The 461,373-nt window shown below is 38.5% G+C and carries 390 protein-coding genes, 1 tRNA gene, 1 other RNA gene, 12 pseudogenes, 3 riboswitches and 3 other annotated features (2 of these 410 only partly in view); of the genes and pseudogenes, 286 read left to right on the forward strand and 118 right to left on the reverse strand.

Translation table 11 applies throughout. From position 1 onward, the window contains the following. The 7 genes from BN1082_RS04990 to BN1082_RS05020 all read left to right on the forward strand — a co-directional run. On the forward strand, positions 1–572 hold the 3' portion of the coding sequence (locus BN1082_RS04990; protein ID WP_090631706.1) for a hypothetical protein. It extends 19 nt beyond the left edge of the window; 572 of the gene's 591 nt are visible here — the last part of the coding sequence; the start codon falls outside the window, past its left edge; it ends in the stop codon at positions 570–572. Between the two features lie 59 nt (positions 573–631). Then, complete coding sequence (locus BN1082_RS04995) at positions 632–865, forward strand: hypothetical protein (protein WP_090631708.1); 234 nt, start codon at positions 632–634, stop codon at positions 863–865. A gap of 405 nt (positions 866–1,270) precedes the next feature. Next, positions 1,271–2,074: a CPBP family intramembrane glutamic endopeptidase gene (locus BN1082_RS05000; RefSeq protein WP_090631710.1), complete on the forward strand. Its 804-nt coding sequence runs from the start codon at positions 1,271–1,273 to the stop codon at positions 2,072–2,074. A gap of 242 nt (positions 2,075–2,316) precedes the next feature. Then, a riboswitch (purine riboswitch) is annotated at positions 2,317–2,420 on the forward strand. A gap of 182 nt (positions 2,421–2,602) precedes the next feature. Further along, positions 2,603–3,475 carry a 5'-methylthioadenosine/S-adenosylhomocysteine nucleosidase gene (locus BN1082_RS05005; RefSeq protein WP_090631713.1) on the forward strand — a complete coding sequence of 291 codons (873 nt, stop codon included), beginning with the start codon at positions 2,603–2,605 and terminating at the stop codon, positions 3,473–3,475. Between the two features lie 426 nt (positions 3,476–3,901). After that, positions 3,902–4,396, forward strand: a complete 495-nt coding sequence (locus BN1082_RS05010; protein WP_090631715.1) for a sigma-70 family RNA polymerase sigma factor — start codon at positions 3,902–3,904, stop codon at positions 4,394–4,396. Further along, entirely contained in the window at positions 4,380–5,552 is a 1,173-nt protein-coding gene (locus tag BN1082_RS05015) for an anti-sigma-I factor RsgI family protein (protein WP_090631717.1), read from the forward strand. The genes BN1082_RS05010 and BN1082_RS05015 overlap by 17 nt, the downstream gene beginning before the upstream one ends. Before the next feature lie 343 nt (positions 5,553–5,895). Then, positions 5,896–6,858 (forward strand): NAD(P)H-dependent glycerol-3-phosphate dehydrogenase, encoded by a 963-nt coding sequence (locus BN1082_RS05020; RefSeq protein WP_090631720.1) that lies wholly within the window; start codon positions 5,896–5,898, stop codon positions 6,856–6,858. Between the two features lie 197 nt (positions 6,859–7,055). On the opposite strand, the gene BN1082_RS05025 is transcribed toward BN1082_RS05020, so the two are convergent. After that, positions 7,056–7,634, reverse strand: a complete 579-nt coding sequence (locus BN1082_RS05025) for an acetylglutamate kinase (RefSeq protein ID WP_090631722.1) — start codon at positions 7,632–7,634, stop codon at positions 7,056–7,058. Between the two features lie 303 nt (positions 7,635–7,937). Between BN1082_RS05025 and BN1082_RS05030 the strand changes: the two are divergent. From BN1082_RS05030 to BN1082_RS28090, 5 genes and pseudogenes are all read left to right on the forward strand, one after another. Further along, positions 7,938–8,187 (forward strand): annotated as a pseudogene (locus BN1082_RS05030) (FAD-dependent oxidoreductase); the annotation flags it as partial. Positions 8,188–8,203: 16 nt separating this feature from the next. Beyond that, on the forward strand, positions 8,204–8,632 hold the full coding sequence (locus BN1082_RS05035) for a protein-tyrosine phosphatase family protein (RefSeq protein WP_090631725.1): 429 nt from the start codon (positions 8,204–8,206) through the stop codon (positions 8,630–8,632). Between the two features lie 206 nt (positions 8,633–8,838). Then, positions 8,839–9,009 carry a hypothetical protein gene (locus BN1082_RS27320; protein ID WP_176699595.1) on the forward strand — a complete coding sequence of 57 codons (171 nt, stop codon included), beginning with the start codon at positions 8,839–8,841 and terminating at the stop codon, positions 9,007–9,009. Positions 9,010–9,678: 669 nt separating this feature from the next. Continuing rightward, positions 9,679–10,149, forward strand: a complete 471-nt coding sequence (locus BN1082_RS05040) for a DinB family protein (RefSeq protein WP_090631728.1) — start codon at positions 9,679–9,681, stop codon at positions 10,147–10,149. A gap of 162 nt (positions 10,150–10,311) precedes the next feature. Then, positions 10,312–10,518 carry a hypothetical protein gene (locus BN1082_RS28090; protein ID WP_090631731.1) on the forward strand — a complete coding sequence of 69 codons (207 nt, stop codon included), beginning with the start codon at positions 10,312–10,314 and terminating at the stop codon, positions 10,516–10,518. Between the two features lie 702 nt (positions 10,519–11,220). Here the strand turns inward: BN1082_RS28090 and BN1082_RS05050 are convergent. Then, positions 11,221–12,809: pseudogene (locus tag BN1082_RS05050) on the reverse strand (FAD-dependent monooxygenase). Positions 12,810–14,328: 1,519 nt separating this feature from the next. Further along, positions 14,329–14,547 (forward strand) — a binding site (T-box leader). Between the two features lie 89 nt (positions 14,548–14,636). Here BN1082_RS05050 and tyrS point away from each other — a divergent pair. Further along, positions 14,637–15,899: a tyrosine--tRNA ligase gene (gene tyrS, locus BN1082_RS05060; RefSeq protein ID WP_090631739.1), complete on the forward strand. Its 1,263-nt coding sequence runs from the start codon at positions 14,637–14,639 to the stop codon at positions 15,897–15,899. 106 nt (positions 15,900–16,005) lie between these two features. Here the strand turns inward: tyrS and BN1082_RS05065 are convergent, their stop codons facing one another. Next, positions 16,006–16,380 (reverse strand): DUF2500 domain-containing protein, encoded by a 375-nt coding sequence (locus BN1082_RS05065; RefSeq protein WP_090631742.1) that lies wholly within the window; start codon positions 16,378–16,380, stop codon positions 16,006–16,008. Between the two features lie 316 nt (positions 16,381–16,696). On the opposite strand from BN1082_RS05065, the gene BN1082_RS05070 reads away from it, so the two are divergent. Further along, entirely contained in the window at positions 16,697–16,999 is a 303-nt protein-coding gene (locus BN1082_RS05070) for a hypothetical protein (protein ID WP_090631744.1), read from the forward strand. A 58-nt stretch (positions 17,000–17,057) separates the two neighbouring features. Here the strand turns inward: BN1082_RS05070 and BN1082_RS05075 are convergent, their stop codons facing one another. Further along, positions 17,058–17,582 (reverse strand): DinB family protein, encoded by a 525-nt coding sequence (locus BN1082_RS05075; RefSeq protein ID WP_090631747.1) that lies wholly within the window; start codon positions 17,580–17,582, stop codon positions 17,058–17,060. Between the two features lie 129 nt (positions 17,583–17,711). On the opposite strand from BN1082_RS05075, the gene BN1082_RS05080 reads away from it, so the two are divergent. The 3 genes from BN1082_RS05080 (at position 17,712) to BN1082_RS28100 (ending at position 19,053) form a co-directional block, all read left to right on the forward strand. Continuing rightward, complete coding sequence (locus tag BN1082_RS05080) at positions 17,712–18,077, forward strand: hypothetical protein (protein ID WP_090631749.1); 366 nt, start codon at positions 17,712–17,714, stop codon at positions 18,075–18,077. Positions 18,078–18,446: 369 nt separating this feature from the next. Beyond that, entirely contained in the window at positions 18,447–18,698 is a 252-nt protein-coding gene (locus BN1082_RS28095; RefSeq protein ID WP_245640319.1) for a hypothetical protein, read from the forward strand. Beyond that, positions 18,682–19,053: a hypothetical protein gene (locus tag BN1082_RS28100; protein ID WP_245640320.1), complete on the forward strand. Its 372-nt coding sequence runs from the start codon at positions 18,682–18,684 to the stop codon at positions 19,051–19,053. Before BN1082_RS28095 ends, BN1082_RS28100 begins: the two co-directional genes overlap by 17 nt. Before the next feature lie 832 nt (positions 19,054–19,885). On the opposite strand, the pseudogene BN1082_RS05090 reads toward BN1082_RS28100, so the two are convergent. The 4 genes and pseudogenes from BN1082_RS05090 to BN1082_RS05105 form a co-directional block, all read right to left on the reverse strand. Further along, positions 19,886–20,074 (reverse strand): annotated as a pseudogene (locus tag BN1082_RS05090) (ABC transporter ATP-binding protein); the annotation flags it as partial. Between the two features lie 11 nt (positions 20,075–20,085). Further along, positions 20,086–20,838, reverse strand: coding sequence for a twin-arginine translocase subunit TatC (gene tatC / locus BN1082_RS05095; RefSeq protein WP_090631752.1), 753 nt, complete (start codon positions 20,836–20,838; stop codon positions 20,086–20,088). A gap of 71 nt (positions 20,839–20,909) precedes the next feature. After that, on the reverse strand, positions 20,910–21,089 hold the full coding sequence (tatA, locus tag BN1082_RS05100) for a twin-arginine translocase TatA/TatE family subunit (RefSeq protein ID WP_090631755.1): 180 nt from the start codon (positions 21,087–21,089) through the stop codon (positions 20,910–20,912). Positions 21,090–21,150: 61 nt separating this feature from the next. Continuing rightward, a complete protein-coding gene (locus BN1082_RS05105; protein WP_090631758.1) occupies positions 21,151–22,380 on the reverse strand; it encodes a metallophosphoesterase family protein in 1,230 nt (409 codons plus the stop codon). A gap of 429 nt (positions 22,381–22,809) precedes the next feature. Between BN1082_RS05105 and BN1082_RS05110 the strand changes: the two genes are divergently transcribed. After that, positions 22,810–23,604, forward strand: a complete 795-nt coding sequence (locus BN1082_RS05110; RefSeq protein WP_090631761.1) for a DeoR/GlpR family DNA-binding transcription regulator — start codon at positions 22,810–22,812, stop codon at positions 23,602–23,604. Between the two features lie 291 nt (positions 23,605–23,895). On the opposite strand, the gene BN1082_RS27325 is transcribed toward BN1082_RS05110, so the two are convergent. Both BN1082_RS27325 and BN1082_RS05120 read right to left on the reverse strand, forming a co-directional pair. Continuing rightward, on the reverse strand, positions 23,896–24,135 hold the full coding sequence (locus BN1082_RS27325; RefSeq protein WP_090631762.1) for a hypothetical protein: 240 nt from the start codon (positions 24,133–24,135) through the stop codon (positions 23,896–23,898). 73 nt (positions 24,136–24,208) lie between these two features. After that, positions 24,209–25,000: a CsxC family protein gene (locus BN1082_RS05120; protein WP_090631765.1), complete on the reverse strand. Its 792-nt coding sequence runs from the start codon at positions 24,998–25,000 to the stop codon at positions 24,209–24,211. Positions 25,001–26,671: 1,671 nt separating this feature from the next. Between BN1082_RS05120 and BN1082_RS05130 the strand changes: the two genes are divergently transcribed. Further along, the gene (locus BN1082_RS05130; protein ID WP_090631770.1) at positions 26,672–27,058 is read left to right on the forward strand and encodes a hypothetical protein; all 387 of its coding nucleotides are present in this window, start codon (positions 26,672–26,674) and stop codon (positions 27,056–27,058) included. Positions 27,059–27,546: 488 nt separating this feature from the next. Here the strand turns inward: BN1082_RS05130 and BN1082_RS05135 are convergent, their stop codons facing one another. Beyond that, positions 27,547–28,674: an IS110 family RNA-guided transposase gene (locus tag BN1082_RS05135; RefSeq protein WP_090631772.1), complete on the reverse strand. Its 1,128-nt coding sequence runs from the start codon at positions 28,672–28,674 to the stop codon at positions 27,547–27,549. Between the two features lie 306 nt (positions 28,675–28,980). Next, a pseudogene (locus BN1082_RS05140) lies at positions 28,981–30,204 on the reverse strand (IS110 family RNA-guided transposase). A gap of 583 nt (positions 30,205–30,787) precedes the next feature. On the opposite strand from BN1082_RS05140, the gene BN1082_RS05145 reads away from it, so the two are divergent. The 4 genes and pseudogenes from BN1082_RS05145 to BN1082_RS05155 all read left to right on the forward strand — a co-directional run bounded on the left by BN1082_RS05145 (position 30,788) and on the right by BN1082_RS05155 (position 35,256). Then, positions 30,788–30,988 carry a hypothetical protein gene (locus BN1082_RS05145; RefSeq protein ID WP_090631775.1) on the forward strand — a complete coding sequence of 67 codons (201 nt, stop codon included), beginning with the start codon at positions 30,788–30,790 and terminating at the stop codon, positions 30,986–30,988. Positions 30,989–31,033: 45 nt separating this feature from the next. Further along, positions 31,034–31,197 (forward strand): annotated as a pseudogene (locus tag BN1082_RS28815) (transposase); the annotation flags it as partial. Between the two features lie 185 nt (positions 31,198–31,382). After that, positions 31,383–33,704, forward strand: a complete 2,322-nt coding sequence (locus BN1082_RS05150; protein ID WP_090631777.1) for a glycosyltransferase family 2 protein — start codon at positions 31,383–31,385, stop codon at positions 33,702–33,704. Beyond that, entirely contained in the window at positions 33,691–35,256 is a 1,566-nt protein-coding gene (locus BN1082_RS05155) for a chitinase (RefSeq protein WP_090631780.1), read from the forward strand. Before BN1082_RS05150 ends, BN1082_RS05155 begins: the two co-directional genes overlap by 14 nt. 213 nt (positions 35,257–35,469) lie before the next feature. Here the strand turns inward: BN1082_RS05155 and BN1082_RS28995 are convergent. Beyond that, positions 35,470–35,599: pseudogene (locus tag BN1082_RS28995) on the reverse strand (tyrosine-type recombinase/integrase); the annotation flags it as partial. A gap of 598 nt (positions 35,600–36,197) precedes the next feature. Then, entirely contained in the window at positions 36,198–37,487 is a 1,290-nt protein-coding gene (locus BN1082_RS05165) for an NCS2 family permease (protein WP_090631782.1), read from the reverse strand. Between the two features lie 416 nt (positions 37,488–37,903). On the opposite strand from BN1082_RS05165, the pseudogene BN1082_RS05175 reads away from it, so the two are divergent. Beyond that, a pseudogene (locus tag BN1082_RS05175) lies at positions 37,904–38,243 on the forward strand (recombinase family protein); the annotation flags it as partial. Positions 38,244–39,026: 783 nt separating this feature from the next. Here the strand turns inward: BN1082_RS05175 and BN1082_RS05185 are convergent. Together BN1082_RS05185 and hcp are read right to left on the reverse strand one after the other, a co-directional pair. After that, positions 39,027–39,794, reverse strand: coding sequence for a WGR domain-containing protein (locus BN1082_RS05185; protein WP_090631787.1), 768 nt, complete (start codon positions 39,792–39,794; stop codon positions 39,027–39,029). Positions 39,795–40,814: 1,020 nt separating this feature from the next. Further along, positions 40,815–42,494, reverse strand: a complete 1,680-nt coding sequence (gene hcp, locus BN1082_RS05195; RefSeq protein WP_090631792.1) for a hydroxylamine reductase — start codon at positions 42,492–42,494, stop codon at positions 40,815–40,817. Between the two features lie 432 nt (positions 42,495–42,926). Between hcp and BN1082_RS05200 the strand changes: the two genes are divergently transcribed. The 8 genes and pseudogenes from BN1082_RS05200 to BN1082_RS05235 all read left to right on the forward strand — a co-directional run bounded on the left by BN1082_RS05200 (position 42,927) and on the right by BN1082_RS05235 (position 50,927). After that, positions 42,927–43,319, forward strand: coding sequence for an SMI1/KNR4 family protein (locus BN1082_RS05200; RefSeq protein ID WP_090631795.1), 393 nt, complete (start codon positions 42,927–42,929; stop codon positions 43,317–43,319). 68 nt (positions 43,320–43,387) lie between these two features. After that, positions 43,388–44,219 (forward strand): annotated as a pseudogene (locus BN1082_RS05205) (transposase); the annotation flags it as partial. A gap of 545 nt (positions 44,220–44,764) precedes the next feature. Further along, a complete protein-coding gene (locus BN1082_RS05210) occupies positions 44,765–45,430 on the forward strand; it encodes a GntR family transcriptional regulator (RefSeq protein WP_090633162.1) in 666 nt (221 codons plus the stop codon). 5 nt (positions 45,431–45,435) lie between these two features. After that, positions 45,436–46,410: a DMT family transporter gene (locus BN1082_RS05215; RefSeq protein ID WP_090631797.1), complete on the forward strand. Its 975-nt coding sequence runs from the start codon at positions 45,436–45,438 to the stop codon at positions 46,408–46,410. A gap of 378 nt (positions 46,411–46,788) precedes the next feature. After that, positions 46,789–47,484, forward strand: coding sequence for a vancomycin resistance response regulator transcription factor, VanR-F/VanR-M family (gene vanR / locus BN1082_RS05220; RefSeq protein WP_090631800.1), 696 nt, complete (start codon positions 46,789–46,791; stop codon positions 47,482–47,484). Continuing rightward, on the forward strand, positions 47,477–48,589 hold the full coding sequence (locus BN1082_RS05225) for a sensor histidine kinase (protein ID WP_090633164.1): 1,113 nt from the start codon (positions 47,477–47,479) through the stop codon (positions 48,587–48,589). The genes vanR and BN1082_RS05225 overlap by 8 nt, the downstream gene beginning before the upstream one ends. A gap of 100 nt (positions 48,590–48,689) precedes the next feature. Further along, a complete protein-coding gene (vanY, locus tag BN1082_RS05230; RefSeq protein ID WP_090631803.1) occupies positions 48,690–49,562 on the forward strand; it encodes a VanY-A/VanY-F/VanY-M family D-Ala-D-Ala carboxypeptidase in 873 nt (290 codons plus the stop codon). A 369-nt stretch (positions 49,563–49,931) separates the two neighbouring features. Then, on the forward strand, positions 49,932–50,927 hold the full coding sequence (locus tag BN1082_RS05235; RefSeq protein WP_090631805.1) for a VanZ family protein: 996 nt from the start codon (positions 49,932–49,934) through the stop codon (positions 50,925–50,927). A 275-nt stretch (positions 50,928–51,202) separates the two neighbouring features. On the opposite strand, the gene BN1082_RS05240 is transcribed toward BN1082_RS05235, so the two are convergent. Both BN1082_RS05240 and BN1082_RS05245 read right to left on the reverse strand, forming a co-directional pair. After that, positions 51,203–51,535, reverse strand: a complete 333-nt coding sequence (locus BN1082_RS05240; protein WP_090631807.1) for a DUF1904 family protein — start codon at positions 51,533–51,535, stop codon at positions 51,203–51,205. A 48-nt stretch (positions 51,536–51,583) separates the two neighbouring features. Then, positions 51,584–52,258, reverse strand: a complete 675-nt coding sequence (locus tag BN1082_RS05245) for a helix-turn-helix transcriptional regulator (RefSeq protein ID WP_245640321.1) — start codon at positions 52,256–52,258, stop codon at positions 51,584–51,586. Between the two features lie 150 nt (positions 52,259–52,408). On the opposite strand from BN1082_RS05245, the gene BN1082_RS05250 reads away from it, so the two are divergent. The 12 genes from BN1082_RS05250 (at position 52,409) to BN1082_RS05315 (ending at position 71,654) form a co-directional block, all read left to right on the forward strand. Beyond that, on the forward strand, positions 52,409–52,795 hold the full coding sequence (locus BN1082_RS05250; RefSeq protein WP_090631810.1) for a RidA family protein: 387 nt from the start codon (positions 52,409–52,411) through the stop codon (positions 52,793–52,795). 200 nt (positions 52,796–52,995) lie between these two features. After that, positions 52,996–53,946, forward strand: coding sequence for a sugar phosphate isomerase/epimerase family protein (locus BN1082_RS05255; protein ID WP_090631811.1), 951 nt, complete (start codon positions 52,996–52,998; stop codon positions 53,944–53,946). Between the two features lie 1,043 nt (positions 53,947–54,989). Next, the gene (locus BN1082_RS05270) at positions 54,990–55,931 is read left to right on the forward strand and encodes a carbohydrate ABC transporter permease (protein ID WP_245640322.1); all 942 of its coding nucleotides are present in this window, start codon (positions 54,990–54,992) and stop codon (positions 55,929–55,931) included. A 60-nt stretch (positions 55,932–55,991) separates the two neighbouring features. Next, entirely contained in the window at positions 55,992–56,780 is a 789-nt protein-coding gene (locus BN1082_RS05275) for a carbohydrate ABC transporter permease (protein ID WP_090633170.1), read from the forward strand. Between the two features lie 125 nt (positions 56,781–56,905). Then, entirely contained in the window at positions 56,906–58,255 is a 1,350-nt protein-coding gene (locus BN1082_RS05280) for an ABC transporter substrate-binding protein (RefSeq protein WP_090631819.1), read from the forward strand. Between the two features lie 157 nt (positions 58,256–58,412). Continuing rightward, the gene (locus BN1082_RS05285; RefSeq protein ID WP_090631822.1) at positions 58,413–60,143 is read left to right on the forward strand and encodes a sensor histidine kinase; all 1,731 of its coding nucleotides are present in this window, start codon (positions 58,413–58,415) and stop codon (positions 60,141–60,143) included. Continuing rightward, a complete protein-coding gene (locus tag BN1082_RS05290; RefSeq protein ID WP_090631825.1) occupies positions 60,130–61,725 on the forward strand; it encodes a response regulator transcription factor in 1,596 nt (531 codons plus the stop codon). The genes BN1082_RS05285 and BN1082_RS05290 overlap by 14 nt, the downstream gene beginning before the upstream one ends. Positions 61,726–61,835: 110 nt before the next feature. Further along, positions 61,836–64,757 carry a polysaccharide lyase family 8 super-sandwich domain-containing protein gene (locus BN1082_RS05295; protein WP_176699654.1) on the forward strand — a complete coding sequence of 974 codons (2,922 nt, stop codon included), beginning with the start codon at positions 61,836–61,838 and terminating at the stop codon, positions 64,755–64,757. Between the two features lie 316 nt (positions 64,758–65,073). Continuing rightward, a complete protein-coding gene (locus tag BN1082_RS05300) occupies positions 65,074–66,195 on the forward strand; it encodes a glycoside hydrolase family 88 protein (RefSeq protein ID WP_090631829.1) in 1,122 nt (373 codons plus the stop codon). Beyond that, positions 66,188–68,353: an alginate lyase family protein gene (locus tag BN1082_RS05305; protein WP_090631831.1), complete on the forward strand. Its 2,166-nt coding sequence runs from the start codon at positions 66,188–66,190 to the stop codon at positions 68,351–68,353. Before BN1082_RS05300 ends, BN1082_RS05305 begins: the two co-directional genes overlap by 8 nt. A 72-nt stretch (positions 68,354–68,425) precedes the next feature. Then, entirely contained in the window at positions 68,426–69,082 is a 657-nt protein-coding gene (locus BN1082_RS05310; protein WP_090631833.1) for a YesL family protein, read from the forward strand. Then, positions 69,063–71,654 (forward strand): beta-galactosidase, encoded by a 2,592-nt coding sequence (locus BN1082_RS05315; RefSeq protein ID WP_090631835.1) that lies wholly within the window; start codon positions 69,063–69,065, stop codon positions 71,652–71,654. The genes BN1082_RS05310 and BN1082_RS05315 overlap by 20 nt, the downstream gene beginning before the upstream one ends. A 227-nt stretch (positions 71,655–71,881) precedes the next feature. Here the strand turns inward: BN1082_RS05315 and tatA (BN1082_RS05320) are convergent, their stop codons facing one another. The 11 genes from tatA (BN1082_RS05320) to BN1082_RS05380 form a co-directional block, all read right to left on the reverse strand. Next, positions 71,882–72,064, reverse strand: coding sequence for a twin-arginine translocase TatA/TatE family subunit (gene tatA, locus BN1082_RS05320; protein WP_090631838.1), 183 nt, complete (start codon positions 72,062–72,064; stop codon positions 71,882–71,884). A 175-nt stretch (positions 72,065–72,239) separates the two neighbouring features. Further along, positions 72,240–74,357 carry a carbohydrate-binding protein gene (locus tag BN1082_RS05325; RefSeq protein WP_090631840.1) on the reverse strand — a complete coding sequence of 706 codons (2,118 nt, stop codon included), beginning with the start codon at positions 74,355–74,357 and terminating at the stop codon, positions 72,240–72,242. Positions 74,358–75,343: 986 nt separating this feature from the next. Further along, positions 75,344–75,550, reverse strand: a complete 207-nt coding sequence (gene tatA / locus BN1082_RS05335; RefSeq protein WP_090631846.1) for a twin-arginine translocase TatA/TatE family subunit — start codon at positions 75,548–75,550, stop codon at positions 75,344–75,346. Positions 75,551–75,618: 68 nt separating this feature from the next. Beyond that, the gene (locus BN1082_RS05340; RefSeq protein ID WP_090631848.1) at positions 75,619–77,394 is read right to left on the reverse strand and encodes a metallophosphoesterase; all 1,776 of its coding nucleotides are present in this window, start codon (positions 77,392–77,394) and stop codon (positions 75,619–75,621) included. A gap of 1,233 nt (positions 77,395–78,627) precedes the next feature. Then, on the reverse strand, positions 78,628–78,810 hold the full coding sequence (locus BN1082_RS05350) for a twin-arginine translocase TatA/TatE family subunit (protein WP_090631853.1): 183 nt from the start codon (positions 78,808–78,810) through the stop codon (positions 78,628–78,630). A gap of 52 nt (positions 78,811–78,862) precedes the next feature. Next, on the reverse strand, positions 78,863–80,686 hold the full coding sequence (locus BN1082_RS05355; protein ID WP_090631856.1) for a discoidin domain-containing protein: 1,824 nt from the start codon (positions 80,684–80,686) through the stop codon (positions 78,863–78,865). A 1,000-nt stretch (positions 80,687–81,686) separates the two neighbouring features. Then, complete coding sequence (locus tag BN1082_RS05360) at positions 81,687–81,869, reverse strand: twin-arginine translocase TatA/TatE family subunit (protein WP_090631859.1); 183 nt, start codon at positions 81,867–81,869, stop codon at positions 81,687–81,689. 126 nt (positions 81,870–81,995) lie between these two features. Further along, entirely contained in the window at positions 81,996–83,888 is a 1,893-nt protein-coding gene (locus BN1082_RS05365; RefSeq protein WP_090631862.1) for a discoidin domain-containing protein, read from the reverse strand. Positions 83,889–84,157: 269 nt separating this feature from the next. After that, entirely contained in the window at positions 84,158–84,322 is a 165-nt protein-coding gene (locus tag BN1082_RS27330; RefSeq protein ID WP_176699655.1) for a hypothetical protein, read from the reverse strand. A gap of 295 nt (positions 84,323–84,617) precedes the next feature. Further along, positions 84,618–85,355, reverse strand: coding sequence for an MBL fold metallo-hydrolase (locus tag BN1082_RS05375; RefSeq protein WP_090631866.1), 738 nt, complete (start codon positions 85,353–85,355; stop codon positions 84,618–84,620). Between the two features lie 61 nt (positions 85,356–85,416). Further along, positions 85,417–85,980, reverse strand: a complete 564-nt coding sequence (locus tag BN1082_RS05380; RefSeq protein ID WP_176699656.1) for a TetR/AcrR family transcriptional regulator — start codon at positions 85,978–85,980, stop codon at positions 85,417–85,419. A gap of 144 nt (positions 85,981–86,124) precedes the next feature. Between BN1082_RS05380 and BN1082_RS05385 the strand changes: the two genes are divergently transcribed. Further along, on the forward strand, positions 86,125–87,330 hold the full coding sequence (locus BN1082_RS05385) for a multidrug efflux MFS transporter (protein ID WP_090631871.1): 1,206 nt from the start codon (positions 86,125–86,127) through the stop codon (positions 87,328–87,330). A 258-nt stretch (positions 87,331–87,588) separates the two neighbouring features. Here the strand turns inward: BN1082_RS05385 and BN1082_RS05395 are convergent, their stop codons facing one another. After that, positions 87,589–88,509: a DMT family transporter gene (locus BN1082_RS05395; protein WP_090631876.1), complete on the reverse strand. Its 921-nt coding sequence runs from the start codon at positions 88,507–88,509 to the stop codon at positions 87,589–87,591. A gap of 119 nt (positions 88,510–88,628) precedes the next feature. Between BN1082_RS05395 and BN1082_RS05400 the strand changes: the two genes are divergently transcribed. Next, positions 88,629–89,966 (forward strand): aminotransferase-like domain-containing protein, encoded by a 1,338-nt coding sequence (locus tag BN1082_RS05400; protein ID WP_090631878.1) that lies wholly within the window; start codon positions 88,629–88,631, stop codon positions 89,964–89,966. 92 nt (positions 89,967–90,058) lie between these two features. On the opposite strand, the gene BN1082_RS05405 is transcribed toward BN1082_RS05400, so the two are convergent. After that, entirely contained in the window at positions 90,059–90,679 is a 621-nt protein-coding gene (locus BN1082_RS05405) for a hypothetical protein (RefSeq protein ID WP_090631880.1), read from the reverse strand. Between the two features lie 663 nt (positions 90,680–91,342). On the opposite strand from BN1082_RS05405, the gene BN1082_RS05410 reads away from it, so the two are divergent. The 3 genes from BN1082_RS05410 (at position 91,343) to BN1082_RS05425 (ending at position 93,559) form a co-directional block, all read left to right on the forward strand. Beyond that, positions 91,343–91,543: a hypothetical protein gene (locus BN1082_RS05410; RefSeq protein ID WP_090631881.1), complete on the forward strand. Its 201-nt coding sequence runs from the start codon at positions 91,343–91,345 to the stop codon at positions 91,541–91,543. A 257-nt stretch (positions 91,544–91,800) separates the two neighbouring features. Then, the gene (locus BN1082_RS05415; protein WP_090631884.1) at positions 91,801–92,088 is read left to right on the forward strand and encodes a hypothetical protein; all 288 of its coding nucleotides are present in this window, start codon (positions 91,801–91,803) and stop codon (positions 92,086–92,088) included. 544 nt (positions 92,089–92,632) lie between these two features. After that, positions 92,633–93,559 (forward strand): NAD(P)-dependent alcohol dehydrogenase, encoded by a 927-nt coding sequence (locus tag BN1082_RS05425; RefSeq protein WP_090631887.1) that lies wholly within the window; start codon positions 92,633–92,635, stop codon positions 93,557–93,559. A 184-nt stretch (positions 93,560–93,743) separates the two neighbouring features. Here the strand turns inward: BN1082_RS05425 and BN1082_RS05430 are convergent, their stop codons facing one another. The 4 genes from BN1082_RS05430 to BN1082_RS05445 all read right to left on the reverse strand — a co-directional run bounded on the left by BN1082_RS05430 (position 93,744) and on the right by BN1082_RS05445 (position 97,636). Continuing rightward, positions 93,744–94,688 carry a cation diffusion facilitator family transporter gene (locus BN1082_RS05430; protein ID WP_090631889.1) on the reverse strand — a complete coding sequence of 315 codons (945 nt, stop codon included), beginning with the start codon at positions 94,686–94,688 and terminating at the stop codon, positions 93,744–93,746. Between the two features lie 325 nt (positions 94,689–95,013). After that, positions 95,014–96,375 (reverse strand): adenosylmethionine--8-amino-7-oxononanoate transaminase, encoded by a 1,362-nt coding sequence (gene bioA / locus BN1082_RS05435; protein ID WP_245640323.1) that lies wholly within the window; start codon positions 96,373–96,375, stop codon positions 95,014–95,016. Then, entirely contained in the window at positions 96,362–97,075 is a 714-nt protein-coding gene (bioD, locus tag BN1082_RS05440; RefSeq protein ID WP_090631892.1) for a dethiobiotin synthase, read from the reverse strand. The genes bioA and bioD overlap by 14 nt, the downstream gene beginning before the upstream one ends. A 3-nt stretch (positions 97,076–97,078) precedes the next feature. Then, the gene (locus BN1082_RS05445; protein WP_090631895.1) at positions 97,079–97,636 is read right to left on the reverse strand and encodes a biotin transporter BioY; all 558 of its coding nucleotides are present in this window, start codon (positions 97,634–97,636) and stop codon (positions 97,079–97,081) included. A 120-nt stretch (positions 97,637–97,756) separates the two neighbouring features. Between BN1082_RS05445 and bioB the strand changes: the two genes are divergently transcribed. After that, positions 97,757–98,746 (forward strand): biotin synthase BioB, encoded by a 990-nt coding sequence (gene bioB, locus BN1082_RS05450; RefSeq protein WP_090631899.1) that lies wholly within the window; start codon positions 97,757–97,759, stop codon positions 98,744–98,746. Positions 98,747–98,837: 91 nt separating this feature from the next. Here bioB and BN1082_RS05455 read toward each other — a convergent pair whose 3' ends face one another. The 3 genes from BN1082_RS05455 to BN1082_RS05465 all read right to left on the reverse strand — a co-directional run bounded on the left by BN1082_RS05455 (position 98,838) and on the right by BN1082_RS05465 (position 101,780). Beyond that, a complete protein-coding gene (locus BN1082_RS05455; RefSeq protein WP_090631902.1) occupies positions 98,838–99,536 on the reverse strand; it encodes a YoaK family protein in 699 nt (232 codons plus the stop codon). Positions 99,537–99,858: 322 nt separating this feature from the next. Continuing rightward, positions 99,859–100,767 carry a TIGR03943 family putative permease subunit gene (locus BN1082_RS05460; protein ID WP_090631904.1) on the reverse strand — a complete coding sequence of 303 codons (909 nt, stop codon included), beginning with the start codon at positions 100,765–100,767 and terminating at the stop codon, positions 99,859–99,861. Then, entirely contained in the window at positions 100,764–101,780 is a 1,017-nt protein-coding gene (locus tag BN1082_RS05465; RefSeq protein WP_090633174.1) for a permease, read from the reverse strand. The genes BN1082_RS05460 and BN1082_RS05465 overlap by 4 nt, the downstream gene beginning before the upstream one ends. A gap of 187 nt (positions 101,781–101,967) precedes the next feature. On the opposite strand from BN1082_RS05465, the gene BN1082_RS05470 reads away from it, so the two are divergent. From BN1082_RS05470 to BN1082_RS05510, 8 genes are all read left to right on the forward strand, one after another. Then, complete coding sequence (locus tag BN1082_RS05470) at positions 101,968–102,405, forward strand: GNAT family N-acetyltransferase (RefSeq protein ID WP_090631907.1); 438 nt, start codon at positions 101,968–101,970, stop codon at positions 102,403–102,405. A 1,123-nt stretch (positions 102,406–103,528) separates the two neighbouring features. Further along, positions 103,529–104,311, forward strand: coding sequence for a metal ABC transporter ATP-binding protein (locus BN1082_RS05480; RefSeq protein WP_090631912.1), 783 nt, complete (start codon positions 103,529–103,531; stop codon positions 104,309–104,311). Between the two features lie 11 nt (positions 104,312–104,322). After that, on the forward strand, positions 104,323–105,147 hold the full coding sequence (locus BN1082_RS05485; RefSeq protein WP_090631914.1) for a metal ABC transporter permease: 825 nt from the start codon (positions 104,323–104,325) through the stop codon (positions 105,145–105,147). 35 nt (positions 105,148–105,182) lie between these two features. Beyond that, on the forward strand, positions 105,183–106,118 hold the full coding sequence (locus tag BN1082_RS05490; protein ID WP_090631917.1) for a metal ABC transporter solute-binding protein, Zn/Mn family: 936 nt from the start codon (positions 105,183–105,185) through the stop codon (positions 106,116–106,118). A gap of 189 nt (positions 106,119–106,307) precedes the next feature. Beyond that, entirely contained in the window at positions 106,308–107,489 is a 1,182-nt protein-coding gene (locus BN1082_RS05495; RefSeq protein WP_090631919.1) for a GTP-binding protein, read from the forward strand. Between the two features lie 24 nt (positions 107,490–107,513). Further along, complete coding sequence (rpmG, locus tag BN1082_RS05500) at positions 107,514–107,663, forward strand: 50S ribosomal protein L33 (RefSeq protein ID WP_090631922.1); 150 nt, start codon at positions 107,514–107,516, stop codon at positions 107,661–107,663. 603 nt (positions 107,664–108,266) lie between these two features. Then, on the forward strand, positions 108,267–108,566 hold the full coding sequence (locus BN1082_RS05505) for a hypothetical protein (RefSeq protein ID WP_090631925.1): 300 nt from the start codon (positions 108,267–108,269) through the stop codon (positions 108,564–108,566). Further along, positions 108,559–109,038 carry a hypothetical protein gene (locus BN1082_RS05510; protein ID WP_090631928.1) on the forward strand — a complete coding sequence of 160 codons (480 nt, stop codon included), beginning with the start codon at positions 108,559–108,561 and terminating at the stop codon, positions 109,036–109,038. Before BN1082_RS05505 ends, BN1082_RS05510 begins: the two co-directional genes overlap by 8 nt. A gap of 142 nt (positions 109,039–109,180) precedes the next feature. On the opposite strand, the gene BN1082_RS05515 is transcribed toward BN1082_RS05510, so the two are convergent. Then, a complete protein-coding gene (locus BN1082_RS05515) occupies positions 109,181–109,522 on the reverse strand; it encodes a zinc ribbon domain-containing protein YjdM (RefSeq protein WP_090631932.1) in 342 nt (113 codons plus the stop codon). 252 nt (positions 109,523–109,774) lie between these two features. On the opposite strand from BN1082_RS05515, the gene BN1082_RS05520 reads away from it, so the two are divergent. Continuing rightward, positions 109,775–110,299 carry a GNAT family N-acetyltransferase gene (locus BN1082_RS05520; protein WP_090631935.1) on the forward strand — a complete coding sequence of 175 codons (525 nt, stop codon included), beginning with the start codon at positions 109,775–109,777 and terminating at the stop codon, positions 110,297–110,299. Between the two features lie 158 nt (positions 110,300–110,457). Here BN1082_RS05520 and BN1082_RS05525 read toward each other — a convergent pair whose 3' ends face one another. Both BN1082_RS05525 and BN1082_RS28820 read right to left on the reverse strand, forming a co-directional pair. Next, positions 110,458–111,570, reverse strand: a complete 1,113-nt coding sequence (locus tag BN1082_RS05525; RefSeq protein ID WP_090631938.1) for a Ger(x)C family spore germination protein — start codon at positions 111,568–111,570, stop codon at positions 110,458–110,460. After that, positions 111,567–112,097 carry a GerAB/ArcD/ProY family transporter gene (locus BN1082_RS28820; RefSeq protein WP_090631941.1) on the reverse strand — a complete coding sequence of 177 codons (531 nt, stop codon included), beginning with the start codon at positions 112,095–112,097 and terminating at the stop codon, positions 111,567–111,569. Before BN1082_RS28820 ends, BN1082_RS05525 begins: the two co-directional genes overlap by 4 nt. 29 nt (positions 112,098–112,126) lie before the next feature. Here BN1082_RS28820 and BN1082_RS28825 point away from each other — a divergent pair, with 29 nt between their 5' ends. Next, on the forward strand, positions 112,127–112,282 hold the full coding sequence (locus BN1082_RS28825) for a GerAB/ArcD/ProY family transporter (protein ID WP_425412127.1): 156 nt from the start codon (positions 112,127–112,129) through the stop codon (positions 112,280–112,282). Here the strand turns inward: BN1082_RS28825 and BN1082_RS05535 are convergent. Beyond that, the gene (locus BN1082_RS05535) at positions 112,208–113,689 is read right to left on the reverse strand and encodes a spore germination protein (RefSeq protein WP_090631943.1); all 1,482 of its coding nucleotides are present in this window, start codon (positions 113,687–113,689) and stop codon (positions 112,208–112,210) included. The genes BN1082_RS28825 and BN1082_RS05535 overlap by 75 nt on opposite strands. Positions 113,690–113,942: 253 nt before the next feature. Here BN1082_RS05535 and BN1082_RS05540 point away from each other — a divergent pair, with 253 nt between their 5' ends. The 10 genes and pseudogenes from BN1082_RS05540 (at position 113,943) to kduD (ending at position 130,543) form a co-directional block, all read left to right on the forward strand. Continuing rightward, positions 113,943–114,701 (forward strand): SDR family oxidoreductase, encoded by a 759-nt coding sequence (locus BN1082_RS05540; protein ID WP_090631945.1) that lies wholly within the window; start codon positions 113,943–113,945, stop codon positions 114,699–114,701. Between the two features lie 244 nt (positions 114,702–114,945). Further along, positions 114,946–117,789 (forward strand): bifunctional YncE family protein/alkaline phosphatase family protein, encoded by a 2,844-nt coding sequence (locus tag BN1082_RS05545; protein ID WP_245640325.1) that lies wholly within the window; start codon positions 114,946–114,948, stop codon positions 117,787–117,789. A 263-nt stretch (positions 117,790–118,052) separates the two neighbouring features. Then, complete coding sequence (locus tag BN1082_RS05550; protein WP_425412128.1) at positions 118,053–120,896, forward strand: bifunctional YncE family protein/alkaline phosphatase family protein; 2,844 nt, start codon at positions 118,053–118,055, stop codon at positions 120,894–120,896. A gap of 458 nt (positions 120,897–121,354) precedes the next feature. Continuing rightward, entirely contained in the window at positions 121,355–123,820 is a 2,466-nt protein-coding gene (locus BN1082_RS05555; RefSeq protein WP_245640327.1) for a bifunctional YncE family protein/alkaline phosphatase family protein, read from the forward strand. A 59-nt stretch (positions 123,821–123,879) separates the two neighbouring features. After that, a pseudogene (locus BN1082_RS28830) lies at positions 123,880–123,957 on the forward strand (3-ketoacyl-ACP reductase); the annotation flags it as partial. A 245-nt stretch (positions 123,958–124,202) separates the two neighbouring features. Continuing rightward, positions 124,203–126,947, forward strand: coding sequence for an alkaline phosphatase family protein (locus BN1082_RS05560; protein ID WP_245640328.1), 2,745 nt, complete (start codon positions 124,203–124,205; stop codon positions 126,945–126,947). Between the two features lie 242 nt (positions 126,948–127,189). Continuing rightward, positions 127,190–127,843, forward strand: a complete 654-nt coding sequence (locus BN1082_RS05565; RefSeq protein ID WP_090631961.1) for a bifunctional 4-hydroxy-2-oxoglutarate aldolase/2-dehydro-3-deoxy-phosphogluconate aldolase — start codon at positions 127,190–127,192, stop codon at positions 127,841–127,843. Beyond that, positions 127,840–128,853 (forward strand): sugar kinase, encoded by a 1,014-nt coding sequence (locus BN1082_RS05570; protein ID WP_090631965.1) that lies wholly within the window; start codon positions 127,840–127,842, stop codon positions 128,851–128,853. The genes BN1082_RS05565 and BN1082_RS05570 overlap by 4 nt, the downstream gene beginning before the upstream one ends. Before the next feature lie 59 nt (positions 128,854–128,912). Beyond that, positions 128,913–129,743 (forward strand): 5-dehydro-4-deoxy-D-glucuronate isomerase, encoded by an 831-nt coding sequence (kduI, locus tag BN1082_RS05575; protein WP_090631969.1) that lies wholly within the window; start codon positions 128,913–128,915, stop codon positions 129,741–129,743. A 20-nt stretch (positions 129,744–129,763) separates the two neighbouring features. Then, the gene (gene kduD / locus BN1082_RS05580) at positions 129,764–130,543 is read left to right on the forward strand and encodes a 2-dehydro-3-deoxy-D-gluconate 5-dehydrogenase KduD (protein ID WP_090631970.1); all 780 of its coding nucleotides are present in this window, start codon (positions 129,764–129,766) and stop codon (positions 130,541–130,543) included. A gap of 144 nt (positions 130,544–130,687) precedes the next feature. Here kduD and BN1082_RS05585 read toward each other — a convergent pair whose 3' ends face one another. The 3 genes from BN1082_RS05585 to BN1082_RS05595 all read right to left on the reverse strand — a co-directional run bounded on the left by BN1082_RS05585 (position 130,688) and on the right by BN1082_RS05595 (position 134,028). Continuing rightward, the gene (locus BN1082_RS05585; protein ID WP_090631974.1) at positions 130,688–132,262 is read right to left on the reverse strand and encodes a phospholipase C; all 1,575 of its coding nucleotides are present in this window, start codon (positions 132,260–132,262) and stop codon (positions 130,688–130,690) included. 370 nt (positions 132,263–132,632) lie between these two features. After that, positions 132,633–133,514 (reverse strand): anti-sigma-V factor RsiV, encoded by an 882-nt coding sequence (rsiV, locus tag BN1082_RS05590; RefSeq protein WP_090631977.1) that lies wholly within the window; start codon positions 133,512–133,514, stop codon positions 132,633–132,635. Between the two features lies 1 nt (position 133,515). Then, positions 133,516–134,028 (reverse strand): RNA polymerase sigma factor SigV, encoded by a 513-nt coding sequence (locus BN1082_RS05595; protein ID WP_090631979.1) that lies wholly within the window; start codon positions 134,026–134,028, stop codon positions 133,516–133,518. A 1,118-nt stretch (positions 134,029–135,146) separates the two neighbouring features. Here BN1082_RS05595 and BN1082_RS05600 point away from each other — a divergent pair. Next, the gene (locus tag BN1082_RS05600; RefSeq protein ID WP_090631982.1) at positions 135,147–135,386 is read left to right on the forward strand and encodes a hypothetical protein; all 240 of its coding nucleotides are present in this window, start codon (positions 135,147–135,149) and stop codon (positions 135,384–135,386) included. A 342-nt stretch (positions 135,387–135,728) separates the two neighbouring features. Further along, positions 135,729–135,863 (forward strand): YjcZ family sporulation protein, encoded by a 135-nt coding sequence (locus tag BN1082_RS05605; RefSeq protein WP_090631985.1) that lies wholly within the window; start codon positions 135,729–135,731, stop codon positions 135,861–135,863. A 299-nt stretch (positions 135,864–136,162) separates the two neighbouring features. On the opposite strand, the gene BN1082_RS05610 is transcribed toward BN1082_RS05605, so the two are convergent. Then, positions 136,163–136,654 (reverse strand): TetR/AcrR family transcriptional regulator, encoded by a 492-nt coding sequence (locus BN1082_RS05610; protein ID WP_245640329.1) that lies wholly within the window; start codon positions 136,652–136,654, stop codon positions 136,163–136,165. A 250-nt stretch (positions 136,655–136,904) separates the two neighbouring features. On the opposite strand from BN1082_RS05610, the gene BN1082_RS05615 reads away from it, so the two are divergent. Continuing rightward, complete coding sequence (locus BN1082_RS05615) at positions 136,905–138,383, forward strand: DHA2 family efflux MFS transporter permease subunit (RefSeq protein ID WP_090633176.1); 1,479 nt, start codon at positions 136,905–136,907, stop codon at positions 138,381–138,383. A 265-nt stretch (positions 138,384–138,648) separates the two neighbouring features. Here the strand turns inward: BN1082_RS05615 and BN1082_RS05620 are convergent, their stop codons facing one another. The 6 genes from BN1082_RS05620 to BN1082_RS05645 all read right to left on the reverse strand — a co-directional run bounded on the left by BN1082_RS05620 (position 138,649) and on the right by BN1082_RS05645 (position 142,672). Continuing rightward, a complete protein-coding gene (locus BN1082_RS05620; protein WP_090631990.1) occupies positions 138,649–139,269 on the reverse strand; it encodes an alpha/beta hydrolase in 621 nt (206 codons plus the stop codon). Then, entirely contained in the window at positions 139,266–140,210 is a 945-nt protein-coding gene (locus BN1082_RS05625) for a ring-cleaving dioxygenase (RefSeq protein ID WP_090631992.1), read from the reverse strand. The genes BN1082_RS05620 and BN1082_RS05625 overlap by 4 nt, the downstream gene beginning before the upstream one ends. A 67-nt stretch (positions 140,211–140,277) precedes the next feature. After that, complete coding sequence (locus tag BN1082_RS05630) at positions 140,278–141,216, reverse strand: ring-cleaving dioxygenase (protein WP_090631995.1); 939 nt, start codon at positions 141,214–141,216, stop codon at positions 140,278–140,280. Positions 141,217–141,343: 127 nt separating this feature from the next. Beyond that, a complete protein-coding gene (locus BN1082_RS05635; RefSeq protein WP_090631998.1) occupies positions 141,344–141,742 on the reverse strand; it encodes a DoxX family protein in 399 nt (132 codons plus the stop codon). 45 nt (positions 141,743–141,787) lie between these two features. Then, a complete protein-coding gene (locus tag BN1082_RS05640) occupies positions 141,788–142,186 on the reverse strand; it encodes a DoxX family protein (protein ID WP_090632001.1) in 399 nt (132 codons plus the stop codon). A 57-nt stretch (positions 142,187–142,243) separates the two neighbouring features. Continuing rightward, on the reverse strand, positions 142,244–142,672 hold the full coding sequence (locus BN1082_RS05645; RefSeq protein ID WP_090632003.1) for a MarR family winged helix-turn-helix transcriptional regulator: 429 nt from the start codon (positions 142,670–142,672) through the stop codon (positions 142,244–142,246). A gap of 198 nt (positions 142,673–142,870) precedes the next feature. Between BN1082_RS05645 and BN1082_RS05650 the strand changes: the two genes are divergently transcribed. Beyond that, a complete protein-coding gene (locus BN1082_RS05650) occupies positions 142,871–143,284 on the forward strand; it encodes a hypothetical protein (protein WP_090632005.1) in 414 nt (137 codons plus the stop codon). Positions 143,285–143,904: 620 nt separating this feature from the next. Here BN1082_RS05650 and BN1082_RS05655 read toward each other — a convergent pair. Together BN1082_RS05655 and BN1082_RS05660 are read right to left on the reverse strand one after the other, a co-directional pair. Beyond that, positions 143,905–144,702: a tyrosine-protein phosphatase gene (locus BN1082_RS05655; protein ID WP_090632008.1), complete on the reverse strand. Its 798-nt coding sequence runs from the start codon at positions 144,700–144,702 to the stop codon at positions 143,905–143,907. Positions 144,703–145,106: 404 nt separating this feature from the next. Next, the gene (locus BN1082_RS05660) at positions 145,107–145,754 is read right to left on the reverse strand and encodes a GntR family transcriptional regulator (RefSeq protein ID WP_090632010.1); all 648 of its coding nucleotides are present in this window, start codon (positions 145,752–145,754) and stop codon (positions 145,107–145,109) included. Positions 145,755–146,029: 275 nt separating this feature from the next. On the opposite strand from BN1082_RS05660, the gene BN1082_RS05665 reads away from it, so the two are divergent. The 5 genes and pseudogenes from BN1082_RS05665 (at position 146,030) to BN1082_RS05685 (ending at position 150,824) form a co-directional block, all read left to right on the forward strand. After that, on the forward strand, positions 146,030–147,361 hold the full coding sequence (locus BN1082_RS05665) for a glycoside-pentoside-hexuronide (GPH):cation symporter (RefSeq protein ID WP_176699658.1): 1,332 nt from the start codon (positions 146,030–146,032) through the stop codon (positions 147,359–147,361). Positions 147,362–147,420: 59 nt separating this feature from the next. Then, positions 147,421–149,130, forward strand: a complete 1,710-nt coding sequence (locus BN1082_RS05670; RefSeq protein WP_090632016.1) for a glycoside hydrolase family 3 protein — start codon at positions 147,421–147,423, stop codon at positions 149,128–149,130. A gap of 396 nt (positions 149,131–149,526) precedes the next feature. Then, positions 149,527–149,595 (forward strand): annotated as a pseudogene (locus BN1082_RS28835) (YjcZ family sporulation protein); the annotation flags it as partial. A gap of 289 nt (positions 149,596–149,884) precedes the next feature. Beyond that, positions 149,885–150,433: a GNAT family N-acetyltransferase gene (locus BN1082_RS05680; protein WP_090632021.1), complete on the forward strand. Its 549-nt coding sequence runs from the start codon at positions 149,885–149,887 to the stop codon at positions 150,431–150,433. A 145-nt stretch (positions 150,434–150,578) separates the two neighbouring features. Next, on the forward strand, positions 150,579–150,824 hold the full coding sequence (locus tag BN1082_RS05685; protein ID WP_090632022.1) for a hypothetical protein: 246 nt from the start codon (positions 150,579–150,581) through the stop codon (positions 150,822–150,824). Between the two features lie 95 nt (positions 150,825–150,919). On the opposite strand, the gene BN1082_RS05690 is transcribed toward BN1082_RS05685, so the two are convergent. Beyond that, positions 150,920–151,390 carry a hypothetical protein gene (locus BN1082_RS05690; RefSeq protein WP_090632025.1) on the reverse strand — a complete coding sequence of 157 codons (471 nt, stop codon included), beginning with the start codon at positions 151,388–151,390 and terminating at the stop codon, positions 150,920–150,922. Between the two features lie 174 nt (positions 151,391–151,564). Continuing rightward, a complete protein-coding gene (locus BN1082_RS05695) occupies positions 151,565–152,656 on the reverse strand; it encodes a low temperature requirement protein A (protein WP_090632029.1) in 1,092 nt (363 codons plus the stop codon). A gap of 216 nt (positions 152,657–152,872) precedes the next feature. Between BN1082_RS05695 and BN1082_RS05700 the strand changes: the two genes are divergently transcribed. From BN1082_RS05700 to BN1082_RS05715, 4 genes are all read left to right on the forward strand, one after another. Then, positions 152,873–153,658: an alpha/beta fold hydrolase gene (locus BN1082_RS05700; protein ID WP_090632032.1), complete on the forward strand. Its 786-nt coding sequence runs from the start codon at positions 152,873–152,875 to the stop codon at positions 153,656–153,658. Between the two features lie 23 nt (positions 153,659–153,681). Beyond that, entirely contained in the window at positions 153,682–153,909 is a 228-nt protein-coding gene (locus BN1082_RS05705) for a (4Fe-4S)-binding protein (RefSeq protein WP_090632034.1), read from the forward strand. A gap of 14 nt (positions 153,910–153,923) precedes the next feature. Beyond that, positions 153,924–154,199, forward strand: coding sequence for a GNAT family N-acetyltransferase (locus tag BN1082_RS05710; protein ID WP_176699659.1), 276 nt, complete (start codon positions 153,924–153,926; stop codon positions 154,197–154,199). A gap of 470 nt (positions 154,200–154,669) precedes the next feature. Continuing rightward, positions 154,670–154,960 carry a hypothetical protein gene (locus tag BN1082_RS05715; protein WP_090632036.1) on the forward strand — a complete coding sequence of 97 codons (291 nt, stop codon included), beginning with the start codon at positions 154,670–154,672 and terminating at the stop codon, positions 154,958–154,960. 126 nt (positions 154,961–155,086) lie between these two features. Here BN1082_RS05715 and BN1082_RS05720 read toward each other — a convergent pair whose 3' ends face one another. Continuing rightward, positions 155,087–155,545, reverse strand: coding sequence for a MarR family winged helix-turn-helix transcriptional regulator (locus tag BN1082_RS05720; RefSeq protein WP_090632039.1), 459 nt, complete (start codon positions 155,543–155,545; stop codon positions 155,087–155,089). A 150-nt stretch (positions 155,546–155,695) separates the two neighbouring features. On the opposite strand from BN1082_RS05720, the gene BN1082_RS05725 reads away from it, so the two are divergent. Continuing rightward, on the forward strand, positions 155,696–156,280 hold the full coding sequence (locus BN1082_RS05725; RefSeq protein WP_090632041.1) for a DUF3238 domain-containing protein: 585 nt from the start codon (positions 155,696–155,698) through the stop codon (positions 156,278–156,280). A gap of 68 nt (positions 156,281–156,348) precedes the next feature. After that, a complete protein-coding gene (locus BN1082_RS05730) occupies positions 156,349–156,981 on the forward strand; it encodes an FMN-dependent NADH-azoreductase (RefSeq protein ID WP_090632043.1) in 633 nt (210 codons plus the stop codon). Positions 156,982–157,441: 460 nt separating this feature from the next. Here the strand turns inward: BN1082_RS05730 and BN1082_RS05740 are convergent, their stop codons facing one another. Then, positions 157,442–157,969, reverse strand: coding sequence for an isochorismatase family protein (locus BN1082_RS05740; protein ID WP_090632046.1), 528 nt, complete (start codon positions 157,967–157,969; stop codon positions 157,442–157,444). Between the two features lie 363 nt (positions 157,970–158,332). On the opposite strand from BN1082_RS05740, the gene BN1082_RS26940 reads away from it, so the two are divergent. The 4 genes from BN1082_RS26940 to BN1082_RS28685 all read left to right on the forward strand — a co-directional run bounded on the left by BN1082_RS26940 (position 158,333) and on the right by BN1082_RS28685 (position 161,069). Further along, positions 158,333–158,509, forward strand: coding sequence for a DUF4083 family protein (locus tag BN1082_RS26940; RefSeq protein WP_141650822.1), 177 nt, complete (start codon positions 158,333–158,335; stop codon positions 158,507–158,509). A gap of 120 nt (positions 158,510–158,629) precedes the next feature. Further along, positions 158,630–159,070 carry a hypothetical protein gene (locus BN1082_RS05745; RefSeq protein WP_090632048.1) on the forward strand — a complete coding sequence of 147 codons (441 nt, stop codon included), beginning with the start codon at positions 158,630–158,632 and terminating at the stop codon, positions 159,068–159,070. 404 nt (positions 159,071–159,474) lie between these two features. Next, complete coding sequence (locus BN1082_RS28840; protein WP_425412129.1) at positions 159,475–159,552, forward strand: putative holin-like toxin; 78 nt, start codon at positions 159,475–159,477, stop codon at positions 159,550–159,552. 539 nt (positions 159,553–160,091) lie between these two features. After that, entirely contained in the window at positions 160,092–161,069 is a 978-nt protein-coding gene (locus tag BN1082_RS28685; RefSeq protein ID WP_090632051.1) for a 3D domain-containing protein, read from the forward strand. A gap of 133 nt (positions 161,070–161,202) precedes the next feature. Here BN1082_RS28685 and BN1082_RS05755 read toward each other — a convergent pair whose 3' ends face one another. The 5 genes from BN1082_RS05755 to BN1082_RS05775 form a co-directional block, all read right to left on the reverse strand. Further along, complete coding sequence (locus BN1082_RS05755) at positions 161,203–161,922, reverse strand: metallophosphoesterase family protein (RefSeq protein ID WP_090632053.1); 720 nt, start codon at positions 161,920–161,922, stop codon at positions 161,203–161,205. Positions 161,923–162,310: 388 nt separating this feature from the next. Continuing rightward, the gene (gene phnE / locus BN1082_RS05760; RefSeq protein WP_090632056.1) at positions 162,311–163,114 is read right to left on the reverse strand and encodes a phosphonate ABC transporter, permease protein PhnE; all 804 of its coding nucleotides are present in this window, start codon (positions 163,112–163,114) and stop codon (positions 162,311–162,313) included. Beyond that, entirely contained in the window at positions 163,111–163,902 is a 792-nt protein-coding gene (phnE, locus tag BN1082_RS05765; protein WP_090632059.1) for a phosphonate ABC transporter, permease protein PhnE, read from the reverse strand. The genes phnE (BN1082_RS05760) and phnE (BN1082_RS05765) overlap by 4 nt, the downstream gene beginning before the upstream one ends. After that, complete coding sequence (gene phnC / locus BN1082_RS05770) at positions 163,899–164,672, reverse strand: phosphonate ABC transporter ATP-binding protein (RefSeq protein ID WP_090632061.1); 774 nt, start codon at positions 164,670–164,672, stop codon at positions 163,899–163,901. Before phnC ends, phnE (BN1082_RS05765) begins: the two co-directional genes overlap by 4 nt. Positions 164,673–164,756: 84 nt before the next feature. After that, complete coding sequence (locus BN1082_RS05775; RefSeq protein WP_141650840.1) at positions 164,757–165,680, reverse strand: phosphate/phosphite/phosphonate ABC transporter substrate-binding protein; 924 nt, start codon at positions 165,678–165,680, stop codon at positions 164,757–164,759. A 248-nt stretch (positions 165,681–165,928) separates the two neighbouring features. Between BN1082_RS05775 and BN1082_RS05780 the strand changes: the two genes are divergently transcribed. Beyond that, complete coding sequence (locus BN1082_RS05780) at positions 165,929–167,515, forward strand: bifunctional metallophosphatase/5'-nucleotidase (RefSeq protein WP_090632066.1); 1,587 nt, start codon at positions 165,929–165,931, stop codon at positions 167,513–167,515. A gap of 66 nt (positions 167,516–167,581) precedes the next feature. After that, a complete protein-coding gene (locus BN1082_RS29000) occupies positions 167,582–167,890 on the forward strand; it encodes a YczF family membrane protein (RefSeq protein ID WP_483814923.1) in 309 nt (102 codons plus the stop codon). A gap of 10 nt (positions 167,891–167,900) precedes the next feature. Here BN1082_RS29000 and BN1082_RS05785 read toward each other — a convergent pair whose 3' ends face one another. The 13 genes from BN1082_RS05785 to BN1082_RS05845 form a co-directional block, all read right to left on the reverse strand. Further along, complete coding sequence (locus BN1082_RS05785; RefSeq protein WP_090632068.1) at positions 167,901–169,019, reverse strand: GerAB/ArcD/ProY family transporter; 1,119 nt, start codon at positions 169,017–169,019, stop codon at positions 167,901–167,903. Positions 169,020–169,061: 42 nt separating this feature from the next. Continuing rightward, positions 169,062–169,289 carry a YczF family membrane protein gene (locus tag BN1082_RS05790; RefSeq protein ID WP_090632070.1) on the reverse strand — a complete coding sequence of 76 codons (228 nt, stop codon included), beginning with the start codon at positions 169,287–169,289 and terminating at the stop codon, positions 169,062–169,064. 22 nt (positions 169,290–169,311) lie between these two features. Further along, complete coding sequence (locus tag BN1082_RS05795; protein WP_090632073.1) at positions 169,312–170,436, reverse strand: GerAB/ArcD/ProY family transporter; 1,125 nt, start codon at positions 170,434–170,436, stop codon at positions 169,312–169,314. A 24-nt stretch (positions 170,437–170,460) separates the two neighbouring features. Further along, positions 170,461–171,684, reverse strand: coding sequence for a Ger(x)C family spore germination protein (locus tag BN1082_RS05800; RefSeq protein ID WP_245640330.1), 1,224 nt, complete (start codon positions 171,682–171,684; stop codon positions 170,461–170,463). Further along, positions 171,681–173,297 (reverse strand): spore germination protein, encoded by a 1,617-nt coding sequence (locus BN1082_RS05805; protein WP_090632075.1) that lies wholly within the window; start codon positions 173,295–173,297, stop codon positions 171,681–171,683. The genes BN1082_RS05800 and BN1082_RS05805 overlap by 4 nt, the downstream gene beginning before the upstream one ends. Positions 173,298–173,563: 266 nt before the next feature. Beyond that, complete coding sequence (locus BN1082_RS05810) at positions 173,564–174,019, reverse strand: VanZ family protein (RefSeq protein ID WP_090633182.1); 456 nt, start codon at positions 174,017–174,019, stop codon at positions 173,564–173,566. A 382-nt stretch (positions 174,020–174,401) separates the two neighbouring features. Then, positions 174,402–175,574: a spore germination protein GerXC gene (gerXC, locus tag BN1082_RS05815; RefSeq protein WP_090632078.1), complete on the reverse strand. Its 1,173-nt coding sequence runs from the start codon at positions 175,572–175,574 to the stop codon at positions 174,402–174,404. A gap of 5 nt (positions 175,575–175,579) precedes the next feature. Beyond that, complete coding sequence (gerXA, locus tag BN1082_RS05820) at positions 175,580–177,070, reverse strand: spore germination protein GerXA (RefSeq protein ID WP_281176989.1); 1,491 nt, start codon at positions 177,068–177,070, stop codon at positions 175,580–175,582. Beyond that, on the reverse strand, positions 177,057–178,154 hold the full coding sequence (gene gerXB / locus BN1082_RS05825; protein WP_090632079.1) for a spore germination protein GerXB: 1,098 nt from the start codon (positions 178,152–178,154) through the stop codon (positions 177,057–177,059). Before gerXB ends, gerXA begins: the two co-directional genes overlap by 14 nt. Positions 178,155–178,397: 243 nt before the next feature. Continuing rightward, the gene (locus BN1082_RS05830) at positions 178,398–179,156 is read right to left on the reverse strand and encodes an HAAS domain-containing protein (protein ID WP_090632082.1); all 759 of its coding nucleotides are present in this window, start codon (positions 179,154–179,156) and stop codon (positions 178,398–178,400) included. Between the two features lie 16 nt (positions 179,157–179,172). Further along, positions 179,173–179,487, reverse strand: coding sequence for a PadR family transcriptional regulator (locus tag BN1082_RS05835; protein WP_090633186.1), 315 nt, complete (start codon positions 179,485–179,487; stop codon positions 179,173–179,175). A gap of 379 nt (positions 179,488–179,866) precedes the next feature. Further along, positions 179,867–180,625: an SDR family NAD(P)-dependent oxidoreductase gene (locus BN1082_RS05840; protein ID WP_090632084.1), complete on the reverse strand. Its 759-nt coding sequence runs from the start codon at positions 180,623–180,625 to the stop codon at positions 179,867–179,869. 127 nt (positions 180,626–180,752) lie between these two features. Beyond that, positions 180,753–181,724 carry an NERD domain-containing protein gene (locus tag BN1082_RS05845; protein ID WP_176699660.1) on the reverse strand — a complete coding sequence of 324 codons (972 nt, stop codon included), beginning with the start codon at positions 181,722–181,724 and terminating at the stop codon, positions 180,753–180,755. A 433-nt stretch (positions 181,725–182,157) separates the two neighbouring features. Here BN1082_RS05845 and BN1082_RS05850 point away from each other — a divergent pair, with 433 nt between their 5' ends. The 3 genes from BN1082_RS05850 to BN1082_RS05860 all read left to right on the forward strand — a co-directional run bounded on the left by BN1082_RS05850 (position 182,158) and on the right by BN1082_RS05860 (position 185,380). After that, a complete protein-coding gene (locus BN1082_RS05850) occupies positions 182,158–182,946 on the forward strand; it encodes a GNAT family N-acetyltransferase (protein ID WP_090632089.1) in 789 nt (262 codons plus the stop codon). 255 nt (positions 182,947–183,201) lie between these two features. After that, positions 183,202–184,347, forward strand: a complete 1,146-nt coding sequence (locus BN1082_RS05855; protein WP_090632092.1) for a GGDEF domain-containing protein — start codon at positions 183,202–183,204, stop codon at positions 184,345–184,347. A gap of 226 nt (positions 184,348–184,573) precedes the next feature. Further along, positions 184,574–185,380 (forward strand): prohibitin family protein, encoded by an 807-nt coding sequence (locus tag BN1082_RS05860; protein WP_090632095.1) that lies wholly within the window; start codon positions 184,574–184,576, stop codon positions 185,378–185,380. 168 nt (positions 185,381–185,548) lie between these two features. Here BN1082_RS05860 and BN1082_RS05865 read toward each other — a convergent pair whose 3' ends face one another. From BN1082_RS05865 to BN1082_RS05885, 5 genes are all read right to left on the reverse strand, one after another. Next, positions 185,549–186,466, reverse strand: coding sequence for a DMT family transporter (locus tag BN1082_RS05865; protein ID WP_090632097.1), 918 nt, complete (start codon positions 186,464–186,466; stop codon positions 185,549–185,551). 562 nt (positions 186,467–187,028) lie between these two features. Then, positions 187,029–187,166, reverse strand: coding sequence for a YvrJ family protein (locus BN1082_RS05870; RefSeq protein WP_090632100.1), 138 nt, complete (start codon positions 187,164–187,166; stop codon positions 187,029–187,031). A gap of 67 nt (positions 187,167–187,233) precedes the next feature. Then, positions 187,234–187,452: a DUF2922 domain-containing protein gene (locus tag BN1082_RS05875; RefSeq protein WP_090632103.1), complete on the reverse strand. Its 219-nt coding sequence runs from the start codon at positions 187,450–187,452 to the stop codon at positions 187,234–187,236. A 39-nt stretch (positions 187,453–187,491) separates the two neighbouring features. Further along, a complete protein-coding gene (locus tag BN1082_RS05880) occupies positions 187,492–187,710 on the reverse strand; it encodes a DUF1659 domain-containing protein (RefSeq protein ID WP_090632105.1) in 219 nt (72 codons plus the stop codon). A gap of 231 nt (positions 187,711–187,941) precedes the next feature. Next, the gene (locus tag BN1082_RS05885) at positions 187,942–188,910 is read right to left on the reverse strand and encodes an FTR1 family iron permease (protein ID WP_218055135.1); all 969 of its coding nucleotides are present in this window, start codon (positions 188,908–188,910) and stop codon (positions 187,942–187,944) included. Between the two features lie 465 nt (positions 188,911–189,375). Here BN1082_RS05885 and BN1082_RS05890 point away from each other — a divergent pair, with 465 nt between their 5' ends. The 3 genes from BN1082_RS05890 to BN1082_RS05900 all read left to right on the forward strand — a co-directional run bounded on the left by BN1082_RS05890 (position 189,376) and on the right by BN1082_RS05900 (position 195,636). After that, the gene (locus BN1082_RS05890; protein ID WP_090632108.1) at positions 189,376–190,488 is read left to right on the forward strand and encodes a serine hydrolase domain-containing protein; all 1,113 of its coding nucleotides are present in this window, start codon (positions 189,376–189,378) and stop codon (positions 190,486–190,488) included. 291 nt (positions 190,489–190,779) lie between these two features. Then, entirely contained in the window at positions 190,780–192,999 is a 2,220-nt protein-coding gene (locus BN1082_RS05895) for a methyl-accepting chemotaxis protein (RefSeq protein WP_090632110.1), read from the forward strand. A 192-nt stretch (positions 193,000–193,191) separates the two neighbouring features. Beyond that, complete coding sequence (locus BN1082_RS05900) at positions 193,192–195,636, forward strand: sensor domain-containing protein (protein WP_090632113.1); 2,445 nt, start codon at positions 193,192–193,194, stop codon at positions 195,634–195,636. A gap of 23 nt (positions 195,637–195,659) precedes the next feature. On the opposite strand, the gene BN1082_RS05905 is transcribed toward BN1082_RS05900, so the two are convergent. Beyond that, positions 195,660–196,097 (reverse strand): VanZ family protein, encoded by a 438-nt coding sequence (locus tag BN1082_RS05905; RefSeq protein WP_176699661.1) that lies wholly within the window; start codon positions 196,095–196,097, stop codon positions 195,660–195,662. Positions 196,098–196,420: 323 nt separating this feature from the next. Here BN1082_RS05905 and BN1082_RS05910 point away from each other — a divergent pair, with 323 nt between their 5' ends. The 5 genes from BN1082_RS05910 (at position 196,421) to BN1082_RS05930 (ending at position 202,940) form a co-directional block, all read left to right on the forward strand. After that, positions 196,421–197,407 carry a LacI family DNA-binding transcriptional regulator gene (locus BN1082_RS05910; RefSeq protein ID WP_090632118.1) on the forward strand — a complete coding sequence of 329 codons (987 nt, stop codon included), beginning with the start codon at positions 196,421–196,423 and terminating at the stop codon, positions 197,405–197,407. Between the two features lie 604 nt (positions 197,408–198,011). Then, on the forward strand, positions 198,012–199,184 hold the full coding sequence (locus BN1082_RS05915) for a galactokinase (protein WP_090633190.1): 1,173 nt from the start codon (positions 198,012–198,014) through the stop codon (positions 199,182–199,184). 123 nt (positions 199,185–199,307) lie between these two features. Continuing rightward, entirely contained in the window at positions 199,308–200,297 is a 990-nt protein-coding gene (gene galE / locus BN1082_RS05920) for a UDP-glucose 4-epimerase GalE (protein WP_090632122.1), read from the forward strand. 13 nt (positions 200,298–200,310) lie between these two features. Next, a complete protein-coding gene (galT, locus tag BN1082_RS05925) occupies positions 200,311–201,840 on the forward strand; it encodes a UDP-glucose--hexose-1-phosphate uridylyltransferase (protein WP_176699662.1) in 1,530 nt (509 codons plus the stop codon). Positions 201,841–201,893: 53 nt separating this feature from the next. Further along, on the forward strand, positions 201,894–202,940 hold the full coding sequence (locus BN1082_RS05930; protein WP_090632128.1) for an aldose epimerase family protein: 1,047 nt from the start codon (positions 201,894–201,896) through the stop codon (positions 202,938–202,940). 161 nt (positions 202,941–203,101) lie between these two features. On the opposite strand, the gene BN1082_RS05935 is transcribed toward BN1082_RS05930, so the two are convergent. Further along, positions 203,102–203,959 (reverse strand): AraC family transcriptional regulator, encoded by an 858-nt coding sequence (locus BN1082_RS05935; RefSeq protein WP_090632129.1) that lies wholly within the window; start codon positions 203,957–203,959, stop codon positions 203,102–203,104. Positions 203,960–204,141: 182 nt separating this feature from the next. On the opposite strand from BN1082_RS05935, the gene BN1082_RS05940 reads away from it, so the two are divergent. The 18 genes from BN1082_RS05940 to lacD all read left to right on the forward strand — a co-directional run bounded on the left by BN1082_RS05940 (position 204,142) and on the right by lacD (position 230,136). Next, complete coding sequence (locus BN1082_RS05940) at positions 204,142–205,485, forward strand: carbohydrate ABC transporter substrate-binding protein (protein WP_090632132.1); 1,344 nt, start codon at positions 204,142–204,144, stop codon at positions 205,483–205,485. A gap of 69 nt (positions 205,486–205,554) precedes the next feature. Continuing rightward, positions 205,555–206,445 carry a carbohydrate ABC transporter permease gene (locus BN1082_RS05945; protein WP_090632134.1) on the forward strand — a complete coding sequence of 297 codons (891 nt, stop codon included), beginning with the start codon at positions 205,555–205,557 and terminating at the stop codon, positions 206,443–206,445. 15 nt (positions 206,446–206,460) lie between these two features. Next, the gene (locus BN1082_RS05950; protein ID WP_090632138.1) at positions 206,461–207,342 is read left to right on the forward strand and encodes a carbohydrate ABC transporter permease; all 882 of its coding nucleotides are present in this window, start codon (positions 206,461–206,463) and stop codon (positions 207,340–207,342) included. Positions 207,343–207,379: 37 nt separating this feature from the next. Beyond that, positions 207,380–209,551: a 1,3-beta-galactosyl-N-acetylhexosamine phosphorylase gene (gnpA, locus tag BN1082_RS05955; protein WP_090632140.1), complete on the forward strand. Its 2,172-nt coding sequence runs from the start codon at positions 207,380–207,382 to the stop codon at positions 209,549–209,551. Then, complete coding sequence (locus BN1082_RS27335; protein WP_176699663.1) at positions 209,541–209,711, forward strand: DUF6903 family protein; 171 nt, start codon at positions 209,541–209,543, stop codon at positions 209,709–209,711. The genes gnpA and BN1082_RS27335 overlap by 11 nt, the downstream gene beginning before the upstream one ends. 512 nt (positions 209,712–210,223) lie before the next feature. Next, positions 210,224–214,813 (forward strand): endo-alpha-N-acetylgalactosaminidase family protein, encoded by a 4,590-nt coding sequence (locus tag BN1082_RS05960; RefSeq protein ID WP_425412130.1) that lies wholly within the window; start codon positions 210,224–210,226, stop codon positions 214,811–214,813. Between the two features lie 544 nt (positions 214,814–215,357). After that, on the forward strand, positions 215,358–217,901 hold the full coding sequence (locus BN1082_RS05965) for a beta-galactosidase (protein WP_090632145.1): 2,544 nt from the start codon (positions 215,358–215,360) through the stop codon (positions 217,899–217,901). A gap of 126 nt (positions 217,902–218,027) precedes the next feature. Further along, on the forward strand, positions 218,028–218,759 hold the full coding sequence (locus BN1082_RS05970; protein WP_090632148.1) for a GntR family transcriptional regulator: 732 nt from the start codon (positions 218,028–218,030) through the stop codon (positions 218,757–218,759). A gap of 164 nt (positions 218,760–218,923) precedes the next feature. After that, the gene (locus BN1082_RS05975) at positions 218,924–219,964 is read left to right on the forward strand and encodes a LacI family DNA-binding transcriptional regulator (RefSeq protein ID WP_090632150.1); all 1,041 of its coding nucleotides are present in this window, start codon (positions 218,924–218,926) and stop codon (positions 219,962–219,964) included. An 87-nt stretch (positions 219,965–220,051) separates the two neighbouring features. Then, complete coding sequence (locus BN1082_RS05980) at positions 220,052–221,326, forward strand: Gfo/Idh/MocA family protein (protein ID WP_090632153.1); 1,275 nt, start codon at positions 220,052–220,054, stop codon at positions 221,324–221,326. A gap of 204 nt (positions 221,327–221,530) precedes the next feature. After that, positions 221,531–222,778, forward strand: a complete 1,248-nt coding sequence (locus BN1082_RS05985; protein ID WP_090632156.1) for an ABC transporter substrate-binding protein — start codon at positions 221,531–221,533, stop codon at positions 222,776–222,778. A gap of 122 nt (positions 222,779–222,900) precedes the next feature. Continuing rightward, a complete protein-coding gene (locus BN1082_RS05990; RefSeq protein WP_176699705.1) occupies positions 222,901–223,788 on the forward strand; it encodes a carbohydrate ABC transporter permease in 888 nt (295 codons plus the stop codon). A gap of 88 nt (positions 223,789–223,876) precedes the next feature. Continuing rightward, the gene (locus tag BN1082_RS05995; RefSeq protein ID WP_245640351.1) at positions 223,877–224,635 is read left to right on the forward strand and encodes a carbohydrate ABC transporter permease; all 759 of its coding nucleotides are present in this window, start codon (positions 223,877–223,879) and stop codon (positions 224,633–224,635) included. Between the two features lie 246 nt (positions 224,636–224,881). Continuing rightward, entirely contained in the window at positions 224,882–225,784 is a 903-nt protein-coding gene (locus BN1082_RS06000; RefSeq protein WP_090632164.1) for an ROK family protein, read from the forward strand. Between the two features lie 24 nt (positions 225,785–225,808). Beyond that, entirely contained in the window at positions 225,809–226,975 is a 1,167-nt protein-coding gene (locus BN1082_RS06005; protein ID WP_090632166.1) for an SIS domain-containing protein, read from the forward strand. A 45-nt stretch (positions 226,976–227,020) separates the two neighbouring features. Beyond that, on the forward strand, positions 227,021–228,199 hold the full coding sequence (nagA, locus tag BN1082_RS06010) for an N-acetylglucosamine-6-phosphate deacetylase (RefSeq protein WP_090633192.1): 1,179 nt from the start codon (positions 227,021–227,023) through the stop codon (positions 228,197–228,199). Further along, complete coding sequence (gene lacC, locus BN1082_RS06015) at positions 228,196–229,131, forward strand: tagatose-6-phosphate kinase (protein WP_090632169.1); 936 nt, start codon at positions 228,196–228,198, stop codon at positions 229,129–229,131. The genes nagA (BN1082_RS06010) and lacC overlap by 4 nt, the downstream gene beginning before the upstream one ends. 15 nt (positions 229,132–229,146) lie before the next feature. After that, positions 229,147–230,136: a tagatose-bisphosphate aldolase gene (lacD, locus tag BN1082_RS06020; RefSeq protein ID WP_090632171.1), complete on the forward strand. Its 990-nt coding sequence runs from the start codon at positions 229,147–229,149 to the stop codon at positions 230,134–230,136. Positions 230,137–230,258: 122 nt separating this feature from the next. On the opposite strand, the gene BN1082_RS06025 is transcribed toward lacD, so the two are convergent. The 8 genes from BN1082_RS06025 to BN1082_RS06060 all read right to left on the reverse strand — a co-directional run bounded on the left by BN1082_RS06025 (position 230,259) and on the right by BN1082_RS06060 (position 238,286). After that, complete coding sequence (locus BN1082_RS06025) at positions 230,259–230,786, reverse strand: NUDIX domain-containing protein (protein WP_090632174.1); 528 nt, start codon at positions 230,784–230,786, stop codon at positions 230,259–230,261. 502 nt (positions 230,787–231,288) lie between these two features. Next, entirely contained in the window at positions 231,289–232,473 is a 1,185-nt protein-coding gene (locus BN1082_RS06030; RefSeq protein WP_090632177.1) for an aminotransferase, read from the reverse strand. Then, positions 232,470–232,973, reverse strand: coding sequence for an Lrp/AsnC family transcriptional regulator (locus BN1082_RS06035; protein WP_090632179.1), 504 nt, complete (start codon positions 232,971–232,973; stop codon positions 232,470–232,472). Before BN1082_RS06035 ends, BN1082_RS06030 begins: the two co-directional genes overlap by 4 nt. A 140-nt stretch (positions 232,974–233,113) precedes the next feature. Beyond that, positions 233,114–233,881 carry a 2,3-diphosphoglycerate-dependent phosphoglycerate mutase gene (gene gpmA / locus BN1082_RS06040; protein ID WP_090632182.1) on the reverse strand — a complete coding sequence of 256 codons (768 nt, stop codon included), beginning with the start codon at positions 233,879–233,881 and terminating at the stop codon, positions 233,114–233,116. 459 nt (positions 233,882–234,340) lie between these two features. Then, entirely contained in the window at positions 234,341–235,090 is a 750-nt protein-coding gene (gene tatC / locus BN1082_RS06050) for a twin-arginine translocase subunit TatC (protein WP_090632187.1), read from the reverse strand. A gap of 181 nt (positions 235,091–235,271) precedes the next feature. Continuing rightward, entirely contained in the window at positions 235,272–236,726 is a 1,455-nt protein-coding gene (locus tag BN1082_RS06055) for a GGDEF domain-containing protein (RefSeq protein ID WP_090632189.1), read from the reverse strand. 198 nt (positions 236,727–236,924) lie between these two features. Then, on the reverse strand, positions 236,925–237,062 hold the full coding sequence (locus BN1082_RS27340; RefSeq protein WP_176699664.1) for a hypothetical protein: 138 nt from the start codon (positions 237,060–237,062) through the stop codon (positions 236,925–236,927). Positions 237,063–237,084: 22 nt separating this feature from the next. Beyond that, positions 237,085–237,170, reverse strand: a riboswitch (cyclic di-GMP riboswitch). Between the two features lie 219 nt (positions 237,171–237,389). Then, positions 237,390–238,286, reverse strand: a complete 897-nt coding sequence (locus BN1082_RS06060; RefSeq protein ID WP_245640331.1) for an alpha/beta hydrolase — start codon at positions 238,284–238,286, stop codon at positions 237,390–237,392. Between the two features lie 139 nt (positions 238,287–238,425). Here BN1082_RS06060 and BN1082_RS06065 point away from each other — a divergent pair, with 139 nt between their 5' ends. The 12 genes from BN1082_RS06065 (at position 238,426) to BN1082_RS06120 (ending at position 248,526) form a co-directional block, all read left to right on the forward strand. After that, the gene (locus BN1082_RS06065; protein WP_090632191.1) at positions 238,426–238,833 is read left to right on the forward strand and encodes a hypothetical protein; all 408 of its coding nucleotides are present in this window, start codon (positions 238,426–238,428) and stop codon (positions 238,831–238,833) included. A 1-nt stretch (position 238,834) separates the two neighbouring features. Then, positions 238,835–239,506 (forward strand): PspA/IM30 family protein, encoded by a 672-nt coding sequence (locus BN1082_RS06070; protein WP_176699665.1) that lies wholly within the window; start codon positions 238,835–238,837, stop codon positions 239,504–239,506. Between the two features lie 292 nt (positions 239,507–239,798). After that, positions 239,799–240,227, forward strand: a complete 429-nt coding sequence (locus BN1082_RS06075) for an SRPBCC family protein (protein ID WP_090632196.1) — start codon at positions 239,799–239,801, stop codon at positions 240,225–240,227. Then, positions 240,224–240,670 (forward strand): EVE domain-containing protein, encoded by a 447-nt coding sequence (locus BN1082_RS06080; RefSeq protein WP_090632199.1) that lies wholly within the window; start codon positions 240,224–240,226, stop codon positions 240,668–240,670. The genes BN1082_RS06075 and BN1082_RS06080 overlap by 4 nt, the downstream gene beginning before the upstream one ends. After that, positions 240,648–241,109: a MarR family winged helix-turn-helix transcriptional regulator gene (locus tag BN1082_RS06085; RefSeq protein ID WP_090632202.1), complete on the forward strand. Its 462-nt coding sequence runs from the start codon at positions 240,648–240,650 to the stop codon at positions 241,107–241,109. The genes BN1082_RS06080 and BN1082_RS06085 overlap by 23 nt, the downstream gene beginning before the upstream one ends. A 209-nt stretch (positions 241,110–241,318) precedes the next feature. Next, positions 241,319–241,993, forward strand: coding sequence for a response regulator transcription factor (locus BN1082_RS06090; RefSeq protein WP_090632205.1), 675 nt, complete (start codon positions 241,319–241,321; stop codon positions 241,991–241,993). After that, the gene (locus BN1082_RS06095) at positions 241,983–243,413 is read left to right on the forward strand and encodes a sensor histidine kinase (protein ID WP_245640332.1); all 1,431 of its coding nucleotides are present in this window, start codon (positions 241,983–241,985) and stop codon (positions 243,411–243,413) included. The genes BN1082_RS06090 and BN1082_RS06095 overlap by 11 nt, the downstream gene beginning before the upstream one ends. Before the next feature lie 125 nt (positions 243,414–243,538). After that, positions 243,539–244,495 (forward strand): N-acetylmuramoyl-L-alanine amidase family protein, encoded by a 957-nt coding sequence (locus BN1082_RS06100; protein ID WP_090632208.1) that lies wholly within the window; start codon positions 243,539–243,541, stop codon positions 244,493–244,495. A gap of 60 nt (positions 244,496–244,555) precedes the next feature. Further along, positions 244,556–245,005, forward strand: coding sequence for an NUDIX hydrolase (locus BN1082_RS06105; protein WP_090632210.1), 450 nt, complete (start codon positions 244,556–244,558; stop codon positions 245,003–245,005). A gap of 77 nt (positions 245,006–245,082) precedes the next feature. Next, positions 245,083–245,463, forward strand: coding sequence for a hypothetical protein (locus tag BN1082_RS06110; RefSeq protein ID WP_141650824.1), 381 nt, complete (start codon positions 245,083–245,085; stop codon positions 245,461–245,463). Between the two features lie 345 nt (positions 245,464–245,808). After that, on the forward strand, positions 245,809–247,302 hold the full coding sequence (locus BN1082_RS06115) for a S8 family serine peptidase (protein ID WP_342666632.1): 1,494 nt from the start codon (positions 245,809–245,811) through the stop codon (positions 247,300–247,302). Between the two features lie 390 nt (positions 247,303–247,692). Next, a complete protein-coding gene (locus tag BN1082_RS06120; RefSeq protein ID WP_090632216.1) occupies positions 247,693–248,526 on the forward strand; it encodes a YitT family protein in 834 nt (277 codons plus the stop codon). Positions 248,527–248,621: 95 nt separating this feature from the next. Here BN1082_RS06120 and BN1082_RS06125 read toward each other — a convergent pair whose 3' ends face one another. Beyond that, the gene (locus BN1082_RS06125) at positions 248,622–250,649 is read right to left on the reverse strand and encodes a molybdopterin oxidoreductase family protein (protein WP_090632218.1); all 2,028 of its coding nucleotides are present in this window, start codon (positions 250,647–250,649) and stop codon (positions 248,622–248,624) included. 291 nt (positions 250,650–250,940) lie between these two features. On the opposite strand from BN1082_RS06125, the gene BN1082_RS06130 reads away from it, so the two are divergent. From BN1082_RS06130 to BN1082_RS06140, 3 genes are all read left to right on the forward strand, one after another. Further along, complete coding sequence (locus BN1082_RS06130; RefSeq protein ID WP_090632220.1) at positions 250,941–251,462, forward strand: hypothetical protein; 522 nt, start codon at positions 250,941–250,943, stop codon at positions 251,460–251,462. Positions 251,463–251,526: 64 nt separating this feature from the next. Then, a complete protein-coding gene (locus BN1082_RS06135) occupies positions 251,527–252,213 on the forward strand; it encodes a response regulator transcription factor (protein ID WP_218055136.1) in 687 nt (228 codons plus the stop codon). Further along, the gene (locus BN1082_RS06140) at positions 252,206–253,552 is read left to right on the forward strand and encodes a sensor histidine kinase (protein ID WP_176699666.1); all 1,347 of its coding nucleotides are present in this window, start codon (positions 252,206–252,208) and stop codon (positions 253,550–253,552) included. Before BN1082_RS06135 ends, BN1082_RS06140 begins: the two co-directional genes overlap by 8 nt. A gap of 76 nt (positions 253,553–253,628) precedes the next feature. On the opposite strand, the gene BN1082_RS06145 is transcribed toward BN1082_RS06140, so the two are convergent. Further along, on the reverse strand, positions 253,629–254,483 hold the full coding sequence (locus BN1082_RS06145) for a lipoprotein (protein WP_090632229.1): 855 nt from the start codon (positions 254,481–254,483) through the stop codon (positions 253,629–253,631). Positions 254,484–254,902: 419 nt separating this feature from the next. Between BN1082_RS06145 and galU the strand changes: the two genes are divergently transcribed. From galU to BN1082_RS06165, 5 genes are all read left to right on the forward strand, one after another. Continuing rightward, on the forward strand, positions 254,903–255,778 hold the full coding sequence (gene galU / locus BN1082_RS06150; protein ID WP_090632231.1) for a UTP--glucose-1-phosphate uridylyltransferase GalU: 876 nt from the start codon (positions 254,903–254,905) through the stop codon (positions 255,776–255,778). A gap of 25 nt (positions 255,779–255,803) precedes the next feature. Next, positions 255,804–256,142 carry a hypothetical protein gene (locus BN1082_RS27345; protein ID WP_176699667.1) on the forward strand — a complete coding sequence of 113 codons (339 nt, stop codon included), beginning with the start codon at positions 255,804–255,806 and terminating at the stop codon, positions 256,140–256,142. Next, positions 256,121–256,318: a magnesium chelatase domain-containing protein gene (locus BN1082_RS06155; protein WP_090632234.1), complete on the forward strand. Its 198-nt coding sequence runs from the start codon at positions 256,121–256,123 to the stop codon at positions 256,316–256,318. Before BN1082_RS27345 ends, BN1082_RS06155 begins: the two co-directional genes overlap by 22 nt. A 412-nt stretch (positions 256,319–256,730) precedes the next feature. Beyond that, on the forward strand, positions 256,731–257,387 hold the full coding sequence (locus tag BN1082_RS06160; protein ID WP_090632236.1) for a 5-bromo-4-chloroindolyl phosphate hydrolysis family protein: 657 nt from the start codon (positions 256,731–256,733) through the stop codon (positions 257,385–257,387). After that, positions 257,384–258,565 carry a toxic anion resistance protein gene (locus BN1082_RS06165; RefSeq protein ID WP_090632239.1) on the forward strand — a complete coding sequence of 394 codons (1,182 nt, stop codon included), beginning with the start codon at positions 257,384–257,386 and terminating at the stop codon, positions 258,563–258,565. The genes BN1082_RS06160 and BN1082_RS06165 overlap by 4 nt, the downstream gene beginning before the upstream one ends. A gap of 130 nt (positions 258,566–258,695) precedes the next feature. Here the strand turns inward: BN1082_RS06165 and tagU are convergent, their stop codons facing one another. Continuing rightward, positions 258,696–259,622 carry a polyisoprenyl-teichoic acid--peptidoglycan teichoic acid transferase TagU gene (tagU, locus tag BN1082_RS06170; RefSeq protein ID WP_090632241.1) on the reverse strand — a complete coding sequence of 309 codons (927 nt, stop codon included), beginning with the start codon at positions 259,620–259,622 and terminating at the stop codon, positions 258,696–258,698. Between the two features lie 162 nt (positions 259,623–259,784). After that, positions 259,785–260,582: a M15 family metallopeptidase gene (locus BN1082_RS06175; protein ID WP_090632243.1), complete on the reverse strand. Its 798-nt coding sequence runs from the start codon at positions 260,580–260,582 to the stop codon at positions 259,785–259,787. Between the two features lie 800 nt (positions 260,583–261,382). Here BN1082_RS06175 and wecB point away from each other — a divergent pair. The 10 genes from wecB (at position 261,383) to BN1082_RS06225 (ending at position 274,516) form a co-directional block, all read left to right on the forward strand. Further along, on the forward strand, positions 261,383–262,528 hold the full coding sequence (gene wecB / locus BN1082_RS06185) for a non-hydrolyzing UDP-N-acetylglucosamine 2-epimerase (RefSeq protein WP_090632250.1): 1,146 nt from the start codon (positions 261,383–261,385) through the stop codon (positions 262,526–262,528). Between the two features lie 272 nt (positions 262,529–262,800). Continuing rightward, a riboswitch (cyclic di-GMP riboswitch) is annotated at positions 262,801–262,888 on the forward strand. Positions 262,889–263,197: 309 nt separating this feature from the next. Beyond that, a complete protein-coding gene (locus BN1082_RS27350) occupies positions 263,198–263,335 on the forward strand; it encodes a hypothetical protein (protein WP_176699668.1) in 138 nt (45 codons plus the stop codon). Positions 263,336–263,907: 572 nt separating this feature from the next. Then, the gene (locus BN1082_RS06190; protein ID WP_425412112.1) at positions 263,908–265,986 is read left to right on the forward strand and encodes a glycoside hydrolase family 3 protein; all 2,079 of its coding nucleotides are present in this window, start codon (positions 263,908–263,910) and stop codon (positions 265,984–265,986) included. A 221-nt stretch (positions 265,987–266,207) separates the two neighbouring features. Continuing rightward, complete coding sequence (locus BN1082_RS06195; RefSeq protein ID WP_090633201.1) at positions 266,208–266,750, forward strand: TetR/AcrR family transcriptional regulator; 543 nt, start codon at positions 266,208–266,210, stop codon at positions 266,748–266,750. A 53-nt stretch (positions 266,751–266,803) separates the two neighbouring features. Beyond that, positions 266,804–269,161, forward strand: coding sequence for a YhgE/Pip domain-containing protein (locus BN1082_RS06200; RefSeq protein WP_090632253.1), 2,358 nt, complete (start codon positions 266,804–266,806; stop codon positions 269,159–269,161). Positions 269,162–269,824: 663 nt separating this feature from the next. After that, positions 269,825–270,727, forward strand: a complete 903-nt coding sequence (locus BN1082_RS06205) for an ABC transporter ATP-binding protein (RefSeq protein ID WP_090632257.1) — start codon at positions 269,825–269,827, stop codon at positions 270,725–270,727. A gap of 1 nt (position 270,728) precedes the next feature. Further along, a complete protein-coding gene (locus BN1082_RS06210; RefSeq protein ID WP_090632260.1) occupies positions 270,729–271,466 on the forward strand; it encodes an ABC transporter permease in 738 nt (245 codons plus the stop codon). A 6-nt stretch (positions 271,467–271,472) separates the two neighbouring features. Next, complete coding sequence (locus tag BN1082_RS06215; protein WP_090632262.1) at positions 271,473–272,606, forward strand: sensor histidine kinase; 1,134 nt, start codon at positions 271,473–271,475, stop codon at positions 272,604–272,606. Beyond that, a complete protein-coding gene (locus BN1082_RS06220) occupies positions 272,603–273,205 on the forward strand; it encodes a response regulator transcription factor (RefSeq protein WP_090632265.1) in 603 nt (200 codons plus the stop codon). Before BN1082_RS06215 ends, BN1082_RS06220 begins: the two co-directional genes overlap by 4 nt. 429 nt (positions 273,206–273,634) lie before the next feature. Then, positions 273,635–274,516: a CPBP family intramembrane glutamic endopeptidase gene (locus BN1082_RS06225; RefSeq protein WP_176699669.1), complete on the forward strand. Its 882-nt coding sequence runs from the start codon at positions 273,635–273,637 to the stop codon at positions 274,514–274,516. Positions 274,517–274,573: 57 nt separating this feature from the next. Here BN1082_RS06225 and BN1082_RS06230 read toward each other — a convergent pair whose 3' ends face one another. Both BN1082_RS06230 and BN1082_RS06235 read right to left on the reverse strand, forming a co-directional pair. Continuing rightward, a complete protein-coding gene (locus BN1082_RS06230; protein ID WP_090632270.1) occupies positions 274,574–275,158 on the reverse strand; it encodes a hypothetical protein in 585 nt (194 codons plus the stop codon). Between the two features lie 329 nt (positions 275,159–275,487). Beyond that, positions 275,488–275,970, reverse strand: a complete 483-nt coding sequence (locus BN1082_RS06235) for a sigma-70 family RNA polymerase sigma factor (protein WP_090632273.1) — start codon at positions 275,968–275,970, stop codon at positions 275,488–275,490. A gap of 612 nt (positions 275,971–276,582) precedes the next feature. Between BN1082_RS06235 and BN1082_RS06240 the strand changes: the two genes are divergently transcribed. The 9 genes and pseudogenes from BN1082_RS06240 (at position 276,583) to BN1082_RS06280 (ending at position 290,525) form a co-directional block, all read left to right on the forward strand. Then, positions 276,583–278,793, forward strand: a complete 2,211-nt coding sequence (locus BN1082_RS06240) for a bifunctional 2',3'-cyclic-nucleotide 2'-phosphodiesterase/3'-nucleotidase (protein ID WP_090632276.1) — start codon at positions 276,583–276,585, stop codon at positions 278,791–278,793. A gap of 527 nt (positions 278,794–279,320) precedes the next feature. Then, positions 279,321–281,909: a YfhO family protein gene (locus BN1082_RS06245; RefSeq protein WP_176699670.1), complete on the forward strand. Its 2,589-nt coding sequence runs from the start codon at positions 279,321–279,323 to the stop codon at positions 281,907–281,909. A 37-nt stretch (positions 281,910–281,946) separates the two neighbouring features. Beyond that, positions 281,947–282,933: a glycosyltransferase family 2 protein gene (locus tag BN1082_RS06250; protein ID WP_090632282.1), complete on the forward strand. Its 987-nt coding sequence runs from the start codon at positions 281,947–281,949 to the stop codon at positions 282,931–282,933. A 14-nt stretch (positions 282,934–282,947) separates the two neighbouring features. Next, positions 282,948–283,358 carry a GtrA family protein gene (locus tag BN1082_RS06255; RefSeq protein WP_090632284.1) on the forward strand — a complete coding sequence of 137 codons (411 nt, stop codon included), beginning with the start codon at positions 282,948–282,950 and terminating at the stop codon, positions 283,356–283,358. A gap of 570 nt (positions 283,359–283,928) precedes the next feature. Continuing rightward, on the forward strand, positions 283,929–285,263 hold the full coding sequence (locus BN1082_RS06260; RefSeq protein ID WP_218055137.1) for a glycosyltransferase family 2 protein: 1,335 nt from the start codon (positions 283,929–283,931) through the stop codon (positions 285,261–285,263). Between the two features lie 236 nt (positions 285,264–285,499). Then, a pseudogene (locus tag BN1082_RS26945) lies at positions 285,500–285,634 on the forward strand (UDP-N-acetylglucosamine 2-epimerase (non-hydrolyzing)); the annotation flags it as partial. 393 nt (positions 285,635–286,027) lie between these two features. Further along, positions 286,028–288,388, forward strand: coding sequence for an N-acetylglucosaminidase (locus tag BN1082_RS06270; protein ID WP_176699671.1), 2,361 nt, complete (start codon positions 286,028–286,030; stop codon positions 288,386–288,388). Between the two features lie 171 nt (positions 288,389–288,559). Continuing rightward, positions 288,560–289,297, forward strand: coding sequence for a WecB/TagA/CpsF family glycosyltransferase (locus BN1082_RS06275; protein ID WP_090632293.1), 738 nt, complete (start codon positions 288,560–288,562; stop codon positions 289,295–289,297). 160 nt (positions 289,298–289,457) lie between these two features. Beyond that, on the forward strand, positions 289,458–290,525 hold the full coding sequence (locus tag BN1082_RS06280) for a glycosyltransferase family 4 protein (RefSeq protein ID WP_090633205.1): 1,068 nt from the start codon (positions 289,458–289,460) through the stop codon (positions 290,523–290,525). A gap of 160 nt (positions 290,526–290,685) precedes the next feature. Here the strand turns inward: BN1082_RS06280 and BN1082_RS06285 are convergent, their stop codons facing one another. After that, a complete protein-coding gene (locus BN1082_RS06285; protein WP_090632296.1) occupies positions 290,686–291,720 on the reverse strand; it encodes an LCP family protein in 1,035 nt (344 codons plus the stop codon). Positions 291,721–292,217: 497 nt separating this feature from the next. Between BN1082_RS06285 and BN1082_RS06290 the strand changes: the two genes are divergently transcribed. Then, on the forward strand, positions 292,218–293,282 hold the full coding sequence (locus BN1082_RS06290; protein WP_090632299.1) for an MraY family glycosyltransferase: 1,065 nt from the start codon (positions 292,218–292,220) through the stop codon (positions 293,280–293,282). Positions 293,283–293,317: 35 nt separating this feature from the next. On the opposite strand, the gene BN1082_RS06295 is transcribed toward BN1082_RS06290, so the two are convergent. Then, positions 293,318–293,944 carry a YigZ family protein gene (locus tag BN1082_RS06295; protein WP_090632303.1) on the reverse strand — a complete coding sequence of 209 codons (627 nt, stop codon included), beginning with the start codon at positions 293,942–293,944 and terminating at the stop codon, positions 293,318–293,320. Between the two features lie 250 nt (positions 293,945–294,194). Here BN1082_RS06295 and BN1082_RS06300 point away from each other — a divergent pair, with 250 nt between their 5' ends. The 7 genes from BN1082_RS06300 to hpf all read left to right on the forward strand — a co-directional run bounded on the left by BN1082_RS06300 (position 294,195) and on the right by hpf (position 302,340). After that, positions 294,195–295,352, forward strand: a complete 1,158-nt coding sequence (locus BN1082_RS06300; RefSeq protein ID WP_090632306.1) for a sensor histidine kinase — start codon at positions 294,195–294,197, stop codon at positions 295,350–295,352. Between the two features lie 17 nt (positions 295,353–295,369). After that, the gene (locus BN1082_RS06305; RefSeq protein WP_090632308.1) at positions 295,370–296,056 is read left to right on the forward strand and encodes a response regulator; all 687 of its coding nucleotides are present in this window, start codon (positions 295,370–295,372) and stop codon (positions 296,054–296,056) included. A gap of 118 nt (positions 296,057–296,174) precedes the next feature. Beyond that, the gene (locus BN1082_RS06310; protein ID WP_090632312.1) at positions 296,175–297,014 is read left to right on the forward strand and encodes a DegV family protein; all 840 of its coding nucleotides are present in this window, start codon (positions 296,175–296,177) and stop codon (positions 297,012–297,014) included. Between the two features lie 1,335 nt (positions 297,015–298,349). After that, positions 298,350–299,306: a nuclease-related domain-containing protein gene (locus tag BN1082_RS06325; RefSeq protein ID WP_090632321.1), complete on the forward strand. Its 957-nt coding sequence runs from the start codon at positions 298,350–298,352 to the stop codon at positions 299,304–299,306. Between the two features lie 13 nt (positions 299,307–299,319). After that, the gene (locus BN1082_RS06330; protein WP_090632324.1) at positions 299,320–300,798 is read left to right on the forward strand and encodes an ATP-dependent helicase ComFA; all 1,479 of its coding nucleotides are present in this window, start codon (positions 299,320–299,322) and stop codon (positions 300,796–300,798) included. Then, positions 300,795–301,496, forward strand: a complete 702-nt coding sequence (locus tag BN1082_RS06335; protein ID WP_090632328.1) for a ComFC family protein — start codon at positions 300,795–300,797, stop codon at positions 301,494–301,496. The genes BN1082_RS06330 and BN1082_RS06335 overlap by 4 nt, the downstream gene beginning before the upstream one ends. A 295-nt stretch (positions 301,497–301,791) precedes the next feature. Further along, positions 301,792–302,340 carry a ribosome hibernation-promoting factor, HPF/YfiA family gene (gene hpf, locus BN1082_RS06340; protein ID WP_090632331.1) on the forward strand — a complete coding sequence of 183 codons (549 nt, stop codon included), beginning with the start codon at positions 301,792–301,794 and terminating at the stop codon, positions 302,338–302,340. Between the two features lie 198 nt (positions 302,341–302,538). Here the strand turns inward: hpf and secA are convergent, their stop codons facing one another. Then, positions 302,539–305,052 carry a preprotein translocase subunit SecA gene (gene secA, locus BN1082_RS06345; protein WP_090632333.1) on the reverse strand — a complete coding sequence of 838 codons (2,514 nt, stop codon included), beginning with the start codon at positions 305,050–305,052 and terminating at the stop codon, positions 302,539–302,541. A gap of 401 nt (positions 305,053–305,453) precedes the next feature. Here secA and BN1082_RS06350 point away from each other — a divergent pair, with 401 nt between their 5' ends. The 7 genes from BN1082_RS06350 to BN1082_RS06375 all read left to right on the forward strand — a co-directional run bounded on the left by BN1082_RS06350 (position 305,454) and on the right by BN1082_RS06375 (position 313,911). Next, positions 305,454–306,791, forward strand: coding sequence for a cytochrome c3 family protein (locus BN1082_RS06350; RefSeq protein ID WP_090632336.1), 1,338 nt, complete (start codon positions 305,454–305,456; stop codon positions 306,789–306,791). Between the two features lie 26 nt (positions 306,792–306,817). Further along, positions 306,818–307,987 carry a cytochrome c3 family protein gene (locus BN1082_RS06355; RefSeq protein WP_090632338.1) on the forward strand — a complete coding sequence of 390 codons (1,170 nt, stop codon included), beginning with the start codon at positions 306,818–306,820 and terminating at the stop codon, positions 307,985–307,987. A gap of 29 nt (positions 307,988–308,016) precedes the next feature. Next, the gene (locus tag BN1082_RS06360) at positions 308,017–308,712 is read left to right on the forward strand and encodes a tetratricopeptide repeat protein (protein ID WP_090632341.1); all 696 of its coding nucleotides are present in this window, start codon (positions 308,017–308,019) and stop codon (positions 308,710–308,712) included. A gap of 13 nt (positions 308,713–308,725) precedes the next feature. Continuing rightward, positions 308,726–309,703 carry a 6-bladed beta-propeller gene (locus tag BN1082_RS06365; RefSeq protein ID WP_245640354.1) on the forward strand — a complete coding sequence of 326 codons (978 nt, stop codon included), beginning with the start codon at positions 308,726–308,728 and terminating at the stop codon, positions 309,701–309,703. Between the two features lie 26 nt (positions 309,704–309,729). Continuing rightward, a complete protein-coding gene (locus tag BN1082_RS27355; protein WP_176699673.1) occupies positions 309,730–309,888 on the forward strand; it encodes a hypothetical protein in 159 nt (52 codons plus the stop codon). Then, the gene (locus BN1082_RS06370) at positions 309,885–311,729 is read left to right on the forward strand and encodes a cytochrome c3 family protein (protein WP_090632345.1); all 1,845 of its coding nucleotides are present in this window, start codon (positions 309,885–309,887) and stop codon (positions 311,727–311,729) included. Before BN1082_RS27355 ends, BN1082_RS06370 begins: the two co-directional genes overlap by 4 nt. Positions 311,730–311,985: 256 nt before the next feature. Further along, complete coding sequence (locus tag BN1082_RS06375) at positions 311,986–313,911, forward strand: multiheme c-type cytochrome (protein ID WP_090632350.1); 1,926 nt, start codon at positions 311,986–311,988, stop codon at positions 313,909–313,911. Positions 313,912–314,042: 131 nt separating this feature from the next. Here the strand turns inward: BN1082_RS06375 and BN1082_RS28845 are convergent, their stop codons facing one another. Beyond that, the gene (locus BN1082_RS28845) at positions 314,043–314,963 is read right to left on the reverse strand and encodes a lytic transglycosylase domain-containing protein (protein WP_281176991.1); all 921 of its coding nucleotides are present in this window, start codon (positions 314,961–314,963) and stop codon (positions 314,043–314,045) included. Positions 314,964–315,395: 432 nt separating this feature from the next. On the opposite strand from BN1082_RS28845, the gene prfB reads away from it, so the two are divergent. Continuing rightward, positions 315,396–316,497, forward strand: a protein-coding gene (gene prfB / locus BN1082_RS06385; protein WP_141650827.1) for a peptide chain release factor 2 whose coding sequence is annotated in 2 segments (ribosomal slippage) — positions 315,396–315,467 and positions 315,469–316,497 — 1,101 coding nt in all. Because the reading frame shifts where the segments join, the coding sequence is not laid out codon by codon here. A gap of 299 nt (positions 316,498–316,796) precedes the next feature. Here the strand turns inward: prfB and BN1082_RS27360 are convergent. Further along, positions 316,797–316,958 carry a hypothetical protein gene (locus BN1082_RS27360; protein WP_176699674.1) on the reverse strand — a complete coding sequence of 54 codons (162 nt, stop codon included), beginning with the start codon at positions 316,956–316,958 and terminating at the stop codon, positions 316,797–316,799. A gap of 103 nt (positions 316,959–317,061) precedes the next feature. Between BN1082_RS27360 and BN1082_RS06395 the strand changes: the two genes are divergently transcribed. The 8 genes from BN1082_RS06395 (at position 317,062) to BN1082_RS06430 (ending at position 325,713) form a co-directional block, all read left to right on the forward strand. Continuing rightward, entirely contained in the window at positions 317,062–317,928 is an 867-nt protein-coding gene (locus BN1082_RS06395) for a YitT family protein (protein WP_245640333.1), read from the forward strand. 51 nt (positions 317,929–317,979) lie between these two features. Then, the gene (gene cccB / locus BN1082_RS06400) at positions 317,980–318,306 is read left to right on the forward strand and encodes a cytochrome c551 (protein ID WP_090632360.1); all 327 of its coding nucleotides are present in this window, start codon (positions 317,980–317,982) and stop codon (positions 318,304–318,306) included. 320 nt (positions 318,307–318,626) lie between these two features. Next, positions 318,627–319,313: a cell division ATP-binding protein FtsE gene (ftsE, locus tag BN1082_RS06405; protein WP_090632364.1), complete on the forward strand. Its 687-nt coding sequence runs from the start codon at positions 318,627–318,629 to the stop codon at positions 319,311–319,313. Then, the gene (gene ftsX, locus BN1082_RS06410) at positions 319,303–320,196 is read left to right on the forward strand and encodes a permease-like cell division protein FtsX (protein WP_090632367.1); all 894 of its coding nucleotides are present in this window, start codon (positions 319,303–319,305) and stop codon (positions 320,194–320,196) included. The genes ftsE and ftsX overlap by 11 nt, the downstream gene beginning before the upstream one ends. Before the next feature lie 100 nt (positions 320,197–320,296). Beyond that, positions 320,297–321,574, forward strand: coding sequence for a murein hydrolase activator EnvC family protein (locus BN1082_RS06415; RefSeq protein WP_090632371.1), 1,278 nt, complete (start codon positions 320,297–320,299; stop codon positions 321,572–321,574). 151 nt (positions 321,575–321,725) lie between these two features. Further along, a complete protein-coding gene (locus tag BN1082_RS06420; protein WP_090632373.1) occupies positions 321,726–323,159 on the forward strand; it encodes a S41 family peptidase in 1,434 nt (477 codons plus the stop codon). Between the two features lie 377 nt (positions 323,160–323,536). Further along, positions 323,537–324,730, forward strand: coding sequence for a PDZ domain-containing protein (locus BN1082_RS06425; protein WP_090632376.1), 1,194 nt, complete (start codon positions 323,537–323,539; stop codon positions 324,728–324,730). Between the two features lie 272 nt (positions 324,731–325,002). Further along, positions 325,003–325,713, forward strand: a complete 711-nt coding sequence (locus BN1082_RS06430; RefSeq protein ID WP_090632379.1) for a B3/B4 domain-containing protein — start codon at positions 325,003–325,005, stop codon at positions 325,711–325,713. Positions 325,714–326,067: 354 nt separating this feature from the next. Here the strand turns inward: BN1082_RS06430 and BN1082_RS06435 are convergent, their stop codons facing one another. Together BN1082_RS06435 and BN1082_RS06440 are read right to left on the reverse strand one after the other, a co-directional pair. Further along, positions 326,068–327,057 (reverse strand): ornithine cyclodeaminase family protein, encoded by a 990-nt coding sequence (locus BN1082_RS06435; RefSeq protein ID WP_245640334.1) that lies wholly within the window; start codon positions 327,055–327,057, stop codon positions 326,068–326,070. Positions 327,058–327,063: 6 nt separating this feature from the next. Continuing rightward, positions 327,064–328,185, reverse strand: a complete 1,122-nt coding sequence (locus tag BN1082_RS06440; protein WP_090632384.1) for an aminotransferase class I/II-fold pyridoxal phosphate-dependent enzyme — start codon at positions 328,183–328,185, stop codon at positions 327,064–327,066. Between the two features lie 136 nt (positions 328,186–328,321). Here BN1082_RS06440 and BN1082_RS06445 point away from each other — a divergent pair, with 136 nt between their 5' ends. From BN1082_RS06445 to potE, 11 genes are all read left to right on the forward strand, one after another. Next, positions 328,322–329,800: an aminotransferase-like domain-containing protein gene (locus tag BN1082_RS06445; RefSeq protein ID WP_245640335.1), complete on the forward strand. Its 1,479-nt coding sequence runs from the start codon at positions 328,322–328,324 to the stop codon at positions 329,798–329,800. Positions 329,801–330,644: 844 nt separating this feature from the next. Next, on the forward strand, positions 330,645–332,012 hold the full coding sequence (locus tag BN1082_RS06450; protein WP_245640336.1) for a beta-propeller fold lactonase family protein: 1,368 nt from the start codon (positions 330,645–330,647) through the stop codon (positions 332,010–332,012). 279 nt (positions 332,013–332,291) lie between these two features. After that, the gene (locus BN1082_RS06455) at positions 332,292–333,014 is read left to right on the forward strand and encodes a response regulator transcription factor (RefSeq protein ID WP_090632387.1); all 723 of its coding nucleotides are present in this window, start codon (positions 332,292–332,294) and stop codon (positions 333,012–333,014) included. Continuing rightward, positions 332,992–334,056 (forward strand): sensor histidine kinase, encoded by a 1,065-nt coding sequence (locus BN1082_RS06460; RefSeq protein ID WP_090632391.1) that lies wholly within the window; start codon positions 332,992–332,994, stop codon positions 334,054–334,056. Before BN1082_RS06455 ends, BN1082_RS06460 begins: the two co-directional genes overlap by 23 nt. A 460-nt stretch (positions 334,057–334,516) precedes the next feature. Then, complete coding sequence (locus BN1082_RS06465) at positions 334,517–335,908, forward strand: alkaline phosphatase family protein (protein WP_090632395.1); 1,392 nt, start codon at positions 334,517–334,519, stop codon at positions 335,906–335,908. Between the two features lie 288 nt (positions 335,909–336,196). Beyond that, the gene (locus BN1082_RS06470; RefSeq protein WP_090632398.1) at positions 336,197–336,871 is read left to right on the forward strand and encodes a hypothetical protein; all 675 of its coding nucleotides are present in this window, start codon (positions 336,197–336,199) and stop codon (positions 336,869–336,871) included. 236 nt (positions 336,872–337,107) lie between these two features. Then, positions 337,108–337,920: an ATP-binding cassette domain-containing protein gene (locus BN1082_RS06475; protein WP_090632402.1), complete on the forward strand. Its 813-nt coding sequence runs from the start codon at positions 337,108–337,110 to the stop codon at positions 337,918–337,920. A gap of 2 nt (positions 337,921–337,922) precedes the next feature. Then, on the forward strand, positions 337,923–338,624 hold the full coding sequence (locus BN1082_RS06480) for a hypothetical protein (protein WP_090632406.1): 702 nt from the start codon (positions 337,923–337,925) through the stop codon (positions 338,622–338,624). A gap of 282 nt (positions 338,625–338,906) precedes the next feature. Further along, on the forward strand, positions 338,907–341,093 hold the full coding sequence (locus BN1082_RS06485; protein ID WP_090632409.1) for an ornithine decarboxylase: 2,187 nt from the start codon (positions 338,907–338,909) through the stop codon (positions 341,091–341,093). Positions 341,094–341,188: 95 nt separating this feature from the next. After that, complete coding sequence (locus tag BN1082_RS06490; RefSeq protein ID WP_090632411.1) at positions 341,189–343,378, forward strand: ornithine decarboxylase; 2,190 nt, start codon at positions 341,189–341,191, stop codon at positions 343,376–343,378. 157 nt (positions 343,379–343,535) lie between these two features. Next, positions 343,536–344,873 carry a putrescine-ornithine antiporter gene (gene potE / locus BN1082_RS06495; RefSeq protein WP_090632414.1) on the forward strand — a complete coding sequence of 446 codons (1,338 nt, stop codon included), beginning with the start codon at positions 343,536–343,538 and terminating at the stop codon, positions 344,871–344,873. A 102-nt stretch (positions 344,874–344,975) separates the two neighbouring features. Here potE and BN1082_RS06500 read toward each other — a convergent pair whose 3' ends face one another. Next, positions 344,976–345,620, reverse strand: coding sequence for a GntR family transcriptional regulator (locus BN1082_RS06500; protein ID WP_176699675.1), 645 nt, complete (start codon positions 345,618–345,620; stop codon positions 344,976–344,978). 491 nt (positions 345,621–346,111) lie between these two features. On the opposite strand from BN1082_RS06500, the gene BN1082_RS06505 reads away from it, so the two are divergent. The 26 genes from BN1082_RS06505 to BN1082_RS06630 all read left to right on the forward strand — a co-directional run bounded on the left by BN1082_RS06505 (position 346,112) and on the right by BN1082_RS06630 (position 373,209). Next, positions 346,112–347,107 carry a metallophosphoesterase family protein gene (locus tag BN1082_RS06505; RefSeq protein ID WP_090632420.1) on the forward strand — a complete coding sequence of 332 codons (996 nt, stop codon included), beginning with the start codon at positions 346,112–346,114 and terminating at the stop codon, positions 347,105–347,107. Then, positions 347,107–347,892: a tyrosine-protein phosphatase gene (locus BN1082_RS06510; protein WP_090632424.1), complete on the forward strand. Its 786-nt coding sequence runs from the start codon at positions 347,107–347,109 to the stop codon at positions 347,890–347,892. The genes BN1082_RS06505 and BN1082_RS06510 overlap by 1 nt, the downstream gene beginning before the upstream one ends. Positions 347,893–347,946: 54 nt before the next feature. Further along, positions 347,947–348,777: a metallophosphoesterase family protein gene (locus tag BN1082_RS06515; protein ID WP_090632427.1), complete on the forward strand. Its 831-nt coding sequence runs from the start codon at positions 347,947–347,949 to the stop codon at positions 348,775–348,777. Between the two features lie 260 nt (positions 348,778–349,037). Continuing rightward, entirely contained in the window at positions 349,038–350,354 is a 1,317-nt protein-coding gene (locus BN1082_RS06520; protein WP_090632429.1) for an ABC transporter substrate-binding protein, read from the forward strand. Positions 350,355–350,457: 103 nt separating this feature from the next. Further along, positions 350,458–351,429 (forward strand): carbohydrate ABC transporter permease, encoded by a 972-nt coding sequence (locus tag BN1082_RS06525; RefSeq protein ID WP_090632432.1) that lies wholly within the window; start codon positions 350,458–350,460, stop codon positions 351,427–351,429. A 17-nt stretch (positions 351,430–351,446) separates the two neighbouring features. Beyond that, a complete protein-coding gene (locus BN1082_RS06530) occupies positions 351,447–352,268 on the forward strand; it encodes a carbohydrate ABC transporter permease (RefSeq protein ID WP_090632435.1) in 822 nt (273 codons plus the stop codon). Between the two features lie 22 nt (positions 352,269–352,290). After that, complete coding sequence (locus BN1082_RS06535) at positions 352,291–353,358, forward strand: ABC transporter ATP-binding protein (protein WP_090632438.1); 1,068 nt, start codon at positions 352,291–352,293, stop codon at positions 353,356–353,358. 226 nt (positions 353,359–353,584) lie between these two features. Further along, a complete protein-coding gene (locus BN1082_RS06540) occupies positions 353,585–353,923 on the forward strand; it encodes a YmaF family protein (protein ID WP_090632442.1) in 339 nt (112 codons plus the stop codon). Positions 353,924–354,641: 718 nt separating this feature from the next. Beyond that, positions 354,642–355,967, forward strand: coding sequence for an Nramp family divalent metal transporter (locus tag BN1082_RS06545; protein ID WP_425412131.1), 1,326 nt, complete (start codon positions 354,642–354,644; stop codon positions 355,965–355,967). Between the two features lie 212 nt (positions 355,968–356,179). Beyond that, positions 356,180–356,491: an HMA2 domain-containing protein gene (locus BN1082_RS06550; protein WP_090632449.1), complete on the forward strand. Its 312-nt coding sequence runs from the start codon at positions 356,180–356,182 to the stop codon at positions 356,489–356,491. Between the two features lie 13 nt (positions 356,492–356,504). Continuing rightward, positions 356,505–357,044 carry an HMA2 domain-containing protein gene (locus BN1082_RS06555; RefSeq protein WP_090632452.1) on the forward strand — a complete coding sequence of 180 codons (540 nt, stop codon included), beginning with the start codon at positions 356,505–356,507 and terminating at the stop codon, positions 357,042–357,044. Further along, positions 357,028–359,157, forward strand: a complete 2,130-nt coding sequence (locus tag BN1082_RS06560; protein WP_245640337.1) for a heavy metal translocating P-type ATPase — start codon at positions 357,028–357,030, stop codon at positions 359,155–359,157. The genes BN1082_RS06555 and BN1082_RS06560 overlap by 17 nt, the downstream gene beginning before the upstream one ends. Then, on the forward strand, positions 359,117–359,689 hold the full coding sequence (locus BN1082_RS06565) for an HMA2 domain-containing protein (protein WP_090632455.1): 573 nt from the start codon (positions 359,117–359,119) through the stop codon (positions 359,687–359,689). The genes BN1082_RS06560 and BN1082_RS06565 overlap by 41 nt, the downstream gene beginning before the upstream one ends. 29 nt (positions 359,690–359,718) lie before the next feature. Next, positions 359,719–359,952 carry a hypothetical protein gene (locus BN1082_RS06570; protein ID WP_090632458.1) on the forward strand — a complete coding sequence of 78 codons (234 nt, stop codon included), beginning with the start codon at positions 359,719–359,721 and terminating at the stop codon, positions 359,950–359,952. Positions 359,953–360,122: 170 nt separating this feature from the next. Next, complete coding sequence (locus tag BN1082_RS06575) at positions 360,123–360,701, forward strand: YitT family protein (protein ID WP_425412113.1); 579 nt, start codon at positions 360,123–360,125, stop codon at positions 360,699–360,701. Positions 360,702–360,921: 220 nt separating this feature from the next. Beyond that, entirely contained in the window at positions 360,922–361,290 is a 369-nt protein-coding gene (locus BN1082_RS06580; RefSeq protein WP_090632462.1) for an ArsR/SmtB family transcription factor, read from the forward strand. Between the two features lie 29 nt (positions 361,291–361,319). Beyond that, positions 361,320–363,428, forward strand: a complete 2,109-nt coding sequence (locus tag BN1082_RS06585) for a heavy metal translocating P-type ATPase (protein WP_090632464.1) — start codon at positions 361,320–361,322, stop codon at positions 363,426–363,428. Positions 363,429–363,469: 41 nt separating this feature from the next. Continuing rightward, positions 363,470–364,393 (forward strand): cation diffusion facilitator family transporter, encoded by a 924-nt coding sequence (locus BN1082_RS06590; RefSeq protein ID WP_090632467.1) that lies wholly within the window; start codon positions 363,470–363,472, stop codon positions 364,391–364,393. A 144-nt stretch (positions 364,394–364,537) separates the two neighbouring features. Further along, entirely contained in the window at positions 364,538–364,759 is a 222-nt protein-coding gene (locus BN1082_RS06595; RefSeq protein WP_090632471.1) for a spore germination protein, read from the forward strand. Between the two features lie 83 nt (positions 364,760–364,842). Next, the gene (locus tag BN1082_RS06600) at positions 364,843–365,076 is read left to right on the forward strand and encodes a CsbA family protein (RefSeq protein ID WP_090632474.1); all 234 of its coding nucleotides are present in this window, start codon (positions 364,843–364,845) and stop codon (positions 365,074–365,076) included. Between the two features lie 237 nt (positions 365,077–365,313). Further along, positions 365,314–367,296 (forward strand): excinuclease ABC subunit UvrB, encoded by a 1,983-nt coding sequence (gene uvrB / locus BN1082_RS06605; RefSeq protein WP_090632478.1) that lies wholly within the window; start codon positions 365,314–365,316, stop codon positions 367,294–367,296. Positions 367,297–367,301: 5 nt separating this feature from the next. Further along, positions 367,302–370,175, forward strand: coding sequence for an excinuclease ABC subunit UvrA (gene uvrA, locus BN1082_RS06610; protein WP_090632481.1), 2,874 nt, complete (start codon positions 367,302–367,304; stop codon positions 370,173–370,175). A gap of 1,015 nt (positions 370,176–371,190) precedes the next feature. Continuing rightward, entirely contained in the window at positions 371,191–371,499 is a 309-nt protein-coding gene (locus BN1082_RS06615; protein WP_090632484.1) for a magnetosome magnetite crystal formation protein family, read from the forward strand. 33 nt (positions 371,500–371,532) lie between these two features. Next, on the forward strand, positions 371,533–372,645 hold the full coding sequence (locus BN1082_RS06620; protein WP_090632487.1) for a DUF4097 family beta strand repeat-containing protein: 1,113 nt from the start codon (positions 371,533–371,535) through the stop codon (positions 372,643–372,645). Positions 372,646–372,655: 10 nt separating this feature from the next. Further along, positions 372,656–372,850, forward strand: coding sequence for a PspC domain-containing protein (locus BN1082_RS06625; protein ID WP_090632491.1), 195 nt, complete (start codon positions 372,656–372,658; stop codon positions 372,848–372,850). Positions 372,851–372,852: 2 nt separating this feature from the next. Beyond that, a complete protein-coding gene (locus BN1082_RS06630) occupies positions 372,853–373,209 on the forward strand; it encodes a phage holin family protein (protein ID WP_090632494.1) in 357 nt (118 codons plus the stop codon). Positions 373,210–373,345: 136 nt separating this feature from the next. Here BN1082_RS06630 and BN1082_RS06635 read toward each other — a convergent pair whose 3' ends face one another. From BN1082_RS06635 to nagA (BN1082_RS06650), 4 genes are all read right to left on the reverse strand, one after another. Continuing rightward, positions 373,346–374,137 (reverse strand): N-acetylmuramoyl-L-alanine amidase, encoded by a 792-nt coding sequence (locus BN1082_RS06635; protein ID WP_090632499.1) that lies wholly within the window; start codon positions 374,135–374,137, stop codon positions 373,346–373,348. Positions 374,138–374,504: 367 nt separating this feature from the next. Further along, a complete protein-coding gene (locus BN1082_RS06640) occupies positions 374,505–375,227 on the reverse strand; it encodes a GntR family transcriptional regulator (protein ID WP_090632503.1) in 723 nt (240 codons plus the stop codon). A gap of 1 nt (position 375,228) precedes the next feature. Continuing rightward, positions 375,229–375,966: a glucosamine-6-phosphate deaminase gene (gene nagB / locus BN1082_RS06645; protein ID WP_090632507.1), complete on the reverse strand. Its 738-nt coding sequence runs from the start codon at positions 375,964–375,966 to the stop codon at positions 375,229–375,231. Next, on the reverse strand, positions 375,963–377,150 hold the full coding sequence (gene nagA / locus BN1082_RS06650; RefSeq protein ID WP_090632510.1) for an N-acetylglucosamine-6-phosphate deacetylase: 1,188 nt from the start codon (positions 377,148–377,150) through the stop codon (positions 375,963–375,965). The genes nagB and nagA (BN1082_RS06650) overlap by 4 nt, the downstream gene beginning before the upstream one ends. A 203-nt stretch (positions 377,151–377,353) precedes the next feature. Between nagA (BN1082_RS06650) and hprK the strand changes: the two genes are divergently transcribed. From hprK to BN1082_RS06750, 19 genes are all read left to right on the forward strand, one after another. Further along, the gene (gene hprK, locus BN1082_RS06655) at positions 377,354–378,289 is read left to right on the forward strand and encodes an HPr(Ser) kinase/phosphatase (protein WP_090632514.1); all 936 of its coding nucleotides are present in this window, start codon (positions 377,354–377,356) and stop codon (positions 378,287–378,289) included. A 43-nt stretch (positions 378,290–378,332) separates the two neighbouring features. Beyond that, entirely contained in the window at positions 378,333–379,142 is an 810-nt protein-coding gene (gene lgt / locus BN1082_RS06660; RefSeq protein WP_090632517.1) for a prolipoprotein diacylglyceryl transferase, read from the forward strand. A 38-nt stretch (positions 379,143–379,180) separates the two neighbouring features. Continuing rightward, the gene (ppaX, locus tag BN1082_RS06665) at positions 379,181–379,825 is read left to right on the forward strand and encodes a pyrophosphatase PpaX (protein ID WP_090632521.1); all 645 of its coding nucleotides are present in this window, start codon (positions 379,181–379,183) and stop codon (positions 379,823–379,825) included. After that, a complete protein-coding gene (locus BN1082_RS06670; RefSeq protein ID WP_090632523.1) occupies positions 379,822–380,349 on the forward strand; it encodes an acyltransferase in 528 nt (175 codons plus the stop codon). The genes ppaX and BN1082_RS06670 overlap by 4 nt, the downstream gene beginning before the upstream one ends. A gap of 894 nt (positions 380,350–381,243) precedes the next feature. After that, on the forward strand, positions 381,244–382,428 hold the full coding sequence (locus BN1082_RS06680) for an ATP phosphoribosyltransferase regulatory subunit (protein ID WP_090632530.1): 1,185 nt from the start codon (positions 381,244–381,246) through the stop codon (positions 382,426–382,428). Further along, the gene (hisG, locus tag BN1082_RS06685) at positions 382,421–383,056 is read left to right on the forward strand and encodes an ATP phosphoribosyltransferase (protein ID WP_090632534.1); all 636 of its coding nucleotides are present in this window, start codon (positions 382,421–382,423) and stop codon (positions 383,054–383,056) included. The genes BN1082_RS06680 and hisG overlap by 8 nt, the downstream gene beginning before the upstream one ends. 47 nt (positions 383,057–383,103) lie before the next feature. Next, positions 383,104–384,378, forward strand: coding sequence for a histidinol dehydrogenase (gene hisD / locus BN1082_RS06690; RefSeq protein ID WP_090632538.1), 1,275 nt, complete (start codon positions 383,104–383,106; stop codon positions 384,376–384,378). After that, positions 384,378–384,965: an imidazoleglycerol-phosphate dehydratase HisB gene (hisB, locus tag BN1082_RS06695; protein WP_090632541.1), complete on the forward strand. Its 588-nt coding sequence runs from the start codon at positions 384,378–384,380 to the stop codon at positions 384,963–384,965. Before hisD ends, hisB begins: the two co-directional genes overlap by 1 nt. A 162-nt stretch (positions 384,966–385,127) precedes the next feature. Next, a complete protein-coding gene (gene hisH, locus BN1082_RS06700) occupies positions 385,128–385,727 on the forward strand; it encodes an imidazole glycerol phosphate synthase subunit HisH (RefSeq protein WP_090632544.1) in 600 nt (199 codons plus the stop codon). After that, positions 385,724–386,446 (forward strand): 1-(5-phosphoribosyl)-5-[(5-phosphoribosylamino)methylideneamino]imidazole-4-carboxamide isomerase, encoded by a 723-nt coding sequence (gene hisA / locus BN1082_RS06705; protein ID WP_090632548.1) that lies wholly within the window; start codon positions 385,724–385,726, stop codon positions 386,444–386,446. Before hisH ends, hisA begins: the two co-directional genes overlap by 4 nt. Next, positions 386,443–387,204 (forward strand): imidazole glycerol phosphate synthase subunit HisF, encoded by a 762-nt coding sequence (gene hisF, locus BN1082_RS06710; RefSeq protein ID WP_090632551.1) that lies wholly within the window; start codon positions 386,443–386,445, stop codon positions 387,202–387,204. The genes hisA and hisF overlap by 4 nt, the downstream gene beginning before the upstream one ends. Beyond that, positions 387,201–387,806 (forward strand): bifunctional phosphoribosyl-AMP cyclohydrolase/phosphoribosyl-ATP diphosphatase HisIE, encoded by a 606-nt coding sequence (gene hisIE / locus BN1082_RS06715; RefSeq protein WP_090632554.1) that lies wholly within the window; start codon positions 387,201–387,203, stop codon positions 387,804–387,806. The genes hisF and hisIE overlap by 4 nt, the downstream gene beginning before the upstream one ends. A 277-nt stretch (positions 387,807–388,083) precedes the next feature. After that, a complete protein-coding gene (locus BN1082_RS06720) occupies positions 388,084–389,574 on the forward strand; it encodes a tetratricopeptide repeat protein (RefSeq protein WP_090632557.1) in 1,491 nt (496 codons plus the stop codon). A gap of 192 nt (positions 389,575–389,766) precedes the next feature. Continuing rightward, the gene (gene trxB, locus BN1082_RS06725) at positions 389,767–390,717 is read left to right on the forward strand and encodes a thioredoxin-disulfide reductase (protein WP_090632560.1); all 951 of its coding nucleotides are present in this window, start codon (positions 389,767–389,769) and stop codon (positions 390,715–390,717) included. A gap of 255 nt (positions 390,718–390,972) precedes the next feature. Continuing rightward, positions 390,973–391,431 carry an NUDIX hydrolase gene (locus tag BN1082_RS06730; RefSeq protein WP_090632563.1) on the forward strand — a complete coding sequence of 153 codons (459 nt, stop codon included), beginning with the start codon at positions 390,973–390,975 and terminating at the stop codon, positions 391,429–391,431. Between the two features lie 20 nt (positions 391,432–391,451). Continuing rightward, positions 391,452–392,345, forward strand: a complete 894-nt coding sequence (gene rapZ, locus BN1082_RS06735) for an RNase adapter RapZ (RefSeq protein ID WP_090632567.1) — start codon at positions 391,452–391,454, stop codon at positions 392,343–392,345. Beyond that, positions 392,342–393,325 (forward strand): gluconeogenesis factor YvcK family protein, encoded by a 984-nt coding sequence (locus BN1082_RS06740; RefSeq protein ID WP_090632569.1) that lies wholly within the window; start codon positions 392,342–392,344, stop codon positions 393,323–393,325. Before rapZ ends, BN1082_RS06740 begins: the two co-directional genes overlap by 4 nt. Before the next feature lie 98 nt (positions 393,326–393,423). Beyond that, the gene (gene whiA / locus BN1082_RS06745) at positions 393,424–394,374 is read left to right on the forward strand and encodes a DNA-binding protein WhiA (protein ID WP_090632571.1); all 951 of its coding nucleotides are present in this window, start codon (positions 393,424–393,426) and stop codon (positions 394,372–394,374) included. A 20-nt stretch (positions 394,375–394,394) separates the two neighbouring features. Beyond that, the gene (locus tag BN1082_RS06750) at positions 394,395–394,652 is read left to right on the forward strand and encodes an HPr family phosphocarrier protein (RefSeq protein ID WP_090632576.1); all 258 of its coding nucleotides are present in this window, start codon (positions 394,395–394,397) and stop codon (positions 394,650–394,652) included. A gap of 1,049 nt (positions 394,653–395,701) precedes the next feature. Here the strand turns inward: BN1082_RS06750 and clpP are convergent. Then, positions 395,702–396,307, reverse strand: a complete 606-nt coding sequence (clpP, locus tag BN1082_RS06755) for an ATP-dependent Clp endopeptidase proteolytic subunit ClpP (protein ID WP_090632579.1) — start codon at positions 396,305–396,307, stop codon at positions 395,702–395,704. Between the two features lie 186 nt (positions 396,308–396,493). Here clpP and BN1082_RS06760 point away from each other — a divergent pair. From BN1082_RS06760 to poxB, 20 genes are all read left to right on the forward strand, one after another. Beyond that, positions 396,494–396,565, forward strand: a tRNA-Arg gene (locus BN1082_RS06760). Positions 396,566–397,125: 560 nt separating this feature from the next. Then, positions 397,126–398,433, forward strand: a complete 1,308-nt coding sequence (gene rpoN, locus BN1082_RS06765) for an RNA polymerase factor sigma-54 (protein ID WP_090632583.1) — start codon at positions 397,126–397,128, stop codon at positions 398,431–398,433. Position 398,434: 1 nt separating this feature from the next. Beyond that, positions 398,435–398,686: a glutaredoxin family protein gene (locus tag BN1082_RS06770; RefSeq protein ID WP_090632586.1), complete on the forward strand. Its 252-nt coding sequence runs from the start codon at positions 398,435–398,437 to the stop codon at positions 398,684–398,686. A gap of 132 nt (positions 398,687–398,818) precedes the next feature. Continuing rightward, positions 398,819–399,841, forward strand: coding sequence for a sugar-binding transcriptional regulator (locus BN1082_RS06775; RefSeq protein ID WP_090632589.1), 1,023 nt, complete (start codon positions 398,819–398,821; stop codon positions 399,839–399,841). A 56-nt stretch (positions 399,842–399,897) separates the two neighbouring features. Next, positions 399,898–400,905 carry a type I glyceraldehyde-3-phosphate dehydrogenase gene (gap, locus tag BN1082_RS06780; RefSeq protein WP_090632592.1) on the forward strand — a complete coding sequence of 336 codons (1,008 nt, stop codon included), beginning with the start codon at positions 399,898–399,900 and terminating at the stop codon, positions 400,903–400,905. A 163-nt stretch (positions 400,906–401,068) separates the two neighbouring features. Next, entirely contained in the window at positions 401,069–402,253 is a 1,185-nt protein-coding gene (locus BN1082_RS06785; RefSeq protein ID WP_090632596.1) for a phosphoglycerate kinase, read from the forward strand. A gap of 167 nt (positions 402,254–402,420) precedes the next feature. Beyond that, a complete protein-coding gene (tpiA, locus tag BN1082_RS06790; protein ID WP_090632599.1) occupies positions 402,421–403,179 on the forward strand; it encodes a triose-phosphate isomerase in 759 nt (252 codons plus the stop codon). Further along, positions 403,176–404,708, forward strand: coding sequence for a 2,3-bisphosphoglycerate-independent phosphoglycerate mutase (gene gpmI / locus BN1082_RS06795; RefSeq protein WP_090632602.1), 1,533 nt, complete (start codon positions 403,176–403,178; stop codon positions 404,706–404,708). The genes tpiA and gpmI overlap by 4 nt, the downstream gene beginning before the upstream one ends. A 205-nt stretch (positions 404,709–404,913) precedes the next feature. Further along, the gene (gene eno, locus BN1082_RS06800; protein ID WP_090632606.1) at positions 404,914–406,212 is read left to right on the forward strand and encodes a phosphopyruvate hydratase; all 1,299 of its coding nucleotides are present in this window, start codon (positions 404,914–404,916) and stop codon (positions 406,210–406,212) included. A 442-nt stretch (positions 406,213–406,654) separates the two neighbouring features. Beyond that, positions 406,655–407,158 (forward strand): DUF6241 domain-containing protein, encoded by a 504-nt coding sequence (locus BN1082_RS06805; RefSeq protein ID WP_090632610.1) that lies wholly within the window; start codon positions 406,655–406,657, stop codon positions 407,156–407,158. 117 nt (positions 407,159–407,275) lie between these two features. Then, positions 407,276–408,193, forward strand: coding sequence for a DUF7916 family protein (locus BN1082_RS06810; protein WP_090632613.1), 918 nt, complete (start codon positions 407,276–407,278; stop codon positions 408,191–408,193). A gap of 100 nt (positions 408,194–408,293) precedes the next feature. Beyond that, complete coding sequence (gene secG, locus BN1082_RS06815) at positions 408,294–408,527, forward strand: preprotein translocase subunit SecG (RefSeq protein WP_090632617.1); 234 nt, start codon at positions 408,294–408,296, stop codon at positions 408,525–408,527. A 233-nt stretch (positions 408,528–408,760) separates the two neighbouring features. Beyond that, the gene (locus tag BN1082_RS06820; protein ID WP_090632619.1) at positions 408,761–409,507 is read left to right on the forward strand and encodes an alpha/beta hydrolase; all 747 of its coding nucleotides are present in this window, start codon (positions 408,761–408,763) and stop codon (positions 409,505–409,507) included. 54 nt (positions 409,508–409,561) lie between these two features. Beyond that, entirely contained in the window at positions 409,562–411,850 is a 2,289-nt protein-coding gene (rnr, locus tag BN1082_RS06825; protein ID WP_245640355.1) for a ribonuclease R, read from the forward strand. Positions 411,851–411,938: 88 nt separating this feature from the next. Next, complete coding sequence (gene smpB / locus BN1082_RS06830) at positions 411,939–412,406, forward strand: SsrA-binding protein SmpB (RefSeq protein WP_090632626.1); 468 nt, start codon at positions 411,939–411,941, stop codon at positions 412,404–412,406. 149 nt (positions 412,407–412,555) lie between these two features. After that, positions 412,556–412,913, forward strand: a transfer-messenger RNA (tmRNA) gene (ssrA, locus tag BN1082_RS06835). 500 nt (positions 412,914–413,413) lie between these two features. Then, positions 413,414–414,166 (forward strand): (Fe-S)-binding protein, encoded by a 753-nt coding sequence (locus BN1082_RS06840; RefSeq protein ID WP_090632630.1) that lies wholly within the window; start codon positions 413,414–413,416, stop codon positions 414,164–414,166. Beyond that, positions 414,151–415,593, forward strand: coding sequence for a LutB/LldF family L-lactate oxidation iron-sulfur protein (locus BN1082_RS06845; protein ID WP_090632634.1), 1,443 nt, complete (start codon positions 414,151–414,153; stop codon positions 415,591–415,593). The genes BN1082_RS06840 and BN1082_RS06845 overlap by 16 nt, the downstream gene beginning before the upstream one ends. Next, positions 415,580–416,293 (forward strand): LutC/YkgG family protein, encoded by a 714-nt coding sequence (locus BN1082_RS06850; protein WP_090632638.1) that lies wholly within the window; start codon positions 415,580–415,582, stop codon positions 416,291–416,293. The genes BN1082_RS06845 and BN1082_RS06850 overlap by 14 nt, the downstream gene beginning before the upstream one ends. A gap of 157 nt (positions 416,294–416,450) precedes the next feature. Further along, positions 416,451–418,175: a ubiquinone-dependent pyruvate dehydrogenase gene (poxB, locus tag BN1082_RS06855; RefSeq protein ID WP_090632641.1), complete on the forward strand. Its 1,725-nt coding sequence runs from the start codon at positions 416,451–416,453 to the stop codon at positions 418,173–418,175. 350 nt (positions 418,176–418,525) lie between these two features. Here poxB and BN1082_RS06860 read toward each other — a convergent pair whose 3' ends face one another. Further along, a complete protein-coding gene (locus BN1082_RS06860; RefSeq protein WP_090632644.1) occupies positions 418,526–419,167 on the reverse strand; it encodes a TVP38/TMEM64 family protein in 642 nt (213 codons plus the stop codon). 381 nt (positions 419,168–419,548) lie between these two features. Between BN1082_RS06860 and bcaP the strand changes: the two genes are divergently transcribed. From bcaP to BN1082_RS06880, 4 genes are all read left to right on the forward strand, one after another. Beyond that, on the forward strand, positions 419,549–420,949 hold the full coding sequence (bcaP, locus tag BN1082_RS06865) for a branched-chain amino acid transporter BcaP (protein ID WP_090632648.1): 1,401 nt from the start codon (positions 419,549–419,551) through the stop codon (positions 420,947–420,949). A 585-nt stretch (positions 420,950–421,534) separates the two neighbouring features. After that, a complete protein-coding gene (locus tag BN1082_RS06870; RefSeq protein ID WP_090632652.1) occupies positions 421,535–424,822 on the forward strand; it encodes a phosphodiester glycosidase family protein in 3,288 nt (1,095 codons plus the stop codon). 253 nt (positions 424,823–425,075) lie between these two features. Beyond that, positions 425,076–425,444 (forward strand): hypothetical protein, encoded by a 369-nt coding sequence (locus BN1082_RS06875; RefSeq protein WP_090632654.1) that lies wholly within the window; start codon positions 425,076–425,078, stop codon positions 425,442–425,444. A 227-nt stretch (positions 425,445–425,671) separates the two neighbouring features. Next, positions 425,672–426,631, forward strand: a complete 960-nt coding sequence (locus BN1082_RS06880; RefSeq protein ID WP_090632655.1) for an aromatic acid exporter family protein — start codon at positions 425,672–425,674, stop codon at positions 426,629–426,631. A gap of 910 nt (positions 426,632–427,541) precedes the next feature. Here the strand turns inward: BN1082_RS06880 and BN1082_RS28130 are convergent. Together BN1082_RS28130 and BN1082_RS06890 are read right to left on the reverse strand one after the other, a co-directional pair. Next, positions 427,542–428,676: pseudogene (locus BN1082_RS28130) on the reverse strand (glycosyltransferase family 4 protein); the annotation flags it as partial. 5 nt (positions 428,677–428,681) lie between these two features. Beyond that, complete coding sequence (locus BN1082_RS06890) at positions 428,682–429,770, reverse strand: CotS family spore coat protein (RefSeq protein ID WP_090632659.1); 1,089 nt, start codon at positions 429,768–429,770, stop codon at positions 428,682–428,684. Positions 429,771–430,013: 243 nt separating this feature from the next. Between BN1082_RS06890 and BN1082_RS06895 the strand changes: the two genes are divergently transcribed. The 6 genes from BN1082_RS06895 (at position 430,014) to BN1082_RS06920 (ending at position 436,735) form a co-directional block, all read left to right on the forward strand. Further along, positions 430,014–431,321 (forward strand): UDP-glucose dehydrogenase family protein, encoded by a 1,308-nt coding sequence (locus tag BN1082_RS06895; protein ID WP_090632660.1) that lies wholly within the window; start codon positions 430,014–430,016, stop codon positions 431,319–431,321. A gap of 20 nt (positions 431,322–431,341) precedes the next feature. After that, complete coding sequence (locus tag BN1082_RS06900; protein ID WP_090632662.1) at positions 431,342–432,382, forward strand: glucose-1-phosphate thymidylyltransferase; 1,041 nt, start codon at positions 431,342–431,344, stop codon at positions 432,380–432,382. Positions 432,383–432,412: 30 nt separating this feature from the next. Then, positions 432,413–433,393, forward strand: coding sequence for an NAD-dependent epimerase (locus BN1082_RS06905; RefSeq protein ID WP_090632664.1), 981 nt, complete (start codon positions 432,413–432,415; stop codon positions 433,391–433,393). Between the two features lie 169 nt (positions 433,394–433,562). Further along, positions 433,563–434,126, forward strand: coding sequence for a biotin transporter BioY (locus BN1082_RS06910; protein ID WP_090632666.1), 564 nt, complete (start codon positions 433,563–433,565; stop codon positions 434,124–434,126). A gap of 64 nt (positions 434,127–434,190) precedes the next feature. Further along, complete coding sequence (locus tag BN1082_RS06915; protein ID WP_090632668.1) at positions 434,191–435,648, forward strand: AMP-binding protein; 1,458 nt, start codon at positions 434,191–434,193, stop codon at positions 435,646–435,648. Beyond that, positions 435,644–436,735, forward strand: a complete 1,092-nt coding sequence (locus BN1082_RS06920; protein WP_090633215.1) for an acetyl-CoA C-acyltransferase — start codon at positions 435,644–435,646, stop codon at positions 436,733–436,735. Before BN1082_RS06915 ends, BN1082_RS06920 begins: the two co-directional genes overlap by 5 nt. Positions 436,736–436,855: 120 nt before the next feature. On the opposite strand, the gene BN1082_RS06925 is transcribed toward BN1082_RS06920, so the two are convergent. Further along, complete coding sequence (locus BN1082_RS06925; protein ID WP_090632670.1) at positions 436,856–437,383, reverse strand: helix-turn-helix domain-containing protein; 528 nt, start codon at positions 437,381–437,383, stop codon at positions 436,856–436,858. Between the two features lie 412 nt (positions 437,384–437,795). Here BN1082_RS06925 and BN1082_RS06930 point away from each other — a divergent pair, with 412 nt between their 5' ends. From BN1082_RS06930 to BN1082_RS06970, 9 genes are all read left to right on the forward strand, one after another. Then, the gene (locus BN1082_RS06930; RefSeq protein ID WP_090632672.1) at positions 437,796–438,440 is read left to right on the forward strand and encodes an alpha/beta hydrolase; all 645 of its coding nucleotides are present in this window, start codon (positions 437,796–437,798) and stop codon (positions 438,438–438,440) included. A gap of 29 nt (positions 438,441–438,469) precedes the next feature. Continuing rightward, positions 438,470–439,249: a DODA-type extradiol aromatic ring-opening family dioxygenase gene (locus BN1082_RS06935; RefSeq protein ID WP_090632674.1), complete on the forward strand. Its 780-nt coding sequence runs from the start codon at positions 438,470–438,472 to the stop codon at positions 439,247–439,249. A gap of 37 nt (positions 439,250–439,286) precedes the next feature. Then, positions 439,287–440,063 (forward strand): 2-keto-4-pentenoate hydratase, encoded by a 777-nt coding sequence (locus tag BN1082_RS06940; RefSeq protein WP_090632676.1) that lies wholly within the window; start codon positions 439,287–439,289, stop codon positions 440,061–440,063. Between the two features lie 13 nt (positions 440,064–440,076). Continuing rightward, entirely contained in the window at positions 440,077–440,280 is a 204-nt protein-coding gene (locus BN1082_RS06945; protein WP_090632677.1) for a 2-hydroxymuconate tautomerase, read from the forward strand. Between the two features lie 195 nt (positions 440,281–440,475). Further along, positions 440,476–441,954 (forward strand): FTR1 family iron permease, encoded by a 1,479-nt coding sequence (locus BN1082_RS06950; protein WP_090632679.1) that lies wholly within the window; start codon positions 440,476–440,478, stop codon positions 441,952–441,954. 25 nt (positions 441,955–441,979) lie between these two features. After that, positions 441,980–442,354, forward strand: a complete 375-nt coding sequence (locus BN1082_RS06955; protein WP_090632680.1) for a hypothetical protein — start codon at positions 441,980–441,982, stop codon at positions 442,352–442,354. 570 nt (positions 442,355–442,924) lie between these two features. Then, on the forward strand, positions 442,925–446,935 hold the full coding sequence (locus BN1082_RS06960; RefSeq protein WP_090632681.1) for a fibronectin type III domain-containing protein: 4,011 nt from the start codon (positions 442,925–442,927) through the stop codon (positions 446,933–446,935). A gap of 116 nt (positions 446,936–447,051) precedes the next feature. Then, complete coding sequence (locus tag BN1082_RS06965; protein ID WP_090632683.1) at positions 447,052–447,555, forward strand: hypothetical protein; 504 nt, start codon at positions 447,052–447,054, stop codon at positions 447,553–447,555. A 139-nt stretch (positions 447,556–447,694) separates the two neighbouring features. Continuing rightward, positions 447,695–448,429, forward strand: coding sequence for an urease accessory protein UreH domain-containing protein (locus BN1082_RS06970; RefSeq protein WP_090632685.1), 735 nt, complete (start codon positions 447,695–447,697; stop codon positions 448,427–448,429). Between the two features lie 213 nt (positions 448,430–448,642). Here BN1082_RS06970 and nhaC read toward each other — a convergent pair whose 3' ends face one another. Beyond that, positions 448,643–450,040: a Na+/H+ antiporter NhaC gene (gene nhaC / locus BN1082_RS06975; protein ID WP_090632687.1), complete on the reverse strand. Its 1,398-nt coding sequence runs from the start codon at positions 450,038–450,040 to the stop codon at positions 448,643–448,645. Between the two features lie 139 nt (positions 450,041–450,179). Beyond that, positions 450,180–450,399 (reverse strand) — a binding site (T-box leader). Between the two features lie 40 nt (positions 450,400–450,439). Then, positions 450,440–450,659: a binding site (T-box leader), on the reverse strand. Between the two features lie 233 nt (positions 450,660–450,892). Between nhaC and BN1082_RS06980 the strand changes: the two genes are divergently transcribed. The 8 genes from BN1082_RS06980 to BN1082_RS07015 all read left to right on the forward strand — a co-directional run bounded on the left by BN1082_RS06980 (position 450,893) and on the right by BN1082_RS07015 (position 455,454). Next, complete coding sequence (locus BN1082_RS06980; RefSeq protein ID WP_090632689.1) at positions 450,893–451,156, forward strand: metal-sensitive transcriptional regulator; 264 nt, start codon at positions 450,893–450,895, stop codon at positions 451,154–451,156. A 150-nt stretch (positions 451,157–451,306) separates the two neighbouring features. Then, complete coding sequence (locus BN1082_RS06985; protein WP_090632691.1) at positions 451,307–451,534, forward strand: sulfurtransferase TusA family protein; 228 nt, start codon at positions 451,307–451,309, stop codon at positions 451,532–451,534. Between the two features lie 67 nt (positions 451,535–451,601). Next, positions 451,602–452,081 carry a DsrE/DsrF/DrsH-like family protein gene (locus BN1082_RS06990; RefSeq protein WP_090632693.1) on the forward strand — a complete coding sequence of 160 codons (480 nt, stop codon included), beginning with the start codon at positions 451,602–451,604 and terminating at the stop codon, positions 452,079–452,081. 102 nt (positions 452,082–452,183) lie between these two features. Further along, the gene (locus BN1082_RS06995) at positions 452,184–452,489 is read left to right on the forward strand and encodes a rhodanese-like domain-containing protein (protein ID WP_425412132.1); all 306 of its coding nucleotides are present in this window, start codon (positions 452,184–452,186) and stop codon (positions 452,487–452,489) included. Positions 452,490–452,511: 22 nt separating this feature from the next. After that, the gene (locus BN1082_RS07000) at positions 452,512–452,808 is read left to right on the forward strand and encodes a rhodanese-like domain-containing protein (RefSeq protein WP_090632694.1); all 297 of its coding nucleotides are present in this window, start codon (positions 452,512–452,514) and stop codon (positions 452,806–452,808) included. A 50-nt stretch (positions 452,809–452,858) separates the two neighbouring features. Beyond that, the gene (locus BN1082_RS07005; protein ID WP_090632696.1) at positions 452,859–453,434 is read left to right on the forward strand and encodes a sulfurtransferase TusA family protein; all 576 of its coding nucleotides are present in this window, start codon (positions 452,859–452,861) and stop codon (positions 453,432–453,434) included. Between the two features lie 63 nt (positions 453,435–453,497). Then, the gene (locus BN1082_RS07010; RefSeq protein ID WP_090633219.1) at positions 453,498–454,619 is read left to right on the forward strand and encodes an MBL fold metallo-hydrolase; all 1,122 of its coding nucleotides are present in this window, start codon (positions 453,498–453,500) and stop codon (positions 454,617–454,619) included. A gap of 58 nt (positions 454,620–454,677) precedes the next feature. After that, on the forward strand, positions 454,678–455,454 hold the full coding sequence (locus tag BN1082_RS07015; RefSeq protein WP_090632697.1) for a sulfite exporter TauE/SafE family protein: 777 nt from the start codon (positions 454,678–454,680) through the stop codon (positions 455,452–455,454). Positions 455,455–456,156: 702 nt separating this feature from the next. Here BN1082_RS07015 and BN1082_RS07020 read toward each other — a convergent pair. The 3 genes from BN1082_RS07020 to BN1082_RS07030 form a co-directional block, all read right to left on the reverse strand. Continuing rightward, positions 456,157–458,067, reverse strand: coding sequence for a CoA-disulfide reductase (locus tag BN1082_RS07020; protein WP_090632699.1), 1,911 nt, complete (start codon positions 458,065–458,067; stop codon positions 456,157–456,159). 464 nt (positions 458,068–458,531) lie between these two features. After that, on the reverse strand, positions 458,532–459,830 hold the full coding sequence (locus tag BN1082_RS07025; protein ID WP_090632701.1) for an ABC transporter ATP-binding protein: 1,299 nt from the start codon (positions 459,828–459,830) through the stop codon (positions 458,532–458,534). A gap of 11 nt (positions 459,831–459,841) precedes the next feature. Then, a protein-coding gene (locus BN1082_RS07030; RefSeq protein ID WP_090632703.1) for an ABC transporter permease crosses the window boundary here: on the reverse strand, positions 459,842–461,373 show its 3' portion. It continues 193 nt past the right edge of the window; the window shows 1,532 of its 1,725 coding nt (coding positions 194–1,725); its start codon lies beyond the right edge, outside the window; the stop codon is at positions 459,842–459,844.

Consider the following 461,373-nt stretch of genomic DNA (forward strand, 5'->3'; position numbering starts at 1 on the left):
CAAAAGAAAGTGACCATGAAATAGATGATGCTTTACAAGAAATTACAGATACAACAATCTTACTGAATTTCCAAAAAGCTATTGTTAGTTTATACCCACATTTAATACCAATTCACGCTTTTGCCTATTACGCTTGGGATGACATTATAATGCCATTATTTTATGAGATGGTTTATAAAACCTTTGCTTTTAAATATGGTATTGATGTCAAATATAATGAAACTCATACCTATATTTATACACTAAGTTGCTATAAAGGGATTAATCATATCGAATGCGTGCCAAAGCATACTTCTTTTAAAGTTTTAATAAACGATGAATGGATTGATATGGAAAAGAGCAGTTTGGAAGAAAAGGTCCTTGTGTTCAAGTCATTTGGGGATGGAATTTATTTTGTTACTGGTGGACTAGATGTTGAGGATGCTTATGATGTAAGTTTTGACCTTATTGAGGTAGACATTGTTTCTGCAAAGACAGGTTACCGTTCTAAAACAAGTGTATTTATTAATAAAGAAGAGTTAGAGTTTATGTTTGTAGCAGAAACATACGATGAGAACATACATATCGAATAGACAAAGAAACAAATAGATAGATGATATTAACTAGTATTGTTAATAAAGAGGTGGCCCCGTTGGAATGGTTTAGAGTCTTTGCAATATTAGGGTTAATTTTTTTTATTATTGGGATTTCACAAGTCTATCTTTTAAAAAAAGAGTTGAAAAATATAGATAAAGAACAAATTATGCCGGATGAATTTGCAGATCAGTGGGAAAAAAGATTATCTTTGGGGAATGTTTTTATTATACTAGGGGCTATTCTGGGAGGTATTGCTACCCTACTTCTTGATTTCAAATTTATTTTATAATTATTTAAAGCTTATTTTAATAGATTGTGAAACGATTCATTTACACTAACGGGATTTCTTTAGGTGTCGTTCTGGGAGGCATTGGAACTATACTAAATATTATCTCCAAGGAATTGATCGCTATTTTATCTTTTTAAATGAGACTTCTATCCACCTACTGACCCAACTCTAATTATGCGTTTTAAACAATGATGGTTCTGTATCTTTAGAACATACATATTATGCTTATGGAAACATTTCCACTTCAAAACTAAGTCTAATAGACTCGTAGGAACATTTAATTTGGCTCGGAAAATCTTCTAATAAACTGGATGAAAACCTTATTGGTTTTCTAGAATTTCACAAATTATCTTAAATAGTTGATTCAAGGTATAGTAAAACCACGAAACATTTAGGAGGTTAATTATGAACAAACCAAATGAGAAAAAGTTATTTTATGTTCTTGCAGCGGTAGTTTATTACATAGTCACTTCCATCGCAGCGCTACTACTAGGTATTATTCAACCCGCAACTCACATTCCGGAAGTAATTATTCAGCTTACCCAGTTCGGTCCAACCATTGGCGTTATAACAGTCATTCTTATTTTCTCCAGAAAGCTGAATCTTCATTTAGCAATTGGCTTCCGACTTAACTCTTTTGAGTTGAAACGACTTCTCACTGCTGCTTTTTTGGTAGTTGTAATATTTGCACTGTCGATTGTTTGGTTCTTAATGAACGGTCATGATATTGTTTATTCGAGTCCTGGATCATTGTCTCAGCCTTTTCTGATCATCTTGATTGCCCAGTTTATCGGCGCAGCTGGGGAGGAGTTTGGATGGCGTAGTTTTTTTCAACCATTTTTACAATCAAGACTTGGAGTTCTCTTAAGTTCTATATTAGTAGGTTTATTGTGGGGACTTTGGCACGTTGGAATCTTCGCTAAAGGGGCTGCATTTGCTGGATTCTTTCTGTTAATGACTATTGCCTTGTCAATCATTATGGGAGAATTGCTGCGCCATTCGAAAGGAAGTCATTTATTCATTTCCACAGCATTTCATGCACTGATAAATATTGGATTGCTGCTGCTCTTTAGTGAGGAAGATGGTGATGTCTATGCAATGGGAACCGTTGCCATCGTTTGTACAGCGGTTTCAATTGGCGTTTATTTCTTCAACAATTTTACCTCGAATGCTTCAAAGTTGAAGAATGCTTATTCAGGTGAAGTGTAGGAGAAATAACGAAATTATAAACTATTAGAGAAGATTGTGAAGGAATGTACTCAAGCTTAAACGGGTTAGGTTAATTGAAGAAGGAAAAAGTAGTTAAATAAGTGAAATAGTATGAATCGTTAATGATTCCCGTCAATTTTTTCTATATTTCCCCTAAAACACGAACGTTATGTTAGTATTTTTTAAAAATATTCACCATTTTTATTGAAAAACTATTATAAGTTTGCTATATTATCAAAGTAATAATCATAAATATCATTACTCGTATATGCTCGGTAATATGGTCTGAGTGTCTCTACCTGGTTCCCAATGAAAGAACTAGACTACGAGTTAAAGTATTCGGCTGCTGTTCGGCATTTTAGTGCCGCTGCTGCTTTATAATTTAGCTTAAGTTTTATTTTTTGCTTAATTATCAATACTTTGACTTTCGTAGGTCTAGAAGGTAGAAATCATTCTACATTTCTAGACCTTTTTATTTGGACAAAACCATCGAGTGTATCAAACAACAAGAGAAAAGGGAGATTATTTATGAAATTAAAGAGTTACGCTTCATTAGCAATTATTGCTGCATTGTTCTTATTAATTCTTGCAGGATTTATAACACCTTCACTATTTGAAACAAAAGTAGAAGGTGCTCAAAGGCCTATTATCATTCAAGGCCCAATGCCAATAGAAGCTGAAAAAATTGTACAAAGATTAGATAAAGTTAAAGAAGAAAAATCAGGATCTTTTGTATTTTACAAAGGAACTCTAGACAAATATCCTGTAATTGTTGCTTTAACAGGGAAGGGAATGGAAAATACAGCAGCTGCTACAGCAGTGGCTATTGAAAAATATAATCCTATTGCAATAATCAATGAAGGAACATCAGGCGGTCATGATCCGAACTTAAACGTATCTGATATTGTTTTAGGTAAAAGAGTTACAAACATAGGTTCATTAAAAACAGAAAATATGGATACAAACCAAGGAATTGATCCAACGAAATGGATACCTATGGACTTAATGGCTTCTAAAGGAAGTGCAGGAGAAGATCCAAATGCTGAAAACATCCGTTACTACGAAGGAGATAAGGATTTACTAGCAGCTGCCAATGCAGTAAAAGATACATACACTCTGGGTAAGGTCGTCGAAGGTACTATAGGTTCAGCGGACGTATGGAATAATGAAGTTGATCGAATTAAATGGTTCCATACTAAGTATGGTACATCTGTAGAAGAAATGGAAGGTGCCGCCGCAGCACAAATTGCCAAAGATTATGATGTACCATTCTTGGGTATCAGAGTACTATCCAATAATAAAACAAATGGCGGAAAATACAGCCCTGATACAGCAGCAGCAAATCAAGATTATGTTTATGAAGTAGTTAAAAAATATATATCAACTTTGTCAAGCAAATAATATGGAAAGCATTAACAATGGAAATAATTAATTCCCAGCCCTTACCCCGGTTCGAGTATCTGTAGGTAAAAGAAGTGCCTTCATTTTTGGAGGTTTAGTTGAGGAATCTTAGAGCTGTTTTACACAGCTCTATTTTTATTGAATGCAGCTCATTCGTTTTGAGAATTAATCTGACAAAGGTGAAGTAAAATTGAAGCATGTTCTTTGTAATTTCATGAGGGTAGTTAAAAGATTAGTTTAAAGTAGGGAGTCGCACGCGACTCCCTTATTTTTTTCTTAAGTAATTAATTCATTAATGAACATTACTATATTTGAAGATATTTAATGTTCAAAGTTTCGGCATTTCTTAAAAAAATCTTTTACAATTCGACAAAGTATGCAAGGATTTATGATAATGAATCGTTTTAGTAGTGAGTGGGGGAGAAAATGATTAAACAACCGGTTGAAGATATGATTAAACATTCCCTTGAGAAATACGCCGACATGGTGAGGAAAATAAGCTTCCTGTATTTACGAAATCGAGATGATGTGGATGACGTATTTCAAGAGGTCTTTCTAAAATTTTTGCAAAACAAAGTACCTTTCAAGAATGACCAGCATGAAAAAGCTTGGCTTATTCGTGTAACAATTAACAAATGCAAAGACCTTTGTAAAAGTTTCTGGCGTAAAAATATCGACATAATCGATGGGCATGAGATTGCTTTTGAAGATCAGGCTGAGAGTGAACTAATGCAAGCTGTGTTAGCCCTTCCAACGAAGTATAAGGACGTAATTTATCTTTTCTACTATGAAGGGTACACCGTGGTTGAGATTGCGAAAATGCTAGAACAAAAGGAGAATACCATTTACTCAAATTTACACAGAGCGAGGAAACTTTTGAAGCAGAAATTAGGAGATGATGCAAATGAATATACGTTTTAAATCTGCGATGAACCGCGTTAGGGCGGAGAATGACTTGATTCGCAATACCGAACAATTCTTAAAAGAAAACCTAAAAGAAAAAAGCAAACAAACAAATATTATGAAAGCAACTAGGAGGATGTTTATGAAGAACAAATGGATTGCAGTCGCTGCATCAGCAGTATTAGTTATGGGTGGTAGCATTGGGGCTTACAAATACAACCAACACAAAAATACCCCAGTTTCGTACTTAAGTTTAGATATCAATCCAAGTGTAGAAATTGCTATAAATTCATCCGGTGATGCAGTAAGTGCAATATCATACAACCAAGATGGAGCTACTATTCTAAAAGGAATTGATGTTAGTGGTTTAAGTGTAGAAAAGGCTGTAAATGAACTTGTGCAGTCTGCTGCTAACCACCATTTCATTGAAACAGATGGATCAACAGTTGTTTCTGTTACTTCTGAAACTAAAGATAAAGATGAAGATGAAGCAAAAATGCTTGAAAAAGATGCAGAGAAAGGAGTTAACGAAGCTTTAAAAGCAAAAGAGAAAGAAGCAACAATTGAAAAAAACAACATTGATCTTTCAAGACGTGATGAAGCGAAGAAGCTAGGTATCAGTCCAGGAAAACTGAACCTTATTCAAAGATTGCAAAAGCTTGACCCATCTATCTCAGTGGATACATACAAAGATGCAAAAGTGAAAGACATTATGGCAGCCATTCATGAGAAAGAAGGAAAAGCCAAGGGAAACAATCCTTCAAACAATACCAATGAACAAAACAAAGACGATATCGCTAAAAACAATTCACAAATAGATGAACAAAACAAAGACAATGACGCTAATAACAATTCACAAATAGATGAACAAAACAAAAACGGTGGCGCTCAAAAGAATTCAAAAATAGATGAACAAAACAAAAATGGTGGCAATCAGCTAAACAAAAATGGTAGCAATCAACAAAACAAAAATAGTGGCGCTCAAAATAATTCAAATATAAATGAACAAAACAAAAATGGCGGCAATCAACATAAAAGCGATGACGACAACCAAGGAAATGGCAATCAATCTTCAAGTAAGAGCCATTCCTCAGAGAAATCATCGTCAAACCAAAGTGTTCATTCTTCAAACAATAATAATCAAGGTGAAAATGAAAGCAAAGGAAATCAATAAGTGCATTAATTAGCACATCTATCACTTCTAGTTTCAGATATATGTTAATTAGAATTCGAAAAGTGGGAATTTTAATTAGTGCATTTTTTCGAATTGAAACTAAAAGGAGCATGACCGTCCAAGTGGCGGTCTTTTTTTGTTATTGAACTCCCAATAAGGCAGTTCCTTCTTGTACGAACGGAGCAGTTCAATAAGGAATAATAAGATGAAGGATATTTTATAAAGCTGGTCGAATATAACCCTTGTCCATATGAAAAAATAATCAACTCTTTTTCCTTTAGGAGATGGCAGAGCAATTATTAAATAGAAAATAATAAATTTAAAAAAAGATGAGGGTGAAATATTGAATATTTCAGTTTTAGGTTGTGGACGTTGGGGAACCTTTTTGGCTTGGTATGCTAATAAAGTTGGACACAATGCTATGCTATGGGGGAGAGAAAACTCAAGGAATTTCATTGGATTAAAAGAGACCAGAAGAAATGATTACCTTTCATTACCAGAAGATGTAGAACTAACAAACTCATTAGAAAAAGCCATATTATATGCTGAAATAATAATTATATCCATTAGTGCTCAAGAATTACGTTCCTTTTCAAAACAATTAAGCTCATTAAATGCAATACAAGGTAAAACATTTATTTTATGTATGAAAGGATTAGAGGCTAATAGTGGTAAAAGACTTTCTCAAGTATTTGGAGAAGAGGTTGGAAAAAATATAAATACAGCCGTATGGGTAGGACCTGGACACGTACAAGATTTCGTGAATAATATACCAAATTGTATGGTTATAGGTTCTGAAAATATTGAAGTAACAAAAAAAATTGTACAAGAGTTGAATAGTGATTTAATTAGATTCTACTATGGGCAGGACCTTATTGGAAATGAGATTGGGGCCGCTACAAAAAATGTTATGGGTATAGCAGCAGGAATGTTAGATGGATTAAATTATAGCAGTTTAAAAGATTCACTTATGGCAGGGGGGACAAGGGAAATCTCTCGTCTAGTTAGAGTAATGGGCGGAAATGATGTAACTGTATATGGATTGAGTCATCTTGGAGACTTTGAAGCAACATTATTCTCAGATAATAGTCATAATAGAAAATATGGACAGGCATTAGTTGAAGGAAAAAACTTTGGAAAATTGGCAGAAGGTGTTGCAACGATAAAGGCATTAAAGGTATTATCCATCCAATATGACGTTCAACTCCCGATTTGTGATGCATTATATGAGATAATATTTGAGAGTAAGAATGCAGAAGAAACATTGAAAGATTTATTTTTAAGACCTGTAAAATTTGAGTTTTAATCCTATGCCATATCTCTTCTTATTAACCAAGGTTTCAGCATTGGATATGGTAGAATATGGATGGTTATTTTTATCAAAAAGAGCATTATGTGAAAAATTTTACTCAAAGTAACAGGGTCGTTGAGTTTAATTTGAAATCACAAAAAATAAATAATAAAGGCACTGAAATTAGTGCCTTTTAGTATCTTAATGTGCAATCAGCAACTCTTAAACTTTTTGGGGAATTGTTCCACAATTCCATTCGATATTATATCCGCCATTTCTAAAGCTTCCAACTCAATTTTATCAAACACAGCAATACTTTCTTTAAAATCTCCTTGAAGTATTAATACTGCTTCCTGTGTAGTAAGTGCCAGATGCTCGAAAAACATTTCTCTGAATTCATTTAGTGGTATAAAAGGATTTATTCTATTTAGAAATTCGGAAATTTCTTCACCATTTGCGTACCATTTTCTCTCTAAAGCTGCTACAGCTTTTTGATTGCCTGCTTTTGCAGCTGTGACAATTTCCGCAGCAATTACCAGGTGCGCCCTTATTAAGCTGCTGAACTTTGCGGCTATTTTATTTCCATAGAAAGGCTTTAGTAAATTTCCCATATCTGTAGCGTTCCGGAGAAGACGTGCGGTATTAGCGTCTAAATCAGGTAAACTAAAAGCTATGCTATTGATCGTCAATCTTGTCCAGTATACGTGTTGTTCCCAGACTAAACGCCAGGCATTTCTTAACTTAACTTCCTGTTCACTTATACAAGAAGAGTTGAACCAAGGTTTATTCATGGTTTCACCCCCTTACCCGCCAATTTTATACTCAGTATATTCCGATTCAAAAAAGCGGCTTGTACGTTTCTAATTTATTGGGGAGGTTTTTTAATTGAAAAAATAAAGACAAGCTATTATTTGGGGGTTAATTGCTATTGTCCTATTTTTAATTTGGCTATTTACTAAATAAGGATATTTATTTAAGTAAGGGGGGCGATTGTTCAAGAAGGGCAGTCGCTTCTTGCACTAACGGAGTTGAACAATCGTCATTAGCTTTTTTTCAACAATCGGGCCAGATTATTTAATAACATTTAATAGAAAATAGCTATTGGACATATACCAAATACTGCTTTCCTAAATGGCCAAATCCACACCGATGAAACAGGATACATTAATGTTATACTTGGAACAACATAAACCAATATTCCTGGTGTCTTCGCATGTGGAGACGTTCAAGATAGAAAGTACCTGTCAAGCTATTACAGCAGCAGGAACAGGTTTTATGGCAGCGCTAGATGCAGAACGCTATCTAGAAAGCGATGCTACTCATGATTGGAGCAAATCATTATAAGAGGGAGAGTAACAATATGACTACAAATAACTATAACGAATTAATTAAAGATCGGATTTATTTTGGTGGAGCAGATGATGTGAAAGACATGATGGAAAAGGAAAAAGGCGATGTTATTTTTGATTTACGGGCAGAGTCACATGAGAACAGATCAGGATATGATCGTATCCATAGTCCAATCGTTGATGATGCCGAGCATCAAGACGAATCAATTAAAAATTCGATTGATCATGTTGTAAAAGCCTATAACGAAGGGAAAAAGGTTTATTTCCATTGTGGTGGTGGGAGCACTCGTGCGGGAACCGTTGCAGTTGGAACCTTAGTGTCATTAGGTAAAGTAAAGACAATCGAAGAAGCTGAAGAAATTGCTAAGGCAGCTCGTCCCAAAGTTAATGTAAAACCTCAAATGAAAGAAGCCTTAAAACGCATATTTCCTAATGCGTAATAAGAAAAACACCATTCATCAGATAAACCTTTTGATTTCCAAAAAGAGAAGAAACAAGTAAGATAAGTAAGTAAATTTTTTGAAAGGTGATGGACAAATTGAATATCACAGATCAAGCTCGTGATGTATTAAAGCAATTGTTCCAAGAACACGATGCCAAAAACATTCGTGTCTATTTTGCAGGCTTTGGCTGAGGACAGCCACAAGTGGGACTGGCTCTGGATGAGCCAGATAAGAATGATAAAGTGGTAATAATCAATGAAATAAAGGTGGCAATCGATACAGATATTGAACCTTATACTGATGGCCTTACTCTTGATTTTGATCAAGAGACAAATGGGCTAGTGTTATTGGAAAATGAGAACAGCTGTTGTTAAATAAAAACATTATCAGAGGTAGTTAGATAAAGACTAACTACCTTATTTTTATTGGAGGAATCTTTTTTTCTTCTTTGGGTAAAGATCAAAACGTGTGTTTACCACCTTTTTGATCAAACCGATACTCACCTAGTTAGTTGATAATTTCCTTGGCTCCTGCTGTTAAACAAAGGGGCTCACTCATTTGTTAAGCACCTTTATATATTAGGAAATTTAAATTCATGAACATCAGTTGTTGGTATTTTTGCTTTGAGGAGTCATGGAACAGCAATCAACTTTTTCAGCATTTGTACTGATTTCATCGACATCTGCTTTGGTGTAGAAAAACTCCCACTCGTTTCCGTCACCATGAGTGCTTCTCGTAAGGGAGAAACAGTATGTGATGCACCGAGGTCGTTGGAGTCAGACTAACGGTTGGGCTCTAAGGCACCATAGTATATCGACCTTTCTCTCCCAGCCGTAGTAGCGGTATTGACGGTTTAAAACAATTTTCATCCTCTGTGGTGCAGCCCTGTTTTTTGCGCTGCATGGGTGGCTAACGGGTAGCGTTTCTGAAAATATGCATAGATGTCTCAGGTTAAGAAGTAGAGAATTAAAGAAGGATATTTACATAAAAACAGGAATACATTTGTCATAAAGAAAGTTTCTTGAATAAAGGAGGACTTAAATATGAAGGCGTTAATTGAAGAGTATAGCCGCGGATACGAGATGTTGCGGGAAACCGTCGAAGGACTGTCTGAGGAGGAGCTTCGATTCAAGCCATCTCCCGACAAATGGAGTATTCATTCGATTCTAATCCATGTAACAGATTCTGAATTAGTGTCGACACCGAGAATGAAAAAAGTCTTGTCTGAAAAGGAGCCACTTCTGATGTCGATGGACCAGGATGCTTGGGCGAATAGTTTGGGGTATGAACAGTTAGACTGTGAACAATATCTGCATCTGTTCCAATTGATTCGTTCCAGCATGCTTCCTATTCTGAACCAACTGACAGCCGAACAAGTAGAGAGGGTGGGAGTGTATGCTGACGCGGGACGGTTTACTTTCAAACAATTATTGGAATATCGCGTACTGCATGTACGAGGACACATCGCACAGATCGAACGGGTGAGGCAAGCATATCGGGAGAGCCAGATTTAATAGGTTAGCTTCCTATACAACGGGGGCAATAGTAAATTAAGGAGCTGAGATTACAGTTCATTTTTTAATTGCTACTAATGGGGCGGCATTCCTGTAATGAATGAAAATAGGGTTTGAGTGTGGTAAACAAAGAATCTATTTTTTTACAGTTAAAGTAAGGAGATGCTTTTTTTGATTAGCCTTTTAGAAAACATATATGAGATATCTATAGCCATACTACTCTTGTGTTCACTTTTTTACTTTAGACAGATGAAAAAAACGAAGCGAGAAAGAAAACTTTCTACTTTTGAATTTGTAATGTATAGAATAACTCAAACCGCAATTTTTCTATGGCTAGCCAGTTTTTTCCTTCTTAGATATGGAATTTAAATGAAAGGTTCTTATAATACGAAATGAGGCTCTAGTAGAATAGTGACGATATAAAATGGCTTAGATAATCCAGATGTGCAAATTGCAGTTTTTTACATAAGAGGAGAGCCTCTAAAGTTAGTCTATTAAAAGAAATCTTACTTCGACAATTTATTTCCTCTTTTGGAGGGGAAAATCCTTTATGGATAAGGAGTGTGGCTCAATTTAATCAAACGTTTGATTAAAAGTGAAAAAACTAGAAAAGAGTTGTAAAATGTCATAGTTTTTTTTTTATAAGAGAATAGGGGCGAATCCTTTAATTTTTCAAGACAACTTTCAACTATTTTTTATGCGAATGGGTAAGATTTTCGTTGCAATAAAGGGAAATCTTGCTGTTTTAAACAAACGTTTGATTAACTATGAAAACCCCCGAAATGGGTAGAAATAAAGTTTGTTTTGGCAGATAAAAACTCATACTGCTAGTTCATGTCGAATGAGCAAGATAAATACCAAATCAACTGACAATTCCTGCAGCCATTTCCGGCCAAAAAGGTTGATTTGATAGAACTGGTGGGAAATTTAATCAAACGTTTGGTTGAATCGGAGTGACGGAGAAATTTGGTGAGGAATGTCTAGTGTTAGTATCATCATGAGGTCACAACTAAAGTTGATCTGTAAGTAAGCGCAATTTATTGAAATAAATTGCGCTTTTCTGTAACGTTCTTAATTGAATATCACCTGTAAATGTTTCTTTAAAAGATGTATGTTTAGATCAACGCACTTAAAACTCATATAGCCGTCGGGCCGGACTAGAAGCATTCCCTCTTTAGAAGCAAATCCGTACTTGCTGTAAATTTGCTCCTTTAAATCACATAAGTAATTTTGTTGAATCGCACGGTTTCGTTCTATTCCGATTTGAAACACCTGTATTGGCAAGAGATCCACATGTTCCTTGATTTTCTTAAACGCTTCATGATTATCTGTAAACACAAATAGAACATGTTTTGTCGTTGTTAATAAATCGTATAGCCTCTGTCCTTCGTCTATGATTTCGTCGGGAACCCTGTCTCCTGGCTGTAACCGATCTCCTTTATTAAACTGCTTAGATCCGTATTCTTCACCATGCACAATCGGACTATGACGATAATGGATACCTGTCTGTGAAATTGCATCGATGAATTTTTGGTTGATGATTCGCGAAGATGTAAGGACTGGAGCAATCGTTTTTCTAACTTTATTGACTAAGCGACTTTTTTGAATAAGGATTCTCGTAAAGCGTTCGGTTCCTGATAATAATTTGCCCCAGACTGGTTCTCTTTCCGTTGTGTATGTATCCAATAACGTATCTGGGGAATAGTTTTTAAGGACAAGCGCTAACTTCCAGGAAAGATTATAGGCATCTTGAATTCCTGTATTCATTCCTTGGGCGCCTATCGGAGAATGAATATGAGCAGCATCTCCAGCTAAAAAGACACGTCCCAAGCGCGCCTGTTTCACCTTTCTTTGATTTACAAGGAATCGTGAGGTCCATGACACGTTGCTCACCGATGTGTTCGTTGGTCCGATTTCCTGAATCATCTGCTCAATTTCTTTAATACTAACCTCCGATTGTTCTTTGGGACTAATATCGGATGTCATTAGAATTCTGTGATTTCCGTCTTTCATCGGGAAAAATGCAATGAACTTTCCCTTGTCAAGAAACGCATAACTCTGGTTATTGGGCAATTCCCATTCTACTTTAAGATCGGCTAGGGAAAAGTTTTGTTGAATCGTCACACCTTCAAAATTCAACCCAAGTTGATGTCGGACTGTACTATGAGCCCCGTCACACCCCACGATATATTTGGTAAGGATGGTCGTGGCATTTCTATTCCTTTTTGAACGACCGCTGTTGTTCCATTAGCGTCTTGCTCGATTTCTAACAGTTTCGTTTCCCACTCCACATCATGATTTTGTTTCATTAAATGGTGATAAAGAATTTCTTCTGTCTTGTTCTGCGGCAACATCAAAACAAATGGAAAAGGACTATTACATCGCTTATTGAAATCAAAATGGATAAGTCCACGGTCTTTGTTCATCACATTAAATGCTGGTGTGACTAGGCCCATTTCAACCATTTCCTTATCAATTCCTGTTTTCTCATAAAGCTCCAATGTTCTTGGCATGATACCTAACGCTTTTGTCGTTTGTGAAGTGGTAATTGCTGAGTCAATAATCTTAAATGATATATCATGTCTGGCCAATTCATTGGCTAATGTAAGGCCGGTTGGTCCTGCACCCACAATCAACACATCTGTATCAAAGCTATTCATTTGAAGATCCCCCTTATCTCAAATGTTTATAATGATCACTAAATAAAAAGCCAGAATGTTCATACCTACTTGTTTCCTTGACACTATTGTATGAAGGCATAAAACGCACTTAAAAAATGTATGATAAGCAAATAGAGTTTAGTCCTATCTTTTTTTAAAGCTTTTGATCAATTAGCTATATTCCCACTTTTTATATTAAAAGAAATCCTGCTTCGACAATTATTTTCTTCTTTTGAAGAGAAAAAAGCTTTATGGATAAGGTGTTTTGCTCGATTTAATCAAACGATTGATTAAAAGGGAAAAAGCCAGAAATAAGTTGAAATATGTCTTGGATTCATTTTTATAAGTGAATAGGGGCGAGTCCGTACGATTTTCCAGACAACATTCAACTATTTTTTCATGGCGCCGAGTCAGACTTTCGTTGCCATAAAGGGAATTCTACCTGTTTTTATCAAACGTTTAATTAACCATGAAAACCACCGAAATGGGTAGAAATTAAGTTTGTTTTGGCAGATAAAAACTCATGCTGCTAGTTCATGTCGAATGGCCAAGATGAATACCACATCAACTGACAATTCATGCAGCGGTTTTCGGCCAAAAAGGTTCATTTGATAGAGCTAGCGAGAAATTTAATCAAACGTTTGATTGAATCGAAGTGATGGAGAAATTTGGTGAGGATTGTCTAGTGTTAGCATTATCATGAGGTCGCAACTTTTCCAAAAAATTGAGTTTTGCTTGATTTCGGGAATGTAGAAGGCCTCTAGTTTCCCGAAAAAAAGAATTTTACATGATTTCAGGAAAGTGGAAGGCCTCTAGTTTCCCGAAAAAAAGAATTATGCCTGACTTCGGGAAAGTAGAAGACCTCTAGTTTCCTGAAAAAAAGTATTTAGCCTGATTTCGGGAAAGTAGAAGGCCCTAGTTTCCAGAAAAAATAAATTTAGCCTGATTTCGGGAAAGTAGAAGGCCTCTAGTTTCCCGAAAAAAAGAATTTTACCTGATTTCAGAAATGTAGAAGGCCTCTAGTTTCCCGAAAAAAAGAATTATGCCTGACTTCGGGAAAGTAGAAGGCCTCTAGTTTCCTGAAAAAAAGAATTTAGCCTGATTTCGGGAAAGTAGAAGGCCTCTAGTTTCCCGAAAAAAAGAATTTAGCCTGATTTCGGGAAAGTAGAAGGCCTCTAGTTTCCCGAAAAAAAGAATTTAGCCTGATTTCGGGAAAGTAGAAGGCCTCTAGTTTCCCAAAAAATTGAGTTTTGCCTGATATCAGGAAAGTAGAAGGCTTCTAGTTTCCTAAAAATCGCGAGTTGGGTCACTAAAAAAAGAAATAGTACCCGAAGTAAACAAAACATTACCGATTAGGACACTAAAAGATTTTACGCGCCCTAAAACCACAAAAAAGAGGAATGCTCGGTCACGTGTCTGAACTTTTTAGAAAACGAATAACAATTAATTTCCAATAACGTTTATATGTAGTCTTGACAATGTAATTTTAATTCACTATAATTGGCTACAAACTAATATTTCAAGTACATTGAAAGAGTTTAGTAGCAGGTTGTCACTGTTATCTAGAAAGCTGGGGGTTGATGAAACCTAGCACAAACAAACTTGTGAAGTACACTCTGGAGTATCTTAGGTAATGCTAAGCGGATTGGCAATCGATACTATTGCTAAGAGTGGCATGAATGGTCATTGAACTATTTATGCAATTTGGGTGGTAACGCGATTCAAAATCGTCCCTATGTCTACGAATGTAGATAAGGGGCGATTTTTTTTTTACATTCTTACCCACTAAAGGTGAGAAAAATAAACATTTAAAGGAGCTGGAAAGACATGAATATCATTGATGAATTAGAATGGCGCGATGCCATAAACCAACAAACGGATGCAGAAGGATTACGCAAGCTAGTTGAAGAGCAAGAGATCTCCTTGTACTGTGGCGTAGATCCGACTGGTGACAGTATGCATATTGGACATTTAATTCCATTTATGATGATGAAGCGATTCCAATTAGCTGGACATCATCCAGTTATTTTAATTGGAGGAGCTACCGGAACAATCGGTGATCCAAGTGGACGTCAAACAGAAAGATCACTTCAAACTTTAGAACAAGTGCAACATAATGTTGATGCCTTAACAGCGCAAATGAAAAAGCTATTTGACTTTGGTGGAAATAGCAGCGTGAAAATGGTGAATAACTACGATTGGACACATAAAGTAAACATTATTGACTTTTTACGCGATTACGGGAAACACTTTAGTGTCAATAATATGTTGGCTAAAGATATTGTATCAAGCCGTTTAGAAACAGGGATTTCATTTACTGAATTCTCATACCAGATTTTACAATCGATGGACTTCCATCACTTATACAAAGAAGAAGGCGTGCGCCTGCAAATTGGTGGTAGTGACCAATGGGGTAATATTACAGCCGGTATCGACCTTATTCGTAGAAAAGAAGGATCAGAAGCAAAAGTCTTTGGATTAACGATTCCATTACTATTAAAAGCAGATGGTACGAAGTTTGGTAAATCAGCTGGCGGAGCCGTTTGGTTAGATCCTAAGCAAACAACGCCATTTGAATTCTTCCAGTTCTGGGTGAACACCGATGATCGCGATGTTATCAAATACTTGAAATACTTCACTTTCTTAACAAAAGATCGAATTGACGAATTAGCAGTAAAGGTTCAAACAGAGCCTCATAAACGTGAAGCACAAAAAGTGTTAGCTGAAGAAATGACAAATTTTGTTCATGGTGAGCATGCATTAGAGCAAGCCTTAAAAATTACAGAAGCATTATTTAGTGGCGATGTTAAAGCATTAACAGCCGATGAAATTGAACAAGGCTTTAAAAACATGCCAACTTTCCATGCTCCAAAGGAATCAAAAAATATTGTCGATTGGTTAGTGGATTTAGGAATTGAACCTTCTAAACGTCAAGCAAGAGAAGATATTAATAACGGAGCCATTTCAATGAACGGAGACAAAGTAACAGATGTAAATACTGATGTTACAGTAGAAAATTCATTCGATGGAAGATTTATTATTATCCGTAAAGGTAAAAAGAAATACAGCTTAGTGATATTAGGAGAATAAAGTGCATATAATTTCACAGAAAAGGACGGGGCATCCCGTCCTTTTTTATGATATAAACTCCCAGAACTCTCTTAATCCCATATGCTATGAGAAGGCAGCAATGCAATTAACGAATCCCAATATTTTCATTAGACCTAGTAAAGCCAAGATATCTTGTGCCCTGAAATGTAAGTTCTCCATTGTCCCCTTCAACTAACATACCGTATTCAGTATCACTTACCTTGAATTCTATCCGATCTCCACTTTCTACTTCGAAAGTAACAAAATAATCAGTATACGCCCTGTGTTCTCCGCCGCCGTGTACGGATGTCCTTTTTGCAACCACTTTGGAGTTAATGTTTAATTTGGGGGAGTGGTTATTTTTATTCCATTGGGAAATTGATTTTATTAATGTAAACAAAATGACGGAAGTCACGATTACAAATATGGTGCCAATAAAAATAGGAGCGAACTCAAACATAAAATCTCCACCTTCAAGCATGAAACCCCTCCTAAAAACCTTTTTTTCTATATTTTAACATCTGGTATTCTTTATATGTAATTAAATTTTCAAAATTCGGTTAATTGTTCCTCTACCTAAATGTCATCCTTTATTAAAGATTTTTCACATGCAAAAAGGGGGGAAGGCTACATCAGTAAACGTAATCTGGCAAACTTTGCAACGGTATCGTTAGCGTTCAACTTTAATTAGTCCATACCTATCGAAATGGACCACTTATTTAGAATTACAACGCCATTAGGAAATTTATGTTATTCGAAAGGGGCATATTGTATAATTTAGAAGTAGGGGTGATTTTGTGAGGAGTGAAATTCAAGGAAATCGATCTGAGGGTAAACCAGTTATTTTGACTGGGGTTTTAGTGGTTGCTGCTCTGCTGATTTTCTTCATTGCTAGTACAATTAAAAATGTAAATTTGTCGGTTGGAATTGTTTTGTATTCACTTATTGATTTTGGATTTTTAGTGGCAATGATTTTAGGAATCAAAACAAAAAATAAACCCATTGTTATATTTAGCGTGATCGTTAACGGTATATTGTTTCTGACATTGTTAGCTATGATTTATCTGATGGCGATTGCAAACGGTATTTCAGAACCATAAGAGTATAAAAAATGGAGCAGTTATTCTGCTCCGTTTATATTTTTGCCAGGTCCAAACTCTATCTATTTAATATCCCTAAGTATTCTTTCCATGGTCCTACGTCTACCCTATATCTCTCCGCCATTACCCGAACAATTTGGGCAATGTGTGTTAAATCATGAACAACCCACGTAGAGAGCAATTCTCTTACTTTGACGATACCGAAAGAAGGGTGTGCTCCCGTTAATTCAAGATGGTAATCAGGATCAATAAGAGCTTTCAGTTTGGCTATATTTTCTGTTCGAATCATTTTAAATTCATGCAGCTTGTGCTCAATCGACTTTTCAGCCCGTTCATTAAAGTGCGAATAACGATCAAAGGGAGGAAATGGTTTCCGTTCACCTTCCTGAAGTATCATTACTAACCTTGGAATCCAGTTATTCTTTTCACCCTCAATGAGGTGCTCAATCACTTCAATGGCATTCCAGGTTCCTTCGCCTTCATTAGATTGCAACCATCCAGCGGGCAAACCGGATAAAAAATACTCCAATGTTTGTGGCGTACGTTCCAGAATCTCAATCGCTTCTTCCATATTAAAATTCATACAACTACTCCTTTCCTTAGAAAAATCATTTTCTACTAAAATAAGGTCCCAACCAACCCCATATTCTCCTCTAGGATCTTAGGATATTACACTCCCTAATATGAAATGCTAATTTTTAGGGGGGATTGTATGAAGTTCAATATTTGTATTACAGGGATCGTTTTCATTTTAATGTTTATTCTAGGATTTGAATATAAAGAACAGGTCCAGGTCTCGATAGTTTCAACCTCTATCACAGAACAGGGCTTGCGGTATGATATCAAATTAACTTGTACTCATTGTAATGAACAATTGAAAAAGAACTTACATATAAAAGTGAGTCCAGGAGCTGATTTAAGAAAATTAATGAAAACGAATGGGGGAGAGCTGGTTTTACTAAATGAATCAAAATATTTAATTGAAGATACAGGTAAGTATCATTTAGCATACAAAATGAAAAAAAGCGCCAATGAAAATGAAGCCATCTTCTTTCCAAATATGCAACCTTACATGTGATAGTCGGTAAAAGAACTATTCAAAAAGTGTCTTTGAAGAAATATAGAATCAAAACATTGCCTTATTAACGAAGTTATAACTCCATATTTACAGAGATGAAGGTCCAAGATATGGCCGGCCCCCACCAAATAAAAAAGCGTTCTTAACATAATAAAGGGTTCCGTTTTAGGGTGCATATTGATCAAATGACATTGAAAATGGCGAGTGAATTGACACTCGCCATTTTACTTTATTACCTGGGCTTTTCACTTATTTGGAAGAGGTTTGACAACAAAATTCCTCAAGAAAGGAGCAATCTACTCTTTCTTTGTCTCGTATCGCTGGGCGATATAGATTGCAACACCCACTGTTCGAAAGTATGGCCAAATCTTGGAGCGGAATGGATATGAATTTTTAAAAGATTGCGGTCGGCGTATTTTTGTTCAATCAGACATCGGAGCGCTTATAGCGTTACGCGATACGGACAAGCCACTAGACGATACAGCTAAAGACCTTGTGAATCAACAAAAGGAAAGATTAGAAGAATCCAATAAAACAGAGATTGCGATACCCGATACATATATGAAATTTACCCCAAGGCCCCAATCAATTAAAAGAGATTTTAATGTTTTTAGTCAATGAACTCGCAGCCACGCGTGAAATGAATGTCCAACTGACAAATGATATGTCTGATCTTAAAATAACGGTTTCTCGGCTCAAGCAAGATCATCATGTTATAAGTTCTAGTATTGGAAATTCAACTCAAAAAACACATGCTAAAATTGAAAAATTAACAGAACAACAAAATACCAATTACGAAACATTGCTGAAACTAGAAAAACAAAAAAGTGAACTCTTACAAAAGGAATTACAAAATATGCGGGACGAACAGAAAAAAGAATGGAGTTCACAAAATGATTTTAATAAACGATTAGAAGAAGCGATACAAAAGCCTAAAGAAAAACGGGGAGGGCTTTTCTCTATATTCCGAAAATAAAGTGGTTGAGATCCTCAATTCAAAACAAGAGTCATCCTTTACAGAGTTCCACAAGAAAGGGGCGTATCAACCCTTTTTTTGATTCGTATCGGTTGGCGATATAACTTGCAAATAAATCCCCAGAACCATCATCTTTATGAAAGGGGATTCCGATAAGCGATATGATATACATCGGAATGAATGAGCATTCTCTTACAAGGAAGTGGAAAAAGGAGGAGGGGCTCAACACGCGCTGTCAGAGAGTACGGACAAAACTTAGGGTGAAATGGATATGAGTTTTAAAAGATGAAGATTGGCTTATCATTGTTCAATCAGATATCGAAGCGCTTATAGCGTTACGCGATACGGACAAGCCACTAGACGATTCACTAAAAACCTTGTGTATCTACAAAAAAGAAAGATTAGAAGTACCAATGAAACATAGATTGCGATACCCGATACACATGAAAATATACCCCTCGACCCTATTCCCTCTTTACGATATTTAAGTAGTAAATTAGAGTTAATGATTATTTAAACCTTAGGAAACCAATTAAAAAGGAGAAATTCCTTTGTTCTGAATATTAGGATTCACTATTTTTCAAATTTCAACAAATTCCCGGGAAATATCTACAAATTATGAGTAGATTTCGACAAAAATTGAAGCATTTAAATAACTATAAACTCAGATTCATTTTTTGTGAAATTGCAAATGGTGTTAGGTGATTATATAGGTAACAATAATAAAAGAAACAAATAGTCCTTCTCTATTCCATTAAAGGGCCATATTGTTGAATAAAGATAAAATTGGCTCTCCCCCTTTTTTAGGAGCGAGCCGATTTTTGTATTATGACTATACTTGTAATTCAAATTGCTTAGAGTATAGATGTGCATATGCACCATTTCGTGCTAGTAACTCAATGTGCGAGCCTTGTTCAGCAATTCCATCCTCCGTTAATACTACAATTCGCTCTGCACTGCGGATCGTGGAAAGGCGATGGGCAATGACGATGGTTGTACGTCCTTTTGCTAACAATTCTAGTTCTTATTTGTTTATGATGTTTTTTTCATTGGAATAATATTATTATCTGATTGTTGCTTTTTGGTTTTTTTTCGATAAACGATTTTAGACAATGTAACACTAAATTCATATAAAACCAATAGTGGTATGAGAACTAATATTTGTGACATAAAATCAGGTGGAGTTATGGCAGCAGATATAATGGTTAGTAAAAAGTAAGATATCTTTCTAGCTTTAGATAAAAGCCTTGGATTAATGACACCAATTGAGGTAAGGAACATAGCAATGAGCGGTATTTCAAATAACAATCCAAACGGCAGTGTTAAGTTTATTATGAATTTAAAATACTTTTCGGCCGTAAACATGGTTTCAAACTGGCCTTTAGATAAGGATAATAAAAAATTAAGAACAATTGGATACAAGACAAAATAACCGAATGAAAGTCCTGTTATAAACAAAGTAAAAAATCCCGGAATGTAGGCTAATGTTATTTTTCGTTCTTTTTTAGTTAGTCCTGGTTTTACAAATAACCACGCTTGATACGCAGCAATCGGGATGGTAAGTGCGAACGCACTCACTCCTGCAATCATAAAATATATACTAAGGATGTCAGATGGTCCTAATACAGCTAATTCATGATTAAGGTCACGAATAAGCCAATTAAAAATGTCCTTCACAAAAATGAATGATCCAAATAAAAAAACGATAAAAGCGAGTAATGTAATGATTATTCGCTTCCTTAATTCTCCAAGGTGATGAACAAAAGTTAACTCTTGATTTTTCATATTAGGCTCTCCCTTTTTCCTTTTAGAAATAAGAGGAAGATGTAAGCTTTGAACTTACATCTTCTACACTTTTACTTAGATTGACCACTATCCTCTTTTTCCTCTGACAGTATTTCCTTTGTTGAGCTTTTAAATTCTCTTAATGTATTACCAAATGCACGCCCAATTTCAGGTAATTTAGATGGCCCAAAAATGATAAGAGCAATAATTAATATTAATATTAAACCAGGTACTCCTATATTTTGTAACATGATGGTACCTCCATGAAAAATATTTTTATACTATTGATACGGATAAGATGAACAACATTTATTATTTCTCCACTTTTTCTTTTTCTTTTTCTTTTCCTCCATTATTTAATGGTAAAGGATCCATACTTTGATCGTTCGCTGTTAAATCAATTCCATAGTCCTTAGCGAAAACCATATGGGTTTCTACAAGAACACCTTCTTTATTTTCATCTAAATTGAATACTCTCGCTCCACGAAGTCTGTTTCTATCAGCACCAGGAAGACCGTACGTTCCAAAACCTGTGTTACCAGCATAACCTAGCAAAATTCCATAATAGTTGCCATAATAGGTGTTTGTATGATCATGTCCGCAAAAAACGCCCTTAACGTCTCCTCTATCTAACATAGCTGTAAACAAACCACTGTTAATTGGTCCTGGACATTCATCTTCATTTCTTTCTCCTACTATTTTATGCCTTGCCATTGCAAGCTCATGGCTTGCTTGTGTTCTTAGGTCTACGCCTCCATACCACATAAAACGATGTTCCCATAGAGGGATATGAATGAACACAAGTGAAGGGACTTTATAACCATACTGCTTCTCAAGTTTTTTTGATTTCTCATAATACCAATTCACTTGATTAAAACGAAGCCAGTCCCAAGTAGGGTATCCTTTAAAATCTTGTCCAGCTATTTGTGCTGGTGCATATCTTCCACTATCAAGAAGCCAGAGGTTGAATGCTGCTTTATTGCCTTTTGATTTTCTTATTAAGATGTTCGTGTTTCCTGATCCAGTAAGGCCCGGTTCTCCAGGTTCATTCAAATTATATTTGTACGTACTATAGAACTTCAGCATGTCATTCTCATACATTCCAGTCCTAGGTGAAGAATCTTCGTCATGATTTCCAAATGTAATTGCCCATTTAATTCCTCTTTTTTCCATTGGTTGAGCTACATTATTTAAGGCTTGTTTCATCTTTAATTCCGTATCCATGCAACATTCAATATTGTCACCGTTAAGAACAACAAAATCAGGCTTCTCTGTGTCAAGAACTTTCTCCATAAGTTCAATTGTTCTGCGATCAATTCGTTCATCATCTTGAGTATCGTTAAATTGTACAACTTTAAACTTGCCATCTGAGTTAAATTGAAGCTTAGCATTTTCATTTTCTAATTCATCAGCATGTGCTTTATTAGTCAACAAATCACCCGGCAAACCAGTAGAAGCAAGTGTTAACGCAAGCGTACTCATTCCTCCTATTTTTATAAAACTCCTTCTGTCTAACCCTTTGCTTTGATCCTGATTACTCATGAACATTACCTCCAAATTTTTTAAATTTTTTAGAGCCTAGCAATCGAAAAGAGAGAAAATAGGGGAAAAAGGTTTATACAGTTTTAAGTACAAGCAATCATTATTTAAGAACTGCCGCCATTATCCCTGTAATCTACATTTCCATCGTAGAATAAAAATATTGATAGAATATTAATTATGCTAGAAATATATGTAAAAAAAACAAAACAAAATAGCCAAAGAAAAGGACGAAATAGCCTTAATAAGAAAAACATTCAGATTATTTATAGTAGAAAAGATAGATGAAAAAGATGTTTTTTGGTTTTGTTTTCTTCTCCATTTTTGATAAATTTACAAAACTTAACATTTCATTAGGCTTTTTTTTATATTCAATTCTTATAATTAAATAAAACAAACAAATTCAAATGATGGAGGCATTGGAAGTATTGTATGAATAAACATTTAATAACAGAAAGGTATAGAGTAATAATTAAAGAACTTGAGATAAAAAGTAAAGTTAATGTAGTGGATTTGGCAATAAAATTAAACGTAACACCAGAAACGATTCGAAAAGATCTAAGCGCGCTTGAGGAGAAAAAGAAATTACGTAGAATTCACGGTGGGGCTATTCGATGTTTTGGTTTGATTAAAGAACCTCATTTTAATAAAAAAATCGGCATCTCTCATAATCAAAAAAAAATGATAGGGGAAGTTGCGGCAACTTTTATTATGGATGGAGAAACAGTTGCTCTAGATGTAGGATCAACAACCTTACATATTGCGAGTTCCATTGAAAATGTAAAAAATATCACGATTGTGACCAACTCATTAGCAGCAGCCGAAATCTTAAATAATCGATTAGAAAGCCAACTATTTGATGGCAAAGTAATTGTACTTGGAGGGACAACTAATCCACTGCAACGTTCAATCAGTGGACCATTAACCAATCTGTTATTAGAACACTTTTATTTTGATAAAGCGTTTATTTCATGTGGAGGAATTAGCAAAGATGGAATATGTGATTTCGATATAGATGAAGCAACTGCATCTACTATTATGATGAAAAGATCAAGAAGTGTTTATGTTGTAACTGATTCTTCCAAGATTAATCAGAAGGCTCTTTTTCATATAGGGTCATTCTCATCAATTGATTGTGTTATTTCAGATCAAGAAATGCCCGTTGATTGGTCTAAAGATGCTATGATTAGAAACCTAAAATGGATTAAAGCAGGTGACATGAATTAAATATTGATTACCATGTCGTCATAAAGAGGATCCTTATTCATTTATATACTTAGAAAAAACCTAGTATGTGCAGTTTCAAAAGTGAACGAAAGGGCGCGTTTCCAGAGTATGGATCTGCGCCTTTTTTTGCATGAAAGGGCCAGATTGTTGAATAACATTATTAATTGTTTCGTGAAGATTGTGAAGAAATGTACTTAAGCTAACTGGCAGGTTAGTGGAAGAAGGACTATTTTTATGGACTAAAAAAAGCTAAGATTTAATCCCCTAGCTTTTTGTGCGTAAGAATATCATTTAAATAAATCGAACATCTCTATAAATAAAATCACCGTTTGGACTTGTTACATAATCAAAACAGATTAACTGAAAAGGAATACTGTCTTTTGTTTGAATTGAACCTAATATTTTAATCCCATTTTCAAAAAATATTTCTTCTACTTGTTGAAGAGTTTTACCTTCTTCAGAAAAATTTAATTCGTTTATGATTTTTTCTTTATCCTGTGTATCTTTTAGGACTATTTGAGTGTTATACAAGGATTGAATTGGAGGAAATGCTCTGTTTACAAGAAACAGAACCCTTTTTCTTACATATGCTGAAGAACATCCATTACATAGGAGGAGTAAGACCAGTAAGCACAGGAACGACTGAAGTTGCAGTAATTGCAAGTTGCTGAGTTTGTAATACTTTTACAGTAAGTTCCAGGACGAGTTTTTCAGTCAACGTGGAAAAAGTTGCCTCAGGTGCTGGTTCCGGTGACGCAAAATCAAGTTCAAAGAAGTTTGCGGCTACTAACTCACCAAATGGCTGTTCATTGAATTTGACAAGATTGTTGAAGAAAAATTTATCCAAGCGAGCATTTAAGTTGTTTGCATCACTAAGGAAACTAGACTCGGAACTTTCATTAATACCTAAGATTGGTAGATTTATGAGCGTTCCAGCAGCTGTACTAAGTTCTGTAAAGCCAGTGAATGGAATATCGACAATTTTATCTAAAAGTGAGTTAGTACATCCACCCCCAGGACTAAAAATAGCAAATTCAATATCTTTTCGAATATGCCCTGCGATAAATAATTTAGCTGCTGAAAAGGTAAAAAAGTCAGTGGTGCCAACACGTGCAAATGGTGCAACCGGAACAATTTTCACTTGATCGAGAAATACATTTTTTTTCACTCTTTTAATTTCAATTGCTATAGCTCCAAGGGCAATTGTTGCCTCTATAGGAATTTGGATTGTTGGCTCTGCTAGTACAACAGGAACTTTAATCCTAGTAACAGTTGGTCCAGCTGCTACTGGGGTATTTGCACTGGTAAATGAACTTAGTGGTGTTGGTGTTACTGGACAAGGACCTGGGGGATCGGATTGACTTGCTTGATTGGGTTGAAGATTATCACATCTCAAAATAAACACCTCGTTTCAATTTAATTTTTTTAGGTTTTACATTGTTAAAGTATTCTTTGTACAAGTTAAAGAATGGACAAGTATAATAGTCATTAACATATTTTTATAGAAATAGGCTTTTTGGGCGAGCAGCCAGGTCAAACGGAACAACCAAAAGAGAAAGAAACGATTAATAGAGAACTGATAGCCACTACAATCCAAGAGAAAACACGGCATGGTATCCTTACTGTTCTATCATTTTACATATCACTTATCACAATTAAATGGACTCGAGTAAAGTCAAGAATTGTGAAGAATTGTACTTAAACAAACGGGTGCAAGAGTTGCAGATAAAACTGTCATTTTGGCAGCTTTTCTTATTGCACTAAAGGGCAGTATAGTTCAATAAACATTCACATTTTATTTATCTGAAGTGAAAGCTAATAAGTTAATATTTAGGTAAAATTGAGTTAAAATCATTAAATATTGAGATGTGATTAAATTGAAAATTTTATATAGAAGTATATCTGGTTTTGTTTTAAATATTGTAATGTTTATATTTTGTAAAGTTGCTTTAAATTATTTTGTTACCCATACAAATATAAAAATTGACCCAAAAAGCACATTGTTACTAACGATGTTGCTTTACCTCTTTTTCGGTCTTGGATTGTTAACTGGTCTATTCATACCAAAGTGGCAACGACGTTTTCATCAATTAAAGTCTTGAAGATTAATACTAATCTAACTGGCAGAATAGTTGAATAAGGAATTACGTTGAAATAGCTTATAAAGGTGGGTTGCGAGTTAGTGAAGATAATATTTGAGTTAATACGAATAGCTTTTATTTTAGTGGTTTTTGTATTTTTTGAATTATTCTTAGGGAGTTTTTTACATTTTATTTACTCAAAACTAGTTGTTAACATTGATTATGGAAATGGATATGGATTGATGGTTCAAGCAGCTATTCTAATTTTATTTTTTGTTCTATATAAGAACGAATTACAATTTAGTGGATGGGGATGGTCTACGTGGTTTATTGGGAAAAGTAGAAAAAAACTCTCAAAAAAAGTATCAAAATTACTTATTTTCACATCAATAGTGTTATTAATATTACCTCCGATATTAAGCCTCTTCTTCCACTAACTAGGTGCTTGAGTTCAAGTAAGTAAAGCTGTTGCGGCAGCCTTTTTCTTATTCGACTAACTGGCAGGTTAATTCAAAAAGGATAAATTATAAAACAAGAAGAATATGTTATAAAAAGTGTTCGGTATCGTGTCTTAGAAGGGAGAATTATACAAAATGAATGGAAAAAAATTCGATATTATATGGAATATTATCATACTTGTCTTAATTTGGGGAATTGGATTGTATAATGTGTTTGTAAAAAATGATCAAATAATGATTATTATAATGCTGCTATCTACCTATTTGTTATTTAGAAAACCAAAGAAGAAATCGTAAGTTAATTATTATGTCCTGTTTAACCAACTGGGGCGTCAATCCAAGAAGGATTAATGTTCTTTTTTGTAAAACTTATTAAGCTAACGGGGGCGTTTCTACAATAAGTGGAGATGCTTTTTCTTATTAAAGTAACGGGGCAGGTTACTTGAAGAAGGATTATGGAAAAAAATGTAGAATTCATATACTTCAAACGTATGATTAGAAAGATGTGAATTTAAAGGAGTCCTAAAAATGAAGAAACCTTTAGGCGTTTTATTAATTAGTTATTTTTATATCTTTGGTGCAATTGTCTTATTATTTACTGCTGTTTTTTATAATGCTGATGCTAATTCCATTGGTATAGCTGGAAGGTTTGGAATGCCCAATGTACCTGAACGACTTATGAGACTAATAGTTACTTTATTTTCACTGGCTATGGTGTATGGGTATATAAGACTTAAAAAATGGGGCTTTTGGGTAATGGTAATCTATTCGGTGTTTTTTGGATCAATAAGTTCTTCATTGATATCAAGTCAATCCCAAAAGCTATTTATTGGTAATTTTATTTGGTCAATTATTGTTTTGGCTTATACAATTTATGTGAAAAAGGCATTTTTTAAAACTGGTGTTAATCATTAGAAGACTGTTATTTTTCTACATATTTTACAATTCCTTATTCAACTGATATGAACGAAACTGTCAACCCACCACACCCAAATGTTTTTAAATGGTGTTTTATTCAGTATGAATAGAGTTATCCCTTGTTCAACTTATTGACCAAATATCCTTTCGGATTTAGCTTGTCAAGGGCGTACTTTCCCTTGATAAGCTAAATCCGAAATGGATACAATGCAGAAAGTTGAACAGGATAACCTTAAAAACTTGGCACGAAGGCAAAAACGCTGACGGTGGTATACAAACTGATATGCGTGGGTTGGGTACCACATTTCACTCCATCCGTCACGGAGCTGCCTCGGACTAACGGCGCACATTCGGTTCATAGACCTAGTGCATAGTTCAACATGAGGGTTCTCCTTCACGGGGATTTGCCTTCGTACCAAATCTTCAATCTTAAAACTAATCATAAATATAGAATATAGAAATTACGAATTACATCTTCAATCTAGTTAAGAAACTTTTAATTCACTTATTTGTTTATCCTCAATAGCGCAACCGATAGCCCAAATAAAGCCAAGTAATTCTCTTGCGACAGCTACAACAGCTATTTTTCCACCTTTTCCTTTAGCAGAGATACGGTGATATTTCATATGAAGACGGTGTTGAGCATTCCAAGCAATACGTTTTGCCTCTTTATTTTGACCTTCTTGGCGTTTAAGCAATTCACCTTTAAGAGATGGTCGATGCCGATAAGACCAACAAACTTCTACTATCGAACGACGGATTTGAGAGTTTCCCGTTTTCGTAATTGAACCTTGCCAACGACTTGATCCACTAGAGTATTCTTTAGGAACAAGTCCAGCATATGACATCAATTGTCTTGGGTTAGAAAAACGAGAAAACTGTCCAATTTCAGCTACCAAGGTAACGGCAGTTACTTCTGCAACCCCTCTTAATGTTTGTAGTGCTTGAATAACAGGGGCGTGTTCACTTTGAAGTGCTTCTTCATGGATTTGAACTTCAATTCTTTTCATACGATCTTCTACTTCGTTGATTGTATGGAGATATTCTTGAAAAACAATGGATTGAGCAGCTCTTTTAAATGTTAATCGTTTTAACCATTCACGATGTTTTACTGACCAATTTCGTACCCCTTTAGGGGGACGCATTTCATGGCGAAGTAAGAAGTGAACAAGTCTCTGACGAGAACATTGTAGATCCTCACGAGTATCATTACGTGCTCGAACTAAGTCTCTTAATGCTTCATGTTCTTCATCAGGAACCCATACAGAAGTAAGCTCTCCAGCACGAAGTAGCTGAGCTAATCTAATAGAATCTCTTTTATCTGTTTTGACACGGTCTCCAGAACGTTTAGGAATAAGAGAGGGTGCTACAACCATACATTCAATGTCCATTGATAGAAGTAACCGGTAAATTCCATAACCTGTAGATCCTGCTTCATAACACACAAGTAGGTTTTCAGGATTTCCTAATTTTTTCATTAACTTGCGAATTTCTTCTGGTTTATTTTGAATAGTTCCATGAAATCTAGGTTCACTTCGACCAGGATCAGCAATTGAAACAGCAATTGCATTTTTAGATACGTCTAAACCAACATATTTTTGTACATCCTTCATAATATACGGCTCCTTTTCGTGTGTAGCTCTACACTTGGTTTTATTTTTGGGTAGTAACATTATGACCAAGTGCAACCTACGTTAAGCGATGGGAGCCGTTTCGTTCATTATGACTAACGGGTGCTTTAGTTATACAACAAATGGCTGCTTCGGCAATCTTTTTCGTTACCGTTATTTAACTACCATGAAAATTAACTTCTGTAATTCACAGAAAAAGGCAATACTAAAGAGGACGCAGCTCATTCGCTTTTTAAAAAAAGGGGAGAGCGCCAATTACATGGATTTATGGTAATAAAGTGGACTGGATTAAGAGACTTTAGGTTCTTCTAACGTAACGGTGTATCCTAAGCTTTCGAGTCGGATCAGAGAATGTCGAACAATTGATTGTTGTCTCTGCTTATCAAAGTAGTCTTCGCCCAAGTCTACATACATTTCTTTTCGAGTTAAGAGATAATAAGATATACGTAATATTGCGTGAGCGACTACAATACCAGCACGTTTCTTACCCTTTCGGGATGCTGTACGCCTATACAGTGCTCCAAGATAGTTTTTGGATCCTCTGACTGAATGAGCTGCTTCGGTTAACGCCGATCTTAAATACTTATTTCCTTTTTTAGTTTTTGCTGATTTTCTTTTTCCTGCACTTTCGTTTTGCCCAGGAACTAATCCTGCCTAAGAACACATATGAGCCGCAGTGGGGAATTGTTTCTTCACATCAGTCCCAATTTCAGATAATATTTGTTCAGCCATTCTGGTCGCTATACCTGGAATCGAATCTAATCGTGCTATATCTTCTTGATGAGAACTGACTCTGTTCGCAACTTCCTTATCAAGCATCTCGATTTGCTCAGTTAAAAAGTCAATATGACCTAAAATGGTTTTTAACATAAGGCGTTGATGTGAACTTATATAGCCTTTTAGGGCGAGTTCCAATTCTTCTTTCTTCTTTTTCATAGTGCGGCGTGCGAAATTTGCTAGTTTTTCAGGATCCTCTTCACCGTCGGCAATGGCATCCGGCATATCTCGTGCTGAAACACCCATCACATCTGAAACAACAGATCCCAATTTAATGTTTGCTCCTTCTAACACCTTCTGGATTCGGTTATGTTGTCTAGCTCGTTCTTCGATAATACTTCGGCGATAGCGAACTAGCTCACGTAGTTCACGTTGATTTCGATCTGGAATGTAACTTGCTTTGAGTAGCCCATGGCGAAGAAGTTTGGCAATCCATTCTGCATCTTTCACATCTGTTTTACGTCCTGGAACAGCCTTCATGTGTTGAGCATTCACAACCAAAAACTCAATATCTTCAGCCTCAAGCAAATTAACAATTGGCTTCCAATATACACTCGTACTTTCCATGGCAACATGGGTACAATTATGCTGTTTAATCCAGTCGACCAACTGTAATAGAAAAACAGTTTTAGTAGAAAATGCTTGAATCTCCTTTCTTTCTGGTGTCACTATACAGGCAGTAATATTGTCCTTATGGACATCCATACCGCATGCTCTTTCAATGACTATATCCATTGAAATCATCCTTTCTACGGCAATCGTAATAATTAGAGGCTGGTGCAGCAACCAGAATAGGATTAATCTACCATGTGTGCTTCCCGTAAGGGAGCGACAGTCAGTGGTGCACCGTGGTCGGTGGAGTCAGACTAAAGGATGGGCTCTAACGCACCATAGTTGATCGACCTTCCTCTCCCAGCCGTAGAATCAGTATTGACGGTTCCAACCCATTTTCATTCTCTGTGGTGAAGCACTGGTTTTTGCGCTTCATGGATGGCTAAAGGGTGCTTTCGTTGAAAAAATCGGGTTGCAGCGGCAGCCCTTTTTCTTGTTCCACTAGTGGGAGTAAAGACTTACGTTCCCCTATAATATGGATATTCCGTTAGACAAAGAGTATGACAATTCCTTTTTTAAATATGGTAATTTGTCCATTATAAACATTTTTCGACTTTTTATGACATTAATGGACAGAAACTCATATTGACATTCGAATAGTAATTATGGGGATATAGTTGTTGGGGTATACATCTTGTAAAAATTTAGTAATAAATGAAACCCATTAACCTATACCCGAAATACCTACTAACTGTAAAATGGAGGTTTGGGAAAAGGAAGCGCAACTAGCAAAAAAAATAAGGAAACTTTACAACTATTTGAAGAGAATACAAGTGGTTTAGGTATGGCTATGGATCATCAATATAATTTATACAGAAGTGAAGTTTATATTGATGAAGAAAAAGATGCTTTTGCTTATATAAGTAGATATCATGTTCAATGGGTTTATGAAGATGGAAAGAAATAAGTACATAAAAATACGATTCAGTTTTATGCAGAAGATAAATCAACACATGTCCATATTCGAACTACAATCGTTTTAGAACGCTTAAACTCCGAGATCAGAAGAAGGGAGAGCATCATACGTTTTTTTCTAATACGGACTCCGCTGTCCGCCTGTTAGGGGCGGTTCTTATAGATTGTGACGAGTCAATGGAAACTGGCAACAAAAGATAATTTTTAGGGATAAAGATTGATAGTTTTGAGGATAGATAGTACGTAGCTAAATTCATAAATTTTTTTGGAAAAGGATGGGAGATTTTTGGCGTGACAATTTAATATGCCACCCATAAATAGTTGAAACATTGTATTTTTTTATTTACCCAATAATAGGGACTTGACTAACAAGAGGGATGAACAAAATGAAAAGACAACTGAACACTGAAAGCAATTTGGAACCATTACCAAGAGTGCATGAAAAACCATCCACTGCAAAATTGACATTGAATCGAATCTATATTTTGTTTACGATTGGATTTTGGCTGCTTTATGTAGCATCCACAATTTTTGATCAACTGCATAATGTGAATGGTAGTTTTAAACAAGTCGTTGAAGCGGGATTATATATCTTGATTGTTACGACACTATGTTTTTCCGCATTGATGTATCTTTTTTCTAGACAAGGGGCATTGATCCGATTTAAAGAGCATACTCGGATCCCACGGGAAACCCTATCTGCTTATTTTTCTGAGAATCAACCAGGAATTACTGTTTTGGTTCCTTCGTATGATGAAGAGGTTGACGTTATTCGAAAAACATTACTATCAGCTATTTTACAAGAATATCCGAAAATCGATGTACAACTCCTGATTGATGATAAGCCGAATCCAACAGATCCGCAAAAAAGGGAAAAATTGCAAGCAACTATGAATCTTGCAAAAGAAATTACAGAGCTTTTGGAAGTCCCTTATACTAAACTAGCAAAAGCTCGTGACGTTTTTGAAAAGACATACAACAAAACTGGGGAAATCTCTTCTTCTACTTTAAATGATTTAGTAAAGCAATATAATTATGCTGCCAAATGGATTAATAAATTTGCTGATGATGAACCTTTGGAGGATCATGTAGATGATTTCTTTAATAATCGTGTTTTAAGAGATTTAGCTGAGGAATTAGCCGTAACGGCAGTAGCATTAGAGAAATCCTCAAAAGAAAATTATAGCATGAGCTATGAACGTATCTATCAGTTTTATTCTCGATTAGTTTGGATTTTCACCGGAAAAGTAGGGTATTTCCAACGAAAACAGTTTGTTTCTTTATCTGATGAAGCCAATAAAGCTATGAATCTTAACTCTTATATTGATTTAATGGGAGGGAGCTACAAGATTCGCCAAACACCAGCTGGTAAAGTATTGCAGAGAGTATCTTCAGAGGCAGAAGCAGATTTAGTAATTCCAGATACTGAATTTTTACTAACGCTCGATGCCGATTCTATTCTGCTTAGAGAGTATTGTTTACGTCTGGTATATCTATTGAATCAAGAAGGAAATGAAAAAGTAGCTGTAACACAAACTCCTTATTCTTCTTTCCGTGGGTGTCCAACTCGAATCGAACGAATTGCTGGTGCTACAACAGATATTCAACACACTTTACACCAAGGAACAACGTATTATGGCGCGACCTTTTGGGTAGGGGCGAACGCGGTCATCCGAAAACGTGCGATCGAGGATATTGCTGAAACAGAATATGTGAATGGATTTAAGATTCGCCGTTTTATCCAAGACCGTACAGTAATTGAGGATACGGAGTCTAGTATTGATTTAGAAAAAAATGGTTGGACCTTGGCGAATTATCCGGAGCGTTTGAGTTACTCAGCAACTCCTCCAGATTTCGGTTCTTTAGTCATCCAACGTCGTCGTTGGGCCAATGGTGGATTATTAATTATGTCGAAACTATTTGCTACTATTCGTCGACGCCGTCAGGAAGGAAATCCAATCAAGTTAATGGAAATCTTGTTGCGAGTCAATTACATGGCATCTATTGCTTGGTCTAGTTTTGGCTTAATCTTCCTATTAGCCTATCCCTTTGACAATCGTTTATTGAGTGTTTTTATTGTTGGTGCTGCTGTCCCTTACTTTACTGCAATGGCGAGTGATTTAAAATACAATCGTTATAAACGAATGGACATCTTCCGAATTTATGGTCTCAATCTAATCTTGTTGGCTGTTAATACGGCTGGAGTGCTAAAGTCGATCCAACAGTTATTAACAAGTGAAAAAATTCCTTTTGCACGAACACCTAAGGTTAATGATCGGACTGGCACGCCAACACTTTATATCTTAGCGCCGATCATTATTATTGCTTATTCTGCTTTTATTTGCTGGCGCTCTTTCATGCACGGCAATTGGCCGAATGCTATATTTTCCTTTTTTAACGCCTTTACTTGTGGGTGGGCTGCATTAACATTTATCGGACCTGTCAATATGCTTGTGGACTTGGTTCATAACTATAAAGATTGGTTATTTGTAGAAGTAAAACCTAAGCAAACTGAAAAAGATGCACAAGACCAATCAGAAATCAATTGGCAATCGGTTTTATACTATGGTGATGCGAAGGGACGAACGGAAGTTCCTTTAAGTATATCACTTGGCAAATGGGAATATACAGAGACAACTGGAGTTGAAGATAAACTTAATTTCAGCAAAATAAAAAATAGGATGAAAAAAGATTATGCTGCAAAATAAAAAGAAATTGTCAATGCCGCGTTTATTGTTGGTATGTTTAGTTGTGGTAGCTGTAGGAGCTAGTTATTTTTATCGAGATAATATAGTCGTAGTTGGTAAAATAGAAAAAACAAAAAAAACAGAAGTAGAATCAAATCCTTGGTTTGCCTCTTATGTCGATGCTACACTGACACCGCAATATGAATTTGAAAAAATCGGTGGTAATGTTGTGCTTTCTTTCATAGTAGCTGAGAATAAAAATAGTGCTGTTCCTAGTTGGGGAGGCGCCTATTCGTTGGATCAGGCATCGGAGGATTTAGATATAGATCGGCGAATTGCTCGCCTACGACAAAAGGGGGGGGAAGTCATTGTTTCATTTGGTGGCTTACTCAATTCGGAATTAGCAAATACAACAACAGATGTTGGAAAAATAAAAAATGCATATGCTGAAGTAGTAAAGCGTTATGATCTGAATACGATTGATGTGGATTTAGAGCAAGAAGGATTGACGAATAAGCATGCCGCTAAACTTCGTGGGGAAGCTTTGGCAAAATTGCAGCAAGAACGAAAAAAAGATAAAAAAGAGTTAGCTATTTGGGTAACATTACCAGTAACCCCGCAAGGTTTGACTGAGGATGGTACGGATGCCGTAACAACATTATTGAAAGCTGGAGTAGATTTAGCTGGCGTCAATATCATGACAATGAATTATGGGGAAAGTCGAGATACAGCACTTTCTATGGCAGACAATTCGATTAATGCCTTGAAAAAAACCCATCGCCAACTAAAGATTATTTATCAAAAACAAGGAGTTAACTTGAGTGATGAAGCATTATGGAGAAAACTCGGCGCAACACCAATGATTGGCCAAAATGATATCCAAGGTGAAGTTTTTGATTTAGAGGATGCTGCTAAGCTGAATAAATTTGCCATAGAAAATGGTTTGGGACGATTGTCTATGTGGTCAGCAAACCGTGACAGGAAGTCCAGTGAGAATAGTGTTGGAATTCAAAGTGTTTCCAACTTTTACAGTGGTGTTAAACAAAGCAATCAAGAGTTTGCAACGATTTTGAAACAGAATATGAATGGTAGTGTTTCTGGTGATGCAAAACGGACAACCAAGTCAGATGTAACTAAAATAGATTTGAATAAACCTGATGATCCGAAAACTTCCCCGTATGAGATATGGAATGAATCTACAACCTATTTAAAAGGTACTCGTGTTGTCTGGAGGCACAATGTGTATAGAGCTAAATGGTGGACAAAAGGAGATGCTCCTGATGCACCTATCTTGGATGAAAATACAATTCCTTGGGAACTTGTTGGTCCGGTATTGCCTGGAGAAAAACCATTGCCAAAAGTTAGCTTGCCTAAAGGAACCTATCTGGAATGGGAAGAAGGAAAAGTCTATGGAGCTGGTGATCGGGTAATGTTTGATGGCATCCCGTATGAGGCAAAATGGTGGAACAAAGATGAAAATCCTGAAAAACCCTTTGCTAATGATGATGCAGCACCATGGGAACAGTTGACTCAGGATGAAATTAAGAAAGTGTTGCAGGAAATTAAGGAATAATGATGGTTAGGCTTATGATTGATACGTGCCTAATTTTTGCCTACCCAAAATGAAAAACAATGAAACAATATGAAAGTCCATATACCAGAAATGCCGATAAACCGGTATATGAACCCATTTAAAAACCTTCCACATTCAAGTATAAGATGAAAGGGTCTATTGGATAATATATAAAAAACCTTTGCTTATCAAAGGTTTTAGGGGAATTCATACCTAGTTGAAATTACCTTTAGTGTAGGGGGCGAACTTTTTTAGTTCGTCTTCTTCTTATTTTTTCGGTAATATCAAGATAAGTGTCCGCGGTTGTTTTGATGGTTTTATGCCCCAAGCGATTTGATACATATTTAAAAAATTTAGCCTTTCATTGATACACAATATAAACCCCTTTGTTCCTATAGATGAAAGGCAAAATATGAAGATTGTGAAAAAATGTACTTAGAAAAACGGGCGCATTAACATAAGAAAAGCAACGGAGGTTGAACTGCCCCGTAAATGTTAGACATTCATACTAACATTTACGGGGTGTTTTTTATGGTTAAATTTTCAATTTTCACTTAAACTAACGGGTGCTTGAGTTTAACAATACGGGTTGCTTCGGCAACCATTTCTTTATTGTGCTAAAGTTCTATGGGTGCTGGCGCGATTTCTACCTTTGGGCTTGGGACGCCTACGCACTGACCGACGACAGCTGGGATGGGGCAGGTCTGAACGACGCTTGCAATATCACCCGTCCGTTCGCGAAAGTGTTGAATAGCATCTTTCTGATTAATTACGCACTGTCGGACAATTATGACCTACAGTGGCATTCAACCTAAATAGAGGACTTTCATGCAAATATGTATAAAATTTTCCTATGGGGCGTAAAAGCAGAATGAAGCAGTAGAAATTTAAATCAAAATAAGATTAAGGGGACTTCCAAATAGAAAGTCCCCTATTCTAAATTATCCAATTGAGTGCAAAATAAAATTAGTCAAAAATAAGATAGAAATGATAAAGATTGGTAATGACAGCTGCTTGTGTTTATTTGTAAACAGCTTGACTAACGGATAGGCAATAAATCCGAAGGCAATTCCGTCCACGATACTATAGGTTAACGGAATCATCAGGATGATTAAAAAAGCAGGAAATGCTTCAGTGAAATCCGTAAAATCGATGTTGACAATATTTGTTAACATTAATCCGCCCAAAATAATCAAAATGGGTGCGATGGCCGCATTTGGAACCGATTTGATCAAAGGCAGGAAGAAAAGGGACATTAAAATAAGGAAACCTGTTACAACAGAGGTTAAACCCGTTCTTCCACCAGCAGTAATTCCAGCAGCCGATTCAACTGTTGAAACCGGAGGGCTGGTACCTAAAAGTCCGCACAAAATCGCAGAAATGGAGACTGCACGCAATGCTTTACCATTTTTCTCGGGTGCCTTAAGCATCCCATCCACTTGTGAATGCAGGATCCCAATGTTCTCAAATACCAACACTAATGTAAGCGAGAAAGTCGCAGTCCAAAATGGGATGGTTGTCATTTTTCCAAAATCAAAGCTAAAGAATACATTTCGATAGTCATTTAACGAAAGGAACCCTTTGTCCATATGGGAAAAATCAACCACACCTAAAAAATAGGATGTCAATGTACCCAAAATGATACTTATTAAAAAATTCCCCGGAACCTTTTTCAAAAATAAAAACAAGGTAATCACCAAGTTAATTATGGATGCTAGCACAATCGGAGACGAAAGATCACCTAGTGCAACGAAATTATTTGGGTTTCCGACAATCAGACCGCTTTTTTGCAGGCCGATAAAAGCGATAAATAAGCCAATTCCTACAGTGATGGATTCCTTTAAAGAAGTTGGAATCGATTTTGAAATGATCACTGCTAATTTTGAAAAGGCGATAATCGCAAATAATACGCCGGAAACGACAACCGCTCCTAAAGCCTCATGATAAGTTAAACCAAGCGACCCAACAAAGGTGTACGTGAATAAGGCATTAATGCCCATCCCGGGAACAATCATTAAGGGTGCATTCGGAATAAAGGCAGCGAGCAAGCATCCTGCAAGTGATGCGAGCACGGTTGCAATAATTCCTGCTTCCAACGGCATTCCTGAGTCATGTAAAATATGTCCATTTACTGCAATAATATAGATAATGGAAAAAAATGATGTAAACCCTGCCATAACCTCCTTTTTCAAATTTGTTTTGTGTTCTTTAAGCTTGAAAACCCCTTTCATTTTTTATCACACTTTCGTATTCTCCCTCTCCCACCCGCATTTAGTATAGATTTATACTTAAGCCGAAAAATATTATAGCACAGAAAGGCAAAAGGAAGAGCTGGAAATTAAATGGTTTTTCGAGAAATTAAACATAAACTATCTCGGAGCACTGTATAGGCGTAAAGCATCACGAAAAGGAAAGAAACGAGCAGGAATTGTCGTCGCCCATGCCATGTTACGTATCTCTTATTATCTCTTAACACGAAAAGAAATGTATGTAGACTTAGGCGAAGACTACTTTGATAAACAGTGACAGCAATCCATTGTTCGGCATTCACTACGAAGGCTCGAAAGTTTAGGATACACAGTTACGTTACAAGAACCAGAAGCATCTTAATCTATTCAACTCAATTCAAAAGATCAATGAATTGTTCAAACAACTCTTTGAACGCGGGGTAAGAGTGAACGTTTTGAACATGGGGATCATTGAGGATACACCAACGGGCCGGTAAATTTTAAACATATTCTTGGCATTTGCAGAGTTTGAGCGGGACTTGATTGTAGAAAGAACTAAAGAAGGGAAAGCGATCGCAAAGCAAAAGGGGGATTTTAAGGAAGGAAGACCGAAGAAATTTAAAAAGGCTCAAATTGAATTGGCTCTTAAACTTCTAGAAACACACTCATATAAGCAAATTGAGGAAACAACAGGGGATAAGTAAAAGCACCCTGATACGGGCGAAGAATGCTACAGAGAGAAATAAAGGGAAACAGTGAAAACGTAACCGAAAAATGTAGAGAAACTCTCGGAAATGAGAGCTTCTTTTTTGTTTAAAGGACTTGCTTGTTTCCTCATCTATAGTTAAGGGGGTGGGGGGATGTGTGCTCGCCATTTCAAAAATAATAATGTGAGCGGAGAATTTTTTTAAAATCACATTTCTTCTTCCACTAACGTGGCAGTTTACTTTAAGAGGATTACTTCCATCAACCATAGAATATTAATATCCAATTGATATATTATGATAGTTATGAAGTATTTATTAGTAACTTTCATAACATTTGTTTCTCTTTTGCAATTTATATTATCTGGGGAATGATTTTGGATAAGGTGCTATATCAATATCATTTTGATTTTTTAGGGTTGTTGAATTGTTTTGTACCGCTAATTTTAGGATTGTGGTTTTTCTTTTGCTGGAAAATTTATCTGAAGATGAAACCAGGCTCTGAAACCAAAGGAAATCCTGGGTATAAAGGGTACAAATGGGCAAGGGTATTTGGTCGGTTTGGCGGTTCTTCTTCCTTTCATTCAGTTCTGTCCGTCATAAAGATAGTATGAAAAAGTTAAAAAGCAGTTAAGACATATATCCATTATTATGATAAGAAAGATAGTAACGTAGTTGGTGGGGATTTCAATAAATGAAGTTTACATGCGAATAGAAAAGGGGGAGGCACAGGAAATCTGAACCTGTGCTCTTTTATTCATTAAAATAACGATGAATCATTGTTTGTAAAAGTTCTTGATGGTCATCAAGAAGGTGATGTTTGGTATCGTGGGTATTATCATAATCGCTTGTATTCTTTTGTTCGATAATGCAATGTGTTGTGATGACGCTGAGTGGATGTGTATGTATACTCAAACGAATTTTCTGCTTCTGTTGCCAAATTCAAGCCTTCTAATAAATTCCTCTTTTCAACAAGTTTAGAAAAATCATTAATGATGAATTGATGATAATCGACTTTATTGCCAAAAAATGTAGGAATAATGGAATAAAATTGATTCGATAAATTATCAAAATCATTAGAACCTGAATGTAACTTTTCTTCTATTTTATCCAATATTTGAAACCCTCTCGCTATTTGGGTATCTGATAGTTTTCCAAGTGGTTCGAGTGGGGAATAGGAAGTTCTGGTTTCTTCTTGTTGTTTTTCTTCGATAATGCCTACCATTTTTTCATTTCCTTTGAGTAAATCCATTGAACTCGTTTTGATTTGGAATTGAGTCACTGTAGGAATAAAGAAATCATCATCATCGACCAAAATATGTTCATATCCTTTTGCACGTTTTGAAGAAAGAATATGATTAAATTCCTCTTTGGCAGACAACCTACTATTAAAAAATCTCCCTTCTTTGCGAGGATTCCTACCTATACGCCCATATTCTGTATAGATGCGAAAAGGGTAATCCCCATCTCCTTGATGAAATTCTATGATATAGTATTTATTTGAATTTCCCTTTAAAGAAGCATAGTTTAAAACGGCTCTTTGTTCTACGTCTGTAATCAAAAATAGTGGATGATTGGCTGAATGAATAGATATAACTCTCACCATAGTAAATCTCTCCTTCTTAAAAGTTTAACCCAAAAAAGGTTTGGTTTAATAGAAAAGTACCTATCTCATATATCTCCAATGTAGCGATTGCCATTTCTTGTGTGGGTTATCTAGCTGGCTTTTTTTGTTGGCATTTCTCTCCAATGGGTGTCGTTATTTGGACGATTATTGTCTTATGGCTATCGACTATCCTAAAAAAATTGGTATGAGTAAAGATATTGTGAAATTTTTCACTTAAATTAACTGGCAGGATAGTGGAAGAAGGAGTTTTTATTGATGTTGTAGAATTAAGTTCGTATAGGAAAAATATGGTATGTTTATTTTCTACTTCAAGTAACGAACTTCGCAATTGACACAAAAGACGAAATAATAAAGGACAAATAATGAAAGATATAATAACAAATATAATATTTTGGGTTGTAGGAGCAATCGTTCTTACAGTTGAATTTACTTTTAAATTTAATGATACATTAGGATGGTTATTAACGACAATCGGCGTAATATTAATAGGAATAGGTTTTATTTATAAATCTAAAAAGCCATTTAAATATTTAATTGAGTTTTTTATAAACTTCTTCTAAATCTTAAAATAAATATGGCTTTAGTTTAACAGGAAAGCTAATGCATCTTTCGAGAAAAATGTGAACTAAATATACTTAAAGATGGGATTAATGCCAGATCCTGTCTTTTTTGTATTTCAACTAAAGGGCAGTTTTGTTCAACAAACTCATTATTAAGTGTTTTTAAATATAAATAAAAAAACCACATTCCTTGATGCTTCGTTAAGAATGGGTTTAACACCGCTAAATCTATTGTCAGTTGTTTTAGGTTTACTTTAAAAACTCTATGATTTTTTATGGAAAATCTTTGTGTTTCCAGTGATAAATTCCTTTAATGTATCTAAATTAAGTGTCAGTAGATGATTTTGCATTAATAAATAAACGGATAAAATCCAGGGAAAGCCACTGACTCTCCCTTTATCATTCATTTTATCCTTCATCCCAGTCGGGATAGGGTTTATTAAACTAATGTACTTCCTTGAATTTCAATTGAGCTGTTCATGAACATTTCCATGTCGTCTTTTGTATTTGAAATGCCGCCTACACCAAAATTCTCAATTAAGAAGTTCGTTACGTTTGGTGATAAGAAAGCTGGTAATGTTGGGCCAACGTGAATATTTTTCACACCTAAGTAAAGTAAAGATAAGAAAACGATAACCGCTTTTTGCTCATACCATGCGATATTGTAAGATAACGGTAATTCATTTACACTTTCTAATCCGAATGCATCTTTCAGCTTCAATGCAGTCATGACTAGAGAGTAGGAATCGTTACATTGACCGGCATCAAGTACCCTTGGAATTCCGTTGATATCACCTAAATCTAGCTTATTGTATCGATATTTTGCACAACCGGCTGTTAAAATGATAGTATCTTTTGGAAGCTCTTCCGCAAACTCTTTATAATAAGTTCTGCTCTTATGGCGACCATCACAGCCAGCCATTACAAAGAATCGTTTAATATCACCCTTTTTCACAGCTTCTACAACTTGATCAGCTACTTGAGCCACTTGATTATGCGCAAATCCTCCAACAATTTCACCTTTTTCAATTTCTACTGGTGGTTGGCATTTCTTTGCATGCTCAATAATCACGGAGAAATCTTTTGTACCATCTTCATTTTTAGGAATATAGGTTACACCCTCAACAGCAGTTGCCCCAGTTGTATACATTCTTCCTTTATAAGATTCCTTTGGTGGTACAATACAGTTTGTTGTCATTAAAATCGGACCGTTAAAGCTCTCGAATTCACGAGTTTGTTCCCACCATGCATTTCCATAGTTACCGACAAAGTGATCATATTTTTTGAATGCTGGATAATAGTGCGCTGGAAGCATTTCACTATGTGTATACACATCTACTCCCGTGCCTTCCGTTTGTTTTAATAACTCTTCCATATCTTTCAGGTCATGACCGCTAACTAAAATTCCCGGATTTTGACGTACACCAATGTTTACTTTCGTCATTTCAGGATGACCATACGTTGATGTATTTGCTGTATCTAAAAGCTCCATAGCATGAACGCCGTACTTTCCACATTCCATTGAAAGTTCAATCAATTGTTCCATACTTACTGAATCATCTGTGATCTTTGCAAGTGCTTTTTCCATAAACGCATATAGCTCTTCATTTTCATAGCTAAGATTTGCCGCATGCTCTAAATATGCAGCCATTCCTTTCAAACCGTAAGTCACTAACTCTCTTAATGAACGAATATCTTCATCTCTTGTAGCTAAAATACTAACTTCTTGAGAAGCAGATTTCATTTCAAGCTGATTATTTGTTTCACCATACCAAGTGACAAAATCGCTATTGTTGTCTAAAGTGTACCCTGCATTTCTGATTGCCGCTTTAATTTCTTCCCGGAGCTTTAATCCTTCTCTTACTGTATTAAAAAATTCATTTTTATCCCAATTTGCATTTGTAATCGTCATAAAAAGACCATTTATGATAAACTGATCTGTTTTCTTTTGATTAATCCCGATTTCACGAGCCATTGTATTCACAATCGCTACTCCCTTAATCGTGTAAATCAATAAATCTTGCATATTTGCTAAATCATCTTTTTTTCCACATACTCCAACAACAGTACATCCTGTTCCTTTTGAGGTTTCTTGACATTGAAAACAAAACATACTCATTTATAATTTCCTCCAGTGAATGATTTTTGATTTCTAATTTTTCTACAATAAACACTTTCTCTTATTTAATGTGAATTATTGAATAAGTATCATAAGCAATTAACAATATAATCAACTAATTTACATTGTTATTATAAATTCATTAATTTTAAATTTGGAGTTCTTTATGAATCTGTTCATAAACAAGTCAAAAAGATTTGAACACTTCTTGACAAAAAGGACAAGTGGATACGGTTTGAATTAAACACCTAGTTGAATACAAAATATTTGGTTTAAATTGAGCTATCAGTAAGATTTAGGACCTTATTTGAATATAAATTTGAGCTTGTGAAAATTTGTACTTAAAGTAACGTGGCAGGTTAGTGCAAGAAGGAATTATCAAATCGTATTACGAATTGTAATGTTAAAATATTATTAAAGTGGGGAAACGGTATGATTAATACATATGGATTAGAATTGAATCCTCCAGTCGCGGAGAATAAGATTAAAAAAGTAGAGACTGAACTTGGTATTACATTCCCCAAAGATTATATCGAATTTATTTCAAACTCCAATGGTGCGGAAGGAAGCTTAGGAGAAAATTATTTAATCATATGGTCGATTGAGGACATTATCGAGTTAAATGAGGCTTATGGTGTTAATGATTTTGCTAAAGGAATAGTAGTATTTGGTTCAGATGGAGGCGACACTGCATTTGCCTTCGATACAAGAACGAATGAAACACATATTGTAACCGTTCCTTTTATAGGGATGGACTTAGAGGAAGTAACGACCTGTTCAAATACATTTAATGGTTTCTTACAATACTTTTTAAATACTCAATAGTATAAAATCCTTGTTACGTTAACAGGTGCTTTAATTGGTTCCGTTGGCTCGAATTAGGTAAAAATTTAGCATTTGAAAAACTTAGGGTTCTTATGTCTAATCGTGATGTAGTAGTTAAACGCCTCGTTAGTTCTATTAATCAATTAAATCGTTGGGTAGATATTGTTTTTCCAGAACTAAGACAGGTATTTAAAGATATTAAAGCTAAAGGGGCAATCGCAACTATTCGATTATTCCCATCGCCAGTGGAATTAGAAACTTTGCAGCCTCACGACATTATTACAGGTTGGAAATCAATTATGAAGAGGCAGCCTGGATTAAAAAAGGCCCTTTTACTCCTCCAAGTAGCTAGGAAATCCGTTGGCACTAGACAAGCACTTGATGCGTATAAATTTCATCTTGAGCAACTATTAGAGGAATATGATTTAGCTGTAACACAACTCGAAAGAGTTGAAAAACAAGTTACCGATATATTAAATAAAATCCCATTCGCTAAGAAGCTACTTACCATTAAAGGAATAAGTGAAATTTCTTTAGCTGGCATATTAGGTGAGGCTGGAGATTTAAGTAGCTTTTCTCATGGAAATTCTCTACTTCGCCATGCGGGTTTACACTAAGCCGAAGCAAGTTCAGGTAAATGGAAAGGACAAATTGTCATTTCGAAGCGTGGAAGGTCGAGACTACGGCGTTTCCTCTTCTTAGCTACCATGAGTCTAGTCGCGAACAATCTAGAATTTAAAGCATTACACATTCATAATGTTAAAGTTAAGAAAATGAAGAAAATGAAATCAATTATGAAGTTAGTTGGCAAGTTAGCTAGGATTTTTGTTGGTATTTCTCGAACGTAATGAATCCTATTGTCCTGATAAACTCCAATCATTATCACAAATGGCGGCCTAATAACTTAATAATCGAAGATTATCCATCCTCTTTTTGTATGGAAATATATCAAACTTGTATTGACCGAATGTTGGCTTATTCGTAGGATTTCAAATATGTACGGAGTACCAGATTTCTTCAACAACATAAGGGCACTGACCCATTAGTTTAGCATAACTGGCCTCCACCCCTTGGATAGGCATGACGAAGGAATGATAGGGCAATTGACCCGTTGAGACATGGGAGGGAAAGCCTCCAGGGGCGGCGTGGAGAATGTACATCATATGGTAAAATATGGGGTGTTTATTAACTCCTTTATTTCACTATGCCTTCACGAAGCCAAAATGATCTGAACGTATTCCTTTTAACTGTTAACTCTATTTAAAGGGATATGAAATCCTGCGAATAAGCGAGTATTCGTGAGAAAATCGTATTAAACTGAGGGAGTTGAACAATCATCATTAGCTTTTTTTAACAATCGGACCATTTAATTGAATAAAGCTTATAAGCAAAAATCACAACTAAATAAAATTGTAATGAAATCCAATATGCGATATATTGGTTTTATGGAAAAAGACATAATAAAACCAATTAAACGTTTGTCATTTAGAGATGAAGTATATCAAACTTTAAAAAAATCGATTATTAATTTGGAATTACAACCAGAAGAACGCTTAAATGACAAAGAATTAGCAGAAAGGTTTGGAATTAGTCGCACCCCTGTTAGGGAAGCACTTAAACGACTTGAGGACGAAGGACTTGTTGAGTCACTTCCAGGGTCATCTACTCGTGTAGCACCATTAAAATTAGAGGAGGCGAAAAATGCTTTTACGGTTGTAGCAGTTTTACATGCTTTAGCTGCTCGAATTGCATGTCCATTATTAAAGGAAACGGATCTTGAAGAATTAGAGTTTAGTAATAAGGCATTGCTGCTTTCAATTGAAAAAGGTGACGTTATTAAGGCTATTGAGGCAGATACAGCTTTTCACAATGTGTTCTTAGACGTAGCTGGAAACCCTGAAATCTTATTCGCATTAGAACGTAGTATACCTAAAATCCAGCGATTAGAAATTTCACAATTTATTACCCAAAAAGGGTTATATTCGGTTGAGCAACACAATCAAATTATATCAGCTTGTAAAAATCAGGAATGCGAAATAGTTGTCCGTCTTGTAGAAGAAAACTGGCTAAGTCTTGGCGAACTACTAACGCAACTAACGGAGCCGAGGTGATACAGTTGCAACCCATTTTAATCGGTATTACTGCAGCCTTCTTTTTTGCTTTTACATTTGTGCTCAATGCATCTATGGAGCTATCTGGCGGCAGTTGGATTTGGAGCGCTTCGCTCCGATATATCTTTATGGCCCCGTTTCTTTTGTGTATTGTACTAATTCGCAAAAATTTACGGCTACTCTTAAACGAAATGAGAAAACAACCAGGGACATGGGTTTTGTGGGGTTCTGTGGGATTTGGGTTATTCTATGCCCCCTTGTGTTTTGCATCTGCGTACTCACCTGGTTGGCTTATTGCTGGAACATGGCAATTGACAATTATTTCAGGTACTTTACTTGCACCGTTATTTTTTGAAACGAAATACACAGAGAATGGACCTTTACAGATGAGAGGGAAAATTCCCCTGAAAAGTCTTATCATGTCACTTATTATTCTGTTAGGTATTGTTTTAATGCAAATGGAACAGGCAAAACACCTTGCTTTAGAAAATCTATTATTGGGAGTTATCCCTGTCCTACTAGCATCATTTGCCTATCCTTTAGGGAATCGAAAAATGATGGATGTATGTGAAGGGCGTTTAGATGCTTATCAACGGGTGTTAGGAATGACCCTTGCAAGCCTTCCATTCTGGTTTTTGCTTTCCTTGTATGGCTTTTATACCGTAGGATTACCAAGTAAGGGACAGAGTCTTCAATCTTTATTGGTAGCACTTTGTTCTGGAGTCATTGCCACTGTTCTATTTTTCAAAGCGACAGATATGGTAAGAGGCAATATGCAAAAGCTAGCGTCTGTTGAAGCAACGCAATCAATGGAAGTGCTTTTTACACTAGCTGGGGAACTGCTATTTTTGTCGATCCCAATTCCTTCTCCATTATCTTGGTGCGGTATTTTTATCGTCATTCTTGGCATGATTTTACATAGTTATGTTTCAAATCGAAAAGAAGAAAGTCATTTTAAACAGTCAGTGAACTTAAACTAAACGAAAGGGTGCGATGTCGGAAGAAGGCATCGCTTTTTCACGAACGAGTGCAATTTTTCTCAGGTTGATTTTTTATAATGCACGAACGGAAGGTTTGTTGAAGAGTGTTATTTATTCTTTGTTCAACAATAGGGCGCGTTTCCAGAGCAGGATTGCGCTCTTTTTATGTATCGGGCCATATTCTTGAAGAAGAAAAGGAAATAATAGAAAATAAATAGTAGCTTTAAATTATTTAATTAACTGCTACGAATGTTAATATCATGCTTATGAGGCATTCCCACCAAAAATTAGCGAATTTTTTTGTTGGGTGTAGCTTCGTAAGGCTTGATGGATAGATGTATATTTAGTAAACATAACTTTTACATAGGAGTGGAATGGATGAAACGGATATCGATTTTAATAGCAGATGATGAGGAGGAAATTGCTGACCTTATTGCCATCCATTTAGAAAAAGAGGGTTACCATGTTATTAAAGTGTCTGATGGACAAGAAGTCCTTCAGGTTATCCAGACACAATCGATTGATTTGCTGATTTTGGATATAATGATGCCGAAAATGGATGGATATGAAGTAACCCGTCACATTCGTGAACAACATAATATGCCTATCATATTTTTAAGTGCAAAAACATCTGATTTCGATAAGGTACATGGACTTGTGATTGGAGCAGATGATTATATGACTAAACCATTTACGCCCATTGAATTGGTTGCTCGTGTAAATGCTCATTTGAGGCGTTTTATGAAGTTGAATCAACCCAAAGAGGATAATAAATTGACCTTAGAATTTGGTGGGCTAGTTATTTCTCCTGAGCAACGTACAGTTAAACTATATGGTGAAAACATCGAACTAACTCCCAAAGAGTTTGATATTTTATATTTACTAGCCAGTCATCCAAAGAAGGTTTATAGTGTAGAGAATATTTTCCAGCAGGTGTGGGGAGAAGCGTACTTTGAAGGTCGAAATACCGTGATGGTTCATATTCGTACGTTACGGAAAAAACTCGAAGAAGATAGACAGAAAAACAAATGGATTAAAACTGTGTGGGGCGTTGGGTATGCATTCAATGGTTAAAATGCTACGCAGTTTTCGTTCAAAAATGGTACTCTTATTTGTTTTAAGCATGTTGCTGTCTGGTATCATAACGTATTCAATCTATAAAGGCCTTCAATTTTATTATCACGCCAATGTCCAACTTGGAGATAGACTAGCTTATTATCGCTATATTATGAATGATATTGGCGACATTAATTTCTTTTTGCTACTATTTATCCCACTTTCAATCTTGTTTTTTTATTTACTTACTCAGCGCTATTCGACCTATTTCTATGAGATTTCAACCGGAATTCATAATCTCGCTCAAGGAGACTTTTCGTATAGGATTCAAATTAAGTCAAAGGATGAATTTAGGGATATTGCTCAAGATATTAACTTGGCAAGTAAAAAATTGAAAGAAGCTATAGAAAGAGGAGACTTTTCGGAGAGTAGCAAGGATCAGTTAGTAGTAAATTTAGCTCATGATTTACGTACACCTCTTACCTCTGTTTTAGGCTATTTGGATTTAATTCTTAAGGAAAAAGATTTGACCAAAGAACAAGTTAGACATTTCTTAACGATTGCCTTTACCAAATCTCAGCGTTTAGAAAGGCTTATTGATGAATTATTTGAAATAACTAGAATGAATTATGGGATGTTACTAGTTGAAAAAAAACAAGTTAATGTAAGTGATCTACTTTTTCAGTTAAACGAAGAATTGTTTCCGATCTTAGAAAAAAATGATTTGACAGTTCGAATGAATATTACTCCTTATTTACTTATTTTGGGTGACGGAGATTTGTTAGCACGTGTGTTTGAAAATCTTCTAATTAATGCGAATAATTATGGATACGATGGTCAATTTATAGATATCAATGGCTATTTTGATTCAGGAGAAGTAGTTGTTGAGGTAATAAATTATGGAGATAGTATACCTGCGGAAGATCTGCCATATCTGTTTGATATGTTTTATACTGGTAACAAGGCACGAACCGATCAAAAAGATAGTACAGGTTTAGGATTGTTCATTGCAAAGAATATTGTTGAGCAACATAATGGCAAGATTAGTGCTGAAAGTAATTTAATACGGACAGTTTTTGAAGTCCGTTTACCACTGGAAAGTGTACAGAATAATCAAATTTAAAATCCAAGTAATGGATTTAAGAAAAATTTAAGATTTACCCCACTTTTTATTTTAAAAGTTTTTCTTACTCTCTAAGTATGAGTTCAGGAGGAATTTTAAAATGAAGAAGTGGGGATTTTTATTTGTACTATTATTGTGCCTAGGCATTGCAGGGGTTAATTTGTTACCTTTTTTTCAAGATACTATAGAGATAAATAGCCAGAATGACAAAGATATATTAGGCGATAAAGGGATGAATGGAGAATTCCAAAAGATAGAGATTAAAAAAGAACAAATTTTTCAAGGTAATCTACTTTTGGTAAACAATAAATACCCTGTTCACCAAGGTAGTATAAAGCAGGATATCGTTGATTTATATACTCACAAAGAATTGACAAAGGGATACGGATTACTTGATAGCAAAACTAAATTGTCTGAAGAGGTTGCACATAAATTTTCAAATATGATAGTCGCAGCTGAAAAAGAAGGAATATGTCATTTTTTACTTACAAGTGGCTTTCGAGACTTTGATGAACAAAATGCTCTTTACAACAAAATGGGTTCTGACTATGCGTTGCCAGCTGGGTATAGCGAACACAATTTAGGTTTATCACTCGACGTAGGATCTACTCAAATGAAGATGGATGAAGCATCTGAAGGAAAGTGGATAGAAGAAAATGCTTGGAAATATGGCTTTATTTTACGTTATCCAAAAGACAAAACGGATGTTACAGGAATTAAATATGAACCGTGGCATATCCGTTATGTTGGTTTACCTCACAGTGCGATTATGAAAGAAAAGAATTTAGTTTTGGAAGAATATTTAGCTTATCTGAAAGAAGAAAAGAATATCTCAGTTAGTGTTAATGGGAAAAAATATAAGGTTTCTTACTACCCCATTTCTCAAAACACGACAATCAAAGTACCAAATAATCACCATTATGAGATTTCAGGCAATAATATGGATGGTGTAATCGTAACGGTGTTTCCTTGATTAACACATACTAACCATGAGAAGAAAAAACTGAAAAAAATAAACAGTATTATAGTACCAACTCTATTTATCTCATAATATTTGCATTAATAAAAGTCATTTTATTTAAGTTCGGCTCGATTGATATCAAATTTCTTTTGGATCAACTTCAGAGGAATCTGGGTAACATCGATCATGTCTTGTATCGATTGGAATTAGGTAACTTTATCCCGTTTAATTCAATATTCAATACTATTCGGAGTCTATCGTTCCATTTTTAAATAATTTGTTTGGAAATATTATAATATTCATGCCATTTGGGGGATTTCTCCTATTATTGTTCAAAAACAAAGGAACATCATTCATAGGTAGAAAAGAAAGGGAGTAATTATGTATCAAGGAAAGTTACGAAAAATCATGATTGTGCTGTTAACATTATATACAGCTTTGATCCTCTATTTCCTATATCTAGGTTTCAGTAGAGGTCTTATGGTGGATAACCCTGGTGGCGTACGATTTAATCTAATACCTGAAGGGATTGCATTGCATTATCCAATGGGACAAGACTTTCAAGTTTGGTTTTTTGAATACGGGAATTTTTTAGCATTCATACCTTTTGGGATTATCATTCCACTCTTGTTTCGATGTAGTTTTAGACGCTTTATAACCTTTTTTATTTTGTCAATAACAATACTTGAGACGCTACAAATGGTTTCTCGTTTGGGAGCATTTGATATAGACGATATCATAATTAATTCATTAGGTGCTGCAGTGGGATTTGCGGCGCAGCGATTAGTTACTGTTGACCGAGATAAACTAAAAGGGATTTTTAAAATGTCCCTAATAGCTAGTATACTAGCCCTTGGCACTATTATAATTATTGGTGGCATCAATCATTATCTAGAAAAAGGGGCAGGGGACACCATAGCTTTAGATAAACTTCCTTTAAAAGATGGGTCTGTAGAATGGGATAAAAGCTTGTCTAGCTTTAAAATATCCCAAGAAAAGGTTACGCCTCAAATAAATCTTTATAGTACAAAAAACAATGAATTCTCGTATCATTTAGGTGGAAAATATAAAAATATGACAGGCTATGTCGCAATACCTGGAGATGCAATTAACGATGCAAACACACCGGGCACTAAAATAGGATTTTACAGTGGCGGAGAATTAATTGGTTCGTCATGGTTATCGGTATCAGCTTATAGTGAGGGACTTCGGAAAATCTTTTTCAACATCCCTTTAATTGGGGTAAATGATCTTACCATAAAAATAATTAACCATAACTCCAATCCAAATACAAATGCCATGATGTGGGATGTAACTCTTATAGAGCCAAACACAGGACAAAAGATTATAAACAGTATAAAAGAAAAAATAAGATAATTATTCTAACAAGACATCAACAAAGAAACGAAAATAAGCTACCCACGAGAAGGGTAGCTTATTTTCGTTTCGCACGTGTCTTTAGTATTTGCTGAGGAACAAGACCTCAATATACACATATAAAAAACTTGCCAGTTCCGGCAAGTTTTTTGCTTAATTATGCTACTTTTTTATTGCTAATTCGTGTGTCAATTTGGCTAGGAATTTTAAAATTGCACCTCAAAACGGTACCCTTTATTAGCATAAGAAACGCTTTTTATTACTTATTAACCGCTTCAATTCCCACAATGCTTTCCATTAATATAATAGGATGTTTCTGAGAAAACGGTAAACACAACCTCTACTTCAGGAAGTTTAAAATCCATTAAATATTTCGTAAGTGTTTGCGCAAATCGATCACGAATTTCCTGGCCACGCTCGAACCATTTCACCTCAATAAGAGGAAAAGCAGGTGTTTCTTCACCGTTATATACAAATGTAGAGTTTGGCAGTTCTAATGTAAAATTATCAGTTCCGCAGTCGCAAATGTCTGCGAGTTCTGCTACTAATGGTTTGCTTATACTCTTTAATTGTTCAATACTAATTCCACGAAACACAATTTGTGGCAAAGTGAATCCCTCCGTATCTTTTAGGTTTCCGTTAAACATCAAGACAGATTATTTGATCTTATTTAAATATCGATAAATAGTAGCTTCGGATACATCTAAATATTTGGCTACTTCGCTGACCCCGCCTTTAAGTAAAAAAGCTCCCTTATCATTAAGTTTTTTGACCACCTCTATTTTTTCCTGCGGTGACATCCGCTCAGGTGGAATGTCATACTCTGCTAAAACCCCTTTAATAAGAGATAAGAGAAGTTCCTCAATATTTTCTTCAAAATTCTCAAAAAGATGTGGATCAAAGCCGGGCTTTGATGGCTCGACAGGACCAGTTTGGGGCTTGTCAATCATGATGAATTGATCCAAAATGTTGCGAGCGTTTATAAAATCGGTAATATCCATGTTCACACAAATCATGCCAATGATTTTGTTATTTTCATCTTTAATAAAATAGCTGGAAGAACGGAGCGTCTTATTCGTTTTTGAGCTGCTTTTATAATTGCAGATGTAATCTTGATCTTTATAGCTTTCTTCTTTTAATATTTTCAAAGCAAGATCCGTAATGGGACTATTAATCTTTCTTCCGCTAACATGTCCATTCGCAATTTCAATAATGGAATGATCAGGGTTCGTTACATCGTGTAAAACAACCTCACAATTTTCCCCCATTATTTCAGCAATAAAATGCACCATGGGAATATATTGTTTCAGCTTTTCGACATTTGTCATCATTACCTATTCATCGCACCTTTATTTTCCATTTGTTAATTTTAGTTTAACAAAGTTTTTTATAATTTAACTAGTCAGTTGTTGTAATAATAATTATACATTATAATAAAAAAAAATCACCACAATAATTTTTTATCACAGGAGGCTGCTACGATGTTAAGTACTATTTCAACAAATAATGCACCTGGTGCCATTGGTCCTTATTCTCAAGCTGTAAAAATAGGAAACTTTCTTTTTGTATCTGGACAACTCCCGATTCACCCAGGTACAAATGAAATGCCGGAATCCGTCGCACAACAAACGAAGCAATCATTAGAAAATGTAAAAGCTATTCTAGAAGCTGCTGGAAGCGATTTACAACAAGTAGTGAAAACAACTGTATTTTTACAAGATATGAATACTTTTGCGCAAATGAATGAAGTATATCAATCGTACTTTAGTGGAAATTATCCGGCTAGAAGTGCAGTAGAGGTAGCTGGCTTACCAAAGGACGCTTTAGTGGAAATCGAAGTCATTGCATATGTACCAGATAATAATTAATAGATAAAAATGATTTAAGGTAGACCGGTCCCCAGGAATCACAGGATATCGGCATGTCTTTATGACTATGATTGAATTCGCGTTGTTAGGTTTTATTTTTAATAATTATTTAACGGTAAAAAAGCACTCCAACTAAATTTGGGGGGCAACCAAATCAATGCTTAATCGAAAGATACATTGACATAAGGATGTGTAAAAGAATGAAAATTGGCTTAGAAACAGAAAGCTTTCACTTGCAGTTTATTACAGGTCGAATGGATATCTTCGGTTTTATCAGAAAAACAGCCGAATTAGGATTAGACGGAGTCATGATCAATGTTATTCCTTGGCCAGGATTACCAGGATGGGGGACATTAGAATCGTTTGAACCGGAATACTTAGACAGAGTGAGAAAAGAAATTCAAAAGTATGGATTTTTCGCTGAAATCGATACAAATGGATTCGATCCAGAACATTTAACAACGGTCATTGAGGCAGCACATCGAATTGGCGCGGATGTAATTCGTACGTATGTCTGTATGGGAGAGTATGATCCAGAAAGACTGAGAAGAGCACCTGAAGGTATTAAAAAAATCGTACCTTTGCTAAAGAAATACAGAATCAAGCTTGCTATCGAAAATCATGAGGATGAAACATCAGATGAAGTGATTCAAATGATTAAAGAGGTCAATAGCTCTTGGGTTGGTGCTCATTGTGATCTCGGGAACGGAATGATGGCATGGGAAGACCCGGTTGAAGCTGTAAGAAAATTAGCACCATATGCCAATACCACTCATTTTAAAGATCATATTATCGTCCATGATGGTGATGATTACAGGGTATGTGGCGTACCAGCTGGGACAGGAAATATCGATTTGGAAGAATGTTTTAAAATACTCGTTGAGAATTCTATGTTGACTAGAATCAACGTTGAAATGTGCTTCCCGTATGCCATCCATTTTAAGAGAGAGCCTGGTACAGGTGGAGTCTCTGAAGTAGGTGAAGGAGCATTTAAGGTGGAACAACCTCCTTATGATTTAAATGTAATCAAACCATTGGATTACTATTATCCGCCAGAAGAACTTCTAGAACAAATGATCGAGGATCAAGAAAAAGGTGCAGAGCAATCAGTTAAGTATGCACTTGCATTAAGGGATAAATACTGCCGCTAAATACATGCAGGGGGGAGGTTCTTTCGGGAATCTCCCTATTTTTATAGAAGGGATTTTCAATGTAATCAGCTCCTATGATAGAACCGATTTTTTTTTGCAAATGAAGTTGAGTTTCGCAAATAAAACTGCTGTTTTTGCAAATGAAATCGATGTTTTTGCAAATGAAACTGCTAATTTCGCAAATGAAGCTGAGTTTCGCAAATGAAACTGTTATTTTCGCAAATGAAATTGATGTTTTCGCAAATGAAACAGCTATTTTCGCAAATGAAGCTGAGTTTCGCAAATGAAACTGTTATTTTCGCAAATGAAATCGATGTTTTCGCAAATGAAACAGCTATTTTCGCAAATAATACTAGGTATTTGGATAAAAATATTTACATTTTATAAAGATCGGCCCTTCTCATTCGAAAAAACCAGCAAATTTTTTAAAATTGAGCCTAGTTTTTGTCATTTTTAGGGGCCAAAACCATTCTATCAGCGAATTTTGGGCTTTCTATCCGCGAATCGGATTTTCGCAGTTTTAATCTAACGTTTGATTGAATCTATTTGATGAAGTTTGTCTGAATCTAGGTGTCATTTTCTTAAAAAATAAGGAGATATAAGCTGACTACTTACATCTCCATTTATTTTATTTAGATTTCTCTTTATCTTCCTTTTCGTCTGATATTAAATCCTTAGCAGAGCTTTTAAATTCTCTAAGTGTGGTACCGAATGCCATTAGCTACCTTTTTTGTAGCCTACAAAACCATCGACTTTTCGATTAAAGATTAGTATGGTGCCTGACATCCAATTCAGGTGTAGCGCTTGAAGCGTTCCCGCTTTAATTCAAAGAGACTTTAAGGTAGGGAACAGCACATTCGGAATAAAAAATTTTTAAGAGATATAATACACCGGACACTTTTGGTGTCCCAGTGTATTATATCTCTTTTGGTTTAAAAGGGTGGAGAAGTAAAAATATTGCACATTATAGTCAGAATCGTTAATCAATAGATAAAAGTTTTTCTATTATAGTGAAGGTAAAGATAAAAAGGAGGTATATAACAGTGGAAAATGAAGTGGTCAAAACGGATGTCGTAAAAGCTGTTCCCAAAAAGACATTTTGGACAAACGGAAGAAAAGAAGGTCTATACGGATGGCTGTTTATTTTACCAGAAGTGATTGGTATGTTGTTGCTATATATATTTCCACTTGTATTTTCTCTTATTCTAAGTTTTTCTAAATGGAATTTAGTAGGAGGTCTGTCTGAAATCCATTTTGCTGGATTTGGAAATTTCATCAAATTATTTCACGATGAAAAAGTGATATTGGCACTAAAAAATAATTTCATCTTTACCCTATTTACGGTTCCGATTGGCATGTTTCTTGCCATTGTACTTGCCGTGATTATTCACACGAAAGTTTATTTATCAAGTTATTTTAAAATTGCATTTTTTATCCCGTATATTTCATCCATTATCGCTATTGGTGCTGTTTGGAGCGCACTATACCATCCGTCTCTTGGACCAATTAATCAATTTTTAAGGAGTGTCGGGATTGACAATCCGCCAATGTGGCTGGCTAGTCCCAAGACATCATTACTATCAATTATTATTATTTCTATTTGGGCGGGAATCGGTTATCAAATTATTATTTACCTTTCTTCTTTATCGAGTATTCCGGATGAATTATATGAGGCGGCCAGCATTGATGGTGCTTCGCAAATCCAGCAATTCTTTAAAATTACTTTACCGATGCTTGGACCAACCAATGTCTTTTTGTTCATTACATTACTGATTGGTTCATTTAAAGTTTTTGATTTAATTGCCTTTTTAACGCAAGGCGGACCGAATGATTCATCAACCGTTATCGTATTCCGGATTTACGAAGAAGGGTTCCAAAAGTTCAATATGGGATACGCTTCAGCGATTTCCTGGTTACTTTTTATCATCGTAGGAATTATTACATTAATTAGCTGGAAACTGCAAAAACGATATGTGCATTATTAATGGAGGTGAATTCAATTGAAAAAAAAGCTTGATATTAGTAAGGTTTTATTCACAATTGTCATGTTAGCATTATCAATCTTTTTTTTAGTCCCATTGCTGTGGATGATCTCTGCCTCATTTAAATTTGAAAAAGATGTAATGGTATTTCCAATTCAGTGGATTCCGGAAAAATGGAATATTGTTCATAACTTCAAAGCGGTCTGGATGGGAGATATCCCTTTTTATAAGTTTTATTTTAACTCAATTAAATTAGCTTCCATCCAAACTTTATCAACGCTGATTTTCTCATCTATGGCTGCATTTGCTTTTAGTAAGCTTCAATTTAAAGGCAGGGATTTTGTCTTTGCCCTTGTGCTTAGTTTTATGATTATACCGGAACAAGCTACGTTAGTGCCGCGGTTTATTTTAATTAAATGGCTTGGGCTCTATAACACGCATGCCGGCCTTATTTTGATGGGGTTATTCTCGATATACTTTACCTTCTTAATGCGGCAATATATGCTCGGGATTTCCAATGAATATATTGAAGCTGCCAAATTGGATGGAGCAGGTTATTTTACGATCTATTGGAAAATTATTTTACCGCTCTGTAAACCAATTTTGGCGACAGCAGGGATTATTAAATTTATTTGGATCTGGAATGATTATCAAGGCCCGCTGATTTTCTTAACAGATAAAAATCTTTATCCGATTACATTAGGGCTGCAATTGTTCAAGGATGACTATGCGGATAACTTCGCTGTATTAATGATGGCTTCACTATCTGCCATTATTCCACTGGTTATTATCTTTATCATTCTGCAAAAGCAAGTAATCAAAGGAATTGCTCTTGGCGGTGTAAAAGGGTAAAACATAAATGATAAACTAGTAAAAAAAGTGCACAAACTATATAAAAATAGTGCACATCATGAAAAAAAGACTAGAAGTATAATGTGAAATGTAAGCGGTTTAATCATTCATAGAGGGGGATTAAAATGAAGTTAAAAAAGAAAGCAATATTAGCTGTAAGTACAGCATTTCTTTCTATGTCGCTACTATCTGCATGTTCAGATAATAGTAGTGCTAAAAAGAGTACTGCCTCAGAATCTAAGGATAAACAGGTAACTATTAAGTTTTATAACTGGGACAACGAGGCAATGGCGGCTTCAACCAAACAGTACATTGAACAGTTTGAAAAGAAAAATCCGAACATCCATGTTGAGTCTGTTTCACTGGTTCCAGGCAACTCCCTTGAAACGTTAAAAAAGCTTGACGTATTAACAGCTTCTGGAGAATCAATTGATTTGGCAATGTTCCCTAGTTCTGACACCCTTTCCCAACGTGCTGCTCAAGGTGTTCTGGAACCACTCGATAACTTATATAAAGAAAATAAATTAAATCCTGAAGATGAGTATTACGTTAATCCAAAATACAAAGGAAAGTATTACGGAATTTTAAATAACGTGACTACCAATTTTGTTCTTCTAAATAAAGATGCATTAGATGCGGCTGGCCTAAAAGTACCTAAAGCCGGCTGGACATGGGATGATTTCAGAGATTATGCTAAGAAATTAACAAAAGGTGAAGGTACAACCAAACAGTACGGTGCATACTTCCATACATGGAGCTTATATGCGAATCCTGTGGCCCAAGTTCAATTTAAGAACCCATTTATGACGGAAGATGGCAAGACAAATTTCGGTGATCCTTCTTTCGAATATTTCTTTAACCTGCGCCGTACAATGGAAAAAACCGATAAATCGATCAAGCCATATGCTGACGCAATTGGAGCTAAATTGAATTATAGGACAGAATTCTTTAACGGTTCAGCAGCAATGCTGTTAGCAGGTTCTTATATGATTAAAGATATCAGCGATCTTAACCAGTTCCCGCATAATTTTAAAACAGCTTTTGCACCAGTGCCGGTACAATCAAAAGGTGATAAGACAGAATTCTTCATGGGCGGTAACTATTTAGCAGTCGGAAAAAGCTCAAAAAATAAAGACGCTGCCTTTAAATTTGCCCGTTTTATGTCTACAAACTTAACAGATGCAAGAACTGAACTGCCTGGCTGGAAAAAGGGAGATGCCAAGCCGCTAGTTGAAAAATGGATTTCCGGAAAAGAAAAAAATTATGATGTCGATTCTTTAAAGTATACATTATTTAGTGGTGACATTAAGACATTACCAGCTTCAAAAGTTTCTATCACCTATGCTTCTCAATTAGATAAAATTTTAACCGATGGATTCAGCCAATTCATTCTTGAAAATAAATCCGCAAAAGATGTTCAAAAATGGATGGTTGATGAAGCAAATAAAGTCATTAAAGAAAATGAAAATAATTAATTGAGACCATTAACAAAAGGCGCACCCAAAAGGGGGGCCTTTTGTTTTCTATTACCAAAAGGTGGATTCATAGTTTAGTAATAACTATCCCCATTCAGAACGGTTTTTTGTAGTAAAATAAAACATAAAAAGTCAAACAAAAGGTGGCCGGATAGATATGTACAAATTTAGCTTTTATAAAAAAATACAAGCAACATTTATTCTATTAATCCTGCTGCCTATTTTTGTCATTTATTTACTGTCTTACAAAACAATGAGGGGAATTGTGATCGAAAAAATTGAACTATCCAATCAATCCGTTTTAGAACTGGTTTCTAAAGACCTCACAAAAGTAGTTGATGATTTAAACTATATGACCCATTTTTACGTCGAAAACGATGATACTATAAAATCTCTAAGAGATTTTAGCGATACTGACAGAATAAGCAGTTACCAAGATTATGAAAACTATCAAAAGGTGGTCTCCTCTTTTGATTTCATCGCGATTAAAATGATGAGTACCGATATTAATATGTTTCTAGTCAATAACAAAGGGTTTATTATTCCCTATTCGGATATCGTGTCGGGTAAAACAACTTCCATAGAAGTTTTGAACGATCATTGGAAATTTTTAAAACCCCGCATTAATATGGAGCAATCCACCCATTTACAATGGTTAGGAACTATAATCGATGCGAAAGAAAAGGGAGAGTCTTATTACTACTTAAGCCGGGTCATTCACGACCCGACTACAGGAAAACAACTTGCCATCTTAAATATCGGAATTTCAAAACAATACTTTGAAGGATTATTTCAATCAGCCAAAACCGGCAAGATTGCATTATTTGATGAAAGCGGGAAGAAGATTGCCGGGGACTCCTCAATATCATATGAGAAGAAAGAGGAGAATAGTGGAGAAATACAAAATGAAGTAATGATCCCTTTCTCGAAATGGGAACTTGTTCATAAAACGACTAAAGAGGAAGTAACAGGACAAATCACCAAAACGTTTTTCCTTAGTACAATTTTAATTGCACTGTTCATTTTCATCTTTTTATTCATTTCACTGCTCATTGCGAAAAGGCTGAACAAACCGATTCAGAAATTGACATTCGTTGCTTCCCAGTTTGGTAAGGGAAAACATGATGTCCGCTTCTTGCCCGAAGGTAACGACGAAATCAATGAATTGGGGAAAACCATCAATAACATGCTAGATGAAATCCAAAAATTAATCAAAAATATTGAAAGAGAACAAGAGGAAAAGCGGGCCATCGAATTACAGGCTTTATTTGCCCAAATTAGACCGCATTTTTTACTAAATACCTTAAATTCTATCAAATGCAGTTTATTTATTCATAATGACAATGATCACGCAGATAAAATTAATTCGTTAATGAGTTTGCTTAGAGCTTATATGAAAATAGATAAACCTTCCACGATTGAAAGTGAGTGCAAACTGTTATTTCACTATATTGAAATCATGAAAATGAGAACAGATGTAAAAATTGAACTAAAACTGGAATTGGAAGACAAAGTAAAAGAGATTGAAATACCAAAATTATTACTGCAGCCGTTTATCGAAAATGCCATCGTTCATGGATTTGCTGAAAAAACGGATGGAGAAATTACTGTTATTGCCTATATGGAAAATGGAAGTGTCATAATCATGATCAAGGATAACGGTAAAGGAATGGTAGAAGATCAACTAAATACTTTAAATACATTGTTAAAAAGTGATGCCAAAGAGGTTTCTTACCAACGAGTCGGCTTACTGAATGTCGCAAAGCGTGTAAAGCTTTCATTTGGTCCAAATGCGAACATACATCTTGCGTTAAATGAAATGGGCGGCATTTCGATTTCTATTTATCTTCCAATAAGTGCTGATAAAGAGGTGAATGAAGATGATTAATGTCATGCTAGTTGATGATGATGTACCTATGATTAAATATTTACGCCAGCTGGTCAATTGGACAGAGCATGGCTTTAATATTGTCGGTACAGCTTATTCGAGTAAAAGAGCTTTAGAGATGTTTGAACAGTATAAACCAGATTTGGTGATTACAGATATTGGTCTTCCGCAAATGAATGGCCTGGAATTAGCAGCAGAATTAAAACAGATTAAACCTAATGTTCATATTATCTTTTTAACATGTCATGAAGATTTTCATTATGCACAAAAAGCGATCCAGTTGAATGCTGATTACTATTTAATTAAAGATGAATTAACGAAAAAACAGCTCGAAGAATGCTTGCGACATTCTATGAACAAGATTAAGGAAACCTATTCGGTCATCGATGGAATTGTAAATCAAGAAATTCTAAATAGAAATATAGAATTGTTGAAACATTCCTTATTCGATCGACTTATTAAGAAAGATGAACCGAATTCATTAATCCTTTTCGCTAAAAGACTTGGGATAAACTGGGAGCATCCTTCGTTTATCTTAGGGATGGGCAATATTTCCTTTTTTGCGCATATGGAGAAGTATTCCTATCAAGATCTTTCGATTATTAAATATGGAATTTATAATATTGCGTGTGATATTGCTAAAAAATATGACGGAATCACATTCTTTAATGAACCTGAATCTATCGTTTTTGTTTATAACTTCCGGCAAAACATTAAATTTGATCATTATCAGTACATTCAATCCATATTAATCGAGATCCGAAAGGCAATTACAGAATTTTTAGGTGTGGAAATTTCGTTTGTGTTTGCGCGGCAATCACAGGATATAAAGAATATAGGTTCTGTTTTCCAACAAATCGTCCGTAATCGAAATCACTTTTTTTATCATAAGGCTCCAATTTTTAATTGGGACATGCGGCCATTTCAAATCGCCATTTGCCCAATCAGCAGATTGCTGGATAAAGAGATGAATGAAATTGTTTTAGCCATAAAAGAAAAAGACAGCTATCGCCTCAAAGAGATTCTAGCCAACGTGGCCAAAACGGCAGAAACAAAAAATCTGGACCCTGAAGAGCTGAAAAAGCTGATTTCACGGAGAATACGTTTAATCGAACTGCAATACACAGAGACAGACACGAATGAAGGTTTTTATACATTTTTTGAAGAGTGCTTAAGCTTACACGATGCGATCAATCTTATTGAAAAAAAACTGCTCCAGCTTATTAAATTGAATGAAAGATTAGACGGCTCAGGTAGTAAAGAGCCGAAATTACAAGAAATTGATCAATATATTATTGAGAATCTTTCTGAAAACGTAACGTCAGTGGATGTAGCTGCCCATTTATACATGAATCCAAGTTATTTTTCCCGTTATTTTAAACGGTTAACAGGTGAAAACTTTACCGATTATGCTCATCGCTTTAAAATCGGCATTGCCGCAAAAATACTAGGGCAAACCGGAGAGTCGGTTGAAGAAGTTGCGATTAAATGCGGCTATTCTGACCGAACCTATTTTTCAAAGGTTTTTAAAAAGTATACAAAGATGACACCAAGAGAATACCGTTCAAAAATAAATTTTTGACAATAAATAGTCAAAATATTCCCTTAATGTCCAAAAATTTTACACCTTCCCTTTTCGGCATCAATTGTAAACTTAAGTTTGTAAAAAGTTTAAATTTGAGGGAGGTTATTATGAAAAAAGTAAGCGCTATCACAGTAATTGTAGCTTTTTTTCTAGTTGTCGGCACGCTAATTCAACCGGCTTATGCTTCAGACGAACCTAAGGAGCTTGCTCTTGCTCCTGTGGCTGATGCATTTATTTGGGGCGGTTCCAATGCTGCAAATAACTACGGAAAAAATACGTATTTTGTTGTACGTGATGCAACATCTGATGCGTATTCAAGAAAATCGTACCTTAAGTTTGCCTTACAGGATATCGGTACGCTGACATCTGCAAAACTGAGAGTCTATGGAAAAGCAACAAATAGTCCAGGTACGGTCAAAATTATGGGCAGCGAAAAAAATGATTGGACTGAAACAGGTATAAACTGGAATAACGCGCCAGCCCCTGCTGCAGAAATTGCCAGTACCACGGTCTCTACCACAGCCAATTATTATGAATTTGATGTTACCGATTATGTAAAAAATCATCTTGACCAAAAAGAAGTGACATTTATATTGACGGGAACCGGCAAACAGGATATTTATATGGACTTTAATAGTAAAGAAAATGGGGAAAACCAGCCGCAATTGGTAATTAATTCTTCAGATAACGGCACCACTGTAAATCCAAATCCTGATGCAGTTCCTGACAAGGAATTTACTGATTTACGCTTGAAATGGTACACATGGCTGGTCGGGTCTTCCGATTATAATCAAAATGATCAGGACATTCGCACAGCCATTCAATCACTTGATGAAAGTATTACCAACAAAAATCACAGCGGTTATTGGGATTTAATGAACAAGAATGCAGCTAGAACATCTTTGTGGAATGATGCAGCCAGCGCCACTAATTCAGCTCATATTACTACATCCTATAATCGTTTAAAAAGCATGGCGCTGGCATACTCCACAAAGGGCTCATCCCTTTATCAAAACAGCCAATTAAAGCAGGATTTGACTAGTGCTTTAGATTGGATGTACCAGAATCGTTATAATGAAGGAAAAAAAGAAACTGGGAACTGGTGGGATTGGGAAATCGGATCTCCACAAGCTTTAAACGATATCGCAGTCCTTATGTATGATGATTTATCACAATCACAGCGCACCAATTATATGAAAGCGGTGCAGCACTTTGTTCCAGATCCTACGGTAAGAACATTGGGAGGTTATGAGGAAACAGGTGCAAATCGTGCTGATAAAGCGCTCGTATCCGTCATTAGCGGCGTCATAAGTAAAAACAGTGAAATGATTTTTAAGGGACAAAAAGCGCTGAGTCAAATCTTCTTATATGTAAACAGCGGTGACGGTTTTTATGAAGACGGCTCATTTATTCAACATACATATGTTGCTTACACAGGTTCATATGGCGGTGTGTTAATAAATAGAATGGCCGACCTTCTAAATGTATTAAATGATTCAAGATGGAGTATAACGGACCCGAATGTCAATAATCTTTACAGATGGGTTAAGGAATCAATCGAACCGCTTATTTATAAGGGTGCGATGATGGATATGGTAAGAGGAAGGGCCGTTTCTAGGCAGCAGGAACAAGATCATATCAGCGGCCGGGGAATGATAAAAAATATCAGTCGTTTATCAGAAGTTGCACCACCGGATGAAGCTGCTTATTTGAAAAGTATCGTAAAAAAATGGGTGACAGAAGACACTTCCTTTGCGAACTATTTTGATAAATTAACCATCAGCGATGCGATTCGTTTGAAGGAGTTATTAAATAATCCATCTATTGCTCCCCGAAATGAATTGTTACTGAATAAAGTTTATGCTTCGATGGATCGTGTCGTTCATCTTCAAAAAGGATATGGTTTTGGGATCAGTATGTTTTCCAATCGGATTTCCGCATTCGAAGCAGGAAATGGGGAGAATCTTAATGGCTGGTATACTGGCATTGGAATGACTAGTCTTTATAATAATGATCTATCGCAATTCAGTGATAATTATTGGGCAACGGTCGATATGTTCCGTCTGCCTGGAATAACAACAGACGGGGCAATTAATGCAACTCCTAAAGACTGGTATAAATATGCCAATCCGAAAACCTGGGTTGGTGGTTCTTCTATTGACGGTTTATATGGTACGGCCGGCATGGATTTTTCACTTGATAAAACAACGGGAACGTCATTAACAGGTAAGAAATCCTGGTTTATGTTTGATGATGAGATTGTTGCCCTTGGTTCAGGGATTAACGGAAACGATAACCGTTATACTGAAACAATTATTGAGAACCGTAAAATAAACAGCAAAGGCACAAATGAGCTAATTGTTAACGGAAATAAGATGTCCAACCAACTTGGCTGGAAAGAAACGCTGGATAAAGTCAGCTGGGCTCATTTAGCAGGGAATGTTGAAGGGTCTGACATTGGGTACTATTTTCCAAAGAAAACGACGGTTGAAGGACTTAGGGAAGCAAGATCCGGTTCTTGGAGCCAGGTGAATACGGGAGGAAGCAAGGATTTAGTCACGAATAACTACCTAAGCTTAGCCTTCCCTCACGGTATAAATCCGGAAAATGCAGCCTATTCTTACGTTCTTTTACCAGGTAAAAGCGTCAAAGAAACAGAGGAATATGCGAAAAAACCTGATATTAAGATTCTAAAGAACACAGAAAGTGTTCATGCCGTTAAGGAAAAAGAACTGGGGATTATTGCAGCGAACTTTTGGAATCCGGATTCTGTCATGTTTATTCAAGCAAACAATCCTCTTTCCATGATGTTAAAAGAAGAAAAAGGTTCCTTAACGCTTGCCGTTTCCGATCCGACACAATCACAAGATAGTCTGACTTTGGAACTCGATAAACAGGATTATGCAGTTGAGAGCAAAGACAATAACGTGAACATTATTCAAACTTCGCCGACCATTAAAGTACAAATAAACACGGCAGGTTCACAAGGTAAAACATTCACCGTAAAATTTAAAAAAATGAATGACTAAGTTAGCGGGTGCCCTGAGATGTTTAGAGGGCACCTGTTTTTTTTGAAAGATAAGAAAGCATAAAAATTGACTTCGAGAATTGTCCAGCTTCAGCGCCTAGGGGCTCGGGGTCATAAGCCAATCCGCCATGAAGGTTAAAAAACAACCTTCACGTCGGCTTGTCTTATGCCTGTCGCCCCTGACCAAGGCGCTTGCGCTTTTCTTATCTAGACAGGTAAAAATAGTGCACATTTTTCTTTAAATCCAACATATTATGCAACTTAGATTATTACTAAACTATGAGAAAAGGACCTGAGATGTTAGGAGAATGATGTTGATGTGGAAATCAGCGCTTGAAGATGCAGTTAAAAAAACAAGGAATAATATTACCCGTTTTGGAGAGTTATTCCCGCATGTCAGTTTGCATGGCAAATATGATCTGAATGACAATGATGATTGGACAAATGGTTTTTGGTCCGGTCTGCTCTGGCTTTGTTATGAATATTCCCATGACACTGTTTTTAAAGATAAAGCCGAACAAACAGTAGCAGGCTTGAGGAATCGCCTGAACAACAATATTGTTCTCGATCATCACGACATTGGTTTTTTGTATTCGCTTTCTTCAAAAGCTCAATGGATCATTGAAAAAAACAAAGAAGCAAGAGAACTATCGCTGCTGGCTGCTGATAAATTGCTTAATCGCTTCCATGAGAAGGGGCAGTACCTGCAAGCTTGGGGTCCAAAAGGAGATCAAAAAGAAGGCGGAAGGATTATTATCGATTGCCTTCTCAATCTTCCACTTTTATACTGGGCTTCTGAACAAACAGGTGATCCTACGTATCGGCATATCGCCATTGTTCAAGCGGATAAAAGCAGGCGTTATTTAGTCCGCGGCGATGACAGCTCCTATCATACCTTTTTCTTTAATCAGGAAACCGGTGAGCCAATCGGGGGCGCAACACATCAAGGATTTACCAACGGGTCGACATGGACGCGGGGGCAAGCATGGGGAGTATATGGATTTGCCCTTTCTTATCACTATACAAAAAATCCAGCTTATCTGGATACAGCAAAAAGAATGGGCAAATATTTCATTGAACACTTACCGGAAGATTATGTGTCTTATTGGGATTTTAATGCCCCGGTTGATGAAAATACCCACCGTGACAGTTCGGCAACTGCCATAACGGTGTGCGGTCTACTAGAAATAATCAGTCATTTAGAAGAAAAAGATCCAGATAAACAATTCTTTTTGGAAGCAGTCCATAAAATGATGAACTCGCTTGTAGAAAACTATTCTACTATCAATAAAGAAGATGCTGAAGGACTATTAGAACATGGTTCCTATCATGTACGTGGGAATCTGGCCCCGGATGATTACATGATTTGGGGAGATTATTTTTACCTTGAAGCATTGATGAGATTAGAGATAAATCATAAAGGTTACTGGTATGAGTAGGCACTTATCAGGAAGCGGGGAATGGCTGGTGAGCATACTGATTAAATTGCTTCATTTGGAGCATCCTGAGCTTGTTGAAGTAAAAAAGGCAGTCTTGAAGAAGAATTATGAAAAAGCACTAGTTATCTATAAAAATTATTTTCTTAAAAGAACTGAGCCAAAACTATATTTTGATAACCATGAACAAGCTTTCTTAGTTGAATTTGCAGGAAAACATTATCAAGAAGATATAAAACGTGTAAAGGAAACAGCTGAACAAGTAGTCAATCAAGTGTTTATCTTTCAAGAAGCATGGGATATGGAACGGACAAATATCCCGGTTGCCTTTAATGACAAAATTGATTGGAGTCATATTCCATTCCAAGACCCGGAATGGACATATATGTTAAACAGACATCACTTTTTTGTCCCTTTGGGCCAAGCGTACTTGTTAACAGGGGATGAAAGATTTGCACAGACTTTTTGTGAGCAAATGTCCGACTGGATTGACTCTAATCCAAAACAAGTAAATACGGCTTCGCTTACATGGCGAACTATTGATGCCGCAATAAGATGCAGCAACTGGATAAAAGCCTATGATTATTTTAAAAACAGCCCTTATTTTACGGTGCAACTTTTTGAAAAAATGCTGCTTTCTTTATTTGAACATGCTGAGTATCTAGCAAGTGATTTTACCAATTGGAAAGCTATTAGTAATTGGGGCGTAATTGAGAACAAAGCACTATTTGAACTGTCTGTTTTTTTGCAGGAAATGCAGCAAGCAAGTGTATGGCGGACACTGAGTTTAGAGCGGTTAAAGAAAACCGCAAGCCTGCAAATCATGAAGGATGGAATGCATTGGGAACAGTCACCTATGTACCATAATGAAGTCCTTTTATGTTATTTAAGGACAGTCCAGCTTAGTCAAAATAATCGGATTGAAATCGATAGATTCATACTAGATGCTGCAAGGAAAATGGCTTATGCAGATCTACATATGGCGAAACCCAATCATCGACAGCCAATGAAAGGGGATAGTGATAACTTCGATTTACGAGACATTTTAACCCGTACTGCCATGATTTTTAAAGATTCGCGTTTAAAGTTCGGCGGGTACGCAGCGCTCGATTTTAATAATATGTGGGAGTTCGGGCTGAAAGGGATTGAAGTTTTTAAAAGTCTGTCGGTAGAAAAACCAAAGGATCTCTCTCGTGGATTTGAGGATTCCGGGAACTTTTTTATGCGCTCCAGCTGGGATGAGAATACACTATATTTATATTTTCATTGCGGCCCGCTCGGCGGCGGGCATGGACATGCTGATATTTTCCATCTGGACGTTCATGCTTACGGAAAAGACTTGTTAACAGACCTTGGCAGATTTAATTACAGTGACAGCTACTCACAAAGAAAAGAGTTAAAAAGGGCATTTGCTCATAATACAACACTCGTGGATGGAATCGAATTTACGGAATGTATTGATACATGGGGATTTGGCCGAATTGCCGAACCGCTTATGACAAATTGGGTAAGTGAAGAACAGTTTGATTATGTCGAAGCCAGCCATAACGGATATTTTCATTTGGAGGACCCTGTGTATGTCCGGCGTAAAGTACTGTTTATAAAGCCTTATTATTGGCTGCTTGTTGATGAATTTGACTGCAAAGGTGAACATACTTTTTCACAGCAATTTCATTTTCCGCCAGGTGAAATCAGGCTGGATGACAAGACAAAAAGCTGCTTTACCCAAAATGTGGATGAAGCTAATCTATGCCTTATTCCAATTAATGGGAACTCTTTAACAGCTGTCATCAAGGAAGGGAAGATCTCCTATGAATATAATCTGCTGGAAAACAACAAAACTGTTCAATATGAGGTGAACTCTTCTGGGCCAGAAGCCATGATGCAGCTTATTTATCCCAAAAGAGCGGGTGACAAGGAAATCCCAACGATTACAACTGTAGAGGTCTATGATTTGTTTGGTAAGTCAGTAGATATAAAAGATGCAGAGGCGTGTAAAATTTTGCTTCCAGATTTGAATGAGGAGCATTTGATACTAGTTTGCCATAAAAAACCATCCCTGCATCGGATGTCATATATGATTGATGGCACTCAAGTGTTTGGAGAAATTGTTCTCATTAAAAGAAAAGGTTATGAAGAAGAAGTAATCGTCATTAAATAAATCTATCAAGCCAACTTTTTTACGAATTGAGAGCGGGAGATACAAGATTCTTGAAAGATAGGAGAATACGAGATGGAAACGAAAGGAATACTCTCTGGGATTTATCGAGTTTCAGAGAAAGTGATGCTAATCGCCTATATCAACATATTATGGATCATGTTTTCTCTTCTCGGCCTTGTTATATTCGGGATCATGCCTGCTACCGCAGCTATGTTTGCAGTAATCCGCAAGCAGATTATTGAAGAGGAACAAGTACCGATATTCAGCCTCTTCTGGAACAAATATAAGGAAGAGTTCGTGAAAGCTAATCTTTTCGGTTACTTGTTATTGATTGTTGGTACCATCTTATGGCTGGATGTCGTATTTTTTCAATCAATGCACGGCATGCCATATACGATTATGTCATTCCTGGCCGCAGGGGGGCTGCTAGTGTTCCTAATCGTTGTTCTGTATATTCTTCCTTTGTATGTCCATTATGACTTAAGATTTTTTAATTATATTAAAACAGGCTTCTTACTGGCATTCTCATATCCAATCCATACAGCCATTATGATTGCTTCGGGTGTGGTAATCTATTTCATCTTATTGGTGCTTCCCGGATCGTTACTTTTCTTTAGCGGGAGTTTATATAGTTTTATTATCTTGAAAACAGCTTTTAAGGTATTTTCGAAGGTAGAAAAGCAAAAGGGTTTAGAAGGGGGACGCCATTTTGGCTCATATTCAATTTGATAAAAATAGCTGGATCATTGATGGACAGCGGGTCTTTCTTAAATCAGGAGCCATCCACTATTTCCGCCTGCCGCGGGCAGAATGGGGCGAGCTTTTGGATAAAGTGAAAAAGGCAGGATGCAATTGTGTGGAAACCTACATTCCATGGAATTGGCATGAAGAAATTGAAGGTATTTGGGACTTTTCAAATGATAAAGATTTAGAAGCTTTTTTACAGATGTGTGCTGACCGAAACCTGTATGTCATTGTTCGGCCAGGTCCATATATTTGTGCGGAATGGGACTTTGGAGGTCTCCCATGGTGGCTTTCTGCTAAAGAAAACATGAAATATCGCTGTTTTCATCAACCATTTTTACACTATGTCGATCTTTATTTTGATGAATTAGTCCCACGTATTCTTCCATACCTAATCACAAATTCGGGAACAGTGATCATGGTTCAAGTTGAAAATGAATTCCAGGCACTTGGAAAACCGGATAAAAAGTATATGGAATACTTGCGTGACGGACTTATTACAAGAGGAATTAATGTTCCATTAGTAACATGTTACGGAGGCGTAAAAGGTGCAGTTGAGTTTAGGAATTTTTGGTCTCATGCTGATGAACATGCCAAAACATTAGATGAAAGGTTTGAAGATCAGCCAAAAGGGGTATTGGAGTTTTGGGTTGGCTGGTTTGAACAATGGGGCGGAGCAAAAGCGAATCAAAAAACGGCGCCTTTGTTGGAAAAAGCGTTATATGAATTGCTGCGTGAAGGATTTACGACGATCAATTACTATATGTTTTTCGGAGGAACAAATTTTGACCATTGGGGCGGCCGGACAATAGGCGAACATACATTTATGGTCACGTCCTATGATTATGACGCGCCTTTGACGGAATATTTGCAGGAAACAGCAAAATATAAAGTAATCAAACGGGTGCACAGCTTTATTGATTGGGTTGAATTAATTTTAACAAATCCGGCTGCCACTGAAGATTGTTTGAAACTGCCTGAAGGGTTATCTGGCAAAACAATCCAAAGTAAAGCAGGCAGCATTACGTTCCTTACAAATTTAACAGATGAGAGGACGATTCAAAATCTAACCAGTGAGGACGGGCAATATCCACTTCATGTTACGATTGAACCTAATGGAATTTTACCAATCGTAAAGAATATCAAAGTTGGAAAACTGGCAGGAAGAACAGTTAAAATGATAGCCTTTACAGGTTATTCCACTGGATTTGCCGATAACTCAGGGGTTGTCTACCATGAAACCGGCCAGCAATCCTCACTTGTACTGCAGGTAAAAGATGTGGATGAACTTTCGATTTCTTGTCAGTACCCGCAGCGATTTGAAAAACTTAGCAATGGAGAACTGTCCTTTACGCTATTTCACAGTTCTAAGCCACAGGTTATTACGCTCAAAGACCGGAAAAATGAGCGTTTTGAAATCATTGTAAATGATAAAAAGACTGTCGAGCAGGCTGGGGAAACTCCGCATTCTAAAACAGAAAAGCAGTTATCACTTCCATTATCTGAATGGTATCGAGCGTCGCGGATCAGTGACAGTTCAACCTGTAAGGAATCGGATCACCCATTGGATTTTAGTTCTTTTGGGCAATGGAGCGGTTATTTATCTTACACGGCACAGTTTGAAGTTCCGGAAAACTGTGTGAAGACAATCATTGTCCCAAGAATTGAAGATCCAGCAAGAGTTTTTGTGAATGATGAATATGCAGGTTTTATAAATGAATTAGGGGCTTCGGAGATTGAAATTCCGCTGCAAAAAGGCCAAAACACGATCCGCTTTTTAGTTCAAAATATGGGTCGCTATAATTTCACACAAGGTCTTGGTGAGCCTAAAGGAATTAGTAAAGCCCCCTGCTTAGATGGGGAAGTGGTCGACTTATTAGACGGCTGGAAAGTCGAGGGAATCGGTAAAAACCATTCGTTGCGCAATATCCCTACAATCGAAGGCAGGATTTCGTTCTTAAAGGAATTCATCAATGATTCGGGTTATGATATGGCTGTAATCGTTGGAGAAGGTCTTCAAAGATTGCGCTTAAATAGCGGAGAACCTATTATGCTGTTAACAAACGAAACTGCTTGGAATCGTTTTGATGCACCATTCGGAACAGCAGATGTCAGTGAGCTTTTGCAAGATGGATTGAATCAACTTGAAATGGATGTACAGGGATTAAAAGGAATAGCGAAATTAAAGCTTTATTTGTATAAGAAATCAAGCCAGATAAAGCCTTGGAAAACAGAAAGTGCTGCTGTTTTAGCGGTACCGAAAGATTGGCGAAAATTTGAGGATCTAGCTGTTAGTAACAAGGTTGAACCATGCTGGTATAAAACAACATTTACTTGGAATCTGCCTTATGAAAATGATGTAAAGGTAAAAATCCTTTTAGATGGATTATCGAAAGGAACCTTTTGGGTGAACGGTTTTTGCTTAGGCCGTTATTGGCAGATAGGACCGCAGGAAGAATACAAAATTCCAGTAAGTCTATTAAAACAGGAAAATGAATTAATCATTTTTGATGAAGAAGGAAGTTCACCGTTAAATGTAACAATAGTTGCTTTTTAACAATTATTATTAAATTTTTGACTATTTTAAAGCTCATTATTGGAGCAAAAGGCGCGAGACTCCTGCGGGAGTACGGAACAGGGGAGACCCCGCAGGCGCTTAAGCGACGAGGAGGCTCCCCGGACCACCCGCGGAAAGCGAAGCGCCTGGAGCGGAAATCAACAGGCAAGTTTAACACAGCCTAAAAATAAGAAGATGTAAGCCGACTGCTTACATCTCCATTTAAATTAATTAGATTTCTCTTTTTTTTCCTCTTTATCGTCTAACATTAATTCCTTAGCAGAGCTTTTAAATTCTCTAAGTGTGTTACCGAAAGCACGTCCAACTTCAGGCAGCCTAGATGGACCGAATACAATTAAAGCAATGATAACAATTAAAATTAATCCTGGTATGCCGATATTTTGAATCATGGTGACTCCTCCTAAATAAATGATTTTTCAAAAGCCAATTCTTATAGAATCTGCATTCATTTCAAGTTTTAGTAACTGTGAATGTTGCTGATGCAACTTCATCATATCCAAGGGCCTCCGCTGTCTTCGCCGTTCCGTTGTTTACTCCGGTGACCGCTGCTGGCGATGTAACGCTCTAAAGCGACAACTTGAACCAGTTGATGTTATATCCATTATTAGGTACCGCAAGTCTTATTGTATGCTTCCCGGCCTCCAGTGTAACCTTATCGTATACGGTTGTCCAACTTGACCAGCCCCCTGAATACGGTAATGACGTTGTCTGTTTCATAACTCCGTCTTCTACAAAACTGATTACTGCTCTATTATTATAATTGACAGCCACTCTGTATTGCAGTGTGTATGTTCCGGTTGAAGGAATATCGATGTCGCTGTATTCCATCCAGGAACCAGGAGCAAGATATCCGACTGTCTGTCCACCGCCAATGTCACTGCTGTTTTCTAACTGTACATTGTACGCGGAAGTATAGTTTGCCGCCTTCACAAAGACTGCCACTACTCCATCTACCGTTACGCTGATGCTTGTTGTTAATGGTATGTTGTTAGGATTTATCACACCTTTAGGCAAGGTTACTGTTCCTGTTATTGGAAAGGTTTGTTCAGTCTTTAGAGATGGATCATAGCTTGATGCGTTTACATTCCAAGTCACACCGGCATCAATACTTCCAGCATTCGTGTCCAATTTCACCGTTTGCGGCAATTTAAGATCTGCCGCTGTCTTTGCTGTTCCGTTGTCCACTCCTTTAATAGCTGCAGGCGCAGGGATGCTGTTTAATTTAGCATTGTCAGTTATATAGAGCACTTTTAAAGATTTATCACTTACATTTCCGAATGCATCAATTGCTGTCACTGCAATCTCATAGGTTGTTTTTGGCTCCAATCCGTCAATTTGCAAGGTTAATGGGTTTGGTACAGGATGTGTATAGAACTCTGAGAAAGCAAGAAATTCTTTCGCTACTGCATTTGTTTCTACATTTCTTGTAACTACTTTATAGTCATGTACAAGAAGATTGTCTTTAGCTTGCGTAAACATTATGGCTACACTGGTAGCAGTCGTTTTTTCTTTAACAACGGAAAGCATTGCATGATTTGTAAAGAAAGGTGCCTTTTTGTCTCTATCTGCTGTGTATTTAAATTCCTTTTTATTACCAGGATTTTCGATTACGAATGGTTCACCTATCCAGTCATTGTTTTGAATATCACGGCGTTTAATGATTACTTTTTCGTTATTATAAACTTCCACAATCAGAGCTTGATTTAGGAGATTGGCCCCTTCAGGTATTTCCCCTTGGATTCTTCCGCTATCAAGCCACATATAGGCACCCGTTGAAGTTCCAATAGCAGTAAAATCTTTTTGCATGATGATTTTAGGGTCTTCTAACGGATAGTGGGTATGGCCAGAAAAAGAGATAACTTGCGGATATTTTGCCAATGTATTGTAGAAAAGATCTCTATTTTGATCGAAGCCCCATTCGCTTCCATAGATGGTTCCTTTAATTGGCTGATGGTGGAAGACAAAAATTGGTTTTATCCAATTATCATCTCCTTGTGAATTATCATCTTTTTCTGAATTATTACCTTTTTTCTGATTATCATCATTTGCGATCTTTAACTGCTCATCGAGCCACTGAATTTGTTTTACTGAGAAGGTACCCGGTGTATTACCATCTTCAGTATAAAGAACGATAAAATGATAACCATTTACAACCTTATGATAGTACATGGATTCCATGCCCGTATAATCAAGGAAACGTTTTTGAGCACCTGCTGCCGATAAACCATTCCAATAATCATGATTTCCAATGGCAAACATAGAAACTGCTTGAGATTGTTTTCGAGGATTATAGGCAGAAAAAAACTTATCATATTCTTCTACAAGTCCCAAATCCGTTAAATCTCCATTTACCACAAAAGCATCTTGCTTAGGAACAACTTTATTTAACTGATCTAAAGTAGTAATAAGCTTATTTTTAAAATCATCGGTCTGACGTTGAATATGTACATCGCTTATAACAGGGAAAACTAGATCTGGTTTATTTCCATTTGAATAAAGAAAGGAAGAGTTAGATGCTGCTTTAGCAGGTAAACTAGTTAACGAGCCTAATAGAGTTAATCCAAATGCAGCTCCAGCAACTTTCGTTGTCCCCTCCAAAAAGGTCCTTCGATCCATTTCCTTTCTAAAAAGATCATCTGGTAACGATTCTTTTACTTCATTGTTCAATTCATCTTTTTTCATTACTATTACTCCTCTCAAATGATAGATTAGTTAATTCCAATTTCAAGGAAACTTAATGATGCAGTATAAAATTGTAATAAAGTACCTTTAATCTCTAAAAATTAAATCTCGTTACTGACGGCCTGTAATTTCTCCAAGTTAGTGTTTCTTGATGCCCACCTCCAAACGAAATTAAAAAAATTATTCACACAAATCAATCATACACAAACAGTATTTAATTCCTGTTAATACCTTGTTAATTACTGTTAATGTTGTGTTAATTATTGTTATTTTTGTTAAAAGTATATTAAAGTGGAATGATTGCTCCAATTTACTCTTGAATTTTGAATTGTTAGGAAAAAATTTCTACTTAAAAATTGAGGAGAGATAGAGAAATACTTTTCAAATGACAGATTCAGTAAAAATGCAACATTAAATTTGTTGCTATCCGCTAACACGGCAACTTTGAGAATTCTCAAGCATTTTCAGGGTTTGTAATGGATGTGGTGCCTGACACCATCCGAAATTTATCGAAGATTGATCGGTTTTTTCTAGATGGAAAATGATAGAAGGGGGTGCAACCGATTCATGTGAAGGTGGATGGGGTGTCTCTCTTCGTTCTGTTTTTTGTGGAAGGGAGGTGATAATCATGGAACTATCTCTTGGGATATAAATTGAGTTTTCGCAAATGAAATTAGGTATTTGGATAAAAATATTTACATTTTATGAAGAATCGGGCATTCTCTTTCGAAAAAAACAGCAAATTTTTTAAAATTGAGCATGGTTTTTGTCATTTCTCGGGGGGGCAAAACCGTTCTATCCGCGAATTTTACGCTTCTATCCGCGAATCTGGGCTTTTTATCCGCGAGTCGGATTTTCGCAGTTTTAATCAAACGTTTGATTGAATCGGGCTGCGGCAGAAATTTGATGAAGTTTGTCTGAATCTAGGTGTCATTCTCTTAAAAAAATAAGAAGATGTAAGCTAAAAACTTACATCTCCGTTAAAATTAAATAGATTTCTCTTGTTTTTCTTCTTTTTCTTTTTCTTTTTTTTCTTCTTTATCGTCTGACATTAATTCCTTAGTAGAGTGTTTAAATTCTCTAAGTGTGTTACCGAAAGCACGTCCGATTTCAGGCAACTTTGATGGGCCGAATACGATTAAAGCAATGATTAGAATTAATATTAATCCTGGTATACCGATATTTTGAAGCATGGTGTCTCCTCCTTAATAAATGGTTTATCAAGAGCCAATTCTTATAGAATCTTCATTTATTTCTAGTTTTAATGAACTGTGAATGTTGCTGATGCAACGGCATCATACCCGCCACCATAGAAATAAATCATTTTATACGTTGAGCCAACCTTATATCTTCCTGGATAACTATTATTCTTTGGATCATAAGTAAATTTACAAGTACCATTTGTAACTGACGTGTACATCCACCATATTGCCGGGTTTGGTCCAGGATTATCAGTTATTTCATATAAACCTACCCAATCACTTTGTGGCATTCTAGCATTTTGGACAGTAACGTCTACCGTATCTGTTATCCCATTTAAATCAATTTTAGATAAGGTAACTGTTACATCTGGTACAACTCCGTCCAGTGTTTTCCCTAATACTTTTAAAGAGTTAGCACTTACATTTCCGAATGCATCAATCGCTTTTACTTCAACCTCATACGTTGTGTTTGGCTTCAATTCGTCAAATTTCAATGTTAATGGATTTGGTACAGGATGTGTATAGAACTCTGAGAAAGCAAGGAATTCTCTAGCTACTTCTTTTGTTGCTACATTTGTTGCTGTCACTTTATAGTCATGTACTAGAAGATTGTCTTTCGCTTGCGTAAACATGATCGTTAAACCGGTAACAGTCGTTTTTTCATTAACAATGGAAAGCATTGCATGATTTGTAAAGAAAGGTGGCTTTTTGTCTCTATCTGCTGTGTATTTAAATTCCTTTTTATTACCAGGGTTTTCGATTACGAATGGTTCACCTATCCAGTCATTGTTTTGAATATCACGGCGTTTAATGATTACTTTTTCGTTATTATAAACTTCCACAATCAGAGCTTGATTTAGGAGATTGGCCCCTTCAGGTATTTCCCCTTGGATTCTTCCGCTATCAAGCCACATATAGGCACCCGTTGAAGTTCCAATAGCAGTAAAATCTTGTTGCATTATGATTTTAGGGTCTTCTAACGGATAGTGGGTATGGCCAGAAAAAGAGATAACTTGCGGATATTTTGCTAATGTATTGTAGAAAAGATCTCTATTTTTATCGAAGCCCCATTCGCTTCCATAGATGGTTCCTTTAATTGGCTGATGATGGAAGACAAAAATTGGTTTTGTCCAATTATCATCTCCTTGTGAATTATCATCTTTTTCTGAATTATTACTCTTTTTGAAATTATCATCATTAGCGATCTTTAACTGCTCATCGAGCCACTGAATTTGATTTACTGAGAAGGTACCCGGTGTATAACCATCTTCAGTATAAAGAACGATAAAATGATAACCATTTACAACCTTATGATAGTACATGGATTCCATACCCGTATACGTAAGGAAACGTTTTTGAGCATCTGCTACCGATAAGCCATTCCAATAGTCATGATTTCCGATCGCAAACATAGAAATCGCTTGTGGCTGTTTTCTCACATTATAAGCAGAAAAAAACTTATCATATTCTGATGTAAGTCCCAAATCCGTTAAATCTCCATTTACCACAAAAGCATCTTGCTTAGGAACAACTTTATTTAACTGATCTAAAGTAGTAATAAGCTTATTTAAAAAATCATCGCTCTGATGTTGAATGTGTACGTCACTTATAACTGGAAAAATTAAATCTGGTTTTCTTCCATCTGAATGCATAACAGAAGAGAATGATGCTGCTTTAGCCGGTAAACTAGTTAACGAGCCTAATAGAGTTAATCCAAATGCAGCTCCAGCAACTTTCGTTGTCCCCTCTAAAAAGGCTCTTCGATCCATTTCCTTTCTAAAAAGACCATCTTGTAACGGTTCTTCTACTTCATTGTTCAATTTATCTTTTTTCATTGCTGTTACTCCTCTCAAATGATAGATTAGTTAATTTCAAATTTAAGGAAACTTAATGAGGCAGTATAAAATTGTAATAAAGTACCTTTAATCCCAAAAAAATTAAATCTCGTTACTGACGGCTTGTATTTCTCCAAGTTAGTGTTTCTTGATGCCCACCTCCAAATCAAAATAAAAGTAAAATATTCACACAAATAAATAATAAACAAACAGTATTGAATTACTGTTAATACTATGTAAATTATTGTTTTTTTTTGTTACTAGAAGATTAAATTGGAACAATTGCACATATTTTCTCTTGAATTTTGAATTGTTAGGAAAAACGTCTACTTAAAAAACGAGGAGAGATGGAGAAATACGGGAGCTATCTCTTGGGATATAAATTGAGTTTTCGCAAATGAAGTTGATGTTTTCGCAAATGGAACCGATGTTTTCGCAAATGGAACTAATTTTATCGCAAATGAAACTGCTAGATTCGCAAATAAAACTAGATATTTCGATAAAAATATTTACATTTTTTGAAGATCGGCCCTTCTCTTTCGAAAAAACTAGCAAATTTTCATAAATTTGGCTTGGTTTTTCCTAATATAGGGGAGAAAAACAAAATAATTATGCGTCTATCAGCGAATTTTACACTTCTATCAGCGAATTCGAGGATTCTATCAGCGATTTCAGGAGGTTTATCAGCGAATTTGGGCTTTTTATCAGAGAATCGGATTTTCGCAGTTTTAATCAAACGTTTGTTTGAATTAAAAAAGCAAAAAGAGCACCTACAATTCATGACGAAATGACAATTGTAAAAATAATTGTCGAAAGCTGTTTATTTAAAACCAATGAAACTTATGATAGGTTTGAATTATCAAAAATTACCATTTGGTGAAGAGCTAATTCAAATAAGTGAATCGTGAGGTGGATAAATTGGCGATATTTATAGGGGCATTGCTCATGTTATAGGGAATCCTTATTCTCTATTCTTCTTTATTTAAAATGAAACAGGAGGATTATAAAAATAAGGGTGTCATCGGGATAAGTGGTTATATTGAATTGGAATTTTTATTTAGATTATTAAGTAGACTTCCATCACGTGTCATTAAGGGATTCACACTATCAATTGGAATTTTTTTTATAGCTCTTGGAACAGTTATTTTTAAGTAAGGACTTCAATTTATAGAAGCCCTTTTATTATGATAAAAAATAAGAAGATGTAAGACACTGCTTACATCTCCATTTAATTTACTTAGATTGCTCTTTTTTTTCTTCTTTATCGTCTGACATTAAATCCTTAGCAGAGCTTTTAAATTCTCTAAGTGTGGTACCGAAAGCACGTCCAACTTCAGGTAACTTAGATGGGCCGAATACGATTAAAGCAAGGATAACAATTAATATTAATCCTGGTACGCCGATATTTGAAAGCATGGTGTCTCCTCCTTAATAATTGATATATCAATAAATTCTTTTAAGTTAGAAGCTAATTCTTTACAGCTTCAAGGACGTTAATCTCCGCAGCCGATGCCCAGCCGTTAACAGCCGCCGTTGCTTCGAGCTTGACATATGATGCATCTGTCGGATTAAAAGTAGCTAATTTCTCCGCACTGTTGTTTGCCCAAGTTCCGCTTGTAACTTTAGTAAAAGTCATTCCATCTTTACTTACATAAAGGTTATATCCTGTAATAATTCCGTTGCTGCCTGATTGCCTTGGTAAATACGAGACCTTATCGATTGCATAAGTACCTCCAAGACTTAAGGTGATCGATTGGGGGAGAACATCAGATTTATCCCACTTTGTATGCCAAAACGTTTGTGAGTCTCCGTCAATCGCCATGGATGCTCCATTATTAGCGGCAATTATTTCCTGACTTGTCGCTGTTGCCGTCATTTGAGACTGAGGGATCGTCTTCAGCGTTTTCCCTAATACTTTTAAAGAGTTATTACTTACATTTCCGAATGCATCAACAGCAAGCACTTCAATCTCATACATTGTGCTTGGCTTCAATTCGCCAATTTGCAATGTTAATGGATTTGGTACAGGATCGGAATAGAACTCTGAGAAAGCAAGATATTCTTTCACTACTTCTTTTGTTTCTGCATTTCTAGCAATTATTTTATAGTCATGTACAAGAAGATTGTCTTTAGCTTGAGTAAACATGATGGCTACACTGGTTGCAGTCGCTTTTTCATTAACAATGGAAAGCATCGCATCTTTTGTAAAGAATGGTGGCTTTTTGTCTCGATCATCTGTGTATTTAAAATTCTCCTTATTAGCAGGATAGCTGATTTCGAATGGTTCACCTGTCCAATCATTGTTATGAATATCACGGCGTTTAATGATTACTTTGTTATTATAAACTTCTACAATTAGAGCTTGGTTTAGGATACTGGCCCCTTCAGGTATTTCTCCTTGGATTCTTCCGCTATCAAGCCACATATAGGCACCCGTTGAAGTCCCAATAGCAGTAAAATCTTTTTGGTGTATGATTTTAGGGTCATCTAACGGATAGTGGGTATGGCCAGAAAAAGAGATAACTTGCGGATATTTTGCCAATGTATTGTAAAAAAGATCTCTATTTTGATTGAAGCCCCATTCGCTTCCATAGATAGTCCCTTTAATTGGCTGATGGTGGAAGACAAAAATAGGTTTTTTCGGATCATCATCATTTGCTATCTTTAACTGCTCACCTAGCCACTCAATTTGTTTTACTGAGAAGGTACCCGGTGTATTACCATCTTCAGTATAAAGAACGATAAAATGATAACCATTTACAATCTTATGATAGTAAATGGATTCCATTCCCGTTTTTTCAAGGAAACGTTTTTGAGCATTTACTGCCGATAATCCGTTCCAATAATCATGATTTCCGATCGCAAACATAGAAATCGCTTGTGGCTGTTTTCTTACATTATAAGCAGAAAAAAACTTATCATATTCTTCTACAAGTCCCAAATCCGTTAAATCTCCAACAACCACAAAAGCATCTTGCTTAGGAACAACTTCATTTAACTGATCTAAAGTAGTAATAAGCTTATTTAAAAAATCATTGCTCTGACGTTGAATATGTACATCGCTAATAACAGGAAAAACTAGATCTGGTTTATTTCCCATTGAATTCATAACAGAAGAGCTAGACGCTGCTTTAACAGGTAAACTAGTTAACGAGCCTAATAGAGTTAACCCAAATGCAGCTCCAGCAATTTTAGTTGTCCCCTCCAAAAAGGTCCTTCGATCCATTTCCTTTCTAAAAAGATCATCTGGTAACGATTTTTCTACTTCATTGTTCAATTCATCTTTTTTCATTACTATTACTCCTCTCAAATGATAGATTAGTTAATTCCAATTTCAAGGAAACTTAATGATGCAGTGCTAAATTGTAATAAAGTACCTTTAATCCCCAAAAATTAAATCTCGTTACTGATAGTCTGTAATTTTTTCCTAAGTTAGAACATTCGTGTTTCTTGATACCCACCCCCAAAACGAAATAAAAATAAAATATTCACACAAAGAAATAATACACAAACAGTATTGAATTACTGTTAATACAGTGTTAATTATTGTTATTTTTGTTACAAGCAGATTAAATTGGAACAATTTGTACTAATATACTCTTAAATTTTGAATTGTTAGGAAAAATGTCCAATTAAAAATCGAGAAGAGATGGAGAAATACTTTTCAAAATGACAGAATTTCAGGAAAGATGCAACATTGATAATTCTCAAGCATGATATGGTGCCTGATACCATCCCAAATTTGTCGAAGATTGATCGGTTTTTTTCTAGATAGAAAATGATAGATTGGTGTTGCAATTGAATCATGTGAGGGTGGATGGGTTGTCTCTCTTCTTTCTGTTTTTTTAGGGATAGGAGGTGATAATCATGGAGCTATCTCTTGGGGTATAAATTGAGTTTTCGCAAATGAAGTTGATGTTTTCGCAAATGGAACTAATTTTATCGCAAATGAAACTGCTAGATTCGCAAATGAAACTAGGTATTTGAATAAAAATATTTATATTTTATGAAGATCGACCCTTCTCTTTCGAAAAAACCAGCAAATTTTTTAAAATTTAGTCTAGTTTTTGTCATTTTTAGGGGGCAAAACCATTCTATCAGCGAATTTTACGCTTTTATCAGCGAATTCCAGAGTTCTTTCCGCGAATTTGGGCTTTCTATCAGCGAATAGGATTTTAGCAGTTTTAATCAAACGTTTGATTGAATCTATTTGATGAAGTTTATCTGAATCTAGGTTTCAATTTCTAAAAAAAATAAGAAGATGTAAGCTATTAACTTACATCTCCATTTAATTACTTAGATTGCTCTTTTTTTTCTTCTTTTCCGTCTGACATTAAATCCTTAGCAGAGTTTTTAAATTCTCTAAGTGTGGTACCGAAAGCACGTCCAACTTCAGGTAACTTTGATGGGCCGAATACGATTAAAGCAAGAACAACAATTAATATTAATCCTGGTACGCCGATATTTTGAATCATGGTGTCTCCTCCTTAATAATTGATTTATCAAGAGCTAATTCTTATAGATTCTTTATTTATTTCTAGTTTTAATTAACTGTGTATTTTGCTGATGAAACAATTCAATAAATTCTTTTAAGTTTGAAGCTAATTCTTTACAGTTTCAAGGACGTTAATCTCCGCAGCCGATGCCCAGCCGTTAACACCCGCCGTTGCTTCGAGCTTGATATATGATGCATTGGTCGGATTAAATTTTGCTAGTTTCTCCGCACTGTTGTTTTCCCAAGTTCCGCTTGTAACTTTAGTAAAGGTCACTCCATCTGTACTTACATAAAGGTTATATGCTGTAATAATTCCGTTGCTGCCTTCTTGCCTTGGTAAATACGTGACCTTATCGATTGTATAAGTTCCTCCAAGACTTAAGGTGATCGATTGAGGGAGAACATCAGATTTATCCCACTTTGTATGCCAAAACGTTGTTGTGTCATCATCAATCGCCATGGATGCTGCATTATTAGCGCCAACTGTTTCCTCACTTGTCGCTGTTGCCTTCATTTGAGAATGAGGGATCGGCGTCAGCGTTTTCGCTAATACTTTTAAAGAGTTATTACTTACATTTCCGAATGCATCAATAGCTGTAACTTCAACCTCATACATTGTGTTAGGATTCAATTGATCAAGTTGCAATGTTAATGGATTTGGTACAGGATCTTTATAGAACTCTGAGAAAGCAAGATATTCTTTCGCAACTGCTTTTGTTGCTGCATTTCTAACTACCATTTTATAGTCATGTACAAGAAGATTGTCTTTCGCTTGCGTAAACATTATGGCTAAACTGGTAGCAGTCGTATTTCCATTAACAACGGAAAGCATCGCATGATTTGTAAAGAAAGGTGCCTTTTTGTCTCTATCCGCTGTGTAAGTAAATTCCTTCTTATTACCTGGATTTTCGATTACGAATGGTTCACCTGTCCAGTCATTGTTATGAATATCACGGCGTTTAATGACTACTTTTTCGTTATTATAAACTTCCACAATCAGAGCTTGATTTAGAATACTGGCAAAATCTCCAGGTATTTCCCCTTGGATTCTTCCGCTATCAAGCCACATATAGGCACCCGTTGAAGTTCCAATAGCAGTAAAATCTTTTTGCATGATGATTTTAGGATCATCTAACGGATAGTGGGTATGACCAGAAAAAGAGATAACTTGCGGATATTTTGCCAATGTATTGTAGAAAAGATCTCTATTTTGATCGAAGCCCCATTCGCTTCCATAGATGGTTCCTTTAATTGGCTGATGGTGGAAGACAAAAATTGGTTTTATCCAATTATCATCTCCTTGTGAATTATCATCTTTTTCCGAATTATTAACCTTTTTCTGATTATCATCATTTGCGATCTTTAACTGCTCATCGAGCCACTGAATTTGTTTTACTGAGAAGGTACCCGGTGTATTACCATCTTCAGTATAAAGAACGATAAAATGATAACCATTTACAACCTTATGATAGAACATGGATTCCATACCCGTATACGAAAGGAAACGTTTTTGAGCATCTGCTGCCGATAAACCATTCCAATAGTCATGATTTCCGATCGCAAACATAGAAATCGCTTGTGGCTGTTTTCTTACATTATAAGCAGAAAAAAACTTATCATATTCTGATACAAGTCCCAAATCCGTTAAATCTCCATTTACCACAAAAGCATCTTGCTTAGGAACAACTTTATTTAACTGATCTAAAGTAGTAATAAGCTTATTTAAAAAATCATCGCTCTGATGTTGAATGTGTACGTCACTTATAACTGGAAATATTAAATCTGGTTTTCTTCCATTTGAATACATACCAGAAGAGATAGATGCTGCTTTAGCAGGTAAACTAGTTAACGAGCCCAATAGAGTTAAACCAAATGCAGCTCCAGCAACTTTCGTTGTCCCCTCTAAAAAAGTCCTTCGATCCATTTCCTTTTTAAAAAGACCATCTTGTACCGGTTCTTCTACTTCATTTACTTCATTGTTCAATTTATCTTTTTTCATTGCTGTTACTCCTCTCAAATGATAGATTAGTTAATTTCATATTCAAGGAAATTTAATGATGCAGTATAAAATTGTAATAAAGTACATTCAATTCCAGAAAATTAAATCTCGTTACTGACGGCCTGTATTTTTCTCCAAGTTAGTGTTTCTTGCTGCACACCTCCAAAACAAAATAAAAGTAACATATTCACACAAATAAATAATAAACAAACAGTATTGAATTACTGTTAACACCGTGTAAATTATTGTTATTTATTGCGTAAAGTAGATTAAATTGGAACAACTGTACCAATTTGCTCTTGAATTTTGAATTCTTGGGAAAAATGTCTACTTAAGAATCGTGGATATGGTGCCTGACACCATCCGAAATTTGTCGAAGATTGATCGGTTTTTTCTAGATGGAAAATGATAGAATGGTGTTGCAACTGAATCATGTGAGGGTGGATGGGTTGTCTCTCTTCTTTCTGTTTTTTGGAAAGGAGGTGATAATCATGGAACTATTTCTTGGAATTTTTATAGAAGTTATTTTGCGTGAAATTAGCGCTTATTTCTTTCGGAAAAACATTCTAGAAAACAAGAAAACCACCCCGCGCCGTCGCAAGCATAAAAGGGTGGTTTTCATAAGGTTGTAGGGAGAAGTGTTAGCGCACTTCTCTTTTTTTATGACCAATTATATACAATAAAATTCTTATTTAAAAGTGTTGCGGTTGAGCCTATAATTGCTGATTACTAGGAATTAGCCAACGCTAATAGTTGTTTATTAGCATTTTCTTTGATCACGCCACCATGGTAACAAATCACTGTTTCAATATCGTATTTCGTAAATTTCTTAATCGACTGTAGAGCCGTTTCCATATCAGGTGTTGCTTGTGGATTAGGACCCGAGATGATACCGTTTGCTGCCACAAGAGCATCTCCTGTGATTAGTGTTTTGCTTTGTTGATGATACAAGCTGATGTGACCAGGAGTGTGTCCTGGGGTAAAGATAACGGTAATTCCTCCGCAGTATGGCAATACTTCACCATCGCTAATCGTTTTATCTACTTTTGCGGTCAAAGGCGCTCCAAACATAGCTTTTATTTTCTGACGCTCATCCTCCGGAAGAGATTCCATCATCTTCGCGACCCGTTCCGGGTTCATCTTCAAAAAGGGCTTGACACCTTCGATATAGGGCTTGTCCGCTTCATGAGCAAAGACTTCAATTTTATGGTCTGCAGCCTTTAGAATTTCGGGAAGACTGCCAATATGGTCGATGTCCTGGTGAGTTAGAATCACTTTGGTCAGCTTGTTAAATGGCACACCCGCTTTCTCGATTGCTTCGCGAATCTCTTCCAGTTGTCCTGGAATTCCAGTGTCCACTAAAATAATTTCGTTGTCATCCCAAATTAGTGTCGGGTGAATCACCATTTGCCGCCCCATCATGTTTGCAACTAATTCGATTGTTTCTATCCCTTTTCCTATTCTCATTTTTCATGGTAAAGCTCAAACGCTTTACCGCACCTCCCTTGTTAATTTTTAGAGCCGTTTTCTATTTTCTCGAAACGGACAAAATAAAATCATCAATCATCAATTGAAAGCTGTCTTCTACATTTACGGGATTCTGGAAATATCCAAGGAAATGCATGGAGACAAAGCCGTGTAATAAACTCCTTAATGCGCGACTCTTATGAATTAAATGCGTTTCATCCTTGATATAAAAATCTAAAACCTGATGAATAATACCGGCCCATTCTTTCGCTAAACGAGTTACTTCCTCATCTTCTGTACTTGGAATATTCATAATAAGCCCGTAAGCATTCTTGTTTTCAAAAGCAAAATCTCGGTAAACGTAGGCAAACTCTCTGATTGCATTTTCTCCACTTTTACCAATTAATCTTTGCATTAATTTCGAATTCAATTTATTTAAAAGGTATGCCGTCATTTCAATTTTAAGATCATCCATATTACTGAAATGATTATATAAGGATGGATATTTTATATCCAGTTTTTCTGCAATTTTAGGGAAAGTAACTTGATTAAGACCAATTTCATCAGCCAATAGAAAAGCGGTTTGAATAATTTTTTCCTTAGTTAAATTCCGTTTTTTCACCATTTTATCACCTCGCTAATTTTACTTTATAAAAGTAGTTTAACATGATAAAATATATTTATAAACTATAAATTATAGTTTAATTTTACATTAAAAAGTATTTGTTTGATACAACAATTAAGTTATAGCAAAAGGAATGGATTTTTTATGAGATTGTTGAAAAGAAATTTAATCGTTTGTTGGTTTGGCATGTTTATAACAAGTGTAGGAATGAGCCAGCTTGGACCAATATTACCACTCTATATAAAGCATCTTGGTGTTCACAGCTCAGCTTTAATTGATCAATTTTCAGGAATTGCTTTTGGTATTACTTTTATTATTTCAGCTGTTTTCTCACCAATTTGGGGTAAAGCTGCTGACAAATATGGACGAAAGCCAATGCTTTTACGGGCCAGCCTTGGTATGGCAGTAGTTGTATGTTGCATGGGTTTTGTACAAAATGTATATGAACTGGTCGGGTTAAGATTATTGCAGGGTGTTATCACTGGTTATAGTACAGCTTGTACTACATTGATCGCAACTCAGACGGATAAGGAACACGCTGGATGGGCTTTAGGGACACTTTCAACAGCAAGTATTTCAGGTTCTTTGCTTGGACCAATGATTGGCGGTTTTATTGGAGAGAACTTTGGTTTACAAAATGTATTTTTTATAACAGGTGCGATGCTGCTGATTACTTTTATTACAACTGCTTTATTTGTAAAGGAATCTTTTACCCGTCAAGATAAAAAGGTGCTTCGTATTAAGGAAATATGGAGTAGTATTCCAGACAAAGATTTAACTATTATCATGACTGTGACCTTTTTTGTAATCACTCTAGCATTATATTCTGTAGAGCCAATCATAACAGTATATATTACTGAATTATCTCATAATACTAGTCATGTTGCTCTATTAGCCGGAATGGCATTCTCAGCCTCTGGATTGGCAAGTATCATTGCCGCACCAAGATTGGGGAAAATTTCTGATAAAATTGGGGCGCAGAAAGTTATCTTAGTAACACTTATTGTGTCAGGATTACTTTTTATACCACAAGCCTTTGTAAAAAATCCTTGGCAGTTAATGGTGCTTCGCTTTTTATTAGGACTTGCAACAGCAGGACTGATTCCTTCCGTTAATACCTTAATTAAAAGAATTACACCAGATGCTCTTACAGGTAGGGTTTTTGGCTATACCATGTCGGCAGCGTACTTAGGCACATTTGCAGGTTCCATTTTAGGTGGACAAGTCGCAGCCTATTTGGGGATCAGATATGTATTTTTTATAACAAGTGGATTGTTACTGATAAATGCAGTTTGGGTTTATTTTAAAGTTTATAAAAGACTTAGTTTAAAGGAAGTAGAATCTGTTTAAAAATCTTTACTGTCGTATAGGGTGCCAATACTGTCGGATAAGCAAGCGTTACTGTCGTATAGGGTGCCATTACTGTCGGATAAGGGCTTTACTGTCGGATAAGCAGTCGTTACTGTCGAATAAGGTGCCAATACTGTCGGATAAGCAGTCGTTACTGTCGAATAAGGTGCCATTACTATCGGATTAACAGTCGTTACTGTCGAATAAGGTGCTAAAACTGTCGGAAAGGAAGGGGATATCCCTTCCTTTAAAAAAAGTCTATCCTTTTTCATTGTATCTAGTCCTTACACCAAAATAATTTGTCCCAATGACTCCTATAATAATGAAAATTGCTCCAACTAGGTGGTATAGATGAAACTCCTCCTTCAAAAAAATGACGCCTGCTAAAATGGTGATGAGTGTCGCAAAATTACTAAAAACACTCATTTTAGATGCCTCTATTTTTGATAAGGCATAGTTGGAAAGATAGGAGGTGCATAAAGACGAAAGTACACCTAAATATAAAATAGCAAACACAAAATCTAGGTGCCCAAAAGGCAGCATAAATTGATGGACTGTTCCATTCAGCAAATGATTTGTCAGTGCTAATCCATTAAATGCAATAAACCCAAACAAAGACATGATATATGTGATAGTGAATAACGAATAGCGTTGAGTCAGCTTTCTGGCAAATACGTTGTAAAGTGAGGCTGTAAGGGCTGAAAGTATGATTAAACCACTTCCTAGTATACTAGTATTTTTATCCCCAACCCCGTCCATGAACATAATATACATCACACCTAGTACTGATAAGCCAATCGTTATTTTTTGCCCAAGTGTAGATGTTTCTTTTAAGAAGATACTTGCAAAAATTAACGTAAAAATAGGGACAGTTGCTTGAATGATCCCAGCTTCAGAAGATGATGTATCCACTAGCCCAAATACTTGAAAAGCAAAAAAGAGTGTCGGATATAAAATGGCTAATAGGGCGATCCTCAGTACATCCTTCTTTGTTACTTTGATTGATTCTCTTTTAACCATCCATAACACTGTAGCAGCGATCCATGCAATGGTAAACCGATAAGCTAATGTATCTAGTGGTGTCGCCACTGTTAATGCCACTTTGACAAACATAAATGACAGTCCGATAATAAATGCATAGACAATTGCTGCAATATAAGCCTTTTTTCTTTCAATCAAATCGATCACTTCCTCTATATTTATCCGGCCGGTAAAATTATGATAAGAGAAAGTAGTAATTTACACGATATAAAAAATGAACACCTGTACCGGTACAGATGTTTGGAGGGAGGAATAATATGCTCAAGTATGAATCTATTTATCAATCACTTTTTCAGCAAATTCAAACTGGAGTTCTACCATCAGGTGCAAAATTACCTTCCATTCGAAATTTATCCCAGCAATATTCTTGTAGTAAAAGCACGATATTGGCCGCTCTAGAAAGATTGGAGGAGCAACACATTATTTATGTCTTACCAAAAAGCGGCTATTATGTTGTGGAAAATCAAGTTTTCAAAACTCCATCATTTACTGATAGCATTGACTTTGCCACATCATCTCCAACATGGCACGCATTTCCTTATAAAGACTTTCAACATTGTATTAATAAAGCAATTGATACATATCAAGAAGACTTATTTCGCTATGGCACGCCAAAAGGTTTGCCCTTACTTATTACAGAAGCTAAAAAACTCTTGGAATCCTATCAAGTATTCACTCATTTCGAACAGATCTTCATCACTTCAGGTGTTCAACAGGCGCTTTCTTTGCTAAGTATTATGCCGTTTCCAAATAATCGTTCTACCATTTTAGTGGAACAACCAAGCTATCACTTATATATGGATTTGCTAAAAACATATGGACTACCAGCAGTAGGTATTCAACGTACAGCGAAAGGGATAGATCTAAATAAACTAGAACAAATATTCCAAGAAAAAGATATTAAATTTTTTTATACGATGCCTCGCTTTCACAATCCTTTAGGTTCTTCATATAGCAAAAAGGAAAAAGCGGCTATTTTACAGTTAGCCGACAAATATAATGTATTTATTATAGAAGATGATTATTTAGCGGATTTTGAATACAATCCAAAGAACGATCCTCTTTTTGCAAAGGATCTCCACGAAAAAGTCATCTATTTAAAAAGCTTTTCAAAAATAATGTTTCCGGGGTTAAGAGTGGGTCTAGCGGTTCTTCCACATACGATCATTAATACCTTTCAAAAATTCAAAATGACTGCCGATATCGACAGCTCTATGATTTCACAAGCCGCATTATATCTCTATTTGAAAAATGGTATGTTTGAACGTAATAAAATGAGAGTCAGCAACATCTATCATGCACGCGCGAAAATCCTCCATCAATCAATACAGGATCATTTATCTATGTACGAATCATCCTCAGAAATGGTTATGCACGGTCATATTGTGTTGCCTAAGCAAGTGAATATGAAATCATTTATTCATCATTTGCATGAAAAGGATGTATATCTGGATTCAGTTGAAAGAAATTATTTAGATGACTTTTACCATGAACGGATTTTGAAGTTGAATGTTTCACATGTTGCCGACCATCGAATTGAAGAAGGAATTAAGGGAATTGCAAGCGAATTAAAAAATCCTCAAAATTACTTTTAATAAATTAAACAAGAAAACGCTTGGGGTGCAGTTCACTTCCCCAAGCGTTTCTGATTTGCTTTTTTAAATGTGATTCAGGGCTAAATCAATCATTATTTATTAGCGTTGATCTTTTGTTGTAATTGCTGATTAGAACTTTGTAATTGTTGATCTAATTTTTGTAATGCAGAGTTGATTGCTGCTGTGTCTTTCTTTTGAACGGCTGCTTTTAATTCTTGATAGACACCACTTTTGCCTTGCTCTTTTCCTTTATCCTTGCTTTGCTCTTTACCATGTTCTTTTCCGAATATTGCTTGTAATTGCTGATGTGCTTGTTGTTTTGTTATTTTTCCGTCTTTTAATTGTTGTTTTATCGAATCAATTTCTTGTTTATGTGCTTGGTAAAATGCTTGTCGTTGCGCTTTCTCTTGGCCCTCTTTCTTTTGGATGCCTGGAGTTTGACGCAATTGCTTCATTAAACTTTCACGAGTCGCAAGATCTTTTGTAAATTGATCTTTTAATTGAGGAGTAGCATATTGATTAATAATATTTGTAAGACCTTTTTGCCCTTCTCCTTTTTCCCATTTATGATGAGTTCCTTTATGGTCCTCTTTTTCCATAGATGTGGATTGGCTGGATGTATTGGCTGTAGGTTTAACTATCGCAGTCCCTACAGCTGGTACTAATAATGATGCTGCTATAATAGGTGCAATCAAGCTTGATCTTACTTTCATTGTAATGCCTCCTAAATTGTAATGGTGTTACATTTGTGATTATCGGACATGTTCCTTAACTATTACTTAAGGTAATTATTTTTTTCTCGGACATGTTCCTGAATTATTTAAGCAAATTAAGGGATTTTATTGGGTGAAAGGATTATAATTGACATAAATAATCCTTTACCCCGTACCGTATAACTGGCTTAATAATTAATACGAAGTGAATCAGTTAGCGAACTTGCTGAAAAGGGTGTTGTCATTAAAAAAACAAAATCATTTTCGGACATCATGAGTTTGGTCACAAAAATAGATTTATATTCCTGAAATCAGGAAAAATTTTTCGGGAAACAAGAAGCCTTCTACATTCCCGAAATCAGGAAAAATTCAATATTTGGGGAAACAAGAAGCCCTCTACATTCCCGAAATCAGACAAAATTCAATAATTCGGGAAACAAGAAGCCTTCTATATTCCCGAAATCAGGCAACATTCAATATTTTGGGAAACTAGAAGCCCTCTACATTCCCGAAATCAGTCAACATTCAATATTTGGGGAAACTAAAAGCCCTCTACGTTCCCGAAATCAGTCAAAAATCAATTTTTCGGGAAACAAAAAAGCCTTCTACGATTATTGAAACTTGATTGAAGAGAAATAACAAAAATAAAAAGGAGGTTTTAGTGTGGTCATACAATCTAATATGTCTCCTAAAGCCATAGTTGAAGTGTGGAAAAATACAGCACCCATTTTTGAGAAATTTAATGTGCCGCTTTCTGAAAAGGCATTGGAAACTCTTTTTGAGACAGATACTCTTACTAAACTTCTTGTTGAATTAAATTCTGTTGTTGGAAGTTCCTCTGTTACGTGTATAGAAGGTGGCTGACAAATGCCATCAAAGAAGGAGTAGGTTACTCCTATAAAAGTATCAGGTAGCATTTCTTAAAGTTGTTGAAGTTATTGTATAAAAAGACTTAAATCCAGGTATGGATATTTCCATTAAAAAACCAAAAACATCATTCGGTGTTTTTGGTTTTTTTTTACTTGGGGAAAACGCTTGAAAAGATAATGTTATAATGTTACATTATTACCTCGGTACCAAAATAACAATTGTTATATTTTTTGATAAAAGGAAGGTAAATTATGAAACAACAAAACGATCAAATGAGTGGGAAAGATCAAAATATTAAAGTTGAGCGCGTGCAAACTGGAATGAGAATGGAAAAAAGAATGGTAAAAGTATTAAAAGCGATGGCAGAGTATCATGATATTCCACTAGGAGTTCTTATTGAAAGAATTGTTCTTCGTGCATTTGATAACAAGCTCGTTTTTAGCGAGGAGAGTCTTAAAAAGATTAAATCAATAAAAGAAGTTTACGACATGAATTATGATTCAGAAACGAGTAATCGTTGGATCGATTCTGAACACTAGAATTTTTTTATTAAGTGATTTTAGCTTATAAAATCTCATTTTAATTAGCATATGAAATAACAGAGTGACAATATTTCTTGTCACTCTGTTAATTAAAAACTCTTCTTATAATGGAAATTTGGAATAAGTTAAATTATATTTTTTCTGGGTTTTTAACTCTCATGGAGATAATATATCCACAACTAGAGCAAATATCAGCAATAATCTCTGAACCACTTCTTAGTATTTGCATGTCTATAGGATACATTCTGGCGTAACAATCTGTTTTCCTTGTTTAATTTCTTTAGAACCACATTCTGGACATATTTTTAACCTATCCATATAATTACACCCACCGCTATATAATTTACAACTCTCCTAACTTCAGCATTAATTCCTACTCTGTATACACTATACATATAATACCTCATTTTACTATATTTGGTATAAAAAGTGTGTTATTCCTCATAAGTTGTTCGCTTCAGTTTCGTGAGCAAAGTTTTTTTATTGGAACTGATAACATAAGATTAAAATAATTAGATCAAAGAAATTAAGGAGGATCGTTATGAAAGCAATTGTATGCACAAAATACGGTTCACCAGATGTTCTGGAACTCAAAGAGGTAGAAAAACCAATTCCGAAGGACAATGAAATACTAGTAAAAGTTCATGCGACAACAGTCGTATCAGGAGACGTAAGAGTTCGGAGTCTAAATGGTCCTTTCTTGTTAACGATCGCCATGCGAATTTACTTGGGTCTGAGAAAACCGAGAAGATCAATACTGGGTGTAGAGTTAGCGGGGGAGATAGAGGAAATAGGGAAGAATGTAAAAAAATTTAAAAAAGGCGACCAAGTTTTTGCTATGACTGGGATGAATTTCGGGGCTTATGCCGAGTACATCTGTTTACCTGAAGAAAGTCCAGTGGCAATAAAGCCTGCCAATGTGACCTTTGAGGAAGCAGCTACCGTTTCTTTTGGGGGAACTACAGCACTTCATTTTTTTAGAAAAGGAAATATACAGGGCGGACAAAAAGTTCTTATCTATGGAGCTTCCGGTGCGGTAGGGACTTCCGCGGTCCAGCTTGCCAAATACTTTGGGACAGAAGTTACCGGGGTATGCAGTGCCGCAAATTTTGAATTGGTGAAATCGCTGGGAGCCGATAAGGTAATTGATTATACGAAAGAGGATTTTACGAAAAGAGAAGAGCGTTATGATATCATCTTTGATGCAGTTGGGAAGATCTCGAAATCAAAATGCAAGAAAGCACTAACTACGAACGGGACATACGTGTCAGTTGTAGGGCAGGGGATAGCAAAGATACTTACTGAAGATTTAATTTTCCTCAAAGAGCTTATTGAGACGGGAAAGATAAAATCGGTAATTGATAAAACCTTTCCACTGGAGCAAATTCGCGAGGCTCATAAATATGTAGAAAAAGGACACAAAAAGGGAAATGTAGCAATAACTGTGGTTCATAATGACAAAACCTAACAAAGCGTTCGTGATGAACTAGGTGACAGAATCAAGCGTTTTGCTGAAACTGGAGAATAAAAAAACTAAAAAAACCAAGAGAAAATACTCTTGGTTCAGACTGTAGAGAAGTTAATTTTCTCTACAATTTTTTTGTCCAGCTCCTTGCCTCACGGGGCTGACCAAGGCGCTGGAGCTTTTCATATCAAGCAAGACTGTTCCTGCAGCAACATAAGTCCTGTCCATATTGTCCGTGTTCATTAATGGCAGGGTGTTCAATTTGAACTGTTGAGTGCTCGAGCCCATACTTTTCTTTTAACAGTTTGTTTATGTTCGAAACAACACGAAACGAGTGACTGTCGTCGCAAATGAATACATGTGCTGTAATAGAGTAGTGGTCGGTTGTAATCGTCCATAGATGCAGCTCGTGAACGTCTTTAACCCCTTCGACCATTTTTATATCCGCGCGAATTGCATCAAGATCAAATTCTTCTGGCACCGATTCCATCAAGATCAGATAAGATTCACGAATAATTTTTGCACCACCATAAAAAGTGACGCCTCCCATTATGATACTGATTAAAGGATCGAAGATGGTGAGATTTGTAAAATAAATCAAAATGGCGGAAATGATCACTCCAACAGTATTCAGCAAGTCTCCTATAAAGTGCCAGAGTGCACTTTTGATATTCAGATTGTTCTCTTCCTTCATACTACGAATTAAAATGATCGTGAGAGTAGAATGAACTAACAGACCAATAAAGGAAACAATTAACATTAATTGTAGATCAACTTCATTTGGATGAATGATTCGTTTTATCCCCTCGATAAATATTCCTATTGAGATGACGACCAAACCAAGCCCATTTAAAAATGAAGCTAAAATTTCAAAGCGAAGGAAGCCGAATGTATATTTTTTATTCGAATTTCGTGTAGCTAAGTAAATAGCAGTTATACTCAACCCTATAGCTAGTACATCAGACATCATATGTGCAGAATCTGACAAAAGAGCCAGAGAATCGGCTATTAATCCACCAACAATTTCGACAGTAGTGAAAAACAGAGTGAGAATTAAACTAATCCATAATGTTTTCTTTGATGTATCTTGTTCTTTAACGTGATTTATATGGTGAAAATCATAATTTTTCATATTATTTCTTCTCCTTTCTCTGCTAATCATACTTCCTAATAAATAGTGCTGTCAACCGCTAATTGAGAAAATTAAAATCTAATTGAGAATGATATTCATGATTAAGTCTAATAAGATTACTAATTATGGTTAATTTAGGTAGTTATTAATGATAATTATTATTATTTAGGTTGATTGAAGACACTAAGATTTATTATGTACGATTATAAGAAAAGAAATAAATGAAGGTGTAAAATGATATTGTTTTAAGTCAGTTGTTTCTCATATTGCCATAGCATCAGCATTTTACTTTTGCTTTCTCGGAATACTTATTGATTATTGCTAGTTACATGTTTTCCGAAATAGATTGATATATGATTCTAATTGCTTCTTCTAGCTCACTTTGATTCATGGCTAAAACGGGTATGAATGTTAATACTTGATCTAATTGACGGATAATTAGTCCTTTTTGAAGTGCAGTTAAGACAATGTTATCAAGTTTATTTTCTTCACTTGGAAAAATAGTTTTTGTTTCTTTGTCTTTTACAATTTCTATACCAATCATTAATCCTCGTTGACGTATGTCTCCTACAATATCTAGCTTATATAAGTCTTGTAAGTGTTCACTTACGAATAAAGCATTTGATTGAACTTTTTCAATTAATGCTGTTTCCTCCATTAGTTGAATATTTCTTAAAGCAACGGAACAACTTAGTTGATTACCAGTATAGGTATGGCCATGGTAAAATGTTTTATGCTCCTTTTTTTCTCCTAAAAAAGCATCAAAAATCTTTTGACTCGTAATAGTTGCTGCAAGAGGCATGTAGCCACCAGTAATCCCTTTTCCTACACATAAAATGTCAGGTATAACCTCTTCTTGTTCACAGGCAAACATTGTTCCTGTTCGACCAAAGCCAACTGCCACTTCATCACAAATAAGGAGAACATTATATTTTCTACAAAGGTTTTCAACGCCTTTTAAGAAACCAGATGGATGTGTAATAATTCCAGCTGCTCCTTGTACTAGAGGCTCGATGATTATACCAGCAATTTCATCAGCTTTTTCTTTTAGTAAGCTTTCTAATCGTTGTAAGCAGAAGTTTTTGACATCTTTACTATTATCGAATTCTGTCATTCGATACGTATGAGGTGTTGGTAATGAGACACGTTTAAATAATAATGGCTCAAAGATACGATGATATAAGTCCATACCACCAACGCTAACGGATCCGATAGTATCACCATGATAGGCATCGTCTAAAGAGATGAATGTATTTTTATTTTTAAATTTCTCAGGGTTGATATTTTTCCAATATTGATATGCAATTTTTAATGCGATTTCAACGGAAGCTGAACCCGTATCAGAATAGAATACTTTACATAAGTTTCCTGGAGTGATTTCTGCTAATTTCTTTGCTAGTAGAATAGAAGGAACATTGGCAGAACCTAATAAAGTAGAATGAGCTATTTTATGTACTTGATTTGTCAGTGCTTCATTTAATTCAGGAACATTATGACCATGGACATTTACCCAAAGAGATGCATAGCCATCTAAGTATTTATTGCCTTCTATATCAAATAAATAGCTACCTTGTCCTTTTTCAATTATCAGGGGTTTATTTTGTTGATAAATCTTCATTTGTGTAAATGGATGCCATATATATTCTTTATCCCAATTTTCTAAGTCTTGCATTTCATAGTGTTCCATGAAGAAAAACCTCCTTGATTTGCTTCTCAAATGATTCGGACTGAATACAACTTTCAGAAAAACGCTCTATTTCGTTTTTTACATCTTTAAAAAAAGGAATAGTAAAAGCAGGTAATTGCACGATACGCTGGATCGTTTCGATATTGTTCTGATGAATGGCGTTCTTTTCTTCATATCTATTGAAAATCAATGATTGAATAGAAATACCATAATGTTGGGCATATTCGTTTGTTGTTAATACATCATGAATGGAACCAAGACCGCTTGGACTAACAAGAATAGCCGGTATATTTGCATCTTTTATAAAATCTTTGGTCATGTAAAAGTCATCTTCTCGTTCAATTAAAGGAACAGCTAATCCTCCTGCACCTTCGACTAATACAACATCATGCGCTTGTTCTAATTCTTTCAACCTTTGTAAAACAGCTTCAATATTCACTTCGGCACCTTGTAGCTTAGCCGCTAGATGGGGGGAAGTTTCAGGCTCGAAGGTGTAAAATCCAGCATTTTCAACGCCAATGACTGACGAGAACCAATCTAAGTCTGGATAAGTTTGTGTTTGTTCAATTAATCCTGTTTGAAAAGGTTTAAATACGGTTGTTGACAATCCAAGCTTGTTTAATGAGAAATACAAGAAACCAGTAGAGATCGTTTTTCCAATATCAGTTCCTGTTCCTGTAATAAAAAATGATTTACCCATAAATCATGCTACTCCTTTCATAACTGTGTTTTTTAATCTTGGCCGAACTTTAGAGATGATGACAGCACTTATAGCAGCTAATAGTAGATCACCAGGAGCAGGTAAATAGAAACCAAATACCAATGTTTCATGAAGAGACAAAGGTTTTTCAACTATCCATTTCATTGCTCCGTAAAGCCAGATACATCCAAAAAAGTAGACAATGAGAAGTGTACTTAAGTTCGCAAAGAAAATAGAATAGACTCTATTTAAATTAAATCTATGTATGATCCAACCATTAGCAAAAGCTCCTAATACAAACCCAATCAAGTAACCAAATGTCGGTTTGAAAATATAACCTGGACCACCTCCTTCAGTAAAGATTGGTAATCCCACTAATCCGAGCAATACATAGCAAAGTTGACTTAAACTGCCAAGCTTAGGTCCTAATAGCGCACCTGCAAGATATACGGATAGTATTTGTAGTGTAAAAGGAATATAGGGAATAGGAATTTTAATAAATGCACCTACTGCGGTAAAGGCAGCGAATAATGCTGCAAAAGCTATTGTTTGATTTTTCAAAATTGCACCTCTATTTTTTATTTTTTCTTGATTAATATTTTGCATGATTTATAATTTATATGTCAACTAAAAATATAATCAGGTTGACATATTAAATTCTATGAGAGTGAGGAGAAGTGAATGATTAAAGAAATGGAGCTAAACCAACTGGCAGAGCGAGTAATAAGTGGGGAAATGTTGAATAAAGAAGAGGCTCTTGCTCTTTTGCAAGTAGAAGATACCAAGATTTTAGAATTAATGAATGCAGCTTATAAGATTCGTTATCATTACTTTGGGAATAAAGTGAAATTGAATATGATCATTAATGCAAAATCTGGTCTTTGTCCTGAAGATTGTGGATATTGTTCACAGTCAATCGTTGCTGAAACACCGATTGATAAATATGCATGGATAACGAAGGAGAAAATTATTCAAGGAGCTCAAGAGGCAATTTCTCGTAAAGCGGGTACATATTGTATTGTTGCTTCAGGAAGACGTCCAACTGATAAAGAAATTTCACATGTTGTTGACGCTGTAAAAGAGATTCGAGAAACAACAGATTTAAAGATTTGCTGTTGTTTAGGATTCTTAAATCCAGATCATGCTCAAGCTTTAGCTGATGCGGGGGTTCATCGATATAATCACAATCTTAATACACATCGTGAACAATATGAGGAAATTTGTACAACACATACATATGAACAACGAGTAGAAACCGTACAACAAGCTAAAGAAGTGGGTATTTCACCTTGTTCTGGTGCTATTTTTGGAATGGGAGAAAATAATGAACAGCGAGTAGATATTGCCTTTGAACTGCGTGATTTAGATGCTGACTCTATCCCTTGTAACTTTCTCGTAGCAATTGACGGAACACCATTAAGTGGAAAAAAAGACTTAACACCTATAAACTGTTTAAAAATCGTTGCGATGATGCGATTTGTAAATCCATCGAAAGAAATTCGTATTTCTGGCGGACGTGAGGTAAATCTTGGCTCTCTTCAACCGCTAAGTTTGTTTGCTGCTAATTCTATTTTTGTTGGTGATTACTTAACGACAGAAGGTCAACAACCAATAGCTGATTGGAAGATGATTGAGGACTTAGGTTTTGAAATCGAGGAATGTGCTTTGTAAAAGTCAATGATTATTACAAAGGACAAAACCTCCAATGATTTATCTATGGAGGTTTTGTCCTTTGAAAAAATATGAGGTTTTATCAGAGCATTCAACAATTGCGTTTTCTTATATAACCCCTGTCCCTATGATACAAAATAAGCGCAACCACTAATATTCCTGCTGCAATCCATATCGATTTGTCCCCTATATGCTTGGTGGAAAATGTCCCTATCAACGCACCAAGTAAAAAAGAAAAAATGATGACAAAAAATTCTTTGAATTGTTTTTTCGCTTCTTGATTATTTTCTATGAATGCCGAATAGGCTGCCTGTGTTGCCGTTCGAAGATTCCCTGTTGTCATTGTTGAACTGTAGTTCCACTTGTCTAGTTTATTAAAAGTAGAGATTTGTAAAGATGATACAAACGCAATACATACTGTTACAAATAAATTAGGTACACTTTTTGGTAAGATCCCGACAAAGATTAAAACCAAACATTCTAATATAAGAATAGAACGTCTATAACTATGTAATAATTCTCTTACATGAGGAATCTTAACGATTTGCGATACCAAAACACCTAAAATAAAAGCTAAAACAGGTGGGATATAATGCAAAGCAGCTTCCCATTCCTCATTAGCTGCTTTTACAGCAAATAGTACAATATTTCCTGTTTGCGCATTAGCAAACACGCCATCTCTGCTGACGAAAGTATATGCATCTAAAAAACCTCCAACTACAGCCAACAATACACCCAAACGAACAGAGTTTGAAGATAATGAGGGAATCGTAGGTAGTTTATCTTTCATAAATTATCTCCTTGAATCATATATTGAAGAAATTCTTTTATCATTCATATTCTGCTTAATTTTAAAACAATATTCCGTTAAAATCGTCACAGCAAATTCGCAATACCTTTCATGATTTTGTTTTTTTATCGACATTAGATATAATTTATTACCCTATCAAGTTTTTTAACCATAATCAACAAAATTATTTAACATAACGTTTAAAAAAAAGAAATCTTGAACAAAAAATGATAAATAATTTAGTTTTAAAAATAATGTTAAAAATTAAAAACCGGTACGTGCGCTGGTGTGAGTGGGAAGGAGGTTAGCCCCCCAATCTCCATCACTCGATCTTGATACCCACATCAAACACATAGGGTTGCTCTGGAGCTGAAATTGTTGAAATATGTTTGATGTTAATGACGGGGATTGTAGAGCCGTCATATTGGGTTTGCTCAATCGTGCCAGTCACCTGTACCCATTTATCTTTTTGCAAGGCTGCGACATCTCCTTTTGCCATAAATCCATATACAGAAGCATCCGCCACACAACAAGTAATCCCAAATCGAGCCACGATTATTTGGTTTTGCATGAAATTCTTTTCCCGATAGACAAACCCTTTTGTGGTAATAGTTTTACCAATCATACCCTTTAAATTATCTTGAATGATATTCATCATCGGTACATATTGGTCATCATTAATATTGATCATGTTTGTTTTTAACAGTTTCGCTTTTAATACGCCGTATTGCGATTCCGTTAAAGGCTCAGGTTGATTGGCTGTTGAAGCAGAATTGTTGGTGGAAGGGGACGAAGTTGATTTTTGAAAACCGGGAATGGTTTTACCATTTTGGCTTACATTTAGTGAATTTGCTCCAAGTTTAATGGTTCGGTTCGTTGCCACGGAGCTATTAAGAACGTTATTTTCAAAAAGAAACCCAGTGATGATTGGCAGAATAAACAATAAATAAAAAAATACACTTTTCATAAGTGATGACGGGTAGGAATGTTCCCTTTCACAATGACAATGGTAATGATGTGCTTCACCTGAAGTTCCTCTTAGGATTAATAGAACACCTAATAGTAGAAAAATTAATAATGTAATAGATATGAAGACAACCATTTTGGGGGCGATCAATAGTGTAATATCATGTGTTAAGAGTAATTTGAAAAAAAACATCATAAACCCTATAAGAATAATCCCTCTTAAAAGATGGTGAAAGGAAGCTGCTTCCTCATATTTATTCCTCATAATGCACCTCCACGTAAAAAGATCAGTTGAAAAACAGAAACGGTTATATAGATCACGATTGGCGTTACAATTAATAGTGAAAGAACAACTTTTTTCTTAAAATAGGCGAATAGCATCAGGGTATTTTTTATGTCAATCATCGGTCCAAAAACTAGAAAAGCAAGCAGTGCTCCTTCTGTAAAAGTTGAACCAAATGAGGATGCAACAAAGGCATCAGCTGAAGAACAAACGGAAAGGACATAAGCAAAGCCCATCATGACCCCAGGTGCTAAGGCGGTGTTTGTCCCTACTGATAAAAGTGCATTTCGGTCAAAGAATGTCTGGAACAAACTTGCTAGGAAAGCACCAATGAATAAATATTTTCCAGTATCAAATAGTTCATCACTAGCATGGTATAACGTTTCTAAAAATTTATTTCCTTTTGTATGGTGGTGATGATGGGGGTGTTTATCTGCTTGGTTTTTTAAAATATTTTCTCCCTTAAATAATCGGAAGACGATCAGTCCGATGACTATGGAACTAATAAAACCAACAAGCATTCTAGCATTTGCCATATAGGGCGTGCTTTTAAAAGCAAAATAGGTTGAAGCATAGACGACAGGGTTGATGATGGGAGCACTAAGCATAAAGACAATTCCAACATGCGGAGGCATGCCTTTCTTTATTAACCTACTAATCACGGGAACAATGGCACACTCACAAATAGGAAAAATAATTCCTAGCAGTGCAGCAGGTATAACGGCTAAATAAGCATTACGTGGCAATAGTTTTTGAATGGTATTTTCGGAAACAAAAGATTGGATGATGGCTGATACAAAAACCCCTAATAATATAAATGGTATAGCTTCTAAAATGATACTTAGAAAAATGGTATTAACATTAAAAAAAGAACTAGGAATTCTAGTGAAAATAGAGTTATTTCTAATCTCCTCTGCAAAAAGAAAGAGAAACACAAATGTGCAAAAAAGAAGAAAAATGGTCCAATCTCTTATGATCCTTTTCATTATTAACACCACAAATCTACCTCCTTAATCTAGCAACTCTATCATATGGTTATGCACCGTTTTGGTGTTTATTCATTAAAAATCGATTAAGCTCTCGTAGTACCCGTCTGTTATTAAGATAATAATTGGGAATTGTGTTAAAATTTAAATAATATTTTGTGACAGTTAAAAGGTTAGTGAAAGGATTTGACTACAAATGGATATAAGAAAACCAAATGATTTGGAACTTAAACAGGTTATGTCGCACTCTCCACAAGCTGTATTTGATGGTACTTTGGGGGCAATTAAGCCGACGGATAAAAAAATCAAACAGCTAGTTGAACCACTACTGAAAAAGGGCGGCTATTATTTAATAGCAACAGAAAACAATCAATTAATGGGCTGGATTCTTATAGGATCGAGTAGGGACGAATTTACTGATAAGACGAGTGGGTATATTTATGAATTATTTGTAATAGAAGAATTTAGAGGGAATGGGATTTCCAAGCGGCTAATGAGAGCTGGTATTGATCAACTGAAAAACAAAGGATATTCAGAAGTCCGTTTAAGTGCATATGCAGGGAATCACGCAATAAAACTGTATGAAAAATTAGGATTTAAAATAAGAAAAGTTTCAATGAGTTTGCCATTATAAGTAATTGTAAAAGATTCCACAGGTATTAATATAAATAGTGCCCGAAGAAGGAGAAATCGCGATTCCACGGGCACTAAAAAAGAAAATAGTGCCCGAAGAAGGGGAAAACTCGAAAGCATGGGCACTAAAAAAGAAAATAGTGCCCGAAGAAGGAGAAAACTCGAATACACGGGCACTAAAAAAGAAAATAGTGCCCGAAGAAGGAAAATTCGCGTATGTACGGGCACTATACATTCCTAAAGTCAGGCAAAATTCAATTTTTCGGGAAACTAGAGGCCATCTACATTCCCGAAATCAGTTAATATTCAATTTTTCAGGAAACTAGAGGCCATCTACATTCCCGAAATCAGGCAAAATTCAATTTTTCGGGAAACTAAAGGCCTTCTACATTCCCGAAATCAGTTAAAATTCAATTTTTCAGGAAACTAGAGGTCTTCTACTTTCTCGAAATCAGGCAAAATTCAATTTTTCAGGAAACTAAAGGCTTTCTACTTTCCCGAAATCAGGAAAAACTCAATCTTTCAGGAAACTAGAGGCCATCTATCCGCGAAAGCCCGGGCACTAAAAAGGATTTACGAGCCCGAACTCATGTGTTTTTCTCGAAAGTGGTCACGTAAAAAAGTATACGTGCCCGAACTCATGTTTTTTTCCCGAAAGCGGTCACGTAAAAAGTTTTACGTGCCCGAAATCATGCAATTCTCTCGAAACAGGTCACGTAAAAAAGTTTACGAGCCCGAACTCATGCATTTTTCTCAAAAGCGGTCACGTAAAAAAGTTTACGAGCCTGAACCAATGCATTTTTCTCAAAAGCGGTCACGTAAAAAAGTTTACGTGCCCAAACTCATGTGTTTTTCCCGAAACTGGTAACGTAAGAAAATCAACTCCATTTTTTAACAGCTATAAAAAGAGCCAACAGAAAACAATAGTAGAACATCATTAAGAAAACCAGTGATAGTCCTATTTCGACTTCACTGTTTTTCTTTTTTTTATTGCTACAGCTTCTTCATTTTATCCGAAACCCAAAAATCCCAGCATTAAATAATTGACATATTAAATCGAAATCATTACTATCTATAAATAGTAACAATTTCGTTTTAATTTTAATCACGAAGGACGTGTCGATTTGACTGAAGCAGTAACCCTTAAAAATGTAAATGTATCTTTTGACGGAAAATGGGTTTTACGAAATCTTACTTTCTCAGTTGAATCTGGTGAATTCTTAGGAATTATTGGTCCCAATGGTTCAGGGAAAACAACTCTTATGAGAGTTTTACTTAGCATGCTTAAACCACAGGAAGGTTCGGTTGATATCGTAAATGCTTCTGGTCTTGGTTATGTACCACAATCCAGACATATCGATCCTGAAACACCGTTATCAGCTCGGAATTTTGTAAGTTTAGGACTTCCTCATAAATTTAGACCATGGCAAACTAGAAAAGATCGTTTGATCGTTGAAGAGGCAATGGAATTGACGAATTCGAGCAATTATGCCGATAAACCGATTGGAAAATTATCAGGTGGGCAGCGGCAACGTCTGTTTTTAGCTCAAGCATTGGTAAAAAATCCACAGATACTATTGCTGGACGAACCTACTTCCAATTTGGACCCAGGTGCTCAAGAAACAATTGCATCGGTGGTGGATCAAATCCGCCGAGAACGTGGAATAACCGTATTATTTGTAAGTCATGACGTCAATTTAATTTCGCGATATGCGGATAAAATCCTATATATGACCCAGGACTCTTATGCGATCGGAGCGGTCGATGAAATTATGCAGTCCTCCGTGTTGTCAAACCTTTATGGTATGCCAGTAGAAGTTGTCCATGCGGGTTCAAATTTACTCGTCTCATTTGCAAATACAAAGGAAACCGCCGCATCAATTTGTGTTCATTCGGCGGCAGAATAGGTGGTAATTTAATGTTTCAATTTGATTTTATGCAACATGCTTTTATAGCTGGAACGATAGTCGCAATTATGTGCGGTGTAATAGGAGTTTACGTGATTGCTAGAAATAGCTCTTTTATTGCCCATACGTTTTCACATATTGGATTCTCTGGTTCTGCCTTTGCTGTCTATATGGGATTTAGTCCGTTAAATGGGTTTCTTCTCTTTACCGTTGCAAGTGCACTAGCAATTGGACAGATGGGAGTAAAGGTCTTTAGACGAGAGGTCTCCATTAGCGTTGTTTTAAGTGTTTTTCTAGGGCTTGGATTGTTGTTTTTGTCTCTTTCAACCAAAAACGCTAATTCGATGACTTCACTTCTTTTTGGAAATATACTCGGCATAAGTTCAAGTGAAGTATGGCAAATTTCGCTTTTATCCGTTTTGGTTCTTCTTTTACTAACACTAGGTTATAAAATGCTTAATTTTGATTCGTTTGACCCAGTGGGTGCTCAAGCAGCTGGATTACCAGTACGTTTTATCTCCATCTGTTTTTTGCTTTTACTTGCGGTAGCAACAACAGAAGCTTCACAAATGGTGGGTGCTTTGCTGGTATTCACTCTTATGACCACACCAGCGGCGGCGGCTCGTAACCTAACAAATTCAATCGGACGAATGATCTGTATTTCCTCACTCATCGCTTTAATTGGAGTATGGGTTGGCTTGGTTGTTGGCTACTATACAAACCTACCAATTAGCTTTTTGATTACAGCAATTGAAGGTTTATTGTATTTTGTTTCCCTTGGCTGGAAATCACTCCATGAACGTATGAAACCTATTGAAGAAGCTACTACTGTATAGAAAATCTAGAAAAAATAAAAAGGAGAAACATGTATATGTTGAAATTTAGTAAACTCCCAAAGATTGCAGGTCTTGCAGCATCGGTATCCTTGATTTTTCTATTAAGTGCCTGTGGTTCGTCATCGAGCACTCCATCAGGTGATTCATCTAGCAAGTCAACATCTAACGGTAAAATAAAAATCGTTGCAGCTGAGAATTTTTATGGAGAGGTTGCAAAAGCTGTAGGAGGAGATCATGTAGAGGTTTCGAACATTCTGGACAATCCTAACACTGATCCACATGATTTTGAACCGACTCCAGATGTGGCAAGAACGGTAAGTAAAGCTCAAATGATCATATACAATGGCGTGGGATATGATGCCTGGATGGATAAGCTAATTAATGCGGATTCCTCCTCAAAATCAAAATCCATAACCAAAGTGGCAGATGATGTGATGGGCAAAAAAGAAGGGGATAATGAACATATCTGGTACAATCCTGACACGATGCCGAAACTAGCTAAGAAAATTGCTGATGATTTGGCAAAGTTAGACCCAAGTCAGGCTCAAACTTATCAAAAAAATGCTCAAAACTTTATCGATTCATTGGCGCCACTACAAGAAAAAGTTCAGAAACTAAAACAAGCAACTGGAACAAAGATTGATGTTTCAGAACCTGTATTTGATTACATGGCAAATGCCCTTAATTTGGATATAAATGATCAGAAATTTTCCAAAGCCATTGATAACGGCTCTGAGCCTTCCGCTTCCGATGTCGCTCAGTTGCAAAGTGATATTAAAGATAAAAAGATCAAACTACTTGTCTACAATACCCAAAACTCTGGTCCGACAGTCGAAAACCTTGTGAAAATGGCAAAATCCTCTGGAGTTCCTGTTGTAAAAGTTACCGAGACGGAACCAAAGGGCAAGAACTATTTACAATGGATGAGTGATCAATTGGATCAAGTAGCTAAAGCATTAGGCATTCAATAAAGAAATAACGATATGGATAAAAATAGTAATGTAATTTCAACTATTTTTTGTTAGCAATAAACATGAAGAGGATCTTAGTTAGTAGTCTTCCCCTGCTAAGATAGAGGGGAAGAGAATACTTTTAAGGATAGACGTACAGGTATAACATTTAAATCGTAATCATTTCGATTTGTGAAAGGGGAAATAAAAATGAAGAGAATACCAGTAACTGTATTAAGTGGCTATTTAGGTGCAGGAAAAACAACATTATTAAATCACATTTTAGCAAACCGGGAAGATAAAAAGGTTGCTGTAATCGTTAATGATATGAGTGAAATTAATATTGATGCATCCTTAGTAAAACAAGGAGGTTTTTCACGAACAGAAGAAAAACTGGTAGAAATGCAGAATGGATGTATTTGCTGTACTCTTAGGGAAGATTTAATAAAAGAAGTGGAGAAGCTTGCTGCCATAGGGGATATTGATTACATTGTCATCGAATCAACTGGCATTAGTGAGCCGATACCTGTAGCCCAAACATTTACATACGTTGATGAAAATTTAGGAATTGATTTATCGGCATTTTGCAGGCTGGATACCATGGTGACTGTTGTCGACGCGAATCGTTTTTGGCATGATTTTGCTTCCGGGGAAAGCCTACTTGATCGGAAACAGGGTACCGATGAAACCGATACAAGAGAAGTAGTCGATTTGTTAATTGATCAAATCGAATTTGCCAATGTTATTTTGTTAAATAAAGTGGACCTAGTAGAAGTGGAAGACAGACATGAAATAAAAACAGTCCTTCAAAAACTAAATCCAGAGGCCCGCATTATTGAAACAGATCACGCCATCGTTCCACTAGACCAAGTTTTGAATACAGAACTGTTTGATTTTGAGAAAGCAAGCCAAGGTGCCGGCTGGATAAAAGAATTAAATAATGAACATATACCGGAAACAGAGGAGTACGGGATCTCTTCTTTTGTTTACCGCAGACGACTTCCTTTTCATCCTGAAAGATTCATGAACTGGTTAGAAGATTGGCCAGTGGAAGTTGTTCGGGCAAAAGGCTTCTTATGGCTGGCATCCCGCAATAATATCACAGCATTACTGTCACAAGCTGGTCCTTCCATAACATTTCAAGGAGCCGGTGAATGGATCGCAGCCTACCCTGAAGAGGAGCAACGAAATATTTTAAGAGAGGAACCAGAATTGCAGGAGAGATGGGATGAAGTTTATGGTGATCGGTTGACAGAGCTTGTCATGATTGGAATTGACATGAACCAGACAGAGATTGAAAAAACACTGGATGACTGTTTATTAACAGAAGAGGAACTAAATTTAGAGTGGTCTACATTTAAAGATCCGCTACCACCATTTGTGGAAGCGTAAAACCAAAAATCGGAGGATTTCAAAATGAGAGTGAAAATTACATTAGCATGTACAGAAACGGGAGATAGAAACTATATTACAACAAAAAATAAACGAACAAACCCAGATCGACTGGAATTAAAAAAGTATAGCCCGCGTTTAAAAAGACATACATTGCATCGCGAAACAAAATAAGAAAGAATAACAAAATCAACAGGATAGATGATTTTACCGTATCTGAGGCTGTCCCAAAAGGTGATAGGCTCCACTATATGTACAAAGTTTATGATGATTTTTCCGCTATGTTGATTGGAGCGGAAGGCGCTCGACTCATGCGGGAGTACACTGGCAGGGGAGACCCCGCAGGCGCAATAGCGCCGAGGAGGCTCCCCGGACCGCCACTAGAGCGGAAATCAGCAGACAAAGTTTGACAGACCATTAATAAAAAGGGGGTGCACCTAAAAGTTATACTTTTGGGACACCCTCATGCTTTTTGTAATGACCCTAAATAAAGAAAAAGCTGATCGTGCATCTCCATATAACAATGAAGCGTAGTCTATTAGCATAAGAATTTTGGGCAAAAGCAATCGGAATACTATTGGGGTATTAGAAAGCTGTGTTAATTTTTGTTGGAAAATGAGAATTTTGTCTAAATTTCTCACAAGAAGTAACGTTTATAACTTGTTTATTTTAGAAAAATATCTTACGCTATCAAAGGAAAGATATTTGTAAAAAGCTTGGAAGTTACAAGTAAATTCGACATTATCATTAAGAAAATATTAAAATCGTGGTGTTACTATGTATAAAATTTTAAAAATATTACACCATACTGCTGGTTTAGTGGGTTCTTTATTAGTTTTACTTATGGCCATAACTGGTATTTTACTCAATCATCGTTCCCTTATCGGCTACTCTTCCAATACTGCATTTGAGTTGCAAAAGTTTATTTTTGCATTGCATTCTGGAAGTGTTGGGAACACTTCAATCGTTTGGCTTACCGATTTAGGAGCCATTTGTATGATTGTGTTAAGTATTTCGGGTGTTTGGATGTGGGTGAATTTACTATTTAAAAAAAGAAGGGGTAAAAAAAATGAATAAAAAAATATTTGTACCAATCATGGGAGCATTTCTTGTATTAAGTCTTGCAGGCTGTGGAACGTCACAAACCACTAATAAGTCTGAAAATAAAAGTTCCAACCAAAGTAGCCAAGCCTCAAAATCGAACGAAGATCATTCGATGAAAGGTATGAAAATGGATAATCAACCATTGGAAAAAGCATTCCAAGATGAGCTTAATGGCTTTACAACAATTGAGCAAGATATACAAAAGGGAGATTATAAATCTGCAAATACTCTTGCTGGGAACCTTCACGATGAATTTCACGCTGCCATTCTACCTCCATTGACAGATAAAAAAGGAAAAGCCTATGCAGAAGACATTCACGGAAAATATGATGAGCTTCAAGATGCCATTACAAGTAAAGATACTTCAAAAATTGCAGAACTCATCAAAGTGAATCGTGATAATCTTAATACTGCTGCCCAAATTTTGGGTGTTACATTAAAGTAGTAGCGAAGAAATATAAGCAGAAAAATAATATAGAAAGACGTTCATTAAGTTACTGAACTATCTTAATGAACGTCTTTTCTTATTATTATTCACTTTTATGCGACTTTCTCTAACAGCTTCACACTGCACACTAAAACCGCATTTATACCTTTTTAACAAATTCAGATTTTAATTTCATTTCTCCGAATCCATCAATTTTGCATTCAATATCATGATCTCCATCAACTAAACGAATATTTTTTACTTTTGTACCTATTTTTAAGACGGATGAACTGCCTTTTACTTTAAGATCTTTAATTATTGATACAGAATCACCATCGTTTAAGACATTTCCATTTGCATCTTTGATAATCTTTTTATCTTCATTATTTTCTGTTTCTGATTCTAAAGACCACTCATGAGCACATTCTGGGCAGACAAAAAGACTTCCATCTTCATAAGTGTATTCTGAATTACATTTTGGGCAATTTGGCAAATGCATAATTTTATTTCCTCCATATGTTCTATATTTCCTTTTTACAACTTCGCAAGAAAAGCAATTTCAAACGTAAAAATAGTGAGTTCCTTCTATACTGCCATAGTCTTGTCATATTGCCAACCCTAGGCTAGAAAATCGTTAGGCTACTGTGGCAGATCATTTCTTGTTCCCCTAACGTTCAATAGAAATATAGTTATTTTTTGATAAATAAAGTAAAATATACTAATAATTCAAACTTTTAGCCGGTGGGGTGAGAGAATGTTTCCTATATTAGAAACGGATCGATTAATCTTGAGAGAATTAGTTGAAGATGACGCTCGAGATATTTTAAATTGTTTTTCTAATGCTGATGTATTACGTTATTACGGACAAAAACCATTAACAAGTTTAGATCAGGTGAAACAAATCATTAGAAATTTTTCTACGGATTATGATGAAAAACGTGGAATTAAATGGGGAATTGAACAAAAAGAAATAGGTAGTCTTATTGGAACGATTGGATTTCAAGAGTGGTCTCTTGAACATAGAAGAGCAGATATAAGCTATGCACTTTTTCCGGAAAAATGGGGGGATGGATTCGCAAGCGAAGCAGTTAAAAAAATCATTTCTTATGGTTTTGAAGAACTTGGTTTAGAGCGTATTGGAGCAGTTGTTTTTGTTGAAAATAAAGCTTCTAATCATTTATTAACAAGATTAGGTTTTATAAAAGAAGGGGTTTTGAGAAAATATTTGTATCAAAATGATATTCCATTTGATGCAAATATTTATTCCTTGTTAAAGTAAAACTCATTCTGAAAGAAAAGCTCGGACTGACTTGAGGTCACAAGCAAGCCGTCATGAAGGTTAAAAAACAACCTTTATGACGGCTTGTTTTGTGTTTGTCTTCACTACTCTCTTTTTTAGAAGGACTAGATTTTTTTATTTTTAGGATAGGTTTAATATCAATTCAAAACCCCGGTATTTAAAATATTCACAGTGACCTTGGGATTTATTTCAATTTCTTGATATTGTTTTTTTTGATTGTATTTTTCACTTAGCTCTGGGTGCTTGATCATTATTTCTCTTCTAATAGCAAGAGCATCACAATTGGCTGCTTGTAATTCGTTCGTTACACTTTTTGCGAGTAACGTGAGTTTTTCTGATAAAAGTTCATTAAGCTTATCCTTTTCATCCATTCTTCCATTTATATATTCATTAATTGTAACGTTAAGTTTTAAGGAGATATCAGCTTTAATTTGATTCTTATTATTAATCTTCAATTTTGTTTTTTGTTTACTATTAAAAACTGATATTGAAAGATATTTCTCATGCTCCTTATTTCCCATCGGAAAAGTGAACCGAGTGTACTTTCCTTCCTTTTTAGTGAGTAATAAGAGTATGGTTGCTTGTTTATCTGTCAGTACATGGCCGGTAAATTTATCGCCATGAAACAATGCAACTCCTTTTACCTCAACGGTTTCTTTATTTGTCTTCTCAAAATAAGGCAAAAAAAGGTCTGTTCCAGGATCAAATATTACTGGGAATATTGTAGCAAGCGATTCTTCCGGTGTAATAGATCGCTCCTCAGTACTATGAAGAAGAGCACTTAATCCTTGACTTATGAGAACATGTTTTATTTCCTTCATTTTTAAGATAGAACTTGCCTTCCCTTTCGTTATGATAGGCTTAGCATTAATATTATTTGTTTGATCCCGATAAAATATATCGAGGATAGAATAGATACCTTTTTTCGCTAATTCTTCACCAAAAAGGATAACCTGCACCTTATTTGGAGCATAAATACCAGGCACAGCTGTGTCCCATTTTTTTCTTATTTCTCTAGGGGTTCTCCCTTTGCTTTCAACAATAATGTTTATGGGCTGTGTTTGTCCTCCGCCAATCTGCTTTAAGATACGTATAATCGAGGTTCCCAAAATCTGATTTTCTTTGTCTGTTGTATCATAACTAATACTAAACGCTAAAGTGTTTTCTTTAAGAAGTTTTTGATCCCAACAACCTGTTGCAGTTAGTAAAAGAGTAGATAATATCATTACCTTGAGCATCTTCATCTTCATTCACCACTTACCGAAGGTTTTCTTTTGAGGAAGGATAACGTTAGCAAAAGAATGGGGATGATCAGAATAAAAGTGTAAGCGAATGATACTAATATTTTACCTAAATACATAATCGACAACTCATCCTTCGGATACAACATCGTTCCGACTAGAACGAATATGGATATGAACCATACTATTTTTCTTCGCTTTACAGCATGATGCAAATGAGTTGCTCCTACACTAGCCATATAGATATACATAATGTAAGTAGTGGTTAAAGGAATAATCCAAATGGAAAATATAATGATATCTAAACGTTCAACTAAGGAAAATAGGGATATTGATCTTAGTAAAAACAAAACAGGCTCAGGAATTCTATCAAGGGTAACGGGGCTAAAGTAAACTAAACATGTAAACACCAAATAAGTATAGAAAATTGATATAAATAAAACTGAAAGAGAAGCTGCCTTCCATTTACTTTTTTGGCTAGCAGCAACATTTGATAGTACAAGCAGTATTACTTCTATTCCTCCAAATGAGAATATGGCTTCGTTTGCACCAAGTTGTTTTCATCATGTGGTCTCTAAATAACCGATTTCCGCAAAAAAATATATATGAGGTAGCAATAGAGCTCCTTGGAGCAGTAGTTGGTAAGTTATTGAGTGTATTCTATATTTTTTATTTCGTTTTCATATCGTTCTATACCCATGCCCACTACAAATATATTTAATATCGATTTTGCTAATTGTCGAAACTTTAATGGTGCTGCAGGTGCAAAGTAGGGGGAATCCAAAGTCTCAAGTTTACATAAATGAAACGTTATCAGTATTAATCCAAAAATAATTCCTACAAAACCTAGAATGGAAGCGAGGATCATAAGAGGAAAGCTGAGTAATCGAATGGAAACTCCCATCTCATGAACAGGGACGGCAAAGGAGGAAATCGCTGTAAGAGCAATCACAATAACCATAGTGTTAGATACTAAGTTTGCTTCAACAACAGCTGTGCCAATCACCAAACCTCCTACAACACTGATCGTCTGTGAAATGGGACTCGGCAAGCGAATGGCAGATTCTCTAAGTAACTCCAATGTAATTTGCATAATAATGGCTTCAATAAGTGGAGGAAATGGAATATTTTCCAGTGCCCCTTTAACATTGGCAACGAGTTCTATTGGAATGACTTCAAAATGAAATGAAACAAGCGCTATGTAGCCTGCCGGTAAGGTAATTGTAATAAGAAATCCCATTAATCTTATTAAACGCTGAAAAGAACCAACATAAACACGGCCTTGTATATCATCCGTTGCTTGATAAAATGCAAAGAATGTAACGGGCATTAATAGGGCTGTAGAACTCCCTTCTGGAATAACTGCAACACTACCACCTAAAATATATTCACTAACACGTTCGGGCTTTTCCGTGTTGAGTAATTGAGGAAATGGCGAATACAAATGCTCTTCTATATAATTTTGAATAGTACCTGATGTAATATTGACGTCTCCGTTTATTTGTTTTAGTCTTTGTTCCACTTTTTGGATAATATCGGGCTTAGCCTTGTTTTTCATGTAAACAATAGCGACCTTTGTATAATGGTCACTTCCCAATACTAAATATTTAATCACAAGGTTTTTACTTTTTAGTCTCTTTCGAATGAGATTAACATTTGTATTTAAATCTTCAGAAAACCCTTCGTGTGAATCCCTTATGACCTGTTCTGTTTGTGGCTCTTTAATTTTTCGTTTCTCGAAATTAGATGCTTCAATGTTATATCCTTTCGTCTCCCCTTGTATAAATATACCAACCTTTCCGCTTAGCATACCTGTGATGATATCTTGTAAATCCATTGATTCTTGGATTTCAGAAACGGGCAGGGAGGGTATGTTTATTTCATCTTTAGCTGTGATAGGCTCAATTATTTTAGAAGCGATGTCTTCTTTTTTTATAATAGAACTTAAAAAAATTAATCCTATCTTGCACTGATTTACATTAAGGATTCGAGTTTGTAAATCATCCGTGTTGGATAAGGCTTCTTTTATAGCTGATATATTTTCTTCTATTTCAGCAGAAATAGATTGATCATTTGAGATTGTACCTATGGAATCATGATCTTTTTTCCGTTGTCGAAATAACCACATGCAGAATCACCTAAAACCCTCATTCTATAATTTCACTTTTATCTTTTGTAATAAAAAGGAGATTATTCCTTTAAATATTTCGTATACACTTTCATACCAAAAAAGTGTTCATTAATAGACACATAAAGCTTTATTAGATGATTGAATAGTTTGTATTTAATGAATTATACTATAATTTGAGGATAGTTATTGAACGGTGTGTTCAATAGAAATAACCTTAAAAACGTATTCAATTATATTGGGGGGATCTGTAATGAGACTTCAAAATAATGTGGCAGTGGTTACTGGAGCAGCTTCAGGAATGGGGAGAGCAATTGCTATTCTTTATGCAAAAGAAGGTGCTAAAGTAGTAGTTTCAGACATTAATGTAGATGGAGCAAATTCTACAGTAGAAGAAATCAAATCTAATGGCGGAGAAGCAATTGCTGTCATGGCAAATGTGGCAAAAGAGGAAGATATTCAGAATTTAATCGATACGGCTGTCAATACATACGGCACCTTAGATATTCTAGTTAATAATGCTGGAATTATGGATAATTTTGAGCCTGCTGGCGATATAGAAGATGATAAATGGGAGCGAATTTTTGCTATAAATACAACGAGCGTTATGCGTGCTACACGTAAAGCATTACCAATCTTCTTAGAAAAGCAAAAAGGGGTCATTATTAATGTTGCTTCAATTGGAGGATTAAATGGAGCGCGTGCAGGTGCAGCTTATGCAGCTTCTAAGCACGCAGTGATTGGATTCACCAAAAGTACAGGATTTATGTATGCTCAAAAGGGTATTCGTTGTAATGCCATTGCACCAGGTGGGGTTGAGACGAATATCGGTACTTCGATGACAAGCATCAATGAATTCGGTATGGGACGCGCACAACTTGGAATGGGTGCTAATCCTCGTATCGGTAAGCCAGAAGAAATTGCAAACATTGCCCTGTTCTTGGCTTCAGATGAATCAAGTTTCGTTAACGGAACAGTCATTACAGCGGATGCCGGTTGGACAGCGTATTAAATTAATGACCAATTAAGAAACTACCAAGATAATTTTTGGTAGTTTTTTTATTTTAAGGCTAAATTTACAAATTATTTATCCAATTTTAAAAAAATTAACATTAGCTCAACACTAATTTACATTAACGTAATAGAGGGTTTACAAATCCCTAGTATTCTATTAAAGTATTCAAATTTAATGTCATAACATTATGATATCAAATTTGGGTGATTTAATGATGTTATTAGAAAAGGGAGTGAAAGGTTTGGGGAAATTTAAAAAGAAGAAAAAAGTGATTGCTGGACTTGCATTGAGCACTGTATTACTTGGTTCTGTAAGTGCTTATGCCGCAAAGGATGGTGCATTTGGGAGTACCTTAGTCGGTCGACAACCAAACGGCACAGTCATGACTGCTAGTAATCATTTGCTTACACCAGCCGGAAAGACAGTTGAATTTCCCGGAAACCCAATGTCCGTTGCCGTTAATCCAAACGGAAAGACTGCTGTAGCCTTAGATGGAGGAGGTAAAGGCGGAACTGGGCTTAACATTGTGGATCTGACAAGCGGAAAGCTGATCGGCACGAATGTCGACATTGGTCTTCCCAATGCTTGGGGACTCGCTTATTCTCCTGATGGTAAAACCCTCTATGCAACAGGTTTAAATAATAACTGGCAAGCAGTAATTACCACTATGTCAGTGGCTGATAACGGAACTCCTACAGTGACCTCGACTTTGTCACTACCAAATGCTAGTGTGGGTGGCGATATTAACCCGCTAGACATGGCTTTTGGGCCTGATGGAAAGACGCTCCTTGTAGCTCTCAATCGAGACAATAGTCTTGGTGTTGTTGATCTGCAATCGGGAAAACTTACTACCAAAATACCTGTAGGAAACGCTCCGGCAAGTGTAATGGTTAATGGGAATACGGCATACGTAACAAATCAAGGTGGTAGAAAAGCTAATTCAGGGGACTTCACTTTGGATTCCTCAGGTACGCAAGTTGTAGTAGATCCTAAATTGGGTACTACAACTACTGGAACCGTATCGGTGGTTGATCTCACCACGAATACAGTTACGAAGACAATTCCTGTCGGAGTTCAGCCACAGCGAATGACGCTATCTGGAAAGTATCTCTTTGTAACAAATACAAACAGTGACACGGTGTCAGTTATCGACACACAAACCAATGACGTCGTACAAACGATTAATATCAAACCATACCCGAATGCACCGCTTGGCTCTGAACCGAACGCTGTTAAAATGATTAACGGGAATCAATTAGTAGTTAGCTTGGGGCAAGATAACGCCCTCGCCGTATATGACTGGAACGGACCGAATAAAGAACCTCGCCTAAAGGGACTGGTACCGACTGGTTCGTTCCCTGTTGATATGGCCATTGATCCTATTAACAATCAACTTATTGTCTCAAATATGAATGGAGTAGGCGCGCTCGGACCAGATGGCACGGTTAATCTAGGGGGAGACACAAGAACAGGTCACCAAGTTTATGCTCAAGTCGGCTCTATATCAATGATTCCGTTCTCTTCGAACAAAAATCTCGAGAAACAGACGGACCAAGATCTCGCTAAATGGACGGACCAAGATCTCGAGAACCGACAGGATAAAGATTTCGAGATATGGACGGACCAAGATCTCTCTAAATGGACGGACCAAGTTTACTCAGATAACAACTGGTTCGGGTTGAAAGACCAAAACGCCGAGCCTCGCAACAATAAGAAGCCTGTAGCAATGCCAGAGAGAATCGGTGAGCCTTCCACCATCAAACACGTGTTTTACATCATCAAAGAAAACCGTACGTATGATCAGGAACTAGGAGACCTTGGTAAAGGCAACGGTGATCCAACTTTGACTCAGTTTGGTCAGACTGTTACACCAAACGCCCATCAGTTAGCAAATACATTTCCGTTGTTGGACAACCTCTACACTCCTGGCGTGCATTCAGCCGAAGGGCATCCATGGGTTACACAGGCAACCGACACTGACTATTCTGAGAAAATTGCAGATGGAGGAGACAATCGAAGCTACTGGGATGACACTATGACGAATGCACCAACCGGGAATATCTGGACTAACGCCGTGGGACATCATGTAACGACTGAAAACTTCGGAGAAACCGCAAAAATTTTTAGCGGTCCTGAGCCATTTGGCAACTGGACTTCTTGGTATAACGATTACTTGATCTTGTCGGGTCAAAAGCAAGGTTCGCTTCATGTGCCTGTTGGGGATTATCAATCACGTAGTGTTTATTTTCCAGTGATGGATTCTATCATGTACAAGCCGTATCCTAACAACTCCCTAGCAATTCCTGATGTGTACCGGGCTCAACTCTTCGTGGACAGGTTTAATGAGCATGTAAAGAACAATGATTTACCACAATTCACTACCATGTACTTACCTGACGACCATACAGCTGGAACTTCAAAATCGGTACCAACACCTCAGGCAATGGTAGCGGACAATGATCAGGCAGTTGGAAAAATTGTAGACGCCATCTCTCACAGTCCATACTGGAAAGACTCAGCCATCTTCATTACCGAAGATGATACTCAAACTGGTGTAGATCACGTAGATGGTCACCGTGAACCAGCATTTGTCATTAGTCCGTGGGTAAAGAAAGGAATAACTGATAGCCACTACTGGACCACTAATAATATGATTAGAAGTATGGAACAAATACTTGGGTTACAGCCTATGAATCAGAACGACGCTGCGGCTGATCCGATGAGCGAGATCTTTACCGACAAACCGGATTTTACTCCGTATAATTTGGTTCCAAATCAAATACCGCTAAATTGGATGAACGGGCAGCCTGCACCACAGGCAGCGACTGTAGCGGCAACACCAGCAGCAGCACCTGCAGCAGTACCTGCAACGACAACTGCAGCGAAGCAGATGCAAAATGATTGGGATTCCTGGTCCGAACAGCATAAGGATGATTTCGGGCAAAACTCAAAGATTGACACGAATACGAACGAGATGAACCATGCAACTTGGTACGCTACAAAGGGATATGATAAACCATATCCGGGTGAAGATAAGGTCTTAACACCAGATGAAGTTGAAAAGCAACCTGCAAGCCATAAATAAAATTAGCATTTCATGATTATCTCATAAACGAAGAGGATGTCCCAAAGGTATAACTTTCTGGGGCATCCCTTTTTTATTTTATGGCCAGATTTGAAATAATATTTTCAATTTTAAAAATAATTTACATAAGATTTACACTATTTTACATTAACCTAATAAAGGGTTTACAAATTGCTAGTATTCTATTAAAGTATTCAAAATTCAATATCATAACATTATGACATTGAATTTTTGGTCATTTAATGATGGTACTAGAAAAGGGAGTGAAAGATTTGGGGAAATTTAAAAAGAAGAAAAAAGTGATTGCTGGACTTGCATTAAGCACTGTATTACTTGGTTCTGTTAGTGCTTATGCCGCAAAGGATGGTGCATTTGGGAGTACCTTAGTCGGTCGACAACCCAACGGTTCAGTTATGACTGCTAGTAATCATTTGCTTACACCAGCCGGGAAGACAGTTGAATTTCCCGGAAACCCAATGTCCGTTGCCGTTAATCCTAATGGAAAGACTGCTGTAGCCTTAGATGGAGGAGGTAAAGGTGGAAAAGGGCTTAACATTATGGATTTGACAACCGGAAAGCTGATCGGCACGAATGTCGACATTGGTCTTCCCAATGCGTGGGGACTAGCTTATTCTCCTGATGGTAAAACCCTCTATGCAACAGGTTTAAATAATCAGTGGAAAGCGGTAATTGCCACTATGTCAGTGGCTGATGACGGAACTCCTACAGTGACCTCGACTTTGTCACTACCATCAGCTAGTGTGGGTGGCGATATTAACCCGCTAGACATGGCTTTTGGGCCTGATGGAAAGAAGCTCCTTGTAGCTCTCAATCGAGACAATAGTCTTGGTGTTGTTGATCTGCAATCGGGAAAACTTACTACCCAAATACCTGTAGGAAACGCTCCGGCAAGTGTAATGGTTAATGGGAATACGGCATACGTAACAAATCAAGGTGGTAGAAAAGCTAATTCAGGGGACTTCACTATGAATTCCTCAGGTACGCAAGTTGTATCACACCCTGAATTGGGTACTACAACTACCGGAACCGTATCGGTGGTTGATCTCACCACGAATACAGTTACGAAGACAATTCCTGTCGGTGTTCAGCCACAGCGAATGACGCTATCTGGAAAGTATCTCTTTGTAACAAATACAAACAGTGACACAGTGTCAGTTATCGACACACAAACCAATGACGTTGTGCAAACGATCAATATCAAACCATACCCGAATGCACCGCTTGGCTCTGAACCGAACGCTGTTAAAATGATTAACGGGAATCAATTAGTAGTTAGCTTGGGGCAAGATAACGCCCTCGCCGTATATGACTGGAACGGACCGAATAAAGAACCTCGCCTAAAGGGACTGGTACCGACTGGTTCGTTCCCTGTTGATATGGCCATTGATCCTATTAACAATCAACTTATTGTCTCAAATATGAATGGAGTAGGCGCGCTCGGACCAGATGGCACGGTTAATCTAGGGGGAGACAAGAGAACAGGTCACCAAGATTATCAACAAGTCGGCTCTGTAACAATGATTCCGTTCTCTTCGAACAAAAATCTCGAGAAACAGACGGACCAAGATCTCGCTAAATGGACGGACCAAGATCTCGAGAACCGACAGGATAAAGATTTCGAGATATGGACGGACCAAGATCTCGTCAAATGGACGGACCAAGTTTACTCAGATAACAACTGGTTCGGGTTGAAAGACCAAAACGCCGAGCCTCGCAACAATAAGAAGCCTGTAGCAATGCCAGAGAGAATCGGTGAGCCTTCCACCATCAAACACGTGTTTTACATCATCAGAGAAAACCGTACGTATGATCAGGTACTTGGAGACCTTGGAAAAGGCAACGGCGATTCAACTCTGACTCAGTTTGGTCAGACTGTTACACCAAACGCCCATCAGTTAGCAAATACATTCCCGTTGTTGGACAACCTCTACACTCCTGGCGTGCATTCAGCCGAAGGGCATCCATGGGTTATACAGGCAACCGACACTGACTATGAGGAGAAAACTGCAGCTGGAGGAGACAATCGAAGCTACTGGGATGACCCTATGACGAATGCACCAACCGGGAATATCTGGACTAACGCCCTGGCACATCATGTAACGACTGAAAACTTCGGAGAAACCGCAAGATATTTTAGCGGTCCTGAGCCCTTTGGGAATTGGACTAGTTGGTATAACGATTACCTGATATTGTCGGGTCAAAAGCAAGGTTCGCTTCATGTGCCTGTTGGGGATTATCAATCACGTACTGATTATTTTCCAGTGATGGATTCTATCATGTACAAGCCGTATCCTAACAACTCCCTATCAATTCCTGATGTGTACCGGGCTCAACTCTTCGTGGACAGGTTTAATGAGCATGTAAAGAACAATGATTTACCACAATTCATTACCATGTACTTACCTGACGACCATACAGCTGGAACTTCCAAAACGGTACCAACACCTCAGGCAATGGTAGCGGACAATGATCAGGCTGTCGGAAAGATTGTAGACGCCATCTCTCACAGTCCATACTGGAAAGACTCAGCCATCTTCATTACCGAAGATGATACTCAAAATGGTGTAGATCACGTAGATGGTCATCGTGAACCAGCATTTGTCATTAGTCCGTGGGTAAAGAGAGGAATAACTGATAGCCACTACTGGACCACTAATAATATGATTAGAAGTATGGAACAAATACTTGGGTTAAAGCCTATGAATCAAAACGATGCTGCGGCTGATCCGATGAGCGAGATCTTTACCGACAAACCGGATTTTACTCCGTATAATTTGGTTGCAAATCAAATACCGCTAAATTGGATGAACGGGCAGCCTGCACCACAGGCAGCGACGACATCAGCAGCAGCAACACCAGCAGCACTTGCACCAACACCTGCAGCGCAGCAGATGCAAAATGATTGGGATTCCTGGTCCGAACAGCATAAGGATGATTTCGGGCAAAACTCGAAGATTGATACGAACACGAATGAGATGAACCATGCGGTTTGGTACGCTACAAAGGGATATAATAAACCATATCCGGGTGAAGATAAGGTCTTAACACCAGATGAAGTTGAAAAGCAGCCTGAAAGCCATAAATAAAAATTCCTTTTTTCATTAGCATTTCATGATATCTCATAAACGAAGAGGATGTCCCAAAGGTATAACTTTCTGGGGCATCCCTTTTTTATTTTATGGCCACATTTAAAATTTTGGCTGTGTTAAAGGTCATTGTTGATTTTTGAAACTATGTTGATTGGAGCGGAAGGCGCGAGACTCCTCGAAAATGCTATCGCATTTCCTTCGTGCGTGGGCGGATTCAAGGATGTAATTCAATGTCCTGTGGGAGTACGGGGCAGGGGAGACCCCACAGGCGCTTAAGCGCCGAGGAGGCTCCCCGGAACGCCCGCGGATGCTCGCTTCTTGAGCGCAAATCAACAGGCAAGTTTAACGCAGTCAAAATTTTAATAAGAATTTACATTAGCTTTATACTATTTTACGGTAACGTAATAAAGGCTTAACAAACTTCTATTATTCTATTAAAGGATTCACCTAAATAATTGCATCTAGAAAAGGGAGTGAAAGATTTGGGTAAATTTAAAAAGAAGAAAAAACTGATTGCTGGACTTGCATTAAGTACTGTATTATTTGGTTCTGTTGGTGCTTATGCAGCAAAGGCGGCGGTGCCGCTAATAGTCGGACCAAAAGCGGATGGTACGAGCGTGACCCCTCATGGATGGACAATTACCCCGGCCGGAAGTCAATTAAGCTTAGGCGATTTCCCAATGGGCGCTGCATTAAGTCCGGACCAACGTTATCTTGTAGTGTCCAATGATGGACAAGGAAAACAATCTTTACAGGTTGTAGACTTAGAGCAGAAAAAAGTAGTACAGACAATTTCCTATAATGCTCCACAGTCTCTTTATCTCGGCGTGGTATTCAGTCCTGATGGAAAGAAGATGTATGCCTCTGCCGGCGGAAACAATAAAATCCGTACATTTAATTTCGATCAAGGGAAGCTTACCGAACAAGCCCCAATCGTCATGACTGACGCAAATCATTCCAATTTCTTTCCGGCAGGTCTTTCTATTTCTCCAGACGGAAAGTTCTTATATGTAGCCAACAATTTAAACAATTCTGTTTCTCGTATCGATATTTCCACAGGTAATTTAACAACGGCGCCTGTCGGACATGACCCGTATATGCCACTTTTAACTCATGACGGTAACACGTTATTTGTTAGCAATTGGGGGGAAAGCAGCATCAGTGTGCTGAATGCGAACGATCTTACGGTAAAAGCAACTATTCCGGTCGGACTTCATCCTAATGCGATGGCGCAAAATCCGGTAAGCGGATTGATTTATGTAGCGAATTCGGACAGCGATGATATTTCTGTTATAGATCCTGTTTCACTGAAGGTAACTCAAACCATCTCTCTTGCCCCTTACCACAAAGCACTTAAAGGGAGCGTTCCAAACGCGCTAACCGTAAGCCCGGATGGGAAAACCCTTTATGTCTCGAATGCCGGAAATGATGATATCGCGGTAATTAACCTTGGCGACTCTGATTCGAAAGCTGAGGTCAAGGGTCTTATCCCAACAGCTTGGTATCCGACCGGCGTTTATTTGAGTAAAGATGCCAATCAACTGATGGTTTTAAATGCCAAAGGTTTGGGTGCCGGTCCTAATACCGTTAAAGGTCAATATATAGGAAATATGATCAAAGGTTCTATGTCCTTTATCGATGTACCCGACAAAAAACAGTTGAAGAGCTATACAGAGCAAGTAGAAAACAACAACAATTTCAATAAAAAAGAAGATAGTAATGAAGGATGGTTTAGCCAAGGAACAGAGGATAAGGCCAATTTCCCGATTCCCCGTTCTAGCGAGCAATCCTCACCTATTAAACACGTCATTTATGTCGTCAAAGAAAATCGAACTTACGACTCTGTATTTGGAGATTTGAAAAGAGGAAATGGGGACCCATCCCTTACTGAGTTTGGACAAACGATTACTCCGAACCTTCACAAGCTTGCGCAGCAGTTTGTAACCATGGATAACTTCTATGTAAACTCAGAGATCAGTACGGATGGACATAAGTGGGCGGATACTGCTCAAGCCAATGATTTTATACAAAAGAACTGGCCGCAAACGGACTCGGGACGCAGAGCATCCGTCGATATCCTAAAGCCGGCATCCCAAGCGGAAAAGGGGAATATATGGAATATGGCCATGAAATCCAATGTTTCTTTCCGCAACTATGGTGAAGGGCAGCAATTTGATGCGAGTAGCGGACTTTGGGTGCCGAGGGATCCGCAAGTCGGAAATAACTATGACCCTAATTATGCAGGCTATATGTCGAATGTTAACGACATGGACCGCTATGCAGCATGGAAAAAGGAATTCGACCAGTTTGTCCAAAACGGCAAACTGCCACAGTTAGAAGTTTTATATTTGCCTAACGATCACACTTTTGGAACCACGCCTGGACAATTTACACCGCAAGCGGCGGTGTCGCAAAATGACTATGCACTTGGAAATATTGTAGACGCGGTTAGTCATTCGCCGTATTGGAAAGATACAGCCATCTTTGTAACTGAGGATGATGCTTCAGGCGGGCTGGACCACGTAGATGGTCATCGGTCCGAGGGACTTGTCATCAGCCCTTATACTCAAACGGGCAAAGTTGATAGTACATTCTATGATCAGATGTCAATGCTGAGGTCGATGGAACTGATCCTGGGATTGAAGCCAATGACTCAATTTGACGCATCGGCAATTCCAATGCTCAATGCTTTTACAAGTCATCCAAATTTTTCGCCTTATACAGTGGAACAGCCTCAGTACCCGATTGATAAGATCAATGGGAAAAGCGCACCGATGGCTATGGAGTCGAAGAGTATCGATTTTTCTCAGCCAGATATCGCTGATGAAGATTTGTTGAATCAAATTCAGTGGAAAGCTACCAAAGGGAATAAACCGTTCCCTGCGAATGTGAAGACAAATGGCAATGGTGATAACGATTAAACGAATCCTGGGTTTAAAGCCAGAGAGTTAATTTGATGCATCCGTCTACTTAACTCATTTTGGGATTGGATTCAAATGAATCTAGTTTTGTTAATGGAACAGTCATTACAGCGGATGCCGGTTGGACTGCATATTAAATTGTTGACCAATTAAGAAACTACCAAGATAATTTTTGGTAGTTTTTTTATTTTAAGGCTAAATTTGCAAATTATTTATTCAGTTTTAAAAAAATTAACATTAGCTCTACACTAATTTACGTTAACGTAATAAAGGCTTTACATACTACTAGTATTCTATTAATGGATTCAAATTTAATGTCATAACATTATGATATCAAATTTTAGGTCATTTAATGATGTTATTAGAAAAGGGAGTGAAGAATTTGGGGAAATTTAAAAAGAAGAAAAAACTGATTGCTGGACTTGCATTAAGTACTGTATTATTCGGTTCTGTTAGTGCTTATGCAGCAAAGGATGGTGCATTTGGGAGTAACTTAGTGGGACGACAACCTAACGGCTCCGTTCAAACTCCAGATAATCATTTGCTCACACCTGCTGGGAAACAAGTTGAATTTCCTGGAAACCCAATTTCCGTTGCCGTTAATCCTAACGGAAAGACTGCTGTTGCTTTAGATGGTGGAGGCTACGGTGGAAGTGGGCTTAACATTGTGGATCTGACAACCGGAAAGCTGATAGGCACGAATGTCGACTTGGGTCTTTACAATGCTTGGGGACTCGCTTATTCTCCTGATGGTAAGACACTCTATGCAACAGGTTTAAATAATAAGAATCAAGCGGAAATTGCCACTATGTCAGTGGCTGATGACGGAACTCCTACAGTGACCTCGAATTTGATACTACCAGATACTATTCTGGAAGGATGGAATGATAGTAACCCACTAGACTTGGCTGTTGGTCCTGATGGAAAGACGCTCCTTGTGGCTCTTAATCGAGGCAATAGTCTTGGTGTTATTGATCTACAGTCGGGGAAATTTTCTACCCAAATACCTGTAGGAAACGCTCCGACAAGTGTAATGGTTAATGGGAATACGGCATACGTGACAAATCAAGGTGGTAGAAAAGCTAATCCAGGAGACTTCACTATAAATTCCTCGGGTACGCAGATTGTCGCAGACCCTAAAATGGGTAATTCATCTACCGGAACCGTATCGGTGGTTGATCTCACCACGAATACAGTTACGAAGACAATCACTGTCGGGCTTCAGCCAGAGCGAATGACGCTATCTGGAAAGTATCTCTTTGTAACAAACACAAACAGTGACACGGTGTCGGTTATCGACACACAAACCAATGACGTTGTTCAAACTATCAATATCAAACCATATCCAAATGCACCGCTTGGATCTGCACCGAACGCTGTTAAAATGATTAACGGTAATCAATTAGTAGTTAGCTTAGGTCGAGATAACGCCCTCGCCGTATATGACTGGAACGGACCGGATAAAGAACCTCGCCTGAAGGGACTCGTACCGACTGCATCGTTCCCAGATGATATGGCCATTGATACTGTTAATAATCAACTTCTTGTCGCTAACTTGAATGGAGTAGGCGCACTAGGATCAAATGGCACTAGTAATGTAGCGGGAAACAAGGTAACTGGTCATTCACCTTATGCTCAAGTCGGCTCTTTATCGATGATTCCGTTCCCTTCGGAGAATGATCTCGCTAAAATGACGGACCAAGTTTACACAAATAACGACTGGTTCGGGATGAAAAACCGAAACGCTGAGTCTCGCAACAATAAGAAACCTGTGGCAATGCCAGAGAGAATCGGTGAGCCTTCCACCATCAAACACGTGTTTTATATCATCAAAGAAAATCGTACGTATGATCAGGTACTCGGAGACCTTGGTAAAGGAAACGGCGATCCAACTCTGACTCAGTTTGGTCAGACTGTTTCACCAAACTTCCATCAGTTTGCCAATACATTCCCGTTGTTGGATAACGTCTACACAAGTGGCATTCAGTCAGCCGCTGGGCATCAATGGGTTACACAGGCCACCCTTCCTGACTATGAGGAGAAAGAGACAGATGGAGGAAATAATCGTAGCTACCCTGGAGGAAAAATCGGTGACACCCTGACATATGCACCAACCGGGCATATCTGGGATAACGCCCTAGCACATAATAAATCGGCTGCTATCTTCGGAGAAAACGCAACTAATTTTAGCGGTCCAGAAGCCTTTGGCACTTGGACTGATTGGTATAACGATTACCTGAAGTTGACGGGTCAACAGCAAGGTTCGCTTCATGTGCCTGTTGGGGATTACAAAGCATCAAGTGATCTTCCATCAGCGGATTCTATCATGTACAGACCGTTTCCTACCAATACACAACAAATTCCTGATGTGTACCGGGCAAAAATCTTCTTGGACAAGTTTAATGAGTATGTAAAGAACGATAATTTACCTCAACTCATGACCTTGTGGTTACCTAACGACCATACTGCTTCAACTGCCAAAGGGTACCCAGCACCGCAGGCAATGGTTGCGGACAATGATCAGGCTGTCGGAATGATTGTAGACGCCATCTCACACAGTCCGTACTGGAAAGATTCGGCCATCTTCATTACTGAAGATGATTCTCAAGGCGGTGTAGATCACGTAGATGGTCACCGTGAACCAGCATTTGTCATTAGTCCGTGGGTAAAGAAAGGGGTAACTGATAGCCACTACTGGACCACAACTAATATGATTAGAAGTATGGAACAAATACTTGGGTTACCGCCTATGAATCAAAACGATGCTGCGGCTGATCCAATGAGTGAGATCTTTACCGACCAACCAGATTTTACTCCGTATAATTTGGTTCATAATCAAATACCACTAAATTGGATGAACGGGCAGCCTGCACCACAGGGACTCTCACAAGTAGCGCCGACTGCAACGACTCCTGCAGCGCAGCAGATGGCGACTGATTGGGATTCCTGGTCCGAAAAGCATAAGTCTGATTTTGGTGGACCAGTCTCGAAGCCTGACGTTGAGAACGCAAACGTGATGAACCATGCAACTTGGTACGCTACAAAAGGATATGATAAACCATATCCGGGTGATGATAAGGTCTTAACACCGGATGAAGTTGAAAAGCAGCCTAAGAGCCATAAATAAAAATTCTCTTTTCCATTAGCATTTCATGAATATCGCATAAAACGAAGAGGATGTCCCAAAAGTATATACTTTTGGGACATCCTCTTTTTTTTTGCCTTCATCCAAAGGAATGAGGGTACATGTTGACCCCATATGGTAAAAATCTTTCACAAAAAGCCTTAAATTCTACCTATTGAAACCGCTTCATAAAATTTATGATGTGTGAAAAGGGTGTATTTGAAAACGGTCATAGGAGGTGTCGCATGAATAAATTAACGACTTTAACGAAAATAGCCAATTGTGGGGTTGTTGCTGTCCTTCGAGCGGATTCTGTCGAGGAAGCGATTCGGATCTCTGAATCCTGTATAGAAGGCGGTATTTTGTGTATCGAAATTACCTTTACGATTCAAGGGGCAGAAGACGTGATTAAGCAGCTTGCCTCAATCTACTCTGACAGAAAAGATGTCGTGATTGGTGCAGGTACTGTTCTTGATCCAGTAACTGCTCGCATTGCCATTCTAGCCGGGGCCCAATATATTGTTAGTCCAGCGTTTGATCAAGAAACTGCTAAACTATGTAACTTGTATCAAATCCCGTTTATGCCTGGCTGCATGACGATTACGGAAATGAAACAGGCATTGGAAGCAGGAGTAGATATTGTGAAGTTATTCCCAGGAAGTGCATACGGACCTGATTTTGTAAAGGCGGTAAAGGCACCTCTTCCACAAGTGAACATTATGCCAACAGGTGGGGTAGATTTAGATAATGTAGAAAAATGGATTCAAAATGGTTGTGTGGCAGTTGGAGTAGGCGGGAATTTAGTCGCTCCAGCGAAAACAGGGGACTATGATCAAATTACTTCACTTGCTCGTCAATATGTAGAAAAAGTACAGAAAGCAAGGGTGGACAGGTCGTGAAAAAAGTAGTCACGCTTGGTGAAATTATGCTTCGCCTCTCAACTCAAGCTGGGGAACGTCTCTCGCAAGCAAATCAGTTGATCATGCATTATGGGGGAGGGGAAGCAAATGTTGGCGTATCCCTTTCACACTTTGGCTATGATGTCTTTGCTGTTAGCAAAATACCCAATAATCCATTAGGGCTAGGCGTGAAACGCCATCTTCAATCACATGGTGTTCATACCGATTATCTTGTAACAGGCGGAGAGCGATTGGGTACGTATTATTTAGAAACGGGCATTGGGGAACGAAGTGCAAAAGTGACGTATGATCGAAAGTATTCGAGTTTCTCGAAACTACTAGTAGAAGAATTAGATTTTGATGAAATTTTTACGGATGTCGTCTTATTTCATCTATCCGGGATCACTCCGGCATTATCTGCGAACTTGCAAGAAGTGGCACTCCTCGCTTTACAGAAAGCAAAAGAACACGGAGTCATGACCAGCTTTGATTGTAACTATCGTGCATCACTTTGGAGCCACGAGGAAGCGGCGAAATCGTTTGTAACCTTGTTACCCTATGTAGATATTTGCTTCTGTGGTGAGTTAGATGCCATTTACTTATTAGGGATTGAAAAAGCGAGTGAAACGTTAACAAGGGAAGAGAAATTGGTTTTCTACTATGAAAAAATTAAGGAAATGTATCCAAAAATTCAATATTTGAGTTCCACCTTCCGAGATGTCCATTCAGCGTCAAACAATGATTTACAAGGAACTTTATACGTAGATGGTAGACTCTATGTGTCGAAAAAACATGCTATACACCCAATAGTAGACCGCGTTGGAGGCGGTGATGCTTTTGCAGCTGGTATTTTATACGGCGTATTAAATCAGTTTCCTCCACAAGATTCTGTTTCATTTGCAACGGGAGCATCTGCACTAAAGCACACAATTCACGGTGATTGTAATGCTTTTACACCTGAAGAAGTATTCCAATTTTTAGAAAACGGTTCTGGTAAAATAACTCGCTAAATTGAATCTTTTTAGCATTCAATATAAAAAATCTATGAAAATGAAAAGAGGAATGAATTATGGAAACTCGTTATGCACATCATCCCGAGGACATGAAAAAATACACAACTGAACAATTACGAAGTCAATTTTTAGTAGAAAGAATTTTTTCTGAAGGCGAAGTAAACTTAACCTATACACATGTAGATCGTATGATTTTTGGCGGAGCTATGCCGACAACAGAACCATTAACAATCTCTTTAAGCAAAGAATTAGGTGTCAGCTACTTTTTGGAACGTCGTGAAATGGGTGTTATTAATATTGGTGGTGACGGTGTCATCGTACTTGACGGGATTGAATACGATATGAAACGCCGTGATGGTTTGTATGTAGGAAAAGGAACAAAAGAAATCTTGTTCTATTCAAAAGACATAACGGATCCTGCAAAATTTTATCTTAACTCTGTACCGGCGCATCAAACGTATCCAACCGTAAAAATCGATATTAACAACATTGAACCGCTTCGTTTAGGGGATCCAAGCACATTAAATAAACGAGCTATCTATCAATATGTTCATCCAAATGTATGCCAAAGCTGTCAGCTTCAATTAGGATTAACAATGCTAGAAGCAGGAAGTGCATGGAATACGATGCCGTGCCATACTCATGAGCGTCGCATGGAAGTCTACCTGTACTTTGATATGGAACCGGAAACTCGTGTATTTCACTTCATGGGAAAACCAAATGAAACAAGACATTTAGTCTTGAGCAATGAGCAGGCAGCCATTTCTCCAAGCTGGTCGATTCACTCTGGAGTGGGTACTAGCAATTACACATTTATTTGGGGCATGTGCGGCGAGAACATTACTTACGATGATATGGATATAGTCAAAATGGAAGATTTACGATAAACGAGATGGGAGTGTTCAACATGACCAATTTAGATGCATTTTCGATGGATTTCTTTCGCTTAGACGGAAAAGTAGCGATTGTAACAGGTGGGAATACAGGTTTAGGCCAAGGATATGCAGTAGCACTTGCAAAAGCGGGTGCAGATTTATTCATTGTTGCACATAGCAAAGGTTGGGATGAAACAAGGGATCTCATTGAAAAAGAGGGACGTAAAGTATATTTCTTACAAGGAGATATAACAAAGAAAGGTACGGTCAATGAAATCGTTAAGACTTGTCTAGATGTGTACGGGAAAATTGATATTTTGGTCAATAATGCCGGTACCATTCGTCGAGCACCGCTGCTTGAATACAAAGAAGAAGATTGGAATGCCGTAATCGATCTCAATTTAAATGCCCAATATTTTTTAAGCCAAGAGGTAGCGAAAGTCATGGCCGAGCAAAAAAGTGGGAAAATTATTAATGTTGCTTCCATGTTATCGTTCCAAGGTGGTAAATTTGTCCCTCCATATACAGCTAGTAAACATGGTGTGGCAGGCATTACAAAAGCATTTGCAAATGAATTGGGAGAGCACAATATACAAATTAACGCGATTGCACCAGGATATATCGCAACTGCAAATACAGCACCGATTCGGGAAGATGCCGCTCGTAATAAAGAGATCTTGTCACGTATTCCAGCAGGACGTTGGGGAACACCATTTGATTTAATGGGAACGGTTGTATTCTTGGCGAGTCGGGCATCTGACTATATGAATGGTCACATTTTAGCAGTCGATGGCGGCTGGTTGGTAAGATAGGATGCATACAAGGTAAGTGAAAAATACAAAAAATAACCGTTGCGAAATGACTTTCTCAGCGGTCTACAAAAAGACCTAACTGAACTTCAGCTAGGTCTTTTTGGTCATTATTAATTAGAATTTACTCTGATATCTTATTGAAACTTACTTTTCATTTCCTTGTTGATCTTCAGTTTTGTTCTCGTTTAAAGGTTGGCCTGTTTTTTCATCAAGGAAAAGTTTTTGAGTGCGTGGGCCTTTTGTAAAATCAAACATGTTTTCAATGCTTCCTGCTTTTGCATCAGAAGAAGTACCGCCGATACGGCCTAAATTCCAGTTATCCTCAATAAACTTAAGGATGGAAGACTGATCAGTTACAGTATGATCGACATAATTACTCTTTGCATATGGTGAGACTACTAAAAGTGGTAATCTAGGTCCTAATCCAGCTTTCCCTGACTCAACAGTTTGACCGTTGCTTGGTCCAAATACATGATCATACCAACCATCTGAATCATCATAAGCAATGACTACAGCTGTGTCTTTCCACTCAGGAGTCTTTTGAAGGTGATTAATCGTATTTACGATAAATTGTTGCTCGTCTAATGGATCTGAATATCCTGCATGACCATCTTGGTACATTGGTGCTTTAAGGTAGCTGACACTTGGCATATTTCCATTGTCCACAGAAGTCCAGAAATCCTTCATATCGTACTGGTGATTTGCTTGATCCGTTTTACCAATCATTCCAGGAGTGCTAGGTGCCACATGATTTGGGTTTGCTGTTGACTTGTAATATTCAAATGGCTGATGATGTGGACTGTAATCGGTAACTGACGCTCCGCCAATATTGGTATGTTTAGCAGTAGGATCAGCAAATCCGCCTTGGAACCAGCCCCAAGTAATCCCTTTTCCATTTAATAAGTCACCGACATTTTTATTGGTATCATTCATAGCAGCCGTCATACCTGTTGAAGCCTTATCAAGATATGGGTTTGGATCGCCAGTGATGGTACCATTTTCAAACTCATTTAAAATATCGTTCGTTACTTTTTGGCCATTCTTATCGTACACTGTAGCTCCGTGAGTTTCACCTGATATCAGGTTTAATGCACCAGGGGTAGACGGTCCATAAGTTGTTCCAAAGGAATTGTCACTCATGGCAAAATTTTGCGCGTAGTTCCAAAGAGCTGTAACTGTGTTGCCATCATAATAGTCCATTACAACTCCTGGGTTTTTCCCACTGCCTGTACTCTCGACTGCTTTGTCCATTTTTCCACCATCAGTGGCATCAATTTCAGCATGATAGTTATGATCCATATCATCTGTCATTGCTTGTGAGCGATCAAGTCGGACAGGATTGGCAGCGTTCGGATTATTAGTAATTAAGTTTGTTTTTGAGATACCTGGCTGGGTACCATTATAATCTTTTGGAGTTAATAGATTATTAACTTCTGGTGTATTTGTTTTTGCAGTAAATTTAGGCTCGCCTTTAACGTTCATGGCATATGGATATGTGCCAAAGTAATGATCGAATGAAACATTTTCCCCGAAAATGACAACAACATGTTTAATCGGTGTCTTAGTTTCTACCTTTGTTTCTTTAGCCTGTGCACTGACTTGGGCAGGAACCTTTCCATTAACTTGGGCATTGGTCGTTATTGGAGATACAGCAAAAATCGTACCTAAAGCAGTAACACTGAGGACATTAATCACTTTTGCAAGCTTTTTTACATTCATACCTACACCTCCGAGTGATATCTTACCTTTATTACTTTACAGGGCTAATGTAAATACAGCATGAATTATACGTTAATTATTGTTAAGATTCGTAGTACTTTTTTAGTAAGTTTGGGGTAGCCAAGATAATAGGTATTTGCACCGTAATACCTATGTAAATATGGAAAAATACTAAGTAAAAAGCCCTAATTATAAAATAAGAAATAAAATGAGGATGTCCCAGAAAAAAGTGTCAGCCCCCTCAACCCACAATATATAGCTGATCTTAACTTATTAATCTGCTATATTGCGTTTTGAACGAGCGGGACCCTTTTGGGACATCCTCATTTCTTTTATCCTTGGAAAAAGGTAGGTGTCAAACTGTCGGATGCTATTTTAAATATTCATGACTAACCAAAACGTTATTTAGGACGTCCGTAGGGATGACGAATTCAACAATACCCATGGCACCTGGAGCTACATCATATTTGTCAAAAACAATGACCAATTTGTGATCTTTGTTAATGTAGAAATTTTGATCGGGCTTTATTTTTTCAAAAGTGTCTAGTGGATTATCATCTTTTTTATTGGGATTCTTTACCCAATAAGTTAGGGAAGGGTCTTTATCCATTTGTGCAATCATTTGCTTTTTAATTTCATTGCTAATCAAATCTACATACGCATCACTTTTAAATAGACTTGGTAAAGTGATGAGCAGTTTATTTTTCTTATCAATCGTGTCATAATGGAACGTTGTTGAAGACGATCCGACTGTATTAACAGTATAACGTCCGATGGATAAGAGTTGGTCATTATCTGTTTTTACTTCATACCCACTATTTACCCCTAAATGTCCGCCGCCACTTTCTTTTAAATCTTTCATATCAGTTTGGAATTGTTGATAGAGTTCTTTACTTTCATTTAGGTACTTTTGATTTAACGTTGCTTGTAATTCTTTATTATCAAGGTTTTTAATGGCAGGTACTTTAATATCTGCACGGTACGTTCCTTCATCCACCTTAAATTCTCTAAATGTTAATACTTTCACTACATTTTTTAGGCCAGGAACATCTGCCATAGTCTGTGCAAATGCCGGACTTGCATTTAATCCTCCAATAAAAATGGCAGCTGCAGCAGCTAGTCCGACAGCCACTTTTGGCATGATGCGCTTCTTAGGCTTTTGCTTCAGTGCCTTTCTTACAACAAAGTCTAACTGACTTGGGATCGGAATCTCATTATACTCTTTCTTTAATGCTTCCATTTTATTATTCATTTTAATAACCTCCTAAATAGGAATTATCACTCATTTCTAAACGCATCAATTTAAGCCCTTTATATAAACGTGTCTTAATCGTGTTTTCTTTTTCATTTAAAATTTCAGCTATTTCACGAATTTTTAGGTCTTCAAAAAATTTAAGAATGATCACAGTTCGATATTTTGGAGGCAAATCATTGAGTAACCTGGTTAAATCAACATTTTCATATGTATCATTCCTTTTGGGGATAAAAAATTCTAAAGTATCATCATCCACTATCATTTCCTTTTTCTTTTTGCGTAATAAATCTAACGATGTGGTAACTACGATACGATAAAACCAACTTTTTAAAGCTTGAGGATTTTCTAAGGTATGAATCCCTTTAAGAGCTTTATGGATTGATTCTTGAATAATATCTAAAGCATCATTTTCATTTTTAACGTAACTATAGGCTAATCGATAAAATTTCTCTTTGTTTTCCAACACTAATTCTGTAAGTAATTCTTTTTGATCTTTCTCTTTCTTGTTCATCGCTATGCACCTCCTTTAGGATTCTATAGAAGAGACGCCAACCTATAAAGAAAAAGTTTTTGGTATTTGCGATTTTTGGGCTACTGAAGGGTAGCTTTTATGTAATAACGACTGGAGAAAAACGGATATGTGCCAATTTTGGTTTTTGTGTGCCATTTTCCAAATATATGTGCCGTTTTGACCGGGATATGTGCCATTTTTCGATTATATGTGCCGTTTTTAACTTTTAGGAGCCATTTGATTCCGAGCACCCATTTTCACCATTAAAAAGAGCTCCGCTTGTAAATATCGGAGCCCTTTTACTAGAAAATCACCTGCAAAAAAACGGATATGTGCCATTTTTGGTTTTTATGTGCCGTTTTCCAAATATATGTGCCGTTTTGACCGGGATATGTGCCATTTTTCGATTATATGTGCCGTTTTTAACTTTTAGGAGCCATTTGAACCCGAACTTTTTCACTATTAAAAAGAGCTCCGCTTGTAAATATCGGAGCCCTTTTACTAGAAAATCACCTAAAAAAAACGGATATGTGCCGTTTTTGAATTTTATGTGCCATTTTAAAAATATATGTGCCGTTTTGGCCAGGAAATGTGCCGTTTTTCGATTTTATGTGCCGTTTGCGGCTGAGCCACCATTTTCACCATTAAAAAGAGCCCCACTTGTAAATATCGGAGCCCTTTTACTAGAAAATCACCTGAAAAAAACGGATATGTGCCGATTTTGAATTTTATGTGCCATTTTAAAAATATATGTGCCGTTTTGACCGGGATATGTGCCGTTTTTCGAATATATGTGCCATTTTAGATTTTTATGTGCCGTTTCATCGCGAGCCCTCATTCTCAGCAAAGTTTTAGAATAACACCTTCAAAAATTTGCAGAATCACCCAATGTTTTTTCTATTCCTCCATAAAAATGCATTCCTTCATTCATGAAGAAGAATTAAAGTAGAAGGGAAATTCAACGAGAAAAGTCTATTTTTTTCAATTGTTTGTTTAAATCTCATTCATTCTCAAAAATAAAAATTTAAAAGATGATAGGCATAGTAGATTGCCTTTGCAACTTAATAACTCCTTTCATATATTATAGCAAGTCCAATATAGAAAGGAGGTATTTTGCAGTGGAATTAAATTATGAAAGTGCCAAGCATTTAAAAGGTAAAATGATACGCTTTCGAAATAAAGATGGAGAATGGGTCGTAGGAAAAGTCGTAAATATAAAAAAAGATGGTCTAGAAATTGCGGAAATAGGGTCTTCCGACTCAAATGATGGTTATGGATTTGGTGGCCCGTTTTTTGGAAGACCATTCTTCTTTCCTTTTGATGGTTTCTTTTTTGATCCCTTTTTCTTTTTCATTTAAATAAAGTATGAGCAAGTACGGTTACTAATTATAGCCTAACCAGAATAGTAAGAGTATTGGGTGAAGACAAGCTGATTTGTAATTTTTTTATTTAATTTACTTTAAATCAGCACTTGTCCATTCCGTTTTATCTTTATTGAATATGCTATTACTAACCACCAGCCATATATAGTTACCTCCATTGAGGCGTTTGCAGATCATGCAGACGCTTCTTTGTATTCTTATGTAAATCGCTGATTTGTCCTATCTCTATGATATTTGTCCAATCAAATCTTGTCTAAAAAAAATATATATAGTGTTAGAAGGTTCTCCCTTCGTATAATCCAAAAGGGGGTGAAAAATATGGGTTGGTTTGGCGGATATGGCGGATTCGGATACGGATACGGCGGCGGATACGGCGGCGGTTCAATGTTTGTTTTAATCGTTGTATTGTTCATTCTTCTTATCATCGTAGGAGCTTCTATGATGACTTACTAAATTACACGGAACATAGAGCAGGTTGGGTTCCACAGTACGGAAAAAGGACAGATTGGTTAGTTTAATCTGTCCTTTTGTTATGCAGTTTTAGCTAGCTGTTGCACATATATGGACTTGCCTTCTATAAGCTACCGTTTTTTCGATTATCCATTGTTTTCAGTTGCTTAGAACCTTTATAGGCTATCGTTTATTCGATTTCCCTCTATTTTTGGTAGTTTATCGTAAGGGACGACTATATTAAGTAACCCTTTTAAGGGGATACGATTTAAAGCCAATTTGGATTAGGAATTAATGTTTTTCTATACCATCTTAATTATTTGGTTTGCTAAGTAGCTTGGACTATATGGCGTACCTTCCTGTATCCACCACGTCACGATACCAAGCGTCGAAGAAGCAATTATTTCATTTGAAACCTGAAACGAACGGCCCTTCACCTTTCTTTCTTCCCTCCAAAGTGACACGATTTCTAGAAGCATACTGAATACTCTTTTGCGAAAATCCTTATTCTCCAGCATCACATTGAAGAGACCTGCATGTTGATAGATATGCTCTAGAAAAGAGATAAGTGAAGCTTTTCCTAAAGACAGATTATCCTGAGATAGAGGGTTGATTGTTTGATACATCTCATCAAGGACTTCATTGATCATTTGCTCCATTAAGTCCTCAATATCACGATAATGCAAATAGAAAGTTGCACGATTTAATTCTGCACGATCTGCTATACTTTGAACAGTCAATTTGCTTCTATCGTAGTTCTCTTCGAGCAATGAAATAAGTGCTTCTTTAAACATTCTCTTTGTGCGTTTTATTCGAGGATCCACCTTTATCTGATTATTTGTAGACATTTTATCAATCCTTTGACTATAATTCATCACTTTTACGACAAATATCCCTTACATTGTCAATTAGTCAACACTTAGGCTGAAAGTGTAAATGGTTTTTTTATTATTTGCATGTTAGTATCTTTTTTATTGACAACATATCAATTAATCGACAAAGTGTCAATTAGATAAGAAAGTGAAAGGAACGTGAAAATTGATGATGAATCAGCCTAATGCACAAGCCAAAAAAGGCATACTACTATTCGTCTTACTCTTAGGCTCATTTCTATCCATTCTGAATCAGACAATATTAAATGTTGCTTTACCCGATTTGATGAAGGAATTTGAGGTTTCTGCTTCAACCATTCAATGGTTATCAACTGGATTTATGTTGGTCAATGGTATTTTGGTCCCGGTGACTGCCTTTTTAATGAAACGATTTACCACTCGGCAACTTTTCATATGCTCTATGTTTTTGTTGTTAGTGGGTACATTCATTAACGCCATTGCCCCAAGTTTTGCTTTGTTATTAACAGGGCGCCTGATCCAAGCGGCAGGAGCAGGTATCATAATGCCTTTATTAATGATGGTTGTACTTGTGGTGTTTCCTGAGGAAAATCGTGGAACTGCCATGGGTATGATTGGACTTGCCATGATATTCGCACCAGCCATTGGCCCTACCTTGGCAGGATTTGTTATCGAATATTTTTCATGGCGCTGGTTATTTATCGGTATGTTCCCACTTGTAGTCATTGTGATCGCTTTAGCATTTAAATATTTAGTAAATGTATCAGATACATCCAAACCAAAACTCGATATGATTGGTATTATTCTTTCAACTGTAGGGTTTGGCGGTTTACTATATGGATTTAGCACTGCTGGTGACAAGGGCTGGGGAAGTGCTGAGGTACTAACCTTTTTAGTTGGCGGTGTTATTTTCCTTATTCTCTTCATCTGGCGTCAGCTTGCTTCAAATGATCCATTACTAAATCTGCGTGTCTTTATGAACAAGATGTTCACGATGGCAACACTCATTAATAGCTTGGTTACGATGGTAATGTATGCAGATATGATTTTACTTCCTATTTATCTACAATCAAGTAGAGGATACACAGTCCTTGAAACGGGCTTACTGTTACTGCCAGGCGCATTATTAAATGCTGTGATGTCACCTATATCTGGACGCTTATTCGATAAATTTGGTGCAAAACCACTAGCTCTTGTAGGTCTAATCTTTAATATTGCTGCCATATGGGGAGTTACACATTTGAGTGAAACGACCAGTTACAGCTATTTGATGATTAGGACCATCATCTTACGCATTGGTATGTCTCTCCTAACGATGCCTATCACTACTGCTGGACTAAATTCTCTTTCGAAACAACTAAATGCTCACGGTTCAGCCGTGACGAATACAGTTCGGCAGGTTGCAGGTGCGATTGGAACTTCACTGGTAGTAACGATTATGACAACCAGTACAAAGAACCATGCTGAAACTCTGATTCATTCCGGTAATATCCTGTCCAAAACTCAGCTTATTAAGGAATCTACTATACTTGGCATAAATGATGCTTACTTTTTTACAGCAATTTTAGGTATCTTAGCATTCTTAGTAACGATCTTTATGCCCAAAAAAAATGCTGCAACGAAAACAATAGCAGAAAAGCAGCACGATACCATACCAGCTGAAGGACGTTGAAAACAAAACAGTTAAGGGCGGTATTATTTTTGGTATTGCTCCAGCGAGAAAGGCATCCAAGTTTTAATCCAATTGATGCATTGAGGAGTATTTAGTGTTGGGATTGGATTTGGAGAAAAAATGAAACGGCTTTTAACGCCTATGGTAGTTTATAGATGTTCTAAGCGACCGAAAATAAAGAGAAGAGGGAAAAACGGTAGGTTATAGATGTTTAGTAATATTTTTCAAAGAAAAATGGCTTGGACTCTCCAAGCCATTTTCTCTTCTAAAAGCCTTTTTTATAAATCCTTCTATACCAATTAGCTGCAGCCTCTACCTCTTCCATTGTTAATTGATGACCTCTATTTTCCCAATGGAGTTCTACACCCGCATTAGCTTTTTCTAATAAGGATTGTAGTTCGGCTGATTCCATTGGTGAGCAAATTGGATCGTTTGTTCCGGCAGCAATAAATACTGACTTCCCAGATAAATCAGGAAGAATCATTCCTTTTCTAGGGACCATTGGATGATGAAGAATTGCCCCCTTTAAAGCATTTTGATAGTGAAATAATAAACTCGCCGCAATATTAGCTCCATTTGAGTAACCAATAGCAATCATATTATTTCGGTCAAAACTATACTTTTCAGCTGCCTCATCAAGAAACTGATTTAATTCTTTTGTTCTAAAAATAAGGTCTTCTTCATCAAAGACTCCTTCAGCTAATCTTCGAAAAAATCGAGGCATTCCATTTTCTAATACATTCCCACGGACGCTTAATACATTAGCCTCATCATCAATTCTTCCCGCAAGAGGTAACAGGTCTAATTCATTTCCACCAGTACCATGAAGCAATAGAAAAGTTGGTTTTGTCGAATCTGTCCCTTTATTAAATATGTGTTTCATCATTTATCTTCCTCCAAAACACGAACCTCCACCGGCGGTAAGGTTTCTTCTAATTCTTCTCGCTTTGACTCTAACCATGATGGCAGCATAAGTTTATTTCCAAGGGTTGTGACTGGTTCATCCACTGCAAATCCTGGTGGATCTGTCGCTATTTCGAAGAGGATTCCTCCTTCTTCATGAAAATAAAGGGCTTTGAAGTAATTTCGATCAAGAATCTCGGTTGGATAATATACTTTATTTTGAAGAAGTGCTCTCCATCTTTGATGATCCTCTTCATCCTTTGCTCTCCAAGCTATATGATGAACCGTTCCTGCTCCCATTAGCCCTCGGACGGAAGGATTTAGCATAATATCAATAATATTTCCAAGTTGTCCTTCTGCCTTAAATCTCAGAAATTCCTCCTCTTGTCCAAGGCATTCCAGTCCCAAAACGTTTTCAAGCATCTCAGTAGTTTTATGTGGCCGAGCTGAAAAAAGGACAGCACCACCAAATCCTTTAATGGCATTTTCTTCATGAATTCCACCGAAGTTCCATCTATTTATTTGCCCTTCATTTCGTTCTACCAATTCAAGTTGGAGTCCGTCTGGGTCATTAAATTTCAGATATCTTTCACCAAAGCGAACGGATGAACTAAATTCTATTCCGAATTTTTCCAAGCGATTTTCCCAGAATTTACTCGATCCTATTGGAACAATGTAGTTGGTGACTCCGACCTGCCCTGTTCCAATTCGCCCTTTTAACTGTTTACTCCATGGGAAAAAAGTAATAACTGTTCCAGGTTGACCCGTTTCATTCCCAAAATAAAGATGGTAACCTTCTGGACGGTCGAAATTTACCGTTTTTTTAACAAGTCTTAGCCCAAGTACACCTGCATAGAAGTCAATATTTCTTTGTGCATCGTTAACCATCGCTGAGATATGGTGAATACCTGCTGTTTTTTGCATTATTATCTCTCCATTTCATCAATGGGATTTTAGAAGGGAACGATCACCAGCCAATCCTTTTCGTGAATTAGTCTAATTCTCTTACTTTAATTGGAAGTAACCGACGTTCAATCTGTTCTCTATTTTTCTCGTACTGCGCAGGCAACATTAATTTCTCTCCCATGGTTTCTTGTGATTCATCATGAGCGAATCCTGGAGGATCCGTTGCAATTTCGAATAGGATTTCTCCGTGTTCTCTAAAGTAAATAGCGTTAAAATAGTTTCGATCTTGTACTGGTGTTACACCATATCCATTTGCTTGAACAAACTCTTTCCAATCCAATTGATCTTGGTCATCACTAGCCCGCCACGCAATATGGTGGACTGTTCCAACACCCATCTGTCCTCGCCCAATAGGAGTTAATTTAAGGTCAATAACATTTCCAATCTCAGCTAAGGAACGAAAACGGATGAAATCTCCTTCTGTCCCGACCCGTTCAAGCCCCAAAACATTTTCTAGCAATTCCGCTGTTTTATTAGGTTGAGTAGATAAAAGGGTTGCTCCGCCAAAGCCTTTGATCGCAACATCGGGTGTTACTTCTCCAAAGTTCCATTGATTGGCTTCTCCTTCTGCTCTTTCAACCATTTCTAAATGAAGTCCATGTGGATCATCAAATTCTAGATATTGCTCTCCAAAGCGTTCTATTTTAGTAAAAGGAACATTGAACTTTTCAAGTCTTTTTTCCCAAAATTCCAAAGCACCTTTAGGTACCACGTATGAAGTAACTCCTACTTGACCACCTCCAATGATTCCTTGATGAGCTCCTGGCCATGGAAAGAATGTAATAATTGTTCCTGGTTTTCCACCTTTATTTCCAAAATAAAGGTGATAAGTACCTGGATCATCAAAATTTACGGTTTGTTTGACTAAACGCAAACCTAAAACCCCTGCGTAGAAATCGACATTCTCTTGGGGATGCCCGACAATAGCTGTAATATGGTGAATACCCATTGTTTTCTTGTTCATCTTTTCCACTCCTTTTTTCTGTATAATCTTGATTACAACAAGTATTTACTCTCTTATCCTGTTCCATCCTATGAATGTTAAATCTCCAATATTATTTCGAGTTCAACAATCTCTATTTCGAGATATTTTAGAATAAAATAGCATCTAGAGCATATTGACCAGGACCTATTAAAGCAATACCAATAGCAACCGCAAGCAATGTTAAGTTATATTCATATCCATTTGCTGTTGCCCATAAACCGTTTGGACCATGCACTTTAACAATAGCCATTACCATAGTCCCTGCAATCATAATTCCGGCAATGGGGGTTAAGAGTCCTAAAGCAAACAACACTCCTCCAATAAATTCTGCTAATCCTGCGAAAAGAGCCATGGTTACCCCAGGTTTCATGCCAATGGATTCAAACCATCCTCCCGTTCCTTTTAATCCATGACCACCAAACCAACCAAACAATTTTTGAGCACCGTGACCTATAAACAAAACTCCAATAACTAATCGAATAATTAATAAACCGATATTTAACATTATAAAATCCTCCTAAGTGATTATTTATCTCGAAATCAAGATATTTTAGAATAAAAATGCATCAAGAGCATATTGACCAGGACCTGTTAAAGCAATACCAATCGCAATCGCAAGCACTGTTAAGTTATATTCATATCCATTTGCTGTTGCCCATAAACCGTTTGGACCATGCACTCTAACAATAGCCATTACCATAGTTCCTGCAATCATAATTCCGGCAATGGGGGTTAAGAGTCCTAAAGCAAACAATATGCCTCCAATAAATTCTGCTAATCCTGCGAAAAGAGCCATGGTTACCCCTGGTTTCATGCCAATGGATTCAAACCATCCTCCTGTTCCTTTTAAACCATAACCACCGAACCAACCAAACAATTTTTGAGCACCGTGACCAATAAACAAAACTCCAATAACTAATCGAATAATTAATAGACCGATATTTAACATGATAAAATCCTCCTAAATGATTATTTATCTCGAAATTGAGATATTATGTCAAAAAAATTAAATTTCTACTCTTTTTCTTACTTTATTCAAAAGATTGACCAAACTATCTGCTTCATCATTATTTAAAGAACCAAGCATGTAATCAACTAATTCCTGATGCTCCGGCATGATTTTCTCCATCAAATCATTACCATCAATTGTTAAGGTTACATGTATTACTCTACGGTCATCAGGACAGGCATTTCGATTTAACAAGCCTCTTTGTTCTAATTTATCGATTACATAAGTCATTGAACCACTTGATATTAGTATGCTGTTACCGATTTGTTGAATGGTTTGTTTTCCTTTAAAGTAAAGGACTTCTAAAACAGAAAAGTCCGTTATACTAAGGTTATTTTTGCTCAATTCCAACCTCAAACGATCCTGAATCGCTTTAGATGTTTGCATTAAAACTAGATAGGGTAAATTAGAGCATTTTCTCCTCATAAATTTCACCTCCTATAAATATTTTGAATTAAGATATCTTGAATATGAGATAATCATAATACGTAAAAACTCTTGTGTCAATAACTTTTTTTATTTTTATTTTACGGAAAATTAGTTGGTGAACATAAATGAACATACACAAGTCAAATACCATAAAATAAATAGTCAATTGACTATTTATTTTGTGGAGGAAAAAAAGTGATTAGGTATCATAATAACCGGCAAAAGCCGCCTCATCCCATTCTATTGGAGGCAAAACAAATTGCTCCAAATCAAATATTAATTACTTATGATCAGCGGACTGATTTAGCGTCTGCAACAAATATCTCCAATTACTGGATTAGAGGTAATATAGAGCATCCCATTTCCACTGGTATTTCAACTGAGGGAATGGACTATGAACTTGCGGGATCAAACTCCATACGTCCTGATGCAGGAATAATTATACCTATCGATTATTCGAATATGAGATTCGTCATGACATTTAGGGCTAATGCTATATCGGGTCTCATGCATATTGTGCTCCCTTGTTTTGTTAATTTAGAAGGAATGACTGGTTTTGATGATGCAAATTGGGGGCCTTTCAGTAGAAATATGTTTATCGGCATGTAAAACCAAATATGAACGGTCAATGTTACGTTAAATGTAAATTTTTCAACATCAATGTTTAACATAGCAATTTTTTTAAACCAGAGGGTAGCGTGTTGTTCTTTGTATAAGCTGCTCTAGGCTATTGCATGAAATACCATACATCTCAATTTCTCTAGTAACAAGTCACTAAAATGTGTTTTCTTCTTTGATTTATAACATCAACAATGAAATTTAGCATAGTTTTTTGGGAATACAGGAGTATTTCATTAAATTTTGGCTGCTTATAGGGGCTTAAAGTAATAAAAATATAGGCTATCAGCGAATTTTACACTTCTATCAGCGAATCAGTTTTTCATGGTAACTTTCAGCGATTTACATTCAAAAGGAGGGTTTAAATTTGGAAGGAAAATAAATATAAGCTTAGAATGGAATAAAGATGACGCAATATAGGTTAGGAAAAAAGTTTATTGAATATATTTCAGGGAAAAGCCAAGTGGCAATCTCTTTTTTAGTAAAGATTCCATAAACACTAATGCTTCTGTCTCCAATGAGTACACAGACCCCAATTGAAAAAGGAACTAGGATTACCCCAATTCCCTTTCAATGAAATCTCATCCGATTTTATCTAGACATACATGATCCTATTCAAGACAAAAGCTCTGTAATGCCTGTCGTTTTTCCTTTGTTAAACCGAACTCATGAGCAAAGTACGTATCAAGGTTTCCATACGTATTCGTAATAGATTGGAAAGCGCCCTCTAAAAACTCCTCTTTTACTCCAAGCAGCTGTTCCATAACTTGAAGACCTCTGTCATCAAAATGCGCTGAAATTTGCTTCAATACTTTTTCGTTAAACTCTTTCATCGTTTCATTAGTCAATAAATAATCTTTCATAACTGTTTCTTTCGGAACCCCAAGCGCTGATAAAATTAGAGCAGCACCAACACCCGTACGATCCTTTCCAGCAACACAATGATGTAATAAGCCCAAATTATTGGGGTCTTGGATAATTTGCATCAATCGTTTGTAAGCTGGATTTTTTAGTGGAAGTTTGGAATACAACTCCGACATAAAATCTAAGTTAAGATTTTTGAAGAAATTACTTCTAGTCAGTTCTTCGATAGTGCCGAATGGATTATTTTGCTCTGATGCCATGATACGTTCGTATGTCACATTTGAAAGAATAGGGTCGGGCTTCGTTTGTGCTTCCAAATCATCGCGATAATCAAAAATGTATTTAATGTTTAATGTTTTGAAGAAATTCAAATCTGCATCTGTTAAACCTGTTAGTTCAGCTGAACGGAAAAAAAGTCCAAACTTTACTGTACGGCCATCAGATGTTTTATAGCCGCCCATATCACGAAAGTTATTAGCTCCAATAAAAGGGACTACTCGGTTTGCAGGATAGGTCTCAAAACGATTTGCTGTTGTAATTTCCATTAAATAAACACCTCTTCTAATTGTAATTATGAACACTTGCTTATAGGAGAGTTGGAAAATAACATCCTCTTTTTAACACAAGTTGTATACAAGTAGAATACTACTAGATTGTAAAGAAAGCATTAACGTTTTTTTAAATTCTTGTAACTTTCGAATGTTAGATACGTTGAACTGATATTCTTTGGGGGCATTTTATCGTTAAAAAATAGGTATTTTGTATACGAAGGGATGCACGGGAATATGCTATACATTCCTACAGCTAATCTAGAACAGAATATGTAAAAGAGAGGGAGAAAAAAGTGTTCTGAATTATAGAGAGAAAAAAAAAGGGACTAAAGATTTAGTATCTGAAGTCCCTGAGTAATGTGAGGTAAAGTCATAGATAGACAAGTAAAATTCAAAATTTACATTCTTCCTTCCGTTACCACACGATTACGAGTGTTGCGAAGAGCCTCTTTTACTATTTGCTTTGCACCTTCAAAATCGCTGGATGCCAAGGCTTGATAAAGAGATTCATTAATGCGGTTATAGGAATAGTGTGGCTGGTGAGGAGTGCGCTTCCAGTTTATGGTGGCAATCATGATAATTTTATCTTGATACGAATCCATATTTTGCAGCATAACTTGATTATTTAAAACAGAAATAATACAGCGTGAAAACATATGGGAATATCTGACGTGTTCAGGATAATTATCTTGACGGCTGGCTTCAATTTGCTTATTGAGACACTTTTCTAATTCAGGGATATCTATAGGACAACCGCGTTCAATAATTGAATCTAACGCTTGTATTTGAAAAGAGATCATCACTTCTATCATATCCAAAATTTCTTTAACCGAAATTTCTTTCACCAAAATGCCCCGATTCTTTAATGAAACCACAAAACCTTCCGATTCCAAATGAGAAATAGCTGTTCGAATCGGTGTTCGACTCATATTTAGTTCATTTGCAAGTTCGTTTTCCGATAATAATGTTCCAGGCATGAAATCGCCGAGAATGATCTTTTGGCGTATTTCTGTATACGCAATATCTATCAAAGATTTAGATGACATTTAACTTTTTATTCCTTTCATTTGTCACTTACAAAATAATCTTAAAGTAGGCGAGGAACAACTGCAAGTAGATAATCGTAAGGTTCATGATTTATAAACGAAAAATTTACATGGAATTTAAAATTAATTAATATATGATTTACAATCAGCTAGTATTCTACTTGTATACAACTAAAAAGAAAGGTGCATCCAGACTAAAAGATATACAAACTAATAAGCGCAGAAACGTATTGTCCATAAACATAAATACACAAGAAATCAGGAGGAGACATATAATGAAGGTTTCGTCAAAAACAGCTCTATCATACGGGCTGGGGAGTCTTGGGTCGAATTTTATTTGGGTGTTCATTCTTAGTTATTTAATGCTATTTTATACCGATTACTTTGGGATTTCGGCAGCTGCTGTAGGAACATTATTTCTTGTTGCTCGAGTTTGGGATGCTTTTATGGATCCTATCATGGGTGTCATTGTGGATAATACAAAATCCAAATGGGGAAAGTTTAGACCGTATCTTCTGGTTGCCCCGGTTATTATGGCCGGTCTTACGGTTCTTTGCTTTTTACAGCCTCATATCAGTCCCGCTGCTAAGATTATTTACGCATATGTAACGTATATCATGTGGGGAATGAGCTACTCTGTAGTGGATGTTCCATATTGGTCCATGACAGCCGCTATCACAGACGATCCAAAGGAACGGATAAAAGTGGTTATGGTACCTCGTGTAATGGCAATTATCGGTGGATTAGTTGTAAGTGTTTTTACCTTACCGCTTGTTAAAGCGTTAAACAGTTGGTTCCTTGTCAGCTTGATCTATGCGGTATTATGTGTCGTCTTTTTCTGGATTACATTTTTCAACGTAAAAGAACAAGTAAACGTAACACGAAATGAAAAGTTTACGTTCAGAGATGCTTTTCGCGTCATCAAATTGAATCAGCCGCTTCTGCTGTTGTTGTTGACAATGTTAATTGAAGATATCGTAACAAAATTCCGAGGTGGTTTCGGTATCTACTATTTCAAATATTATTTACATGCAGAAAATCTTTTCCCTTTCTTTTCTTTGGTGAGCGTAGCGCCAGTATTAATAGGAGCCATGTTTGTACCGATGATTTCGAAGCGCTTAGGGAAAAAGAAAACGACTATCATCGGACTTGTTGGTTACGGCGTGTCGTATATTGCTTTATTCTTTGTAGGCAAAAGTATGATTCCGTTCTTTACACTAACTATTGTAGGTGCTGTGTTTTTTGGTATAGCGACGATTACGATGAGTTCTATGATTGCCGATTGTGTGGAATACAGCGAATGGAAAACTGGAAAACGAGCAGAGGGAACGGTATTTTCTACTAACACATTCCGTTCTAAATTAGCAGGTGCGATTGGGGGAGGAATAGGAGCTTATATGCTTTCTGGTATTGGTTATATCCCTAATCATACTCAATCAGGTACAACATTGGTGTGGATGCAGCTATTATTTACGATTATTCCAGGGATCTTGTTACTATTCTCTGTTGTGCCGCTCATTAAATATCAGTTAACAGAAGGGAATTATGAGAAGATTTTATCTGAGATAAAAATGAAACGAGAAAGCAATATAGCTAAGGCTCAGTGAAAACACAATTTTTTCATCAGATTAAAATATAAAAAAGTGACCCGAGGAGGAAAAACAGGATGAATTTAAAGGGAAATCCATTTTATTTAACAGATGAAGATATTGATTGGGTGAACAAAACCTTATCCTCTATGACTACTGAAGAAAAAGTCGGACAACTTTTCTGCCTGCACGGCATGTTAAAGGATAAAGAGCTTTTAAAAGAGACATTAGATACCTATAAGCCCGGGGGATTTATGTTTAGACCGGATAAGGGGGAGACGATTCAGGATGTTCATCGTTTCTTGCAAGAGCAATCCGCTATTCCTCTACTTCTTGCGGCAAACCTAGAAGCCGGAGGAAATGGCATTGCATTGGACGGGACAGCAGTTGCTAATCCCATGCAGACAGCAGCAACAGGAAACACGGAAATAGCATACAAGTTAGGGGAAATTGCAGCTAAAGAGGGCAGTACTGTAGGCTGTAACTGGTCTTTTGCACCTGTAGTAGATATTGATATAAACTTTCGAAATCCTATTACCAATATTCGTACCTTTGGATCAGATGTATCCACCGTTATAAAAATGAGCAAAGCGTATGTACAAGCCTTGCAAGAAAACGGACTAGCGGCATCCATCAAACATTTTCCGGGAGACGGTGTCGATGAAAGAGATCACCATCTAGTGACTTCTGTTAACTCTCTCTCTGTAGAGGAGTGGGATCGTACCTATGGTATTATTTATAAGGAATTAATTGAGGCAGGTACAAAAACGATTATGCCTGGACATATTATGCTCCCTCATTATTCCAAAAAGCTTCGTCCTGATATAAAGGACGAAGAAATAATGCCGGCTACTCTATCTAAAGAATTGTTACAGGATTTACTAAGAGAACAACTGCAATTTAATGGTGTTATTGTCTCTGACTCTACCATGATGGCTGGGTTCGCAATGGCAAAGAATAGAGAAGAGGCAGTTCCTTTAACAATCGAAGCGGGCTGCGATGTGTTCCTTTTTAACCGAGATATCCAAGAGGACTTTAATTTTATGATGAAGGGTCTTGAAAATGGACTGCTGACGATGGAAAGAGTAGAGGAAGCAGCTACGAGAGTGTTGGCCTTAAAAGCATCTCTTGGTCTCCATAAAAAAGAAGCCGTTGCGATAGTTCTGAGAGATGAGGAGCTTAAGGTACTTGGCTGTCAAGAACATAAGAAGTGGGCATCCATTGCAGCAGATGAATCCATTACCTTAGTAAAAGATACAAAACAATTACTACCTATATCCTCTAATCAATATCGGCGAGTTTTGTTAATTCCTGTAGAGGGCATAAACTCTCAGTTAAAAGCAGAGGGCTTCTACTCAAAATCCTACACTGAAAGCTTTGCAGATCAGCTGCGAACAAATGGGTTTGAGGTGGTTATCTTTGACCCAAATCAAAATTTTGGAGCGTCATTTACAGCGCCTACGTACACAATAAAAGAACAATTTGACCTTGTTATTTATTTGGCGAACCTTTCTTCCGCTATGCTAAAGCCTACTTTGCGGGTGCAGTGGTCGCCAATGCTTGCGGGTGACTTACCATGGTTCATTCAGGAAGTGCCTACTATTTTCATTTCTCTAGGCAACCCATATCATTTATTCGATATTCCGAGAGTCCCTGTCATGATTAACTGCTATCACGCAAACGAAAACATTATTGATTATCTTTATAAGAAGTTAACTGGGGAATCCGAATTTAAAGGGAAGAGCCCGGTAGACCCGTTTTGTGGATGTTGGGATACTCGGCTTTAACGAATGATGTGTTATTGTAGCCTAACCAGAATAGCACAGGAGTATTGAGTGAAGAAAGGCTGATTTGTAAATTCTCTAATTAATTTACTTTTAATCAGCACTTGTCCATTCCATTTTTTCTTTATTGAATATGTTATTACTATCCACCGAACATATATAGCTACCTCCTTAGAGGCGTTTGCAGATTATGCAGACGCTTCTTTGTATTCTTACGTAAAATCGCTGATTTATCCTATCGCTATGATGATTGTCCAATCAAAACCTTTCTTAAAAAAATATATATAATTAGAAGGTTTCCCCTTCGAATAATCAAAAAAGGGGGTGAGAAATATGGGTTGGTATGGCGGATACGGCGGATTTGGATACGGCGGATATGGATACGGCGGATACGGCGGCGGTTCAGCATTTGTTTTAATCGTTGTATTGTTCATTCTTCTTATCATTGTAGGAACTTCATTCATTTAATGTGCACTTAACATAGGGCATGTTGGGTTCCACAATACGACAAAAGGACAGATTGGTTAGTCAAATCTGTCCTTTTGTTTTTTAAATTCCTTATTTAAACTGATCCGTTAGTAGTTTAGAAAAAGAGTTGCTTCTGCATTCTTTGTTCAAATATGGCACCCGTTTGTACAATAACTAGGCATTATTTTGATTGAAGGAGATGTTCCATGGATTGGCGAATTAGAGAGAGTACAACGATCAGATCTTTTTTACAAAAAGGAGATTTTAGAAGATCAAGGAGTGATTTTGGTTGTATAACGTTGAGATAAGAAGACCACGAATTGAGGATTGTGAAGAGCTACATCAATTTTTTACTACAGTCATTAAGGATACGTATGCCAGAGAAGGTTTATCGGAGCTGATTGATGATATAGAAAATGAAATTGAAATGAAGAAAAAATATTTGATATCTGATTTTGAGAGCAATGGGAAGAATCGATATTTTTTGGTCACTATAGATAAAAACAGTAATAAAATTATCGGTACAATTGAATATGGTCCTGCTAGTGAGTTGATTGCTATTTGTACAGATGGAGCATTGAAAGAATGGTATGAGGTAGGAACTGTATTTGTTCTTCCGGATTATCAAAGAGTTGGAATCGGTACTTTACTATTAAATGAAATGTTTCTCACCTTAAAGAATAAGGGAATCAAAGAATTTTGTTTAGATAGCGGGTATACCAATGCACAAAAGGTATGGAAAAAGAAATTTGGAGAGCCTGATTATTTGCTGAAGGATTATTGGGGTGAAGGGTTTGATCATATGATTTGGCGGAGAAGCATTAATGATGAAATATGATCATTACATACCTTTTATTTTTCCAAAAAATAACGTTTTATCGGTACATTCCTAATGTGTTGAATTATTGACACATTGATTTCGATGTTTCTGTGCTATTCTTAATTTACTCTATTAAACTTTTAAAATTCTTGGAGGGTTAAGAATGAGCTGCGGATGTACATCAAGGTTAAAAGATGGGAAAGACGTCGTTGACCATGTAAAAAGTAAAGGCAGAGAAAACAATGCACCAAAAGTGGCACACGAGATTAACTGTGAGTGTGGAGAAACCTTTACATTAGAAACGATTGTTATGAACTGTCCAAAATGTGGAATGACTTATGCAGTAACACCTTGTGGGTCTGATGATAAAAACAATATCAAGCTTGCTGGCATAAAATACGCAAAATAACTTAATTGTTTTTACAAATAAATGATTTTTAAGAAGATTAGGTTGTTGCTGCAACCTTTTTTTAATTCAGTTAAACAAATTGGAATTTATAAAACTTATTTTATCGCTTTTAAATGCTGAATGTGTATTCCTATATGTCCTATACCAATTATGATAGCAGATGCAATCAGCCAAATAACTTTACCATAAATACCTAATAGCATAAAAGCCATGACAGGCAGACTTGCGAGAGGTACGGGAATCCCACAAAAACTACGATAAAAATTCTCTTCTGTATTCTCATTACTATAATATCTAATCCAACAAATCTCATAAAGAATCATCAGTAAAAATGATGCTATTAGCCACAAACTCCATACTGAAAACGGAGCAATGTTAAAATCACTAAAAATCAAAATACTACACGAACAGCACACTTGCCCAATACGTTCAAACAATAATAATATTTTGTTTTCTTGGGAATAGTCATAATCTATTGGCAGATTCTTACTCCAAATGATATTTGGAATGAATAGCATCAATAAATATATTAGACCTACATATGAAAATCCTAAATGGCCTAACATATAATCCCTCCTAAAAAATACTATTATTCTATCTGCTACAAATTATTATTTTTCCGCGGATTATATAAATAATCTTTACTTAGGAGTTAATTACAATTGTTACTTAATTTTACTTTATAGAAATTAGATTTCTTTGTATATAATATTTATCACTACCTTCTATAATAGTTCCATTTAAGTCGTTGTAAATTTAGCATAGATGACAAAAAACAGGGTTAACTCGCAAGTTATGACAATGTTTGGAACCATTACGATCATATCCAATATAAAAAAGGCGGCTAAGATCCCTAAAAATAATCCATAATGATGAATTTTCAAACGATGTTGTTCATATCTGTATTGATGAAAAACAATGGAAGTTGCCGTGAGATAGAGCAATACAGAACTAAAGACAAAATATACGATAAAGGAATAATGAACCTCATGCAAAAACATCAGTTTGATGGAGGCGGCAATCATGCTCAAAGACATTAGAATAAACAGATGTCCGTAAAGGATCGTTTGTCCGGCACTCTGAATGGACTTGTTCACCTTCTTTTCAACATGATCGAAATATTGCCACCAGATCGAAATAATCAGGATAAAGGAAATAAGCGAAAATGCGATCGTATGCCAATCTCCTTTTTGCGGCTGTAATATAAACAGAGTGCTGACGACCGATTCTCCAAAAAGGATTAATGTCAATGAAGCAAAACGTTCTAATAAATGTGCTGTATTGGTCGGGGCTTTCACTAAATACTTACGCCCGAAAATCGGCACAATAATATCGACAATAATGCCAGCATATAACACTGCGTAGCGGATCCATGAATCGAAAAAGATCGAAAGAGAGGAGATGATGATTCCGATCCAAAAACGCGTCCCTAAAAACTGAGCTACCTCTTTTCTATTTTTATCTTCTAATTTCTGAACAACCAGATATTGAATCGCTGTTATTGCTCTTATTCCAATATAGCCAATCAGAAATGGGCGATAATATTGGTCAAAATGAACCGATAAGCTTGAAGTCATGATCAGAACAAATAACATTTGCAAGATCATATAAATCCGTTGATGCAAAAAATCCTGTCCAAACCGATTCACAAACATCGTTTGACCAGTCCAAGACCACCAAATCGGGATAAACATGAGTACAAACTTAATATAATATTCCGGATGGATAACCCCTTTTTCAACATGAAGCAATACTTGAGTAGTCGTTGCAACCGCTGCTGCAAAAAGCAAGTCATAAAAGAGTTCTAACCAGGTGACTTTTTTTTCTTCCATTTACACCACTCCCCCATCCCTAAATAGATTATAGTAACAAGATCCTGCAGCTTCAATTGAAAAAGACGGTATTTATTTTTATTGAAAAAAGAGGATATAGGGGATTTTAAAGAGAATTATCTAGAAGTTTCCATTAATGTCGAAAAAAAAGAGATCACTTACAAATATGTTTGAGAATTATTTTCAATTAACAAAGAGATGGGAGCTGGAATGATCATGAATAGGAAAACCTTTGCGCTAAAGAGTGGTACCATGGTGTATCGAGATGAAGGAGACGGTAAGCCGATTGTTTTGCTCCACGGATTTTGTGGAAGTCATCAGTATTGGGATCACGTCATTCCTGAATTGTCAAAAGACTATCGGGTGATCGCGCCAGATCTCCCTGGTCATGGAAATTCAACTGTTACAAATGAACAACAGTCCATTGAGGCAATGGCCGACACGATTAAAGTGCTGTTGGATCGATTGGCATTAGAGGATGTAGCTATGTTTGGACATTCCTTAGGCGGCTACATCACACTAGCATTTGCTGAAAAATATAGCAGCCTCTTGAATCGTTTCTCACTTGTTCACTCGACTGCCTTTCCTGATTCAGAAGAAGCAAAAAAGGGGAGAGCAGCTGCAATCGAAAAAGTGACACTTGAGGGAATTCCCTCTCTCATCGATGGGTTGGTGCCTAAACTTTTTTCTCCAGATAATCTGAAGAAACATGCAGATGACGTGGAAGCAACCAAGGAAATTGGTTACGCCACCTCGCCTGAAGGTGCCATTGGTGCTCTAAAAGCAATGAAGAGTCGGCCTGACCGAAATCACGTTCTTGAGAACACCTCATTGCCGGTTCTATTAATCGCCGGTGACAAGGACCAGGTCATCCCCTATGAAAAAACCTTTTCCGTGGCGAAGGGAAACATTCAGCATTCTTTACTAAAAAACACGGGCCATATGAGTATGTATGAAGCACCTGAACAACTTATTTCTGAGATGAAGGTTTTTTTAAAGTGATGTTTTTATAGGGGGGATTAATTATGAGTAATGGATATAAACGTTATAACGGGGAACACATCGATGTCTTCTTCGACTCTGAAAAATGCGCTCATGCAGCAAAATGTGTAAAAGGGTTACCAGGGGTATTTGATATAAAAAAGAAGCCATGGATTAACGTAGATGGAGCAGCAGCTGAGGAAATTTCAAAAGTTATAGATCAATGTCCAAGTGGCGCCTTGCAATATATTAGAAAAGATAGCGAGCAATAGGGGGGAATAATAACATGATCGATATTAAAAAAGATACTAACTCTTTTTACGTAGGAGAAGTAAATCAGAAGGATGCACAAATCCATTTTGTCTCAACTGGAGAAGAATTAATTATAGTGGATCATACCATTGTTTCAGACAGCCTTCGCGGTCAACATGTCGGAGAAGCATTAGTTAAGAAAATCGTTGAGTTTGCTCGGGAAGAAGGGAAAAAGGTCGTCCCTTTATGTCCATTTGCGAAGAGTCAGTTTGACCGTCATGAAGAATATGATGACGTTTTAGCAAAATAAAGATTGCATAATTCCATCAAAATAGTCGCTTTGATTTTTCTAACAAAAATGATTGTGAGGTGATAATCATGTTATCTTGGTTAGTAGGAATCACAGGCGCTGGCATATCTTTTATCTTATTCTCTATATTATTTGGGGGATTAAACAAAAGTATGTTACGATTGTTCATTCCCATTCAAAAATTTACAAATAAACTTCAAAGGAAAAGGTTATATAGTAATTTGACTGTAATCATTTAATTATGATCAGTGCTAGTATTAACTATTATTATAAATTAGGCAATCTTATGTATGGTAGCTTAATAGGATTCTTTTTTGCATTAAAAGTTATAATTTTTGATGAATTAGCAACGGTTAAAAATTAAAATATACGTAGATCTATACCCCCATCTTTATTCCAAACCCAAATGGGTCCTATTTTATTCTAAAATTATCTAGACTGTACTTAATAAAGAAGGAAGAGCGATAATAATGTTTAATAAGTTAAAGAACTTCATCTTTCATGAAAATGGTACAATCCGATTTCAATTGGATGATTGGTATTATTGGTATAAAGACCCCCAAGTCTTTCATGATGCAGTGGTAGAACACTTATTAAAAGAAGGGAAAACTGTTCAAACACTTCAAGTTACAAAACGTGTGACAAGCAATATTATTTCAACTTTAATTATTGATGGAAAGAAGTATCAACTTTCAGTTCAAAATGCTTCCAATAGAGTCATCGTGCAGACAGCCGTATTAAAAAAATTAGATGAAAAATAGTCGGCAATAGCGAGAAATTGTTAGGCTGTGCACATTTAACAGGAAAATACATATTTTTATCGTTTGGGAATCATCTGTTTCTTAAGTTAATGGAAGTGCGGTTGGTTCCCTTTATAGACTCTATACTTACCAGACAGGTCGTAACCTCGATGACAATTTATCTTCATTTGCTTCATTAACTAATTTTGTTAAATCTTCTTTGAGCATTTGCATTCGTTCAGCACCTATGTTTTCAATCCAACGTTGCTCAATCTCGGTTAGTATCTTCTCTTTTGCTTTCACTACAGACCAACCTCGTTCGGTCAAAACAATAATTTTCCCTCTCTTATCAGTGGGATGAGGTTGGCGCGTAACATAATCACATTTCTCAAGATAATCTACCATTTTACTTACTGCTTGCTTTGTAATTCCTAAATGTTCAGCTAGTTCTATACCTGTTGCTCCGTTAGGAATCATATATTTAAACATAAAACCATGTGCAGGTCTAATATCTCCATAACTCAAATCACTCAATCTGTCATGTAGTTCATTAATCGTAGCACTAAATGATAATGACAAAAGTGATGAAAGATCCAATTGATTCATACATGAAGCCTCCTTAAATAAAGTCAATTAAGTTGACTTTATTCTGATTTCATTGTACTATACGTAATGTAGTCAATCAAGTTGACTATGTTGCTTATAATACAATATGAGATTCGCTGATAAAAATTAATAAACTATGGAGGGTTCAATATGGTTAACATTGTAAAAATTAGAGCAAGCATATTTATCCCAATGTCTTGGACTGAACCTAGGAAGGATATTCAAACCGGAAAAGTAATCCAATTCGAAGGTGACTCACGTGAATTTACACCATATGCTGTAAACACTATGCGTTCCAGAGTTGAACAAGAAGTAGTTGTAGATTTTTATAAAAAAGAAGTTTTCTCATATGCGAACACTGGTATATCAACAGAAAGAGTAACAAATCCAGATGGCTCTGTTAATAAAAGAACAGGAAAAGCTAGTACAGAAGGTATTTTGTGCACGAATATTGTATGGAAATCTGATGACGTTACATTTCAAATGAGTGCTAGCGCTAGTAATCCATTAAATATATATGCGCCTACCGTTGACTATCTATTAACTGTACACGTCAAAAAAGATGGAATGATCGATATTAAAGGATCACATGATGGATTCCCTTGTTATGAATTTTATAAGCAAATAGATTTTGGCCCGATTGAACAAATTTATACTCATGATTTCAGAGTAACAGGTGATACGCCTGAAGCACTAGCTGGAGAAATGGAGTATAGTTTTAAAAAGATATTGTAAAGTCAAGGTATTGCCACATCGGCATCAATACAAGTTTTATATGTGTTAACAAAAGGAGATAGATCAATATGAACATGTTAGTAGTCAAAGCAAATAATCGCCCAGCTTCAGATGCTGTATCAAGTAAAATGTATGAAACTTTCATGGAGAACTTAGAAGGTTCAAACGTAACAACCTACGATGTATTTGCAGAAGATATGCCTTACTTTGGTCAAGATTTATTCAATGCTTTCGGTAAAGTAAAATCAGGCGAAGTAATGACAGATGTAGAACAACGTATTTTAGCGGCCAAACAAAAAGCAATGGATGCATTAACTGCAGCAGACGTAGTTGTATTTGCATTTCCGTTATGGAACTTAACCATTCCAGCTAAATTACAAACATTTATTGACTATGTATTCCAATCTGGTTTCACATTCAAATACAACGAAAAAGGACAATTAGTGGGCTTAATGCCTGGCAAAAAAGCTATTATTCTAAGTGCCCGCGGAGGGATTTACTCAACACCAGAAACGGCACCAATGGAAATGGCTGCAACCTATGTTAAAAACATTGTTGGTGGAGTATTTGGTATGGAAATAGTCGCTGAAGTTATTATCGAAGGCCATAATGCAATGCCAGCTCAAGCCGAGACTATAATTGCTGAAGGTCTAGCAAAAGTTGCAGAAGTAGCAAAAAGCTTCTCAGCAGTAACAATTTAAGGGACAGGCTGTTTATAGAAAATTATTATATACTCTATAAAAATACTTACGAAAATAATCTTCACTTATAAATAAGATATCAAAGCTAATTTTTATGAAACTAAAATTGCTTTCCTAATAGATCTGGCTGCCAAACACGGCAGCCTTTGTTATTGGGGGATTGAAGAAAAGAAGCTAAATTTCCATTTGAATTTATTTTCGAGGTGAACAATTGTCCTTCTTCTAAAAGAAAGGCTGTGTTAAAGGTCATTGTTGATTTTTGAAACTATGTTGATTGGAGCGGAAGGCGCGAGACTCCTGCGGGGGTAAGGGGCAGGGGAGACCCCACAGGCGCTTAAGCGCCGAGGAGGCTCCCCGGAACGCCCGCGGAAAGCGAAGCGCCTGGAGCGCAAATCAACAGACAAGTTTAACAAAGCCAAAAGAAAAAGAACGGTAAATAACCGCCCTTTAAGTAGTTTATTTATAATTTTGTTTCACCATCAATGACAGTTAGGAATCGATTATTCCAAATAGCCTCATGATGATTAATAATATCACTTGCATTTAAAATTACACCATCTAATGTACTATGAGTCTCTTTGAAAAGTAGATTTTTTTGATACCCTAAACTATAGGCTGCTCTAATAGTTGTGTCGAGACAAAACTCTGTCTGTGCTCCAGCAAAAATAAGTTGTTCTATTTCATTAGTTTTTAAGTAATCTAAGAGCTCAGTTTGATAGAACGAATCCCATTTTGTTTTTTGGATAATTTTATCGGTAGAGGCTACTAATAAATTTTTATGTAGTTTCCAGTCATTTTTCCCTTCAAAAAGTTCGTTTTGTTCGTTTTGATCTGTATGTTGAATGAAGATAACTTGTATATTTTTTTCATGAGCCTGCTTAATTAGCTTATTAATATTCATAACTAATTGTTCATTATTGTGTAAATAGTATTGTGGATGATTAAAGAAAATTTCTTGCATATCAACAATGATTAGAGCCTGCTTCATCAAATAACACTTCCTGTTCGTTTCTTTTTAAATATATCAAGTAGCAATTAAATTTAGCAATAAAAGAAAATGTCCTTGTTCAAATAGATTGGCGGAAGAAATGCACAACAAAATACGAAATTCAAAGCTTGTGACATTCGTCAGTGGACATCTCTTCTTAATTTATAAGGTCTGAACAATTCGTTGATTCGGTAACTAAATTTCTCGGAGGTTTGGAACTTAAATAATGTAATTTGTTAGCTGCCATTTCGGGTAGCTTTTTTTATTTGGGCAGTTCAATAATTGTAAAATACTATGGTCAGAAAGGATTTTTCTATATTTTGGTAGAAGATATAATGTAGAAGAAAAGGAAGGGGATAGAAAATGAATTTATATTTTGGAGATATCATTTTTCAGCTGTTTGTATTCCTTATACCAATTATTTTTATTATTTTAGGCATTGTTTTTTTTCGTTCTTCAAAGAAGAGGACAGAACAATTAAAACGAATTGAAGAAAAATTAGATAGAGTATCAGAACAAAACTATAAAAAATTAGAATAGACTGACTTACATTATTTACAAAGGAAAGTGATAAACTCCTATAATAATTGATATGTCAGCCGAGAGTTAAAGCTATGTTAACCTATATTAAAATTGTTAAAAGTATTTGTGGTGAAAAAAATGAATGAATTTAAAAGTGGAGTTTGGTCTGCAATTCTTTGTTTTATATTGGGAACAATTTTTATAACAAGAGCTATAAATGAACCTGGATTTTATACAATTGTAGCGATTCCATATTTTGCTGCACTTATATTATTTATTAAGTATATTATAGGATACAAAATTATTTGGGATGAAGAAGGATTAAAGTATTACCCTTCAGGAAAAATAATATATTGGAGCGAAGTTGAAAGGATTCAATTGAAGGAGAATTCGAAATACGGCTTTCGTATAACAAAAATATATATAAGAAAAGAATATAAATCTAAGGTGAAAAAACGTTTTGGTTTTTATGATTGGTATTTCAATAATTCGACAGAAATATCATGGTTGGTGTATAAAAAGTGTGAAACTAACCACGAGAAACTAACTGAATATTGGAATTCAATAAGTCGTGAATAAAGAAAAATGTATTTGAAAAATCGAAAGCATAATAACCTCTAATATGAACTGGTGCTTTCCTAAAAGATCTGGCTGCCAAATACGGTAGCCTTTTGTTATGGAGGAAGATAAAGAAGGAAAAGTGTAATTTAATATTGAATTACTCAAAGTTGAAAAAATTTGTTTCCTTGTTGGAATTAAATCTCTTATATGCTGCATACGATAATACTTTTGGGATGAAGAGGGATTAAAGTATTCTCTTTCAGGAAAGGTGATATATTGGAGTGAAGTTGAAAAGATTTAATTGAAAGAAAATTCTAAATATGGATATAATAGAATATGTACAGTTGCAAAGTAGGGTGGGCAGCGGCCATTTCCTCAAAGAGAGGGGGTGACGCGCTGGAATGATAACTTTTTACGAGGCAATGACTCTGATGATAACATTTTCGAGTCTAATCGTATCGGTGATCACTGTCGTTATTTCTCTAATAAAAAAGAAATAACCCTCCCTGCTCTCGACCAGTAGTTGAAGGATTATTTCTTTCCAGGGTCGCTGCACTTCATGCAGTGTAGCTGTATATTGAGGGATGCCAGTTCCAGCTGGTGTCCCTTTTTTAATCTGTGCTGTATATCTTCATTATATGCATACCCAATTATATTGTAAAGTAAACATATGGCTATTTGTGATTACTGTACCTAACCGCAATATGAGTAAGCAGTTTTAAAAGAATTGATACACGAAATGAAATGAACCAAATAAAGAATAGTGGAAATACTGGTATTTTATGGAGTGAGCTATTTTTTTAACACCTATTATATTACGTGAATGTAATAAATAGAACTGAGCTCGGTAATGCATACTGCTGGGCTTTTCGATTTGAAAAAGGGCTTTAGAAAAGCTATGTTTTTGATTTTCCTATTTTACTGGAAATATTATCGTAATATAACTGCCACCGAAGTAAAAGATTTAACATCTCCCTGTTCTTTGATTCAGAAAAATTCATGTTACCATTATCAGGTGAAAGAATATGGGAGGTATAAAATGCTTAACAAAATTAAAACAATGATTGTTGCAATTGCTGCTCTATCAGGAACGGTAAGTGCTAATGCACAAGCGGCAACGTTTAATGAACATAATGGAGCACCTTCACTCATACAAAATACACAAACTGAAAATATTGGAAAATGGAATGATCATTCCATCATCGACCTAATTCAGCCTGCCACTGTAAAAAAGAATGATACATTTTGGAAATTTGATGTAAGTAATCTTATAAATTTTTCGCAAATCAAGGAATGGAACAAATTAATTATCGATTTCATCCATCCAGGAATCAACTTTGATGGCTTGAATAATAATAAAGCTGTTGCTGTGGACCAAGTAAATCTAACTACTCCAGCAGTGGCGGTACCAAGCTTAACACTTGCAAATGCTGGAGCTGCGCTGTCAGCAGCAGCACCAAGCCCGGCACCTGTAAATAGTGAAGCAGCGGCACCGGCAGCAGCACCAAGCCCGGCACCTGCAAGTAGTGAAGTAGCGGCACCGGCAGCAGCACCAAGCCCAGCACCAGCAAGTAGTGAAGCAACACCACCGGCAGCAGCACCAAGCCCGGCGCCAGCAAGTAGTGAAGCAGCGGCACCGGCAGCAGCACCAAGCCCAGCACCAGAAGCCGCTCAAGCACCAAAGGAAAATTCGCCTGCGGTCGCATCAACAAATAATAATACAAGTGGAAAAGAAATTACTGTGAAAGCTACAGCCTATACCGCTTCATGTAAGGGTTGTTCTGGTATTACAAAAACTGGAATAAACATTAAAGATAATCCAAATGAAAAGGTCATCGCTGTGGATCCATCTGTTATACCACTTGGCAGTAAAGTTTATGTAGAAGGCGTTGGAGAAGCCACCGCTGCAGATACTGGCGGAGCGATTAAAGGCAACAGAATCGATGTATTTATTCCGTCAGAACAAGACGCGATGAATTTCGGCGTCAAACAATTAAAGGTGAAAATATTAAACTGAAGCAAGAGGTAGTCTCTTGCTTCTTTTTCTATATTTGGTGTCAGGCACCCACTGAGCTAAATCAAAAGAAAAAACTCCTATTGTAGAAGTTGTTGAACTTAAACAACAAATCTTCTACAAAGGAGTTTTTACATTAATTTTTTGCATTTTTGATGATTTCGATCATCATTTCTGCATTCGGGTAGTTAACTTTTTGATAAGCATGGATGACTTTTTCTAAATCAAAGCTTACTCTTTCAATCGATGTACGATAGTTACCATTTTCGATTTCAATAAGTCCATAAGAAGCCTTTGTAAGTCCATCAAATGGAAGTCCTACGCTGCCGATGTTCATGATGACTTTTCCGTTTATATACCTAATATATGGCTTGTGAATATGTGCATATACATAAATATTTGCATCTGCAGGCTTCATTAGCCTTGATTCTATTTTTTCGTCTTCTGCATTTGGGAGTACGACATCAAACAAACTATCTGGTGTAGCGTGGAAGCTTACTATTTCAATTCCATCGACATTAACTTGCAACTGGGTGGGTAAACTTTCGAGATAATCGATATCTGTAGGTTCTAGTTGGTCGACCGTCCATTGGCGCTCCCTATTCATTAATTCTAAGGCTTTCTGTGGTACTTCCCCTTCTAGAACGCCGCGCACCACCCATTCATCTGCATTTCCTTTGATGACTTTCGTATTGAGGGACCTAACCAGATCAATAGAACGCTTCGGCTCAGGACCTCGATAACAAATGTCACCCAAGACAAAGACTTGATCGATTTCTTTTTTCTTAATGTCAGTCAAAACAGCATCGAGAGCAACCGCATTACCATGAATATCAGAAATAAATGCAATTTTCATGTTCTATCTCCTCTCATATGTCTTATTTTAAATAGTACCACTAAAAGAGTTGCCATTCTAATTTTGGTAAATGCATGTTTTAGGTATTAGCATTTATTTTTAAACTTTAAAAGGCGAAAAAACAAGGAACTTGTTTTTCGCAAATGAAGTTGAGTTTCGCAAATGGAACTAGTATTTTCGCAAATGGAACCGTAGTTTTCGCAAATGAATCTAGTATTTTCGCAAATGAAACCATAGTTTTCACAAATGAAACAGCATTTTTCGCAAATGAAATAGATTTTCGCAAATGAAACTAGAATTTTCGCAAATGAAACTGTATTTTCCGCAAATTTGCAATTACGCAAGCAAAAAAATAACCCCCATCTTCAAAGACGAGGGTAATCGAACGTCATACAATTTTCTTCCGTAAATACCCAGAAATCAGGTCGATGGTGGTTACCATTACGATAATTCCTAAAAGGATAACCCCGACACGATTCCAGTCTCTAGAGGTTAAGGCGAAAATAAGCGGTGTTCCGATGCCGCCTGCGCCGATAACTCCTAGGATGGAGGCTGAACGTACATTGATTTCAAAACGGTAGAGAGTATAAGAAAGAAATCCAGGTATCACCTGAGGGATGACAGCGAACCAAAGGATTTGGAGGCGGTTGGCCCCGGTTGCCACTAAAGCTTCAGTTGGACCTAAATCCATATTTTCAATTTCCTCAGAAAACAGCTTTCCGAGCATCCCGATGGAATGGAGTCCTAAGGCTAATACTCCGGCGAACGAGCCTGGGCCAACGGCTTTGATAAACATGAGAGCCATGACTAGCTCTGGAAACGTGCGAATGAAGCTAAGGACAAATTTTCCTGTACCTGAAATGGTACGACCTTTGCTCATGTTGGCAGCTGCCCAAAAGGAAAACGGAAGGCATATTAAGGCAGATATAAATGTGCCTAGAACTGCAATGGCCAAAGTATCGAGTAGGCCGTGAAGTAAATCTTCTCCACCTGGTTGTGAGACATAACCCCAATCTGGGTGGAAAATTCCTTTAAAAATAGATGCGGATATTTGTCCTGCCGTTTGTTTGATTTCAGGAACGCCCATGCCGGCAAAGGCCCAAATATAGATCAGGGCTAAGACCACATACACCATCCAGAGGCCCAATCGATTTTTCTTAGGCTTCGGAATCATTCTCGTTGTTTCGTTCATAATAACTTCTCCCGTAATTTTGTACTGATATAGTCGATGAATAACACGACGACTAATGTATAGATAATGATCGAGCTTGTTTTATCGTATTCAAGAAAGCCGAGCGTTCTATTGTAAAATAATCCGATTCCTCCGGCCCCAACAAGTCCTAGTACGGCAGCGGCCCGTACATTAATTTCAAACGTGTATAAAACATAGGAGATAAAATTGGCTAGCACTTGCGGAATGACTCCAAAAACGATGAGCTGGAATTGATTGGCTCCAACGGAAACCATCGCTTCGAGCGGCCCGGGATCGACGGATTCAATCGACTCATAGGTTAATTTTGCGATTAAGCCTAAAGAGAAAACGGTTAAGGCGAGAATACCAGGTAAAGCTCCAATTCCGAAAATCGCGACAAAAATAGAGGCTAGAAGTAAATCAGGAACTGTCCGAATTAAATTTAGAATGAAACGGACCGGATAAAAAATCCATGAATGTTGAACAAGGTTGCTCGCTGAAAAAAGAGCAAAGGGAATGGATAGAATCGCGCCAAAAGTGGTTCCGATCACGGCCATCCGAATGGTTTCTAGCATGGCATCCGTTATTTTCTGAAAATAACCCCAGTTTGGTGGAACCATTTGTTTTAACAGATCCATCATATTGGGAAAACCGCTCAGGAGCTCGGGTAATGAAGACCCGGTTTTCACAGCGCTTCCCCATAGAAGCAAGAGGACAAGTAAGGCTGTCATATAACTTTTTATTTTACTAGGAGGTTGTGGTAATACCCTTTTCTGTTCTAGATTCATCCTACTGCCTCTCCTAGTAACTCGTCTTTTTGAATGGGGCGACCGTAAATTTCAGAGAACTTTTCAATCGTTGCCTCTTCGACAGGTCCATCAAAAACAATCTCTCCGGCATGCATTCCAATAATTCTTGTTGCGTATTCTCTTGCTAAATCAATGTGATGAAGGTTCACGACGGTGGTAATTCCTAATTCCGTGTTGATTCGTTTTAAGTCGTCCATTACTTGTTTCGTTGTTAAAGGATCGAGAGAGGCTACAGGTTCATCGGCTAAAATAATTTTTGCCTCTTGCGCTAAGGCACGAGCAATGGAAACACGCTGCTGCTGACCACCGGATAACTGATCTGCTCGCGTATAGGCTTTGTCTAATATGTTTACACGCTCTAACGCATCAAAGGCAAGGTTTTCATCCTCTTTTGGGAATAATCCTAAAACCGTTTTTAAGGTGGAATGATAGCCTACTCGTCCTGATAAAACATTACGAAGAACAGTAGATCGCTTCACTAAGTTGAAGTTTTGAAAAATCATCCCGATATCACGGCGAATTTTTCTTAAATCAGACCCTTTCGCATGGGTAATCGACTTGCCGTCAATCAAGATTTCGCCATCAGAAATTTCATTTAATCTATTTATAGAGCGTAATAACGTTGACTTACCTGCGCCAGATAATCCTACTATTACTACAAACTCACCTTTTTCAATTTTTAAGTTGATATTCTTTAAACCTTGAACACCGTTTGGATAGGTTTTAGAAACATTTTTACATTCAATCACTTTTAACCCAACTTTCTTCGTTTGATTGAAAAAACCCAGCCAGTAAGTGAATACCTACTGGCTAAAGTTTGGTAGAAGAATTTTTTAATTCGTTTTTACTTTTTTGGAATAATCACGTACGATATCAAATACTTTGTCGTCAGATGGTGTGTAGCCTTCATGAGAGTAGATGTCTTTAATGATTTGGTGTCCTTCTGTATCTTTGCCGATCTCAATAAATGCATCTTGAATCTTTTTCTGCCACTCTTTATCCATGTCAGGACGAACAGAAATGGTATCATTAGGGATTTTTTGAGTGAATTTAATAACCTTTGTATCATCAAATACTTTTGGATAATCTTTTTTTACGATATTACGAGCATCTTGGAACACAACGGCTGCATCCACATCGCCATTTAAAAGAGAAATGATGGCTTGGTCATGGCCTTTAACGGTAACACCTTGTACGTCTTTTGTTGGATCAATATCAAAATCTAGTAAAGTTGCTGCAGGCCATACATATCCAGCTGAAGAAGATACGTCTTGGAATGCGATTTTTTTGCCTTTTAAATCTTTAATACTATTAATGTTCGAGTCTTTTTTCACGACGAACTCGGATTTATAGAAGTCTACCAACTCGTCCGTAGGTTGACCGGTTTGATTATTCACACCAAAACGTTGTGCTTGCAGCAACACATTGGCTGCTTTTTTATCATGTGCCATGACATAAGCCGTTGGTGGTAAGAAGCCAACGTCCACTTTTTTCGATGCCATTGCTTCAATAATCGTATTATAGTCAGTGGATACACTTACTTTGACAGGAATGCCAAGTTTGTCGCTTAAAAGTTTTTCTAATGGCTTTGCTTTTGCTTCTAAAGTACCGGCATTTTGCGAAGGAACAAATTGAACAGTTAACTCTTTAGGAACATATGAATCCTTTTTCTCCTCCGAAGCTTTAGAAGTACCACATGCACTTAAAAGTCCTGCAGAAAGTGCGAGTGACATTCCGATTGCAGCTAATTTCTTCATTTTGAACATCTCTGTGAATCCCCCATTTAAAGAATTTTTGTTGTTACAATTGAAATACTAACATAGAAAATCATGCACTTTTTGTAAAGAAACGGTAAAGTTTGTAAAATATTCTCCATTTGTGTTTTTTACACAATATAATGATATTAAGTAAGCTGTGTTAATATTCTTGAAACAATGTTGATTGGAGCGCAAATCAACAGGTAAATTTAACACAGCCATTAAGTAAGCTGAAAGGAAGTGGACATATGCCAGCTGTAGAAGCACGATGTGAAGTAGTGATCTTAGAAACAAGCGATCTTCATGGAAATGTCTTTCCCATTAACTATGGGAATCATGAAGAAACGAACGCAGGTCTTGCAAAGATTGCTACGATCATTCAGCAAGAGAGACAAAAGGCGGAGAACACCTTACTGATTGATAATGGCGATGTTCTTCAAGGCACACCGTTAACCTATCATTATGCGAAATTTCTTTCTGATAAAAAAAATCCCTTGATCGGGGCTCTCAATTATTTACAATATGATGCTGCTATTATTGGAAACCATGAGTTTAACTATGGGATGGGTTTGATAAAAAAAGCGGTGAATGAATCTGATTTCCCGTGGCTTTCGGCCAATATTCTAGATGAAAAAAGAACGGAATCTTTTTTTGGACCGCCCTACGTGATTAAGGAATTTGAAAATGGACTGCGAGTGGCTGTGTTAGGTGTAACCACCCATTACATTCCGAATTGGGAGAACCCAAGCCATATTGAGGGGTTACATTTTGCAGATGTATTTGAGACCACTCGAAAATGGGTCAAATTTTTACAGGGAAATGAGACGTACGATTTACTGGTGGTTTCCTATCATGGAGGCTTTGAACGGGATTTATCGTCAGGGGAGCCTACCGAGTCATTAACTGGTGAGAACCAAGGATATCGGCTGTGCCATGAAATAGAAGGAATTGATGTTTTGTTAACGGGTCATCAGCATAGACGGATTATGGAAAATGTGAACGGCATAACTGTCATTCAGCCTGGATCTAATGGACAAGCGATTGGGAAGATTACGATCCAATTTCAACTTGATGATGATAAATGGAGGATTGTGGGGAATGCTGCTGAGCTAGTAGAAGTAGACGATTCAACGGCTACTGATCGAAATGTTTTAGCGTTAGCAGAAGAGTTTGAAAGGCAAACACAGGAATGGCTCGATCAAACCATCGGGGAAATTGTCGGGGACATGACGGTCTACTCTGCCTTTGAAGTAAGGATAATGGACCATCCATTAATTGAATTCATCAATAGAGTTCAAATGGATGCTGCGGGTGTTGATATATCAAGTACGGCCCTGTTTCACAATGAGTCACCGGGATTTTCTAACCATGTCACCATGAGAGATATCGTCTCGAATTATATTTATCCTAATACCTTAAAGGTGATCCGTATTTCCGGGCAGGATCTAAAGGGTGCTTTGGAAAAATGCGCAACCTATTTCACATTAGATGATCATAATCAAATAAAAGTAAATCCTGCTTTTGCTGAACCGAAGCCCCAACACTACAATTATGATATGTGGGAAGGAATTGAATACGAATTAAATATCTCGAATCCAGTCGGTGCTCGAGTAGTAAAACTTAACTATCATGGTAAGCCGGTCAATTTTTCCAATCATTATGATGTAGTAATGAATAACTATCGAGCCGGTGGCGGTGGGGACTACGAAATGTTCAAAGACAAACCCGTCATAAAGGACATTCAAACAGACATGACCGAAATCCTCGCCGACTACTTTCTAAAAAGAAAAACCGTCATCGCAAGCTGTGATGGGAATTGGCGTGTGAGGGTCTGACTCTCATTCGGGTGAAACAGCGGGGGGCTGACCCCCGCTTATGTATAAATCATTCACTTGAAATAGATGCTAGTAATAGCATGGAACAATAAAAATATTCCAAGATCTGTAGCTTTAAAAACCAACAAGAGTCTCAAATCATTAGGTGTGATACTTAAAGTGAAAATAATCCTTCTCTTTTTCTGCTTATTCAGTTTAAGCATAGTACTAGACATAACCATGTACATGTTAACAGGGATGAAATTCAGTCTAAAAAATATCACGAATCATTTTGAGATGATGTCTTCACCAGAATTCATCATCTTGTTTGCTTTGCTATTCTTTTTATTGATGAATCCTATTGTTGCTCACTTTAGAAAAAGCAAAGCTAAATAAATTTTTCATCTTAAACAGTGGAATTTGGAGATGAATGCCGAGAACTAATTCGCTTTCGAATAAGAGCAACCACTAAAAGAAGGATAGGTATCACCAATGAAAAAAGGATAAAAATAGACTTCAGAGAAAAATCTCCAATTACAAGATGCTGTGAAAAATTGCTTGCAATCATTATCGACGAGAAAAGAATTACTATTCCAATAGGTATCACAAGGTCTTTATGGTTTTTCATGTTAAACAAGTCTGTTGCCCCGATAACCGCTGCGTAGAAAAAGACGGCTACTTTGAAGAAGTCCCCCATGATCAATGCGATCACTACGATAATATCTAGACGTTGCAGAAACTGAGCGATATTTACTTTGCTAATCGTAGTTAACAAAGGGAATGCCGTTCGACTGGCAATATCTGCACCTAAAACGGTAATCTCAACTAGAGAAATCAGACATAAAATCATTCCGCTAAGTACCATAGCTGATATCCCTATTTTTATTCCGAATTGAGGCTTGGCCAAATTGGCTAGAATCATCGTAAAGCAAATCGTTTCACCGAAAGGGAACATAAACATTCTCGGATAGGCAGCTGTTATGACCGGGTACCACCCCTTTGCAAGCATAGGATGTAGATTCTTTAAATCAATAAGACCGGAACATATAATAAGAAGACTTCCTATCAACCCTAACAAGATGATTATAATAATATAAATTTCCCCTGTTCTCGCAAGTACTTCCAAACCATTGTACAAAACATAACCGATGGCAATGATCATTAAAGCGTTAAGTGCAAACAATGGCGTTTGGTCATACATTGATGTTTGTAAAAATTCTCCTCCATCTCGCAAGTCTCTCGCAGCCCCATAAATAAAGAACAGAATATAAAAAAAGCTTATGAATGAACCTATATATTTCCCCAAAATCTGTTTTGTGTAGCTCGTTAAAAGAATACCTGGATATAAACGTGAAAGAAGTCCATAAAAGAGAAATAAACCAGATCCTCCAACTAAACCAAGAAGAATGGTAATCCAAGCGTCTTGTTTGACAGTCAAACCTAACGGAACAACAATCGCTGTACCTAATTCAAACAGAATGATCAAGGAAAACAGCTGCTTACCACTAATTCTTACATTCTCCACGACGAACTTCACCTCTTTTTATGCGATCCATTTTTTGTTTACTTATTTTTCATTTGCCTTTTGTTCCTGAATATAAAAAGAAACCTCAATAGCAACCCAAATGAAAATCAATATAATGGTGGTCACTACTTCTGATCCGGTTTTTACTGTAAAAGGAAATAAAAGATTTTGTAAGGATTGTTTCAAAGATACCCCAGTCAGCATATCTAACGAGACATTCAGAGTCATACTTAATAGACAAAGAAAGAGAAATACCATCCATATCTTCATGTCTATCGATACTCCTTTTCACTTATGATTTTTGAGGAGCGCTTTTGGAATGCTTGGTGTTCCATTGCTTTCGAAACCAGGAAATAGCAAGAAGCAATAAAGGAATTCCTGTTTGAAGGGGAAGATGAAGATAGATCGGCACCACCTTTAAGCCTTCAATTAAGTGGTCTGTAAAATTATGTGCGATCTGCATTGAAGAAAACAAGATGATCATCCCGGTAGGAAATATTAGTCTGCGATGCTTTTTTACCTTAAACAGGTCACTTGTTCCCATTACTGCAGCATAATAAAAGAGCGATATTTTAATGAATCCACCAATAATTAAGGTTAAGATCACCATCATGTCTAAGCGCTGTAATAAATTCATAATATTGACTTTGCCGATGGTTAGCAGCAAGGGAAAGGTTGCCCGACTAGAAATATTCACACCTAAAACTGCAATATTAGTGATGGTTGCTACCATTAAGACAATGGCGCTTCCAGTTATAGCGGCATATCCAAGTTTCACAGCTTGCTGCGGTTTATTTAAATAAGGAAGAATCATCGTAAAGATAATCATTTCCCCAAAAGGAAAAGTAAACGTAAGAGGGAACGCCGTATTCAATACAGGCTTCCATCCTTTTTCAAGAATTGGCAGCAAATTCTTCATATCTGCTATGCCGGAAATAAAAATCAAGATGATGCCCAAAAGCCCTAAGGTAAGCATCATTAAAAATAATATCCAACCTGTTCTAACGAAAGCCTCAATGCCTTTATGCAAGACATATGCGATTGTCACGATCATCAAACTATTAATGACAAACAAAGGGGTTTGATCATAAGCAGAGCTTATTAAAAGTTCACCAAAATCCCTTAATACACGGGAAGAGAGGTAAATAAAATACATTATATAAATCAAGCCTAAAAACCAACCTATATATTTGCCTAAGATTTTTTGCAAATAGCCTGTTAAAGGAAGAGTGGGATATTGGAGAAAAAGATACATGTAAATTCCTAAAATGATGACTCCTCCCACCCAACCGAATAGGATGGCCAACCAAGCATCTTTCTTTGCATCCATCCCTAATCCAATGACAAGAGCACTTCCTAATTCAAATAGAACCATTATCGCGAACAATTGCCCACTGGTGATCTTGACTTTTTCCATGGATTTTAGTCCCCTTGTTCATTCTTACTTTGACTGTTCCTCTAATATATATGGCTTAATTCCCATGCCTGGTCTGCGGATAAACGCCTCTACATCCACTTGTACTTGAATATCTGAAAATGTGTTGTCCCAATTTTGTTTCAATTTTTCCCATTCCTTCGGGTATTGCCGGTTTACCACTTCGCCAAAGCCAAAAATATCGCTTTTCTCTTTTTGTGCGATTTTAACAGCTGATAGCACTTCCTTCTTCGTTTCCTTCATCCATTCTTTTTCTAATTTTGCAATTTCTTTAGGGTTACTTAAGTCAGCTGGACACTTCACTTCAGCCACATTGCCTTCTTCACGAACTAAGATGTGGATGACTGGCTTTCCATCCTTAAACGTTGTTTTCACCTTCGTTTTTGATCCCGTGGCTTCAATGGCTATTCCGTCCTTTTTTTTCTGACAATTCAATTTAACAATCGTACTTTTAACTTTATTTTTTACCAGCATAAATCCGCGTGACTCCCCATTGTCCATCCAATCCTGCAATTTTCCTCCTTTGAAAATCGCTATTCCACTTATTTCAAGTATAGCTAGAGGTTTGGCCTGTTCCACATTTGCTTTTAACTCCCCTTGTTTTATGTCCCCTAACACCTTAACCCCGCTAATTGCTGGTTGACTACCATCACTGACTAATGCCCTAATGACATCATCTATTTCCGTTTTTATATTTTCCGCCCATACTTTTTCAGTGGACTCCAATTTATCCACAGTGCTATATCCTGAAATTCTTTCAAGGGGTGTAATCATACTAAGCACTGATTCCGCTGTAGTCCCTCTAGCGATGAGAATACTTGATGTCAATCGAGCCTCACGGGCTCTTTCAAATAAATCGAATAATTCACTAATTCCTTCCTTTGCGACCGTTTCTCCGATAATAACTAGTCTTATATGAGCAAAAAACAATTGCCTCGGCACCTTACGTGAAGTTTTACGGATTGCTTCAAAGAGAGTAGATCCCGTTCCAGTAGTAACAAACACCGCTGTTGCCTTTCCTCCTCCTCCTCCTGTTGTCCCTGCAGTGTTTTCACTCGGATTAATAATTTGAAAGGAAACACGATATTCATTCTTTTTAGGAGATTTATCAATCCCAATTGCTGAAACGATGGCCAAAGTGGATAGCTCCCTGCTGTTCCAACAGCCAGTCAGCAAGGGGATGCTAATGCTAAACAGCATGAGAACGATGATGAAACGACTCACTTTCACTCCTTATTCTCCTTCTCATCCTTAGTCTTGGTCCCACTTTGCTCGAAAGATGGATGTGGATTTCCGCTTTCCATTATTTTGTCATTCTGACTAATCAAGTGTTGCCGAGTAAAAAGCTGCTTTAAGGGGAAGCGAAGAATAGCATCTTTCTGGCCTTCGAGTATGAATGGAGAAAAGGGAGCCAAGTAAGGAAAGCCGAAAGAACGTAAACTGTTCAAATGGGCAATGATGATGATTATGCCTAAGGTAAGTCCGTAAAATCCAAACGTTGCAGCTAAGATCATTAAGATAAAACGAATAAGCCGTGCTGACGCTGCAAGATCATAAGCAGGAGTGGCAAAGCTGGCTATCCCAGTAATAGCGACAATAATGACCATCTGCGGGGAGACAATTCCTGCTTGAACTGCTGCCTGTCCCAATACAAGAGCACCTACAATCGATACCGCTTGTCCTACTGCCCGGGGCATACGAATTCCCGCTTCACGCAGCAGTTCAAAAGTAGCCTCCATTAGTAATGCTTCCACAAACGCGGGAAATGGAACCCCTTCCCTAGAGGATGCTAGGCTAATTAAAAGGGTAGTTGGAATCATCTCCTGATGAAACGTAATGGCTGCAATGTAAATAGAAGGAGCTACTAGTGAAATGAAAAAACTAACATATCGCAATATCCTTAAGAAGATGGCAAGATTGTATCGATAACTATAATCATCAGGGGATTGAAAAAATTGTACAAATAAAGTTGGTACAATCAGGACAAATGGGGATCCGTCAACAAGGATGGCAATCCTTCCTTCTAATAAATTCCCAGCTACACTATCCGGTCTTTCGGTACTGTAAATGGTAGGAAAAGGAGAGGATGTATGATCCTCAATGAAGTGCTCGATATTGCCCGAGTCCAGAATCCTATCCGTCTTAATCTCATTCAAACGTTTTTTGACTTCTTGTATGAGCTCCTCATTAATAATTCCCTTTATATACATAATCGCAATGTTTGTATGCGTTTCCTGGCCTATTCTCATCGTTTCCAACCAAAGATTGGAGCTTGCAATCCGCCGGCGAATAAGGGATATATTGGTTCCAATCGATTCATTGAAACAATCCTTTGGTCCGCGAATCGTAACCTGAGTGGTCGGTTCAGTAATCCCCCTCATTTCTCCACCTTTTGTCTCACCGCTAATTGCTTCCGTGCAGCCATCAATCAAAATAACCGTGTCACCAGATAAAATCGATAAGATCAACTCATTCCAGTCACGTATGATTTTTATTTTTTGAACAGTCAAGGCGTTATTCTTAATAAATTCAAAAACATTTTCTTTCGAAACGGTTACTTGCTCCTTTTTAATCATCAAGGAGCGATTTAAAAAAAATCCAGCTAAATTCTTGTCGACCAGCCCATCTGTATAGACTGCTGCGACTTGTACCGACGAATGAATCATATCAAAATCACGGATAATCACATCAGAACTGTTTCCAACTAATTGTTTGATTCGTTGCAAATTTTCACTTAACTTAGAAGAAATAGATGTGTCCTCATTACTGCTGAGGGGGATTTTAGTTTCTTTTTGTTTCTTACTCTCCTGTTTATTGATTAAACGCATCCGAATCCGTTTCATTTGAATTCCCTCATTCGCTCTTTTATACATAACAATTATTTGTAATAATGGTAGAAACTATTCATGAATTTGGGTGTCAGGCACCAAAGATCACATCCTAGAAACGGCGAAAACCACCCCGCTCCGTTACAAGCAAAATGAACTGCACCTCCAATTGTTAGTCGTGTCTAACAATTGTGGTGCAGTTCAAAAAGGGTGGTTCTCGGATAGTCTCTGGGGTTAGCCCCCACTCAGTTAGCATTAAAGGGATTGAACTCTATCAAATATTAATTAAGGTGGTCTACTATTCTGGTGTATTTTAATATAGAATAAACCGTTAAGACCCCTAAAGAATCAATGATGACGTCGTAGAGTCGTCCATCTCTTCCGAAAAAAAGCTGAAGAATCTCAGTTAGCACCGCAAACGAAATGGATAGGACTAACGACCATTTATGATTTCTCGTCCAATTAAAAATAAGCAAATCGAAGATGGCAAATCCAATGAAATGACCTATTTTAACAATGATGAAATGGGAATGAATCCTTGAAATATCTTCAAAATAAAAAAATGATAGAAAATCAGGAGAAGAATTCCATTTAAATCCAATAGATTGAAGACGCAGCAAATCACCCAAATTCTCTGTCCACGTATTCACTCCTAAAATGATCGCCCATACCAAAACAAGTATTCCTCTGCGTTTCATCAAGCCTCTTCTAAATTCTTGAATCGCTCTATTCAGCATGCTCATTCCAACTTTCCAACCAAATCAGTACCTATAAATATATTATATGTTACTGTAATATGACACAATGATGAATCACTCCCCTTAGATTAGGGGAGTTTCATCATGATGTAGAAAAAATAAAGTAGGTTTTACTTACTTTGCTTGCAAAACTTGCGGTTTCATTAACGGAACTTCGATTTATATTTGCGAAACTCGAGGTTTCATTTGCGAAAACGCCGGTTTCATTTGCGGAAACCACAGTTTCATTTGCGAACCGCGGTTCCATTTGCGAAAATCTCGGTTTCATTTGCGAAAACGCCGGTTTCTTTTGCGAACCGCGATTCCATTTGCGAAAATCGCGATTTCATTTGCGAAAACACCGGTTTCACCTCTAGAATCATTACTCCTGTGAGAATGGCTTTTGCAAATTAGTGGACTTCATTTGGCCGCTTGTTATAATTTTCACCTTTACTTCTACATCTAAGGATGATGGAGTTAGCGGGACAAGGCCGTCCCTTTTATATTTTTTCCAATCGTTTACATTATTGCGATAAAGTACTTGTGAAAGCTGATAAACATCAATTCCTTTTTTTATTCCATTTGAGTAGGTTTTTTCGACTTCCTTTTTTAGCTTTTGCTCTGCTAAAGCTTCTATGGTTTTTATAGGCAAATATTTTACAATCTGAAAAATATCTCCTTCAATGTTAAGCTTCATTCGAAAATGCGGTTCGTGGTTTTTTATGAAGGGTTGTATTTTGACTTTTGGTTTTCTCAATACGATTTCCGTAACGGGCTTCCCGTCTTGTTCCAATAGCATTTCAGCTCGTGTTAAAGTCTTATCTGTCCATTTTAATCCTGGTAAGTCCTTCTCTGATAAGAACCCTTTGTATCGCTTTGATGCTACAAAAGCTGACCCGCTATATTTTAGAAGGGGGAAATCCTTTTTGTTTGCTTTCCAACTTTTTTTCCCAATAGATAAGAAAGGGATTGGTGTGGTCATCCCAGGCTCATAAAAATTGGCCCGAAATTTGAAAAGCTTCAAAGGAGTAAAAAAAGAATCATTTTTTGTCATTTCATTTGGGATATCCAAAACTGTAAAAAGGGGGGAGAGATTCAGGATGGTTCCAGTTGCAAACACATCCTGAATGGATTCCTTTGTTCCGAACACCCACATTGTTGATCTAAACTGAAAGAATCGGCCTAAGAATTCATCAATTTGTCGTATATCTCCGTTTTTTAGTATATTTTCAGAGACAACGATGGTTTTAATATGCTCCCAAGACACCCTTTGTTGGGCTGTTTTATAAAAATTGAACGCTGCATCGTCTAGAGTCCCCCCAATTCCTGTTCCGATATAAATTGGCTGTGGTGCACGAATGGTGGTTTCTTGTTTTGCAAAAGTTGAAAAATTGATAAATTGAGGATAGAGTACGTAACGATTGTCTTTATAGTCAAGTCCTAAAGCATTTATGTACCATACATGTTCCACTTCTCTTGTGTCCCAACATCCTGTTAACAGGAACATGGATACGAATACAATTAAAAGCTTTTTTTGAAATAGAATTTTACTCATCCTTTTTACTCATCCTTTTTCTTCGTGCTATCGTTTGTATGAATCTCTTTTGGCCGTCTTATCATCTTTTTAAAACGAACTCGGAATGTTGCAGGTATAGCACTTGATGGGACAAATGGGGAGTAGGGGGTCATAAACGGAACTCCAAAAGAGCTTAGATTCACGACATGAATGAAAATGATAAAAACAGCAAAGATAAGTCCTACTACTCCAAGTAAGGATGAGAGTATATAGACGAAATATCGGAGGATACTTAATGTTCCAGTAAGTGATTGATTGACTAAAGTAAAGGTTGAAACGACAGAAATAGCCATCATTACAACAATACCGGGGGAAGCAAATCCGGCGCTGATGGCAGCTTGCCCAATAATTAACCCGCCTACAACTGATAATGTTTGGCCAACAGTTGAAGGGATCCTAAGTCCAGCCTCTCTTAGTAACTCAAATAAAAAAATCATCATGAAGCCCTCTAATGTAGTTGGAAACGGAACTCCCTCTCTTGACAAAGCCAGTGTTGCTAACAACGTATAGGGAATTTGATCAGGATGATAGGCGGCTAAAGAAATCCAAAATCCTGGAAGGAAAACGGCGATAAGTAAGCTGGCGATTCTTAGTATCCTCACAAAGCTTGCAAAAGGGGCCGTAGCATGCTGGTCTTCTGCGTTATTTACGAAAAACACAAGGGTGACAGGTCCGATCGAAGCAGTCGGTGAGCCTTCCACTAATAGAAGGAAGCGACCATAGAGTAAACAATTTGTAGCATAATCAGGTCGTCCGGTGTATTCCAATAAAGGAAAAAGACTGAAAGTCCTGTCGGTAATAAGCGATTCAATTTGCTCAGAAGAAACGATGCCGTCGACATTAATTTCATTTAGTCGGGATCGTACTTGTGCTAAAAGATCCTGCGAAATTACATCCTTCAAATAAAGAACAGCAACATTCGTTTTACTTCTAGTTCCGATTACAAATTCTTCATAATTTAGGGTGCTTGTTTTCAATCTTTTACGAATTAACCCTATATTTGTTTGCAGTTCTTCAACAAAACCGTCCCTTCCGCCTCTCAAAGTAACTTCCGTACTAGGAGCTTCTACTGATCTTGCAGGTAGATTAGGCAACTTGATCGAATAAGCCAGCTTAAATTCAGGGAGGAAAAAGATAAATTCGCCTTCAAAAATTTTTTGGGCAATGTCCTCCGGTAATAAATCTGACTTAATGGGAGTTATCGGGAAAACAATTTTCGACTCCAATTCCTTTGGATAACCGGAAAATCCATTTTCCAACACCTCATGAAGATGAGGTAATATCGTTCTTCTCAATTCTTTTGTATCAATAAGACTTTGACAATAAACAGATAAAAAAGAGAAAGAATTTAGGCCTTTGCCGATTTGTTGTTTTTCAATGAGGACATCCTTGCTTCCTTCAAACCAGCTCTTTAAAACTGCCTCGTCCCACATGGTGTTGGTCTTATCTTGAGCAGCTTGTTTATTGCGCTTCATTCGTTTGTACTCCTTTCTTTTTATTCACAAATATGGAGAGGAACGCTAAGACTAAGCAAATAAAGAGCGTAGATGCCATGGAAAAAGGCATAAATAGGTGGGCTAAAGACCAATAAAAAGTAGTATCGCTAATAGACCAAGTTGATAGAATCGTGATCAATCCGAGAAGGAAGAGTTGAGTTCCATACTTCACCTTCTTACTTGTAAATTGAAGAAGATCAGGGATTAAAAAAGTAAGAAGGGATATGCGGATGAAAGATCCTACAAACCACTGATAAACGGATAAAAAGTCGAGATGCTCAATATAACGACCGATTGATACAAGCCTCCATTCCTCAAAGGCTGGGTATCGTTGCTTAGCAGCTATGAACGGTCCAAACTCTGTAATGGCCCCGATAGTTGGTCCAAGAGTAAGTATTAAAAAAGTAATTGCGATCCAAATCAAAGCAGTGAATTTCATTTTTGTATTAATGTATTGATTCAAATATAGGATAAAACCTAACTCGACGTATCCTGATACAGGATATATCATGCCTTTTATGATAGGTGAGATGCCATGCTCCATAAATGGTTTTAAAAAAGAGAAATCTTTATGTGGAAAATTCGCCGTCATGACAAAAAAACCTAAAAGAAAAACGATTGGTATAAGGATACCCGTTGTTAACGCAATGGATTGAATCCCTTTTTTGGCATTATAAAAACAGATAAAAGAAAAGAAAGCACCTAGAAAAAGCTTTGGTGTCATTGGGAGATAAAAAGATAAAAAGGTTAATGTTTCCTTTAAAGTGATTAAGCTTAAGGTAAAGAGGTTTAGGAGGATAAGTGCCATTAAAGGAAAGGCAACAAAAATCCCAAAGTTCCCCTTAATCCAAAGAAACAGTTGTTCTCCATTCATACGTGATCGGATAAAAATGAGAATAGGAATCCAGAATAGGAAAAAACCACTTGAGAACAAAATTGAAATCCAAGAATCACGGCCAGAAACGTCTAGAATCAAAGGGATGACAACTACATGGTTAATAATGCCGGTGCTGCCAATTAGCATGAGTGCCAGTTGAAGCACGCTTATTGTCTGTTTGTTCATGTATTCTCTCCTAGAAACAAACTTCATTACGATGATAGTGTTACCCTTTGGTATTATTTTTATGATAAGGACAACTATTCCATTTGGTGAGAGATTGGTGATGAAAGGGGATTTCATGGGGACTCCTGAGGAGACGAATATTTCGGTTCTTCCAGGTTGAGACTTTGGTTCCCCCAGCAAGTATCATTGCCGAAGCATACTCTTTGGAATCAGATAGATGAACCATCCGATTCCAAAAGAGCCTTATTGTTTTGCATCTTTTTTTTCTAACCTAGAATGAACGGTAAAGAAAACAATCAATCCAAGAAACATCAATACAGTTGGAAAAATCAGTTTAGTTTGACCATGAACAGGTAAAAATTTTACCAATAATTGTGGAACAGATATAATTGCCGGAATGATAATAGAAACCCAGGTTTTGCTCCAAATGGCTATTCCGATAAAGATGATGATGGCAATCGCTGCTACGATCGTTCTGCCTATCACCGTATCGATTTGAAAAAGTGGTGTCCCAAATTTTTTGTCAAATAGAAGTAAAGCAATAAACGAACCAATGGAAAATAAACTAAGCCCATAAAGAATGCCAAACCTCTTTATTCTTGTTAGCTTTCTTTTTGCAATCAGCTTAAATGTCATGACGTACATACCTAACATAACGATGCTTATGACAGGATATCCAATTAATTGATAGATGGAAAAATGAATACTCCCACGGATTGTATTGTCCAAAAGGATATAGGCAAAGGCTCCTAAGATGAAAATAGGGATGATTTTTATCAATCCTTTATAATCTGTGTTCATTTCTTTTGAAAGAAGCTCCATATATTGCTCCGGCGGTTGGCCAATAATATGCTCTACACTTTTTCCATCTTTTTCAGCTTCGCATAGGTGGTCCTTTAATTCTTCGATTACCTCAGCTATTTCCGCTTCCTTTTTGCCGCTTGAAAAAAGGTATAATTGTAAATTGTCCAGAAATTCCTGGCTTTTTGCAGACAGCTTCATTTTCTTACCCCCAATTCTAGTCTAAAAGTTTCGAAACACTGACAGATAACTCGTTCCAACGTTCTTTGAACTGTTGAAGCTCATTCTCCCCTTTGGGGGATAATGAATAATATTTTCGTTTTGGCCCTGAGGTTGATGTGATGACTCGTGTTGTCACAAGTTCTTCTTTCTTCATTCGAAGCAACAGAGGATAGATACTTCCTTCACTTACCATGGTGAATCCATACTCTTGCAATCTTTCAATCATTTCATAACCGTATATTTCTCCCTTCGAAATAACGGCAAGCAAGCAACCTTCCAACACGCCTTTTAGCATTTGACTCGATGACAGATTCAAACACCTCCACTTAGGGATGACAGCTATATTGTAAAACAACATAGCTAAGAAAAAATAATAGCAAGACCCATACCTTGCAATACAATATACCTAAATTTTAGCAAATTACCAAATAAAATACAAGCGGGGCCTTACTATATCATGTCTTCATATTTTGGTGCCTGACACCACCTAAATTCGCTTGAAGTTGTCCTAATTTTGTTTTTTTGTTCAAAATTCATGTTTATTTGCGAAAACCGTAGGTTCATTTGCGAAAACCGCGGTTTTATTTGCGAAAACTATGGTTCCATTTGCGAAAACCTTTAATACGAAAGAAGAACCAGCCAATGAAAATGAGCTGGTTCTTCTATTTTATATATTATTGTTCATCTGATTAGTTCATTCTTTTTACATAAGGAAAAATGGGATCCTTTAACTCGTACTCATACGTTAATCCGTCTACTTTTCCGACGATTTTTTCACTATCGTAAAGGTCGAGTAAAAAACCGGCCATTTGTTTAGCGGTGTGATACTTTGGTACAACACCCTTGTAATCAAATTGGTTTAGATCTAAGGAACGTTTGGCAAATTCGGTTTCCGTTGCAGCGGGAGCAAGCACCTTGGCTTGCATTTTTGCTCCTTGCTCTTTCAATTCTTGTGCAAGACCTTCTGTAAATGCACTCACATAAAATTTCGTTGCACAGTAGGTGACGGCATCTGCAATGATGGTATATCCTCCACCTGAAGAAATATTGATTAGTTGTGTACCATCAACATTTGAATAGTCGCGAACGAATAAAGAGGATAGGATTGTTAAGGCTTCAATATTCAAATGGAGCATGGTCTGGATTTTGTTCAAGTTCTGCTCACCGACGGATGCAAAGTTCCCAAACCCTGCATTGTTGATCCATGTTTCAATTTGGTACTCTTTCAAGCTGTCGTACAAATTATAGACATTTTCAGGAATGGATAGGTCTGTAGTGCGAATGATCACATCTAAATTACTGTTCATCTGTAAGATTTCAGTTTTTAATTTTTCAAGTTCCTCTGTTCTTCGTGCTACAAGGATTACGTTTTTTCCACGACTAGCAAAAGCGAGGGCCGTTTCATAACCAATCCCTGAACTTGCACCTGTAATCACCGTATATTTCATCTTCTTTCCTCCTGTCATGATCTATTACCATTTTCTTTAATGGTATGAAATGAGTATAACCGGAAGCATACACAATCAGTCAATTCTGGTGCCTGACACCAGCAGATCTTTTCAAACATAAATGATTTCAGTCTCTATTTTTAAGGAAGTAAATACGCTGTCTTTTGTTTCCAGAATAGCTGAGGTTGGCAGAACGCAACATTCGGCCAGCGGTATCAATCGAAGAAAGATGGACAAAAGCGCGAAATTTCCGATTGGTGATTTCTGGGCCAATCAATAAGAAATGGTCCATTATGGCATTAATATGAGCATTTTTTGAGAAGGTTCCGCAGGAAGGACAGTACCATTTTCTGTTCTTGCGGATCATAGGAAGATATAAGCACGCTGGGCAGTGAACGCCTGTTAATAGTTCAGAAGGACCAATCTCGAATTTTCTCAGAATTTGGCTTGTTGGAGGGGTGTCCATCTTTAAGAGGAGTCGGCTGAGTTTTCGAAGATCTTTCGTAGAGCAAACCTCATTTGGATACAACTTTTTGAAAAATTCCAATCTGTTTAAGAGGACATCGGCTTTACATATTCTCGGTTTCACTTTGTGAGCATTTTTTCCGGTAACGTTGTAGGTTGCGTACTCATTAGTGATTACGACTAGGTAATCCACTGGTAAGGGAGGGAGTTTGTGCTCAGCCAAAAGTTCCTTGATGTACTGTTGATGCCTTTCTGCCTGAGCGATTGGATATTGATATCCTTTTTCATGTTCGTTATTGATTTGCATAAATTGTTCATTTTCAGTATCAAAAATTAATTTGTTTCTCATATTTTTTGCATCAATGATGAGAATCCTTTCTGATGTGACGAGGAGAGTGTCGATTTGGCAGTTGTATTCACCATCTGGAAGATTTAGATCGTGGAAAATCATGTATTTCTTTTGGGGGAGAGAACGGTAATAGTAATCGAGAGATTTCTCTCCATTGTATCCCGCTTCTCGCCTTGCTAACTCTTCTAAAATTTGCTGATATTTTGGATGACTTACCGGAAGGCGCCGCAGCAACGCTCTCAAAATCTGAATTACTATAGGTACGGTTCTTTCTTTTTCGACCAATAGAATCACTCCTTTCAATATTAGTATAGATTCTAATCGTAACGCTTAAATCCTTTCGTTTGTTTATAATTGCAACAAAATAGACAAACTTTTTAAACAATCGTTTGAGATTGATAGTGATAAAAAGGTAGTTTCGCAAATAAAATCACAATTTTCGCAAATGAAGTTTGAGTTTTCGCAAATAGAACTGCGGTTTTCGCAAATGAAACTCGATTTTAAGCGCTATCTTTATATTAGTATCCTTTTTTAATCGAAAAAAATATTGAATTTATCATTTGATAAAGGAAAAAAGGAAAAATTTGTAGAAATACTATACTTTCACAATAGTATTTATATAGAAAAGAAATTACATGTATTTTTTTACTTATGATTGTAGAGTACATATGTATTTTAACTAAACATTGGATAGATAGAAAAAACGGAGGGAAATCAAATGAACATCCTACATAAGGTTTTAGAGCTTGATCTTGCGTACCTTGATACCTTTTCAAACCGAATCAATACTTCCTGGGGATATATTTTTCATAACGAAGATCAGCCTGCTTATTTCGATGCGAATCATGCCCATATAATGGAGGTTCCGGAAAATGAAGAGGCTGTGATTGAGGAAGTGCTTCAGTTTTATAAGGAAAGAAAGTTAACACCTAGATTTTATATTTATGATTTTGATAATCAGGGGAACTTCATTGAAAAATTAAAAACGTATAAGTTTCAGATAGAGTCATTTATTAATCCCGTACAGCTGTGGAATCAAGAGATTAACGAATATAACAGGAATGGCAAGATTACAATTGAGAGGGTAACACAGAATAATTTCCAAGAAGCGTTAGAGATTGAATGCAGTATTAGGGAGTTTGGGGGAAGAGAGGTAAAAGAGAAGTCATTTCCAAAGGAGTTTAAACATCCTGCTTTTACCCATTATCTGCTTCGCTATGATGGTATTGCTTGTTCAACTGCGTGCTTATTTGAACATGGAGACCAGGTCCGGCTTGAGAGTGTCGCAACCATCGAAGGATATCGAGGAAAAGGTCTAATTGGGGAGTTGATCTATTTTCTGCAAGCAGAAGTGAAAAACAGAGGGTTGAAAAATTTCTGGGTGTTTCCGATCGATGAGAGAGTCGAAAAGGTTTACTTGAAATATGGATTTCAAACGATAGCAAAGCTTACCACCGGCCATGCTTTTTTGCACGGAAAAAGTATTAAAGCGATACGGGGAAACTGAAGAAAGTTTTTATTTTCATAAAAAAAGTGCAGACTCTCATTTTCACTTATGAGGGTTCTGCACTTATTTATTAATCAATGGAATCATAATTAAAAAGAACTATAATATTGAATTTCAGAGTGTTAAAATGGAAACACATAAATAATTATAATATAATAAATTTGTATATATTTGGCATCTGACCAGGGCCTTCACTGAAAAATCAGTCTGGTCAATGTGCACTAACAATCTGTGGAGGAGGCAGTTTTTTTTTGAATGGAAAAGTCAGTAGGCAATATAGTAAAGAGAAAATTATTTAAAATGGAAGACCTAGAGTTGATGGAACATTCTGGAGTAAATAGAGCTCTTCGACGGACGAGTTGGTGGTTGGTACTCCTAGCTATTATTCTTTCTATTATAGGTGTAGTCGGTACATCCGTATTAAATAAGAAAATATTTATCCATGACTTGGTTAATTATGTTTTTTTTCAATCATTGTACGTCATCGTTATACAGATCATCACAGAGGTATTATGTAAACGTTTTAAAAAGTGGGCAGACTATATAGGTATTTTGGGTTTGTTTACCATTATGAATGTATATATCATGTTTAACCCAAATGTAAAGGGTTTTCATTTTATTCTATTTTTGGTCATTATTTTATCAACGTTATATTTTCAGTATAAAAAAGTTTATTTTTCGAGTGGATTATGTTTAGCGTCTATCGTATTTTTTTCCCTTTTTTATAAACCTACCTCCTATAACTTGATGATGAGCGATCTTTTGGCCTGTGTGGGCACTTATATTGCGTGTACTTTTATTTCAATAGCAGTAATCAGAAGGGGTAAGTTCTTACTAAAGCATTTAGAAAAATCCCATAAAAATCAACAGGAATTGCTTGTCAGAAATATCCTGATGGACAGAGAGAGTAAAATTGAACCTTTAACCGACTTATATAATCACAAAACATTTCATGAGTATCTTGAGGGTTTGATTGAACAAAGTGATAGCAATCAATTACCATTACAATTAGCACTCATTGATATCGATAATTTTAAACAAGTAAATGATCAGTATGGACACTGGGTTGGGGACATCATCCTTAAGCGCGTAAGTAACCAACTAAAGGTACATATTACTCCTAACGATTTTGCTTCGAGATATGGCGGGGAGGAATTTGCAGTCATTTTTACGGAAAAAAGCATTCATGAAGCATACGAACTCATTGAACATTTCCGAAAGAGCGTTAGCAGCATCATTCATGAGGAGTTAAACAACAAGCCCGTTACAGTGAGTATCGGCATGAGCTCTTACACAAAAGGCCGTGGCAAAGAATGCTTTTTTAGAGAAACTGACGAATGCCTCTACAAAGCCAAAAACAATGGAAAAAACCAAACCGTCCTTGCCAATACCGGTGCCTGACACCAAAATCAAACCCATCTCCGAGGATTTCTTCGGAGATTTTTTTATGCTTAAGAAGTTTCATTTTAAACAAACGAGGCAAATGAGGTTTTGCTCTAAATTTTGCTATTTTGCTATAGGAAAATAAAGATTTAATTATTCGAAAAGTGTGATACTATTAATTTTGTAATATATTTGAAAATGATGTATAAACTTGTAAAAATCACTAATTATAGGGGGCGTAAGGATGAAATATACGAAAGCGGTTAGTGGTGGTCTTATTGCGATTGTAGTATTGGTTCTTGTTTTTTCATCATTTACAACGGTTGCATCTGGCTATAGAGGGGTTGTTTTGCAATTTGGTGCGGTACAACCAACCATCTTTTCGGAAGGTCTTCATTTTAAAATTCCGTTTCTGCAAACGGTTCAGCCAATTGAAGTCCGGGTTCAGAAGGAAGAGAATTTGCAGACGGCAGCTTCAAAAGATTTGCAAGTTGTCACAACAAAGGTGGCCGTCAACTATTCAGTTGATCCTGAGGCAGTCAACAAACTTTATCAAGAAATCGGAATGGATTATCGTTCAAGAGTTGTGGATCCGGCGATTGCAGAAGCACTAAAGGCGACAACAGCTCAGTACACTGCGGAGGAATTAATTTCCAAGCGTCCGGAAGTGTCGGCGCAAGTGAAGGATATGCTTGCAAAAAAACTATCAAAATATTTTATGAAACTAGAAGATATCAATATTAAAGAATTTGCTTTTAGCGAAGAATTCAACAAAGCCATCGAATCCAAGCAAACGGCGGAACAAAACGCTCTTAAAGCACAAAGAGATTTAGATAGAATTAAAATTGAAGCACAGCAGCAAGTTACTCAAGCAGGTGCCGAAGCAGAGGCGTTAAAGTTGAAAAAGCAGGAAGTTACACCGGAGTTGGTCCAATTAAAACAAATTGAAGTTCAAGAAAAGGCATTGGCAAAGTGGGATGGACACCTGCCAAGTGTAACAGGCGGAGCCACTCCATTTATTGATTTGAATGGACTTACTACGAAAAAGTAAGAGCGGCTAGTTACCTAAGACATAAGATAAAGAGGACTGCTAGTTGAACTGCACCCCAATTGTTAGACAACACTAACACTTGGAGGTGCAGTTCATGTGGCAGTCCTCTTTTTTTGCGGTTGCGGTAATTTTTTTACTTTTCATCATCTTCACGTCGGGCGTTGGATCCTATGTGTTGTATGTTCCGTTGCGCACTCCTTTTTTAAGAGGGGTTGGCCTTTGCTTCTGCAGCAAAAAGAAAAAGACGCCAAACAAAGTCAGTAAGCCTCCGACAATTTGCCAGCCGATGAGACGTTCACCTAGCAGTAAAACGGCTAAAATGGTGGCACCGACCGGCTCTCCTAAAATACTCATCGAAATAGTTGTGGCATTAACATAATTTAATAGCCAATTATTGATCACGTGAGAAAGGGTCGGAACAATCGCTAGCAACAGGAAAATGCCCCATTCTTGGGCTTGATATCCTGTAAAGGAAATACCTAAACATGCGTTATAGATGGCAAGAATAATCCCCGCAATGAAAAAAACAAGAAAGCTATAAATCCAGTGAAGGACTTTTTTCACGACACTCTGGCCGATTAATAGGTACCCGACAACCGCGATAACACTTAAAAATGAAAGAAAATCGCCGAGAATGGCATCCTTGCTTAAAGCACCATCACCCCAACCGATCATGACTGCACCGACAATCGCAATTCCCATCGTGGCTAATGCCGGTACGGTCGTTTTTTCTTTAAAAAGAAAAAAGCCACCGAGCACCGATATAAGCGGCTGCAGGGAAAGAATGATGGTCGAACTTGCTACGGTTGTTAATTTTAATGATCCGAACCAAAGGGCAAAGTGCAAAGCTAAAAAGGCGCCGGAAAAGAATAATAATAGCCAATCTTTTTTGGCGATTCTTTGAAAGTCCCCGCGATTTTTCCAAACAATCGGGATCATCAGCAAGCTGGCGAACAACATGCGATACATACTCAATATGGAAGCGGGCGCATGGGACCATTTCACGAAGATGGCAGAAAACGATATGGCAATTATAGAAATCGTAAGTGGCAAGCCGATTGATTTTGAATGATCTCCCTGTTTCATGTTTCCTCCCATCCTGCTGTTAGCAACAAATTAAATTCCTTCCTTATTTTCTTACATGTAGGGAGGGTATTCAAGAGGTTTTCGCTATTTTGGTTTAGCAAAAATATGGCTCATTTTTTTAGGTAAAAATCCAGCGTAATACAGGTTCAAGCCTTCGTATTTCGATATGGAAAACGCGCCATTTTCATTTCGGAGCCTCCGAATGCTTACATAGTTGCAATACAACTTGTTTCGCAAATGAAACTGTTGTTTTCGCAAATGAAAGTAACTTTTTCGCAAATAAAACTAGTATTTTCGCAAAAGAAAGCTGGTTTTTCGCAAATAAAATGCAATAATTCGCAAATAAGACTAACTGACAGGCTAAAATGGGGACTAAAATTGAGTAAATTAGGTGCGATGGGCGTGTCTATCCGCGGTTTCAGCCATTCTATCAGCGAATTCGACTAGTCTATCAGCCAATTTGCATCTTCTATAAGCGAATCCGACCGTTCTATCAGCGAATCGATTTTTTTCATATAGAAGAGCCCCCCAAAAAAAGCGCACGATGGGGGGCCGCCCAATTTCAAGCCTTCATTCGCTCAGGCAGATTCTGAATCGACTGGACCACTAGATCTAGCTTGGCTTCGATCCGATAAAGCAGATATAGGGACACAACGATTGGGAATCCCACTTGATTAATGAGGGGAATGATTTGATCCACGAAAATTCACTCCTTTCATAGGTTATCAAAAAAGGCCGGGTTCCTTACGAATCCGGCCCTCTCTCGATTACGAAAGTTCATAATCGGTCACATTGCGTTCAATCACACGCGCGCCCTTAGCCGAAGCAAGGTTTCCATTTGCGGTGTTGAAAATTCCAGAAGCTACGATTACTCCCATCGATTGCAGGACAGCTGCTTCATCAATCGGTTCTTTCGGGTTATCGAGCGTGATACGAGCCGGTTTCCCAAACTCCGTTACAAATTGCAATTCCAACGTTCTTGCCATTCCATCCACCTCCTGTCCTTATAAGTTTTCCCTTTGCCATTAGGCAAGGATTTCCGAGTTGTCAGCTCGCTCTACTCTGGTAAGCGTATCGTTGCATAAAACAGATAATGCTTGGGCCACTTGGAATAATTGGTCAGGGGTTGCTGCTTTTTTCACGTTGTTAAAGGTTTTGGTCTTGTAAATAGGCTTGCCCTTTTCATTCATTCCTGCGTCAAACACCAAGCGCAGCTTTGAATCTGCTAACTTTGCCTGTGCCATTCTTATCACCTCCTCACACCTTATATATAGGCTTTTGGGGGGTGAAAAGGACAGGGTAGTGAAAAATTTTCTAGATTATAGCTGAAAATAATTCCTAATCTACTCTGGAATTTCTTTTAATGGGAAAAAAAATATCGGAATCTATCTCCTAATTTTTTTCTTCTCTCTACTACATTTCAAAAACAAAAAATAAGAGCACACCAATTGGTCTGCCCTCCATCTATGAAACTACTATACAGTAGCCATTTCTTTTTGTTTCATTGCTTTTCTTTTTGTTAAATAGCGGGCGGCGAAATAGGAGCCCAATACGTAGATCACCGCGAGAGCTTGAAATGATAATGTTTCAACTGTTGGGAAGATACAGAACCATACTCCTGCCCAGTCCGGGATCGGTAGAGCGATTGTAGTTGTGCTCATCCAACCTGCTAATTGCATCTCTTGTACGGTTTCACCGACCATTACGGCTAGAACCACGACTAAAAGCCCACCTGTAAATACCAGCATTTTTTTATGAGGTAACCGTCGCTGTGCTAAAAAGGTAAGTACTCCTACCATCAGGGTTAATGCCAAACCTATTAATGCTCCTTGAAGAATAACATCGGATCCGACTTTTAATCGTAAGTTTTGGAGAAAAAGAACGACCTCAAAGCCTTCGCGATAAACCGATGTAAGGCCTACTAAAAACAATGACCAGAAGGTCGCTGTCTGTACCTCTTCATGGTTGTTTGAAGTGATTTGTTGCTTTTTACGGTTATGCAAATTAATCCAACCAGTCCAATAAATCTTATGAAAAAACCAGTTCATGATAATGAGTAAAATTACGACAGCTAGAATGCCTGTAAATGCTTGGATTTGTAACTCAGGGGCATTGACAGAAGAAATGATTGCCACTACGACAAACCACGTTACAATAGTCGCTAAAAAGGAAACACCGGCTCCAGCCGAGATGGGCTTCCAATATGTATCCTGCTTTTTCCGAACTAAACCTGAGATGATGGCGGATAAGACTAAAATAGCCTCTAAACCTTCCCTAAATACTAGAATAGCAGTATTAATTATGGCAGCACCTGGCGATATGTCTTTCGCAGTAGGATCAGGATTGCCTTGAAAATGGACTCCTTGCCATACCAATACACCAACTACCACGAATATAGAAAGCGAAATCAAAACGGTCTTAAGGTTTATGATTTTTTTAAACAATATAGAACACTCCTAACAATTTAAATGATAATGATAATCTTTATCAATTAGAATATAACCATTCTATCCTAGTTCTCCTTTTGGAGTCAAGGTAAACATTATCTCCATAGTAGTAAATCAAAAACGAAAAAAATCCCCATCACACAATGATAGGGATTTTTCAAGGTCTTACGATATCATCAGAAGAAGCATTGTATTCGAAAAACATTATATATCTTGAACGATTTGAGCTAATTCGTTGGATCTGTGGCAAGGTTTCCTACGGCGTAGTTTATTTCCAATAAGTAACCTGCAAAGTTTGTCAGAACGTTTAATGGTATGAATTATGAACATTTTGGGAAACTAGAATTTGAGTAGTATGAAAGTCGTGTTTTGGAGGTGGAAGATTGTATTTTGTAGGGAATTCCACCATATCCGGTTATAATTTTAATAAGCTTGTCTTTAAATTAAGGGTGTTGATACTTAGTGAAAATAATAGGGATCGTGATCGTACTGCTTCTTGGAGCGATGTTGCTTCTGGCGGTAGTGGTTTCCTTTAGCAGTACTTCGCATTCGGAATTAAAGGGGAGCACAAACCAAAAGCTCACCACTTTTATGAATAAAACGGCCTCGAAAAAGCATTTTAGCGGTGTTGTCCTTGTTGCAAAGGATGGGAAGGCCATTTTTGAAAAGAGTTATGGATTGGCAAATATTGAGGCGGGAGTACCGAATCGAACTGATACGGAATTTCGGATTGCATCGCTCACGAAATCATTTACAGCCATTTCCATTCTTCAGCTTGAAAATGAGGACAAGCTGAAAACCACAGATTCGATATCAAAATATATTAAAGGTTTTCCAGATGGAAACAAAATTACGATTCATGATCTTCTAATCCACAGCTCTGGTGTCGTCGATCATACCAAATACACGGATCCTACGAAACCAATCACGCTGTCTGCTTTTATCGACCTGATGAAACAGCAGAAACTAAAGTTCCCTCCCGGAACCAAATTTGATTACTCGGACACTGGTTATATGATTCTTGCTTATATCATTGAAAAGGTTTCCGGTGAAAGCTATGGAAATTATTTGCGCGACCATATTTTCATTCCGGCTGGGATGCATCATACCTTTTTAAGGGAGGCGGATGCTCCGAACATGGCCTTGGGATATGAAAATCTGAAAAGGACTGTAATGACAGAGGATGAAAGCCAGCTCGCGGGGGCAGGGGATATCATTTCAACGGCGGATGACATGCTAAAATACGATAATGCCATTCATTCTTACAAGCTCCTCCCGCCGGAAAAAGTAGAAAAAATGTGGACTGGTTATATTGACAGTGCGCCCTATGGTATTTTTAAATATGGGTATGCTTGGAATGTAGCGGATAATTTGATTAGCTTTAGAAGACCTTTGGTGGAGCATAATGGTAATTTGCCTGGGTTTAAATCGGACTTGGCTGATTTTGTCAACGATCGGCTTACGGTTATTATTCTTTCAAACAATAATGGAGCTTGGAAATCTGGGGCATTGTCCCGAGAGCTTGCCTCGATTTGTTTTGGTAAGCGATATTGGTTTTATCAGAACTATTTTTAAAGATACCTCGAATCCCTGACAGTTTCGTCACGGGATTTTTTTTTGGAAAAAAAATTAAATTCCTTTTATGAATTGCCGAAAATAATATTATTGACACTTCATTGTAATTAGGGAAAAGACCTCAGAAAGGAAAACGTGTGCTTACAAACCATAGAATTTGTCTACTACTAGACCACCGTTTAGGACCCTCCTTAGAAAATGAAAACAGCATGAATATAGTTCCATTTACAACTGTGAGAAGTGAAGAGTGGCAATTGATTCATTTAAATTAAATAAGGGAGAAGGTTAATAATGTTTGGAAAGAAATCTAAGAAAGTATTAGATAAGAAGCTACGTAAAAAACCAAATGAAGCATCAAAAAAACCGTTCAGTAGAATATCCATGGGGCTAAAACAATGGGGGAGCTATATTATTATCCTCTTATTAATAGGGGCTCTTACTTATGCGTCTTATACAAATATATACATACTCAGCGATAACCTAAATAATATGGGAAATAAAGAGGTTCCAAGAATGGAACTAATAGGAAAGATAAGAGATGGTGTTGATACTATTCAGATATATGCTGCAGAGCATGCTTTTAAAGGAGATGATCAAGCAAAAATTGAGCAGAGTACACGTGATTATATTACACAAGTAAGATCTAATATTAGTGATCTACGAAAATTGTCGGGCCCATTCGAGGATAAAAGATTACTAGACTCTTTCAGTAATAATTTTGAAGAATACGTTGCCCAACTTCCCGCTTTTTTTCAGGAATCAATCGCCTCTAATCAGAATTCAACCATTGATAAATACAATGTTTTGTTGACTTATAGTGACAAAACTGACAAAGCTCTAGATCAAGTTACTGTTAATGCCGAAAAAGAAAAGGATATGATTATCACTGATTCGAATAAGGATGTCACTAATACTATTACACGAATTATGATAGTTTGTATCATTTCTGTTATTTTTGGTCTTTTCATTGCATTTTTATTTACTAGACTCATTCGCCGTTCTGTTAATGGGGTTGAAAAAAATGTTGAAATCACCACAACTTCCGTTTCTGAAATTCAAAAATCCATTGATATGACAGCGATTAGTGCGCAGGAATTGGATGTTTCGATGAGTAAAGCGAACGAATCTGTAACGGAACTTGTTTCCTCTATTCAACAGGTGGCCGGGAGCACGAATGAAACGGCTTCTGGTGTGGAGGAAATCTCCGCGGCAATCGAGCAGATGAGCGCCTCGATTAATTTGGTTGCAGATAGTACCAATCATTTACAAGAATCTTCTGAAGAAACCTCTTCTGCTATTCAAGAAATGATGGCTTCGATTGAACAAGTGGCAGGCAATGTGGGCAATGCGAGTGTAAGTGTAGAACAAATTTCCTCTTCGCTCGAAGAAATGAGCAAGTCCATTAAAGGGGTAAGTGAAAATGCCGGCGGTTTAAATCATACCGCTGAACAAACATCGGAAACGGTTAAAGAAATGGTCGTTTCGATTAAGCAAGTAGCTGCAAGTGCACAAACCGTTAACCAACTTAGCCATTCTGTTAATAATGATGCACTTGAAGGAATGGTCTCTCTCAATGAAACATTGAACGGTATGAATGAAATTTCACAGGTTATTCATCAAGCTAGTGACGTGATGGAGAACTTAGGTGCGAATTCTGAAAAAATCGGCAGCATTATCGAAGTGATTGATGATATTGCAGACCAAACCAATCTTTTAGCCCTGAATGCTGCGATTGAAGCAGCACGTGCTGGAGAGCACGGAAAAGGGTTTGCGGTTGTAGCAGATGAAGTGCGGAAACTCGCGGAACGCTCTGCAAAAGCAACGAAAGAAATAGCTGTTATCATTAAAGACATTCAAAATGAAACAAGCGTTGCCATTGCCTCGATTAAAGATGGGGAAAATAAAGTAACAATCGGGAATCAACTGGCAGATAAAACGAACCAGGCCATTAAAAAAATTACAGATGGTATTTCCCAAGTGACAGAGGAAATGAATCAAATTGCCAAGGTCACAGAAGAGCAAACGAAGAATAGTGTATTGCTCACAGAAGCGGTTGAGAATGTTGCGAAGCAAGCAATAGAAATGACTCATTCGACAAAAGAACAATCGATCACGGCTGAAGAAATTGTAAAAGGTATCAACGATACAAAGGAACAGGTTCTGCAGATCTCCATTGCAACAGGTGAACAAGCAAAAGGTAGTTATGCTATCGTAAGTGCAGTTGAAAATTTTGCAACCCAAATTGATGCTGTAACAAACGCAACGAAGGAACAATCGCTTACAGCAGATGAAATCGTACGCAGTATCACGAGAATTAAAGAAATGGTTCAACAAATATCGACTGCTGCGAATGAGCAAGCGAATTATGGCGAAGAGATTACTTTAGAGGTTGGAAATGTTTTGAAACAAACTGAGGAATTAAATACTAGCATTGAAACGCAAACAAGAGAAGTGGAAGAGGTAGTACAAGCGATTACGTGCGTAAAAACACAAGTGGTGAAATTAAAATAGGTGGCCTTGGGATCAAACGCTTTTGCTGATTGAACGAGGGTGTTTGATCCTTTCTCCCTTCTTGGGACAAAAGTGAAAATGAACAAGCGTTTTATTCTCCTTTCTTCGAAAAAAGTGATAAAAATTGGGGACAAAGACTCTTGCGTACTGTATGATAGTTTTAATCAAACAGCTTAAGGAGCGTAGAAAAATGTGTTAGATTTTTTATCCAATCGTCTTTTTCGTATTTCTGTGAAAAACTGGGTGTTCATCATCCTCTTATACTTTTTTCCTATCTTCGTAGATTTAATGGATCTGCACGATCAATATTTTCATAATGTTCTTTGGTTTTTCTACCTCATTCCAACCATCATTCTCGTCTATAACTATGGAGCTAAACTAGGAATATTTACGACTGGAGTGAGCTCTGTTCTATTTATGATCACGGAATGGAAGCAAACTGAAGGAAACATAAATCATGAACTCGTTACAATTATAGAACTGACGATTGTCAATATCCTTATTACCATTGCTGTCGGTCTTCTTGTAAAAAGGAACAAGGAGAAGCAAGTTCAATTGAATGAAACGAAAAATCGTCTCGAAAGTATCTTTCATAACCTCGATATTGGGATTTGGTCCATGAACAGAGAACAAAGTTTACTTATTTCCAATGGGACTGAAAAGATCTATGGATTGCCCCCCGAAAAAGAGGAAAGGAACATTCAATTTTGGAAAAAGTCTATCTATCAGGAGGATCTCCATATTATAGATAAAATTAACCAAAAATGGGGTAATCAAGACGACTATGAATACGAATACCGAATTATCCGCCCTAGTGGAGAAATTCGCTGGATACGTGATCGAGGTATTCCTGTTTTTAATGAGAATGGCGATTTAATAAGATATGATGGTACCTACGTTGACATTACAAAACAAAAGGAACTAGGATTGAAACTAATAGAATCTGAGGAAAGATATAAAAATTTGCTGGAAAAAGCCCTCGTCGGAGTTTACTTAATTCAAAATCATGAGTTGGTCTATGTCAATCAATGGTTTACTCAAATCCTTGGTTTACACGAAAATGAAGTGCTCGGAACGAATTTTTTGAACTATATCAATCATAAAGATCTGCGACGTGTGTTTGAAAATATTCAAAAGTTAGCAGATGGAGAGAATACCTTTTTAATTGAAGAAGTTCAAATACTTCCCCCCGCTAGTGAAGTGATGTATCTTGAATTACAAGCTGCCCCCACTTTGATGGATGGGTCTCCCGCAATTCTCGGGATTGCGTTAGATGTGACGGATAAAAAGAAGGCAAAAACGGAACTAGAATACATGGCCTATCACGATTCTCTAACCGGACTTTATAATATGAATTACGTCAATGATTATTTACAAAAAGATTTTACTGAAAATCAATCCAAAGAGATTCCCGTTTGTGTAATGTTTTTTAATTTAGACCGTTTTAAGTTAATAAATGATTCATTTGGACATCAAATTGGAGACCAAGTGCTGAAGATTGTTTCTAAACGGTTACTTGATCTAATCCGCTCTATCGGGATAGTCGTTCGCGCTGGGGGAGATGATTTTATTCTTTACTTGCCTAATACGAATCCAACTCATGTCAAAGATATTGCCCAATTTTTATTAAAAGAATTCTCAGAACCTATTTATCTTGAGGAACAGGAGATTCGCTTAGGAGCGAGCATTGGGATTGCCACTATTCTAAGGGATGATACATTAGAAACTGCCTTAAAAAAAGCAAGCTCTGCATTACATCTTGCGAAAGAATATGGGCGAAATCAATACCAAGAGTATTCTGCTGAATATGGAGAACTCGCGGATAGAAGAGTGCAGCTTGAACAAGGATTGAGAAAAGCATTTGAACGAAGTGAGCTAGAATTATATTATCAACCGAAGCTTGATATTTTTTCGAATCAAATCACAGGTATGGAGTCCCTTTTAAGGTGGAATGATGAGGTTTTAGGGTCCGTTTCTCCCGCCGAATTTATACCGATTGCGGAAGAAACCGGTTTAATTATCCCGATTGGGAAGTGGGTTTTAGAGGAGGCTTGCAGGCAAAGCAAGGAATGGCATAAAAATGGCTATTCTTCTATACATGTGTGCGTAAATATCTCCAGCAAGCAGTTTTTACAGGATGATTTTGTAAGCATGGTGGAGCAGATCTTAGAAGAGACAGGCCTTTGTCCTAAATTTTTAAATCTTGAAATTACGGAAGGCATTGCCTTATACAACGTTCATGATGCTGTAAACAAATTGGAGAAATTAAAACAAATTGGCGTAAGTATCTCACTCGATGACTTTGGAACAGGCTACTCTTCTTTAAGTTACATAAAATCATTGCCCATTGACTTCTTAAAAATCGATCGTTCATTTATTAAAGATATTATTTTAAACTATCAAGATGCGGCAATTATTGATTCCATTATCTCTTTAGCCCACTCTCTTGGCCTCAAAGTAGTAGCAGAAGGTGTAGAAGCACACCAACAACTCACAGCCTTAGAACAAATGGGCTGTGACGAAATTCAAGGATTTTACTTTGCTAAACCAATGGCTAACCATGACTTTGCAAAATTCTTGGGCAAAAAAAATAAACCATCCCAGTCGATGAACTCCGGTACCCCTAGTGGTGCCTGACACCCCTTCAATGAGAAAAGCACTCAGCTCGGGCTGAGTGCTTTTTGTTTGTTCTTTTTCCACAAAAACATACAGATCAAAAATATGAATGCTCCTGTTGAATCAATCAACACATCTATGATGGATGCGGTTCTTCCGGGTACGTACATTTGATGCCATTCATCTGTACCTGCGTATAAGGTAGTAAATATCCATGCATATATGTAAGGTCGCGGCTTATTACTGATCGCGGTTTTGAATAAAAGCGCTAGGATCCCAAATACGGTGATGTGAGCTAATTTTCGAATATAATAATCAATCACATCAATGATTACTGTATGAATAGAAGGGAAGGCATGTGTGAAGAATCTTGTAAGAAATCCTCGAGTATGCTCATCATTATAAACCGGTAGTGCCGTAAAATAGAAAATTTGGATGCACCATAAAAGAACCAATGCCCACCAAAACCATCGTGACTTCACAATCATCACCCCTGTGCTATTTTAACGTACTTTCACATAGCTGAAAATAGGAGGAATCTACTTCTCTTAAAAGTCATGGCACCTTCGTAGTTTATCTTCTATTCGAAATTTAATCTGGGTTCTATGAAAATAGGACGGGATATATGTACAATAGTTACATGTGATTGATGGCGATTTGAAGAACAAGAACCATATCTTCTAAAATTAATGACCCTTTTATAGGATAAATTGACAAATCATTTATAGAAATGTATAGTTATTTGAGTAAAATTTTACTAAAAATAGTTATGGTAATCGCAGATTCTTATGAACGGAGGGGAAATATGGCGACCATTAAGGAAATAGCTGAAAAAGCAGGTGTTTCGATTGCAACGGTTTCACGTGTGTTGAATTACGATCCATCCTTATCGGTTACCGATGAAACTCGTAAAAAAATTTTTGAAGTCGCAGAGGAGCTATCCTATAAAAAACGAACGGTTCGAACCTCCACGTCAAAAATTGCGATTATTCATTGGTATACGGAAAAAGAAGAATTGGAAGATCTTTATTATATGTCGATCCGGTTCGGGATTGAAGAGCGGTGCCAGCAATTGGATATCCAGGTTGTCAATTATTTTTATAATGATCTTGGAAACGTGAAGCTTGAAGCAATTCAAGGAATAATTGCTGTCGGGAAATTCAGCAAACAACAGGCAGAAACATTGGCAGAATTCACAGAGCATATTGTATTTGTTGATTGTAGCCCTGATGAAGATCGTTACGATTCAGTTGTTATTGATTTTGAAGCAGCGACAAAAAAGATCTTGAACTATCTTATTGAAAAAGGTCACCAACAAATTGGCTACATTGGCGGAAGGGAAAAATTCAAGGATGAATCTTCCGAGATTGAGGATTCTCGTGACAAGACGTTTCGTTCTTATTTGGAGGAAAAAAATCTTTTAAATGAAGACTATGTGTACATAAAAACCTTCTCGGTTAATGATGGTTATAGCCTGATGAAACAAGCAATCAAAGAACACGGCGAAGATCTTCCTACCGCTTTTTTTGCAGGGAATGATTTAATGGCGATTGGTTGTATACGGGCGCTTCATGAGGCCGCTATTCCAGTGCCGCAGCGAGTCAATATTGTCGGAATTAACGATATTAGTGTTTCAAAATACATTTATCCGGAATTAACGACTTTAAAGGTATACACAGAATTAATGGGGGAAACGGCTGTCGATTTGTTCATTGAAAGAATAGCGGATCGAAAAGTAGCGAAAAAGATTTTTATTGCAACTGAGCTCGTCATTCGAAAGAGTAGTTTTTAGTAAAATATTAAATTAGAAGCGGATGTCCTTAAGGTTCTGACCTCTTGCTCAACACTCAATATATAGACGTTTCTATAAATTGTAGGTTGAGGGTCTGAGACTTTGTTTTGGGCATCCTCTTTTTTTACGGCTGTCTAAACTTGCCTGTTGATTTGCGCTCCAGGCGCTTCGCTTTCCGCGGAGCCTCCTCGGCGCTTAAGCGCCTGTGGGGTCTCCCCTGCCCCGTACTCCCGCAGGAGTCTCGCGCCTTCCGCTCCAATCAACATTGTTTCAAAAATCAACAATGACCTTTAACGCAGCCTTTTTAACAATCAAGCGCCTCAATTGCCATATTACGGTTGATAAAATTTTAATAAAAATATAGGTTAAAATTTTACTAAAAATATTGACCGCGTTTTACCCTTCTAATAAAATAAATTTGAGGTTGCTTTTTCCGAAAATAGCTGATGAAACGTCTGCAATTTTAGGGAAATGATGGTCGGTTTGACAGGCGAGCTATTACACCAGACGAATCCGGAAAGTAAAAGCGTGATTACTAGGTGCGGGTTTGTCACACACTAGACGCCGTACCTTTAACTATAGGATCTAGGGGTGAAAGGTAATGATGGATATAAAAATGTTGGTAGAGAGGTTTCATGAAATTTTTCCAAAAGAAGAAGGCGGGGACCCTCGTGCATTCTTTTCTCCTGGTAGAATTAACTTAATAGGAGAACATACGGACTATAACGGCGGGCATGTGTTCCCATGTGCCATCACTTACGGCACATATGGGCTGGCGAGAAAGCGGGAGGACCGGACAGTCAGGATGTTTTCGATGAATTTCGAGGAAAAAGGAATTATCGAATTTCAGCTGGATGAGATGAATTATGATGTAAATCATAACTGGGCGAATTACCCAAAGGGAATGATTCGCTATATTCAGGAAGCTGGCCGGGAAGTGCCTAATGGTCTGGATGTCCTCGTTTATGGAAATATTCCAAATGGGGCCGGGCTCTCCTCCTCTGCCTCACTCGAAATGTTGATTGGTGTGATGGTAGACGATATGTTTGCATATCAGATTGATCGTTTGGATTTGGTTAGGCTCGGCAAGAGAGTGGAAAATGAATTTATTGGTGTTAATAGCGGGATTATGGATCAATTTGCCGTCGGAATGGGTAAAGAGAACTGCGGTATTTTACTGGATTGTCATACATTGAAATACGAGTATGCTCCGTTAAATTTATCTGGATATAAGATCGTGATTATGAATACGAATAAACGAAGAGAGCTTGCCGACTCGAAATATAATGAAAGACGGAGTGAATGTGAAGCAGCTCTTACTCTTCTTCAACAAGGGAAAGATATTCAAAGCTTGGGAGAGTTAAACGAGGCAGAGTTTGAGGCATGGAAGCATCTGATCAAAGATGATGTGTTAGAGAAGAGGGCGAAACATGCCGTCTATGAGAATCAGCGGACATTAAAGGCATTACAAGCGTTAAAAGAAGGAGACCTCCTCCGTTTTGGGCAGTTAATGAACGCTTCCCACGTGTCGTTAAGGGATGATTATGAAGTGACCGGCATCGAATTGGATACCTTAGTCGAAGCCGCTTGGAAACAAGAAGGAACAATTGGCGCCCGCATGACAGGCGCAGGCTTCGGCGGCTGCGCCATCGCCATCGTAAAAGATGAAACAGTCGAAACATTCATCCATGAGGTAGGCAGCGAATACAAAACCAAAATCGGCTACGAAGCTATCTTCTACATAGCCAGCATCGGCGACGGAGCAAAAGCGTTGTAGTTGGAGTGTGTAAATGGGTGCCTGACACCCTTCGTGGACATTCGTACGTGTGGAGTGGACACTAGGTTGGAGTACGGTGCCTGACACCACATGTTTGAAACAACATTGAATGGAGGTTGTGTGATGAGTATTTTAGTGCTTGGCGGTGCGGGGTATATTGGTTCTCACGCTGTTTATCAGTTAATTGATCAGAATTTTGACGTAGTGGTTGTTGATAATTTACAAACGGGTCATGCAGATGCGGTTCATCCGAAAGCGAAATTTTATCAGGGCGATATTCGCGATAAAGCCTTTTTGCAATCTGTTTTTGAAAATGAAGAAATTGATGGCATCATTCATTTTGCGGCTAGTTCGCTTGTCGGGGAATCGATGACCAATCCGATAAAATATTTTGATAACAATGTGTACGGAACACAAGTCCTTTTAGACGTAATGAAAGATTACGGCGTTAAGAATATTGTTTTTTCATCCACTGCTGCTACTTACGGCGTGCAGAAAGTTATGCCGATTACAGAGGAAGCGGCAACGATTCCTACAAATACGTATGGCGAAACGAAATTAACGATGGAAAAATTAATGAAGTGGTGTGATTCTGCTTATGGAATCAAATATGTTTCATTAAGGTATTTTAATGTTGCCGGTGCGAGGGCAACAGGAGAAATTGGCGAGGATCATCATCCGGAGACCCATCTTATCCCGGTCGTTCTTCAAGTTGCACTCGAACAGCGTGAACATATTTCCGTTTTTGGTGACGATTATGACACTGAAGATGGAACATGCATCCGAGATTATATTCATGTTGAAGATTTAATCGCGGCACACATTCTTGCCCTCCGCTATTTACAAAATGGCGGCGACAGCAATGTGTTTAATCTTGGCAGCAGCAAGGGCTTTTCTGTAAAAGAAATTGTCGAAGCTGTCCGTGAAGTAACCGGACACTCCATCCCGGCGAAAATGGAAGGACGAAGAGCAGGCGACCCAAGTACCTTGATTGCTTCCTCTGAAAAAGCGAAACAAATTCTTGGCTGGAAGCCAGCCAGAACATCAATCCACCAAATTATCCAAGATGCTTGGAATTGGCACCGTACGAATCCAAATGGATATAAAAAGTAAGGAGCTAAAAACCATGGACGTTTACGTTACTGTAAATCAGCTTGTTCACAAAGCCGTATCATTGGGATTGATTCAACCGGATGATGAAATTTATGCACGAAATCAAATCATGGCACTCTTAGATCTGACTGACTTCCCGGAACGGCAAGCGATTGATCATGAACAAGCGGTGGGTCAAGGGAAGGATATTCCTGATCTGCTCGATGAATTGACGCTATTTGCTGTTCAAACGGGACTCATTGAAGATTTGCTGGATGAAAGAGAAATATTAAGCAGTAAAATGATGAACATCTTTATGCCTAAGCCTTCCGAGGTCAATAAGACTTTTTATGAAAAATGGGCAGTAAAGCCTGAAAACGCAACGAACTTTTTCTACGAATTGAGCAAAAACAGCCAGTATATTCAAACAAAAAGAGTGCAGAAAAACATTCAGTATAAAACAGATACTCCCTATGGGGAAATCGATATCACGATTAATCTGTCAAAGCCTGAAAAGGATCCAAAGGAGATTGCACGCGAGCGGGAGATGAAAGCTTCTTCAGCCAATTACCCTAAGTGCTTACTTTGTTCGGAAAATGAGGGATATGCAGGGAGAATTGGCCATCCAGCGAGGTCGAATCACCGAATAATCAAGCTAGAGCTAACAGGAGAGTCGTGGTTTTTCCAATATTCCCCGTACGTTTACTATCATGAGCATTGCATCGTCTTATCACATGAACATCGAGATATGGTCATCAACCGCGAGGCGTTTCAAAGGTTAATAGAATTTGTTGAGAAGTTCCCTCATTATTTTATTGGCTCCAATGCCGATTTGCCAATTGTCGGCGGCTCCATTTTATCCCATGATCATTATCAAGGGGGAAACTATGAGTTTGCCATGGCAAAGGCTCAGGATGAAATGATTTTTACATTGGAGTCTTTCCCGACCATTAAGGCAGCAACCATAAAGTGGCCGATGTCTGTCATTCGATTAAGGGGCAAAGACAAGGAAGCTCTCGTAGCTGCTAGTGATTTTATTTTAGTAAAATGGAAGAAATATACTGATATCGATGCGAACATTTTCGCATTTACAGGTAAGACCAGACATAATACCATCACACCAATTGTAAGGATCCGTGAAGACGCTTATGAAGTTGACCTTGTTTTACGCAATAACCGTACGGATGAGTTGCACCCGCTGGGAATCTTCCATCCACATGGAGATGTGCATCATATAAAAAAAGAAAACATCGGGTTAATCGAAGTGATGGGTCTGGCGGTTCTTCCCCCACGCTTGAAAACTGAATTGATTGAAGTCGAAAACTATTTGTTGGATCTGCCCAATCAGGTGGAAGACTACCACCTTCCGTGGGCACAAGAAATGAAAATCCGCTACCACAATCAATTGACGGCAGAGAGCGTAACGGAAATCGTCCAAAAAGAAGTCGGCCTCAAATTCTTACGCGCACTCGAAAACGCAGGCGTATATAAACGGACCGAAGAAGGGCAGAAAGCCTTCCAAAAATTCATCACATCGTTGGGCTCCACCTCTTTTGGTGCCTGACACCGGATGTTATATAAACCAATACAAACTGAGAGAGATAGGAGACGGGATGGATGAGGATTACGCATGAGCCTTTCGGGGAGTGGGACGGTCAACTTGTTACGGCTTATACAATGGTGAATGACCATGGCATGTCCGTGACGAGCCTTGATTATGGCTGTATCATTACGAGTGTTTTGACACCCGATAAGAATGGGAAGATCGAAAATATTGTCCTTGGCTTTGATACTATTGAGGAATATAGGGAGCATTCACCTTATTTTGGGGCAGTAGTCGGCCGAGTTGCCGGACGGATTAAAAATGCAGAGTTCGAGCTGGACCAGAAGACATATCAGTTAGCCGCAAACGATAATAGCAACCATCTTCACGGCGGTGTTCAAGGATTTGATAAAGTCATTTGGAAAACAGAGATGGTGAAACATGAGGATTGGGTTCGTCTTGAATTTACTTATCTGAGTAAGGATGGGGAAGAAGGGTATCCTGGGAATTTGCAAACGAAGGTCACATACACCCTGACAAATGAAAATGAGTTACAGATTGCATACAGAGGAGAATCTGACAAACGCACCCTTCTCAATGTAACCAATCATTCTTATTTTAATTTAAGCGGTAATGTAAAGAGGGATATTCTCGGTCATCAATTAACATTAAAAAGCAGCAGTTTTGTTGAACTGGGCGATGACCTTATTCCAACTGGACAGATTTTGCCGGTGGAAAATACCCCGTTTGATTTTCAATCAGGCAGAAAGATTAAGGATGGAGCAACATCTGAACATTCACAAAATATTCTCGTCGGAAATGGATATGATCACCCATTCCTGCTAACGGAGAATAATCGTAATGAAATCATTCTGGTGGACGATGAAAGCGGCCGGATGCTGACAGTTGAAACGGTTCAGCCTGCCGTCGTTCTTTATACGGCAAATCAATTGGGAGATCACTTTTCGATGAGAGGTGTCCAATCCCGAAACTACCTCGGCCTATGCTTGGAGACCCAAGGAGTACCTGACTCCATCCACCACCCTCACTTTCCGCCAAGCATATTGGAAAAAGGGGAGCTTTATCAATCAACAACAAAATATAAGTTTTCGGTAGTTTAAACGTTCATTTTGGTGCCTGACACCCACAAACGAAAATAGCTTGGCGATGGCCAAGCTATTTTTTTATTAAGCGATATTAAAGTATCGATTTTGATTTCGAGAATTATCCAGCTCCATTCTGATTCAGGAGAAATATCAAAACGGAACATGGGTTAAATGATTTACGCTTTCTTTTCTACTCTTTGATTTTTTTTCGTTTTAGATTTTCGATATTGTGAAGGGGATTGCATCGTGACCCTTTTAAAAGACTGGGAAAAAAATGATTGCGAAGAAAAACCCGTATTCGTTGAAATATTGGAGATCGGATAATTCGTTGTTTCTAACAATATTTTACTCTCTCTAATCCGGGTTTGTATCAAGTACTCGATCGGAGAAATACCAACCGATTTCTTGAATGAATGGGCCAGATAATATTTATTCATATGACTGGCTTCGGCTAAAATATCTAAATTGATATCTTCGCGAAAATGCTGCTTAATGTAATTTTTGATGAAAGCAATATCTTTATTGATTTTTTGCGTGGATGTTTTTTCTATGGTGAAGGTCTTTTTTCTCATCATCGTTAACAATAAAATTTCAAAAATATTTTGAATAATTAACTCATAATTTTCTTTCTGATTTTGTACTTCCTTAAGGATCAAATCCAGAAAAAAAAGGTATGATCCATGTTCTTGTTTAAAATTGTAGAAACTTACAAGTGAATTAGGATGATCAGGAGATGAAAAGGATAAACCCTCGATTCCAATTGCTATATATTCAAGCGGGTCCTTGGCAGTTGATTTTTCGGTATGCTCAACATTTGGATTGATGATAATTAGATCATACTCTTTTACGGATACTTCCTTATTGGCAAAGATAAAGGTTCCGTTGCCTTTCGTAATAAACAGCAGTTCAGTGAAATGATGTGTATGATTAGTGCTATGCCAATCCTTATCATACTTCGAGCGAGTAACATAAAGAACCCTAACCGGAGGATGGTTTCGATTGGTTTGAGGTACTTCATAAATCTCGTTAGACATATAAACCCCTCCTTGAAGAAAACCCTTTCATTTAACAGTATTATATGGGTTTTAGTAGATTTATTCAACGGAAAACAATATATATAAAAAATAGAACAAGATGTTTATTGTGAAAGCGTTTTAGTATCCTTATACTTTAGCTGTGATAGTAAAAAATAGTAATAGAGTAGGGGGATCAAAGAATGAAGAAAAAGTTTTTGATGGCTGGAATGACTGCAGTACTGTCATTTGGTTTGATGGCTTGTTCAAATGGCGAAAAGACCTCGGGCAACTCGAAAGACAATACAAAATCCGGGGAAAAGACAACACTTCAGGTAGCAGCATTGGAATCTGCCTATGGTAAGGATATGTGGACCGAGATCGCCAAAGCATATGAAGAGGCTAACCCTAATGTTAAGGTAGAATTAACGGTTGATAAAAACCTTGAAGACGTGATTAGTCCGAACATGAAGGCAGGCAAATATCCGGATGTAGTTTTATTGGCAAACGGAAGGAAAAAGGCCCTGACCGAAACATTGATTAAAGATAAAGCGATTGAAAATATTACCGATGTATTTGATAAGAAGGTTTATGGTGAAGATGTTAAGGTTAAAGATAAGTTAATTACTGGTTTTACTGATACACTTGCGACAAATCCTTACAATGATAAAAAGACTTATTTGGCACCAATGTTCTATAGCCCGACCGGATTATTCTATAATGCGGCATTATTTAAGGAAAAGGGATGGGAAGTGCCAAAGACTTGGGATGAAATGTGGGCCCTTGGCGACAAAGCGAAGACAGAAGGAATCTCTTTATTCACATATCCTACAACCGGTTATTTTGACGCCTTTATCTACTCGTTATTATTAGAAGCCGGCGGACCGGATTTTTATAATAAAGCGATGAAATATGGAAATGGCGTTTGGAAGTCTCCAGAAGCAGATAAAGTCTTTGAAACTGTTGCAAAGTTAGCAAAGTATACTGAACCATCAACAGTTGCTAACGCAAATGATCAAAACTACAAAAAGAATCAGCAATTAATTTTGGACAATAAAGCGCTCTTTATGCCAAATGGTACATGGGTTGTCGGGGAAATGAAAGATGCCCCTCGGGCTAAAGGCTTTGAATGGGGGATGACTGCTATGCCGGCATTGAAAGCCGGCGGCGATCGTTATGCATTTACTTTCTTTGAACAAATGTGGATCCCATCTCAAGCTAAGCATAAAGATGCTGCGAAGGATTTCTTAACATTTGTTTATTCTGATAAGGCAGCGGATATTTTTGCTAAGTCTGGTGCTGTTCAACCAATTAAAGATATGGCGAACAAGTTAACTGGTGATAACAAATTATTCTATAGCATCTATGACAACGGAGCAAAAGCAGGAATGGGTGGATTTGCTGCAACAGAACCGGTTGAAGGTGTAAGTATTTCCGATGCGCTGTTCGGGACGATTGATAGTGTTGTTTCCGGCAATAAAACCGTTAAAGACTGGCAAGATGCAGTTGAAAAAGCAAGCGATAAATTACGCCCTGCTTTGAAATAAGAATAATTCACAAAAGCTATAGCGGTGAGCGTCAATCTCACCGTTATATTTCATTAAGAGGTGAAGGCAGTGAATAAAACAACAGCAAAGAGAATTTTTATATTTGTTTGTACGGCACCCGCACTGGTTTTGTTAACCATTTTTATGATTGTACCGACAGTCCAAGTATTTCGGATGTCTTTGTATAAATGGGGTGGATTTACAAATAATAAAGTGTTTGTTGGTTTCGATAACTTTAGGAAGCTATGGGATGATATGAATTTCATCCGGTCACTGCAAAATAGTATTCTACTAATTGTTCTGGTTACCATTATTACGATGGTGATAGCCATATTATTTGCCGCGATATTATCAAGAGAGAATATGAAAGGAAATAGTTTTTTTCGAGTAATCTTTTACATTCCTAATATCTTATCAATTGTAGTTATTGCTGGTATCTTTTCTGCTGTTTATGATCCTAAGGCAGGTTTGTTAAATAGTTTGCTCGGTTTGGTCCAATTAAAAGGTCTTCAACAGTTATGGCTTGGAAATCAACAAATTGCCATCTACAGTATTGGCGGGGCTCTTGTTTGGCAAGCAATTGGTTATTATATGGTTATGTATATGTCTAGTATGGCCAGTATACCAGAAAGTTTCTATGAAGCTTCTTCATTGGAAGGGGCCGGACGAATTAGACAGTTTTTTAGTATTACATTGCCGTTGATTTGGCAAAACATCCGTACCACTTTAACATTCTTTATTATCAGTACGATCAATCTAAGTTTTCTCCTCGTACAGGCAATGACTGGAGGCGGACCGGATGGTTCGACTGAGGTGTTTTTAAGTTACATGTATAAACAAGCTTACACCAATTCTTCTTATGGGTACGGTATGGCTATTGGCGTGGTAGTCTTCTTATTCTCATTCGCATTATCAGCTGTTATCAGTTTTGTCACCAAAAGGGAAGTGCTGGAGTATTAAGGGGGTCCATGAAATATGAAAGAGCAAAAAAGCATGAGCGCCGAAAAGCTTTATCGTTTATTTGTTTATATTGCGTTAATCACATTGGCAATTTCGATCATTATTCCCGTAGGCTGGGTTTTCCTTGCATCTATTAAACAGAACTCGGAGTTTTACGGAAGTCCTTGGACCATGCCTAGAGGTTTTTACTTTCAAAACTTCATCGATGCGTTTGAGAAGGCAAACATGGGAACCTACATGTTAAATTCTCTCTTCGTTACTGCCCTGGCTCTGTTAATTTTGTTGGTGGTTGCCTTGCCGGCAGCCTACGTACTTGCAAGATACACCTTTAGGGGCAGCAAATTAATCAATTTACTTTTTAAAGCCGGATTATTTATTAATGTGAACTATATTGTTGTTCCAATTTTTCTTATGCTGTTAGATAGTGACAAGTTCTTAACCGAACAATTTGGAAAAGGATTCTTATTGGACAATTTATTCGTACTTGCTGTCGTTTATGCAGCAACAGCGCTGCCGTTTACGATCTATTTGTTATCTAGTTATTTCCAATCGCTTCCGTCAACATATGAAGAGGCTGCATTAGTGGACGGTGCCGGTTATTTCAAAACCATGATTAGAATCATGATTCCGATGGCACGGCCGAGCATTATTACCATCATTTTATTTAACTTCCTGGCATTTTGGAATGAATACATCATTGCATTAACTTTGATTCCAGGTCCAAATAAAACTCTGCCTGTAGGATTGATGAACTTAATGGCAGCGCAGAAATCAGCCGCGAATTACGGTCAAATGTATGCTGGGATGGTACTTGTCATGCTGCCAACTTTAATTTTATATATTTTGGTTCAAAAGAAAATAACACAAGGGATGACTCTTGGTGGATTAAAAGACTAGTAGATTTACACTGTTACCCATATTGGAGGATTTTTACATGGATAAGAAAAAAGGACATGTTACGCTGCCTAGTGAAGCGAATTTTCTGAATGAAACGAAGGAATTGATGGAGCGCTGGGGAGCGGATGCCATTCGCGATAGCGACGGCACAAAGCTTGATAATGAAATTAAGCAGTTAGATGCAAAAATCTATACAACCTACTTTGTTGCTCGCGGACACAATGATTTTGCCGAGAAACATATGGAGGAATGCCAACAACTGTATTTGATGAGCCAATTCAATACAGCACTCGAGGAAACACTGGAAATTGATTTCATGAAAGGGTATTTTGAGGAACAATTAAAGCCTGATTATATCCATGACCCAAAGAAATATTGGGAAGTGATCGATCGAACCACGGGTAAAGTTGTCGATTATCATTTTTGGGAAATTAACCAAGAGCTAAATCGTATCATAATTAATAAAGTAATTCCATGGCATGAGTACACCGTTTCTTTCTTGGTTTATGCTATTTGGGATCCGACTCAAATGTATAATCATATTACCAACAATTGGGGAGATAAACCGCATGACATACCATTTGATGTGCGGCAGCCATATTCCAATGAATATATGAAGAACTTACTAATACAATGGTTGAAAGATAATCCGGAAACGGATGTTGTACGATTTACGACGCTCTTCTACCATTTCACACTTGTGTTCAATAACTTAGGAAAAGAGAAGTTTGTCGACTGGTTCGGTTATGGGGCAAGTGTATCAGTAGCCGCTTTGGAAGCTTTCGAACAAAAGAAAGGCTATCGTTTAAGACCTGAAGACATCGTAGATAAAGGCTATTACAATACATCGTTCCGGGTTCCGTCTAAAGCGTTTTTGGACTACATGGATTTTGTTCAAAAGTTTGTGGCGAAAGAAGCGAAGAAGCTAGTTGATATTGTGCATGAAAGTGGTAAGGAAGCGATGATGTTCCTTGGTGATAATTGGATTGGCACCGAACCTTACGGCCAATATTTTGAAGAAATCGGATTAGATGCAGTTGTTGGCAGTGTTGGCGGCGGAGCAACCTTAAGAATGATTGCCGACATCCCGCATGTTCGTTACACTGAAGGAAGATTCTTGCCATATTTCTTCCCTGATACATTTTATGAGGGAAACAACCCCGTGATTGAAGCAAATGAAAACTGGCTGACAGCCCGAAGAGCTATTCTAAGGAACCCTGTAGATCGGATTGGTTATGGCGGTTATTTAAGCCTTGCTTATAAATTTCCGGAGTTTGTTGACTATATTGAAACGGTCACTGATGAATTTCGTGAAATTTATCACACAATTAAAGGAATCCAACCGTATACAGGCCTTAAAGTTGCCATTTTGAACTCATGGGGGAAATTAAGGACTTGGCAAACACATATGGTGGCACATGCCTTGTGGTATAAACAAATATATTCTTATTTAGGTGTATTGGAATCATTAAGTGGCGCTGCTGTTGAGGTTGAGTTTATCAGTTTCGATGATGTTATTCACCATGGAGTTCCGGAAGATATTGATGTCATGATTAATGCCGGTGATGCCGGAACTGCTTTTTCTGGCGGAGAGAACTGGATGAGCGAAGTACTTCTCACTAAAATTAGAGCATGGGTATATAATGGAGGGGGCTTTATCGGGATTGGAGAACCGACTGCCTATCATCATGAAGGACGTTATTTTCAATTAGCTCAAGTATTAGGGGTTGATAAAGAACTTGGGTTTAGTTTATCAACTGATAAATACTTTACAACTTCTGTCGATCATCATTTTATTTCTGAGGATAGCAAAGAGTTTGATTTTGGAGAAGGAATGAAAAATATTTTCGCATTATCAGATGAGACTGAAATTATCGAGTTCTCTAATGGAGAAGTCCACTTGTCCAGCCATGATTTTGGAAAAGGCAGGGGCGTCTATTTAGCGGGTCTTCCATATAGTGCTGAAAATACACGCCTGTTAATCCGCGCAATGTATTATGCTGCCCATAAAGAAGATGAGTTTTATAAATGGCATGTCGATAATATCCAATGTGAAGTTCATGCTTACCCGGAAATTCAGAAAATGGCTATTGTCAATAATTCCATGCAGGAACAGACAACGCTCGTCTACGACGGAATCGGTAACAGAAAAGAAGTAACCTTGGCACCAAGCGAAATTCGCTGGGAGGTCTACTCGAATGAATCGTAGCTCTTTTATGATTGTTATAAAATTGATTGTGTTTATCCTTTGTATTTCTTTAATCATTATGGGGAAAAACGAAGGGAGCAAAATTAATTTAGCAATTATGTTAATTGGATTAGTGGGACTTCTTTGGTTACTCTATGACTATAACCGGAAGTATATTTAGAAAAAAGAAAGTAAAACTTTATGATGGGTTCGATCCTTTCTATTAAAGTTTTACTTTTTAAAAGAGACAGCAAGGTCATGGTATGACAAGACTTCAAGCAAAAAAAGGATTTTAATATTCCATGGAATAACAAGAAAAAACCGGGCAGATTATCCATTCTGTCCGGTTTTTTTCTATGCTCATTTTACTAAAGGTAAAGATATAGGTTATAAAAGAAGAATTATTAATGGGTTTGAGTAAAATTCGTGGGAAAGCAATATTTCTAAAATTTTAGACAATATTTCGATTGTGTAAGCGCTTTTAAAAAAGTAGGCTAGAAGTGTCACTTATACTAGTTTTTGGGTGTTATGGGGATAGGAGGGGAATATCGTATATAAAAAGTTAAGTTCCAAAGTCTAAATAAAATCTCCCATTCTAGTAGAAGGTACTTTTTTTTACATTTTAGATTCAGAGGAGGAGATCACTTGGGTAGTCAACGTTTCAAGAGGTTCTATCATACTCTCTTTGCATTAATGTTAATCTTGCCAACATTTTTGACAGGAATCGTACCTCCGCTAAGTGCAAAGGCACAAGAAAATAACCCTTGGATAACCATTTCCAATGGAGGAAATGAAATTAATCAAATTGTCGATAAAGATGGTAAGAAATATGTAAGGTTTGGAACAGGCGCTGGCAATGATAATGGTGCAAAAGCGGCTATTTTCCAAGAAAAAGATGCAGCAGCAAAACAATCCGGCACAATGGAGTATACCTTTATTCCGGAAACGGCAGGTGCAACCACTAGATTTGGTTTCTATCCTCACTATAAAGACCCTAATAACTTTGTGTTTGTAGGCTATGACTTAAGTGGCTGGTTCTACGAATACAAATATCAAGGTAATGGTGAATGGCTGCAGAATAGACCAAAAGTTGCATTACCGGATATGGGAACTGAACATACCATTAAGATTGAATATGACCAAACCCATCTCAGTGTGACATTAGACGGAAAAGATTTATTTGGTCAGGTTACCTTATCTGATAAAGTCAATAATCTGTTTGATGGAAAGGAAGCAGTTAAGCTTGGCCAATATGGTAATGAAAACAGCCAAGTGTTAATTGAAATGAAGAACACTTCTGTGGAACCGCCAGTAGATCCTCCAGTAGATCCGGGTACCCCAAGCGGCGTGGACATTACGAATTCTTCCTTGAAAGATGGTGATTTTAGCATTCTATCAGGGAATGGAACTGTAACATATAATGCCGATGGTTCCGCAACATTCAACGTTACTTCTACGGCAAAGAATCGTATTGTCTACAATGCGCCAAAAATAAAAAATGGAGTTTTTGAAGCAGATATTACCCCTAGTACGGACAGCATGAATCGTTTTGGTTTACTTTACCGTGTTCAAGATGCATCTGCATACACATATGTTGGAACAGGTGACACAAATAATCAGTATTTTGGGGAGATTTTTGGACCTAAAAATACTTGGACATCCATGACAACGGGTAAAGCGTTACAGGCCAATAAAACGTACCATTTAAGTGTTAAGGTTATTGATGATTCGGCAACTTTGTATATTGATGGAGAGAAGATCACTTCCTGGACGCTTTCAGGCGGCGTTGACCAAGCAGGGTTATTTGGATTTGAAAAGAGCCGTGGTGCAGCGAGTATTAAAATTGCCAACATCAAAATAAAAGAAATCGTTCCGCCAAAAGCGCCGGATACTCCGCCGGTATTGGATTCATTAAAATCCAACTACATGGATGTTACAATCGACCAAGTATTCCCGCGTGTCGTTCAATACAAAGTGGGCAATAAAGTCATGCTTGGGCAGGAAACACCGGTTTATGGTTTGAAGGTAAATGGTCTTCTTTACTACCCAAATGTTACATTTAAAAAGATTAGCAGTAGCGAAGCAGAGTATACGCTTAAAGTTGTCGATGCATTAGAAAAACTGAATGCTACTTTCAAAGTTTCATTGAAAGTGAATGACAACAAGGTCATTTATAGTTTTGATCAAGTTTCCAATGCGGATTCAGCGAAAATTGAGACAGTTGAATTTGCAGATATGAATTTTATCTCTGTCAACTCGAGCCAGCTAAATGCAAAGGCTAGATTTGCCAATCTTAGCAGCAATACAACCAAACCCGGTGATGTTGATGTAACAGTCGATAACAATATGGGTAATGTCGGATCTAAAGCCAATTATTATGTTGGGTTCCTGTCAAATAATGAATTGAGTGCCGGAGTATGGTCCAGTTCAGAAGTTAATGGTTACGGTAACTTGATTGCAAGCCGTTACCAAAATAAAGATGGGGCGAAGGCATTAGGAATTGGTTCAAACGCCCTCTATTATCAAAGAGATTTCATGCCAAACCCGCAATTCTCTAAACCAACAATTAAAGTGGCTATTGCTGAAGATTTGAATAATGACCAACAAGTGGACTGGCAGGATGGAGCAATCGCTTATCGTGACATTATGCAGCCTATTAAAGGTTCAGAAAATGTGAACAATCTGGTCGGCTACCGCATTTCCATGAATTTTGGTTCTCAAGTACAGCAGCCATTCTTAAAAACATTGGATAATGTTAAAAAGGTAGCGCTTGCTACGGATGGATTAGGACAATCTGTCCTGTTAAAAGGATACGCAAACGAAGGGCATGACAGTGCACACCCTGACTATGGTAATGTAGGTGAGCGAATGGGCGGCGAAATGGATTTAAATACCCTGATTAATGAAGGGCACAAGTATAATACAGAATTTGGTGTCCATATCAATGCCCAAGAAGCTTATCCGGAAGCTAAAGCTTTTAATGAAGACTTGATCGAAGGTCCAAACTCTAAAGGCTGGGGATGGCTAGATCAGTCATATGTAATTAATAAAATAAAAGATTTGGCTTCAGGAACGCGTGCAGCAAGACTTGATCAATTGAAAAAAGCAGCTCCCGGTCTTGATTTCATTTATTTAGATGTATGGTATCAAGATCAATGGGAATCTGACAGAATAGCAGAGCAGTTGATGGATAGAGGCTGGAGAGTATCGACTGAGTTTGGTACGTCAATGGCAAACTATTCAACATGGCAGCACTGGGCAACCGATAAGAACTACGGAGGAGCGGCAAGCAAAGGAATCAACTCGGAAGTTCTTCGTTTCATTGAAAACCACGAGAGAGATTCTTGGGTATTAAATAATCCGGCATTTGGCGGCACTGCCGACAATCCATTGCTTGGCGGATTTGAACTAGCCGGTTTTGAAGGATGGCAATCGGATAAGAATTTTGATAACTTTATTCGAACTACATTCGATACAAACCTGCCGACTAAATTCTTGCAAAAGTATTATGTAACAAATTGGACGGATGTCGCTGGTGACAAAACCAAGACAAACGTGGAAAAAGAAATTAAATTAAAGGATCCGAGCAATGGCGATGTTGTCGTTGTAACTAGAAAGGATAACTCCAGAGAACATGTCATTACACTTAATGGAAATAAAATACTTGATGGACATGCTTATCTGATTCCATGGGTAGAGCAAGATTTTAAAAATCCAACACCTGATTCGAAAAAGCTTTATCATTGGAACTTAACTGGCGGCACCACCACTTGGACACTTCCAAATGAATACGCAGGTGCATCTAAGGTTTATGTATACAAGTTAACAGATCAAGGCCGAAAAGACATGAAGGAAGTTAAAGTCGTTAATAATCAAGTGACATTAACAGCTGATGCAGCAACTCCATATGTTGTTGTACCTGTTCAAAATAACAGTTTGAAAATTACAGATTGGAGCAAGGGTAACCATGTCTATGACTCCGGATTCAATTCAGGTACAGTAAAGGATCAAAATACTGCTGTTTCTGGTGATTCTAAGGCAGTAAATGTCATAAGAACAAGCCAAACCGACAGTTCCCGCAATTTAAGCAGCGGAGACTACTACTTAAATATCGACAGCCCGTCACATAAGACAAAGGTCACTCGTACCCTCACTGATTTAGTGCCGGGTAAAGACTATGTAGCGGAGGTATATGTTGAAAATAACAGTGATGTAAAGGCGTCAATTTCCGTTACTGGCGGCACAAAAGACGTCAGCAATTACACGCTGCGCACCCTACAAAAGAACTATGTAAAAGCAGATTCACACGCTTCTAACGATGGTTACAACAGTAAAATGCAAATCATGCAGGTGAGCTTTACGGCTAAATCTGATAAAGCTAAATTAACACTTAGCCGTGAGGCGGGAGAAGGGAATACTAAATTTGATGACATTCGGATCGTTCAAAAGACCGTAAACAATTTTGTCTCACCAAAAGTGTTTGTTCAGGATTTTGAATCTGTCGTACAAGGAATTTACCCATTCGTAATTGGAAACACAGAAGGTGTGGAAGATAACAGGATCCATTTGTCTGAAAAACACGCTCCATATACCCAAAAAGGATGGGCAGGCAAAAAGCTGGTGGATGATGTCATCGATGGAAACTGGTCCGTTAAAGTAAATACCGGAGAGCCTGGTTTACTTTATCGTACCATTCCTCAAAATTTCCATTTTGAACCTGGAAAAACGTATAAAGTATCCTTTGATTATCAAACAACTGACAATGCGTATCGCTTCATTTCTGGGGATCAAGCGATTGATGTTCAGGATATTGCTGATGTAAAAGGATTAAGTGTGAATCAAACTCTTTCTACATCAACTGATACAAAAACGGCAGAGTTTACAGTTAAAGGTTCTGATAATGGTCAAACCTATATTGGAATCTTTAGTGATGGCACTGATTTAAATGGAGATACCGGTGCGGGGACATTTATTTTGGACAATCTCCGTATTGAGGAAATGACTCCAAGTCTGACCGTTAAGAACGCAACTATATTAACAGGGAATGCATTGGATTTAACATCGCTGATCACTGAAGCGAAAGACTCCAAAGGAAATGATGTAACAAGTGCTGTTGTCATTGATAATGGAGGCTTTGATGCCAATAAGCCTGGCACATACACGATTACCTTCACACTAAAAGTGGATGGATTTAATCCTGTCGTGCAAACTGCTTCTGTGAAAGTAAAAGGAAACAAGATGAACAAAAACCCTTTTAGCAGTCGGGACAATGATGATGATTAGAAGAAAACTTAAAGCTTAATGATTTTTATACAATAGTAAACTCCCGAAAACTGCAGCGTTGATTCAGTTTTCGGGTAGTTTCCTATTTTTAAAGACTCCTCCTCTTGGTTTACCGTTTTTCCACTTGATTCAGATGTTGCTATAAAACATCTATAAAATAAATCCAACTGATGTACCGTAAGATCCTATTGTCATTTCCATCTGTCTGTTCCTCCTTTTGATTTTGATCCATTTAAACTCAAAAGATGAAAGAAATGTATATTTTTATTATTTTATAGGCTATTTTTTTCTGGACTTTTACATTAGGATTTACGCTTTTCGAAAATATATGTGGAGCATCCTTTTCATATGGTTAATACTAGGGCGGTCTATGACATTTGGGGATTAGATGGAAAGGGTGGTAATACAGCGAACTTGGACCTTTAGTAGTTTATATGATCATAGATTATTTTGACCTGATTGGATAATGAAGTTATTTGCGTAAACGAGTATTTCTACTGTAACGAGTGAGGATCACAACCGTATTTTAAAAGGGGGTGTTTAAATGATTACATATGATCGAAAAAGCTGGAAAATTAATCATCAAAGAATCTTTGTTCTCTCTGCTGCAATTCATTATTTCCGTCTGCCAAGAGCAGAGTGGAATGAGGTGTTAGAGAAGGCGAAAGCGGGCGGCTGTAATACAGTTGAAACTTATATTCCTTGGAATTTTCATGAAATGAATGAAGGAGAATGGGATTTTAGCGGCGATAAAGATTTGGCTCATTTTTTACAATTATGTGCTGAAAAAAATCTCTATGTGATTGCTAGGCCTGGTCCCTATATTTGTGCCGAATGGGACTTTGGCGGGTTTCCATGGTGGCTTTCTACAAAAGAAGGCATCAAGTATCGCTCGGCAGACCCTGTCTTCTTACATTATGTTGATCAATATTTTGATCAGGTAATACCGATGATTCGGGAATATCAATTGACGAATAACGGCACTGTCATTATGGTTCAGGTGGAAAATGAATTCCAGGCGTACGGAAAGCCTGATAAAAAGTATATGGAATATTTGCGGGACGGCATGCATGCCAGAGGAATTGAAGTACCGCTTGTTACTTGTTATGGTGCGGTAGAAGGGGCTGTGGAGTTTCTCAATTTTTGGTCGCATTCCGGGCATGCGGCAAAGGTTTTGGATGAACGTTTTTATGACCAGCCAAAAGGGGTTATGGAATTTTGGATTGGCTGGTTTGAACAATGGGGAGGCAATAAAGCCGATCAAAAAACACCACATCAGCTTGAATACGAATGTTTTCAGCTTTTAAGCAATGGGTTTACGGTAATCAATTACTATATGTATTTTGGTGGAACCAATTTTGATCACTGGGCCGGAAGAACAGTAGGTGAACAGACTTTTATAACGACATCCTATGATTATGATGCTGCGCTTAATGAATACTTGCAACCGACCGAAAAATATTCCGTGCTATCGCGGTTCCATTCTTTTGTAAAATGGCTGGAACCCCTTCTCACTGAATCAGATCAGCTCAACGTAAACATGACGCTGCCAAGCAATGTAACAGCCAACAGAATTGTCAGCCCGGACGGGGAAATCCTCTTTATTAAGAATGGTAGAAATGAACGTGTTCAAGCCCTTCTTACCTATGAAGGACAGAGTATTCCATATACAGTGGAAGCTCACTCAATCCTTCCGGTTGTCCGCAATGTCAATATAGGCGAGCTTTTTACAATAAAAATGCTAACAGCCTATACAACAGGATTCAACACAGAAGAAGCCGTGATTTATCATGAAACCGGGCAGCGGTCTTCGTTCATGGTTAAGCTTCATAAAGAGGCTACTATTGTTTGCCCGCTTCCTAACCGATATCAATTCCTTGGTAACAATACTTATCATTTTCATCTTTTCCATGGGAATGAGCTGCAATCCATTCAGCTGGAATTTAAGGATGGAACGGTCTATATGATACAAATTGCTGACAAACAGACATTGGATCACGAAGCGGCACATCATAAAATGAAAGTGCACTCGGAATCACTTAAATGGGAAACAGCAGATGAAAATTTGGACTTTTTGCAGGGCAATGTAAAAGTGACCAGGAAACCGCTTGATTTTAGTTCTTTTGGCCAGTTTAGCGGTTACCTGGGTTATGAAAGTGAGTTTTATTTCGGGCAAACAGGAGTAAAAACGATTGTATTTCCAAGAATAGAGGACCCTGTTACTGTACATTACAATGGCAAATTTATTGGGAAACTAGATAAATTGGGAGCTGATTCGCTTGAGGTTCCTGTCATAAAAGGAATTAATAAACTTACGTGTCTTGTTCAAAATATGGGCAGATATAATTATTCTCAGGCAATGGGTGAACCGAAGGGAATAAGTGAAGCTCCTGCATTGAATGGAAAGCATTTCTCATTATTGGGAGAATGGCAGGTAGAAGGTACTGGCCGAAAGCATCATTTATCGCAAATTCCAAAAATCGAAGGGCGAATTGCTTTTTTACGAAGCTTCACGAATACTGACTATAACCGGGCGATGTTAGTGGGAGAAGGTGTTTCCCGCGTCAAGGTCAATGGGAAGCCTGTGAAAATAGTCATGGAAAATCAAACTGCCTGGTCAAGAGAATGTGCGGTTTTCGGGGTAGCAGATCTCAGCGATACGTTAATGAATGGTGAGAATGTCTTAGATTTAGATGTGCAGAATGTATCCAGTATACGCCGTTTTGATCTATATTTGTTTCATGAACATGAGCAAATTTTCGATTGGAAAATGAAATCATGCGCACAGCTTGATGAGAAAAAGGATTGGACGATTTTTAGCAAAGAGAGCACTAAAACGGTTTTTCCGCGCTGGTATCGAAGTCACTTTTCGTGGTCACATGATGACGGATCGGTCATAAAGGTTCGTTTCAACAATATGAGCAAGGGCTGCTTTTGGGTCAATGGCCAATGTCTGGGCCGATACTGGAACATAGGGCCGCAGGAAGATTATAAAATCCCTGCTTCCATTTTAAGAGAACGCAATGAACTCATTATTTTTGATGAAGAGGGCTTTTTGCCTGATAAAGTAACGATTCATTCCTTTTAAATAGAGTAGATAAATAGGATATAGAGGGTATTCTAGTTAAAAACTATCTTGTTGGGTTGAACGTACAAGTAAAGCTGATATACTTTAAACTAAGAATTAAGTTTGGTTTGGAGGAAGTTTTATCAAATGAAACCATTACAGCAAAATAGCGTGATCCCTCTTTATCACCAATTAATGGAGAGGCTCAAGGAATCGATTGAAAAAGAAAATTGGAAGCCAGGCGACAAAATTCCATCGGAAAATCAGTTAATGGACGAATTTGGCGTCAGCCGTAACACCGCAAAAAAGGCAATTGAGGAGCTGGTACAAGAAGGGATTCTTTACCGAATCCAAGGAAAAGGAACCTTTGTGGCAAAACCAAAATTGCAGCAGTCATTAATGGGTTTTTACAGCTTTAGCAAAGTATTAAAAGAAAACGGATTAAATCCAAAGGACATCATTTTGAAAATAGAAGAAGTAAAACCCTCTAAAAAAATTATAGATGCACTTCAGTTAGATGAGAACGAAAATGTTATTGAAGTGAAACGCCTTCGTTGTGCCAATAATGAGCCTTATATTTTAGAATCATCTTTCATTCCCAAAAGTGTTGTTACCGACATGGAACAACTAAAAAAAGTGGGTGAAATTTCATTATATGATTTATTCGCACGGCAATTTAATGTCGTAGTATCCAAGGCGAAAGAAGCTTTTGAACCTGTACTTATACGTGCTGATGAAAGTGGATATCTGCAAACGAAAGAAGGCCGTCCGGCATTATTGCTTGAACGTATTGCCTATGATGCTGCAGAACGCCCTGTTGAATTTTGCATATCGATTGTCCGTGGTGATCGGTGCCGCTTTTATACGGAACTTACGTAATTTTTGACTCATAGAGTTTGTCTATGGGTTTTGATCACAATTAACATATACCAACAACCCGTTGATGGGTAATATATTCGTTGACAGAAAATTATCAATGGTGCTATAGTTAAGATAATTTAATTGATAAATGTGGTAGGTAAAAGTTTTGAGGTGTATTGGTAGTGGCAAGATTAAAAGATATTGCTGAATATGTAGGCGTTTCCATCTCAACAGTATCAAGGGTTATTCAAAATGACCAAACGCGAAATGTGAATCAGGAAACGAAAAATAAAATATGGCAAGCTGTTAAGGAGTTAGGCTACATCCCAAACCAGCATGCCCGTAATTTAGTGAATAATAAGCAAACGAAAACAAGAACAATGAAAATTGGCTGGGTAGCCAATCCAACAAAGGCAGAGATTAATCCTTACTTTGATAAAATCTATACAGGTATTCGTGACACTCTGACAAATCACGATTTTACCTTAATTACAATTACCAAGGATGAGCTTGAAAATGAGACATTGCTTTTAAAGACAATTCATGATTTAGGGATTGAAGGGCTAATTCTCATTGACAGAATTGATGATAGTCTCATTGAATATATTCAGCAAACGGTTCCTCTTGTAGGATTGGATTTTTTCTATACAGACAAAAATATAGCTGTTGTTGATTATAACCGTGAGGCAGCGATTAAAATGGTAGTTCAGCATTTAATCTCCCAAGGCCATTATGAAATTGGATTTATTGGGGGAGGTATTAATGAAACTTTTGAAGACTTGCATGCTGAGAATCGGTTTAAAGGCTATCAATCAGCTATGAAAGAAGCAGGGCTTTCCATCCGGCCTGAATGGGTCATCAATACAAAGTGGAGAATGGAAAGCAGTTATGAGGAAATGAATCAGCTTCTTAAAAGAGACAGAGAGCATTTGCCTACTGCCATGGTTTGTGCCAGTGACTTGATGGCTCTCGCTGCCATGAGGGCTGTGATTGAAAATAATCTCAGAATTCCAGAGGACATTGTCTTTTTTGGAGTGGATAATCTTGAGATGAGTAAATATTCATCGCCGCCGTTATCAACGGTTGAAATTCCGAAATATGAAATGGGAAAAATGGCAGCAAAAACCATTATGGATATGGTGGAGGAAAAAATTACTCTTCCGGTTAAGCTTATTTTACCGTTTGAATTAGTCATTCGGGAATCATCAAAAAAACGAACCTAAGCGGTTCCTTTTTTATCAGCTGTTGGAAAACGTTTGGATAAAATCAGGAAAATTTTCCGATTGAGAAAAATGAGAGGAGAAATGTAGATGAAAACGATGACAGCAATCTTAATTGGAGCAGGTGACAGAGGTGCAAGAGCTTACGCACCATATGCCTTGGCCTATCCGAATGAATTAAGGATTGTCGCAGTGGCAGAGCCTGGATTAGAAAGAAGGGAGAAAATTCAACAAAGTCATGGTATTCCTGAAGAAAATTGTTATGAATCCTGGGAAGAGATTTTAAATCTTGGTCAAAAAATTGCTGACATTGCTATTATTTGTACGCTTGACCAAGATCATTTTAAACCAACGATGAGAGCTTTAGAGGCTGGCTATCATGTTTTGTTGGAAAAACCAATGTCCCCAAAACCAGTTGAATGTATTGCGATGGAACAGGCAGCAAGAAAATATAATCGACAGCTGACCATTTGCCATGTACTACGTTATACAGAATTTTGGTCCACGATAAAAAAGGTGATTGCCAAAGGGGATATTGGTGAGGTTGTATCATTGCAGCTTAATGAAAATGTAGAAGTCATGCATATGTCTCACAGCTTCGTTCGCGGTAATTGGAATAATAAGGAGAAGTCAAGTCCGATGATTCTACAGAAATCCTGTCATGATATGGATATTATTTCATTTGTAATCGGAAAGGAATGTAAGCGCATTAGTTCATATGGTTCGCTGATGCATTTTAAAGAGGAAAATGCCCCTGAAGGAGCGCCGCAAAGATGTTTAGATGGCTGTCCTGCCGAACGGGAATGCCCATTCCACGCAGGTAGATATTATCTTGGTGAAGGAAGAGGCTGGGCTAAAAAATTTACAGAAGATGATACGAATGAAGGCATCATTAAAGCATTACAGGAAACACCATACGGAAAATGTGTTTACCACTCAGATAATAATGTTGTTGATCATCAGGTTGTCAACATGGAATTCGAAGCTGGAGCAACCGCAACTTTTAGCATGTGCGGTTTCACAAGGGAGCAAACAAGAATCGTCCAAATTATGGGAACAAAAGGAGAAATCCGCGGAAATATGGAGGAAAATAGTATTTCAATTTTTGATTTCCTTACGAAGCATGAAACCGTCATTAAATTTGACAACCCAGTTGGCGGCCATGGCGGCGGCGATACCGGAATCATGAGAACCTTCCTTCGAGAAATTCAAGTTGGAAATAATGGAGATAGTGTTTCTTCCGCTTCTGCTTCCGTAAGAAGCCATCTAATGGCATTTGCTGCAGAGGATTCAAGGTTAAACAAGGGACAATCCATTACCATCGATGAGTATTATCAAAGTTTGCTAGACAATAGCAACAAGTAAGAACACATCCTTTATTAAAGTGAGATCCATAAATTAAATCCTTTGTGAAAGCGCTATTATAGGAGGTGGTGAACTTAAATTAATTCATATTTGAAACATTATCATTATTCATTTGAAGAAAAGCTCCAGCTCCTTAGTTTTGAGAAAAATATTCTGATTTTTTGAAATTTATTAATTTTTTTACGTCAAGGAAGGGGAAGAATAATGAAAAAATGGCTAATTACGCTTATTGCTGTTGTTTTAGGATTACTAGGGCTTGCTGGCTGCAGTAGTGATTCAGCTTCTAGTGATTCAAAAGATAGTAAGGTTGAAATTACCTATGGAATTTGGGATAAGAAACAACTACCTGCTATTAATGAGATTATAAAATTATTTAACGAGAAGTATCCAAACATCACAGTAAAAACGGAGCTTACTCCTTATGGTCAATATTTCCAAAAACTTGAAACGGCAGCAACGGGTAGTGCTTTGCCTGATGTTCTTTGGATGAATGGGGCACATGTTGTTCAATATGCGAAAGGAAAGGTCATCCTTCCTTTAAGCGACATGGCGAAAAAAGATAACTACAGCTTAGATAATTATCCTAAATCATTAATTGATCTTTATACGGTTGATGGAAAAGTTTATGGAATTCCAAAAGATTACGATACAACAGGCTTATGGTACAACAAAAAAATCTTTGATGATGCAGGCGTGCCTTATCCTGATCAAACTTGGGATTGGAATAAATTAAAAGAAGTTGCAAAAAAACTGACAAACAAAGACAAAGGCATTTGGGGCTATGCTGCTGTAATGGGGAATCAAGGCGGATATTATGATTTAATTTGGCAAAATGGTGGATATATCATTTCCAAAGATGGAAAATCGGTCGGTTTCGATAAACCTGAAGCAATAGAGGCACTAAACTACAATATTAGCTTCATAAAAGAAGGATTGTCACCAACACAAGCACAAATGACAGAAACAGCAGCTTCTGAATTATTCTCTTCAGGTAAAGTTGCGATGATGTTCGATGGCCCTTGGATGGTTCCTGAATATAAGAATAATCCAGATTTAAATGTTGCTGTCGTACCAAAGGGTAAAAAACGTGCAGTAGCAATTCACGGGTTATCCAATGTGATTGCTGCCAATACCAAACATAAGGATGCTGCATGGAAGTTCGTCCAGTTCCTAGGCTCTAAAGATGCTGCCGAGGTGTATGCGAAAACCGGAACAGTCATTCCTGCATATAACGGTACACAAGATGCTTGGGTAAAATCTGTTCCAAATCTCAACCTTCAAGCCTTTATTGATGGTGCCCAATACTCTGTACCACTTCCAAGTGTGAAAAACACAGGGGAAATTTGGCAATATGAAACAGATATCTTGAAAAAAGCATGGAGCCAAGAAGAAAGTGTTGAGGATGCTGTAAAAGAGTTAACGAAAAAAGCTAATGAGGCGCTATCTAAGTAGTAGTAAAAAAGAAGAGAAGAATCTATTTCTTCTCTTCCATTTCCTTAAAGGGAGGGAATAGTGTGAAAGAAGTTCCTCTACAGTCCGAAGTAAAGGTATCAAAAAAATTCAAGGTTTCAAGCTTGGCAAAGACAAGGAAACGATCCGATTATCTCTGGGCTTATTTAATGATTGCCCCGACCATGTTAGGGTTATTTATTTTCTACTTATGGCCCATTATCCAAACCTTTTATTACAGTTTTACCGAATGGGGCGCATTTGGGCAGTATGAATGGACTGGCTTATCCAATTATAAGCAGATGCTTCATGATGCTGACCTTCTGAAATCCTTTAAAAACACAGCTATTTATATTATTTTTACTGTGCCAATTGGAATTTTCCTTTCCATTATTATTGCAGTTCTCTTAAATCAAAATATTAAAGGGAAATCTATTTATCGAACATTATACTTTTTACCTGTTATTACTATGCCGGCTGCCATCGCAATGGTATGGAAATGGCTTTATAACGCTGATTACGGATTGCTTAATTATCTTTTATCCTTAATTGGTATTAAAGGACCACACTGGGTATCGGATCCAAAAATTGCCCTTTATTCCATTATTATTGTCGCAATTTGGAGTGGAATCGGCTATAACATGGTCATCTTCCTCTCCGGGCTGCAAGGGATTCCGAAAATGTATTATGAGGCTGCAGAAATTGATGGAGCGGGTCCAATCAAGGTGTTCTTTAAAATTACGCTTCCACTGCTCTCTCCAGTTATTTTCTTTGTTTCAATCATGTCTCTTATCGGGGCATTTCAAGTGTTTGACTTAATTTTTATGATGATTGGAAAAGGGAGCACAGCGTTAGAAAGTACACAGTCGATTGTGTATTTATTTTATCAGCATGCCTTTGTATTAAACGACAAAGGGTATGCAGCAGCCATTGCTGTACTTTTGTTAATTGTGATCTTGATTATTACGGCAATTCAAATGGTCTTACAGAAAAAGTGGGTTCATTATGACTAAAGGAGTGTAGCCATTGGAAAGAGAGAAACGGCTTGTAATAAGTAAATCATTTCTGATCCATTTCATCCTGATTATAGGGGCGGTAGCAATGGTTTTACCTTTTATATGGATGATTCTCACCTCGTTAAAAACTTATGCTGAGTCCATTCATGTCCCACCCGTATTGATTCCAAAAGAATTCCAATGGGGAAATTATAAAGAGGTATTTGGATTGCTGCCATTTTTCAAATTTATGTGTAATACCCTGATTATTACGATATTACGTACTGTTGGCCAATTGTTTTTTTGTTCGTTAGCTGCTTATGCCTTTGCTAGGATTGAATTCCCCGGAAGAAACCTCCTGTTCTTATTGGCGTTAATGGTATTAATGGTACCGGGACAAGTGTTTTTACTGCCGCAATATATGATTATGGTGAAATTAGGCTGGCTGAATTCATTGCAGGCCGTGGTTGTTCCGGGTTTGTTTAGTGCATTCGGAACCTTCCTCTTAAGGCAATTCTTTATGGGGCTTCCAAAGGAACTAGAGGAGGCGGCCCGGCTTGACGGCTGTAACCATTTTAAAATTTATTGGAGAATTATGTTGCCGCTTGCCAAACCAGGTTTAATCGCACTAGGGATTTTTACTACTCTTTGGAGCTGGAATGAATTGATGTGGCCGATGATTGTCAATAGTTCTACGGAATCTATGACCCTTTCAGTGGGATTGTCTTCACTTCAAGGCCAATATTTGACCAACTACCCGATCCTTATGGCAGGTTCCTTCTTAGCAATTCTTCCTATGCTGATCCTATTTATCTTCCTGCAGAAACAATTTATTGAAGGGATTGCCGTTACGGGGGGAAAATAGAAACAAATTGCATGATGTTAGAAACTGCATTATGAAATGTTTTGATTTGTTGGGTTGACCCTACAAGTTATCATGTTATAATAGAATTACTTAGTTAATAAACTCATAGAATTCAGTCTATGAGTTTTTTATCCACTTAACTTATACCAACAACCCAACCTTATATAGCTGTTTATTTGTGAAAATCCCAAAAAATGTTATTTGAATACCCGGTCGATTCAATCTTGAATAGGGGAGTGTAGGAGCATGAAAAAGGCCATTGGCATTGATATTGGCGGAACGAAAATTGCGGCGGCTGTCATTTCAGAAACAGGGGATTTGCTAAATCGCTTAGTGATAGAAAGTGATCCTTCGGACAGAGAAAAGATGTTTAATAGAGTGGTAATGGCGTTGGAACAAGTTCTTAAAGATTCCTCCTATACGGTTACCGACATGGAAGGTATTGGTGTTGGTGTACCTGGAAAGGTGGATCGTGAACAAGGGATTGCAGTTTTTCAAAATAATTTACCATGGGCCAAGTTTCCCCTTAGTGCCCGTTTACGGGAACAATTTGGGCTTCAGAGGATCATGATAGATAACGATGTTTACATGGCGGCTTTTGCTGAGTGGAGAGCAGCTGGGGCAAAAAAAGATGAAACGTTCGTCTACGTCACGATTAGTACCGGCATTTCCTGTTCGATTATTCATAACGGTTCATTTTTTCGAGGAGCCGGATTTGCCGGAGAGCTCGGCTTGATCCCTATATTTTCGAATGCGGATAAGAAATTGGAGCGGCTTGAAAAAGTGTCTGCCGGACCGGCAATCGAAAAATTCGTACGGAAGGAATTGCAGGTGGCGAATCTATCGACGAAGGATGTCTTTGAACGCTTTCAAGACGGAGTACGTGAGTATCAGCCTATCATCGATGAGGTAACAGACAATTGGGTCCAGGCTCTCTATTCCATTTCCTGTTTACTAGACCCGCATAAAGTGGTATTTGGCGGAAGTGTGATCGCCAACAACCCCTTTTTGCTTGACATCATAAAAGAAAAATTAAAAATATACATGATTCCTGAACAGCAGCATCTCCTAAACCACATGTCGATTAGTCATCTTAAGCAGAATAATGGCGTCGTTGGTGCAGGATTGCGGGTATTCGAAAGGAACTAAAAAATCATAAGAGGAGTGCTACAAATGTTTACATTAAGTCAGGATCAATTAATGCCGTTAGGAGCCTCGACTACAACAGCTGAAATAAAACAACAGCCTGAAATTTGGGGCGAAGCATTTACATTATATGCTGAGAAGCGTAACAACATAGAGGCATTTTTAAAAAATTTGACAGAAAGGCATCATCGCATCCGGGTTATTTTTACAGGGGCTGGAACTTCTGCTTATGTCGGTGATACTGTTACTCCTTATTTAAAGGAAAAAGTGGATGAGAATCAGTGGGATTTGATGAGTGTACCGACCACGGCAATCGTATCCAACCCTTATCAATTCTTAAAAGCAGACATTCCGACATTATTAATCTCTTTTGCAAGAAGCGGAAACAGCCCTGAAAGTGTTGCATCTGTCGAGCTAGCGGAACAGATCGTAACAAATCTTTATCAAATCACCATTACCTGCTCTAAGGATGGGAAATTGGCACAACGGGCAAAGGGAGATGAACATAACCTCTTATTATTGATGCCTGAAAGGTCTAACGATCAAGGCTTTGCGATGACGGGAAGCTATACTTGCATGACCCTAACTGCACTGCTCATTTTTGACTCATTATCAATAGAAGAAAAAGGCTGCATTGTCGAAACGGTGCGCCGCATGGGTCAAAGTGTTATTAGCAAAGAAGCTGATATTGCGAACATGATTTCTTCTGATTTTGAAAGAATTATCTATCTTGGCTCAGGAGGCTTTGAGGGATTGGCAAGAGAGGCACAATTAAAAATATTGGAATTAACTGCCGGTAAAATTGCTACATCTTTTGATTCATCACTCGGATTCCGCCATGGTCCTAAATCATTTGTGAATGAAAAAGCAGTCGTGTTTTTGTTTGTTTCCAACCACCCATACACACGCCGGTACGATCTAGATATGTTAAATGAATTGAAACAGGATCAAATCGCGAGCTTCATATGTGCGATTGCAGTAGATGGGGATATGAATTATGGCGGTGATACGTTCTTATTCGACAGTGACGCACTTACCGTACCAGATGCTTATTTATCCCTTCCGTTTGTCATGTTTGGACAAACAATTGCTCTGCTGGCTTCGGTTAAGGTCGGAAATATACCGGATACTCCGTCACCAAGCGGAACGGTGAATCGGGTCGTTAAAGGTGTAACAATCCACAAATATAAGTAAATGAAAGGGAATGTTGGGTTCCTTTTTCTTAACAGAGGTGCAGATATGGAACAATTTGTGTGTGCAGACCGTTTTTTTCTTGAGGATGGTGTGGCAGGCCCTGGTTATTTGCAAATTAAAGACGGAAAATTCGGTTCTTTTTACGTGACGTTGCCTTCAGAAACAGCGTATGTCATCAATCATGCGGGAAAATGGATTGCTCCAGGTTTAGTTGATACCCACATTCATGGCTTTAAAAATCATGATGTTATGGACAACAGCTTTGAGGGATTGAAGGCGATTTCTGAAGGACTGCTTTCGTGCGGTGTGACATCATTTTTACCTACTACGCTAACTTCTTCACCAGAGGTGTTGAACGAAGTTGTGGAGATGATTGGCGAAAATTATAAAAAGGTTCAGGGTTCCAAAATAAAAGGGATCTTTTTAGAAGGGCCATTTTTTACGGAAAAACACAAAGGGGCCCAAAACACAAAGTATTTTTGTGATCCCTCTATCGAAATGCTGGATGAGTGGCAGCAGTATTCCAAGCACTTTATTAAAAAAATTGCTCTTGCTCCTGAAAGAAATGGTGTAGGTGATTTTATTGAGCATGCCGTTAACAATCGAGTAACGGTGGCGCTGGCCCATAGTGATGCTACATACTCTGAGGCGAAAGAGGCAGTTGCGAAGGGTGCTTCGATTTTTGTGCACACGTTTAATGGGATGAGCGGGCTTCATCATCGTGAGCCTGGAATGGTCGGTGCTGCGATGAACCTGCCGGAAGTGTTTGCAGAAATTATTTGTGACGGGCACCATGTCCATCCTGCTGCAGCTAAGGTGTTAATGAATGCTCGCGGCAGAAAGGAGACGGTCCTCGTGACTGATTGCATGATGGCAGGAGGCATGCCGGAAGGCCGCTACCAACTGGGGGAATTTCCCGTTGAAGTAAGAAATGGAGCGGCTCGATTGGAGAGCGGAAGTTTAGCGGGAAGTATTTTGCAATTAAATGAAGCTGTCAAAAATGTTGTCGATTGGGGAATTGCGACTCCGGAGGAAGCCATTTATATGGCAAGCACGGCATCTGCGAAAAGCATTGGCATCGATGGAGAATGTGGAATGATTGCAACCGGTTATGATGCTGATTTTATCGTATTGACTCCTGAGCTTGATTTAACGGCCACGTATCTTGATGGTGTTTGCCGGCATCAAGCAAAAGCCCATTCCGGGAAAGGGGGAGTACGATGATTTTAGCAGTTACGATGAATCCATCTGTTGATATTTCCTATCCCATTCAAGATTTCAAACTGGATCAAGTGAACCGTGTGGAACATGTTCGTAAAACCGCTGGTGGTAAAGGGTTAAATGTAGCCCGCGTCATTAAGCAGATGGGCGAGGACGTTCTAGCGACAGGTTTGTTAGGCGGCGCTATTGGCGATTTCATTATTCAGGAATTAATGAAAAGTGAGATAAAACATGACTTTTTTAGAATTAATCAAGAATCAAGAAACTGTATTGCGATTCTCCATGATGGGCAGCAAACGGAAATCCTAGAATCCGGGCCGACCCTTTCGATGGAAGAAGGGGAAGCCTTTTTAGAGAAATATCGGGAACAGCTTTCGGAAGCTTCTATTGTCACCATTTCGGGCAGTTTGCCAAAAGGGCTTGACTGTGGATATTACCGGCAGATGGTCGAAATGGGCCGGGAGAAAGGGGTTCCTGTGATCGTTGATACCTCGGGAGAAGCTTTAAGACAGGTTTTGTTCCATCAAGTAAAACCTTTTGCAATTAAGCCGAATATTGACGAGCTGTCCCAGCTTCTTAACGTGAAAGTGGAGGGAAGTATAAGCAGCTTGAAGCATTTGTTATCTAATGAATTATTTCAGGGGATTGAGTGGATTGTCGTTTCGATGGGTAGGGACGGCGCTTTTGTTAAGCATGGTGAAGAATATTATCGGGTTACTATTCCTCGAATTGACGTTGTGAACCCTGTCGGCTCAGGCGATGCCACTGTTGCTGGATTAGCGGTTGCCTTGAATAGAAAGCAAACCGTTCAGGATGTTTTAAAAACCGCGATGACAACGGGTATGCTCAATACGATGGAAGCGGGAACAGGTTATATTAATTTAGCAAAATTTGGTCAGCTTTTAGAATTAGTCAAGGTTAAAAAAGTAGATTAATTGAGGTGATTTTCGATGGTAGAATTGACGAGTAATAAATTGGCGGCTCTTAAACGGCTATCTGATGAGAATGGGATTATCGGCGCTTTGGCAATTGATCAACGAGGTTCATTAAAGAAAATGATTGCGGCAGGAAGTTCAAGTCCTTTTGGTGATGAAGGGATTATCCGCTTTAAAGAATTGGTTTCAGAAGAGCTGACACCATATGCAACATCGATTCTACTTGACCCGGAATATGGTCTACCGGCTGCAAAAGTCCGCCATTCGAATGCAGGATTACTTGTGGCATATGAAAAAACCGGCTATGATGCAACAGCGGTGGGACGTTTACCAGATTTATTGACAGAGTGGTCAGTTAAACGCCTGAAGGAAGCAGGAGCAGATGCGGTAAAATTTTTACTGTACTATGATGTGGATGAAGATGAAAAAATTAATGAATTTAAGCATGTTTATATGGAGAGAGTCGGGTCTGAGTGTGTAGCAGAAGACATTCCATTTTTCTTAGAAATTGTTACTTACGATGCCAAGAATGATGATGTGAAAAGCTTGGAATATGCAAAAGTAAAGCCCCATAAGGTGATTGAAGCAATGAGGGAATTCTCCAAACCGCAGTACAAAGTGGATGTTTTAAAGGTAGAAGTTCCAGTGGATATGAATTATGTCGAGGGGTACGCAGAAGGAGAGGCAGCCTATAGCCGGGAAGAATCGGCTTCGTATTTTAAGGAGCAAAGTGAAGCAACGAATTTGCCATTTATCTTCTTAAGCGCCGGTGTAAGTGCAGAATTATTCCAACAAACCTTGAAATTTGCAAAAGAATCAGCCTCAACCTTTAACGGCGTCCTCTGCGGCCGGGCAACATGGAAAAATGGAGTTTCTCCATTTGCTGAAAATGGTGAACAAGCAGGACGTGCCTGGTTACAAGATACCGGCAAAAAAAATATCCAAGAACTTAACATGGTCTTGAAGGAGACAGCAAGCTCCTGGTTTGAAAAGGTAACAGGGTAAGGGACGACTTTTATGTTTCGGGGATTAAAAGTTTATTAATATGAGTGATTACGATATTTGTTTTGCGGTACCTCGTACGGTTTTTTGAGAGGGGTAGTCAGAAATGACGACCCCTACTCGATTTAATCCGTTATAAATTTGTAGCGTAATATCGCTGCCAGCCCCGCTCCGTGTTTAAATTCGCCGTTTTTGACGAGGTTCTTTAATTCTTCCATGCTGATTGTATGCAATTCAATTTGCTCGCTGTTTTCTAGTTTTTGCACGGAAGGACGGAGCCCTGCGGCTGCAAATAAAAAGATTTCTTCACTCGTTGATCCTGGTGAAGGATAAAAGCTTCCTAAATCAAGCCAATGTTCAGCTGTATAGCCTGTTTCCTCCTCTAGTTCTTTTTTTGCCACGTCAATTGGAGCTTGGTCCTCATGGTCGATCGCCCCTGCGGGAAGCTCCCATTGCCAGCTTTTGATTGCATGACGATACTGCTTTAAAACAACGACCTCATGATCCTCCGTTATCGGAAGGATACAAACCCCTTTGGCAAAATGCAAAAAGGAAAAAGTTATTTCTTCTCCATCAGGAAGGACCACCTTGTCAATTGTAATCCCAAATCGATCTACTTTTTTCTCGGTTGTACTGTTAATCTTCCACACCATTGAAATTCACCTCGTCCATTTATCATCTCTATTTTACATGGATGAATGGTCTGTTACCAAATTCGATTGATTATTTGCGTATTTTTTGTAAAAGCCTTGAATTTAATAGAATTAGGCTTGATATACAGGAAAAAGGAGAGCCACAGCTCCCCCATAGTTTTAGTCGTTTTGGCTTAAAAATTCGTCAACAACTTGTTCTTTTATTGTGATTGTCACAGGTAAGCAGGCTAGTGCGCTTTTCTAATTGTATAGCTGCATTAGAGTAAACTTCGGAAGCGATACCTCGCACGCCGAAAAACGTGAGTTTTTCGGCAGAGCGCCTAGCCCCTCGAGGTCATAAGCCACTTCCAAAATGAAGGCAAAGAACGCCTTCTTTTTGGAAGCGTCTTATGCTTGGCTACAGAAGTCTACCGCCTTCTGTGCGCATTAAGGGAGACTAAGGCACTTGTCAGTGCCAAGTCTCCCTATATCGGGGCTGACCAAGGCGCTTCCGCTTTTCTTTTTATCGCAATGCTAGTTTCTTTGATTCTACGAATCTTTGCATCCGTTTTAATGCTTCTTGAAGCTGTTCCATTGAAGTAGCGTAAGAGCATCGGACGTAGCCTTCGCCGCTTTCGCCAAAAACATTACCGGGAACGACTGCTACTTTTTCCTGTATTAACAGTTCCTCAGCGAATTGTTCGGAGCTGAGTCCTGTTGAGCGGATTGAAGGGAACACATAAAAGGCGCCGCCGGGTGTATGGCAGTCTAAACCTATTTGATTTAGCGTCTGCACTACATAGTTCCGTCTTCTGCGGTAGCTTCTCCTCATCGTTTCGACATCATGATAGGAGTTGCGGAGTGCCTCAATGGCTCCGTGCTGCATCATGTGAGGAGCACACATTATCGTATACTGGTGGATTTTTAGCATAACTTCAATTAACTCTTTAGGAGCTGCCACGTAACCTAATCTCCAGCCTGTCATCGCAAATCCCTTGGAAAAACCGTTTAATAAAATGGTTCGCTGATACATGCCTTCGATGGCGGCGAGGCTTGTAAAGGTCCCATCGTAGGTCAATTCTGCATAAATTTCATCGGAAACAGCTAGTAAATCATGTTTTTGAATCACCTTTGCAATTTCGACCAGGTCTTCTTTCGTTAACATCGTACCGGTTGGATTGTTTGGTGAACATAACAAAATGGCCTTCGTTTTTTCCGTAATGGCATTTTCAATTTGTTCAGGCGTCACTTTAAATCCGTTAACCGGTGATGTTGAAACGGGGATTGGTTTTCCTCCGGCCAAGGAAACAAGTGGAGCATAGGCCACAAACGCCGGTTCCACAATCAGTACCTCATCGCCAGGGTTTAAAATCGAACGAAAGGCGATGTCGATTGCCTGGCTGGCACCGATCGTGACAATGATTTGATTTTTGGCATCATACTGAACACTGAATCTACTTTCTAAATAGTTTGAAATCTCTTGTCGCAGTTCGAGCAAGCCCGGATTTGCCGTATAGGAGGTAAATCCTTGCTCTAATGATAAAATTGCCGCCTCTCGAATATTCCAAGGGGTGATAAAATCGGGTTCACCGACTCCGAGTGAAATTACACCCTCCATGCTGGCGGCTAAGTCGAAAAACTTTCTTATGCCAGACGGCTGTACTTCTTGAGCCGTTTTCGAGATATAATGCGCGTAATCAGTTTTCATGGTGTAACCACCATTCTGCGGTCTTTGTCATCGCTGCCGCGAAATAACACCCCATCATGTTTGTATTTTTTCAACATGAAGTGGGTGGTAGTGGACATAACATTTTCAATTGTTGATAATTTTTCCGATACAAATTTAGCGATTTGATTCATCGTCTTTCCTTCAACGGTGATGGATAGATCATAGGCACCGGACATGAGGTACAACGAAGTTACTTCAGGAAAGCGGGCAATTCTTTCAGCTACTTCATCAAACCCGACTCCTCGCTTAGGGGTTACCTTCACATCAATCATCGCGATTACATGTTCCTGCCCCTCTACTTTGCTCCAATCAATCAGTATTGGGTAGCTCATAATAATTTTTTCATCTTCTAGTTTTTTAATCGTTAGTTGGACCGTTTCCTCACTGCACATGGCCATTAAGGCAATCGTTTCGACTGAAACCTTATGGTTTTCTTCCAAAATTTTTAATATCTCTATTTCTTCACTGCTTAGCTTCAAAACGCCATCCTCCTCAAATAACTAACATATTGTAGATTTTAATCCTAATTACCGAGCCTGTCACGCAAAAAAAGTCCCATTTTGGTGCCTGACACCGTATGTTATGTAAACTGGGTGCCTGACACCAAGACCAATAAGGGTTAGCCGATCCAGTCGCAGTTTTCGGGATGGTGTATGTCTAGATGCTTTGGGATGGTGCCGCTTGGAACTTCGCCTTCATGGCAAAGGTAGTAGTGCCTGATAGGTTTGAGGTTGTCGTCCAATTCGTAGACTAGCGGCATGCTATTAGGGATATTGAGGCTGGTCACGTCGGTATCGGGAATGTTGTCCAAATATTTTACCAGTGCTCTTAAAGTATTGCCGTGGGAGGAGATGATGATGTGTTGATTGTTTTTTAAATCCGGGACAATTTGCTCATTCCAATAAATTAATGCGCGCTTTTCCGTGTCGAGAAGGCTTTCCGTTAACGGAATATTTTCTCTTCCAATCCGCGCATATTTAGGGTCAGATAGGTCACAGCTATGGTTCTCATGAGAAATGGCTGGGGGACTGACACTGGCCGATCTCCGCCATTCGTTTACTTGCTCTTCCCCGTAACGCGCTACAACCTCATCCTTGTTCATCCCCTGTAAGGCACCGTAATGACGTTCATTTAATCTCCACGAATTATAGATCGGTATCCAAACTAAATTCATTTCATGGAGCATAATCCAAAGCGTTCGGATGGCCCGCTTGAGGACGGAAGTATGGGCCACGTCAAATATAAAGCCATGCTTTTTTAAAATCGCACCTGCTTCTCTCGCCCCGTTATATCCATCATCGGTAAGATCAATATCAATCCATCCCGTAAATCGATTTTCTAGATTATAAAGGCTTTGGCCATGCCGAATAAAAACGAGTTTTTTCAACTTTACCACCTAAATTCTTTTTTAATAGGCTGTGTTAAAGGTCATTGTTGATTTTTGGAACTATGTTGATTGGAGCGGAAGGCGCGAGACTCCTGCGGGAGTACGGGGCAGGGGAGACCCCACAGGCGCTTAGCGCCGAGGAGGCTCCCCGAAACGCCCGCGGAAAGCGAAGCGCCTGGAGCGCAAATCAACAGGCAAGTTTAACACAGCCTTTTAATAAAAAATGTACTTCGATAATGGTCCATCGGGATCAGTCAACTTTAGTCCAACATCACTAAGCAGAAACTTCCACTTCTTATCAGTATGAGCAATCGGGACTGGAAATATTGCCGAAAAAAAAGCGTTAAGTTCCCATTTGAAAAAATCGAAACTTAACGCTTTCTATTTTTATAAAAAGACTTACAGGGCCTTTGAGATAGAAGCCATGGCACTAGACCAGCGAAGGCAGGTAGGCGCCATTTACGCTTTTGAGAATTCCTCGGCGTCTATCAGCTCTGCACGTTTTTTTTGCTTTTTTTTATAAACTCCTTTTGCTAAGAAAATGCTAATTTCAAATAACAGAATCAGCGGGATTGCGACCGATATATGTGATAATAATTCCGGTGGAGAGATCATCGAAGCAATGATGACCAAAATGAAATACGCATACTTGCGTACTTTCGTGACTTTATAGGGATTGATGATGCCTAAAGTCGTTAAAAACATCAAGACAATCGGCATTTCAAAGGCAACTCCGAATGGCAGTGTCATGTTTAACAAAAAACTGAAGTATTTATCTGCCGTAAAGGAGGGGGCCATTAAGTCACTACCGAGTTGTATGAGAAACTTCATGATGTTTGGAAAAATCACAAAGTATCCGAAGGCTAATCCCCCAATAAAAAGGAGAAACAAAGCAGGAATATAGCTTAATGCTGCCTTCTGCTCATTCGATTTTAACGCAGGCTTCACAAATAGCCAAATTTGCCAGGCTATGACGGGAATGGTTCCAGCAAGGGCAGCAACACATGCTATGTGAAAATAAATCCAAATGATATCACTTGGACCCAACACCAAAAGCTTAAAACCAAGATTGCCCATGAAAAAGAGGTAAATATCCTTTACAAAAATGAACGCGAGCACAAGAAAAATAATGAAAGCTACAGCAGAAATGATTAATCTTTTTCGTAGCTCATCAAGATGCTCAACTAAATTCAGTTCTTTATCAGCCATCTCGTTGCACCTGCCTGTCCTAAAATTAATTTGGATCCATCTTTGCCATTTTGAATTATATACCATCTATGTCTTTTTTTCTATGCTCTTTACGCAAATTTAACTTTGATGGAGTCAAGTTCATAATATTGTAATGGTTAAGGAAGTTTTTTTAAGACCCAAAAAACGGTTCCAGGCTAAATCATATTGATGGGGTGACCAGTCGACTATTTTTTGATTGGAATTTGTGCTTATACATCTCATGATCAGCGAACTCAAGAATTTCTTCCACCGTAATCGCCGTACCTGGTGTATAGTGATAAAGACCATAACTCGCTGAGAGTTGATATGGTTTTTGTTGAGAATCATTGATGTTCTTGAATTCATTCACGATATTGTTCCAAACCTGCTGCACTTCTTCCAAATTCTTTTCAAAGAAAATGATGATAAATTCATCTCCACCAAGGCGAAATAATAGATCTTCGCTACCGATATGGTCGGTAAGCGTCTCGCAGCAAGTCTTAATCAGGTCGTCCCCTGTTGAATGGCCGTAACGGTCATTGACCATTTTTAAATGATTAATATCAATATAGCAGACAACGAATTCTTGACCGTTAACACCCATGTCTATTTGTTTCCTCAGCCATTCGACTCCGCTTCTTCTATTCAACACTCCTGTCAGCATATCTATCGAGGCGTGTTTAAGCAGCTCATTTTCTTTTTCCTTGATATCGGTAATGTCAGTAACGCTAATCAATACGCACATGTCATCAAAGTAATCTACCCATTCAAAGTTCAGAATTGACCATTTCTTTATCTCAGGGGTAATTTGCAGCTCCGTCACATAATTTTTTATCTGTTGCTTCTCCACAAGGCCTTTTAAAATTAGTTGCTTATCCTCTTGGTACTTAAAGAGGAATCGGGTATCCATTTGCGATGTGGGGAGGCCCTCCAAATAGAAGTAGTGTACGGCATGTTGATTGATGAGCAAAATCTTATCACTGTGCAGGTTTGTTAGGATTAACGGAGTGGGATTCATATTAAATAATGTTCGAAAGCTGTCTACATTCCGTTTTAACGTTAATTTGTTTAAATAATCATTTCTTTGAAAAAAATAAAATGTTAGTACAATGGTAAACGAGATTACAGCGGTACCTGTAGAGTTAATAAACTTTACTAAAAACGATTCGTTATGATTTTCGATTAGAAATACTCCTGCTAAAAAAAATAGGTGGTTGCTTAGAGAAAGAATCCCGTAGATTTTCGGTTGAATTGGGAAAATCACGGCCGTCCCTAATAAAATAATAATATAGGAATATATATTCCCCGTGTATAACTGACTATTAATAGAGGAGGCAGCTCCTAAAAATAAATAAAGGAATATATATATTGGAAGAATGACACTTTTGGTTTTGATTTTGGCTATATGATTGATGAAAATAAAAATAAGGGAAATCACAAGTGATGTTAGGTGTATCGTAGAAAGAACATGATTATAAGTAGAATTTCTGGTACGATTCAAAAGGAAAAAGTCAATAAAGAAATAGCAAGGATAGGCCAAAATTAAAATATACGAGACGTACTTCAGTCGCTCGTATAAAATGTTTTGGTGGTATTCAGCAAATTCTTTTCTTTGTGTATCATTTAGTTGCTTCATAGTAAAAACCTCAATTTAAGGGATTCAACAACGCTTCATGAACCTTCCTTTTAAATTGCCACTCTGTTTTTTGTTTATTTGATTTTTCCAAATTATTGTAACATAGTTTGTAAAAAGTGTCACGGGAGGTCGCAGGACTCCTCGAAGTCGAAGCAAACATTAAGAAAGGACCCTGACTAAGCGTTAGGATCCCTTCGATTATATTTTATTTGCAAGAATAGTCACTAGTGCACTAAGGACAACAGTACCAAGTATGATAGAAATATAAAGAAGGCTTTTCCTTCTTTTCTTCACTTGCATAACCTCTTCTGGCGTAAGCCACAATCCTTTTGACATCCACAACAACTCCCTTTTGTTAGATGGTAGCTGGCTGACCTTGCCTTAACGGCGGAGGCCCCTATAGCTTTGCGTCATCACTTTTCAGTGATTTTGCCCTTGTTTACTACAGTTAACAATCATACCATAATTTCACTATATTGAAAACCTATTTTTACCTTAAGTGTCATACCTTAGGTGTCAGGCACCGCTCGTGGACATTTGTACGCCTGGGATGGACAGTTACCCGTGAACCAGATTTCTTCAATATAAAACAGCCTTTCCTAAAAATGCAGGCAAGGCTGTTTTTTTCAAAATAGTATAGATGTCGACTCAGTTTAACTACTCTCACGAATTATATTTTTTCAAAAATGCTACCACTGCATTTGTCATATTTTTCGCTTCTTCTGATCCTTTGCTTGATCCGAGATACTCGGTCACCCCGCTATGTGAAAGGGTCTGGACCGTGAAGGAATCGACCGTGTTGCCCGCCTTTTTAGCCGAATCGACAAAAGCAGCGATAGATTTTGTCCCATGGGCAACCAAGAACATCGGCGGCATGCTTTTATTCGCCGCATAGGTAAGTGGAGATGCTTCGGCCCAAACTTGTTGATCATTGCCGAAAACTTTTTTGTAGTTGCTCATTCTTTGGATGAAATCGGTCAAATCCAGCGGTCCTTCTAGGCTGACTATCGATTTCAACGATTGTGGCGTAAGTCCAACCTTGTTCAAATATTCGGGATTTGTCCCGACGAGCATCACCAACTGCCCACCGGCCGAATGCCCCATCAAATTTATTTTGCTGCGATCGATTTGGTATGTATCCGCGTTGTCAGACACCCATTTCACGGCTGATGAAACATCATTCGCCATTTCCACATTGGAGGCTTTTGGAGAAAGTCGGTGGTTAACGGAAACAAAGACATAGCCTTTATTGGTAAAAAAAGAAGGCTTTTCGGCCACATTGCTTTTATCGCCTCCCGTCCAGCCACCGCCATGGACGTAGAGGATCACAGGGAGTTTCTTTCCCTTTCCAACAGTCGGAGAATACACATCTAATGATTGTTTCGGGTCATCGCCATACTTAACATTCAAGTGCTCCATCTCTTGCCCATGTGTATGCTGAAAAAAATAGACTGCAGAACCTATCACGAGAATAAATAATACCGCAAATAATGATAGGAAGCGTCTTCCTCTACTAATCTCCACTTTCATCACCTTTTTATTTTTTATTATACCCCCCAACCGAGGTGCCTGACACCAGAATGACGACACAAAAACGACACAAAACGAAAATTTTTTTGATTGGTTTTTTGTTTTCACCAAGTTTTCACCGTTCGCTAGTAAACTTCAGTCTATCAAGTAATGAAAGGAGGAAAGAGGAATGAAAACTAGAGTAAAGCTTGTCGTTTTCTGGGGAGCGATCATCACGGCAATTTTCGTGGCGATTAACGTTCTCCGTCATCTTTTTGGGGGGGAGCATCGCGATTTTGCCAAAGGAGCTCGTTCGGAAGCATGGGGACGCCATGGCGATTTTGGACATCATCAGATGATGTATGGTTTTCATCATCATGAAGAATTTCATTGGTTCGCACTATTGCTTTTCCTCCTCATTGGACTAGCAGTGGTCATCCTTTTCGTAAAATGGCTTAAAAGGAAAGCTAAGTCTTCCAACAAGAAACAACTAAACAATACACCAATTATGAATTCACATACACCTGTCATCAACCATAATGGCCGTATTTTAGACCAATGGGAACAAAAAATGATGAAAAAAAAGGAGAATGAGTAGAATGGGCATTTTTAAAAGAATTAAAAGAATAACGATGGCTGAAATTAATGGACTGCTCGATAACTGTGAAAATCCGGTTGCCATGCTGAATGAATATTCTCGTGAAATGGAGGAGGAAATTGAAAAAGGCCAGAAGGCATTAGCCCGGCAAATTTTCGTGGAGAAAAAGCAAGCCGCGCTCATTCTCGATACTCAGGACTTGGTAGCTAAACGCGCTCGCCAGGCGAAGCTTGCCCTTGAACATGGCGAGGAAGAGATGGTGAAATTGGCGGTTCAAGAAAAACTGATTCATGAAAAGCAGCTGAGCCTCTACAAAGAACAATACGAAGCCATAAAAACACAAACGCAAACCCTAACAGAAAAATTGGAAGAGTTAAAGGGAAAATATAACGAACTGCAGCATAAGAAAATCCTGTTACTATCACGTGCCAACACCGCTCAGACAATTAAGCAGATTCAAAAGGCAACCTTTAGCTTTCAAACGGAAAATATTGAACGAGGGATAGCCCGTGCCGAGGAGCGCATTATGTTGATGGAAGCTGAAGTTCAAGCCGCCAGTCAGTTTTCCGCTACTACACATGAAGAACCATATCGCAATCTAGTAAATGACGAAGAATTGAATGAAGAAATTGAAAGATTGAAAAGTGAACCCGTGTTATTGGAAAAAGAATAACGAGGAAAAGTGGGGTACCCCGAGTACCGTTAAAAAAGTTCTAAGCAAAAACACGCATGGAATATAACACATTGACAGCAAAAAGAACTTGGAGATGTTTCCAAGTTCTTTTTATCATTGATTCTGTAGGTAAACAAAATAAGAACAAAGCAGTCTTTTAAAGCTTTGGGCGCTTGTAAACATAGGAGAAAAATAAATACTGTATGATTTTTACATACACATTGACAATAATAGTAAGTGTGCTTATTATATTAATAAGCACACTTACTATTTATGATGTGGAGGAACTCTTATGTGGAAATATGAGAATTCAATTTATACGGATGCCAGACCGCAGGACATTTGGAGGCTATATCAAAACATTTCAGAATGGACAAAATGGGATAAAGGACTCGCTCAGGTTACATTAAATGGATCATTTGAAAAGGGTACAAAGGGATATTTGACACCTATGGGTGAGGAGCCACTTCCTTTCACTTTGACAGAAGTAAAAGAGAATGAATTTTTTTCGGATGTGACAGTTCTTGAAGATGCAGGCATTCAACTAGAATTTAATCATCGGATTGAAATTCATGAATCGAAAACAAAACTTACTCATGCTTTAGTCATTTCGGGTCCTAATTCTGAAATGATGGGGAATCAAATCGGTCCGATGATTTCTCAGGGTATTCCTGATACGATGGCAAATCTGGTTATGCTTGCTGGAGGAAAAATAGTATGAATAAGAGATATTGGATAGGAATTGTGTCGGAGGAACATGTTAGATTAGGTGAGAAAGGGGGATTCGCCCAACTTTGTCACGGGAAATGTGCCCCATTAAAAAAGATGAAAGAAGGAGATGGGTTAATTTATTATTCTACAAAGACGAAATATCCAGATGGGTATCCACTCCAGTCTTTTACGGCTATAGGAACGGTTAAAACTGGCGATGTTTATCGCTATGAAATGTCTCCAGAATTCATTCCTTATCGAATAGATATTGAATACCAGCCTTGCCAAAATGTAAAGTATTCGAGTATCAAACCTATGTTGAAATTCCCAAAAGAATATGACAATATAGGTTTGGTATTTCGCAGAGGACAGTTTGAAATTAAACAAGAAGACTTTATCACAATTGCAACTGCTATGGGAGTGACTTTTCATGGAATGGGGATCCAAATTTAATGACCCAAAGGAGAGCTCAGGTTTTTTATTATGGCAAGTGACACAAGCTTGGCAGAGATTCATTACAAAAGAACTGAACAAGATCGACCTGACTCATGCCCAATTTGTATTATTAACTGCGAGTGATTATCTCCATACGCATGGCGAAAACGTCACTCAAAAAAAGCTTGCTGAGTTTACAAAGACAAATATTATGATGGTTTCCGATGTGGTTCGAACACTTGAAACGAAAGGATTTTTGCTTAGAAATAAAAATCCTTTAGATAAGCGGGAAATATTACTTTCACCAACTGAAGAAGGGTCAGCAAAAGTGAAGATGGCTTTACCAATCGTTGAAAATGTCGATGAACAATTTTTCTCTTCTATTAAAGATAAACAGAATATTTTCAATGAGGTCTTACTTTCCCTTCTTACTTTAAACACACATGTTGATGAATAAGAGATTTATCGTATCAGGAAGATCAATTTCTCAAACGTCAACTTCCAACTGCTTTCTCTGGAAAGATCACCATCTGGAAGTTGCCGTTTTTTTTATTTTTAATAAAAATTTAAGTTAATGTAAAGATTCCTTTGCTAGATTCGAAATAGTGGGGTTGACCCAGGGGCTTCGGACCTCGTTATTTCGAGTTTTTAAAGGAGTTTATCATGATGAATATCTTATTAGCAGAAGATGATTCCAAGCTTGGTGAATTAATCGTGTATATGTTAAATAAGAAGGGTGATTTCACGGTCGAGTGGGTAATGGAAGGGGAAGATGCTTACTATTATGCTACTTCTGCGCACTATGATGTGTTAATCCTAGACTGGATGATGCCAAATGGGACAGGTGTGGAGGTCTGCAGAAGGCTGCGGAAGCAGGGGTATTCAGGCGCCATTCTCATGTTAACGGCGAAAGACACAGTTCAGGACCGGATTGAGGGGTTGGATGCCGGAGCGGATGATTATCTCGTCAAACCGTTTGAAATTGGCGAGCTTTTGGCACGTCTGCGGGCCCTTACTCGTCGTAACTATGCCCCTATTTTAGAAGAGGAAATCCGGATGGATGATTTGGTGTTGAATCGGATGAGCCATGTGGTTCGCCTGGGGTGCGATGAAATCCAATTAAGTCCTCGTGAATTCCAGTTGTTAGATTTATTGGTGCAAAATAAAGGACAGGTGTTGTCTCGTGAGATCATTCTCGAACGGATATGGGGCTATGAATCTGAGGTCGCACCGAAAACGATTGATGCGACCGTCAAATTGATTCGCAAAAAATTACATTCATTCGGAAAGCAGGATTTGCTTCAAAGTATAAGAGGGGTGGGCTATAAGCTTGAACACTAATCTACGTTCCTTTTTTCGAGCCCTAACTAACCGCTCTGAGAAGGATGTTTTTAAAAGCACGCAAGGTCGGTTAACCCGGATTTATAGCGGTTTGCTGATGCTTTTTCTCATTCTTTTTATCGTGATTGTCTATTTCGTTCTCTATGTGGTGATCCTTAGAAACCAGGAGCACGAGCTCGATTCATTAGTGACGCAAGAAGCAGGCTTCATCGAGAATTATTTGTTGAAAAATGAGCAAAGTGACCTGAAGGGCATTCAAAATCAAGAAGTTGTGTTTGCTGGGGCCAATCAGTATTTTTATTACGTCGTAAGTCCTACTGGTGACATCATCATGGGTAATGAAGCGAATCCGCATTTGCGACGAAAATTAGTAGACCTTGTGAAGGGGATTCCCCTGAAGGATCACGAAATTCGCAAGGTAACCTTGCATGGGAAGAGTGATGGAAGAGGAGATAATGGCGAATTTCACCCGCGTGACGAGGCCCAGGATCTCCATCTTATGATTACCAGCCATTCGATTTACGTTAAGGGGCAATACATTGGTCAGCTTTATATTGGAAAAGATATTTCATTTGCTTATCAGTTATTCCATTGGCTTCTTATGATTTTTGTGGCTTTTTTGGTTATTTTTTTCGGAGTAGCTTCATTTATGAGTGTTGTGATGTCAAAAAGAGCGATGGTGCCGATTACGAATGCCTTTACGAGACAACGTGAATTTGTTGCTGATGCCTCTCATGAATTACGGACACCGTTAAGCGTGATAATGTCTTCGATTGATGCGATGGAAATGACAATTGAGCCTGTACCAGAGGAGAATTTTGTTCGAAAAATGCTTTTAAATATGCGGCAAGAGGTCAAGCGAATGACCAATCTTGTTGGTGATTTATTGACCTTGGCGCGCTCTGATTCCAATACCATCGAAACCAAAATGGAGACGTTCGACTTTCGTCCGCTGGCGGGCAAAGCGTTGGAGTCCGTCAGCCCGCTGGCTGCTTCCAAGCAAATCGCACTAGAAATGCACGCACCGGATACGTTGACGGCGACAGGTGACCCCCAGCGATTATCCCAGCTATTATATATTTTATTAGACAATGCCATAAAATACACAGCAAATGGAGGCGAAGTATGTCTCACCCTTTCAAAGGGAGAATCCCAGCTTTGTCTGCAGGTTCAGGATACCGGAATCGGAATCAAACCAGAGGACCAAGGCCATATTTTTGAACGCTTTTACCGCGCGGATAAATCTCGTTCCCGGCAAATGGGCGGCCATGGACTCGGCCTCTCCATCGCCAAATGGATCGTCGAAACCCACGGCGGAACCATTCAACTTACCAGCGAAATCGGAAAAGGAAGCACCTTCACCATACGAATCCCGATTCAATCCACATGGGTGTCAGGCACCGGTAGTTATGTAAACTAGGTGCCTGACACCCTTTCTTATGGTAGGATTTATGAAGAAAGTGTCGAATTTTTAATTTGTGAATGAATTTATTGTAGTTGGGTAAGGTGTGTAAGGAAGGTTTAGAGTGGGGAGCGGAAAGAAATATGTCGTCTAAAACAGGTGGTATCAGAACCAGAATTGGAATTGGAATAGGATTCGCTTCAGTAATCTTGCTGCTGGGATCTTTTCTATTTTTCCATCAGGCAGGAGCAAAGGAACATACGAAAAAAAATAACGCATCACAGGTGAAGAGTTCTGTCGCTGGAACAGGGACTAAGGCGGTGGAGGACGAAAAGAAGGAAGCGGAAAACACGTCTGCCGCTGCGGATTCAACTACTGCGGTAACGAACGGAGCGGGAAATGCTCCGACAGAAGAACCGAAAAAAACGGATTCGGTCACGCCCGATCAATCAAATCAGCTCCAAAAGGAGTTTTTAGTCGTCATTGATCCTGGCCATCAGGAAAAAGCGAATCTAGGAACCGAACCGGTTGGTCCAGGGGCGTCGGAATTAAAGACTAAAGTGACGGGCGGGACCACTGGGGTTGTAACAGGAAAACCAGAATACAAGTTAACCTTGGATGCAGCCCTTATTCTAGGCGGAATTTTGGAAAAAAGAGGGGTAAAGGTCATTTATACAAGGACAACGAATCAAGTCAATTTAAGTAATATTGACAGAGCAGAAGTGGCCAATCAACAACATGCTGATTTATTAATTCGGCTCCATGCAGATGGCTCTGACGATCAAAATGTCAGAGGCTTGTCAGTCCTGACGCCGGCCCAAAATGACCCGTACACGAAGGGGATTTTTGAGGATAGTTTAAAGGCTTCTCAGTTTATTGTTGATGAAACGAAAAAGAACACTGCCGTCACGGTGAATGGCATTTCCTACAGGGGTGACTTGTCCGGCTTCAACTGGTCCAAGGTTCCATCCACCTTAGTAGAAATGGGCTACATGACAAATCCGGCGGAAGACCGAAGCCTGTCCGACCCCGTCTACCTGAAAAATCTACTAACCAACATCGCCGACGGAATCGTTGATTATGCTAATTATAAAAAGTAGACCTGTCTTTTGCAGATGAAGGATTACTATATCGAACTAATTTTACTTTTGGAGGATGAGATGGGTTATATTGAAGATTTGCGAAAAATTGTCGGAACACAGCCGCTCATTTTAGTGGGATCTGTCGTAGGAATTATAGATGAGGAAAATAAAATATTATTGCAAAAAAGGCCGAATGGGATGTGGGCACTTCCAGGCGGTTTGCTAGAATTAGGAGAATCCGCTGAGGAAGCCGGAAGAAGAGAAGTTTTTGAGGAAACAGGAGTAGAAATTGGCCAGCTGGAATTAGTCGGCGTTTTTTCAGGAAAGCAATATTTTGTGACGCTGCCAAATGGCGACCAATTCTATCCAGTGACGATTGCTTATATTTGTAAGGATATTAAAAACAAAACCATCACAATTGACGGCATCGAATCGATTGATGCCCAATTTTTTGACATAAGAGAATTGCCCGATGGAACAAGCCCCTTAATACGTAAATTGATCGAGCAATACTCTATCATTATCTAATAAAAACATTCTAAAAAAGTCCTTCGAAGTTTGAAGGACTTTTTTTGTGCTTATGAAATGAAAGCTAGTTTTCGCAAATGAAGGTCGACTTACCGCAAATGAAAGCTAGTTTTTCGCAAATGAACGTCGACTTACCGCAAATGAAAGCTAGTATTTCGCAAATGAAGGTCGCCTTTCTGCAAATGGAAACTAGTTTTTCGCAAATGAAGGTCGACTTTCCGCAAATGGAAACTAGTTTTTCGCAAATGAAGGTCGACTTTCCGCAAATGGAAGCTAGTTTTTCGCAAATGAAGGTCGACTTTCCGCAAATGGAAACTAGTTTTTCGCAAATGAAGGTCGACTTTCCGCAAATAGAAGCTAGTTTTTCGCAAATGAAGGTCGCCTTTCCGCAAATGGAAGCTAGTTTTTCGCAAATGAAGGTCGACTTTCCGCAAATGGAAGCTAGTTTTCGCAAATAAACCTCGACTTTCCGCAAATGAAAGCTAGTTTTTCGCAAATAAACCTCGACTTACCGCAAATGAAAGCTAGTTTCGCAAATAAACCTCGACTTACCGCAAATGGAAGCTAGTTTTTCGCAAATAAACCTCGACTTTCCGCAAATGAAAGCTAGTTTTTCGCAAATGAACCTCAACTTTCCGCAAATGAACTTCAATCTTTCGTAAAAAAGCAACCAAAATCCCCGGAAAATCGACAAAATTCTTAAAAACTATGTCGTTCTTTATCGAGATAAATTTGTATCCAAATGAGACTAGTACAAGCTAAAATTAGAAGTGTCAGAAAATTCATTCTAGGGGGTTTATCTAGTGAAAAAGAGAAAAAAGGGGATGGCGGTTGTCGCCAGCAGTGTTTTAGCAATGTCTCTATTATCATTCACCATGGGTACACACACATCAGCAGTCACGCAGTCGGTAAGCAAGAATTACCTGATAGCTTATAATCAATCGTTACCGAAAGACTACCAAACTGAAATTAAGAACGCCGGTGGAGAAGTAGTAAAAGCCATTCCGGAGATTGGCGGATTAGAGGTTCGCTCTAGCAATCCTGATTTTCTAAATCAGTTGAAGTCTAGTGGTAATATTGTTGCAGCAAACAGTGAACGTTTTTACAAAATGGACGACGGTGAGCCTGAGGGTGTTACTCCTGATGGTGCAGATGGCAAACCGGTGACACTTCCTGATACAGCTTCCTATTGGGACCTTCAATGGGATATGCAGCATTTAACCCATAATGGAGACTCTTACAAGATTGAGTCGGGTGGTACTGAAACAAGCAATGGTACCATTCACAAGGCAGTAGTAGGGGTAATCGACTCAGGAATTGATAAAAATCATCCTGATCTTAAAGCGAATTTTGTAGGCGGACAAAATTTTGTTCCTGCCGGCGGTTATAAGGGTAATCTTCCTGTAGAAAAGGGCGATCCAACTAACGTAACAGATACGAATGGACATGGTACGCATGTGGCCGGTTCTATTGCAGCGAATGGAAAAGTAAAGGGTGTTGGTCCGGATTTAGGACTTCGCGCTTATCGTATTTTTGATTCCAGCGGAAGTGCACCAACAGCCCCAATCGTAGCGGCTATTATTGCAGCTGCGAACGATAATGTTGATGTCATCAACATGTCAATTGGCGGGTTTGATAATTTGAAGTATTTTGTTGATGGCACTCGTTATAATGATATCGCCGATGTGCTTCTTTGGAAGCGGGCTGTTCAGTACGCCATTAAGAAAAATGTAACAGTCGTAGCGGCTGCTGGTAACGAAGCGCTAAACTACGCTGATAAAAAGTCATTAACAGACTATATGAATGCCAACTATGCTGATGCAAATACGGTTTACAAAGGGGTAGCGATTGAAACGCCTGGTGGAACGCCTGGAGTGATCACCGTTTCATCTTCCAATAAGTGGTCAATGGATAAGCTGGCATTCTATTCAAACTATGGTAATAGTTTTATCGATGTCGCTGCTCCTGGTGGGGACAACGGCCCATTGTATGATGCAACACGTAATTTGAGCGATCGTGATTTTACGTATCGGACATTGTCAACTTGGCCAACTAATTTACCGCCAAGTAAAGCTACAACCTTAACTCCAAATTATGCCTATTTGCATGGTACATCGATGGCCTCGCCAAAGGTTGCCGGAATTGCAGGGGTAATCAAAGCGGCTCATCCAGACTTTAATCCGGCCCAAGTGCAGGCATTAATCAAGAAGACAGCACTTGATTATGGAAAAAAAGGCCATGATGAACTATTTGGATTCGGCGAAGCTAATGCCTATACTGCAGTAACAAGTAAATAAATAAAAAGACTTGCCCTGAATATCAATCTTCGGGGCAAGTCTTTTTTTGGCTAATAGGAAAGTATAAATTTTCACCAATTTATACTTTCCTATGTCGCATAAATTCAACTACGCCTCTGTCTTCGTCCTAACGGACTCGCCAATCGGCGAGTTTTCATTTATCCCGCTTTATGGCGAGCAATTTTCGGTACCTTTTTTCGGTGGCTGACACCCTTTAAAGGTGGCGCTCATAGGCGGGACCCTTGCACTATTTATGTGGTAAAAATTTCCTTATTATTGTGAGTAATAATTCATTTATATTTCATATTTTTTCATCCAATCTAGTTGAAAGAGAAATCATGATGCATCATAATTAGTAGCGAGTTCTTGTTAAAAAAAGAGGTTTTGTTTATGAATAAAACGATGAAAGATATTGCATTGATTTTGCTCGGTTCCCTTATTTTTGCTCTTGGTGTAAATTTTTTTACTATTCCCAATCACCTTTCAGAAGGAGGAATTTTAGGGATTACGATTATTACCTACTATCTTTTTCATTGGTCGCCAGGTGTCGTGAATTTTGTGTTAAATGTGGCGCTTTTACTAGTAGGGTATAAATTTTTTGCAAAAAGAACATTGGTTTACACACTGATCTCGATTGCGGCATGTTCGGGTTTTATGTTTTTTACTGAAGGCTTTGGAAGAAAGTTAACTTCTGATACCTTATTGGCTTCTGTATTTGCCGGATTATTAGTTGGTGTGGGGTTAGGGCTGATTTTTCGCGCAGGTGGTACCTCGGGCGGGTCGACCATTTTAGCGAGGATCATTCATCAATTAGTAGGATGGAGCATTGGCAAAGCGATGCTGTTTATTGATATTGTGGTTATCGCGGGGTCGGTTTTTATTATTGGAATAGAAAAAGCGATGTATACTTTGCTAATTGTGTATATCGGGGCGAAAGCCATTGATTTTATTGTGGATGGGCTAGATGAGAGGGTCGCTGTTTTAATTATTTCTAATTCACCTGAGTTAATTTTGGATAGAGTTAAAAGACAGATGCTGCATGGAATCACGGTTTTGGATGGGCGCGGCGGTTATTCTGGAAAAAATAAAGAAGTGCTCTACATTGTGATTAATAAACAAGAAATTGTCCAACTCAAAAGCATCCTCCGTGAAATTGACAAGAACGCCTATGTGACTGTCCATAGTGCCCAAGAAATCATGGGAACAGGGTACAAAGCGGGATGAGCAGCAGAGAACCCCAAGTATTGTTCCGCATAACAGAAAAGAGAGAAGGGACCCCCTTCTCTCTTTTTTCTATCATGGGTGTCAGGCACCGACATTTATTTTTTTTCTACACTGACGCGGCCAGAGAAGAAGGTTGCGCCGCCGCCCATGTCGGAGAGTCGGTCAGGGGTGAGGGAGTTGACGTGATGCTTTGTGTTTTCCCCGTCCCCCCAAAGTCCTTGAGAAACGACTACTCCTGGAAGAACATGATCACCGACGCTCACTTTTAGCTTACATTCCCCAAGTTGATTCCATACCCGAACCATTTCACCATCCTCGATTCCGGCTGCGATTGCGTCCTCGTGACTCATGTATAAGCGAGGCTCTTTTTCTAGCGAAATATGCTTTTGATTGTTGGAAAAAGTAGAGTTTAAGAAATTATGATTCGGGCTAGGAATGAATATGAATGGGTGATCGCGATCCTCAACTAATGGTATATAAGTAGGTAATGCCGGATACCCATCTGCTTTCATTTTTTCTGAATATAACTCAATTTTTCCACTCGGTGTCGGAAGGATGCCTGGGAACAACGGTTTCACCTTGGCCTTCATGTATTGCTTGTCCACTAAATCCTCATAACTTATTCCTTCTAAATAGGGATTGCTTGGATTGTCAAGGGATCGTGCTATCATTTCCGCTTCTGTCTCTTCAAAGGCAGGGTCATGAAAGTCCATTTCTCTTGCTAGTAGGCGAAAAACATCTACGTTTGATTTTGCCTCTCCATATGGTTCCAAAACAGGCTGCTGGATCTGCATATAATGATGCCAGTATGATGCGTAAAAATCTGTATTTTCGAATGACGATGTCGCTGGCAAGACAATATCTGCAAATTTTGCTGTATCTGTTAAAAACAAATCGTGGACGACGGTAAATAGATCCTCCCGTCCCAGTCCTTGGCGAACTTTATTGCCGGCTGGAGCCACAACTGCGGGGTTGCAGCCGTACACATAAAGGGACCGAACCGGAGGGTCCAAAGCCAGTAACGCTTCGCCAAGCTGGTTCATGTTAATGACGCGAGTCAGTTTATTTTTAAGCAAATCCGGACGCTGTAAACTATCTGCATGATGTGCAAGATAGCCTGAATTCCCTTTGATGGCGCCGCCTCCTTTTACTAGCCACTGGCCTGTTAGAGCGGGGAGGCAGGAAACGGTTCGGACGAACATACCACCATTATCATGATGCTGCGGCCCGTTTCCAATGCGAATAAACGAAGGGGATGTTTTACCGTACATTCGAGCAAGCTTATATATATCCTCTACGGAAACACCTGTGATTTTAGAAATGCTAATAGGGTCATACTGCTTAACATGCTCACGCAGTTCTTCGTGTCCCACTGTGAAATTTTTTAAAAAAGAAGCATCGACCATTTTTTCGGCAAATAATATATGCATGATTCCTAGGGCAAGAGCGCTATCGGTCCCTGGTAAAATAGGAATAAACCAATCTGCTAATCTACCAGTTTGATTTTTGTGGACATCGATGACGATGATTTTTGCTCCGTTTTGCTTGCGAGCCTTAAGTGCAAGTGCCACTTGTTGCTTGTTGGTGCTAACGGCATTGATCCCCCAGAAGATGATTAGTTTTGAATGAACCGTATCCTCTGGATCCGTTCCAAAGCTGCCACCCATCGTATATTTGTAGCCGACTGAGCCAGCTACACTGCAGATGGTTCGGTCGAGCTGGGAGGCACCTAGGCGATGAAAGAAACGACGGTCCATTCCTTCCGCGCTGAGATTGCCCATGTTACCATAAAAACTATAAGGAAGGATGCTCTCAGGTCTATCCGTTTGAATCAGTTCTTTCCAGCGGGAAGTAATGGTGTGGATGGCTTCGTCCCAGCTTATACGCTCAAATTTACCTTCACCCTTAGCCCCTATTCGCTTCAATGGGTATTTCAAACGATGTTCATCATGAATTCGTTCAGCCATATTCCGAACTTTATTGCAAATATTCCCTTTCGTCACAGGATGGTTCGGGTCTCCCTCAACCTTTACAATCCTTCCGTCTTCTTTATGCAAAAGCAGCCCACACTGATCAGGGCAGTCAAGGGAGCAAACAGAATGAAAAATACCGCTAGATTCCATGGAATATCTCCTTTCAGGTGTCACACTCTCAGGTGTCAGGCACCAATCAGAATTAATTTACTAATATTTCTATTATCATAAAGTAGATTAAAAAGACAAGCAAGAGGAATAGGTGTCAGGCACCGAGTTTACATAACTACTGGTGTCAAGCACCGATCGTGGACATTTGTACGTCTACAGTGGACACTAGCGCCCGCAAGTACTGTTTCACATACTTTTCACACATTTATTCCGATGTTATGCCGCACTCTTTGTCTATACTAGGTGATGAAATTGAAAGGAGTGAGGTTGTTGAAGAAAGTGATTATTGCAGGTGTGGGAGTGGCACTGCTCCTGGGCGGAGGAATTTATGGAATGAAAACTGTTTCTGCTGCTGGAAATCAATCGAATGTGGCGGCTACCGCTCCGTCAACAACGGCGTCTGAACATGGAAATAAGTCAGTAAATCTAAGTCAGTATAAGGATCAAATTCACCAGCTCAACAAGTTACGTGAGGACCATTTAGATTTACAAAAACAATTGGTAGAAAAACAGGATCAGCTACTTGATTTAACGCAGGCTGCGAAAACGAGCGGAAATAAAGACAAAATGAAACAAGCAAAACCAGTTAGACAGCAATTAACAAAGCTTAATCGTGAAATGAAGCCACTCGTAAAAGAAAGTAATACTGAAAGAAAGGCACTTAAGGTGGCACTGAAAAACGGCTCAGCTAGCGATCAATACAATAAACTAATTGCTACCAATCAGCAAATCAATGATAAAATGAAAATGATTTCTGCTGAATTAGATCAATTGATTAGCATTTTAAAATAAGTTTTGCTTGAAGAGATAGTGTACGACGCTATCTCTTCTTTATTATATAATTTGAGGTGAGGTGATGAGGATGAAGCATATTTTTGTCGTAGATGATGAAAAAAATATTCGCGATATCCTGCAAAAATATATTGAAGCTGAAGGTTTTAAAGTGACGCTTTTTTCAGACGGCACGAACGTCTACCAAGAGATGCAGCGATTGAAGCCAGATTTATTAATTATTGATATCATGATGCCTCACCTCGACGGCCTTGAGCTTTGCAAACAAATTCGCAAAATAAGTGATATACCGATTATTTTTGTTTCGGCACGAGATGGCGAATTTGACCGGATCTTGGGGCTGGAGCTTGGCGGTGATGACTACCTAACCAAACCTTTCAGTCCAAGAGAGCTGATCGTGCGAATGAAAATTATTTTTAAACGGATAGAAAAATCAGTGTCGGCCCCTGAGCAGACAGTCATCAACATTCGTGATGTAGCGATTAACACCGAGAGAAGATATATAGAAAAGGATGGACAGGAGATTAAATTTACGACGAAGGAGTATGATTTGTTCGTGTTCCTGGCCCGTAACAAAGGGAAGCCATTTACGAGAGAAGAATTGCTGCAATTTATTTGGGGGTATGAATTTGCAGGCGACGGCCGGCTGATCGATGACCTGGTCAAACGGGTGCGCAAAAAACTGGAGAATCATGAGTCTACAGTGGAGTTGTCAACGATATGGGGCTATGGGTACCGTGTCGATGATTAAAATGAAAATCGGTTCAAAGCTGTTATTGACCTATTTTTTACTGATTTTCAGTATTTTTATGATTACAAGCATCTCGTTCCGCTTCATTTCACAGCGCTATTTGATTCATGAAACCGAACAGCAGCTTCAAAAGGATGCGAAGGTGATGAGTCAATTATTGAGCAAAGTTTCCCTTTCTAATAATCTTGTCCAAAAAAAGCTGGCAAACGAAAGGGCCTTTACCGTTTCGGAGCGATTACTGTCTTCAAAAATGATTATCTGGAGGGCCGATCAGGAGATTGTTTATACTGACATGGGGAATGTTTCCCTCGATCACGTCATGGAGAAGAGTAAAGGACCGGATCGAAAGTTTGTGACCAAGACCGAGTCGATCATCGCAAAAAATGGGAAGATAAAGGGGTATGTAACCCTGGTCGCCAGTTTACGGGATATTAATAATTTCAACGGGATGATGAGGAAATCTCAACTCGTTAGCTTAGTCATTTCTGCGTTGATTGCTCTATTTTTAGGCATATTTTTTAAAAATAGCTTAACGAAGCCGATTCGCTTGCTGATGGAACATATGAGGAATTTTTCCTTAAAAGGGGCGAACAAAGAGATTTCGATTAAGACAAATGATGAAATCGGCGAATTAGCCGATAGTTTTCAGGCATTGACCAGTAAACTGAAACAGTATGACGAGGATCAGAAGATGTTTTTTCATAATGCCTCGCATGAATTGAAAACGCCGTTAATGGCGATTCAAGGAAATGCGGAAGGGATTTTGGATGGTGTTGTGAGAGGGGATGACATTGAAAAAAGCCTGCAGGTTATCATTGCCGAGAGTCAGCGCCTGAAAAAGATCGTTGAAGGCATCACCTATTTAGCCAAATTGGAGAATGTGGAGGAATCGTTCTTTTTTTCTTCGGAATCGCTTGACGCGGTGATTCGGGAGGCGGTGCAGAGCGTAAAGTCACTTGCTGAACAAAAGGGGATCGACATCAAGGTGGACATCCGTGTTTTTGAGGCTGTATTGATGGATAAGGAAAAAATGAAACGGGCCTTCATTAATTTATTGGGGAATGCCATTCGCTATGCCGAATCAATCATTGTCGTGTCGGCGATTCAGCGGGAGAGTGAGAGGGAGGTCACGATTGAAATCAGGGACGACGGCAGAGGATTAGCTCCGGAAGAATCGCAAAAAATCTTCCAACGATTCTATAGCGGTGAGGATGGTGGATCGGGAATCGGCCTCGCCATCACCAAAGCCATCATCGAAGCCCATCACGGAATCATCACCGCCTGCAACTCAGAAGAGGGAGGTGCGGTCTTCCAAATCAGGTGTCCCCTCAAAAGGTAACACCTTTGGGTATGCCCCATTTTGAGTGTCAGGCACCATTAAAAAAAGACGCCATCAAAAGTTGGCGTCCTCTCCTCTAATTTGTCATTGCGTCGTAGATGGCTTTGGTATTTTTATTGACTCCGTACCAGCCCCATGTTGAAGTGTGGCCTTCGTTGGTGCTAGGATTGTCGACGACAAATTCGTAAACGTGGATGACATAATCTCCTTTTTCGTTATCGTGGTCGTATACGACTTTGACATTTGAATTTGATTGGATATTTAGATGATTTCGGACTAACTCTTCTGCTTCTTGATGGGTAAGCGGTTTGGTTGGCTCTTGCTTAGCCTGATTATCTTGTGTGTTTTTCGCTGTTTGATCCGTCGAAGCCTGCTGTGTTTTCTCGTACTTCTGCTTCGCCGCAGTCGTCTGAGCAAGCAGGTCAGCTCCATCTTTTTTCAGCCCTTTGATGGCAGCGTTATCGGTAAACTTGTCCGTCTCGGAAATTCCTTTAAAAACTTCAGTAGCTTGATCAAATTGATGTTGGTCTAGTAATGTTTTTCCCTTAGTGGTCTCATCCTTTAAGCTATTATACAAAGCAGCCATCTTTTTCACTTCAGCCAATTTTGTTTTGGCTTTTTCTTGAGTTTGCTTCACTAGATCCAAGCTGCTTTTGCTGTTTAATACCTTATTTAATTGAAAAATAGAAACATCAAAGTCACCTTTCTCAAGAGCCTTTTCACTATCATTCATATTTTGAGCGATTTGCAAAAGCTCTTCCACCTCGTCTGTCTTTTTCGAGTCAGCCGCTTTTTGATAGGAGGTGATGGCAGCACTATAGTTTCCGTTTTTTAAAGCATCATTTCCTGATTGAAGATTTGTCGTGTACGTTTTCGGAGTGCATCCCGCCAATACTACCATCGCTAATAATACAATCAAAATTCTCTTCATTTGGTCCCACCCTTTCCTATGTTGCAAAAATTAAACTACGCTCCTGAACCTGCTTATTGGCGAATTTCAATTTATTACTTTAGTAAAATTATACACGATTGCCATTACAGGAAAATATTTTTTTTATATAAAAAACGTAACAGCGTCTTTTCTAAAAAAGCCAACCCAACTACCATTTAATTGTTGCTTTTAATATAAGAAAGGATTCTCTTTTTTCCACCTGTGGTACAATCCCTTGACAAACGGGCGGATTTGTTCATCTCAGACGAACAGTGGAGATACCACCATTAATTTTAGTCTTTTATTCGTGAAGTGTGGTATAATACTTGGGGGAATTTGGATTTTTAATTAGGAAGATATAATATTATTATTAATAAATAATTATGATTTTGGATTTTTTTAGGGAGGAATTTATTTACATGAAAAAGATTCGTAAAGCCATCATTCCTGCAGCTGGGCTTGGAACAAGGTTTCTGCCTGCTACAAAAGCGATGCCGAAGGAAATGCTGCCCATTGTCGATAAGCCGACCATTCAATATATTGTCGAGGAAGCGATCGAGTCTGGAATCGAAGATATCATTATCGTAACGGGAAAAGGGAAGCGTGCGATTGAGGACCACTTTGATTTTGCGCCGGAATTGGAGAAAAATTTACAAGAACATGAAAAGTGGGATCTTTTAAATAAGGTAAACTACTCTTCTAACCTTGCGGATATCCATTATATCCGTCAGAAAGAACCTAAAGGCTTAGGACATGCTGTTTGGTGCGCGCGTAACTTTATTGGTGACGAGCCTTTTGCTGTGCTTTTAGGGGACGATATTGTTCAGAGCGAAACTCCATGTTTACGTCAGCTCATTAATCAATATGAAGAAACCTACTCAGCTATTATCGGGGTTCAGCGTGTACCAGAAAATGAAACACATCGTTATGGAATCGTTGACCCGCTCCATCAAGAGGGAAGGCGTTACCAGGTCAATAATTTTGTTGAAAAACCAAAGCCAGGTACTGCCCCATCAAATTTAGCGATCATGGGCCGTTATATTTTAACCCCTGAAATTTTTATGTTTCTAGATCGGCAGGAAAAAGGTGCAGGCGGGGAAATTCAACTAACCGATGCTATTCAAAGGCTAAACGAAATTCAGCGTGTCTTCGCTTATGATTTTGAGGGAAAACGCTTTGACGTCGGTGAGAAAATCGGCTTCGTCAAAACAACCCTTGAAGTGGCCTTGCAACACGAAGAACTTCACGATGAACTCATCCAATTCATCAAAAACCTACTAGCCGAAAACGAATAACCTTATTGGGTTTTACGCTTTTTTGGTGTCAGGCACAATTCGTGGACAAATGTCCATGTGGAGTGGACAGAGGGACGAATCTCTCTGTCTTTCTTTTTTTTGTTGGTGCCTGATACAGCTTGACCTCAGCAAATACGTTCATCTAAATCCGGTTAAAGCGGGGATTGTAGCTTTTCCTGAGGACTACCCATGGAGCGGCTACAGGGCCTATCTCCAAAAAGAAGAATCTCCTCTTATTGAAAAACACCAAATCCTATCCTATTTTCCCAATCCCTACTTCAACAGTTATGAAAGTTTTATCAAATCACCAGTTATCGATCTTTCCAATATGGAGGCAGAACTATGTGGGGATGGACTCTTTTAAAATCGTCGGCCTGCCAGATGCGGCGGTGTGAAGGAATCGTGGGAACGAATGAATGCAGCTCTTCGCATCCTGGTCAAAGAATTATCATTAATCTTTCGCCGGCAGAGCAGAAGAAAAGCGGCCCAATATACGATTTTCCAATGGAAGAAAAAGAACTCCAAAAACTCCATGCGTAATATTGTGCGCTTGGAGTTTTTTTATGGATTTTTTCATTGGACATTGAGAACTGTCCATTTCGAGCGACTAGAATTTCGGTGCCTGACACCCCAACTTGGTGCCTGACACCAAATAGTGATACCATAGAGACACCCAATCAGTCCTGCCACAAAAAATACGTCTTAGGTCTTAGAAATGTTTACTTTTGTGGTCCATGGAAGGAAGGATTTTTTTAGTGTATTGTTGAATTATGGAATGGGAATCTTTTTATAGGATTAATTTTTATTCGACTTCGAGAATTGTCCAGCTTCAGATAAGCTGGCACCTTCTGCTTTTCGAAGATAGGTGACCCATTCTTCTAAATAGGTGAAACATTCATGATGTTTTGTTCGTATTACTATAAAGGATTATGATGTCAGGAGTCGATATAAGATGAATCCGTTCTTAGCATTTATTGTCCGGTCGTTTGTGGCCGTTCCTGTTACTGTGATTACCTGGTTGTTAAGCTTATTCGCCTTTCACAATACCTTTTTCGCCTCCTCGGGTATTGCTATTGGTACAGGTATTGTTGTCTACTTGGTTCTTTCCATGTATATGAGCAGCAAATTTTTAAGTAAACACCAGCTTTCAAGAAAAGAGTATCGAACTATAAAGAAAAACTTAAAAGAAGCAAAGCAGAAATTGAGCCGCTTGAATAAGTCCCTTTTGCAGATAAGGGATGTATCTTCGGTCAAACAAAGGATCGATATCCATCGAATTACGAAAAAAATCTATAAGATGACCTGGAAGGAGCCAAAGCGTTTTTACAAGGCGGAGGAATTTTATTATTCCCATTTGGATTCTGTCGTCGAGCTGTCAGAGAAATATGGGTTTTTAGCAGCCCAGCCGAAAAAGAACATCGAGATCAACCAGTCGTTATTGGAAACGCGCCAAACGTTAAATGAGCTGACGAAGGTTTTGGAAGAGGATCTATATTATGTGATTTCCGATGATGTTGACCACTTAAATTTTGAAATAGATGTGGCAAAGCACTCAATTGAAAAGAAAAAGGACTCTACATTCCCAGAAGAAAATAGGTGGCTAAAATGAATGAAAACAATCCAATAGACTTAAAAAAGACTGGAAATTTATTAGACGATATTCTGGCCAATCCTTTTGGAGAAGGGGAGGAAGCCGCCAAAAGTCCCATTCCGCAGGCGTCACAGGAAGCAAGGCCTGTGAAGCTCATAGATGTCATCCCTGAAGAGAACCGCGCCAAGGCCTATCAGCTTGCTGAGCAAATTGATCCGAAAAATCATCAAGCGATGATCCTTTACGGAACGCAGGCACAAGGGAAGCTGTTGTCTTTTTCCCAGACCATGCTTGAGCATGTACAAAAAAAGGACATTGGTGAGGTTGGCGAAATCATAGCTGACTTGATGAAACGGTTGAATGAGGTGAATCCGGATGAGCTGAAGGACGAGAAGCCATCCTTTTTCTCGCGCATGTTTGGAAAAATTTCAAACTCCCTCCAAGAAGTGCTGTCCAAATATCAAAAAACAGGGGCACAGATTGACCGAATCAGCGTGAAGCTCGAGAGAAGCAAAAATGTTCTGTTGTCCGACATCAAATTGCTTGAGCAGTTGTATGATACGAATAAGGACTATTTCCAAGCTTTAAATGTGTATATTGCGGCAGGTGAAATCAAGCTTGAAGAAATACATGAAAAAACTATTCCGGCGCTAAAACAAGAGGCAGAGGTAACCAATGACCAAATGAAGTTTCAAGATGTCAAGGATATGATTCAATTTGCAGACCGCTTGGACAAACGGTTGTATGATTTGAAACTAAGCCGAGAAATTACGATCCAAAGTGCCCCGCAAATCCGCCTGATTCAAAACACCAACCAGGCGCTCGTGGAAAAAATACAATCGTCAATCATGACGGCGATTCCTTTATGGAAAAATCAAGTTGCGATTGCGTTGACGCTAATCAGACAACGCCACGCGGTTGAGGCCCAAAAGCAGGTTTCAAAAACGACGAATGAGCTGCTGTTGAAAAATGCCGAAATGCTAAAAACCAATACGATTGAAACAGCCCGAGAAAACGAACGAGGTCTTGTCGATATTGAAACCTTAAAGAAAACGCAGGAAAGCTTAATCACTACCCTCGAAGAAACACTAAGGATCCAAGAGGAAGGCCGTACCAAACGCCGTCTCGCCGAGCAGGAACTAGCCTCAATGGAAAACGAACTAAGAATAAAACTATTAGAAATCAAAGACAAATAAAAAAGGTGTCAGGCACCAAGTTTACATAACTCATGGTGTCAGGCACCCAATTAAGAGGATGTCCCAAAATTAAGTGTCAGAGCCCTCTACTTTACTAAGTGAGAGGGCAGACTCTTTAGGGACATCCTCTTTATTTATTTACCTCCATTTGTGCTCGAAGGTCTGTTTGAATTCGTTGTTTTTCTTCGGGTGAAACAATTCCGTAATAGATGTTATCGATCATGGTGCCGGTCTCTTTGATTTCCATTTGTTTGATGTTTTTACCTGCGTCGCGATAGTTCTTTTGAATTTCCACTATTTGGTCAAAGGTTAAATTGGTTTTGATGTTGTTTCCAAGCGCTCCAAAAATAGAAGAAAATTTGGTTAAACTCGATAGGTTCGTACCTTCATCAATCACAGCTTGGATAATCTTTCGCTGTCTTGCCTGCCGGCCAAAGTCACCGTTCGGGTCTTCATATCTCATTCTTGTGTAGCTTAGCGCTTTTTCGCCGTTAAGCGTGACATTCCCTACTGGAAAATGAAAGCCATCTTGGGTAAAGTCCAAATCATTTTTTACGGTAACCCCGCCAATCGCGTCGACAATATCCTTAAATCCATCCATATTAATTTTCATATAATAGTCAATCGGAATATTAAGAAATTTTTCGACGGTATCCATTGACATTGGGACTCCGCCAAATGCATAAGCGTGGTTAATCTTATCTACTGTTCCCTTCCCAACAATTTCCGTACGGGTGTCACGTGGAATGCTAAGCATTTTAACTGAATTGTTGTTCGGATTTACGGTTAACACAATAATCGTGTCTGAACGGCCTTTATCGTCTGGGCGCTCATCCACACCTAACATTAAAACCGAGAAAGGCTGTTTTTGTTTAATCTCAACCGGTTGCTGACGTAATTCAGATTTTCTTTCAATCGGCTGGTGCATGGTTGTCACAGCATTTTTAAAAGATTTGTAGACTGTAAAGGCATAAACACCTACCGCTATTACCAGAGCTAAAAGGATTATTCCAGTAATTTTCAGCCATTTATTTCCTTTCTTCGTACCACTTCTCATTCCATGATCCTCCAAATCGTTTATGAGACAAGAATACCAAAGATTTGGAAGAAAATATATGAAAAATTAGTATATAATCCCAGACTCATTTAGCTGATAGGAAAGTATAAATTAAACTACGTCGCATAAACTGTCTTAACGGACTCGCCAATCTAAGAGCTTTTATTTATTAACCGGTTTTACATGATAATATTCTTCAAGCGTTATTCTTTTTTTCATGATTTTGGTAGCGATGGCTACCCCAACATAGCGAAGATGCCATGGCTCATATTTATAGCCGGTTATCGCTTCTTTTCCTTTTGGATAGCGAATGATAAACCCGTATTCAGCAGCATGTGCTTTCAGCCATTTTGCCTCTGCTGTTCCGCCAAAGCAATCGTCGGCTGCGCATTTCCCGTCACCACCAGTGACATCAATGGCAAGGCCTGTTTCGTGCTCGCTTGTCCCAGGCAAGGCACTGTAGTCCCGTGCTTTTGCATATCCGTCCACACTCACATAGGATTGAAACAAAGATGTTTGGGTGGCGTGGGAGCGATAGGCTGAAACCCCTAATAAGGTGATCCTTTGTTTTTTTGCCCCCGCAAAAAGTTTTTTAATTGCGGCAGCGGCTTCCTTTCGCATTAGCTTCCTATCGTTTGTTGTTGTACTGATAAATGGAATGCTTGTCATAACCAAATCTGAGGGCGTATAGTTATCTGGCAGTTTAAAGTGTTTATTGACAAGAACCGGGATGCTTGCCGGATGAGCAACCACTTGGATACTGTCATCGGAGTCCTGTGTATTGGTTGAAGCAGGGCTGGCCAGTTGTTCTTTATCTAGGCTTTTCCGTTTGTTTTGATCTTGAGATGGTGAGTTGACATGGGGTTTTTTTTCAGGCGAGTTCTTTTCCGTATCTTGACTTTGGACTGTGCAGCCTGAAAACAGCAATAAGCATAATCCAATTAAACATAGTTTAAACATACGAAACTTCCTTTTTATTATTAATAACACGCTGACTTACATAAATTTTAGATCCTTGGTCTGCTCTTATCGATGAGATTTCATTTGAAAAAAAATTATTGTAAAATCATTTCTTACGCATCCATCATATACAAGATTGCCTCCCATCTCTCCTGAAAAATAGCTGTATCCATCCCTTTAAAAACTCATTTGTAATCGAAATGCATATAGAAGTTTTTTGTCTGTTTATCACATTAAACAATAAAAAAGCATAGAAGGCAAAGCCAAAAAAATGACCTAATTTGACAAAAAACATAAAATGGTTGTGTCACGAATCGCTTTAGTGTATAAGACATGCTCTTTTCCACCTATTCCATGATAATCAAAATGCTCAAAAAACAAATAGGACAAAGTAACGAAAAATGAGTTTATCGGTTGGCTCTGTTAAAATTGTCTGTTGATTTCCGCTCTAGTGGCGGTACGGGGAGCCTCCTCGGCGCTACCTGCGCCTGCGGGGTCTCCCCTGCCCCGTACTTCCGCAGGAAATTGAATTACATCCTTGAATCCGCCCACGCACGAAGGAAATGCGATAGCATTTTCGAGGAGTCGAGCGCCTTCCGCTCCAATCAACATAGTGGCAAAATCAACAATGAGCTTTAACATAGCCTATAGGTTTGATTTTCATGACCCCATCGGTAAACCGGGTTCAACTAAGAACAAATTTTCGACAACATTCTGCACAGACTTGGCTTTTCTTGTTAAAGTTTGTTATGATTGGTGTAGGCAAATGCCAGATTCTTTTCAGTTTTTTGGAGGTTATTATGGATAAACGTTTGAAAGTCATGACCGTATTTGGGACAAGACCGGAAGCCATTAAAATGGCCCCACTTGTAAAAGAATTAGAGAAAAATCAAGATCAAATAGAATCGATTGTTACGGTGACTGCACAGCACCGCCAAATGCTTGACCAAGTGTTGAATATTTTTGAAATCGTTCCTGATTATGATTTAAACATCATGAAGGATCGCCAATCTCTCATTGATGTGACAACCAGAAGCTTGGAAGGCTTAAATAAGGTTTTTCAAGAGGTAAAGCCGGATATTGTCTTAGTTCATGGCGATACGACGACCACGTTTGTAGCGAGCCTAGCGGCATTTTACCATTCCATTCCGATAGGACATGTTGAAGCAGGATTGCGGACACGGAATAAGTATTCACCGTATCCGGAGGAAATGAATCGCCAGCTTACAGGCGTGTTGGCTGATCTGCATTTTTCTCCAACTAGTCAATCGAAACAAAACCTTTTAGTCGAGAATAAACAGGAAGAAGCGATTTTCGTAACTGGGAATACCGCGATTGATGCATTAGCAACAACCGTTAAAAAGGATTACTCCCACCCTGTATTAGAAAAATTAGGTGATGATCGCCTTGTTTTAATGACGGCCCATCGTCGTGAAAACCTTGGAGAACCAATGGAAAATATGTTCCGTGCGATCAGAAGGCTCGTCGAAAAGCACGATGACGTTCAGGTTATTTACCCAGTCCATATGAATCCTGTTGTTCGTGAAATTGCCAACAGAATACTTGGAGAAAACCAACGCATCCATTTAATTGAGCCATTAGACGTGATTGATTTCCATAATTTTGCTTCAAGAGCGTATTTAATTTTAACAGATTCCGGCGGCGTTCAAGAAGAAGCCCCATCCCTTGGCGTTCCAGTACTTGTATTAAGGGATACCACCGAGCGTCCGGAAGGAGTCCAAGCAGGAACACTTAAACTCGCAGGAACGGATGAGGAAATGATTTTCAGCCTTGCCGATGAGTTACTTTCAAATCAAAACGCTCACGACCTGATGGCAAAGGCGTCCAATCCTTACGGTGACGGACTCGCCTCGAAGAGGATTGTTGAAGCGATTCTCTACAACATGGGCAAAAAAGCTGATAAACCAGTGGATTTTGGCAAATAATATTAGTTCATAAGACTTATTCTGTTTTTTAGGGAATAAGTCTTATTTTTATTTTTCAATCCTATTTATATATACATTCCTGTTTATTCGATCATAAATTGATAGTTTGGAACCTCCTAAAAAGGATTCCTGATGGATCATCAAGGGAGGAGTCATTGTATCGACAAGTAATAGACAGGAAAGATTAATTTTTCGAAAAATAGAATAAACTAGGAAAATATTCCCTTTAACTTTTTCTTGACATCGGGTATATTGTAATAAAATGCATAAATCGTACGAAACGGCAAAGCCATTGAAAAATGGTGACGCAAAACTATAGGGGCTAAGGTTTATCACAAACGATGCTTGCCAGTTACCGAACACGAAAATATCTCCTGCGATTTATGTTAACAAATTGGGGAGGTGCGTCATGTGTTAAAAAATATGTTAATTAGAAGCAAATATTTTTATCATTTAATGCAGTTTCGTCACAATGAAATACTTCAGCAGCAATGCCTGTGTGAAGAACTAAAGTCTAAACTAAAGATCAAAGCCATCTATCATAATAGTAAAGCCATAGAATTAGGTGCAAGGTTTTAATGGAAAAAGGCTGCCACATTTTGGGGTATAGCCTTTTTTTACTTGGAAATGCAAATATGGTCCATAATAAAAAAAACGGGAGGGATCGACATGAAAAAGGACCAAGTAAGTGAAGGCTTAAACCAAATTTTCGAAATCATCAATGCCAAAGGAGATACGGGCGAGCTTAAGAAGATTGTCGAAAAAAACTGTACCACTCCTGATGAAGAACAGGAACCATCTGATTAAGATTTGTCTCTTTTGAACTACTCTTACGTCTAAAGTCAATCCATTATAAGCGATCACCCCAACATAAACGTGGGGCTTATGCTAAATTTTTACTGTGGATATTGTGATACATTTTGTGTGTATTTTTTTCGGGTTTGTGGATATCATTCTGGATTATGTGGATAAAATTGTTCTAACTGTTGATAAGTGATTAAAACACCCTGATAATCGTGGATATCATTTTGGGGTTTGTTGATAAGTTGTGTTGTATGTGGAAAAGTTGTGGATATCTACAAAGACAAACTCTATCAATTTGTCATTCTACCATAAGTACCTTGGATCTTCTTTACATAACCTTGTTTGTAAGCGTTAACAATACATAGTAAGCCGCCTACAATGAATTCAATTCAGGAGGGAGGTCTGTATTAAACTTCCATTCAACTATTATGACAAACTATTATTCTTCTAGATTCACACCATTGAAAATGAACACTTTAGCAAGCCGAAATGGCGAGCTTTATTCATCAGCTTTGACAAAATCATCAGTCACTCATTTCGGAAAAACAATTTTTTCAAAAAATAGGAGGCAGACCATGAGCAAATGGATGAAGAATACATCAGTATTGGTGATGATATTGGCATTGATTGTTACAATGGTTCCCAATTTCGGGATTGGAAAAGCAAACGCTGCTTCTCTCATCAAGGATTTGGTGATTGATCTTAACGTCCCTCAAGTGACCAGAGAGGTGAAAGACAACAAAATAACGTTAAATCCGCTTCATGTTTATGATGATGGTCATTTTATGTTGGCAGCGAATGTCACATGGAAGTCCACTAACAAAAACGTGGCAACGGTCAGTCAAAATGGTGAGGTTACGCTAACGGGTCACAACGGCAAAACGTTTATCTATGCTGATGACGGCTTCTATAGTGACAGAATTGCCATTCTAAACAAAGGAAATCAAACCCAGATTCTCGTTGAAAAAGAAGAAGGGAGCCGCTATGACATCATTGGCAATGCCATAAAGCATATGACGGTTGAGGAAAAAGTCGGGCAGATGCTGATGCCGGATTTCCGAACATGGAATGGGAAAAATGTAACTGCCATGCAGCCGGAAATCGCCCAGCTTGTGAAGGATTATCACCTTGGCGGAGTGATATTATTCCGTGAAAATACGGTAACTGCTGACCAAGCCACTAAATTGGTTAGTGCCTATCAGGACGCTTCAGAAAAGTATGGAATGCTGGTTTCAGTTGACCAAGAAGGCGGGATTGTCACACGCCTGCAAACCGGTACGGATTTTCCTGGGAACATGGCACTTGGAGCCACCAGGTCTGAAGCAGAGGCTGAAAAAGTTGGCAAGGTGATCGGCGAAGAACTGAATGCCATTGGGATTAATATGGATTTCGGACCTGACATGGACGTCAACATCAATCCTGACAATCCTGTCATCGGTGTTCGTTCGTTCAGCGCAGATCCTCAGCTTGTTGCCGATTTAGGCAAAGCTTATATTAAGGGTCTTCATGAAAGTGGCACGGCTTCCACAGCTAAACATTTTCCAGGGCACGGCGACACAGCGACCGATTCCCATTTAGGACTGCCCATGGTCCCATATGACATCGACCGTCTGAAAAAGGTAGAATTATATCCGTTCCAACAGGCAATGGATGCGGGGATTGACGCTGTGATGACAGCACATGTAACCTTCCCAAAAATCGACGATACGAAGGTTATCTCGGAAAAGGACGGAACAGAAATTTCGCTACCGGCAACTCTTTCGTATAAGGTGTTGACAGGGTTGATGCGCGAGGATATGGGCTTTAAAGGTGTCATTGTGACCGATGCGATGAACATGGGAGCTATCGTCCAGAATTTTGGCCCTGTAAATGCGGCGATTCGTGCTGTAAAAGCAGGGGCGGACATCTTGTTAATGCCGGTTGGAATTCCAGCTGTGGCCAATGGTCTTTATGATGCGGTGAACTCCGGCGATATTTCAGTCGACCGAATTAATCAGTCTGTCGAAAGAATTTTTACATTAAAGTTAAAACGCGGCATCCTTAAGTCTGAAGTGGAAACAAGCTTAGATGCAAAGGTGGCAAATGCCTTAAATGTTGTCGGTTCTGCCGACCATAAGGCAATCGAAAAAGAAGTAGCGGCGAAATCGATTACGCTTGTTAAAAATAATGGCGTTCTTCCGCTCAAAGCGGCAAAGGGAGATAAGATCGCCGTTGTTGGATACTCTGGTTACTATGTCCAAACCCTTGTAAACGAGGTTAAAAAGCACGCTGATAACGTAACGTATATAGATACTTCGACAAAACTTACTACAACACAGCTAGATCAAATTAAGGATGCAAAATATATCATTGTTGGAACCTACACCTCCACAGTTTCAGGCAGAGCGCCAAGTGCAGGTCAAATGTTGATGACCAATCAGCTTATCGAAACAGGCATACCTGTCATCGCTGTGGGCATCCGAAACCCATATGATGTAATGTCCTACCCAACTGTGAACGCTTATCTCGCCCAGTATAGCTTCAATCCTGCAAGCTTTGAAGCAAGTGTCAACACCATTTTTGGTAATAATAATCCAACAGGGAAGCTTCCAGTTACGATTTATAATCAGGATGGCAGCGTGTTATACGGATTTGGTCATGGTTTAGAATTTTAATGGAATACAGGCTGACTCAAACGATGGACGATTTGGGTCAGCTTTTTTTATTAATTGTTATCATTGGACTTCGATAGTTGACTTGCCGGCAAGTGGATTTCGCTTCCGATTTTTTTATTTGAATCCCCAAAAAAATTATGTTATAGTATTAAAAGTTCATAAAATGACTAAAAAACTAAAATGGTCAGAAGGAGGTTTTCGAAGTGACAGATCGAAGAAAAATGATTGTGGATGCTGCTACAAAATCTTTTTCCTTATTTGGCTACAAAGCAACAACAATGGACCAAGTGGCAAAGTTGGCAAATGTCGGAAAAGGGACGATTTATACTTTTTTTAAAAATAAAGAAGAATTGTTTGAAGACATTGTTTCTTCTATGGTAAAGGAAATGAAGGCAGAGGCAGAGAGGGTCATTCAACCGGAATTGCCGGTTACGGAAAATGTACATCGCGCCCTTTATCGTTTATTAGAATTCCGCTCAGAGCATCAGCTTATGCTTAAATTAGTCCAAGAAGAGAAAGAGATGGGAACGATAGCCGTCTCGGAGATGCTACAGCATATAGAGGATGAGATTATCGCCTATATTAAGGAAAAAATCGAAAGCGCGATTGCCAAAGGTTCCATTCGAGCCATTGATAGCGAAATCACCAGCTTTTTGCTTTTAAAAATGTATATCGCGCTTGTTTCGGATTGGGAAAGACATCATCAACCATTGACATCTGAACAAATTGCTGATGTTATGAAGTCCTTTTTATTAAAAGGATAATTATTTTAGGAAGTTATTCATTTATGGATAATGCCTAAAGGAGGAGGACAAACATGAAGGCTTTATCATCATTGAAAAGTGAGCTTTTGGCTATTATTCATAATAAGAAGCTACTCATCGCTATTATCGGTGTGATGACCATCCCGCTTCTTTATTGCGGAGTGTATTTATGGGCTTTTTGGAACCCATATGGCCATTTGGACAGAATGCCCGTTGCCATTGTCAATCATGACAAAGGGGCAGAATTTAATGGGGAAAAATTGCAGATTGGCAATGACTTAGTTAAGAATTTGAAAAAGAAGGAAAGCTTTAATTGGCAATTTGTCAGTGAAAAGGATGCTAATCAAGGCTTAGAAAATCAGAAATATTATATCAAAGTAGAAATTCCAGAGGATTTTTCAAAAAATGCAACAACATTGCAAAGTGATCATCCGAAAAAAATGGAATTGATTTACACGCCAAATGAAGGCTACAACTATCTTTCCAGTAAAATTGGCGACTCCGCTATTGAGAAAATCAAAGAAGAAATCTCAAGTTCGGTAACGGAAACATACGCAGAATCTATGTTCAATAACGTCAAGAATGTTGCGAATGGCTTGGATAAAGCAAGCAATGGTGCAGGTGATCTTCATCAAGGGATTGCCCAAGCACAAACAGGTGCCGAAAGTTTAAAAGACGGAATCAACTCTGCTTCTGGTGGTACCGATAAATTAGCGAGCGGTGCTCAATCTGTTGATACTGGGGCGAAGCAAATCGAGCAAAACCTTGCTCTTCTTGCTGAAAATTCAGTTGCTTTTTCACAAGGGGTCCAAACCGCATCGTCAGGTTCTAAGCAAGTGAACGGTGGCCTGCAGCAATTTAATGTAGGTCTTGGCCAGTTGAAGGATGGAAATTCTCAATTATTAGCCGGGGCACAAAAATCACAAACAGGAGCAAAGCAATTATCAGATGGTCTTAATCAAGCGAAAGCCAATATGCCAGACCTTGTTAACGGTTCGCAGAATTTAGCAGGCGGTACCTCTGATCTCTCCTCCAAAATGGGACAATTAGCAGCAGGTGCTGGCAAAACGAAAGTAGGAGCAGACTCGGTAAGCCAGGGGATCCAAGAGTTAGTGAAGAAGGTCAGCGAAATTGATACGGCCACCACGGATCCAAATGTGAAAGCAGATCTAAATGATTTAGCTAAAACAATTTCCAATCTATCTGCCGAGAGTCAGGGAGTAGCGGATGGAGTAGGAGAGTTAGCTGGAAATGCTAACGCTTTGAAACAAGCATCCGACACTTTAGCTGTTGGCGCAACTAAGTTGAACCAAGGTCAAAGTAAATTGAAAGATGGAATTAATCAATCATCCAGTGGAGCGAAACAACTAGTAGATGGACAGGATCAGTTAACTCAAGGATTAACGCTGTTTGGCACCAAGCTTGACGATGCTCAGAAAGGCTTCAGCCAAATTGTTGGCGGCAGCAGCAGTTTATCGACAGGTTTGGATCAATTAGCATCCGGCTCTACTCAACTTCAAAATGGTACAAATCAACTGGCCCAAGGCTCTGTGCAATTAGCATCAGGGACAGACCAGCTTTCGACCGGTGGCCAGGACCTTAAAGAAGGCATGTCCAAATTGGCGAATGGTTCTTCGGATTTAACGAACGGAATGGGAAAACTCACCGACGGGTCGAAGGAATTAACCGATCAACTGCAAAAGGGCGCTAAAGATGCCAGCGATGTGAAAGCAAATAAGAATGTTTACAATATGTTTGCAAAGCCGGTAAATCTTAAAGAGGACCGGATCAATCAAGTTCCTAACTATGGTACTGGGTTTGCACCATATTTCTTGTCGTTAAGTTTATTTATCGGTGCGCTCATGATTTCGATTATTTTTCCAATGCTTTCCCCAGCAACAGAGCCGAAAAGCGGATTTAGCTGGTTTGCCGGGAAGCTCGGTATTTTGTTATTAGTCGGGATTGGTCAGGCAATATTAGCTGATGCGGTCTTGCTCTTTGGTCTCGGATTGGAAGTGAAGAGTATTCCATACTTTATTCTGCTAAGTATTATATCAAGTTGGACGTTCTTAGCCATCATCCAATTCCTTGTAACAACTCTTGATAACCCAGGTCGTTTCTTGGCAGTTATACTCTTAACATTGCAATTAACAAGCAGTGCGGGTACCTACCCAATTGAATTGGTTCCGAAACTATTGCAAACCATCAATCACTACTTGCCAATGACCTATACCGTTGCCGGCTTCAGAGCCGTCATCTCAACCGGCGACTTCAGCTACATGTGGAACAACATCGGCCACATTGCTATTTTCTTCGTCATCTTCCTAGCCGCCACCTTGACCTACTTCACTCTTAGGTTTAAAAAGGTAGCTAGGATGTTAGACACCGCTAGTGAACCAATGTCCTCCTAGGGTGGACAGTTTACATTTGGTGTCAGGCACCATATTAAAAGCCAGCTCTTACAATGGGGGCTGGCTTTTGTTATTTATTTGTTGTTCGTATTTTGTTAGGTGCAGATGTTCCAAATGAGTTCGATGACGGTTTTTGTAATAAAAAAACCAGGCCTCAGCTAGGATATCCTCCGTAATTTCGCCTATATTTACCACTTCAAAATAGATATGTGCCGTTTTCGAATTTTATGTGCCGTTTTCAAAATATATGTGCCGTTTTCGAAATATATGTGCCATTTTTCGAATATATGTGCCAAACGAGTTCGGAGGCACATTATCTCAATAAAAAAGCCAGTCCCAGCCAGGTATCCTCCGTAATTTCGCCTATAAATATTTACCACTTCAAAAAGAGATATGTGCCGTTATCGAATTTTATGTGCCGTTTTCAAAATATATGTGCTATTTTTCGAATATATGTGCCGTTTTTCAATTATATGTGCCATTTTCAAAATATATGTGTCAAACGATTCCGATTTTAACGCTGATCCAATACATCCCCATCGATCCCACCCAATGCCCCGGGTTTTCCATGACATTTGTCACCTAAAATTGGTGACACCACTTACTAAAATCTCCCTTTTCCCCATCGTACAATGAAATCAAGATATCAGGGGGTGTTCGTAAATGAACGAGGTTGTTAAATTAACAAATGTTATAAAGTCATTTCAACATAAAACAGCGGTAAATGATGTATCTTTTTCAATTGGCAAGGGTGAAGTGGTGGCCATTCTTGGTCCGAACGGTGCGGGAAAAACAACGACCATTTCGATGATCCTAGGTCTCCTTAAACCAACTTCGGGGGAGGTTCGACTCTTCAATCGTGAACCTCAGGAACGAGAAGTACGGGAAAAAGTAGGCACGATGCTGCAGGAGGTTAGTGTCATTCCAGGCCTAAAGGTACAAGAAATCTTGGAACTCATTAGCAGCTACTATCCGAAGCCTTTACCACTAAATGAACTCGTCGCTTTAACTGGGCTCACCGAGCAGGATTTAAAAACGAGAGCTGAAAGGCTGTCAGGTGGGCAAAAGCGCCGCTTAAGCTTTGCTCTGGCACTGGCCGGGGATCCGGAGTTGATCATTTTTGATGAGCCGACAGTCGGAATGGATATTACATCAAGGAACCGTTTTTGGAACACAATTCATCAGCTCGCTGATCAAGGGAAAACGATCATGTTTTCTACCCATTACTTGCAGGAAGCAGATGATGCAGCAGAGCGGATCTTACTTTTTAAAGACGGTGGGATTGTTGCTGATGGAACCCCAGCGCAAATTAAAGCACGAATTGCGAAGCAGTCTGTATCCTTTATGGTTGACCCGGCGAAATCGCTTGAATCCCTATACCAGAACGAGGAAATCGACGATATTTATCGGAAAAATAATCGCGTATACGTCCAGTCCGCTAACACCGACCGGGTTTTGGAGTTACTTTTTCAAGAAAAAATCGGTGCCTATGATATTCAAATTGAACGTGGAAAGCTTGAGGATGCGTTTGAGCAGTTAACAAGCGGAAATAAGGAGGCAATGTAGTATGAAAGCATTTCAAATGCAATGTAAAATGGAAATTAAACGGGTATTACGGAATCGGTATTTCGTATTTTGGTCACTCGCGATGCCTATTATCTTCTATTATATATTTACTAAAGTGGTGAACACCAACGCTCCAGATCAGGGGGCATGGCAGGCACACTATTTAATGTCCATGACAGCTTTCAGTGTAATGGGCTCATCCATTATGACACTTGGGATTCGGATGGTGCAGGAACGGACGCAAGGGTGGTCAACCTATATTCGTACGACGCCATTATCCGACCGAGTTTATTTTGCATCTCAAATCATAGGTCAAGGCTTGATTCATCTTCTATCCATTGTCATTATTTTTCTGGCCGGCGCAATCATTAACCATGTTTCGTTGACACCGTATGAGTGGATCATGAGCGGACTATGGATTTTAGTTGGAGCCCTACCTTTCTTAGCTTTAGGAACTTTAATTGGCATGATGAAAAAAGTAGAAACTGCGGCTGGCGTGAGCAATATCATCTATATGGTATTAGCTGTTGCTGGTGGGATGTGGACACCGCTTGAATTTATGCCGAAGACGATGCAAAATATTGGGCACTGGCTTCCGTCCTACAATTTTGGTAATGGGGCGTGGCAAATTGTCCGTGGCGAGATGCCGGATTGGAAAAATATTCTGATTTTAATCGCCTATTTAGCCGTGTTCATGGTACTATCTAAGTATATTAGAAGAAAGCAAGAAGCGGTGTGATCAAGAATGTTTCGATTGAAAGGAAAGAAGATAGAGATTTTTCCAAGGAAGTTTGGATTTTTCCCCTATATCTTTCTCGTGTATATGCTCTATCCGGTTTATTATTTGACGAAAGAAACTGGTGTTAAACAGATTCTAGGTTATTTGATGATAGTCATCTTTCTAGCATCTTATCAACAGCTGTACTCCTGCATGGCAAAAAGAAAATTCACTTACTGGCTGGCAGTTCAGCTGTTGATCGTATTTATTTTTAGTTTATTCTATAGTTCGAATTTCCTTATGCTTGGATTTTTCCCAGCCAATTTTATTGGCTGGTACCGTGAAAAACAGAAGTTTTATAGAGGATTAGCATGTTTGGCCTTTGTTGAAATCGCTCCTTTTATTTACAACATCAAATCCCTTTTATCTCCAACGCAGCTGCTTTATATTGTACCCTTTATCATTATTATGATGTTGTCACCGTTCGGGGTCCGCTCCATGAATCGTCGGATGGAGCTTGAAAAACAGCTTGACCAAGCGAATCAACAAATTGAAGAGTTAGTGAAGCGTGAGGAGAGGGTGCGGATTGCCCGCGATCTTCATGACACGTTAGGTCATACGCTCTCATTGCTGACCCTGAAAAGCCAGCTTGTTCAAAGGCTGATTACGGCCGACCCGAATCGTGCCAGATCTGAAGCAAAGGAAATGGAAGTGACCTCCCGAGCGGCGTTGAAGCAGGTTCGAGAACTTGTTACTGATATGCGCGGTGCCACGATCGCCGAGGAGCTGATCCAAATTCAGCAAATTTTACGGGCAGCAGGCATTACTTATCAGTACGAGGGTGGGAATGATTTTTCAAAAATAACTCCATTTACGCAAAACATTGTCAGCATGTGCATGCGGGAAGCAGCTACGAATATTGTTAAACACAGCCGGGCCAGCCATTGTTCGATAGCGATTGTTCAAGGCCCTGAGCAGGTAAGGGTGATGGTCCATGATGATGGAATGGGCATTGGGAAGAGCAAGTCGTTTGGCAATGGGCTGAAAGGAATGGAGGAGCGACTTGCATTAATTGAAGGGTCTCTTCACTTATCTCCACATAACGGTACCGTGGTGGAGATGAGAATTCCAGTTGTGAAAAAAGAAGGTGTTGCCGGATGATTCGGTTGTTTATTGCAGAGGATCAGCGAATGCTGTTAGGGGCATTAGGGTCGCTGCTTTCGTTAGAGGAAGATATGGAAGTGATTGGTCAGGGAATGAATGGGGAGGAAGCGCTCAAGTCGATTCTCGAGCTTAAGCCAGATATCTGCTTAATGGACATCGAAATGCCTGTACTGAACGGTCTTGAAGTGGCAGAGGAGTTAGCGAAAAGTTTGTCTCCAAGCAAGGTTATCATCTTAACAACTTTTGCCCGCCCCGGTTATTTTGAACGGGCCGTGAAAATTGGCGTACATGGTTATTTGCTTAAGGATGGTGAAATTGACGAGCTCGCTTCAGCAATTCGCAAGGTGATGGCAGGTAAACGCGTGTTCAGCCCGGAGCTGACTTTCGATGTGATTCGTGAGGAAAATCCACTTACGACAAGGGAACAGGAAATTCTGCGCTTGGCAGCCCATGGTAAAACAACGAAAGAGATCACTTCGGAGCTCTTTTTATCATCAGGCACTGTCCGTAACTATATCTCCGAAATCATGAGCAAACTGGACGCCAAAAACCGCAACGAAGCCGCCACCATCGCTGAGAAAAAAGGATGGATCTAGAATTATAGAATCTTTCTAACCAAATAGCCTAATAAGTTCCGCGAGAATTGAAAATATTCCGCGGAATTTTTTGCAAGACAGCACTGGTGTCAGGCACCATGAATTATGTAAACTGCACACAACATCAGTGTCAGGCACCGCAAAAAGGCACCATGAATTTGTTAACTAAATCTACCCTAAATTTTAGATGCTATTTATTTAGCATTATGTTAAATTATTACTAATTAGCCGTAGAATAGAGGGGATGCATCTGTGGTGAGAAAATGGAAGTGGTTGTTTGCTTGTTTCTTATTCCTGCTCTTTTTAAATGGTTTTGGGATCGTAGCTGTTCACTTTTGGAGAAGGTAAAATTCTTAAACTGTGTCCTCAAGCTGGAAGCAGCAAAATGTAAAAATATCATTTGATTAGGGAAAGGGGATGTTGAACAAAATGACCACAAGTTTAACTCAGCCAATTTCAAAAAAGATGTTATTGGCCATCCTCATCATCACAATTGGGGCGGAAGTAGACCTGTACTTATCGAGATATAGCTATCTTGCTGAAACCTTGTATAATGGCATCATGGTGGGCTCGTTGTTTCTTGGCTTAAAGCTTTCCCCGAGGCTTCGCGATCCTCTGGTCATTCCCAAAACAAAGCGGCAGCTTAGTCTTCAGTTTACTGGCGCCTTCCTGATTTTTTTTCTAGTAAGTACGGTGAACAACTTTTATTCGACTATCGTATTCCAGGATTTTAGTGATAATTATGATCAATATGTGCAAAGCTATACCGACCCGCAAACCTATGTGGATGATGGAACCTCCCCTAATTTCGTTTCGTCCTTTTTCGATAAAGTGGATACGTTTGGGAATGATCTTTATTCTGATGCACTTGCCGGATTAGAAGAGGTGTGGCGCTTAGCTTACATAGTTCTCATCCTCATTATTTTCAAAAAAATTTTCCCAAACCGATGGAATAAAGGTTCAAGAGACATTTTTGTCATGCTTGCCCTTTTTATCTCTTCTATTCTTTTCGGAATAGACCATACATTAGATACAGAGGAGTCGTGGCCCGTTCGAGTTGGGGCAATCGTCACCTTCGCCAATATGGGATTTACTTTTGGACTTATCTTGTTATGGACGCGAAACCTTTGGCTTGCGGTTATTGTTCATGCCGTATACGATATCGTGACAACGACCTCCTGGTATTTTTTCGATTATGCAGTTGAGGTCTTTGCTTTTGTAGTGTTGGTTTTACATATAATCCTTTTTACTATTGAAAAAAGAAAGAAAAAATATGACCAGCCGATAGAATCGCTGCCAATGGCAGAATAAACAAAGGGGTGTCAGGTACCATTTTTCAGGTGCCTGACACCCCTTTTCCTAAGCTCATTACTTCTGATACAAATATGATTTGGAGTGAATCCAATATTGAATCGAACCGTCGTCCTTCTGGAGGTATTTAATCTGTTCGCGATCAAATGCTGTTCGTAGGCTATCTAATGCTAATTCTTCCCGTACGCTTAATTCCGTTAAGGATTTTTGAGAAACAGACATGTTAGAAAGGATGACGAGTCTTTGTTCCATGACACTAATCATATCTTTCTTATACTCGTAAAAGCTAGTAGGTGCATCTAAGTGGATCACGTTTTTGAGCAATTCCTGCTGCTTTTTTCTGACTTGTCCTGAAGGCACCTGTCCGTTGGCAACACCTTTAACCAATTGTTTACTTTGCTCCTCATAGGACTGGATCTTTGTTAAAAAGGTAAACACGCTTTCACGCTTTGGAACGACATATTCCTTATATAAAAGGGCACTAGCGGCACATAATAGTAAAAGGCCAAGTAAATAATAGCTCCAATTGATCTTAGCGCGATGTTTCGTCGGAGTTTCGGGAACTTTTTCTGAAAACGACCGGCCTTTAACCTGCAGCTCTTCAAGTTCTTGTCGGATTTTTTGCCGGGCAGGAGTCAGCATCATAGGTCCTCCAAATAGAAGATTGTATCTTTATCCTACTATAACAAGAGACAAAAAATCCATTTATTTCCGAAAAGACATAAAAAAATAGAAGGCTGTCCTAAAAGGTGACAGGCACCACTATATGTACAAAGTTCATGATAATTTTTCCGCAATGTTGATTGGAGCGGAAGGCGCTCGACTCCTGCGGGAGACCCCGCAGGCGCTATAGCGCCGAGGAGGCTCCCCGGACCGCCACTAGAGCGGAAATCAACAGACAAAGTTTAACAGACCATTCATAAAATGGGGGGTGCCCCTAAAAGTTATACTTTTGGGACACCCTCCGGTAGTTATGTCAACTTAAGCCTTTTAAGTTTTTCTTGTGCTCCTTTGCGCCATTGTTTGACGGCCGAGACGGAGACGTTCTCTTTACAGGCGATTTCATTTATAGATAAGTCCTCCACGAAGGTGTACACAACCCACATTTTTTGTTTATCTGTCATCCCTCCGCAATAGGATAGCAGCATTTCGGTTTCGCAAGGCTCCTCCTCCATACTACCTTCAATTGTTTCCCAGTATTCTTCTTTTGGAAAGACATAGCGTTCATCTCGTTTGGTAGCTTTTTTTAATTCTGACAAGAGCCGTCCTTTTATAAACTTGTAGGCGTAACAAGTAAAATTCCCTCTCGACAAATGAAACGATTGGGCTGCTTCCCATAATCCGATCAGGCCAATTTGAAAAAATTCATCTATATTTTTGTAAATGTGCAAGGAATGGATCATTTTATAAATCATCGGACGAAATTGTTCTTCTAACTGATCAAAGCCTTCCATTCATAAAAACCTTTCAGGAAAGCGCGCTTTTCCAATGTATTCCCGGGTACCTTCACCATAGACTTATAAGAAATTTTAATCTAATTAAAGAAATGCTATTTTTACTATTAAAAACATCCTAAAAAAAAGCTTTTTCCATAAAAAATTGTATTTTGAAGGCGGAATTCATATTTATAAACTCTTTTTCTATCGATTTCAGAAATTTTAAAAATAGGGAGTTATTACTATTTAGTAGATAGTAAATGTAAATTTAATGAATCAGTTTAATTACCAAGATAGATTATGAAAATGCTGTCGAAAATGAAAAACTTTTGTCACAGCCCTGAAAAGGTTCTTTCACTGGAGAAATGTCGGTTTGTGTAAAATTTTATCGTTTTTTGTTTGTTTTTGTAGAAATAGAATTATTTTACTAATTGATTCAGAAATATATAATTAAAGAGTAATGTTTTTGTAATTTTGGTAGCGTTTTCAGTATTTTTTAGACCGCTATTCTTTGCTGTTTGTTTAAAAAATCTGTCTAATGCTGTCAATACTTTAAAAGGAGTTGATAAATCTAAATTATTGTTCGTAGTGTGGGGGCGGAAAACTATAAATAGAAAGGTGTACACACCAATGAAGAAAAAGAAATTTTTTAGCAAGATTAGTAAACTGACCACAGCAGCCTTGATTCTTACCACGATTATTTCACCAATGAATTCCTTTCATGCAAAAGCGGCAGCCACATCAGGAAATAAAGCTACTCTTCGCATCTTAGAAACTACTGATCTTCATTCTAATGTTAGAGCGTACGATTATTATAAAGATACAGATGTAAATATTAATTTTGGTCTAGCGAAAACAGCAACCCTTATTGAACAAGCACGATCTCAAGAAGCTAACTCAATGCTTTTTGATGCAGGGGATTTAATCCAAGGAAACCCACTGGCAGACTATGTTGCAAAGGTTCATCCATTGGGACCAAATGATACACATCCCATCATCAGAGCAATGAATTATTTGCATTATGATGCAGGGATTGTTGGAAACCATGAATTTAACTATGGCTTAGACTATCTTAATCAAGTTTTAAGTAAAGCCAATTTCCCGATTGTTAATGCGAATATCTATAAAGATGATCACGATAATAATCCTGATAACGATCAGAACTACTTCACACCGTATCAAATTTTGGATAAACAAATTAAAGACGCAAGCGGCAATACTCATACTATAAAAGTGGGTGTAGTTGGCTTTGCACCACCGCAAATTTTGAACTGGGATCGCGATAATCTTTATGGAAAAGTTATTGTAAAAGATATTGTTGAAACAGCGAATAAGTATGTTCAAGAAATGCGAAATAAAGGAGCAGACGTCATTGTAGCAATTGCTCACTCTGGTTGTGATATTGCAGCAGATGGTCAGCAAGATGCTGAAAATGCCGTTTATTCCTTAAGTAAGGTTCCAGGGATCGATGCGCTTCTTTTTGGACATGCGCATTTAAACTTCCCTGGAGGTAAGGAATTTCATGAGGGCCAGAAATTAGAGAATCCTGATTTACCAGGAATAAATAATTCTCAAGGGACCATCAACAATACACCTGCCGTAGAAGCGGGATATTGGGGAAATAATCTAGGTGTTCTTGATTTGGCTTTAGTTGAGCAGCCTGATGGAAAGTGGACAGTAGATAAAACGAACTCACACTCCGTCAATCGTCCAGTTTCGGCTGATACTCCCGAAGATTCAGTAATTGTAAAGGATGTTCAACCTGAGCACGCTGGCACTTTAGATTATGTTCGTGGAACGATTGGTAAAACCACCGCTCCATTGTACAGCTATTTTGCACAGGTCCAGGATGACCCGACCATCCAAATCGTGAATAATGCACAAAAGGCTTATGTTGAAAAGTGGATTAAGGATAAGGAACCAGAATTAGAAGGAATCCCGGTATTATCGGCAGGAGCTCCATTTAAGGCAGGCGGCAGAAGCGGTCCGGCCTATTATACTAATATTCCGACCGGTCCTCTTTCCATAAAGAGTGCGAACGATTTATACTTATACCCTAATACGCTTAAGGCCGTCGAAGTAACGGGAGCTATTGTAAGAGAATGGCTTGAAATGTCCGCAGGGCAATTTAATACGGTTGATCCAAATAGCACGCAACCGCAAAATATTATCAATGATTTATTCCCATCCTATAACTTTGATGTTATTGATGGAGTAAATTATCAAATTGATATTACAAAACCGGCCAGATATAAGATAGATGGTACAATGGTAAACAAGGATTTCCACCGGATTATTAATTTGACCTTTAATGGTGAACCTATTAAAGATGATCAGAAATTTATTGTTGCAACCAATAACTATCGTGCAGGCGGTGGCGGAAACTTCCCTGGGCTTGTCGGTGGAATTGGTAAAATAGTCGTTAATTCACCTGACGAAAGCCGTGAAGTGTTAATTAACTATATTCAAGAAAAAGGAACGATTGACCCAAGCGCAGATCATAACTGGTCACTTGCTCCTATCAATAAAACGGTTCAATTAACATTCAAGTCTGCGCCAGAAGCAAAGGTGTATGCTGACCAATCTGATAATATTAAGTCACTTGGCAATGTAACGGAAGGCGATCAGAAATGGGGACTATATTCGATAATAGCCAGCGAGGCAAAAGTAGATAATCCACCTGCAAACAATGGCGGAAGTGGAAGTACTACTACTCCTGTGAAACCTAGTAAACTGCCTGACACCGCAACAAATATGGTTAACTACTTCTTCTTAGGATTATTTATTTTCTCAATTGGACTTTCATTAATGATTAGAAGACGAGGATTGCTAGGTAAATAGAAACATAATAGAGGATTTCTCAAAACAAGGACTTAGAAACCTTAACGACTATATGCAGCGAAAAAATTTACTTGTTTTTCTACTATCTATTAGTTCAGTCTGGGGTCTTAAGCCTCTTGAGATATCCTTTTTGGTAAGAAAGATGTGACAGGTCAAGCCAGTCAGATATACTTTTTCAAAAGTGTTGATTAACCAAAATAACAGCCATTCCAGAACGCCAGCCAATAAGTTGTTCTTTTAGTAGTTGTCTTTTAAAACAAGTTTAAATATTTAACATAGAATTTATACCTTAAGAAAAATCCCTATCTTCCAGATAGGGATTAATTTTGATCATTGGTTATAAGGAAGTTTGAAATAGTATTGAATTTTAGAAATTTTCAGACGTGAGAAATTATATTGTTTTCCAGATTTTATTGTGTTAATATTTTTGATTGAAAACTGATATGAGAAATATATTCTAGTTATTTCTAAAATTTGAAACTGAACTTTTATGATATAAAATCACACTTAAATAAAGGATGATTGCTTTGAAACTGTCATTTATAAAGCTTGCTAAAAATAAATATATATTACTTTTATTATCATTTTTATTACCATTTGTCCTTTTTGGTGTTGTATTGGCGCAGTTTGGAATATATCCATTTGGAAGCAAATCAATATTAATTAGTGATATGTATAGTCAATACATTGAATTTTACAATCGGCTGTATGATGTATTTTATAATGGGAAAAGTCTCTTTTATAGTTGGGAAGCAGGAATGGGGCTTAATTTCCTAGCAGTTATAGCGTATTATCTAGCTAGTCCTTTATCCATATTAATTATTTTCTTTCCAAGAAACCATTTACCTGAAGCAATGATTTTAATCACTTTAATTAAAATTGGTCTTTCAGGGGCAACGATGTATTTCTTTTTAAGTCGTTTCAGTTTAAGTGAAAAATTTTCCACCTTATTTTTTTCAACATTTTATGCTTTAATGACCTTTTCGATAGCTTATTCATTCGATATCATGTGGTTAGATGGAATATATATGCTACCTTTAATCTTATATGGGGTAGAATTGTTAATTAAAGACGGAAAATATACGTTTTTAATTGCATGCTTGGCCATAACTTTTATTTCGAATTTTTATGTAGCTTTTATGATAGGCATTTTTACATTTTTATATTTCTTAGTTCGGTTTTTCTCATTACAAAGAAAAACTTCATTTTTGTTGTTTTTAAAAAAAATCTGGCTTTTTGGTACGTCTACAGCTATAGCAGCAGGACTATCTGCATTTTTGATACTCCCTACCTATTTAGTGATAAAAGCAAATCACGGTGATCCTGCTCAACCTCAAATTTTGCCGAAAATTCATTTATTTAATTATTATTTAAAATTTTTTAATGGTACATATGATTCTCTAATTGATGGGCTACCCAATATTTATGCAGGTTTATTAACATTACTTTTGTTTCCGCTCTTTTTTGTTTCAAAAAAAATCAAGTTAAAAGAAAAAGTACTTTTTTTACTTTTATTTTCCTTTCTAGTTTATAGTTTTCAGAATTCAGAACTATATTTTATATGGCATGGTGGCCATAATCCTAACTGGTTTCCATATCGGTTTTCCTTCCTTTTATCTTTTACAGTGATATATCTTGCATTTCGAACTTTCGTGGTACTGGATAAAACCATTTCGCCTTATTTAATAGTACTTTATATTTTTAATATCCTGTTTGTTCTTTTTGTTTGGAAATATACGCCGAATGGACTAAGCAATAAATTCGTTATAATCAATATTGTTCTTTTAACCATTTACTTTATTCTTATGTACTGTAAGCTACATATTTCAGAATATAAAAAGTTCATTCATATACTATTGATTCTGGCGGTTTGTTTAGATACAACATTAAATTCAGCGAAGATAATACGATCATTGGATCATCAATTTCAATATAAACCTCGTGATATGTATAATGGACCTTCTGATTATATAAACATGATTAATTGGTTGAAAAAAAATGATCATTCTTTTTATCGTATTAACACGGATCCGCCAATCACGTGGAACGATTCCATGATGTTAGATTATAAAAAAATGGATAGTTTTAATTCACAATCTAATAATGATTTGAACCGTTTTTTAAATGAATTGGGCTATACTACAAGTGATAGTGTTTTTGTTGATATGGGCAAAGGGATCGTTTCTACGGACTCCCTAATGGGATTTAAATATATCATTTCAAATTATCCTATAGATAAATTTGGGTATGAATTAATTCATCATGAAGGAAATTATCTTTTGTATAAGAACAATAATGTCTTATCGTTAGGAACTGTTCTAAATAATCAAAACCATATTAATTTCCAGGAAGGTTTGGATAATCCTTTCGAGAAGCAAAATCTTTTATTTATGGGTGCAACAAAGGCTTCCCCAAAATTATTTGTTCCAATGGAACCTACTTCCATACAATATGAAAATCTTACTGTACAAACTGAAGCAGATGGTCAAAAATTTATTAAGAATGATAAAACTAAAAATGCCTTTATTAAATATTCTTTTCCGGTTTCAGGAAGGCAACAGCTATATACATTATTGAAAACAGATGGAATTTCTAATTCTAATGTTTATGTTAATGATACATTACCTGGAAAAGGTTACCCTAACGTATACTCTAATCGAGTATTAGATCTAGGTGCATTCCAAAATGAAACTGTTACTGTAAAAATAGAGGTTTTATCAGATGAGTATACATTAAAAAATGGTTTATTTTATGCTATGGATATGAATTTGTTTGAAAAAAAGGTTGATGAATATAGAAAACAATCATTAACTGTAAAGAGTTTTCAGGATACAAACATTTCTGGAGATATAAAATTAAATGAAAACGGAGTTCTATTCCTATCTATTCCATACGATTCTGGCTGGAGTGCTGTTGTAGATGGGAAGAAAGGGAAAATTGAAAAAATCGGTGGATTTTTAGGTATAGATTTAGAAAAAGGAAATCATAAAATAGATTTACACTATGTTCCTCCAGGCTTCCATGTAGGATTAATTATTTCATTATGCAGTTTACTTCTATTTATAGTGCTTATTTTGATGAATTTTAGGAAAAAACGGCAAAATAACATTAATTAATAAGTTGATTAAAAATAAATGTAAAGGAAATTTATAAATGAAAAAAACAGTTACTATTTTGGTACCAGCTTATAATGAGGAAGAAGTACTAGACCAGTTGTATGAACGATTAAGTAAAGTCGTTGAGGATATTCCTTTTTATGAATTTGAAATATTATTTGTAAATGATGGCAGTAAAGATAATACATTGAACAAAATTAAATTATTTAAGGAAATTGATGAAAGCATTTCATATGTCAATCTTTCCAGGAATTTTGGTAAAGAAATAGCCATGATAGCAGGATTGGATTATGCAAAAGGGGATGCAGTTATTATCATTGATGCAGATTTACAAGATCCCCCAGAGCTAATTCCAGAAATGATCAGACTTTGGGAAAATGGATATGATGATGTTTATGCAAAACGAAAAACAAGATTTGGAGAAACTTGGTTAAAAAAGACAACCTCCTCGCTTTTTTATAAGGTTTTACAAAAATTAACCCGAATTCCAATCCAAAAGAATACAGGGGATTTTCGCCTTCTTGATCGAAGATGTGTTGAGGCCTTAAAGCAAATAAGAGAAACACAAAGATATACAAAGGGTATGTTCAGTTGGATCGGTTATAATAAAAAGGAGATATTATTTGATCGTGATCCTCGGGCTGCTGGAGAAACAAAATGGAATTACCTTAAACTAGTAGACTTAGCAATTGAGGGGATTACCTCATTTACCACTACTCCATTAAGATTCTCTGCTTTATTTGGTTGTATCATTTCAGTTTTTGCCTTTATTTATATGATTTGGGTTATTACAAAAACTCTTTTATATGGGGAGAATGTTGCGGGTTATCCATCGTTGATGACAGTCATCCTTTTTTTAGGGGGAATCCAATTAATTTCTCTGGGGATTATTGGAGAGTATTTAGGAAGAATATTTAACGAAACAAAGAATCGTCCACTTTATTTTGTAGATGAATATAACAATGAAAAGGTGCTAAATGCTAACAAAAATCAGTCAGATAAAATTCTTCATTCTCAAAAGTAAAGTAGGAAATTGGAATGAAAATTAATAAAGAGGTTTTAAGTTATCTTGTGTTTGGTGGATTAACAACTCTTACAAATATAGTAAGTTATAGTATCTTGGCTAAAGTTTTCCATATGGATTTTAAACTAGCTACGACCGTTGCGTGGTTAATATCGGTAATTTTCGCTTTTATTACTAATAAACTATATGTTTTTAATAGTAAACAAACCAAAATTAACCTATTAATTAAAGAATTTAGTTATTTTATGTTTTTCCGACTTTTATCATATTTTGTGGATTTAGGAATGATGATCCTAATGGTAGATGGGATGAAAATTGAAGACATTGTATCCAAAATAGCAGCGAATATTGTGGTAGTGGTTCTTAATTATTTTGCGAGCAGGTATGTAATATTTAAACCAACAAAAGAAATCAAAAAACAATAGTAGCTCAAATATCATAATTTCCTTTTTGAATGAAAAATCAACAATAGAATAAATAAGTAAAACAAATCCCGAAAGCAAAAGGTTGTAGTATTATACTCCTAACCGAATCCATAAAATGTTATATGCTTAAAGATTAGCGACTTATTGATATGTTACACATTGGTAAGCCATATGCCTTAATAGGGCACATACGGTTTGATGAGGGGGGTAGCCTTGACAAAGGTTACCCTACTCCATTGTATGAAGGAATTTTTACCATATAGGCATATTGTGAACTGTAAGGATTTCTTTAACTTAAGTGTGAAATGAAGGACTAGTAAAAGTTTAAAGGATGTAATGAAATTGAAATGGATGCCATAAAAAATCAATTTATTAATTCTTGCAGACTGCCTGCCTATGTGATAGTCTTTTCTAGGAGGAAAACACCTTTGAATAATTTTTATGGAAAGAGTTATGAATGATAAGAAAAATTAATAGGTAGTTGAATTAAAGCAAAAGATATAGGTGAATAGTAAAAATAGAATAGCTTCAATTATTGAAAGTTTTTCATGAAAAATAGGAGGAAGGAAATTGGAACATTTTGGAATGCTGATAATAAAAGTCCTTTTCGGTTTGTTTTTTATATTTACTCTATACATTAATATAAGTGCATTATACAGCGTGATATTAACGTTTTTTGGGTTTGGAAAAGCAAAAAGGGATTATGAGCTAATTGAAGATGAAACCAGATTTCTTATTTTAGTGGCGGCTCATAATGAGGAAAAGGTTATAGGTTCTACAATTGAAAATCTAAAGAAAATTCGTTATCAAAAAGATCTTTATGATATTTATGTTGTCAACGATAATAGTACTGATAGAACTGGTGCTATTTGTGATGAGCTAGGAATGAAACACATTGACACAATTGAAGGTCTATATGAAAGAGAGGGTGTTGGTAAGCCTGCAGGTTTACAATATGCACTCAGATCTTTGGGTTTTAAAGAACTACAAAATAAGTATGATGTTTTAATGATTCTGGATGCAGATAATCATATCGATGCAGATTTCCTAAAGGAAATGAACTCACAGTTCATTGGGAAAGGCAGACCGGAGGCAATTCAAGCTTACCTTGATTCGAAAAATTCAACGACCAGATTGTCACTTGGTTATGCAATGAGTTATTATTTAACCAATCGATTCTTCCAATTAGCAAAATATCGTGCCGGGTTACCAAATGCAATCGGCGGAACAGGGTTTATTGTTAGAATGGATTATTTGATGAAACATGGAGGATTCCGCTTCCATTCATTAACAGAAGACTTAGAGCTAGAAATGGAAATCGTTAAGGATAATGGACGGGTTCTCTGGAATCACTTTGTTCGGGTATATGATGAAAAGCCTGATAATCTCAAAATAAGTATAAAGCAAAGAACAAGATGGTCACAAGGTCATTGGTGGGTAGCCTTTACAAATTTACGACCAATGTTAAAAAAATTGTTTACTGAAAAAGGGAAAATTAGGATAGTGGACCAAATTTTATATTTATTCGGTATGGCCCGTGCGGTACAAATGACCATCGTACTTGTTAGTATTATCGCTTCTGTTGGTTATACGATTTTGACACAAAATTATCATAATCTTCCTCATTTAGGTATGAACTTTTTAGATCTTCTTTTTGGATTAAGTATATTCACTTTAGTCTTATTTATATATCAGTTTTTTGGGTGCTTATGGTATGCCATTAGTGTAGATACGAAACATAAGTTTAGACCATTTGCGATGATTTTATCAATGTTTTACTATGCATATACATTTATTTATGCACAGCTTTTAGGTTTAATTAAATGGAAACAGCAGCATACTTGGGTGAAAACGGAGCACAATAAAACAGCAAAATTACATCATAACAGTAAAGAGAATGGCTGATTTTATCAAATGCTAGAAATTTTCATATAAATGAAAAGCATATTGGTTAAGCATTAAGGGGAGGCACTATTTTGTGCCTCCCCTTTTATATTTGGCTGTGTTAAAGGTAATTGTTGATTTTTGAAACTATGTTGATTGGAGCAGAAGGCGCGAGACTCCCCCGGAACGCCCGCGGATGCTCGCTTCTTGAGCGCAAATCAACAGGCAAGTTTAACACAGCCATATTTATTGGAAGACAAAGGGAAAATTCAGGAGGGCCAATGTGTAATATGTTCACTGCAATAAAGCGTCTAGTAGATAAATACGAAGATATCCAGGTGGTATATCCAGTTCACATGAATCCCATTGTGCGCGAGCTAGCAAACGATATACATTTAGATGTAGGGAATAATAGTTCATTTTTTTATAAGTGGTTAAGGAGGCAATGCAAACAGCTTCTTTAACTTTTTTGTATATTAGGAGGAAATAATAATTATGAGGGGGAAATTCCCTAATTTTCCTATGAGCTATAGAATTAATTGTCTTAATTGTCATGTTATATAGTGTTGAATCTATGAATTTGGTAATTTAGTACCATTGAAAATCATTGACAGTTTGCTATCAACAAAATAAGATAAAATTGGACAAATTTTTTATCCTTTCTACAATTATCAATTTATGGGGGGTGAGTTCAGTTTATAGTAGTTTGTAGAAAGATAAGGGGGAAATTAAAGAGATTGAAAAAAATTATATATTCCTTTCTACCAGTAACACTTTTTTTAATAGTGTTTCTTATCCCGAGTAAGTCTTTTGCTTATACAGACACTTCTATTTATAATATTGAAACCAGTGGGATAGTTGGTGAACAAAATACACAGAATGCTCTACAAAAATTAAGGCAGGATACTGGTTGGTGGGCAACGTATAAACCAACAGGAGCAACTGTACCGTACTATCAGATTAACTCGGGTGGTTATTATGGAGAGGATAATGTAAAAGCAATAATTAATCAATTTCAACAGACTACAGGAGTTAACGCAAGTTATCGTCCTATTGGAGACCCTGTGCCTTATAAACAGGTAGTATCCGGTGGCTATTATGGAGAAGATTATGTTAAAAATATAATCCAAGCTTTTCAGAATAGTACTGGTTTCTCCGCAACCTATCAACCAACTGGAGCTGGAATACAGAAAAAAAGAATTATATCCGGTGGCTATATAGGCGAAGATAATGTTAAGCAGGTTCTTCAAAAGTTTCAAGCAGCTACTGGGATACCGGCAAAATATGAGTCAAATGGCCAATATCAAGAATATTATCAGCTTGTTTCCGGCGGCTATTATGGAGAAGATAATGTAAAATCAATTCTACAAAATTTTGTGAGTCAGACTGGAATACCTGCAACTTATGTACCAAGTGCATACATTGATACATATACCGTCCTTACTGGAGGATTCGTTGGGGAAGCTAATACTCAATCAATCGTTTCACAAATAAAGAATGATTTAGGATTAGTTGTTAAATACGTTCCAGGTTTTCAACCAAATGTTTTCAACATTGTTTTCGACCCATTATCTGGTGATTCTCTTACTAAGGTTACCAATTATTTGGATCAAAAGCATTGGTGGTATTCAAAAACGAATACTGGGAAACCGGTACCATTGTATTATAATATCGTTTCCGATCCTAGTTTGGATAAGGGACAGCTAGATAAGGCATTAGGATTTTTCCAGCAACGGAATTGGTGGGCAACCGTAAAACCAACTGGTCAGAAATTTTATAATGTATTTCAAATCGTTTCGGATCCAATAACTGATGAATTAACCAGCAAAGGTTTAAACTTTTTTGCTCAAAATGGATGGTGGGCTACATCACAATCCACAAATGAATTGTACTACCAATATTACAATATAATATCAGAGCCTCTGCTAGAAAAAGAAAAAGTTGATAAGGCAGTAAATTTCTTTAAGAATAACGGCTGGTGGGTTACCTCTCAAGATACCAATAAAACAGGTTATACCTTATTTTGGATTACATCAGATCCGATTCTTGGAAGTGATAATGCTGCAAATGCATTGAAATTTTTTACAAACCATAATTGGTATGCTGTCTCACAACCTACAGGAAAGAGCGAGGGCGTTTATAAAATAGTAGTTGGTGGTTTCCAAGGCTATGATGCAACCCTTGGATATGCTAACTTGATTACAAGTACCTATGGCTGGCAAACTACCCCTGTAAAAGTAGTGAATGGACCGCAGGTGACCTATACTAACTATAATTTAACATTAAATGATATGTTGAATTTAGAGATGGGTCTATCTCCTCAAACTGAGAAATACATGAATGACCCTGCGTATATTTTTTCGGCATATATCGATCCGGTTAATAACATTATTACAGCGGATCCTACAGTAAATGTTAGAAGTGGTCCTGGCACAAACTATTCAATCGTAAGCAAGCTTAACAAGGGCTATAGCGGATTTAAGATTGTGGGTAAGGTAGGTAATGGGGATTGGACTCAAATTTCACTCAGATGGAAAAATGCACAACCAGCTGATGTGCAATATTATTTAGATCCAAATAATTTCCCTTCAGACAGCAAAGAATATTTCCAATTTCTTAAGCTATCATCACCTGCTGGTATTAATGTAGATGAAGTCAATACGAAGATTTTGAATGCTAATACAGGCATACTTAATGGCAGGGCTGCTGCCTTTGTACAGGCTGCAAAACAATATAATATTAACGAAATGTACCTTATTTCACACGCTTTACTTGAAACGGGTAATGGATCATCGGCCTTAGCAAAAGGTGTTACATACAATGGTCAAGTGGTTTATAATATGTACGGATACGGTGCATTTGATAGTTGTCCATTGCAATGTGGTGCTAAAACGGCTTATGATATGGGCTGGTTTACACCAGACCAAGCTATTATAGGTGGAGCTGCATTAATTGGAAGTGGGTATATAAATAATGCTACTTTCCAGCAAGATACACTTTATAAAATGAGATGGAATCCTGTAAACCCATACCATCAATATGCTACAGATATTGCATGGTCAGCAGCACAAGTAAACAGTATTTATAATTTATATAAGTTACTAGATAACTATACATTATATATGGACATACCTGTCTATAAGTAATAGTACCAATGGGACTAACTCAAAAAATGAGTTTAGTCCCATTTTTTTATATAATTAAAAGGATGATTTGCTAAATTATTTGAATATCGATTATACTCTTTATGTTACTTAATTTATCTTTTGCCGCGTAAACCTGTTTTTATCAGCCATAGATTAGAAAGAGTGGTTATAATGATTAACAATTCCAAAATTCACATCTTGAATACTTCTTTCGATCATATCAGTAGATCTCAATTAATGGCTGAATTGGATGGACGTATTAATAATGCAACAAAAACCTTCTTAGTTACCGCTAATCCTGAAATCGTTTATTATGCGGAGAAGAATCCTACATATCAGAAAATCATCGATCAAGCCGATTTTGTTATCGCAGATGGATATGGTGTCATCCTTGCTTCAAAAATAATAAGGAATCCGCTTCCGGAAAAGATACCTGGTTTTGAGGTTATGTGTGAACTTCTTGCAAGGGGAAATTCACACGGCTGGAGTGCTTATTTTCTTGGTGCGAAAAGGGACGTTATTGAACAAGCTATTTCAAATATTAAAGTTAATTATCCCCATTTAACGATTGCCGGATTTCATGATGGCTACTTTTCAGATTCATCCGAAATTGTAAAAGAATTAGAGGACACTAAGCCTGATTTAGTTTTTGTCGCACTTGGATTTCCAAAACAAGAAAAATGGATTCATGAGCAATTTAGTGAGATGGAAAAGGGTCTATTTATTGGGGTAGGCGGAAGCTTCGATGTACTAGCTGGGACTGTAAAAAGAGCTCCAGTAATATGGCGTAAATTAAACCTTGAATGGCTCTACCGGTTAATAAAACAGCCTAGCCGCTGGAGAAGAATGTTGGTATTACCTATTTTTGTATTAAAAGTAATCAAGAAGCACTTCTTTACTTTAAAATAAGACAGATAATTCCATTTTACGAAGCTATTAATATCTTAATTTAAATAAGTATCATTATATTGTTTTTTATGCTATACTTCATTAGAATAAAATATAAGTATACTTTTTTATTGTGTTTCTGAGTGGTTTTTAAGAGTAAGAGGTTTTTATGGAGGCCTATATGTTTTATCTTACACTGATAATATGTTTTATGACGTCAATTCTCATCACTCCCTTTATAAAAAAGTTAGCATTTCTCATTGGTGCTACAGATAAACCTGAACAACGTAAAGTTCATCAAAAAATTATGCCTAGAATAGGTGGATTATCTATATTCATTAGTTTCATTATTGGGGTTCTCATTATTCACCCAACTGAATCGAATCATCAGGCTATTTTAATAGGAAGTTTCATTATTATTTTTATAGGTTTGTTAGATGATATAAAAGATCTTCCACCCGTTATAAAATTGGCTGGTCAGATTGTGGCTGCTTTTATTGTTGTGTATATGGGGGATATGAATGTTGATTTTATTAACTTACCTTTTGGAGGTAAGATTAATTTTGGACCGCTAAGCATTCCTCTTACTATGATTTGGATTATAGCCATTACAAATGCCATTAATTTAATTGATGGTCTAGATGGTTTAGCTGCAGGTGTCTCATCAATTGCTCTACTAACTATTGCTGCAATGGCAGCAGTAATGGGGAATACCTATGTTATAATAATTGCACTTATTGTGGCAGCTTCAACATTAGGGTTTTTGGTTTTTAACTTTTACCCTGCTAAGATTTTCATGGGTGACGTTGGCTCACAATTTTTGGGATATATCATAGGAGTTTTATCGATTCTGGGCTTTAAAAACGTTACTTTTATTTCCCTAATTATTCCAATTATTATTTTGGGTGTTCCAATTTCTGATACATTTTTTGCAATAATTCGCCGATTAGTTAATCGAAAACCAATCTCGGCTCCAGATAAGTCTCATCTTCATCATTGCTTGTTAAAAACAGGTTTTACCCATCGTCAAACCGTTATTTTAATCTATGCAATGAGTATTATTTGTGGTCTTGCTGCATTTATTTTTTCACAAGCAACTGAATGGGGAGCTTTAATCGTAATTGCTATATTAGTAATTGTGATTGAAATATTTGTTGAAAAAATTGGTCTAGTAAAGGAAGACTATCAACCATTACTTAAATTTATTAAAGGAATTAAACAACCGATTAAACTAAAGAATAAATATTAGGTTACTTTTAAAAGAGGGTGAACTCATCTAGAGTTCACCCTTTTCTGCATTAATGCAAAATCAGGTTTGGAAATTCCGTGGGTTTTGTGGGAATTTAGCCGATTTTTGAAGCCAATAGAAACTAAAAAAGCCGGATCCTCACGTGACCCGGCTTTTGACTCTAATTTCTTTTAGAAGATGTGTTGATATTATTAGTAGTACTAGCTTCAGCATTCTGTTTATCGTCTAAAGCCAAATGCTGTTTTAAGATTTCTTTTGTATTGGCGAGTGATGTGCGATTGATCTTATAGTAGTAAATTTTATTGATATACGCATCTGTTCCTTCAAGCTTTAATGACTCCATATTCAGGCTATTGCCAGCTAGAGCATATTCGAATAATGACTTCATATCATTAAAGGTCATATTCGTCTCCATATTGTCACCAATTGCATTAATCACCTGACCGTATTTTGTTAAGGAGTTAGCAGACTCGGCTTTTTTTATAATCGCTTTAAGAATTTCCTGCTGTCTTCCTCCTCTTTGGATATCCGAATCATAATGACGAGTTCTTGCAAGGGCAAGTGCCTCTTCACCATTTAATGTTTGCAAACCTTTTTTCAAATGAATAGCATTTTGGCGGTCTTTTGAATCCTGTTCATAAAGATCATAAGGAACATTGACTTCAATGCCACCTAGAGCATTTACCACATCCATGAAGGCATTAAAGTTCATTTTAACATAATAATCAATTGGAATATCTAATAACTCTTGAACGGTATCAATCGTTAATTTTGTACCTCCATATGCGTGCGCATGTGTGATTTTTGTGTATATATTTTTTTCAGGGACATGAACATAGGAATCGCGCGGGATACTTAAAAGCTTAACGGATTTATCCTTCTTGTTTAGAGTAGCCACCATAAGCGCATCTGATCTCGTGTCCTTTCCGAGATTTCTGCTTTGGCTATCATCAATTCCAATAAAGAGGATCGAAATATTATCTTTACTCGGGTCGGCTTTTACCGCACGTTTCGATATCGAGTTTACCGGTTTATACGATTTTGCCACGACAGTTTCTGCTTTTTTATACAGGGAGGTTGCATACACTACACCACCCAAGGCAATGACTAAAAATGGAACCAAAATCCATAAAAGAATCCGCCACTTTCGCTTTATTTTCTGATTGTATCTACTTGATCGTGTGTGATCAGACATAGCATTAACTCCTTTATTAAAAAACAATAGAAAACATTAATATACACTATTTTCCATTATACCCTTTTTTTATAATTGCAAATTGAAAATTTTTGTCGATTTAGGAAAACTTGCAAGTGGTTACCACTTTTAATATATACGGACTCCTTCCATAAAAAGTTTCACATACCTAGGTGTACTTTCTCTATGCAGATGGAAGTATGACCTCAAACAAAACCTTGATAGTAGGGAAAGACAAGCTTGGATTAAATAATATGCTTTTTGAAAAGAGGAAATTCCTTCGGGATTGTTTCTTTTTTTTAGGCTGTGTTAAACTTGGCTGTTGATTTGCGCTCCAATAAACATAGTTTCAAAATCAACAATGCCCTTTAAAATAGCTTTTTTTAAAGATGAAAACATATTATATAGTTTTGAGGGGTTTATAAAAATTTTCCTATTTTTATTATCGAATAGATTGTTATCCTTAATGGACAGAATAGGAAGTAAGGAGGTTTGGGATGCTTTATCTAACCTTGATAATATGTTTTGTACTCTCCATTCTTATCACCCCACTCATTAAAAAATTTGCCCTAGTAATGGGGGCAACGGATCAGCCAAGCCAACGAAAGATACATCAAACCATTATGCCTAGGCTTGGTGGCTTAGCAATCTTTATAAGTTTTATGGTAGGAATGATTTTTCTAAGGCCTGAAAGCCCTTCTTTCGTAGCGATTATGCTTGGATGTCTCATTATTGTTGGGACAGGCATTCTTGACGACCTGTTTGAACTCTCAGCAAGGTATAAGCTGGTGGGGGAGCTAGCAGCCGCCATAACAGTTGTATTTTGGGGAGACCTGCAAGTTAATTTTGTGAATTTGCCGTTCGGGGGACAGCTTGAATTTGGTTTATTTAGTATTCCTATTACGATTATTTGGATTGTCGGGATCACCAATGCCATTAATTTAATAGACGGTCTTGATGGTCTGGCAGCAGGAGTTTCCTCAATTGCTCTTATCACGATTTCGGGTATGGCCATTCTTCAGGGAAATGTTTTTGTCGTAACTGTCGGTCTGATTTTACTCGCAAGCACTTTAGGTTTTTTGTTTTACAATTTTCATCCTGCCAGCATTTTCATGGGGGATACAGGGGCGTTATTTCTTGGATTCTCTATTTCTGTGCTATCGCTACTTGGCTTTAAGAATGTTACATTTATTTCTTTTATTGTTCCAATCATCATCTTAGGAGTGCCGATTTCGGATACTATTTTCGCGATTCTAAGAAGGATTATTAACAAAACACCATTATCGGCACCAGATAAATTTCATCTACACCATTGTATGCTTCGCTTAGGATTTACCCATCGACAAGCGGTTTTATTAATTTATGCGCTCGCAGCATTTTTTGGTCTCGTTGCCGTTATTTATTCTCAGGCAAGGCTTGGCGGTGCCTTTTTCCTCATGGCTATCGTCATTCTCTTAATTGAACTCATTGCCGAGAAAATCGGCCTAATGGGGAAGGACTTCCACCCATTGTTAAAAATAATGCGGAATTTACGATCAACAGCCATTCGAAATCGTCCATAAAAAAGGGGCTCAGGCAAACTTGAGCCCCTTTCTTTTTACTCTTCAAGGTAGACGATTTCGCCCTTTTCCAACCGACACTGACCGTTTGTGAGTTCAACTGCCCAATCCCTAAACGATGTAACCTGGTCAACATTAACATAAACCTCGATTGTTACGGTATCTAGATAATGAATATCTTTGATTTTATAGTCAGATGCCCGAATATCCTTCTCTATCTTTCCAAGCCATGTGTAGTCAATGATGACGTTCATCACTTGAACAAGGCGTCTTTCGACAATTCCTGTCGCGTCTAAGCCCTCGGAGGTTGCTTTTCCATATGCCCGAATCAGGCCGCCGGCACCAAGCTTGATACCGCCAAAGTAACGGGTAACCACTACAACGGTATCTTTTAGGTTTCTCTTTTTTAAAACTTCAAGCATGGGTACACCTGCTGTTCCACTTGGTTCCCCGTCGTCATTTGCCTTCTGAATTTGATCGTGCTCACCAATTAAATATGCAGAACAATTATGTGTGGCGTTCCAATGCTTTTTTTTGATGGCTAGAATGAATTCCTGGGCTTCACTTTCTGTTTCTGCCCTTTTTATGTGCGCGATGAATCGGGATTTTTGAATGTTGATTTCATGCTCGCCTTCTTTTTTAACGGTGAAATAACTAGGTAGCATAACAGGCTCCTTTCTACTTTTCTTAGAAAAAACATTGATGTAATATATCCTTAACGTGAAGGTAAAATTCGCATGATATAATAATCCGAGTTATGATAAAAGGTGTTGGCTCACAGAATTTTGATAGAACGCTATCATTATACTACTTTTTACTAGCCATTGTAGGGAATTGTTATTAAATAGGTGCATTCACAACAATTTCCTGTTACAATTTCATAAAAAATAAAAACCTCTATGGAGGGTTTTTGGCATGAAAATTAATCAAATGAATATGAAATCGCTTGATGAAATTCGTCAAGAAATGATTGAAACCGTAACCTGTAGTAAAAGTGATATTTTTCAAATCTGTGAACAATCCCGCCATGACTACGAAGAGATGAAAAATGAATTAAGCAATATCAAGCAATCAATGGTCTTGCTGAATGAAGAAGGGGATCAACTAGAAGAGCAAGTTCAACAGGCGAGAATCAGGCTGTCAGAGGTCAGTGTGAATTTTAAAAGTTATACGGAGGCCGAGGTTCGTGAAGCCTATGAAATTGCCCACGAACTGCAAATGGACCTTTCTCTTAACTCGCAGTTCAAAAAACAGCTTTTGGAAAAAAGAAATGATCTAGAGCGTAGGCTTATAGGCTTAGATGAAACGATTCATCGTGCAGATCAGCTCATTTCGCAAATCTCAGTTGTCATGAATTACATGGATAGTGAAATGGGTGAAATGATAGAAGATGCAAAAGCTAAACAAGACTTCGGCTTGAAAATCATTGAAGCCCAGGAAGAAGAGCGTAAACGTCTCTCAAGGGAGATTCACGATGGTCCTGCGCAAATGCTTGCGAATGTCATTATGCGTTCGGATCTGTTTGAGCGTGTTTTTCGTGAGCAGGGACCAGATGAGGCCTTTTCGGAAATGCAAAGCTTCAAAAAAATGGTTCGTTCCGCCCTTTATGAGGTTCGTCGGATTATTTATGACTTACGGCCTATGGCCTTGGATGACTTAGGTCTTGTACCTACCCTCAGAAAATACTTGCAAACTATCGAAGAATATCATAAGCATTCAAAAATTACCTTCATCAGTATTGGAGAGGAAAAGAGACTACCAGCAAAATATGAAGTGGCTCTGTTCCGAATGATTCAAGAATCGGTTCAAAATGCTCTTAAGCATGCGAACGCTTGCGAAATTAAGGTGAATTTAGAAATGACGACAACGTCCATTAACGTAACCATCAAGGATAATGGTGTTGGCTTTGATATCGCGCAAAAGAAGAAAGATTCCTTTGGAATTATTGGAATGCGTGAACGTGTGCATTTGCTTGATGGAGAAATCAGCATTGCTTCCAAAATTGGCAATGGAACGACAGTGTCTATCATAGTTCCATTAATTAATTTATACGGGGAAAAACTATCAAAATGAATAAGGAGGCGATAAAATTGACCACTAAAATTGCTATTATTGACGACCATCAACTTTTCAGAGAAGGAGTAAAAAGAATTCTCGAATTTGAAAAATCCTTTCAAGTAGTAGCTGAAGGGAATGATGGCAGCGAAGCATTAGGAATTGTAAAAGAGAACAGACCAGATGTAGTAATTATGGATATCAACATGCCACATATGAACGGGATTGAAGCCACTCGCGAGTTGGTTGAAAAATACTCTGAAACGAAAGTGATAATTTTATCGATACATGACGATGAAAACTATGTGACCCATGCCCTTCAAACAGGTGCACAAGGCTATCTGTTGAAGGAAATGGATGCGGATGCCCTCATTGAAGCAGTAAAGGTCGTCGCGGAAGGTGGTTCTTACCTTCATCCAAAGGTGACCCATAACCTCGTGAAAGAATATCGAAGACTAGCAGCGGGTCATGCTAATGGAGGCGGGACAGCTGTTCAGATCATCGAGATTCGCCGTCCCTTGCATTTGTTGACGCGCCGCGAGTGTGAGGTGCTACAAATGCTTGCGGACGGAAAAAGCAACCGTGGCATCGGAGAAGCCTTATTTATTAGCGAAAAAACTGTCAAAAACCATGTAAGTAATATTTTACAAAAAATGAATGTCAACGACCGCACCCAAGCTGTCGTCGTTGCGATTAAAAACGGTTGGGTGGAAGTAAGATAATCGTTTTTTTTTAGAGCATGCTCAAAGTAGAGCATGTTCTTTTTTTGGAATAAAAAATGCAAATTCCTTCTTTTTCATATAAAATATTTAATAGAAAAAATCATAAGGATGTGTATATATGAAAACAGCTGTTGTCACAGATAGCACAGCATACATCCCGAAGGAAATGCTCGATAAATGGAATATATATATGGTTCCTCTTAATATCATTTTCGGAACGGAGGTCTATCGGGAAGAGATTGATATTAAGTGGAAGGAGTTTTACGAAGAAGTTAAGACCAAAAATCTCCCCACCACTTCGCAGCCGCCAGTCGGCCAGTTTGTCGAACTGTTTGAGATGCTGGCCAAAGACTACGATGCCGTTATTAGCATTCATCTTTCAAGCGGTATCAGCGGTACATATCAAGGGGCCGTCACGGCCAGTTCAATGGTGGAAGGCATCAAGGTCTTCCCATATGACTCCGAAATTAGCTGCATGGCTCAAGGGCTTTATGTCCTAGAGGCGGCAGAGTGGGCATCACGGGGAGAAGCCCCAGAAGCAATTCTGGCACGTCTAGAAGAGCTGAAAAAAACGACTCGTGCTTATTTTATGGTCGATGACTTATCACACCTCCAGCGTGGTGGCCGGCTTTCAAGCGCCCAAGCGATCATCGGCAGTCTCCTTCAGGTAAAACCACTGCTCCATTTTGAAAATAAGGTCATTGTTCCTTTCGAAAAAATTCGCACCCGCAAAAAAGCAATGAAGCGCATCGTCGACCTGCTTGGCGAAGATGCATTGCGCGGCGGCTCCTACCGGGGTGTCATCATCCACGCTAACCGTGAAAAGGAAGCGGAGGAATGGCGAGCCGAACTGGAAGCCCTATACCCAAACGTTGAATTTTTAATCAGTTACTTCGGCGCAGTCATCGGTACCCACCTCGGCGAAGGCGCCATGGGCATGTGCTGGATGAAAAAATAAAAAATTTGTTGCCATTCCGGCTTTGGGCCGGAATGGTTTTTCAATTTGTTCGGTTCTTTCGCGGAAATATAGGAGAATTCCGCGGGAAAAATGCAAAAGTCCGCGGAATAAAACCCAATCTTCGCGGAATTAATCCGAAGATCCGCGGAAATAACTCGAAACTCGGCGGAATCCCGTTGTCTCAGCTTGTGAAAAATAGGAGCTCGCCTACTTCGAGAAGAGCGTTCGCGGAAATATAGGAGAACTCCGCGGAAAAAATGCAAAAGTCCGCGGAATAACCCCCAATCTTCGCGGAATTAATCCGAATATCCGCGGAAATAACTCGAAACTCGGCGGAATCCCATTGTCTCAGCCAGTAAAAATAGGAGCTCGCCCCCTTCGCAAAGGGCGTTCGCGGAAATATAGGAGAATCCCGCGGGAAAAAAGTGAAAGTCCGCGGAATAACCCCCAATCTACGTGGAATTAATCCGAATATCCGCGGAAATAACTCGAAACTCGGCGGAATCCCATCGTCTCATCCAGTGAAAAAAGGAGATCACCTCCTTCGTAAAGGGCGTTCGCGGAAATAAAGGAGAATCCCGCGGAAAAAATGCAAAAGTCCGCGGAATAAAACCCAATCTACGCGGAATTAATCCGAATATCCGCGGAATTAGCTCGAAACTCGGCGGAATTCCGTCGTAACAGCCAATAAAAATAGGAGCTCGCCACCTTCGAGAAGGGCGTTCGCGGAAATAAAGGAGAATCCCGCGGGAAAAATGCAAAAGTCCGCGGAATAAAACCTAATATGCACGGAATTAATCCGAATATCCGCGGAATTAGCTCGAAAATCGGCGGAAACCCATTGTCTCAGCCAGTAAAAAGAGGAGCTCGCCCCCTTCGAGAAGGGCGTTCGCGGAAATATAGGAGAACTCCGCGGAAAAAATGCAAAAGTCCGCGGAATAACCCCCGATCATCGCTGAATTAATTCGAATATCCGCGGAAATAGATCGAAACTCGGCGGAATCCCGTTGTCTCAGCCAGTAAAAAGAGGAGCTCTCCCTCTTCGTAAAGGGCGTTCGCGGAAATATAGGAGAATCCCACGTAAAAAATGCAAAAGTCCGCGGAATAAAACCCAATCTTCGCGGAATAACCCCCAATCTTCGCGGAATTAATCCGAATATCCGCGGAATTAGCTCGAAACTCCACGGAATCCCAGAGTCCTAGCCAGTTAAAAATAGGAGCTTTTAATTTAGTTTTCTCAATCAACCTTCCATAAAAAAGAATTTTCGACAAAATGCAGGAAAGAGCGACATAAATGGAGAATTATTTTAAAAAAACAAAAGGAGTGATGATTCTTTGATATTAAAAGATCTAACGCCGCCTGATAGGCTCATTTTGACCGAGCGATTAGAAAGGAGACTCATAATTGGTCATCATAAACACTCAGAAGTAGAACGGTCTTTAGCCAAAAGACGAGCCGGTTATTGGGGCGAAATCACATTAAATAAGTTTTTAAAAGAACTTCCGCAAAGTAAATACCACATTTTCCATGACCTCCAACTCCAAATTGAAGGCGTACACTTCCAAATCGATGCACTTCTCCTAACCAAGTACTATATTCTCATCATCGAAGCGAAAAATATTATAGGACCATTGACCTTTGATAGCATTTTCAAACAGTTGATCCGTAATCAAGACGGTAAGGAAGAAATTTTTGAAGATCCCCGCGTCCAAGCAAAATATCATCAAATCCTATTAAATCGCTGGTTGCGGTATCACGGGTTTAATTTGCTGCCGGTAGAACATCTTGTTTTTTTCAGCAGCCACCATTCTTATTTGAAAACCAAGCCTAGTGACACCTCAGATTTCAGCAAAGTGTGCAAGGCCAGAGAAATTTTTCTAAAAATAAATGATTTCGAAAATGAATATCGCCGAAAAAAAATAGACCAGCAAGCAGCAGATGACTTGGGAAATTTCATAATAAGTCAACATACCCCAAAAACGATCAATATTCTTGAAGAATTCCATCTCACCACAAAGAATATTCGAACAGGAACGTGCTGCCCTAATTGTTCATTTACACCGATGATTTATGTGAGGGGAATATGGTCATGCCCGTCGTGCAAGCAAAAATCAAAGGATGCCCATCTAGAGGGAATCGGTGATTATCTCTATTTGATCAAACCTACAATAACAAACTCAGAATTCCGCGAGTTTTTTCATCTCCCAAACAATAATGTCCCACAAAAAATGCTCCAATCATCCAATTTAAATAGCAGTGGAAAAACAAAAAATCGTTATTATTTCTTTTAAAGAAGGTGAAAGCATGCGCTTTGCAACTAAAAATGGGATCTTATTTCCCCGAAAAGAGGATTCGCTCCCCATTTCAAAAATCTCAAACCTCCTCCAGCCGCCTCTGAATCCACACTACTCCTTTAGCAGCAAGCTGCAGGAGCTCCTTACTGGCAAACAGCTCCTCCTAGATGACCTTCCATTTTCACTCATAGACATCCAAGAACATTATGAAAATGGTTATGTTACATACCGGAAAGGGATTATTTACAACGGAAAAAGACCAACGTGCACAAGGTGTGGAAACAATGATCCGTATTGGTTTGCTACCATGCCATGTGCGCGGTGCGGGGAACAATGTCTTTATTGCCGCCATTGCATCATGATGGGGCGAATCAACGAGTGCACGCCGCTCATTGGCTGGAATGGACCGACACCTCACTCAGAGAACTTATCGAAATTAGATTGGAAGGGGAATTTATCGAAGGGTCAACAAGAGGCTTCTGACAGAGTTGTAGCGGCCATTCAGCAAAATAAAGAGCTGCTTGTCTGGGCCGTATGCGGGGCTGGAAAAACAGAGATCCTTTTTAAAGGAATCGAAGCTGCACTTGTCGACCAAAACAGAGTCTGCATTGCCACACCAAGAACAGATGTAGTACTGGAACTTACTCCAAGGCTAAAAACCGTTTTTCCGCAAATCACAGTCGCCTCGCTTTATGGCGGAAGCGAAGACCGCCACCATTATGCACCATTGACAATCGCTACAACGCACCAGCTACTCCGCTTCTACGATGCCTTTGACACGCTCATTTTAGATGAGGTCGATGCATTTCCCTACACAGTGGAAGAATCCCTCCAGCACGCGGTGGTCCAAGCGAGGAAACCGACATCAGCGATGATTTACCTAACGGCGACCCCCAATGAAAAATGGCAGCGGGAATGTCGGCAAGGAAAGAGAGCTTTTACGACCATTCCGGCCCGATTTCATCGCTATCCACTCCCTGTGCCGCGTTTCGAGTGGTGTGGCAACTGGCAAAAGAACTTGCAAAAAGGCAAACTCCCACCGCCAATTCTCCGGTGGATTAACGAGCGGCTCGCGGTTGGCAAACAAGCATTGATCTTCTTCCCCCATATTCCTTTCATGGAAAAAGCACTGTCACATCTCCGCCAACTTGATCAAACAATCGAAGCTGTTCATGCGGAAGACCCTGACCGGAAGGCAAAAGTCCAAAAAATGCGTTCCAAAGAAATTCCGTTACTCCTGACAACGACGATTCTTGAGCGCGGTGTTACTTTCCCGAATATCGATGTCGCAGTCATCGGGGCAGAAGATGATATTTTTACCGAAAGTGCGCTTGTTCAAATTGCCGGGAGAGCTGGTCGGAGCATAGATTACCCAGATGGGGTGGTAACTTTTTTTCATTATGGAAAGACTGAATCGATGATAAAGGCGCGAAAGCAAATCGTTTCCATGAATATGGAAGGCGTCAAAAGGGGGCTGATCGACGTATGAGCTGCTGTTTACTATGCCATGCTTCCATTTATGAGGCAATGGGCTGGAGAACCATCTTTTTGCCTGCTAAGGAACGTCTGATATGCTCCTCTTGTGAAAAAAAGCTAGAAAGAATCGAAGGAGAAACCTGTCGAATTTGTAACCGACCATTTGCATTATTAGATGATAAATTCCGCCATGGCGACATATGCCATGATTGCCTCCGTTGGGAGGAGGACCCTGAGTGGCATGGCTTTCTCGAAAAAAATACCTCTATTTTTCATTACAATGAATTTTTCAAAGAAATCATGGCGAAGTATAAATATCGCGGTGACTATGTGTTGTCTAAGGCTTTTGCCGAATACTTCAAGGAGGAGCTTCAAAAGACAAAATTCGACTTTTATCTGCCTATTCCATTGAGTGAAGAAAGGCTTTATGAACGGGGCTTTAATCAGGCCGAGGCGCTGATTAAGGAATCGGGATTCACACCCGCATGCATCCTCACCCGAATTCATTCAGAAAAACAATCGAAAAAATCGAGAACGGAGCGAATTCATTTCCCTCAAGTATTTCAGCTTCGTTCTGACATTCCTTTGCATGGAAAAAGGGTTGTCTTGATTGACGATATTTACACCACCGGTTCTTCATTAAGACATGCTGCGAAGCGATTAAAAGAGGCGGGGGCAGCCAGCGTTATTTCTGTTACGCTTGCAAGATAGCAGCTGATTTTCGTAAGGGGTAGATAAAAAGACGGTGAACGTTCTCCGACCATTTCAACATGCTCAAAGCATAATGGTGGCAATTTAATCGTAATAATATTAAAATACAAATATAATGTAAACATCCATTTTAGTAAAAAGATACCAAATTGTAAATACCTGTGTTAAGGATTAATACTATTTCCCTGATGGTTTTGTCATTAAATCGACAAAATTTTTAACTGTTTTAGCAGGATTATCATAGGGTAAAATAGAATTGTAATAACATAGGTTTAAAAAAAGGAGGAGTCCACACATGAGATATAACATACGTGGTGAAAACATTGAGGTAACTCCAGCAATTCGAGAGTATGTTGAAAAGAAAATTGCAAAATTGGAAAGATATTTTACAGAAGCCCCTGATGCTAATGTAAATGTGAATTTAAAATTCTATCAAGATAAAACAGCGAAGGTTGAGGTTACCATTCCACTTCCTCAATTAGTCCTTCGCGCTGAAGAAATAAATGTTGATATGTATGGTGCGATTGATTTGATTTCTGACAAACTTGAGCGTCAAATCCGCAAACACAAAACAAAGGTAAACCGTAAATTCCGAGAAAAAGGAGAATTTCCTATTACCTTTACCGTTGCAGAGAATTCTGAAGTCAACATTGCTGAAGAAGATGATTTAGAATTGGTTCGAACAAAACGTTTCGATCTGAAACCAATGGACAGCGAAGAAGCCATCCTACAAATGAATATGCTTGGACATAGCTTCTACGTCTTCACTAATGCCGATACGAACCGTACGAACGTTGTTTATAAACGTAAAGACGGCCGCTACGGTTTAATTGAAGCGCACTAATCAACCAATAATATGCAGCCCCAAATTCATTTGGGGCTGCGTTTTTATTTTACCCTAAGTGGCAAATCCCCCGACCTCTTTATTTAAGGATAAGACTTTTGAAAAAGGTAATTGATGAGCCCTCTCAATGCCCGAACGTCCTCTTTTATCATTAAAAAGAAAAACCCCTGATGACTTCATCAGGGGGGGTAACAATCTTTACTTCACTGCACCGTGACAGTTCTTATATTTTTTCCCGCTGCCGCAAGGACATGGTTCGTTACGGCCGGTATTTTCTTTGTTCACTTTCGGTTGTTTCTTGACAACTTCGCCGTCTTCCTTCGGATTGACCGCTTGACCTTTAGCGACTTCTTGACGCTCTAAGTTGTTGCGGATTTCGGCCTTCATGATGTACATGGCAGCTTCATCCTCAATCGAAGTAATCATAGTCTCAAACATCGCGAAGCCTTCATGCTGGTACTCGCGTAGTGGATCGATTTGACCATAAGCACGCAAATGAATTCCTTCACGTAAGTGGTCCATTGCATCAATATGATCAATCCATTTTGAATCAACCGCACGCAATGTAACAACCTTTTCGAACTCGCGCATTTGCTCAGGAGCAAGGATTTGTTCCTTCTCGTCATAGTGTTCCTTCACTTTAGCAAAAATCAACTCGACCAATTCGTCTGAATACTTGCCGCGGAAATCTTCTAACGTGATTTCTCCTTCATGGAGAAGGTTGGCGCTCGCATAGTCGATAAGTCCTTGGAGATTCCATTCTTCCTCGTCCTCAGATTTTGGTGTGTATACATCAACATGGCGCTGAATGGACGATAAGATCATTTTTTCAACAATTTCTCGAAGATTTTCTGATTCAAGTACTTCATCACGCTGGCTGTAAAGAATTTCGCGCTGCTGACGAAGAACATCATCATATTGCAAGAGCTGTTTACGGGCATCGAAGTTGTTACCCTCAACACGTTTTTGCGCGGATTCCACTGCTCTTGATACCATTTTACTTTGAATAGGCTGGGTATCATCCATACCTAGTCGCTGCATCATGGCTTTCATATTATCTGAACCGAAGCGGCGCATTAATTCATCTTCCATTGATAGGTAGAACTGGGTAACCCCAGGGTCGCCTTGACGTCCGGAACGTCCACGAAGCTGATTGTCAATCCGTCGGCTTTCGTGACGCTCGGTACCAATTACCGCAAGTCCGCCAAGCTCGATTACCCCTTCGCCGAGCTTGATATCTGTACCACGACCGGCCATGTTTGTCGCGATCGTTACTGATCCTTGGTGGCCTGCTTCCGCAATGATTTCAGCCTCACGAGCATGGTTTTTCGCGTTCAAGACATTGTGGCGAACACCTTTTTTCAATAACATCTTAGAGATAAGCTCAGACGTTTCAATCGCAACTGTCCCGACAAGAACAGGCTGGCCTTTTATATAACGTTGCGTAATATCTTCGACAACCGCTCGGAACTTGCCTTCCATCGAGGTATAAATTAAATCCGGCCGGTCATCACGAATGATAGGTTTATTCGTAGGAATGACGATTACATTCATATTATAAATGTTGCGGAATTCTTCTTCTTCTGTTTTTGCTGTACCTGTCATACCAGCTAATTTTGCATACATACGGAAATAGTTTTGGAACGTAATGGTGGCCATTGTGACGCTTTCGTTTTGAACCTCTACGCCTTCTTTTGCTTCAATCGCCTGGTGTAGACCTTCACTGTAGCGGCGGCCCTTCATCAAACGACCGGTGAATTGGTCAACAATCACGATTTCGCCTTCCTGCACCACATAGTCGATGTCAAGGTGCATGCTGACATTTGCTTTTAATGCCTGGCTAATATGGTGGTTTAACGAAACATGTGACATATCAAACAGATTTTCAATGCCAAACGCCTTTTCTGCTTTACTGATACCTTCTTCTGTTAGCATGACAGCTTTTGTTTTTACATCGTAGGTGTAATCTGTATCCTTTGACAACGTCCGTACGAATGCGTTCGCTTGAATATATAAAACAGTAGATTTTTCAGCTGAACCTGAGATGATAAGCGGCGTCCGTGCTTCATCAATGAGAATGGAGTCAACCTCGTCAATGACAGCGTAAAAAAGTGGGCGCTGAACTTTTTGTTCCTTATAAAGGACCATATTATCACGCAGGTAATCGAAGCCTAACTCGTTATTTGTACCATACGTAATATCACATGCATAGGCTTCCTGCTTTTCATCCTTATCCATGCTGTTTAAATTCAAGCCAACGGTTAATCCTAAAAATTGGTAGAGTTGACCCATTTCCGTTGCGTCACGGCTTGCCAAATATTCGTTGACGGTAACAACATGTACGCCTTTGCCGGAAAGAGCATTTAAATAGACGGGCATGGTTGCCGTTAATGTTTTACCTTCACCTGTTTTCATTTCCGAAATGTTTCCTTCATGGAGAGAAATCCCCCCCATAAGCTGAACATGATATGGATACAAGCCCAAGACGCGGCGAGCTCCTTCACGGACAACCGCAAATGCCTCAACAAGCAAATCATCAAGGGTTTCGCCTTTTTGATAACGAGCCTTGAACTCTTCAGTTTTTTCACGAAGTTGATCGTCTGAAAGCTTTTCTGTGTCAGCAGCAAGAGCATCAACTTGCTTTGCGAGTTTGTCCAAGCGCTTTAACTCGCGTTTATTCATATCAAACACTTTATTTAAAATCCCAACCATGTGATTAAACGCTCCTTTATTTCGAAACTTCTAAAAAAATGCCAAAATAATCGAACATATCTTGTTCCATCTTACCATTTCCGCTATGGAGTGACAACAATGGTGACATGGAAGTGAATGAAACGATACCCCATTGATTTCATATTAAAAAACGCCAATGAATAAACGTACATATTATTGGATAAAAATTATCCTCTATGCATGTTCACACCGTCTTAATGTTACTAACTACCCCTTGATTATACAACGTTATTATGACATTTTTGTGAAGTGTGCGATTTGGTAAAATATTCACAAATTGTCCATTGGATGTATTCTAACTATGTTAGATACTACCATTAGAGAGGTCCATTTGGACTATAAAAATAGAGAAAAAGGCAAAAATGGGAAGGGTGAGTTAAGTGGCCATTTGGGGGAAAAAGAAAACAACTGAACCCGAATCAAGAGAAGAGAGAAAAGCTGGCCCCATTCGCAGGCTCTGGCAAAAGTTTAGAAATATAGATTGGAAGAATCCAGTCAACCGTTGGAAACTATTATTTGTTTCACTGATTGGATGTATAGTTATTTTTGGCGGAGGATACGGAGTACTATCTCTCACAAATTCGCCAGCATTCTGTTCGATTTGTCACGAAATGCAGCCGGAACATACGTCGTATACAGCCAGTTCTCACAATGAGATTTCCTGTGTCCAGTGTCATGTCAAGCCTGGTATGGTCAACATGGTAACACACAAGGTGAAATCACTCAAAGAAGTGTATTACCACGTTACAGGCGTTCCAAATCAAATTGTTCAAACTGAAGAGGAAGCGATTTCAAACCAGAACTGTTTACAATGTCACTCGAAAAACCGTCTTGTTACAGCATCAGGCGACTTGATAGTAAATCATAAAGGGCATATCAATGATGGGATTCCGTGTATTACCTGTCACTCCGGAGTAGTTCATGCCAAAATGGGTGCACGCGAAATCAATGTTGCAGCAGACCGGAGCAAGTGGACACCAGAAAATGCACAAAAATTAATGGAAGAAAAGTACTTAAAACCAAACATGGGAACATGTATTGATTGCCATGACAAAGTAAACAAAGGTGAAAAACCATGGAAGGATGTAGCTTACAGCGTTCCGCCAAATCCAGAAGAAAAGAAAGCGGATACAGAGAAGGTGAAGTCTAGTGAAGGTACTGACGCAGCTCAAGCAGCACATAACAAAAATACACAGGACATTATTTTACAAGCAGTTGGAAAACAACAAAAAGACGTAAAGGTTTCAATGGCTTGTGAAACTTGTCACAGAGAAATCAAAGTACCAAAATCCCACAAAATCGATGATTGGAAAACAAATCACGGTGCTACAGCCATTCAATCGTTAGATACATGTATGAATTGCCACCAAGACTCAAAATGGGAAAAGGAAATTCCGAAAGAAGACATCACGACCATACTGAAACTTGGACCGCAAAATTCGAAATACACACCAAACGTAACAGTCACTAAGGAAGAAGCACGTACCAATAAATTCTGCAGCGCTTGTCACAGTAAACGTCCTCCGGGACACGAACAAAGCAATGACTGGTTAACGGGACATTCTGTAAAGGCAAGCACTCCGGAAGCAAAAGCAGAATGCTTCGTCTGTCACGACAATGCTAAACCAAGTCCTAACTCTACCGATGCAAAAGCACCAACAGATGTCTATTGCCAATATTGTCACAGAACTGGTTTTAAAAGTGACACGAAAAATTAAAACATTTTGAACTGGAGGGTCGCTTTATGGATGATGAACACAAGCAAGAACTGCCGGCCCCTCCCCGTTTTCGCTATAAGGGCTTTAAATTTATGACACTAGCATTATTTTTTGTAGTCATCTTTGTCATTTTGGGATTTTCAGGTATCAAAGCAACTTCAAGCTCACAGTTTTGTTCTAGCTGCCATGAGATGAAGCCTGAGTACTATACTTGGAAGGCATCATCGCATAACGAGGTGGATTGTGTTAGCTGTCATATCGAACCAGGTGTTAAGAATTTAGCGGAAGATAAAGCAAAAGGGGTAGTCGAATTATATAAAAACCTGTCAAACACTTATACAGCACCAATTCAAATGCCAAAAGATATTCCAAATGACGCTTGCGAAAAGTGTCACAATATGAAGACGCGGCAAGTTACACCATCAGGAGATCTTATTATCCCCCATGATAAGCACTTAGCAAAAGATATTAAATGTACTGCGTGTCACAGCGGGGTTGCGCATGGAAAAATCTCAGAACGCAATGTTACCTTTAAATCGGACTACACCAAGTGGGATGATGCTCTCGGCAAATCTATGATGAGTGATGTTAAATTCACGAGTCCTAAAATGGAAACATGTATGGAATGCCATCAGGCTCGAAATGTATCTACCGCTTGTAAAACTTGTCACAAAAACAGTATGGTGCCGAGTTCACATAAACAAGCTAATTTTAAAACACAAGACCATGGAAAATTGGCTGAAAGAGACATTAAAAAATGTAATAGCTGTCATCAATATATGTCAGAAGATGCTATTACGGGAATACAGGATATCCCTGCATCACAGCAATTTTTAAACACAGGGACGGTTAATCAAAAGAGTTCTATATCGGCACAAGATTACGCAAAGGAAAATACGTTCTGTAAGAAATGCCATACTACAAAACCGCAGAGCCATGTGAAAGGTTTTGTTAACCTCCATGGGGCGATTACCAAACAACAGGGCACGAAAACTTGTCTTGCCTGTCATGACACGCAAAAAACAGGTTTTAACAAAACAACTAATATTACTTGTAGTAGCTGTCACCCAGCCATGCACGAAGGGAAAAACTATAAGGAACACCATCCAATTAATCTTACAGGTGTAACTGCACCTAATGCTTCATGTTATACGTGCCACAACAAACCAAAATGTACTTCGTGCCATAAAGAATAATGTAATTTTACTAGATTAGGAGGGCTAATATGGAAAGCCAAGTTCAACCTAATGCCCAAGAACCATCAAGTTCGGAAAATGCCGAAAAAGCTAAAAAAGTGAAAAAAGAACGTTTCTCATGGTGGCAATCCCTTTTGATCCTTTTTGCAACATTAGCTATTTGTCTATCGGCCGGATACTACGTAAGCGCGAAATACCTTTGGAATAATAACAACAATCAGATTGATAAGCAATTCAAATATTATAAGGCAGAAGTAGACCAAAAACCGAATGATCCAAATTTAAGAATACAGCTTGGCTACTCTTACTACTTAAAAGGCGATACGGATAATGCCATTAAACAATATCTAGTAGCAAAGGATCTAGATAAAAATAACTTTAATGCTTACTTAAATTTAAGCATCGCCTACGATAAGGTTAACCGCAAAGATGATGCGCTACAAATGGCTTTAAAAGCTGTTAAGATCTCTCCAAAGGACTATAAAGGGCAATTAATGGCAGGGAGATGCTATAGAAAGCTAAAAATGTATAAAGAAGCAACCAGCTCACTGCAAGAAGCCATTCGGTTAAAACCAGGGAATACAGATACACTTTACGAAGTTGGTCTAGTTGCTGAAGCAGAAGGGAAGACAAAGGAAGCAGAACAAATTTATAAAGAAGCTCTTTCATATGATCCAACATTTAAGCCAGCTATAGATGCGCTAGACCGATTACAAAAAAAATAAATTGGAACAGGAGATGGCATCCTTGAAGAAAAAAACCGTTTATATATGGATGGGCACCATCGTTGGACTAACTGTCGTGCTATTTGCTGTTATCTACTTTCTCCATCTTCAGGATAAAGCGGTAAAAGTCGCAAGTGCTGTAAAGGGAGGTCCTCCAACATTAAGTTTCTATATTCAAGGGGATATGAGTTCTCCTCTCGATAAACCGATGGATGTGGCTAAAATTGGCCAATTCGTTTATGTAACCGATACAAATCATAAGCAGGTTCAAGTCTTTGATTCAACCGGAACGCCAATCTTTAAATTTGGGACACAAGGAACAGGAGAGGGACAATTTCAGTTCCCTTATGGAATTACCGGAGACAAGGATGGCAATGTTTACGTTGCAGACCTTTACAATAACAGAATATCTATCTTTGACTCTAAAGGAAAATTCCTGAAATATTTTACAGATGAAAACCAAAAACCGGATTTTTTAAAATCCCCAGGCGGATTACGCATTGTTAACAATAACCTATGGGTAACGGATATCCAGCTTGGAAAAGTATTTGAATACGATTTAAAAGGGAAAAAGCTACTAGAATTATCAACGGCAGTTGATAAAGATGATCCATTAAACGCACCAAATGCCGTGGCAGTTGACAGTGACCATAATATTTATGTCTCTGATACCGGTAATCAACGCCTCGTTGTTTATGACAAAGCCGGTAAATTCAAACGGGTCATCAATGGATCCATCGATGGGAAAGGCGATTCTAAGTTTGTTAACCCAAGAGGTATTGGGGTCGAGGGTAATGGCACCCTGTTAATGATTGACAACATGACCCATTATCTTTACGGATTTGACAAGAAAGGCAAACAAGTTTTCCAAATTGGCGGATTAGGAGCGGATAAAGATCAATTCTATCTCCCAAACGGATTATTTATTGACGATAAAGGTGAAATTTTTATCACGGATACCGTAAATCAAAGGGTTGCCGTATATTACTAGACAATATCCATATTTTTAAGGAGGTGATGATTGGAAAAGAAGCAGATGACATGTTTTTTAGGAGAAACAGAGAAACAGAGAAACAGAGAAACAGAGAAACAGAGAAACAGAGAAACAGAGAAACAGAGAAACAGAGAAACAGAGAAAGAGAGAAGATCAAAAAACAGGGAGGTTTTTTGAAATGAGCAAGATTAAAATGAGTTTCTCACTAATTTTAGCTATCTTTTTAGTGGGAATCCTAAGCACAGCTGCTTTTGCGAAAGATCCGTATGGATTAAAGCCGGTGCAAAGTGGACTTGGTTTTAGTGTTCCATTTACAGGGAACTCTGCCGATGCTGCTGATATCGCCGGTAGATCATTTGATTTAGTACTTCAAAATGGTGCAACAGTTGTAAAGACTTATACTGCTACTCTTGATGGCTCTAAAAAAGGTACTGTCACAATTCCCGCTTCTGATATTACGCCAGGAACAGTTTATACCCTGAATTTATATCATTCAGATGATACAGCACACGCAACATTGCTTTCTAAGTCTACTGCAGTAGCAACAGATGGACACAATGATCCAATGTTAAATACTAATAATCCAACTTCTAAAGTTAATGCAGATGGACAAACCATTACGATTGATAAAGATGGAAATGGTTTGGTAAACGCTAACCAAACAGGTTACAACAACACTAGAAAAAATCGTTCTGGACAAAAGGTTCACGGTTTCTATCAAAACAATACAAACTCATGTGCAAGCTGTCACCAAACGCACACCGCTGCAAACGGTGAAAGCTTATTGTTTAAAGATGGTGTATACAGCACATGTTCTGCTTGTCATGATGGTACAACAGGAGCATATAACTCTTTTGCACCAGTTTCAAAAGACACCGCAAGTAGTGTTTCTGGTACTTTCAACGTTCAAGCTGCTGGACACAATGGCTCACTGCACGAAGCAGATGGTTCTTTAAAAGTTGCCGCTGCACCTGGCGGTAATAGTGATTCTAATAGTAAACAATTTGGGCAAGAATTTGACTGCGCAAGCTGCCATGCTGCTCACGGAGCTGGTTCTGCTAGCGAAAACAACTTAAACATTGACCCGCTAGGCTGGGGTTCTGTCGCATACGGAACATCTAGCAACGATGCAAAAAATGGTAAATTATTCAACAATATTCAAATCGCTGACAGAAGCGCACTTCCAACATCTATGAGCACACCATACATCCTAGTTAAATTTACTGCAACTGCTACAGATGCTAGCAACTTCTGGTATTCACGTGCTGGTGTTAAACAAGACGACCTTGTAATCCAGACTTACAGATGGACTAATACGAAGTATGTTCCTGACTATTCACTATGGCTTCGTGAATTAGGCTATCCGTATAAAGCAAACACAGTACTTAAAGATGCTGCTAACAAAGACCTAACAATGGATCCTAATTTAACAATTGTATGGCGTGATGGTTTTGCATTCGGTCCTAGTGTTGCTAATATCGCATCTGCAAACGTTTCGATCGGTATTGATGTTGAAACAACTACTAATATTGCAACACTATTTGATAACACAGCTGCAGGTTATATTCCTGACAGTGGTACTGAAATGAGTAAATATTGTGCTTCTTGTCACGTTGACTATCTATCGATTACTCGTACAGATAACACGGGCGTTTATTCACAAGCACACCGCCACGCCACTGCACAAGACAGTCTTACTTGCGTACGCTGTCACTATGCACACGGATCTGAAGCTCAAATCATGAAAGATGCTAATGATAACTCTTACTTTGATTTGACAGCTCCAGGAAAAGTATTTGATACAGCTGTTGCTGGAAATGATGCTAAAGCTATCAGCTACTTTGTTGATCCTAACCCATCTTCTGCCTTAAAACGTTATACTGGTATGTCAGTATGTTTCGCTTGTCATGGTAAAGGCGAACAATTTATAGGTAACCCTAATTCAAATGCAAAAGATAAAACTACTGGTGAGTTCTTAAAAGGCGGAAATCCTGGTTCAACTAGAACTGATATCAGCAAATAAAAAAGCCAACAAATAGCGCCACTACTTGTTAGCTTAAAGAAAAATAATCCATCATTATAGTTACAAGGTAGCGGTGGTCATTCTGCTACCTTGTTTTTATAGTATTCCATGTAGACACAATCTTGTCAAAAAATTGCTGTATTTCTGCCCCAAATATACCTCGATTTCATTGTTATAATATACATATAATCCCTATTTTTAAATGACTAAGTATACATACCTATATAAAATTTTTACAGAAAAAGAGTTGAAAAAAATGAGAAAACTAATCTTGCACTACAAGACTTATTTCTATAGCTTTTTACTCTTAGTGTTACTGGGTGCTACCTGTCTGTCCTTTCCATCTGTCGACGCATATTCATCAGGTTCTGTTACACCTAATCTATCGTTAGATTCCCCTAAAGCTGACGCAGTGCTTAATTCAAAGAATGTAGTGATTTCCGGTACCTATTCAGATAATGTTGACAAGGCTAATTTGCATTTTACAGCAACTGAAAATGGAAACGTTATCTCGGATTCTACGTTAAACCAATCGGATTGGGTGATAGATGATACGAAAACACCTATAACTTGGACTCTTTCTACTTCAAAATTAGCTGAAGGAAATCATGCTATTATCGTAACGGTGGAAGAACTGCCGACAAGTGACACATCCCTCAAAGCTTCAGCGAATATTTCGTTCACGATTGTTTTGTCAAGACCATATGTTACTGCAACTGGAATTATCCTTCCTGATGGTAAGGTAGATAATGGGGAGGATTTAACAAGTGTTCCTCTTGATGCAAAAATAAAATTTACGGTTGTTGATGACCAACCAATGAATAATCTGAAAAACAAACTAAAACCTACTCCATTTCAACCGATTAAAATTTTGCAAGGGACAAATACTGTTCCAGGAACAACAGTTGTCAATGAATTAGGAGTCCAAAATGGAAAGTATTCTTACGATATCATATTTACTCCTGATAATTCTTTACTACAATTAAATAAGTCCTATTTAGTATTTTTAGACCCTGGAGTTGTTGATGATTTAGATAATCCGGTTTTTACAAGATTTTTTAAATTCACAACGAAAAGCGTTTCAAGTGGAGATGATCCGGCTAATCCTCATGGTCATTTCAGTTTAAATACAAATATGTGTGCAACCTGTCATACGACTCATAATTCCAAGAGTTCTTCTCTTATTGGTGGGTCGAATCAAATTACTTTTAATGAACAGCTAACAAAGAATCAGCCTGATGGTGACCCATCACAAAACTATTGTATGGCATGTCATGATGGAACCACGAATGCACCATTTGATAAAAATAGTGGAGGCTTTCATCATGCAAACCCTGTTGATACTGCAAGTGAAGCCCAAGCACTGAAGCAACCAAATTCCTGTACGAGCTGTCATAATCCTCATTTGGAAAGGTCAGATAGTAATCCTAATTTGTTAAAGGATCATTATGTATATAAGCATAGTGCAGTTAACCCGGATAAAGGACTTGTGAATGCTACAGTGGATAGTTTGGATACATCATGCGACACTTGTCATAATAATATTGACTTCTCTACTATAAGCGCAGACAAAGGTATGTATGAATTGTTTGCATATAAAAAGTCGTCAACTGCGGTTGGAAGCACAACAGCAAAATTTAATGTACCTACAGATCCAGAAATACCGACATCAACGATATCTGATTATTCATTGTGCTTAAGATGTCACAATCTTGAAAAGAAAAAACAAAAAACGGTTAAGGCTGATATCGAATCCTATTATCTTAACACAAATTCTGGTCACAATTTTACGTTCCCAACTAATGCCACGACCCAAAAAGACGGCAGTATTCTGAATGGACCGATTGCATGCGCGGATTGTCATGAAACACACGGTTCAAACAACCTCTTTAACCTAAGGGAAGTGCTAGGACCTAATCCAGCTTTGTCGGATTCAGATAAATATATTACTTCAGGGACAGACTGGAATGCAGATAATGAACGCAGATTTTGCTTAGCATGCCATAATAAAGGTACGGAGATTTTTGGCAAGAAAGCAGTGATCGATAAAACAATCTCGGGTCACCAAGATACAGATACTCAAGCTTGTTCGAATTGTCACAGCGACAAAACAAAAACATATGCGTCCTTCAGAGACCAGTCCATGAGCGCGGCGCATGCACCGTTGAATTTTAAGCCTTAAATAATCCATTTAAAAGACACGAGAGAAGCCCTCTCGTGTCAGACTGTCAACAAATCCGAAAAAAATCGGGTTTGCTGGCGGTTTTTTTGTGTAATTAAGGAACAGAGATATTTAGAAGCCATCGGTACGCTTTATTTTTTGCTGGAGGTTTTAGTTACTGTTCCGGTTAATTGGTGCTGATATTTATTAGCTAATACTGATACACTTCGAATATAGTTTTGCGTCTCGGAGATATACAAATACCTTGAGTTGAGAACGTTTCCGGGACCGGCGTTATAAGCAGCCAGCGCGAGTTCAAGGCTGCCAAAACGATTAAGTTGAATGGCTAAATATTTTGTGCCACCGTCAATGTTTTGACCAGGATCGTAAGGATTAACTCCTAAGCCCTTAGCTGTGCTTGGCATTAGCTGCATCAACCCGATGGCTCCAGCGGGACTTTGAGCCAATGGATTACCCCCGGATTCTTGTTCGATAACAGCAGCTATTAAAGCAGGGTCGATTCCGTATTTTGCCGAGGCAACTTGAATTTCCTTGCCCCATCTTAATACATTATCGGATGATTCATATTTGGCCACGACCGGTTTGTTATTTACAACTTGAACGATCATAGGTTTGCCGTCCTCCGTCATAATCCTGACAGTTAACATATCCTTAAGTGCATGAAAACCGTCTTTCAGGTTGTTTTTCATGATCTCCCAGTCAGATGAGGCAATCTTTGTATCCGCTGCCTGATTATCTTCCAATTCTACGGACAGATTCTTGAATTTGCTTTTTTGGGAAATTTCCTTGTTGATACTTGATAAGCTGTGATTTGGGACGCTACCTGGATATCTGACCTTTAAAGCTATCAACTGAACCGTATTTTTGATGTTTGTCTTAAAAATTAAATACTTTTCCTTTTTATAAGCTTTTGTATCGGTGATATCTACCCTTAACTGATCATTATATGGCATGTTTAGTTGCTCATTAGTGGATTCCTTATGGGCCAATTGATCAATTACCCAGTTCTCCGTAGGTGCCCAATTAACTTTTCCGGTAGCATAAAATAACACTGCTAAAATTTGTATTAGAACTAATCCTTTCCTTATTAAAATGAAGACTCCGCGAAAAAAAAGCCAAATCCAGCGCTTCATTATAGGTTTAATATTTTTTTGTATTGCTTCAAGGTATTTGTTCAAGGGAGATTCCCCGTTTCTGTCCTTAAAATAATCACTCATTTTTCGATTTTAAATTTATAATTACAATAATTGTAACGTGTGAATACAGAGGGTAATTGCAGGAGTTATGTCGTTTTTATTAACAATTCGTTCCTTTTGAATAGCTGCAGTCCATGTTAAGGGATGGATCTGCAAGCATACTTGTTGGAAGAATTAATTGGTCTTTGTGTTTTTACTAAATATACCGTTATAATTAGGAAAGGAACTTGGCATTGTTTTTCGAATAAACTACGATAAAAGAAGTTATTTTTTATAGAGGTGACTTAAATGGAATTAGCAGAAATTCGCAATGAACTGGAAAGAACAGCTAAACGATTAGCGGACTTTAGGGGGTCTCTTTGACCTCGAGAATAAAGAAGCAAGAATTGCCGAGCTTGAGGATGTTATGCTCCAGCCTGATTTTTGGAATGACCAACAGGGGGCGCAGGTGGTTATCAGTGAAGCAAACAGCTTAAAGGATCAGGTCAATGAGTTTTATGATTTAAATGAAACATACGAAAATCTCGAGCTGACTTATGAACTTGTCAAAGAGGAAAGCGATGACGAGCTACAGGCAGAGCTAGAAGAGGAGCTTATTCAGCTTTCTGAACGTCTAAATCAATTTGAACTCCAGCTTCTATTGAGCGAGGAGTATGATAAAAAGAATGCTATTTTGGAACTTCATCCTGGTGCTGGTGGGACAGAATCACAGGATTGGGGCTCGATGCTGCTCCGGATGTATACACGCTGGGCTGAGAAAAAAGGCTTTAAGGTCGAGACGCTTGACTACCTTCCTGGCGATGAAGCGGGGATTAAAAGTGTCACATTAGCGATCAAGGGCCACAATGCCTATGGCTATTTAAAAGCTGAAAAAGGGGTCCATCGCTTGGTGAGGATTTCGCCGTTCGATGCTTCCGGACGCCGCCATACTTCCTTTGTATCGTGTGAAGTCATGCCGGAATTTAATGATGAGGTAGAAATTGAGATTAGGACGGAAGATTTGAAGGTCGATACGTATCGTGCCAGTGGGGCTGGCGGACAGCATATTAATAAAACGGAATCTGCAGTTCGTATCACCCACCTTCCGACGGGAATTGTTGTGACATGTCAAACAGAGCGTTCGCAAATCAAAAACCGTGAGCACGCGATGAAAATGTTAAAGGCGAAACTTTACCAAAGGGAAATTGAAGAAAAAGAAAAACAAATGGCGGAAATTCGCGGTGAACAAAAGGAAATCGGTTGGGGAAGCCAAATCCGCTCCTACGTGTTTCATCCTTATTCTATGGTCAAGGACCACCGCACCAATGTAGAAAGCGGTAATGTGCAGGCAGTAATGGACGGTGAAATTGATCTATTTATCGACGCTTATCTTCGTTCAAGAATTTCCTAATATTATAGAGAGTGGCCTTTGTCGGAACTATAGCGGCAGAGGCTTTTTGTATGTCACGAGAAATTCACGTGATTGGGGTCCGATTCCGCGGACTTTTGCAATAAGTCCGCGGAAAACGTGGTAATTCCGCGGACTTTACCAATAATTCCGCGAAGTTTTGAAATAATCCCGCGAGATTCCGCCATAATTCCGCGAGAGCTCAGATTCTATGTCAGTCATCTTCAGATTCAGTGTACGATTCCACGAAGAAGCGAAATAATTCCGCGAGAGCTCAGATTCTATGTCAGTCATCTCCGGATTCAGTGTGCTATTCCGCAAAGAATCGTAATAATTCCGCGGACTTTTGCCAATATTCCGCGAGATTCCGCCAGCATTCCGCGAAGTTTTAAATTAATCCCGCGGATTTTGCCAATAATTCCGCAAACCACAACAAATGATCCTCTTATTTCATTATTCGACATGAAATCCTCAAAAATGACAAAAAATAATAAAAATTTTACTCGCGACGGCAGGTAAGTCATGCTATACTCACTTCGGTTATTAAAAAATAAGGGGAATAGCTGTATGAATAAACTACAAGAAATCAGATACAACCATCCAAAAGTGGAAATTGCCCTTGAATATATTTATGTACTAGTTGGAGCGGCAATAATTGGCGTAACATTTAATGTATTTTTACTCCCGAATAAAATTGCTTCTGGGGGAGTTAGCGGTATCAGTACAATCCTGAATGCTGTAATGGGATTGGAGCCTGCATACGTTCAGTGGGCATTAAATATTCCGTTATTTATCGCTGGAGTTATTTTTCTAGGAAAACAATTTGGGTTGAAAACACTTGTTGGTACTGTATTCCTTCCCTTTGTTGTTTTCTTAACAAAAGACGTCCAACCTTGGACACATAATGCCCTATTAGCAGCCTTGTTCGGAGGAATTGGAGTTGGAGCTGGGCTGGGAATGGTGTTCCGCGGAAAAGCATCCACGGGAGGGACAGACCTTGCTGCCCAGATTATACATAAGTATACGGGTCTTACACTTGGAACATGTGTCATCCTAATTGATGGGCTCATCGTGCTTTCTGCTGCGATTGTATTTGATATTGAAAGAGGCTTATACGCGCTTATTGGGCTGTATGTGACAAGCAAAACGATTGATTTGATTCAAATTGGCTTTGGTCGTTCCAAAATGGCGATGATTATTACGAGTAAACAAGAAGAAGTTCGTGAGGGAATTTTGCATAAAATTGACCGGGGTGTGACAAAACTATCAGCATATGGTGGTTTTACAGATAACGAAAGGCCAGTTCTAATGTGTGTGGTTGATCAAACTGAGTTCACAAAATTGAAACAATTAGTCAAAACCCTTGATCCTTCTGCTTTTGTCGTGGTTATGGACGCTGCTGAGGTGTTGGGAGAGGGTTTCAAACGCGCATAGTCTTGGTATACTAATATGGATGCTGGAATAATTTTCATAAGGGGGATTATTATGAGAAAAAAACTGTTAGCGTTACTAATGGGACCCACCCTTGTAATGGGGCTTGCTGCTTGTGGTGGCGGAACCGATACGTCAAAAGGCTCTGACTCTGCAGCTGGGGGCGATGCTCAAAAAATTTACAGTCAAAAATGTTCAAGCTGCCATGGTGATAATCTCGAAGGAAAAGTTGGCCCTAAATTAGCTTCCATTGGTAAAAATCTAGACAAACAACAAATTTTGGACATTATTAAAAATGGTAAACCAGGCGGAATGCCAGCAGGACTAATTTCTGGAGACGATGCTGACAAAGTAGCGACATGGCTTGCTTCTAAAAAATAATATTTCATGAAAACGTTCTGTAATGATTACAGGACGTTTTTTTATTTTCCTTTCATAAGGCTTTGACTTCGAGAATAATCAAGCTAAAGTACTCTAGCACTTTTCTGATGTTCAATATGTGCACTTTTAAAAATAATGTAAATTTTTGTCGTTTATTGAAATGAAACTGTAATATATTTGGAGTTTTTTTGGTGGATATTGATGTTATAATGATAAAGCATGACATTATACACTGATTATGTGTGTATGCATGTTTTATTAAAAAATAAAAGATTATTGTCGAATTTTTTACGATATCTTTAATTATAGGAGATATGAATATGATAGAAATGCAAGAAGTATACAAGAAGTATCCGAATGGCGTTTCTGCCATAAACGGAATCGATGTTCGTATTGAACAAGGTGAGTTTGTCTATGTGGTTGGACCGAGCGGTGCCGGGAAATCAACCTTCATTAAAATGATGTACCGTGAGGAAGTTCCAACAACCGGCAACATACTGGTGAATGGAGTCAATCTAGCAAAATTAAAGTTAAAAAAGGTTCCTATCTACCGACGGAATCTTGGTGTTGTTTTCCAAGACTTTAAGCTTCTTCCTAAACTAACAGTCTATGAAAATGTCGCTTTTGCCCTTGAGGTGATTGAAGCGCAACCAAAGTTTATTAAAAAGCGTGTCATGGAAGTGTTAGACCTTGTTGGGTTAAAACACAAGGCAAGAATGCTACCGACTGAGCTTTCCGGTGGTGAGCAGCAGCGTGTTTCCATTGCCCGCTCTATTGTTAATTCGCCAAAGGTCGTTATAGCGGACGAGCCTACTGGAAACCTTGACCCTGATACTTCGTGGGAAATCATGAACATTTTTGAAGAAATTAATAACCGAGGAACAACGATTGTCATGGCCACTCACAACAAAGAAATTGTAAACACTATCCAGCATCGCGTCATTGCCATCGAAGGCGGAAAGATTGTTCGTGATGAGTCTAAGGGGGAATACGGTTATGAAAACTAGAACGATCGGCCGTCACGCCCGTGAAAGCTTAAAAAGTATCAGCAGGAATGGTTGGATGACTTTTGCATCCGTTGGTGCCGTTACGGTTACCTTGATATTAGTCGGAGTCTTTTTCATTATCATGATGAATCTCAATAGGGTAGCTCAAACCATTGAGAGTGACGTAGAAATTCGTGTTCACATCGATCTTGCTGCAACTAAAGCAGACCAAGACGTACTAAAGAAAGAGATTTCTCAAATTCCAGAAGTCGAAAGTGTTAAGTTTTCATCAAAGGAACAAGAACTAAACGATTTAATCAAAAGCATGGGAGATCAAGGGAAGGCATTTAAGCTTTTTGAACAAGACAATCCCCTAAACGATGTCTTTATCGTAAAGACGAAAAATCCGACAGACACCATGAAAGTTGCCAAGAAAATTGAGAAGTTTAACTATGCAGAAAAGGTCCTCTATGGACAAGGGAAAGTTGAAAATCTATTCAAATTTATTAAGGGAGCCCAAAACGTAGGTATTGTTTTGATTATAGGTTTATTCTTAACGGCTGTCTTTTTAATCTCCAATACTATTAAAATTACGATTGTTGCGAGAAGTAGAGAAATTGCGATTATGAGATTAGTAGGAGCAACGAATAACTTTATTCGCTGGCCATTTTTCCTAGAAGGATTATGGCTTGGGATTATTGGATCGATTTTGCCAATCATCCTTCTTTCAATTGCTTATAGTTATACCTACGACTACCTTGCTCCAAAGCTGGCAGGGAATTTCATGCAGATTCTGCCGGTTGAACCATTTATGATTCAAGTTTCCGGTGTTTTGATTTTAATGGGTGCCTTGATCGGAGTTTGGGGCAGCGTCATGTCAGTCAGAAAGTTTTTAAAGGTTTAAGCAAAGTTCAGGAAGGTCCTTCCTTCCTGACTTCTACATACAATTACAGATTTCAATACATATGTTTTACCTTAAATTGAAAGAAAGGAGAAATCGAAAATTGAAGAGGTCATTGGGAATTTTAGCCGTTACGATCGCGGTTGGAATCGGAACATTTTTTAGCGGAGACACAGTCAAAACAGAAGCAGAATCCCTTTCAAATTTGAAGGGAAAGCAAGATCAAATTCAAAACCAACGATCAGATGTCCAATCAAATCTTAATGATGCAAAACAAAAAATGGATGCCATTAAGGGGCAGCAAGCCAATGTTCAGAGCGATATGAAGAGCATTGATTTTGCTATTCAAGATACCAATGATAAAATTCAAGAAAAAACAGCGAAGGCAGAAGAAACAAAAGGGCAAATCGCAAAACTCCAAGAAGACATTAAAATCCTTCAGGACCGAATTGAAAAGCGGAATGAGCTTTTAAAGAGTCGGGTCCGTAGCTACCAGAATACCGGAGGCGCGGTTAATTATCTGGATGTGCTGATGGGATCTTCTAGCTTTGGTGATTTCATTGATCGAGCAAATGCAGTAGCCATCATTATGCAGGCTGATCAGGATATCCTAAAGCAACAAGAAGCGGATAAAAAGGAATTGTCAGACAAACAATCAAAAGTAGAGAAAGAACTTGCCAGCCTTCAATCCACTCTTAATGATTTAAATTCAATGACTCAGAAATTGAATTCTCAACGGGCAGAGAAGGATAAACTTTTAGCATCGTTACAACAGCAAGAAAACCATGTACAAGAAGGTATGCTTGGAATGGAAGAGCAGCAACAAATTCTTGCTGACCAGGAAGCAGCAGTTAAAAAGGCGATTCAATTGGAGCAAGAGCGCCAAGCTGCCGCAGCGAAAGAAGCCGCAGCAGCAAAAGAAGCCGCTGCAAAAGGTTCCACTAATGGGCCGACTCTGCCAGTTTCAAATGGAGCCTGGACAAGACCGGCATCTGGCATCATTACCTCCCCCTTCGGCGCACGCAGTGGCGTTGGAGTTGGTGACTTTCACTACGGTATCGATATTGCAAATAAAGGGGACAATGTCCCAATCGTTGCTGCAGCAGATGGAGTCGTTATTACCGCAAAATATTCAAACAGCTATGGTAACTTTGTCATGATGACCCATTCAATTAATGGGCAAACCTATACCACAGTATACGCACATCAGTCGAAATTACTGGTTAGTTCCGGACAGGTTGTTAAGAAAGGTCAGCAAATTGGCGTTATGGGCAGCACTGGTGACTCAACCGGCCAGCATTTGCACTTTGAAATCCACTTAGGCGAGTGGAAAGGTAATACAGTGAATGCGATTGACCCGCAAAAGGTCATTCCTTTTTAAAAGGGAGGAAGCTTAGCTTCTTCCTTTTTTTTTGTCCATTTTTTATCAAGAGGATATTGGTATCATAACTCGTCCATTCCTTACATATATGTTACTAATCGTGATGTTGTTTTCTTCGCAAACGTAAACTACGAATTTGAGGTGGATGGGGATGAATCGCAAATGGATTATCCTTTTAATGACGGGGTCGCTTCTAACAGGGGCAGGAGGTACATATGCCGGTATGAAGTGGATAGGGGGTACGGACCAAAAATCTGCCCCGAAGCAAGCAAATCAAATCAATTTGAAAACAGGAAATCTTGAAAAAGTTGATCAAGCCTATGACTTAATTTTAAATCGATACGTGGAAAAAGTTGACAAACAAAAGCTGGTTGAGGGTGCAATTCAAGGAATGTTGGCTGTATTAAAGGATCCCTACTCCGTTTACATGGATAAAGAAACGAGCGACCAATTCAACCAAGTATTAGATTCATCATTTGAAGGAATTGGTGCAGAGGTTGGCATGGTGGATGGAAAAATTGTCATTATATCTCCTTTCAAAAATTCGCCTGCTGAAAAAGCAGGGCTAAAGCCCAATGATCAAATTTTAAAAGTAGATGGTGTTAGTGTCGAGGGACTAGACCTTAATAAAGCAACCTCGAAAATTCGCGGGAAAAAAGGAACCATGGTTCAACTGGAAATTGCACGAAAGGGTTTAACTGTACCGCTTACCGTTGACGTAAAACGTGGTGAAATCCCTCTCGAAACCGTTCATAGCTCTATTAAGAATTACAATGAAAAAAAGATTGGTTATATCGAAATCAGTTCCTTCTCAGCCAACACGGCAAATGACTTCAAAAAACAATTAAGCTCGTTGGAAGGTCAGCATGTTAAAGGGTTAATTCTTGATGTGCGCGGGAACCCAGGAGGATTTTTATCGAGCGTCCAAGATATATTAAAAGAGCTTGTTCCTAAAGATAAGCCCATTGTTCAGATTGAGCAGCGAAATGGGGAAAAAACGCGTTATTTCTCCACTCTATCCAAGAAGAAGGATTACCCGGTAGTGGTCTTAGTTAATAAAGGTAGTGCTTCCGCCTCTGAAATTTTAGCTGGTGCACTGCAAGAAGCTGATGGTTATAAGCTCGTTGGAGAAACAACGTTTGGAAAGGGAACTGTTCAACAGGCAGTAGAAATGGGAGATGGCAGCAATATTAAATTGACGTTATATAAATGGTTAACTCCAGACGGCCACTGGATTCATAAGAATGGAATCAAGCCGGATGTAGCCATCAAGCAGCCGAAAATTTTCGATTCACATCCGCTTCAAATCGAAACGCCTTTACAGGTGGATATGAACAACGAGCAAATCAAAAATGCGCAAGAAATATTAGACGGCTTAGGGTTAGCCCCGGGAAGAACGGACGGCTACTTTAGCTCCGAAACGATGCGCGCGGTAAAAGGATTTCAACAGCAGAATGGCCTACAGTCGACCGGACAAATCGATTCAAAAACTGCAGCCAAGCTTGAAGAAAGTGCCATCAAGGAAATGAAAAAAGAAAAAAATGATCTCCAGCTGCAAACGGCACTGAAGCTAGTTGCAAATTAATTAGAGGATGTCCCAAAGGGTCTGATCTCTCCTCAACCTGCCAATTTATAGCTAATTATAGCGATGAATTGCAGGTTGAGGAATCTGACACTTTGTTAGGGACATCCTCTATTTTAATTTAGGGGAATATGGAGGATTATGGGGAAGTATTGTTCATTTCCACGGAAATAGTTGTCAGGTTTACGAGAAAATTGGTGAAATTTGCAGAATGACAGTTGATTACAGCGAAAATACTTTTTCGTAACAAAAAAATAAATAATAGTAACCTATTTTTATTTTTTTGAACAAACTTGCCATACTATTTATGGCACCAATTTGGTAAAATAATCTTTAAGAGATTTTAAAGAAACTATTTTTATAGAGGCAGGTGATAGGAATTGCTACAAGTATGGCTTGTTGAGCTATTAAAAGGGACAGGCAGGTTATTTCTAAATCCTGTTTTATACTATGTCGTTTTCATGGCAGCCTTTTTAGGAGTTATGCGAGTAAAGCGGGAGCGGAAAAATTTTCATATTCGGGTACAGGATGCCTATTTCGAGCTTCGACAGTTATTTCCACTTGGAATTCTTCTTGGGATTATACTTTCCATCTTAGTCGTTGCGGCAGGAATTACTGTTCCATTAGCGATAATTGTTCTAATTGCAGTCTTCACGTTCGTTTTAACGTTAACGACAAATATTCGGATGGTGTCGCCGGCTTATACGGTTGGAGCAAGCTTTTTTGCTTTAATTATTTTGGCGGAAAACAATAGGTCCATTCCACTTTTTTCGAAAGCATATCAATCAATAGGTGAAAAAGTCTATCCTTCGATAGTGGTCGTCCTTGCTCTTTTATTGATTGCTGAAGGTATTCTGATTTATAAAAATGGAAGTAAAGCTACCTCTCCTAAGCTCGTAAAAAGCAGGCGTGGCCAAAGTGTCGGTGTCCATGAAGTGAAGCGGATTTGGATGCTGCCACTGTTTCTATTGATTCCAGGTAACACTCTCCATCTACCGTTTGATTGGTGGCCGGTATTTCATATTGGAGCGGAACAATACTCACTTATACTTGTGCCGTTTGCGATTGGTTTTCAACAGAAAATTCAAGGGCTACTGCCACAAGAGGCCGTGCAATTACACGGGAAGCGTGTCATGATTCTCGGTGTTTTCATCGCGATTCTTTCAGTTATCGGATATTGGTACCCGCTTCTTTCCATTATTGCAGCAGCTTTTGCCTTAATTGGAAGGGAAGCCATTGCATTAGTTCAGCGGATGCGGGATGAAAGTAAGCCATTTTATTTTTCGAAACAGAATAATGGACTGATGATAATCGGCATCATCCCCGGTTCTCCAGCAGATATAATGGAACTAAAAGTGGGAGAATTGATTTCAAAAGCAAATGGTGTGGCGGTACGCGATGAAGAATCCTTCTATGAGGGCTTACAAAAAAACCGTGCCCATTGTAAGCTAGAGGTTTTTGATACAAAAGGGGAAGTCCGCTTCGTCCAACGTGCCCTATACGAAGGCGATCACTACGAACTCGGCATCCTCTTTGTCCAAGATGAACGGAAATTTGATGAGAAAATAGGGTAATATAATTTTTCATTAACTTCCGGAATGAGTTCATAATTTTAAGGAATATATTTTCATAGTTTAAGGAAAAATTATTTATCCCTCGACAGATGTCGAGGGGTTTTTTCTATTAAAAACGGCTGCTTTTGGTTGGTTGATATTTATTACTTTGGTTGGGGATTTCACTATTTTTAGGAGATATAATAAGGACAAGAAAATTTTGAAAGAGGTTTGATTATTAACAAAATATAAATAGGGTTACCATTTTATATAAGATGATTGGAGGAATTGGTATGAAAAAATTTATAGTTGAAGATGAGTTTTGGGATGTCTTTCCTGAAGCAAAAATAGGCGTAGTCATTTGTGAAAATATAGATAACTCGATAGGAGATGTGGAAAAGTTTAAAGAACTCCTGCTGCAAGCTGAGAACAAAACTCAAACCTATTTAAATAAAGAGGAGTTTAGCAGCAATTATGTAATTCAAATTTGGAGAGATGCCTATAAAAAATTTAAAACTAAGAAAGGTGCTAGGTCATCAATTGAATCATTATTAAAAAGGGTGCACAATGGTAATCATATTGGAAATATAAACCCTTTGGTAGATATCTATAATTCAATTTCTCTTAGTTATGGATTTCCATGTGGTGGAGAAGATATAGATAAATTTACAGGGGATGTTAGATTAACAAAGGCAAAAGGGAATGAAGAATTTATTGCGCTAGGAAGCGATGAAAATAATCCACCTTATGAAGGAGAAATAGTATACAAGGATGATGATGGAGCAATATGTAGATGCTTCAATTGGAGAGAGTCAGTTAGAACCATGCTTACTGAAAATACAAAGAATGCATTCCTATGTATTGAACTTATTGATGAGAGTAGAAACGAAGAATTTGAAAAGGCATTAAACGAATTATCAGATTTGGTAAATAATAATCTTGGTGGAAAAAGCAAGATACAAATATTAAATAAGATACACAAAGAGATTTTAATAACTGAGTAAATAGAATCCAGCATAAGTAGCGTAGGCGTTTATATAAACAATTTCCAGAGTAGTCACATGAGTTATTGTAAAGGGGTATTTAATAAAAATCCTAAGTAAAAAGTCTACATTACACCCGTTACGGAGAACCATACCACAAGTGATAGTAGAGCGGAAAATTGATATTAATTAATGATGTTGAGAACATACTTAAAAAGACGAGGTTAATTAAAAACCTCGTCTTTTTAAGTTAAAATTATTATGATTTAAATTGATTAAAAATATTGAGCAGTAAAATGTTCCAAATTAACCACAATAGATTGTAGAATCTGGAGATATAGAATATTGTTTACCGATATTTCTGTTTCGACCTTTTTATATCAATTCAATCTTTTGTCCAATCCCTAATTGGACTGCATTTTTAAATATCCTGCAAGCGGTCATGTTGTCTTGAATAGACATTCCTGTAGAGTCAAATATAGTGATCTCTTCATTATTTTCACGGCCGACTTTGGTACCTAACAAAATCTCGCCAATTTCTGCATGTATGTCTTTTTCAGTGATTATCCCTTCTTTTATAGGATTTTGCGTCTCACCGCGAAGCACACACTGTTGTATATTATCTACGACTATTTTAGCACGGGAGAAAATTTTCGGATCAAGCTCCTGCTTCCCTTCCATATCGGCACCAATGGCTATTATATGGGTACCGGGGCTGACCCATTCGTCCTGGACAATAGGATTTTTACCAGGCGTTGCGGTGACAATAACGTCCGTTCCCTCTACAGCTGCCTTTGGTTCATCGCATAGGAGTACCTGAATCCCAAGCATGGATTCTATCTCTTGTTTATATTTTAACTGTTGCTTACGGACAGGACTCCAAACCTTTACCATTTCAAGGGGCAAAATCTCTTTTAGTGCTATTACCTGCATTCTAGCTTGATTTCCTGCACCAATCACCCCAACAGTCTTGGAATTTTTTCTTGCCAGTACCTTGGCAGAAACACCACCTGCAGCACCTGTCCGATATCCTGTAATCAAGCTGCCATCCATCATACATACCGGGTAGCCATTTTTTCCATCATATAAAGTGATGGTTGCAAGAAGTGTTGGTAAATGATAGCGCTCGGGGTTATCCCAATATCCCACTGCTGTTTTCACTGCAATTATCTCTGTGGACTTTGAATACCCCATTTTTAAATCCATTTCCCCATTATATTCCGGCACCTCAATCGAAACAATGGGCGGCTGAATGGCCATTTTTCTATTAAAGTCTTTATACGCTTCTTCGACTGCAACAATGGTATCTGGCATATTCAAAAGTTGCTTTACTTCTCTCTGATTAAGTAACAATGTTTTCATCATGATGTCCTACACAAGTTTCTTTTCTATTAGGTAGTTTTCAAAAACGTTTAGACTGGTCTCAAAATTCTTGCGGCCATATCCCATCCTAAAATAATTTCCTTCAAAGGAATAAATATCTGCTGGCAGAAGTAAAACGCCTTCTTCAGCAACTAATCTATCGCAAAATTCTCCTATCGGTATTTCAATATTCATTTTGTGGAAGGCGATCGGCCCTGCATCTTGTCTGTTGTATTGAAATAAATCAGAATATCTTTCAAAAAATTGATCTGCGATTTCAAGGTTCTCCTTGATAATCTTACAATTTCGATCTAAAATCTTTTCACCATGCTTTAAAGCGATTGTTGTAAGGTATTCAGCGGAGCTGCTGCTGCAAATACTGGTATAATGCTTCATCTTGGTCATCTTTTCAAGAATTTCTTTATCTTTTGTGGCAATCCAGCCAATTCTGAGTCCAGCCAAACCGTATGCCTTAGACATTACACCAAGGGATATCGCTTTTTCATAAATATCTGCAAACCATGGTCTTTTAACCCCGTCCAATTCGACCCCTTTGTAAACTTCATCACAGAATACATAAATCCCATGCCTGCGAGCAATGTTGGCAATCTCTTTCATTTCTTCTACTGTGAAGGTATACCCAGTAGGATTATTAGGACTATTAAGGCAAATCAGTTTTGTATTTGGCTTGATTAAGCCATCCAATTCTTCTAAATCTATCGCCCACCCATTTTTTTCTTGTTTAAGTGACCATTTGGAAACCTCGCAGCCAATAGCGTTCCCTACCTCATATAAAGATTGATATACTGGGAACTGACTAATCATATGATCACCGGCTTCTAAACAGACATTCAAGAAGTTAAAGATTGGTTCTTGTGCACCAACATGAACGAGAACTTCTTCTGAATTAATGTTTTTATAAAGCTTGGAGATTTCCTTACGCAGCTCTGGGCTTCCAGGTACTTCCGTGTAACCTAACCAACCATTTAACAATCCTTCTTGTGCACCAGGTTCAAATGCTAATAAGTCTTTTATCGTCATGGATTCACAATCTGATTGCGTCAATAAGTAAGGCGCTGAGAACTCGTGCTTTCCAAAGAATACTTCCAATTTAAAATCATTTATTCGCATTATTACCACCTAACCTTTTCTTTTTTCAATAAGTATACTCAAGGATTTTAATGGTGTATCCATCCATCCGTTGATTAATAGACCAACCAAGTGCTACAATGCGAATGATAAAAAAGAAATTATGAGGGACGATATCATGGCAAATAAAACATCCAGCATAGTAAATATAGAATGGAAGCCTGATAAAACGAGCAATATTCCCATTTTTAAACAAATCGTCAGCTATATCAGTAACAAAATCTCGAAAGGTGACTGGCTTATTGGTAATAAGCTTCCCCCACAACGTGCATTGGCAAAAATGTTTGATGTTAATAGAAGTACGATCGTTGCAGCTTTGGAGGAATTAACTTCTTTAGGAATTCTGGAGGGGAAATCTGGACAGGGCACAACCATCATTAACAACACTTGGTCATTACTGATGTCTGCTTCTCCTCCAAACTGGCAGCGCTATATTGATTTCAGTATACATAAAGCCAACTCCCCAACCATTCAAACCATAAACAAGCTGGAATTTGTTGATGGAATCACTCGACTTAGTACTGGTGAGATTTCACCTGAGTTGTTCCCAAAAGAGATGATGAAAAAAGTATTACAAAGGGTACCTGAAAGAGCCTATTCCCTAAATTATTTGGAGCCTCTTGGCTTATTCGAGTTGCGGAAGATTTTGAGTCAGCACCTGACAAAGTATGGAATATATATTCCTCCAACTTGTATTCTGATTGTTTCGGGGTCATTGCAGGCATTACAATTAATTTCCCTTTGTATGTTGCAGCCAGGTTCCACCATATTTACAGAAATTCCATCTTACCTGAAATCACTGAATGTTTTTCAGTCTGCAGGAATGAAACTCAGCGGTATTCCTATGGACAGCAGCGGTATCATGCCTTGGATTCTTAATAAAAAAGACAATTTAGAAGAAACATCCTTGCTATATACCATACCCACCTTTCAAAACCCAACTGGCAGGCTAATGACAGAAACACGGCGACAGGAGCTTTTAGATTGGTGTAAAACCAACCGTTTACCCATAATCGAAGATGATGCGTACCGAGAATTGTGGATTGATGAAGAGCCCCCGCTTCCTTTAAAAGCCTATGATAAAAACGGTATGGTTCTATATATGGGGAGCATATCAAAATCCCTAGCTCCGGGTCTCCGGCTTGGTTGGTTAGCGGGACCTGAGTCGATCGTAGAACGTCTGGGAGATGTAAAAATGCAGACAGATTATGGAGCTAGTTCTCTTTCACAATGGGCTTTGACAGAATGGATGGAAAGTGGGCTTTATGAACAGCATTTACTCATTTTAAGAAAGCACTTAAAAGAACGCCGTGATTTAGTTTTACATACACTGGAAACCTATTTTAAGGAAATTGCTACCTGGAACACTCCTGCCGGTGGGTATTATATCTGGTTACGGCTGAATAAGAATATTTCAACCGATCGATTGTTTGAGATTGCCCTTAGTGAGAAGCTTCTAATAAATCCTGGAAGTATTTATGATTTTTCCAATAACCAGCATATACGAATTTCCTATTCTTATGCTTCACCTGATGAATTGGTAAAAGGCTTGATTAAGTTATCAGAGTTAATTGGAGAAATGTACCAATACTATTAATTCAGGTAAAGAGATTTATTTTACTATTAAGTGTAGGACTATTTACATGAAATATAAAAATGAAAAGCAGAATTTTAGAAAATGTTCATTCTGTCCAAGAAACTTTTTATTTTTTCCGCTTGATAATGAAAAAAGGAAGAAATCGATTCAGAAACATTAATAACATTCCGGTAGATTATGAAAAAAAGAAATATAAAATAGTTGGGTAAATCAAGGGTACATTCCTGGAATCTATGAAAAATTACAATGTAATTTTGCGTAATCTTCCAGAATACGTTCAAAAATAAGCGGAGCAATTTTCGTAATTAATCTGAAAGGTTTCATAATTAGAAGGAATTTTTTTCAATATCCACTGGAATATTATCGCATCAAGCTCAGCTTACAGTAGCCGAGCTTTTTCTTTATTTGTACACTCGCTGTAAGTGGATTACGTTTACTACGCTAAGACTAAGAAACCTAATAGACTCATTATGAAAAGCTAAGTAATGAACTTAGCTTTCTTTTATTTTGCAGACATGTATAAGGACTGTTTGTCATGCTTTTTAGATGAGAAAAATCGCAAACTTATTTTTCTATTCATTTTGAAATCCCTATTTTTAATATGAAACATAAAAACAAGTATCTATCTTTATATAATCTTTACAAAGAATAATTATATTAATATTTAGAAAGTTGCAAAAAAATCGAGGTGAATGAAATTGGTAAATAGCTGGAAACCATCAAGGTGATTGAGAAACCACATATCGGTTATTGGGAAAATCTTGGATATGATAACGATGGATGGGTTTAGAAATAGTTTCATAGTCTTTGATTTAAAAAAATTTTAACCTGAGGTGAAGGTATAATGGAAAAACTAAAAGGGATGTTACTTGCCGTTTTACTATTTGTTTTTATTCTTCCTGCTGCCAGTCTGGCCTCATCAAATGAAACGAAAACTTCTACTGATGTCAAAGGTTTTGATAGCAACATCACGAACAACTCCCTTGCGGTAAGTCCAGATGAGGAGACCGCTGTTGTATCAGATAGCCGTGAACAGTCACTCCTGGTCTATGACCTAAAAAAAGGAACTTTACGCAAAGAAATTAAGGGCTTTGTCACACCAAGAAACATTGTATTTGTTGATGGTGGATCGGAGTTTGTCGTCTCTGACAGCACGCTTGGGACCTTACGTTTTTATAACACGAAAACACTAAAACTGAAGGACGAAGTCGTTGTTGGTCCGGGAGCATTTGGGACTGCAGTCAGTCCAGATGGACGTACAATGTATGTCAATAATCAAGCACATAGCACGGTAACAATCGTCGATTTAGAGACGCACAAGCCGATTTCGGTGATCACTGGGTTCGCTCAGCCGCGTCAAGGGATCGTTGTTTCTCCCGATGGGGCTTATGTACATGTGACGAACTTTTTAGGAGACAAGGTGTCTGTTGTTGACACTGCTGCCAAACAGATTGTACGTGAAATTACCGGTTTCTCTAAGATACGGGCCATTTCTGTGACTCCTGATGGAGGTACCTTGTATGCGGCAAATAGCGGCCGTAACAGTATTTCTGCGGTAGACATTTCACAGGGGAAAATTGTTGATGAGATTCAAGTGGGACAGGATCCTTATGGAGCGGCATTATCGCCTGATGGTAAAATTCTTTTCGCCAGCAACAAGCTGGATAATACGATCAATGTCATCACCGTTCCTGACAATCGTGTTATTGGGACGATTAATGGTTTCAATGAGCCACGTCAAGCGATCACTTTTAGTAAGGATAGCAAAAGGGCATACGTCCTTAATCATGATCTATCAATCTCTCTTGTGGATGTGGATACTCGGACGATAACCAAGACGATCCAAGAAGACCGTCATGATAAAGTAGACCCATACAAACTTCAGGTGTTAAAGTCAGAGAAAGTCGGAAACTATTTAGCTGACTCAAAAGGGATGACACTTTATTATTTCACAAAGGATAAACCAGGGGTTAGTAATTGTACAGGTAAATGCCTTGAAATTTGGCCGCCGTTTCATGCGGAAAATATAAAAGTTTCAGGCGGATTTCATCATAGTGATTTTGGTACGATTACAAGAGAAGATGGACAGAAGCAAACAACGTATAAGGGCTACCCACTTTATTACTTTAGTAAAGATCTGCAGGCTGGTGACATAAACGGACAAGGTGTGAACAATATCTGGTTTGTTTTGAATAAAAATTTTGAAAGATAAGCAAGAGTTTTTAGAAATTCCATATCAAAGCTAAAACCTCTTCAGAACCAAAAAAGAAGAGGTTTTTTAGTTCTATTAATATATGAAAAGGACATCATGAAATTGATTTAAAATCGGATGCCAAGTATTCTTAAGTTGCAGGTAGTGGTAATTAATGAGGTTTATGGTATAACTTAGAAGAACTTAGACTTCTATGCTTATAACTTTGTATACATAAACAATATTAAAATCAAACTTCTTTGTACTTTTTGATATAAATGGGACCTTGGAGGGAAGCTTATGAATCTATTAGTTCTAAACGGACCAGTATTAGTCATTGATGACGATCCATCTCTCGTTACCTTTCTTAAGGATTATTTAGAAGCCTTAGGCTGTGAAGTGTATAGTGCTAAAAACGGGCAAGATGCACTGAATCTTATTGGGAAGCTGTCTCCTGCATTTATCATATTAGACCTAATGATGCCATTTTTAGATGGATATGAAACTTGCAAAAAAATAAGAAAAACAAGCCAAGTACCCATTCTTATGCTTACAGCAAAAATTGAAGAAGAAGACAAACTCCGAGGCTTGTATATGGGTGCTGACGATTATTTGACAAAACCATTTAGTCCACGGGAACTTGTCGCTCGTATGCAAACGATTTTAAGACGGTGTTTAAATAAAACTGATTTTTTCATTAAACTTTCGTGCGGATATTTTTTTTATCATGAAGAAAAGCATATGTTTTTTTGGAAAAGGTCTCCTATTCATTTGACATACCAAGAAGCACAAATTGCCATTTACCTTTTGGAAAGTAAAGGGAAGGTATGCACACGTGAACAATTACTCAATTGTTTATATCCTAATGGTGACTCTGATGTAGTAGATCGTATTGTTGATGTGCATATCGGGAATATTCGGCAGAAAATACGTGCAGTGGACTCCAGTTTTAACTTAATTAGAACGATACGAGGAATTGGATACTGTTTGGAGGCCCCAAATGAAAATGAAGCTTTTATATAAATTATTGGCCATCAATGCCTTTGTTATTATAGCAACTGTTGCAGGAATTAGTTTGGGCTTTAGGCATTATTCTATTTCATTAATTGAACAGAACCGCATGATGGCTTATAACAATTTTCTTACGTTTAAAGAAACAACGCAGCGTTATTTACTCTATACAAGTCTTACCATTATTCCTCTCTCGATTCTATTCGGATGGATTGTTACACGTGCCATTGTTCGTCCATTAACGAAAATGCGTGGACTCCTCGAACAAATTGGAAAAGGGAATTACATGGTCCGGTTTCATGTACGTTCTAAGGACGAGATAGGGGATCTTGCCCAATCGTTCAATGAAATGAGTAGAGAATTAGAAAGAATAGAACGCCTTAGGCGTAATTTAGTTGCCGATGTGGCACATGAACTACGAACACCATTGTCAACTATTCTTGGATATATAGAAGCAATGAAAGACGGGATTTTGCCGGCAACACCACAACTTTTGTCAAAAAGTTATTCCGAAGTTCAACGTATAGTTCGTTTAGTAGAGGATCTACATCAATTAACCTTAATAGAAGGAGAAAACCGCAACGAAAATTGGCATGAAACGATCGATGTAAAAAAATGTGCTGCGGAAGTGGTTGAAAACTTTCTTTTAAGGTGGAAAGAAAAAGCTATTCATTTTCAAATGAAAACATCAGAAAATCAAATATTGGTAAAGATGAAAAAATCACGTTTAATCCAGCTTTTTATAAATTTATTTGATAATACCGTTCGCTACACTCCATCAGGTGAGTCCGTCCTGTTAGAAATAAAAGTTTACCAACAACAAGTCTACATAAAATTAACAAATACTGGAGTGGAAATTCCCGATCAGAGCCTTCCATTGGTGTTTGAACGTTTTTACCGAGTTGATCAATCAAGATCCCGGGAACAGGGTGGAGGTTCTGGGATCGGACTTGCAATTGTGAGTGATATCGTTAAACGATCAAACGGAGAGATTTGGGCTACAAGTACAAATAGTAAAACGACCTTTCATATTCTATTACCTTTAAGTAATTGATGCAGTCTTTTTTCATGATAACTGGGGCTAATGCAAGGCCCTTAAATTATATTTTTGATGGTATGGGGCAATTACAATAGAAAAAAATTATTTTACGATTATGAATAAATATCATTAAGAAAATCCGCAATTGTTTCTCTTTTTTTGAAGAGAAAAAAGCAATTAAGACGAGTGTAAGATGTTATTGTAACGGCATGTGCATTTAAAAAAGTTTGGTAACTTCACCAAGCTTTTTTGTTTTGAGGAATACTAAGTACCTTATTCACATGGAAAAAACACACACGGTTACACTATGTTTCGTAGTACTAAAAGGCTATTCGTTCTGTTTGCTAGATGAGTATTTAATCATAAGAATATTCAAACAATATTTACACCTTCTTAACACTGGATTAATAATTGTGTTTTATTCTTTAGTTGTTAATGAAAATTAAAATTTGATGAGAAAACTCATTATTTTTTAATGAAACTAAAGGAGGCTGTTATTTTGATTAAAAGCATACTAAAAAAGAGGATTTTACCTATAGCGGTATTATCTACAGTAGCTTTCGGAACCTTGCTCGGTACACTTAATCATGATGTTAAAGCAGAAGAAGCAAAACAAAACAATGCAGAAATTAAGAATGTTATTTTCTTAATTGGCGACGGTATGGGGGTTTCCTATACTTCTGCCTATCGTTATTTAAAAGACAACCCTTCAACAAAAGAAGTAGAACAAACGGAATTTGATAAATATCTTGTTGGACAACAAACTACATATCCAAATGACCCTCATCAAAATGTTACAGATTCAGCCGCTGCAGCAACAGCGATGTCAGCAGGTATTAAAACATATAATGCAGCAATTGCTGTTGATAATAACGGTTCATCTGTAAAAACAGTACTTGAAGCTGCAAAAGAAAAAGGAAAGTCCACTGGATTAGTTGCGACTTCGGAAATTACACATGCTACTCCTGCCGCTTATGGCGCACATGATGTAAATCGTAAAAATATGAATGCTATTGCCGATGATTATTATGATGAAATGATCAATGGCGGACATAAAATCGATGTAATGCTAGGCGGCGGATTAAGCAATTTTGTTCGTCCAGACCGCGATTTAACAAAGCAATTTCAAAAAGATGGTTACTCTTACGTAACGAATAAAGATGAAATGCTGAAAAGTGAGAATCCTCGTATGTTAGGTTTATTCTCCCAAGGCGGAATGCCTAAAATGCTTGACCGTGAAGCATCCATGCCTTCTTTGAAAGATATGACCGATACAGCATTGAATAAATTAAGCCAGAATAAAAAAGGATTCTTCTTAATGGTTGAAGGAAGCCAAATTGACTGGGCTGGTCATGATAATGACATCGTAGCAGCTATGAGTGAAATGGAAGATTTTGAAAAAGCATTTAAGGCTGCAATCGATTTTGCGAAAAAAGACAAGCATACTCTAGTTGTTGCAACAGCTGACCATTCAACCGGCGGGTTCTCTATCGGTGCAAAAGGTGAATATAACTGGTTTGGAGCTCCTATAGCAGCTGCAAAGCGTACACCAGATTTCATGGCAGAGCAAATTGCAAAAGGTGCTGACGTAGAGCAAACTCTTAAAAACTATATTGATCTCCAACTAACACCTCAAGAAATCCAATCTGTTAAGAAGGCTGCTGAATCCAAGAAAGTAGAAGACATAGATACAGCGATTGAGGCTATTTTCGACAACCGTTCATTTACCGGATGGACAACTGGCGGGCATACCGGTGAAGATGTTAACGTGTATGCGTATGGTCCTGGCAGTGACCGATTTGCTGGAAACATTGACAATACTGACCAAGCGAAACTTATCTTTGACATTCTAAAAAGTGGTAAGTAATTCTTAATAAATAGGCTGTGTTAAAGGTCATTGTTGATTTTTGAAACTATGTTGATTGGAGCGGAAGGCGCGAGACTCCTTCTGGAGTACGGGGCAGGGGAGACCCCACAGGCGCAATAGCGCCGAGGAGGCTCCCCGGAACGCCCGCGGATGCTCGCTTCTTGAGCGCAAATCAACAGGCAAGTTTAACACAGCCAATAAAAAAAATAAATATCCCCGTTGGGCCGTGGTGTTCAACGGGGACTTTTTTTTAACCATGCTTTTTATTGAAATAGAAAGGGGATTTTTATGAAATTATTAATGCCAATGATCCTAATGCTATCCACTATCTTGTTTGGCTGCAATGCAGTTCAAAATGTTGAATCTAAGGCGAAAGCAACTGAAAAAAAGACTGATAAATCAACTGAAGTTAAAAAAAGAGCCAAATCTTTATCTGAGATCTATGTCCCAAATCCTCAAGTCTCCGATGATAGAAATCTTCTAAATGTGGGGCAAACCATAAAGGATAGTAAAGGTACAGAAAATTTAAAAGGGATTGCCTCCCTAAATAAGAACTTTACGATTGGACCCATTGAAATGAAAATTAAGAATGTCAAGCATATTCATAATTTGCCGGCATACTCCTTAATGGATTACTTTCATTATTATACGGAAAACTATACAGAATTTGATTATATTAAAGTAGAAGTTGAACTAGTAAATCATTCAGACCAATTAGTGCATTTTGGACCTATTGCCCATTTACAAACAAGTAATGGTGAGACCCGAAACTTCGAAGATGACTTTTATATAGAGTATTTGGGTGGAGAAATCGAGCCAAATGGTTCTAAGCAGGGAGCACTTGGATTTATTGTTGAAAAATCAACTCCAGATTTAAATTGGGTAGAAATTCAAACTAGCGATGTTCTTGATAAAAACCATAAGGAAATTGGACAGTCACAAACAATTAAAATTAATTTTTAAATAGATTATTTGAATAATTATATGCACCTCAGTATTAAAAGAGCGGAGGTCTACAGAGATATGTAGATACTTTGTAAAGGTACCACTAAGATAGATTTTAAGACATAAATTTTCGAGAAGCTACAGCTTCTCTTTTTTTGTCCAATAAAATTTAGTATTTACATACCATTTTATATAAAAATTGGTAAAATATAATTTAAGAAAATAAATTAAAATCAAAACAGGGTTGTGTTTTTATGGAAAAAGTCATATTTGAGGCCGTAAATTTAAGTAAGGAAATAGAGGGCAACCTAGTTTTACAAAACCTCTCCTTTAAATTTGAAGACAAAGTGGCTGCCGCTATACAAGGACATAATGGCTCAGGAAAAAGTACATTGTTGAAAATACTAGCAGGAATTTATGAGCCATCCAGTGGGAAAATCATAAGAAATACAAGAAGGATAGGCTATGTACCCGAGCATTTTCCAGAGAACCTAAGATTTAAACTAAAAGAATATTTAGTAATCATGTCTTCCTTTCATGGAATATCCAGGAAAGGTATAGAATTTGAGCTCTCCAAATTAATAGATTTGTTTGAAATTGAGCAATTTCTGGAAGTCCCACTTAAACATTGTTCAAAAGGAACAAAGCAGAAGGTAGGAATCATTCAAGCCCTTTTAGCGAAACCCGATGTACTTCTCTTAGATGAACCGCTAACTGGTCTGGACAGTAGTTCTCAACGGAATCTTATTCACCTTTTAGAAAAGCTAAAAAAGGAAGTAACCATCATTTTTACTACACATGAAGACGTAATGATTGAAAAATTGGCCAATCAAATTTTGTATATAGAAGCGAGAGGGATTTTATTCTCAAATGAAACACGAAAAAAGAAAAGGTTAATTAAAGTAGAATTTCCTCAGAAAGAGGTTTTTAAGGACCTAGATTCCATTCATATTCAATATGAAGGTAATACTGCTGTGATTACGGTCGATTCAGCAATGTGTGATCAAATATTAATTAGCTTATTGAATAAGAAATGTTCTGTGCTAGAAGTAAGAGAAATGAGGTAAATATGTCTGGTCTTATTCGGTACCAATTCATTAGTTATATTCGTTCACTTAAGATGATCCCTCCATTAACCATATTTGGGGCATGGGTGTTTATTTTATATGCTTATAAAAATGTCCCAATATTAAGCAGTTATGCAGTGACAAGTATAGCCATTTATTTAACTATGACTTGGGTAACGATGGGTGTTTTATTAATTGAGCAAGAAAGTGAGAAACATATCCTTTTTGTCCAAATTGGCAAGTTACGATATTTATGGGGAAAGTGGATTTTATGCTTACTAGTTGTCTTCATATTGATGTTGTTTGCAATTGGTTATCCCATATTGATGAATAATTTTAAAGGACCAATCACTCTGATTCAAATCGGCCTATCAATCTATAGTCATTTCTTTTTAGCTTTGTTCGGTATTTTGGTGGGTTCCTTTTTCGCTTTCACTCCTTTTGCGTCAAGTAAATATTCGTGGCTGTTAGCGGTGCTAGTAATTGTTGTATCTATTTCTTATGAAGGATTAGTCGAAAAAGTAGAAGTATTAAAATGGGGACTTATCCTATTTCCGCCGGTAACGCAAGTGATTAAATACTTGAGCAGTGATGATGTAGTACATATTACGACCGACTTTTGGATGCATGTATTGTGGGTGTTAGTTTATACAGTTATTGGATTTATTGTTCTTGTAAAGATATTTTTTAAAAAGGAAAGATAAGTTATATCACAAAAATAGGAATGAATGATATTTAAGCGTACAGTCTTATATAACTAAAGATCCCCAGTTTACAAAAAAACGACTCAAAATTCACATTCTGAATTTAAGAGTCGTTTTTTTTTGTAGCGATTATAAAGGCTAGTTAGCAGTGAATAAATTTGGAAACTCCTTTAAATAATAATTGTTGTAATTGCTACGAAACAAATTATATTTTCCATTGGGACTTGCTCTCTATTCTTTAAGTTCACCAAAGGCTAATTTTAATAAAACAAGGAGGAAATGATGGGACATTTTAAGATTGCATGTAGTTCTGAAGCAAAGGAGTTCTTTTTAACTGATCGAAGTATCATTGAATTAAATGAAACTGATTTTTCAGATGTAGCCGCTGTTGTGTTAACAGATAAAGAAACAAGCTTCATTAATAAAGTGGACGAAACGAAATTTGGTATCCCTGTTTTTGTGATTCTTACTAATAACAATAAGCTTGATGATAGCTTAGTTGGTAAAGTTTACCACATTTTGGATAGCAGTCAATTTTCCTTAAAGGTTTACAGCGGGCAAATTGAAGATGCTGCATCCCAGTATGAAGCAAATGTGCTGCCGCCATTTTTTCGAACTCTAAGTGAATATGTAGGTAAAGGTAATATTCAATTTGATTGTCCAGGACACCAGGCTGGTCAATTTTTTCGTAAACACCCAGCTGGTAGATTCTTCTATGAATTTTACGGTGAGAATATATTCCGTTCCGATATTTGTAATGCCGACGTGAAATTAGGCGATTTATTAATTCATGAAGGTCCAGCCATGGATGCAGAAAAGTTTGCAGCTACTGTGTTTAATGCAGATAAAACCTATTTTGTCTTAAATGGAACAAGTACTTCCAACATTGTTGTCACAAACGCAGTTGTAGCCCCTGGAGATTTAGTATTATTCGATCGAAATAACCATAAATCCAATTATAATGGGGCTCTTATTCAAGCTGGAGGTATTCCTGTTTATTTAGAAACCTCCCGGAATCCATTTGGATTTATTGGTGGTATTGATGATCATTGCTTTGAGGAAGATTATTTGCGTACTTTAATTGCCGAAGTTGCTCCAGAAAAGGCAAATGAAAAAAGGCCGTTTCGCTTAGCGATTATTCAATTGGGTACTTATGATGGAACCATCTACAATGCACGTCAAGTGGTGGATAGAATCGGACATCTTTGTGATTATATATTGTTTGACTCAGCATGGGTTGGATATGAACAATTTATTCCGATGATGAAGGATTGCTCTCCTTTATTATTAGAATTACATGAAAACGATCCTGGAATTTTTGTTACACAGTCTGTCCACAAACAGCAAGCAGGGTTTTCACAAGCATCACAAATTCATAAAAAGGATAGTCATATCAAAGGGCAAAAGCGTTATGTCGATCATAAACGATTTAATAATTCCTACATGATGTATGCCTCTACCAGTCCTTTCTATCCGTTATTTTCCAGTTTAGATATTAATGCGAGAATTCATGAGAATGATGCCGGGCGAAGACTATGGGCTGACTGCGTAAAATTAGGGGTTGAGGCACGAAAATCCGTTTTAAAAAATTGCACCTTAATCAAACCATTTATTCCACCAACTGTTTACGGAAAGAATTGGCAGGATTATGAAACAGAGGAAATTGCAAATAACCTAGAATTTTTCAAATTCCACCCAGGTGAAAAGTGGCATTCATTTGAAGGCTATGGTGAGAATCAATATTTTGTTGACCCAAATAAATTCTTGTTAACTACTCCAGGGATTGATCCAGAAACAGGAGGATATGATGACTTTGGCATACCTGCAACCATTTTAACCAATTTCTTACGCGAAAATGGAATCATCCCTGAGAAAAATGATTTGAATTCCATCCTATTTCTGCTAACACCTGCAGAAACACCTACTAAAATGCAAAACCTTGTGTCTCAATTTGTTCGGTTTGAGCAATTTGTTAAGGAGGACGCCCCTTTAGGTAAAGTTCTTCCAAGTATATATAAAAACCATAGCGATCGTTATGATGGGTACACAATAAGAATGTTATGCAAGGAAATGCATGATTTTTATAAGGATTTAGATGTTAAAAAGTATCAAAGGGATTTGTTTAGGAAAGTAACATTCCCGGAAATTGCCATGTCTCCTCAGGAAGCACGATCAGAATTATTGCGAAACAACACAAAGCTTGTTCCATTAACAGATATTGTTGGAGAAATAGCGCTTGAAGGAGCACTTCCATATCCTCCAGGAATTTTCTGTGTCGTTCCAGGTGAGAAATGGAGTAAGACTGTCCAACAATATTTCTTAGCCTTAGAAGATGGCGTCAATCGTTTCCCAGGTTTTTCTCCGGAAATTCAAGGCGTTTACTTGCAGGCGACAGTGCAAGGTATTCACTTGGACGAGGGAAAAGATGGAGTTAAGGCATATGGGTATGTATTAGATCGAGAAAAATAAAAATCATAGCGATCGTTAATGCTCAAAAATTAAGATTTTACACTTATTGTTCGCCTTTAAAACTACTTTAAAAGCAGAAAGAAAGGAGAAAAATGATGAAACACTTAAAGATTGCTTGCAGTCCAGAATCATTGAAATTCTTTTCAACAACACGTGAAACAATTGAATTAGGAAATACTGATTATACTGATGTAGCTGCAGCGGTTGTAACTGATGAAGAAACATGCTTCATTAATGAAGTAGATAGCACAAAATTCGGTATTCCAGTATTTGTGATCAAATCAAGTTTAACTAAACTTGCAGATGACATCGTTGGTAAGGTTTACCACATTATGGATGGTAATCATTTTGACATAAACCTTTATAGCAGACAAATTGAAGATGCAGCATCCCAGTATGAAGAAAATTTACTCCCACCATTCTTTAAATCATTAACTAGTTATGTGGATCAAGGTAATGTTCAATTTGCCACCCCTGGACACCAAGGTGGACAATTCTTCCGTAAACACCCTACTGGCCGTTACTTCTATGAATATTATGGAGAAAACCTATTCCGTTCAGATCTTTGTTGCTCCGATGTGGAATTAGGTGATCTATTAATTCATGAAGGACCACCAGTGGATGCAGAACAACATGCTGCACAGGTGTTTAATGCAGATAAAACTTACTTTGTAATGAATGGTACAAGTACTGCTAACTCGGTTGTATCGAATGCTATTGTAGCACCTGGCGATTTAGTGTTGTTTGACAGAAATAACCATAAATCGGTTTATAATAGTGCTTTAGTACAAGCTGGAGGTATTCCGGTTTATTTAGAAACTGCCCGTAACCCATTTGGATTTATTGGTGGTATTGATGATCATTGCTTTGAGGAAGATTATTTGCGTACATTAATTGCCGAAGTAGCTCCAGATAAGGTAAATGAAAAAAGGCCATTTCGCTTAGTGATTATTCAATTGGGGACTTATGATGGAACCATCTACAATGCACGTCAAGTGGTGGATAGAATCGGACATCTTTGTGATTATATTTTGTTTGACTCAGCATGGGTTGGATATGAACAATTTATTCCAATGATGAAGGACTGCTCTCCTTTATTATTAGACCTACATGAAAATGATCCTGGGATTATTGTCACACAGTCCGTACACAAACAGCTTACAGGTCTTTCACAAGCATCACAAATTCATAAAAAAGATGGTCATATCAAAGGTCAAAAACGTTATGTCGATCATAAACGATTTAATAATTCATTTATGATGTATGCCTCAACCAGTCCTTTATATCCGTTATTTGCCAGTTTAGATGTTAATGCGAAAATCCATGAGAATGATGCCGGGCGAAGACTATGGGCTGACTGCGTAAAATTAGGGGTTGAGGCACGAAAATCCGTTTTAAAAAATTGCACCTTAATCAAACCATTTATTCCACCAACTGTGTACGGAAAGAACTGGCAGGATTATAAAACAGAGGAAATTGCAAATAACCTGGATTTTTTTAAATTCCATCCAGGGGAAAAGTGGCATTCCTTTGAAAGCTATGGAGAAAATCAATACTTTGTTGATCCGAATAAATTCTTGTTAACTACTCCAGGGATTGATCCAGAAACAGGAGAATATGATGACTTTGGTATTCCTGCAACCATTCTTAGCAAATTCTTATCAGAAAACGGTATAATCTCAGAAAAAAATGATTTGAATTCCATCCTATTTCTTCTAACACCTGCAGAAACACCTACTAAAATGGAAAACCTTGTGTCACAATTTGTTCGGTTTGAGCAATTTGTTAAGGAGGATGCCCCTTTAAGCAAAGTTCTTCCAAGCATATATAAAAATCATATTGATCGTTATGATGGGTACACAATAAGAATGTTATGTCAGGAAATGCATGATTTTTATAAGGATTTAAATGTTAAAAAGTATCAAAAGGATTTGTTTAGGAAAGCAACATTCCCAGAAATCGCCATGTCGCCTCATGAAGCACGATCAGAATTATTGCGAAACAACATAAAGCTTGTTCCATTAACAGATATTGTTGGAGAAATAGCACTTGAAGGAGCACTTCCATATCCTCCAGGAATTTTCTGTGTCGTTCCTGGTGAGAAATGGAGTAAGACTGTCCAACAATATTTCTTAGCTTTACAAGAAAGTATCAATCGCTTCCCAGGTTTTTCTACGGAAATTCAAGGCGTATACTTGGAGCAGCCTGCAACTCAAGGCGTTCACTTGCACGAGGGAAAAAATGGAGTTCAGGCATTTGGTTATGTTTTAGATCGAGAAAAATAACAAAAAACCAGGCAAATCCATGCCTGGTTTTTTGCATTACATTCACTTGCTAAATGTTCCCATATAAAAGGGAGAATGAAGTTACTCCTATTTCCACATGCTAATTTTATAAGAAAATCGCTATTTTATGAAATAATAAATAAGGAGTTGTGAAATAATGGCCGAACAAAAAAATAAGATGAATGTAGTACAGCTGACCATATTAACAGCTGTTAATATGATGGGTTCTGGGATTATTATGCTTCCAACGAACCTAGCGCAAGTTGGTACGATTTCTATTTTATCTTGGCTAGTAACCGCATTAGGGTCATTAGCTCTTGCCTATGGCTTTGCTCAATGTGGAATGTTTAGTCGTAAGTCTGGGGGTATGGGGGGCTACTCTGAATATGCTTTTGGTAAATCAGGTAGCTTTTTGGCCAATTATACTTATGGTATTTCATTGGTCATTGCAAATGTTGCTATTGCAATCACTGCAGTTGGTTATGCCACAGAACTTTTTAATGTAAAGCTTTCTCCTGTTTCAGTTGGAATATGGACTATTATTGTTTTATGGTTAACAACTGTCTTTAATTTTGGAGGAGCTCGAATTACAGGAAAGATTGGTGCCGTAACTGTATGGGGAGTCATTATTCCTGTTGTCGTCATCAGTATTATCGGTTGGTTTTGGTTTAGTGGTTCACGATATGTTGGAGCATGGAATCCTCATCACTACTCATTTGTTTCAGCGGTAGGCAAATCAATTTCTATTACATTATGGGCTTTTTTAGGGCTTGAATCGGCTTCAGCCAATATGGATGTAGTTGAAAATCCACAAAAAAATGTACCTATAGCTGTTTTAGGTGGTACTCTGGGTGCTGCTGTCATTTACATTGTTTCAACCAATGTTATTGCTGGTATCGTTCCTAATGCTGATTTAGCAAATTCAACCGCCCCGTTTGGTCTGGCATTTTCACATATGTTTAATCCAACCATTGGTAATATCATTACTGCCTTAATGGTTATTGCATGCTTTGGATCTTTATTAGGCTGGCAGTTCACCATTGCACAAGTGTTTAAAAGTTCAGCAATTGAAGGGTATTTTCCAAAAATATTTGGCAGAGTAACATCTACAGATACACCACTTGTTGGTATGTTGATTCTTACCATCGTTCAAACCATCCTATCCTTAATGACGATCAGTCCAACATTAACCAAGCAATTTAATGTATTGGTCAACCTGGCTGTTGTTACGAATTTAGTTCCATATTTATTATCGATGGGCTCTGTAGCCGTTATGATTAGGATAGGGCATGGTTCCATTCAGAGAAGAAGACTAGCTACATTCATTGCCTTTGTAGGTTCTGTTTATAGTTTATACGCCCTATACTCTTCAGGATTTCAAGCCATGACATATGGGGCGATAGTGACATTCGTAGGGTGGACATTATATGGATTTATCTCTTACCGCTTTGACTTAAAAGAAGATGAATTCAACCCAAATCCTAAATTAACGTAAGTAAGAATTACGATCAAAAGGATTACTGGGAATGAAATTAATAATAATATATAACGCCTTGAAGGAAGTCCTTCAAGGCGTTATATTTAGTCTTTCGTATTTTTAAATCGAACCGCTCACCATGACTCGTTCACGGGTTTTTTGGCGAAATTCAATTAATAATTGTCTTGCCTTTTCATAATTTTCCTCTAATAATGCCTCGTAGATTGCCCCATTATAATGAGCACCTGAGAAAAATCTTTGCTGAGGATAAAGCTTATAGCTTGCAACAGCACTCATCACAATTTTATCTCGATGAGAGTCCATAATTTGCAGCATCACATTGTTATTTATGGTTGCGATAATGCATCTTATAAATGATAGGGAAAGATTAGCATATGAGAAATAGTCATGTTCTTTTTCCATTACTTGTTGATCTAAAATGGACTTTAACTCATTAAGATTAAACTTATAAAGATCGTATTGTTGGACTGTCTCTAGCACAAAAATTTGATGAGCAAAAGTCACCTCAAACATTTCGAAGATTTCTTTAGTGGATACATCTTTTACCATAACTCCTCTATTTTTTAATGCTACCACTAAACCTTCTAATTCTAAGCGGGCGATCGCATTTGAAACCGGCGTCCGGCTCATTTCCAGCTCCTCTGCAAGCTTATATATCGATAATAGACTCCCCGGCATGTACTCACAGGATAGAATCTTCTGTCGAATCGTTGTGTAAGCAGTATCAATAAGAGATATAGACATCATTCAAATTCCTTTCGCTAGAACTATAAAATAAATAGAAATTTTATAAGGAAATTTTCCTAATAATTGTATTAAGTGTAATAGAAGAAAAAAGCTTTAATTTTTTTAACAATCGCTCTGTTAAACTTGCCTGTTGATTTCCGCTCCCCCCTGCCCCGTACTCCCGCAGGACATTGAATTACATCCTTGAATCCGCCCACGCACGAAGGAAATGCGATAGCATTTTCGAGGAGTCTCGCGCCTTCCGCTCCAATCAACAATGAGCTTTAACATAGTCTAAACAATAAAGTGAAATTATTCATATAAAGCTGACATCACTTTATTATACCTATTCGCCCCATTTTTTTTAAGAAGAACACAGGGATTTACAAACTCTTTTATCTTTTTACAATTATTAATAATTTTACAACAATTATTTACGCTTAATTAACATTCCATTAACATGCTACTAGTACACTAATAAACGAAAGATATTGAAAAGGAGAATGTGAATGGGTACCTTAATTGACCAAAAAAAAGCGATGGAAATTTATTTCCAAGATAAAATGATTACTACTGATAAGCGCCCATGGTACGGTGATTTGAAGCCGACGGAGACAGGGGACTTTTCGTTCGCTGTTGTAGGTGATCGTTGTGGGATTACAACTCCAGGTATCTTTGAAAAAGGAATGGAGATCGTTCAAGAATTAAAGCCAGATTTTGTATTATCCGTTGGAGATTTAATTGAAGGCTATTGGAATAGCGAAGCAGAAGCACATGAGGAATGGGATTATATTGATCATTTATTAAAAAAAATCAACCTTCCTTTTTTCTCTGTCATTGGAAATCATGATTATGGTAATGAAACAATGGCAAAGGTTTGGTGTGATCGTAAGGGTTTTGATTACTATGCGTTCCGATATCATGATGCACTATTTTTATTTTTAAATACGGAAGAATCACCAGGATCTATGACAGAAGACGGAGGCTTTGGGGACATATTTCGAAAGGTAATAGAAGATGTCAAACTAGAGCCAGAAAAATCGAAGGAGCATGTTCAAGGATTTTTCAAGCAAATGATGGGTAAGTTTTCAGAAGAAGATTTGGGAAAAGGTAATATTTCAAATATTTCAGATGAGCAGCTTAAATTTTTTGAAAATGTGCTAAAAGAAAACGAAGATGTAAACCAAACTTTTGTATTGCTACATAAGCCTGTATGGAAAACAGAAGAAACCCAATTTCTACGACTTGAGAGTATGCTGAAGAACAGAAAATACACGATGTTTGCAGGGCACCTTCATCAGTTAGAGGTTATGAAAAGAAACGGTCATGATCTTATTCAAATGGGAAGAACTGGCGCATGCTGGCATGGTGATAGTGTTGGATCTATTGATCATATTCTCTGGGTAACAGTTAAAAATGGGGAAACGAATTTTAAAGTAATTGAGCTTAATGGAGTTTCGACGCTAGAAAAATTTACAATCAACGAAAAAACTGAGGCGATCTAATGATAGAAAAAACGATAGAGCAGTGTTTATTACCTCTTAAAGGTGTTTTCAACTTTCGCGATATGGGTGGTTTTGAAACTCTAGATGGAAGGAAAGTGAAAAAGGGAATTTTATTCCGTGCAGCTGAATTAACAGGATTAACTGAAGAAGATAAGACATATTTAGAAACATTAAATTTAAAGTATGTATTTGATTATCGTGACAAAATGGAGGCAGACAAAAAACCAGACCCGGTGATTGGACAAGCTAAAAACGAACGAATTCCAGTCAATGATTTCGATAAAACTGCAGCACAAGTATCCTCTGAAGATATGGTTAATGGGGGATTTTATAAGCTATTTACGAAAGAGATGTTCACAAATTTGTATTCGAACATGCCTATTCAAAATGCATCGTATAAAAGACTTATGACACTTCTTAAAAGACCAGAAGAGAATTTGCCTCTTGTTCATCATTGTACGGGTGGACGCGACCGTACAGGAGTGGGTGCGATGCTAATACTGATGACACTTCATGTACCATATGAAGCAATAATAGAAGATTTTTTGCTGTCGAATTATACGTTAGAAGGTTTTCATAACCAAATGTTTGATGAAGTTGCTAAGTTTTTTTCTGAAGAAGAGCTTGATCGATTTAAAGACGTGTTTCTATTACAAGAAAATTATTTGCAAGCATCTATGGATTCTATAGTAAGTAGCTACGGTAACTTTGAAACCTATCTTGTGGAGGAATTCGGCATTACAGAACAAATTCGAGAAAACATTAAAGATTTTTGTTTAGAATAAGTGTTCTTTGAATCATTCGATTTTTAAAAATTATACTGAGCTGGAGGTATATTCATGAACAAACTTAATTTTGTCCATATTACAGATACACATATTTTACAAGAATACAAAGGTAGTTTTCTAGAAAAGATGGTTCGGCCAAATAGTAATCCTTCTGATAATTTAATCAAAACTTTAGAAAATGTAAAATCTTTACCACATAAGCCCGATTTTATTTTAATTAGTGGGGATTTGGTACATGAGGGTAAGGCAAGTGATTATGAGTACTTTAAACAAATCATTGAGGATCATGTAATAGACATCCCTGTTTATACAGTTCTTGGCAACCACGACGTTACGGCTGCGTATTGGGAAGGTTTCGCAGGGAAAGCAAATTGTACTGATCAACTTTTCTATGAAACAGATATTAATGGTTACAGATTAATTGTCCTAGATTCAAGCTATGATCATAGCGGCGTTGGTATGGTTGATTCAGAACAGCTAAATTGGCTCGCTAATGTACTAAAAACTCCAGCTGAAAAAGGTAGCTTAGTGGTTGTTCATCACCCGCTTGAAGCAGGTGAAGTGAATGATGGTCACGCTCTTACAAATTCTAAGGAACTTCTAAGCATCATTAATGATAGCGATGTAATCGCTGTGTTAAGTGGACATACCCACCAGAATAAAATAAGTAATATTGGGGATATTCTGTTATCCACTGCAGATAGTATAGCTTTTGGTGGAAATGTTAGTAACGAGAGCTTTCAAATGAATGATCGTACGGGCTTCAGCTTATGCACGGTTGATGAAAATGGACTTGCTGTTCAAACAGTAAGATTTCCTGATGATATAACAGTATTTTTAAGTTTTTCGTTTAAAGAATTACAACAATTACAACCAAAATAAAAGGCTCTGATAAACTTGCCTGTTGATTCCCGTTCCAGGCGCTCGCTTTCCGCGGGTGGTTCGGGAGCCTCCTCGGCGCTATGCGCCTGCGGGGGCTCCCTTGACCCGTCTTTCCCGCAGGACGTTGAATCAGCATCCTTGAATAAACACCGACGAAGAAAATGCGATAGCATTTTCGATGATCTCGCGCCTTCCGCTCCAATCAACAATGAGCTTTAACATAGCCAAATAAAAAAATTTTGAACGAAAGGAAACATCAAATGAAATCTAAAAAGTTTTTTCTACTATTCATTGTTTCTATGTTCTTAATCTCAGTTTTGAGTGCATGTTCATCATCTACTAAAACTTCTAATGATGCAGTATTGGGAAAATTAGATCCAAAGAAGCCAATAAAAGTTACTTTCTATTCCTATAGTTTAGCTGCTCCAACAATGAAAGCAGGGATGGAGCATTTAATTAATGAATTTAATGACACGGTTGGAAAGGAAAAAGGAGTAATTGTTGAAGGGGTACCAGATCCAACATATCAGCAATACAAAGCTGATATAGCAGCAGGAAAACAAGTAGATGTGATTCAGCACACATTTCCGACTTTAGATAGTTCAAAACAAACTCTTGGTTTGAAAGCATATGAAGATGTATTCCCTAAGCAAGAATTGGAGCAACATTTCAAAGGCATTTCTCCAAATGCATTAGAATTAGGGAAAATTGATGGCAAGATGTATGGGTTAGCCTTCACATTTAGTACTCCAATTGTTTTTATCAATGGGAAATTATTTGAAGAAGCTGGCTTAGACCCAAACAACCCACCTAAAACATGGGCTGAAGTAAAAGAAGATTCTTTGAAAATTAAAAAAGCAACTGGAAAAGATGGTTTCGGTCTAGCCCCAGATAACGGTTGGATAACAGACGGGGTAATTTTAAGTAATGGCGGCGAGGTGCTTTCTAAGGATAGAAAGAAAGCGGAATTTGCCAGCAAACAAGGTGTTGAAGCAATTGAAATGTGGAAAGATTTATATAAAAACGGTGCAAGTGCAGTAGGTAGCGACAAAGATTTAGCTGGACAATTCATGGCTGGAAACCTTGGTATGTATGTTTCGTCAACTGCTTTACATAGCGGTGCATTAAAGGCTGCTAAGGCAGGTGGCTGGAAACTATACGGTGCTGCATTGCCGCAATTTGGTGATAAGCCATCAGTGCCAGTAAACTCAGGAAGTGCTTTAGCAGTGAGACCAGACTCTCCAGAAAAAAATGCTGCAGTTTGGGAATTTGTTAAGTTTGCCACTGGAAATGAAGGTTATAAGATTATTACTTCCGAAATAGGTTACTTGCCTTTACGGACAGGATTAGCAGATGACCCGAAATATTTGAAAGATTTTGTTGATCAAAATCCGTTATATAAAATAAATCTTAACCAATTATCACATATTCACCCAGTAGCTATTTGGCCGGGAGAATATGCAACAGAATCTGCAACTATTTATACAAATGCTATTGTAAAAGCAGTATCAACAGATGCTGATGTTAAAAAGACTTTGACTGATGCTCAAAACCAAATTAACGATATGATTAAATAAACTTGCTCAAAGTATAGATAACCAAAAAACAAATGTGTCGTGAAAAATAAATACTATTTTTTAAGGCACATTTGTTACTTTTTAATGAAAGAAAGGAAACGGTATGAGTAGATCAATCGAAAATAATTATAGCCCGCCATTGTCCAATGAAACCCACATTATTGGAAGAAGTGAATCGAATAAACGTAAGAAAAGAAACACGTTGAAACCGTATTTATATTTATTACCGGCTTTTTTGTTTCTCGGTATCTGGATGTATAGGCCGTTAATTTCAACTTTCATTTTAGCCTTTCAAAAATGGAGTATGGTACCAGGAACTACTCCTATACCTGTAGGATTAGAAAACTTCGTTCGTTTAGTAAGTAATAAAGACTTCGTTCAATCTATCGGAAACACAATTTTTTATACTGTAGGTTTGCTTCCCTTTTCTATTATTATCCCATTGTTTTTGGCTGTTACAACAAATGATATGAAAGGAAAAATGAAAAATGTATACCGGGTTATCTTTTTTATGCCGATGATTTTAGCGCCAGTCACGATCAGTACCATTTGGGGATGGCTATTTCATCCATCGAATGGTTTAGTAAATATATTGCTGATGAAGCTGGGGTTAATTGATAAAAACATTGCCTACTTTTCTGATCCACATTTTGCTAAATGGATTATATTATTAATCACGGGGTGGCAAATGGTTGGCTTCAGTACCATCATGTTTTCTGCTGCATTAACAGGTATAAACAAAGACTATTATGAGGCAGCTTCTTTAGATGGTGCAGGTAGATTTAAACGGTTTATAGACATTACACTCCCATTATTATCGCCAACTATTATTTTTATGATTACAATGAGTATTTTATTCTCAAGTCAATGGACATTCGCTTATATTGATACTTTAACCACTGGCGGACCTTTTGGTACATCATCTAATATTTATTATGAAATGTATAAATATGGGTTTTCCAACTTGAATGTAGGTTTAAGTTCAGCAGCGTCATTATTGTTCTTCTTCATTTTTGGTATTATCGCATTAGTACTTAACTATTTCTCAAGGAAATTTGCATTTTATGATAATTAAGTTTGGAGGACACGAAGATGAATAGGAGGAAAACAAGATCATTGAATGTGGTTCAACATATTTTATTGATCATCATGTGTTTTATTGCTATTTTTCCGTTTTATTGGATGGTAATCTCATCGTTCAAGAATGAATCAGAGATTTTTACTGCTTCGTTCATTCCTTTAAAGCCTACTTTGGAAAATTATGTTTACGCTTTTTCGAATATGCCGATTGTTAAAATGATGTTCAATTCATTTGTAATCGCAATACTTATGACGGCATCACAACTGATCAGTAGTCTCTTAGCTGGTTATGCACTTGTACGCTGGCAATTTAAAGGGAAAATATTAATTTACACTTTGCTTAGTTTAACATGGTTAATTCCAATTCAGGCAATTATGATTCCAAACTATATTCTTATTAATCAAATGGGATTAAATGAAAAATTGTTAGGCATTGTATTGCCTTTTGGAGTATCGACATTTGCTATTTTATCACTTTATCAAAGCTTTAAAGCATTTCCTATAGCGCTAATCGAAGCAGCAAGACTTGATGGCGAAAGTGATTTCGGTATTCTACTTAAAGTTATATTGCCTAATATTAAATCGTCCGTTACCTCTCTTGGCATTTTATTATTTATTAACGGGTGGAATGAATATTTATGGCCAATTCTTATTACTAAGAAGATGGAAAATGCTCCAATCCAAATCGGATTACGATCATTCGTAAGTTCAGACGTTAATATGTGGGGTTCACTTATGGCAGCTACAACAATTTCTTGTCTCCCAATCTTAATTATTTATCTTGTGTTACAGAGACAAATTGTCGATTCTTTTGTCAAATTTGGAATAAAATAACATATTATTAGGAGTTGGAAAAATGGGGAAAATCACCATTAGCAATATTAAAAAGGCCTTTGGTTCTAATAATATATTGAAAGGCATTGATCTAGAAATACAAGACGGCTCCTTTACGATTCTGCTTGGCCCTTCAGGGTGTGGAAAATCAACCTTACTAAGAATAATTGCAGGTCTTGAAGAACCAACAAGTGGAAATTTACTTATTAATGAAGAAGATGTCACATATGAAGAACCAAAAGATAGAAATATCGCAATGGTCTTTCAAAATTATGCGCTATATCCTCATATGACAGTATATAAGAATATCGAATATGGACTAAAAATTAAAAAAGTACCTAAACAAGAACGTGAAGAAATCATTTCAAATGTCTTAAAGATGGTAGAGCTTACGGATCACGTTAATAAACGTCCAGCTCAATTATCAGGTGGACAACGTCAACGTGTTGCCCTTGCTCGTGCGATTGTGAAGCGTCCCCATGCTTTTTTAATGGATGAGCCACTTTCTAATTTAGATGCTAAACTGAGAAATCAGATGAGACAAGAGTTAATTGAATTGCATAGACAGTTGAAAACAACATTTTTATATGTTACACATGATCAAGTTGAGGCCATGTCAATGGGTTCATATATTATTATTATGAATCAAGGGGAAATCATGCAGCAAGGTACGCCAAAAGAGATCTATACGAATCCGGCAAATTTATTTGTTGCACAATTTATCGGTTCACCGCCAACAAATATCATTGAATTCGATGAAATGTATTTAGGTATACGTCCTGAAGAGATTGGCCTTGCAAAAACGAACAATATAAACAATGATGTAATTATTCGGGGAAAAATTCTTACACAAGAGCAGTTGGGTGGAGAAACCATTTATCGTGTGAACACGAATATTGGAAAGATTAATATAAAAACACAAAGCTGCTGGGATGAAATTGGTGAAGATGTTTATGCTCATTTCTCCTATGACAAATTAATGGTATTTGATAAACAGGGTAATAGAGTTGAAAAAGATGATAATATAATGGAAGCAATTAAAAAAATAAACAATGAACAAATCAATGAAAAAGAGCTTGTATATAGTTGATTATGCTTAGATTAATATTTTATCTAAAAAATTCCACCACAAGAGCTGTGGTGGAATTTTTAAATTTAAAGTATTTTAGTCGATCAAAATAAATATTAATAGTAATAAAGCTTTAGTTTAGGAGGGCTAAATACTAAAAATGAATGAACAATACCTATAATGATAAATTTGAAAGCTAGTAGGCGAAAAAAAAGGCTGAATGTAACTAATTCAGAGAGGTGAGTATATGGATAGGGTAGGTAAAGATGATTTTGTAAGCGGGTTTGTACCACATCATAATCATGGTTCGGTTGATTATACTTCGGTTGAGGTGGGGCATGTTCATCAGTGTTTAGATGTTACTTCTCCTCCTATACAGACTCAGGATCAAAGCCATATTCATTATACGGAGGGATATGTTGTCTTTGAAGATGGGCATACCCATCATTATAAGGCTTATTCTGGACCAGCGATTCCTGTGGGAAATGGCATGCATGTCCATTATTATGATTTTTATACTACTGAAGACAATGGACATCGCCACCGTGTAAGAGGTGTTGACCGGCCAGCGCCTGGTAATAAATAAAATCAACCAAGGATTTTTTTGAAATGTGGATATTTCACGATAACAAGGGGGTGCTACGGCAGCCCTTTTTTTAATAGGCTGTGTTAACTTGGCTGTTGATTTGCGCTCAAGAAGCGAGCATCCGCGGAGTCTCCTCGTCGCTTAAGCTCTCACCTGCACCGTACTCCCGCAGGACGTTGAATCAGCTTCTTCGAATCTACATCGCACGAAGGAAATGCGATAGCATTTTCGAGGATCTCGCGCCTTCCGCTCCAATCAACATAGTTTCAAAATCAACAATGCCCTTTTCACTACTATTTGTTTTTATCGGACAAATAAGTTGATACAGATGAATTTTTTTATATTTAGGAATATTTTTTGGTTGCAGGAAACTTTCAGAAAATGTAAAATATAATAAAAATAAAGTGAGTGAGTATGAATGTATACATCAAAACGAGTAAAGAAGAAAATCTTACTAAATTCATTGCTATGTAAATTGTTAGGGATTATTAGTGAGCAAGACTTTAAGGGTATTGTAGGTGAAATTCATACGGGAGGAAAATAACGAAAGAAAGGTTGGGAGGATTTTAGGTAGCAGCGTACAATGTGTTAAATCAGCAATAAGAATATTTTTTTTACCTTAAAGTTTCCTTTGTGCAAAAAAAATGTATAAGCACAAAGTTAAAAGAAACAAAAGAGGAGGAGAGATTGTTTGAGTGCAAAAGAAGCGGTAGCCCAATTGGAAAATGTAAAGGAGGCATGGAGAAAAGAAAATCATATTCCAAGCTTACAGGAAGTTCATAAGTCTATTCCGATTAAAAAATCAGGCAGTTTTTTTCGAAGATTATTAGGGTTTATGGGTCCAGGTTATTTGGTAGCAGTTGGTTATATGGATCCTGGAAACTGGGCAACCTCGATTGCAGGTGGATCCTCCTATGGGTATACCCTTCTCTCGGTTATTTTTATCTCCAATTTAATGGCGATTTTATTACAAGCTTTATCGGCTAAATTGGGCATTGTTTCTGGCAGAGATTTAGCGCAGGCTTGCAGGGACCATTATAGTAAATCAGTTTCTTTTTTGCTTTGGGTTTTATGTGAATTAGCTATCGCAGCATGTGATTTGGCTGAGGTCATTGGTTCGGCTATTGCCTTGAATTTATTATTTAACATCCCGCTTGTCTATGGAGTATGTATTACAGCATTGGATATTTTACTTGTTTTGCTTTTGCAGAATAAAGGTTTTCGCTATATTGAATCATTTGTAATTGCTTTAATTGTAACGATTGCCGTCTGTTTTGGAGTGGAAATCTTCTTGTCAAAACCTGAATTTGCGGGCATTGCAGCTGGCTTTATTCCAAGTAGTCAAATTATTACTAATCCTACTATGCTTTATATTGCCTTGGGAATTCTTGGAGCAACGGTCATGCCTCATAATCTCTATCTTCATTCTTCGATTGTTCAAACAAGGAATTATGAGGACACGAAAGAGGGGAAACGTTCTGCAATTAAGTATGCGACGATCGATTCAACTATTGCCTTAATGCTTGCATTGTTTGTGAATGCTTCCATTTTGATTCTATCAGCTGCTGCTTTTCATACTACCGGGCATCATGAGGTTGCAGAAATTCAAGATGCGTACCATTTGTTAGATCCGATCCTTGGTTCGGGGATTGCAGCGATTTTATTCGGTGTTGCCTTACTCGCTTCTGGTCAAAATTCTACCTTAACGGGGACGCTTGCCGGTCAAATCGTTATGGAAGGGTTCTTGAATATTCGCTTAAAACCTTGGTTACGTAGGCTAATCACAAGGATGATTGCGATTATTCCGGCAGTAGTTGTCACCCTGATTTATGGGGAAAAAGGAACGGGTGAATTACTCATTCTAAGTCAGGTGATTTTATCACTTCAATTATCGTTTGCTGTCATTCCACTCGTCATGTTTACAAATGATAAAAATAAAATGGGCGAATTTGTAAATTCGAAATGGGTGAAATGGTTAGCTTGGATTGTAACAGGGATTATTGTGGTGTTAAATGCGTACTTGCTTTGGGGGACTTTCTTCTAAGATAAAGATTAGGCTCATAAAATGGGCCTAATTATTTTTTACTAGTAAAAAATACCCTTTTTTCCAATTATAAGTTTACTTGGAAAGGTTTACATATTATTATTAGGTTAATCAATTTATACGAGTGCAAAAAAATATCTATCAATAAACTTTTTTGGTTTATTCAAACATATTTTATGTTAGTAACAATCAATTTTCAGGAGTATGGTTGTATGTTGAAAAAAGTAAAAGAATTAACGCTAGCTAGTCGGATTCAAAAAATGCTAAAAAGACATTGTATTGAAATCGTCCATTATATTCCAGGAAGAATACGGCTCCAGTCGATCTTTTGGAAAAATAATTATGATACAGTTGGTCAATTAATCTGTCATTTTGAGAATGAGGCTAGAATTTATTCGGTTCAATACACACCAGAAACAGGTAGTTTAGTATTTACCTATGATGGCAGTCTAGCTGATAATGTCAAGCTGTTAGAAGCCTGGGCAGAAAAAATTGAGAGGATCTTATTAAAAGGAAAGTATTAGAGGGAGAGAAAATATGATTTCTTCACTTATGGGTTTAGGAGCTTCACTTATTGCTCCTAAGCTATTTTCGTACATAAACGATCAAAAAATCGAAGTTGTTCACGCGATGCCTGGAAGAGTGAGGCTTAAATGTGATCAATGGAAAGATGGAACGGTATCAAGCCATCTTGAACAGACATTTCGACAGCTGCATATTGTCAAACATGTAGAGGCATCTCCTATTACTGGGAGTCTATTAATAGAGTTTGTCGTCCCCAATCTTACCTCGCAGCAATTTGAAGAACTTCTAGAGCTTGCCGTTAACACCTCAGTCAATGCTTTCCCACATGTTGAAGCACAACTTATGAAAACCATGAAAAATACTATTTCATCGGTAGATGGACTTATTAAAAAAAGAACAGCTGGTAAGGCAGATGTTGATTCATTACTCTCCTTATTCTTACTCATTTATGGCGTTATAGGTCTTCCTGCCAATCCAGCTTTTTCAAGTAGTTTACTATATTGGTCATATACCATTATTACGAAAGAGAAAGGAAATGGCCATGCTACATAAGCTTGCATTAATCCATTCCATTCCAGGGAGAACAAGATTTAACTTAGGATTAAAATACGGAAAAGGTGCGGAAATAGAAGCTATTTTTCGATCCATTCCTTTCGTCTATTCAGCCTCCTATACGGGTGAAACGGGATCGATCCTGATATACCATGATACTCGGGTTACATGGAAGGATCTTTATCGAACACTTTCAAATTCAAAAAAAGAGACTCAAGAGAAAGCGAGATTCCCAATAGCTGAGGTTCTCGTCTGTTTAAGTGCCTTTGTCTTTGAACTAACAAGAGTATCACCCATTTTAACTCAAGGAACCACAAATCTTCTAAGACCATCATCATTAGCTGTTCTTTATTCCTCACAAAAGATCATAAAGAATGGGATCGTAGCTGTTATGACAAAGGGGAAACCCAATGCTGATACACTAACCTCTGCCGCGTTACTTGCATCGATTTTAAAAGGAAGCCCAAAATCAGCTCTCATCATATACTTAATGTCTACCATTAGCGAGTGGTTGACAGAGTTTACTGCCTATAAAACAAGAAATTACGTAAGGGATATGTTGAGTGTCAAGGTTGATTCTGTATGGAGAGTAGATGAAACGGGGAAAGAAGAAAGGGTACCTGTTGAACAAGTAAAGGTTGGAGATCAAGTTGTTGTTTTTCAAGGTGAAAAGGTTGTTGTAGATGGGAAAATTGTTGCTGGAGTAGCCACCATTGACGAGTCGTCGATTACGGGAGAATTCATCCCAAAAGAACTGACAACGGGTAACAATGTATTTGCTGGAAGTGTTGTGGTCGAAGGAAGTGTGAGGATTCTTGTTGAAAAAGCTGGGGACGATACAGCGATTTCTCGTATGATTCACCTTATAGAAGAAGCACAAACCAAACAAGCCCCGATACAGTCCATTGCCAATCGTTTATCAGATAAGCTCGTCCCTATTTCTTTTATTCTAGCAGGCTTAATCTATGTCGTAACAAAAGACTGGAATAAAGTATTAAATATGCTAGTGATTGATTATGTATGTGGCATAAAGCTTTCAACAGCAACGGCGATTTCTTCTTCTATTGGATTGGCCGCTAAAAATGGGATTCTTTTAAAAGGCGGTCAAACAATCGAAAAGCTAGCCCAAATTGACACCGTTATTTTAGATAAGACTGGAACGGTCACAGAAGGAAGACCGGTCGTGACGAAAGTGATTCCATTTTCAGATTGGACAGAAGACAATGTTTTAGCCATTTCAGCTTCTGCAGAAGAGCATTCTTCGCATCCGATTGCTGAAGCCATCTGTAATGAAGCAAATGAACGAAACCTTCCTATCCCAGAGCATAAGGAAATTGAGATGATTGTCGGAAGAGGAATAAAGGCGATCATTAATGATAAGTTAGTTTTGGTTGGAAGTAAATTATTTTTAACGGATTGGGATATAACCCTAGACCCACTAAATAAGTTGAACAGTGAGATTAATCAAGATGAAAATATGGTGTTTGTATCATATGATACTCAGCTTATTGGAATCATCGTGTTAGAAGACAAAGTAAGAGAAGGAATGAAAAAGACGATCAATCAATTGCGGAGACATGGCGTCGATGAAGTCATTATGTTAACAGGCGATCGCTTTCATCCTGCAAAAAAAATTGCAGATAAACTGGGAATGGATGCATTTATTGCGGAGGCACTTCCTGAAGATAAAGCTAATTTTGTCATGAAGTATAAAAGTAAGACGGACCATTTAATGATGGTCGGTGATGGCGTAAATGATGCTCCTGCTCTTGCCTATGCCAATGTCGGTATTACCCTAGGAACGAAACGAACCGATATCGCTGTGGAAACAGCGGATGTCATTGTGACAGCTGATGACCCATTAGCTTTAGCAGAAGTGATAAAAATGTCGCAAAAAACAATGAAATTAATATATCAAAACCTTATCGTCACAGTATTAGTCAATAGTGGAGCGATCTTAATGGGCACTCTTGGGTACATAACGCCAGTCATAGGAGCAGCCATTCATAATGCAGCAACGATTGCTGTTGTCTTAAACAGCGGAAAGATTATTCTATTAGGGGGAAGAGGGAGTGGAAATAAAGTATCGAATCGCTCACAGTATTACTGGTAGGCTAAGGCTCATTATTCCAGCCCTATCCGATAAAAAAGATTATTTGAATATTGAACAAATGTTTTCAGCTTTAAAAGGAATCGAAAAAGTAAGAATTGAACCACTGATACAGTCCATGGTCATAGAGTATGAACCTAATGTAGTGAGAAGGAATGTGATTCTTCGTTACATCTCCCTGTTTTTTAGGCAGACACAATTTGACCCACTGGACCGCTTAATGGCGCAGGTAAGACCGGATATAAGAAAGGATTTATTCCGATCCATATGTACGGGGTTTCTGATTTTAGTTGCGTATGTACGGAAGGGCATTAGTCCGAGACCAGATATATTTGATTATGTGGCAGTTATTTCAACAGCCTATACTGTACTTTCACATGGGGAAAACAAGATCAGACATCCAGATGTGTTAACAGGAATGGTTAGCATGTTCTCTTTAGGTGCAAATAATATTCTACAAGTAGCAATTGTCACATGGGCAGTCAATGTTCTTGAAATATTTACTGATATGAGAAGAAGTCAAAGACTTTTTTAAATATAAAATCATTTTTAGGGGGAATTTTCATGGCTTTAAACAGAGACTTTTTAATGGGGTTTGTATCAGGTACAGTAGTGGGAGCAGTTGGTTACCGTTTGTACGAACAAAACAATGGACAACTAAAAAGTTTAGTACAAAATAATCTTCCGAGCTTAAGTATCCAAGCACCAAGAGCGGACCTTACTCTTGAAGATCTTGTTAGTCAAAAGGAAAGATTAGATGACTTAATTGCAGAGAAAAAAGCAACAGCCGTTCGATAAACCAATAGGTTTTACAAGGAGCAACCATTTTTTGGTTGCTCTTTGTTTAATTGGATTTCAGAAGCTCTTCAGACCCAGTGTCCATTGATTAGAGAGCTTGTTCTCGGAATTTTATTCTGAAATTAAAGACTTGTACATATATATCAATATAAATAACATTTATAGGTGAGATGTATGTTCTATTGAAGATACTAGTTGTTTTTGTTGGTAGTCTCTTACTGAGTATAGGAATAAACGGATTTTTAGTTCCTCACCATTTGTTAGATGGTGGAGTTGAAGGAATCGCACTAATCCTGCATTATTATTTTGATTATCCAACAGGTGTAGCTGTGTGCTTTTTAGGCATGCCGATCTGTTTATATGCTTGGTTTTATGACCGAACCCTTTTTTATAATAGTTTTCTAGGTTTATTTACTGCCTCTATCCTTATTGATTGGTTAGAACCATTAAAAACTCAATTTAATCTTTCCATTTTTCCAAGCGTGTTGTTAGGTGGCATTTTCATTGGGGTGGGTGTGGGTCTCATGCTTCGATATAAGATAAGCACGGGAGGAACAGACTTATTAGCGCAGATGATCTCAAAATCTTTTTCCATAAATATTGGGGTTATTATATTAGTAATTGACTGTCTCATTGTAACCTTCGCTTTCTATACAATGGACTTAAAAACCTTCCTGTTTTCCTGTTTAACTATTATCATTATTGGAGTCATTACAGCTATAATGGCTAAATCATCTAACTTTCATTAATAACTTAGAGAATTGTGTCCTAAAAGTCGCTTTTAGGGCACTTTTTTTGTGTTATTTTAGTCATTTTAACCGACAGTAAAAAGGTAGGTATCCGACAGTAAAGCCACGTCAACCGACAGTAAAAGGTCGCAGGCCCTTTTTTTGCAAAATGATTGACATTCAAACGCCCATTTGAATATTATATAATCAAACGAATATTTGAATGTAAGAGGGGGATGGCATGAAGGAACAAGATGTTTGTGAGATTACCTGTATAGATAACGAGAAAACTGCACATGTTCAGCAGCAGTTGGAAAAAATAAATATCGTTGACATCACCAAAATTTTTAAAGCATTATCCGATGAAACAAGAATGAAAATTGCGTATGCCCTTACGCTTGAGGATGAACTGTGTGTCTGTGATGTCGCCCACATTGTCGGGGCTACAACAGCGACTGCATCCCACCATCTGCGTCATTTAAAAAGTCTTGGGCTCGCCAAATACCGGAAAGAGGGCAAGCTTGTTTATTATTCCCTCGATGACGATCATGTAAAGCAACTTATTCATATTGCCTATGCTCATCAGGAAGAAGTGTCGGAACGAAGCTAGTCACTCAATATAGAAAGAGGTGTTCGACCATGGGTGAAACCATTGAAAAACAAGTTTACCGTGTCCAAGGCTTTTCCTGAACGAGCTGTGCCGCTAAGTTCGAAAAGAACTTAAAACACCTGGATGGTGTTGTCGATGCAAGTATAAATTTTGGCGCTTCCAAGATTACCATCTACGGGAATGCCACAATAGAAGATATAGAAAAAGCCGGTGCCTTTGATAAATTAGCCATTTTTCCGGAAAGTGAAAAGCAACCGACACCTGCTAAAGAATCTTTCCTAAAACGTTACGGTCTCTTAGGGACAGCTTTATTGTTCCTCATGACCGGCTATCTTTTTTCCGAAAACATATTTTTCGCAGCCGCAATCTTAATAGGGGGATTTCCCCTTTTTAAAACAGGGCTGAAAAATTTAATTCAACTTGAATTTGATATGAAAACACTGATGACCATAGCAATTATTGGAGCAGCAATCATCGGTGATTGGCGTGAAGGAGCGGTCGTCGTCATTCTTTTCGCCATCAGTGAGGTGCTCGAACGATATTCAATGGATAAAGCGCGGGCCTCGATTCGGTCGATGATGGAAATCGCTCCGGCTGAAGCATCCATCATCCGGAACGGGCAAGAGCTAACATTAAAAGCAGAAGAGATCGAAGTAGGCGACTTGATGCTCGTAAAGCCTGGGCAAAGGATCGCCATGGATGGCGTGATTGTTGAGGGAGCATCAACCGTCAATCAAGCAGCGATCACTGGCGAATCCCTTCCTGTCTCAAAAGCCATAGATGACGAAGTTTTCGCCGGAACATTAAACGAGGATGGCTATCTCGAAGTCAAGGTTACCAAACTCAGCGAGGAAACAACGATTGCAAAAATCATTCATTTAGTAGAAGAAGCCCAAGGGGAAAAAGCACCGTCCCAAAGATTTGTTGACATATTTGCGAAGTATTACACGCCGGTCATCATGATAATTGCGGCACTAGTAGCCCTCGTCCCGCCGCTTCTGTTCAACGGTGCCTGGCACCAATGGATTTACCAAGGTCTCGCTGTTTTAGTCGTCGGCTGTCCATGCGCCCTTGTTATTTCCACACCGATTTCGATTGTGACGGCCATTGGCAATGCCGCGCGAAACGGTGTGCTAATTAAAGGCGGAACATTCCTCGAGCAAGCCGGAGCATTAAAGGCAATTGCTTTTGACAAAACCGGAACATTGACAAAAGGAACGCCAGTCGTAACGGATTTCGTAGATTTTTATAAAAAGGAACCTAATGAACTCTTTGCGTTAATTGCAGCCCTTGAAAGCAGGTCGCAGCACCCGCTCGCGTCTGCTATTCTCAATAAAACGGGAAAGCATGATCGTCAAGTTGAAGATTTTTCATCGCTAACAGGAAAAGGGATTAAAGGCACAATCGCTGGAACGGAATATCTCATAGGGAATATCAAGCTGTTTACGGCTATCCCTGTAGAGGTCATGGAGCAAATCACTACGCTACAGGCCCAAGGGAAAACCGTCATGATTGTAGGCACCAACGAAGAGATTCTGGCTCTTATGGCAGTCGCCGATGAAGTGCGTGAAAGCAGCCGAACCGTGGTTGAGAGCCTTCATCGGATGGGAATTGAACAAACCATTTTGCTAACAGGTGATAATCAGAACACAGCCGAGGTCATCGGCCGCTCCGTTGGGGTGTCAGGCACCGAAGCGGAACTGCTTCCGCAGGATAAATGGACCTTTATTAAAAAACTAAAAGAGGAGTTTGGGAGTGTTGCCATGGTTGGCGACGGGGTCAATGATGCGCCGGCGCTTGCTTCAGCCACCATTGGGATTGCGATGGGCGGAGCGGGAACCGATACCGCCCTTGAAACGGCAGACATCGCATTAATGAATGATGATCTTAACAAACTACCTTTTACGATCAAATTAAGTCGAAAGACATTAAGAATCATCAAGCAAAACATCACCTTCTCACTTACTGTAAAACTGCTGGCGCTACTCCTGGTTGTTCCTGGTTGGTTAACCCTTTGGATCGCGATTTTTGCTGATATGGGGACAACGCTGCTCGTCACTTTAAATGGGCTTAGGCTGTTAAGGGTAAAAGACTCGTCATCACGTATCGACAAAGATTTTCAGAAGAAAATAGCTTAGTTGGTACATTTTTGTTTAGAGGGGATTTAGGGGGAGCTAACATGGGTCACCATCATCATCACCATCATGGTCATGCACATGGCCATTCACATACAAGCAATAAAAAAGCGTTACTTGGTTCCTTTTTGTTGATTTCTGCTTTTTTAGTAGTGGAAGTGATTGGCGGAATCATCACGAATAGCCTTACCCTGCTATCGGACGCAGGTCATATGCTCAGTGATGTCGCATCGCTCGGATTAAGCTATTTTGCAGTAAAGCTGGGGGAGAGAAAAGGCACTCAAGAAAAAACTTACGGCTACAAACGCTTTGAAATTATCGCTGCCGCGCTGAATGGTATAACTTTAATCGTTGTCTCGGTTTTAATCTTTTATGAAGCATTTCACCGCTTATTCGCTCCACAAGAGGTACAAAGTACTGGGATGCTGCTTGTCTCGATATTAGGATTCGTCGTAAACATCATCGCCTTTTGGATGTTGATGAAAGGCGACAAGGATGAAAATCTAAATGTACGAAGTGCTTTTTTGCACGTACTCGGTGATATGCTTGGTTCTGTAGGCGCCATTGTCGCTGCCCTCTTGATCATGTTTTTCGGTTGGGGCATTGCCGATCCTCTTGCCAGCGTGATTGTTTCTGCGTTGATTTTAATTAGTGCATTCAGGGTCACAAAGGAATCTTTTCATATATTAATGGAGGGGGCTCCAGAGCAAATTGATGGTGAGCAAGTCAAGAAAGTATTAGGGAGGATTCCAATGGTTAAAGAGGTCCATGACTTGCATATTTGGACGATTACCTCCGGCTATCCCATTTTAAGCTGTCATCTTACCATCGCGGATCACGGAGTTCATGACGAGGTTCTCTCCTGTGCCCAAAAAATTCTCCACGATGAGTTTGCTATTGAACATAGCACCATTCAAGTTGAAAGGGCCGCCAATGGCTGCCCGAGCCCGCATGGTACATGTAATTAGATAATGTAAGAGGATGTCTCGAAAGGATTTGGGGGACATCCTCTTTTCATTTCTAATTTTAAAAAATCAGAACGTGGATAGGCAAGTGCACATAGCCTATTAAGAAAAATGAGAGTCAATATTATAGGAAGGGAGCAGGTGCTTATGCCTTCAATTATTAGTAAAGTAGATATCTTGAACGTCACTGTGTTTGGAGTTCTCCACTTTGGAGACACTGCCTATACCACTCCAAAAACTTTGTCGAAAACTGGAGAAGGTTCTGGGGCAGGTAACACGGGGGGACTCATTCTTGCCAATAATGGTGGAAGTGGAGTGAATTATATTATCCCTCATGTTATTGAACAGCCTATAATCGGTAATCGTTAATTTTCTTTCCTCAAAATGGGTTGCAATTTCCTGAATAAATTTTTAGAATAAATAAACAGGAATGTAAGAATGAGGTGTACCCATTGGTTATTGAATATTTAGCAGCACTCATTATGCCAGGATTACTTGTTTTGCTTTTCACCCGGGTCACGTATAATCGGTTGATCGGCTTGGCCTTAACCGTTGCCCTCATTGCTGGTTCGGTATATAAAGGATATACAAATTCATTTGTCCTCATCGTCATCGATGCCTTTTCATTAACGGCCGGTTTTTGGCTTGCCACTAAAATGAAGCCACTGGCGGTGAAAAAAATCTAGTCCTTGTTAAGTCTGCGATTATTCTGGCAGGCTTTTTTGTTGGTTAGATTCTCCGTTTTACACTCTCTAACACATGATAATTTTAAAAAAATCGAATATTAGTTCGCATATTGTTGGTTAGTTTTTAGTGCTTTGTGTTAAAATGGTTATATGGAAATTTACCGGAGAACCTTTTCAGCAGAGCACCCGGTCCGATCGCAGTTTTTCGAAGCTGAAAAGTAAATAGGAGGAAAAAAAGTGAAGGACCAATTTGAATTAGTTTCGAAGTATTCGCCGCAAGGGGATCAGCCGGAAGCAATACGCCAACTAGTCGAAGGCATTCGCAGCAACAAACGCCACCAAACACTTTTAGGTGCAACTGGTACCGGTAAGACGTTTACGGTTTCAAACGTGATAAAAGAAATAAATAAACCGACACTCGTGATTGCCCATAACAAAACGCTCGCTGGCCAGCTTTATAGTGAATTCAAAGATTTTTTTCCTAACAATGCAGTTGAGTACTTTGTCAGCTACTACGATTACTATCAACCAGAAGCCTACGTTCCACAGACCGATACCTTTATTGAAAAAGATGCCAGCATCAACGATGAGATTGATAAACTTCGCCACTCGGCGACCTCTTCCTTGTTTGAGCGGAAGGATGTCATCATCATCGCCAGTGTCTCGTGCATTTACGGTCTCGGTTCTCCGGAAGAATATAGTGAGATGGTGTTGTCGCTACGCACCGGAATGGAAATTGAAAGGAATCAGCTCCTTCGTAAGCTAGTCGATATCCAATATGAACGAAACGATATTGATTTTAAACGGGGAACGTTCCGCGTTCGCGGCGACGTAGTGGAAATTTTCCCAGTTTCCCGGGATGAGCATTGTATCCGCGTCGAGTTTTTTGGCGATGAAATTGATCGAGTTCGTGAAGTTGATGCCCTCACAGGGGAAATCATCGGCGAGCGCGACCATGTCGCGATTTTTCCGGCATCCCACTTCGTAACACGAGAAGAAAAGATGCGAATTGCCATTGAAAATATTGAAAAAGAACTAGAAGAACGGCTTGCTGTTCTTCGTGAGCAAAATAAATTACTTGAGGCACAACGGATTGAGCAGCGGACACGCTATGACCTCGAAATGATGCGGGAAATGGGCTTCTGCTCGGGAATCGAGAATTACTCGCGTCATCTCACATTGCGTCCTGCAGGTTCAACACCGTACACGCTGCTTGATTATTTTCCCGAGGATTTCTTAATAGTGATCGACGAGTCGCACGTGACCCTGCCGCAAATCAGGGGAATGTTCAATGGTGACAAGGCCCGGAAGGGAGTGCTGGTCGAACACGGCTTCCGTCTGCCGTCAGCGCTCGACAACCGTCCGCTTATGTTTGATGAATTTGAAAAACATATTCACAACATCATTTATGTTTCAGCGACGCCTGGCCCCTTTGAAATTGAACATACGCCTACAATGATCCAGCAAATCATCCGCCCGACCGGCCTTTTGGATCCAACGATAGAAGTCCGGCCGATTCAAGGTCAAATTGACGACTTGATTGGCGAAATTCACGAACGGGTGAAGCGGAACGAACGGGTCCTTGTAACCACTTTAACGAAAAAAATGTCCGAGGATTTAACCGATTATCTCAAAGAAATTGGCATTAAGGTGCAGTATTTGCATTCCGAAGTGAAAACGCTCGAGCGGATTGAAATCATCCGTGAGCTCCGTCTTGGTAAATACGATGTCCTTGTCGGAATCAACCTTCTTCGGGAAGGGCTAGATATTCCGGAGGTTTCGCTTGTGACGATTCTTGATGCTGATAAGGAAGGCTTCCTTCGTTCGGAACGCTCCCTCATCCAGACAATTGGGCGGGCAGCCCGGAATGCCAACGGGAAAGTCATTATGTACGCTGATAAAATGACGAATTCAATGGAAATAGCGATCAGCGAAACGAAACGCCGTCGCTCTATCCAGGAGGAATACAACCGGAAGCACGGCATTACACCGCAGACAATTCAAAAGGGTATTCGCGATGTGATTCGCGCCACTCATGCGGCAGAAGAACAGGAAGATTACAAACCATCTGCAGCGTTTGGGAAGATGTCGAAAAAGGAAAGAGATCGTTTAATTGGAGATATGGAAAAAGAAATGAAGGAAGCCGCCAAAGCGCTTGATTTTGAGCGTGCGGCAGAGCTACGTGATTTACTATTTGAATTGAAAGCGGAAGGACTATAATAACGATGGCAATGGATAAATTGATTGTAAAGGGAGCACGAGCTCATAACTTAAAAAATATTGATGTCACCATTCCAAGAGATCAGCTTGTAGTGTTAACGGGGCTTTCCGGATCCGGAAAGTCGTCGTTGGCCTTTGATACGATTTATGCTGAAGGGCAGCGGCGCTATGTTGAATCCCTTTCTGCCTATGCCCGTCAATTCCTTGGGCAAATGGATAAGCCGGATGTGGATGCCATCGAAGGTCTGTCCCCAGCGATTTCCATCGATCAAAAAACAACAAGCCGGAACCCACGATCCACGGTAGGAACAGTGACAGAAATCTATGATTATTTACGGTTATTGTTTGCGCGTGTCGGACATCCGACTTGTCCGAATCATGGGATTGAAATTTCCTCGCAAACCATTGAGCAAATGGTTGACCGAATTTTAGAATTTCCAGAACGAACGAAAATGCAGATCTTAGCCCCGGTCGTTTCCGGAAGAAAAGGAACTCATGTAAAGGTCCTCGAAGATATTAAAAAGCAAGGCTTTGTCCGCGTTCGCGTCGATGGCGAAATGCTCGACATCGGAGATGATATCGAGCTTGAAAAAAATAAAAAGCACTCGATCGAAGTGGTAGTTGACCGGATCGTTGTCAAAGAAGGCATTTCTGCAAGGGTAGCAGATTCTCTTGAAACTGCACTCGGTCTTGGCGAAGGCAAGGTCATTGTTGACGTCATGGGTGAAGAAGAATTGTTATTCAGCGAAAATCATTCCTGTCCTCATTGTGGTTTTTCCATCGGGGAACTCGAACCACGGATGTTTTCTTTCAACAGTCCGTTCGGTGCTTGTCCGGAGTGCGACGGTCTTGGATCCAAACTAGAAGTGGATGTTGACCTCGTCGTTCCAAACCGTGATTTGTCATTAAAAGAGCACGCGATCGCTCCTTGGGAGCCAACAAGTTCACAGTATTACCCGCAGCTGCTTGAAGCGGTTTGCAACCATTATGGAATCAATATGGACATTCCGGTTAAAGATCTACCTGGACACCTTTTTGAAAAGATTTTATACGGTTCCAACGGTGACAAAATTCATTTCCGTTACGAGAATGATTTTGGGCAAGTCCGCGACGGCTATATTGAATTTGAAGGTGTTATCCGAAATGTGGAGCGCCGTTATAAAGAAACGAGCTCGGATTACATTCGAGAACAAATGGAAAAATACATGGCCCAGCAGTCATGCCCAACCTGTAAAGGCTACCGCTTGAAAAAGGAAAGTTTAGCGGTGCTGATTAACGGTCGCCATGTTGCTGAAGTAACAGATTATTCCATCGAAGAAGCGATGCAATTTTTCACAGGATTAAAGCTTTCGGAAAAAGAAGTCCAAATTGCTAGATTGATTTTACGTGAAATTAATGAGCGTCTCGGTTTTTTAGTCAATGTCGGACTCGATTATTTAACCTTGAGCCGAACGGCCGGCACACTTTCCGGCGGTGAAGCACAGCGGATTCGTCTTGCCACACAAATTGGTTCACGCTTAACAGGGGTTTTATATATTTTAGACGAACCGTCCATTGGTCTGCATCAACGCGATAATGACCGTTTAATCGGGACATTGCAAAGCATGCGCGACATCGGAAATACCTTGATTGTTGTTGAGCATGATGAAGATACGATGCTTGCCGCCGACTATTTAATTGATATCGGTCCCGGTGCCGGGGTGCACGGTGGGGAAGTGATTTCTGCCGGCACACCTGCGGAAGTCATGGCCGATCCAAACTCGCTGACCGGACAGTACTTATCTGGGAAAAAGTTCATTCCGCTGCCGATTGAGCGCCGCAAGCCAGATGGCAGATATATCGAAATCAAAGGGGCATCCGAAAACAATTTAAAAAATGTAAACGTGAAGATCCCGCTTGGCATGTTCATCGCGGTTACCGGTGTTTCTGGCTCTGGGAAAAGTACTTTGATAAATGAAATTTTACACAAATCGCTAGCCCAAAAGCTTAATAAAGCTAAATCCAAGCCGGGAGCACACAAAAGTATTAAAGGGATCGATTATCTAGAAAAGGTGATTGATATTGACCAGTCTCCAATTGGTCGGACGCCGCGTTCCAACCCGGCAACCTACACCGGCGTTTTCGATGACATTCGTGACGTGTTTGCTTCAACCAATGAAGCGAAAGTACGCGGTTATAAAAAAGGTCGTTTCAGCTTTAATGTGAAGGGCGGCCGTTGTGAAGCGTGCCGAGGCGATGGCATTATAAAAATTGAAATGCACTTTTTGCCTGATGTTTATGTTCCTTGCGAAGTGTGTCACGGGAAACGCTATAACCGTGAAACGCTCGAAGTGAAGTACAAGGGCAAAAATATTTCCGATATTCTCGATATGACAGTTGAAGATGCATTGTCATATTTCGAAAACATTCCAAAAATCAGCCGTAAGCTGCAAACCATTTATGATGTCGGTCTCGGCTACATCACTTTAGGTCAGCCCGCCACCACTTTATCCGGTGGAGAGGCGCAGCGCGTTAAGCTTGCCTCCGAGCTGCACCGTCGCTCAACAGGTCGCTCCTTTTACATTTTGGACGAACCGACAACAGGTCTGCATGTCGATGACATTTCTCGGTTATTGGTTGTCCTGCAGCGACTCGTCGAAAATGGCGACACCGTCTTGGTCATCGAACACAATCTCGATGTCATCAAAGCAGCCGACTACCTTATCGACCTCGGACCAGAGGGCGGCGACAAAGGTGGTACCATCATCGCCACTGGAACACCAGAAAAGGTTGCGGAAGTACCGGAATCATACACTGGCCGCTATTTAAAGCCGATCCTCGAACGTGACCGGCTCCGAATGAAAAAACAAATGGACGAAAAAGAAAGTGTGAAGAGCTAAGCCCTATGGGTTTTGGCTCTTTTTTTTGTTGAAAAGTTCCGAACTGTCCCCAATGATCTAGAACGAAATATCTGCCTTCGCGGAATCGCAGCAATCCGATCCAAAGAGAACATATTTGGGAGGTAGAAAACGGTCGTTCGCGGAATAAACGCGAAACTTCGCGGAAAAAAACTAAAATCCCGCGGAATAAACTGAAAAACCCGCGGAAAAAACTACAAATCACGCGGAATAAGTTCGGAAATCTGCGGAATCCCAACAATCCGATCCAAAGAGAACATATTTGGGAGGTAGAAAACGGTCGTTCGCGGAAAAAAACTAAATCTCCGCGGAAAAAACTGCAAATCACGCGGAATAAGTTCGGAAATCCGCGGAATCCCAACAATCCAATTTCAAAGAAGACATATTTGGGAGATAGAAAACGGTCGTTCGCGGAATAAACGCGAAAATTCGCGGAAAAAAACTAAAATCCCGCGGAATAAACTGAAAAACCCGCGGAAAAAACTGCAAATCACGCGGAATAAGTTCGGAAATCCGCGGAATCCCAACAATCCGATTTCAAAGAAGACATATTTGGGAGGTAGAAAACGGTCGTTCGCGGAATAAAAGCGAAACTTCGCGGAAAAAAACTAAAATCCCGCGGAATATACTGAAAAACCCGCGGAAAAAACTGCAAATCTCGTGGAATAAATTCGGAAATCCACTAAATCCCAGAAAAAGTAAAATAAGTATAAATTGAAAATTTTTTGAAATATAAGTAAAATATAAGTAGTAATGCTAAAATTTGGATGTGACCATGGTTTAAAATCATTGTGAATCCTGATTTTCTTAACCTTGCTTTTTTTTCCACGGACTTATTTAGATCAACCGGGCAGGAAGCTATTCGTCAGTAATATGTTTGCCGATGGACTGCAGAAATTTTTTGAAAAAAAACCGAACATACTAGATCGATTTATAATTTTTCTCGAAACTTTCAGATTCCCTATTCGTAAATATGGGATAAAGGAGTTGAAGTGAAGTGGATTCGAGAAGGGTACTTTCTAGTTTGTGCTATTTTAGTATTTTTTTTGCGGGATTTATTTTTCCGCTTGTCGTCTATTTAGCTTCAGGGGATGAAGTGACAAAAATGCATGCGAAAAAGTCACTGTTATCCCATTTAATTCCCCTTATTCTATTGCCGTTTCTAGTTGTGGCGATTATTTATGACGCTCAAGGCAATCAAGTACCATTATTTACGATTGGATGCATTGTCATACTCGCTTTGACGATTTTGATTGTTGTCATCTGGAACATTATTAAAGGAGTAAAGGTCCTTAGCGCAGAATAAGCTTTATTAATAATATATGAGGAGTGGATGATGATGAATGAAGAAAGAAAGCGGATTTTGAAAATGGTAGAGGAAGGGAAATTAAACGTTGAGGAGGCACTAACACTCCTTGAGGAGCTCGAAAAAGCAAAGCAGTCGATGGAAAAGAAAGAGGAGCAGATTTTGCAAGAGCTGTCGCAGGCAGTTAAGTTTGAAGAGGCGAAGAAAGAGGAGACATTTCAAGAGAAAATGAAGTCGACAAAGGAGAAAATATTTGAATTTGTTGATTCCGCATTAAAAAAAGTGAAAGACCTGGATCTAGATTTTAATTTCGGTCAATCAGTTGAGATTTCGCATATTTTTCATCACAGTGATGTTTACATAAAGGATATGGATATTGACGTAGCAAACGGGAAAGTGACAATTGCTGCTTGGGACCAAAATGATGTAAGGATTGAGTGTCAGTCCAAGGTATATCGGGTTGAAACCCAGGATGAGGCTCGGCAAAGCTTTTTAAAGGATGTTATTTTTGCGATTGAAGGAGAGAAATTACGTTTTACTACCCAACAGAAATGGATGAAAGTAGAAGCTGTGATTTATGTTCCGAAATCGCAATATGAGCGGGTGCGGATTCGCATGTTTAATGGATCCATTTCAGGTGAAAACTTACAAGTACGTGATTTGCGTGTGAAGACGGCTAACGGTAAAATTAACCTTGACCATATCATCAGCCAAAAGGGAGAGGTTGAAACAGCCAACGGCCCGATTCAAATACTTGGAAGCGCCATTGGAGATTTGGAAGTCGAAACGATTAACGGTACAATTAAGCTTGAAGGGGATTATCAAAAGCTTGAAACGCAAACGTTTAATGGGAATACTACATTTAATCTTCAAGGGGAACGCTGTGAATTTGTTTCAGCGAAGGCCACAACAGGCAGCATTGATTTGTATGTTCCTGAAGGGATTCCGGTAAATGGCGAGCTGAAGACGAATCTAGGCGGCTTTAATGTTAAACTGGATGGCATTCAAATTTTAGAAGAGAAAAGTGAAATGGTGCAAAAGCTACTTCGTTTTCAATCAGTTAATCACCCAGACAAGATGCTAAAGATTTTTACGGATACGAAAACAGGCTCGATTACAGTTCATAAATCGGAAGCAATGAAATAGGAGTGGTATCATGGCCAAATTAGTACGGTCGCGGACGAATCGTAAGCTCGCTGGGATTTTAGGAGGATTGTCAGAAGTCGTTGGAATCGATGCAAAGATGCTTCGCATTCTCTTCTTGGTGCTTATGTTCCTAACTGCCTTCATGCCATTTATGTTACTATATGTTTTGATGATATTTATCTTACCAAATGAACAGGATGTTTAATTATGAAATGGCTTCTTAGTTGCTTGATCAATGCTGTTTTGTTTATGGCCCTAGCGGGATATTTTCGTGATAGCATTCATTTAACAGGATTTTTTGCCGCATTGCAGGCAAGTATTTTATTATCTATTTTAAATATTTTGGTACGGCCGATCTTGATTTTGTTTACCCTACCGGCAACGATCTTAACGTTAGGTTTGTTTTTGTTTGTCATCAACGCGATTACCCTTGAGATGACCGATGCCCTCATGGGAAGCGCCTTTGACATTTCCAGTTTTGGCATGGCTATGTTAATCTCCATCATCATGTCCGGCGTCAACCTCGTCATCCAAAAAACCATTCTCAACCCAAAAAAAGATTAACCTAAGCAAAAAAAAGTGCCTGACACCCTTCTCTGGTGTCAGGCACTTTTTTTGGTGTCAGGCACCATAAAAGACTGTCCACTGTGGACGTACAAATGTACACGAAGGGTGTCAGGCACCCAACAAGACTCACCCATTAATCAAGGTGGATGTATGCGTTAAATCCGTTGGCTTTTAGGCGTGCGGCCAGGTCCTTGGCGTTTTTTCGTTCGGCGAAGGCGCCGGCTTGGACTTTAAATTGGCTGTTTTCACTGTAGATAAACGAGTTAAAACCTTTAGACTTTAAGCTGGCGACTAGATCGTCAGCATTTTTTCTTTCCGAAAAGGCACCGACTTGGACTTTAAAGAAGGCTTGTCCTCCTGGGGTAGGGACTGATTTTTTCACTAAATGGTACTGATCGGCGATTCCTTGGACGATTGCTTGTGCACATGTTCGTTGAAAAGCTTCTGTCTTCATTCGTGCAGCTTCATCCTTGTTCGTGTAAAATCCGCATTCAGAAAGAGCTGCTGTCATGTGGGTTTCTCTCAGGACGTGGAAGTCAGCGGTTTTTACACCTCGGTCTCTTAATCCAGTCATCACTACTAAATGTTGTTGAATTTTTAACGCAAGTTCATAGGCCTCTTTTGGTTTTGTCAAATATACGTAAGTTTCGATTCCATTTGCATCATTCCAGGTTGTACCATAAGCGTTGCCGTGAATCGATACATAGGCATCGACCATGAGCCGGTTCGCATCATCTGTCCTTTCCTGTAAAGGGACATCACGTGCATCGGAGTGGGCCAAATAAACAGTTACATTTTGGTAGGTTTCTAGAATGTCCTTCGCATATGCTGCCACCATCCGAGTGAACTCGTATTCCCTTATTCCGTCGGGACTGCGCTTTCCGGCAGTACTGTAACCATGGCCGGCATCAAGCATGATTTTCATTTCATCATCTCCTTAATCTTTGTATTTTTGAAATAATATTCCCGCTATTATAATAGGGTTTGAGGTTGTCAAAAGGACATGGTCAAGTGCTAGTTATTGCGAATTTTTTTAATGAAGCCAGCGATCCACAACTTTATCCGCCTTATCCGCAACTTTAGCTGATCGAGGCGCTTCCGCTATTCATAAAAAAAGCAATCGACTTAATCGTCGATTGCTTCTTATCCCGCATTAACGGGCAGTAAGACCCCCACCTAAAGATTTAGAGAGAAAAGAAAATAGGTGGGGGATAACTGCCCGTAAAAGCCCGATTGGTTCAACTAACCATCAGTGGGGGATGAAGAAAACCCCCACTGATGGAAGTTTCACTTTATCGCTTCATTGTATGAACAAATCGGTAACGGTCCGCTCGGAAGGATGATTTTACGAGCTCAAACGGTGTACCATCCCCTAGATAGGAGGTCCTGACAATAAATAGGATAGGTGCACCTTCTTCAATTGCTAAATCTTCGGCCTCCTTCACTCCTGCGATCGAGGCTTCAATTTCCTGTCTTGCTTCACTGATGGAAAGTGATAGATTCTCTTCAATATAGCGGTATAAGGACTGGTTACTATTCTCTTCGGTCAGCCCAGGGACAATCCTTACAGGGATATATGCCGTTTCGAGCGCCATCGGGGCACCGTCTGCTAAGCGGATTCGTTTTATTTTATAAACTGAATCATTTTCCGCGATGAAAAGCTCCTCTGCGATCTTGGAATCGGCAGGGATTCTATCAAAGGAGAGGAGCTTGCTGCTCGGAGTCATGCCTCTTGATACCATATCTTCCGTGAAACTTGTCATTCCTTGCAGCTCTTGCTCCACCTTCTTTTTATTGACAAATGTTCCGCGCCCTTTTTGACGATAAAGATAACCTTCTAGTACTAAATTATTTATGGCCTGGCGGACCGTCATGCGGCTGATTTGGAATTTTTCAGCAAATTCCCGCTCAGAAGGGATGGCGTCATCTTCCTTTAAATCACCACTTTCAATTTGCTGCTTAATATATGCTTCAAGCTGATAGTAAATTGGAATAGGCGAATTTTTATTAATCATTTTAATTCTCCTTATCGAAAACAGTTAATGCATCCTCATCGGCAATAATGGTGACATTCTTATGGTGCATTAATGCGGATGCAGGAAAATCCTCACTCCATTTCCCAGTCATTAAGCAGGCAATGGCTTGCGCTTTTTTCACACCTGATGCCAGTAGAAAAATTTCTCGACTGTCAAGTATGCTAGCAATTCCCATCGTGATGGCATGGGTGGGAACATCTGCAATCGATTGGAAAAAGCGAGAATTGGCCACTCGCGTGTTTTCAGCAAGATTGACGATGTGTGTGCGGCTGTCAAAAGCTGTTCCCGGCTCATTAAAACCAATATGACCATTTTCACCGATGCCTAAAATCTGAAGATCAATGCCGCCAATCTCCTGGATGAGAGTTTCATAACGAGCACATTCTATGTCCAAATCCTTAGCATTCCCGTTTGGAATATAGGTGTTTTCATGCTGGATGTCCAAATGGTTAAATAGATTGTTTTTCATAAAATCATGATAGCTGTTTGAATCTCCAAAAGGTAGTCCAATGTATTCGTCCAAATTAATGGTTTTAATATTTTTATAAGAGGTACTATTGTCTTTATGATCTTTAATTAAATATTGATAAACTCCTATTGGTGTACTACCGGTTGCAAGCCCAAGGACCATACTAGGATTCGAGCGGATCTTTTCAACCATCAGCTTTCCTGCTTGCTTGCTCATGTCTTCATAGTTAGAGACACGGATTATTTTCATATCTCTTCCCCCCGTTTATAGGCCATTTTTCCGCGGCAAATTGTTACGTCGACCTCAAAATCATTGCTTAAAATGGTTAGGTCGGCATCCTTTCCAACCGTGATACTTCCTTTTCGGTCATAAATATTTAATTGCTTTGCGGAATTGACGCTCGTCATTTTAACGGCTTCAAGCAAAGAAATTTGTGCAAATTCTATCGTATTTTTAAAAGAATCCTTCATTTTTAAAATACTTCCTGCCAAAGTACCGTCCGCAAGGGTCGCCTTGCCGTCCGCAACCATTACATCCTGTCCGCCAAGATCGTAAACGCCGTTTTTCAAACATTTTGCTCTCATCGAGTCTGTTATTAAAATCATCCCATCAGCCCCTTTTGAGCCAATCACGAGCTTGATGACTTCTGGTCTGACGTGTATGCCGTCCGCAATCAGTTCCACCATTAATTCTTTAAAAAGTAATGCCGAACCCGCTGTTCCTGGCTCACGATGATGAATACCGCGCATGCCGTTAAAAAGGTGTGTGACTTGCTTTGCTCCAGCTTCGACCGCTGTTTTAACTTGATCGTAAGTTGCGTCTGTGTGGCCGATTGAAGCAATCACACCATTTTCATTACAATAACGAACAAATTCCGTACCATTCTCCAATTCAGGAGCAACAGTGACTAACTTAATTCCGCGATCGGCAATTTCTTGCCAGCGGGCAAATAATTCGATATCCGGGTTAAGAATGTATTCTTCCGGCTGTGCACCTTTACGATTTTTATTAATAAATGGTCCTTCTAAATGAACACCGATTACCTCTGCTTGGCCAACATCATTATGTTGAGCTTTATAATCTGCCGCGTTTCGCAGTGCTTTTTCAATGTTTTCATGCTTTTGCGTAATCGTGGTCGCTAAAAAGCTGGTTGTCCCTTCGGCTGGCAGTGCTTTTGCCATTGTAGTTAGGGCTGCCGTTGTTGCATCCATCGTATCGGCACCGGCAGCACCATGAATATGAACATCTATAAAACCTGGAACAATGGTTTGATCTGCAGCAATCTCAATGGTTTCCGTTGTTCGCAAATGGGAAGGAACCTCTTGGATAGGTCCGATTGTTTGAATTTTTCCGTTTTCGATAAAAATGTAAATAGACTCAAGGATCTCGTTTTCAACGACCGCTTTGCCATGGACCAAAAGAAGTAGGTTCATGTGTTTCATCTCCATTCGTACTCGGTTTAGTTGTCTATACCACTAGTATATTATGAGTTGGAATAGTTGTCTATACCACATTGCCTAAAAGGTAAATTTATTTGGTTCTGTTTCAAAAAATGCTAAAATAAATAGAAGTGAAAAGCATAGTAAGCACAATACATTCCACTAGGAGTTTGAACTTTTTTTGAGGAGGAACATTCTTGCCAAAAGTACTTACGAAGGATCTTTTTGAAAAATTTCAGCTAGAATTGATTAGCGGTGAAGAGGGGATCAACCGCCCGATTACAACGAGTGATATTTCCCGACCTGGTATTGAAATGGCGGGTTACTTTGAATTTTACCCGGCCGAGAGAATCCAGCTTTTAGGAAGAACCGAACTTTCCTTTTTTGAAGAGCTTCCAGAAAGTGAGCGGGCCCTGCGAATGGATCGGTTATGTACCGACATTACTCCTGCCATTATCATTACAAGAGGGTTTGAAGTACCGAATGAACTCATTGAGGCGTCCGAACGCGAGTCTGTTCCCGTTCTGCGCTCTGGAATAAAAACCACTCGTCTCTCAAGCCGTCTAACCAATTTTTTAGAAAGTAAGCTTGCTCCGACAACGGCTGTACATGGTGTATTGGTGGATATTTACGGTGTCGGTGTTTTAATTACCGGAAAAAGCGGCGTCGGTAAAAGTGAAACCGCTCTTGAACTGGTCAAGCGCGGCCATCGCCTTGTAGCCGATGATTGTGTCGAAATCCGCCAAGAGGATCAAGACACGTTAGTTGGGACTTCTCCTGAACTCATCGAGCATTTATTGGAAATCCGCGGACTGGGAATCATTAACGTGATGACATTGTTCGGTGCAGGTGCTGTTCGCAGTAACAAGAAAATTTCCCTTGTCATAAGTCTTGAAAATTGGGATTCGAAAAAGCAATATGACCGCCTTGGCTTGGATGAGGAAAAAATGAAAATCATTGATACAGAGATTACGAAGCTAACCATCCCTGTTCGCCCTGGACGAAACATTGCTGTTATTATTGAGGTAGCCGCAATGAATTTCCGTCTTAAACGAATGGGAGTCAATGCAGCTCGACAATTTACAGAGCGCTTGTCTGAAGTAATTGAAGAAGGCGACCTTGAAGAATTGTAATCCACAAGTAAAATAACTAGAAAATTGATAGAGGAGACGAAAGATGAACCAAACGATACATCCGTTGAATCCCATTGCCTTTTCATTTGGACCGATAGAGGTACACTGGTATGGAGTAATTATTGGCTTCGGTCTTGCCCTTGGCCTATTTTTAGCGATACGAGAAGGAGATCGTCGCTCCCTGCCGAAGGATACGTTTGCTGATTTAATGCTATGGGCAATCCCTATTTCGATCATTTCCGCTCGAATTTATTATGTGCTTTTTGAATGGCCATATTACTCACAGCATCCTAGCCAAATCATAGCTATTTGGGAAGGCGGAATTGCCATCCACGGAGCACTGATTGGAGCGGTGATTACCACCTATGTTTTTGCAAAGAAACGGAAACTTTCTTTTTGGAAGATAGCCGATATCGCAGCTCCAAGCATTATTCTTGGACAGGCTATTGGCCGCTGGGGAAACTTTATGAACCAGGAAGCACATGGCGGTCCGGTATCACGGGCTTTTCTTGAACACTTACATTTACCTAAATTTATTATTAATCAAATGTATATAAATGGAATTTACTACCATCCTACATTTTTATATGAATCGATTTGGGACTTTCTTGGCTTTATCCTGTTAATGCTACTTCGCCGGGTAAATATAAGGCGCGGCGAGATGTTTCTTTCTTATGTCATTTGGTATTCTGTCGGTCGTTTCTACATCGAAGGACTGCGTACTGACAGCTTAATGCTCGGAAGCCTGCGCATGGCGCAAGTAATCTCCCTTGTACTCGTGATTGGCTGCCTTGCAGTATTGATTTTTCGCAGGAAATATCATCTTTCAGATGAGCGTTATTTAGATATTTAAGGGGTTGCACGTTTGCAGAAAAAGAAAGGATGCAATAGATGATTACGACCATACTCTTTGATTTAGACGGAACTTTAATCGATACCAATGAACTCATTATCAAAAGCTATTTGCATACGCTTGAAAAATATTATCCCGGTAAGTATAAGCGCGAGGATGTTCTGCCATTTATGGGTCCTACGCTTACCGAGGTTTTTGGAAAAATGGATCCGGACCAAGTCGAGGAAATGATCTTGGAATACCGCCGCTTTAACCTTGCTAATCATGACCTGCTTGTAAAGGAATTCATTGGCGTCGCTGAGACAGTGGATACTTTAAAGAAAAAGGGCTATAAAATGGGAATTGTTACAACGAAGCGTCATGATACCGTTTTAAAAGGACTTCGATTGATGAAGCTTGATCCTTATTTCAATGTTATTATTGCGATTGATCACGTGAAAAAAGAAAAGCCTGACCCAGAACCGGTTCTAAAAGCTTTAGAGCAGCTGGGTTCGAAGCCTGACGAGTCTATAATGATTGGCGATAATTTCCACGATATTTTAGCAGGAAAAAATGCTGGAACAAAAACGGCGGGTGTCGCGTGGTCATTGAAAGGCCGAGACTATTTAGCCCAATTTGAACCGGATTACATCTTTGAGAACATGGCCGACCTATTAACCATTCTCGGAGAGGGAGCGGAATGAGAAAAACGACCCGCTACCCGGTCGAAGGCGCCAATTCCTTATGGCACGTCTATAAGACCGTGCCCTTTTGGAAAGTAGTTAGAAATTTCATTGTCATCCAGTTAGCACGGTACACCCCGTTTTTAGGGATGAAAAACTGGCTTTATCGAACTTTCCTAGGAGTGAAGGTTGGCGAGCAAACCTCCTTTTCTTTAATGGTCATGCTCGATGTCATGTTCCCTGAAAAAATAAGCGTTGGCCGTAACACTGTGATCGGCTACAACACTACCATCCTCGCTCATGAATATTTAATTAAAGAATACCGGCTGGGCCCTGTTGAGATTGGCAGCGAAGTCATGATCGGCGCCAATTCGACAATTCTCCCAGGCGTTGTAATTGGCGACGGGGCGATCGTCTCAGCCGGTACCCTTGTCCACAAGGACGTTCCTGCTGGGAACTTTGTGGGCGGAAACCCAATGCGGGTCATTTACACGAAGGAAGAACTCGAACAACGCTGGTCGGAAGACCCGATATATGGAAAATAAAGTGGTTGAACCCAGTCTTTATAAGACTGGGTTTTTTGGTGTTGGGCTTTTCATGGAAATAATGGAGAAATTCGCGGAATTAATCCTGAGCTCCGCGGAATTAATACGGAATCTCGCGGAATTAATTCAAAATCACGCGGAAAAAACACCAAACTCCGCGGAATAAATGGAAATTCTCGCGGAATCGTACAGAGAAAAAGTTGAGTCCCCCCGCGAGAAAGCTCATTCGCGGAATTAATCCAGAGCTCCGCGGAAATAAAACGGAATCTCGCGGAATTAATTCGAAATCACGCGGAAAAAACACCAAATTCCGCGGAATAAATGGAAATTCTCGCGGAATCGTCCAGAGAAAAAGTTGAGTCCCCCCGCGAGAAAGCTCATTCGCGGAATTAATCTGGAACACCGCGGAAATAAAACGGATTCTCGCGGAATTAATTCGAAATCACGCGGAAAAAACACCAAATTCCGCGGAATAAATGGAAATTCTCGCGGAATCGTACAGAGAAAAAGTCGAGTCCCCCCTCGAGAAAGCTCATTCGCGGAATTAATCTGGAACTCCGCGGAATAAATGGAAATTCCCGCGGAATCGTGAAGAGAAAAAGTCGAGTCCCCCCGCGAAAAAAGCTCGTTCGCGGAATTAGTCCGGAATACCGCGGAAATAATGATGAAATCCGCGGAATTAATTCAAAATCTCGCGGAAAAAACGCCAAACCACGCGGAAATAACACTAAACTCCGCGGAATTACCCCCCAACCTAAATAAAAGCCTTGACTACGGAGAAATCTCCATTTTTTGATTGACGAGAGAACTTCCACAAGGTAAACTACTAATAACTTTAACTTATTAGTGTATTAGCATACTAAAGCAAATTCTATTCAAAAAAGGATGAGCATGATGAGCCGCTTGTTTATGTTTGAAAAGCCACTGGGAATGAGAGACACGCTTCCGGAGCTGTATGAAAAAATGCATCACGTCCGGTCGCGGATGGAGGAGACAATCAAACGCTGGGGCTATCAATTTATCGAAACTCCTACCCTTGAATACTACGAAACAGTTGGCGCTGCATCAGCGATAGATGACCAGCAGCTTTTTAAATTGCTAGACAAAGACGGGCACACTCTTGTTTTAAGGCCGGAAATGACAACACCGATTGCACGGGTCGCCGCAGCCAAGCTGTTAAATGAAGATTTATCGCTGAGACTTGCCTATTCCGCGAATGTTTTTCGGGCACAGCAGCGCGAGGGAGGAAGACCGGCTGAGTTCGAGCAAATCGGCGTCGAATGTTTGAATGACGAAACGATTTCAAGCGACGGAGAAGTTATTTCCTTATTAATTTCCTCTCTTAAAAAAGCAGGGTTGGAACATTTTCAAATATCAGTTGGTCACATCCTCTTTGCACAAGAGTTATTCCAACAAATTCTCGGAACGGATGAGCGGGCCGATTTACTTAGAAAATTTTTATACGAAAAAAATTATGTGGGCTACAGACAGCATGTTAACTCGCTTTCATTGTCTTCAATTGATAAACAGCGGCTGCTTCAGTTCCTCGAGTTAAGAGGTGGAGAGGAAGTAATCGGGATGGCACTTGATCTGATTGAGAACGGTCAGGGCAAGCAGGCGATCGTGCAATTGAAGGAGCTGTGGGATGTCATCAATGACTACGGTTTGGGCAATCAAGTGAAGTTTGATTTTACCCTTGTCAGTCATATGAGCTACTACTCAGGCATTTTATTTGAAGTGTTTGCCGGGAATGTAGGCTTTCCCATTGGAAACGGTGGACGTTACAACTTAATCGAGAAATTTGGAAAAAATGCTTCTGCAACCGGCTTCGCGATTAGACTTGACCGGCTGTTAGAGGCTTTAGGTGAAGACATGAGCACGAACCCGACACATTGCATTTTTTTCAGCCAGGAGCGCCGCAAAGAAGCGATTGAACTGGCGAAAAAGCTCCATGATCAAGAAATTCGAGCAGTTCTTCAGGATATTAACGGTGTGAAAAATCTCGATGCCTATACCATTCATTTTGCTGAAACTCATCTTTTAATTGGGAAAGCTGGAAAGGAGCCTGCCGATGGATAAAGTAATCACGATTGCGATGCCAAAAGGACGGATTTTTGAAGAAGCAGTCGAATTGTTGCGAAAGGCTGACTATCGGCTCCCACCGGAATTTGATGAATCACGGAAGCTGATCATTGACGCTGAGGAGGAAGGACTTAGGTTTATTTTAGCCAAGCCGATGGATGTTCCTACCTATGTTGAGCATGGCGTTGCTGATATCGGAATCGCTGGGAAGGATGTTTTGCTCGAAGAGGAGCGGGACGTATATGAACTCCTTGATTTAAAAATCAGCGCCTGTCATTTAGCGGTGGCCGGTCTGCCCGACACGAAACTGAATGACGTCGCTCCAAAGATCGCAACGAAATATCCTAATGTGGCAGCCGCTTATTTTCGTGAGCAGGGAGAACAGGTGGAAATCATCAAATTAAATGGCTCCATCGAGCTCGCTCCATTAATCGGCCTTGCTGACCGGATCGTGGATATCGTATCGACCGGCAGAACACTGAAGGAAAATGGACTTGTTGAGTATGAAACCATCACGGAGGTTACATCACGCTTAATCGTAAATCCCGTCAGCTATAGATTCATTGATTCACGTATCAATGAAATGGTATCAAGGCTGACCCGTGTTGTCAGTGACGTAAAGTAGTGGCCGGCAGCCATTAAAAATTAGCAAGTAGTGGGAGGACTTATTTTATGAAAATCATAAAAATAACAGATCAAGTTTCGATTAAACGATCGATTGAAGCCGGTACCGCTCAGCAGACAGCTACTGTAAAAACTATCATTTCCGACGTTCGCCAAAGAGGCGACGGAGCCATCAGAGAATATACGGAAAAACTTGATCACGTTCAGCTAGATTCTTTTTCGATAACGAAAAAAGAAATCGAAGAGGCCTACAATCAGGTCGATTCTCAATTCGTTTCTATTGTCAAGGAGGCGGCTGAAAATATCCGCTCCTTTCATGAAAAGCAGCTTCGGCCGTCATGGATGACGACAGAAGAGAATGGAACGATTCTTGGGCAAAAAATCACCGCGCTTGATTCGGTTGGGGTTTACGTACCAGGGGGAACGGCAGCTTATCCTTCTTCTGTTTTGATGAACGTGATTCCAGCAAAAGTGGCTGGTGTCAAAAGAATTGTCATGGTCTCGCCACCTGACGGTAAGGGGAATCTGCCGGCAACCGTATTAGTTGCGGCAATGGAAGCAGGGGTGAAGGAAATCTATAAAGTTGGCGGTGCGCAGGCGATTGCAGCGCTTGCTTACGGTACGGAGTCGATTGCACCGGTTGATAAAATTACAGGTCCCGGAAATATATATGTCGCCCTGGCAAAACGTGAGGTGTATGGCGATGTAGCGATTGATATGATTGCAGGACCGAGCGAGATTGCGATTTTAGCAGATGAAACGGCACGAGCGGACGAAATCGCGGCTGACCTCCTGTCCCAGGCAGAGCACGACACGCGGGCCTGCAGTGTCCTTGTCACGACATCGATGAAGCTCGCTGAAGCAGTGGCGCAGGAAGTCGAAAAACAGCTTACTGTTTTGCCACGAAAAGAAATTGCATCCCAATCCATTGCTGATTACGGGGCGATTTATGTAGCAGAAAGCACTGATGAAGCAGTGGAGACAATCAATCAATTAGCACCGGAACATCTTGAAATCATGACCGAAAATGCAATGGAGCTGCTTGGAAAAATTCGTCACGCTGGGGCAATTTTTATAGGCCGATACAGCTCAGAGCCAGTTGGAGATTATTTCGCCGGTCCGAATCACGTGCTGCCGACAAATGGGACCGCCCGCTTTTCGAGCCCTCTTAATGTCGACGATTTTCAAAAAAAATCAAGCGTGATTATTTATAGCAAAAAAGCTTTAGAGGATCATGGTAAGAAAATTGCTGAGTTTGCCAGGAACGAAGGTCTTGAAGCCCATGCAAGGGCAGTGGAAATCAGATTAAGGGGGTCCAACTAATGGAGAGAGAGGCTTCGATAGAAAGGAACACGAATGAAACAAAAATCCGCTTAGCATTTGCCATTGATGGGGATGGCCGGTCGAATCTTGAAACGGGCGTTCCTTTTATGAGTCATATGCTCGATTTGTTCACAAAGCACGGATTATTCAATCTGACCATAGATGCTAAAGGTGATATCGAAGTGGATGATCACCACACGACAGAGGATATTGGCATTTGTCTTGGACAGGCATTGCTTGAAGCGCTTGGTGATAAACAGGGTATTAAGCGCTATGGAAATTCATTCGTGCCGATGGATGAAGCGCTAGCCCAGGTGGTGGTCGACCTAAGCAATCGACCCCATCTTGAAATGCGAGCCGAGTTTCCAGCACAAAAGGTCGGAACATTCGATACAGAGCTTGTCCATGAGTTTCTTTGGAAGCTAGCTCTTGAAGCAAGGATGAATCTTCATGTCATCGTCCATTATGGAAAAAATACACACCATATAATTGAGGCAATTTTTAAAGCATTAGGTAGGGCACTTGATGAAGCAACAACGGTTGATCCGCGCATCAAAGGAGTGCCATCCACTAAAGGAATGCTGTAGTCGCGAGTAAAACGGGAAAAGTCGCGAGTAAATTCGCAAAAGCCGCGAGTAAATCGCTAAAACCGGCGAGTAAATCCGCAAAAGTCTCGAGTAAGCAGCTAAAACCGGCGAGTAAAATTTTTTTAAAAAAGATTTCTCACATCAGCGAAGGGATTGTTTAAGATGATTGGTATTGTTGACTACGGAATGGGGAATCTGTTTAGTGTCAGTAAAGCACTTGAACGGCTGGGCACAGAATATTTTATTTCAGGTGAAAATTTACTTGAAGCGGATGCGCTGATTTTACCTGGGGTTGGTTCATTCCGCGACGCGATGGAACGTTTGCCTGCCGATGCGATCAAGAACTTTGTAGCTAGTGGCAAACCTCTCCTTGGAATCTGCCTCGGCATGCAGCTTCTTTTTGAAGAAAGTGAAGAAAACGGCACGACGAAAGGATTAGGCTTGTTACCAGGAAGTGTCCGCAGGTTTCCTGGTCAAACCTATAAAGTTCCGCATATGGGTTGGAACCGGCTAGAATTTTTACAGCCATCTTCTTTATTGAAAAATATAGAAGAGGACTATGTGTATTTTGTGCATTCTTATTATGTGGCACCATCTGAAGTGACGTTGGCAAAAGTTGACTATCACGAACAGGTTTCGGCGATTGTGGGCCGTGACAACATTTTCGGGATGCAATTTCATCCCGAAAAAAGCGGCAAGCTTGGAATGGCCTTATTAAATAACTTTTTACAGTTTGTTGAGGAAGGGAAGGCGGTACAATGAGTTTCACAATTTATCCGGCGATTGATATGCGCGGTGGGAATTGCGTCCGCCTTCTTCAAGGGGATTATGCACAGGAAACGATTTATAGTCACTCCCCATTTGATATGGCCTCGTCTTTTGCAGCCCAAGGCGCAGAATGGATTCACATGGTGGACCTTGACGGGGCAAAGGATGGAAAGCGGATCAATGACCGATTTGTAATGGAAGCTGCTAAGAAACTCCCGGTAAAAGTTCAGATTGGCGGCGGAATCCGTTCAGAAGAAGATATCGTTCATTATCTTGAAGGCGGCGTTGACCGGGTGATCATCGGTAGTATCGCTGTATCAAATCCGAATTTTGCCATGGAGATGATTCGGAAATATGGAACCCAAATCGCTATCGGGATTGATGCCAAAAATGGCTATGTGGCGACACATGGGTGGATGGAAACATCAACAATAAAGGCGGTCGAACTCGGGAAGCGTTTTGCTGAAGCCGGGGCTCATAACTTTATTTTTACCGATATTGCGACAGATGGAACGCTCTCTGGCCCAAACATCGAAGCTGTTTGCGAGCTGGCTGAAGTGACGGGAAAAACCGTTATCGCATCAGGCGGGGTCAGCAGTCTTGAGGACTTGCAGGCACTTGCATCTAAAGGGGTGCGTGGGGCGATTGTTGGAAAGGCTCTCTATGAAAACCGTTTTACTTTAAAAGAGGCATTGGAGGCGGTTGGCAAATGACCCTGACAAAACGGATTATCCCATGCCTGGATGTAAAGGAAGGAAGAGTCGTTAAAGGAATTCAATTTGTTCAACTGCGCGATGCCGGCGACCCGGTTGAACTGGCGAAATTTTATGATGAACAAGGGGCTGATGAGCTCGTTTTTCTCGATATTTCTGCATCCCATGAAGGCCGAAAAACGATGATCGAGGTCGTTAAGGCTGTGGCATCCAAGTTAGCCATTCCCTTCACGGTCGGCGGGGGAATCCATTCGCTGGAGGATATGAAGACCACGCTTCGTGCCGGTGCCGATAAAGTGTCGCTGAACACTGCTGCGTTGTTAAACCCGGAATTGATTCGTGAAGGGGCAAGCTTTTTTGGCTCGCAATGTATCGTGGTCGCGATCGATGCTAAATTTGACGAGGACCTAGGTACATGGCGCGTTTTTACTCATGGCGGAAGGAAGGCTACGGACTGGAAGGCTGTGGAATGGGCAAAGCAAGCAGTGGCGCTCGGTGCTGGTGAAATTTTATTAACAAGCATGGATCGTGATGGTGAAAAAAAAGGCTTTGACCTTGAGCTAACACGAGCGATCAGTGAGGCAGTGTCGGTGCCTGTTATTGCTTCAGGCGGCGCCGGTAACGCTGCTCATTTTTCAGAGGCATTTTTGCAAGGAAAAGCGGATGCCGCTCTAGCTGCTTCGATTTTTCATTATAAAGAAACTTCTGTACAGGAAGTCAAACGCTATTTGCGGGATAAAGGAGTGACTGTAAGATGAAGGTGAAATTTGATGAGAAGGGGCTTGTACCGGCCATCATTCAGGATTCAGTGTCAAAGGAAGTATTAACGTTAGCTTATATGAATGAGGAGTCGCTTGCGAAAACCTTGGAAACGGGGGAAACATGGTTTTTCAGCCGTTCCCGCCAGGAACTGTGGCATAAGGGTGAGACGAGCGGCAACACCCAAACCGTGGTAAGTATCGATTACGATTGTGACCAGGACGCGCTGCTTGTTCAGGTAAATCCCAATGGACCTGCCTGCCATACAGGGGCTGTAAGCTGTTTTTCAGACCAGGTATATGAAGGGAATGCCCCGAACTTTACGATCTTAGGTAAGCTTGAAAAAGTCATCCAGAGTCGGGAAAAGGAACGGCCGGAAGGTGCTTATACCACTTATCTGTTTGAAAAAGGAATCGATAAGATTTTGAAAAAGGTCGGGGAGGAAGCGGCCGAAGTCATCATCGCCGCTAAGAACCGCAGTGCCGAAGAGCTAAAATGGGAAGCGGCGGATTTACTCTATCACTTAATGGTGCTCTTGGTGGAGCAAGACCTTCCTATTGGCGAAGTTTTGAAAACACTTGAAGAGAGACATAAAGCGTAGTCCTAACAACTTGGCCGTTGGATCGTTTTAAAACGGCACATAACCCGTTTTGGGCCGATGAAATTCTAGAAAAAGAGCTCCGGAAAAATAAACGGAGCTCTTTTTAACGATAAAATATAAGTAATAAACGGTATATAAATACATATTTAGAGGATATTCTAAAGAGGTCTGAATTTTTGCGGCATCCGACATCCTTATTTTTACTGGAATCCTTCTCGTCCTTACCCTATTTATGATATACTACTTTAGTTATGTTTGATAAAAGTTGGAGGACTTCATGGGTAAAAACGCAAAAGCAAGAATTCAAAAGGGGAAAATCCTTTCATTTGTTCCTACAGGAGAATATTATTTCACGAAGGGTTTGAAGGCATACCGTCGACGTGATTTTCTAAAAGCGAAGAAGTACTTGGAACGTGCTATGCAGCTTGAGCCTGGTGAACCAATGATTACCTGTCAGTTGGCGATTGTGTCGACAGAACTGGGCGAGTATGAAAATTCCAATCGACTCTTGCATCTAATCCTTGAAGAACTTGATGTTGAAATGGCGGAGTGCCATTATTTTTTGGCGAACAATTATGCCCATATGGGTTTTTTTAAAGATGCTTATCACCATGCCAAGCTTTATTTGGAGCTGGATCCGATTGGTGATTTTTCAGAGGATACAGAGGATTTAATGGAGGTGCTTACTCTCGAGGTTGAGGAGCTTGAGGATGAGCTATATCCTCAGGATGATTTGATCTTTAAGCAGGAACAAGCCCGTGAGCTGCTGGAATCCGGCTATTTTCCAAAAGCGATTGAGCTGTTAACAGATGTGGTTGAAGAATATCCAGAATACTGGTCTGCTTACAACAATTTAGCACTCGCATATTTTTACCTTGGTGACACGAATAGAGCAGAATCCATTCTAATGGATGTGCTTGAACGAAATCCGGGAAATCTTCATGCCTTATGTAACAGGCTTGTCTTTAGCTATTATCAGGGGGAGCATAGCTCTGTTGAGCGCATGGTACAGCCACTGAAAAAAATACAGCCAATCTTAGCGGAGCATCAGTTCAAGCTTGGTGCAACATTTGCTCTAGTGGGTGAGTACGATGCTGCCTATTCATGGCTCAAACGTTTATATAGTTATGGCTTTGACGGAGATGGACCGTTTTACTACTGGCTTGCCTATGCTGCTTACCACACTGGACATGAAAATTTTTCAAGGAATATTTGGAAAAGGGTACTTGAATTCAGCCCGGAAAAAGAAGGATTAGAACCATGGGCTACAGAAAAGGTAAATGGCTTTGAAAATCATTATGGATCCATTTTTCAAAAATTAGATAGCGATTATATAGAAGAGCGCTTCTTTGCGATTTTTCTAGCATCTGTTTCTGAAAAAAAAGAAGAGCTTCTTACTTCTAAGCGGCTTGTTCGAAATCAGAAGCTTACGCTGCTTGAAAAACAATATATTTCGTTAATAAAGTCCGGCAAACCATCGATGGTGCAGGATGCCCATGAAATTGCTGAGCTTTTATATGAAAATCATAAACCTATTGATGCCATTCAAGCCGGTTTATTTTTGATGTGGTTTTCCGTGTTTGCAGAAATTTCTGCCGAGTCTGCTTCCCTCTTGAAAAATAAAAATGCATGGGCAGGAGCCATTGAGTATGTTTGGCACCGACTGCGCAGTGAAAAGGTGACAAAACAGGAGTTGGCCAAACGCTATGGCATTTCCTCAGCCACCATCGGAAAGTATGTCAAAATGGTGAATACCTATTTGAACTAAAGCAACCTTTTGCTGTCTTATGAGCAAATCTTTGGACTGCCAAAACTTTGTTCTATACGATGATGGTATCAGGGAATAATAAAAATATCGAACTTTGAGAAATGTCTAGCTCCAGTACCCAGGGGTTCTGTCATCCAGAGCATGGCACTCCTGAGCAAGGCGCTTTCACATTTCGATTTAGGAGTGATTACCATGTCTGAGGAAAAAATTTATGATGTGATTATTGCCGGGGCTGGTCCTGCCGGAATGACAGCAGCTGTGTATACATCGCGTGCAAATCTTTCTACACTAATGATAGAACGTGGAATGCCGGGCGGACAGATGGCCAATACGGAGGATGTCGAAAACTATCCAGGATTTGAAAGCATTCTAGGTCCAGATCTTTCAACCAAGATGTTTGAGCATGCCAAAAAATTTGGCGCAGAATATGCCTATGGCGATATTAAAGAAATCATTGATAACGGCGACGTGAAAACCGTTGTAGCCGGTTCTAAACAATATAAAGCATACTCCGTCATTATTTCTACCGGCGCTGAGTATAAAAAAATTGGTGTTCCTGGTGAAAAAGACCTTGGCGGCCGCGGCGTTTCCTATTGTGCCGTTTGCGACGGGGCGTTCTTTAAAAACAAGGAACTCGTTGTTATAGGTGGCGGAGATTCAGCTGTTGAGGAAGGCGTTTATTTAACAAGATTCGCCTCAAAGGTAACAATTGTTCATCGACGTGACCAATTACGTGCCCAAAAAATCCTTCAGGATCGTGCCTTTGCTAATGAAAAAATTGATTTTATTTGGAACCATACGATTAAGTCAATTAATGAGCAAAATGGCAAAGTAGGCAGTGTCACTCTCGTTTCAACAGAAGATGGAACGGAGCAGGAATTCAAGGCTGATGGCGTGTTTATTTATATTGGAATGTTACCGCTCTCCAGACCATTTGAAAGCCTTGGAATCACCAACGAAAATGGCTACATTGAAACAGATGAGCGGATGGAAACAAAGGTACCGGGAATTTTCGCCGCAGGTGATATTCGTGAAAAGACGCTTCGTCAGATTGTTACAGCGACAGGGGACGGCAGCATTGCCGCACAAAGTGCTCAGCATTTTGTTGAAGAGCTTAAAGAAGAGTTAAAATTAAAAAAGTAATCCTATCTTTACTCTCCTGTAACAGTGGTGAAATATAGATATTGTATGATGGGGATAGAAATTGACCCCCTTTAAAAATATAAACCTTTGGGCACAGGTGAATAACCTGTGCTATTTTTTTAGTTTATTTGGATCGATCCGTTTTGTCATATAATCCAACGGGTATTCATTGTGACTACTTCCTAAAAATAGTATAATGAAATGAATCAATTAGATGTTAAAATAGGATAAATGCATATATAGAGGGTGAATATTGTGCAGCGAGTCACCAATTGTGTGTTAGTAAGGGAAAATAAAATTTTGTTGCTGCAAAAACCGAGTCGGGGCTGGTGGGTAGCACCAGGCGGAAAAATGGAGCCAGGTGAGTCGGTTAGGGATTCATGTATCAGAGAATATCGTGAAGAAACTGGGATTTACTTAAAAAATCCACAGCTTAAAGGCGTTTTTACAATGATCATGAAAGAAAGTGAACAGCTGATTTCCGAGTGGATGATGTTCACATTTCTAGCAACCGATTCAGATGGCACTCGGTTTGAGGAATCGGATGAGGGAAAGCTCGAATGGCAGTTAGTGGACCAATTAAAAAGTCTTCCGATGGCTGCAGGTGATCGCCATATTATTGACTACATGATTCATGGCAAAGGCATGATTTACGGTACTTTTACGTATACAAAAGACTTTCAACTCATTAGTTATCGATTAGATCCAAGTTAAATAATAGGGGGAATTTGAAAATGAGTTCCGGTTCGACTGGCGATACTCAAATGGTGATTATTACTGGAATGTCTGGAGCAGGAAAAACGGTTGCCATCCAAAGTTTTGAGGACTTAGGCTTCTTCTGCGTTGATAATTTGCCACCGACACTATTGCCAAAATTTCTTGAACTTATGGAAGAATCAGGGAATAAAATGAATAAAGTGGCTTTAGTTATGGATTTAAGAGGAAGAGAGTTTTTTGATTCTCTCTTTAAGGCACTTGATGAGCTTGCTGAAACCTCATGGGTCACGCCGCAGATTTTATTTTTAAATGCAGATGATGCTACGTTAGTTCGACGATACAAGGAGACGAGGCGGTCGCATCCACTAGCTCAATCTGGTCTTCCGCTAGAAGGAATTAGACTTGAACGGGAGCTGCTTGAAGGCTTAAAGGGCCGGGCACAGCTCATTTACAATACTTCACAAATGAAGCCGCGTGAATTACGCGAAAAGATCATAAAGGAATTTACTGCAAACCATCAATTAATCTTTACTGTCAATGTGATGTCATTTGGATTTAAACATGGTATTCCAATTGATGCGGACCTAGTTTTTGATGTGCGTTTCCTGCCAAATCCCCATTATATTGATCATATGAGGCCAAAAACGGGCTTGGAAGAGGAAGTTTCGAGCTATGTTTTAAAATGGAATGAAACGCAGAAATTTATAGAAAAGGTAACCGATTTGCTAAGCTTCATGCTCCCGCATTATAAGCGTGAGGGAAAAGCCCAGCTTGTGATTGCGATCGGCTGTACAGGTGGGCAGCATCGGTCTGTTACCCTTGCAGAATACCTTGGGAATTATTTTAAAAAAGATTATAAAACGTGTATAACACACCGTGACATTGATAGGAGAAAGGAAAAAACTATATGAGCACATATGGAAAGCCAAGAATTGTCATTCTTGGCGGAGGAACAGGCTTGCCCGTGTTATTGCGTGGGTTAAAATACTATCCTGTTGATATAACTGCCATTGTGACAGTTGCTGATGATGGCGGGTCTTCAGGAAGGCTACGCGAGGATTTGCACATTCCTCCTCCCGGTGATATCCGCAATGTGTTAGCTGCATTATCAGATGTGGAACCGCTCATTGAGGAAATGTTTCAACATCGTTTTAAAACGTCAAATGAACTGTCGGGCCATTCGCTAGGAAATCTAATTTTAGCTGCGATGACATCGATTACAGGAAATTTTGTTCACGCAATCCAGGAAATGAGCAAGGTGTTGAATGTGCATGGCAAAGTCTTACCTGCTGCCAACCAGAGTGTGGTCTTGAATGCGGAAATGGAAGACGGAACTGTCGTTAAGGGCGAATCGAAAATTCCGTATTCAGGAAAAAAAATAAAGAAGGTCTTCCTAACACCAGGAAACATCCGGCCAATACCAGAGACGATTCAAGCAATCCGCCAAGCGGATTTAATTATTATCGGTCCTGGCAGCTTATACACGAGCATCCTGCCGAATTTACTCGTTCCAAGATTGGGGGATGAGGTATGCCGCTCACGTGCCAAGAAGGTATATATTTGCAATTTAATGACCCAAGCAGGGGAAACCCATGGCTACACTGCGAGTGAGCATGTGAAAGCAATTTATAACCATATGAAATGTGCTTTTATTAATACGATTCTTGTCAATAATGAAGAAATTCCGCCCGATATTCAGCTTCGCTATAATGAAGAGCTGGCCAATCCAGTTTATTTCGACATGCCAGATTTATATGATCTTGGTTTAGAGGTTGTTCAAGGGGATATTGGCTCCCATGAAAATGGCTCATTGCGGCATGATCCGAAAAAAGTAGCAAAAATTTTATACGATTTATTAATTGCTGAAACCAAAAAGCGATATGAAGCGTAAATAAGGAAGTTTCTTTTTTTATAGAATAAGGACTTCGAGAATTGTTTAGAGTTCGCTTTTAGTTGTCGTACCAACAGGAGAATAAGGAGGTGAAGGGGATGTCTTTCGCTTCGGAAACGAAAAAAGAATTAACCAATTTGGAAGTGAAACCATGTTGTATTCGGTCAGAGCTTTCTGCACTGATTCGCATGAACGGTTCCCTTTCCTTTTCCAATCGCAAGTTAATCGTTGATATCCAAACCGAAAATGCGGCAATAGCCAGACGTATATACACATTACTTAAAATGGCTTTTCAAGTTCAGGTTGAACTGCTCGTCCGAAAAAAAATGCGCTTAAAGAAAAATAACGTCTACATTGTCAGGTTATCACATCAGGCAAAGGAAATTTTAGAGGATACAAAAATACTTGGAGAAGGATTCACCTTCATTCATGATATTTCAAAGGATCTTATCAAGAAGAAATGTTGTAAGCGCTCTTACTTACGCGGCGCCTTTCTTGCAGGTGGTTCCGTTAACAATCCGGAAACGTCCTCCTATCATTTAGAAATTTTCTCTTTGTATAAAGAGCACAATGATTCTTTATGCGAGTTAATGAATACATTCGAACTGAACAGCAAAACGCTCGAGCGCAAAAAGGGCTATATTACGTACTTAAAAGAAGCAGAAAAAATTACCGAGTTTTTAAATATCATAGGTGCCCACAACGCTCTGCTCCGTTTTGAGGATGTCAGAATTGTTCGTGATATGAGAAATTCGGTGAATCGTCTCGTTAATTGTGAAACCGCGAACTTAAACAAAACAATCGGGGCCTCCATTAGGCAGGTTGAGAATATTCGTTACATAGCGGACACAGTTGGACTACAAATTTTACCACAAAAATTAAGAGAAATTGCCGAACTTCGAATACAATATACCGATGTGACCCTAAAGGAACTGGGCGAGATGGTTTCAGGAGGGGCAATTAGTAAATCCGGAATCAATCATCGTTTACGAAAAATTGATGAGATTGCTGAAAAACTTCGGGTTGGTGATAGCATACCTAAAAAATAAGATTTAGGAGGAATTATCTAATGTTGGAGAAACAAGTGGAAGTAAAATTGAAAAAAGGTCTTCAGGCACGCCCGGCAGCCCTTTTTGTACAGGAGGCCAATCGATTTTCGTCTGATATTTTTTTAGAAAAAGACGGTAAAAAAGTCAATGCCAAAAGCATCATGGGCCTCATGAGCCTGGCAGTTGGTTCTGGAGTCGTTATTAATATCGTCGCTGACGGTTCTGATGAAGAGAACGCAATCGCCGCTCTAGCTGAATTCATTCAAAATGAACAGTAAAATAAAAGGGGTTTGGCACTGTGAGTGGTGTCAAACCCCTTTTTAATTTAATATCGTGGAAATAAAGGGAAAGCTCGCGGAATAACTGAGAAAAGCAGCCGAAAAAGACTCGGTTTAGAGAGGGTTCGCGAAAAAAAGGGAAAGTGCGCGGAATAAATTGAAAAACGCGCGGAATAAATCTAAAAGTCTGCGGAATTAATATGGAAACGCGCGGAATAAATCCGAAAGTCCGCGGAATTAATGAGAGAAGCAGCCGAAAAAGACTCGATTGAGAGAAGGTTCTCGGGAAAAAGTGCGGAGTTCGCGGAATAAATTGAAAAACGCGCGGAATAAATCCGAAAGTCTGCGGAATTAATATGGAAACGCGCGGAATTAAACTGAATGTCCGCGGAATTAATGAGGGACGCAGCCGAAAAAACTCGATTGAGAGAAGGTTCGCGGAAAAAAAGGGAAAGTGCGCGGAATAAATTGAAAAACGCGCGGAATAAATCCGAAAGTCTGCGGAATTAATATTGAAACGCGCGGAATTAATCTGAAAGTACGCGGAATTAATGAGAGAAGCAGCCGAAAAAGACTCGATTGAGAGGGGTTCGCGGAAAAAAGGGCAAAGTCCGCGGAATAAATTGAAAAACGCGCGGAATAAATCCGAAAGTCCGCGGAATTAATATTGAAACGCGCGGAATTAATCTGAAAGTACGCGGAATTAATGAGAGAAGCAGCCGGAAAAGACTCGATAGAAAGAGGGTTCGCGGAAAAAGGGCAAAGTCTGCGGAATTAATATGGAAACGCGCGGAATTAATCTGAAAGTCCGCGGAATTAATGAGAGAAGCAGCCGAAAAAGACTCGATTGAGAGAAGGTTCGCGGAAAAAAGGGCAAAGTACGCGGAATAAACTAAAAAACGCACGGAATAAATCCGAAAGTCTGCGAAATTAATATGGAAACGCGCGGAATTCCTATAAAAGCTCGCGGAATTATTCCGAAACCACCCTGACTTAAACCCGCAAAATAAGTAAAAAAGCAACCGGCAAAGCGCCGATTGCTTAATCATTTATTTTTTTTCTTTATCAATAATAGGATTACGAGTGATAATGCTGTCAATTAGACCATATTCTTTTGCTCTTTCAGCGGTCATAAAATTGTCGCGGTCGGTATCCTTTTGAATGACTTCAAGTGGTTGCCCTGTACGATCAGCTAAGATTCCATTTAATTTTTCACGTAGGAACAAGATGCGTTTAGCGGCAATTTCAATTTCTGTTGCTTGTCCTTGAGCACCACCAAGCGGTTGGTGAATCATGACCTCAGCATTTGGCAAAGCAAAACGCTTACCTTTTTCACCTGCAGCGAGTAAGAACGCACCCATAGAAGCAGCCATCCCGATACAAACGGTAGATACATGTGGTTTAATATATTGCATTGTATCGTAAATTGCCATTCCGGCTGTGATGCTTCCGCCAGGGCTATTGATGTAAAGTGTAATATCTTTTTCTGGATTTTCCGCTTCAAGGAATAATAATTGCGCTACAATAGAATTGGCAACGTTGTCATCAATAGCGCTGCCAAGCATAATGATCCGATCCTTTAATAGGCGAGAATAAATGTCATATGCGCGTTCGCCACGATTAGTTTGTTCAATAACTGTAGGAATCAAGTTCATTTTTCTTCCTCCTTTGAATGGTATGTATTGTTATCATACACTGATGGTCAATAAAGGTCAAACAATTCCACTTGAATTTTGTTCGACAGCTTTCCCTATTTCATCATAACCACTCATGGTCATTTTAAACCATAAAATACTTGCAAACTTGAATAATATCGCATATAATATGAAAGTCGCATATTTGCCCTCGTAGTGCAACGGATAGCACGCAAGATTCCGGTTCTTGAAATTCGGGTTCGAGTCCTGACGAGGGCGTACAATAAGTCTCTGTGTTTGTTGAATCTTCAACAGACATGGGGACTTTTTCGTTTGGAGAAAACCTAATCAAAAACAGGATAAACCATTAAAGACATCCAACATACGTCAAAGAAGTTTTTTACATTGCAAAATAAAAATCTTAACCAGGAGGGATATGCTAGATTCTACCTCAATTACAAAATCCACAGCATTATCGACAAATTCTAAGGATATATCTACAAATTCCTGATCTCTATCTACAAATTTTTGGATATTTTGGAATAACACTCAACTCCAGAGCTAAAATCTTCAAATTCTCGCACTCTATCTACAAAAATTAGGTATATTTTCGTACAACAATATTTTTCAGAGCAATTTTCTACAAGATTCGCAATAAAATCTACAAATTTGGTATTATTTAACTATAGCCATATAGTTTTTTATTACTAATAAATCCAATCATACCCCCATAATTAGCCAAAACTGGACAGGTTAGGACAGAAAAATCGGGCATACCAGATTCTTTCCATACACCAAATCCTTTTCTTCATGTAAAATAAGAGAAGGAGGGGATGAGCATGAACTTGAAAGCAGGTTTGTGGCAACAGCAAACGTTAAAATTGACAATGACGCAAGAGCTCACGCAGGCGATTGCCCTATTACAATACTCGGCTCAGGAATTGACTGCTTATTTGGAAAATAAAGCACTGGAAAATCCCCTAATGCAGATTGAACATGGAAATGTCCAGCCGATGAATCCATTAATTGACAGGCAGCGCCGAAAGCACCATACAGCCGAACAGAATTGGATTAATCAAATTTCTGAAAAAACGGTATCACGTGAAGAACAATTAATTTCGCAATTAAATATTAAAAAATTATCAAATGATCAATTAAGGGTCATTCGCTACTTAATCCAGAGTCTAGATGTAAACGGTTACTTTTCGGGTGACCTCGAAACTATTGCTAATCGCATAGAGGTTCCACTTGAAATAGTGGAGGATGGGCTGGCGATTATTCAAATGCTAGAGCCTGCAGGCATTGGGGCAAGAAACCTGCAGGAGTGTCTTCTGCTTCAGCTTGACGTAAATGGGCTTGCTGAAAGAATTATTTCTGATTATTTCATTCCTTTTGCAGAAAAAAAGTGGAAGATCATTGCGAAGGAGCTCGGGATTTCGCTTAAGGAGATCCAAGAAGTTTTTGATGAGATTCAGCTTCTAAATCCAAAGCCGGGTGCCTTGCTAGAAAATGATAGTCCGAACTACATCATTCCTGATGCCATTATCGAGCGAGTAAACGACGGGTTTACAGTACGGATGTTTGATGATCCACTGCCAAAGATTAGTTTCAATGACCAATATTATAAAAAATTAACGACCACCGAAGACAAGCAGGTTAACAGCTTTTTACGCGATAAACTTCAAGATTATCAGTGGATTATAAAAAGCATTGAACAAAGAAAAGAAACGCTGACAAAGGTGATTACAAAAATTATTGAAAAACAACTAGCATTTTTTCAAAAAGGACCAGAGTATTTGATGCCGATGACGATGAAGGAAGTGGCTAGTGAGCTAGGCATACATGAATCAACAGTAAGTAGGGCGGTCAAGGAAAAATATGTTCAAACACCTGTTGGAACCTTTACGTTGAAATCCTTTTTTACGAGCACGATTCAAACGGTTCAGGATGAAAGTACTTCCTCGACACAGGTGAAGAAGGCAATTGCCACCATGATTCAAAAAGAGGATAAGCAGAAGCCGCTTTCTGATCAAGAAATTGTCGAACAGTTGAAAACACAAGAAGGGATGGTTGTCTCAAGGCGGACGATCGCTAAGTATAGAGAGCAATTAGGGATCCCTTCTTCAACGAAAAGAAAGAGGTTTTAAAATGTCACACATCACCATATATAGTCGAACACACTGCCCATTATGTGACAAAGCGAAAGCCGTCATTCTAGAGCTGAAAGAAGAATGGAATTTCACCCTTGAAGAGATTGATATTGAAACAAGCGATGAATTAACTGAACAGTACGGATTGATGATTCCTGTGGTTCATATCGATGGGGAAGAGGCGGCTTTTGGGCTTGTTAACAAATTTGTCATTAGAAACCGTTTACATGAAAAAAGCCTATCCAAATGAGTTGAAATAGGTTTTCACTCCTGCTACAATGAAAATTGTGATAGGGGTAATTTTTTTTAGGGTAGTGGGACATAATATGTCTATGATGGACATTTTTTGACCAACTACATAGAATAAAGGAGCATGCACTACATGCAATCAATTATTGATCTTCAAAAACGATTATTACCCGATCTCCTTCAAGTGTTGCATAAAAGATATTCGATTCTAAGATCCATAGGGTATATGCAGCCAGTAGGTAGAAGAAGTCTTGCAGCAAGTCTCGGTTTAACCGAGAGAGTCCTAAGGAGCGAAGTGGATTTTTTAAAAGACCAAAACTTACTTACGATTAATAATGTAGGAATGAGTTTGACGTCTGAAGGAAAAAATTTGCTTGAAGATCTGGAATGCTTAATGCGTAAGCTGAAGGGTATTGATGTCTTGGAATTAGAATTAAAGCATCAACTTGGCATCAAAAAGGTGGTAATTGTCCCTGGGGACAGTGATCTATCCCCTATGGTAAAAAGTGACCTAGGCAAAGCATGTGCTAATTGGATGAAAAATCTTCTCTCTGGGGAAAATATCATTGCTGTAACTGGCGGGTCAACAATGGCAGCCGTAGCAGAGGGGCTTACACCCGAATATGGCCAAAAGGAATTGTTGTTTGTTCCAGCGCGTGGTGGAATTGGTGAGGATGTACATAATCAAGCAAACACGATTTGTTCGATTATGGCGCAAAACACCCTTTCGAAGTATCGCGTTTTCTATGTTCCTGACCAAGTCAGTACAGAAATTTATGAATCCTTAATTAAAGATCCTGGGATCCATGAAATTCTGAACCTAATTAATTCGGCAAGCATTGTTCTCCATGGAATAGGAGATGCCATTACAATGGCTAAGCGTCGCAAAACAAGCCCTGAAGTCATGGAATTACTTAAAATGGATCATGCTGTCGGGGAAGCTTTCGGCTATTATTTTAACGAGGCCGGCGATATTGTCCATAAGGTGACAACGATTGGCATGCAGCTTGAAGATTTGAAGAAGATTCCAAATATCATCGCAGTTGCAGGAGGGGCCTCAAAGGCAAAAGCCATAAAGGCCTACATGAAACAAGCGCCAGCGGAAACGGTGTTGATTACCGACGAAGGCGTTGCAAAACAATTAACAAGTTATTAAAAGGTTTATCCTTTTATTATAAAAATTATCCCTACGTAACCAAGGAGGAATTTATCATGGCAGTAAAAGTTGGTATTAATGGATTTGGTCGTATTGGACGTAACGTTTTTCGCGCGGCTCTAAGAAATAGCAATGTAGAAATTGTAGCAATCAATGACTTAACAGATGCAAATATGCTTGCACATCTTTTAAAATATGATTCTGTTCACGGAACACTTCAAGAGGAAGTAACGGTTGATGGTCAATACTTAGTTGTTGGCGGTCATAAAGTGAAGGTTCTAGCTGAGCGCGATCCTGCACAATTAGGCTGGGGCGACCTTGGCGTTGAAGTGGTAGTAGAATCTACAGGCCGTTTCACAAAACGTGACGATGCTGCAAAACACCTTGAAGCAGGTGCGAAGAAAGTTATCATCTCTGCTCCAGCATCTAACGAAGACATCACAATCGTTATGGGTGTTAATGAAGACAAATATGATGCAGCTAACCACCATGTGTTATCAAATGCATCTTGTACAACAAACTGCTTGGCACCATTTGCAAAGGTATTAAATGATAATTTCGGTATCAAACGCGGAATGATGACAACTGTTCACTCCTATACAAACGACCAACAAATCCTTGATTTACCACATAAGGACTACCGTCGTGCTCGTGCAGCAGCTGAAAACATGATCCCAACTTCAACTGGTGCTGCTAAAGCCGTTGCCCTTGTTTTACCAGAACTAAAAGGCAAATTAAACGGTATGGCAATGCGTGTGCCAACTCCAAACGTATCTGTAGTGGATTTAGTTGTTGAATTAGAAAAGGATGTAACTGTTGAAGAAGTAAACGGTGCATTAAAAGCTGCTGCTGAAGGTCCATTAAAAGGAATTTTAGCTTACACTGAACTTCCATTAGTATCACGCGACTTTAACGGAGCTACTGTTTCTTCTACTATTGATGCATTATCAACAATGGTAATCGAAGGAAACATGGTAAAAGTATTATCTTGGTATGACAACGAAGTAGGTTACTCAAACCGCGTTGTTGACCTTGTTGACTTTATCGCAGCAAAAGGACTTTAATTTTCAAACCTTTGAAAGATTGTAATTTCCATCATAGGAAGTTTATAATCTTATATGGTATACCAAAAGGGGAGCGGGGAAGATTCCCCCTCCTTTTTTATTAGTAAAATGGGTGTCAGGCACCAATTGGTACCTGACACCGCAAATTAAAGGAGGTCCTTCCATGAACAAGAAAACATTAAAAGATGTCGATGTTAACGGAAAGCGCGTTTTTTGCCGGGTTGATTTTAACGTACCAATGCAGGATGGAAAAATAACTGACGAAACACGGATTCGTGCTGCTTTGCCAACGATTCAGCATCTGATCGATAACGGAGCAAAGGTTATTTTATCTAGTCACCTTGGCCGTCCAAAAGGAAAAGTTGTGGAAGAAATGCGCTTAACACCAGTTGGTGTACGTCTTTCTGAACTTCTAGGTAAAGAAGTGAAAAAAGCAGATGAAGCTCATGGAGAATCTGTAAAAGCGTTAATTGCTGAAATGAACAATGGTGATGTGCTCTTGCTCGAAAACGTTCGCTTCTATCCTGGTGAAGAAAAGAATGATTCAGAGCTTGCTAAAGCCTTTGCAGAGCTTGCAGATGTTTATGTTAATGACGCTTTTGGTGCCGCTCACCGCGCCCATGCTTCAACTGAAGGTATTGCTCATCATTTACCAGCTGTTGCAGGCTTTTTAATGGAAAAAGAGCTTGAAGTTCTTGGTAAGGCCCTCTCTAATCCGGAAAGACCTTTCACGGCCATTATTGGCGGTGCTAAAGTAAAGGATAAGATTGGTGTTATTGAAAACCTTTTAGAAAAAGTAGACAACCTTATTATCGGTGGTGGACTTGCTTATACATTCGTTAAAGCTCAAGGCCACGAAATCGGAAAATCGTTGCTAGAAGAAGACAAAATCGATTTAGCTAATTCATTTATTGCTAAAGCAAAAGAAAAAGGCGTTAACTTCTATATGCCAGTAGATGCCATTGTAGCAGATGACTTCTCAGCTGATGCCAACTCTAAAGTAGTATCAATTGAAGAAATTCCTGCTGATTGGGAAGCGCTCGATATCGGACCAAAAACAGCAGAAATTTACAGTGATGTCATCCAAAAATCAAAACTAGTTATCTGGAACGGACCAATGGGTGTGTTTGAAATAGATAAATTCGCTGGTGGAACAAAAGCTGTGGCCGAAGCTCTTGCTGAAGCAAAGGATACATATTCGGTCATCGGTGGCGGCGACTCCGCTGCAGCTGTTGAAAAATTCGGTTTAGCGGACAAAATGAGCCATATTTCCACTGGTGGCGGCGCCTCCCTCGAGTTTATGGAAGGAAAAGCACTGCCAGGCGTGGTAGCGTTGAACGATAAATAATAGATTTATCCTTGTTTTTCTAATTAATGTAGTAAGTACCCTTGAATCTGTCGTAATGACCCAAGAATACGTCGTAATTGCCCTATAATATGTCGTAATTAGCCCAAAATACGTCGTAAGGGACTTATGTCGTAAATCATTTTTAAGAATGAAAGGATGTGTGCAGCATGCGTAAGCCAATCATAGCAGGGAATTGGAAAATGAATAAAACACTTACGGAAGCAAAAAGCTTTGCGGAAGAAGTGAAAAGTCTCGTACCTGCCCCAGATCAAGTAGAATCAGTCATCTGCGCGCCTGCGTTATTTTTACAAAGCTTAGTAGAGACTGTGAAAGGAAGCAATGTAAAAATCGGTGCACAAAATATGCATTTTGAAGAAAGCGGCGCATTCACCGGAGAAATCAGTCCGAAGGCTCTTAGTGACATTGGTGTACAATATGTTATTATTGGTCACTCAGAACGCCGTGAAATGTTCAATGAAACAGATGAATCGGTAAACAAAAAAGCACTTGCAGCTTTTAATTATAACCTAACGCCAATCGTTTGCTGTGGGGAAACTTTAGAGCAGCGTGAAAATGGCGAAACGATGAGCCTAATTGGCTCACAAATCGAAAAAGCACTTGCTGGATTAACCAACGAGCAAGTTAAGCAAACGGTCATTGCCTATGAGCCAATCTGGGCGATCGGAACAGGCAAATCTTCGACTGCAGAAGATGCGAATGAAGTTTGCGCTCATATTCGCCAAGTAATCGCACAACAATTTTCACAAGAAGTTGCCGATGTGGTAAGAATTCAATACGGCGGATCTGTTAAACCTGGCAATATCAAAGAATACATGGCTCAGCCAGACATTGATGGTGCTTTAGTAGGCGGAGCAAGCCTAGAGGCACAATCATTCTTACAGCTATTGGAGGGCGGGAAGCAATGAGTAAGTCCCCCGTTGCTTTAATCATCTTAGATGGCTTTGGCTGCCGAAACGAAACAAAAGGTAATGCCGTTGCTCAATCAAATAAACCTAATTTTGAACGTTTTTGGAAAAACTATCCCCATAACCATCTAACTGCAAGCGGAGAAGCTGTTGGTCTTCCTGAAGGCCAAATGGGTAATTCAGAAGTTGGTCATATGAATATTGGTGCCGGCCGAGTTGTTTACCAAAGCTTAACCCGAGTGAATATTGCCATCCGTGAAGGGGAATTTGAAAAAAATGAAACCTTTACCTCTGCAGTAGAACATGCGAAAAAACATGGTACAGCTTTACATTTATTCGGCTTACTTTCTGATGGTGGGGTTCACAGCCATATGAACCATATGTTTGCGCTTTTGAAGCTTGCTGCTGATGAAGGCCTTAAAAAGGTTTACGTTCATGCCTTTCTAGATGGCCGTGACGTTGGACCGAAAACAGCTGCAACATATATTCAGCAAACACTGGATAAAATGAAGGAGTACGGCGTTGGCGAGTTTGCCACTATTTCTGGCCGCTACTATTCAATGGACCGCGATAAGCGTTGGGAGCGGGTTGAAAAATCATACCGTTCTATGGTTTATGGAGAAGGACCTGCTTACAAAAATCCATTAGAGGTAGTTGAGGATTCTTACGCCCATGGAATTTTCGATGAGTTCGTTATTCCATCTGTTATTGTTAAAGAAGATGGTCAACCGGTCGCAACCATTCAAGATAACGATGCCGTTATTTTTTATAACTTCCGTCCAGACCGGGCGATTCAAATATCTAACACGTTTACGAATGAAGACTTCCGCTCATTTGATCGTGGACCGAAGCATCCGAAACAGTTATACTTTGTCTGCATGACTCATTTCAGTGAAACGGTTAAAGGCTATGTTGCTTTTAAACCAACAAACTTGGACAACACGTTGGGTGAAGTATTGTCACAAAATGGCTTAAAGCAGCTTCGTATTGCTGAAACGGAAAAATATCCGCATGTCACGTTCTTTATGAGCGGTGGTCGTGAGGAAAAATTCCCTGGCGAAGAGCGGATTTTAATCAATTCACCAAAGGTTGCTACCTATGATCTTAAGCCGGAAATGAGCGCATATGAAGTAACTGATGCCCTTATGAAGGAAATTCAAGAAGATAAATTTGATGCTATCATTTTAAACTTTGCGAACCCTGACATGGTTGGTCATTCCGGAATGCTTGAGCCAACGATCAAAGCGATTGAAACTGTTGATGAGTGCCTGGGTAAAGTTGTAGACTTAATCCTTGAAAAAGGTGGCGCAGCGATCATTACGGCTGACCACGGTAATGCCGATGAAGTTATCACTCTTGAAGGCAATCCAATGACGGCCCATACAACGAACCCTGTACCGGTAATCGTAACGAAGAAGGACATTGAGCTCCGTGATGGAGGCGTCCTCGGAGATTTAGCACCAACCATGTTACAATTATTGAACTTACAGCAACCGAAAGAAATGACTGGAAAATCGATTATTAAATAAGTTGAGAAAACGAGTTTTCTCTTGCTAAAACTCGCGAGTAAAACCAAAAAAACAAGAATCATTTGAGAAATAAATAGTCAATCAAGTAGAATAACTGACAAGTTTGTGGAATATATGCTAAATTAGTCGAGAGTAGATACTTAATTTGATGAAATTGCCCCGAATTTTGCAGAATAAAAATTACAATTTTTAAGGAGAGATTCAAATGCCATTTATTACTGAAGTTTATGCTCGTGAAGTACTTGATTCCCGTGGTAATCCAACAGTTGAGGTTGAAGTTTATACAGAATCAGGAGCATTTGGTCGCGCGTTAGTTCCAAGTGGTGCATCTACAGGTGAATATGAAGCAGTTGAGCTTCGTGACGGCGACAAAGGTCGTTACCTAGGAAAAGGTGTCCTTAAAGCAGTTGAAAATGTAAATGATATTATTGCTCCAGCGCTAATCAGCGAAGAATACAGCGTTCTTGATCAAGTTGGTATTGATAAAGCGATGATCGAATTAGACGGTACTGATAACAAAGGAAAATTAGGGGCAAACGCTATCCTTGGTGTTTCTATGGCTGTTGCTCGTGCTGCTGCTGATTATTTAGGTGTTCCATTATATCAATACCTTGGCGGCTTCAACTCTAAGCAACTTCCAGTACCAATGATGAACATCGTTAACGGCGGTGCGCATGCTGATAACAACGTTGACATTCAAGAATTCATGGTTATGCCTGTTGGTGCTCCAAGCTTTAAAGAAGCACTTCGCATGGGCGCAGAAATTTTCCATAGCTTAAAATCAGTTCTAAAAGGCAAAGGCCTTAACACTGCAGTTGGTGACGAAGGCGGCTTCGCTCCAAACTTAAAATCAAATGAAGAAGCTCTTCAAACGATCATTGAAGCAATCGAAAAAGCAGGCTACAAGCCTGGTGAAGAAGTTATGCTAGCAATGGACGTTGCTTCATCTGAGCTTTACAGCAAGGAAGATGGCAAATACCATCTTGATGGTGAAGGTGTTGTCAAAACTTCTGAAGAAATGGTTGATTGGTATGAAGAGCTTGCTTCTAAATATCCAATCATCTCAATCGAAGACGGTTTAGATGAAAACGACTGGGAAGGCCACAAGCTTTTAACAGACCGCATTGGTAAAAAAGTTCAATTAGTTGGTGATGATTTGTTTGTTACTAACACTAGAAAGCTTGCTGAAGGTATCGAAAAAGGAATTGCCAACTCTATCTTAATCAAGGTTAACCAAATCGGTACCCTTACTGAAACATTTGATGCTATCGAAATGGCAAAACGTGCTGGCTACACAGCTGTTGTTTCCCACCGTTCAGGTGAAACAGAGGACAGCACAATCGCTGACATCGCGGTTGCGACAAACGCTGGTCAAATCAAAACAGGTGCACCATCTCGTACTGACCGTATTGCAAAATACAACCAATTGCTTCGCATCGAAGACTTATTAGGAGAAACTGCTCAATTCAACGGCATTAAATCCTTCTATAACTTAAATAAATAATAAATAATAAATATCAGCAGTAATTATGACGTACAAAACAGATTGAAAGCTGACGAGCTACATCAATTTGAATTGTGTCATTTAAAAACCTCTTGTTTATGTGTGAATTTACACATGGACAAGAGGTTTTTTATTTTTATAACGGTTGTAGTTAGGTAGTGGAATGAAAAAACGAACAAAAAGTGCCGCGTTCAATAAGAAAAAATCATTTTTAACATATATTTGGAATTTCAAAAGCAGGGAAATTATAAGGCGATGTTTAATTTAGTAATTAGCACAGGTTCAAAATATAGGACTTTTGTTAGGGCATTAATGATATTTTTCCGTAATAGCGCCAAAGGGTTTTCAAATGAGTCTCAACATTAAATTTACAGCAGGTTGAATGATAAAAGGGACAAACGTCTGTTGGTTATTAAATGTGTTACCGTTTGGAGGAGTAGTCATGAAATTTTCGAAAAAATTTTTATTGATACCCATATTGGCGGTGGCAATAATTGTGGGATATTTATATTTAAAAAAAGAAAATGTCACTGTCACAGAAAGAATTTCACCAAATGGCGAAGCAGTAGTTCTAGTACATGAACAAAAAAGCACCGTTGAAAATGAATTCCCTTTGACAATGAATGAAGGTGATGTTCAGCAAGCTATACATAAAATGTCACATCAAAAAGTGTTAGCAAGTCAAAAATGGGGCGCTGTTCCGTTAACTCCTGAGCGTGTAAAAAGATTAATTCAAGTAGTGGAAGCGAACAAAAAGCACTATAAAAATGCTGATTTATATTTGGGTATTTTAGAAAAATGGGATAAAGGGGATTTTGATAATGTAGTTCAAGCACATAATACTATTTGGGATTTACAAGGCGGTAGTATTGGGAAAGCTTACGAAAAAGCTTCACCAGAGGAAGAAATGAAGTTTATCGAAGAAAATTTTCATGTTAAGCAGTGATATAACATTTATTTAGAAAAATTTTAAGCACATCCTTTGTCTACATTCTGGGGGCACTCATTCCAAACGAGTACCCTTTACAGTATAATTTTAGCAAAAGCGGGGAGGGGTTTGAGAATGAAACGGTTGTTAGATTGTACTGCATCTGATTTTGAAAAAATGACAGGGAAAGAGCTAAAGCAATCCATTTTGGCTTCAGAGGGAAGAACGATTGTTTCTGAGGTGATTGGCAGCTTCACACCTTATTACCCTGCTGTCACCAATTTGGAAATGGCAGCAGCGTTTGGAGCCGACTTGATTTTATTAAACTTCTTTGATGTTTTTAATCCGAGCATGGAAGGATTATCGGTTGAGGTGCCTGACACCATCGTCAGGACTTTGAAAAAGATGGTAGGACGCCCGATTGGCCTTAATTTGGAGCCTGTGGATTTGGAAGCAAAGCAACTGGAGGCATTAATCGAGCTTCCAGAGGGAAGAATTGCTACTGAAAAATCTCTACAAAAGGCAAAGGAATTAGGGTTTGATTTTGTTTGTCTAACCGGAAATCCAAAAACGGGCGTGTCCAATGGGGAAATTACGAAAGCGATTCAAGTAGCGCGAAAGGTATTTGGGGAAGATGGTTTGATCATTGCTGGAAAAATGCATAGCGCAGGAGTTGCAGGCGAAGCGGGAGCTAGAATGATGACAACGGAAACGCTCCATTCCTTTATTGAGGCAGGAGCAGACATTATTCTCATTCCTTCACCGGGAACTGTGCCAGGCTTTACTGTTGAAAAGACATCTAAGCTCGTCGATGCTGTTCACGAAAAAGGCGCTTTAGCAATTCTCACCACAGGCACGAGCCAGGAAGGCTCTGATGAACATACCATCAAGCAAATTGCTTTGAACAGCAAAATGGCAGGAGCGGACCTTTTCCATATCGGAGATGCCGGCGCCGCAGGAATGGCCATCCCAGAAAACATCACCACCTACTCGATTGTTGTAAGAGGAAAAAGACATACATATGTGAGAATGGCATCCTCTATTCTAAGATAAGCACTCCTCAAAAGCTGATACAATTACTATGTTGTTAAAAGGGAAAATATATGGTAAATTTAATATACTGTGTTATGTACGTCTACAGGAGGTGGCTTTCATGCATGCATTGGTTGTTACATTATTAGTAATCGTAAGTATTGGACTTATTGTCGTTGTCCTTCTTCAAGCAGGTAAAAGCGCTGGCTTATCCGGTTCCATTTCTGGTGGTGCTGAACAACTATTCGGTAAGCAAAAAGCACGAGGAATTGACTTAATCCTTCACCGTATCACGATTGTATTATCTTTTTTGTTCTTTATCCTTGCAATCGCGGTTACGTACTTTAAAGTCTAATAATGCATGATGAAACCTGGCTACTGCTGCCGGGTTTTTTATTTGTGCTTGGGCTTTACTACAAATTTTATGGGGATTACGACATATTTAGAGACACTTACAACATAATTTTGATTACTTACGACATAATTTGGGGTTAATTGGAATATAAACTCAGCCAAGCTTTTTTTCTGGATGTTCGCTCTTCCATTGCTTAAACTAAGAGAAGCGAAGTATGAAGGAGTTTTTTTATTATGAGAATTTCAATACCAAAGCCATTTACATTCGAAGGAGGTCCCCGCGCAGTTCTTTTATTGCATGGCTTTACCGGTAATTCTGCTGATGTTAGAATGCTAGGACGATTTTTAGAAAAGAAAGGCTATACATGCCATGCCCCTCACTATAAAGGACACGGAGTCCCGCCTGAGGAACTGGTACATACGGGACCTGAAGATTGGTGGCAGGATGTAATCAATGGATATGAATATTTAAAAAATACGGGCCACAAGGAAATTGCGGTGGCAGGATTATCCTTAGGTGGGGTATTTTCCTTGAAATTAGGTTACACTGTACCTATAAAAGGGATTGTATCTATGTGTGCGCCCATGCATATTAAAAGTGAAGAAATCATGTACCAAGGTGTCCTTGATTATGCTCGTGAATTCAAACAGCGGGAAGGAAAACCAGAAGAGCAAATCGAAATAGAAATGGACGAGTTTAAAAAAACACCGATGAATACATTAAAGGCACTGCAACATTTAATCTCGGATGTACGGAACCATGTCGATATGATCTACGCACCCGTATTCGTGGTACAGGCCCGTCACGACAACATGATTAACACGGAAAGTGCCAATATCATTTACAAAGATGTCGAGTCAGACGTAAAGGAAATAAAATGGTATGAAGAGTCTGGGCATGTGATTACGCTAGATAAAGAGCGGGAACAACTACATGAGGATGTTTATGCCTTTTTAGAAAAATTAGATTGGCATCAATAAGGAGGGATCTATTTGGAGGAAATTCAAAAGCATATTGAAAAGCTTTTGCTATATATGAAGGATGAAGCATATAAACCATTAACGATTCAAGAGCTGGAGACGGCGTTTGGAATTACGGACTCCAGCGAGTTTAAGGATTTCGTTAAAGCGCTCGTCAAAATGGAAGAAAAAGGACTCGTCGTTCGCACGCGTAGCAATCGCTATGGCTTGCCGCAAAAAATGAACTTAATTCGCGGAAAATTAACCGGACATGCAAAAGGGTTTGCATTTGTTATTCCAGATGAGCCGGGCATGGATGATATTTTCATCCCACCGACAGAAACGAATAATGCGATGCACGGAGATACGGTAATGGTTCGCGTGTCTTCGGAAAGCTCAGGTCAACGCCGTGAAGGAACGGTTATTCGGATTTTAGAGCGAGGGATCCAGCAAATCGTTGGAACATATGTCGAAAGCAAGAATTTTGGTTTTGTTATACCTGATGATAAAAAGTTCGCAAGTGATATTTTTATCCCGAAGGCAGCTTCTAAAGGAGCGGTTGAAGGGCACAAGGTGGTCATCAAATTAACAACCTACCCAGAAGGCCGGAAAAGTGCTGAGGGTGAAGTGATAGAAATACTAGGCCACAAAAATGACCCTGGAGTGGATATACTTTCGATTATCCATAAACATGGGCTGCCAATGGCCTTTCCTGATGAAGTGTTACAACAGGCAAATGATACACCGGACACGATTGATGAAAGTGAATTGGCAAACCGACGCGATCTTCGGAATGAAACGATTGTGACGATTGACGGGGCAGATGCAAAGGATCTTGATGATGCCGTAACCGTCACTAAACTTGAGAACGGCAACTATAAGCTTGGTGTCCATATTGCTGATGTTAGTTATTATGTAAAAGAAGGAAGTCCAATTGACCTGGAAGCAGAGGAGCGTGCAACTAGTGTTTATTTAGTAGACCGCGTGATTCCGATGATCCCACACCGTCTTTCAAATGGAATTTGTTCGTTGAATCCGAAGGTCGACCGGCTGACGCTTTCGTGTCATATGGAAATTACACCGGAAGGCCAAGTTATCAACCATGAAATTTTTCAAAGCGTCATAAAAACGACTGAACGGATGACCTATCATGATGTGAACTTGATTCTTGTCGATCATGATGAGGAAACAAGAGCCCGATATGAGTCGCTTGTTCCGATGTTTGAACTTATGGAAGAGCTGGCAGCAATTTTACGGAATAAAAGAATGACTCGGGGCGCTATCGATTTTGATTTTAAAGAATCGAAGGTGCTTGTAGATGAAGAAAGCAAGCCGACCGATGTAATCCTCCGGGAGCGTTCGGTAGCAGAGCGGCTTATTGAAGAGTTTATGCTGGCTGCGAATGAAACCGTCGCTGAGCATTTCCACTGGATGGTTGTTCCGTTTATTTACCGAATCCATGAGGATCCAAAGGAAGATAAGCTCAGGAAGTTTTTCGAGTTTATTACAAACTTTGGCTACATCGTGAAAGGAACGGCGAACAACGTTCATCCACGTGCCTTACAGGAAATTATTGAAGAGGTCCAAGGAAAGCCTGAGGAAATGGTCGTATCAACTGTTATGCTGCGCTCGATGCAGCAGGCAAAATACTATCCGGAAAGCCTAGGGCACTTCGGTTTGTCTACGGAATTTTATACTCATTTTACGTCGCCGATTCGTCGCTATCCAGACACCATTGTCCATCGCTTAATCCGCACCTATATCATCGAAGGAAAGCTAGATGAGGCGACAAGGGAAAAATGGAATGCCCAGTTGCCGGAGATTGCCGACCATTCATCGAAAATGGAGCGCCGCGCTGTTGAAGCCGAGCGGGAAACGGATGAGTTGAAAAAAGCAGAATACATGGAGGACAAGATTGGCGAAGAATATGATGGAATTATTAGTTCGGTTACCAATTTTGGGATGTTTGTCGAGCTTCCGAATACGATTGAAGGTCTTGTCCATGTCAGCTATATGACCGATGACTACTATCGATATGACGAGCGCCATTACGCGATGATTGGCGAGAAAACCGGAAACGTGTACCGAATTGGCGATGAAATCACCGTTCGAGTGGTAAAAGTCAATAAAGACGAACGCTCCATCGATTTTGAAATTGTCGGCATGAAGGGGACACGTCGTCGCGAACGTACAGAGGCCCCGAAGGTGTTTAAAACAAAAAGCCAGTCAAATAAGCCTGCTCGGAACCAGCAGCAGGGAGACCGTAAGCAAAAGTCTGATCAAGGTGCAAAACCGAAAAAGAAGAAGAAGTTTTACGAAAACGTGCCTATTTCAAAAAGCACGAAGAAAAAGAAGAAAAGATAAACTTGGAGAGGGCCTGCTAAAAGGCTCTCTTTCGATTGTAGCAGCATAGTAATTCTGCTACAATTAGCCATAAGAAGAGGTGAGATACATGCCTAAAGGTGAAGGAAAAGTGGTTGCGCAAAATAAAAAGGCTTATCACGACTATTTTATTGAAGAGACATACGAGGCAGGAATCGTTTTGCAAGGAACAGAGATCAAGTCGATTCGCGCTGGTAAAGTCAATTTAAAGGATTCCTATGCACGGATTCAAAATGGTGAAGCCGTTTTATTCGGAATGCACATTAGCCCATATGAGCAGGGGAATCGGTATAATCATGATCCATTAAGAACTCGGAAGCTATTGCTTCATAAACGAGAGATCAATAAGTTAATCGGTGAAACAAAAGAGGCAGGATTTGCGCTTGTTCCACTAAAGCTATATCTAAAAAATGGATTTTGTAAAGTACTCGTTGGGTTAGCAAAAGGTAAGAAGAATTATGATAAGCGTGAAGCATTGAAACAAAAAGAAGCAAAGCGAGAAATTGAACGAGCCTTCCGTGATCGTCAAAAGATGTAGCTTACAGATACTTACAATTGAAAAATACTTTAATTGTGTTATAATAAGTAATGTCGCTGATGAGGCGGCAGAAACTTTTGCTCAAATATTGTTGAGCTTCCGAACGTCTTAGATTGAATCTTTAAGTAGATTTCAGCTTATTTTACAATGGGGACGCTACGGATTCGACAGGGGTAGTTTGAGCTTAGGTGGCGAGTCGAGGGGATCGGCCTCGTAAAAACGTCAAAGCCATAACTGGCAAAACTAACAACAACTTCGCTTTCGCAGCTTAATACTGCATAGCGGTTCCTCCCTCCATTGCCCATGTGGTAGGGTAAGGGACTCACTCTAAGTGGGCTACGCCGGATTCCACCGCCTGAGGATGAAGGAAGAGAACAACCAGGCTAGCTGACCGGACGCCTGTCGATAGGCATAAGGCTCAGCGAAGCGCCAATATGTCGACTACACTCGTAGAAGCTTAAGTGCCGATATCTTTGGACGCGGGTTCGATTCCCGCCGTCTCCACCATACATACGGTGGATATCAAGACTAGTAGAGATACTAGTCTTTTTTATATTTAAAAAAGGATTTTTCAAATTCAATCTTATGTCTTAATAAATCAGGACTATATTTTCCGTTTCTCTAAGTGTAACTTCATTGTATTGTTCGAGTATCAGAATCGCACGCTTCTTTTTGGTTCTATTCTTAGGAATGGTGCGATTTTTTGTTTAGTTTATATATGGACTAATTTCTCCTCTTTCTATTTTATCCGATTAGCAACAAATCCCATCTGATAAGTATTTATGACTAACTCCGAGCTTTATTTTTATTAAATAAATGGATTCTCCAAAATTTTTAAAATTAATTTCCCCTATCCTAAATAACTCCAATCTATAAAATTAATTTTATCCCTTTTATTGTTGTATCCGAAAGTTAAGTGAGACAAATTCTGGTTCCGATGCTAAAAAAAGAATAAAGATGAACCAGGGAGGAATATTACGTAAAAAGGATAGAAAAGCGGTGGAAATGTGAAAGTTTCTATATTTATCACTTGTATTGTAGATGTCATGTATCCGAAAGTCGGAAAGGATATGTTGGAAATTCTCAAGCGGTTGGGTTGTGAAGTAGATTTCCCTGCTGCTCAAACCTGTTGCGGACAACCTGCCTTTAATAGTGGTTATCACAAAGATACGAAAGAACTTGCAAAGCATATGATTCAAGTTTTTGAAGACGCCGATTATGTTGTTGCCCCTTCTGGGTCTTGTACCTTAATGGTGCATGACTATCACAATTTATTTTCTGCACCAGAAGACGATGAATGGCGAGAAAAAGCCAAGCGACTTGCGGAAAAGACGTATGAGCTTACCCAATTTATTGTCGATGTCCTGGGCGTGGAAGATGTGGGGGCAGAGTTGTACGGGACGGCAACGATGCACAGGTCGTGCCACATGACCCGACTCTTGAACATTAAAGAACCTCCAACGAAACTCCTAAGTCATGTAAAGGGATTGGAGATGGTTCCCTTGCCGCATAGTTATGACTGTTGCGGATTTGGGGGGACTTTTTCCGTGAAAATGGTACCCATTTCAGAGCAAATGGTAGATGAGAAAGTTCATCACATTGAAGGTACCGGTGCCAATTTATTAATTGGGGCAGATTGCAGTTGCCTGATGAACATTCAAGGACGGATGTCCCGGTTAGGGAACCAGATGCGAGTCATGCATATCGCAGAAGTTTTAAACCATCGGGAAGGCAGTGATAAAACGTGGGAATCAAAATAGGAGAAAAATCGTTTTTTCCACGTGTTGAAGAAGGTATTAAAGACGAGGGGATGCGTAAAGCAGTGAGGTCCGCTCAAGACCGGCTTCGTTCCATGAAACTCCGAGCGGCTGATGAATTGGGGCATTGGGAGGATTGGCGGCTGTTAGGAGAACAGATTCGAAAACATACGGTGGAGAATTTAGATTATTACCTTTACCAATTGAGCGAAAACATTGAGAAAAATGGCGGACACGTCTATTTTGCAAAAACAGCAAAAGAAGCCAGTGAATATGTCCAAAAGGTTGTGCAGCAAAAAAAGGCAACCAAAGCCGTTAAATCAAAATCAATGGTAACGGAAGAAATTAGCCTGAATAATGCGCTAAATGAAATTGGTTGTGAAGTTTTGGAGACAGATTTAGCAGAGTTTATCCTGCAAACGGATGACCACGATGAACCTTCACACATCGTTGTACCGTGCTTGCACAAGGACAGAGAGAAGATTCGCCAAGTATTTAAAGAAAAACTCGGTTATGAAGGTACATCAAAACCGGAGGAAATGGCGGGATTTGTACGTGAACAACTTCGTAATAAATTCTTCGAGGCGGACATAGGCATAACTGGATGTAACTTTGCTGTGGCTGAATCCGGCTCCTTCGCGATTGTGGCGAATGAAGGAAATGAGCGTCTAACCACCACATTACCCAAAACACTTATTACTGTTATGGGCATGGAACGAATTGTTCCAACATGGGAGGAGCTTGATATTGTTGTTAGCCTGTTGTGCAGGAGTGCTGTAGGACAAAAGCTGACTAGCTACATCACATTATTTACTGAGCCAGGTGGAAGATCGACAGGAGATGGACCTGAGGAATTTCATTTAGTCATTGTCGATAATGGACGCTCCAACATGCTAGGCACGGAATTTCAAAGTACACTGCACTGCATTCGCTGTGCTTCCTGTATTAACGTTTGCCCTATCTATCGTCACATAGGGGGACACGCTTACGGATCCATTTATCCAGGCCCAATCGGTGCCGTGTTAACTCCGTGGCTTGCAGGTTATAAAGAGTATAAGGACCTCCCATATGCCTCGAGTTTATGCGGGGCCTGCACAGAGGCTTGCCCAGTAAAAATCCCGTTACATGAATTGCTTATCAAACATAGGAGAAAAATTGTTGAGGATGAAAACCTTGCCCCCCTCCCTGAAAAGATGGCGATGACGGCCTTCACGATTGCAGCGAAGTCTCCAAAAATGTTCCAATATGGTTCAAAATTAGCACCAACGTTATTATTCCCGTTCACAAGTAAGCAAGATCACACGATTCATGAAGGACCAGGCCCTATCAAACCATGGACGGAGATACGAGATCTTCCTGCACCAGCTAAGGAAACTTTTCATAAATGGTATCAGCGTCACCAGGAGGAACGATCAGATGGCGATCTATAACAGAGAAGAGTTTCTAAGCAGAATCGCTGAAAAACTTGGGCGTGAGCAAAAAATGGAGCCAGTTAATCGTCCAACCTGGACAACAGCTCCTCAGTTAGAGTTGTATCAAAATTTTTCCATAGACGACCTTGTAAACATGTTCGAAACTCAATGCGATGTCATCCATACCCATTATAAACAAACAGCATTGGCAGAACTTCCACACGTTTTACAGGAATGTTTTGATGAACTGAATGCCCAAAAGGTTGTGATTGCAGGAGATCCGAGAATCGAAGAATATGGTTTGAATAGCTTTTTTACAAACCGAACGGAATCAGATTTTCATGTACATACATGGGAAGCGGACAAAGGGGATGAAAATATCGAGTTCGCAGCAAACGCAGATGTTGGAATCACCTTTAGTGATATTACCTTGGCGGAATCCGGAACCGTTGTTCTATTGAATGACAGTGGTGGAAAAGGGAGATCTGTCAGTTTGCTGCCGAGAACCTACATCGCCATCATACCGAAAAGTTCCTTTGTTCCACGCATGACTCAGGCAATGCAGCAAATCCATATGAGGGTGAAGGAAGGGAAGTCACTCCCTTCGTGTATTAATTTAATATCAGGCCCCAGTAATAGTGCGGATATTGAGATGAATCTCATTGTCGGTGTGCATGGGCCCGTTAGAGCAACATATATCGTTGTTTCAGATAAATGAATCGTGACATCCGAAAAAATGAAAGATCCTCATGGTCAAAGATGAAATTCGAACACCTACCGATATCGACCTAGTGAATCATGTGTGGAAGTTTACTGTCTTATCGCTCATAAGGGTACTGATAAAAACAAAACATTTTTAATAAAAGGAGATTATCATGGGAAAAACGATTGCAGACTCGTTGGTGGAGGCATTACTAAATGCAGGAGTTAAAAGAGTGTATGGAATCGTTGGAGACTCTTTAAATGCTCTAATTGACTCTATTAGACGTTCAGGGGAAATTGAATGGATTCATGTTCGGCATGAGGAAGTCGCAGCATTTGCTGCTGGTTCCGATGCAGAAGTTTCCGGTAGTATTGCCGTTTGTGCCGGCAGTAGTGGTCCAGGCAATCTACATTTAATTAATGGATTGTACGATTGTCAGCGTAATCGAGTTCCTGTCCTCGCGATCGCAGCACATATCCCTAGCAGTGAAATCGGCAGTAATTATTTTCAACAAACTCGACCTGAACACTTATTCAAGGATTGTAGTCATTTTTGCGAGGTCATCATGACTCCTGGTCAAATGCCACGAACTGTTACAATGGCCATACAGAATGCAGTTTCAAATAAGGGAGTTTCTGTAGTTGTTTTACCCGGTGATGTTGCTGGACTCCCTGATTCCACCCCAGTACCTGAACATGTTTACCATGTTACGACACCAGTTGTTCATCCGTCAGACGAGGAGTTACAGCAATTAGCATCTTATCTGAATATGGGGAAACGTATTACACTACTTTGTGGTTCTGGATGTGCGGGTGCACATAAACAGCTAATGGAACTCTGCGAGAAACTTCAGTCACCTATGGTCATTGCTTTGAGAGGGAAGGAATATCTCGAGTTTGACAATCCATACTTAGTCGGGTTGACGGGACTGATCGGCTATTCCTCTGGATACCATGCCATGATGGACTGCGATGTACTGTTGATGCTAGGAACTGACTTTCCCTATAGGCAATTTTACCCAGAAAAAGCTGTTGTTTTGCAGGTTGACATTCAAAAGGATCATCTCGGTCGTAGAACCCCACTAACATACGGGCTATGTGGTGATGTGAAGAATACCATTGAATCACTAATGCCATTACTGACGGAGTCGCATGATTCAAAACATTTGAACAAATGTGTTTCAGATTATGCAGAGGTGCGTAAGGATTTAGATGATCTTGCTATTGGGAAACCTGGCCGGAAACCAATTCATCCGCAATACCTTACAAAAGTAGTAAGTGATTTAGCAAATGAAGATGCCATTTTTACAGCAGATGTAGGCACGCCCACTTTATGGGGGGCTAGATATTTGCAAATGAACGGGAAGAGACGATTCATTGGTTCCTTCAATCATGGAACCATGGCGAACGCTCTGCCTCAAGCAATCGGTGCGAAAGTAGCAACACCGAATAGACAGGTCATTGCCCTAGCTGGTGATGGTGGACTGTCAATGTTAATGGGGGATCTCATCACTCTTATTCAGCATAAATTACCAGTTAAGATTGTTGTTTTCAATAATAGTGCACTTAGCTTTGTAGAATTAGAAATGAAAGCAGCCGGATATTTGGAGACCGGTACGGAACTAGTTGGGCAAAACTTCGCAAACATAGCAAAAGCCATTGGAATAGAAGGTTACCGCGTAGAAAATCCCGAAGATCTCGAAGGAGTCATAAAGCAGGCCTTTACAAGCGATGCACCTGCAATAGTGGATGTCGTGGTAAATCGTCAGGAATTATCCTTGCCACCAAAAATAACATTTGAACAGGCACAAGGATTTACGATTTGGATGCTAAAAGCTGTATTGAATAATCGTGGGAGTGAACTAATTGAACTGGCAAAAACTAATTTATTCCGCTAAAGTGTCCGGCACCACTCGTGGACATTTCACCTATTTTCCCGTTGGGGATGGGAACATATTACTTTCTTGGAGATATTTTTTAAGGGAAATTCAATAGGAATAAAAAAGTAACCCTCCGTACCATATGGCGAGAGGGTTACTCATTAGTTGCGCTTTTTTCAAAAGGGCTCTACTACTTAATGTTCAACTATATTAAATCAACTATTCTCTTAAAAGTAGTAATGATAATAGTTTAGCTTTAAGTCTCGATGTTTGTAAAAATGATACGATGTTTAAAATAAAGTCTCTTACTTTAACGAAGTTTTCAAATGAAACAAAAAGTAACAAGCTTATGGTATGTTCGATTCGTTTTAAAAACGTTGCAGCTCTGCTTTTTGCTTAAGACTGTTCCAAATTTTTATGGAAACAATAGAACTTAACACAAACGATATGACCACTAAGACAAAACTCAATAGAGACTTACTAAAGCTAATTCCGATCAAGCTATATAACAGAATTAAAGGAATATTCGAGATGATAATAGTTAAAATATAGGTGGTATATTTTAATCCTACTGCTGCTGATAAAACACAAATTGCATCTGTTGGGGCTATTGGACAAATAATCCCCAGTGCTAAAAACTTATAATTGTAAATTTCCAATAAAGATTTTACCTCTGGGTATTTACTCTCCAAATATTGATTAATTTTTCCGCTAGAAAAAATTTTTGAAAAAACATAAACCAAAGTTTCGCTCAATACCATGCCAATCATTGATAATAAAAAACCTGTGATTGGATTAAAAAATATTCCTCCTAAAATCATAAGAGTTACGCCTGGTATAAAGATTGGCAACCTAACAACCCATAAAGCAACAAATAATAACATTGCATATTTTGTATTTCCAGCTATAAATTGCTTTAACGCATCCATATCAAGTGAAAGTATATGATTTTGATTTAATATATAAATAGATAGTATCCAAATAGCGACAATGACAATTTTCTTTTTCAATTTTTCCACTCTCCTTTTTGCTTTCCATACATACATCATATGAAATGAGAATTAAGAAACACTCTGTAAAATTCTTAAGGATTCTTAAGTTTAATTAAAATAAAAAAAGACTGCAAAATTTCTGATTTTTTTGATGAAAACATTATCCTTTTGTGGAATAATACAAAAGGGCACCGCATATTTTTTCATTTTTGATAATGAAAAAATATTTTGAATATTTTATACTAGAATAACAACAAGAGAAATCAACATTTATTAAGGGGGAGAAAATCTAGAAGTTGAACGCCTTTATTTTTCTGAATTTTATGTATATTTATTAAACAAAGAAAAAACTATATATTTCTTTTATTCGAAATGAATTACATCAAGGAGAAATGAATAATGAATCTTTTTCGCAAAAAATCTATTGGTAGTTTACTCGCTTATGCAGAAAAAAAAGAAACAAGTCTGAAAAAAGCACTTGGTGCCTTTGATTTAACGATGTTGGGAGTCGGAGCCATTATAGGGACCGGGATTTTCGTCCTGACTGGTGTAGTTGCTGCACAACATTCAGGACCGGCTATTATTCTTTCCTTTATCTTGTCCGGTTTAGCATGTGTCTTTGCTGCCCTATGCTATGCTGAATTGGCTTCTGCTGTACCTGTATCAGGAAGTGCCTATACTTACGGTTATGCTGTATTTGGTGAACTAATCGCTTGGATTCTTGGATGGGACCTGATCCTTGAATACGGACTTGCCAGTTCAGTAGTCGCTAGCGGATGGTCCGGGTATTTCCAAGGGTTGCTTACAGGGTTTGGTATTCATTTACCGACTGCTATCAGCAACGCTTATAATCCCGCACAGGGAACGTATGTCGATGTTATGGCTATTGTAATCGTCTTGATTATTACCTTCATCTTAACTCGAGGTGTAAAGGAATCGACGCGTTTGAATAATGTTATGGTGTTACTGAAGATTGCTGTTGTACTTTTATTTATTATTGTAGGTGTACGCTATGTGAAGCCGGCAAACTGGACTCCGTTTATGCCATTTGGTTTTTCGGGTGTTGTGAGCGGAGCCGCTACCGCATTTCTGGCTTATATTGGGTTTGACGCTGTTTCTTCAGCTGCAGAAGAGGTAAAAAATCCTCAGCGCAACATGCCCATTGGAATTATCACATCCTTACTCATTTGTGTAACCCTATACGTTAGTGTATCCGCTATTCTTACCGGTATGGTGCCATATACAAAATTAGATGTGAAAAATCCGGTTGCCTTTGCACTTCAATACGTACACCAAGATTGGATTGCCGGTTTTATTTCTCTCGGTGCCATTATCGGGATTACAACGGTATTATTAGTGATGATGTATGGACAAACTAGACTTTTCTTCGCCATTAGCCGTGACGGTTTGCTTCCAAAGGGGTTATCTAAAGTGAATCCGAAAACAAAAACGCCTACGAAAAGCATCTGGTTAACCGCTTTAATGGTTTCAATCTTTTCAGGTCTAGTTCCTATTAATCATTTAGCTGATTTGACCAATATCGGCACTCTATTTGCTTTTATCGTCGTATCAATGGGTGTCATCGTACTACGCAAAACACAACCTGACTTAAAGCGCTCGTTTAAAGTACCGTTCTCACCGGTATTGCCTCTTTTATCGATTTTATCTTGCGGCTACTTAATATTTAGTCTTTCATCTTTGACATGGCTTGGTTTTGCGATATGGTTTGTCATCGGTCTCGTCCTATACACGAGTTACGGGTATAAGCATAGTCTTCTATCTAACAAGAATATCCAGTAAAGCACCGGGTTATGGTGCAAAGATAAATTAAAAGATAAGATTGCCACACACTTAGCCAAGCTGGGATAAGTGTGTGGCAATCTTTTTTTAGTCAAAAAAACTATGGTATTCGTGACATAAATATCTAAATAATAGGCTGTGTTAAAGGTCATTGTTGATTTTTGAAACTATGTTGATTGGAGCGGAAGGCGCGAGATCCTCGAAAATGCTATCGCATTTCCTTCGTGCGGTGTAGATTCAAAGATGCTGATTCAACGTCCTGCGGGAGTACGGGGCAGGGGAGACCCCACAGGCGCTTAAGCGCCGAGGAGGCTCCCCGGAACGCCCGCGGATGCTCGCTTCTTGAGCGCAAATCAACAGGCAAGTTTAGCACAGCCAAATAATAAAAAATTGCCGAGAAAATAGTATTTCTCTTATGCTCTTAACCTTATAATCTATGGATTGAAAGCGAAAACTTTTATTCCACATATTTTTTACATTAAGTTAATCGTAGATTAATATCGAGAGAATAATATGAAATAGTCGTCGATTTGTGAAAGATTTTTGTCGCAATTAGACGATATTACTATTATTAGGAGGTACAACATGAGGAGAACTTGGAAAAATAGGTTATTACCTATTGTCCTTTGTTTTGCTTTGGCAAGTAGTATAATTTCACCAAGTCTTGCAAAGGCCCTAGGCAACTTCGATTTGAGCTCTACTGTAGTACAAACACCTATTAACGAGTATCAAGCAGATCTTGCTCCTGGTGTAAAGAAAGAGCAATATAGCTTTGATGGGAAAGACGGAAAAAAGATTGAGAGTTTTGTAGTAGATGTGGACGTACATAATCCAAACGTATCCATCGAAGCAGGTACACCTAATAATGGAACAGCTTATGGTCTTCAACCTGTTAGACAACAAGCTCAAGCTGCTAATAGCACCAATCATCAAGTCGTGGCAGCTGTAAACGCAGATTTTTTTAATATGGCCACAGGTGAGCCCGTTGGGATTGTTTACAAAAATGGTCAAGCTGTGAAAGCCACGACTGGACAACCATGGAATTTCTTTGGAATTAAGAAATCTGGAGAAGCCGTTATTGGTGACTCAACTGATTATGCTGGAATGAAGGATCAATTACAAGAGGGGCTTGGAGGAAATGCTATCCTCGTAAAAAATGGACAAATCTATCAAACTCCCCAAACGGGAGCAGATAAAGAGCCTCGGACAGCCGTTGGGATTAAAGCTGACGGCAATGTGTTTTTTGTAGTTATTGACGGAAGACAAGAGCCTTATTCAGCTGGTATCTCCATGCCGGATTTGGCACAATTAATGAAAGATTTAGGAGCGGTAACTGCGCTAAACCTCGACGGCGGAGGTTCCTCTACTTTCATGACTCGTGAACTGGGCGGCGATAATCTTCAGGTCGACAATTCTCCTTCAGATCATATGGAGAGACCTGTAGCGAACTCTTGGCTAGTTGTTTCGAAAGAGCCATCCGATCATAATTTTAATTCAGCTCATATTGAGCCATATGACCAATCCTTTACCCCTGGCACTACCATACAATTCAGTGCCAAAGGACAAGACAAATCCATGGCTTCAGCTGCTTTGCCAGCCTCTGGTTTGACATGGGAATTGTCTGACCCCTCATTCGGTACGATCGATGAGAATGGAAAATTTATTTCAAATGGAAAAACAGGGCAATTCAATGTCATTTTAAAATATCAAGGTAACGAGGTTGGAAAAAGTATTATTGAAATTGCGGAGCCTGATGAAATGTCGTTCAATTCAGCTGAATTGAATGGAGCTAGAAACAGTGAAATCAACTTAGGATTAACAACAACTTTTCAACAAAGAAATGTAAAGTGGAATGCACAGGATATTACGTACGACGTTCCTGACGGAATGGGAACAATCGATGGATCTGGAGTGCTGCACACAGGTAATCAAAGTGTGTCAGGGACCATTACGGCTCACCTGAAGGGATCAAGTCTTACTGCACAAACTAAGGTAACTGTTGGCCAGCTTCCTATAGTCTTATCTGATTTTGAAGGAGATATTGGTGGCTGGAATACGACAACGGCAAACCGCGGTGAAAAAGGTACTATTAGTTTAGCTAAATACCCAGAACCCGTAAGATTTGGCAGACAGTCATTAAAAATGGATTTTGATTTTACGAATGCCCAAAAAGCAGCCACACTAGGAGTGTTTGCAGGACCTGGTACAGACACAGAGATTGCTGGAAACCCCCAAAGTATAGGCATGTGGGTTTACGGAACTCCAGAAGCTCAAGGCTACTGGCTGAGAATGAACCTTGTGGATGGAAACGGCAAAACGCAGACGATCAATCTTACTCAGGAACAACCAGGGATTGATTGGACTGGTTGGAAATACATCGAAGCAGACATACCAGCCTCCTTAACAGGTCCTTTCAAACTTTCAGGGACACAAGCGATTAGGCTTCTTTCCACAAAATCAGGAATCACAGGCCCGATGACGAAGGGGTCCATCTATTTTGATAACATCAGAGCCGTTTACGGTGATAAAATGGATGATTTAAATCCGCCGGTCATTGATTCCATTAACGTCGACGGGAAAGATTTCACCACGAATTCTGTCAATGTAACGGCAAAGGTGCATGAATATGACGAACCTTTTAAAACAGGAATTGATTGGAATAACATTGGGATTTTCATAGATGGCAAAGATTATGATTATTCTAAATCTAAGGGCCATTTTTCCTATGATATGGATGGATCTATCTCATTAAGCGGATTAAAATGGACAGACGGAGCACATAAGGTAACTCTGATGGTCCCTGATAAAGCTGGAAACACAGCGATTAAAACCGTCTATTTTACGGTTAATGCTGGTTCTCCAAAGATTGACATAGATAAAAAACAAGACCAGGCCATTTTAGGAGATGTTTTTGATCTGGCAGTTAAAGCAACGAACCCTGCAGAAATCTCAGGTTCTAACATTAAAATGAAAATAGATAAAAACTTTCCAGTTGAAAGCGTTCAGTTTGCAAATGGTTTTAACGGAAGTACCTATAGTTATGATGCTGAAACAGGAAGCCTTACATTGAATCTTGTGAATAGTGGTGAAACAGCTGCTACTGCAGACGCTGCAACCATTCACATTAAAATACCGCCATTTACAAATGAAGGCAGTAAATTAACCTACGGCATCGATGAAGCAAACTTAAGCTATCATGCACCACAGGATAATAGCTTTGTCACAACGTATTCGATGTTACCAGCCAATGTAGATGTGAAAGGTGCTTTTAATGTAACGGCAGAGCCGATATTAATTGGGAAGCCAGCAGTTATTACTGTTAAAAATAGTAACAACGAATTCATCAGTGATGCCGAAGTCTATGCGAACATCGAAGGCAGCACGAACCCTATATTACTAGGGAAAACGGACAGCAATGGTACTCTCCGTGTTGATTCAATCACTAATGAGGTAAAGAGAGTCGCTTTATATGCAGTAAAAGATGGAAAGTACTCTTTTCCAATGAATACACAAACCTATCCATCCCTGTTAGGTCTGACTGAAATAAAAAATATCATTTCAACACCAACAAGTAATCCTCAAGAAATGAGCTTTACATGGGAGTCGAGTCCTTTAGCAAAAGACAATACAGTCATTCAATTTGCTAGACAAAAGGATTATGATAAGAAAGGTGAGCGTGCATTTAGAACAGTCAATGGTTCTTCAAGCAACCAGGTATTCTCTAGTGATCCGGATATTACAAAAAACGGAATCGTTCGAGTTAATCATGTGACATTAACGGATTTAAAACATGATACAACCTATGTTTATCGTGTTGGTGATGGCGAGAACTGGTCAAGTCCACAAGAGTTCACCACTTTAGATAAAAAGTAAAGTAGAAGAGTAAAAAAATATAAAGAGTGACAGGCACCAGCTAAAAAAAGTTGGTGCCTGTCACTCTTTTTTCATGGGTTGGAAGAAGTAAAATAAGTTATTTGCCCACTGACCGTTTGACTTTTTTTTTAATGAATCGGGTTAGTTTAACGATAATGGAAAATATTTGTATAAAAAAGAGAATTAGTGGTATGATTAGTGTAAATTTACACTCTGTGTTTTGGCTTGGAAAATATAAAAACGAGGTTGAAATATGAGGAAAGTATTGATTGGTATCCTAATTGTCTTTTTATACTGTTTTCCATTTGTCTATTTTTCTATGTACCAAGATTTTGCGAACGGTTCAATGCTCGGCTATTTAATAATGATTGTAATGACATCACTTCTTGCTTTCTTCAGCAATCTCTTTAGCAACCTAATACCACTAATAATCGGTAATATAATATCTGGAATAATTTCATTTTATTTTATCAGCAAGATGACAGGTATCGGAAATTGGGATTTTTATTTTAAACCATTTCCACCTTTTATGTTATTAATAGTGGTAAGTATTTTAAATTTGATTCCACAGTTCCTCGCATTGAAGTTAGCTAATAGATATAAAAATACGATTAAAGATTAATAATTTGATTTAGACGAGTAACTTTCCTAAATACCATTATGATTGAAATAGTACCACATTATTTAGATGTTAATCAGATTATTATTGATGGGGAACTAAAATATAAAAACGTAAGTCGTTTAAAGATCCCCAAAGAAAACGGTGCCAAAAATTTTACAAACAAATAACCGAAAAATCAAAGACAATCGTGGTAAACTAACAGAAATAGAAATTACTGGGGTGTACATATGAAAATTGGTTTAAGGACAGTCAAAACAGCATTGGGTGCAGGAGTTTCCATCTGGATTGCCCAATTGTTTCATCTTCAGTTTGCCAGTTTCGCCTCCATTATCTGTATCCTTTGCATCGAAAAGACGAAAAAACAGTCCATCCAGTCTTCTCTGGAACGATTTGCCGCCTGTACGCTTTCTTTGGTATTGAGTGGTTTGGTGTTTCAAACGCTGGGATACAATCCCCTTGTATTTTCGTTATTCATATTGCTGTTCATTCCCTTGCTGGTTCGGCTCCGTTTGCAAAAAGGGTTCGTGAACAGCGTGGTGATCGTCCTTCACATCTTCACGCTGGAGAAGTTCACTCTTCCTATCGCCTTAAATGAACTTCTAATCGTCATGATCGGCGTAGGGGTGGCAATCCTGTTGAACAGTTATATGCCAAATGTAGAAAAAAACCTTAAGGAAGCCAAAACGGCCATAGAAGAAAAATTCAAAAAAATATTGTTTGAATATGGAGCCTACTTGGAAAAAGGCGATCAAGGATGGGACGGGAAAGAACTATTGGAATTGGAAGAAGACCTCAATAAGGGGAAAATGCTAGCCATTCAATACGAGGAAAACCGATTAGGCACCGATAAAAAGGGGTATTATTATTATTTCGATATGCGGGAAAAACAATTTGTCATTTTAAAACGGATGCTTCCTATCGTATCCTCGCTGAATGAAGATGTCGTCCAGCGCCACGTCTTCGCTCAATTCCTGTACGAAATCAGCACCGATGTGAAAAGCGAAAACACCGCCTACAGGCATCTTCAAAGATTAGAAATTGAACACCAAAAAATGAAGGAGATGGAATTGCCGAAATTCCGAACGGAATTCGAAACAAGGGCATTGGTTTTTCATTTAATGAACGAGATCGAGTATTATTTAGAAACAAAAATGAATTATTACGACGAAAAACAGATTAATGTTTAAGCCTGAGCTTGCACGGTACGTGCAATTAGGAATGAATACCTATTTGGCTTTAAAATGAATCTGTGTTGTTAAATTATTTGAAGCATCAAATCATGATACCTAAGAGGTAAAAATGAAGCTTATATGCCCTGTAAGCAGCAAGAAAAAACAAGTAAAGGTCATGAATACTGCCTTTACTTGTTTTCTTCTTTTGTATCTTCTAATTATCATTATCGGTTTCTTTTCCAGGAATCACGATGTCTGCGATATCTGCAATAGTCCCGAGTATCCAGATGTCTACGATCGTCCCTGGAATAGCGATGTCTGCGATAGTCCCGAGTATCCGGATGTCTACGATCGTCCCTGGAATAGCGATGTCTGCGATAGTCCCGAGTATCCGGATGTCTACGATCGTCCCTGGAATAGCGATGACTGCGATAGTCCCGAGTATCCGGATGTCTACGATCGTCCCTGGAATGGCGATGACTGCGATAGTCCCGAGTATCCGGATGTCTACGATCGTCCCTGGAATGGCGATGACTGTGATAGTCCCGAGTATCCGGATGTCTACGATCGTCCCTGGAATGGCGATGACTGTGATAGTCCCGAGTATCCGGATGTCTACGATCGTCCCTGGAATGGCGATGACTGCGATAGTCCCGAGTATCCGGATGTCTACGATCGTCCCTGGAATGGCGATGTCTGCGATCGTCCCTGGAATGGCGATGTCTGCGATCGTCCCTGGAATCACGATGTCTGCGATAGTCCCAAGAATCGCGATGTCTTCGATTGTCTCTAGAATCACGATGTCTGCGATATGAACTTGAATCTCGGCCTTCTTTGTTTCCTGATTTCTTCTTACCATTTCCTTTTTCGTCTTTTATTTCCTTATAAGTTTCTTGAGAAACATTGTCAGGTAACATTTGCATAGAATGCTCCCAAACTTCCAATATCTCTTTAGCCACTCTGTCCCACTTAAAATTATAGACTGCTAGCTCTCTTCCCTTTTTCCCCATTTTTCTCATTAAAGATTTGTCCGATAGTATTTCCGTTATCTTATCTGCAAAACAACTTGGGTCCTCTGGATTTTCAACGATTAGACCGTTCTCTCCTGAGGAAATTACTTCCGGATTTCCTCCCCTTTCAGTCGTAACGATGGGAAGGCCCGCTGCCATTGCTTCATAATGAACTCGTGCTAATGGTTCTTGCCAAATAGAGGTACAAACAAATAAATCTGCTGCAGCAAACCAATTTTGTATTTCATCTGGTGGTACGAAACCTGTTGCCACAACCGGAACGGGCTGCCGTTTCGCTAATGCTTTTACATAGGCTATATAAGCAGTAATATCATTTTGACTAAACCATTTACTACCAACAATTACTAAAGCTAAATTCTTAAATTTTTTAGAAAGCTGTGGTAAAGCCCTGACTAACCTATCCACTCCTTTGTTATCCGAAAGCCTCCCTGCAAATAACATGACTGTTTTGTCCTCTAATCCGTGTTTTTGGCGAATCTCATTCCTTATTTTTTGCATTTCGGGAAATTTTCCAGGTAAAAATCTATCAGTATCAACTCCAGAATAGATCGTACGGATCTTCGGTGATGCTTCAGGATAGAGTTTACGAATTACATTTCCAACATAATTACTTACTGTTACAATAGCTGAAACCTCTTTAATGACGGCATTCGCTTCATTTGGATCAATTTTATCTAAATTGAACATATCATTGTGCATGCTTAATATAATCTTTGATTTTGGTGCTGCACTTCGAATAGGCATAACGAGACGCGGGCGATTATATATGTGTATCAGATCAAATGAATGTGATTCAACATAATGAATGACCTCTTCACGATATACTTCAAATACTTTTCCTGGTACACGAACATACTGAATGCCATCTTTCGTCTCTTTGTCTGGAAGTAATGGATCACTTACTCCTAAGACAGTTATTTCGTGGTATTTACCTAAAATGGGGAGGAGGCCAAAAATATAGGTTTGTATGGCTCCACCTAAAACGGGAGGAACAGGAAGTTTTTCAGTACAAATCATTAAAATCTTCATATGCCTTACTTCCTCCAATCGCTTTGAATTTCTTTTAACGTATTCCATTTTGATTGATCTATGTCGACAATCGTTTTAATTAATTGAGCTGTTTCTTCATTTAGTAATAAATCAGGTTGATAGATGACTTCATTCATTTGTCTGTAAAATTCATTTGGCAGTGACAAATCAATCATTAAAATCTCATATAGTTCTGGAGTTATCGGATTTGCTTTATCATACGCCTTAATCATTTCCCGTACCCATGTGACATCCCATTTATATAAATCTAGCATTTTCCCAGAAATCAGCTTTCTTAAATCACGAATTGCTAGGTCATATGCGACTCCATCTAGGTCAATGAACCACATTCCGCCAGGCCCCATTTGACAATTGGACCAGCCATAATCCTGATGTGCCAATCCCCAATATTCATTTCCTTTTTTTATTAAATCTAAATAATTCGATTGTTCAAGTCTGAGTAGACTTTGTCTAGCTTGATCTTGAAATGTATCAACCACATCCAATATATATGGGCTTGCAGGCATATCGTTATATGCTTCAGCAATGTGTCGAAACCAATCTATTTTAGTGATCATTTTTCCATACTTTTTTGGCCATTTGGATAATCTTGAAGCAATTTCAGCTTTATTTGGAGGAACATACCCCTTAGTTAAACGATGAAATTCACCGAGTGCGTAGCATAGTTTTTTTGTTCCTTCCAAATCTTTTGATACCGGTTCCAATGGTTCAATCCATTTTGCAATGAACCATAATTTTCCGCCTGCTTCAATGTAATCTTGTCCATTTTTTGTTTGAAAAATGGAGGGTACTCTAGCAAGCTTAACCTCATCCAAGTATCTTTGAGCCCCAAGGCTGAACAAACTTCTTGTCGGCCTGCGGTGTAAAAGTTTTAAACTTTTTGGGCCTAAATTCGTTTCAATTTTCCATATAGCTCCTCCTTGTTCTGGCTTCGTTGCAACCGCTTGAAAACTCTTAACGTGAAGATCATAATTTTTTAGAACCTCTTGTGCTAGTGCTTCAATATAGTCAGGAATAATAAAACCATCACGATCTTCAAGTTTTTCCCATGGCTCAATTACTATTTTCTTCAACTGTTTAAACCTCCTTTGAAGCTGTGAAACAGAGACAATTTCCAGCTGGAATGTCTCTCTTTTATTTATGATATGAAATTGGACAAGTAAGGTGAGGGGCAAAGCGGATGAAGTTTGAAAAAGAAATACGTCATAAGTATAAAAATGTGCTTTGAATAGGTTTTTAACAGTTTCGCATGCGGGTTTTCTGCCATAAACTACAGAAATCGGAGATTAAAGAAAAAATAGAAATGAGGTTAAATCATGAACATAGCTGTAATTGGGACAGGCTATGTAGGAACAACAACAAGTGTAGCATTAGCAATGAATGGACATACCGTATTCGCGATCGATCATGATCATGAAAAAGTTGAAAAGCTAAACCGGTCTATACTTCCATTTTATGAAGACGGCATGGAGGAAGTGTTAAAAAATCTTGTTTTTAAGAGGAAACTTTCTTTCACAAATAATTTAAATGATTGTATAGATAAATGCTCTATTCTTTTCATTACTGTGGGAACGCCTTCATTACCTGATGGTTTAGCGGATTTGTCGTTCGTGGAAGAAGTGGCAAGAAAAATTGGTAGATTCATGAATGAATACAAAGTAATTGTGATCAAAAGTACTGTTCCAGTTGGCACAGGTGCCAAAATAAAAAAAATGATAGAGAATGAACTAAATAAACGAAAACTAGGAATTACTTTCGACCTAATTTCGAACCCAGAATTCCTGAGAGAGGGAAAAGCTTTACATGACGCATTGTTTCCTGAAAGAATTGTCATTGGCTGTGAAACAGAAAGGGCACAGCAGTCCATGAAGGAATTGTATAAAGACATAAACACCCAAGTATTATTTACAACTGTTATAGATGCCGAAATGATTAAATATGCGTCAAATGCATTTTTAGCCACTAAAATTTCATTTATGAATGAACTGTCAAGATTTTGTGAAAAAATAGGGGCAGATGTAACTGCAGTAGCAAAAGGAATAGGAATGGATAGCAGGATTGGTCCTCAATTCCTTCAGGCAGGCATAGGTTATGGTGGATCATGCTTTCCAAAGGATGTAAGTGCTTTACTAGCATTGGCTTCGAAAGAAAACACCCCCTTGCAAATTGTACAAGCTGCCTCAAAAATAAACGAAACCCAAGCAGAATGGTTTATGGAAAAGGTAAAGAAGGCGTTAAGAAACCTTTCAGAAAAGCGTATAGCCATTCTAGGCTTAACATTTAAACCACAAACGGACGATATTAGAGAAGCTCCCTCTCTAAAAATTATCGATTATTTAATCCAAAATAAAGCCTTTATCACAGCTTACGATCCAAAAGGGACAGAACATGTTAAAAAGATTTATCCTGATCTTTGCTATACATCCACACCCCTAGAAGCCATAAAAGGAGCAGATGCTGTCATAATTGTCACTGAATGGAAGGAAATCATGGATATCGATTGGAAAAATGCAATCAATATTGTTTCATCCCCCTTTGTATTTGATGGTAGAAATGCCCTCGATGCCTCTACTATGAAGGAATTTGGCTACCATTATGTTGGAGTGGGCAGGCAAGACAGTTAATTTAGAAGGGAGAATTTTTAATGAAAGGAGTCATACTTTGTGCTGGTAAAGGGACTCGAATACAGCCATTTTCCTCAACCATTCCGAAAACCCTTATACCTGTTGCGAATAAACCAATACTGCATCATAACATAATGAAAATGATAAATGCAGGAATCAATGAAATTGGTATAGTCATGAATCCTGGACAAAAGGAGATTATTGACTTTCTTTCCGTTTTCAATAATGAATGTAAGATTCATTTTATTTATCAAATGGAGCAATTAGGTATTGCCCATGCCCTTTATCAGGCACAAACATTCGTTGGGGATGATTCGTTTTTATTAATGTTGGGAGATAATATAATTTTTGAGCCCATAGACACTTTAATCCAAGCCTTTAAAGGAAATAAAGGTGCTATTCTTCTTACAAAAGTAAGCAATGGAAGTGATTATGGGATTGCTGAAATTCAAGATCACCAAGTAAAGAATATTGTAGAAAAACCTAAACTTCCAAAGAGTAATCTTGCTGTAATCGGAATGTATATGTTTGATAGTTATATTTTTGAAGCGATCCGTAATATTAATCCATCAAAAAGAGGGGAATATGAAATAACGGATGCTATTCAGTGGATGATCAATCAAAACTATCCAATTTCTTATACGATTACAGAAGAACCATTTTCAGATGTAGGTACCATTGAAAGATTGCTGGCTGCCAACAAGTGGGTGCTTACAAATCTGCTAGGAGAAAAGATACAGGTTGGTAGTAACACAACACTAGATAATTGCCTTATTAAAGGACCTGTTATTATTGGAAATAACTGTACGATTAAAAATGCAAAAATTGGGCCCTTTATTTCCATACAAGATGGTTCTATCCTAATGGATTGTACGGTTGAAAATAGTATTTTTCTTAAAAATTCCAAAATTATTAATGTAGCTCCTCCTCTTACAAACTGCATTTTTGGTCAGCATACGACACTAAAAGATATCGCTGATGACATGAAAAATCTACAGTTTATTTTAGGAGATTATTCACAAATCTTAGATTTTTCAAAGCTAAATGAGGAAGGAAAATAATCTAGAAAAGGAGGTTTAAGAGTTCATAAAATGGTTAGTCATATATTTGTAACTGGTTGTGCTGGTTTTATCGGTTTTCATCTATCAAAGCGCTTGTTAGATGAAGGTGTCCACGTCCTCGGTATTGATAATATAAATAATTATTACGATATGAGTTTAAAAAATGATAGATTAAATATCTTAACGAAGTATCGGAATTTTTGTTTTATTAGAGGTTCAATTGAAAACCTGGAATTATTAGAAAGCCTCTTTGACCAATATGATATAAACATTGTGGTTAATTTAGCAGCTCAAGCAGGCGTAAGATACAGTTTAGAAAATCCCCATGCCTATATTCAATCAAATCTTGTTGGCTTTGCCAATATATTAGACTGCTGTAAAAAACATCAAATTAAACATCTTATTTACGCTTCATCAAGTTCTGTCTATGGAGATAATAAACAAATACCATTTTCTGTCGGCGATCGGGTCGATCACCCGATTAGTTTATATGCAGCTACTAAAAAAGCCAATGAGTTAATGGCATATACTTATAGCCACTTATATAACCTTCCTACAACGGGGCTGCGATTGTTTACCGTCTATGGACCATGGGGACGGCCTGATATGGCAGCGTTTAAATTTGCAAATGCGATTTTGAGACAACAGCCTATCGAGGTTTATAATCATGGAAATATGAAAAGGGATTTTACCTATATTGATGATGTCATTGAATCCATATTTCGTTTAATACAAAAAGATCCGCCTACAGAATCATTCGCTTTTTATAAAATTTATAACATAGGAAATCATCAACCTGTTCAGCTAAATTACTTCATACAAGTGTTAGAAGAGCAGCTCGGTAAGAAGGCAGTAGTGAAATTATTACCATTGCAGCCTGGAGATGTTCTTGAAACATATGCAGATATCGAAGAATTAGTAAATGATATTAATTTTAAACCTAAAACGCCCATTGAGGAGGGAATCAGCAAGTTTGTAAGTTGGTTTAAACAGTATAATAAAACTCCTTAGTTATCTAATGATGATGTCAGCTGCTGCCAAAGTGTATGTAGTTTACCGGCGAATCAAAAACAGTTCGTCAGGCGTTTATGTCAACTTGAATATAAAACGGGTTGACATAAACACCTATCCCTTTTAAAATATAAATTGAAATTTAGAGTCTACTATTAGGGGTTGGATTATGAAAATCTTAGATATTACATACGTTGCTTTGTTTGCTGCTTTTATGGGGGTTCTAGGTATGATACCGCCGATTATGCTTTCGTTTACACCGGTTTCGATTACCCTGCAGACTTTAGGTGTTCTTCTTGCCGGTGGTGTGTTGGGGGCGAGACGAGGGGCATGGAGCATGACCATTTTCTTGCTGCTCGTTGCAGCTGGAGCACCTCTTTTGTCCGGAGGTCGCGGTGGATTGGGTGTATTTTTCGGACCGAGTGCCGGCTACTTGATTTCCTGGCCGATCACTGCTTTTTGCGTTGGCTACCTTATCTCTCGATTTAGTAAATTACGATTCTGGAGAATCTTGCTAATTAATCTTACCGTAGGGATTTTCCTAGTTTATTTAATTGGGATTCCGGTGCAAGCTTTTATTATGCATCTTCCACTGATAAAAACGATTCAAATAAGTCTAGTTTATATTCCGGGTGATGCCCTTAAGGCAACGATTGCTTCCTATCTCACCTATAGACTTTTGAAGGCACCTGCCATCAAACGAAATTTTCATAAAAATGTTGAGACACTGTAACAGTGTCTTTTTTTTGATAAAATAAGTGTATTATCTACATCATTCAAATTGTAAGGAGAAAATCATGGCAGGCATTACGGATACCTATTTAAATCACGCAAACGAATTTCCTGATAAAATCGCCATTCAAACACAAAGTGAAAAAATAAGCTATTCTAAATGGCTGGAATTACTGAATAAAACCGCCAATTGGCTTGATTCTCTTAACCTTCCAACTAAAACGCTCGCGATCCTGCTTCCTAATGGAATCCCTTTTCTCCAACTCTTCACGGGAGCAGCGGCGGCTGGCTGGACTGCCGTTCCCTTTGATGCGAGATGGACAGAAACGGAGTTACAGAAGAGGTTAAGGCTATCCGGCACTTCCCTTGTCATAACAACAAAAAGTAGGCAGCCTTTTTTAAAAAAATTCTTTCCAACTGTGTACACTTGGGAGGATTGTTTGGAGGAAATCTGTCAAGCCCCGGCCACAAAAGCATATCAATCGGAGGGTGAGATGCCCTTTTATATGGGATTTACTTCGGGTTCAACGGGTGAGCCAAAGGCGTTTATTCGCTCACAAAATTCTTGGGTCGCTAGCTTTGATTGCACTTGTTTTGACTTTCAGATTGATGAAAACGATGGTGTCCTCATTCCTGGAACGCTGATTCATTCCCATTTTCTTTATGGAGCTATCAGCACTTTATATCTTGGAGGCACGGTTTTTCTGATGGAAAAATTCTCGGCGAAACATGCCCTGGCATTAATCGAATCGGCCTCTATAACGGTTATGTATGTGGTCCCAACGATGATTGCCGCCTTCATAAAGGAAGACCATTACATGAAAAAACCATTGAGAATTCTCTCATCGGGTGCGAAGTGGGAAGAGAATTCAAAAGAGGAAATTCGAAATGTCTTTCCTAATTTAAAGATGTACGAGTTTTACGGGGCAAGTGAATTAAGCTTTGTGACGGTTTTATCGGATATTGATTCGGCCCGTAAACCCGGATCTGTTGGAAGGCCGTGTCATAATGTAGAAATCCAAATTCGTAGAGCGGATGGGGAATGCGCCAAGCAGAATGAACCTGGGAAAATTTATGTTAAAAGCGATATGATCTTTATTGGTTATCTTCATCATAACCAGGATCGCGTCCGGGACGAACATGGCTGGATAACGGTCGATGATATGGGTTATCTCGATGAGGAAGGCTTCCTCTTTATTGCTGGCAGGGAAAAGAACATGATTTTATATGGAGGAATTAATATTTTTCCTGAAGAGATTGAAAAGGTATTATCGTTGCACTCGGATGTGGAGGAAGCAGCGGTTGTCGGTCTTCCGGACCCATACTGGGGTCAGATTGTTACGGCAGCAGTAAAAGGAAGGGCCTCCTTAAGTGAACTAAAGAAAATCTGTCGTGAAAATTTAGCTTCTTTTAAAATTCCCCGGAAATGGGTTTTCGTCGACGAACTACCGCATACAGCGAGTGGAAAAATTGCTCGGCCGCAAGTAAAAGACTTAATTGAAAGTAAGGTGAATGACCATTAGACGAGCGGTAATTGTTCAAGCGAAGCGAACGCCGATTGGTAAACAAAATGGGGTGTTAAAAGCCCTTCAGCCGTATGAACTGGCGGCTCCAATCATTCGGCAGCTTGCGAAAGGCTTGAAAGTGGATGATGTCCTGCTCGGGAACGTGACAGGACCGGGCGGAAATGTGGCCCGCTTGTCTGCCCTTGAAGCGGGACTCCCGCTATCGGTACCAGGGGTCACACTTGACCGCCAGTGCAGTGCCGGTCTTGAAGCGGTTCGCCTTGCCTGCTATTTAGTTCAGGGGGGAGCCGGCAATTGCTATATTGCCGGCGGCGTTGAGAGTACGAGTACTTCCCCTTTTCCCAAAAGAGCCCGCTTCTCCCCCGATTCGATTGGTGACCCCGACATGGGGGTGGCGGCGGAATATGTGGCAAAAAAATATGGGATTTCAAAAGAGAATCAGGATGACTATGCATTGCTTAGCTATGAACGAAGCTGGGAAGCTTTCATGAAAGGTTATTTTTCAGAAGAAATTGTTTCAATTAATAATTTGGCTCAAGATGAAGAACTGCTCAAAGAGCGTAAAATCGCAGCCCTTTTGAAACGGGCTAAGCCGATTTTTGCCAAAGAAAATGGCACTGTCACCGCGGCGAACAGCTGCGGAATTCATGACGGGGCAGCGGCAGTAGTCGTAATGGACGAATTAGAGGCGAATAGGCTTGGGTATAAGCCTGTCCTTCGCTTTGTCGACAGTGAGGTAACAGGCGTACATCCTTTTTATCCAGGAATTGGCCCTGTTCCAGCCATTCAGGCCATATTAAATAGAAACCATTTGACCATCGGAGATATCGATTTGATTGAAATCAATGAGGCATTTGCTTCGAAAATTGTAGCCTGTGCAGAGGAGCTTTCAATTCCATATCAAAAATTAAATATTAGCGGCGGCGCATTAACGATTGGCCACCCTTACGGAGCGTCCGGTGCAATCTTAGTGACAAGACTGTTCTATGAAGTACAGCGGAAGAAAGAAGCAAACTATGTTCTTTCCGCCATCGGATCTGGTGGCGGGATTGGCGTTGCTGTCTTGTTTGAAGCAGTGAGATAGTCAGAATAATTGCCATAAATCGACAAATTTCGGCTCGAAATCGTTTTTTATAGCTGAAAAAATAGTCAATATATAATGAAGAGGGTGATCTAAATATAAATCCATGATCCCCTCTTTTTCTTATACTTCAGTATAAACCGCTATTAAAACAACAGCTGGCTCGTCCCCGATATTTTTAACAAAGTGAGGGACACTAGCACACCAACTGAACGTATCTCCTTCTTCTAATATAAAAGAGTCTTCACCTTGTTCCGCAAGAATTTTCCCCTTTAGGATTAAATGACATTCTTCTCCCTCGTGTGCTTTTTTTTCTCCGGTTGAAGCTCCAGGGGGAAATTCAACCTGTCTAATGCTTAAACCGCCTCTAGATGCTAAATGCTCCACCTTTAATTCTGGGTTTTTAGAGACTGTGAATTCTCTTTCATTTTTTCTTATTACAGTCATGTGTTCATCTTTTTCTAAAAGCAGATAGGGTAAAGGAACTTTTAAGAAATTAGCGATTGTTTGTAATGTACTAATGGATGGGGATGTGTTGTTATTTTCAACATTGCTGATAAACCCCTTTGAAAGCCCAGTTTCGTCACACATTTGGGCAATGGTAATTTTTTTTCTATTTCTAATGGTACGTATTTTAGAACCGATATCCATCTTTTTCACCTCGTTAGTTTCTTAATAGTAAACTTAATTTCATATTAACAAAAAAATAATTGACTTGCTATACCTATATTTGATATTGTATAGAAAACAAAGATTCATATAAGTAAACAGGAAGTGGTTTCGAGTTTCTTAATATGAAACATTTGTTGATATAAATAAATTTAACTCTTTTCTTTTGGCTCTGTTAAACTTGCCTATTGATTTCCGCTCCAAGCGCTCGCTTTCCGCGGGCGGTCCGGGGAGCCTCCTCGGCGCTACCCGCGCCTGCGGGGTCTCCCTGCCCCGTACTCCCGCAGGAGTCGAGCGCCTTCCGCTCCAATCAACATAGTGGCAAAATCAACAATGAGCTTTAACATAGCCTTTCGTTTAAAAATACATTTGTTGAAACAGGAGGATTTACTAAATGGAAACACCCATGATTTATGAATTACGTCGTCCAAAGAATGTTGTTCCAGGGAAGAAGTATCCTGCCTTGTTTGTTATGCACGGTATTGGAAGTAATGAACACAATATGCTGTCACTAGTCGATGGTCTAGAGGATTACTTTTATATCTTCAGTGTAAGAGGGCATCTAACCCAAGGACCGGGATTTGCTTACTTTACGATCCAAGGCTACGGCAAACCACATCGGGAAGTATTCGATGAGGGCATCAATAAATTATCAAACTTTATTGATTATGCATCTGAAAAGTATCCACTCGATCCCAACAAATTATACTTACTTGGTTTTAGCCAAGGCGCAATTGTTTCAATGACATTGGCATTAACACTTGGTAATAAAATTAAAGGAATTGTTGCACTTAGCGGATATATTCCATTGTTTGTGAAGGAAGAATACAACATTAATCCAGGCAAAAATTTATCTGTGTTTATATCACATGGTGAATTCGATCAGGTTCTACCGTATGAGTGGGGAAAAGAGAATGTCGAATATTTTACTAAGCTAGGTATACCTGTAACTTTTAAAACTTATCCAGAAGGACACACGGTATCCGAAAAAAATCTGCAAGATTTACAAACATGGATAGTAAATGAATTACAGAGATAGAAACTAAAAAATTAAGGGAGGAAAATAAGATGTTACCATCATTATTTATTGCTCATGGAGCACCGTTGCTTGCAATTGAGAATAATGAATATACAAAGTTTTTAAGTCAATTGGGACAAACATTGCCATGTCCTAAGGCTGTTGTTTTATTTTCGGCCCATTGGGAATCAAAAATGCAAAAGGTAAGCGAAGTCGACCAATATAGTACAATATATGATTTCGGCGGATTTGATCCAGCTTTATATACCATTCAGTATCCGGCACGTGGCAATCAAGAAATTGCTCAAGAAATAGAAGACCTATTCACTAAAAATGGTATTTTCTTTGAAAATGAAACAACTCGCGGTTTGGATCACGGGGCTTGGGTAGTCCTTCGTATGCTTTATCCAAATGCAGATATTCCGGTCATCGCCATGTCCGTAAATCCGAACCTTTCTCCAGAAGAGCAATATAAAATTGGTAAAGCTTTATCGGTATTAAGAGAAAATGACATTTTAATTATCGCCAGCGGTGGAACCGTGCATAACTTAAGAGCATTAAAATGGATTGACAATGGACAGGCTGATCAATGGGCACTAGAATTCGACGACTGGTTAGCACATCATTTGGAAAAATGGGATTTACCATCACTATTTCATTACGATTCACTAGCTCCAAATGCTGAATTTGCAGTCCCTCCTTATGGGAATGAGCATTTTATTCCAATCTTTTATGCAATGGGTGCGGCCGACAATCAGCAAAAAGCAACCTTACTTCATCGTAGTTTTCGATATGGCAACCTTAGTCACAGCGTCTGGCAGTTTGGATGATGTCTCTAAAGATTAGTGGAAAATGGAGTAATAGGACATGAATATTATAGAAATAGCAAATGAAATTCATTGGCATCAAAAAAACGTATTAGAAATGGATAAAATCACAACAAGATACGCAGGACTAACTCTTGAGGATGCTTATGAAATTCAAAAAATGAATATCATAAAAGATTTGCAATCTGGCGAACAATTTGTCGGTTGGAAAATGGGGTTAACGAGTTTAGCAAAGCAACAATCAGTGGGAGTAAACCAGCCTATTTACGGAAGATTACTGAAATCAATGAAAATGATTGACGGAGAATTATCTTTAGAAGGATTAATCCATCCGAGAGTGGAACCAGAATTTGCTTTTTTAATAAATAAACGTCTTGAAGGAGCTAATGTCTCAGAAAAAGATGTTTGGCAGGCTACCGAATGCATTATTCCTGCAGTGGAGATTATTGACAGTCGGTATAGGGACTTTTCATTCAATCTAATAGATGTTGTGGCAGACAATGCTTCAAGTGCGAAATTTTTGCTTTCGGAACAAGCATTTTCCCCTAGCCAGTTTCAATGGGAAAAAGTCCAAGTCACGATGAAGTTAAATGAAAGAAAAGTCCAAGAAGGAAAAGGATCAGCGGTTATGGGACACCCTGTTCGCTCGGTGGTTGAACTTGTTAAAATGTTACATTCATCAGGGCTTTGCATTGAGCCGGGAATGGTCGTACTAACAGGCGGCATCACTGAAGCTATACATGTTTCCAGTGGAGACTTGCTTGAGGTTGAGTTTGATAAATTTAGTACATTGTATTTGAATCGCAAAAGGTCATAGGGGGAGATATCAAATGCCAATCATCCAAGTACACCTGCTTGAGGGCAGATCTGCAGAATTAAAACGGCAATTGATTTCAGAGGTTACGGCTGCTGTCAGCAGGACATTAGGTAATCCACCTGAAACTGTCAGAGTGCTATTACACGAGGTTTCAGAAGAAAATTGGGGTGTGGGTGGAGTTCCAATTGTTGAAAGAAAAAATAAAAAGGAAAATTAATACTTTAAACGAATCCTCACTTGACCTAGAGTCTAGTGGGGATTTATTTTGCCTATTGGCAAGGTTCAGCCTTGATGTTTAAAATTGATATTGACAATCATTCTCAATGGAAATACAATAGTAAACGTGAAGATGATATTGAAAATCGTTATCAATTAAAATATTAAATTAAGATAGATAATCAAGGAGGATCACATGGCTAAAAATCTACTACTTAAAATTTCTATCCTTCTATTATTAATAGGATTAGTGATACATAATCCGGCATTAGCAGCTGGAAATTCCAGTGCTGATTTAAAAAATGCCGAGGCTTCGGTTGATCAGGCAATCGATTATGCTTCAAAAGGGGATCTAGCGGAAGCACAGAAAGCTTTTGATCAATTTAATAAAACGTGGCGGCAAATTGAAACAGGGATTAAAAATGACTCTGCTACTGCCTACAAAGATATTGAATCGAATATGGGCCAGGTGGACTATTCCTTAACCATAAAAAAACCGGATCAGGTCCTGCAGGCTTTACAGGGTCTGAAAGCTGTAAATGAAAAATTTATCAATGGCGGCTATCCAAAAGATACTGGATTTAAGAAAAAAGATATATCCTTAGATGATTTTATTCTTATGCTTCAAAAGACTAAAGAGCAAGTCGGACAACATAATCAATCTCAAGCTTTGGAGAGTATAAAGAAAGCTAGCGACAGCTGGTTAAGCGTTGAAGGAACAGTCGTGGCGCAATCATCTACCGTCTATAATGATTCTGAAAGAGATTTAGTTTCGATTCAAGCTATGCTTAGTGCTGATCCGCCAAATTATCAGCAGGCCGAGAAAACGATTGATAATATGGTAAAATATCTTTCCCCTTTAGCTGATAAATCTCAATATACTTATTGGGATGCGGCGATGATTCTTATCCGTGAAGGATTGGAAGCGTTACTAGTGGTAATAGCGCTTATGTCATTTGTGAAAAAATCAGGAGAGGGAAAGGGAAAAGGATGGATTTGGACTGGAGTTCTAGCAGGTCTTGGCGTTAGTGTCATCCTTGCCATCATCGTAAAATTTGTGATTTCATCAGGTGCATTCGGAAATAATAATTTCCTCATTTCCGGCTGGACAGGAGTTTTTGCGGCGGTCATGTTATTGTATATGAGCTATTGGCTTCATAGTCAGTCTAATATAGCTGATTGGAATCGGTATATCAAAGAAAAAAGCCAAACTGCCTTATCGACTGGAAGACTTGTTTCATTAGGGATTCTTGCCTTTCTTGCAGTATTTCGAGAAGGAACCGAAACGGTATTATTTTATATCGGTATGGCAAGTCAAATTAAGATTCAGACCTTATTAATTGGTTTCCTTATTGGTGTAGCTATTCTTGGGATTATCGCTTATTTAATGGTTTTTGTCGGCTTAAAATTACCGCTTCGACCATTCTTTATGGTTTCAAGTGTGATTGTTTTTTATCTCTGTATTAAATTTACAGGAATGGGGATTCACAGTTTACAATTAGCCGGATTAATTCCAACAACGAATGCCGAAGGAGTACCAAGCATAGACTTTTTCGCCTTGTATCCATCATGGGAAAGCACCATTCCGCAAATCATTTTAGTCCTTGGTGCGGTGATTCTTCTTATAACAAATAGTATTAAAAAGAAAAAAATGATAGCAGCTCATAACAATTAAAAATCCAGAAAGTAGGAATATTACTATGAAAAAATTGACCTCATTGGTATTAGCGATTGGTCTTGGAAGTGCATTCGTATTAGCGGGTTGTGGTTCCACTAACAGTAAGGTATCCGATGGTGTAAATAAAATGCTAGACACTACGACGCAATTATCAAAAGCAATTGACAGCGGTGACCAGGCAAAAGTAAAAGAAGTTGGACCAAAATTAGAAGATCAATGGGCTACTTTTGAAGATGATGTAAAAAAAGATAATAAAGATTCATATGGAAAAATTGAAAAATATCTTGATCCAACCATTGCCGGTTCGAAGGCACCCCAACTTGACAAGGAAGCTCTAAATACGTTGAATAACCAGCTTACGGACGCTTTAAAAGAATTAGCTAATAAAACAAAATAAATATAATTTACTAAAGGATGTCATTTCGCTGACATCCTTTTTACTTGTCTGTTGATTTCCGCTCTAGGCGCTCGCTTTCCGCGGGCGGTCCGGGGAGCCTCCTCGGCGCTATTGCGCCTGCGGGGTCTCCCCTGCCCCGTACTCCCGCAGGAGTCGAGCGCCTTCCGCTCCAATCAACATTGCGGAAAAATTATCATGAACTTTACATAAAGTGGTGCCTGTCACATTTTTGGGACAGCCTCTTTTTTTGTAAAGGAAAAAAACTATTACTAGCAATTAACACTATTGATAAGTTAAAAGTACTATATAAATTCCATTATTTGTTTAAAATATTTCTTTCGACAAGTTTCGTTCTTTACTAAGAACATTTAGTTCTTTATAATCTTTGTACAAAGGAGGTAGTGAGCGTAGCTTGGAAGCTTCATTATGATAGAAACTTGCATGATAAAAAAATGACCGGAATAATACTTGCTGTAAAAATTTCAGCTTTCTATGTAATGAGCCCTTGCCCTGCATACTTAAGATTGTATGTTTAATTTGTCTAAAAACTGGGGGAGTTGCTGATGAATAATGGGTAAGTTAAAAAATTTAGGGGATTTAAAAGTATTAGGTAAAAAGGTTCAAATCGCTGCAATTGCTGGAATGCTAGTCTTGGTTTCGATTCCGTTTTCGGGGAACAATTCTATGCATACAGCAAAGGCTGCAGCGCCTGGACCGGGAGACACACCGGATTACTGGACTACGCCAAACTATGCCAACAGCCCACTACCTGAATTTAATACAGACGGAACCATTAAAGCAGGAACAGGAATGCGAAAATTTGTCGATACGTTACCTGGACTGGGAAAAGCTAAGGAAAATAATCTTGGCCAATACATTCCAGTGGCTATTCCTGATACAACTACGTATCCAGGCTCTGACTACTATGAAATTTCACTTGTCGAATACTCGGAGAAAATGCACTCGGATTTGCCGGCGACAAAACTACGAGGGTATATGCAAGAAAACACTACAGACGAGTCTATTAAAAAGCCAAGTTATTTTGGCCCTATGATTATTGCAAAAAAAGATCGGCCTGTAAGGATCAAGTTCACGAATAAACTTCCGACAGGCAGTGGAGGGGACCTATTCTTGCCGGTTGATACATCCTTGATGGGCGCCGGAATGGGACCAGATGGAAAAAATATGTACACCCAAAACCGTGCTTCACTCCATTTGCATGGCGGAATCACCCCATGGATTAGTGACGGGACACCACATCAATGGATCACACCTGCAGGAGAGAACACCCCGTATCCAAAAGGAGTCAGCGTTAAGAATGTCCCAGATATGCCGGACCCTGGCGATGGTTCCATGACGTTCTTCTACACCAATCAACAGAGTGCTAGATTAATGTGGGTTCATGATCATACTTACGGGATGACGAGATTGAATGTTTATGCCGGCGAGGCAAACGGATACATGATTCAAGATGATGTGGAAAAGGACCTTAAAAACAGGGGAGTTATTCCAGATGATGATCACGATATTCCTTTAATTATTCAAGATAAGACCTTCGTTCCATCAGACAATCAATTAGCAGCAACCGACCCAACCTGGGATAAGACTAAATGGGGCGGGATGGGTAATCTTTGGTTTCCGCATGTATACATGCCAAACCAGAACCCTTATGTCATGTCTGGTGCGAATCCATTGGGGCGTTGGGATTATGGGCCATGGTTCTGGCCACCTAACACTGGATTAAAAAATGGTCCTAAAGCAAATCCATTGTATGATCCAAAAGTTAAAAATGGTCAAGCGCCAATGAATCCTGGTGTACCAAATGTTTCAACTGTTCCTGAAGCTTTCATGGATACTCCAGTCGTAAATGGAACTGCTTACCCTACGATAACGGTTGATCCAAAAGCCTATCGATTCCGTATCTTGAATGCATCTAATGATAGAATGTGGAACCTGCAGCTTTATAAAGCTGCTTCAAATTCGACCATGTGGAATGCTGATGGAACATTAAAAGATGCAAACGCTGGTGAGGTTCCAATGGTTCCTGCGGTAAAAACTGCTGGATTCCCACAAAAATGGCCAACTGATGGAAGGGATGGCGGTGTACCGGATCCTGCTGCAGCTGGACCAGAAATGATCCAGATTGGCAATGAAAGCGGCTTTTTAACAAAACCTGCGGTATTACCAAATCAACCAATAGACTATGAATATGGCCGTAGAAGTATCACCGTTCTAAACGTATCAAGCAAAACGCTTCTTTTGGGACCTGCTGAACGGGGGGATGTCGTCGTAGATTTCAGTAAATATGCGGGGCAAACACTCATACTATATAATGATGCACCTGCTCCAGTTCCAGCATTTGATCCACGTTACGACTATTACACAGGTGATCCTGACCAAACTATGAATGCCGAGAATCCAGATGATCGGACTGGAGGGGCACCAACAACGCAACCTGGTTATGGTCCAAATACACGTACAATCATGCAGATCAAGGTTGCAGGTGACCCAGCAACGACAGTGGATACAACTCAAGCTACTCTTGATAAATTAAATACTGAAATACCAAAGGCATTCTCTAAAGATCAGAATCCGCTTATTTTTAATAATGAAGTTTATGGGAAAGACGATCCAAGAAATGATCCAAATGGGAAATGGGTCAATATTCACGACAATAAAACCACCTTTAATATACCTGGGACTTCGACGAATGTGACGATGGACTTAACACCAAAGGCAATTGCCGAGGAGTTTGAGCAAGATTATGGAAGAATGAATGCCACTCTGGGAACAGAATTACCGAATACGAATTTCCAGAATCAAACGACCATTATGCTTGGATATGTTGATCCAACAACCGAAAATATGAAAGACTCGATTGCACCAATTGGTCAAACGGGGGATGGAACACAGATTTGGAAGATTACTCATAACGGGGTCGATACGCACGCGATCCACTTCCATTTATTTGATGTTCAGCTTATCAACCGAGTCGGCTGGGATGGATCGATTCGGATGCCTGATGATAACGAACGCGGCTGGAAGGATACAGTTCGTATGAATCCGCTTGAAGATTGTATTGTCGCCCTTAGACCTGTCGCACCAAAATTACCATTCGGACTTCCTGATAGTATTCGGCTTTTGGACCCGACGATGCCTCTCGGATCAACCGGACAGTTTATGAACGTAGATCCGTACACTGGAAATCCAGTTACAGTCACGAACAAAATGACGAATTTTAACTGGGAGTATGTATGGCACTGTCATCTATTAGGACACGAAGAAAATGACATGATGCGTTCCTATAATTTTAAAGTCAATGTAACAAAACCAAACGCGTCTGTATTAAGTGGTAATAGGTCAAATGGAGGTCCAGTAAATCTTACTTGGACAGATCCTACACCGGTGGATTATAACAATATTTCAACCTTTGGCAACCCGGCAAATGAGATTGGCTACAACATAATGCGTGCACCTGTTATCAATGGAAAAGCAGGTAAATTTGAAAAAATTAAAGTTGTACCTGCTAACAATACTAGTTATCAAGATACTAGTGCTGATCCTAATACGAGCTATCAGTACCAAGTGCTTGCATTCAATGCGGCCACTGCGCCAAGCTCAACTGACCCTATTGCAGCATTGGAAGGTGGTACACCATCCAATACAATCGATGCCTCTGGGCTTCCTGCAGCACCAACAAATCTTACAGCTGTACCATCCGGACAGCAAGCAAGCTTAACTTGGACAGATAATGCGACAAATGAGACTGGATTTGTCGTGGAACGGTCCACAGATGGTGTTAATTTTACAGTCGTGGGCACTCCTGGTATGTCAATTAACACTGGACGGGTCACATTTGCTGATAGTAAGGTAACTCCTGGAACCTATACTTATCGGGTGAAAGCCGTAAATGGCACTTTGGAATCGAGTTATTCCAATACAGCTAATGTTACGATTTCCAACGGTACACCACCACCGGCTCCAAAGGCACCAAAAAATCTAAGCGTAACCCTGCAGTCTGGACCGAGCGTCAACCTAAGTTGGGAGGATGATGCATCAAATGAAACCGGCTTTGTCATTGAACGGTCCACAGATGGGAATAATTTTACGTCTATTGCAACCCCTGGTCCAAGTCCTGGCACAGGAAAAACAGTAAAGTATACCGATTCAACTGTAGAACCTGGTAACACGTACACCTACCGAGTCAAGGCAATGAACGGAACTACGTCATCTAGCTATTCAAATACAGCAAAGGTAAAGGTTCCGTCTGCACCTCCTGTCCCAGCAACCCCAGCCCCGGCAGCACCGAACGGATTGCAGACAAAAGTGTCTCAAGGGAATACTACTGTTTCAGTGTTGCTATCCTGGAATAAACCTTCGGGGACGGTTGCAAGTTATCTTGTCCAATATGCAACAGATTCTGCATTTACGCAAATTGTAAGTTGTTCGGTTTCGTCACCTAGTAGCTTTGTGACAGTACCAGGATTAGCGAGAAAAACAACTTTCTACTTCAGAGTTCAGGCTGTAAATGAGACCGGCTCGTCTCCTTGGTCAACGTCTGTTAAAGTAAAGACCCCTTAGGGAATTATAGATTGCAATAGTATGTCAACATGTTTCCACTAGGCAGAGGGACAGGTCTCTCAGTGAATGATCTTGTCGGTCAATGGATGTTAATCTATCTTAAAGGAGGCAATGGAATGAAAAAAAAGCTTCTCATAGCTATAGCACTAGCTTTAGTTTTAATTTCAGGCTCAGCGATGGCGCTTTATCATGATAATCCAGCATTTGCTAAAAGTCAGCCAGCTACGGATGTAAAGGTAAAAGGGAATATGGCTGTCTACTCTCCGCCAAACCAAAAGAAATCCAGTGAACCTGTACGTAAAAGCCGGTTAAAGCAAATGAATATTGTAGGTGAGGCCGCAACGGTTCTTAATGTCTTACCGATAATAATTATCGACGAAATGAAGAAGGGAAAAACAGTAGTCCAAATTGCAAAAGAAAAAGGTTTAACAGAAGCTGAATTCACAAAAAAACTAACTGACTTAGAGACAAAAATGGTTAATGAAGCTGTTAGTTCAGGAACCATTACTCAAGAGCATGCAGATGCCATTAAAGATGGAAGACCAGACCGTTTGAAAAAAAGCATTAAGGAAAAGGCAGTTAACGTCAATGATCATATGGCAATGGATATGGGCAACTAAAGTATCCTCCAATTGCTGAATAGAAACCTCCACCCGATTTATTTGGTGTGGAGGTTTCTATATTTTTAGAAATCACCATATTTTCTGCACTATTTTGTGCTAATCTATTTCTATTAAAGTATTGATTTAGGGTGATTTCATGTACAGTTTATTAAGCCAAATAAGTGCAGTTATAAGTAAACCATTTTTCATTATGGCAAATAGCCTTGAATCATGGCCCATTTTATTTGCTTTAATTTTAGGGTTGGTAGGAGCCTTAGCTCCTTGTCAGCTTACAGGGAATATTAGTGCAGTAACATTGTACGGTAACCGTTCTATTCAAAAAAAAATCGCTTGGAAGGATGTTCTCTTTTTCACACTAGGAAAGGTAGTAGCCTTTTCTTTATTAGGTATTTTGGTATGGTTACTGGGAAAGGGAGTTGAACAAAATCTTACGTCATATTTTCCATGGCTTCGGAAGCTTATGGGCCCATTATTAATCATCGTTGGTTTGGTTATGATCGGTTTTATCAAATTAAAAGGAACATTAAATCTTTTTAAGGGATCGAAAGAGTACAAGCATGAAAATCCATTCGGTTCTTTTATGTTAGGATTTAGCTTTTCACTTGCATTCTGCCCGACTATGTTTGTCCTATTTTTTATTACTTTAATGCCAATCGTATTTTCTAGTCCTTACGGATTTATTCTCCCATCTATATTTGCTCTCGGAACAGCCATTCCGCTATTGATTGTCATTGCTATTATATGGTATCTCGGTGGAAGTGGAGTGGTAATGAAGAAAGGGAGAAAGTTTGGAGCGGTTATTCAACGGGTTGCGGGTGTCCTGATATTGTTATTAGGAATTTTTGATACCCTAACTTATTGGTCCTTATAAATGAATGGTATTCTGATATACTAGCAAAAAACAACGAATGGTCTCGTTGTTTTTTGCATTATTTATTATTGTTTCAAAGTAATTTTAAAGCATAAATTCAACTACGCCTCTGTCTTCGTCCTAACGGACTTGCCAATCGGCGAGTTTCCATTTAGCTAATAGGAAAAAATAAATTTTCCCAAATTTATATTTTCCTATGACGCATAAATTCAACTACGCCTCTGTCTTCGTCCTGACGGACTTGCCAATCGGCGAGTTTCCATTTACCCAAGAAAGTCCAATTCCGGTGAAGCCAACAATAATGGTAATGACTGGGCAAAGTAGACAGAAAAATGTGTACGGTACGTATGAAAATGTTGGTACGTTCAATACACCTGATAGGAAAACGCCACTCACTCCCCATGGAACGAGGGGATTTACGACTGTACCAGCATCTTCTAAAACACGTGATAAATTGCGACGCTTTAAGCCAATCCGATCAAAGCTTTCTGAGTAGGCACGCCCTGGTAAAATGATAGATAGGTATTGTTCACCTAGCAAAAAATTAACACCAATGGCTGTAAGTGCAGTTGAAAAAATTAAACGACCACTCGTGCGTACGAAATGAGAAAGAGAGTCCATCACTTGTGCAATTATCCCCATCTCCTGTAATAAACCTCCCATGCCGAGGGAAAGAAAAATTAAAGATACAGAAGGTAACATACTTTGCATACCGCCGCGTGTTAATAGTTGATCGATTTCTTTCATCCCTGTTTGTGACTTATATCCATCTTGCATGATCGAAATGAGATTTGAAATAGACGTGTGTGGATGAAAGAGAAATAAAATGATGATTCCACTAAGTGTACCTACAAATAATGTTGGGATCGCAGGTACTTTTTTCATTGCTAAAATAAGCAGAAGAACAACAGGTAATAAAGTAATCCATGAAATGGTTGAATGTTTTTGTAAAGTTGCTTGGAATGTATGGAAATCAACAGTTGCTGCATGCCCTTGTCCTACTATGGCAAATAATATGACAGAAATAATAAACGCAGGTATTGTCGTCCAAAGCATGTTGCGAATATGATCAAACATGTCTACACCCGATACTGCTGGCGCTAAGTTCGTTGTATCAGATAAGGGTGACATTTTGTCCCCGAAAAATGCACCGGAAATGATAGCACCAGCTGTAATGGCTGTGTCATAGCCAAGGGCGTGACCCATTCCCATAAAAGCAATCCCTACTGTTGCGGCAGTTGTAAATGCACTCCCGATACTCGTACCAACAATGGCACATACAACAAAAACGGTTGCTAAGAAAAACTGTTTCGAGACAATGGAAAAGCCGTACACCATCATCGTTGGAATAGTGCCACAAGCAATCCAAATGGCAATTAAAACACCGACCAACAAAAAGATAAAAATAGAGGGAATCCCTGGTGTAATGCCATTTCGTATCCCCGTATCCATCACAGACCATGGAATTCTTTTGAACAATCCGAATAGAAGCAGAAGTGCAATCCCAAATAATATCGGAATATGAGGTAGTATTTGTAAACCGATTACACCAAATCCGATTAATGAAAATAGTATAGTAATTAGTAGAATAGATTCTCGTTTTGTTGCCATTGTTTGTTCCTCCTATGAATTAATGTTTTATCGATTATGAAGTGGTGGGCAAAGCAGTAATATCGTGCTATACCTCCTGTATGAACATAAATCATTTCTATTCCTCCTTTTTTACAAATAAAAAAACCCCTGCATCCTATGCAGGGGCGAACGTGTCGCGGTACCACCCTAACTTGTGAAACCAGAATCGTTTTCACGTCTTCATTAAAATAACGGAGAATCCGTCTTTTGCTACTAAAAAGGTTCACAAAAGAAGCTCGAGGGTGTATTTCATGGATCATTCTGTACTGATTCGCACCAACCATCAGCTCTCTGAAACGACGAAATGAAACATTACTATGTCCTGTCATTGCCTATCACTATTAAACTTTGAAAATATAAAAAAGCCCCTGCATCCTATGCAGGGGCGAACGTGTCGCGGTACCACCCTAACTTGTGAAAACAGTTTTGTTTTCACTACTTCATTAAGATAACGGAGAATCCGTCTTTTGCTACTAAAAAGGTTCACAAAAGAAGCTCGAGGGTGTATTTCATGAATCGCTCTGTACTGATTTGCACCGACCATCAGCTCTCTGATACAAAAAAACGAAGCATTACTAAATCCTGTCATTGCCGATTTATATTATGTTAGTAAAACTATCATACCATTCAATAATGTGTCAACATTATTTTTTAGATTAAAGAAATTATTTATACCTTTTGTTGAATGCTAAAAGAAAGAAGACGGTTGACTATATACCCGTATGGGTATATTATATAACTTGTCACTTTGGTTTTTAGGATCAAATCATTTATAATGAAAGGAAAAATAGTCAAAGCAGAAGCGAACGGAACGGTTAAGGAGGTAATACCATGGATTATAATGATCAAGTCAAAAATAGAGTAAAACGAATTGAAGGGCAGTTAAGAGGAATTTTAAGAATGATGGAAGAAAATAAGGACTGCAGAGAAGTGATCACTCAGTTATCAGCTGCAAGAACGGCTATTGATCGTACAATTGGGGTTGTAGTAAGTTCAAATTTAGTGGAATGTGTCCAAAAAGCCACAGAGAATAATGAGAAAAGTGCAGAAGAAATAATTCAAGAAGCCGTAAATTTACTTGTGAAAAGTCGATAAGAAAAGTGGAAGTCGCTTAGAGCTGGGACATTTCTCATAGTCGAAATTATCTTTCTAATCTTCTCCAAATAAAAAGGGTTGACACCCTCTTTTATTTTTAATACTATTATACCCATACGGGTATATATGAAAATGAGGAGGAACGATTCAATGAATATAGGTAAAGTATTAGATGCAAAAGGTTTGGCTTGTCCGATGCCAATTATTAGAACAAAAAAAGCAATCAATGAACTTGAATCTGGCCAAGTATTAGAAATTCATTCAACAGATCAAGGGTCCAAAAATGATCTTACGGCATGGGCTAAATCTGGCGGGCATGAGTTAGTAAAATTTGAAGAGGAAAACGGTATTTTTAAATTTTGGATTAAAAAAGGCTGATTTTTTTCAGAAAATAAAATACCTATACAGGTATAGGTTATATTGAAAAACATTCTGGAGGTAAAGCATGACAGAAAATAAAAGGACAACGATCGTCTTATTTAGTGGAGACTATGATAAAGCAATGGCTGCTTATATTATTGCAAATGGGGCAGCCGCATATGATCATGAGGTCACTATTTTTCACACGTTTTGGGGATTAAATGCACTCCGGAAAGATGAAAATATTCCGGTGAAAAAAGGGTTCATGGAAAATATGTTTGGAAAAATGATGCCAAGAGGCGCAGATAAAATGAGCCTTTCTAAAATGAATTTTGCTGGCTTTGGCCCAAAAATGATTAAAGGAATCATGAAAAAGCATAATGCCTTAACTCTTCCGCAATTAATTGAAATGGCTCAAGAACAGGATGTTAAATTAGTAGCATGTACAATGACTATGGATTTGCTAGGCTTACAAAAAGAAGAGCTATTGGATCAGATTGAATATGCAGGAGTTGCTGCCTATTTAGGTGACGCCCAAGAGGGGAATGTGAATCTGTTTATATAAGATAAATAGGGGGGATCTCCCCCTAAATAAATGGAGGGACTAGGCTTGGTATATGTAGGATTTATTGTCATTGCTCTTTTTCTCTTCTTCATTCTGCAGCGTATGATGCCTGTAAAGGGAGTTAGAACAATCACAACTGATCAATTAAAAACGGAATTAAAAGACAAGAACAAGCAATTTATTGATGTGCGAACACCTGGAGAGTTTAAAGGAAACCATATTAGAGGGTTTAAAAATATTCCTCTTCATCAGCTAGATCAAAAAGCTGACAAAGAACTTTCCAAGGAAAAAGAAGTCATTGTTATATGTCAAAGTGGCATGAGAAGTCAACAGGCTAGTAAGATGCTAAAAAAATGGGGATATACAAAAGTGACAAATGTTAAAGGTGGCATGAGCGCTTGGGCCTAATGAAAAATAAGGAGGCTAAAAAGTGAAAGTAATATCTGCAAAAGAAGTAGAGGCGTTGTTTAATGATGGAAAGAAATTAAATATTATTGACGTACGCGACGTGAATGAAGTAGAAGCTGGCAAGATTCCAGGTGCTGTAAATATTCCTTTAGGGTTAGTTGAGTTTCGCATGCATGAATTAGATAAATCAAAAGAGTATATCATGGTTTGCCGCTCAGGAGGAAGAAGTGGTCGAGCGACGCAATTCCTTGAAAGCTATGGATTTAACGTGATTAACATGGCTGGTGGAATGCTTGCATGGGAAGGGACAGTTGAATAATTTTAACTAAGATAAATCACTCAAACACGTATTCAATTGGAGGTATTGTAGTGGATAAAATTAAAACAAACGTTAGTTTAGATGCAAAGGGATTAGCATGCCCAATGCCAATTGTAAAAACAAAAAAGGCCATGAATAATCTTGAAGCAGGGCAAGTATTAGAAGTTGAAGCAACGGATATAGGATCAAAAGCGGACATGAGAGCATGGGCTGAAGGTTCGGGCCATCAATATTTAGGGACAATTGAAGTGGAAGGCGTATTAAAGCATTATCTTAGAAAATCGTCTACTCATGATACAAATGAGAAAAATCACCCTCATGTCATCAATAATGAAAACCTGGAAAAAAAGCTTGAAGAAAATGAAAACATCGTGGTTCTCGATGTAAGAGAAGCTGCAGAATATGCCTTTACCCATATTCCAAACGCCATCTCTATCCCTTTAGGTGAATTGGAGGAACGAATGGATGAATTAAACAAAGAAAATGAAATCTTAGTAGTGTGTCGTACAGGAAACCGCAGTGATTTTGCTGCAAAAATGTTAACAGCAAAAGGCTTTGCTAACGTGGTGAATGTGGTGCCGGGGATGAGTCAATGGTCAGGAAAGAGTGTAGGAATAAATAGGTAATTGTATATTTTTTTAATAAAAATAATACCATAGGGGGTAAAGGGGACCGTGACTTTAAAAATAATGACGGTAAAACAATTAGCCGAAAAGGTGTTAAATAAAGAACACTTGTTTATTTTGGATGTCCGAAATGAAAGTGATTTTCAGGATTGGAAGGTAGAAGGGGAAAATTTTGAGTATTTAAATATCCCTTACTTTGAGTTACTTGACGGAATTGATGAAATTGCTGATAAAGTCCCAAGGGATCAAGATGTTTTGGTGATTTGTGCGAAGGGGGGTTCCTCTGAATTTGTGGGAGAGGAACTAATTGATGCAGGGTTCGATCATATATACACATTAGAAGATGGCATGAAAGCTTGGAGCGAGCTATTAAAAAAGGTCAAAGTATATGAAGACGATCATATGAAAGTATTCCAATTTATCCGAGTTGGAAAAGGCTGCCTTTCATACATGATTGTTTCTGATCAAGAAGCGTTACTTGTTGATCCTGCTCGTTTTGTTAACGATTATGTAAAAGTAGCAGAAGAAGAAGGAGCAAAAATCACTCATATTGTAGATTCTCATTTGCACGCTGATCATATATCAGGTGGCAACATGCTCGCTGAAATGACAGGTGCAAAATACTACCTTATGAAGAGTGAGGGGGCGGTATTTAATTTTGAAGCATTAGAAGACCATGAAAAGATTGGATTTAAGCAAGTACAACTTGAAGTACTTGCAGTAAAAACCCCTGGACACACTCCTGGCAGCGTATCATTTCTTGTGAACGATAAACTCTTATTCTCTGGGGATACTATTTTTATAAGTGGATTAGGGCGTCCTGACCTGGGAAATAAAGTACGTGAATGGGCAAATGACTTATATAATAGTGTCCATAACAAAGTCGCAGAAATTGCAGATGATGTGATTGTAATTCCTGGTCACTTTGCTGACTTGGATGCTGAAATCAACTCGGATGGATATATTGGCGATACGCTAGGAAATATTAGAAAACGCAATGAAAAAATGTTTACTACGCCAAAGGAAGAATTTATCAGTAGCGTTGAAAAATCAGCAAGTTCCGTTAAACCGCCTAATTTTGAAGAAATTGTTGCCATTAATCGTGGAGTGGAAAAAGTGGATTCTGATAAAATGCAAGAATTAGAAATCGGCCCAAACCGTTGTGCTGTTCACCATGGTGTATAATTAGAGAAAAAAGAGTAAACCATCTTCGGTTTCCCTTTCTAAAAAAGAGGAGGACAATATGAGCTTTGATTTTATTGTGGCGATTTTCCTAATTGGTTGTGTAGGCTCATTTATTTCAGGGATGTTAGGAATAGGTGGAGCCATCATCAACTTCCCGATGCTGTTGTATATTCCAGTCGCACTTGGTGTAGGTCATTTTACAGCACATGAAGTTTCAGGTATTACAGCGATACAAGTGTTTTTTGCTACAATTGGCGGTGTTTGGGCATACCGTAAAGATGGTTATTTAAATAAGACTCTAATTGCTTTCATGGGAAGTAGTATTCTAATTGGAAGTTTTATTGGGGGATTTGGCTCTACTCACATGCCGGAAACCGGAATAAATATCGTTTATGGAATTTTAGCGTTGATTGCCGTGATTATGATGTTTGTACCTAAAAAAAGAATAGACGATATTCCTTTAGATCAGGTGAAATTTAATAAATGGCTTGCAGCACTTCTGGCATTTGTCGTTGGGATTGGAGCTGGTATTGTTGGTGCGGGAGGCGCATTCCTGCTCGTTCCCATCATGCTTGTCGTCTTAAAAATACCGACTAGAATGACAATTGCCTCTTCCTTAGCAATTACATTCATTTCATCTATAGGTTCTATTTTTGGAAAGGTTTCTACTGGACAAGTGGAATTCCTACCTTCTCTTATCCTAGTTGTTGCCAGTTTAATTGCCTCACCGCTAGGAGCGAATATTGGGAAAAGGGTTAATACGAAAGCACTGCAAGTCATTATGGGTGTGTTAATCTTTGCAACTGCAGTGAAGATCTGGATTGATATTTTATAATTAAAAAATGGAGGAATCATCATGGTTAAAATTACACATGCTGCAATAGTAAAAATTAAACAAGAAGTTCAAGACATTATTGATGAAGGCAAAAAGCCGTTTATCCGTTTAACAATGGGAATTGGCTGAGGGGGCCCACAGCTTCGTCTGGCTCTGGAGGAGTCAGCATTAGAAAATGATGATGTAACTGAACAAGATGGGATTCAGTTTTTAGTTAATGAAAAGGACAGAGTTTATTTTGATCATGCAAAAATTGATTATACGAAGAACCTATTTGGAGGCGGACAATTTATCGTGCTTCACGTATAAATGTTTCTCCATGAAAAAGGGCACGTAAACTTTTTTACGTGCCCTTTTAGTATTTGTAGATAAACGTGCAAAAAAGGTTTTCGAGAAAAATAAATGAGGGTGTCCCAAAAGGTGTCAGGCACCACTATATGTACAAAGTTCATGATAATTTTTCTTCTTTGTTGATTGGAGCGGAAGGCGCTCGACTCCTGCGGGAGTACGGGGCAGGGGAGACCCCGCAGGCGCAATAGCGCCGAGGAGGCTCCCCGGGCCGCCCCTAGAGCGGAAATCAACAGACAAGTATAACAGATCAATAATAAAGAAAGGGGTGCCCCTAAAGTTATACTTTTGGGACACCCTTGTTTTTCGATAGTATTGCCTGCTACTTAATGTTATATTCAGGATAGATCCCAATTAATGTCCTTTTTTGATAAAGGTAATATAGTTATTCCCGTCTCTTTCTGTCTTTAAAAGAGTGTTATGATTTTTTTCGCACCACGATGTAATATCTTTTACAAAATTACAATCAGTCGTATTAATTTGTAAAATAGCGCCTTCTTCTAGTTGCTTCATATTTTTATGAACGGCCATAATCGGACCTGGGCAGGTTAACCCAGTTGCATCTATTTGAATAGATGGTTTGATTTCCTCATGAGAAGACTGAACTGCTTTTTTGGCTTGATTAAAGACAGAAGAATACGTTTTCCATCCCCCGTCTAAATTTTTAACATGGTAGCCATTATCTGAAAGGATTCTAGCTGCCAAGTATCCTCTCAAACCAACCTGGCACGATACATAAATGGTTTGGTCTTGAGGAATTTCTGCAAGTCGCCCGCGAATTTCTCCAAGAGGGATATTGATCGAACCTTTGATATAGCCCATTTCCCTTTCGATTGGTTCCCGAACATCAATTAACAGTCCGCCATTTTCAACAATTTCATCAATCTCGTACCATTGAACAGTCTCTGAGTCTCCACTTAATATATTTGAAGCCACATATCCAGCCATATTAACAGGGTCTTTTGCTGAAGAATATGGTGGTGCATAGGAAAGTTCAACTTCAGTTAAATCAAATACGGACAGATTTCCTTTAATGGCTGTTGCAATTACATCGATTCGTTTATCCACTCCGTCCATCCCAACAGCCTGTGCTCCTAAAATTTCACCTGTAACTGGTTCGAATAGTAGCTTTAAGGCGATTGGTGTTGCACCAGGATAATAGCCGGCATGGGAGATGGGGTGGATGTGAACCACTTCATACTCTCTATTTAACTGCTTCAGACGTTTTTCATTATTCCCTGTCGTAGCGACCGTTAAATCAAATATCTTAGCAATTGAAGTTCCTAAAGTTCCTTTATAGGCTTCATTCTTACCATAAATATTGTTTGCAACTATTCTTCCTTGACGGTTGGCAGGTCCTGCTAATGGAATCATTGCCGCATTCCCATTAATATAATCTGTTACTTCAATCGCATCACCGATTGCATAAATATTTTCATCATTGGTTTGCAGGTATTGATTTACTTGAATGCCACCACGCTCGCCAACATGTAAACCAGCCTGTACCGCTAATTTGTTTTCCGGGCGGACGCCAATTGCTAAAATAATCATGTCAGTAGAAATTTGTGTTCCACTGGTAAGTTCAAGAGTACTTCCGTTATTTTTAAAGGAAACAACCCCATCTTCTAAAATAAGGTCTACACCTTTCTCCATTAAATGACCATGAACGATTGAAGCCATTTCATAATCTAACGGTGCCATTACTTGATTGCCCATTTCCACTACTGTAACGTGTACACCACGATTCGCTAGATTTTCAGCCATTTCTAGACCGATAAATCCACCGCCGACTACCACTGCTCCTTGAGGTTTATGGGTGTCTACAAAGTGTTTGATTTTATCTGTATCAGGAATATTGCGAAGAGTAAACAAATGGTTTGCTTCAGATATTCCGTCGATATTTGGGACAATCGGCTTTGCCCCTGGTGAAAGAATTAAGGTATCATAGCTTTCTTCATAGCTTTCACCTGTTTGTATGTTTTTCACCACTACAGTCTTTTGGTCCCGATTTATTTCGGTAACCTCGCTTAAAGTCCGAATATCGAGGTTAAACTTTTTGCTCATTCCCTCAACAGTTTGAACTAACAGCTTCTGACGATCCTTGATGGTTTCACCTATATAATATGGAAGCCCGCAATTGGCAAATGAAATGTGTTCTCCACGTTCAAAAAGAATAATCGTTGATTGTTCATCTAATCTTCTTAGCCTTGCTGCAGCAGTTGCCCCGCCAGCTACGCCACCAACGATGATGATTTTTTTTGACATTTCTCTTCCTCCTTAAAAAATAATATACCCGTACAGGTATATATTAAAGTTTATATCAAAGATTTACAATGATTAATATCACAAAAAGTTAAATACGCAAGGGGGTATCCGAAAAAGTGTAACAAAAATTCCACTAGACAAGATAGGAGGCATTCGTCCAACTAAGAAAAAACATTGAAAAAACCGGGAAATAGCATAATTTTTAGTCGTATCCAGAATTAATTGTTAGAAGGGTCATTATTATTTCGAATAATACCCGAAACGAGGGAAGAAGAGTAGGCAGGGTCACTATTATTTCAAATAGTGCCAGATATAAGCCAAAAAAAGCCGATTGGGGCACTATACATAAAAATAGTGACCGAGATCAGCTAAAAGAGCCGATTCCGGTCACTATTCTTGTGTATTTTAATTTTTCGACTTTGAGAATTGTCCAGCTTTAGTAGCACAGTGCTTTTCACTGTAACTTATTCCATGGTTGCTGCTATTTCATTTTCTAAGTATAGCACCTCTGCTTTTTCATCATAGGAAATGAGTTCAGCGTATCTTCCCCAGTCAATTAAGATATCTAATTGATGCTCCGCTTCTTCAGGGCCAAAATGCTTTTCGAGAATTTCAATGAAAAATTCCCGTTCCATTTTATGATTCGATTTGGAATGCAATACCCATACGATTTTTTCCATAATCGGAACATTCTTAGTTAATTGCTCTTTAAATAAGATTTTCCGTTCGAGTACACTGGCCTCGGCAAATTGATGTCCAAGAACTGTCAGATCTATATCACCTTGTAGAATGGTGGCGAACCCAAGCAGCTGTGCTGCCTCGACAATTGGCAGGAAGTCATCTAAATCCAAGCTTAATTGATCGGCTAGTTTGTATAAGTCCACTTTTTCTCCAAGATCCTCGACCAATTCAATGAAGCCTGTGAGAGCCCCTGCTGGTACCTCTTGAATTTTTTCAAGCTTCTTCTTAGACACTTCAGCAACATCCACAGACGGTACTTCCCGTTTTGTTAAAATAGAATAAATCCGATCAACGAGCGAAGTAAATTGAGGATGCTGTTTATCCCGCCAATGTGGCATCGTAATCTTGATATCCGTAATAACCCGTGCCGGGTCCCGTGATAAAACGATGGCGCGATCGGACATATAGACTGCTTCCTCAATACTATGGGTAACCATAATAATGCTTTTGGTAGGAATTTTTTTCTCCGTCCATAATTCCAGCAAATCCCGTTTTAAGTTTTCTGCCGTTAATACGTCTAGGGCCGAAAAAGGTTCATCCATAAGAAGGATATCAGGCTCCATGACGAGTGCACGCCCAATTCCCACACGCTGACGCATACCGCCTGAAAGCTCCTTCGGATAGGCGCTTTCGAAACCGTCGAGACCAATCATGTCAATGACAGCAAGTGCTTTCCGCATCTTTTCTGCCTCTCTTAACGGTTTATTTTCCAGTCCTAGTTTTACATTTTCAAGAACCGTTAGCCAAGGAAATAACGCGAATGACTGGAATACCATTCCTACGCCAGGGTTCGTGCCAACAATTTGTTCTCCATTATACAAAACTGCTCCTTGGGAAGGGGAAACGAGCCCAGCAATAATCCTTAGAAGGGTAGATTTCCCTGAACCGGATGGCCCGAGGATGGAAATGAATTCTCCTTCTTTTATTTTGAGATTAATATCATCTAAAATAGTAACATTGCCTTTATTTGGTAAATCATATCCTTTGCGAATATCTGTTAATTCCATTAGTGTTTTTTTCATGACAATCACCTCTAATCCAAATGATATTTCTTTTCGGCTAAATTATACAGTCTACGCCATAAGAGCCGGTTTATGATGACGACTAATAAGCACATGACGATAATACCCCAAATAATTTCAGGCCAATTTCCTTTTGTGGTCGCTTGAGCAATATAGGAGCCCAAACCATAGGCTTGAAGAGTATTATTTTTCCAAGATACAATTTCCGAAACAATACTAGCATTCCATGCTCCCCCACTTGCAGTGATACATCCTGTAATGAGAAAAGGAAAAACGGCTGGAAGGATAAGTGTTCGCCAAGTTTGCCAGCGGGTTAATTTTAAAATCGAACTTGCCTCTTTAAGATCCGATGGTATGGTCATCGCACCGGCAATGACGTTAAAAAGCACATACCATTGGGTGCCTAACATCATTAAAGGAATGGACCCAATCCCCATTGGTATATTCAGCTTAAGGTAAAGAATAGCGAAAATAGGGAATGCCATGTTGGCAGGGAAAGATGATAACACTTGGACAATTGGTTGAGCAATTCGTGCCAGACGTGGATTCGTCCCAATATAAACACCAACAGGCAATGTCCAAATAACAGCTAGGATGGTGGAAACAAACACCCTTAATGCAGTCATCAGACCTAATGAAACGACATGCAGGATTTCAGAAAAGCTTAGTTTACTAATTTCAAGAAAACCTTCAAAAATATATTTACATGAAATGGCGACCACAATTCCAACAAGCACCCATTTGACAATTTTTTTGAAGAGATTAGGAATTTGTGGAATTGTCGTCTTAATTCGTTTTTTAGAAAGAACAATCAACCAATCATGGATTTGTCTTTGAATCGTTTGATTCATGTACTGAACAAATCTTGCCCGTTTCAGGAAATTGAATACCCAAGATGTCGGAACCTCACTTGCTTCGGTCTGTTCATTTTTAAATTTTTGGCTCCATGCGATGATAGGGCGCCAAAATAATTGATCGACCAAAACTATTAGTGTAATCATTGTTAAAATGGAATAAATAATCGCGGTCACATTTCCTTCATCAGCAGCTATGGCCATGTACGAACCGATACCGGGCAAATGGATATTTTGATTAAGAACACTGATGGATTCACTTGCAGCAAGAAAGAACCAGCCGCCACCAAATGACATCATGCTGTTCCATACTAAGCCGATCATTGAATAGGGTAATTCGAGCTTGAAGAAACGATTCCAACTACCTAATCGATTCATTTTTGTTGCTTCGTCCAATTCCCTTGGAATGGTTTTTAGTGAGTGGTAGAAGCTAAACGTCATATTCCAAACCTGTCCGGTAAATATAGCAAAAATTGATGCGCATTCGACACCGAGCAAACTTCCGGGAAACAAGGACATGAAGGCGAGGACTGTAGCTGATAGAAATCCGAGTACAGGTACCGATTGCAAAATATCGATCGCCGGAATCATGAATTTTTCTGCAGTCTTAGAGTAAGCAGCGATTCGCCCATAAATAAAAGTAAACAATAATGATGCTACAAAGGCGATGAACATTCGAAGCAGTGACC

This window comes from Neobacillus massiliamazoniensis (assembly GCF_001048695.1).
Lineage (GTDB): Bacteria > Bacillota > Bacilli > Bacillales > Cytobacillaceae > Neobacillus > Neobacillus massiliamazoniensis.

Excerpts from the sequence above, each read along its gene's own strand:
- BN1082_RS05000 (WP_090631710.1), top strand. The coding sequence starts at position 1,271 with ATGAACAAACCAAATGAGAAAAAGTTATTTTATGTTCTTGCAGCGGTA.
- BN1082_RS05005 (WP_090631713.1), top strand. The coding sequence starts at position 2,603 with ATGAAATTAAAGAGTTACGCTTCATTAGCAATTATTGCTGCATTGTTC.
- BN1082_RS05010 (WP_090631715.1), top strand. The coding sequence starts at position 3,902 with ATGATTAAACAACCGGTTGAAGATATGATTAAACATTCCCTTGAGAAA.
- BN1082_RS05015 (WP_090631717.1), top strand. The coding sequence starts at position 4,380 with ATGAATATACGTTTTAAATCTGCGATGAACCGCGTTAGGGCGGAGAAT.
- BN1082_RS05025 (WP_090631722.1), bottom strand. The coding sequence starts at position 7,634 with ATGAATAAACCTTGGTTCAACTCTTCTTGTATAAGTGAACAGGAAGTT.
- BN1082_RS05035 (WP_090631725.1), top strand. The coding sequence starts at position 8,204 with ATGACTACAAATAACTATAACGAATTAATTAAAGATCGGATTTATTTT.
- BN1082_RS05040 (WP_090631728.1), top strand. The coding sequence starts at position 9,679 with ATGAAGGCGTTAATTGAAGAGTATAGCCGCGGATACGAGATGTTGCGG.
- BN1082_RS28090 (WP_090631731.1), top strand. The coding sequence starts at position 10,312 with ATGCTTTTTTTGATTAGCCTTTTAGAAAACATATATGAGATATCTATA.
- tyrS (WP_090631739.1), top strand. The coding sequence starts at position 14,637 with ATGAATATCATTGATGAATTAGAATGGCGCGATGCCATAAACCAACAA.
- BN1082_RS05065 (WP_090631742.1), bottom strand. The coding sequence starts at position 16,380 with ATGCTTGAAGGTGGAGATTTTATGTTTGAGTTCGCTCCTATTTTTATT.
- BN1082_RS05075 (WP_090631747.1), bottom strand. The coding sequence starts at position 17,582 with ATGAATTTTAATATGGAAGAAGCGATTGAGATTCTGGAACGTACGCCA.
- BN1082_RS05080 (WP_090631749.1), top strand. The coding sequence starts at position 17,712 with ATGAAGTTCAATATTTGTATTACAGGGATCGTTTTCATTTTAATGTTT.
- BN1082_RS28100 (WP_245640320.1), top strand. The coding sequence starts at position 18,682 with ATGTTTTTAGTCAATGAACTCGCAGCCACGCGTGAAATGAATGTCCAA.
- tatC (WP_090631752.1), bottom strand. The coding sequence starts at position 20,838 with ATGAAAAATCAAGAGTTAACTTTTGTTCATCACCTTGGAGAATTAAGG.
- tatA (WP_090631755.1), bottom strand. The coding sequence starts at position 21,089 with ATGTTACAAAATATAGGAGTACCTGGTTTAATATTAATATTAATTATT.
- BN1082_RS05105 (WP_090631758.1), bottom strand. The coding sequence starts at position 22,380 with ATGAGTAATCAGGATCAAAGCAAAGGGTTAGACAGAAGGAGTTTTATA.
- BN1082_RS05110 (WP_090631761.1), top strand. The coding sequence starts at position 22,810 with ATGAATAAACATTTAATAACAGAAAGGTATAGAGTAATAATTAAAGAA.
- BN1082_RS05130 (WP_090631770.1), top strand. The coding sequence starts at position 26,672 with ATGAAGAAACCTTTAGGCGTTTTATTAATTAGTTATTTTTATATCTTT.
- BN1082_RS05135 (WP_090631772.1), bottom strand. The coding sequence starts at position 28,674 with ATGAAGGATGTACAAAAATATGTTGGTTTAGACGTATCTAAAAATGCA.
- BN1082_RS05150 (WP_090631777.1), top strand. The coding sequence starts at position 31,383 with ATGAAAAGACAACTGAACACTGAAAGCAATTTGGAACCATTACCAAGA.
- BN1082_RS05155 (WP_090631780.1), top strand. The coding sequence starts at position 33,691 with ATGCTGCAAAATAAAAAGAAATTGTCAATGCCGCGTTTATTGTTGGTA.
- BN1082_RS05165 (WP_090631782.1), bottom strand. The coding sequence starts at position 37,487 with ATGAAAGGGGTTTTCAAGCTTAAAGAACACAAAACAAATTTGAAAAAG.
- BN1082_RS05185 (WP_090631787.1), bottom strand. The coding sequence starts at position 39,794 with ATGGTGAGAGTTATATCTATTCATTCAGCCAATCATCCACTATTTTTG.
- hcp (WP_090631792.1), bottom strand. The coding sequence starts at position 42,494 with ATGAGTATGTTTTGTTTTCAATGTCAAGAAACCTCAAAAGGAACAGGA.
- BN1082_RS05200 (WP_090631795.1), top strand. The coding sequence starts at position 42,927 with ATGATTAATACATATGGATTAGAATTGAATCCTCCAGTCGCGGAGAAT.
- BN1082_RS05210 (WP_090633162.1), top strand. The coding sequence starts at position 44,765 with ATGGAAAAAGACATAATAAAACCAATTAAACGTTTGTCATTTAGAGAT.
- vanR (WP_090631800.1), top strand. The coding sequence starts at position 46,789 with ATGAAACGGATATCGATTTTAATAGCAGATGATGAGGAGGAAATTGCT.
- BN1082_RS05225 (WP_090633164.1), top strand. The coding sequence starts at position 47,477 with ATGGTTAAAATGCTACGCAGTTTTCGTTCAAAAATGGTACTCTTATTT.
- vanY (WP_090631803.1), top strand. The coding sequence starts at position 48,690 with ATGAAGAAGTGGGGATTTTTATTTGTACTATTATTGTGCCTAGGCATT.
- BN1082_RS05235 (WP_090631805.1), top strand. The coding sequence starts at position 49,932 with ATGTATCAAGGAAAGTTACGAAAAATCATGATTGTGCTGTTAACATTA.
- BN1082_RS05245 (WP_245640321.1), bottom strand. The coding sequence starts at position 52,258 with ATGATGACAAATGTCGAAAAGCTGAAACAATATATTCCCATGGTGCAT.
- BN1082_RS05250 (WP_090631810.1), top strand. The coding sequence starts at position 52,409 with ATGTTAAGTACTATTTCAACAAATAATGCACCTGGTGCCATTGGTCCT.
- BN1082_RS05255 (WP_090631811.1), top strand. The coding sequence starts at position 52,996 with ATGAAAATTGGCTTAGAAACAGAAAGCTTTCACTTGCAGTTTATTACA.
- BN1082_RS05275 (WP_090633170.1), top strand. The coding sequence starts at position 55,992 with ATGTTAGCATTATCAATCTTTTTTTTAGTCCCATTGCTGTGGATGATC.
- BN1082_RS05280 (WP_090631819.1), top strand. The coding sequence starts at position 56,906 with ATGAAGTTAAAAAAGAAAGCAATATTAGCTGTAAGTACAGCATTTCTT.
- BN1082_RS05285 (WP_090631822.1), top strand. The coding sequence starts at position 58,413 with ATGTACAAATTTAGCTTTTATAAAAAAATACAAGCAACATTTATTCTA.
- BN1082_RS05290 (WP_090631825.1), top strand. The coding sequence starts at position 60,130 with ATGAAGATGATTAATGTCATGCTAGTTGATGATGATGTACCTATGATT.
- BN1082_RS05295 (WP_176699654.1), top strand. The coding sequence starts at position 61,836 with ATGAAAAAAGTAAGCGCTATCACAGTAATTGTAGCTTTTTTTCTAGTT.
- BN1082_RS05300 (WP_090631829.1), top strand. The coding sequence starts at position 65,074 with ATGTGGAAATCAGCGCTTGAAGATGCAGTTAAAAAAACAAGGAATAAT.
- BN1082_RS05305 (WP_090631831.1), top strand. The coding sequence starts at position 66,188 with ATGAGTAGGCACTTATCAGGAAGCGGGGAATGGCTGGTGAGCATACTG.
- BN1082_RS05310 (WP_090631833.1), top strand. The coding sequence starts at position 68,426 with ATGGAAACGAAAGGAATACTCTCTGGGATTTATCGAGTTTCAGAGAAA.
- tatA (WP_090631838.1), bottom strand. The coding sequence starts at position 72,064 with ATGATTCAAAATATCGGCATACCAGGATTAATTTTAATTGTTATCATT.
- BN1082_RS05325 (WP_090631840.1), bottom strand. The coding sequence starts at position 74,357 with ATGAAAAAAGATGAATTGAACAATGAAGTAAAAGAATCGTTACCAGAT.
- tatA (WP_090631846.1), bottom strand. The coding sequence starts at position 75,550 with ATGCTTCAAAATATCGGTATACCAGGATTAATATTAATTCTAATCATT.
- BN1082_RS05340 (WP_090631848.1), bottom strand. The coding sequence starts at position 77,394 with ATGAAAAAAGATAAATTGAACAATGAAGTAGAAGAACCGTTACAAGAT.
- BN1082_RS05350 (WP_090631853.1), bottom strand. The coding sequence starts at position 78,810 with ATGCTTTCAAATATCGGCGTACCAGGATTAATATTAATTGTTATCCTT.
- BN1082_RS05355 (WP_090631856.1), bottom strand. The coding sequence starts at position 80,686 with ATGAAAAAAGATGAATTGAACAATGAAGTAGAAAAATCGTTACCAGAT.
- BN1082_RS05360 (WP_090631859.1), bottom strand. The coding sequence starts at position 81,869 with ATGATTCAAAATATCGGCGTACCAGGATTAATATTAATTGTTGTTCTT.
- BN1082_RS05365 (WP_090631862.1), bottom strand. The coding sequence starts at position 83,888 with ATGAAAAAAGATAAATTGAACAATGAAGTAAATGAAGTAGAAGAACCG.
- BN1082_RS27330 (WP_176699655.1), bottom strand. The coding sequence starts at position 84,322 with ATGATTCAGTTGCAACACCATTCTATCATTTTCCATCTAGAAAAAACC.
- BN1082_RS05375 (WP_090631866.1), bottom strand. The coding sequence starts at position 85,355 with ATGAGAATAGGAAAAGGGATAGAAACAATCGAATTAGTTGCAAACATG.
- BN1082_RS05380 (WP_176699656.1), bottom strand. The coding sequence starts at position 85,980 with ATGGTGAAAAAACGGAATTTAACTAAGGAAAAAATTATTCAAACCGCT.
- BN1082_RS05385 (WP_090631871.1), top strand. The coding sequence starts at position 86,125 with ATGAGATTGTTGAAAAGAAATTTAATCGTTTGTTGGTTTGGCATGTTT.
- BN1082_RS05400 (WP_090631878.1), top strand. The coding sequence starts at position 88,629 with ATGCTCAAGTATGAATCTATTTATCAATCACTTTTTCAGCAAATTCAA.
- BN1082_RS05405 (WP_090631880.1), bottom strand. The coding sequence starts at position 90,679 with ATGAAAGTAAGATCAAGCTTGATTGCACCTATTATAGCAGCATCATTA.
- BN1082_RS05415 (WP_090631884.1), top strand. The coding sequence starts at position 91,801 with ATGAAACAACAAAACGATCAAATGAGTGGGAAAGATCAAAATATTAAA.
- BN1082_RS05425 (WP_090631887.1), top strand. The coding sequence starts at position 92,633 with ATGAAAGCAATTGTATGCACAAAATACGGTTCACCAGATGTTCTGGAA.
- BN1082_RS05430 (WP_090631889.1), bottom strand. The coding sequence starts at position 94,688 with ATGAAAAATTATGATTTTCACCATATAAATCACGTTAAAGAACAAGAT.
- bioA (WP_245640323.1), bottom strand. The coding sequence starts at position 96,375 with ATGGAACACTATGAAATGCAAGACTTAGAAAATTGGGATAAAGAATAT.
- bioD (WP_090631892.1), bottom strand. The coding sequence starts at position 97,075 with ATGGGTAAATCATTTTTTATTACAGGAACAGGAACTGATATTGGAAAA.
- bioB (WP_090631899.1), top strand. The coding sequence starts at position 97,757 with ATGATTAAAGAAATGGAGCTAAACCAACTGGCAGAGCGAGTAATAAGT.
- BN1082_RS05455 (WP_090631902.1), bottom strand. The coding sequence starts at position 99,536 with ATGAAAGATAAACTACCTACGATTCCCTCATTATCTTCAAACTCTGTT.
- BN1082_RS05460 (WP_090631904.1), bottom strand. The coding sequence starts at position 100,767 with ATGAGGAATAAATATGAGGAAGCAGCTTCCTTTCACCATCTTTTAAGA.
- BN1082_RS05470 (WP_090631907.1), top strand. The coding sequence starts at position 101,968 with ATGGATATAAGAAAACCAAATGATTTGGAACTTAAACAGGTTATGTCG.
- BN1082_RS05485 (WP_090631914.1), top strand. The coding sequence starts at position 104,323 with ATGTTTCAATTTGATTTTATGCAACATGCTTTTATAGCTGGAACGATA.
- BN1082_RS05490 (WP_090631917.1), top strand. The coding sequence starts at position 105,183 with ATGTTGAAATTTAGTAAACTCCCAAAGATTGCAGGTCTTGCAGCATCG.
- BN1082_RS05495 (WP_090631919.1), top strand. The coding sequence starts at position 106,308 with ATGAAGAGAATACCAGTAACTGTATTAAGTGGCTATTTAGGTGCAGGA.
- rpmG (WP_090631922.1), top strand. The coding sequence starts at position 107,514 with ATGAGAGTGAAAATTACATTAGCATGTACAGAAACGGGAGATAGAAAC.
- BN1082_RS05505 (WP_090631925.1), top strand. The coding sequence starts at position 108,267 with ATGTATAAAATTTTAAAAATATTACACCATACTGCTGGTTTAGTGGGT.
- BN1082_RS05510 (WP_090631928.1), top strand. The coding sequence starts at position 108,559 with ATGAATAAAAAAATATTTGTACCAATCATGGGAGCATTTCTTGTATTA.
- BN1082_RS05520 (WP_090631935.1), top strand. The coding sequence starts at position 109,775 with ATGTTTCCTATATTAGAAACGGATCGATTAATCTTGAGAGAATTAGTT.
- BN1082_RS05525 (WP_090631938.1), bottom strand. The coding sequence starts at position 111,570 with ATGAAGATGAAGATGCTCAAGGTAATGATATTATCTACTCTTTTACTA.
- BN1082_RS28825 (WP_425412127.1), top strand. The coding sequence starts at position 112,127 with ATGTGGTCTCTAAATAACCGATTTCCGCAAAAAAATATATATGAGGTA.
- BN1082_RS05535 (WP_090631943.1), bottom strand. The coding sequence starts at position 113,689 with ATGTGGTTATTTCGACAACGGAAAAAAGATCATGATTCCATAGGTACA.
- BN1082_RS05540 (WP_090631945.1), top strand. The coding sequence starts at position 113,943 with ATGAGACTTCAAAATAATGTGGCAGTGGTTACTGGAGCAGCTTCAGGA.
- BN1082_RS05565 (WP_090631961.1), top strand. The coding sequence starts at position 127,190 with ATGAATAAATTAACGACTTTAACGAAAATAGCCAATTGTGGGGTTGTT.
- kduI (WP_090631969.1), top strand. The coding sequence starts at position 128,913 with ATGGAAACTCGTTATGCACATCATCCCGAGGACATGAAAAAATACACA.
- kduD (WP_090631970.1), top strand. The coding sequence starts at position 129,764 with ATGACCAATTTAGATGCATTTTCGATGGATTTCTTTCGCTTAGACGGA.
- BN1082_RS05585 (WP_090631974.1), bottom strand. The coding sequence starts at position 132,262 with ATGAATGTAAAAAAGCTTGCAAAAGTGATTAATGTCCTCAGTGTTACT.
- rsiV (WP_090631977.1), bottom strand. The coding sequence starts at position 133,514 with ATGAATAATAAAATGGAAGCATTAAAGAAAGAGTATAATGAGATTCCG.
- BN1082_RS05595 (WP_090631979.1), bottom strand. The coding sequence starts at position 134,028 with ATGAACAAGAAAGAGAAAGATCAAAAAGAATTACTTACAGAATTAGTG.
- BN1082_RS05605 (WP_090631985.1), top strand. The coding sequence starts at position 135,729 with ATGGGTTGGTTTGGCGGATATGGCGGATTCGGATACGGATACGGCGGC.
- BN1082_RS05610 (WP_245640329.1), bottom strand. The coding sequence starts at position 136,654 with ATGTTTAAAGAAGCACTTATTTCATTGCTCGAAGAGAACTACGATAGA.
- BN1082_RS05615 (WP_090633176.1), top strand. The coding sequence starts at position 136,905 with ATGAATCAGCCTAATGCACAAGCCAAAAAAGGCATACTACTATTCGTC.
- BN1082_RS05620 (WP_090631990.1), bottom strand. The coding sequence starts at position 139,269 with ATGATGAAACACATATTTAATAAAGGGACAGATTCGACAAAACCAACT.
- BN1082_RS05625 (WP_090631992.1), bottom strand. The coding sequence starts at position 140,210 with ATGCAAAAAACAGCAGGTATTCACCATATCTCAGCGATGGTTAACGAT.
- BN1082_RS05630 (WP_090631995.1), bottom strand. The coding sequence starts at position 141,216 with ATGAACAAGAAAACAATGGGTATTCACCATATTACAGCTATTGTCGGG.
- BN1082_RS05635 (WP_090631998.1), bottom strand. The coding sequence starts at position 141,742 with ATGTTAAATATCGGTTTATTAATTATTCGATTAGTTATTGGAGTTTTG.
- BN1082_RS05640 (WP_090632001.1), bottom strand. The coding sequence starts at position 142,186 with ATGTTAAATATCGGTCTATTAATTATTCGATTAGTTATTGGAGTTTTG.
- BN1082_RS05645 (WP_090632003.1), bottom strand. The coding sequence starts at position 142,672 with ATGAGGAGAAAATGCTCTAATTTACCCTATCTAGTTTTAATGCAAACA.
- BN1082_RS05655 (WP_090632008.1), bottom strand. The coding sequence starts at position 144,702 with ATGGAAATTACAACAGCAAATCGTTTTGAGACCTATCCTGCAAACCGA.
- BN1082_RS05660 (WP_090632010.1), bottom strand. The coding sequence starts at position 145,754 with ATGTCATCTAAATCTTTGATAGATATTGCGTATACAGAAATACGCCAA.
- BN1082_RS05665 (WP_176699658.1), top strand. The coding sequence starts at position 146,030 with ATGAAGGTTTCGTCAAAAACAGCTCTATCATACGGGCTGGGGAGTCTT.
- BN1082_RS05670 (WP_090632016.1), top strand. The coding sequence starts at position 147,421 with ATGAATTTAAAGGGAAATCCATTTTATTTAACAGATGAAGATATTGAT.
- BN1082_RS05685 (WP_090632022.1), top strand. The coding sequence starts at position 150,579 with ATGAGCTGCGGATGTACATCAAGGTTAAAAGATGGGAAAGACGTCGTT.
- BN1082_RS05690 (WP_090632025.1), bottom strand. The coding sequence starts at position 151,390 with ATGTTAGGCCATTTAGGATTTTCATATGTAGGTCTAATATATTTATTG.
- BN1082_RS05695 (WP_090632029.1), bottom strand. The coding sequence starts at position 152,656 with ATGGAAGAAAAAAAAGTCACCTGGTTAGAACTCTTTTATGACTTGCTT.
- BN1082_RS05700 (WP_090632032.1), top strand. The coding sequence starts at position 152,873 with ATGAATAGGAAAACCTTTGCGCTAAAGAGTGGTACCATGGTGTATCGA.
- BN1082_RS05705 (WP_090632034.1), top strand. The coding sequence starts at position 153,682 with ATGAGTAATGGATATAAACGTTATAACGGGGAACACATCGATGTCTTC.
- BN1082_RS05710 (WP_176699659.1), top strand. The coding sequence starts at position 153,924 with ATGATCGATATTAAAAAAGATACTAACTCTTTTTACGTAGGAGAAGTA.
- BN1082_RS05715 (WP_090632036.1), top strand. The coding sequence starts at position 154,670 with ATGTTTAATAAGTTAAAGAACTTCATCTTTCATGAAAATGGTACAATC.
- BN1082_RS05720 (WP_090632039.1), bottom strand. The coding sequence starts at position 155,545 with ATGAATCAATTGGATCTTTCATCACTTTTGTCATTATCATTTAGTGCT.
- BN1082_RS05725 (WP_090632041.1), top strand. The coding sequence starts at position 155,696 with ATGGTTAACATTGTAAAAATTAGAGCAAGCATATTTATCCCAATGTCT.
- BN1082_RS05730 (WP_090632043.1), top strand. The coding sequence starts at position 156,349 with ATGAACATGTTAGTAGTCAAAGCAAATAATCGCCCAGCTTCAGATGCT.
- BN1082_RS05740 (WP_090632046.1), bottom strand. The coding sequence starts at position 157,969 with ATGAAGCAGGCTCTAATCATTGTTGATATGCAAGAAATTTTCTTTAAT.
- BN1082_RS26940 (WP_141650822.1), top strand. The coding sequence starts at position 158,333 with ATGAATTTATATTTTGGAGATATCATTTTTCAGCTGTTTGTATTCCTT.
- BN1082_RS05745 (WP_090632048.1), top strand. The coding sequence starts at position 158,630 with ATGAATGAATTTAAAAGTGGAGTTTGGTCTGCAATTCTTTGTTTTATA.
- BN1082_RS28840 (WP_425412129.1), top strand. The coding sequence starts at position 159,475 with ATGACTCTGATGATAACATTTTCGAGTCTAATCGTATCGGTGATCACT.
- BN1082_RS28685 (WP_090632051.1), top strand. The coding sequence starts at position 160,092 with ATGCTTAACAAAATTAAAACAATGATTGTTGCAATTGCTGCTCTATCA.
- BN1082_RS05755 (WP_090632053.1), bottom strand. The coding sequence starts at position 161,922 with ATGAAAATTGCATTTATTTCTGATATTCATGGTAATGCGGTTGCTCTC.
- phnE (WP_090632056.1), bottom strand. The coding sequence starts at position 163,114 with ATGAACGAAACAACGAGAATGATTCCGAAGCCTAAGAAAAATCGATTG.
- phnE (WP_090632059.1), bottom strand. The coding sequence starts at position 163,902 with ATGAATCTAGAACAGAAAAGGGTATTACCACAACCTCCTAGTAAAATA.
- BN1082_RS05775 (WP_141650840.1), bottom strand. The coding sequence starts at position 165,680 with ATGAAGAAATTAGCTGCAATCGGAATGTCACTCGCACTTTCTGCAGGA.
- BN1082_RS05780 (WP_090632066.1), top strand. The coding sequence starts at position 165,929 with ATGCCAGCTGTAGAAGCACGATGTGAAGTAGTGATCTTAGAAACAAGC.
- BN1082_RS29000 (WP_483814923.1), top strand. The coding sequence starts at position 167,582 with ATGCTAGTAATAGCATGGAACAATAAAAATATTCCAAGATCTGTAGCT.
- BN1082_RS05790 (WP_090632070.1), bottom strand. The coding sequence starts at position 169,289 with ATGAAGATATGGATGGTATTTCTCTTTCTTTGTCTATTAAGTATGACT.
- BN1082_RS05795 (WP_090632073.1), bottom strand. The coding sequence starts at position 170,436 with ATGGAAAAAGTCAAGATCACCAGTGGGCAATTGTTCGCGATAATGGTT.
- BN1082_RS05805 (WP_090632075.1), bottom strand. The coding sequence starts at position 173,297 with ATGAAACGGATTCGGATGCGTTTAATCAATAAACAGGAGAGTAAGAAA.
- BN1082_RS05810 (WP_090633182.1), bottom strand. The coding sequence starts at position 174,019 with ATGCTGAATAGAGCGATTCAAGAATTTAGAAGAGGCTTGATGAAACGC.
- gerXC (WP_090632078.1), bottom strand. The coding sequence starts at position 175,574 with ATGAGTAAAATTCTATTTCAAAAAAAGCTTTTAATTGTATTCGTATCC.
- gerXA (WP_281176989.1), bottom strand. The coding sequence starts at position 177,070 with ATGAAGCGCAATAAACAAGCTGCTCAAGATAAGACCAACACCATGTGG.
- gerXB (WP_090632079.1), bottom strand. The coding sequence starts at position 178,154 with ATGAACAAACAGACAATAAGCGTGCTTCAACTGGCACTCATGCTAATT.
- BN1082_RS05830 (WP_090632082.1), bottom strand. The coding sequence starts at position 179,156 with ATGAAGCTGTCTGCAAAAAGCCAGGAATTTCTGGACAATTTACAATTA.
- BN1082_RS05840 (WP_090632084.1), bottom strand. The coding sequence starts at position 180,625 with ATGAAATATACGGTGATTACAGGTGCAAGTTCAGGGATTGGTTATGAA.
- BN1082_RS05850 (WP_090632089.1), top strand. The coding sequence starts at position 182,158 with ATGAACATCCTACATAAGGTTTTAGAGCTTGATCTTGCGTACCTTGAT.
- BN1082_RS05855 (WP_090632092.1), top strand. The coding sequence starts at position 183,202 with ATGGAAAAGTCAGTAGGCAATATAGTAAAGAGAAAATTATTTAAAATG.
- BN1082_RS05860 (WP_090632095.1), top strand. The coding sequence starts at position 184,574 with ATGAAATATACGAAAGCGGTTAGTGGTGGTCTTATTGCGATTGTAGTA.
- BN1082_RS05865 (WP_090632097.1), bottom strand. The coding sequence starts at position 186,466 with ATGAAACAGGGAGATCATTCAAAATCAATCGGCTTGCCACTTACGATT.
- BN1082_RS05875 (WP_090632103.1), bottom strand. The coding sequence starts at position 187,452 with ATGGCAAGAACGTTGGAATTGCAATTTGTAACGGAGTTTGGGAAACCG.
- BN1082_RS05880 (WP_090632105.1), bottom strand. The coding sequence starts at position 187,710 with ATGGCACAGGCAAAGTTAGCAGATTCAAAGCTGCGCTTGGTGTTTGAC.
- BN1082_RS05895 (WP_090632110.1), top strand. The coding sequence starts at position 190,780 with ATGTTTGGAAAGAAATCTAAGAAAGTATTAGATAAGAAGCTACGTAAA.
- BN1082_RS05910 (WP_090632118.1), top strand. The coding sequence starts at position 196,421 with ATGGCGACCATTAAGGAAATAGCTGAAAAAGCAGGTGTTTCGATTGCA.
- BN1082_RS05915 (WP_090633190.1), top strand. The coding sequence starts at position 198,012 with ATGGATATAAAAATGTTGGTAGAGAGGTTTCATGAAATTTTTCCAAAA.
- galE (WP_090632122.1), top strand. The coding sequence starts at position 199,308 with ATGAGTATTTTAGTGCTTGGCGGTGCGGGGTATATTGGTTCTCACGCT.
- galT (WP_176699662.1), top strand. The coding sequence starts at position 200,311 with ATGGACGTTTACGTTACTGTAAATCAGCTTGTTCACAAAGCCGTATCA.
- BN1082_RS05930 (WP_090632128.1), top strand. The coding sequence starts at position 201,894 with ATGAGGATTACGCATGAGCCTTTCGGGGAGTGGGACGGTCAACTTGTT.
- BN1082_RS05935 (WP_090632129.1), bottom strand. The coding sequence starts at position 203,959 with ATGTCTAACGAGATTTATGAAGTACCTCAAACCAATCGAAACCATCCT.
- BN1082_RS05940 (WP_090632132.1), top strand. The coding sequence starts at position 204,142 with ATGAAGAAAAAGTTTTTGATGGCTGGAATGACTGCAGTACTGTCATTT.
- BN1082_RS05950 (WP_090632138.1), top strand. The coding sequence starts at position 206,461 with ATGAAAGAGCAAAAAAGCATGAGCGCCGAAAAGCTTTATCGTTTATTT.
- gnpA (WP_090632140.1), top strand. The coding sequence starts at position 207,380 with ATGGATAAGAAAAAAGGACATGTTACGCTGCCTAGTGAAGCGAATTTT.
- BN1082_RS27335 (WP_176699663.1), top strand. The coding sequence starts at position 209,541 with ATGAATCGTAGCTCTTTTATGATTGTTATAAAATTGATTGTGTTTATC.
- BN1082_RS05960 (WP_425412130.1), top strand. The coding sequence starts at position 210,224 with ATGTTAATCTTGCCAACATTTTTGACAGGAATCGTACCTCCGCTAAGT.
- BN1082_RS05965 (WP_090632145.1), top strand. The coding sequence starts at position 215,358 with ATGATTACATATGATCGAAAAAGCTGGAAAATTAATCATCAAAGAATC.
- BN1082_RS05970 (WP_090632148.1), top strand. The coding sequence starts at position 218,028 with ATGAAACCATTACAGCAAAATAGCGTGATCCCTCTTTATCACCAATTA.
- BN1082_RS05980 (WP_090632153.1), top strand. The coding sequence starts at position 220,052 with ATGAAAACGATGACAGCAATCTTAATTGGAGCAGGTGACAGAGGTGCA.
- BN1082_RS05985 (WP_090632156.1), top strand. The coding sequence starts at position 221,531 with ATGAAAAAATGGCTAATTACGCTTATTGCTGTTGTTTTAGGATTACTA.
- BN1082_RS05995 (WP_245640351.1), top strand. The coding sequence starts at position 223,877 with ATGGTTTTACCTTTTATATGGATGATTCTCACCTCGTTAAAAACTTAT.
- BN1082_RS06000 (WP_090632164.1), top strand. The coding sequence starts at position 224,882 with ATGAAAAAGGCCATTGGCATTGATATTGGCGGAACGAAAATTGCGGCG.
- BN1082_RS06005 (WP_090632166.1), top strand. The coding sequence starts at position 225,809 with ATGTTTACATTAAGTCAGGATCAATTAATGCCGTTAGGAGCCTCGACT.
- nagA (WP_090633192.1), top strand. The coding sequence starts at position 227,021 with ATGGAACAATTTGTGTGTGCAGACCGTTTTTTTCTTGAGGATGGTGTG.
- lacC (WP_090632169.1), top strand. The coding sequence starts at position 228,196 with ATGATTTTAGCAGTTACGATGAATCCATCTGTTGATATTTCCTATCCC.
- lacD (WP_090632171.1), top strand. The coding sequence starts at position 229,147 with ATGGTAGAATTGACGAGTAATAAATTGGCGGCTCTTAAACGGCTATCT.
- BN1082_RS06025 (WP_090632174.1), bottom strand. The coding sequence starts at position 230,786 with ATGGTGTGGAAGATTAACAGTACAACCGAGAAAAAAGTAGATCGATTT.
- BN1082_RS06030 (WP_090632177.1), bottom strand. The coding sequence starts at position 232,473 with ATGAAAACTGATTACGCGCATTATATCTCGAAAACGGCTCAAGAAGTA.
- tatC (WP_090632187.1), bottom strand. The coding sequence starts at position 235,090 with ATGGCTGATAAAGAACTGAATTTAGTTGAGCATCTTGATGAGCTACGA.
- BN1082_RS06055 (WP_090632189.1), bottom strand. The coding sequence starts at position 236,726 with ATGAAGCAACTAAATGATACACAAAGAAAAGAATTTGCTGAATACCAC.
- BN1082_RS27340 (WP_176699664.1), bottom strand. The coding sequence starts at position 237,062 with ATGTCAAAAGGATTGTGGCTTACGCCAGAAGAGGTTATGCAAGTGAAG.
- BN1082_RS06065 (WP_090632191.1), top strand. The coding sequence starts at position 238,426 with ATGAAAACTAGAGTAAAGCTTGTCGTTTTCTGGGGAGCGATCATCACG.
- BN1082_RS06070 (WP_176699665.1), top strand. The coding sequence starts at position 238,835 with ATGGGCATTTTTAAAAGAATTAAAAGAATAACGATGGCTGAAATTAAT.
- BN1082_RS06075 (WP_090632196.1), top strand. The coding sequence starts at position 239,799 with ATGTGGAAATATGAGAATTCAATTTATACGGATGCCAGACCGCAGGAC.
- BN1082_RS06080 (WP_090632199.1), top strand. The coding sequence starts at position 240,224 with ATGAATAAGAGATATTGGATAGGAATTGTGTCGGAGGAACATGTTAGA.
- BN1082_RS06085 (WP_090632202.1), top strand. The coding sequence starts at position 240,648 with ATGGAATGGGGATCCAAATTTAATGACCCAAAGGAGAGCTCAGGTTTT.
- BN1082_RS06090 (WP_090632205.1), top strand. The coding sequence starts at position 241,319 with ATGAATATCTTATTAGCAGAAGATGATTCCAAGCTTGGTGAATTAATC.
- BN1082_RS06100 (WP_090632208.1), top strand. The coding sequence starts at position 243,539 with ATGTCGTCTAAAACAGGTGGTATCAGAACCAGAATTGGAATTGGAATA.
- BN1082_RS06105 (WP_090632210.1), top strand. The coding sequence starts at position 244,556 with ATGGGTTATATTGAAGATTTGCGAAAAATTGTCGGAACACAGCCGCTC.
- BN1082_RS06110 (WP_141650824.1), top strand. The coding sequence starts at position 245,083 with ATGAAGGTCGACTTACCGCAAATGAAAGCTAGTTTTTCGCAAATGAAC.
- BN1082_RS06120 (WP_090632216.1), top strand. The coding sequence starts at position 247,693 with ATGAATAAAACGATGAAAGATATTGCATTGATTTTGCTCGGTTCCCTT.
- BN1082_RS06125 (WP_090632218.1), bottom strand. The coding sequence starts at position 250,649 with ATGGAATCTAGCGGTATTTTTCATTCTGTTTGCTCCCTTGACTGCCCT.
- BN1082_RS06135 (WP_218055136.1), top strand. The coding sequence starts at position 251,527 with ATGAGGATGAAGCATATTTTTGTCGTAGATGATGAAAAAAATATTCGC.
- BN1082_RS06140 (WP_176699666.1), top strand. The coding sequence starts at position 252,206 with ATGATTAAAATGAAAATCGGTTCAAAGCTGTTATTGACCTATTTTTTA.
- BN1082_RS06145 (WP_090632229.1), bottom strand. The coding sequence starts at position 254,483 with ATGAAGAGAATTTTGATTGTATTATTAGCGATGGTAGTATTGGCGGGA.
- galU (WP_090632231.1), top strand. The coding sequence starts at position 254,903 with ATGAAAAAGATTCGTAAAGCCATCATTCCTGCAGCTGGGCTTGGAACA.
- BN1082_RS06155 (WP_090632234.1), top strand. The coding sequence starts at position 256,121 with ATGTGGGGATGGACTCTTTTAAAATCGTCGGCCTGCCAGATGCGGCGG.
- BN1082_RS06160 (WP_090632236.1), top strand. The coding sequence starts at position 256,731 with ATGAATCCGTTCTTAGCATTTATTGTCCGGTCGTTTGTGGCCGTTCCT.
- BN1082_RS06165 (WP_090632239.1), top strand. The coding sequence starts at position 257,384 with ATGAATGAAAACAATCCAATAGACTTAAAAAAGACTGGAAATTTATTA.
- tagU (WP_090632241.1), bottom strand. The coding sequence starts at position 259,622 with ATGAGAAGTGGTACGAAGAAAGGAAATAAATGGCTGAAAATTACTGGA.
- BN1082_RS06175 (WP_090632243.1), bottom strand. The coding sequence starts at position 260,582 with ATGTTTAAACTATGTTTAATTGGATTATGCTTATTGCTGTTTTCAGGC.
- wecB (WP_090632250.1), top strand. The coding sequence starts at position 261,383 with ATGGATAAACGTTTGAAAGTCATGACCGTATTTGGGACAAGACCGGAA.
- BN1082_RS27350 (WP_176699668.1), top strand. The coding sequence starts at position 263,198 with ATGAAAAAGGACCAAGTAAGTGAAGGCTTAAACCAAATTTTCGAAATC.
- BN1082_RS06190 (WP_425412112.1), top strand. The coding sequence starts at position 263,908 with ATGAGCAAATGGATGAAGAATACATCAGTATTGGTGATGATATTGGCA.
- BN1082_RS06195 (WP_090633201.1), top strand. The coding sequence starts at position 266,208 with ATGATTGTGGATGCTGCTACAAAATCTTTTTCCTTATTTGGCTACAAA.
- BN1082_RS06200 (WP_090632253.1), top strand. The coding sequence starts at position 266,804 with ATGAAGGCTTTATCATCATTGAAAAGTGAGCTTTTGGCTATTATTCAT.
- BN1082_RS06205 (WP_090632257.1), top strand. The coding sequence starts at position 269,825 with ATGAACGAGGTTGTTAAATTAACAAATGTTATAAAGTCATTTCAACAT.
- BN1082_RS06210 (WP_090632260.1), top strand. The coding sequence starts at position 270,729 with ATGAAAGCATTTCAAATGCAATGTAAAATGGAAATTAAACGGGTATTA.
- BN1082_RS06215 (WP_090632262.1), top strand. The coding sequence starts at position 271,473 with ATGTTTCGATTGAAAGGAAAGAAGATAGAGATTTTTCCAAGGAAGTTT.
- BN1082_RS06220 (WP_090632265.1), top strand. The coding sequence starts at position 272,603 with ATGATTCGGTTGTTTATTGCAGAGGATCAGCGAATGCTGTTAGGGGCA.
- BN1082_RS06225 (WP_176699669.1), top strand. The coding sequence starts at position 273,635 with ATGACCACAAGTTTAACTCAGCCAATTTCAAAAAAGATGTTATTGGCC.
- BN1082_RS06230 (WP_090632270.1), bottom strand. The coding sequence starts at position 275,158 with ATGCTGACTCCTGCCCGGCAAAAAATCCGACAAGAACTTGAAGAGCTG.
- BN1082_RS06235 (WP_090632273.1), bottom strand. The coding sequence starts at position 275,970 with ATGGAAGGCTTTGATCAGTTAGAAGAACAATTTCGTCCGATGATTTAT.
- BN1082_RS06240 (WP_090632276.1), top strand. The coding sequence starts at position 276,583 with ATGAAGAAAAAGAAATTTTTTAGCAAGATTAGTAAACTGACCACAGCA.
- BN1082_RS06250 (WP_090632282.1), top strand. The coding sequence starts at position 281,947 with ATGAAAAAAACAGTTACTATTTTGGTACCAGCTTATAATGAGGAAGAA.
- BN1082_RS06255 (WP_090632284.1), top strand. The coding sequence starts at position 282,948 with ATGAAAATTAATAAAGAGGTTTTAAGTTATCTTGTGTTTGGTGGATTA.
- BN1082_RS06275 (WP_090632293.1), top strand. The coding sequence starts at position 288,560 with ATGATTAACAATTCCAAAATTCACATCTTGAATACTTCTTTCGATCAT.
- BN1082_RS06280 (WP_090633205.1), top strand. The coding sequence starts at position 289,458 with ATGTTTTATCTTACACTGATAATATGTTTTATGACGTCAATTCTCATC.
- BN1082_RS06285 (WP_090632296.1), bottom strand. The coding sequence starts at position 291,720 with ATGTCTGATCACACACGATCAAGTAGATACAATCAGAAAATAAAGCGA.
- BN1082_RS06290 (WP_090632299.1), top strand. The coding sequence starts at position 292,218 with ATGCTTTATCTAACCTTGATAATATGTTTTGTACTCTCCATTCTTATC.
- BN1082_RS06295 (WP_090632303.1), bottom strand. The coding sequence starts at position 293,944 with ATGCTACCTAGTTATTTCACCGTTAAAAAAGAAGGCGAGCATGAAATC.
- BN1082_RS06300 (WP_090632306.1), top strand. The coding sequence starts at position 294,195 with ATGAAAATTAATCAAATGAATATGAAATCGCTTGATGAAATTCGTCAA.
- BN1082_RS06310 (WP_090632312.1), top strand. The coding sequence starts at position 296,175 with ATGAAAACAGCTGTTGTCACAGATAGCACAGCATACATCCCGAAGGAA.
- BN1082_RS06330 (WP_090632324.1), top strand. The coding sequence starts at position 299,320 with ATGCGCTTTGCAACTAAAAATGGGATCTTATTTCCCCGAAAAGAGGAT.
- BN1082_RS06335 (WP_090632328.1), top strand. The coding sequence starts at position 300,795 with ATGAGCTGCTGTTTACTATGCCATGCTTCCATTTATGAGGCAATGGGC.
- hpf (WP_090632331.1), top strand. The coding sequence starts at position 301,792 with ATGAGATATAACATACGTGGTGAAAACATTGAGGTAACTCCAGCAATT.
- secA (WP_090632333.1), bottom strand. The coding sequence starts at position 305,052 with ATGGTTGGGATTTTAAATAAAGTGTTTGATATGAATAAACGCGAGTTA.
- BN1082_RS06355 (WP_090632338.1), top strand. The coding sequence starts at position 306,818 with ATGGATGATGAACACAAGCAAGAACTGCCGGCCCCTCCCCGTTTTCGC.
- BN1082_RS06360 (WP_090632341.1), top strand. The coding sequence starts at position 308,017 with ATGGAAAGCCAAGTTCAACCTAATGCCCAAGAACCATCAAGTTCGGAA.
- BN1082_RS06365 (WP_245640354.1), top strand. The coding sequence starts at position 308,726 with ATGGCATCCTTGAAGAAAAAAACCGTTTATATATGGATGGGCACCATC.
- BN1082_RS27355 (WP_176699673.1), top strand. The coding sequence starts at position 309,730 with ATGATTGGAAAAGAAGCAGATGACATGTTTTTTAGGAGAAACAGAGAA.
- BN1082_RS06370 (WP_090632345.1), top strand. The coding sequence starts at position 309,885 with ATGAGCAAGATTAAAATGAGTTTCTCACTAATTTTAGCTATCTTTTTA.
- BN1082_RS06375 (WP_090632350.1), top strand. The coding sequence starts at position 311,986 with ATGAGAAAACTAATCTTGCACTACAAGACTTATTTCTATAGCTTTTTA.
- BN1082_RS27360 (WP_176699674.1), bottom strand. The coding sequence starts at position 316,958 with ATGTCGAATAATGAAATAAGAGGATCATTTGTTGTGGTTTGCGGAATT.
- BN1082_RS06395 (WP_245640333.1), top strand. The coding sequence starts at position 317,062 with ATGAATAAACTACAAGAAATCAGATACAACCATCCAAAAGTGGAAATT.
- cccB (WP_090632360.1), top strand. The coding sequence starts at position 317,980 with ATGAGAAAAAAACTGTTAGCGTTACTAATGGGACCCACCCTTGTAATG.
- ftsE (WP_090632364.1), top strand. The coding sequence starts at position 318,627 with ATGATAGAAATGCAAGAAGTATACAAGAAGTATCCGAATGGCGTTTCT.
- ftsX (WP_090632367.1), top strand. The coding sequence starts at position 319,303 with ATGAAAACTAGAACGATCGGCCGTCACGCCCGTGAAAGCTTAAAAAGT.
- BN1082_RS06420 (WP_090632373.1), top strand. The coding sequence starts at position 321,726 with ATGAATCGCAAATGGATTATCCTTTTAATGACGGGGTCGCTTCTAACA.
- BN1082_RS06430 (WP_090632379.1), top strand. The coding sequence starts at position 325,003 with ATGAAAAAATTTATAGTTGAAGATGAGTTTTGGGATGTCTTTCCTGAA.
- BN1082_RS06435 (WP_245640334.1), bottom strand. The coding sequence starts at position 327,057 with ATGATGAAAACATTGTTACTTAATCAGAGAGAAGTAAAGCAACTTTTG.
- BN1082_RS06440 (WP_090632384.1), bottom strand. The coding sequence starts at position 328,185 with ATGCGAATAAATGATTTTAAATTGGAAGTATTCTTTGGAAAGCACGAG.
- BN1082_RS06445 (WP_245640335.1), top strand. The coding sequence starts at position 328,322 with ATGGCAAATAAAACATCCAGCATAGTAAATATAGAATGGAAGCCTGAT.
- BN1082_RS06450 (WP_245640336.1), top strand. The coding sequence starts at position 330,645 with ATGGAAAAACTAAAAGGGATGTTACTTGCCGTTTTACTATTTGTTTTT.
- BN1082_RS06455 (WP_090632387.1), top strand. The coding sequence starts at position 332,292 with ATGAATCTATTAGTTCTAAACGGACCAGTATTAGTCATTGATGACGAT.
- BN1082_RS06460 (WP_090632391.1), top strand. The coding sequence starts at position 332,992 with ATGAAAATGAAGCTTTTATATAAATTATTGGCCATCAATGCCTTTGTT.
- BN1082_RS06465 (WP_090632395.1), top strand. The coding sequence starts at position 334,517 with ATGAAACTAAAGGAGGCTGTTATTTTGATTAAAAGCATACTAAAAAAG.
- BN1082_RS06470 (WP_090632398.1), top strand. The coding sequence starts at position 336,197 with ATGAAATTATTAATGCCAATGATCCTAATGCTATCCACTATCTTGTTT.
- BN1082_RS06475 (WP_090632402.1), top strand. The coding sequence starts at position 337,108 with ATGGAAAAAGTCATATTTGAGGCCGTAAATTTAAGTAAGGAAATAGAG.
- BN1082_RS06480 (WP_090632406.1), top strand. The coding sequence starts at position 337,923 with ATGTCTGGTCTTATTCGGTACCAATTCATTAGTTATATTCGTTCACTT.
- BN1082_RS06485 (WP_090632409.1), top strand. The coding sequence starts at position 338,907 with ATGGGACATTTTAAGATTGCATGTAGTTCTGAAGCAAAGGAGTTCTTT.
- BN1082_RS06490 (WP_090632411.1), top strand. The coding sequence starts at position 341,189 with ATGAAACACTTAAAGATTGCTTGCAGTCCAGAATCATTGAAATTCTTT.
- potE (WP_090632414.1), top strand. The coding sequence starts at position 343,536 with ATGGCCGAACAAAAAAATAAGATGAATGTAGTACAGCTGACCATATTA.
- BN1082_RS06500 (WP_176699675.1), bottom strand. The coding sequence starts at position 345,620 with ATGTCTATATCTCTTATTGATACTGCTTACACAACGATTCGACAGAAG.
- BN1082_RS06505 (WP_090632420.1), top strand. The coding sequence starts at position 346,112 with ATGGGTACCTTAATTGACCAAAAAAAAGCGATGGAAATTTATTTCCAA.
- BN1082_RS06510 (WP_090632424.1), top strand. The coding sequence starts at position 347,107 with ATGATAGAAAAAACGATAGAGCAGTGTTTATTACCTCTTAAAGGTGTT.
- BN1082_RS06515 (WP_090632427.1), top strand. The coding sequence starts at position 347,947 with ATGAACAAACTTAATTTTGTCCATATTACAGATACACATATTTTACAA.
- BN1082_RS06520 (WP_090632429.1), top strand. The coding sequence starts at position 349,038 with ATGAAATCTAAAAAGTTTTTTCTACTATTCATTGTTTCTATGTTCTTA.
- BN1082_RS06525 (WP_090632432.1), top strand. The coding sequence starts at position 350,458 with ATGAGTAGATCAATCGAAAATAATTATAGCCCGCCATTGTCCAATGAA.
- BN1082_RS06530 (WP_090632435.1), top strand. The coding sequence starts at position 351,447 with ATGAATAGGAGGAAAACAAGATCATTGAATGTGGTTCAACATATTTTA.
- BN1082_RS06535 (WP_090632438.1), top strand. The coding sequence starts at position 352,291 with ATGGGGAAAATCACCATTAGCAATATTAAAAAGGCCTTTGGTTCTAAT.
- BN1082_RS06540 (WP_090632442.1), top strand. The coding sequence starts at position 353,585 with ATGGATAGGGTAGGTAAAGATGATTTTGTAAGCGGGTTTGTACCACAT.
- BN1082_RS06550 (WP_090632449.1), top strand. The coding sequence starts at position 356,180 with ATGTTGAAAAAAGTAAAAGAATTAACGCTAGCTAGTCGGATTCAAAAA.
- BN1082_RS06555 (WP_090632452.1), top strand. The coding sequence starts at position 356,505 with ATGATTTCTTCACTTATGGGTTTAGGAGCTTCACTTATTGCTCCTAAG.
- BN1082_RS06560 (WP_245640337.1), top strand. The coding sequence starts at position 357,028 with ATGGCCATGCTACATAAGCTTGCATTAATCCATTCCATTCCAGGGAGA.
- BN1082_RS06570 (WP_090632458.1), top strand. The coding sequence starts at position 359,719 with ATGGCTTTAAACAGAGACTTTTTAATGGGGTTTGTATCAGGTACAGTA.
- BN1082_RS06575 (WP_425412113.1), top strand. The coding sequence starts at position 360,123 with ATGTATGTTCTATTGAAGATACTAGTTGTTTTTGTTGGTAGTCTCTTA.
- BN1082_RS06580 (WP_090632462.1), top strand. The coding sequence starts at position 360,922 with ATGAAGGAACAAGATGTTTGTGAGATTACCTGTATAGATAACGAGAAA.
- BN1082_RS06590 (WP_090632467.1), top strand. The coding sequence starts at position 363,470 with ATGGGTCACCATCATCATCACCATCATGGTCATGCACATGGCCATTCA.
- BN1082_RS06595 (WP_090632471.1), top strand. The coding sequence starts at position 364,538 with ATGCCTTCAATTATTAGTAAAGTAGATATCTTGAACGTCACTGTGTTT.
- uvrA (WP_090632481.1), top strand. The coding sequence starts at position 367,302 with ATGGCAATGGATAAATTGATTGTAAAGGGAGCACGAGCTCATAACTTA.
- BN1082_RS06620 (WP_090632487.1), top strand. The coding sequence starts at position 371,533 with ATGAATGAAGAAAGAAAGCGGATTTTGAAAATGGTAGAGGAAGGGAAA.
- BN1082_RS06625 (WP_090632491.1), top strand. The coding sequence starts at position 372,656 with ATGGCCAAATTAGTACGGTCGCGGACGAATCGTAAGCTCGCTGGGATT.
- BN1082_RS06630 (WP_090632494.1), top strand. The coding sequence starts at position 372,853 with ATGAAATGGCTTCTTAGTTGCTTGATCAATGCTGTTTTGTTTATGGCC.
- BN1082_RS06635 (WP_090632499.1), bottom strand. The coding sequence starts at position 374,137 with ATGAAAATCATGCTTGATGCCGGCCATGGTTACAGTACTGCCGGAAAG.
- BN1082_RS06640 (WP_090632503.1), bottom strand. The coding sequence starts at position 375,227 with ATGATTAATAAAAATTCGCCTATTCCAATTTACTATCAGCTTGAAGCA.
- nagB (WP_090632507.1), bottom strand. The coding sequence starts at position 375,966 with ATGAAAATAATCCGTGTCTCTAACTATGAAGACATGAGCAAGCAAGCA.
- nagA (WP_090632510.1), bottom strand. The coding sequence starts at position 377,150 with ATGAACCTACTTCTTTTGGTCCATGGCAAAGCGGTCGTTGAAAACGAG.
- lgt (WP_090632517.1), top strand. The coding sequence starts at position 378,333 with ATGAACCAAACGATACATCCGTTGAATCCCATTGCCTTTTCATTTGGA.
- ppaX (WP_090632521.1), top strand. The coding sequence starts at position 379,181 with ATGATTACGACCATACTCTTTGATTTAGACGGAACTTTAATCGATACC.
- BN1082_RS06670 (WP_090632523.1), top strand. The coding sequence starts at position 379,822 with ATGAGAAAAACGACCCGCTACCCGGTCGAAGGCGCCAATTCCTTATGG.
- BN1082_RS06680 (WP_090632530.1), top strand. The coding sequence starts at position 381,244 with ATGAGCCGCTTGTTTATGTTTGAAAAGCCACTGGGAATGAGAGACACG.
- hisG (WP_090632534.1), top strand. The coding sequence starts at position 382,421 with ATGGATAAAGTAATCACGATTGCGATGCCAAAAGGACGGATTTTTGAA.
- hisD (WP_090632538.1), top strand. The coding sequence starts at position 383,104 with ATGAAAATCATAAAAATAACAGATCAAGTTTCGATTAAACGATCGATT.
- hisB (WP_090632541.1), top strand. The coding sequence starts at position 384,378 with ATGGAGAGAGAGGCTTCGATAGAAAGGAACACGAATGAAACAAAAATC.
- hisH (WP_090632544.1), top strand. The coding sequence starts at position 385,128 with ATGATTGGTATTGTTGACTACGGAATGGGGAATCTGTTTAGTGTCAGT.
- hisA (WP_090632548.1), top strand. The coding sequence starts at position 385,724 with ATGAGTTTCACAATTTATCCGGCGATTGATATGCGCGGTGGGAATTGC.
- hisF (WP_090632551.1), top strand. The coding sequence starts at position 386,443 with ATGACCCTGACAAAACGGATTATCCCATGCCTGGATGTAAAGGAAGGA.
- hisIE (WP_090632554.1), top strand. The coding sequence starts at position 387,201 with ATGAAGGTGAAATTTGATGAGAAGGGGCTTGTACCGGCCATCATTCAG.
- BN1082_RS06720 (WP_090632557.1), top strand. The coding sequence starts at position 388,084 with ATGGGTAAAAACGCAAAAGCAAGAATTCAAAAGGGGAAAATCCTTTCA.
- trxB (WP_090632560.1), top strand. The coding sequence starts at position 389,767 with ATGTCTGAGGAAAAAATTTATGATGTGATTATTGCCGGGGCTGGTCCT.
- rapZ (WP_090632567.1), top strand. The coding sequence starts at position 391,452 with ATGAGTTCCGGTTCGACTGGCGATACTCAAATGGTGATTATTACTGGA.
- BN1082_RS06740 (WP_090632569.1), top strand. The coding sequence starts at position 392,342 with ATGAGCACATATGGAAAGCCAAGAATTGTCATTCTTGGCGGAGGAACA.
- whiA (WP_090632571.1), top strand. The coding sequence starts at position 393,424 with ATGTCTTTCGCTTCGGAAACGAAAAAAGAATTAACCAATTTGGAAGTG.
- BN1082_RS06750 (WP_090632576.1), top strand. The coding sequence starts at position 394,395 with ATGTTGGAGAAACAAGTGGAAGTAAAATTGAAAAAAGGTCTTCAGGCA.
- clpP (WP_090632579.1), bottom strand. The coding sequence starts at position 396,307 with ATGAACTTGATTCCTACAGTTATTGAACAAACTAATCGTGGCGAACGC.
- rpoN (WP_090632583.1), top strand. The coding sequence starts at position 397,126 with ATGAACTTGAAAGCAGGTTTGTGGCAACAGCAAACGTTAAAATTGACA.
- BN1082_RS06770 (WP_090632586.1), top strand. The coding sequence starts at position 398,435 with ATGTCACACATCACCATATATAGTCGAACACACTGCCCATTATGTGAC.
- BN1082_RS06775 (WP_090632589.1), top strand. The coding sequence starts at position 398,819 with ATGCAATCAATTATTGATCTTCAAAAACGATTATTACCCGATCTCCTT.
- gap (WP_090632592.1), top strand. The coding sequence starts at position 399,898 with ATGGCAGTAAAAGTTGGTATTAATGGATTTGGTCGTATTGGACGTAAC.
- BN1082_RS06785 (WP_090632596.1), top strand. The coding sequence starts at position 401,069 with ATGAACAAGAAAACATTAAAAGATGTCGATGTTAACGGAAAGCGCGTT.
- tpiA (WP_090632599.1), top strand. The coding sequence starts at position 402,421 with ATGCGTAAGCCAATCATAGCAGGGAATTGGAAAATGAATAAAACACTT.
- gpmI (WP_090632602.1), top strand. The coding sequence starts at position 403,176 with ATGAGTAAGTCCCCCGTTGCTTTAATCATCTTAGATGGCTTTGGCTGC.
- eno (WP_090632606.1), top strand. The coding sequence starts at position 404,914 with ATGCCATTTATTACTGAAGTTTATGCTCGTGAAGTACTTGATTCCCGT.
- BN1082_RS06805 (WP_090632610.1), top strand. The coding sequence starts at position 406,655 with ATGAAATTTTCGAAAAAATTTTTATTGATACCCATATTGGCGGTGGCA.
- BN1082_RS06810 (WP_090632613.1), top strand. The coding sequence starts at position 407,276 with ATGAAACGGTTGTTAGATTGTACTGCATCTGATTTTGAAAAAATGACA.
- secG (WP_090632617.1), top strand. The coding sequence starts at position 408,294 with ATGCATGCATTGGTTGTTACATTATTAGTAATCGTAAGTATTGGACTT.
- BN1082_RS06820 (WP_090632619.1), top strand. The coding sequence starts at position 408,761 with ATGAGAATTTCAATACCAAAGCCATTTACATTCGAAGGAGGTCCCCGC.
- rnr (WP_245640355.1), top strand. The coding sequence starts at position 409,562 with ATGAAGGATGAAGCATATAAACCATTAACGATTCAAGAGCTGGAGACG.
- smpB (WP_090632626.1), top strand. The coding sequence starts at position 411,939 with ATGCCTAAAGGTGAAGGAAAAGTGGTTGCGCAAAATAAAAAGGCTTAT.
- BN1082_RS06850 (WP_090632638.1), top strand. The coding sequence starts at position 415,580 with ATGGCGATCTATAACAGAGAAGAGTTTCTAAGCAGAATCGCTGAAAAA.
- poxB (WP_090632641.1), top strand. The coding sequence starts at position 416,451 with ATGGGAAAAACGATTGCAGACTCGTTGGTGGAGGCATTACTAAATGCA.
- bcaP (WP_090632648.1), top strand. The coding sequence starts at position 419,549 with ATGAATCTTTTTCGCAAAAAATCTATTGGTAGTTTACTCGCTTATGCA.
- BN1082_RS06870 (WP_090632652.1), top strand. The coding sequence starts at position 421,535 with ATGAGGAGAACTTGGAAAAATAGGTTATTACCTATTGTCCTTTGTTTT.
- BN1082_RS06875 (WP_090632654.1), top strand. The coding sequence starts at position 425,076 with ATGAGGAAAGTATTGATTGGTATCCTAATTGTCTTTTTATACTGTTTT.
- BN1082_RS06880 (WP_090632655.1), top strand. The coding sequence starts at position 425,672 with ATGAAAATTGGTTTAAGGACAGTCAAAACAGCATTGGGTGCAGGAGTT.
- BN1082_RS06895 (WP_090632660.1), top strand. The coding sequence starts at position 430,014 with ATGAACATAGCTGTAATTGGGACAGGCTATGTAGGAACAACAACAAGT.
- BN1082_RS06900 (WP_090632662.1), top strand. The coding sequence starts at position 431,342 with ATGAAAGGAGTCATACTTTGTGCTGGTAAAGGGACTCGAATACAGCCA.
- BN1082_RS06905 (WP_090632664.1), top strand. The coding sequence starts at position 432,413 with ATGGTTAGTCATATATTTGTAACTGGTTGTGCTGGTTTTATCGGTTTT.
- BN1082_RS06910 (WP_090632666.1), top strand. The coding sequence starts at position 433,563 with ATGAAAATCTTAGATATTACATACGTTGCTTTGTTTGCTGCTTTTATG.
- BN1082_RS06915 (WP_090632668.1), top strand. The coding sequence starts at position 434,191 with ATGGCAGGCATTACGGATACCTATTTAAATCACGCAAACGAATTTCCT.
- BN1082_RS06925 (WP_090632670.1), bottom strand. The coding sequence starts at position 437,383 with ATGGATATCGGTTCTAAAATACGTACCATTAGAAATAGAAAAAAAATT.
- BN1082_RS06930 (WP_090632672.1), top strand. The coding sequence starts at position 437,796 with ATGGAAACACCCATGATTTATGAATTACGTCGTCCAAAGAATGTTGTT.
- BN1082_RS06935 (WP_090632674.1), top strand. The coding sequence starts at position 438,470 with ATGTTACCATCATTATTTATTGCTCATGGAGCACCGTTGCTTGCAATT.
- BN1082_RS06940 (WP_090632676.1), top strand. The coding sequence starts at position 439,287 with ATGAATATTATAGAAATAGCAAATGAAATTCATTGGCATCAAAAAAAC.
- BN1082_RS06945 (WP_090632677.1), top strand. The coding sequence starts at position 440,077 with ATGCCAATCATCCAAGTACACCTGCTTGAGGGCAGATCTGCAGAATTA.
- BN1082_RS06950 (WP_090632679.1), top strand. The coding sequence starts at position 440,476 with ATGGCTAAAAATCTACTACTTAAAATTTCTATCCTTCTATTATTAATA.
- BN1082_RS06955 (WP_090632680.1), top strand. The coding sequence starts at position 441,980 with ATGAAAAAATTGACCTCATTGGTATTAGCGATTGGTCTTGGAAGTGCA.
- BN1082_RS06960 (WP_090632681.1), top strand. The coding sequence starts at position 442,925 with ATGGGTAAGTTAAAAAATTTAGGGGATTTAAAAGTATTAGGTAAAAAG.
- BN1082_RS06965 (WP_090632683.1), top strand. The coding sequence starts at position 447,052 with ATGAAAAAAAAGCTTCTCATAGCTATAGCACTAGCTTTAGTTTTAATT.
- BN1082_RS06970 (WP_090632685.1), top strand. The coding sequence starts at position 447,695 with ATGTACAGTTTATTAAGCCAAATAAGTGCAGTTATAAGTAAACCATTT.
- nhaC (WP_090632687.1), bottom strand. The coding sequence starts at position 450,040 with ATGGCAACAAAACGAGAATCTATTCTACTAATTACTATACTATTTTCA.
- BN1082_RS06980 (WP_090632689.1), top strand. The coding sequence starts at position 450,893 with ATGGATTATAATGATCAAGTCAAAAATAGAGTAAAACGAATTGAAGGG.
- BN1082_RS06985 (WP_090632691.1), top strand. The coding sequence starts at position 451,307 with ATGAATATAGGTAAAGTATTAGATGCAAAAGGTTTGGCTTGTCCGATG.
- BN1082_RS06990 (WP_090632693.1), top strand. The coding sequence starts at position 451,602 with ATGACAGAAAATAAAAGGACAACGATCGTCTTATTTAGTGGAGACTAT.
- BN1082_RS06995 (WP_425412132.1), top strand. The coding sequence starts at position 452,184 with ATGATGCCTGTAAAGGGAGTTAGAACAATCACAACTGATCAATTAAAA.
- BN1082_RS07010 (WP_090633219.1), top strand. The coding sequence starts at position 453,498 with ATGACGGTAAAACAATTAGCCGAAAAGGTGTTAAATAAAGAACACTTG.
- BN1082_RS07015 (WP_090632697.1), top strand. The coding sequence starts at position 454,678 with ATGAGCTTTGATTTTATTGTGGCGATTTTCCTAATTGGTTGTGTAGGC.
- BN1082_RS07020 (WP_090632699.1), bottom strand. The coding sequence starts at position 458,067 with ATGTCAAAAAAAATCATCATCGTTGGTGGCGTAGCTGGCGGGGCAACT.
- BN1082_RS07025 (WP_090632701.1), bottom strand. The coding sequence starts at position 459,830 with ATGAAAAAAACACTAATGGAATTAACAGATATTCGCAAAGGATATGAT.